Genomic DNA, 453464 nt, shown 5'->3' on the forward strand with positions numbered 1-453464 from the left:
TCACGGGCAGCCCGCAGGCGCGGGCGGCGCCCGTCGCGCCGGCGGGCCGCTCCGGCCGCACCACCGCGTGGGCCCGCGCTCCGCTCGCCGCCGCCCGTTCGGCCGGAACCGTTCGGGGACGTCGCCGAAGGCGGTGGAACTTACCCGCGGCGCGGGCCGCCCCGACCGACACCGGCGTCCCTTCTGCCCCTCCTGCGCACATTCGGGCCCGATGGAGCCCCACGGTCCTCCGGCCCTTCGTCTGCCCCTCTCCCGTAGTTAAGCTCCGGCGGCCAGTGTCACGGTCGCCGGGCGCTCCGATCCGGCCTCCCGCAGGGGAGTTCGACGGCAATCCAGCGGAAGAGCAACGGAGGTGTCAGGAGCAGTGCCACTCTCTCGCCCCTCGTCCAAGTCGGTACGCACCGGGATGGCGATGCTCGGCGCGATGGCGATCGCGGGTTCCACCCTGACCGCTTTGGCCGTGCAGACCGCGACCGCCGCGCCCGCGGCCGTCGCGCAGACGGACGGGAACGACAGACACGACCGCGACGACTGGGACACCGGCGCCTACCGGGGCGAGGTCGAGGTCGTGCCCGCCGACGAGGACGCCGCCGGCGGGCGGGTGCTCACCGGCCGGGTGTTCCTCGACGGCGACCGCGACAGCCGCAGCGACCGGCGCGAGCGCGGCCTGGCCGGCGTGGTGGTCTCCAACGGCCGCGACGTGGTGACCACCGACCGCCACGGCCGTTACCGGCTGCCCGCCTACGACAACATGACGGTCTTCATCACCCAGCCGTCCGGCTACCAGGTGCCCGTCGACGAGCACAACGTCGCCCAGTTCCACTACAACCACCTGCCCGCCGGCTCGCCCGAACTGCGGTACGGCGGCATCGAGCCCACCGGCCCGCTGCCCGAGGCCGTCAACTTCCCGCTGGTGAGGAGCCAGGCCACCAAGGACCGCGAGCAGCACTGCGTCATCGCCGGCGACCTGCAGACCTACGACAAGGAGGAGGTCGGCTACGCCCGCGCCGGAGCCGTCTCCGACCTGTCCCGGCGCGACGACTACACCGGCTGCGGCGCCCTGTTCATCGGCGACGTGGTGGGCGACGACCTCTCCCTGTACCCGGACGTCAGGGAACTGACCGCCGAGCTCAACGGCCCGGTGCGCTTCCTGCCCGGCAACCACGACCTCGACTACGACGCGAAGACCGCCGAGCACTCCTTCGACACCTTCCGGGCGCGGATGGCTCCGGCGTACTACTCCTACGACGTCGGCCGGACGCACGTCGTCGCCCTCAACACCGTGCGCTACCCGTGCACCCCCGACGTCGACAACACCGACGGCCGCCACACCAACTGCGACGACCCCGAGAAAAGCCCCTCCTACAACGGCCGCCTCGACGAGAGGCAGTTGGAGTGGCTGGAGCGGGACCTGGCGAAGGTCCCCTCGGACAAGCTGGTCGTCGTGGCCGGGCACATCCCGCTGCTGACCTTCGCCGACGAGGACAGCGCGCGGCACCAGGTCGACCAGGTCCGCGAGGTCTACGACCTGCTGGAGGGCCGCAAGGCCGTCTCGGTGGCCGGTCACACCCACTCGATCGAGAACATGAAGACCGGTGACCTGTTCAAGGGGTGGCGCGACCTCTTCGGCGTCGAGGGACTGCCCTTCCCCCACATCACCGCCGGCGCCATCTCCGGTGACTGGTACTCCGGGGAGCCGACGGGGAAGGGGTACCCGGTCGCCGTCGGCCGTGACGGTGCCCGTCCGGGCGTCCTGACCCTGGACATCAAGGGCAACTCCTTCAAGGAGCGCTTCACCGTCACCGGTGAGAAGGACGACGTCCAGATGCAGCTCGGCGTCAACTCGCCCGCCTACCGGCAGTGGTACGTCGAACGCCAGGCCTGGAACAAGAACAAGCAGGGCCAGGCCCCCGAGCTGGGCGATCCCCACGTGATCAGCCGGGACGACCTGGCCGGCACCACCTGGCTGACCACCAATTTCTGGATGGGGTCCACCGGTTCGAAGGTGAAGGTCAGCATCGACGGCGGCCGTGCGCGCGAGGCCGTGCGCACCCAGCAGGCCCGCGGTGAGGACCAGCTGGTCGGTCCGGAGTGGTCCGACCCGCACGCGGTCGCCCAGCAGTTGGTCAACGGCGGCAGCGTGGCCGACCGCACCATGCACCTGTGGCGGCTGGAACTGCCCTCCGACCTCGAGGCGGGAACCCACCGCGCCAAGGTGACCGCGACCGACTCCTACGGCCGCTCCTTCACCGGGACGCTGCGGTTCACGGTGGTCCAGGAGGGCTGACCGGCCGCACCGCGGTCCACCGTGATCCACCGCCTTCCGCGGGGCCGCCGTCCGCCGGCGGCCCCGCGGCCCGCGGGCGCGGGAACGCTCCCGCGCCCCGTCACGGTGGTCCTGGGGGCCGGCGCCCGGGCCGTTCCGTGCGGGGCGGCCGGGGCGCCGGCCCTCAGGCCGCCAGCTCCTTGCGGATGCGTTCCAGCATGAACGCCGACGACTCCCGCGCCCGCTCCTCCCAGGCGAACACGCAGGCCGTCGCGACACCGTCGAAGCGCAGCTCGCGCAGGGTGGTGAAGAAGGCGTCCCAGTCGACCTCGCCCTGGCCGATGTCCAGGTGCTGGTGGATGCGGGCCGTCGTGCCGGGCGGGTTGAGGATGTAGCGCAGGCCGGACGAACCCTTGTGATCGAAGGTGTCGGCTATGTGCACGTGCTGGAGCTTGTCACCGGCGTACCGCATCATCGCCGCGATGTCCGTCTTCGGGTCGGCGCCGGAGAGGTGGAAGGAGTGCGGTGCACAGTACAGGTAGTTCACCCACGGCTTGTTCACGGCGCGGACGAGGTCGACGGCGGGGGCGTTCTCCTCACAGAAGTCGTCCGGGTGCGCCTCCAGGTTGAGGGCGATGCCCTCGCGCTCGAAGACGGGGAGCAGTTCCTCCATCGAGCGCCAGAACGCGGCCTCGCTCTCGGCGGCGCGGTCGGGACGGCCGTTGAACTCCGAATTCATCAGCGGGCACTCGAGCTCGACCGTGATCTCGATCATCCGCTTCCAGTAGCGGACGGCGGCCTGCCGCTCGCTCTCGTCGGGCGAGGACCACTTGTACAGCGGCAGCACGGAGGAGAGCCGGACGCCGTGGGCGCGCAGCGACCGCTTCAGCTCCGCCACGCGCCCGTCGTCGGCGCGCGGGTGCAGGAAGAACGGCATGAAGTCGTCGCGAGGCGACAACTCGATGTATTCGTAACCGAGTTCGGCGACCGTGCGGACCATCTCGTCCAAGGGCAGCGCACGGAACATGTACGGGTCGAGGGCGATCTTCACGCGGTGCCTCCGTAGAAGACGGGTCGGGGCTTGATGGCGGTGGCGACGACGCGGCCCGAGTTCAGCGCTTCGACGGTCGCACCGGTGATGGCGGTGGCGGCGTATCCGTCCCACGCGGAGGGGCCGGTGGGCTCGACGCCCGCCGCGATGCCCGAGATCCACTCGCGGAACTCGGTGTCGAAGGCGTCCTCGAAGCGCCCCGTCCAGTCGGAGAGGATCTGGGTGCTGTGCGCCCCCGCCGTGCGCACGCCGGCCGCCGCCGGGTCGGGCAGCCGCACGAGTCCCTCCTCCCCCACGACCTCGCACTGGATGTCGTAGCCGTACTGGCAGTTGACGAAGACCTCCAGGTCGATCCGGATGCCCTTCGCGGTCTCGAAGAGCATGACCTGCGGGTCCTTCAGATGCGCGAACCGCTTGCTCGTGGAACGCGGGGTGACGACCTGGGCGGAGACGATCTCGTCGTCCAGCAGCCAGCGCAGGACGTCGATCTCGTGAACGGCCGTGTCGAGCGCGGCCATGTCGGACGTGTAGGACTCCGGGACGGTCGGGTTGCGGTGGGCGCAGTGCACGACGAGCGGCGTTCCGATGCGGCCGGTGTCGACGACCTGCTTGAGCTGCCGGTAGCCGCGGTCGTAGCGGCGCATGAAACCCACCTGGACGAGGCGGCGGCCGTGCGCGGTCTCGGCCTCGGTGATCCTCAGGCAGTCCTCGGCCGTGGTCGCGAGCGGCTTCTCGCAGAAGACCGGCTTGCCCGCGGCGATGGCGTTCAGTACGTGCTCGGCGTGGGTGGGGCCCCAGGAGGTGACCAGGACGGCGTCCACGTCGTCCGCCGCGACGAGCGCGGCCCCGTCGGCGTGCACCCGGGCGCCGACCCGGTCCGCCGCCTCGGCGGCCCGCCCGGCGTCGATGTCGGTGACCGCGGTGACCCGGGCGCCGGTGACGACGTCGGTGAGGCGGCGTATGTGTTCCCGGCCGATCCAGCCGGTCCCGATGACCCCTACGCGCACAGTCATGGGTGTTCTGCCTTTCTACGGTCCCCGGGCCGTCGTCGGCCCGGGGCGTGGGGATGCGAAAGCGTCGTGTCCGGGGCCCGGCGTTCAGGAGAAGCGGGCCCTCAGTTCCTTCTCGAGGGTCTCCAGGCTGCGGCCCCGGGTTTCGGGCACGTACCTCTTCACGAAAGCGATGGCGGCCACACCGAGCACCACGAAGAGGAAGAACGTGGCGGAGATCCCGATGCCGGCGACCAGCGACGGGAAGACCAGTCCGATCGCGAAGTTGGTCAGCCACAGCACCACCGCGGCCACGCCCATGCCGAAGGCACGCATCCGCATCGGGAAGATCTCCGACAGGGTCAGCCAGGTCACCGGGGAGATGGCGCCCTGCTGGAAGGCGAGGAAGGTGACCGTCATGGCGAGCACGGCCAGGGCCCGGCCCGTGCCTTCCGGCAGGGTCAGCGAGAAGACGCCGATGAGCAGCAGCGCGCCGGTGGTGCCGGCCTGGCCGGTCAGCAGCATGGGGCGGCGGTCGACCCGGCCGAGCAGCCAGATGCCGACGAAGGTGGCGGCCACGGAGATGACGCCGTTGGCGATGTTCGCCGTCAGCGCGCTGTCCGAAGCGAAGCCCGCGTCGGTGAGGATCTGCGTGCCGTAGTACATGATCGTGTTGACGCCGGTGATCTGCTGCACGATCGCGATGCCGAAGCCGACCAGCATCAGTCTGCGCACCCAGGGGGTCGTCCTCATGTCCTGCCAGCCGCCGAGCTTTTCCTGCTCGTCCTTGGCGGACAGGGCGGAGACCTCGCTCAGCTCGGCCTCGGCGCGCTGCTGGGAGCGGATCTGCCGGAGCACCTCGAAGGCGTCGTGGAAACGCCCCCGGGAGGCCAGCCAGCGCGGGCTCTCCGGCATCACCAGCATGCCGAACCAGAGCACCACGGCGGGGAGGGTGGCGAGGACCAGCATCCAGCGCCACACCCCGCCGGACTCGCCGCCCACCCGGGCGATGACCGCGTTGCAGGTGAAGGCGAGCAGCTGCCCGCTGACGATCATGAGTTCGTTGCGGGTGACCAGGGCGCCGCGCCGTTCGGCGGGCGAGACCTCGGCCAGGTAGACGGGCACGGTGACCGAGGCACCGCCGACCGCGAGGCCGAGCACGAAGCGTGCCACGACCATGATCGCGGTGGTCGGCGCGAGGGTGCAGCCGAGCGCGCCGACGAAGAACAGCACGGCGAGCAGCAGGATCCCCCGCCGCCGGCCCCGGGTGTCCGAGAGGTGGCCGCCGGCGACCGCCCCGAGGGCGGCACCGAGCAGCAGGGAACTGGTCACCATGCCCTCGGTGACCGGCGTGAGACCGAGGTCCTCGGTCATGTACGGCAGGGCGCCGTTGATGACGCCGGTGTCGTAGCCGAAGAGCAGGCCGCCGAAGGTGGCGATGAGCGTGATGAGGCGGAGCCGGCGCCGCACGGCGGGCGGTGCGTCGTCGGCCGGTGCGGTGCGTGCCGTGGCCGTGTCGTCCTTGACGTCCATGGCCGCCCTCTACCGTGTGTGGTTCGGACGCCGGGTTCCGGTGAGGCCGCAGCCGGCCAGGTGCTCACGGGTGCGTACCGCGATGGGCAGCGGAACGTCGGGAGCGCACGGGTACAGGTCCTGCTCGACGATGACGAACAGCTCCGCGTCGAGCCGGGCGAGTTCACCGATCACGGCCGCCGGTTCGGGGATCCCGGCGGGCGGCGACACGCACACGCCGCGCTTGACCGCCTCGCCGAAGGAGAGGCCCTCGGCGGCGACCTCGGCGAGGACGGCCGGATCCATCTGCTTGATGTGGACGTATCCGACGCGCTCGCCGAAGCGGCGGATGAGGTCCAGGTTGTCCCCGCCGCCGTAGGCGACGTGGCCGGTGTCCAGGCAGAGGTTGGTGTAGCGGCTGTCCGACTCGTTCAGCAGCCGCTCGATCTCCGGCTGGGTCTGGATGTGGCTGTCGGCGTGCGGGTGCAGGACCAGGCGTACGTCGTACTCCTCCAGCAACAGCTTCCCCAGCCGGTCGGCGGCGCGGCCGAAACCGGCCCACTGCTCGGCGGTCAGCTCGGGCGGCTCGGTGAAGGCGCCGGTCCTCTCGTCCCGGTACATGGGCGGGATCAGGACGAGGTGGTGGGCTCCGGCCGCGGCCGTGAGCTCGGCGACCTGCCGGACGTGGGCGAGCATCCCGTCCCAGGCCTCGGGACGGTGCAGGGCGCCGAAGGCGGTGCCGCCGGAGACCTTCAGGCCCCGTGCCGCCAGCTCCTCGGCGAGGACGGCCGGGTCGGTGGGCAGATAGCCGTACGGGCCCAGTTCCAGCCACTCGTAGCCGGCCTGCGCCAGCTCGTCGAGGAAACGGGTGTAGGGGACCTGGTGCTCGTCCTCGGGGAACCAGACGCCCCAGGAGTCGGGGGCGGAACCGAGACACAGGTTGCCCGCGACGGTACGGAGCGGGGATGGCACCGTTGCCATGGTGAGTCCTTAAGGGGGAGGCGGGGTACGGGGAGGGGATCAGTGGGAGGTGGGGAAGGCGAAGCCGGCGGCGACGTGCTGCTCGGTGCGCGGCCAGCGGGTGGTGACGACCTTGGGCCGGGTGTAGAAGCGGACGCCCTCGGGACCGTGGATCGGGGAGTCGCCGATGAGGGAGTCCTTCCAGCCGCCGAAGGAGTAGTACGACATCGGCACCGGGACCGGGACGTTCACGCCGATCATGCCGACCTTGACACCCCGCTGGAAGCGGCGCGCCGCTTCGCCGGAGCCGGTGAAGACGGCGGTGCCGTTGCCGTACGGGTTGGCGTTGATCAGCTCGATGGCGTCGTCGAGGGTGCCGACGCGGACGACGGCGAGGACCGGGCCGAACAGCTCCTGCCGGTAGACGTCCATCTCGGTGGTGACGTGGTCCAGCAGGGAGGGGCCGGTGAAGAAGCCGTCGGCGCACTCGGGGTGTCCGTCGACCTTCAGGCCGCGGCCGTCGACGACGACGGTGGCGCCCTGTTCCGGGGCCTGGGCGACGGCGTTCTCGACCCGGTCCCGGGCGGCCGCGGTGACCAGCGGGCCCATCTCGGTCTCCGGCGCGTCACCGGGTCCGACCTTCACCTCGCGCGCCTTGCGCTCGAGGATTTCGACCAGGGCGTCGGCCGCGGTGCCGACGGCGACGGCGACCGAGAGGGCCATGCAGCGCTCGCCCGCGGAGCCGTAGGCGCCGGCGGTGATGTGGTTCGCGGCGAACTCCAGGTCGGCGTCGGGCAGGACGACGGCGTGGTTCTTGGCACCGCCGAGTGCCTGCACCCGCTTGCCGGCGGCGGTGGCCCGTTCGTGCACGTACCGGGCGATGGGCGTGGACCCGACGAAGGACACGGCCTCGATGCCGGGGTGGGCGAGGATCGCGTCGACGGCCCTCTTGTCACCGTGCACGACGTTGAACACGCCGTCGGGCAGACCGGCCCTGCGGTACAGCTCGGCGACGAAGTTGGCGGCCGACGGGTCGCGCTCGCTGGGCTTGAGGACGAAGGTGTTGCCGGTGGCGATCGCGATGGGGTGCATCCACAGCGGCACCATGGCGGGGAAGTTGAACGGGGTGATGCCGGCGACGACGCCCAGCGGCTGGCGGAAGCTGTGCACGTCGACGTCGCGGGAGACCTGGTCGGAGAAGTCGCCCTTGAGGACGTCGCCGAGGCCGCAGGCGAACTCCACGACCTCTCGGCCGCGGGCGATCTCGCCGCGCGCGTCGCCGACGGTCTTGCCGTGCTCGGACGAGATGATCCGGGCCAGTTCCTCCTCGTGTTCCACGAGGAGCTGGCGGAAGGCGAACAGGATCTGGGTGCGCTGCGAGAGCGACGACTGGGACCAGGTGGTGAAGGCGGCGCGCGCCGCGGTGACGGCGGCGTCCACGTCGGCGGCGCCGCCGAGCACCACCCGCGCCTGCTCGCGGCCCGTGGCGGGGTCGTAGACGGGGGCGGTGTCCTCGCCCGAGCCCTCGGCGGGGCTGCCGTCGATCCAGTGGGGAACGGTCTTCACGTGCGGGTTCCTCTTTCGGGTTCGGGGTGTCTCGGGTGACTCGGTCGGTCAGAGGTAGTGGCGCTGGGCGCGCTTGCGTTCGGCGTACGTCTCGTACGCCTCGCGCGTGGAGTCGAGCGCGGAGGTCTGGCTGACGGGCACGTCCCACCAGCCGTGCGCGGGAGGGTTCGGGCCGTACAGGTCGGTCTCGACGTGCACGACGGTGGTGCGGTCGGCGGCCTTCGCCTTCTCCATGGCCGTGCGGAACTCCCCGACGGTGGCGGCGCGCAGGACGTCGGCGCCGAGCGAGGCGGCGTTCGCGGCGAGGTCGACCGGCAGGACGTCTCCGTCGAGCTGTCCCGAGGCTTCGTCGCGGTAGCGGTACCTGGTGCCGAAACGCTGGGAGCCGAGCGACTCGGAGAGCGCGCCGATGGAGGCGAAGCCGTGGTTCTGGACGAGGACGATGATGACCTTCAGCCCCTCGGAGACCATGGTGACGATCTCCTGGGCCATCATCAGGTACGAGCCGTCGCCGACCAGGACGACCACCTCCCGCGAGGGGTCGGCCATCTTCGCGCCGACCCCGGCGGCGACCTCGTAGCCCATGCAGGAGTACGCGTACTCCACGTGGTACGCCTTCGGGTCCCGGGCCCGCCACAGCTGCTGGAGGTCACCGGGCATCGACCCGGCGGCGTTGATGACCACGGCGCGGTCGTCCAGGACGTCGTTGAGCGCGCCGAGGACCTGGGTCTGCGCCGGCAGGTCGCCGGTGGCCCGGTCCGGGGCGAAGCACTCCTCCTCGATCCGCCGGGTACGGGCGATGAGCTGCCGGGTGCGGTCCCGGTGCGCGGCGGGCACCTCCCAGTCGCCGAGGGCCTGCGCCAGGGCCTCGATGCCGAGCCGGGCGTCGGCGACCAGCGGTTCGGCCGCGTGCTTGACGGCGTCCAGGCGGGCGACGTTGAGGTTGACGAACGCGACGTCCGGATCCGCGAAGACGGTGTGGCTGGCCGTGGTGAAGTCGGAGTACCGGGTGCCGATGCCGAGGACGACGTCGGCCTCCCGCGCCAGTTCGTTGGCGGCGTACGCGCCGGTCGAGCCGATCCCGCCGACCGCGCAGGGGTGGTCCCAGGGGACGGCGCCCTTGCCGGCGTGGGTGTCGGCGACCGGGATGCCGGTGGCCTCGGCGAAGGCGCGCAACCGTGCCTCCGCTCCGGAGTACACCACTCCCCCGCCCGCGACGACCAGCGGCCTGCGGGCGCCCCGCAGGAGGTCCGCGGCCCGCCGCACCGCCGCCGGCTCCGGTACCGGGCGGCCCACGTGCCACACCCGGCGCCGGAAGAAGGACACCGGCCAGTCGTACGCCTCGGCCTGCACGTCCTGCGGCAGGGCGAGGGTGACGGCGCCGGTCTCCACCGGGTCGGTCAGCACCCGCATCGCGGCGAGCGCAGCCGGGATCAGCTGCTCGGGCCGGGTGATCCGGTCGAAGTACTTCGACACCGGCCGGAAGGCGTCGTTGACGGTGACGTCCCCGCCGCGCGTGTCCTCCAGTTGCTGGAGCACCGGGTCGGCGGCGCGGGTGGCGAACATGTCGGACGGCAGCAGCAGCACCGGCAGCCGGTTGGTCGTCGCCAACGCGGCGCCCGTGACCATGTTCGTCGAGCCGGGGCCGGTCGACGCCGTGCAGGCGAAGGTGGCCAGCCGGTCGCGCATCTTGGCGTAGGCGACGGCCGCGTGGACCATGCCCTGTTCGTTGCGCGCCAGGTAGTAGGGGAGGTCGGCCTCCCCGGTCACGGCGGCCTGCAGGAGCGCCTGGCCGACACCGGCCACGTTGCCGTGCCCGAAGATGCCCCACACCCCGGGGATGAGTCGCTGTTCCTGTCCGTCGCGCTCGCTGTACTGGTTCGCCAGGAAGCGCACCAGCGCCTGCGCGGTGGTCAGTCGTACGGTCCGCCGGTTCACGCGTGTGCCTCCCACGTGCCGCGCACCCAGGTGTGCGCGGGGTCGTCGCAGATCAGCCAGGCCCGCTCGGTGCCGGGACCGGCCATGACATTGAGGTAGTAGAGGTCGTGGCCGGGAGCGGCGATCGAGGGGCCGTGCCAGCCGTGCGGGATCAGGACGACGTCTTTGGAGCGGACCTCCGCGAGGACGTCGATGGGGCGTTCCTCGGTGCCGTACACCCGCTGGTAGCCGAAGCCCTGCGGGCCGCCGGCGATCTCGAAGTAGTAGATCTCCTCCAGCTCGGACTCCTCGCCCGGCCGGTCCTCGTCGTGCTTGTGCGGCGGGTAGGAGGACCAGTTGCCGCCGGGGGTGAGCACCTCGCAGACCAGCAGCCGGTCGGCGTCGAAGGTGCCCGGCAGGCAGTAGTTCACGACGCGGCGGGCGCAGGTGCCGGCGCCGCGCGCCTCGACGGGCACCGCCTCGGCGGGCCCGTACCGGGCGGGCAGGACCCTCTCGGTACGGGCCGAGGGCAGCGCGAACGTCCCGCCGGACACGCTGGTGAGGACGGCCTGCGCTCCGCGCGGCAGGTACGCGAAGTCGGTGACCGAGTCGAACACGCCGGTGCGGCCGGCCAGTTCGAAGACCTCGCCGTCGACGCCGACCGCGCACGACCCGTTGAGCGGCAGCACCAGGAACTCCGCGTCACCGGTGGCGAGCGTGTGCGTCCCGCCCGGGGGGAGGGTGAGGACGCGCAGTCCGGAGAAGCCCCAGCCCGCCGAGTCGGGTGTGACCACCAGGTCGTAGGGGCCGTCGGCCGTGCTGCCGGCGGGCAGGTGGTAGGTGGCGGTGTCGGTGTGGCTCACAGCAGGCTCACCGCCCGGTCCACGGCACCGGCGACGTCGCCGTCCGAGGGGTAGAGCAGGGAGCGGCCGACGGTCAGCCCCTGCGCGGTGGGCTGCTTCAGGGCCCTGCCCCAGGCGGCGAACGCGGCCTCGGGGTCCTTCACCTCGCCGCCGAGCAGCACCGCGGGCAGGGTCGAGGAGGCGAGCACCCGCTCCATGTCGGCGACGACCGGCAGCTTCAGCCAGGTGTAGGCGCTGCGCCGCCCGAGGCCGGAGGCGATGGTGACCGACTTGATGACGGCGTCCGTGGAGAGGTCGTTGCGGATCCTGCCGTCCTGCCAGGAGGACAGGAACGGCTCGACCATCGCGATGAGCCGGCGGTCGTTCAGTTCGTCGACGGCGCGGGCGGTGTTCTCCAGGGCGGCCGGCGTCGCCGGGTCGTCGAGGGCGATGCGGGTGAGCATCTTGCCGCCGTCGAAGCCCATCGCGGCGATCGTCTCGGCGTCGTAGCCGGTGAAGCGGTCGTCGATCTCGAAGACCGAACCGGCGAGCCCCGCACGGTTCATGGAGCCGAAGACGCTCTTGCCGTCCAGGACGCCGAGCAGCAGCAGGTCCTCCAGGATGTCGGCGGTGGCCAGCACCCCCGTCACGCCCGGCCGCTCCAGGGCGACGCACATCCGCTCCAGCAGCTCGAACCGGTCGGCCATGGCGCTCGGGTCGCCGCCGACGGCGTTGGCGCCGCGCGCCGGATGGTCGGCGGCGATGATCATCACCTTGCCGTGCTCGCCGAACGGCGACGTCGCCCTCACGCGCCTGGCGGCCGCGGCCGCGATCGCCTCCGGGTCCTTGACCCGGGTGTCCACGATCCGGCTCACCCTCTCAGACAGCACTGTTCACCTCACGCAGCTTCTCGTCGACCTCGGACGCGGTGGGCATGGCATCGGAGCAGGCGAGCCGGCCCGCGACCAGCGCTCCCGCGGCGTTGGCGAAGGACACCGTGCGCCGCACCTCCCACCCGGACAGCAGCCCGTGGCAGAGCGCGCCGCCGAACGCGTCACCGGCGCCGAGCCCGTTCACCACGTCGACCGGGACGGGAGGGATCTCGGCGACCGTTCCGCCGCGCTCCATCGCGAGGACGCCCTCGGGTCCCTGTTTGACCACGGCCAGTTCCACGCCGGCGGCGATGAGCGCCTTCGCGGCGGCGTACGGCTCCCGCTCCCCCGTGGCCACCTCGCACTCGTCGCGGTTGCCGACGGCGACGGTGGTGTGGGCGAGCGCCTGGCGGTAGTACGTGCGGGCCCGGGCCGGGTCGGTCCAGAACATCGGGCGCCAGTCGAGGTCGAAGACCGTGATGCCCGCCCGTGCCCGGTGGGCGAGCGCCGCCAGGGTGGCGGAGCGGGAGGGCTCCTCGCTCAGTCCGGTGCCGGTCACCCACAGGATGCGGGCGTCGCGGACGGCCGCCAGGTCCAGTTCGTCCGGCCGGATGTCCAGGTCGGGAGCCTTGGGCTGCCGGTAGAAGTACAGCGGGAAGTCGTCCGGCGGGAAGATCTCGCAGAACGTGACCGGGGTCGGTGCGATGTCCGACGTGCCCACGAAGCGGGTGTCCACGCCGAAGCCGTCGAGCGCCGTGCGCACGAAGTCACCGAACGGGTCCCGGCCCGTCTTGGTGATCACCGCCGCCCGGCGTCCGTACCGTGCGGCCGCCACGGCCACGTTGGTGGGGCTGCCGCCCAGATACTTGCCGAACGAGGTGACCTCCGGTAGCCCTACGCCCGTCTGGAGCGGATACACGTCCACTCCCACACGGCCCATGGTCAGCACTTCGAACGGCATCGCTGGTGGTCCCTTCGGTCCGGAGGATCCCGGTGTCGGCAGATGGCGGATATCGGGTGTCGGGGTGATCGAGCGGATGGGCTGGGCGGCCGGCGGAGGACGGACGGCAGGACACGCTCGTACTGCCGCGCTCTACTAGCGCGCTCTAGTGCGAGTACGATGGCCTCTGTTCAAATGTCCTGTCAATAGGTTGTTGCCACAGGATTTCGAGACCGTTGCGACGAGGGGCGTGTGCTCACCGGTGGATGCGGCGGACGGACGCCGCCCCGCGACGGCCGGCTTCGCCGAGGGGAAGGGCGTGCCGGGGGGACCGGTGGGGCCGAGCAGGACCAAGGCCTCGCTGCGGAGGGCCGGCAGGGTCTCCACCGCGGTCCGCTCGTCCCGGGTGCGGGTGAGGGTGCTCAGCACCAGGTCGTAGCCGGTTTTCTCCGCCGAGGCGTACAGGTGCTCGACGAGCTCCGCGTGGAAAGGGCCGCGGACGTCGGCCATCACGCCGAGCAGCCGGCTGCGCCGGCTCGCCAAGGCGCCGGCGGTTTGCCTGGCCCGAGAAAGCGGTCTGGAAGCTCGTCGCCGGCCGCGGCGACGACGTCACCTTCTGGACCCGTTCCCGCGCGCCCTCGCCGGAATCGACCCCGACATGCCCGTGGACATCGAGCACGAGGACGGCGCCTGCTCCCGGGCCGGGGGACTCGCCCTGGCCGCCGGGAACCTCCGCAGCGCCGCGGCGCGCCTGTGACCGCCGGTTCGTACGCCGGCCTTCGGCGCGCCCGGCCCGGTGGTGCCGTGCACCGCGCCACCGGGCCGGACGCCGACGGCGAGCCGCAGCGCGTGCGCGCGACGGGCCGCCGGTTCCCGGCCGGCCGGAGGACCGCGACGGGCCGCCGGAGAGCCGTCGCCCCCGGCGGACGGCCGGCGCGGTGCGCCACTTGGCCGCGGACGGGCACCGCCTGGCGGGCGGTGCCCGCGGCTCTTCCCGCGGTGGCGGGTGGTACCCGTGCGGCGCGGTTCAGGTCAGTGGCGGCGTTTCGTCGGTCACGGTCCAGCGTTGGTTCGCGCCCGACGTGGGGGTCCAGGTCGTCACTCCGGAGCGGTCCGCCGTGGCGTGCCCGGCGACGTCGAGCAGCTGGCCGGTGGCGGCGTTGACGAACGTCCAGGTGCCGTCACCCGTCGTCGACATGATCCACCGGGCCTCCCGGCCGGCCGGCCCGGAGCCGGGGTCCTCCAGGACCGCCGCACCCTCGCGCACGGCGAGCCGCTTGCCCGTCGCGGAGTTGACGAGCGAGTAGTGCTCGCGGTTGCCGTTGCCGCGGGTCAGTTTCCGTACGGACCACAGCTGGGTGTCGGCGGTGGTGTCGGAGGTGCGGATGACGAGCCCGGTGTGGTCGTCGTCCGGTGCCAGTGACTTGCCGCTCTGCACGCCCTGCAGCCGGTAGAGGTGACCGGGCTGGATGAGCGCGGCGTCCCGGGCGGTGCCGCCGACGCCCGCGACGCGGAAGGTCGTGACCGACTTGGCGGGGACGGTGAGTGTGGCGGAACGGCCCCTCACCCGCACCGGCTCGCCCTCGACGAGTGCGCCGTCGCCGCTGGTCACCACTGGTGTGACGGAAGCCCGCGGGGTGACGCGCCCGAAGCGGGAGAGGTCCAGGGTCACCGTGCGTGCCGTGGCCGCGTCGTTGACGTGCACCACTGTCGCACCCGTGCCGGACTTGTTCACGGCGGCGACACTGGAGGGGTCGTCGGTTTTGACGAAGCGGTCCCCGGGGCGGATGTAGTGGGTGAAGTTCCGGATGGTGTGGAACTTGCTGTTGGCCCTGATCGGGCAGGTTTCGAGGGTGTCGGCGGCGGTGCAGTCGAACGGGATGTGGATGCTGCCCCAGTTCTTGCCGGCGGCCGCCTGGGGGGTGGCGTCCTCGATGGGCTGCCAGAACACCCAGGCGGACGGCTCGAGTTCGCGGATGTCGCCGATCATGCGGGTGGCGATGCCCAGCCCCGGTTCCATGCCGGTGAAGTCGGTGCCTGTACCCCAGGTGCCCTCGACCTCGCTCATCCACAGTTTCTTGCCCGCGCCCTTGGCGCCGTCACGGGCGCTGGTGCGCATGGCCGTGCCGTAGGTGTGGACGTTGAGCTGGTCGACGGCGGCGCGCGCCGTCGCGTCGTAGGCGTTCCAGTTGTCGGTGAAGATCTTCGGGTTGGTCTCGTCCATCGCGGACACCTCGGCGCGCGTCCCGGCTCCGGCGAGGGCGCGTCGCAGGGCCAGGATCACCTTCTGCTGGAGGGCGGGGCCGGCGTGCGCGCCTTCCTGGCGTCCACCGGTGGGTTGGCCGTCGGGTCCCAGCTGGGTCCCCCAGTAGGGGGTGTTGGGTTCGTTGAGCGGGGCGATGGTGTCGAACTTGATCCGGTGCCTCTTCTCCAGTTGCTCGGTCACCTTCACCAGGTAGGCGGCGAAGTCGTCGACGCGGTCGGCGCGGATCTGGTCCGTGCTCGCGTCGAAGCCTCCGGAGACGTATCCGCTGACCGTCTGGAACCAGGGCGGCGAGTTGCTGAACGCCTCCCAGCGGGTCACCTTGTCCTTGATCTGGTCGATCCACCAGCGCTGGTTCGCGTCGGCGGCCCAGTTCCAGTGGTCCGGGTCGTGGGGGTCCCACCAGTCCGTGTCCTCGCGGGTGGTCCCCTCGGGGGCCTTCCAGAAGCCCTCCATGGTGGCGCCGGCCTTCATGTAGTCCTCGCGCACGTCGGGGGCGTTGCCACCGCCGATGTTGTAGCGAGCGATGTTCAGACGCAGGCCGTCGCGGCCGAACAGCATGTCGACGAGCCGCTTGCGGATGGGGTCCGGGTAGCCGCCGGTGGCGTTGGCGAACCAGACCAGGCTCGTGCCCCATCCCTCGAACTCCTGCTGCTGATACGAGGGATCGACGCGTACGGTGACCGCGTCCGGCGCCGGCGGGTCGGCCGCGGTGGCGGCGGGTACGGCGACGAGCCCCGCGCCGAGCGTCAGGGGAACGGTGAGCGCCAGGGCTCGGACTGTGCGGCGTCTGCTGGGCATGACCATCCGTTCGTGACGTGGGATGACGCGGAGGGCCTCTGCTCTGGACCGGGCCCGCCACCGAGACCAAACAAAAGCGTGCAGAAACGATCGGACTGAAGGGATGCTGAATCACGGTTTTCAACACGTCAAGACATCGCGCACAGTTCGTCCCCCGTCGAGTCCCTGGGTTCACGACGAGGGCACCGCACCTGGTGATCTCCAGGAGGGGAGGAACCGCGGTGGTGCTCGTTCGCCGCCCCGGTCGACGAACGGCGGCTGCGGGAGGCGCGGGCGGCGCCGGCGGAGTGCCGGGCGGAGGGGGTTCTCGTCGGCGGCCGCGTGCCGAGCGGTTACTTCCCGAGCCGGCCGAGAACGTCCCGACCGGGGCCGTGCGGCTCGGCGAAGGGGGCGAAGTGGGCGGGCGGGTGGTCGATGGGCAGGTCGGGACGCCAGGCGGTGAGGATCTGGGCGCTGCACTCGAACAGACCCGACGGCAGCGCGTCCAGTGGCCACCACCCCCACTCGCCGACCCGCTCGCCCGGCTGGTCGGCGGGCTCGCCGCGCCACCGCGTGACGAGCGCGCCGACCGTGATCCTGACGACGCCGCCCACCTGGTCCAGGAGCATGCCCAGCAGGCGCACGTCGGCCGGGTCCGCCTGCAGGCCGGTCTCCTCCGCCAGTTCGCGCACGACCGTCCCCTCCAGCGACTCGCCCGGCTCCACCGTGCCGCCGGGCAACTCGTAGGTTCCCCGATGGTGGCGGCCGAGCAGCAGACCGCGCGGCCCCGCCAGCACCGCGCCGACCCCGGCCGCCGCGTGCGCGACGGGCGGCCGGGCCGTACGGGGACGAGAGGTGATCCGGACCGGCCTGCGGACCTGGAAGAGCCGGTAGGAGGCCTGGTTGCCCTCCTCGGGCGCGTCCAGCACGGTGACCTCCTCGGTGTGCAGCCCGTGCTGCGCGAGCAGGTCCGTCCACAGCCTCGTGGTGAGCACCCACATGTGCATGGTCAGTTCGCCGCCGCCGGCCAGGCGCAGGATCTCCGGACGGGGCTTCACCTCCGGGGAAGGGCCGTCACCGGACGAGTTGGTGTGCAGCACGGTGAAGTAGAGCCGTCCGCCGGGTCTGAGGGCCGCTGCCAGGGCGGGCAGCAGTCGGCGCGGGTCGATGAAGTGGACGGCGGACAGGGAGTAGATGACGTCGTACGGCATCGAAGCGCGCAGGTGCCCGACGGCGTCGGCCCGGATCAACCGCAGGCCCGGCAGGTCGCCGTAGCGCGCCCGCGCGCGCTCGATCTGAGTCGGTGAGAGGTCGACGGCGTCCACGGCGGCGTGATGGGCACGGGCGAGGTGGGCGGCGTGCCGGGCCGGGCCGCAGCCCAGGTCGAGCACGCGCAGGCCCCTCAGGTCGCCGAGGACGGCGTCCCCGGGCCCCGTTCCCCCCGGACCCCAGGCGATCTCGTCCACCTCGGGCAGGGGCGTGGCCCGGTCGAGGTGGTGCGCCCCGTAGATGTGCCACATCGCGGCGTTGACCCGCTCGGCGTCGGCCGTACCGGGTGCGTCGGGTGCCGTCATCGTGTCCCCTTCTCGGGCTCGTCGCCGAGCCGCCTCGTCACGTCGTCCCGCTCGTCACCGGGTGCCGTCCGGTTCTCCGGCTCGCTGCCGAGCGCCGATCCGCCCCCTCCCGGTCCCCGTCGTGCCCGAGGACCTGGCGGTCATCGACGAGCCGGGCCGACTCCCCTGGCTACCACACGCCTGGTCGCCGCGTTCTTCGAAGGCGATCGAGCGGCCGAAAACGCCGTCCCGACCGTCCCGATGTGACGCCTCCAGCCTCTCCGCGCCCGGCGCCGAGCCCGCCCGCGGGGCGCGGTTCCCCGTTCGAGGACCGGTCGATCCTCCGCTCGGTGCCGGGGAGACGGCCCGCCATCCGAACACACGGGGGAACTGTCACGCCGGCCGGCCGGTGGGACGACCTCCTGGTCGATCGGCCCGGGGAAGGCCGTCCACGAAGTTCCCACCGGACAGGGCACGCCCCGCACCGGGGTCCTTCCCGGTGACACGTCGACGGTGCGGCCGCCGGGTGCGGGAGAGCTGGTCCCGACAGGGAGCCGGCGCGGTCGCGGGGCGGTCAGCCGTAGACCACCGACCACGGGCGCGGGGAGTCGTCCGGGAGGCGTGGGGGGCCGGCGCGGTGGGGGGTCGCCGTGTGGTCGCGGGCCAGGACGTCGGCCGCCAGTTCCGCGAAGCGGCGGGCGGCCGGGTGGGCCGCGCGACCGGCGGGCCAGGCGCCGCCGATGCGCAGGGTGAGGGGGCGCCCGGCCAAGGGGCGCCAGGCGACACGGGGTTCCTTGCGGGCCGCCGGACCCTGGTCGAAGGCGACTCCGTGGCCCGCCGTGACGAAGGCGAGCAGGAACTCGGGGTTGGAGGCGTGCCGGAGGCGGCCGGGCACGAACCCCGCGGCGCGGCACACGTCGAGGATCCGGTCGTACCAGCCCGGGGCGTGTGCCCTCGGGAAGAGCACCAGGTCGTGGCCCGAGAGTTCGCCGAGCGTCACTTCCGGCAGCCGTGCCAGCGGCGAGGTGCGGGGCAGGACGACTCCCAGGTCGAGGCGGACGCCGGGGCCGAGTCGCAGGTCGGTGGCGTCGACGGGGTGGTGCACGATTCCGACGTCCAGGCCGCCGGAGGAGAGCAGCCGCAGCTGTTCCTCGGTGGTGACCTCCTGCAGGTCGACGGAGAGGCCCGGGGTGTGCTCCGCGCAGGCCGCCAGCAGTGCGGACAGCACGGCGGCCGTGGTGTCGGGCGGCACCCCGGCGCGGAGGGTACCGAGGCCGCCGGCGGCGGCGCGGCGGGCCAGCCCGCGCAGCCTCTCCTCCCGGGCGAGGAGTTCGTGGGCCTCCTCCAGCAGTACCGTCCCGGCCGCGCTCAGCCGGACGCCGCGCTGCGAGCGGACGAACAGCTCCGCGCCGAGCTCCTTCTCCAGTCTGCGTATCGCCTGGCTGAGCGGTGGCTGCGCCATGCCCAGCCGCTCGGCGGCCCGGCTGAAGTGCAGCTCGTCGGCCACGGTGACGAAGAGACGCAGGTGGCGCAAGAGATCCACAGCGGGATCCTACGTGAGGCGCCGGTGAGCGAGGGGGCCGTGCGGGCGGGGTGGGGCGGACGCGCGCGATCATGTGGTCGGGACGCGTCGGCGACGGAGGGGTGAACGGTGATCGAGGAGCGGATCCGGCAGGTCTTCGCCGGTGCGGGTGCCGAGGGCCGGCTGCACGCCGTTCCCGTTCGCGTGGGCGCCGGTGCCGCGGGGGAGGCGACGGCCGGAGCGGGTGCGGAGGCAGGGGCCGAGACGGGTGGCCGGGAGGTCGCCGTGGGCGCCGACGACCCCGTCGTGATCGCCTCGATCTTCAAGGTGCTGCTGGTGCTGGAGTTCGCCCGGCAGGCGGTCACCGGGCAGCTCGACCCGCGGGAGCGGGTGCGGGTGACCGCGGCCGACCGGCTCGGCGGGTGGGGCACCGCCGGCTGTCTGGACGACGTCGAGCTGTCGCTGCGCGACCTGGCCCACTTCGCGATGTCGGTCAGCGACAACACGGCGGCCGACCTGCTGCTGGCCCGCGTCGGCCTGGACACCGTGCAGCTGCTCGCGAGGGAACTCGGACTGGAGCGGACCCGGATCGTGGGCGGCCCGCGCGACCTGCTGGAGTCGATGCTCGCGGAGGTCGGGGTGCGGGACGAGCGGGAGTTCGCCGTCCGCTACCCCGCCCTGCCGGACGACCGCAGGAGGCGGCTGGCCGTGCTGGACCCCCGCCGCACCACGGCGAGCACACCGCGCGAGATCACCCGGCTGCTGCGGCTCGTCTGGACCGACGGCGCCGGCCCGCCGGAGGCGTGCGCGTGGGTACGGGAACTGATGAGCCGTCAGGTGTTCCGGCACCGGCTCGCCTCGGGCTTCCCGGACGACGTCGCGATCGCGGCCAAGACCGGGACCCTGCCGGGGCTGCACATGGAGGCGGGCGTCGCCCGCTACCCCGACGGCCGGCACTACGCGATCGCCGTCTTCGCCCGCACCCGGGACCTGGCCGCCTCCCGTCCCACGGTGGACGCCGCGATCGGGCGGGCCGCCGGGATCGCGGTCGGATTCCTCCGCGCGAGCGGCGACGGCCGGTGACCGGCTCACATATGCGTTCACGTATGAACGGAGTCCCATGACGGTCTTGGACAGGGCAGTCGGCGTTCTGTTCTGCTGGCGCCATGACGCAGGACAGACGTGACCCACACGGTTCCGCAGCCCCCTCCCACCACCGGTTCGACCGCCGTACGGTGCTGCGCGGCGCCGCGCTCGGCGCGGCCGCCCCGCTGATCCCGGCCACCGCCGCCGCCACCGGCGGCCCCGAGGTGACGGCCGTCACCGCTTCGGCCGGCGACCGCGGCCGGGCACGCGGCACGGACGCCGGCGCGGTGTCGTTCCGCTGGCTCGGCACCGCCGGCTGGCGCATCGACGCCGGCGGGCGGACCGTGCTGTTCGACCCGTACCTCACCCGCTTCCCCACGGGGCTGTTCGACGGCGCCTTCGATCCGCGAACGCCCCTGCAAAGCCGGCCGGAGGCCGTGGACGCGCACATCGGGCACCCCGAACTGGTGCTGGTCAGCCACTCCCACTGGGACCACCTCGCCGACGTGCCGCACATCGCCAGGACCACCGGCGCACGCGTCGTCGGCACCGAGACCACCTACCACCTGCTGGTCGCGCTCGGAGTCGACGCGGGGCAGATCTCCGTGGTGAAGGGTGGCGAGGTGCTGGACTTCGGGGGGATCGTCGTCGAGGTCGTACCCAGTCTGCACAGCCGCAACAAGAAGTGCGCCTACTTCGCCCCGGGCACGCTGAACGCCCCGCCCGCGACCGTCCCGGGCACCATCGCGGACCTGCCCGAGGGCGACACCCTCGCCTTCCAGGTGACCGCCGGGGCGGACGGGCCGGCGGCGTTCCTCATGGGGGCCAGCGACTTCTCCGAGCGGGCGGTGCGGGGCCTGCGGCCCGACCTCGCGATGATCGCCGTGCCCTCCAGCACCGCCACCCACCGCTACGTGCCCCGGCTGCTGCGCGCGCTGGACCACCCCGCCGTGGCCGTCCCCGTCCACTGGGACAACTTCGAAGTGCCCCTGGGCGGTTCCCCGGAACGGGATCCGGCGATGGACCTGGACGCGTTCGTCGCCCAGGTGGCGAAGGCGTCCCCGGCCACGCGCGTCGTCGTCCCGGACTACCGCACGGTGTACGACGCCGGCATGCGCCCGGCGGGGAGTGCGAGCGGCGGGGGTACCGGGGCGTCCGGATGAGTCCGGGGTGCCGTCGCGGCGCGGCGGTGCCCGGTTCCGCGGGGCGGTGAGGGGTGAGGGACCGGTTCGGGACCGCCCCGGCCGAAGGCGGTGATCTGACGCTGCGCCCGGCCGGAGTCCCACCACCGGCCGGCAGGGGTACGAGGGCGTCTTCCGAAATGGCCCCGTCACCCCGCGGACCCGGGCGCCACGCGTGCCCGGACTCGTTCCGTGCTCCGGACCGGCCGGGACAACACCGTTCACGCACGGCACAACCATGAGCCGGTCCCGGCCGTCAAAGAGCGGAAACGATCACTCCGCGGGGTGGGCGGTGCGCCCGGCCCCCCGCCGGGACCCCGTACGACCTGGGAGTCATCATGGGAATCTCCACCGGCCGCAGCAGACGGACCGGCGCCTGCGCGCTCGTCGCGGCGGCGGTGCTGAGCGCCACCGCGCTGGGCACCGCGCCGGCCTCCGCCGCGAGCGACGCACTGTGGGTCCAGTCACCGGGGAGCACGACACTGTCCGCCACCCCGGGCTCGTACAAGGAGCTGTCGTTCGGGCTGTACCACGACAACGGCGACTACCACGTCGCCAACGGCGTGCTCAGCCTCGACCTGTCGGAACTGGCCGGCGTGGCCGAGGTGACGGTGCCGGACCACTGCTCCCTGTCCGCCTCCGGCGCCGCCGCCACCTGCGACATCTGGGAGGTCGGCGACATCGGCGGCAGCTACACCGGTCCGCAGGTCACCATCGGCCTGCGCACCCTGGAGGGCGCCCCGGCCGGTGCGGAGCTGACCATCGGCCACCACGGTCAGGCGGAGACCGACGGACCGGACGGCGTCCTGTACACGCACTGGGACAGCACGCCCGTGAGGGTCGAATCGGTGCCGACGCCGGACCTGGCGCTGGCCGAGCCGCAGCCGGTGGGCCCGCTCGACCCCGGCGACTCGCTGACCGCGCCCGTCGCGGTCACCAACAACGGCGACGCGGCCGCCCACGGCTTCCGCCTCAAGGTGTGGACCACGTACGGCCTGGAGGTCTCCGCCACCCCCGCGGGCTGCGTGCGCACCCCGGCCGCCGTGGACGGCGAGGACATGCCGGTCGGACTGCTGGACTGCACGGTCGACACCGTCGTGGAGCCCGGCGCCACCGTCACCCCGCCGGAGCCGCTGGAACTCACCCTGGCGTCCCACGCCCTGTTCGAGCGGTTCGACGTGAGCGTGGAACCGCTCGACGGCACGTCGGAGCAGAACCCGGACGACAACGGGACCAGTACGCCGGTGACCGCGCGGAACACGGCCGACTTCGCCGTCCACGGCGACCAGGTCACCGGTGCGGCCGGAGAGACGGTCACCGCGACGATCGGGTTCCGCAACCGGGGCCCCGCCTGGTTCGGCAACATCGGCAGCGGCGACGCGGTCGGCACGGTCACCCTGGCGGTTCCCGAGGGCGCCGCGGTCGTCTCGGCGCCGGAGAACTGCCGGGCGGAGAGCTCCGCGGCCTACCGGTGCGAGCTCCCCTACTGGGCCACTCCCGAGGACCACCTCCGGTTCCCCTTCGAACTGCGCGTCGACCGGGTCGTGCCGGACGCCACCGGCGCCGTCACCCTCCACACCTCGGAACGGCAGGCCGCCCACGACCCCGAGCCGGACAACTCCCACGCCGTCCTGGTGCTCAACCCCTCCGCGTGACCGCTGCCCGGTGCCGCTGACCCACCGGACCGCCCGCCCCGTCGGCTGAGAACACCGCGTCACCGGCGGGGCGCGAGCCCCGGCGCGCGGCCCGGGTGCCGCCGGCGGCACCTTGTCGTCAGCGGCGCCGTACCCGCCCGCCTGTCCGCCTGACCGCCACTCCCCTCCCCGGCCTCGCCGCGCACGCGTGCGCGGCGAGGCGAACCGACGGCACCCGTGTGCCGGACGGGGTTCCCCCGGCCGGGTGGGGGGTGCAAGCTGGAGGGGAGGCCGCCCCGTCGCCGGGCGCGGGCTCGGGACGCGCGGTCTCGCCACTCCGAGTGAGCTCCGAAGGGCTCGATGAGGAGGGAAGCGAGATGACCAAGCGGGCCACCACCGATACACGCTGGCACCTGGCCGGCGACTGGTTCGACGTGTGCAAGTGCGCCATACCGTGTCCCTGTACGTTCGCCCAGCCCCCGACCTACGGCGACTGCGAGGGCGTGCTGGTCTGGCACATCAGGGAGGGCGGTTTCGGGGACGTGCGGCTCGACGGCCTCAACGTCCTGATGCTCGGTTCGTTCACCGGCAGTCCGTGGGCCGGCACGCACACCGACTCCTACGCCGCGGTCTTCTTCGACGAGCGCGCCGACGAGCGGCAGCGCGGGGCGCTCGCGGCGATCTTCAGCGGTGGGGCGGGCGGCTGGCCGGCGCGGTTCGGGGAGATGTTCCGCCCCGAGATGCGCGGCATGGAATTCGCCCCGGTCCACGTCGAGATCGACGGGGACCTCGCCTCGTGGCGGGCCGAGGTTCCCGGCCGCGTCACCGCCACGGCGGAGGCGCTCACCGGGCCCACGACGCCAAACGGCGCGCGCGTCCAGGTCCACAACGCCCCCGGCTCCGAGGTCGGGCCCGGCCAGGTCGCCACCTGGGGGCGGGCCACCGCCGACCGCGCCGACGCGTTCGGCTTCACCTGGCAGCGCTCGGGCAGGTCGAGCAAGCACTTCCCGTTCGACTGGAGCGGCCCCGACTAGGGACCGGCCGGTCACCGCGCGCGGGGCGTCACATGCCGTCCATCGGCGGCATCCCGCCCCGCAGCCCCGGCAGCAGCCAGTCCTGGAACGGCGCGAGTCCGGCCAGGACGAGGAAGGCGACGCCCACGGCCCGCACCAGCAGCGGACCGCGGGACCACAGCTTCTCCACGAAGATCACCAGGGCCAGTGCGGCCATCGCCGCCACGTTCATCGTCCCGAGGGGGATCAGGACGACCATCAGGCCCGCGCAGCAGCCGACGCAGTGGACACCGTGGTGGACGCCCACGCGCAGGTCACGGACCGGCGGCCGGAACCCGGCGTAACGCACCAGGTGGCTCATGGGGTCCCGGCAGCGCCGCAGGCAGACGTTCTTGAGCGGGCCGAGCTGGTACAGGCCCGCCAGCAGGAAGGCCACCGCGCCGATCCAGCGGCCGGCGCCGGGGCGCTCGTCCACCAGGCCGCCGGTGAGGGCCAGTACCGCGTGGGCGAGCAGTCCGAAGGCCGTCCACACCAGCAGGTACCCGCACACGAACCCGGCGGTGCGCGCGGCCCGCCTCCGGCCCGACGACCCCCGGCCGATCCCGCGCGCCCAGGTGAGCGCCACCGGAGCCATGGACGGCAGCATCATGGCGGCCGTCATCGTCACCCACAGCAGCAGGAACAGCGGCAGCGCCATCCCCATCGTGCCGGGTGCGGTCCCCATGTCCCGGGCCTGTCCGATCGTCAGTACCCAGGCGGGCACCGCGATCAGGACGACCACGGCCCAGGCGGCCGCGAGTTCCCGCGCGGGCACCAGCCCGCCCCTCCTCCCGGCCGGCGCGGGCGGCCGGGAGGCTGCGGGGGCGGGGGCAAAGGCCCGGCTGCGACGCATCGCGTGTACTCCTGCGGCCGCTTCCAGCACACCACGGATCCCTGCCCGGCGCGACCGTGGCGACGGCTGCGAGCACGGCGGTGAAGGAGGCCGGGGCCAGGACGGGAACGCCCGCCCGGCCCCCGGGTGCCCGCCGTGCCCCTCCTGCCGCCCCTGGCCGGCACCGTCGCCGAACCGGCACTCCGAAACACCCGGGGGACGGGCACGGCGATCAGCCGGAGGGCGGGGCGGCCGGGTCGCCGTCCGCCTCCGGCCGCCGGTATCCGCTCGGCTGCGCGGCCAGGACGTGCCGGCCGACGGGCCGCGGCCGGACGTAGAGCAGGTGCTGGACATCGGCCAGACCGGCCTCGAAGGACAGGAGGCCGACGGCGAAGAAGAGCCTCCAGACGGCCACCGTCTCGTACCCGACCAGCGCGGTGGCCCGCTCGCGGTCACGCTCCAGATTGTCCAGCCAGCCCCGGATCGTGGGGACGAAGTGGTCCCGCAGGTTCTCCGCGTCGAGCAGTTCCAGGCCGGAGCGTTCGGCGAGCAGCACGCTGCGGCCCACCGTTCCGAGACGGAGGTCCGGATGCGGGTAGCGGAGCATGAACGGGCTGCGCATCAGTTTCCGCCCGTTGCGCAGTACGCACATCTCGTGGCTGAGCACCCGGCCGCCCGGGGCCACCAGCCGGGCCAGGGCGGACGCGTGCGCGCGCTGCCCGGACCGGGACAGATGGTGGGTCATCTCGATGCTGGCCACCGCGTCGAAGGGACCGTCCCGGACCGCCCGGTAGTCCTGCAGCCGCACCTCGAGCCTGTCCCCCAGCCCCGCCTCCGCGATCCGCCGCGCGGCCAGCCGCGCCTGGTTCCGGGCGAGGGTGACGCCCACCCCTTCCACACCGTAGTGCCGCGCCGCGTGCAGGAGCAGGCCGCCCCAGCCGCAGCCGAGGTCCAGCAGCCGCATCCCCGGCCGCAGGCCGAGCTTGCGGCAGACCACGTCGAGCTTGGCCCGCTGGGCTTCGGCCAGCCCGTGGCCGGGCCGTCCGCCGGCGGGCCAGTACGCGCAGGAGTAGATCATGGACGGTCCGAGCACCAGGCGGTAGAAGTCGTCGCCGACGTCGTAGTGGTGCCGGATCGCGCGGGCCCCGCGGTAGCGGCGGACCTCGTTCGGGGGCCGGGCGACGGGAGGTCCGAGAAAGCGGCGGTCCAGCCCCGTCCGCAGGCTCTCCAGCGCGGCGCCCGCCAGACGCGGCCACGCCGCTCCCAGCAGGGAGCCGAGCTGCCGCATGACGGCGACGAGATCGCCCTCGACGTCGCAGTCACCGGCCACGAAGGCGCGGGCGGCACCGAGCTGCCCCGGCCGCCAGAGCATCCGGCGCACCGCCCGGGGTCCGCGCAGCACCAGCGTCGAACCCGACCGGGCTCCGGCCGTGCTGCCGTCCCACGCGCGGATGCCGAACTCCAGCGGGGCGCCCACCGCGTGCTCCAGGAAAGCGGCGGCCTGCCGGGCGACGCCCGGGACTGCGCTTCCCCTCACGTTCCCCTCACGGTTCCTCCGAACATCGCCGACGGGCGGAGGCCGGCGCGGTGTTCGGCGCGCATCCCCCTCGCGGAGAGCCGATTGTCACCGGGCAGGAGACGGCAGCGGGAATTCTTGGCTGGTCATCACACGAACGGGTTACAGCGGCCGATCCGACGGGCGGGTGCCGGGGCCGTCGGCTCCTGTCGCCGCGAGGACGGGACCCCGGTGCGGGCGGGCGGGCGGCGAGCGCCGGCGCCGGGAACCCACGTCACTCCGGACGGTCCGGCCGCCAGGGGGCGCGAACCGCCTCCTGGTGGGCGGACCGCGCGCACAACACGGCGAAATCATAAAGTAATCGGTTAATTCCAAAAGGTGACCGGTCTCCTTCCGGGAACTGGTCCATGCTGCTCCGCGTGACCACACTGCTCACCGGCGCCACCGGATTCCTGGGCTCCAGGCTCCTGCTCGGTCTGCTCACCCACCGCGGACGGCACGTCACCGTGCTGGGCAGGGGAACCGCCTCCGAGCTGCGTTCCCGCCTCCTCGCCCTCCTGGAGAACCTCGCGGGAGGCCCGATCGGCGCACCGGCCCGCTCGCGGCTGCGCTGCGTCGGCGGGGACGTCACCCGGCCGTGGCTCGGCCTGGCACCGGCCGTGTACGGGCGTCTGGCCCGGGAGGCCGAAGCGGTCTGGCACTGCGCCGGGGACATCGCACTGGCGGGGGAGCGCGAGAGGCTGTTCCGCACCAATGTGCACGGCACCGAGCGGGTCCTGGAGTTCGCCGCTTCCACCGCGCCGGACTGCCGCCTGGTCCACCTGAGCACCGTGGCCGTGGCGGGCGGCCGCCGCGAGGGCGTGGTCGCCGAGGAGGACCTCACCGACGCGTTCGGTTTCGAGACCCACTACGACGAGTCCAAGTACCGGGCGGAGACCCTGGTGCGGGACTGGGCGCGGCAACGGGGCCGGCCGGCCGTCGTCCTGCGGCCCGGCGTCGTCGCCTCCGACGCGGCGCACCGGGAAGGGCTGCCGGGGCACCCGCTGCGGGTCCTGGGCGACATGATCGGCACCGTGGCCCGCAACGGGGCGCCGGGAATCCCTCCGGCGGCGTCGCTGCGCCGGAAGGGGGCGGGACTGCGGCTGAGGCTGCGTGTGCCCGCGGACGCGGAGTTCAACATCGTTCCGGACGGTTACGCCACGGAGGCGATGCTGCGTATCGGCCACGACACCGCCGAGGACGGCCACGGCGTGCGGACGTACCACATCGTGCACCCGGACGAGACGCCGATGCGGCTGATCGTCGACGCCGTCGAAACCCACCACCCCGGCCTCGTCCTCGACTGCGTCGGCGAGCTGCCGGACCCCACACCGGCCGAGCGCTTCGTCGCGGACCACCTGCCCGGATTCCTGAGCTACTGCCACCACCGGCGCGTCTACGGCCGCGAGCGCGCCGTCGAGCGGACGGGCGGACTCGCCGACCCCCCTCCGGTCGACCGGGACTACCTGGCCCGGGCCATGGGCTTCGCGGACGCGGTGCCGCACGCCGCGGACCGGACGACCGCGGACACCTGAACACCCGCCACGCGCCCGCGCACCGCCCCCCTCCTCCCCCGACCCGCCGGAGCTGCCCGTGTCCCGTTCCGCGCCACCGCTGCCCGCGCACGCCATCGCCGTCGTCGGCGCCTCCTGCCGCCTTCCCGGCGGCATCCGGGGACTGGACGACCTCTGGGGGGCGCTGACCGTCGGCCGTGACCTGGTGACCACCGTCCCCGAGGACCGTTTCCCCACCGCGGACTTCACCGACGCCAGGCGCCGCCGCCCCGGCGTGAGCTACACGGCGGCGGGCGGCTTCCTCGACGACGTCACGGGCTTCGACACCTCCTTCTTCACCGGCGTCTCCCCGCGCGAGGCGTCACGGATGGACCCCCAGCAGCGGCTGGTGCTGGAGCTGGCGGTCGAGGCGCTCGACGACGCCGGCATCGACCACCGGAGCACGGCGGGCTCCGACACCGCCGTGTTCGTGGGCTGCTCCAGCCGCGACTACGGCGAGTTGCAGTCCTGCTCCCCGCACACCGGCAACGCGTACACCATCACCGGCATGGCGGTCTCCAACACGGCCAACCGCGTCTCGTACTTCTTCGACTGGCACGGACAGAGCGTCGTCGTGGACACGGCGTGCTCCTCGGCGCTGACGGCCCTGCACCAGGCGTGCGGCCACCTGCGCTCCGGACGCTCGCGGACCGCGCTGGCCGGCGGGGTCAACATCCTCCTCAACCCGCAGGGGTTCGCGGGATTCTCCGGCGCGTCGATGCTCTCCCCCAGCGGGCGGTGCCGTGCCTTCTCCGCCGGCGCGGACGGCTTCGTCCGGTCCGAGGGAGGCGGCCTCGTCCTGCTGAAACGGCTGGACGACGCACTCGCCGACGGCGACCGGATCCACGGCGTGATCGTCGCCGGGGGCACCAACAACGACGGCCGCACGTCCGGGCTGGCCCTGCCCAGCACCAAGGCCCAGGAGGCGCTGCTGCGCGAGGTGTACGCCGAAGCCGGGCTCGCGCCGGACGACTTGGCGTACCTGGAGGCACACGGCACCGGCACACCGGTGGGCGATCCCGTCGAGTGCGCCGCCATCGGCCGCGCGCTGGGGACCGGCCGTTCCACCGGCGCCCTGCCGATCGGCTCGGTGAAGAGCAACATCGGCCACCTCGAGGCCGCCTCGGGCATGCCCGGGGTGTTCAAGGCACTGCTGGTCCTGCGGCACGGCGAGATCCCGGCCACGCTGCACGCCGAACCGCTCAACCCGCACATCGACTTCGCGGGCCACCGCATCAGGCCCGTGGTCGGCCGCGAGGAACTGCGGAGCGAGGGACGGCCCCACGTGGGCGTCAACTCCTTCGGCTTCGGCGGTGCCAACGCCCACGTCGTCCTCACCACGCCCCCCGAACCGGCCGCCGGGCCGGCGCCCGCGCCCGCCGGCCGGCTCCCGGTCGTGGTCTCCGCCCGCACCCCCGAAGCGCTGCGGGCCGCCGCGGAGCAGATGGCGCAGCACCTGGAGCTGACCGACGAGGGCGACTTCCACGACGTCTGCTACACCTCGGCCGTGCGCCGGGCACGCCACGAGCACCGCGCCGCCGTGCTGGCGCGCGACCCCCTCGAGGCCGCGGAGGCGCTGCACGCGGTGGCGAGCGGCGCGGTGCCCGCCGTCCCCGCCGCGTCGGGCAAGGTCGCGTTCGTCTTCTCCGGCAACAACTCGCAGTGGCACGGCATGGGAGTGGAACTGCTGCGGGGCGAACCGGCCTTCCGGCAGGCCGTGGAGGCCGTCGACGCGGAACTGGCCCCCCGGCTCGGCTGGTCGGTCCTCGGGGAACTCACCGCGCGGCAGTCCCGGCTCCACCTGACCGAGGTGGCCCAGCCGCTGCTGTTCGCCGTGCAGATCGGTCTGGTACGGCTGCTGGAGACGAACGGCGTCCGGCCGGACGCCGTCGTGGGCCACAGCATCGGGGAGGTCGCCGCCGCCCACGTCTGCGGAGCCCTCGATCTGGCCGCCGCCTGCCTGGTCGTCGCCGAACGCAGCCGCGCCCAGGCGCCGACCGCGGGAGGCGGCCGGATGGCGGCCGTCGGCCTGTCGTGGGAGGCCGCCCGGAGGGAGATCGCCGCCCACGCGGACCGCCTGGAGGTGGCCGGGGTCAACACCCCCGCCGACGTCACCCTCGCCGGGGACCCGGCCGCATTGGCGGAGCTGGGCCGGGACATGGACGCCCGAGGCGTCTTCTTCCGCGAACTGGACCTCGACTACGCCTTCCACAGCAGGGCCATGGACGGCATCGAGGAACCGTTGAAGGCGGCCCTCGCCCGACTGCGGCCCGGCCCCGCCCGCATTCCGCTCGCCTCCACCGTCACGGGCGGACTCCTGCGGGGCGAGGCGCTGGACGCGGACCACTGGTGGCGCAACGTGCGCCGGCCGGTCCTGTTCGCCGACGCCGTACGGGCCCTGGCCGAGGACGGCTGTGCCCTGTTCGTCGAGATCGGCCCGCACCCCGTGCTCGCCCCCTACCTGAAGCGGCTGACCGCCGCCACCGCGGTGGCACCGACCTGCCGCCGCGATCAGGCCGGCCCCGGGGCGGTCCGCCGGACGGTCGCGCACCTGCTCGCCGCGGGGGTCCTGGACGGCGGCGACCGCTTCCCGCGCCCCGGCCGGGTCGTCACCCTCCCCGCCTACCCCTGGCAGCGCGAACGCCACTGGAACGGCTCACCCGACGGGTGGGTCCGGGTTCCGCAGGACCCGGGTCTCGTCCATCCGCTGCTGGGCCGTCGCGTGGCCGTCGCCGAGCCCGCCTGGCACCAGACCCTCAGCAGCCTGCGCCTGCCCTGGCTGGAGGACCACCGGGTCGGCGGGGCCGTGGTCATGCCGGGTACGGCGTACCTGGAGGCCGCCCTCGCCGCCGGACGCGCAGCCTTCGCGGGCGCCGCGGAGGTCACCGACCTCGACGTCGTGAACGCCATGGTCGCGCCCCGCGACGACGAGACCGACGAGGTGGTGATCCAGACCTCGCTGTCGGAGGAGGACGGCGTGGTCCGTGTCGCCTCGCGCCCCGGCACCGCGGCCCCCTGGCGGACGCACGCCCGCGGCCGGGTCCGCCGTCTGGTCTCCCGCCCGCCGGACCCCGTCGACCTCGCCGCCGTGCGCGAAAGGCTGGGACGCTCGGGCACCCGGGTGGACGCGGCGCGCCACTACGCGGAAGCCGCCCGGGCCGGGCTGGAGTACGGCCCGTCCTTCCGGGTGCTGACCGGACTGTGGGCGGGCGCGGAGGAGGTGCTGGCCGAGTACGCCTGGGAGCCTTCGGCGCGCGACGGCGGCTACGAGGCGCACCCCGCCGTGCTCGACGGCGCGCTCCAGGCGGTCTCCCCCCTGCTCACGACCCTGCCCCGGGGCCGGATGTACGTGCCGACCGCCGTCGCGGCCGCGCGCGTGTGGGACCGGCTGCCGCACCGCGGTCTGATCCACGTCCGGGCGGTGTCGCCCGGGCGGCGGGACCCCGTCTTCGACCTCGCCGTGACGGACGGGACCGGCCGGGTCGTGGCGGAACTGACAGGGTGCCGGCTCAGGGGGGTGGCGGCCGGCCGGAACGAGGAACTCCAGCAGCTGACCCAGGTGCTGCGGGCCGCGCCTCGCGCCGGTGACCACCGGGGCGGGCCCGTCCCGTTGCCCGCACCGGCGGACCTGGTCCGCGCGGCCGCCCGGCACGCGGCGACGGAGGCGGAGCGGGACGCCCGCGGCTGCGCGGCCCCCGCCTTCGCCCCGCGGATCAAGACCACGATCGGCCACTGGGCCGCGGACACCTTCGCCCGGCTGCTTCCCGGGGCGCGGGAATTCTCCCCGGAGGACCTGCGTGCCGCGGGGGTGCTCCCGCAGTACGACCGGTACGTCCGCCTGCTGACCGGCATGGCGCAGCGGGCCGGCCTGCTCCGGCGGGCGGGCGGGGACCCGCCGGACCGCGAGCGCCTGCGCTTCACGGGCGAGCCCCGGCCGCTGGAGCACCTGCGGGCCTGCGCGCGGGACTTCCCCCAGTGGATCTCGGCCATCGCCGTCTACACCCGCTGCGGCACCCGCCTGCCGCAGATCCTCACGGGGGAGACCGATCCCCGGGAGGTGCTGTTCGCGGAGGCCGACCGGCACCTCGTCGAGGCGCTCTACAACGACACGCCGGACATGCGGGCCCTCGGCCGATGCGCCCGGTCCCTGCTGGCCGGGGCGCTGGAGACGTGGCCCGCCGACCGCCCGCTGCGCGTGCTGGAGGTCGGCGCGGGCACCGGCGGCACGACCGCCGTGCTGCTCCCGGCGCTCCCGCCCCACCTGACCCGGTACGTCTACACGGACGTCTCCGAGGGCTTCTTCCCCCGGGCGCGGGCCCGCTTCGGCGCCGGCGGCCTCGTCGAGTACCGGACCCTGGACCTGGACCGCGACCCGGTGCGGCAGGGCTTCGCGGAAGGGGAGTTCGACCTCGTCGTGGCGGCGAACGTGCTGCACGCGACCGCCGACCTGAGCGCCACGGCGCGCCGTCTGGCGGCCCTGCTCGCGGACGGCGGCCACCTGCTCGCCCTGGAGAGCCACGACGAGGAACTGCTCGGTCCGTGCTTCGGCCTCCTCGACGGTTACTGGGCCTTCACCGACCACGGCCTGCGCAGCACACCGCTGATGCCCCACACCGGATGGATCCCGCTCCTGGAGCGGTGCGGCTTCGACGAAGCGGTCCGGACGGGGGAGGCGGTCGGCGGGGACGCCTACTCCGTGCTGTGCGCCCGCCGCGGCCGCCGCCCCGCCGCGGCGGTGCCGGTGCCGAGGGTGTCGTCCCCCTCGGCACCGGGCCGCTGGGTCGTGGTGACCGAACGCCGGGACGGCGCCCTCGGTCCGGCTCTCGTCTCGCTCCTGTCCTCCTCGGGCGCCGAAGCCGGCCTCGTGGACGCATCGGGCGTCTCCGACACCTGGCAGACCCGGCTCCCCCCGGGAGAGGGCCGGCCGGACGGCGTGGTCGTCCTCCTCGACGCCCCGGCCGGGGAGGAGGGCCCGGCCGTCACGGTGCGCAGGGCCGGGCTGGTGCGGGCCGCGGCCGACGCCTGCGGCGCCTCGGGGCCGGACGGCGGTGGCGCGCTGTGGCTGGTGACCGGGGGGACCGGGCTGTTCCCGGAGCCGGCCGGGCCCGGGCATCCCGCGAACGCCGCGGTGTGGGGGGTCGGGCGCGTGCTGGCCAACGAGCGGCCGGGACTGGCGGTCCGCCGGCTGTCGCTGGAGCACCGCGCCGACCCGGCCGCGGACGCCGGACGGATCGCGCGGGAACTGCTCGACCCCACCGGTGAGGACGAGGTGGTCCTCACCCGCCGGGGCCGGTTCGTGCCGAGGCCGGCCGACTGCGCTCCCGCCGCGTGGGAGGAGGACGGCACCGGCCGCCCCCACGCCCTCCGGCTGCGCGACCCGGGGCGCGGGTACCGGCTGGCGTGGGTGGCCACCGGGCCCCCGGCGGCGGACCGGGGCGAGGTGGTGGTCCGGGTGCGCGCCGCGGCGCTGAACTACCGCGACGTGATGCTGGCCGCGGGCATGCTCCCGCCCGGCGCCGAACCACCGGTGCCCGGCGGGCCGGCGCTCGGCCTCGAATGCGCCGGGGACGTCGTCGCCGTCGGCGCGGGGGTGACGGAACTCGCCCTAGGGGACCGGGTGTTCGCGTTCGGTCACGGCACGCTCGCCTCCCATGTACGGGTGCGGACCGAACAGACCGGGCGCATCCCCGACGGCATGGGCTACGGTGCGGCCGCGACCTTGCCGGCGGTGTACCTGACCGTGCAGCACAGCCTGGAGGAACTGGCCCGGCTGGCGCCCGGGGAGACGCTGCTGGTGCACGGCGGGGCCGGCGGGGTCGGCCTCGCGGCGCTGCGGTACGCCCGCGGCCTGGGCGCCTCGGTGATCGCCACGGCGGGCACCGAGGCCAAACGGGACCTCCTGCGCGCGCTCGGCGCCGAGCACGTCCTGGACTCCCGCAGTTCCTCCTTCGCCGACCGGGTGCGGGACGTCACGGGGGGCCGGGGCGTCGACGTGGTCCTCAACTCCCTGGCGGGCGAGGCGATCGCGCGCGGGCTGGAGTGCCTGCGGCCCGGCGGCCGTTTCGTCGAGCTCGGCAAGCGCGACATCCACGGCAACCAGCCGATGCTGCTGCGTCCGTTCCGGGACAACCTCTCCTACTTCGCCGTCGACATCACCCGGCTGGCCGCCGACGCGCCGCGGACGATGGCCGCGGCGTTCGCGGAGGTGACGCGGAGGGTGGCCGCGGGCCGGTACCGGCCACTGCCGCACCAGGTCCATCCGGCCCGCGACGTCGGGGAGGCGCTGCGCTCCCTGCGGCACTCCCGGCACCTGGGCAAGGTCGTCATCGCCTTCGACGCGGACGAGCCGGTGCGGGTGGAGCGTCCCGACGAGCCGCCGCGCCTGGACCCGGACGCCACCTACCTCGTCACCGGCGGCCTCAGCGGCCTCGGGGCGGCCACCGCGCGCTACCTCGCCCGCCGCGGCGCCGGCGCGCTGGCGCTCGTCGGCCGCCGCGGCGAGGCGTCGCCCGGGGCACCCGCCCTGCTCGACGAGCTCACCGCCCTGGGGACGCGGGTCCGAGCGCACGCCGCCGACGTGACCGACGCCGGGGCGATCGAGGCGATCCTCGCCGAGGCCGAGGCCGCGGGCCGGCCGGTGCGCGGCGTCGTCCACGCCGCCATGCACCTGGACGACGCGCCGCTGCGGCAGATGACGGCCGAGCGGTTCACCGCCGTCCTCGCGGCGAAGGCCCGGGGCGGCGAGGTGCTGCACGCCCTCACCCGGGACCGGCCGCTCGACTTCTTCGTCGTGTACTCCTCCCTCGCCGCGCTCGTCGGCAACCTCCACCAGGCTCCCTACGCGGCCGCCAACCTCCACCTGGAGTCGCTGGTCCGCGCGCGCCGGGCGGCCGGGCTGCCCGGCCTGGCACTGGCCTGGGGCGGCGTCGGGGAGACCGGCTACGTCGCGCGCAGCGGGCTCACGGAGAACATCGCCCGCTCCGGACTCGGTCTCCTTTCGCCCGACACGGCCTGCGCGGCGCTCGGCCGTTTCCTGGGCGGACGGGCGGTCTGCGCGGCGGTCGGGTACGTCGACTGGGACCGCCTGGGCAGGATCCTGCCGGCGTTGAAGGCGCCGCGGTTCGCCGGCCGGCCGCAGGGAACGGGGGCCGAGTCCGTCCGGACGGCGACGGAGGACTTCAGGGAGCGGTTCTCCCGGGCGGGGGGCGAGGAGGAGCGCACCGCCCTCATCGGCGGCACGCTCACCGCTCTGGTCGCCGCCGTCCTCCAGACGGTCCCCGAACGCGTGGACCCCCACGCCCCTCTCGCCGACCTCGGCCTGGACTCCCTGATGGGCGTCGAGCTCAAGGCCGAACTGCACCGGGTGTTCGGCTGCGACCTTCCCGTCATGGAGCTGATGGCCGCCGGCAGCGTCACCGGTCTGACCGACCGCCTGCACCGGGCACTGAAGGGATGAACCACATGCCGATGCCTCCGTCCGGTCCGCCCGCGTCACGCGCCGCGGACGCGCTGCCCGCCGAGGTGGGCCGTCCGGGCAGCCTCGCCGTCGCCCACTCCGGCGGCGTCGACTCCACGGTGGTGCTCGCCGCCTCGCTGCAGGCCCTGGGCCGGTCCGGCACGCTCGCGGCGATCGCGGACTCCCCCGCCCTGGCCCGGGGCGAACTCCTGCTCGCCCGGCGGACGGCGCCGGCCGGACGGTGGGGCTCGACGAGGGCGCCCTCGCGCCCTACCGCCCGGGTTCCGTCGGCGGGGCCGCGGCACCGGGGGGCCCGCGCCGTCGCGGAGCACCGGTCCCGCGGGTCCGCCGGACCGCGGGACGTGCCGCGCCGGGTACTTCGCCCGTCCGGCGCCCCGCGACGGCGCCGCACCGGCGTGCCGGGTGCCTGACGGGCCGAGCGACCACATCCCCCCGCCACCTTCGAGGAAGCCGCACCCCATGCCCCGTACCTACCGCGTCCAAGACCTCGCGGGCACGCACGTCCTGCTGACCGGATCCGCCGAGCGCACCGAACTGGCGGTGCTGCACCGCCTCGTGACAGCCCATCCGCGGACGGACGTCAGTGTCGTGTCGCCGCCGGACGAGCCCGCCGCGCGGGAGGACGGACTCGCCCAGCTGCTGAGCCGGAAGGTGTTCGGGCCATGGCGGGAAGAGGTCGGGGCCGGACCGGCGATGGCCGAGGCACGTCGCCGGGTGAGCGTGCTCGCGGAGCCGTCGGAAGAGGTCCCGCCGCCCGACGGGGTCGACATCGTCGTGCACTGCGCCCCCACCGGGGGGCCGGACCGGCCGCTCGACGCCGTGTACGACGAGCAGATCGCACCGCTCGTCGCCCTGTGCGGGCGGTGGGCCCACCGGCACCGCCGGCCCCACCTGGTGTACGTGTCCCAGGCCGGTTTCTCCGGCACCGAGCGCGGAGTCGTCCACGAGGCCCGGCTGGGGCACGACCTGGACTGGCGCCGGGAACTCGCCCTGGCACGCGCCCTCAGGAGCGACACCGAGCGTCTGTCGAGGACCCCGGACAGACTGCGCCGGATCCGGCGTGCCGCCGCGCGCGCCCACCGGGGCGCGGGTCCCCTGATCGTGGCCCGGGAGGCGGAGGCCGCGCGCGGGGCGTGGGTGGAGCGGCGGCTGGTGGAGCGGGGCCGGGCCCGGGCGCGTGCCCTCGGCCGTCCCGGCCCCCAGGAGCTCGCCGCCGTGCTGGCCGAGCGCGTCGTCGAGGAGCTGGGGCGGCCGTACCCGCTGACCGTGCTGCGCGCGGCACCGGTGGGCCACGCCCTGCACCGGCCCTACCCGGGCTGGTGCGAGGGCAGGACGAGGGCCGTCCCGCCGGCCGTGGCCCTCACCCTGCTCGGCCCTGCGGCCGGCTCGGCCACGACGGTGTTCGACACCGTGCCCGCCGATCTGGTCGCCGACGCCGTCCTGGCCGCGGCCGCCGCGCGCCCCGACCCGGGCTCACCCCACTACTTCCACCTCGGTACGGGAACGGCCCGTCCGCTGACCCTGGGGGAACTGCGGTCCGTGCTGCGCACCCCCCTGCCCGCGCCCCGCCGGCGCCCGCCGCGGCACCGGGGCGCACCTCCGGGCGTGTACGACCCGGCCGAGGTCCGCTACGACGACACCGAGCTGGTGGCACTGGGGAACGCGCTGCCCCGCCCGCGGACGTACCACTTCGATCCGGGCGCGATCGACTGGCGGCGCCACCTGGCGGCCCGGGAGGCCGCGGACGCGGCCGAGCGGCTGCGCACGCCGGTCACCCGGGCTGCCGCGCTCACCGCGGCGCCCCGCCCGCCGGCGGCGGACGAGCAGGCCGTGGCCGTCTTCGACCTGGACGGCACCATCGTCGCCTCCGACCTGGTCGAGTCCTACGTGTGGACGCGGCTCGCCGGTCTGCCGCGCCGTGCCTGGCCGGCCGAGTTCGTGGACCTGATGCTCGACGCACCGCGCCATCTGCTCGCCGAGCGGGCCGACCGGGACCGTTTCGTCCGCGCCTTCCTGCGCCGTTACGCGGGCACGGACGAGGCCGCACTGCGGCACCTGGTGCGCGGGGCCGTCGGCGACGCCCTGCTGCACCGGGTCAAGCACGAGGCGGTCCGGCGCATCCGCGCGCACCGGGCGGCGGGGCACCGCACCGTGCTCGTCACCGGCGGCCTCGAACTGCTCGTCGAGCCGCTGCGCCCCCTGTTCGACGACGTCGAGGCGTGCCGTATGCGGACCCGCGACGGCGTCCTGACCGGCAGGGTGGCCACCCGGCCGCCCGTCGGCGAGGCGCGAGCCGCATGGCTGCGGCGCTACACGGCCGAGCACGGTCTGGACCCGGCCCGGGCCTACGCCTACGCGGACAGCTACTCGGACCGGCCGCTCCTGGACGCGGTCGGCCACCCGCACGCCGTCGACCCCGACGCGCGCCTGCTCCGGCACGCCGTGCGAAGGCGGTGGCCCGTACTGCGCTGGGGCGCCCACACCGCCACCCGGTGGGAGGCGCTGGCCGCGGCGGCCGGCGGAGCGGGCGGGCGAGGGGTGCGGGCGGCACGCCACCGGTTCCCGGGCACGCAGGAGGAGACGGCATGAGCGCACCAGGGTTCGTACTCGACGTCGACGAACGCACTCCGCCGCTGGTGCTGTTCGAGGGGGAGGGGATCCGCGCCGAGCGCCTGCCCGTGGGCAGCAGGGTGATCTACCCGCCGGCCTCGCTGCCCGGCATCCGCGACCTCGACACGGCCATCCGCAAGGCGCTGCTGCACCCACACGGCATCGAGCCGCTGCCCGAACTCCTGAGGCCGGGCATGCGGTTGACCGTGGTCTTCGACGACGTGTCCCTGCCCCTGCCGTCGATGCGCCGCCCCGACGTGCGCGGACGGATCATCGAGCACGTCCTGGAGATCGCGGCCCGGCGAGGGGTGGAGGACGTCGAACTCATCGCGGCCAACGCCCTGCACCGCCGGATGACCGCCGCGGAACTGCGGCACGTCGTGGGCGCCCGCGTCTTCCGCGCCCACTTCCCCCACCGCCTGCGCAACCATGACGCGGAGGACCGGGACAACCTGCTCCACCTGGGCATGACCGGCGCCGGCGAGGACGTCGAGATCAACCGCAGGGCGGCCGAGAGCGACCTCCTCGTCTACGTCAACGTCAACCTGATCGCCCTGAACGGCGGTCCCAAGTCCGTCTCCGTCGGCCTGGCGAGCTACCGCAGCCTGCGCCACCACCACAACACGCACACCCTGCGGCACTCGCGCTCCTTCAACGACCCGCCCAACTCCGCCCTGCACCACTCCTTCCACCGCATGCTGGACGTGATCGGCGGCCGGCTGAAGATCTTCACGGTCGAGACCACGGTCAACGGCGACTCCTTCCCGCCCTCCATGGGCTTCCTCACCACTCACGAATGGGAGTGGGGCCTCGCCGACCGGATCGGCTTCCTCGGCGTCCGGCACGGCAACCGCGCCCTGCCGCCGAGGCTGCGCCGCCGCCTGCTGAACTCCGTCAAGGCGCCCTACGGCGTCACGGGGGTCACGGCGGGCACCCCGAGCGCGGTCCATCCGATCACGCTGGCGAACGTGCACCGCCAGCAGGTCACCACCGTCCAGGGGCAGGCCGACATCGGGGTGTTCGGGGTGCCCTACGTCGGCCCCTACAACGTGAACTCGATCATGAATCCGGTCCTGGCGATGTGCATGGCCCTGGGCTACCTCTTCAACTTCTACCTCAACAAGCCGATCGTGCGGCGGGGCGGCGTCGGCATCTTCATCCACCCGCTGACGCCCGACTTCCACCCGGTGCACCACCCCAGTTACATCGACTTCTACGAGGAGGTGCTCACGCAGACCACCGACCCCGCGCGGATGGAAGCGGTGTTCGAGAAGAGGTTCGCCGAAGACCCCTGGTACATCCACCTCTACCGGACCGGCCACGCCTTCCACGGCGTCCATCCGTTCTACATGTGGTACTGGGGGGCCCACGCGATGCAGCACCTCGGTGACGTCGTCTTCGTCGGTGCCGACCCCAAGGTCGCGGCCAGGATGGGATTCCGGGCGGCGGCGACTCTCTCCGACGCCCTGGAGATGGCCTCGCACACCGTCGGCACCAGCCCGAGCATCACCTGCCTGCACACCCCGCCCATCACCATGGCGGACGTCCGGTGACCGCGCCCGACGACGAGCGGGTCCTTCCGCTGCCCTCCGCCTGGGCCCGCTCGGCACCGGCGCGAGCGGTGCGGACCACCGTGCACCGGGCCCTTCTCGGACCGTATGTGTGCGCCCGCGCCCGGCCGGCCGTCGAGGGCGCGGAGCACCTCGCCGGGCTGACCGCCCCGGTGGTGTTCGTGGCCAACCACGCCAGCCACCTCGACACGCCGCTGATCTTCGCGGTGCTGCCGCCGCGCATCGCGTCCCGGCTGGCGGTGGGAGCCGCCGCCGACTACTTCTTCCGCTCCCCGCTCACCGGCGCGGCCACGGCCCTCCTCTTCAACGCCTTCCCCGTGCGGCGGGGCACTTCGGGCCGTACCGGACGGGAGGGCCGGGACCGCGTGGTGCGGGGTACGGCCCGGCGCCTCCTCGAGGAGGGCTGGCACGTGCTGCTGTTCCCGGAGGGCACCCGTTCCCGGGACGGCCGGCTCGGCGCGTTCGGTACCGGCGTGGCCCGGCTGTGCCTGCGGACCGGTGCGCCGGCGGTGCCCGTCGCGCTGACGGGCACCCACACCGTGATGCCGTGCGGCACGCGTCTGCCGGTCCGCGGCGCGCCGCCCGTCTCGGTGCGGTTCGGCCGGCCGATCGGGGCGGCGCCCGGGGAGAGCGCCTCGGATCTCCGTGACCGGATGCGGGAACACGTCCGCGCGCTGCGGTGCTCCGCGTGAGCCGGGGCCCCGCCGAGGTCCGCACCCGCGGCGAACGCCCCGCGGCCACCCTCACATGCCGGTGGCTCCTGCGAAGACTGCGCCGCAGCACCACGCCGGTAACCGCCCCGTCCGAGCCGTCGTTCTCGAACTCGCCGCCCGCCCCAGCCGGGAAGGCGCAACCGTGCCAGGGGCGCGCCTCCACCCCCCTGCGGAACAGGCGGCGGTCACCGCCCGGTTTGTCGGCTTCCCCGCATCGTCCGGAACCCCCGTCAGGCGGATACTTGCCGGCCCGGCCGACATTTCATGTTCCGCGCGGTGTCGGCCGCGCCATCTCCCTCCTGTTCCCGTCCCGCGTGGGACACGGCCCGAGAGCTCGTGCCGCGATTTCGCCGAGGTCTGCCGGTCGTGTCCGGCGGATGCGCCGATCCGGCTGTGCTGCAGGATGAACACCCGACCGCGGATCCTCATCGGTCGAGGGGGCGGGATCACCGGTTGAGCAGCGACTGCGTGATCGCGACGGAGGACGGCGCGAGAGCGGTCTCGCCGTCGTCGATGTCCCACAGGGCGTTCTGCAGCAGCCGCCCGAGGGTCCAGCCGGTCGCGCGTGCGCGGTCCAGGCCGAGGACCTCGGTGAGCAGGTCGAAGCGGCGCCGCACCACGCGCGATGTGTCGCCCTTCGCGACGACGTCGTCCCACCTGCTGTCCAGGGCGGGCCAGAGGTCGAAGCCGGGGTCCCCGGCGAGCGGCTCGGGATCGATGGCGAGCCAAGGCTCACGCTGCGCGGCGAGAACGTTGCCGTAGTGCAGATCCCAGTGCAGGATCCGGTCCCCGGGCTCGCCGACCAGCTCGGCCACCGCCGACGCCCAGCAGCGCAGGAGTCGCCGGTCCGCCGGGTCCGCCAGAGCCGCGACCGCCTCGGGGACCTTCTCCAGCATCTCGGCGGCGATGTCGCCGAGGCTGCGCAGGCCCCGCGGCGCAGGGACACGGACCAGCCGGGCCTGGATCCCGGCGAGGATGCCCATCGCGATGTCGTCGTCCTCGATCGAGGCCAGCGTGCGGGCGGCGTCCAGTCGCTCCAAGAGCATGGTGCTGCTGTCGGGGTCGTGGTCGAGCAGCCGCACCGTCCCCTCGCCGTTCCAGGTGCGCAGCCCGATGAGTGCGGCGGTGGTCTCCTTCCTGGGCATCTGCAGTTTGAGGACCGCGCGCGTGCCGTCCTTGCGCAGCACCGGCAGCACCAGCGAGGCTTCCCCCGCCCGGACCGCGCCGTCCCGTCCCAGCTCCCAGCGGTCCAGGAATTCCGCGGCGAGAGCCGGCAGTCCGGCGATCCAGGCTCTCCCCTCCTCGCCGAACCCCCTGGCGTACGACACCGCCAGGGACCGCGGGACCTCGACCGCTTCCCATGTGCTCATGTCTTGTTCCCTCGAAGGAAATCGCGTACCCCGCTGCAACCTACCGGTCCGCGGCCGACAACCGGGCACTCGACGTGACGCGGGAGCGAGGAGGGCTGCTCGGCGACGTAGCGGGGCTTGCCCGAATCCTTGACGTCCGGGTGCCCCTTCGGGAGGTCACCGGCAGCGCGCGGCGCTGCGCGTTCTCACCCGGACCGGGCTCCGGGCGCGGCGGGACGGCTCGGCGACCGTCCCGCCGCGCGGCATGCGCGAGGTGTCGGCGTACCGGGGCGTCCTCCCCCTCGGCGGCTCGGGCACTCCTCCCCCCGCCGCCGTCCCCTGGCCGGCGTCGTACGAGGCCACGCCTGCGGGCGTGGCCGAGCCGGCCGGCTCACCGTACGCCCCGGCCGGGACGTGCCGCGGGCCGACCGCTGCCTGCTGGTCGTCCGCGGGGGCGGTCGAGGCCCTGTTCTCGTATGGCTACGGCGAACGGACACGTAGCGCTGGGTAACACTCGGGGCTGTGTTCGCCGTGAAGGCCGACGGTGCAGCGGTTGGCAGCGACGGTTCCGTTTCGGGGTCGGCTCATCGGACTTTCGTGGCCTGGTGTCTCGTCAGGGCGCTGCCGCAGTAAATGCCGGATCCACTGCGGCAGGGCCCCTACGGTGATCATCGCGACCTGCGGCGGGGGCTTCCAGCCGAAGGGACGAGGCATACGCATTTACTGCGGCAGAGCCGGAGGGGCGGGACAGGCATGGCGATCGAACGAGTGACCGAAATCGGGAGTGGGGGCGCGCTGCGTGTGCCGCACGCCCGGGTCGTGCCCCTGTCCGCCCTGCCCGCGTCGTACACCGCGGCGGTCGAGCGGTACCTCACCGGCGCGGGCATCGCGAAGTCCGCCGCACGGATCTACCGGATCCCGCTCACGACATGGGGTGGATGCTCGCCGGCGAACCCGCGCCGACCGGACCCGCCCGCCGCGGCGCGAAGCCGCTCGTCTTCCCCGTCGCCGCGATCGACGACCCGGCGCTGCCGGAGGTCCTGGCCGAGCTGGCGGCGGCGCGAACGGACGAGATGGACGCCGACACCGTCAACCGGGAACTGTCCCTCGCGCGCAAGGCAATCGGCTGGCGGCAGCGCCAGGGCTGGATCGAAGGCGATCCGACGATCGGCATCGAGCGGCGGCCGGCACCGCCGGACCGCACCAAGGCCCTCTCCGATGCACCGGCTCCGCCACAGTGCGCTCACCCACGACACCGAGGGCGGCACTCCCACCCCGGTGCCACTGGCCCGCTCCCGCCACGCCTCCGTCCGCTCCCCGGAGCGGTACGCCCGCCCCGGCACGGACGCGGTCGCCCGGCACGTCGCGGAGCGCGACCCGGCCGCCCGCCGCCGTAGGTGAGCCCTCGAAGTTGACCTCGCGGCTGTTTGCTGCCCATCTCCCCGATCACACGCCCCCTTCCCGACGGACGGAGAAGGCACCCGCGGCAGCCGCCAGGACTGCCGCCTCCGCGGCCCGTTCCGGGAGTCGGGGGTCCGGATCGGCGCGCAGGAGCACCAGCTGGTGGTAGAGGGGCGCGGTGGCGGCGATCAACAGGCTCCGCGCGTCCGTGTGCCGTGAAGGGAGTTCACCGCGCTCCGCGGCGCGCTCGACGAGGATCTCGCACTGGGCATACCGGTCCGCCCACAACTTCGTCTGGGCCCGCGCGGCCTGTTCGGAGTGGAACGAGGCGGCCATCAAGGCGATGGCGAGCGACGGCTGTACGACCAGGGATTCCTGGATCTCTTCGTTGAGGGCCGTCAGATCGCCGCGCAGGGAGCCGGTGTCCGGCGGCTGCCAGTCGATCTCACCGGCGGCGTCGATGACGTCGACGAGCAGACCGCCGACATCACGCCAACGCCGGTAGACCGTGGCGCGGTGCACTCCGGCCCGCTTCGCCACACCCTCCACCGTGAGTCCTTCGTGACCGACCTCAGCGAGTTCGGCGCGCACCGCATCGAGAACCTGGGCGCGGATGCGGGCGGTGCGACCGCCCGGACGGCGGTCCGACGTCGTGTCCAGTGGGTCTGTCATCGGCAATCAGTATCCGGTTGAGCAAGGCGGCAGGGCTGTGCCAGCATCTTAACGCGACAGTCGTCGCACTAGGTCCGCCAGAGAGGAACCGCCTCCGCGATGCCGTCCGTTCCCGCCGACCCCACCGTTCTGCACCCGATGCCCGAGCACCCACGCGTGGTGCTGCTCAAGCCGCTGGTGAAGTCGCCGTTGATCGAGGTCGGCGACTTCTCCTACTACGACGATCCGGACGAACCGACCGCGTTCGAGACGCGCAACGTCCTTTACCACTACGGTCCCGAGCGGCTTGTCATCGGCAAGTACTGCGCGTTGGGGACGGGCACCCGGTTCATCATGAACGGCGCCAACCATCGCATGGACGGCCCTTCCACCTTCCCGTTCCCCACCATGGGGGGCTCCTGGGCGGAGCACTTCGACCTGATCACCGACCTGCCCGGCCGGGGCGACACGGTCGTCGGCAACGACGTCTGGTTCGGGCACGGTGCCACGGTCATGCCCGGTGTGCGCATCGGCCACGGCGCGATCATCGCCGCCGGCGCCGTGGTCACCGGAGACGTCCCCGACTACGGCATCGTCGGCGGCAACCCCGCCCGGCTCATCCGCACCCGCTACGACGCCGCGGACATCGCCCGGCTCCTCGCCGTGGCGTGGTGGGACTGGCCCGTGCGGCACATCACCAGGCATGTACGGACGATCATGTCGGGGACCGTCGCCGACCTGGAGGAGGCCGCCGCGCAGATCGACCAGGCCTGACACCGCGTCCCCACCACACCACCCGCACCCGTCCCGCGCCGGAAACGAGTGATCGCCCATGTCCCGTCGCCGCGCCCATATCGCGATGGTCGGTGTCCCCATCGTCAGCCATGTCCTGCCCAGCCTGGCGCTCATCCGTGAGCTGGTGGCCCGCGGGCACCGGGTCACCTACGCCAACGACCCGTTCGTGGCCGACCGGATCGAGTCCGCCGGCGCGGAGCTGGTGTCCTGCGCCTCCACATTGCCCGTCGCGGACGACGACTGGCCCGCCGATCCCATCGCCGCGGCGAGCCTCTTCCTCGACGACGCCGTCCAGGCGCTCCCGCAACTGCGCGCCGCCTACGACGACGATCCGGCCGACCTGTACCTCTACGACATCGGCGCCTACGCCGCGCGCGCCCTCGCCGAAGCGCAGGGCCGTCCCCTCGTGCAACTGTCCCCGACGTTCGTCGGCTGGGACGGCTACCAGGAGGAAGTCGCGGCCCATCTGTGGAAGCTGCCGGGCGCCGACGCGTACCGGGACAGGTTCGCACGGTGGCTCGCCGACTGCGGTGCGACCACCACGGACATGGACACGTTCTCCGGCCCACCCGCCCGGGCCCTCGCCCTGATCCCGAGGGCGATGCAGCCGCACGCCGATCGAGTCGACACCGAAACAGTGACCTTCGTCGGCCCCTGCTTCGACACCCGAGCGGACACGGACGGCTGGACCCGCCCGGCGACCGCGGACAACGTGCTGCTGATCTCGCTCGGCTCGGCGTACACGCGCCAGCCCGCGTTCTACCGCCAGTGCATCGCGGCCTTCGGCGACCTGCCCGGCTGGCACGTCGTACTCCAGATCGGAAGGCACACCGACCCCGAGGAACTCGGCACCGTCCCGCCCAACGTCGAAGTGCACTCCTGGATCCCGCAGCGGGCAGTCCTGGAACAGGCCGATGCCTTCGTCACCCACGCCGGCATGGGCGGCTGCGGCGAAGGACTCCTCGCCGGCGTTCCCATGATCGCCGTGCCGCAGGGGGCCGAGCAGTTCATGAACGCCGACCGGCTCGTGGAACTCGGCGTCGCCCGCCGTGTGGACACCGCCGACGCCACCGCCGAGACCCTTCGCGCGGCGCTGAATGACCTGGTCACGGATCCGGAACGCATCGACCGGTCCAAGCAGTTGCAGGCCGCCGCCCGGGCCGAGGGCGGCACCCGGCGCGCTGCCGACCTCATCGAGAACATGCTGGCGGCCGCCGAGGGCCCCGTGCTCTGAGTACGGCCGCTTCCCTTCCCCGGCTGGCGCCGTCCTCATCCGAGGACCTGCTACCTGCAGGACGAGCGCGGGAAGGTCACCGCCAAGGGCGGGGCGGCGGAGTGGATCCAGACGATGTACGCACAGTGGCGCACCCGCCCGGCCCCTCCACCGTGCGCCCGGCTCCGGTCAGGTGGATGCCAGTCCTGAAGCTTGCGGGCTGCCGGACCGTTGCGCAAGGCGTCGTCGCCGACGCGGCGCGAGGAGCCGTCCGGGTTCCTGCGCTCGGAGGGGAACAGCGGGGCACCGGGACGGGTGTGGTCGTCGTCGAACTGGCCCCAGACGTCCTCGACGAACCACCGCAGCGTGCGGTCGGCGCCGTTGATCAGCGGCACCATCCGCTCGCGCGGGCCCGAGCCGCGGGCGCCCTTGCCGTGGCGCACGTGGGGTTCGCCGAAGCGGCCCAGCTCCCACTCGATGTCGGCCAGGTCGAGCTTGCATGTCCCGCTGGCCCTGAGTCCGACCTGCGACATCAGTTTCGATGCGGTGTAGTTCCGTGCGGTCGGGGCGAACTTGCGGCAGGTGGCCAGCTCGCCGTCCCAGCCGGTGAACAGGGTCTTGATCTCCGGCTCGGGCGGCGGGATCCGCAAGGCAGCGTCCTTGGACCCCTGCGGCCGGTTCATCTCGTCGATCGGGCACTCGACGACCCGCCCGGTCATCCGATGAATCCCGACCCTGTGCCGCAGCTCCAGGAACAGGAAGTACGTGGTCGGCGCCTGCGCGCGGGTCAACCGGGTACCGCTCGGCGAACCCCGGAGCACCTTCCCGAAGTATCCGTCGGCGTCGGCCGGCTCCATATCCCACAGCGGCCGGCCGAACCGGGCCCGCATCTGATCCAGGTGCCCGACCTCCCCGCGGATCGTGCCGTCCGCCAGGCCAGCCGAGGCCCGCGCGAGCACGTCGCTCTCGAACTGCTCCAGTTCCTCCGCCGGGACCGGATCGCGGAACTCACGCAGGTCGCGTACGGCTGCCGGCGCCAACCCGGGTCTCCTCACCTCCACCCCGATCACGGATCGATCGGACGAAGTGGGAACGTTTCCAGAATCCTGAAATTACGCCACCACCTCGAAGAGCACCCCAAGGAGACAGAACACCCTGGCCACGGGGACAAGGACTCAACGGAGCTCAGCGGAACTCACGGGATGCCGCACACGAGTGGTGTCGGACACGCGCGCGAACCGTTTATGATCTTGGTCATGTCTGTGCATGGCTCTGACAAAACACTTTCCCGCAAACAGAGGCTCCAGGAGAAGCAGCGCCGCCAGTTGGCGGCAGCCGACACCGTGGACAAGGCCGAGGCGAAAGCCCGCAAGGCAGAGGTGGAACTGGCGGTGGCCGTCGCCGAGGCCGTGCAGGTGTTCGGCGACGAGCAGGCCGCATCCGAGGGGCTCGACATGCCGGTGGAAGCGATCCGGCGCTTTCTCGGCATGGCGCGGGACGAAGCAGCCGGTGCCGACGAGGCCGCCGCGTCCTGAGTCCGGCCCGCCTCAGGGGCCGCGGTCCCGCGGCGGGGCCGAACGCACGCATCACGGCTGTCGCTCCACCATTTCCCTGGGTAGCGGGGCCTGCCGACGCGGTGGGGTCATCCCCTGGTGTGCGGCGGGAGCGCGGTGGCAGCCGTCCGACGCGGTCCCCGCGTGCGGAGCGGACCGGCGGGCGCACCCGCAAGCGAGGGATCGGTGCCGACCGGCTCGGACACGGGCACGGAGCCGGGCTCGGGGATCCGCGGGGAACGGACGGCCGTGCGGCCGGCCGACTCGTCGACGGCCACGATGATGCGGGCCTGCTCCAGCCGGACCTTCGTCACCCGGGCCAACGACTGCGGGGACACTGCGAGCGGGCCGGCGCCGGCGTCGTGGTCGACCGCGGGGCCGCGCGGGCGGGTCGCCTCGTGCACCGGCGATGTGCGGGCCTGGTGCGGCACGGGGCCGTCAGCGCCCCCCGCCCCGCAGGTACTCGGTGAGGGCGGCGCCCGGCCGGAAGACGGCCGTGCCGCCGTCGAGGTGGAAGCTGCCGAAACTGCCCAGGGACACCGTCTCGCCGTCGCGCAGCGCCTGGGCGATCGCACCGGAATGCTCCATGGTGCCGAAGACGGCGTCGAGCACCCGCCCGACCTCCTCCGGTGCGAGCGGTCGTTCGCCGCCGTGTCCGCCGGTGCCCTCGGTGGCCGCTGCGGCCAGACGCGCTTTGTCCATGAGCCGTATCCGTTCCCGTGCTGGTGGAAGCCAACGGTGGAAAAACAGTGGGAAGCACTTCCACCAGCATCCCGGCGGTCCGCCTTCGACGCACCTCGGACCGCGCCCGGGACCGGCAAACCGCCGACGCCGACCGCCACGTACCGGCCGCCCGGCACCGCACGGCGCGCGGACGGCTGACGGGCGGCACCGTCGGCCGGGCCGGAGGGGTGTCAGTGCCGGCGGCCCCGGGCGGCCCAGCCGCCGCCGACGCCCGCCACGTGCAGGGCCAGCAGGGCGAGCCCGACGAGCATGAAGTTGGTCGAGGTGAGGACGTCGTTGGTGGAGATGTCCGCGGCGTTGATCAGGAAGGCGATGAGGAACAGGACGGCGGCGACGATGGCGAGCACGGGACCTCCTGGGGTGTCACGGCGCCGTCCGGCGCCGTGACACCCGTATGCCCCCGACCGGGACCGGAACACGGGGCCGGGCGGACCGGCGCGGCGCCGTACAGTGGAGGGACGGGCCCCCGCCCGTACCCCACGCACCACCTGCCCCGGAGCCCCGATGCACCACCCGGCCCCCCTCCCGGACGACGGCTCCGGCACCCTCTTCGAACTCGACGCGCTCTCGCCCGGACCGGCCGGCGACGCGGCGGGCCCCTCCTTCCGCGACTCCGCCACGGCCCGGCGCCTGCTGCCCGTGCGGGAGATCCACGCCGAGCCCGCGGCGGCCGCCTCCCCGCGCGGTCGGCAGGTCATCGCCCGGTTCCCCGGGGCTCGGCTGGTCACCGTGGACTCCCACTGGCGCATCCCCGGCCTGCACGGCAACGAGGGCAACGTGGAGCGCTGGGTCCGCGTCAAGGGCGAGACGCTGGTCCTGGGTGAGCGCAAGACGCTCACCACGCGTCCCAACGGCCGGTCGGCGGACTGGATCGCGCCGGGCGCCTCGAACGGCTGCGCCATGGCCTGCGCCTACTGCTACGTGCCGCGGCGCAAGGGCTACGCCAACCCGATCACCGTCTTCACCAACATCGACCGGATCATCGCCCACCTCGGGCGGCACATCGCCCGCCAGGGCCCCAAGACCGAGCCCAACCAGTGCGACGCCGAGGCGTGGGTGTACGACGTCGGCGAGAACGGCGACTGCTCGGTGGACGCCCTGATCTGCGACAACACGGCGGACCTGGTGCACGCCTTCCGGCAGTGGCCGACGGCCAAGGCGTCGTTCGCGACCAAGTTCGTCAACCCCGACCTGCTCGCCCTGGACCCGCGCGGCCGGACCAGGATCCGCTTCTCGGTGATGCCGCCGGACGACTCCCGGCTGCTGGACGTGCGCACCTCGCCCGTGGCCGAGCGGATCGCCGCCGCCGCGGACTTCCTCGACGCCGGGTACGAGGTGCACTTCAACCTCTCCCCCGTGGTGCTGCGTCCCGGCTGGCGGGCCGCGTGGGCGGAGCTGCTGCGCCACCTCGACGACGTGCTGCCCGAGCGGGTGAAGCGGCAGGCCGCCGCCGAAGTGATCATGCTGACGCACAACCGGGAACTGCACGAGGTCAACCTCGGCTGGCACCCGCGGACCGAGGAGGTCCTGTGGACCCCGGAGCTGCAGCAGGCCAAGCGCTCGGAGAACGGGGCGCTCAACGTCCGCTACCGCAACCAGGTCAAGGCGGAGGCACTGGCGACGCTGCGGACCCTGGTGGACACGCACGCGCCCTGGCTGCGCGTCCGGTACGCCTTCTGACGGTCACCGGGCGATGGTGAGGCCGCGGCCGGCCCGACCGGTGCCTGTACGCAGGTGCAGGGGCCCGCGGAGCGGCGGCCGGAGGCGGACCGGGCGCCGTCACCCCGCAATCGGCTGAACCGCCCGCCCGCAGGAGGCGTCCTCGCCGCCCGGCGCGGTCACGGGCAGACCGGCTCGCTCTCGGGCAGGCGGGCGCGCAGGGTGGCGGCGAAGTCCTCGGCGCGGGCCAGTTGCACGCGCAACTTGTCCACCTGCTGGGTCGCGATCCGCTCGTACCCGCGCACGCGCTCCAGCAGCGCCTCGCGCTCGTCGTCGTCGAGGGCGCCGTCGCCGTCGAGACGGTCGGTGGCGTCGAGCAGGTCGCGCATCTGGTCCAGGGTGAAGCCCAGCGGTTTCATCCGGCGGATCACCATCAGGCGGGCGACATCGGTCTCGGTGTAGAGGCGGAAGCCGCCCTGGGAACGGGCGGAGGGGATGACCAGGCCGGTCTCCTCGTAGTGGCGGATGGTGCGCAGGGACAGCTCCGTCCGTGCGGCGACTTCGCCGATCTGCATGTGCCTGTCGTCCACGCCTGTGTCCTGGCCCTTCCGGTCGTGGCGGACCGCGTCCTGCGCGGCCCCACCGACCTCTACTCTAACGTTAGGGTAGAGTAGGAAGTGGTGAAGGCGGCTCGGCCGCCTCGCCGCTGCCGTTCCGGGGCCGATGCTGCCCCCGGCACAGTCCCGATTTCCGCAGGAGAGAGCGTGCGCGAGCCCATGACGCCGATCGCCGCCGCCTGCCCGCCGTGATGCTTCGCCCCCGGATGTGAGCCGTCCGGCCGCCCGTGCGCGCCGCCCACCTCACGTCCTCCCCCTTCGACTTCCGGGCCCGCCCCTCGGGTTCGTCCCGCGGGGTGCCGACCCGGCCCCCGCACGTTCTTCCCGCACACCCCGCCCTGCCGACGAGGGGTGTGCCCGAGCACGACAGGTACACATCTCCTTGTCCTCCGCTGCTGTGACCCCCGCCGCGCGGCTGCGCGGTCTCAAGCCCGACTGGCTGAACGATCCGAAGGTCTGGCGCACCGAGGTCCTCGCGGGCCTGGTCGTGGCCCTGGCCCTGATCCCCGAGGCGATCTCCTTCTCGATCATCGCCGGCGTCGACCCGGCGATCGGCCTGTTCGCCTCGTTCACCATGGCCGTCACCATCTCCATCGTCGGTGGCCGCCGGGCGATGATCTCCGCCGCCACCGGTGCCGTCGCCCTCGTCATCGCCCCCGTGAACCGTGAACACGGCCTGGGCCACTTGATCGCCACCGTCATCCTGGCCGGCGTCTTCCAGGTGATCCTCGGCGCGGTCGGCGTGGCCAGGCTCATGCGGTTCGTACCACGCTCGGTGATGACCGGCTTCGTCAACGCCCTCGCCATCATGATCTTCATGGCGCAGGTCCCGGAGATGCGCGACGTGCCCTGGGCGGTCTACCCGCTGATCATCGGCGGGCTGGCGCTGATGGTGTTCTTCCCCAAGGTCACCAAGGTGGTCCCGGCCCCGCTGGTCTCCATCGTCATCCTCACCGTCATCACGGTGGCCGCCGGCATCGCCGTGCCCACCGTCGGCGACAAGGGCGCCCTGCCCTCCTCCCTGCCGGTGCCCGGCCTGCCCGACGTGCCGTTCACCCTGGACACCCTGACCACCATCGCCCCCTACGCCCTCGCCATGGCGCTGGTCGGCCTGATGGAGTCGCTGATGACGGCCAAGCTGGTCGACGACATCACCGACACCCACTCCTCCAAGACCCGCGAGTCCATCGGCCAGGGCATCGCCAACATCGTCACCGGCTTCTTCGGCGGCATGGGCGGCTGCGCCATGATCGGCCAGACGATGATCAACGTGAAGGTGTCCGGCGCCCGCACCCGCGTCTCCACCTTCCTGGCCGGCGTGTTCCTGATGGTGCTGTGCATCGTCTTCGGCCCGGTCGTCTCCGACATCCCCATGGCCGCCCTGGTCGCCGTCATGGTCATGGTCGCCTTCGGCACCTTCGACTGGCACTCCGTCGCCCCGAAGACCCTCAAGCGGATGCCCGCCGGTGAGATCGCCGTCATGGCCATCACCGTGGTCGTCGTGGTCGCCACCGACAACCTGGCCATCGGCGTCGTCGTCGGCTCCGTCACCGCCATGGTCATCTTCGCCAGGCGCGTCGCCCGTCTCGCCCGCGTCGACGCCGTCATCGACCCCGACGGCAGCACGGTCGTCTACCGGGTCACCGGCGAGCTGTTCTTCGCCTCCTCCAACGACCTCGTCGGCCGGTTCGACTACGCCGGCGACCCCGACAGGATCGTCATCGACCTGTCCGAGGCCCACATCTGGGACGCCTCCTCCGTCGCGGCCCTGGACGCGATCGAGACGAAGTACGCCCAGCGCGGCAAGAGCATCGAGATCACCGGCCTGAACAACCACAGCGCCGACCTGCACGGCAAGCTCACCGGCGAACTCGCCGGCAGCCACTGACACGCCGAGAGCCCCGTCGGGCCGGTGTCCGCCCCGGGCGGGCACCGGCCCGACGGTCGTTGCGGAGCGGCGGCCGGCGGGCCGCGTTCGCCCCGTCGCGGGGCCCGGCACGTCCTCCCGCCGCGCCGGCCGAAAGCCCGGGTACATCCCGGTAAGGGGGCTTTCGGCCGGCACACCGGGGGAACGCACCGCACACCGCTCCCCCGCGGGCGGCTGCCGCCCGCGGCGGCCCTAGGGTCTTTCGTTTGGATCAGGTCGGATCAGGGAGCGGGACCCGGTGCCGTGCATCGCAAGGCGGAGGAGGGCGCCATGGCGGAGCCATGGCAACCGACGACAACGCGGCGAGGCACGGCACCAGGCCCCACGAGCCCGGCATGATCCGAACGAGAGGCCCTAGCCGCGCAGCAGGTGTGCGATCGCGCGGGCCGCGTCACCGGCCCGGCGGCCGACACCGACGAGGGTTGCCGAAGCAGGTCCGGTCCAGTCGCCGTAGTCGAGCAGGTGCATCCGCGGCTCGCCGAGGGCGCGTGTGCCGTCGGTGGGGATGTGTCCGCGCGCACCGCGCAGGTTCAGCGGGGCCAGATGGGCCAGAGCGGGCCGGAAACCGGTGCACCAGACGATCGCGTCGGCGCCGCTCCGGCTGCCGTCGGCCCATCGGACGCCGTCGGCGGTGAGCCGGGAGAACATCGGCCTGGCGACCAGGAGTCCGGCGTCACGGGCGGCGCGGACCGGGGGTACGGCGACGATGTCGCCGAGCGAGGCGACCCCGCCGGTGTCGCCGCGGCCTTCTTCGAGGGCACGGCGGCGGGCGGTGGCGACGTCGAACAGGGCACGGCCGTCGACGTCGTCGGCCAGGAACCGGGGCGGGCGCCGGGTCACCCAGACCACCTCGACGTGGCCGTCCAGGGCGAGGTCGGCTGCGATCTGCGCGCCGGAGTTCCCGCCGCCGACCACCAGGACGCGCCGGCCGGCGAAGTCGGCCGGGCGGCGGTAGTCCACGGTGTGCAGCTGCCGTCCGGTGAAGACGCCGCGGCCGGGCACGGCGGGGAGGAAGGGCCGCGACCATGTGCCGGTCGCGCTGACGGCCGCCCGGGCCCGCCAGGTGCCGTTCTCCGTCTCGACCAGGAGCCGGCCTGCGTCGCGGCGTACGGCGTCCACGCGGGTGCCGTGCCGAACGGGCAGGTCGTAGCGCTTCTCGTAGTCGGTGAGGTAGCCCACCACGTGCCCGGCGTCCGGGTAGGTCTCGCCCGCCTGGGCGGGCATGGGCCGTCCGGGCAGCGAGGAGTGCTCCGCCGGGGAGAACAGGCGCAGCGAGTCCCACATGTGCCGCCAGGACCCGCCCGGCGCCGGATCGGCGTCCAGGATCACGAAGTCCAGGCCCTGGCGGCGCAGGTGGTAGCCGGCGGCGAGCCCGGCCTGGCCGCCGCCGATCACCACCACGTCCGTGTGCTGCGTCACGGGGCCGTCGTCACCGCGTCGGGGGCGAACTTCCGGCGCCAGGCGAGCGCGACGTGGACCAGGCCGATCAGCACCGGGACTTCGATGAGCGGGCCGACGACGCCGGACAGGGCCTGGCCGGAGGTGACGCCGAAGGTGGCGATGGCGACCGCGATGGCCAGCTCGAAGTTGTTGCCCGCAGCGGTGAAGGCCAGCGTCGTGGTGCGGTCGTAGGCCAGGCCGAGGCCCTTGCCGAGGAGGAAGGCGCCGAAGAACATGACCGCGAAGTAGGCCAGCAGCGGCAGCGCGATCCGGGCGACGTCCAGCGGCTGCGAGGTGATGGTCCCGCCCTGCAGGGCGAAGAGGACGACGATCGTGAACAGCAGCCCGTACAGGGCCCACGGGCCGATCCTCGGCAGGAACTTCCGCTCGTAGTCCTCGCGGCCCAGCTTCCGCTCGCCGACGCGGCGGGTGAGGAAGCCGGCCAGCAGCGGGACGCCGAGGAAGATGACGACGTTCAGCGCGATGTGCCACGCGGACACGTCCAGGCCCTGGCCGTCGCCGAGGTTCATCCAGCGCGGCAGCAGGTCGAGGTAGAACCAGCCCAGCAGACCGAACGCGAGGACCTGGAACACCGAGTTCAGCGCGACCAGGACGGCGGCGGCCTCACGGTCGCCGCAGGCGAGGTCGTTCCAGATGATGACCATCGCGATGCAGCGGGCCAGGCCGACGATGATCAGGCCGGTGCGGTACTCGGGCAGGTCCGGCAGGAGGATCCACGCCAGGGCGAACATCACCGCGGGGCCGACGGCCCAGTTGATGACCAGCGAGGAGATCAGCAGCTTGCGGTCGCCGGTCACGCGGTCGAGCCGGTCGTAGCGCACCTTGGCCAGGACCGGGTACATCATGACCAGCAGGCCGAGCGCGATCGGCAGGGAGATCCCGCCGATCTCGATCTTCGCGAGCGCGTCGTTCATGCCCGGAACCAAGCGGCCCAGGCCGAGACCGACGGCCATGGCCAGCAGGATCCACACCGCGAGGTAGCGGTCGAGGGTGGAGAGCCTCCTGACGATCGAGTCGTCGTCGCCGCCGGCCGGGCCGGGGGCGGTGAGGGTGGGCTCGGTGGAGGTCACGGGCAGGCCCTCCTGTTCCCGGCGGCGGTACGGGCCGAGGCGGCGAGCCCGGCGAACTGCTCGGACAGGTCGGCCAGGACCTCGGGCTTGAGCCTGTAGTAGGTGAAGCGGCCGCACGGCTCGGTCTCCACGATCCCGGCCTCGCGCAGCACCTTCAGGTGGTTGGACAGGTTGGTCTGCTTGGCTCCGGTCTCCTCGACCAGGTGCGTGGTGCAGAGCGTCTCGCGCGCCAGCAGGGTCACGATCCGCAGGCGGAGCGGATCGCCCAGCACCCGGATCACGTCAGGATCGACTGAAGTCAGCATGCACTGATATTGTCACATCACCACCTGCTGATACCAGCAGGGGCTGAAGTCATTGGCGGCTGGTTCCCGCCATGCGGCGAAAGAGAACGACCACCATGGCCGACAAGCCGTCCGTCCTGTTCGTCTGCGTCCACAACGCCGGCCGCTCCCAGATGGCCGCCGCGTGGCTGACCCACCTGGCCGGAGACCGTGTCGAAGTCCGCTCGGCCGGCTCCCATCCGGGCACCGCCGTCAACCCGGCCGCCGTCGAGGCCATGGCCGAGGTCGGCATCGACATCTCCGAGGAGACGCCGAAGCTCCTCACCGTCGACGCGGTGAAGGAGTCGGACGTCTGCATCACCATGGGCTGCGGTGACACCTGCCCCGTCTTCCCCGGCAAGCGCTACCTCGACTGGAAGGTCGAGGACCCCGCCGGCCAGGGCGTCGAGGCCGTCCGCCCGATCCGCGACGAGATCAGGACCCGGGTCGAGGACCTGATCGCCGAGATCGCGCCGGAGAAGCCGTAGGCATCCGCCACGCGGGCCCGGGCCGGAACGCTCGGCGCCGCCGTTTCCGCCGACCCCGTCGGCGAATCCAAGCTGCCCACCGACACCGCAGGCACCGTGCGCCGCGCGAAAACGGTGGTCACAGCGACCGGCTCCGGCTACCGCAGCCCCGGCCCGCCCGGCGAGGGCCGCGTCCGGCCGCGGGACGCCCCGGTCGGCCCGTCGGCGCCGTCGTCCCGGCCGCGGACGGGTGCACAGGGCCCGGGGCCCGGTCACGGCGGTCTCCGGCAGGCAGGCCCATCACCTTCTTCGCGGCCCCGCAACGGGGCACCCGGCCTCTGGGACCGGCATGACCGGTCCCCCGCCGGACGCGCGGCCCAGGAGTGGTGTCACCGGCTCCGGGGGCATCGACGCAGCCGGGCGGTCGGCGTACTCCCCCGCGGTCCCTTCCCGCGGGCCGGGCGGGCGGCATCCGGCCGGGCCCCCCTCACAAGGGCAGCTCCGCCCGGAACGCCGTCGCTGCCGTACCGGTGATCGATACGAGGATCTCGCCGTCGGCACCCGTCTCGGCGCGGACTTGGACGTCTCCGGGCCGTCCCATGGCCGCTCCCTGCCGCCCGGTGAACGACAGCCGGCCCGCGGGAGCGCGGACCAGGCCGTGCCGCAGCAGATAAGCCCCGAGGGGACCGTGCCCGTTGCCCGTGACCGGGTCCTCGGGGATCCCGATCGCCGGCGCGAACATCCGGGACCAGGTCAGCAGGTGCTCCTCGCCGGTGGCCCGGGTGAAGACGAAGAACCCGTCGGTGTCGAGGTCGCGGCTCAGAGCCGTCAAGGCTGCCGGGTCCGGCCGCAGTCCGTCCACGGTGGCGCGGTCGCGCAGTTCGACCAGCACCTTGGCGTGTCCCGTGGAGACGATCTGCACCGGGCCGCTGTCCGCCAGGTCCCGGGGCGCGGCACCCAAGGCGTGCAGCAACCGACCGGTTCGAGGACCGTCCAGTTCGGGTCCGAAGAGGGCTGCCCCCTGGTGCATGCCGATCCGCAGCCGGTCGCCGTCGCGGTGGATCCGCACGCGCTGCCGCAGTCCGGTGCCGGTCTTCTGCACCAGCGAGCCGGAGGGCAGCCCGTACTCGACGGCTCTGGCGAAGTGGGCTGCCACCGTGGCGTGTCCGCAGGTCGGGACCTCCGTCGTCGGCGTGAAGAACCGGATGCGCACATCGTGGTCGGGGCCGTCGGCGGCCAGGACGAAGGCGGTCTCGGAGTTGCCGAGCTCCCGCGCCACGGCCAGCATCTGACGGTCCGACAGTCCGTCGGCCGCCAGCACCACTCCGGCCGGGTTGCCGCCGAACGGGGTGCGGGTGAACGCGTCGACTTGATAGAGGACTCTCACCGGTCCTCCGTCCGGCCGCCCGTGTCAGCGGTGGGTGCCGGGAAGCGGCGCACAGGTCCTTCGCCGGCTGACGCGTTCCGGGCGAGCCGCACCAGGGTGCGCACCGCGCATCCGGTACCGCCACCGGGTGTGTAGCCGTACGGTTCGCCTTCGTTGAAGGCCGGTCCGGCGATGTCCAGGTGGGCCCAGGGAACACCGGCCGGCACGAACTCCCGCAGGAACAGGCCGGCCACCAGACCGCCGCCCATCCGCTCGCCGTAGTTGGCGATGTCCGCCACCCGTGAGTCCAGGCTGCGGCGTAGTTCCGGCGGCAGCGGCATGGGCCATGCCTGCTCGCCGGCCTCCCGGGCGGCGGCCAGCACTTGGTCACGGAAGGCGTCGTCGTCGGCCATCACGGCGAAGACGTGGTCCCCCAGACCGAACCGGGTCGCGGCGGTCAGGGTGGCCACGTCCACGATCGCGTCCGGCCGTTCCTCGGCCGCCCGCACGAGGGCGTCGGCCAGCACCAGGCGTCCCTCGGCGTCGGTGTTGAGCACCTCGACGGTCCGGCCGCCGTACATCCGCAGCACGTCACCGGGGCGCAGTGCGGAGCCGGACGGCATGTTCTCGGCCAGCGCGAGCCAGCCGGTGACATTGACGGGGAGGGCCAGCCGGGCGGCGGCCAGTACCGCGGCGAACACGGCCGCCGCACCAGCCATGTCGCGCTTCATGATCTCGTTGGCGCCGACGGGTTTCAGTGAGATGCCGCCCGAGTCGTAGGTGATGCCCTTGCCGACGAAGGCAAGAGTCGTCGTGGCCCCGGGATGGGTGTGCGCGATGCGCACCAGCCGCGGTGGCCGGACCGACCCCTGTCCGACACCGAGGATGCCGCCGTAGCCGCCTGCGGCGAGTGCGTCCTCGTCGAGCACGTCGACCGCCAGGCCGTGTTCCCGGCCGACCGTGGCCACGGTGGCGGCGAAGCTCTCCGGATACAGGTCGTTGGCCGGCGTGTTGACCAGGTCGCGGGCTCGGTTCAGTTCCCGTCCGAGCACTTGGGCGTGCCGTACGGCGGCCTGCGCGGGCGTGAGACAACCGGGGTCCACGACCATGGTCACGGTGCGAACCGGCGCCTTCCGGGTGGTGGTCCGGTAGGCGGTGAAGGAGTAGCCGCCGAGCAGGACACCCAGCGCCACCGCTTCGACGGCCTCGGCGGTGCCGGCCGGCAGGGCCAGGGCGACCGTGTCCGCGCCCAACAGGGTCCGGGTGGCCACTCCGGCGGCCCGCCGCAGCGCCTCTGGGCCGTAGCCACCGCGGCCCGCGACGGCACCGAGGCCGACCGCGAGGACCAGATCGGGCCCGATACCGGTGGGTGCGGGAAACGCGACCGTCTCCCCTTGAGCGCCGGTCGCCCCGAGACCGGCGAGGAGCCGGGGGATCTCGTCGCCGAAGGCGTCGATCGTTCCCGGTCCGGGCACCGGCACGGGCCCCTCGGGGCCCTGGGCGACGCCGATCACGACCCACTCGGTGGGCAGCGATGCGACGGACGTCGTGGTCACTGTCAGCGCTGTCACTGTCGTACGTCCCGTTCGTGTCGTGGAAGGCCGTGTCGTGGAAGGCCGTTGCGCCCGGTGCGGCCGCCGGTGGTTTTCGCTCGTGCCTGCGCCGGGGACCGGCTCTGTCGGCGGGTCAGGCCGACGCCGGCGAGCACGACCGCCATGCCGACGGCGCTGCGCAGGCCGAAGTCCTCGTCCAGCACGATGACCCCCAGTGCCACCGAGACCACCGGCAGCAGGTAGCCGACGGTGGCCGTGTCGGTGGCGCCTTCGGCTGCGATGTTCCGGTAGGTGAGGTGGAACGTGGCGCCGGTGGCGACGACGCCCAGGATCACGACCGCGATCAGCGTTCCCGGACCGATGTCGATCGGCCTGAGGCCGCCGGTCGGCAGGGTGGGCACGGTGAGGGCGGTCGCCGCCACGAGCTGTGCCGCGGACAGCGAGATGGTGGGGATCCCCTTTCCGACCAGGAAGTGGCTCATGAACGTGAAGCCGACCGCGTAGCTGCCCGCGGCGACGACAACGGCGAGGGCCCCCCAGCCGCCCGGTTCCGCCGCCCGCCACGGTGCGAAGATCAGCACCACTCCGGCGAACCCGAGCAGGAGCCCGCCGAGCCGGGACGGCCGCAGGCCGCGCTCGGCCCCCGTGACCACGCCGATCAGCAGTGACCACAGCGGAGTCGTCGCGTTCAGTACGCCGGCGACCCCCGAGTCGATGCTCTGCTGGCCGACGCTGAACATGGCGAACGGCAGGGCGTTGCAGAAGAAGGCGGCCACGACGATGCGGCCCCAGACCGCCCGGCTGCGCGGCAGCCTCCGGCCCGACCCCAGGCAGGCGGCGAGCAGCGTGAGCGCCCCGAGCACGCACCGGCTGCAGGTCACCTGCACCGGAGTCAGCGCGTCCAGCGCCAACTCGATCCAGAGGAAGGTCGATCCCCACAGAAGGGCGAGCACGCCGAACCGTGCCCACGCCCGGCTTCTGTCGATGAAACCGTTCACCGGCACCTCCTTGATGAGCCCTGATGAACGGTGCCGCAGTCTTTTCTGAAGGACAAGAAAAAAATCATGCACTTCCGTTAAGTTGCGCTACATGCTTGATGTCAGACGCATGCAGGTGCTGCGTGCCGTGATCACCAGTGGCTCCGTCACGGCGGCGGCGGCGCACCTGGGATACACCCCCTCCGCCATCAGCCAGCAGGTGTCGGCACTGGAGAAGGAGGCAGGAATCGCGCTGCTGGAACGGGCCGGCCGGGGCGTGAGGCCCACGGCGGCCGGCCTGCTGCTGACCCGATACGCGGCCGTCATCAGCGAGCGTCTCGCCGAGGCCGAGACCGCGCTGGCCGACTTGCGCGCGGGGCGCGCGGGCAGGCTGGCCCTGCGTTACTTCGCCTCGGTCGGCCCGACCCTGCTGGCGCCGGCCCTCGCCAGGGTCCGCCGCGAGCACCCGGGGGTGGCGATCGACCCCAAGCTCGCCGACCCGGACGACGCGCTCACGGAGCTGCACCGGGGCGACGCCGACCTGGCCGTCGTCGTCGGAGGACCGGCCGGCGCACACCACCCCGGCATCCGCACGGTGCGCCTTCTCGACGACGCGTACCACGCGGTGCTGCCCGCCGGACACCCGCTCGCCTCCCGGCAGGTGGTCGAGCTGGCCGAGCTCGCCGGCGAACCCTGGGTCGGCAGCGAACCCCCCGGCCCCTGCCTCGCCCCCGTCATCGACGCCTGCGCCGCGGCGGGCTTCAGCCCGGACTTCGCGGCCACGTCGCAGGACTACGCCACAGCTCAGGGATTCGTCGCCGCCGGTCTCGGCGTCAGCCTCATCCCCCGTCTGGGACTGAGCGCCCGCCATCCCGGCGTCGTCATCCGCCGGGTCCGGCACCCCGAACCGGTCAGGACCATTCATGCCGCAGTCCGGGAGAGCGCTCTGGAACAGCCCGCACTGCGCACATTGCTGGACGCGCTCAAGGATCCGGCGGGAGCGTGAGGCGGCGACGTCGCGCACGCTCCGGGAACCGGAAACGGAGCAGGAAGCTGTCGACGGATGGTCGTCCGTCGGCACTTGGGCGGCGGCCCGGGAACGGGAGCACCCGGCGACGCGGCCCGCCTCGGAGGGAGACCTGGTGCAGCCCCCTCAACGGCCGTACGGGTCTTCTCCTCTCGGACGTCGGCCGACGAGCCGCCGGTGGCCCGTGACGACGTCCTCGAGCGGTTCGGCCGCATCACGCCAGGGGCGTTCGAGGTGACCGCGGTGGGGATCCCCCGCCTCCCGCCGTCCGTGAACGCGTGGATCGCGGCCCCGCCGTGCCCTGCCGGGCGTCGCCGCGTACGGCTGCGCCCGGCAGGGCGGGACAGGCTGGACACCCCGGACTTCGCAGACGGGCCGCAGCCACGCGAACCGGGGGACCGTCACCGTCAGGTGCCCGGCTTGCGGCCGTACACGTAGACGTCGTCGCCCTTCCTCAGCAGCGACCAGTACTTCTTGGCGTCGGTCTTCGTCATGTTGACGCAGCCGTGCGAGCCCGGCGGGTTCCACATGCTGACGCCGGCCGAGTGGAAGGCCTGGCCGCCGTCGAAGAACTGGCTGTAGGGCATCGGCACGTCGTAGATGGTCGAGTGGTGATCGATGTTGCGCCAGTAGATCTTCTTCAGGCCGGTGCGGGTCTCGTGGCCGTTGCGGCCGGTGCGGACCGGCACGGGCCCGTAGACCAGCTTCTTGCCGTCCTGGACCCAGCTCAGCTGGAGGGTGAGGTCCACGCAGGCTATACGGCCCTTGTTGACCGGGCACTTGCCCGACTTGTTCGGGTTCTTCCCGACGGCCTTCTGCTTCTGCATCAGATCCATCACGCCCCAGGTGACGGGGCCCGCGTAGCCGATGTCGGGCTTGATGCCGTGCTTGGTCTGGAAGGCGCGGATCGCCTTGCAGTCGGCGGTGGACTGCTTGCCGTCGACCGGGCGGCCGAGGAACTTCTCCACCTTCTTCTGGTACGGGCCCGTCTGCGTGGTGCAGCTCGCGGCCTGGGCCGGTGCGGCCCCGAGCGCGAGCGTGAGCGGTGCCACCAGTGCGGTGACCCCGAGTGCGACGGCTCCCCGTCTGCGCGTGTCCCCCATGGCCTGCCAGCCTTTCCCTCGGAAGCGGTCGAAGCGAGCGGAAGATCGCCCGTGGTGGGCTCCCCATGTGCTAGACCGCCGCCCGGCGGCTTCGGTTGCTCACCGCGTCCGCTTCGCGACGCAACGGTGACAAACGCCGTCGGGCACCCCGGCCCGCTGCCGTCGCCGGTCATCGTCCCCCCGCCGGTCCGGTGTTGGGACACCCGGAGCAGGGGGTCGTCGCACGGCTGGGGGGACGGCGGCTGTCCGGGCTGCGCCTTCCACCGCGAAGACATGGGTGAGGTACGCCAACGGCAGCCGTGCCCACCACCTGGCCGCCCGGGCACGACAGAGCTGACCCCCGCCCCGATCGGCCGCAGCGAACCGCCTCTACGCGGTACGGGGCCGGGTCCGGGCATCGCGCACGGCGGTGCGGCTCACCCGGCGACCGCCTTCTCCGGACCGCGGCCGGGATCGGCCTCGCCGGGCCCCTCCGCGTCGGTGATCCGGTCCGTCGTGACCGCACGCGGTCGACGTCCCGTACGGGTCGGCGTGGTGAGCACGGCCAGGCAGCCGACGACCAAGGCGATGCCGGCCCACCCCGGAAGGGGCAGGCGTTCACCGACGACGAGTACGGCCAGGACGGCCGCGACGGCGGGTTCCAGCAGGGAGAGGGTGGTGGCGGTACTCGCCGGGACGTGCGCGAGGCCCCAGCCGAACAGGACGTAGCCGGTGAACATGGGCACCACGGCCATGTAGGCGCCGACAGCCGCATTGGACCAGGAGGCGAGGAGCGGGGCGCCGGTGGCCAGCAGCACCGGCATCAGCAGCAGTCCACCGATGCCGAAGACGGTTCCCATGGCCGCGCCGGAGGTGACGCCGCGGTCGATCAGGCGGTGGGCCGCCCAGGAGTACAAGGCGTAGGTGAGCCCGGCGACCAGGCCGAGTCCCACTCCGAGCACGGTCTCCCCCGCGGAGCGGGCACCGGGACCGGAGCGGGCGCCGCCGGCTTCGGCCGCGCACAGCAGCACCGTCCCGGACAGGCCCAGGGCGGCTCCCGCCATCCAGCGGCGCGTCAGGCGGCGGCCGTCGACGACGCGCTCGATCAGGGTCGAGGCGAGCGGGGCCGAGCCGATCGACACCACCGTGCCGGCGGCGACCCCGGCCAGGTGCATGGAGGAGTAGAACGCCAGCGGATAGGCCCCCACCGACAGGGCGCCGAGCAGTACGACCCCCCTCTGCGCACGCAGCCGAGGAGCCTCCCGGCGGATGCGGGAGGCGGCGACCAGCGCCTGGAGCAGTCCGCCCACGCCCATGGCGACGGCCCCGATCGCGAGCGGCCCCACCTCGGGGGCGAACGTCGCGGCGGTGCCGGTGGTGCCCCACAGCACCGATGCCAGCAGCACGCACACCGCTCCCGCACCCGTCGAGCCGGCCGCGCGTCCGGCGGGCCGCGTCACAGCCGGTCCAGGAGGTCGGCCGCCATCGCCCGGGCGTGCTCCAGACGCGTACCCGTACCTTCCAGGCCGGCGCGTGCCATCGCGCCTTCCAGCAGGAACGACAGCTGCTCCGCCATCACGCGCGCCTCCTCGGGCCGCCCGGGCAGCAGCTCCTGAAGGTGCCCGGCGAGCAGGGACTCGACCTCCTCCTTGTGCCGGCGCACCACGGCTCGGCCCTCGTCTCCGGCGGGCAGCTCGGCGGCCGCATTCAGCAGGCCGCAGCCCCGGAAACCGTACTCGTGGGCGGCGGCGGCGTGGTCGGCGTACGCGTCGAAGACGGCCAGCACACCTCCGCGGCCGTCCCGCACCCCTCGCAGTCGCCGCCGGTACAGGCCCAGCCACTCCTCGTGCCGCGCGTCGAGGTAAGCCCTCACCAGGTCGGCCTTGGAGGAGAAGTTGTTGTAGAGGCTCATCTTCGCCACGCCCGCGTCGGCGGTGATCGTGTCGATCCCGGTGGCCGCCACGCCGTCCGCGTAGAAGCGGCGCGCCGCGGCGGCCAGCAACCGCTCCCGCGCGGCTCCCCGCCTCCTGGGGCGCTCCGCCGGCGTTTCGGTCTCGCTCATCGCGTTCTCCCCCTCTTATTAGGTAGGTCAGTCTACCCAGTATGGGGGAACGGCGTCCGCCCCGCCCCGGACGAAGGCGGCTTGCTCGCCGTCCCTCCCGCGGGCGGCCGTCCGAGGCGGGGATCGCGCGCCCCTCGATACACCCCTCCTCACCGGTGGCACGGCGGCGCGGGGGCGGTGGAGTACCGCGTACGGGTGTGCGTCCTGGATTACCTGCCGGTCGGCGGCGTCGACCGCGAGGATGTCCCTTCCGGGACGGGTGGAAACTCCGTGGCCGAGCGAGAGCGGGTCTGCTTGGATCGCGGCATGACCGACGAAGGCGTGCGAAGGATCGGAATCCTGCTGTTCCCGGGAGTCGAGGAGCTCGATGCCATCGGCCCGTGGGAGGTCCTGTCGTACTGGACGCGCAACTTCGCCCAGGACGGTTGGCAGGTGTTCTGCTTCTCCGCCGACGGCAAGCCCGTGACCTGCGCGAAGGGGCTCACCATCGAAGCGCACCATTCGGTGGCCGACATGCCCGGGCTGGATGTGCTGCTGCATCCCGGTGGCCGGGGGACCCGTCCCCAGCTCGACGACGACGAGCACTTGGAGTGGGTCCGGTCCCAGCGGCGATCGGTTCCCCTGATGACGAGTGTGTGCACCGGCTCGCTGGTCTTCGCAGCGGCCGGGTTGCTGGCGGGACGGCCGGCGACCACGCACTGGGCGTCGTTGGACCGGCTCACGGAGTTGGACCCGACGATCGACGTGCGGCCCGACGAGCGGTTCGTCGACGACGGTGACGTGGTCACCTCCGCGGGGGTCTCGGCCGGTATCGACATGGCTCTTCACCTGGTTGCCCGGCTGGCGTCGGCGGAGCGCGCGCGGGCGGTGCGGCACGGCATCCAGTACCACCCGCAGCCACCGGTGTGAGCCGACCGCGCCGGGCTCCACGCTTGCGGCGCTTCGCCCCCGACGGGACGCCTGATGCGGAAGGCGCCCGCGCTCTCGGAGCGGCGGGCGCCTTCCGCATCGGGCGCCGGGCCGGGCCTCCACCCGTACAACGGCCGGAGCACGGTCGACGCGACCTGTGCAGCCCGTTCCCACGGCCGCGTTCCCGGCCCCGCGGATCACATGGCGAGGGGTGCTCAGCGGGACTCGTCGTAGGGGTCGCGGCTGCCGGACTTGGCCAGGCCCCGGCTGATCATGTAGCCGACGGTGAGGATCACGATGTACAGCCACGCCTTGTCGGCCCGGAAGTAGTCGGCGTGGCCCTCGTCGCCTCCCACGACCATGGAGGCGATCAGCACCGCGACGACCGCGGCGAGGTAGGCGAAGAACTCGGTGGTCCTGGAAGCGGCCTTCGTCTCGGTCGACAGCCGGCGCGGCCGGTGAGCGGCCGTATCGGTGCCCGTGTGGTGGCCTGCGTTGCCGACCGGATTCACAGCGCTCATGAAGAGGCACCTTTCTGATCATGGAAACCCCTGGGGCACCCCGGGGGACAAGGATTGCGTCAAGATCGACGCCGTATCCACCGTGTGCCCGCCTGCAGCGGGTCAAACAGCGCTTCCGACCATGGCCGCGCCCATCCGCGAGACGGCCCGTCAGGCCGCCGGACGGCCTGACGCCGGACCGCGGTTCGGCAGGAGTGCGGGCCGGAACAGCGGGTACGTTTCCCGGGTTTCGACGGTGGTGCCGCAGACGGGCAGGACGGCGCCTGTGCCGGTCGCCGCCGTCGTCCGGGCCTCCCTTCCGTACGGGCGGACCGGCTGGAGCGAGCCGGTGACCGTCCCCTTGGGCCCGGCGGAGGCACGGTGCGCCGCGGCGTTCCGCCGTGTGCCCTCCGCTGGGACCGCCGCGCTCCGGGCGATGTGCGCAGCGGTGGCGGCAGGTCCGGTGCGGGACGGGAGCTCGGTGGCGTGCCCGGGCTGCCGGCTACGCCACGGCGCTTCCGGCGGCAGCGGCTGGGCATCCCCGCACCAGGCGCCGGAACGCGGCCAGTTCGCCGCTTCCTGCGCGGTGGGGCGCTCGTCGGGCCGCTTGGCCGGCATGCCCAGCAGGTGGTCCTCCACAGGAGGTGGAACGCCGATTCCGAGCTGCCGGGGCGGCACCGGGACGGCATCGAGGTGCTGATGGAGCAGCGCGAGTGCGGTGTCGGCCCGAAGGGCGGGCGTTGGGTCAGGAGTTGGTAGAGCACGCAGCCCAGGGCGTACACGTCGGAGGCTGCCTGCGCCGGCCGGCCCAGCGCGCGTTCGGGGGCGGGGTGGCGGCTGGTGCCGACGGTCCGGCCGGTCGTGGTGAGGGCGGCTGCCGGATCGTCGAGGAAGCGGGTGATGCCGAAGTCCCCTGTTTTCACGGTGCCGTCGGCGTCCGGCAGGAGGTTGGCGGGCTTGATGTCCCGGTGCGCGATGCCCTGCCGGTGAGCGGCGGCAGGCCCGGAGGCTGCCTGAGCGGCGATGCCGGCCACGCGCGGGGCCGGCAGCGGACCGGAAGTGGCGAGGGGTTGGGCCAGGCTGCCGCCCTCGACCGGTTCCATCACCAGGAACAATCGGCCTTCGTGCTCGTCGAGGTCCAGGACGCCGACCACGTGCGGATGGCCGAGGCGGCCGGCGGTCCGCGCCTCCAGGCGGAAACGGGCGGTGGCAGTGGCGTCGCGCTGTCGGGTGAGAAGCACCTTCAGGGCCACCGGCCGGCCGGGCTTCTCGTCATGGGCCCGCCGGACCTCCCCCATGGCGCCACGCCCGATCACCTCGTGCGTCCGGCAGCGGCCCGCTGTCAGCACCTGTCCTCCGTCCTCACGTCGGAGAACGCCCCACCGCCGCAGGCCGTGACAGGCTCCACCGGCACAAAGCGAGCGGGTGCTGCAGCGGCGGTCAGCGTACCGGCGCCTTCCCGCCCGCGACCGGCCCCCCGTTCCGGTCGCGGCCCCGCCGCCATGGGTCGTCGAGGCCGGTCACGGGCCGCAGCAGCCACCCGCCGGCGCCTCGGCGGCCGGTGAGGCGGTGGCCGGGGCGCCGAGCCGGGGCGCCGGGGCGCGGCAGCCGCCGCCGTCGGCCTGGTCCGCCTCGGGGACGTCGAAGAGGCCGGTGCCGCCGCATACGCCCGTCTCGGGCAGGGTGAGTTCGACCTCGTCGGCGGCCTCCAGGTCGCCCGCGATGGCGGCGGCGACGGAGCGGACCTGCTCGTAGCCGGTCATCGCCAGGAAGGTGGGGGCGCGGCCGTAGGACTTCATGCCGACCAGGTAGACGCCCCGCTCGGGGTGGGCCAGCTCGCGGTGGCCGTGGGGATGGACGGTGCCGCAGGAGTGCTGGTTGGGGTCGATCAGCGGTGCGAGGGCGGCCGGGGCCTGGAGGCGTTCGTCCAGACCGAGGCGGATCTCGGAGAGGAAGGACAGATCGGGGCGGAAGCCGGTCAGCACGATGGCCTCGTCCACCGGTTCCGGGCGGCGGCCGTCCTCGCCGACCAGGACCAGGCGGCCGTCGCCGTCCCGCTCGATCGCCTCGATGCGGAAGCCGGTGACCGCGTCCGCGTGGCCGTCGTCGACGGCGGCCTTCGCCGCCAGCCCCAGGGCGCCGCGGGCGGGGAGCTGGTCGGCGGTGCCGCCGCCGAAGGTGGAGCCGGAGATGCCGCGGCGCAGGATCCACACCGCCCGCGTACCCTCCCCGTCGTCGGCCTTGGCGAGGTCGGCGAGGTGGGCGAGCGCGGTGAAGGCGGAGGCACCGGAACCGATGACGGCGGTGCGCCTGCCCGCGTACCGGGCCCGGACGGCCGGGTCCTTCAGGTCCGGAACGCGGTAGGTGATCCTCTCGGCGGCCGCGCGCTCGCCGAGGGCGGGCAGACCGCTGCCGCCGGCCGGGCCGGGGACGGTCCAGGTGCCGGAGGCGTCGATCACGGCGCGGGCGAACAGGCGCTCCTCCCGGCCGTCCGCGCGGGTGACGTGGACGACGAAGGGCTGTGCTTCGCGGTCGGCGTCGACGATCCGGTCCCGTCCCGCGCGGGAGACACCGCTGACGCGGGCGCCGGTGCGCACCCGTTCGCCCAGGACGTCGGCGAGCGGCTGGAGGTACCGCTCGGCCCAGTCGCCGCCGGTGGGGTGGGTCGCCGGGTCGGGCCGCGTCCAGCCGGTGGGGGCGAGGAGCTTTTCGGCGGCCGGGTCGACCACCTCGCCCCAGGTGGAGAACAGCTTGACGTGCGCCCACTCGCGCACCGCCGCACCGGCGGTCGGTCCGGCTTCCAGGACCAGGGGTTCGATGCCGCGGCCGGCCAGGTGGGCGGCGGCGGCCAGGCCGGTGGGTCCGGCTCCGATGACGACGACGGGCAGCTCGGCGGCGGGCGTGTTCACGGCGACTCCCAGCATATTTCGACGCTTGTCGATGGCTTGTGCGGTCCAGCGTGGCACCTGCATTGACAATCGTCAACATAGACATTCATCGAATCTATGGGGTCTTTGATGGAGCACGTCGATGTCGTGGCGATCGGCGGCGACCGGTCCGGACCCGCCACCGCCCACGCCTTGCCCGGCCGGGGGCTGCGCTTCCGGATGAAGCGCACCGGCCCGGACGCCGCACCGGCCGGCCGCCTGGCGCGGGAGATCCCGCCACGGCCCGCCGTCGACGACGGCCGCCACCGCACCGCCCCGGCCCGGGGCGCGCCGGACCGGCGGCCGGCGTTCACCGGCCCCGAGGGGACGGAGGCGCTCCGGGCGGACGGGAACCGGGAGGAGGCCGACGCGATCATCCTGGCCACCGGTCACCGCCCCGGGCCGCCCCGGGCCGCCCCACCCCGCCGGCCTCGGCGGTCCCCTCGACGCCGCGCACCGGTACCGACGCCGCGACGGTGCCGGGCCCGGCCTTCACGGGACCGGAGCGGCGGCGTTCCCCGCCCTCCGGCTCACCGCGAGGTGCCGGCCGGGACGCCGCCCGCACCGCACGCCTCCCGGCCGCGCGCCTCGGACGCCGCCGATGCCCGCCCGGCTGGTTCGATGTGTGCCAACATAGACGTATGTCGAATGCGAAGGTGCTGCCGCTCCTCGAGGCCGAGAGTGTGGCGCCGTGCTGTCCGCCGCTGACCGAGCGCCCGATCAGCGCCGAAGAGGCCGAGCGGGCCGCGAAGATGTTCAAGGCGCTCGGCGACCCGGTGCGCCTGCGGTTGTTCTCCGCCGTGGCCTCGCACGAGGGCGGCGAGGCGTGCGTGTGCGACATCTCCGACGTCGGCGTCTCCCAGCCGACCGTCTCCCACCACCTGAAGAAGCTCAAGGAGGCCGGGCTGCTCACCTCCGAGCGGCGCGGCACCTGGGTCTACTACCGCGTCGAACCGTCCGTGCTGGCCGCGATGGGCAAGCTGCTCACCGCCACGCCGGCCGTGGCCTGACAGCCACCGGGCGGCGGACGGAGCGGTGTCCGGCCGCATCGGCCCGTCCGGTGTGCTCGTCGGTCCGCCGGCCGCCGGGGCGGGGCACCCGGGCGGAAAGGGCCGGTGTCAGCGGAACAGCCCGGCCGGCACCGCGCGTGCCAGGGCCGCGTAACCGGCCGGATTGAGGTGGAGGTGGTCGCCCTCGTCGTACAGCGGGCGCAGACGGGTCGGGGCGTCCGGGTCGCGGACGGCGCGGTCGAAGTCGACCACCGCGTCGAAGACCCCGCTGGTGCGGATCCAGTCGTTGACCCGCTGCCGGGCCGCCTCGCGTACGCCGCCCGGGTCGTCGTACATCCGGTTCCCGCCGATCGGGGTGAGGGTGGCGCCGTGGACGCGGATGCCCTGGGCGTGGGCGCGGGTGACGATCTGCCGGTAGGCGACGATCAGGTCGTCGGCGGTCCGGCGCTGGGCGGTCCCGGTGGCCTCGGCGGTTCCCAGGTCGTTGATGCCTTCGAAGACCAGCAGCCACCGGGCCCCGCTGCGGGCGAGGACGTCCCGGTCGAGGCGGGCGAGCGCGTTGGGGCCGAGTCCGTCCTCGAGGACGCGGTTGCCGCCGGCCGCCTGGTTCACGACGGCGACGTGCGAGGTCGCCGCGGTGGCCGCCAGGCGGTCCTGGAGCAGGTCGGGCCAGCGGTTGTTGGCGTTGGTGGTGGAGCCGCGCCCGTCGGTGAGGGAGTCGCCGAGCATCACCGCGGCCGCGGCGCGCGGGTGCGGCGCCCAGGTCTCGGCACCGCTGAGGAAGTACCAGTGGTCGGTGCCGGTGGCGCCCGGAAGGTCGGTGGCGTTGGTCCGATCGCCCTTGACCAGGTACGAGGTGGTGCGTGATCCCGGGTGCGAGGTGATGGCCGACGACGCCTGCCCGTCGGCGAGGTACACCGTCACCGTCAGGTTGGTCCGGGCCGGCACCTTCATGTCCACCGGGTCGGAGACCATCTGCGCGCCCGTCGGCACGACGGCCGAGGGGCGTCCGCCGAAAGTGACCGGCCGGGACGTTCCCGGCTCGATCCGGGCGACTCCGGCGGCCCCTTCCTCGGGCAGCGCCACCGAGACACGGGTGATCGGCAGTGCCGCCCCGCCGAACGCGTTGGAGAACCGCAGGCGCAGCTTCTCGCCCCCGATGGTCGTACGGATCGTCTGCCGAAGGGTGCTGTCGTGGAGGACCAGCTCGTCCTCGGTGAACGGGGCGGGCGGCATGTTGTGGGGCTCGGTCAATTGCGGCATGGACGTCCAGGTGTCCACCCAGTGGGCGCCGCCGGGCCCCGTTCCCGGCTCGAATCCGCTCCCGGAGTCCCGGCCGGGGGCGCCGACCGCCGAGACGGTGGTGGTGACGGCGACGGCCACACCGGCGACCGCGGCCGTGCGCACCGCCGACGCGGTCCTGCTCACCAGCCGGGTCAGCACCCTGCGGGATCTTTGGAGTACGGAGGTCATGTGATTCCCCATGTCGCGGCTCCGCGTCCCTGCGCCGGGGCCGGAGAGCGACGCGGAGGACGCCCGTCGAAACTTGCCGACTGCGGCCCGAATGTTTCCGCGTCGGAACCTACGGAGCAACGAGGCCGGAGTCAACAAGGTGAACACGGACGGGAGTTGAGGTACGGCGACGCGCATGGTCACCGGAGGGAGCCGAAGCCTCCGGCGCGGGTCTTCCGGTCGGCCGCCGGTTCGCACACCGCCGTGCGCGGGTCCGGCCTCCCCGGCGGGCCGGCCGGCACCCGCTTGCGGACGAGCCCGGCCACACCGCTCCCCGCCTCTGTCGCCGCACCCGACCCGAGGCGTCGTCGAACCCCGTCGTCGGCCTCCTCGGATCCGGCGGGATCGGCGCCCTCCAGCACCCGGAGGAGTCCGGGTTCACCGGACGGCCGTCGCACCTGCCGCCATTCGATCGTCTGCCGGCAGCCGGGGACGACCCGGTCCGGCCGTTCCGACCCGCCCCAGGGCTACGCGGGACCAGGGGGCAGGTGGACGGTCATGACGAGGTGGCAGGTTCCGGTGCCCGAGCCGCGGTAGGCGTGAGGGGCGTCGGCGTCGAAGGTGGCGGTCTGCCCCGCCTCGACGGGGTGCTCCGTGCCGTCGACGACGAGCACCATCCGTCCGGCGGTGACGTTGACGGTCTCCACCACACCGCTCTGGTGGGGGTGGCTGGGGTATTCCTCGCCCGGTTCCAGCGTCCAGCGCCAGACCTCGGTGGCTGCCGGGCCGCCGGTGGTCAGCATGAGCCGGGCCTCGCTGCCGCGCTCGCCCTTCCACAGGGGCACGACGGCGGCGGCGCTCACCACGCGGACGCGTTCCTCGGGTCGCCCCTCCATCAAGGCGGAGACGGAGACGCCGAGAGTGTCGGCGAGGCGGACCAGGGTGGCGAAGTTGGGGTTGCCCTGGGCCTTCTCCAGGGCGACCAGGGCCCCCTTGCTGACCTTGGCGCGGCGGCCGAGTTCGTCCAGGGACAGTCCGGCCCGGGTGCGGGCCGTGCGGACGTTGTGGGCGAGTGTCCGCAGCGCCGTCTCGGTCTCGGCCATCGCTGTCACCCTCCAGGTGGATCACTGCATTGCACCGTGCGGTCGTTAGATTGACGACTTCCGGTCGGTGCGTTGTACGGTGTGGTCGTTCTACTAAGGGTAAGGGACATATCCGTGATCGCTCTGCTACTGGCCCTGGGCAGTTCCCTGGCCTACGGCTGTGCCGACTTCCTCGGCGGCCTCGGCGCCCGCAAGGCCCACGTCCTGCGCACCGTGGTGATCGCGGCTCCGGCCTCGCTCACCGTCGAGCTGCTGCTGTGGCCCTTCCTCGGCGCCTCCTTCGCCCCCGCGACCCTCGCGTGGGGCGCCGCCTCCGGTGTCGCGTCGGCCGCCGTGCTCGCCCTGCTCTACCGCACGCTCGCGATCGGCCCGATGAACATCCTCTCCCCGGTGACCGCGCTGGTCTCGGCGATGCTGCCGGTCGGCGTCGGCCTGTTGCAGGGCGAGCACCTGGGACCGGCCGGACTGGTCGGCCTGCCACTGGCGCTGGCGGCCGTGGTGCTGGTCAGCGCCGGACACGGCGCCGGCGGCGTGCGCCCCTCGCGCACCGCGCTGCTGTCGGCCTTCGGCGCCGGAGCCGCCATCGCCCTGCAGTTGGTCTTCCTGCACCAGGCACCCGCGGACAGCGGCGTCGGCCCACTGCTCGTCGGCCGTGCCGTCTCCTCCGCCGTCACCCTGGCCGCGGCCGGGCTGATGTCCCGACGGCTGGGCCCGGAGAAGCCCGCCTACGCGATGTCGGCGGCGGCCGGCGTGCTGGACTCGGTGGCCAACCTGCTGTTCCTGCTCGCCGCCCGCAGCGGCGACCTGGCCGTCGTCGCCGTGATCACCGCCCTGTACCCGGCCGGCACCGTCCTGCTCGCCCGCGGTGTCCTGGCCGAGCGCATCCACCGCGGCCAGCTGATCGGCCTGGGCACCGCCGCCGTCGCCGTCAGCCTCCTCGCCCTCGCCTGACCCAACGCCCCTTCCGGAGGACCCGCGTATGTTCATCCAGCCCTGGGACGCCGCCCTGGACGACGCCGAGTGGCAGACCTGGATCGCCGACGGACACGACTTCGGCATCCTCAGCGCCAACGGCCTGCCCGGACGCGCGCCCATCGCCGTGCCCACCCACTTCACCGTGGACGGCGACACCCTGCTGGTCCACCTCGCCCGCCCCAACCCCGTCTGGGGGGCGATCGAGGCCGACCCGAACGTCACCTTCACCGTCACCGGCGATTACGCGTTCATCCCCGGCCCCTGGCGTGCCAAACCCGGCACCCCTCCCACCGACGGCGTCCCGACCAGCTACTACGCGGCTGTCCAGTTCACCTGCCGGGCCACCATCGTCGACGATCCCGAGGACAAGGCCGAGCTGCTGCGCCGGCAGATGGCGCACTTCCAGCCCGACGGCGACCACGCCCCCATCGAGGTCGGCCAGTCCCCCTACGGGCGGATGCTGCCCGGCATCCGCGGTCTGCGCCTGGACGTCACCGAGGTCCGCGCGAAGTTCAAGTACGACGACCACAAACCCGTCGAGCAGCGCGCCGGCACCGCCCGGCGGCTCACCGAACGCGGCCGGGGTCTGGACGCGCCCACCGCCCGCCAGCAGGTGCGCCGCCTGGACCGGGTCGGCACCTGGAAGTCCTGACCACCCACCCCCTCACACCCGCGTCATCACCTCGAACGGACCCCCTGTGACCACCTTCCGCATCAGCCCCGCCGTCGCGGACGCCTTCCCCGACACCCTCATCGCCGTCGTCACCGCCACCGGCCTGCGCGGCCACGAGCCCTGGCCGGCCACCACCACCGCCCTGGAGGACCTGGAGCGGCAGCTCGCCGACGGCACCTGGGCCCCCGCCGACGAGAGCGATCCGCGCATCGAGGCGTGGCACACCGCCTACCGCTCCTTCGGCACCAACCCCCGCCGCACCCGCCCCAGCGTCGACGCCCTCGGCCGCCGCCTGGCGAAGAAGGGGAGCCTGCCGCGGATCAACTCGGCCGTCGACTCCTACAACGCCGTCTCCGTGCGCCACGGCCTGCCCGCCGGCGCCTTCGACCTGGCCCACGTCACCGGCGACGTCGAGATCCGCCACGCCGACGGCAGCGAGACCTTCACCCCGCTCGGCGAACCCGGCACGGTGGAGAACCCCGGGCCCGGCGAGATCGTCTACGCGGACGCCACCGACGTCCTGACCCGCCACTGGAACCACCGCGACGCCCACCGCACCCGTGTCACCGAGGACTCCACCCACGTCGTCTTCCTCCTGGAAACCCTCCACGCCACCCGCGACGGACACCTCCTCAAGACCGCCGCCGGCGAACTGCTGGACCTGCTCACCGAGCACTCGGCCCGAAGTGCCCTCCACTACCTCAGCGCCGCACACCCGCAGGTCGGCATCTGAACCACGCCCCCGCGTACCGGCCTGGACAGGGTCGGGGCACCCGAACCGATCAGCGCCCCGACCGGGTTACCGGCGCCCGCTCCCGGCCGCCGCCGTCATCCTCGCCCGGCCCGGTCGCGTCCGGGGCGCGCGGCAGGTGCCCGGTCACGACCCGCGGCGCGTCGGGCGGGCCGCCCGGGAGGAACCGGCCGACGCGGCGGACGGCGCGCATCCGAGGGGCGGACCCGAGCCGGCCGTGGTCCCCGCGGCGCTTCGCGGCCGGCGGACATCCCGGCCGCTCGGCGCGGGGAGGCGACAGGGCGCCGACGGCTCGCCACGGCGCCGGGGTTTCGGCCGGCTCCCGCTACTCGTCGGAGAGCGTGAGGTCGGGCACCCGCCAGGCCGCGACCAGGAAGGCGGTCAGGGCGACCGCGGCACCGGTGAGGAAGACGGCGCGCATCGAGGCGACGTATCCCTCCAGGAACGGCAGCGCCGCGCCCGGGTCGAGGGCGCGCAGGAAGGCGGAGTCCTCCAGGTCGACGCCGCCGCCGGGACGCAGGACGCCCGCCAGGGCGTGCGCGTTGTCGGGCTGGGCCAGCAGACGGCGGTAGGCCGGAGCGCGGCGGGCCTCGGCCAGCCGGTCGGCGATACCGGAGGCCGCCGTGGTGAACAGGATCGACAGGAACGCCGCGGTGCCGACCGTGCCGCCGTTGGAGCGGAAGAAGTTGACCGCCGCCGTCGCCGCGCCCATGTCCGTGCGGGGCACCTCGCACTGGGCGAGCGTGGTGAGCGTCTGCATCGACGCGCCGAGTCCCGCGCCCATCAGGACCATGCCGAGTGCCGGGTGCCACAGCGGGCTGTCCACGCGCAGCGTGGCGAAGACGAGCATGGCGGCGGTGAACGAGCCGACGCCGGTGACGAGATGGACCTTGAACCGGCCGGTCCGGGCGATCAGCCGACCCGTCAGCAGCGTCACCGCGAGGTTCGCGGCGACCATGGGCAGGGTGGCCAGGCCCGCCGCCATGGGACTCATACCGCGTACGAGCTGGAGGTAGAGCGGCAGCACCGTCATCGCGCCGAACATGCCGATCCCGACGACGAAGTGCAGCCCGACGCCCAGCCGGAAGGCGCGGATGCGGAACAGGCGCGGCGGCAGCAGCGCGGCGTCGCCCATCCGCCGTTCCACTGCGACGAACACCGCGAGTCCCACCCCGCCGATCAGGTACATCGCCAGCGCCCGGGGGGAGGCCCACCCCCAGGCGCGGCCCTGCTCGGCGACGGTCAGCAGCGGCACGAGCCCCACGGCCAGGGCGAAGGCCCCGAAGAGGTCGAGCCGGTGCCGCACCCGCCGGTGCGGGAAGCGCAGCACGCGGACGATCGTCACGGCGGCCGCGGCGGCGAGCGGCAGGTTGATCAGGAAGATCCAGCGCCAGCCGGCGATGCCGAGCAGGGTGGCCCGGTCCGCGAACGCGCCGCCCACCAGCGGGCCGACGATGCTGGCACCTCCGAACACGGCCATGAAGTAGCCCTGGTAGCGGCCCCTTTCACGGGGAGTGGTGATGTCCGCGATGATCGTCATCGCCAGGGACATCAGGCCTCCGCCGCCGAGTCCCTGCACGGCGCGGAACGCCGCGAGTTCGTGGACCGACCCGGCACACCCGCACAGCAGTGAGCCGAGGGTGAACAGGGTGATCGCGGCGAGGTAGACGGGCCGGCGGCCGTGGATGTCGGAGAGCTTGCCGTACAGCGGCGTGGCGATGGTGGCGGTGACGAGGTAGGCGGTGGTCACCCAGGCCTGGGCCGTCAGCCCGTGCAGGTCGTCGGCGATGGTCCGCAGCGCGGACGAGACCACCGTCTGGTCCAGCGCTCCGAGGAACATGCCGAGTACCAGCCCGGACATGACGGTGGTGATCTGCCGGTGGCCGAGCCGCGCGGGCATGTCCCCGGCCGCGCCCTGTTCTCGGGTGTCGGAGGAGGTCACGTGTCGTCCTTGGGGGTGTGGGCGTGTCCGGGGGCGGGCCGTGCGTTCCGGGTGGGGCGCGGCGCCCGGTCCCGCCCGCCCGTACGACCTGTGGGCGGAGGGGGCCGGGGCCTTGGAGCGGTCCCGCCCGGTGGCCGGCCGGCTAACCGGCGATCTCCTCCAGGTCACCGACGGCGTGTTCGACCTCCGGCAGTGTCAGCATCGCCAGCTGGGCCGCCCGGGCCCGCGCCCGGGGCGCGGGGTCGGCGAGGAGCTTGCGGCACACGTCGGCGATGCCGGCCGCGCTGCGGTCGGTGATGTGGCGGCCCAGGCCCAGTTCCTCCACACGGCCGGCGTTGGCGTGCTGGTCCCCGAAGTGCGGCAGGACCGCCAGTGGCGTGCCGGTGCGCATCGCCTCGCGGATGCTGTTGAAGCCGCCGTGGGTGACGAACAGGTCGACCGTCTCCAGCAGCAGCGGCTGCGGTACGCGCGTGGTGACGTGGACGTGCCCGGGCAGCCCCTCGATGTCCAGCGGTATTCCGGACGTCGACACGACCACCGTGCAGTCGTCCAGCGCCCTCGCCGCCTCCGCGATCGCGCGCAGGCTCTCGGCGGCGTCCGGCAGTTCCACGGGCAGCGGCACGGCCCGGTCCGCCATGCGCGCGCGCACCATCGGCAGGGCGGTGCCTATCGCGGCGTACACCAGCGGCCGGTCCGTGGGCAGTTCGGCGGCCCACTCGGGCAGCGCCTTGCCGCGCTCGACGTCCACCGTCTGCCGGTAGGCCCATGTCCGGGGCAGGTGGCGGGCGAAGGAGAAGGCGGGCGGCACGTAGTCGACGCGGCCGTGCGGTACGACGGACAGCGGGTCGTCCCGCACGGGCAGCCCCAGCTCCTCACGCCGCTCGTTCAGATGCGGCAGCACCTCGGCGGGGTCCAGGATGTTGCTGAACCCGGAGGGTGTCGGCAGCTGCGGTACGCCCAGCAGTTCGGCGGTGAGCACCGCGCTCATGTCCATGCCGTCCCGCAGGATCAGGTCGGGACGGAACTCCCGGGCCAGGGTGAGCAGGGTGTCCAGGTGGGGCTTGACGGCGGGCCCGGCCACGATCCGCAGCATCAGCCGGGTCAGTGCTCCCATCGGATCCGCCGAGTCGGCGGTGTCCTTGAGTTCGGCGAGGTGCCGGCCCATCTCGGCGATCGGGGGGAATTCCGGCAGGGCGGCGGTCACCTGCACGTCGTCGTCACGGAAGAGGGGGGCGAGGTCGTCGGTGGTGACCACCCGCACCTGGTGCCCGGCCTCGGCGAGGGCGCGCAGCAGCGGCAGTTGGGCACGCCCGTGGGAGGGACTGCCGAGCGTGGTGCACAGGACCCGCATGGGATGAGCCTTTCTCTCGGAAACTCTCGGCGGTGAGGAGGGGAACGGGGCCGTCAGGACCACCGAGGCGCAACGGGAGCCGGTCCGCGCGTCCGGCGACCGCATCCCGTCCCGGACGGGGTGCGCCCCCGGGCGCCGGAGGCGGGACTCCGGCCGTCCGCGCGTGTCACGCCGCCCGTGCCGGCGCCGTCACGCGTCCGATGCCCTGCCAGCTCAGTCCGGCCCGGGCGAGCCGGTCCGCGTCCAGCAGGTTGCGGAAGTCGTGGACCTGGTGGCCGTCCATGCGCGCGGCGATCGCCGGCCAGTCGAGGTCTCGCAGCTCCGGCCACTCGGTGAGGACCAGGCAGGCCGCGGCCCCCTCCGCCGCCCGTACCGGGTCGTCGCAGAGGTCGACCAGGTCGCTCAGGTCGAAACGCTCCTCGCGCAGCGCCGGGTCGTAGGCGGTGAGTTCGGCGCCCCGCTCGCGCAGCAGCCGGGCGACGGCGAGCGCGGGCGAGTCGCGCAGGTCGGAGGTACCGGCCTTGAAGGTCAGACCGTACAGGGCGAGCCGTACACCGTGCAGCGAGCCGGCCTCGCCGCGTCCGCACGCGGCGACGACGCGCTCGACGAGCCGGCGCTGGTGGGTGACGTTGGTCTCGATGGTGGCGCGCAGCAGCGGGAAGTCGGCCCCGGACCGGTCGCACATGGTCAGCAGGGCGTGGGTGTCCTTGGGCAGGCAGGAGCCGCCCCAGCCGGGCCCGGGCCGCAGGAACGCGGAGCCGATGCGCGGATCGCGCCCGATGCCCTCGGTGACGTCGGCGATGTCGGCGCCGAAGCGCTCGCAGAGGGTGGCGAGGTTGTTGGCGAAGGACAGCTTCATCGCGAGGAAGAAGTTGGCCGCGTACTTGGTCAGTTCGGCGCTGCCGGGGTCGGTGAGCACCAGCGGCGCGTCCAGTGCGCTGTACAGGCCGGCCACGCGCCGGGCGGCGTCCCGGTCGGCGGCACCGATCACGATCCGGTCGGGGTGGAGGAAGTCGTGGACGGCGTGGCCCTCGCGCAGGAACTCCGGGTTGCTCACCACGGCCACGTCCGCCCGGCCGAGCAGCGCGGCGACACGTTCGCAGGTGCCGACCGGCACGGTCGACTTGTTGACGACGACGCAGCCGGGCGGCAGCACGTCGCGGATCTGCCCGGCGACGGCCTCCACGGCGGCGAGATCGGCGGCGCCGCCCGCGCCCATGGGCGTGGGCAGGCACAGGAAGACCACTTCGGCCCCGGCGACGGCGGCCGCGGTGTCGCCGGTGAAGTCCAGCCGGGCCGCGTCCAGGGCGTCCCGGACGGTCTCGGGCAGACCGGGCTCCAGGATGTCCACCCGGGCCTCACGCAGCCGCTCGACCTTGTGCGGATCGGTGTCCGCGCACACCACGGAGTGGCCGAGGGAGGCCAGGCAGGCACCGGTGGTCAGACCGACGTAACCGGTTCCGATCACGGCAACGCGTCGAGCGGACAAAGAGGATCACCTTTTCCGGTCGGTGGAGGTGCCCGCGTGCGGCGGTTCCGGGTGCGCGGTGGGGCGCCGCACGGGCGGGCCTGGGAGGGCCGGCTTCGTCGTGCGGCCCCGGGGCGACGAGGACTCGGGTCATCAACTGTCGATCTTCTCCAGATATGGCATGCGGTGCGAACGGAAGTCAACGAGCAATGACATGGGTCGGTGACTTTGAGACAGCCGCCGCAGCCTGGAGTATGGGCCGATGACGGAAGGGCCGTGGACGACGGAGGTGCGGTGACGTGACGGGAGTGCAGGACGGCGGGGCCTCGAAGGCGGCGGCCCGGCGGCCCGTCCACCGGCGCTCGGCCTCGGCGACGCGCACCGCGCTCAGGGCCGCCGCGGCCTTTCGCTTCGGCAAGTACGGCTACGAGGGCACCAGCGTGCGCGACATCGCGGGCGACGTGGGCGTGGACGCCGCTCTCGTCTACCGCTACTTTGGCTCGAAGGAAGCGCTGTTCAACGACGTGGCGGACGCCGGCAAGATATTCGAACCGCTGCTGGAGGAACCGGTCGAGGCGATCCCGGACTGGTTCTGCGCGCTGCTGCTGGGAACGCCGCGAGAGGGCGACTTCCCGCATCCGGTGCTGTCCGTCCTGCGGTCCTCCGGCCGGGACGAGGCGGTGGAGCGGCTGCGGGCGGATTTCACGGAGGTGTTCTCCAAGCGCCTGGCCACCCGCCTCGGCGGCCCCGACGCCGATCTGCGGGCGGAGCTCCTGATGGCCTGGATGCTCGGCACCAGCCTGATGCGCACGGAGATCCGTCCCCCCGCCCTGTCCGCGGCGCCGGACGCCACGCTGGAGCGGTATCTGCGGGCGGGGATCGAGGTTCTGCTGGGACCGGCGCCGCACCACGACGACCGGGCGGCCGGAACCGGGGACGGAGGACGCGCCGGCGAGGACCGGCCCGAAGCGGCAGCGGACGGTCCCGACGGGCCCGCGGGGACGAGGCCCCCCGCGGTGCGATAGGTGCCACTAGGACCGTCCTCGGGTGTGGGAGCGAGTCGAGCCGGGCGCACGATTCCTGCCCGCGGTTCCCCGCGGACGTGCCCGCCGGGGCCTCGGGTGGTCCCCCATCCGCCGGCCCGGCGGTCCGGGGGAGCCTTCCGGCGGGCGCGGGCGGGGCGACGCCGAGCGGTCGGGCCGGGAAGCGCGAGGCGTCGCGGAGGCCCTCGAAACATGCCATGACCGTCGGCGGTGGCCGCTTCACGGCCGGCACGCCGGAACCGTCTCCCCTCGGCCCCGGGCACCGGGAGATCACCAGCCGCCTCCCCGACCCGCTGTGCCTGGATCCGCACGGGGCCGGGGTCTCCTCGCTCCGGATCGGAGGTGCGCAGGACGCTCGTCAAGCAGGTGAGTCCATTACCACGGACGCTTTTCGTACGTTGAACAAACGCCCAAAGTGCGGGATCCGTACGCTCCTTGGGATAGAGTGGAGACGGAGGTCCTCTATGTCCGAGCTGTTCGATGCAGTGGACGCGCTGGTCGCGTCCCGGTCCCCGCTGCCGCCGCCGGAAGAGCGCAAGCGCCTGCGCCAGGCCCACGCCCTCACCCTGGACGAGGTGGCCGCCGCCCTGGACGTGCGGCGGGCCACCGTCAGCGGCTGGGAGTCGGGCAGGACCGAGCCACGCCCGCCGGAACGGGAGGCGTACGCGCGTCTGCTCAAGCAGCTCGCGCAGCTCTACCCCGCCACCGACACCCCGCAGGACGACGTCTCCGCCCCGCAGCAGTCCACCGGCCCGGCACCCGCGGCACGGCCGGCGACCGCGGGCGAGACGTCGGGGGCCTCGGCCGCGACGACGCCCCGCACCGCCCCGCCCCCTCGCCCCGAGGCCGTTCACTCACCGGCCGGCGCGTCACGTCCGGCGCGTGCCGTCCGGCCGTCGCCCCCCGCGCGCCGTCCGGGCGCGAGGAAGGCCGCCCCGGCCCGCACGCCCGCACCCGCGCCGGGAGAGGCGTACGCGCACGGCCCGCTGCTCGTCCTCGACGCCGACGCCGACAGGAACGTGACCGGTTACGGCGTCGGCGGCCTGGTCCTGGACGTCCCCGCCAAGTCGCTGCCCGCCCTGGTGGAATGGACCCTCGCGGAGGCGCGGCTCGGAGCGGAGAGGCTGCACGGCTGCGGGAAGGACGCCGATCCGCTGCTGGTGCTCACCGAGGCGGCGTGCGAGCGCTACGGCCTGCCCGTGGAGTTGTCCGCGTCCGAGCGGCTCGCCGGGCGGCTCCCGGAGGGGCACAAGGTCCTCAAGCAGCTCCAGCGCGCGAACTGGCAGCTCACCCGGCGGGGGCTGGGGCCGTGGGCGCGGATCTACCGTCCCGCCCAGGGCGGCCGCCGGCAGTGCGTGCAGTTGTGCATCCCCTCCTGGCACGCCCTCGACGACCGCGCCTGGGGCCATGCCGCGCAGCTGGAACCGGCCGAACTCGCCCGGGTGCTGGGCGTGTACGCGATGCGGGTGATGACACCGGTCGGCTCAACGGCCGTCACCGGCCTGGAGCTGATGACCGCGCTCAACCCGCCGACCCGCGCGAGCGAGCCGGACGCCACCGGCCGGCGGCATGCCGAACACCGGCCCGGCTCGCTGGGAACGGAGCCGATGGACCCGGCGCCGTGCGAGGCCACCGACGGGCACCCCGTCCTGGCGGACCTGCCCCGGTTCCATGTGCGCGGCCCCGCCGAGAAACTGTTCGAGGAGGCGTACGACTGGGCGCGGGACCTGACCGATGCCGAGTGCATGCGGCGCTACCTGGTCGGCCTGGATGTGAACCTGGCGTTCGGCGCGGCTGCCAACGGCGCGGTCGTCGGCCTGTCCTCGCCGCCCGTGCACGTCACCAGCCCCCCGTTCGATCCGGCGCTGCCCGGCTCCTGGCTGGTCGACCTCTCCCACGTCGACCTGTCCCGGGTGAGGGTCGGCAAGCAGTGGCGCGAGCTGGACGGCGCGTTGCTGCCCAGCCCGTTCACGCCGACCGGTGAGCGCCCCGCGGGCCCGGCCTGGTACGCCACTCCGACCGTCGCCTACGCCGTCGAGCTCGGCTACGACGTCGCCCCGCTCCAGGCCTGGGTGCGTCCCGAGGCCGGCCGGTTCCTGGACGGCTGGTACAAGCGGCTGCGCGACGCCTATGTCGCCACGATGGCGGATCTGGGCGTGGCGGAGAAGCTGGCCCCGCGGGAGTTCCTGAAGGCGATGGAGGGCTACAGGCAGCGTGACCCCGAGATGGCGATCGTCCTGGACGCCGTGAAGATGACCGTCAAGGGCGGCATCGGCAAGCTGCAGGAGAAGGCGCGCGGCGGCGGCTGGAAGCCGGGGCAGTCCTGGCCCGCCCTCGCCCGGCCGACCTGGCGTCCGGACATCCGTGCCACCGTCATCTCCCGCGCCCGGATCAACATGCACCGCAAGATGCTCCACCTGGCGGCGGCCACCGGCCGCTATCCGGTCGCGGTCCTGTCCGACTGCGCCGTGTACGCCGCCGACGGCCCCAGCCCCTTGGACGTCCTCCCCCACGACGCCGACGGCAGGACCGTGCCGGGCAGCTTCCGCCTGGGGGTGTCACCCGGGATGGTCAAGCACGAGGGCACCCAGAGCGTGCTGTGGGGCGCGGACGTGCTCGAACAGCTCGGCCAGGACGGGAAGGTCGCCAACCTCGCCCGCTACATCAAGACCGGTGAGGTCACCGCCAAGGACGGCGGAGAGTAGGAGGATCACGACGATGGTCACGGTCGGGGAAGGGCTCGAAAAGGCGGTGCAGGACACGTTCACCCGTCCCGCTCCCAAATCCGCCGGCGCGCAGATGCGTTACCTGGTCAGACAGCTCAAGAGCACGAGGGCCGCCGCCGAACTGCTCGGGGTGTCCCAGCGCCAGGTGGAACGCTATGTGGCCGGACGGGCCAAGAGGCCCCGTCCTGAGCTGGCGGCCCGGCTGGAGGCCGAGGTGAGGAAGCGATGGCAGCCGAAGGTCCGGGCCAGGGCGAAGCGGGCCGCGGCCACCACCGGCGGCATCATGATCGACACCCGTGCCCGGTTCGGTTTCACCGCCGCCCCCGGAACGACCGATGACGCCCGGCCGCGCCATCTCACCCTGGCCCTGCCTCCCCACCACGCCGCCCGCCTCTTCCAGGCCCAGGAGCAGGGAGCCGGCGAGGACCTGCTCCGCCGGATCGCCGCCGAAGCCCTCGGGGAGGTCTACTTCCGCGACAACGGCCGCCGCGCCCACGGCCTGGAGGTGGAGTTCACCGACCTCGAACACCTCGAGTTCGAGCTGTAGAAGTCCGGTGCGGGTCTCCCGGGTCCGGGCGGCCCTGCCGTGAGGTGAGCGGACCGACCGCCGCACGCCCACGCCCACGGCAGCCGCGGCCGGCGGTCCCCGCGCCCGCCGGCCGCACCGCGCACGGGCAGTCCGCCCGCGAACAGGACCGGACCCGTGCGGGTTCCGGCGGGGAGACCGCGTCGGTCCACCCGCCTCCCGGCGGTGCCGACAGGTCCGCGGGCATCGCCACCGAGTGCCGAGCGGGGCCGGGACCCACATGCGGCGTCTCACATGATGGTATGCACTTTCCGGGAAATAAGATGCTTGAGATCGTTGCGGTGCCCGTACAATCCGCACGGTCCTTCGGCGAGGGGGACGTGTGCGGAGGTCCGGGCCCTCGGTGACCGATCCCCACCTCGCGCGAAAGACCGAGCAATGCCCGCACCAGCCACCGGCTCAACCCAGACACCCGCCAATCCGCGGTCCCGGGTCCTCATCGCCAGCCTCATGGGCACGACGATCGAGTTCTACGACTTCTACATCTACGCGACCGCCGCCGTTCTGGTCTTCCCCTCCCTCTTCTTCCCGAGCAGCGACCCGACCACGGCGCTGCTGTCGTCGTTCGCGGTCTTCGGCGCCGCGATGGTCGCCCGCCCGGTCGGAGCCGTCTTCTTCGGACACCTCGGCGACCGGCTCGGCCGCAAGCGGACGCTGGTGGTCTCGCTGCTGACCATGGGGATCGCCACGTTCCTCATCGGTGTCCTGCCCACCTACGCGCAGGCCGGCTGGATCGCCACCGCACTGCTCGTCCTGATGCGGCTCGCGCAGGGCTTCGCGCTCGGCGGCGAGTGGAGCGGTGCCGCGCTGGTCGCCACCGAGAACGCCCCCAGCGGCAAGCGCGCCCTGTACGGCACCTTCCCGCAGCTGGGCGCCCCGCTCGGCTTCATCATCGGCAACGGCCTGTTCCTGATCATCGGAGCGCTGCTGCCGTCCGCGGCGGGAGCCGATCCCACGCAGCCCTCGGACGCCTTCGTCAGCTGGGGCTGGCGCATCCCGTTCCTGTTCTCCGCCGTGATGGTCGCGATCGGCCTGTGGGTGCGGTCGCGGCTCGTGGAGTCGGCGGTCTTCTCCAAGACCCGCGAGGCCGGGAAGGTGCAGAAACTGCCGCTGGCCACCGTGGTCCAGGGCCACTGGAAGCAGCTGATCCTGGGCACTTTCATCATGCTGGCCACGTACGTGCTCTTCTACCTGATGACCACGTTCTCGCTGAGCTACGGACGCGCCGCGAAGGACGCCGCCGTGCCCGGTCTGGGCTACGGCTACACCACGTTCGTCCTGATGATGATCTTCGGGGTGCTGTTCTTCGCCGTGTTCACCCTCGTCTCCGGCCCGCTCGCCGACAAGTACGGGCGGCGCACCACCCTGATCTGGATCACCGTCGCGATCGTGGTCTTCGGGCTGGTCTGGGTGCCCCTGATCGGTCTGGGCACGCTCGGCGTGGTGCTGTGGCTCGTGCTCGGCTTCACGCTGATGGGCATGACGTTCGGCCCGATGGGCGCGCTCCTGCCCGAGCTCTTCCCCACGAGCGTGCGCTACACCGGATCGGGCATCTCGTACAACGTCAGCTCGATCCTCGGGGCGGCCGTCGCCCCGTTCATCGCGGTGGCGCTGTGGGAGGCCGGTGACGGCTCGCCGTGGCTGGTCGGCGTCTACCTCTCCGCGATGGCGGTGCTGACGCTGGCCGCGCTCCTCCTCGGCAAGGAGACCAAGGACATCTCCCTGGACGACGGCGAGGCCGCCGCCTCCGCCGGCGACGGCGCCCGCGCCGCGGTCGCCTCCCCCGCCTCCTGATCCGGCCGGCGCTCGCCACCGCCGGGTACCGCGTTCCTGGTGGTGGCGGTCGGGGAAGGGCGGCCCCGGCCGGGCCGGGTTCGGCGGGGCCCGGCCCGACCGCCGACGCACGCCACGCCCTCGGGCCTGGCCGACCGGGAGACGTGCTCGACGACCCCGCAGGGGATGCCGGGCACGCCCCGGCACGGGACCGCCGCGGCCCTCCCGGCACCGTCGTCCACCCGCTCCCCGGCGACCCGGCGGGCGTGAATCCCGACCCACGGCGGGCACACCCCCACAGGCGGGAACGGTCGGCGACACGGGGCCGGCGCGACGACGGCCGCGGCACGCGTCGCTTTCACGTCCTGGCTCCCGGTCCCTCCGGTACGCCGCGTTCCAGCCACCGAGGTGGCCCTGCCCGTGCCGGTCACAAAGCCGCGGCATCACGCCCGAGGGGTGTTCCCGCAGGCGAGTGGTCTGATAAGCATGCCGATGCCGCCGTCCCGGACCGAAAGGGGCTTCCGTGTCCCCGCCCCCCGCCCGCGTCATCGCCCTCGAGACGTACGACATCCGCTTTCCGACCTCGCGCGAGCTGGACGGCTCGGACGCGATGAACCCGGACCCCGACTACTCGGCCGCCTACGTCGTGCTGCGCACCGACGCCGCCGACGCGCCCGAGGGCCACGGGTTCGCCTTCACCATCGGGCGGGGCAACGACGTGCAGGTCGCGGCGATCGAGGCACTGCGCGGACACGTGGTGGGCCGCTCGGTCGACGTGCTGTGCGCCGACCCCGCGTCCTTGTACCGGGACCTGACCGGTGACAGCCAACTGCGCTGGCTGGGCCCGGAGAAGGGGGTGGCGCACATGGCGGTCGGCGCGGTCGTCAACGCCGTCTGGGACCTCGCCGCCCGGCGCGCCCGCAAGCCGCTGTGGCGCCTGCTGGCCGACGCCGAACCGGAGTGGCTGGTCGGGCAGGCCGACTTCCGGTACCTCACCGACGTCCTCACGCCCGAGGACGCGCTGGACCTGCTGCGGCGCGGCCGGGAGGGCGCCGACGAGCGCCGGGCCCGCCTGCTGGAGCGCGGCTACCCGGCCTATACCACCTCCCCCGGCTGGCTCGGCTACGACGACGCCAAGCTGACCCGGCTCGCCCGCCGGGCCGTCGCCGACGGCTTCACCCAGATCAAGCTGAAGGTCGGTGCCGACCTCGACGACGACATCCGCCGCTGCCGCACCGCCCGCGCGGCCGTCGGCCCGAACGTCCGCCTGGCCGTGGACGCCAACCAGCGCTGGGACGTGCCGGAGGCGATCCGCTGGACCACCGCGCTCGCCGCGTTCGACCCGTACTGGATCGAGGAGCCCACCAGTCCGGACGACATCCTCGGCCACGCGGCGATCCGCCGGGCCGTCGCCCCGGTGAAGGTCGCCACCGGCGAGCACGCCCAGAACCGCGTCGTGGTCAAGCAACTCCTCCAGGCCGGTGCCGTCGACGTCCTCCAGCTCGACGCGGCCCGCGTCGGCGGGGTCAACGAGAACCTGGCGATCCTGCTGCTGGCCGCCCGTTTCGGCGTGCCGGTCTGCCCGCACGCGGGCGGCGTCGGCCTGTGCGAGCTCGTCCAGCACCTGGCGATGTTCGACTACCTGGCGGTCTGCGGCACCACCGAGGACCGGGTGATCGAGTACGTCGACCACCTCCACGACCACTTCCTCGACCCGGTGGTCGTCCAAGACGGGCACTACACCGCCCCCTCCGCGCCCGGCTTCTCCGCCGCCCTGCGCCCGGAGTCGATCGCGCGGTACACGTACCCCGGCGGCACCTTCTGGGCCGCCGACCTCGCCGAGCGCACACGGAAGGAGCGGACGGCATGAACGACTTCGAGGGCCTGCGGGCCCTGGTGACGGGCGGCGCCTCCGGCATCGGCCAGGCCACCGCCGAACTGCTGGCCGAGCGCGGTGCCAGGGTCGCCGTCGTCGACCTGGACCCCGCCACGGTCGGCGAGCCGCTGCTCGCCTACCGCGCCGACGTCGGCGACGACCCCTCCGTACGCCGGGCCGTGGCGGCCGCCGCCGGCGACCTCGGCGGGCTGGACGTCCTGGTCAACAACGCGGGCGTCGGCGCCCGGGGCACCGTCGAGGACAACGACGACGCCGAGTGGCACCGCGTCCTCGACGTCAACGTCCTCGGCATGGTCCGCACCACCCGCGCCGCCCTGCCGCACCTGCGCCGCTCCGCCCACGCCGCGATCGTCAACACCTGCTCCGTCGCGGCCACCGCCGGCCTGCCGCAGCGCGCCCTCTACAGCGCGACCAAGGGCGCCGTGTACTCCCTGACCCTGGCCATGGCCGCCGACCACGTCCGCGAGGGCATCCGCGTCAACTGCGTCAACCCCGGGACCGTCGACACCCCCTGGGTCGGGCGTCTCCTCGAAGCCGCCGACGACCCGGCCGCCGAGCGTGCCGCCCTGGAGGCCCGCCAGCCCACCGGGCGCCTGGTCGGCGCGGCGGAGGTCGCGGGCGCCATCGCCTACTTGGCCAGTCCCCTGTCCGGCGCCACCACCGGCACCGCGCTCGCCGTCGACGGCGGCATGCAGGGCCTGCGGCTGCGCCCGGCGGCCCGGTGACCGCCCTCGCCTTCGGCGCCTCCGGCATCGGCAACCTCTACACCGAGGTGACCGACGAGCAGGCGCACGCCGCCGTCACCGCCGCCTGGCGCCAGGGCATCCGCGCCTTCGACACCGCGCCGCACTACGGCCTCGGCCTGTCCGAGCGCCGCCTCGGCGCCGCCCTGCGCGAACACCCGCGTGACGCGTACACCGTCTCCACCAAGGTGGGCCGCCGCCTGGAACCCGCCGACGGCTCCGGCGACGACCTCGCGCACGGCTTCGCGGTCCGGGCCACCCACCGCCGCGTATGGGACTTCTCCGCCGACGGCATCCGCCGGACCCTCGACGCCAGCCTCCGCCGGCTGGGCCTGGACCGGGTCGACACCGTCTACCTCCACGACCCCGACGACCACGCCGAGCAGGCCTTCCGGGAGGGCTATCCGGCGCTGGAGCGGCTGCGCGCGGAAGGCGTGGTCGGGCGGATCGGCGCGGGCATGAACCAGACCGCCCTGCTCACCCGGTTCGTCCGCGACACCGACGTGGACGTGGTGCTGTGCGCCGGCCGCTACACCCTGCTCGACCAGAGCGCCCTCGCCGACCTCCTGCCCGCCGCCGAGGAACGCGGCACGGAAGTCGTCCTCGGTGGCGCCTTCAACTCCGGCCTGCTCGCCGACCCGGGACCGGCGGCCACCTACGACTACCGGCGAGCTCCCCGGGAGCTGGTCGGCCGCGCCCTGCGCCTGAAGGAGGCCGCCGAACGCCACGGCACCACCCTGCGCGCCGCCGCCCTCGCCTTCTGCGCCGCGCACCCGGCCGTCACCGAAGTCCTCGTCGGCGCCCGCTCGGCGGCCGAGGTCGACGATTGCGCCGCGCAGTTCCGCACCCCCGTACCGGAGGCGTTCTGGCGGGAGCTGCGGGCGGCCGGCCTGCTGCCCGCCGACGCCCCCCTGCCCGGCGGGGACCGGCCGTGATCGTCGACGCCCACCACCACGTCTGGGACCTGTCCGTACGCGACCAGGACTGGATCAGCGGCCCCGCGCTCGCGCCGTTGCGCCGGAACTTCACCCTCGACGATCTGTGCCCCCGGGCGCGCGCCGCCGGAGTCGGCCGCACGGTGCTCGTCCAGACGGTCATCGTGCCCGAGGAGACCCCCGAGTTCCTGGCCCTCGCCGACCGTCACGAGCTGGTCGGGGCAGTCGTCGGCTGGACCGACCTCACCCGGCCCGGCGTCGCCGGCGAACTCGCCCGGCTGCTCGCCCTCCCCGGCGGCCGGCACCTCAAGGGCATCCGCCACCAGGTGCAGGCCGAATCCGATCCGGAATGGCTGCTGCGTCCGCAGGTACGGCGCGGCCTGGCCGCCGTCGCGGACGCCGGGCTCGTCTACGACCTCGTGGTACGGCCCCACCAGCTGCCCGCCTGCCTCCGGGCCGCCGCCGAGCACCCGGGGCTCACCTTCGTCCTCGACCACCTCGGCAAACCCCCCGTCGCCTCCGGCGCGACCGAGCCGTGGGCGGGTGCCGTCCGCGCGCTGGCCGCGCTGCCCAACACTGTCTGCAAGCTGTCGGGGCTGGTCACCGAGGCCGACCCCGCCTCCTGGACGGTCCGCGACCTGCGGCCGTACGCCGACGTGGTCCTCGACGCGTTCGGGCCGCACCGGCTGATGTTCGGCTCCGACTGGCCGGTGTGCACCCTCGCGGCACCCTACGGCGAGGTGGTGGCCGTGGCCGCCGAGCTGACCGCCGGCCTGAGCGAGCCCGAGCGCGCCGAGGTCTTCCGCGCGACCGCCACCCGCGTCTACGGCCTGTGAACCGTCCCGGCCGGGTGGCGAAGGCGCGCCTCCCGTGGGTCTGCTGCGCCCCGGGGTCGACGGCGCCGGGTGGTGCCTGCGCGTACACGTACCCGGCGGCGCCGCGCGGACTCAGCGGCTCCGGGACGAAGCCGAAGGGGTGGGTTTCTTCTCGTCCGGGACAGGCCGCGGCGGCCACCACGCACGGGAGGAGCCGATCCGGCAGTCGGCCGGAGCGAACCCCGCCGACTGCCACGGCTGTCCGCCCGAGAAGACCGCTGTCCGGATGCGCCCCCGAACCGCTGCCGCAGCCGCTCGGGGACACGGGCCGTGCTCATCGATCGGTGAACACGACCCGATGAACTGCCGCTCCCGATCCGTGAGTCGTGCTCGCGTCGCGCAGGAGGACCCACCTCTCCGGCCTTGCCACGAGGTCCAAGCCCGAACTGTCACCGTCCGCCTTCGGGCCGAACCAAGCTCAGCCGAGACCGCGATGGGCGGCCCACAACACCCCGGCGCGGCTGGCGGCGTCAGCGATCAGGGCCGCCAGTTCGGGTTTGTCGGGGACGGGGAACGAGACGTACGCGCCGCGACCGCCACCGACCGGCCGGCCGTAGGCCTTGGCGGCGAGGTGGCCGTCCGGGAGGAGCCGGACGTTGAGTGTGGTCAGTGTGAACACTTCACCGCGCCGGGTATCCGTCCAGCGAAGCGTCTGCGGGATCGTGACGTTGATCGCCAGGGCACTCACTTCCAGGTCGCTGCTCATGGACGGATGATCCCACGCACGTCCCCGCGGGCGGCCACCGTCGTGAAAACGGTGGAACGCCCTTTCGCGGCGGGCGTCCCGGGACCGCGCGCACGCGGCTACGACCGCGTCGCCGCCGGTACGAGGCGGGACAGCCTGACCTTCTCGTGAGGGCGGACGGCCGCCTGCGCGTCGAGTGTCCAGCCGTGCGGCCCCGCGATCTCCAACAGGCCGCGCACCCCGAGGCACCGGTACAGGTGCGCGGCGACGTCCGTCGTGCGCCGATCGCTCCTCTGCTTCCGGAGCAGCTTCTCCACCCGTCCCCGGTGGAAGGCGGGGTCCTCCTCGTGCCGCAGCTCGCCCCACGTCATCCACCAGCGCGGCCGCGCGGGGAAGGGATCGAGGGCCCGGACCGCCGCTTTCTCCACCGGGCGTTCGAGGAAGGGAAGGATCCCGCAGACGAGTTCCATCACCAGCGCGCAGGCCACGAGGAGCGCCACGACGACCGCCCACAGCACCACGTGGAACGGGAAGTGCAGCACCGTCAGGACGAAGCGGATCCGCCGTCCCGCCCTCGAACGCGGTGGACGGGGCTCCCACGCGCCGGACAGCCCCGCCGGCGGTGCGGCGGGCTGGTGGAGGGGCGAGTGTCCTGGATCAGGGGGCGAGGACTGGGAGTAGGGCTGTCGCTGCCAGGCGGACGGAGGCGCCTGGTGCGGGTACGAGGGGTGCGCTGGGCCCGGGTGCCCGGCCTGACGGTGCGGGCCGGACTGCCCGTACGGCCCGCTCTGCTCGTACCAGGGCTGCGGAGATGACGATGACACCATGCCACCCAACCATCAGTACGGGAGCGTGGCAAAGTCCCGTCCCCCGGCAACCCCGAGCCGTACGGCCCCTGTTCGCGGCGTTCGCCTGCGCGCGGGCGGGAAACGAGGCCGTGCGAGACCCGCTCGATCCGCCGGAGGGCTTTCGGGGACATGGCAATGTGGTGCTCCGGGACGATCGTCCGCGCCGGTTCGGTGTGCGTGACGCCGCGCACGCGTGTGATCGCACCGTCCTCGCCGATCCGGCGGCACGCCCACCCGATGCCGTGATCGTTCATGGCCGGGGGGCGTGCCCGGGGCCGCTGACGACCGGTGGGCCGCCCGTGACCGCTCGGGCTCCTCCAGCCCTGTGCGCGTCCTGCTCAGTAGAGGACCGAGGGCAGGTACGCCCCGGCGGGCTCGGAGTAGAGGCCGATGCTCATCAGGCTCATCAGCTGCACCACCTGGAGACCGTTGGCCAGACACCACTGCAGCAGCAGAGTGTTCCTGGCGGGAACGAGGATGCCGGGACCGCCGAAAGCCGGTGCCGAGGCGATCAGAGCCTGGAGGTCCGCGGTGGTCTCGGCCACGGCGTGCGCGAAGAACGCCAGGTCCGTGGCGTAACCGGTGAGCCGCCCCGCACGTTCGACGACGCGGGCCGTGCCCTGTTCGAGCGCGTCGGCGACTTCGCCGCCGCGGTCCGCGCCGTGGACCCGCCGGCACAGTTCGTTGCAAGCGGCGAGGTCCGCACCGGTGGCCTCCCGTACGGGAAACCCGGTCGTCGCGCGCAGGACCGCCGGCCCCTGCATACAGGCGACCGTCTCCCGGAAGACGAACCCCAGGCTCGTGTACAACGAGAACGACCTGTTGTGATACCCGCTCTGCAGCAGCCGGATCCCCGGCGCCCCGCGCTCGACGGCCCGGTCCATCACGTCCCGCATCAGCCGGCGGCCCACACCCCGGTTCTGCACGGCGGGATCGATGGTGATCGGCCCGACCCCGACGACCGGTGAGCGCTCGTCGAGGAAGTTGCTCCCCACGACCCGTCCGTCGAGCTCGGCGACGACGCTGTAGAACGCCGGGTGGGCCAGTCCCGCCCCGATCAACGCCACACCGACCTCGGAGCTGGGCACATCGGGCGGGAAAGCGTGCTCGCGGGCGATCCCGGCGAAGGCTTCGAAGCAGATCCTCCCGCACTCCGCGGCATCGTCCGCGGTACCCGGACGCAGTACGAGACCCACGGTCGGTCACCTCCTCGGCCCCGCTCGGACAGGGGATCACTCCCTCTCCCCATGCTTCACCCTCCAGGCGAAAGGCGCATACGCGCTCCGGTGCTCCGGCATAGACCCTCCCCCGGCCCGGGATGCCCGGGGAAGGGCAGGACGGACCAGCCCCCGGGAAATTGCGGCGTCCCGGCGGACGGCGCGCCGACAGGACCGCCGATGGCCCGCGGGGCCACTCGCGGCACACGGTCTCGCCGAGGACTCCCACGACCGCCCGTGCGTCGTCCTCACCCACCGGGGTGAGGACGCGACGGGCGGCGGTTCCGGCGGGCCCCCGGGCGGTTCGCCACCGCGGCCGACCCGTGCCTCACACGTCGAGGTCCGCGTACAGCGCGCCGTGGTCGGAGGCCTGGGTCGTCCTCGACGTCACCGTCGGGAACGAGTCGAAGGTGTGGGGCGCCCAGATTCCCCGCCGCTCCACCTCCACCGCCCGGACCGCCTCGAACAGGCCCGGCGAGGACATCGGACGACCGCACGCGGGACCGAGGCCGTCGGTGTCGATCCCGCCCGGGCGTCCAAGGCGTCCGGGCGGCGGCCGCCCCCGGGGCCGGGCCAGGGGCCGCGGCCCGGTGCCGCGCGGCACCGGATCGCCGGGCCGGTGCCTCGTGCGTCACGGGCACCGGCGCTTCCGCCCTCGGACCGCCGGGTGCCTGCCCGCCCTCCGACGGGAACACCGTGGCGCAGACCACGCTTCCCGCCGGATTACGCGGGGGAAGGACCAGGGAAGCCATAGGGCGCCCATGATCGATTCGAAGGGAGCCCTCGTGACGCTCGTAGCGCCTCCCCCCATACCCAGGGCGGCGGGATCGCTTCCGCTGCTGGGTCACGCGATACAGCTCATGCGCGACAACCTCGGCTTCATCGCCTCGCTGAGGCGCGACTACGGCCCGCTGGTCGAGATCACCCTCCAGCCGGGCACCCGCACCGTCATCGTCCAGGACCCCGACCTCATCCGCACCATGCTCGTCGACCTCGGTCCCGGTCTGGACAAGGGCCGTTTCTTCGAGAAGATGGGCCAGTTGCTCGGCGACTCCGTCGTCACCGCCGCCGGGCAGGATCACGTCCGCAAACGCCGTCAGCTCCAACCCGCCTTCGCCCGCGCGGAGATCGCCCGCTACGTCGACGTCATGCGCGACGAGGTCACCGCGGCCGTCGACGGCTGGAGACCCGGCCAGACCCTCGACGTGCGGGAGGCGATGGTCAAACTCTCCCTCGACATGCTCGCCAAGACCGTGTTCGCCGGCAGCCTCGACGACGCCACCTTCCGCCGTCTGCGGCGCGACCTGTCGGTCGTGATGAACGGCGTCGGCGCCCGCATCATGCTGCCCGACTGGGCGGAGAGGCTGCCCCTGCCCTTCAACCGCCGCTTCGACCGGGCCCGGAACGCGGTACGCTCCACCGTCCAGCGGGCCGTCGACGAACTCCAGGCCTCCGGGCACGACACCGGCGACATGCTCTCCCTGCTGCTGCGCGCCACGGACGAGAGGACGGGCCGGCCGCTGACCGGGCACCAGATCTGCTCCGAGATCCTCACCCTGGCCGTGGCCGGCACCGAGACCACCGCCTCCGTACTGTCGTGGCTCCTGTACGAACTCGCCCGCCACCCCCGGATCGAGGCACGCGTCCTGGCCGAACTCGACGAGGTCCTGGGCGACAGGCCGGTCACCTTCGAGGACGTCACCCGGCTCCCGTACCTGCGGCGCGTCATCGACGAGACGCTGCGGCTGCACCACACCGGCTGGCTCGTCACCCGGCGGACCGTCACCGATACGCGCCTGGGCCCCTGGACGCTGCCCGCCGGCACCGAACTCGCGTACTGCCAGCACGCCCTCCACCGCGACCCCGCCCTGTTTCCCCGCCCGGAGGTCTTCGACCCCGACCGCTGGCTGGACAGCGAGCAGCCGCCTCCCTCCGGGGCGTTCCTCCCCTTCGGCGCGGGCAAGCACAAGTGCATCGGCGACCGGTTCGCGCTGACCGAACTGGTCACCGCCATCGCGACGATCGTCCGCCGGGTACGGCTCGACCTGCGGGGGCAGTCCGTGCGCCCGGTGGCCCGGGCCACGGTACGCCCCCGGACCCTGCTGATGACCGTACGGCCCCGGAAGGAGACGGCCGACCGCGCCGTCACGCCCGCGGCGAACTGATCCGCGGGACGGCTTCCCCGGCCGTGCCCCGGACCGCGCGGTCCGCACGGCCGGCCGGGAGCGCCCCGGTGCCGGACCGGCCGGCGCCTTCGCGCCGGCCCTCACCCGCGGTGCGACCACACCGGCCAGAGGTGCCACACCGGCTGGCGACAAGTTGACTTGACCCCGTCTTTACTGTTGTCTGCGCATGCACAGTCCGCGTGACCTGGGGGGTCGTCCCGTATGAACCGCATCAGCCGCTCCGTCGCCTCCGCGCTCGTCGCGAGCGGCCTCGTCCTCGGCCTCGGCGCCTGCTCCGGCATCGCCGACGAGGCCACCAAGCAGGTCGAGGAAGAGGTGAACAAGGAAGTCGACAAGCAGATCAACGAGGAGTACCAGGTCACGTACGAGGTGACCGGCGACGAGGTCGACTCGATCGAGTACAACGCGGGCGGCGGCGACGCGGCCGCTCCCAAACTGGAGTCGGTGCAGAACCCCACGCTGCCGTGGAAGAAGACGGTGACGCTGCGCGGCATCGAGGCGCCGACCGTCATGCCGGTGGCCGTGAACCTCACCGACGACTCCGGAAAGCTCTCCTGCAAGATCGTGTACGAGGGCAAGGCCATCGCCGAGAAGTCCGGCGCGGGCGCGGTCCAGGTCGCCGGCTGCGTCGCCGTCTCGCCGATCGTCGGCTGATCCGGACGTGCGGGCGGCGGTCCGACCGGCCCGCCGCCCGCACCCCGCCGTTCGCACCGTCCCCTTCGCCGTGGCCGGTGCGGCGTGCGGCGACGGCCGGGAGCGCGCCTGCGTCGGCCACCCGGGCGACGACCGGTACCGGAGCGTCAGCCCAGCCCCGGGACCAACAGCACCTTGCGGGCATCCCCGGTGAGTAGATCGATCGCCTCGTCGACCTGGCCGAGTCGCAGTCGGTGCGTGATCAGCCAGTCCAGGTCCAGGCGACCGGAGTTCAGCAGGAGCAGCGTCTGCTCCCAGGTTTCCCACAGGCGGCGGCCGAAGATGCCGCGCGGCGTGATGCCTCGCTTGTTGATCTGGGCAGCGACGTCGATCGCCACCGGCCGGCCCGGGTGTCCCACGGTCACGACCGTGCCCTCTCGCCGCACGGCGTCGAAGAGAGGGGGGAAGTACGGAGGGTGCTCCGGAGCATTCGAAGGCCACGTCGGCACCTCCGCGGTGGCCGCTCAGTTCACGGCTGCGTTCGGCGACCCCGTCCCCGGGTTCCATCGTGATCACTCCGAACCGCTCGGCCTCGGCGCGACGGCAGGGATTCGGCTCGATCACGATCACGTAGGCGGCGCCCATGAGCGATGCCGGTCGCGCGACGACCATGCCCACCGGCCCGGCGCCGCTGACCGGAACGCCGCGGCCGGCCACCGAGCAGCCGGCTCGCTGAACGGCGTGTACCGCCACCCCGGCCGACTCCAGCAGTGCGCCGGTCTCCAGGGGCACACCGTCGGGAAGGGGGACGCAGATGCGGTGCGGCACGGCGACGCGTTCGGCGAAGACCCCGCCGAAGCGCATGCCGAGGATCTGCGTGTGATCGCAGGTGTGGGCGTCCCCGGTCCGGCATGCGAAGCACCGGCCGCACGGCAGGTGGCTTTCCAGCGCCACGCGGTCACCGCCGCGCAGGTTGTCCACCGCGGCGCCCACCTCGACGATGGTGCCCGCGGCCTCGTGGCCGAGGACCACGGGGAGGCCCGGGCCGGCCAGGAGCCTGCCAGGTCGCGATCGGCCGGACCGGAGCGGCTGCAGTCGCCCGGCCTTTGCCCGAAGAGCGGTGACTGCCCCCGGCCGGGCGGGCCGGGCGGGTGCCGCTCGGCACCTCCCCGCGTCCCCGGCGGTGCGCCGCCCGGCCCGGGAAGACGCGCCCGGGCGGCGCGGACGGCGGTCGCGGTGCGTGCGCCGTGAACGGTCGCTCAGACGCCGAACTCCGCCGGCGACAGGCCGAGGGCGGCGCAGGCGTCGCGGACCGCGGCCTGCTCCGAGGGCCCGAAGTACCCGTCGGCACCGGCGACGACGATGCCGGTCTGGACGACCGCGCGGGCCTCCACCGGCTTCTTGGCCGCCTTGGCGATCTCCCGCAGCGCCTCGGCCCTGCCCGTGGGGAAGTCGGCGAGGAGCCGGTCGATGTGCTGGTTGAACCTCTGCCGGAGCTGATCGGCCGGGAAGTTCCGCAAGACCTCGTTGGAGACGATGAGTTCCTCCACGCGCTGCCGCTCCGCCGGCTCCACCGATCCGTCCGCCGCGGCGACCAGGGCGCACATCGCCATGCCGGCGTCCCGGTAGGCACCGCTCTTGAGCTCGGTCCGCGCCGAGGCCAGCTGGGACTTCAGCAGGCCGATCAGCTGGGCCTTGGAACCCGTGGAGGCACCCGGTCCCCGGCCGTGCCCGCCGCCGGGTCCCGGTCCGGCGGCGCCGTGCCCCCCTGCCGCCCGGGCGCTCTGGGCCTGCTGGAGATTCTTGGCCTGGTCCTTGAGCCGGTCCCACATCGCCACTGGTGCACCTCTGTCTCTGCCGCTGCCCGTCAGGCCCCGGTCCTCGTCCCGCTGTTCGCGGTCCCTCGGGTGAACGGCCGTCGCGGCGGCATGGTTCCCGTACGCGGAAAGGGGTGGGCGCCCGGCTGCGCGCCCACCCCCTCCCCTGCCGCCGCCGTCCGCTCCGCGGCACCGCACGGTCAGGCGGTCTCCCGGCCGTCCCCCCTCGGCAGCGGCGGCTCCGCGTCCACCCGCTGCCGCTCCTCATCGGTGAGCAACCGCGACCGGAGCAGGAAACGCACGCCGTCGGGGGCTTCGAGGGAGAAGCCGCCGCCCCGGCCCGGAACCACGTCGACGGTGAGATGGGTGTGCCGCCAGCGGGCGTACTGATCGGCGCTCATCCAGAACGGCGTGTCACCGGCGACGTGGCCGAGCAGGACGTCCGAGCCGCCGGCCCGGAACTCGCCGCGCGGGTAGCACATGGGGGCGCTGCCGTCGCAGCAGCCGCCCGACTGGTGGAACATCACCGGCCCGTGCCGTCGCGTCAGGCTGCGTACCAGTTCCTCGGCGGCCCCGGTCAGCTCCACCCGCGTCACCCGCGCGGCCATCAGAAGAACCCGAGCTTCTGCGGCGCGTAGCTCACCAGCAGGTTCTTCGTCTGCTGGTAGTGGTCCAGCATCATCTTGTGGGTCTCGCGGCCGATGCCGGACTTCTTGTAGCCGCCGAAGGCCGCGTGCGCGGGGTAGGCGTGGTAGCAGTTGGTCCACACCCGTCCGGCCTTGATCGCGCGGCCGAGCCGGTAGGCGGTGTTCCCGTCCCGGGTCCACACACCGGCGCCGAGGCCGTACAGCGTGTCGTTGGCGATCTCGACGGCCTCGTCCACCGAGTCGTACATCGTCACCGACACGACCGGGCCGAAGATCTCCTCCTGGAAGATCCGCATGTCGTTGGTGCCCCGGAAGATGGTCGGCTCGATGTAGTAACCGCCGTCGAGGCCGCTGACCGTGCGCGGGTTGCCGCCGGTGAGGAGGTCGGCGCCCTCCTTCCTGCCGATGTCGATGTAGGAGAGGATCTTCTCGTACTGGTCGTTGCTCGCCTGCGCCCCGATCATGGTGGCCGGGTCGAGCGGGTTCCCGCCGGTGATGGCCTCGGTGCGGGCGACGCAGCGCGCCATGAAGTCGTCGTAGATCGAGGAGTGGACCAGGGCGCGGGAGGGGCAGGTGCACACCTCGCCCTGGTTCAGCGCGAACATCACGAAGCCCTCGACCGCCTTGTCCAGGAAGTCGTCGTCGGCGGCGGCCACGTCCGGCAGGAAGATGTTCGGGCTCTTGCCGCCCAGTTCCAGTGTGACGGGGATGATGTTCTCGCTCGCGTACTGCATGATCAGGCGGCCGGTCGTGGTCTCGCCGGTGAAGGCCACCTTGGCGACGCGCGGGCTGGAGGCGAGGGGCTTGCCGGCCTCCACCCCGAAGCCGTTGACGACGTTGACCACGCCCGGCGGGAGCAGGTCGGCGATCAGGTCGATCACCAGCAGCAGGCTGGCCGGGGTCTGCTCGGCCGGTTTGATGACCACGCAGTTGCCCGCGGCGAGGGCGGGGGCGAGCTTCCACGCGGCCATCAGGACGGGGAAGTTCCACGGGATGATCTGGCCGACCACGCCCAGCGGCTCGTGGAAGTGGTAGGCGACCGTGTCCGCGTCGATCTCGGCGATGCTGCCCTCCTGCCCGCGCACCACGCCCGCGAAGTAGCGGAAGTGGTCCACGGCGAGCGGGATGTCGGCGGCCAGGGTCTCGCGTACGGGTTTGCCGTTCTCCCAGGTCTCGGCCACGGCGATCTTCTCGAGGTTCTCCTCCATCCGGTCCGCGATGCGGTTCAGCACCCGGGCGCGCTCGGCGGCGGACGTGCGGCCCCACCGGGGGGCGGCGGCGTGGGCGGCGTCCAGCGCGCGTTCGACGTCGGCGGCGGAGGAACGGGCGACCTCGCAGAAGACCTCGCCGGTCACCGGCGAGGGGTTGTCGAAGTAGCGGCCCTCGGCGGGGGCGACCCAGTCCCCGCCGATGAAGTTGTCGTAGCGGCGGGCGAAGTCGACGATGCTGCCGTCGGTCCCGGGCTGCGCGTACACCATGGCGGCTCTCCTCGGAGGATGACGAGTGCGGTGGCACGGCGGCCGGTCCGGGCCGCCGCGACGCGGTTCACTGTGCCGACGCGAGGTTGGCGTGAGGTTGGCGTGAGGTCGGCGCGGCGCCGGCCGGCGGACGTCGGGCCGGATCTCAGTCGTTCAGGGCGGTGCGCAGCCGGCCGACCACGATCGGGCGGCGCGGGTCGCCGGGAGGGAGCAGGCGCAGCGCGTGTTCGTGCACTTCGGCGTCGTACGGGGCGCAGGCGCCGTAGCGCAGGGCGTGTTCGGGCCGGGGTCCGGCCAGCACCGCCTCCCGTACGGCGACTTCCAGCCGGGCCCGCCACTCGACGAGGCCCGGTGCCTCGGAGCGGGGCAGCAGCGGTCCCCGGTAGTGGCGCAGGGCGGTGGTGAGGTCGCCCTGTTCCAGGGCGCGCAGGACGTCGGCGGCGTCGCAGGAGACCGGGAGGGTCAGCGCGTAGCGGCGGGGGGCGATGCCGCCGCCGAGGGCGCGCCGCAGGTGGGAGATCTCGGCCTTGAAGGTGGACGCGGTCACGGGCCGGTCGCCGTAGAGGGCCTCGCGCAGGCGTTCGGGCGTGTAGCCGCGCGGCTCCAGGGCGAGCAGCGTGAGGATCTCCAGCTGACGCGGGCGCAGGGGCAGCGCGGCGCCGTCGCGTTCGGCCCGCCCGGTGCCCAGGCAGGTGAGCCGTACCGGGCCGGGCGCGGCCGCGCCGGGCCGGGTGGGGGACTCGGTTCGCAGCCTGCCCTCGATGGCGGTGACCAGCGAACGCACGGTGGACATGGCCAGCGGGTGCGAGCGGTCCCAGGTGGTGGACAGGTCCAGCACGCCCAGGACGCGGCCGTCGGGGCCGCGCACCGGCGCGCAGTAGCAGACCCAGCCGTGCAGCGCCGTCACGAGGTGCTCGGCGGAGAAGACGGTGCTGGGGCGGCCGGTGCGCAGGGCGAGGGACAGGGCGTTGGTCCCCATGGCGGACTCGTCCCAGCGGCCTCCCGGCGCGAAGTTGACCCGCTCGGCACGGTGTCGCATGGTCCGCCCGCCGCAGGTCCACAGGATGGTGCCGGACTCGTCGGTGACGGCGGTGACGAACCCGGCGTCGTGGGCGATGCTGTGCAGTTCGCCCGCCAGGTCGTGGACCGGCCGGCGCAGCGGGGAGGCGGCCCACCGCTCGGACACCGTCCGGCCGCCGCAGGCCGGCGCGCTGTCCCGTGCGGGGTCCACGCTGCCGAGGGACCGTGCCCACGAGGCGGTGACCTCCGGCCGCAGCGCTCCGCCGCACGGCGAGACGGTGGCCGTCCTCAGCCGCGGCACCCAGCGGGACCACTCGTCCTCCAGGGCGGCCCTGCGCCGTCGGAGGTCACTGCGCTGTGACATCTCTTCCCCTGCCGTCGTCCGGGGACCGCCGCCGGTGGTTCCCCGCGGGGGCCGTCCGGCCGGCCGGACGGGCGATGCCGCCGCGGGCGGTGAGGAGCACACCGGGGCCGGCCCGCCCGCCTGTTTCGGGCCGACGACAGAGTTATCTGTCACGCGGTGGTCAAAAGCAAGCGTGCGGTGAGGGTCCGTCGGTGGCCGGCCGGGGCGTCCCGTTCCGGCAAGGGGGGCGTCCCGTTCCGGCAGGGGCCGTCCCCACCGGTCCACCGCCCAGGGCCCGGCCCCCGGGCGCGCCGGGGACCAGCCCGGTGAGCCGGGGAGCCGGGGCTCCACCGGCCCCGCGGCCGTCAGCCCGTTTCCCGGGCGTGCCGCAGGAGGGACCGCAGGATGGGGCGGGCCCGCGTCCACAGGACGGCGCCGCCGGTGGCGGGGACGACGTGGCGCACGGCACCCGGTATGCGGGACGTCAGGGTGCGCCCCCGGTCCGGTGAGTGGGTGCGGTCCTGCGCGCCGTACCAGACGTCCACGGGCACGGTGACGGCCGAGAGGTCGATGTCCCACCGCCCCATGGCGAGGACGGTGTCGCGGGCGTATCCCCCGGCGCCCTGCGCGAAGGCTTCCTCGAGCGCGGTGCGGTAGGCGGCGGCGAAGCGTTCCTCCCGGTACACGGCCAGGTCCACGGCCGGGCTGCCGGCCATGACCATGTCCCACATGGCCTGCGGGGTGAAGCCCGTGAACACCTCCTCGGCGGCGCCCGGGTCGGTCCGGATCAGCTCCACCAGGCACCGCAGGTCCGGGGGCAGCGCCGGGGCGAAGTGCGGGGCGGCGACCTCGTCGGCACCCGCGACCACCGCCAGGGCGCCGGCCACCCCGGCCGCGGCGCAGGCCAGGGCGAACGGGGCGCCCTGGGAGTTGCCGACGACCGCGGGCCTGCCCAGGCCCCGGTGCCCGGCGAACAGGCGGACGTCCTCGGCGAAGTCCGCGAGCGTACGTCGCGGTGCCGGGGTGGAGACGCCGAGGCCCGGCCGGTCCAGGGAGATCAGCCGTACCCCGAGTTCGGTCACGGCCTGTCCGCCGAAGCCGAGGTGACGGCTGGTGGCGGCTCCCGGGCAGAGCAGGACGGGGACGCCGTCCGGCGGGCCCCACTCCGCCCAGCCCAGGCGCCTGCCGTCGGGCAGGTGGTGCTCGCCGGTGCGTGCGGGAGGGAGGACGAAGGTTTCCATGCCGGTCATGATGCCGCCGCCGGCCGTGCCGCTCGGCGGCTTTTTGCCGATGCCGGCCGATGGGGCCGCGGACGAGGTGCCGCTGTCCGATCAGGAGGACGACGGTCACGGGCAGAGCGGCGATCGTCGGACCCGCGAAGCGAGGGCCGGGGCGGCGTGGAGGGTGTGGTTCGGCCGTCACCGCGCGCCGCCTGATCGCCGCGGGCCACCGCCGGATCGGTCCCGTCGGCCTGGTGGGGACCGGGGAGGAGGACCCGGGGGCCCGCCACCGCGGGGGCGTGCCGCACGCCAGCCCCTCACCACCCGCCGCCCGCACCTCACGGTCCGCCCCCGCACGCCCGCGGCACGACCGCCGTCCCGGTCCGCTCCCGGGTGCGGACCGGGACGGCGGTGACCGCGGCCCGCCGAGCGCGGTGAGGCTTCCGTAACGGCTCGTTCACGGCAGGCGGGACTTCCGGGTAACGAGCACTTCCTACGGTGTCCCGCCATGGGCGCACAACCGTATACACCGCCGTTCGCACGCTTGTCCGCACGCGCGGCACCGGGGTGCCGCGCGCGACGGAAGGGGTGCGCGCGGCAGCCGCGCACCGGTCCGCCGGCGCGGCGGCCGTGCGGCGCCGGCGGGCGCCCGGCGGAGGCGTCCGTCCCGCGCTGACGCCCGTATCCCCGCGCGGCGCACCCGCCGCTCCCCCGTCCCGCCGACGACGCCGAGGGGGCCGTCCGGCACCCCGGCACCCACTCCAGGAGATGTGACATGAGCACGACTGACACACGGTCGGCGGCCAGGCCGGAGACGACCCGGGCCGCGGCCGACCAGGCGGCCGAGGAGACGCTGGAGGACTACACCCTGCGTTTCGCCCCGCGCAGCTACCGCCGCTGGAGTCCGATGGTCGTGGCGACGACCGCGCTGGGCGGCATCGCCTACATGGCCGACTTCTCCATCGGGGCGGGCATCGGACTGGCCCACGGCACCGGCAACGCGCTGATCGCGATAGCCGTGGCCGCCGCCGTCGTCTTCGCCACCGGCTTCCCGCTCTCCTACTACGGCGCCCGGTACAACATCGACCTCGACCTGATCACCCGCGGCTGCGGTTTCGGCTACTACGGATCGGTCCTCACCAGCGTCATCTTCGCCAGCTTCACGTTCATCTTCTTCGCCCTCGAAGGCGCGATCATGGCACAGGGCCTCGAACTCGGCCTGGGCCTGCCGCTGTGGCTGGGCTACGCCGTCTCCACCCTCATGGTGATCCCGCTGGTGATCTACGGCATGAAGGCCCTCAGCAAGCTCCAGGTGTGGACCACGCCCCTGTGGCTGCTGCTGATGGTCGCCCCGCTGGTCCATCTGGTCGCCACCGACCCCGGCACCGTCGACCGCTTCCTCTCCTACGCGGGCACCGACGGCGAGGGCGGCGTGAACACCGCCTCCGTCCTGCTCGGCGCGGGCGTGTGCCTGTCGCTCATCGCGCAGATCGGCGAGCAGATCGACTACCTGCGCTTCATGCCGCCCAAGACCGCGGCGAACAGGCGGAGCTGGTGGACCGCGGTGATCATGGCCGGTCCCGGCTGGGTGGTGCTAGGCGCCCTGAAGCAGGCCATCGGCGTCTTCCTGGCCGTCTACATCCTGGCCGAGGCCGGGCCGGCCGCGGCACCCGAGCCGATCCGGCAGTTCCAGGGGGCCTTCGACGCGATGATGCCGTCCTGGATGGTGGTGCCGCTGGCCGTGGCGCTCGTCGTGATCAGCCAAATCAAGATCAACGTGACCAACGCGTACTCCGGCTCCCTCGCCTGGACCAACTCCTGCACGCGCGTCACCCGGCGCTACCCCGGCCGCATGGTGTTCGTCCTGGTCAACCTGGCCATCGCGCTCACATTGATGGAGGCCGACATGTTCAGCGTCCTCAACGGCGTCCTCGGCTTCTACTCGAACTGCGCGATCGCCTGGGTGGTCACCGTCGCGACCGACATCCTGGTCAACAAGTACGTGCTGGGGCTGTCCCCGCACGCGCCCGAGTTCCGCCGCGGCATGCTGTACGCCGTCAACCCGGTCGGTGTGGTGTCCTTCGTCGCCGCCTCGGGTCTGTCCATCGCGATGTACTTCCACCTCCTGGGCGACGCCCTCCAGCCGTACTCCCCCGTGGCCGCGGCCCTGATCGCGTTCGTCCTGACCCCGCTGACGGCCGTCGCCACCGGGGGCCGGTACTACCTGCGCCGCGGCGACGACGGCATCGCCGAGCCGCTGCTGGACGCGGACGGCAACCCCAGCGCCGTCACCTACGACTGCCACGTCTGCCGCCGGTCCTACGAGCGCCCGGACCTCACCGCCTGCGTCGCCCACGACGCGGTGGTGTGCTCCCTGTGCCTGAGCACGGACAGGACCGGCGACCACGTGCTGCCGGCGTCCGCCTAGTGCCGCGGCGGGCAACGGCGTCCGGTGCGTGTTCCCGGTGTGCCGGCCCGGACCCCCTCGTACCGGACGCACCCGGGCTTTCGGCCGGTGCGGCGAGGAGGGCCGGGGCGCCGCGGGGCCGTCGTGCGGATCACGCCGCGGACGCGCGGTCCGGCACGCGCGTCCGCCGCGCCGTCGTCGCGCGCCGGCGGGAGCCGTCGATTCCCCGCGGTCCGGCCCGCACGGCCGCCCCGGGGCACGCGGCCGGGTGAACCAGCCGGCGGCGCCGGGCGACCGGCCGGCCCACCCGGGAGGCCCGTCCCCCGGCCACACGCGGAACCGACGTGCCGCCGGAGGGCCGGACCAGCACACTGGTGCCATGGGCGACCCCGATCCGCCGAGGGCAGTGACGCGTCGGTTTCCCCTCGCCCCGCAGAGCGCCGCGTCGGCACGGCGGTTTGTGCGGGCCGCGCTGCCCGCCGTCCCCCCGGAACTGGCCGACACGGCCGAACTCCTGGCCGGCGAGTTGGTCACCAACGCCGTACTGCACGCGCGCACCGAGATCGACGTGACGGTCCGCGTCCTCGACGGCACGGTCCGGGTGGCTGTCGGCGACCGGCGGCCGGACCTCGCCCCGGTGCCCCAGCGCTGTCCCCCGTACGCGGGCACCGGGCAGGGGCTGGCCCTGGTCGCGCACCTGGCGTCCCGCCACGGCGTCGACACCGGCGCGCGGCGCAAGACGGTGTGGTGCGAACTCTCGTCCGGCGGGCCACCGCCACCACCGCCCCCGCCGTCCGGCCGGCGGCCCGGCGAGGCGTCCGGCCCCTCGGACCGGACCGTGATCCTGGCCGATGTGCCGAGCGCCCTGTACACGGCGTCCCGGCAGCACCGCCACGCCCTGATGCGCGAACTCGTACTCGCCGCGGCCGCCGGGAAAGGCGTCGGCGTGCGCCCGGAGGACCTCGCCGCGGCCCACGACGCCAACAACGCGATCAGCACCTGGGTGGCCGCCGCCCTGGACCGACAGCCGGCCGACGCGGGGACCCGCTCGCTGGTGCTGCGGGTCCCGGCCGACGCGGTGCCGGCGGTGCGCACCCTGCGCGACGTGCTCGGCCTGGGCGAGGAGGCCGCCCGGGAGGAGCGCCTGCTCACCCTGCCCGCCCTGCCGCGCTGTCTCCTGTTCCAGGAGTGGCTGTTCGACCAGATCGGCGGCCAGCTCGCCGGCGCCCAGCCGACCGCCTGGACGGTGGTACCCCGGGAACCGGGCCTGAGCCCTCCGGAACTGGTGCCGTGGGACACCGGCCACGTGGGGGCCGGCCGGGTGCCGACCGTCGCCGCCGACGAGGACAACCGGATCATCGCGGCGAACGGACCGGTGACGGACCTGCTCGGCTGGGACCCGGCGGATCTCGTCGGGCACAGGGTCACCGTCCTCGTCCCCGAGCACCTGCGGCAGCGGCACGCGGCGGCCTTCTCCTCGCTGCTGCTCACCGGCCGGCCCCGCATCGTGGGCCGGTCCGTGCCGCTGCCGGCACTGCACCGGGACGGCCACGTCGTCCCCGTTCGCCTGGTCCTCCAGACCCAGGAAACGGCCGAGGGCCGCACAGTCTTCGTCGCACAGCTCATTCCCCGGGCCGCCGCCTCCGCCGGACCGTCGGCCGCACCGGGCGGCGCCGGCCGGACGGCACCGCGGCAGTCCGAGGAGACGTACGCGCCGGTGCCGCCGGAGCACCCCGCGGGGACGGATGGCGCGGAGCCGGAGATGTCGCCCGTGGAACGGCTCTCCCTGCTGGCGAACGCGGGAGCCGCACTGAGCAGCACCCTGGATCTCGACACGGGCCTGCGGCACGCCGCACGGCTGCTCACCCGGCGGCTGGCGGACTGGTGCGCGGTGGACCTGTTCACGAGCCCCTCCCGGGCCGAGCGGATCTGTTTCGTCTCACGCGATCCCGGCGGGGCGCGCCCGGCGGCGCGCGAAGGCCCGCTGCCGCCGGTCTCGGGGACCGCCCGCGGACCACTGGCCCGTGCGCTGCGCGGCGCGGGGCCGCTGCTGCTCACCGGGGCCCCGCCGGCGCACCGCAGCGGGAACGCGCTGGACGCCCACTACCTGGCGCTGTTGCGGCAGCTCGACGCGGGCAGCGCCGTGGTCACTCCCCTGCGGGCCCGCCACGAGATCCTCGGAGCGCTGACCCTGGCCCGCGCCCGGCGGAGGCGGCCGTTCACAGAAGAGGACCTGCCCCTGATCGAGGACGTCGTCCGCGGCATCGCCCTGGGCATCGACAACACGCGCCTGTACCAGGCGACCCGCAACATCGCCGAACGCCTCCAGCGCTCGCTGCTGCCCGCGCTGCCCGATGTCGACGGCCTGCGGCTCGCCGCCCGGTACGCCTCCTCCTCCACCACCGCGCAGGTGGGCGGTGACTGGTACGACTGCTTCGTCGTCCCCGGCGGGGACACCGCGGTGGTCATCGGTGACGTCACCGGCCACAACCTCGACGCGGCCATCGCCATGAGCCAGCTGCGCAGCATGCTGCGCGGCATCGCGGTCGACCGCCGGGAACCACCCGACATGGTGCTGCGCCGTCTGGACCTGGCCAACCACAGCCTGTACCGGGAGGCGACCGCCACCTGCATCTACGGGCTCGCCCACCGCTGTGCCGACGGCTCGTGGGAGCTGGCGCACTCGTCCGCCGGCCATCTGCCCCCGCTGCTGACCACCCGCGAGGGGGAGACCCGGTACCTGGAGGAAGGCGCGGGTCTGCTCCTCGGCATGGATCCCGAGATGCCCCGGCGCACCGCCCGGGACCGCCTGCCCGCCGGATCGACGCTGCTCCTGTACACCGACGGCCTCGTCGAGCGCCGCGACGAGTCCCTCGACGACGCCTTCGCCCGGCTCCGCAGGCACACCGCCGCCCTGGCCCGCGCACCCCTGGACACCTTCTGCGACGAGCTCCTCATCGGGCTCGGCGCCGACAGCGCCGACGACATCGCGGTCCTCGCGCTCCGTCCCGCTCCCCCGAAGTGAACGGCCCGGCCGGCCGGGGTGCGGCGTCCCCGCCGGGAGCCGTCCGGCGGCTGCCGGCGCGGCCCGTCAGAACCGCTCGGGGGGTGGCTCGGCCGCGGTCATGTGCTCCAGTGCTTCGACCAGCTCCTGGCAGGCCCGCTCCACCGAGCGTCTGGTGTTGCGCTGCTCGGTGATCACGGCCGACAGCAGGAGGGCGGTGAGGGCCATCGTCCCGTTGAAGCCCTGCAGCTTCACCATGACCTCGACGTCGGTCAGCCGCGCGAACGAGCCGACCCGGTCCGTGGCGGCGACGGTGGCCATGACGGAGGCGGCCAGGGCGCACAGCATGCTGCCCGCCAGCCGGAAGCTCAGTGCCGCCCAGACCAGCAGCGGGTACACCAGGAACAACAGGCTGACGGAGCTGTGCGTGGCCAGGGGCACCAGGACGCAGGCGAGGAGGGCGAGTGCCGCGGCCTGCGCCCATCGCGTGCCGCGGGAGGGCAGGCGTGCCCGGCGCAGCAGGAGCAGCAGCGGGGTGAGGACGAGGACTCCCGTGGCGTCGCCGACCCACCAGGCCAGCCAGACGGGCCAGAACCCGTGCGCGGCCAGCTTGTCCGTCAGGACCAGGGAGCCGACCCCGATGGTCGCGCTGATCAGCATGCCGGTCAGCGCGCCCAGGAAGACCAGGGCGAAGCCGTCGCGCAGTCGGCCGAGGTCGGTGCGGAAGCCCGCTCTGCGCAGCATGAGGAAGGCGCACACGGGCGCGAGGGTGTTCCCGAAGAGGGTGGCGACCACGGCGGGCCGCACGGGGGCGATGGACATGATCACCAGGAGGGCGCCGAGCGTGATGCCGGGCACGCACCGCATCCCGAAGAGCAGCAGGCAGGCCACCGCGACGCCGGTGGGCGGCCAGATCGGGGTGACGACCGCCTCCTCCACGTCGAGCTGCCACACCAGCCCGATCCGCCCCGCCACGTAGTAGCAGCCCGCGACGGCCAGGGTCTGCACGGCGCGGACGACCGGCCGGGGCCACGCTCGGATACCCGCCACAGCAGCCATCAGACACCGGCGCCGGCGGGTCGGCGAGACGGGGAGGGACGTGTCCCGCCCTATGGCTGAACGTTTCGCCCGTCGTGTCCCACCACCAGCACGGCGGCGTCGTCCTCGTGCCCGACGCGTTCGGCGTTCCTGATCACGGCCGCGGCCAGCGACTTCGCCTCCATCCCCGCGACCGCCGCGATGCCCGCCAGCCGCACGACCCGGTCGAGCCCCTCGTCGACGTTCATCGACGGACCCTCCACCACTCCGTCGGTGAGCAGGACGAAGACGCCGCCCGTGGTGAGCCGGTACCGGGTCACCGGGTACTCCGCTCCCTCCAGGACGCCGAGGGGCGGCCCTCCCTCGTCCTCGGCGACGCCGGACCTGCCGTCGGCGGTCGCCCACACGCAGGGGATGTGCCCGGCCCGCGCGCTCTCCAGCGCTCCGGTGGACGGATCGAGCCGCATGAACGTGCAGGTGGCGAAGAGGTCGGCGCCCAGCGACAGCAGCAGGTCGTTGGTGCGGGCCAGCAGGTCGCCCGGCTCGCTCGTGACGGAGGCCAGCGCCCGCAGCCCGACGCGGACCTGCCCCATGAACGCCGCCGCGTCTATGGTGTGGCCCTGGACGTCCCCGACGGAGAGCCCGATGCGGCCGTCGGGCAGGGTGAAGGCGTCGTACCAGTCGCCGCCCACGTTCAGCCCCGAGTAGGCGGGCGAGTACCGCACGGCCAGGTGGATCCCGGGAACGGCGGGCATGTCCGCGGGGAGCATGCCGCGCTGGAGGGCGATGGCCAGTTCGACCCGGGACCGCTGGTGCTCCGCCACCCGGCGCGCCTGGGCGGTCAGCGACCCGAGTCTGGCCAGCAGCTCGTCACCGTCGTCCGTCGGACGCTTGCGGAACATCGATCGCTCCGGAGGCCGGAAGTCCCTTCTGAGACATGTCCCTACATGATGCTTTTGTCTGATCGTAATGGCACGAGGGCCCGGGCCGAGGAGGGACGAAGGCGAAGGCGGGACCCGCGGGACGCCGGCGCCCCGCGTGCCGGGAGCACGCCCCGAACGGCCCTCTTGCCATCCGGCCACGTCCGCGCTATGGTTACTGAAGTTGCAGTTTTGGTACCCATGAACTTTGTGCGCCTGACGGTATGTGACCATCAGGCGCATTTTTGTTTTCCGGAGCCCTCCGGATGGGGACATTGTTGCGGCCGGGTTTCGCGAGGTGCGGAACTTCGATCACTTCCCCGCAGAGGAGAGAACATGGCCACCGGAATCGTCAAGTGGTTCAACTCGGAAAAGGGCTTCGGCTTCATCCAGCAGGACGGCGGCGGCGCCGACGTCTTCGCCCACTACTCCAACATCGCCACCTCCGGCTTCCGTGAGCTGCAGGAGGGCCAGCGGGTCTCCTTCGACGTCACGCAGGGCCAGAAGGGCCCGCAGGCGGAGAACATCGTCCCGGCCTGATCCGGCGATTCACCGAGGGCGGACCGCATGAGGTCCGCCCAGCGGCAGGGCCCGCGCCTTTCCCGGCGCGGGCCCTGCCGCGTTTCGCGTCCCGGAGACCGGGTGCCGGGCCGAGCCGGGGTATCGCCGAGATACGGGTCAAAGGGGCAATGAGTTGATTTCGAAGCCCTGATGGCTGTTCAGCTCTCCGCTTCATCCTCGGCGAGGATGCGGTAGACGGTGGCGACCGAGGGGCGCTTGCCCTGGTTCTTGCCCGAGGTGATGACGAGCTTGCGGGCGATCCCGGGGACGGGGACACCGTTGGCCCGCAGGCTGCGGGCGTATGCGGCCATGTCGTCGTCGACGACCTTGGGGCGTCCGCCGTGACGGCCGCGCTCGCGGGCGGACGCCCGGCCTTCGAGGGACTTCTCCCGGATGTACTCGCGCTCGGACTCCGCCATGCCCGCGAAGAACGCGAACAGGGCGGCGCCGTGCCCGGACGGGTCATAGACCCCTTGGAGGGGGCCGGTGAGGAGTTCGAGCTGGATGTCGTGGTGGCGCAGGTCCTCGGCGATGGCCAGGAGTTCGGCGGCGCCGCGACCCAGGCGTTTCATCTCGTGCACGGTGAAGATGACCCGTTGGTGGGGGACGGCCTTCTTGATGGTGCGGGCGAAGTCCATCGCCTTGGTGAACTCGGGCCGGACCTTGATCCGGGTGCTGATCTTCTCGGAGAAGACCGGGTCGCATCCGGCTTCCGCCAGGGCGTCGAGCTGGCTCTGAAGTTCTTGCTGGGCGGTGCTGCACCGGGCGTACCCCACCCTCGTGGGCTTCGTGGTGGCCTCGGGCGCTGCGGCGTCGATCGCCGGGCCCCTCTCCCACACGCGGCCGGGGCCGCGGTCGGCGGGGGTCTTCACCTCCAGCTCGGCGCGGAGCTGGGGGACGAGCATGAAGCGCGGGGTGTGGTACTTCGGGGCGACTTTGCCGCCGCGGGTGCGGCAGGTGCTTCCGGCGGGCACGTCACAGGTGGGGCAGTCGAACTGTTCGACGGCGGCGGCCGGTTCGGCGAGGGCTGGCATGTCGCAGAACCTGTCGCGAGGGGCTTTGTGCGAAAGCTTTTTTGCGAGAGGTTGTGAGAACGAAGATCAGGGGCAAACCGGACACGGTCCGGCGGGGGTCTCCGGTCTCTCAGGACTACTCATTTCTGCGAACACGAAGCGTGCATCCATGGGCCCAAGGTGCGGGCCGGCGGCCGGATGAGGGCTCACGTATCGTCTCCCGATATCGGAGTGCGTAACGTCTGCGGCTGTGCCGCCGAGGGAGTGGGCCATGAGCAAGCCATCGATCGCCGCCGGGATGCCGGATGAGCTGAGCCGCCGGCTCGGGGTTCCGGATGCCGTGGTGATCGGTCTGGGGTCGATGATCGGCGCGGGGATCTTCGCCGCGCTCGCCCCGGCCGCACGGTCGGCCGGCTCCGGGCTGCTGATCGGCCTGGCACTCGCCGCGGTGGTCGCCTACTGCAACGCCACGTCCTCCGCCCGGCTCGCGGCCCGCTACCCCGCGTCGGGCGGCACCTACGTCTACGGCCGTGAACGCCTCGGCGAGTTCTGGGGCTACCTGGCGGGCTGGGCGTTCGTGGTCGGCAAGACCGCCTCCTGCGCGGCGATGGCGCTCACCGTCGGCTCGTACGTGTGGCCGGGTCAGGCCCATGCGGTCGCGGTCGCGGCGGTGGTGGCGCTGACCGCGATCAACTGCACCGGTGTGCAGAAGTCCGCCCTGCTGACCCGGGTCATCGTGGCCGTGGCCCTGGCGGTGCTCGCCGCCGTGGTGGTCGCCGCGCTCACCTCCTCGGCCACGGACACGGCCCGGCTCGACGTCGGGGACGACACGACCTTCGGCGGGGTGCTCCAGGCGGCGGGCTTGCTGTTCTTCGCCTTCGCCGGGTACGCGCGCATCGCGACCCTGGGTGAGGAGGTCCGCGACCCCGCCCGCACCATCCCCCGGGCCATCCCGATCGCGCTGGGCATCACCCTGGTCGTCTACACCCTCGTCGCCGTCGCCGTCCTGACCGTCCTCGGCCCCAAAGGGCTGGCGGAGGCGGCCGCGCCGCTGTCGGACGCGGCCAGGGCCGCGGGCGCCGACTGGCTGGTGCCGGTCGTGCGCGTCGGTGCCGCCGTGGCCGCGCTCGGTTCGCTGCTGGCCCTGATCCTCGGCGTCTCCCGCACCACGCTGGCCATGGCCCGCGACCGGCACCTGCCGCACGCCCTGGCCGCCGTCCACCCGAAGTTCAAGGTGCCGCACCGCGCCGAGCTCGTCGTCGGCGTGGTGGTGGCCGTGGTCGCGGCGACGGCCGATGTGCGCGGGGCGATCGGGTTCTCCTCCTTCGGCGTGCTGGCGTACTACGCCGTCGCCAACGCCTCCGCTTGGACCCTCTCCCCGGACGAGGGCCGCCCGGCGCGGGTCATCCCGGCCGTCGGGCTGGCCGGCTGCCTCGCCCTGGCTTTCGCTCTCCCGGCGTCCTCGGTGATCTGGGGCGCTGCGGTCCTGGCCCTCGGCGCCGCCGCCTACGGGGTGCGCCGCATGATGCCCACGCGCAGTTCCTAGGACGACTCACCCTCGTCGACTGGCCGGAATACCGCTGGTGCCCCTCTGCCTCGCGGGACGACATCGAGACCCGATACGCCTTGCGATGGGAGAGGGGCACCCTCATGACGCAGCTCAGCACCTGGCAGGCGAAGCTGACCGCCACCAGCGTGCCCGCGGCCACGGTCCTCATCCGCCTCTACGTCGGCGCCGTCTTCCTCTCCGAGGGCATCCTGAAGTTCCTCCGCCCCGACGCGCAGGGCACCGGCCGGTTCGACAAGGCCGGCATCCCCGCCCCCGGCTTCTTCGCACCCCTCGACGGCTTCTTCGAGATCGCCTGCGGCCTGCTGATCCTGGCCGGGCTGCTCACCCGGCTCGCCGCGCTGCCCATGATCGTGAACATGCTCGGCGCCCTGCTGATCACCAAGCTGCCGATCCTGTGGGGCTACGCCCCGCTGTTCGCGGGCAAGTCCGGCTGGTGGGACTTCGCCCACGAATCCCGTACCGACCTCGCCCAGCTGTGCGGCAGCCTCTTCCTGCTGCTCGTCGGCGCAGGCGCCCTCTCGCTCGCCGCCCGCCCGGCCCACACCGCCCACGCCCCGGCCGCGGCGGCCGGCACGGCGGCCCGCTGACCCGCCGGACTTACGGGGCTTCGTCGCCCAGGACCTCGCGGGCGAGCTCCTTCAGCGCCTGCCGGTCCTCGGCCAGGGCCTTCTTTCCGGCCTCGGTCGCCCTGTAGATGCGCCGGGTACGGCCGTCGACCACCCGCTGCTCCGAGGTCAGCAGGCCGTCCGCCTCCAGCCGGTGCAGCGTCGGGTACAGGGTGCCGGGGCTGATCTGGTAGCCGTGGGAGGCCAGTTCCTCGGTCATCCACGCGCCGTGGATCTCCTCCTCAGCTGCGTGATGCAGGATGTGCAGCCGCACCGCGCCCCGCTGGAACTCCCGCACCCTGGCCACCTCCGGCAGTGACGAAACCGATATCGGCATCCGATCCTACGCCGCCACCGGACTTCGCCTCATGCCCCCGCTACGGCCTCGGGCCCGGATATCGTGAGTCGAAATCGGATGCCGATATCCAAGAGCGAGCCCGTCATGGACAGCGAGCACTCCCTCGACCGCGTCATCGAGCACCTCACCGCCCGCTTCCCCCCACCACGACGAACAGACCGTCGCCGAGACCGTGTACGCCACCCGCGCCCGGTTGCGGGGGGGCGCCACGGTCAGCACGCACCTGGCGGCGCTCACCCAGCGGCAGGCCGGGGACGCGTTCGCCCGCACGCTGCCCAAGCGCCCCGTCCAGCAGGCGTAACCCCAGACCGAGGGGTCAGGCGGCCGCGGTGAAGCCGGCGGCGGCCAGGTCCTGGTCGTGCAGCGGGGTGAAGTCGACGTCCAGCTCGAGGTCGTACGCCTCGGGTTGGATGCCGAGTTCGTGGGTGGAGTACTCGCCGAACCGGTTGATGTGCTCGGTCAGGTACGGCGAGATGCGGGCCAGGTCCTCCGGCTCGATCGTCCAGCCCTCTTCCAGTAGCTGCCGCACGATCTCGGCGATGTCCAGGGCGTTGTGAAAGATCACCGCGTTCGTGAGCAGCGCGTTGAACTTCATCGCCTTCTCCTGCTCGACGAGGTCGTTGTCCGCGATGACGCCGCGGTTGCCAAAGCCGATCCACTGCGAGAAGCCGTTGAACGCTTCGGTCTTGTTCGTCGCCGCGGTGACCCGCCGGCGAAGCGCCGGATCACAGAGGTAGCGCAGCAGCTGGACGGTGCGGATCACGCGGCCGACTTCGCGGAAGGCGGCGTGGGTGGCGTTCTTCTTGGAGCCCGAGCGCAGCCGCTTGAGCAGTGTGGACGAGGAGATCGCCCCCTCCCGTACGGAGACCGCGACCTTCATCAGGTGCTTGAACTGGGACTCGATCAGGTCCCAGTCGATGACGTTCTTGCCGCTCTCGCCGAACAGCGCGTCGATATGCACGTACTCGGTGGTCTTGCTGGGCCGGTAGAAGGTCAGGCCCTTCCAGTTCCTGACTCTGGGCATGAGGTCGAAGCCCAGCAGGTGCGCGAGCGCGAACACCGGCTGGGACTGGCCCTGGGTGTCCGCGTGCACGGTGGTCGGCTTGACCTCGGAGGAGTTCTTCAGCAGGCCCTCGATGATGTAGACGGCCTCCCACACCCCGCACGGGATGAAATGCGTGAACAGCGCGACGTAGGTGTCGGAGATGTGGTGATAGGCGATCCCGCCCGGCTTGCCGTACCGGACGGAGGTCTCGGCGAGCAGGTTGTCGAGGTAGGTGCCCAGCTTCTCCTTGACGACCTCCCAGTCCAGCAGTTGCTTGGACCAGTCCGCGTACTCCTCCGAGCCGACCACCGCGACGTCGCCGGTGCGCACTTCCTCGGCGGGCGCGGTGAAGACCATCGCCTCGAAGTGCTTGCGCACGAACTGCCCCGTACGGGTCTTGTCGAGAACGGCCTTGCGCCAGTTCTGCGTGGCGAAGGAGATGTCCACCTCCTTGCCCTCCTCGTCGAAGGCGGTGATGTACTCGCCACGGGCACCCTGGTGCCGCATCGCGTGCGCGAGCGCGTCCAGGACCCGCCGGTCCTCGGACGTCTCGGTAAACTCCAGCTTCTCGACCAGGTCGAACATCACCGCGCGGTCCCGGCCGATCTGCCCGTACAGCAGCACCTCCCAGAAGTTGCCGCGATGGGCGGAGACCTTCCCGATCTGCTCGTACTGCTGGTCGAACCCGCCGAGATCCTCGACCGCCTTGGTGACGGCGCCGAGCCCGCCGGCCTGCACCAGCAGGGCCTTGGCCATCGCCAGGACCGCCGGGGAGACCTTGCCGCCCAGCCGCTGGGCGACCTCGTCCACCGGCGCCTCGTCGTCCAGGCCTTCCAGGGCTTCACGGACCTCGGCGGTCATGGCCGCGGCCTTCCGAACCGCCTGATGGGCGGGGCCACCGTCGTCGATGTTCTTGAGCACCGTGCGGTAGTTCCCGATCAGGGCCTCAACGATCTCCCGCTCGGCAAGCCGGATCGCCTCCAGCTCCTCCTTGGCCCTCTTGATCTTCGTGGCCACGCGCTTGGTGGACATCGTCGCCAGGTCGTCGCGGACCCGCATCCTCGCCTTGTGCGCCAGGCACGCGATCAGCGCGATCTGCTTGATGGGGGCGTAGTCCCGCAGTTCCGAGGCGTCCGCCGCGTCCGCCTCCCCGGCAAAGTCGGTGATCTTCCCCGTGGCCACCGACTCCATCCACACCGAGGTGTCGCCGAGCTCGTCCAGCCAGTCCAAGCGCTTGGCCAGGTTCTTGAAGTGCGACCAGGTCGGCCCCTTGGCGGGCTTCTTCAACCGGTTGAACAGCGTCGTGCCGTCCGAGTCGCGTTCCTCCAACAGCTCCAGCACGGCCCGCTGAACGGGGCTCATGCGGTCGTGGATGCCCTCGCGGATCGAGGCGTTCACCTCGGTGCGGATCTTCGAGGCCATCTTGTCGAAGGTGGAGAACCCGGGCAGTTCCAGCCCGGCCTCCACGACCTTCTTCAGCGCGATGTTGATGAAATCCGCGGGCCGGTTCTTCGCCGTGGCCTCCTTGCGGATCGACCGCTCGACAATCCGCCGGGCCTCGCCCTGGTCGTACTTCACGCCGACCCTCTTGCGGACCAGACCCCGGTGGTGCTTGGCCGTGCGCTCCGCCCGGTACAGCGGCAGCGTGCCCTCCGGCAGCTCCACCTGGCGCCGTACGAACTCCACCACCTGCTCCGGGACGTCCTCCAGAGCGGGGAAGCAGCCCATGCGCTGGTACGACTTCAGCATCAGCAGCAGGGCCAGCAGATGCTCGTCACCATCCGTGGCATCGGCCGCCCACTGAAGCTCATCGCGAGTCGGCGAGAAGAACAGATGCAGCTCGTGCGCGGTGATCAACCGCTTGAACCGCGGGTACGCGGTCCGCTCGATCGAGGTCACAATCCCGCCCCGGCCCCAGACGACAACAACATCACGACCAACGACACCGAGCCGAACGGGTGACGGGATCGGGGCGCGCTCAGGACTTCAAGATCAACTCATTGCCCCTTTGACCCGTATCTCGGCGATACCCCGAGCCCGGCCGCCGCATCGTGCCGCCGGGGATCCCGCGTCCGCGCCGCCCCCGGGCCGCGTCACCCCGGCACCCGCGATACGACAGTTGGCCGGAAAACGTACTCTCATGTGTGGCGGACACGCCCCTGGGGGATACTCGGCAGCCGACCGGTGATCCGCCGCATGGTCCGGTCGGCGGGATATCCACACATCACCGGTGCCGACCACTTGCCATCTCCCTTAACACATGCGCCAGTTGCAGCGACACGTTCGCGACGAAATCGGGTACCGCGCAGACTGCGCGCCCTGTTCGATCACGTCGCCCCTCGGGATGGCTAGCATGTGCCAGTACCCGGCCCGGAAGATCACCATCCCCTTGGTGGCCCTCCTCCGGCCTCCGGCCGTCCTCCGTCGGCCGGCCGCTTCTCCTGTTCCCAAGGACCGAGGGACCGCGAATGTCAGTGCCCCCACCGCCCAGTCAGCACCGGTCGGCGAAGACGCGTCCTGCCTCGTCGGCCCTGCCTGTGATCGTGGTGGCGGTGAGCGCCGCGGCAGCCGGGGCCGCGGTCGCGGCGGCACCCGCCGCAGCCCGCGCCTGGACCCTGGCCTGCGCCCTGGCCGCCTGGCTCTGCATCGCCGTCGGCGCCCTGCTGATACGGCGGGCCGGGCGCTCCGTCGCCGCCCGGGAGTCCGAACTGGCCCGGCTCAAGGCGCAGATGGCGCAGCAGTCGGCGGAAGCCGCGCACCTGGTGAACGTCACCCTGCCCGCCGCGGCGAAGCGGCTGCGGGACGGCGCGAGCGCCGGTGACACCCTCGCGGGCGTGGCGCCGCCCTCCGATCCCCCGCTGCGCCAGGTCCTGGACACCTTCACCCGCCTGATGGAGGAGGCCGTCCAGCACGCCGCGGCACTGGACGCCGAACGGCAGCGGGCGCGGGACGAGATCGAACGGGCCGTGGGCCAGTTGGAACGGCTCACCCACGAGACCCTGCCCACCGCCGTGTCGCGACTGCGGGAGGGCAGTTCCGCCGACACCGTGCTCACCGAGCTGGAGTGGCCGGACATCCCCCTGCTGCGCGTTCCTGCTGAATCGTTCGTGCGGGAACTGGCCCGCAGTGAACGGCGCGCCGCCGCCGCGCAGGCCGCCTCGGCCAAGGCCCTCAGCCGCGTGCAGGCCAAGGCGGTCAGCATGCTCGCCGACCTGCGGGAGATGCAGGAGCGGCACGGCGAGGAGGTCTTCGGCGACCTGCTGAAGCTGGACCACAGCACCTCGCAGCTGGGCCTGATGACGGACCGGCTGGCACTGCTCATGGGCGGCCGGTCCAGCCGCGCGTGGAACAAGCCGATCGTGATGGAGAGCATCCTGCGGGGCGCCGTCGGCCGGATCGCCGCCTACCAGCGGGTGCGGCTGCACTGCGCCACGAACGCCGCCGTCTCCGGCTTCGCCGCCGAGGGCGTCATGCACCTGCTCGCCGAACTGATGGACAACGCCGCCAACTTCTCGCCGCCCATCGACGAGGTCCACGTCTACGTCGAGGAACGCAGCGCCGGCATCGTCGTCACCATCGAGGACAGCGGCCTGAAGATGGCCGACGCCGCGATGCGCCACGCCGAGGAGGCGGTGGCCGGGCGCATGACGGACCTGGCCTCCCTCCAGGGCACGCGCCTGGGCCTGGCCGTGGTCGGGCGGCTGGCCGTCAAGTACGGCATCGGCGTCAGCTACCGGCCGTCGTCGCGCGGCGGCACCGGCGTGGTCGTCCTGCTGCCCCCGCAGCTGCTGGCCCAGCAGCGCGGTCCCGTGTCGCAGGAGACTCCGCGCCGGCCCGCCGTCTCCGCCGCGCCCGTCCCCGGTCCCGCGGTGGCCGAGCTGCCCGGCCCTCCCGCCGCGGCCGGGACCGCGGCGGCGCCGGTGGCGCGGACGGCGCGGGCGGAGACGCCCGAGCAGACCGCGCACGAGCGTGCGCGAAGTGCCACGTCGAACGGCCTGCCCGTGCGGACGCCCGGCCGGACCATGGCGGAGGCGGAACGCGAGCGCGAGCAGCGCCGGTCCGCGCCCGACGCCTCCGCGCCGGACGGCACGCGGACGGCCGAGCGCGCCCCGGCGCGCGACGCGGGATCGCGCTTCGGCGCCTTCCACCGCGGCCGCCGGTCCGGCAGCCGTACGGCCGGACCGGGCGCCCTGCCCGACGCCGAGCCGCCGTCCGCCCCGTAGGCGGACCACCGTCCTTCCGTACGGCGCAGGGCCCTGGAGCCCGCGTCCCCCCTTGAGTTCGTGAGATTGGAGGAACGGGCCGGTGACCGGGCAACCGGGCACCACCGTCCCATCACCCACCATGCAGACCACCGACAACAGCCTCACCTGGCTCCTGCAGAACCTGCTGGAGCGCACGCCCGGCACCCGGCACGCCCTGGTCCTGTCCCGGGACGGCCTGAAACTGTGCTGGACCGAGCATCTGACGCTCGACCAGGCCGACCAGCTCGCGGCGATCTGCTCGGGCATCCAGGCCCTCGCCCAGGGCGCGTCCGTGGAGTTCGGCGACGGCACCGGCGGCGTCCGCCACTCCATGACCGAGTTCCACGGCGGCCTGCTGTTCATCGTGGAGGCCGGTGAGGGCGCGCACCTGGCCGTCGTCGCCGAGGAGGATGCCGACCCGGGCGTGGTGGGCCATCAGATGACCGAGCTGGTCGAGCAGATCGGCGAGCACCTGCGGGCCGAGCCCCGCAAGCCCGTCCGCGGGAGTGCCTCGTCGTGATGCGCAAGCCCGTGGACACCGGTGACCCCGACCGGCTCTACACGGTCACGGGCGGACGCAGCCGTGCCGACGACTCCTTCGACCTGGTCACCCTGGTGGTCAGTGAGTGCGAGCCCGCCGCCGGGATGCAGTCCGAACACGTGCGGATTCTGGAGATGTGCCGGCACCCGACGGCCGTGGTCGAGATCGCCGCGGAGCTGAAGCTGCCGATCACGGTGGTGCGGATCCTGCTCGGTGACCTCCTCGCCATGGGCCGCATCACCGCCCGTCACCCGCGCGCGGCGCAGTCCGTCGCCTCGCTCCCCGACTCCGACCTTCTCAAGGAGGTGCTCCATGGGCTCCGCAACCTCTGAGCTGCCCGTCCGCCGCACGCCCCTGGCCGATGCCGCGGAGACCGGCCTGAAGATAGTCATCGTGGGCGGGTTCGGAGTCGGCAAGACGACCCTGGTCCGCTCGGTCAGCGAGATACGGCCGCTCAACACCGAGGAGGTGATGACGCAGGCCGGTGTCGGCGTCGACGAGACGCACGGGGTGGCGGCGAAGACCACCACGACCGTGGCGTTCGACTTCGGGCGGATCAGCCTCAACGAGCGCATGGTGCTCTATTTGTTCGGCGCCCCGGGGCAGGAACGTTTCTGGTTCCTGTGGGACCGGCTGTTCTCCGGCACGCTGGGCGCGGTCGTCCTGGTGGACACCCGCCGGATGGACGACTCCTGGTACGCGATAGACCGGCTGGAACACCACAGGACGCCGTTCGTCGTGGCCGTCAACCGGTTCGACGACGACACCCACCGCCACTCCCTGGACGAGATCCGCCAGGCGCTCGCCCTGCCCGCGCACGTGCCCATGATCGACTGCGACGCGCGGGTGCGGCAGTCCGGGAAGGACGTGCTGATCACTCTCGTGAACCACCTCTACGAACGGGCCGTGGCCCAGGAGGCGACCCTGTGACCGACACCGGACCCTCCGCCGCCCCGGTCGGCTGCCCGGCGCACGCGGGCGCGGTGCGCCTGGGCGGACTGGAGTACCAGCAGACCCCCTCTCAGCTCTACCGCGCCCTGCGCCGGAAGCACGGTGCGGTCGCGCCCGTGCTGCTGGACGGGGACATCCCGGCGTGGCTGGTCCTCGGCTACTCGGAGCTGACCTATGTGACCAGCCACGACGAGCTGTTCGCCCGTGACTCGCGGCGCTGGAACCAGTGGGAGAACATCCCCGCGGACTGGCCGCTGCTGCCGTTCGTCGGCTACCAGCCCTCGGTGCTGTTCACCGAGGGCGAGGAGCACCGGCGGCGGGCCGGGGTGATCACGCAGGCGCTGGAGGGCGTCGACCAGTTCGAACTGGCCCGCGACTGCGAGCAGATCGCCGACCAGCTCATCGCCTCGTTCGCCGGGAGCGGCGAGGCGGAGCTGATGAGCGCCTACGCGCACGCCCTGCCGATGCGCGCGGTGGTCCGGATGTGCGGGGTGCCGGCCACCGGCGCGGACACCGAGCGGCTCGTGGACGACCTGCGGATCTCCCTGGACGCGGCGGAGGGGGACGACCCGGTGGCCGCGTACGCGCGGGTCGGGGAACGGATCCACCAGTTGGTGAGGGAGAAGCGGGAGCGGCCCGGCTCCGACATCACCTCGCGGATGCTGCTGCATCCGGCGGGGCTGTCCGACGAGGAGATCGTGCAGGACCTGATCTCCGTGATCGCCGCGGCCCAGCAGCCCACCGCCAACTGGATCTGCAACACGCTGCGGCTGCTGCTCACCGACGAGCGGTTCGCCCTGAACGTCTCGGGTGGCCGGCTCAGCGTCGGGGAGGCTCTGAACGAGGTGCTGTGGCTGGACACGCCGACACAGAACTTCATCGGCCGCTGGGCCGTGCGCGACACCCAGCTCGGCGGGCGGTTGATCCGGGCGGGCGACTGCCTGGTGCTGGGGCTGGCCGCGGCCAACACCGACCCGCAGATCTGGCCGGAGTCGCACGTCGGCGCGGAGAACGCCGCGCACCTGTCGTTCAGCAACGGGGAGCACCGCTGCCCCTATCCGGCGCCGCTGCTGGCCGACGTCATGGCCCGTACGGCGGTGGAGACGCTGCTGGAGCGGCTGCCCGACCTGGTACTGGCGGTGGAGCCGGAGGAGCTGTCCTGGCGCCCGTCGATCTGGATGCGCGGGCTGGCCTCGCTGCCGGTGCGGTTCACGCCCGTGGTGCAGTGACGGACGGGCCGCGCGGCGGGTGTGCCGCACGGCCCGGCATGCCCCGTCTCAGGAGGCGGCGGGGGTGAACCGTACGGGCAGGGCCTGCGGGCCGCGGGTGAAAACGCCCTGCTCGGCGGGTTCGAAGCCGTCGGCGAGCCGGATGTCGGGCATGGCGTCCAGCAGCTGGTCGACGCCGATCTCGACTTCGGCCTTGGCCAGCAGGGCCCCCACGCAGAAGTGCCGGCCGAGCGCGAAGGCGAGGTGGTCGGCGGCGGCGGAGAAGGCGGTCGTGGTGGTCAGGTCGTCGCGGAAGATGTCGAACCGGTCGGGGTCGCGGTAGCGGTTCTCGTCCCGGTTGGCGGCGCCGATCAGGCAGGTGACGGTGGCCCCGGCGGGGATCGTGCCGCCGCTGAGGGTGACCTCGGTGGCGGACTGCCGCATGATCATGTGGACCGGGGGCGTGTAGCGGAGGGTCTCGGCGAAGGCGCGGGGGATCAGGGTGCGGTCCTCCCGTACGGCGGCGAGCTGCTCGGGATGGCGCAGCAGGTTGGCGAAGATGCCGGCGATGGCCTTGTCGGTGGTCTCGCCGCCCGCGGCGAGCAGCAGGCTGCAGAAGGACTTGATGTCCTCGTCGCTCATCCGCACGCCGTCGACCTCGGCGGCGCACAGCGCGGACAGCAGGTCGTCGCCCGGCTTCTCGCGGCGTTCCCGGATGATGGGGAACATGTAGGCGGCGAACTCCTCGCGGGTCCGCTCGCCGGCGGCCGTCACCTCGGGGTCGCCCGACAGGTTCCCGAGGAAGGCGATGACCGATGTGTACCAGCGGTGGAACTTGCCGTGGTCGGCCTTGTCCAGGCCCAGCATGTCCGCGATGACGTTGACGGGGAAGCGGGTCGCGTAATCGGTCACCAGGTCGGCGGAGCCGGTGTGCCGGAAGGCGTCGATCAGCTCGCGGGAGTTGCGCTCGATCACCGGCAGGAACTTCTCCTGCAGGTCGCTGCCGCGGAACGCGGGGGCGACCAGCGCGCGCCGCACGGCGTGTTCCCGGCCGCTGAGCTGGAGGATCGTCTTGCCGTGGACGGGTTCGATCTGCCAGTCGTAGTTGTCGGTGGTGAACTCGCCGTTCTTGTCCTTGAAGACGCGCTCCACGTCCTCGTAGCGCGAGATGATGTAGCTCTGGGTGGCCTCGTGCCAGACGAGGGGTGCGCTGTCGCGCATCACGCGATAGGCAGGGTAGGGATCCGCGGCGAACTCGGCAGAGAGGATGTCGGGGACCTGCTGCGCGGTGGGCATGGAGCTCCCTGTGATCTGTGACCGGATGTACCGCACAAGGTTATGGATCACCCGATGACCGGAACAGATGCCTCCTGGCCTACTGCCGGGCGCGGGGCCGCCGTTGGCCGAAAACCGACCATGCGTTCCAACCGCACGCCGATCCGAACCGGCGCCCCACCCGCACCGTCGCCTCAACCTTCTTGAGTCGACCGTTATCAATACTCCTCCGGTCGATTTGTCAATTTCCTTGGGTTCTGCTACATCACGAAGGTGCGGTCACGGACCGTGTCAGGACTCGTCCTCACGGAAGGAGCGACTTGTGTTGATATCCGCCGTGGTGATCCCGCTGGTGCTGCTCGCCGCCGCCTTCGCGCCCGACGTCTACGAGGACTGGAAGCTCCACGCCCGGCAGAACCGCCTGCCGCTCCCCCCTCCCCGGCCCGCCCTCCGTCCCAGGTTCCCGCGCCCCGTGGGCGCCCGGGAGGACCGGGGCGCCCGAGCGCACGGCGTCCGGACCTGAGCCGTACGGGCGAAGCCGCCCCCTCCCCCGCCGGACGGCCCGTCTCCGGCGGGCCGCGGCGCGGCGTCACCCCTTGCCCCGACCCGGCCCATGGGCTCGCTCCGGCGCCCTCGGCGGCGTTGTCAGGGCGCCGACGGCGACCCGTGACGGGGCCCGGTTCCGACAGGTCCGGTCCATCGGGGAAGAAGGCCACCCGGCGGCTCGGGTCCGGCGCGCCGGCGGCCCGTACGCGGTCGGGCAGGGTACCGGGGCCGGTGCCGTCGGCCCCGACGAACGCGATGCGGCCCTCGAGGACGTCGCGCACGAGGCGTTCGGCGCGCTTGGGGACCGGTGGATCGTCGCGGTGCGGTCCGCCCTGATCACGGCCTCCGGCACTGCGGCCGACACCGACATGCCGCGCCCGGAGGAGCCGTGGCCGTCCCGGTGGGACGGCCACGGCCGGACACGGGTGTCAGCGGGCCTTGCCGCCCGCCTGGCCTCTGCGCGCGTTGTTGTACAGGCGCAGCAGGTGTTTGGCCACGGCGCAGCGCGCCGCGTCGGCATGGCACTGACGGCAGGTCCGCATGTGGTGCTCGTAGGCCGTGCGGGCCTCTTCCAGGGCGTCGTTCTCAGAAGGCATGGAATCTCCGGATGAGACGTGGGTCGACAGAGCCGCCAAGTGGTTGTATGACACACCCAAGAGATAAGATGATCATGTTACTGGCGGTACTGGAAAGTCGGCTCCCGTCCCCTCCCGCCACCTGCACCGACGGCCTCCCACGGCGTGCGGGAAGGCGACGTTCGAACACTCCGGAAGCACCCGCCAGGCATGTCGTCCCTTCCGGCACATGGAGCTGCCCACCGGCATGAGAGGCCCTGAACGGGCGCCCTTTCCGCCCGCGGCCGCGCGGGCCCCGCTCCCTTCCGGAGCCGCCCGTGGCGGGCGAGGCGGGAGCGGGGGTCCCCCGGTCCGGCGCCCCGCGGCCCACGCGGTCCCCACCACGGACGCCGGACGCAACAGGAGCGGGGTCGTCAGGCCTCGGGCCTTCGACCGGTTCGCCGAGGGGCGCCGCCTCGACGCGGGCGATCCGCACGCCGGGGACGCCGTGGGGGGAGCCGGGCCCGCAGGGCGCGCTGCGCCGGACGGCGCGCGGCGGGCGGGGTCCTCAGCCGCCCAGGGCGCCCAGGACCACCTGCCGGGCCTCCTCCTGCACCCGGCGCAGGTGATCGGGGCCGCGGAAGGACTCCGCGTAGACCTTGTAGACGTCCTCGGTGCCCGAGGGGCGAGCCGCGAACCAGGCGTTCTCGGTGGTGACCTTGATGCCGCCGATGGGGGCGCCGTTGCCCGGGGCCTCGGTGAGCACCGCGGTGACCGGTTCCCCGGCGAGGGTGTCGGCGGTCACCTGGGCCGGGGACAGCTTGGCCAGGCGTGCCTTCTCCTCGCGGGTCGCCGGCGCGTCGATGCGGGCGTACGCCGGGGCGCCGAAACGCTCGGTGAGCGCGGCGTAGTGCTCGGACGGCGTCTTCCCGGTGACGGCGGTGATCTCGGAGGCGAGCAGGGCGAGGATGATGCCGTCCTTGTCGGTGGTCCACACCGAGCCGTCCCGGCGCAGGAAGGACGCCCCGGCGGACTCCTCGCCGCCGAAGCCGATCGACCCGTCGACCAGTCCGTCCACGAACCACTTGAACCCGACCGGCACCTCGACCAGCCGGCGGCCCAGGTCGGCGGCGACGCGGTCGATCATCCCGGAGGACACCAGCGTCTTGCCGACGCCCGTGCCTGCGGGCCACTCGGTGCGGTGGGCGTACAGGTAGGAGATCGCGGCGGCGAGGTAGTGGTTGGGGTTCATCAGGCCGGCGTCGGGGGTGACGATGCCGTGCCGGTCGGCGTCGGCGTCGTTGCCCGTCGCGATCCGGAAACGGTCCCGCTGCTCGATCAGGGAGGCCATCGCGTGCGGCGACGAGCAGTCCATGCGGATCTTCCCGTCCCAGTCCAGCGTCATGAACCGCCAGGTCGGGTCGGTGAGCGGATTGACCACGGTCAGGTCCAGGCGGTGCTGCTCGGCGATGCGGCCCCAGTACGCGACGGAGGCGCCGCCCAGCGGGTCGGCGCCGATGCGCACGTCCGCCGCCCGGATCGCGTCGAGGTCGAGCACGCTGGGCAGGTCGGAGACGTAGGCGCCCAGGAAGTCGTAGCGGCCGGTGCCGGGGGCGGCGAGCGCCCGGGGGTAGGGGATGCGCCGTACGTCCTTCAGGCCGCCCGCGATGATCTCGTTGGCCCGGTCCTGGATCCAGGAGGTCGCCTCGCTGCCGGCCGGGCCGCCGCTGGGCGGGTTGTACTTGAAGCCGCCGTCGGCGGGCGGATTGTGCGAGGGGGTGACGACCACGCCGTCGGCCAGGCCCGAGGCGCGGCCGCGGTTGTGGGTCAGGATGGCGTGCGAGACCGCGGGGGTCGGGGTGTAGCCGTCCGCCGAGTCGATCAGCACGGTCACGTCGTTGGCGGCGAACACCTCCAGCGCGGTGGCCCTGGCGGGCTCGGACAGGGCGTGGGTGTCCGCGCCGAGGAACAGCGGGCCGTCGGTGCCCTGGGCTGCGCGGTACTCGCAGATGGCCTGGCTGGTGGCGGCGATGTGGTCCTCGTTGAACGCCGCCGCGAGCGACGATCCCCGGTGTCCCGATGTACCGAACGCCACCCGCTGCCCCGGATCGGCCGGGTCGGGGTGCAGCGTGTAGTACGCCGTCACCAGCCGCGCCACGTCCACCAGGTCCTCGGCCCCGGCCGGCTTGCCCGCTCGCTCGTGCTGCATGGGTTCACTCCTCCACATCGATCGTGCGTGCGCTCGCGGTCCCATCTTCCCCCGGGCGGCGGGACCAGCCGCACCGCCGTCGACCGGCGTCCGTTGTACCCGTCCGGTCCGTTTCGTCACTCCTCATCCGGCGGGACCGCCCCGCGGCCGAGCGCATAGGGTGAGGGCATGGCCGACGTGGAGGTGCTGCAACTGCTGGTGTCGCCGTCGCACCGGCTGGCCGGGCGGCCCGCCGACGGGCTGCCGTCCGGTCCGCCCGACGAGTGCGTGCCGCAGGTGGAGGTGCGCGGCCGGCTCGGGCTGGTCGGCGACCGCTACTACGCCAGGCCCGCGCACCGCGACGCGGCGGTGACCCTCATGGCCGCGGAGAACCTGCCCCGGCACATCCTGCCGTCCGCCGATCTGCGGCACACCCGCCGGAACGTCCTTCTGCGGGGTGTGGACATCGACGCCTTCCTCGGGATGACGGTCTGCCTCGACACCGGCGACGGTCCGGTCGTGTTCGCCGTCAACCGGCCCGCGCGGCCCTGCGCCTGGATGGACGTCACCATCGGCCCGGGCGCCCAGCGCGCGCTGCGCGGCAGGGGCGGTGTGCGGTGCACGCCCCTGAACGACGGCGTGCTCGGGCTCGGACCGGCGGTGTTCCGCGTCGTCGACGGCCCGGACGCCACCGCGCGCCCCGGGGCCGCGGGGGCGAACTGACCGGGGGACGGGACGTGGCCCGGCCGGCCCGTGTCCCGTTGCCGGCCGGCGGCCCGCAGGTCGCGGGTCCCGGCGGGCAAGCGCCGTGCCGGCGTCCGGGGCGCCGGGGAGTGCGCCGTCGCGGCCCGGGCGCGTACGGTGCGCCACTGGCCGGCCTGCCCCGGACCCGGCTGTGCACGGCGCCGGCCGGAGTCTCCGGTCCGCTGCTGCGGGTCCGGCCGCGCTCCCCCGCCGAACCCCGGAATCCGCGGCGGTTCCCCCAAGTGGCCGTGACGGAGAGGCCGAGACCCGGCACACGGCCGAGCGGATGGGCGCCTGCCGGTCGGCCGGGACGGACGGCCGGTCACTTGCCCCTCGCCGACCGGCCGTACGGCGGGGCGCCCGCGCGACAGGCGCGGCGGGAACCGTCCCGGCCGTCAGGCGGCCGCCGCGAAAGCGGCGGCGGTGACGGCGGTGTCGGCACGCGCGTGGATGACCAGACGGGTGCCGCTGGTGTCGGCGTTCGCCTCCAGCAGGCGCCGGGTGGGAGCGCTGTGGGTGGCCACGGACATCAGGACGCCTAGGGCGCTGCACAGCCGGTGGGCCCGCAGGACCACGCTGACCGCCGCGCCGGTCGCCGCCGGCTCGTCCAGGACGATGACGACGGGTGCCGGCCGGTGGGCGCGGACGAGCCCGCCGATCCTCTCGAGGAGCGGCGCCCGCCCGTCGACGCCCGGGTCGCTGGGCACCGTGATGACGAGCACGCCGCGCTCGAGTGCATGAGACAGCATCACGCCCGGTCCTTCCTGCCGCTTTTTCGTCCATAGCGGAACTACCCTGGCCGGAACATGCCATACACCCCAGGAGGTACCGTCTCGGTCACAACCGGAGGATCCCCCTCGCGTCCGGGGGGTTCCGGCCGTCCCGGTCCCCCGCGGTGCGCTCAGCGCGGGGCGCAGGTGTCCTGACGCGCGGCCCGGCGCCGGGCCGCGGCCACCCCGGCGAGCACCGCGCCGACCGCGAGCACCGCGAGTCCGCGCAGCCACACCTCCGCCTCGATCCGTGTGGCGAGCAGTACGCAGGAGGCGGCGCCCAGGACCGGCAGCACGGTGGGCGCCCGGAAGTGGCCGGCCTCGCCCGGCTCGCGCCGCAGGACGAGGACGGCGACGTTGACGACGAGGAACACCACCAGCAGCAGCAGGACGAGGGTGGAGGCCAGGGTCGCGACGCTGCCGGTGAGCGCCAGGAGGGCGGCGGGCACCGTGGTCGCCGCGATCGCGGCCCAGGGGGTGCGGCGGCCGGGCAGCACCCGGGTGAGCCCGCGGGGCAGCAGTCCGTCCCGGGCCATGCCGTAGGCGAGCCGGGAGGACATGATGCCGGTCAGGAGCGCCCCGTTGGCGACGGCGACCAGGGCGATCGCGCTGAACAGCCGGGGCGGCACGCCGCCCGCCTCCCTGACGACCTCCAGCAGCGGCCCGCTGGACTCCACGAGCCGCGCGGTCGGTACGGCGGCGGAGGCGGCCACGCCGACCAGGACGTACACGGCGCCCGCGGTGACGAGGGCACCGAAGAGGGCCCGGGGGTAGGAGCGCCGCGGGTCGCGGGTCTCCTCGGCGACGTTCACGGAGGTCTCGAACCCGACGAAGGAGTAGTACGCCAGCACGGAACCGCTCAGGACGGCGGCGACCGCGCCCTTGTCGGGCGTGCCGAGCTGGGTGAGGCGCCCCGCGTCGCCGTCGCCGCGCAGCAGCAGCCAGGCGCCGAGGACGATGATGACGGCCAGACCGCCGACCTCGACGACGGTGGCGACGACGTTGGCGCGCGTCGACTCCTTGATGCCCCTGGCGTTGACCAGCGCCAGTCCGGCCAGGAAGACGACGGCGACGAGCCCCACGGGCAGCGTGAGGAACTCCGACAGGTAGTCGCCGCCGAAGCCGCGGGCGAGCGCCGCGACCGAGACGACGCCGGCCGCGAGCATGCAGAAACCCGCGACGAAGCCGGCGAACGGCCCGAAGGCCCGGGTGGCGTAGTGGGAGGCCCCGCCGGCCCTCGGGTACTTGGTGGCGAGCTCGGCGTACGAGGCGGCGGTGAGCAGCGCCAGGAGGAGGGCCACGAGGAGGGGGAGCCAGACCGCCCCGCCGGAGTCGGCGGCGACCTGGCCGACGAGGACGTACACCCCGGCGCCGAGGACGTCCCCGAGGATGAAGAAGTAGAGCAGAGGGGTGGTCAGGGCGCGCTTGAGCGCCGGGCCGCCCGAGGCGCGCGCCGGCGACTGGTCCGTGGTGGTCGGCATATCGCCTCGTGTCCCCTGCGCCACGCGGATCACGCCCCGCCGCGGCGGGGTTTCACGCCCGGTGGGCACGTCCGGACAGCGCGTGACCTGCCGTGCGTCCGCGCGGCGCCGTCGCCCGGGGCGCGGACGGGCGGCGCACCGCTGCGGGGCGCGGGCGGCGCGGACGCCGTCCTCACGGCACTGTCCGACGTGATCGACCACGATTTCGCCTCCCTGGCGCAGTGGGACCCGCTGCGCCGCCGTCACGTCACCCTGGCCGGCACCTACCCGGCCGCCGCGACCGCGTACATCGAGCACCGGCTCCACGACGATCCGGCCTTCACCGCCGTCCGCCGCTCACCGGACGGCCTGCGCTGGTGGCAGGAGGTGCCGGAGACCGAGCGGCGGGACTCCCCCGGCATCCGTGACGTCCTCGGCTCCCTGGGGGTGCGGGGCGGCCTGGCCCAGTGCCTGTTCGCGGCGGACGGCCGGTACGTCGGCGTCCTCAGTGTGAGCACCACGCGCGAGGACCGCGCCCCGGACGCCCTGCGCGCCGTGATGGCCCTGCTGGGCGAGTCCCTGGGCGCCGTGGCCGATCCCCTGGCGCTCCCCCGGCCGCCCGGCGCGCCGGGGAGCGGGGTCTGCGCCGTGCTGCTGCCGCCGGGGCGGGACGCGGCTCCCGTGCCGGTGAGCGGGGAGCCCCTGCCCGGGCTCGCCTCGGCGGACGCCCCGCTGACCCGGCTCGTACGGCAGGTCGCCGCCGCTCGGTCCCTGCCCGCCACCGTCCTGGTGCCGTACCAGCGGCGTCTGCTCGAGCTCCGGCTGGCCCGTCAGGGCACGGCCCTGCGTGCCGTGTGCCGTCCCGTCGCGCGGCCCGCGGCGCTGTCCGCCCGCGAGACCGAAGTACTGGCGGAACCGACCCGCGGCCGGACCAACCGGGAGATCGCCGCCCGTCTGGGTGTCGGGGTCCGCACCGTCGCCACGCACATCGAGCACATCCTCGCCAAGCTCGGCGTCCCCAACCGGGCCGCCGCCGCGGGACGGGCCGCCTGCTGGGGCCTCGAACCGGCGCCCTGAGCGCCGCCGGGCGGGTTCCCGGGGTCGCCCGCTTTTGGACAGACGCGGTGAACCGCTTTACCGGGGCTTGACGGGAACGAGACGCGCTCGGCCTACTGGAGGGGCAGCCGGGCGTACGGGGGGACTCGTCCGGCGCCGACCCCGTATGTCGACCCGTATGCCGACCCCCGCCAAGACGCAGGCCGGGGGTCCGATGGTGCGGCGTGGAGGGGCGGCGGCCGTGGTGCTGCTGGTTTCCGTGCTGCTGCACCTCTTCGTCCCGGCGCCCTCGCCGGACGCGGGCGGCGCGACGTGGACCGCCGTGGCGGTGGGCACGGAGACGGCCGGGCGGACGCCGGGCCCGGAGGCGGAGGGCGTCGCCGGGGAACCGGAGCCGGTGCGGGGTGAGGACGGCGTGCCCGTACGCCGGTCCGCCGTGCGCTGCGCGCGGACGGTGCCCGCGGCCGGGTCCGGCCCCGCGGCGGCCCGTCTCCCGGTGCGGTGGCGCGCGGACGGCGGGTCCGGGACGGGCGGGCCGTCCGCGGTGACGGCACCCGGGCGGCGGACGGGCGGCCGCGCCCCCGGTGACGCCGTGTTGCAGACGTTTCGCTGCTGAGCGACGGCAGTACCCATCGAGGCCCGCGCGTGCGGCCCGGACGCCGTCCGCTGGCGGTACGCGGTGACGAGCGGGCCCTCACGCGTGTCCGGCACGGCGACGACACAGGAGGCGGAATTGCCCGGAAAGCGCATTCTCGTCCTGGGACCGCACGAACTGAGCCCGGACGACCACAAGGTGTGGAGAGGGATACGGGAGGAATCCGGGGCGCCCGCGAACCCGTTCCTGGACCCGGAGTTCACCGCGGCCGTCGGCCGGGTCAGACCGGGGGCGCGCGTGGCGGTGCTGACGCAGGACGGGGTCGCGGCCGGGTTCTTCCCGTTCGAGAGGGGACCCCTGGGACAGGGCCGGGCCATCGGGCTGGGGGTGTCGGACAGTCAGGGGGCCGTCCTGCGACCCGGGGTCGGGCTCGATCCCCGCGTGCTGCTGCGGGCCTGCGGGCTGTCCTCGTGGGAGTTCGACAACCTGGAGGCCGGCCAGCGGGTGTTCGTCCCGCACGCCGACGAGGAACTGGCCTCTCCGGTGGTCGACCTCGGCGACGGGTTCGAACGGTACCGGGAGCGGTTGCGCGAGAGATCGCCGGGCTTCCTCCGGCAGGTCCTGGCCAAGGAGCGGAAGCTCGCCCGGCAGGCCGGCGAGGTGCGGTTCGTGCACGACGCCCGGGATCCGCAGGCGCTGCGGGCGCTGATGCGGTGGAAGTCCGCGCAGTACCGGCGGACGGGCCGCCGGGACCGGTTCGCACAGGAGTGGATCACGGAGCTGGTGGAGTTGCTCGCCCGGGGCGAGGTGCCCGAGTGCCGCGGGGTGCTGTCCGTGCTGTACGCCGGCGGCCGGCCCGTGGCCGCGCACTTCGGGCTGTGCTCGCGCACCGTGCTGTCGTGGTGGTTCCCGGCGTACGACCGGGCGTACGGCAGGTATTCGCCCGGGCTCGTGCTGCACCTGCGCATGCTGGAGGCCGCGGCGGCCCGCGGGATCGAGAGGGTCGACCTGGGCAGTGGGCCGGCCCGTTACAAGGACTCCTTCAAGACCCGGGACGACGTGGTCTACGAGGGCGCGGTGGTCCGTCCCGGACCGGGCGGGGCGGCCTACCTCCTGGGGCGGGAACCGGCGCGCGCCGCGCGCCGGTTCGTACGCGGCCGGCCCCGGCTGGCCGGTGCCGCCGCGGGGACGCTGACGCGCCTGGGGCGGTTGCGTGACCGCTGACCGCCACCCGGCCGCGCGGGCCCGCCGGGCGGGAGGTGCCGGTCCGTACGGCGCCGTGCGGTGGGGTTCCGGGTGGTGTGGCCGGCCGTCGCGTCCTGCCGGTCACGCCGTCGGGCGCGGCGTGTGGCCGGGGCACGGCGGCAGCTGGGCCCGGCTCACGCGGGTGCCCAGCACCTCGCCCATGAACTGGACCAGCCACCGCTGCGAGGGGCTGCGCGAGGACTCGTGCCGGGCGTAGAGGGCCACCTCGACCGGCTCGGTCTCGAACGGCAGCCGTACCAGGCGCAGCCGCCGGGAGGCGGTGAAGACCTCCCCGACGTACTCGGGGAGGATGGCGACCAGGTCGGTGTGTTCCAGCAGGTACGGCAGCATCGAGAAGCGGGTGGCGTCGACGACCACGCGGTCCAGCAGGCCGTGCGTCGCCAGTACGGCCCGCGGCACCACGTGCCCGCTGGGGCCGGAGACCGTCGCGTGGTGCTCGGCCGCGAGCTGCTCCAGGGTGACCGCGTCGCCCCGGATCCGGGGGTGGTCGGCGGCGACCATGGCGACGTAGCGCTCGTGGAAGAGCGGGAGACGCACGGTCAGGTGCGAGGTGAACACCGGGGTGGCGACGAACGCGTCGAGCTCACCGCGGCGCAGCTGCCGCTCGGCGTCGTCCACGTCCAGCGGCCGGACGGTGAACGACACCCGGGGCGCGCGTTCGCGGGCCGCCGCCAGGAGGCGGGGCAGGAGGGTCGCCTCGCCGAGGTCGGACAGGGCGATGGTGAAGCGGCCCGCCATGGTCTCGGGGTCGAAGGCGTCGGCCTGCCGGATCGTCCCGTCGATCTCCGCCAGGGCGCGCTGCAGCGGTTCGTACAGCCGGCGGGCTCCGGCGGTGGGCGTCAGCCCGCGCCCGGTGCGCCGGAACAGGTCGTCGCCGAAGTGCCGGCGCAGCTTGGCCAGGCTGTAGCTGACCGTGGGCTGGGTGACGTGGAGCGTCTCGGCGGTGGCCGTGACGCTGCCGGTCTCGTACAGCAGCACGAAGACCCGGGCGAGGTTGAGGTCGAAGATCCCCATATAGAAGGACTCTATATCGGAGCGCCGAAACATTTATTGGTGCCCATGTCACGGCGTTCCTTAGCGTGTCCCGCACCACTTTCGGAAAGGAACGTCAGTGCCCTCCGTGCGTCGCCTCTCCCACGAGTTCCTCGAGCGTCAGGGGCTCACCACCCTCTTCGGCAACCCGGGCTCCAACGAGCTGCCGTTCCTGGCCGATCTGCCCGACGGCTTCCGCTATGTGCTCGGGCTGCACGAGGGTGCCGTCCTGGGGATGGCGGACGGCTACGCGCAGGCGACCGGCCGGCCGGCGCTGGTCAACCTGCACGCCGCCTCCGGGTCGGGGAACGCGATGGGCGCGCTGACGAACGCCGTGGCCTCCCGCACCCCGCTGGTGATCGTCGCCGGGCAGCAGGTGCGCTCCGCCGTCGGCCCGGAGGCCAATCTCGCCAACGTCGACGCGCCGGCGCTGATGAAGCCCCTCGTCGGCTGGGCCGCCGAGCCGGCGTGCGCGCAGGACGTGCCGCGGGCGCTGGCGCAGGCCGTGTTCGAGGCGCGGTTGCAGCGGCGGCCGACGTATCTCTCCGTGCCGTACGACGACTGGGACGCCGAGGCCGGCGACAACGGCCTGCCGGTGCTCGACCGGCGGGTGCAGCGCGCCTCGGCGCCCGGCGGCGAGCAGGCCCGCCGGCTGGTCGAACAGGTCACCGCCGCCCGGCGGCCCGCGCTGGTGCTCGGCGGTGACATCGACGCGGCCGGCCTCTTCGACGACGCCGTACGGCTGGCCGAGCGCCTGGGCGGGCCGGTGTGGGCGGCGCCCTCCCTCTTCCGGCTCCCCTTCCCCAACCGCCACCCGCTGTTCCGCGGCGTGCTGCCCGCCGGGATCGCGCCGGTCTCCCGGGCGCTGGAGGGCCACGACCTGGTCCTGGTGCTCGGGGCCCCGGTCTTCCGCTACCACGAGTACCTTCCCGGCCGGTACCTGCCCGAGGGCACCCGGCTGATCCAGGTCACCGACGACGCCTCCGCCGCCGCGCGGGCCCCGATGGGCGAGGCACTGGTCGCCGACCCCGGCGCGGTCGTCGAGCTGCTGACGGACGCGCTCGACGCCCCGCCCGCCGCGGCGGACGCGTTCCGGCCCGTGCCCGAGCCGCTCACCGCCGAGGGGCCGCGGCTGCACCCCGAGGAGGTCTTCGCCGCGCTGCGCGACGAGATGCCCGAGGACACCGCGTACGTGGTGGAGTCGACGTCGACGAACGCCGCGTGGTGGCGGCAGATGGACCTGCGCCGGCCCGGCTCCTACTACTTCCCGGCCGCCGGGGGCCTCGGGTTCGGGCTGCCCGGCGCGGTCGGGGTCGCGATGGCCCGGCCGGACCGGCCGGTCGTCGGCGTGATCGGGGACGGTTCGGCCAACTACGGCATCACCGCGCTGTGGACGGCGGCCCGGCACCGGATCCCGGTCACCTTCGTCCTGCTGCGCAACGGCACGTACGGGGCGCTGCGCTGGTTCAGCGGCCTCCTCGGCGTACCGGACGCCCCCGGACTGGACATCCCCGGGCTGGACTTCACCCGCATCGCGGAGGGCTACGGCGTCCCGTCCCGGCACGTCCGCGGTGCCGAGGAACTGCGCGCCGTCCTCGCCGAGCGGCCGGACCACCCCCGGCTCGTCCAGGTGGACACGGCGCTCACCACCCCTTCCTGACCCGCGGACTCCCCCTCGCGGTGTCCGCGCCGACTCCCCGCACCACCCTGAAAGGCAAGCCGATGACACTCCTGGACAGCGACGTCTGGAGCAAGAAGTTCTTCAGCGACGGCTGGCGGGACTCCGCCGTCGAGCACCCCGTGGTCGAGCCGGCCACCGGGAACCGGCTCGGCACGGTGGGCCTGGCCACGGCCGAGGACGCGGGCCGCGCGGCGGCCCGGGCCGCCGAGGCGCAGCGCGCGTGGGCGTCGACCCCTCCGCAGCAGCGGGCCGCCGTCCTGCGGCGGGCGGGCGAGCTGTTCGCCGAGCACGCCGCGGAGATCGAGGACTGGCTCGTGCGGGAGGCCGGTTCGGTGCGGGCCAAGGCGGGCTTCGAGACGCGGCTCGCGGTGGGCGAGTGCTTCGAGTGCGCGTCACTGCCCACGCACCCGCAGGGCGAGGTGCTGACCTCCGAGGAGGCCCGCTGGTCGCTGGCGCGCCGCCGCCCGGCCGGTGTGGTGAGTGTGATCGCCCCCTTCAACTTCCCGCTCATCCTCGGCCTGCGGTCGGTGGCGCCCGCGCTCGCCCTCGGCAACGCCGTGCTGCTCAAGCCGGATCCGCGCACCGCGGTCGGCGGGGGCGTCGTCATCGCGCGCGTCTTCGAGGAGGCCGGGCTGCCGGACGGCGTCCTGCACCTGCTGCCGGGGGACGGCTCGGTGGGCCAGGCGGTCGTGGAGGCCCCCGAGGTGCGGGTCGTCTCCTTCACGGGGTCCACGCCGGTCGGGCGGGCGATCGGCGAGCGGGCCGGGCGGCTCCTGAAGCGGGCCCATCTCGAACTGGGCGGGAACAACGCGCTGGTGGTGCTGCCCGGGGCCGATGTGCGCAAGGCGGCCTCCGCGGGAGCCTTCGGCTCCTATCTGCACCAGGGCCAGATCTGCATGACGACCGGCCGTCACCTCGTGCACGAGTCGCTGCTCGACGACTACACGGCCGCGCTCACCGCGAAGGCGAAGGCGCTGACCGTCGGTGACCCGGCCCGTGAGGACGTGGCGCTCGGCCCGATCATCGACCGCCGCCAGCTGGAGCGGGTGCACCGCATCGTCACCGACAGCGTCGCCGCGGGCGCCACCGTCGCCGCGGGCGGCGAGATCGTGGGCGCCGGCTACCGGGCGACCGTGCTGACCGGCCTGACGACCGACATGCCGGCGTGGCGGGAGGAGATCTTCGGTCCCGTCGCGCCCGTCATCGGCTTCTCGACGCCGGAGGAGGCCGCGCGGATCGTGAACGACTGCGAGTACGGCCTGTCGGTCGGCATCCTCGGGGACGTCGGCACGGCGATGAAGCTGGCCGACCGGATCGACTCCGGCAAGATCCACATAAACGAGCAGACGGTCGGCGACGAGCCCAACGCGCCCTTCGGCGGCGTCAAGGACTCCGGCACCGGGTCCCGTTTCGGCGGCGCCGCCGCCAACGTGGAGGCGTTCACGGAGACCCAGTGGCTCACGGTCCGGCCGGACATCGCCGACTACCCGTTCTGACCGCCGCGCCCGTCCCCGCCCCGCTGCCTCCCTCGCCTCCTCCGGCCCTCCTTCTTTCCGTCCCCGCTCTCCCGTAGCCGCCTTTGGGGGGAATGTCCTCATGACTTCCGTCGTCTCGTCCGGCCCGTCGGCACCGTCCGGCGTCCGCGGACGCACCGCCTGGACCGTCGTCCTGTGCTGGATCACCGTCCTGCTCGAGGGGTACGACCTCGTCGTCCTCGGCGCCATCATCCCGACGCTGCTCAAGACGCGTCACCTCGGCATGACCGCGGGTGACGCGACCACCATCGCCACCCTCTCCCTCGTGGGCGTGGCCATCGGCGCGGTCTGCGTGGGCCCGCTGGCCGACCGGCTGGGGCGGCGCCTGCTGCTCATCGGTTCCGTGGTGGTGTTCTCCCTGTTCACCCTCCTGGTGCCGCTGGCCGGTTCCGTCACGATGTTCGCCGTGCTCCGCCTCCTGGCCGGCCTGGGCCTGGGCGCCTGCATGCCGGTGTCCTTGACGATGATGGCCGAGCACATGCCGGCCGGCCGTCGCGCCCGGGCCAGCACCCTGACGATGACCGGCTACCACACCGGTGCCGTCATCACCTCCCTGCTGGCCCTGCAGGTGACGGACGACTGGGAGATCCTCTTCTACGTCCTCGGCGTCGCGGGCTTCGCCGTCGCCGTCATCCAGTGGTTCCGGCTGCCGGAGTCGGAGGCGTTCGTCCGGGCCAGGCGGGCCACGGGTGCCAAGCGGGTCCCGTTCACCGAGCTGCTCAAGCCGGCCTACCTGCGGGCGGGCATCGGCGTGTGGGTGGCCTCCTTCATGGGGCTGTTGCTGGTCTACGGCCTCAACACCTGGCTGCCGAAGCTGATGAACGACGCCGGTTACCCCGTCCCCACGGCCGTCACCCAGCTCCTGGTGCTCAACATCGGCGGTGTCGTCGGCCTGGTCCTCGGCGGCTTCGTCGCCGACCGGCGCGGCATCAAGGGCACGGCGCTCGGCTGGTTCGGGATCTCGGTGGTGATGCTGGCCTGTCTGAGCGTCAGGATGGAGAGCGACCTGCTGCTCAACACGGTCGTCTTCCTCACCGGCGTGTTCGTCTTCTCGGCCCAGGTACTGGTCTACGCCTACGTGACGCACTTCTACCCGGCCGCCGTCCGCGGCACCGCCCTCGGCTCGGCCTCGGGCATCGGCCGGATCGGCTCGATCGTCGGCCCGTCCATCACCGGCGCCCTGCTCACCGCCGGGATCGGCCACCCCTGGGGCTTCTACTTCTTCGCCGCCATCGCGGTCCTCGGCTTCCTGGCCGTCCTGACCCTGCCGCGCCGGGCCCACGAAGCTGCGGAGGGGGACGCCGGGGCCGCCGCCTGACGCCCGGCGGGGCGATCACCGGCACACCGCGGCGCGAACGGTGTGCGCGTCGGCCGCCGGGCGGGAAGTCCGGCGCCCCTCAGGGCGAAGGCTTCCTGCGGGCCCGGCTCACGTCCCGCACCAGCGCGTGGACGGCGCACAGGACGATCAACGCCCCGGCTCCGGCCCAGAGCACCGACGCCCCCGCCCGGTACTCGAGGAGGGCGCCGGTGAGGAGCGCCAGGCTGGCGACGACCCCGAAGACCGAGATCCAGATGCTGATGCGGTTGGCCACGGGGCATTCTTACAGGTCCCCCGGCCGGTTCGGAGCCCGTCCGAACGGCCCGGCCTCCCTCCCCCGCGGGCCGCTTCGCCTGTGAAAGGGTGTCAGATGCGTCCGCCGGTCAGCCGGGTCAGCGGGCCGAGGGCGCGGCGGCCCGAGCGGCGGCCCACCGCGTACGATGCCGCGCTCAGCGCCGTCATCCCGGCCGCCGCCGCGGCGGCGGCCAGTTTCCGGTGGGCGACGACCGTCCAGGCGGTCCGGGCCGTGGTGGCGACCCGGCCCGGAACGGTGGCGAGCACCCTGCGGCCCGCCTCGACCCCCTTGGCCGCGGCCTGCGCGGCCCCGGACGCCACCTCGGCCGGCCGGCGGGTCCCCGTCCTCGCCGCCGACGCCGCCTCGTCGGCGGCCGAGGCGGCGCCCTTCGCGGCCCGTGAGGCCCCGGTGGCCGCCTTGTCGGCGGCGCGCCGGGGCGCCTGCGTCGCCGTGCGCTTCCCTTGTGTGTCGCTGTTCGGTTCCGTCATGCACACCGCTTTGCCCCTCGCTCCCGCGGCAAACGCCGCCCGGCCCGCCACAAACGGAACTTTGCATGCCGTGCATGTTTGCATAGCATGCAACTTGTGTCGGGGAAGAGTGCCGCCGGGGGCGGTCTGCGGGAGCGGAAGAAGCGGGCGACGCGTGCGGCGCTGGCGGAGGCCGCCGTGCGCCTCGCCGCCGAGCACGGCGTGGAGAAGGTCACCGTCGAGGCCATCAGCGCCGCAGCGGGAGTCTCGGTGAGGACGTTCTTCAACTACTTCGACACCCGCGACGACGCCTTCGTCGCGATCGACACCGACGTCCGCGTCCGCATCCGCCGGTCCGTGCTCGACGCCCCCGCCGCCCTCTCCCCGCTGGACGCCCTGCGCGAGGCCATCGGGGCGGAGCTCGCCGAGGCCGAGCAGCGGCACGAGCTGTGGCGGCTGCACGCCCGGGTGCTGCGCACCTCCCCTCACCTCCTGGTCCGCTCGCTCAGCGCGCACATGGCGGACGAGACCGAACTGGCCGAGGCCGTCGCCGAGCGCATCCGGGCCGGTTCCGGTCCCTCGCGCGGCGTCCCGGCGGCCACGGCCGCGTCCGCCATCGCCTCCGATCCGGCCGCGCCCGCCGCGTCCGACGAGGAACGGCGCGCGGCACTGGACCTCTATCCCCGGCTGCTGGCCGCGGTGGCGACCACCGCGGTGCGGGTCAGCCTCGAACACTGGTGCGCCCGCCAGGAGGAACGCTCCTTCGCCGACGTGTTCCGGGAGACGTTCTCCCTGCTGGCCGCCGGGCTCCCCGCGCCTCCCGTGCGGTGACCCCGCCCGCCGCCCGGTTCGCCGGCCGCGGCCACCGCCCCTTGCCCGTCGCGCGTGTTCCCGGGCGCGGTCGTCACGCCCGCGCCACGGTCCGCGCGCGCCACCGACCACCACCGTCGAAAGAGATGCCGTGACCGCACCTCCGGCGCCCGACCGGGCGCCCGCCACCTCCATGACCAACCGTCAGATACTCCAGGCCATGTCCGGCCTGATGGCCGGCATGTTCGTCGCGATCCTGGCCAGCACCGTCGTCTCCAACGCGCTGCCCCGGATCATCGCCGACCTGGGGGCCGGCCAGTCGTCCTACACCTGGGTCGTCACCGCGGAACTGCTCGCGATGACCGCGACGGTGCCCCTGTGGGGCAAGCTGTCCGACCTCTACAACAAGAAGCTGCTCCTGCAGCTCTCCCTGGCCATGTTCGTCGCCGGCTCGCTGCTGGCCGGCTTCTCCCACGGCGTGGGACTGCTGATCTTCAGTCGCGTGGTCCAGGGCATCGGCGCGGGCGGCCTGACCGCCCTCGCCCAGGTCGTGATGGCCGCCATCATCCCGCCGCGCCGGCTCGGCAAGTACGCCGGCGTCTTCGGGGCCGTCTTCGCCGTCGGCACCGTGGCCGGTCCGCTGATCGGCGGTGTGCTGGTCGACACCTCGTGGCTGGGCTGGCGCTGGTGCTTCTTCATCGGCGTGCCCTTCGCCCTGCTGGCCATCGTGCTGCTCCAGGCCACGCTGAAGCTCCCCACCGTCCGGCGCGAGGTGAAGATCGACTTTCTGGGCGCCTTCCTCATCGTGGCGGGTGTGTGCGCCCTGCTGATCTGGGTCTCGCTCGCCGGCAACCAGTTCGACTGGGCCTCCTGGCAGACCGCCGCACTGACGATCGGCGGCGTGCTGCTGCTGGTCGTCGCGGTGTTCGTCGAGGCGCGCACCCCGGAGCCGGTCATCCCGCTCGACATCTTCCGCAACCGCACGGTGACCCTGACCACCGTCGCCAGCCTCCTGGTCGGCGTGGCCATGTTCGGCGGAACGGTCTTCCTCTCCCAGTACTTCCAGGTCTCCCTGGGCAAGTCCCCGACGATGGCCGGGCTGATGAGCCTGCCGATGATCCTCGGACTGCTGGTGTCCTCCACCGTCGCCGGCCAGATCATCAGCAAGACCGGCAAGTGGAAGAAGTACCTGGTGGCCGGCGCGGTCGTGATGACCGTGGGCCTCGGGCTGCTGTCCACCATCGACGCGGACACGCACTTCGCCCTGCTCAGCCTGTTCATGGCGGTGCTCGGCGTCGGTGTCGGCATGCTGATGCAGAACCTGGTGCTGGCCGCGCAGAACGACGTGCCCGCCGCCGAACTGGGCGCCGCGACCTCCGTGCTGTCCTTCTTCCGCAGCATGGGCGGCACCATCGGCACCAGCGTCCTGGGCGCGATCCTCGCCAACCGGGTCGCCGACGAGATGGCCAAGGGGCTGGAGGAAGCCGGCATCGCCGGTGCGGCCGGCGGGGGTTCGGGCGGCGAGGGCAGCGTGCCGGACATGACGACGCTGCCCGCCCCGCTGCGGCCGATCGTCGAGCACGCCTACGGTGTGTCCACCGCCGACCTGTTCCTCGTCGCCACCCCGTTCGCCCTGCTGGCGCTGATCGCCGTGGTGTTCATCAAGGAGAAGCCGCTGAAGACCACCAGTGGCATGGAGCGTCTCGCCGAGGAGTCCGCCGACGCCTCCGGTGACGACGCGGCGGCGGACGTGCCCGGCCGGTCGCGGTCCGAGAAGGCCGCGTCGCCGGCGGACGGCGGTCCGGCGGCGCCGGTCGGCTGACGCGGGCGCTCGGCCCCTCCCGCAGGCTCCCCTTCCGGCGGGCCCGCCCGCCCCGAAGGGCGGGCGGCCCCGTCGTCGCGGCTACGGCCGCCGCGACCGGTCCGCGGCGCCTGTACCGGATGCCGCGGGGAACGCGGTTCGGGCCGGTGGCCGCAAGGGCCGTCCGGCACGCCGGCGGAAGGGGGGCCGGCGCGGACGCCGGGGGCGCGGCGGCCCCGTGAGCGCCGGGCCCCCGCGCCGTCACGCGCCCCGGTGCACCACATGCCCGCCGGTCACGGTGAGCCGTACCGGTGCCTGGGCGACCTCGTCGGCGGGCGCGCCGACGGGATCGACGCCCAGGGCGGTCAGGTCGGCCCGGCAGCCCACGGCGATGCGGCCGGCGACGTCCGCCTCCCCGGCGGCGACGGCCGCGTGGGTGGTGCAGCCCTCCAGTGCCTGCAGGCCCGTCAGGCCTTCCCGCGCCGAGGCCGCTCCCCGGGGCGCCCGCGCGGTGGCCAGCACGGCGCGGGCGTCGTAGTGGGCGATGGGCCAGTCCGAGCCGAGCGCGACGACCGCGCCGGCCTCCCGCAGGTCCCGCAGGCGCCAGGCACGCCCGGCGCGGCCCTCCCCCAGCCGCCGGGACCATTCGTCGCGGTGGTCGGCCCGGGTGTAACCGGTGTGCGGGGGCTGCATGGAGGCGACGACGCCGAGGCGGGCGAAGCGGGCGAGGGTGTCGTCGGGCACCGACTCGATATGTTCCACCCGGTGCGCGAAGCGGGCTCCGGCGCCCAGTGTCCCCACCGTGTCGAGGACGTGGCGCACGGCCGCGTCGCCGATGGCGTGGGTCGCCGTGCGCACCCCGGCCCGGTGCAGGCGGCGCACGGCGTCGCTGTAGGCGGACGGGTCGGGCCAGAACGCCTCGGTGCCCTGCCCGTGGCAGTCGGGGTGCTCCAGCCAGGCGGTGCCGCCCTCGACGGTGCCGTCCATGAAGAACTTCACCCCGCCGACCCGCCAGTGCCGCCCGGCGCGGCGCTGCAGCGCGACGAGTTCGTCCAGGGCCGCCTCGTCGTCGCCCGGCATGCACCAGGGCGCGAAGCGCAGCCGCAGCGGCAGGACGGTCTCCTCGGCCACCGAGCCGACGAGGCCGAGGTCGCCGCCGTCCATCACATGGGCGCCGGTGAGCCCGGTGGCGGCCATCGCGGACAGCAGCGCGATCAGCCGGGTGCGGCGTTCGGCGTACGACGGCCGGGGCATGACCTGCGCGACCAGGTCCATCGCGGCGTGCTCGACCAGGTGCCCGGTCAGCCTGCCGTCGGCGTCGACCGCGAGGTGGGAGCGCTGTGCGAACGTCCGGGGCCCGGTGACGCCCGCCGCCTCCAGCGCGGCGCCGGTGGCGAGGGCCGAGTGCCCGTCGTACAGGCGCAGGAAGGCCGGGGTCCCGCCGAGTACGTCCTCGATCAGCGCGCGGTCGACGGGACGGCCGCCGAACACGTTATGATCCAGGCCGAATCCCACGACCCATCCGCCGGTCCGCTCGGCCCCGGCGAGCCGGGCGCGCAGCCCGTCCAGGTCGCGGACGCCGGACAGATCGAGCCCGGTGGTCATCTCCAGGCCCCACACGGGGTGGCTGTGTCCGTCGACCAGGCCGGGCACCAGCCAGGCGCCGGTCAGGTCCACGACCTCGGTGCCGGGTCCGCGCCAGTCGCGCATGTCGGCCTCCTCACCGACGTACGCGATCCGGCCGTCGCGCACGGCGACCGCGCCGGCGTGCGGGCGGCCCGGGTCGAGGGTGCGGACGCGGGCACCGGTGAGGACCAGGTCGGCGGTGGGCATGGGGAAATCTCCTTGGAACGGGTGGATCGGGACGGCGGCGCGGGTCCGGGACGGCGGGCCGGAACGGTGAGGCGGTCAGCCCCCGGGCACGGCCGACGGTTCGTGCCCGCCTTCGGGCTCGAACTCGGGCTCGGGCTCGGACCCGGTCGCGGTCCCGACCGCGAACCCGTCGTGGACCGCGGGCCGGTGCCGGCGCAGCCATCCGGCGAGGGCGAGCCCGGCGGCGAAGACCGCGGGGACGAGGGAGGCGAGCGCGGTGTTCACGGCCGCCGAGGCACCGGTGAACAGGTCGAGGTGGGTGACCACCAGGGCGATGGCGGCGGTGAGCAGCACCGCCGCGGCGACGGGCGCCACCACCGTGCGCAGGGCGCCCTCGCGGTGGGGCACGCGCCGGAAGTACCGGAACACGGCGATCGCGGTCAGCAGTTGCAGCGCCATCAGACCGAGCATGCCGGGGGTGTTGACCCACAGCAGCAACTGCCCGTACGGGTCGGCGCCGGCCGCCGCGAAGCCGAGGACGACGACGGTGCCGAGGACGGTCTGGGCGATGCCCGCGACGTAGGGCGATCCGTGACGCGGGTGGACCCGGGCCAGCGCCTTGGGCAGGACACCCTCCTCGGCGAGGGCGAGGCCGTAGCGGTTGATGGCGTTGTGGAAGGCGAGCAGGGACGCCAGGACGCTGGTGACGATCAGGACGTGCATGAGGTCGGCCGCCCAGCCGCCGACGTAGGTGGTGATGGCGGTGAAGAACAGCCCGGCCGGGTCGTCGCCGGCGGCTTTCGTGACCTCGGTGTCGCCGAAGGCCTGGATCGCGGTCCAGACGATGAACGCGTAGAACAGGCCGAGGAAGGTGACGGCCGCGTAGGTGGCGCGCGGCACCGTGCGGGCCGGATCGCGGGCCTCGCGCCGGTAGATGACGGTGGACTCGAAGCCGGTGAACGCGGCGAAGGCGAAGGCCAGGACCGCCGCGGTGCCGGGTACGAGCACGTTGCCGGGGGCGAAGGAGGCCGGTGACAGTCCGTGGGCGCCGCCCTTCAGGAGCACGCCGGCGGCGAGCAGGACGAGGATGCCGGTCTCGGCGGCCAGGAGGACTCCGAGGACCTTCGCGCCGAAGTCGATGGAGCGGTAGCCGCCGTACCCGATGAGCAGCAGGCCGGCGAGCGAGACGGGCAGCCAGGGCAGGTCGGCGCCGAACAGGGCGTGGGCGGTGTCGTGGGTGGCGCTGCCGAGCAGGCCGTAGACGCCGATCTCCATGCCGTTGTAGCCGATGAGGGCGAGCAGTGCGGCCCCCATGCCGACGGCCGGGCCCAGGCCGCGGGTGATGTACGCGTAGAAGGCGCCGCCGCCGCGGACGTGGCGGCTCATGGTGGTGAAGCCGACGGCGAAGACGGCGAGGGTGACGCCGGCGAGGAGGTAGCCCACCGGGGCGCCTACGCCGCCGAGGAGGATCGCGAGGGGGGCGACTCCTGCCATGACGGTGAGCGGGGCGGCGGCGGAGACGACGAAGAAGGCGATGTCGGCGGTCCCGAGCGCCCCGGTGCGCAGGGCGGCGGGCGCGGGGGACCCCTCGGCGGGGCTCGGGCTGGTTCTGATGTCGGGCACGGGGGAGCCCTTCTGGCTGCGTGAGGGACGGAGGGCAGGCGTGGGGGGTGTCCGGCACCGGTAAACCTAAAGGCTTTCGGTTTCCGCAATGTAACCTCCTCTTCAGACAGCTGGGAAGCCCCCTTCAGGAAGAGCACACGACATGGGACGGCCGCGCACACCTCTGCTGGACCGGGAGCGCATTGCCCTCACGGCGCTGGAACTCGTCGACGAGAAAGGCGAGTTCAGCGTCCCGCAGATCGCTCGGCGGCTCGGGGTGCAGACGGGCTCGCTGTACCACCATGTGGAGGGCCGGGACGGCATCGTGGAGCTGCTGCGCGAACGGGTGTCGGCGGCCATCGACGTCGCCGCGCTGGACCTCCGGCCGTGGGACGCGGCCCTGGAGGCATGGGCGCGCTCCTACCGGGCCGCCTTCGCCGCGCACCCGCGGGCCATCCCCCTGCTGATGACGAACCCCGTCCGCGCCCCGCGCGTCCTCGACCAGTACGAGCGGGCCGTCTCACTGCTCCTGGAGGCGGGCTTCGCCCCGCCGGACGTCATGCCGGTCGTCACGGCGCTGGAGAACGTCGTCCTCGGGTCGGCCCTCGACCTGGCCGCCCCCGAGGCCATGTGGGACGTCGCCGACGGCGCGGCCGCGCCGCGCCTCGCGGAGGCGCTCGACGCGGTGGGCGGGGGACGGGCGGACCGGGCCTTCGAACTGGCCCTGGAGGGCTTCCTGTCCCATGCGCGCCGCAGGCTGGAGGAGTACCGGACCGCCGGCTGACGCTCCCCGTCCCCCGGGCCGCGCCCGGCCGGCGGTCAGCCCGCCCAGGAGCAGGCCCAGGCCGACATGCCCTGGAGATCGGCCAGCCGCTCGGCCACGGCGATCTGCTCCCTGCGGGTCGCCAGGTCGGCCCGCGGGGCGTACTTCAGTCCGCCGGCCGCGATCCAGCTGGAGCGCGAGAACTGCAGTCCGCCGTAGTGCCCGTTGCCGGTGTTCGCCTTCCAGTTGCCCCCGGACTCGCACCGGGCGATGGCCTCCCAGTCCGGTGCGAGGCGCACGGTCGGCGCGGCCGTCGCCGCGCCGGCCGTGGCGCCCAGTGCCGTCGTGGCCGTCAGGATCACCAGTACGGCCCGGCCGCCGCGCAGGCGGGGGCGTCGGTGACCGTCCGTCGTATCAGCATGTCGCCAGATCATGACCAGACTGTTACACGACATGACGGACCGTGCCGGTCACCGGCGGCCCTCCCTACTCCGGACGGAGCAGACGCGGACCCGGTCGGCGTCACCGGGGCCTCCCGCCGTCACCGGTCGGCCGGCGGCCCGCGGACGGTCCGGGCATCGCCCCGCAGGCGTCGGCGCGCACGCCCGGGGGCGGACCCGGATCGGCGGCGCGGGACGCGCACGACCGCGCCGGTGGATCGGAATCCGACACTCCGTCACTTCCTTTGCGGTTTCCGTGTGTTGGAGCGCGCCGGGGGCATCCGGGAGGCGGGCGGCGGAGGGGCCGTCGCCGGACCGTCACGACAGGAGCGTGGTGCATGCGTAGCGGAAGCAGGAAGGCCGGCGTCCTCGCCTCGGCCGGTGCCCTGGCGGGCCTCGTCCTGACCGGATGCGGCGACGGCGGCGGCACGGGACGGGCCGCGGACGACGCCTCGCCCGGCGGCGGCGTCGGCGCGCGCGAGGAGGGCACGCGGACCGGCGGCGGTGCCGGTGCGCGCGAGGAGGGCACGCGGAAGGTGCGCTCCGCCTACGACCGGACGGCCGAGGCGGAGACGGCGCGGATGGCGGTGCGGGTGAGGATGTCAGCCGAGGGCGAGACGGTCACGGCCGACGGCCGGGGCGTGATCGACCTGACGGAGGGCGACAGCGTCCTGACCGTCACCGCGGGGGGCGAGCGCATGGAGCAGCGGGTCGTCGACCAGGTGCTGTACCAGAAGCTGCCCGATCAGCAGGCCGGGCAGGGCAAGCCCTGGATGAAGGTGGACCTGCGCAAGGCCGCGGGGCAGCAGGGCACGACGGGGCAGCCGATCGGCGATCCCGCGCAGTCCGCCGCCTTCGCCAAGGCGATCACCGACCAGGACGTCACCAGGACCGGCACGGCCACGGTCGACGGCGTCGACACCACCCGCTACCGGGTCACCGTCGATGTCGCCGAACTGCCCGGGGGCGCCGCGTTGCGCCGCCAGGTCGGCGACACCCTGCCGATGCAGATCTGGCTGGACGAGCAGGGCCGGATCCGCCGGCAGCAGATCGACCTGACGATCAAGGCCCCCGCCTCGGCCCCGGCCGGCCGGTCCGAAGGCAGCGCCTCGCCCCGGCAGATGAAGATGAGCACGCTGATGGAGTTCTCCGACTTCGGCACCGAGGTCGACGTCGAGGCACCGCCCGCCGGCCAGGTCACCGACGCGACCGGCCGGGCCGCACAGAGCGGTTGACCCCCGGCGGCGGTCCGGGACCGCGCCGGGGCCGGCGCACCGGCAGGGAGCGCGCCGCGCCCGGCGGACGGCCCTGCGGCGGCCCCGCCCGGCACGCCCGGCACGCGGAAGGACGGGCCCCGCCCCCGTGTCCGCGGGGGCGGGGCCCGTCCTTCCCGGAGCGTTGGGCAGGCCTTGCACCTGCATCTCCCCGCAGGAAGCGGAGCGTCTTGCCTTGGACCACCAACGCACGGTCCGCCCGCTTTCGCCGTGGGCGGCTCGCTCATGACCGACCCTAGCCGGGCCGTCCCGGGCCGCGCGCGCCGACGCGGCCGATCGGGTGGCCGGACGGCGCCAGCACCGACGTGCGCTCCCGCGCCGGGTCCCGCAACGGCCGCGGTCGCGTCACCTCCCGCGGCCGGCGCCTGTCGCTCCGGACGCGCGCACCACGGCCACGGGGCAGTGGGCGTGGTGCAGCAGGGCCTGGCTGACCGAGCCGAGCAGCAGGCCCCGGAAGCCGCCCCGGCCCCGCGCGCCGGCCACGACCAGCTGGGCCCCGCCGCTCGCGTCGATCAGGGACGCGCGCACCCGCCCCCGGACCAGCCGGGAGCGCACGGTGACCTCCGGGTGGCGCTCACGGTGGCCGGAGAGCGCCTCGGCGAGCACCCGCTCCTCCTCGGCGTGCAGGTGGTCCTCGTCGTACGTCACGAACGGCGGATCGGCGGGGCCGTCGTAGGCGCGTTCGGTGCGGGTGCTCCACACGTGCAGCGCCAGCAGGTCCGCGCCGCGCAGGGACGCCTCGGCGAAGGCGAACGCGACGGCCTCCTCCCCGGCGGGCGAGCCGTCGGCCGCCAGCAGCACGGGCCCCGCCGGGTCCGGGCCGCCGCGCACCACCAGTACCGGGCAGCGGCCGTGGGCGGCCAGGTGCACGCCCGTCGAGCCGAGGAGCAGGCTGCCGAAGGCGCTCAGCCCCCGGCTGCCGATCACCACCAGCGAGGCGGTGCGCGACTCGATCTCCAGGACCGTCACCGGCTCGCCCACGGTGACGTCCCGGGCGACCTCCACGCGGGGTGCGGCCCCGTGGGCCCGCCGCTCCGCCTCCGCCAGGGTCCCGTCGACCATCTCGCGCAGCCCCGCCGTGGCCGGGCTCCACGGCCGCACACGGGGCGGCACCCGCACCGAAGGGCCGCCGAAGGCGTGCACCAGCCGCAGCTGAGCGCCGCGCAGGGCGGCCTCGCGCGCCGCGACCTCCACCGCGGCCAGGCTGGAGGGCGAGCCGTCCACTCCGACCACCACCGGGTTCACCATGACAGCGCCTCCTTGCCGCGAGGCCGGTCTCCGCTCCCCCACCTGCCGGGGTTCCCCCGCCCCCGGTGATCAGTCCGGCAGCGCGAGCGCGCCGCCGGTCACCGGGGCTTCGTACCGGTGGCCGCCTCCGCCTCGCCGTTGCACACGCCAAGCCCCGTTCACCGGCGTCGGCATGGCCGGCCGCTCCGAGGCCGGTCCGGTCCGGCCCGGTCCGGGCGGCCGGCGCCTCGGTTTCACCGGTCCCCTCACCTCCGTGCCGCCGGGTGCGGGGACCGGCCGTCGAGCCGGGCTCCGCGGTCCGGGTGACACACGGGACACACCGACCGGTGTGTGGCCTGCGCGAAGCCGGGCAGCAGCCCTGACGTGCGCCGCATGATCACCGAGGCGCTGAATTCGCGCAGGCGAAGAGTGTGCAGCAAGAGAAAGGCGGGAGCGTGAGCGACGCCATGGTCGACGGACGGCCCGGCCCGCGGGGCCGGGCGACGACGCCGAAGACGATCACCGACATGCCGCGACAGGTCCGCGAGGAGCTGACCCGTCGGCTCCGGCGGAAGAAGGGGGCCTTCCGCGAGGAGGACGTCCAAGTCGTCGAACGGCCGCTGCTCAAACGCGCGGTCGGCGCCTCGGCGCTCGGAAACTGCATGGAGTGGTTCGACTTCGGCGTCTACAGCTACCTCGCCGCCACCATCGGCAAGGTGTTCTTCCCCGGCGTCTCCCCGGGCGCCCAGCTGATCTCCTCGTTCGCGACCTTCGCCGCGGCGTTCGTGGTGCGTCCGCTCGGCGGCCTGGTGTTCGGCCCGCTCGGCGACCGCATCGGCCGGCAGAAGGTGCTCGCGACCACCATGATCATGATGGCGATCGGCACCTTCGCCATCGGCCTGATCCCCGGTTACGCCACCCTCGGCATCGCGGCCCCCGTCCTTTTGCTGCTCGCCCGCATGGTCCAGGGCTTCTCCACCGGCGGCGAGTACGGCGGTGCCACCACCTTCGTCGCCGAGTACTCGCCGGACCGCCGGCGCGGCTTCCTCTCCAGCTGGCTCGACTTCGGCACCTTCGTCGGCTACGCGCTCGGCTCGGCGCTGGTGACCTTGCTGAACCTGGCGCTCACGGACGCTCAGATGCTCTCGTGGGGCTGGCGTGTGCCGTTCCTGATCGCCGGTCCGCTCGGCATCATCGGCCTGTACATGCGGCTGAAGCTGGAGGAGTCCCCGGCCTTCCAGAAGCAGCTCGACGAACACGAGAAGAGCCTCGCCCAGGCGTCGGCGGGCAGCGAGTTCAAGACCATCGTCCGCGGGCACTGGCGTGCGCTGCTGGTCTGCACGGGCCTGGTGCTGCTCTACAACGTCACCAACTACATGGTCACCGGCTTCCTGCCGACCTACCAGACGGAGACCCTGGGCCGCTCCACCGGCTTCTCCGACCTGCTGGTGCTGATCGGCATGGTGTGGGTCGTGCTGCTGATCACCTTCCTCGGCCGGTTCAGCGACCGTGTCGGCCGCCGCCCGGTGTACGCGGTCGCCGCCGTCGCGATGATCGTCCTGGCCGTGCCGGCCTTCCTGCTGCTGAAGTCGGGCGGTACCTGGCGGCCGGTCGCCGGTGTGCTGGTGCTGTCCACCCTGCTGGCCTGTTTCGCCGCGCCGAGCGCCGCCACCCTGCCGGCGCTGTTCCCCACCGCCGTCCGGTACGCGGCCATGGGCATCGGCTTCAACTTCGCCGTCGCCGCCTTCGGCGGCACCACGCCGCTGGTCACCGAGGCGCTGGTGGAAGCCACCGGCAACGACCTGATACCGGCCTTCTACCTGATGGCGGCCGGGCTGATCGGCCTGATCACGGTGAGGTTCCTGCCCGAGAGCGCCCAGGTGCCCCTCGACGGCTCGCAGCCGATGGTCGGTTCGCGCCGGGAGATGCGGGAGCTGATCACGACCTCGAAGGACCTCTACCGCTTCTCCGAGGAGCACTCCGGCCCGCGGTGAGGCACCCGGGCGGCCCCGGACGGCGGCCGTTCGGCCGGGGTGCCGAGCGGCGCCCCGAAGGGGACGGCGGGGGCGGTCCGCGCCGGGAGGGCCCGGGGGTCGCACCGGGGCGGCGAAGGCCCGGCGGGCACCACGCCCGCCGGCGATCACTCCGCCGGCGCCGGCGGGCCCGTACCGGACGCCCCGGCTGCGGGGCGCTCGCCGGTTCGGTCCCGCCCGGCTGCGGGCGGCGGGGGCATCGCCCAGCGGATGGTCCGGATCAGCGCCTGCCCGGCCGGCCGCACGGCGAGGTCCTCGGCCAGCGGGAGACGCGGCAGCCCGAGCAGCGCACGCGCCCACGGCGGCAGGGTGGCGACCGCGGCGGCGGCGAGCACTCCGTAGAAGGGGCGGGCCGGCAGCGGCAGCGGCGGCTGGAACAGCAGGAACCGGGCGGCGGCGCGGGCTTCCGGCGTGGCCCGCAACTCGGGCCGGCAGGCGTCCAGCTGATCGGCCAGTTCCCGGCGGGTGAGCGGCGGGCCGACCACGCCCAGGGCCGTCGCGACGCGCGCCGTGTCGGCGACGTAGGCGTCGTAGCCGGCGGCGTCCAGCGGGCTGGCGCCGTAGCGTTCGTGAGCGCACAGGAAGCTGTCCGTCTCGGCCAGGTGGACCCACTTCAGCAGGTGCGGGTCGGCCGCGTGGTACGGCACGCCCTCGGCCGTCGTGCCGCGTATCCGCTCGTGGATGCCGCGGACGTGGTCGACCGCCCGCCGGGCGTCGTCGGCGGTGCCGTACGTCGTCACGGCGAGGAAGGTGCTGGTGCGCTGCAGCCGCCCCCAGGGGTCGCCGCGGTAGCCGGAGTGCGCGGCCACGGCGGCCATGGCCAGCGGATGCAGCGACTGGAGCAGCAGGGCCCGTACGCCGCCGACGAACATCGAGGCGTCGCCGTGCACGACGCGGATGGGGCGTTCCGGGCCGAACCACCGGGGTCCGGGGGTGTCGTGGATGCGGGCGCGGTTGACCGGTCCCTCCGGGCCCGCGACCCGGCGGAACAGGGCGCTGCCCAGGCGCTCGCGCGCCGCCGCCAGCACGGCCGGTTCCCCGTCCATGTCCCAAGTGTCCGCCATATCCGGTGCTTCCGCGCCGTGGCCGACCGCGGACCGGGCGAATGCGGCCCGCGGGGTGGGCGGGGGCGGGCCCGGCGCCGGCCGGTGCGTTCCCGGTGTCTCAGGTGTCCTCGCGCTCGCGGTCCGAGGCCGGCCACACGTAGGGCAGGTCGTCGGGCACGTCCGGGAAGAGGGCGGCGTAGGTGGCCGGGTCCTTGCGGACCAGCGCCGAGCGGTGGCTGCGGTGGAAGGCGTCGTCGCCGAGCCAGGGCGGCAGTTCCCCGGCCGCCTCCAGCTCCCGCTGGTCGCGCACCGGCGCACCGGGGTGCCGGGCGGCCAGGCCCGCGACGAGTGAGGCGGCGCAGCTGTCCTGGTGGCCGTGTTCCCGCCAGACCCGGCAGATTTCCAGGCCGTACCGGACCAGCGCCTCCTCGTAGCCGGTCCACATGCGCACCGCGGGGTGCCGGCGCCAGCCGTAGCCCGGCACGGTCAGCCCGCGCAGGACCTGGAGGGCCTCGACCCGCTGCTTGCCGAGCCGGCGGCGGTCCAGGACCAGCGCCGAGTCCCGGAAGCCGGGGTGGGGCAGGAACGTCTGCATGGCCGTCGCCCCCGCGCGTCCCGCGTCACTTCCCCCGCCGGACGGACGGCTCATGGACCGCCCGCCCGGCGGATCCGGGCCGCCGGGCGGTCCTCCACCCGGCTGTGTACCCGGTGCCCCCGGTGGCCTCGGTGTCCTCGGTCATCTTCCGGATCCCCTCGTGCGGCGTGCGGGCGGTGCGCGGGCGGCGCCGTCCTGGTGGCGAGTCTGGCGGGGGTCCCGCGGCGCGGCAACCGGTGCGCCGGCCCGGGCCCGGCCGGTCAGCCGGGGTTCCGGCCGAGGGCGCGCAGGTGGCGGCGGCGTTCGGCGTAGGCGAGGTCGTCGCGCCAGAGCCGGGCGGCGGCGGCGCGCATCAGGGGGCGCAGGGCCGGCGCCAGGCGGCGTGCGAGGGCGAAGCCGGGCCGGCCGGAGGTGGCGAGGACCGCTTCGACGACCGCGGTGCGGGGCCTGCCGTGGCCGTCCGCCTCCAGCGGTGTGGCATGGGTCTCGACGACGGAGCCCGTTCCCTCGCCGTCGGTGATGCGCATGACCACGGTGCGGGGTCCGGGCGCGGTGAACTCCGCGCGGACGGGGACGACGAGGCGGCGGGTCAGCCGGAAGGACACGTCGACGACGAAACGGTCGTCCTCGTCGGCGTCGCCGGGTTTCCCGACCACGGTGAGGTCGGCGAAGGAGTGTGGGTGGAACCAGGCGCCGTGCCACGGGTCGAGGCGGTTGGCGATCACGTCCTCGGGCGCGCAGGCACCCACGCCCTGCCAGACGGAGGTGAGGGCCGTCGACAGCGGCGGCCGGACGGCCGGTACGGGGACGGGCGTGGGCCGTTCCCCGCCGGCGGCGTCCAGCCGGACCCAGACGAGCACCCCGTCGTCGTGGACGGGCAGCGGCTCCCAGCCGGCGAGGGCCGTGCCGTCCAGGGCGAGTCCGTGCCAGTGGCAGACGAGGGTGCCGCAGCGCACCGGACTGGCGGCCAGCGGGGCCCCGAGGTGGGGGCAGGCGCCGGGTCCGCCCACCAGGCGTCCGCGCGCGTCCCGCCAGATCACGACCTCCAGCCCGGCGACGGTCCGGGCCAGCGGACGGTCGGGGCGTACGCCGGCGGCGGCGCCGACGACGTACCAGTTGCCCGAGGGACGGGCCAGCGCCCGTTTCAGGGCACCGGTGATGACGGTGGGCCGCGCCTGGCGCCAGGTGGGGACCTGGCGGTCCCAGGGGACGGGGCGCCGGCGCAGCCGCAGCGGGTAACGGCCGGGGCGGGGGTTCTTCCCGTGCTTCATCCGGTCTCCCTGCTCCCCTGGGTCCTGCGGATCTCGTACGTCCCGCTCATCTCGTACGTCTCGTGCGTCGCGTGTTCCGTCTCCTGCGGCCCTCGCCGGCGGGGCGCCGCCGCACCGGCCGGAGCCGGAGCGGCGGGCGGGATGGGCCCCGCCCGCAGGCGGGCGGCCAGCACGCGCGCGAGCCCGCCGGCCGCCACGGCCGCCCGCCGCCGGGACGGGACCACCGCGCGCCGGTGCAGCACCGCGTACCCGCTCCCGGCGATGGCGTCGAGGATGTCCCGGTAGAGGACGTACGCGGTGCGGATGCACGGCCGCGCCACCGGGTCCAGCATCGCCAGGCCGGGTGCGGCCTCGCGGTAGACCTGCCGGATCAGGTGCTCGGCGGCCCGCAGCGCGGCGGTGATGCGCGGGTCGTGGGCGCCGGTGCTCCGGCTCCACCGCAGCAGGTCCCGGTCCACGCCGTGCGCGGCCAGCAGGTCCGCCGGGAGGTAGACGCGGCCCCGGTCCAGGTCCTCGCCGACGTCCCGCAGGAAGTTGGTCAGCTGGAACGCCACCCCCAGGGCCGCGGCGTGCGGGGCCGCCTCGGCGCGGGGCGTGACGGTGCCGAGCACGGGCAGCATCTGCAGGCCGATGACGGCGGCGGAGCCGTGCATGTAGGCGCGCAGGTCGTCGTAGGTCGCGTACGCGGTGACCGTCAGGTCGCTGCGCATCGACGCCATGAAGTCGGTGAAGTGCGCCGGGTCGATGGCGTAGCGGGCGGCGGTGTCCGCCACGGCCCGCACCACGGGATCGGCCACCGGCCCGCCGCCCGTCAGGGCCTGCCGCAGCCGCGCGTCGAGCCGGGCCAGGGCGGCGGCGCGCTCGGCGTGATCGGCTCGTGTGCCGAGGTCGTCGACGATGTCGTCCGCGAAGCGGGCGAAGCCGTACAGGGCGTGCACGGCCGGCCGGCGGCCGGGGGGCAGGAGGCGGGTGGCGAGGAAGTAGGTGCGTCCGTGGCGGGCGTTGAGCCGGCGGCACCGGGCGTAGGCGGCGCGCAGTGCGGGGTCGGTGATGCCGGCGGCGTCGAGTTCGCGGCGGGTCATCGGTGCTCGGCCTCCGCCCGGCGGCGGGAAGGACGGGAGGGGGGTCCGGTGACGCGGGCGGCGGCGAGCTTGCCGGAGATCAGGACGGTGGGCACGCCGACGCCCGGTGTGGTGCCGCAGCCGGCGAGGACCGCGTTGCGCAGGCCGCGCACCAGGTTGCGGGGGCGGAACGGGCCGGTCTGGGCGAAGGTGTGGGCCACCGAGAACGGCGTTCCGGCGGCGTGTCCGTGCGCGGCCCAGTCGGCGGGTGTCACCAGGCATTCCTCCTCGATGGCGGCGGCGATCCCGGACAGGCCCCGGCGGTCGAGGGTGGCGAGGAGGCGGTCGCGGTAGCGGGGGGCGAGCGCGTGCCAGGTCTGCGGGGACGGTCCGATGTCGGTGTTGGGACAGGGGGCCAGGACGTAGTGCAGGTGGCGGCCCTCGGGGGCGAGGCCGGGGTCGCCGGCCGTGGGGCGGGTGATCAGCAGGGACGGGTCGGTCATCAGGGTGCCGGTCCGGGTCAGCTCGTCGAACGTGCGCCGCCAGGCGGCGCCGAAGGAGAGCGTGTGGTGGGCGAGGTGGGGCCAGGTGCGGGTGGTGCCGGCGTGCAGGACGACCGCCGAGGGCGCGTGCCGCAGCGGGAGCGGGCGGCGCGGGCGGCGGCCCAGCAGCCGGTGGGCGAGGGGAAGGTCGGGGGTGAGGACGACGGCGTCGCAGGGGATGCGGCCGTGGGCGGTGACGACGGCCGTGATCCGGTCGCCGGACCGTTCCAGGTGGCTGACCTCGTGGCCGAAGCGCAGGTCGGCCCCGGCGTCGGCGGCGGCGGCGGCCATGGCGCGCGGCAGGGCGTGCATGCCGCCGCGCGGGAAGTACACGCCCGCCACGGTGTCCATGTAGGCGATGACGGCGTAGGCGGCCAGTGCCCGGGCCGGGGCCACACCGGCGTACAGGGCCTGGAAGGAGAAGACCCGCTTGAGGCGTTCGTCGGTCAGGAACCGCCCGATGCGCGCGTCGAGCCGGCCGAAGCCGCCGAGCGCGGCGAGCCGGGCCAGGTCGCGCGCCGCGCCGGGGGCGAGCAGGTCCAGCGGCGAGTCGAAGTCGGCGTCGACGAAGCGGCGCATCTGCACGGCGTACAGCCGCGTCAGCCAGGTGCGCAGCCGCCGGTACCCGGCCGCCTCGCGAGGGCCGGCGAAGCGTTCCACCTCCGCCTCCATGACGTCCGCGTCGGTGTGCACGTCGAGGGTGCTGCCGTCGGCGAAACAGGCCCGGTAGGCGGGGTGCAGCGGCAGCAGCTCGACGCGGTCGCGCAGCCGCTCGCCGACGGCCGCGAACGCCTCGTCGGCCAGGTGCGGCATGGTCAGCACGGTCGGGCCCGTGTCGAGGAGGTACCCGCCCAGATCGCGGCGTCCGGCCCGGCCGCCGGGCAGCCCGTCCCGCTCCACGACGGTGACCCGGCGCCCGGCGCCCAGCAGGTGCAGGGCGGCCGACAGCCCGGCGAGTCCCGCCCCGACCACCACGACGTGGTCGGTGGGGCCGGGCATGGTCCGGGTCATCGGCGGTCCTCTCGGGCGGGCGTCGGTGAGGCGTCGGGGGCGGTGGGGGGCGGGTGAGGAGGTGGATGAGGGGTGGGGCCCGGAAGGGGGCTCCGGACGGGGCACCGGGGCGGGGACGGGGCGTCCGGGTGCGGCCGGGTCCGGGCGGCGGTGTCCGGGACGGCTCGCGGCGCGGGGGGCCGCCGCCCGTCGCGAAAGGCGCCGTCGGTGCCGCTGGGCCGCATCCCGGATCCTCCCGTCGTCGGTTCGGGCAGTGCGCCGGTGCCTGGGCGTTCGGCCGGCCGGGACGCCCCGGACGCGCCGCCGGGCGGACGGGTGCCGGACGGCACCGTGCGCCTGCCGCGCTCCGGGCACCACGCCGTGGACGGACGACCCCGGTGCCGTCGCCGTGCGGTACGGCGTCATGCCTTCCCCGTCCGCGTCCGGCCCGAAGCCGCCGTCGCCCGATCATGTGCGTCGACCACCCGTCCGGCGGGCAGCCGGCGCGGTCGGCTCCCGCGCGCCGCGCGTTCGCGAGCATCCCGGCGGGGGACACTCCGCCCGACACCCCGCGGCCGGCCGGCTCACGGCGCGGGTCCGCGGCGGCTCCTCGACCGGAGGGGGTGCGAAGCGGAGGAACGCGGGACCCGGGGAGACCGGGGCCGAAGGGGCACCGGACACCCGGCCGGAAGGGCGCCGGACGAGACGAAGGGAGAACGGCCGTGCCGGAGACGGGCGCGGGGCAGGGGACGGACACCCGGCGGGGGTCCGGCACCGTGCCGGCGGCGGACATCGTCATCGTGGGGGCCGGAGCGGCGGGCCTGTCGCTGGCGCACCGGCTGCCGGCGGCCGCCGCGGGATGCCGCCCGGCGCCCCGCGTCACCCTCGTCGACCCGCCGGAGGGCCCGCTGCGGGCGCCGCGCCGCACCTGGTGCTTCTGGGAGGCGGGCGCGGGCCGTTTCGACGCGGCCGTGACGGCGTCGTGGGAGTGGCTGCGGGTGCGGGACCGCGGCGGGGCGGCCGTCCGGCGGCACATCGCGCCGGTGCGCTACAAGATGATCCGCTCGGAGGACTTCGAGGCCCTGGTCGACCGCGAACTGCGCGATCCGACGGGGGTGTCGCGGGTGCGCCGGGTGGAGGCCGCCGTCGACACGGTGGCCGTCCTGCCGGACGGGACGGCGGAGGTGCGGGCCACGGACGCCGCGGGCGTCCCGGTCCGGCTGCGGGCCCGCTGGGTCTTCGACTCCCGCCCGCCGCCCCGCCCGCCCGCGGCCCGCACCCGTCTCCTCCAGCACTTCCGGGGCTGGTTCGTGCGCACGCGCCGGCCCGCGTTCGACCCGGAGGTGGTCGACCTGATGGACTTCCGCACCCCGCAGCCCGCCCGCGGCCTGTCCTTCGGGTACGTCCTGCCCACCAGCCGCCGCACCGCCCTGGTCGAGTACACCGAGTTCGGTCCCGCCCCGCTCACGGCCGACGCGTACGACGCCGCCCTGGAGCACTACACGCGGCACGTCCTCGGCGTCGGCGACGCGCAGGTGCTGTCGACCGAGCAGGGGGTGATCCCGATGACCGACGCCGCCCTCCCCCGGCGGACCGCCGGCCCGGTCTTCCGGATCGGCGCCGCGGGCGGGGCGACGCGCGCCGCCACCGGGTACACGTTCGCCGCCGTGCAGCGGCAGTCGGCCGCCGTCGCCCGCGCCGTCCGCGCGGGCCGGACCCCCGTGCCGCCGTGCCCGCACCCGGCACGCGCCCGGCTGATGGACGCCGTGCTCCTGCGCGCGCTGGACACGGGCCGCGTCGACGGCCCCGGCTTCTTCTTCCGGCTCTTCGAACGCGTACCCGCGCCGCTCCTGCTGCGGTTCCTCGACGGGGACACCCGGCCGTACGAGGACCTCGCGGTCGGCGTGCGCACCCCCGTCCTGCCCATGCTGCGCACCGCGGCCGAACTGCCCTGGCTGCCGCGCCGCTCCTTCCCCGCCCCATGACCCCGTGAAGCGCCTTCCCCGCCCCGCACCCGTTCGGGAGTCACCGATGACCTTGCCGCGCGACGCCGCACCGGCCGGCGCGTTCGACACCGCACCCGCCCCCGCCGCCCGGCCGGGACGCGCCGGGTTCGCCCGCGCCTTCCCCGCCCACCGCCCGCCCGAGCGTCCGGACAGTGCCCGGTGAGCGGGCGCGGCGGTGTGCGTCCCCCGGGGCGGGACCGGCGCGCGCGGGCCGTCCTTCCCCCGCCGGGACGGGAGCGGATCGGAGGTGCCGGCGGGGAGCCGCCGTCGGTGGCGGTGGCCGGCGGCGGCATCGCCGGGCTGGCGGCGGCCACCGTGCTGGCCGAGCGGGGCGTACGCGTGGTGCTGTACGAACGCGAGCCGGTGCTCGGCGGCCGGGTCTCCGGCCGGCCGGTCACGCTGGCCGACGGCTCGCGGGCGACGATGAGCCGCGGCTTCCACGCCTTCTTCCGCCAGTACTACAACCTGCGGAGCCTGCTGCGCCGGGTGGATCCCGCGCTGGGCATGCTGACGGGACTGCCCGACTACCCGCTCCGGCACAGCAGCGGCCTGTGCGACGGCTTCCGCCGCGTTCCGCGCACTCCTCCGTGGAACGCCCTCGGCTTCGTCGCCCTCAGCTCCGCCTTCGGGCCGCGGGACCTGCTGTCCCTGCGTCCGGCGGCGGCGCTGCCCCTGCTCGACGTGCGCACCCGCCGCGTCCACGACCGGCTCGACCACGTCAGCGCGCACGACTTCCTCGACGCCCTGCGTTTCCCCGCCGCCGCGCGGCACCTGGCGTTCGAGGTGTTCTCCCGCAGTTTCTTCGCCGATCCCCGGGAGCTGTCGGCCGCGGAGATGGCGCTGATGTTCCACATCTACTTCCTGGGTTCCAGCGAGGGGCTGCTGTTCGACGTTCCGCGTGAACCGTTCCCGCAGGCGCTGTGGGATCCGCTCGCGCGCCACCTGATCCGCCACGGGACCGTGGTGCGCACCGCCACCCCCGTGGAGGCGGTGCACCCCCGTCCCGGCGGCGGCCACGACGTGGTCGAGGCGGCCGGCGGCGCGCACCGCTACGACGCCGTCGTCCTCGCCCTGGACGTCGAGGGGCTGAAGGCACTGGTGGGCAGGTCGCCGCGGCTGGGCGACGCCGCCTGGCGGGAGCGGACGGCGCGGTTGCGGACCGCGCCCCCGTTCCTGGTGTCCCGGCTGTGGCTGGACCGGCCGGTCGCACCCGGCCGGCCCGGCTTCCTCGGCACCAGCGGCTACGGACCGCTGGACAACGTCAGCGTCCTCTCCCACTGGGAGGGCGAGGCGGCGCGCTGGGCCGCGCGCACGGGCGGGTCGGTCGTCGAACTGCACGGCTACGCGCTGCCCGCGACGGCCGTACCGGACGGGGCGGCCGAGGATCTCGCCCGGCAACTGCACCGCGTGTACCCGGAGACGCGCGGCGCCCGCGTCGTCGACGCCCGCCACGAGTGGCGGGCGGACTGCCCGCTGTTCCCGGTGGGCGGGTACCGCGACCGCCTCACGGTCCGAACGCCGGATCCGACCGTCGTCGTCGCCGGCGACCTGGTGCGCACGGACCTGCCGGTGGCGCTGATGGAGCGGGCCGCCACCTCCGGCTTCCTGGCCGCCAACGCCCTGCTGGAACGGTGGGGCGTGCGGGGCGAGGTGCTGTGGACGGTCCCCGACCGCGGGCGTTCGGCGCTGCTGCGCGCCGTGGCCCGCCGCGGGGCGTCGGGGACCCGGAGCACGGCACGGGGGGAGGCGGGGCCGCAGGCGTGACCGCGGCCGGGGTCACCCGTCCGGATCCGTCCCGTCCCCCGTCTCCGTCGCCGCGCGGTCGGCCCGTCCCCCGGCCCCGAGCGGCCCGGTGTCGCTCAGGGCCCGTTCGGCCTCCAGGCGGGGCAGGTCGCGGCGGGCCCGGCGCAGCACCACGGGCGGCAGGGCCGCGCGCGCCACTTGTGCCAGGCGCAGCCAGGCGGGCACGTAGACGGTGGTGCGGCGGCGTTCGACCGCGCGGGCCAGCCGGGCGGCGACCTCGTCCGCGGAGGACACGCGGCGGGCGGGGGCCGGCATGCGGGCGCGCAGCGTGCGCATGCCCGCATTCCGGTCGGCGTCGCGGATCATCTCGGTGTCCGTCCAGTTGACGTAGGCGACGCCCACGCCGATCCCGAGGTGGGCCACCTCGGCCCGCAGGGCGTGGGCGAACGCCTCGGCTCCGGCTTTGGCCGCGCAGTAGGCGGTCATCAGCGGGGCGGCGCCGAGCGAGGCGGCGGAGGCGACCTGGAGGTAGTAGCCCGCGGTGTCGGTCAGGTCCGGCAGGAAGGCCCGCGCAGTCTGGGCGCTGCCCGTCAGGTCGACGTCGACGACGCGGCGCCACAGGGCGGGGTCGGAGGTCGCGAAGGGGCCGCTCGTCGCGATGCCCGCGTTGGCCACCACGGCGGACGGCCGGCCCAGCCGCCCGCGCACCTCGTCGGCGACGTCGGCCAGCGCGGCCATGTCGGTGACGTCGACCTCCCAGGTCAGGGCGGTGCCCGGCAGGTCGGCCGCCACCGTGTCGAGCAGGGGCTTCTCGTGCCCGAGCAGGGCGAGCCGGGCGCCGCGCCGGGCGAGTTCGCCCGCCAGGGCGGCGCCGATGCCGCGCGCGGCTCCGGTGACGACGACGGTCCGGTCCCGCAGGGGACTGTCCGCCGCCGGTCGCGTTCCCGCCGTCCCACCGTCCGGCTGTCTCATCGTTTCGTTCCCGTGCGGTCGCGGCTCGCGAGGATCTGCTGGAGCCTGGTGAGGCCCGAAGGGCTGTGCCGGCGCAGCGCGGCCCGTGCGGCGTTGGCGCCGGGGGCGCCGTGCACCCCGCCTCCCGGGTGGGCGCTGGCGGAGGCGAGGAAGAGGCCCGCCAGCGGTGTCTCCGGCCGCCCGGTGCCGGGCAGGGGGCGGAAGAAGAGCTGCTGGTGCAGGGCGGTGGTGCCGCCGTTGATGGCGCCGCCGTGCAGGTTGGCGTCGAGCGACTGGAGGGTCGGCGGGGCCAGGATGCGGCGGGCGCGGACGAGGGACCGGAAGCCCGGGGCGAAACGCTCGACCTGGCGTTCGATCCGGTCGGCCATGATCTCCTGCTCCCCGGCGTCCCAGCCGCCGGTGAGGCCTTCGTCGCCGGCGTCGGCCCGGACGCCGTGGGGGACGTGGGTGTAGGCCCACGCCGACTCGGTGCCCCGGGGCGAGCGGGAGGGGTCGGCGGTGGTCATCTGGCCGAACAGCACGAAGGGGCGGTCGGGCACCTGCCCCATCGCGATCTGGGCGGCGAACCGGGTGAGCTCGTCCACGCCGTCGGCCAGGTGCACGGTGCCGGCCCGGGCCGCCTCCTCGGTCCGCCACGGCACCGGGCCGTCCAGCGCCCAGTCCACCTTGAAGGTGGCGAAGTCCCACTGGAAGCGCTCCAGGTCGTCCTGGATCTGGACGGGCAGGTGCTCCGGTCCGACGAGGCCGCCGTACAGGTCGGGCACGGACACGTCGGCGAGCACGGCGCGGCGTGCGGGGACGGTCTCGCCGTCGGCCGTGCGCACCCCCACGGCGCGCCGGTCGCGGACGACGATCCGGCTGACGCGCCGGCCGCAGCGCAAGGTGCCGCCCCGGGCGCGCAGACGGTGCACGAGGGCGGTGGTGAGGGCGCCGGAACCGCCGACCGGGACCGGGAAGCCGTACGTCTGTCCGAGCATCGACATCAGCCAGCCGTAGCCGCCGCTGCCCGCGGCCTCCGGGGCGAGGTCGGCGTGCAGGGCGTTTCCGGCCAGCAGCAGCCTGCCGCCCGCCCCCCGGAACTCCTCCTCGCCCAGGCGCCGTACGGGCAGCACCAGGGAGCGCGCCAGCCGCAGCCCGCCCGCGCCGCGCAACCGGGCGGCGAGCCGGAGGGTGGACCGCACCGGCGGGAAGGGCGTGAACAGGGCGTTCAGGATGTCGGGGCGCAGGCGTTCCCACACCTCGTGCAGGCGACGCCAGGCCGTTCCGTCGCCGGGGGCGAAGGCGTCGAGGGAGGCGGCGGTGGTGTCGACGCGGCGGTCGAGGACCGCGCACGTGCCGTCGCTCAGGGGGTGGGCGAGGACGTGCGGGGCGTGGCTCCACCTCAGGCCGTGCTCCTCCAGGCCGAGGCCGGCCAGGATCGGGGACGCGGCGGCGAGCGGGTAGAAGGAGCTGAACACGTCGCTGACGAATTCCGGGTCGACGCCGCTGTCGTGCCGTACGGCCCCGCCGGGCTCGGGCTGTTCCTCCAGTACCTCCACGCTCCAGCCGGCGTCGGCCAGCAGGTTGGCGGCCACCAGTCCGTTGGGTCCGGCGCCGATCACTACGGCGTCAGGCACGACCGGCCTCCGGACCCACCGCGAGCACTCCTTCGCCTGCCGGGTCCTTCCCGGCTTCGGCCTCGCACAGCCGGGCGAGGCGGGCCAGCATGGCCCGGTGCCGCAGCTGGATCAGCGGCTCCAGGGCCGCGTTGTGCAACGTGCCGCCCGCGCCGCGCAGCGGATGCTCGTCCACGATCACCAGGCAGTGCTCGCCCCAGGACCGCAGCTCGATCGCGATGCGCGCGGTGCCGAGCGGCCCCGCCTTGGCCTCCAGCTCCAGGACGGAGCCCTCCACGCAGCGCCGGACGACCGTTTCGTTGCTCAGCCGGACGGGGCCGAGGCTCACCTCGTACGTGATGGCGGCGCCGAGACGGGGCCACTGTCCCCGCCTCGGGCGGGACTCCGACGTCCCCACCACCCACTGTGCGTACCGGTTGCCGTCCGCGATGACGGACCAGACCGTCTCCGGACTCGCCTTGATCAGACGGTGACGAACTGCCACGCACGCCTCCCGGGTCTAGAAGATGCCCCTGCGGCACCCGCGCACTGAGTGCCCGTTCCGGGCCGGGCCAACCGGGTTCCGTCCCCCACGGACCCGGCCCGCGCGGGCGCGGCACGACGCGTGCGGGCACGGCGCTGGGGGACGGGGCGGCCTCGGGGGGAGGCCGGCGACCGGCCGGTGCGGAGGGGCCCCGGTCGCCCGCCGGATCGGTGGCGCGCCGGCACGGGCACGGCCCCGGTGGGACGGCGTCCGCGCGGCCGCGGTTACCGGAACCCCCGTGTACGGCAGACATGACATGACCGCCCACCCCTGCGGTGCGACGCTCCGGGGTCCTCGGCACCCGGGCGCATGGAGGAGGTTGCCGATGACCATGCAGCAGGACTCCGGCCTGGCGCGGGCGGTGGCCGCGGTCGCCTCCCTGCCCCCGGGACCGGACGCCGTCTGCGAGCACGCCGCGTCCGGCCTGTGGCGTCTGCCCCGGGCCGCCGAGGCCGTGGAGCACGCCTTGCGGACGGACGACGCCGCCCTGCGGGAGCAGGGCTGGGTGATGGTGCGGGCCCGGGTGGCCGAGGAGATCTCCTCGGGGCGGGACTGGACCCGGGAGGCCGCCCTGTGGCTGGCGCGGGGCGGGGCGGACTGGGCGGAATCGGCTCGCGTGACCGGCGACATGGCGTGGCGCGCGCGGACGGCGGGCCGCAGCGCGCTGGTCTTCCTCACCGGGGCCCACGTGGCGCGGGTCGATCCGGTCACCCCGTACGGGCGCGGACTGTGGCACAGCTTCCTGACCGCCCTGCGGTACGACTTCCGGTGCGGCGCCATCGAGGAGTTCTTCTCCCGTGCCGCCGCCGGCCGGACGGACCTGGACCCCTACACCGACGCGCTGCGTGTCTTCGCCCTGCTGGGACGCTCCCGGCTCCGGGGACTGGACCTGCTGGAGTCGGTCATGGCGCGCGCCGGCGACGACGGCAAGACCGTCCACGCCCTGCTGCACGGCCTGTGGCTGGGGGAACACCTGCCCGACCAGCCGCAGCGCATGCTGGACCTCCTGCGCGCCCCGGCGTTCGCCCGGGGCCTGGGAGCCGAGGCCCTGTTCCGCAAGGCGGGTGCGCTGCGCCGGCTGGGGCGGTACGACGAGGCGCTGGCCGCGCTGCAGGACGCCATCGACCGCCTCGACCCCAGTGAGGTGGTCGTCCACGCCGACTGCGTACGCGAGCGGTCGCTGGTGCTCGTGGAACGGGAGGTGTACGCAAGACGGGTCCCGGGGCGGCCCCGCACCGGGTGACGCGCCGCCCTGGCAGCCGTCGGGCACCGCGACGCGTCCGCGGGCCCCGGCCTCCCGACCGCTCCCGCCGGGACGGGGCAGGAGACCGGGCGGCGACCGCGGGGACTGCGGCACGAGGGGCCGGTACCCGGTCGTGCCCGTCTCCCCCGCCGGGCCGGAGCCGCCCGCCGCGTCGGGGGCACGGCCCGCTGGTCCTTCCGCTCCGGCGCGGGCGTGTCCCCCGCCCGCGCCCTGCTCACCTGCGCGGGCGTGTCCCGGCGCGGGCCGGCCGGTACCGGCGGGTGGTCCGCGCGCCGGCGCGACGGAGCGGGCTCCCCGTCAGCCTCCGCCCGGCTCCGGCGCCCCGGGGTCGGGGGCGGTCGCCAGGCGGCGGTAGGCGGCGCGGGCGTGGACCACGCGGGCCAGTGCGGTTCCGGTGAAGGCCGCGGCGAGCAGGCAGCCGAGCCAGAGGGCGTCCCGCCGTCCGCTCCAGGTGAGCGTCCCCGCCGGGGGGATGGCGAAGCCGTTGAGGGACAGCCAGCACAGGATCGCCGTGCCGGGGGCGGCCGTGAACCGGGCGCACAGTCCCAGCAGGGCGGCCAGCAGGGACAGCACGGTCAGGGCGAGGCCGGGACGTCCGGGACCCGCGACGCTGTTGACGACGGCCACCAGCACCAGCGCCCCGCCGAAGGCCGCCGCCCACACCAGGGGGGCCGCGGCCGGCTCCGGGACGGGCCGCGCACCACTGCCCAGGGGTGCCCACTCGATCACGCTGATGGCTCCTTCCGCTCCCCGGGCGGCGCCGACCACGGCATCGTTGCCCGCCCCTGCGGGCAGATTGTCCCACCGGGACGCCGGACGCGGAGCGGCCGGGGTCGGCCACCGGGGCGTGTCGGCGGCGCGCCCTTCGCGGCGTGATCCCGTGCCCGTCGGCGGCACGGGCCGAAGAGCTCCGGGCGGGCGCTCTTCGGCCCTGGCGGCCGGGACCGGCGCGAACTTCCCCGGGTACGAAGCCCGCTGCGACGGTGGGGCGATCCCGGCGGCGGGTTCGGGCCCGCAGTGGTACGGCCGCGCCGCGCCAGGCCCGGTGACGCCGTTCATGACGACGGCCGGGGCCGCCGACGGGCCGTCGCCCGGCCGAGGGGTCCGTCACCGGAGCGGTCCCTGGTGTGCCGGCGCCGAGCGGGCCCGACGCAAGAGGACGACGGCCGGGCCCGCTCGGGAAAGCGGGTTCCGGCCGTCGTCGTGGACAGGACGTCAACGCGCCGTGGTGGTCATCAGCTCCGCGAACGAGGCCATGCAGTCCGAGCAGTGGCGTGCCCGCTCGGCCGTGGACGCCTCGATGCGATCGGCGAGCCGCTGCCCGCACAAAGTGGCCGCGGCCTGTTTGGCCATCACGTGCCACACCAATGCTCCGCCCGGCTTTTCCGGGCCCACGCACATCTCGTACATGTTCCGGCCTCCCAAGGTGGACGCCGCCGTCACCGTCCAGGAGACCCCACATTCACCGGGACCAGAAACGTGCAGGGGCCATTCGGGTGACGGGGCGCCAAGTGCGGCGTCGCGCGGCGCCGTCGCGGGCGTCACCCCGGCCACACCCGGACACACCCGGACGGATCGAAATCCCTCAGCCATTCGGCCTAAACGGGGCTCTTGGTGACGTTCCATCGGGAAAGGAAGGCTAACTTCGGTTGCTCTGGGCACGCGCTGCGCGACACACGCAGCCGGAGCCGAATGCGCCCCCGTGTCCCGTTCGGTCACCGCGTCCGCATGCGCACCGACGGGCATCGACCGAGGAAACTGATGGCGACACATACGACTGAATCGATCTCCCCCGTCCCGGCGGCACAGGGACGCCGCGGCAGGGGCCGCATGGTCGTCTCCTGGCTGACCACGACCGATCACAAGAAGATCGGACATCTGTACCTGATGACGTCGTTCGGGTTCTTCGTGATCGCCGGCGCGCTGGCCATGGTGATCCGGGCGGAGCTGGCCCGGCCGGGCCTGCAGCTCGTCTCCACCGAGCAGTACAACCAGGCGTTCACCATGCACGGCACGCTCATGCTGCTGCTGTTCGCCACCCCCACGTTCGCCGGGTTCGCCAACGCGATCATGCCGTTGCAGATCGGCTCACCCGATGTCGCCTTCCCGCGGCTGAACATGCTCTCGTACTGGCTGTTCCTCTTCGGCGGCCTGATGGTCGTGAGCAGCCTGTTCACCTCGCAGGGCGCCGCGGACTTCGGCTGGACCGCCTACACCCCGCTCAGCGGCGGGGAGCGCACCCCCTACCTCGGCGGCGACCTGTGGGTCCTGGGCCTGGCGCTGTCCGGATTCGGCACCATCCTGGGCGCGGTCAACTTCATCACCACCATCGTCTGCATGCGGGCCCCGGGCATGACCATGTTCCGCATGCCGCTGTTCACCTGGAACGTGCTGCTCACCTCGGTGCTGGTGCTGCTGGCCTTCCCCGTCCTGGCCGCCGCGCTGTTCGTGCTGGCGGCGGACCGCCAGTTCGGCGCCCACGTCTTCGACCCCGAGAACGGCGGGGCGATCCTGTGGCAGCACCTGTTCTGGTTCTTCGGCCACCCCGAGGTCTACATCCTGGCCCTGCCGTTCTTCGGTGTGATCACCGAGATCATCCCGGTCTTCTCCCGCAAGCCGATCTTCGGTTACATGGGCCTGGTCGGGGCCACCATCGCCATCACCGGTCTGTCCCTGACCGTCTGGGCCCACCACATGTTCGCCACCCAGGCGGCTCTGCTCCCGTTCTTCTCCTTCATGACCTACCTGATCGCCGTTCCGACCGGGGTGAAGTTCTTCAACTGGATCGGCACGATGTGGAAGGGGTCGCTGTCCTTCGAGCCCCCCATGCTGTGGGCGGTCGGCTTCCTGGTCACCTTCCTCTTCGGCGGACTGACCGGGGTCATCCTCGGCTCTCCCCCGCTGGACTGGCACGTCACCGACACCTACTTCGTCGTCGCCCACTTCCACTACGTGCTCTTCGGCACCATCGTCTTCGCGATGTTCGGCGGCTTCAGCTTCTGGTGGCCCAAGATGACCGGCACGATGCTGAACAGCCGCCTGGAGAAGATCCACTTCTGGAGCCTGTTCACCGGCTTCCACGCCACCTTCCTGGTGCAGCACTGGCTGGGCACCGAAGGCATGCCCCGGCGGTACGCCGACTACCTCGCCGCCGACGGGTTCACCGCCCTCAACACCGTCTCCACCATCGGCGCCTTCCTGCTGGGCGTGTCCACCCTGCCGTTCCTGTACAACGTCTGGAAGACCGCCCAGCGCGGCGAGAGGGTCGAGGTCGACGACCCCTGGGGCTACGGCCGCTCCCTGGAGTGGGCCACCTCCTGTCCGCCGCCCCGCCACAACTTCGTCACCCTGCCCCGCATCCGCTCCGAGTCCCCCGCGTTCGACCTCCACCACCCCGACGTGGCCCAACTGGACGAGAAGGAGAACACCGGCAAGCGCGACGTGCTCGACGCGGCGGGACACGAAAGCGACCGGCCGTGAGCACGGGCCGGGGCGGTGACCCGCGGGCCTGCGACGCCTCCGCCCTCGCGGCGGAGGCCGAGGGCTACCTCATGGCACGGGCCCACCTCGACGACGCCCACCGTGAGGCGCGCGCGCTGTGTGCCGCGCTGCCCTGGCTGACCACGGCGCAGGCCGAGGACCTCAGCCGCCACTACGTCGAGCAGCGCATCGCCCTCGCCCGCCGGCTGCTCCAGGACACGATCCGGCGAGCGGGCGAGCTGCGGCAGGAGTACGAGGCCCGCTACCGCACCCTGCGCCGCGCCCTGCTCCGGCGGCACGCCGCCTGCGCGTCGGTGATGATGGCCTGCGCCGCCGGCATCGGGACCGCGTTCTCCGCGCTGGGACGCTGACCGGCCCCACCCGGCCCGGCCCCGCCGCCGACCGGGGCCGGGCCGGGTGGCGTGTCCGCGATCGGGGTACTCACGGCGGCATGATGAAGCGCGCGCTGTGGGAAGGGCTCCTCGCCGGTACGGCGGGGGTGCTCGTGATGACGCTCGGAGAGAAGGCGGAGCAGCGGCTGACCGGCCGTCCCGACTCGTACGTCCCCGCCCGGACGCTGGAGCGCCTCATCGGGGCGCCGGAGCGGCCCGGCCGGCAGCCGAGGCCGGTGAACCTCGCCATGCACGTCGGCCAGGGAGCGCTGCTGGGCGTCCTGCGGTCGGTGATGGCGCAGGCGGGGCTGCGCGGGCCGTGGTCGTCGGCGAAGTTCGCCGTGGTGCGGCTGACCAGCGATCAGATCCTGGAGAACGCCACCGGGGTCGGCGCCCCGCCGCAGACCTGGCCGCGGTCCGAGCTGGTCGTGGACCTGCTGCACAAGACCGTCTACGCCTTCGCCACCGGCGCCGTCGCCGACGCCCTGGCCGCCCGCACGGGTCCCGGGCCCGGACAGCGGCACGCCGCGCGGCGCCCGGGCCGCCACCCGGACGTCGGGCCGCCGCCCCGCGGGCACTCCCGCGGGCGGTAGGGAAGCCCCGTACCACATCCGCGTCCGACGGTCTGCGACCACGAAGGGGACACATGATGGCTGAGCGTTCACGTCCGGGTGTACCCGGCCCCGCCTCGGGCCCGTACGCGGGTCCGGCCCTGCTGGGCATCTACCTCAACGACCACCTCGCGGGCGAGACTGCCGCCGCGGAGCGCGCCCGGTACCTGGTGCGCTCGTGCGGCGGTTCCGCCCTCGGCACGGCGGTGGCGCCCGTCGCCGCGGAGATCGCCGAGGACCGGGCGACCCTGATCCGCATCATGAAGCGGCTCGGCGTCCCGGTCCGGCAGTACAAGGTGTACGCCGGGCGGGTGGCCGAACGGGTGGGGCGGCTGAAGGCCAACGGCCGGCTGCTGCACCGCTCACCGCTGAGCACGGTGCTGGAGCTGGAGGCGCTGCGGCTGGGGGCGCAGGGCAAGGAGGCCGGGTGGCTGACGCTGCGCCGGCTCGCCGACACCGACGACCGCCTCGACGCCCGGCTGCTGGACGGCCTGCTGGAACGGGCCAGGCACCAGCGGGACACGCTGGAGGAGTTGCGTCTCCAGCAGGTGGGAACCGTCTTCCGGGGCGCCTGAGCCGGTTCCGAGCAGGTCGGAATCGCCTCGCGCACCGGAGGGGGCGGGAAGCCCGGATGCCGGCGGGCGCGGCGCGGCGTCCGTGCCTCGGGCGCCGATGGCGGCGACGCCGCCGCGCGGGCGGGGGCTCGGTGCGGCGGGACGGCCGGATGCCGCTTCGGGACCGTGTGGTCCGGGCGGGCCGGACGCGCCGCCAGGGCTTCGAGCGGGCCGGTGGCGATGCGCTCGCCGGGGCGCCGGAGGCCAAGGGCGCGGGGCCGGCCCGCCGCACCGGCTGCTCAGCCGGGCGCGTTCTCGGTGCGCAGGCGCACCTGCTCCTCCAGGCGGCTCAGGCTGGTGTCGAGGGCGCCGAGCACCTCCCGCTCGCCCGGGTCGTGGCTGTCGTCGAAGAACGACAGGTGCACCGTGACCTCGCTGGTTCCGCCGCCGACGCCGGCGACCTGGAGCCAGCCGGTGTAGCTGCCCTGCTCACGGGTGCCCCACTCGATCCGCATCTGCTCGGGCCGGGCGCGCAGCAGGGCGGAGGTGTCCTGGTCGGTGCGGTCCTCGTGCACGGTGACGGCGGGCGAGTCCTCGACGCGCACGTGCAGGGCGTCCGGGAGCCAGGTATCCATCCGGCCGACGTCGGCGGCCTGGTCGAAGACGTGCTCGGGCTGGGCGGGCATGGTGCGGGAACGCTCGTACTCGGTCATGCGGCACCACTCCTCGGTTGTTTCCGTCTCGGTGACCCGCAGGTCGTGAACGGCTCGGTCGTCGGCGGCTCACGGGCGTCCGCCCGTGCCACCCGACGGAACGCGTGCCCGTAATGCCGGAGTCGAAGCACGGACGCGCCGCCGGGCGGCCACCGGGCATCCGGCGGCACCGCGGGGCGCGCGGGCGCGCGTTCCGGGGCTCGCGGTGCCAGACTGCTGGGGCGGCGCACTCCATCACGCCGGGTTCTCGACGAGGGGAGACGAGGTGGTGACGCCCGAGGCCGGCGACGGACCGCTGCTGGACTTCCTCGCCGATCCGGCGCATCTGACGCTGGACCTGTCCACCGCCGTGGCGCGCTGCGCCAAGGCCCTGGGGCTGCGGCACGCCGTCGTCTACCTGGTCGACCTGCAGCAGCGCCACCTGGTGCCGGAGACGGACGCGGGCTCCCCGCTCCCCGTCGACGGCTCGCTGGCGGGCTGGGCGTACCGTACGCAGGCGCTGCGCGTGGAGGAGTCCGGGGCGGGTGGGCTCATCGCCTGGCTTCCGCTGCTGGACGGGGCGGAACGGCTCGGTGTGCTCGCGGTGCACGAGGAGGCGCTCACCTCCGCCTCCCTGTGCCGCGGCAGGGCGCTCGCCTCGCTCCTGGCCATGATGATCACGTCGAAGCGGGCGTCCGAGGACTCCTTCGTCCAGCACACCCGCACGGCGCGGATGCGGCTGCCCTCCGAGATGCTGCGCGCCTTCCTGCCGCCCCGCACCGTCGGCAACGACCGCGTGGTGTCGACGGCCGTCCTCGAACCCGCCTACGAACTCGGCGGCGACGCCTTCGACCACTCGCTGGGCCGGACCGCCCTGCACGTGTCCGTCGTCGACGCCATGGGGCACGACCTCGCCTCGGGGCTGACCAGCGCCGTGGCACTGGCCGCCTGCCGCAACGCCCGGCGCAACGGGGCGAGCCTGCCCGAACTCGTCGACGCCGCGGACGACGCCCTGGCGCAGTGGCTCCCGGAGCAGTACTGCACCGCGGTCCTCGCCCAGCTGGAGCTGGCCGACGGCGTGCTGCGCTGGTACAACTGCGGGCACCCGGCGCCCCTGCTCCTGCGGGACGGCCAAGTGGTCACCGACGCCCTGGAGCACGACGCCGACCCGCCCCTCGGGATGCCGTCGCGGCTCGCCTCCGCGCCCCGCCGGATGCACGAGTTCCCCCTGCGGCCCGGGGACCGCGTGCTGGTGTACACCGACGGCGTCACCGAGGCCCGGACGCGGGAGGCGCAGCTGTTCGGACTGGAGCGGTTCGCCGACTACGTCATCCGGGCGACGGCCGGCGGTGAACTGGCGCCGGAGACGCTGCGCCGCCTCATCCACTCGCTCCTCGACGCGCAGACCGGGCGGCTGCGGGACGACGCGACGATCCTGATGTTCGAGTGGCGGCCCCCCGCCCCCTGAGGGGGCGTCCCGGACCGAGCGCCTCAGACCGCGTGTCCCCGGGCCCGCAGCCAGCGGTGCACGGTCTCCTTGTCCGCCGGGGTGATCCGGAGGGGACCGCCGACGTGCGGGCCCTCGTCCTCGTTGAACGCCGTGTCGGTGACCCGGGCGGTGACCCAGGTGGCCAGGTCCTGCGCGGCCCGGTCCGGCAGGGAGCCGCGCTCCCAGCCGGTGCGGGCCTCACGGGCGGCGGCCCGGTCGTGCCGCTCGGTCTCCGCCAGCCACGCCGCCACCAGCCGCTCCACGGTCCGGCGCTCCGGGTCCCCGGTCCGCCGCCCGCCGCCGTCCGCGCTGTCCATGCCGCCCGTGCTGTCCATGCCGTCCGTCCCGCGCGCATCGCCCGTGTCTTCCCTGTGGCCCATGGCGCACGGGTTCCCCCGGACCGCCTCCCGTACCACCTCGTGCGCCGGCCGAGCGGGGAAGCCGTGTCGAGGCAGGTGCGCCGGGTACCCGAAGGGCGCCGTCGTGGCCTCCGGCGGCGGTTCTCCGGGGGCCGGGGAGGACGGCCCGGTCCGGAAAGGGGAGAAGCAATGACGCAGCACGCCGACGACAACGCTCTCTACCAGCGCGCCGGCGTTCCCGAGCTCCGCCTGGCCGCGGGGGATCCCGAGCTCGTCCCCCAGAACGACGTGCTCGGGGACGAGCTCCCTCTCGACCGCAACCAGGCGATCCTGCAGGCCGCCAAACAGGTCGGCGCGATCCTGAAGAAGAAGGAGCACCCGTTCGCGCTGGCGGGCAGCGTCGCCGTGTACGCCCACGGCTGCACCCAGAACCTCCAGCACGACGTCGACTTCTGCATCCGCCCGGAGGACGTCGAGGCCGTCGCCGCCACCCTGCGCGAGGCGGGACTGACGGTCTACACACCGCCCGAGGACTGGCTGCTGAAGGCGGTCTGTTTCGGCCAGCAGGTCGATCTCATCTTCGAGCTGGCGCACGAGCCGGTCACCCGGGAGATGCTCGGCCGGGCCGAGGAGCTGCCCGTCGACTCGGTGCGGATGCCGGTGCTGTCCCCGACGGATCTGGTGCGGAGCCTGCTGGCCGCGTTCTCGGAGCACCACTGCGACTTCGGGGCGGTGCTGCCGATCGCCCGCACCCTGCGCGAGAAGATCGACTGGGCCGAGGTGCGCCGCGCCTGCGGAGACGCCCCCATGCCCGCCGCGTTCTTCTTCATCCTGGAGCGGCTGGGGATCATCCCGCCGCACGATCAGCCGAAGGAGACCCAGCGATGAGCGACCCCATCGCCCGCCAAGGGCCCGCAGCGAGCGGGGCGGTCCCCGCCGGCGGCAACGTCGAGTACCGCATCGCCCATCTGCGGGACCGGCTCGCCGCCGAGGAGCTCGGCGAACTCGGCGTACGGGCCGAGGTCCGCGCCGGAGCGGTCGCCGTCACCGGGACGGTGCCCTCCGCGCAGTGCCGCGAGACGCTGCTGCGGATCGTGCACGAGGAACTGGCCGACCTGACCGTGCACAGCGACATCGTGGTGGCGCAGACCACCCGACCCGACCATGCGGAGGAGCTGTGATGATCCGCGTCGCCGCCGTCGGAGACATCCACATGGGGCCGGACAGCCAGGGGCTGCTGCGGCCCGCCTTCGAGACCCTGCCCGACTGCGCCGACCTGCTGCTGCTCGCGGGCGACCTGACCCGGCACGGCACGCCGGAGGAGGCCCGGGTGGTGGCCCAGGAGGTGCGCGACCTGCCGGTGCCGGTGGTGGCGGTGCTCGGCAACCACGACCACCACGACGAACAGCCCGAGAAGGTCACCGCCATCCTCCAGGACGCCGGTGTCACGGTCCTGGAGGGCGAGGGCACGGTCGTGGAGTGCGGCGGGCGGCGCCTGGGCGTCGCCGGCACCAAGGGGTTCTGCGGCGGGTTCGTCGGGCGCAGCGCCGGCGAGTTCGGCGAGCCCGTGATGAAGGAGTTCGTCCGCACCACGCGCCGCTCGGCGGACAGTCTGCGCACCGCCCTGGAGGAGCTGGGACGGCAGGGCTGCGCCGCACGGGTCGCCCTGACCCACTTCTCCCCCGTGGTCGACACGCTCGCCGGTGAGCCGCCCGAGATCCACCCGTTCCTCGGCAGCTACCTGCTGGCCGAGGCGATCGACACCGCCGGCGCCGACCTCGCCGTCCACGGGCACGCCCACGTGGGCACCGAACACGGCATGACGGCGGGCGGCGTGCGGGTGCGCAACGTGGCCCAGCCGGTGATCCGCCGGGCCTTCAGCGTCTACCGGCTGCCGGTGGAGTGACGGCGGGCCGGCCGTACCGGGCGCGGTCGGCCCGCCGTCAGGCGCGGTCGGGTTCGCCGGTGGGGCGTCCGAGGTAGACGACCGGCCCGGGGTCGGGTACGTCGATCTCGTGGAAGCCGAGGCGGTCGTAGAAGGCCCGGGCCGGGGTGTTGGCCGTCGCCATGCAGAGGTGGACGGCGGGTACGCCCCGGTCCCGCAGGGCGCGCAGGAAGGTCCGCATCAGGGCGCGGCCGTACCCCTTGCCCTGCCAGTCGGGCAGCAGGTCGATGTGCAGGTGGGCGGGGTGGGCTGCCAGTTGCGGCAGGACCATCCGCTCGGGGTCGTGCAGCAGCGCGGCCATCGCCTCGTCCGGGGTGCCCGGCGGGCCGTCCGGCGCCGGGTACCGGTCCGCGACGAGGGGCAGCCACTCGGTGCGGAAGGCCGCGGCGAAGGCCGGGGTGTCCGCGGTGCCGAGGATGTAGCCGACCGCCCGGCCCGTGCCGTCGTCCAGCACGAAGGCGAGCTCCGGCTCCAGACGGACGTACGGGGTGGCGAAGATCTGCGGGAGCAGGCGGGGGTCGGCGTAGAGGGGGCGGCTGTCCCGGCCGTTGTGGGCGGTGCGGATGCAGATGTCCTCCAGGGCCTGGAGGTCCCCGGGGCGGTAGGGGCGTATCGCGGGAGAGGAGGTCATCGCGCCATCCTCCCGGGCCGGCCACACCCCTTCAAGGTTCTGGCCAAAGCCTGGCACCGCATGTCCGGCCGTCCGCGGACCGGGGTCGGCCGACGGGGGGACGCCGAATGGCGGCGGCACGGCGGGGCACCCGATGATCGCTGCAGGAACGACACCTTGCCCGCCGTAGGGCGCAACGCCTCGGGCACGACATCTCTGGAGAGCGCCATGAGTCTTCTGCGTGTGGCCGGCCGTCCGATGCTGGCGTCGATGTTCGTCGCGGGCGGCATGAATTCCTTCCGCAACCCCGAAACCGTGGCCCCGGCCGCCGAGCCCGTCCTGCGTCCGCTGGTCGAACGGGTGGAACTGTTGCCGGACCGCACCGAGCAACTGGTCCGGCTCAGCGGCGCGGTCCAGGTGGCGGGCGGGGTCCTGCTGGGACTCGGCCGCCTCCCCCGCCTGTCCGCACTGGCCCTCGCCGCGACGCTGGTGCCCACGACGCTGGCCGCCCACCGCTTCTGGGAGGCGGACGACCCCGGCGAACGCGCCCAGCAGCGCATCGAGTTCCTGAAGAACCTGTCCATGCTGGGCGGACTGCTCATCGCGGCCGACGACACGGGCGCCGCCCCGTCCCTGCTGTGGCGCGGCCGGCACGCCGCCAAGGGCGTGCGGCGCGACGCCCACCTGGTACGCCGCTCGGTCGGGGCCGCGGCCCGCCCGGCCGCGGCCGTGGGCGGCCTCAAAGCGAAGATCGGCCGCTGAGCGGGCCCACGGGCACGCGGTCGGCGACGGTCACGGCAGGGGTTCCCCGGGGTCGGCGCACAGCAGGTCGAGCGCGAGGGCGGCGGTCCAGGAGAAGTCCCGGGCGCCCCGCGCGGCGCCGGTGGTGGGGTCGACGTACTCGGCGAACCCGGACCGGCCGGCCTCGGCGAGGAAGCCGTGCCCGAGGCGTGCGGCGTCCTGGTGGAAGCCGTGGGCGCGCAGGCCGCGGTGGATCAGCCAGGCGGTGTTGAACCAGGCGGGGCCGCGCCAGTAGCGCTGGGCGTCGAAGACGTGGCCGGTCAGGTCGTAGCTGGGGACGAGCCGGGTGGCGCCGGCCCGGAAGCACGGGCCGGCGAGTGTGGCGCGCAGGCGGCCGGCGACGGCGCGGGGCAGGTGCGGGACGAGGAGCGGGACGAGCCCGCCGACGCCCCGTTCGCCGACCAGGGCGTCGTCGTGCAGGTCGCGGGCGCGGAAGACGCCCGCGTCGGCGTCCCACAGCCGCGCCACCAGACACCGGGTCAGGTGCTCGGCGCGGGCGGTGTGCGCGGTGCCGTCCGCGCCGAGGTCGCGGGTGATGGCGGCGAGGGCCAGCTCGCCGACGATCAGCAGGGCGTTGAAGCAGGGGTCCTCCACGGCGAAGGCGTGCCGGGCCGCGCGGTCGTCGTAGCCGGCGTCGCGGTAGTCGGCCGCGAGGCGTACGTAGCGGCCGTAGTCGAGGTCGGTGGGCCGGTCGGCGGCGTGGCCGTGGTCCAGGTCGGCGCGGCGGAAGGCGCCGGGCGGGGCGGGCTCGACGCGTCGCAGGGCCCCGTCCCAGCAGGGGCTGTTGTCCATGCCGGGTTCCCAGGGGTGGACGGTCGCCGCCAGTCCCCCGCCGCCGAGGTCGCGGCGGGTGAGGAGGTAGTCGTGCCAGGCGGCGAGCCGGGGGCGGACACGGTCCAGGAAGCCGCGGCGCCGGGACTGTGCGGGGTCCGCCCGGTGCACCAGCCAGGCCGCCAGGGCGTGCACGGGCGGCTGGACGATGCCGGAGGTCTCCGCGGCGGCGGGGGCGCCCGCCGCCCGCCCGGCGCGGGAGGACTGCCAGAAGTCGGGGCTCGGGAAGTAGGCGCCGTGCGGTACGGCCGGGTTGAAGACGATGTGCGGGACGCGTCCGTCGGCCCACTGGGCGGCCAGCAGCGATTCGAGCTCCCGCTGGGCGCGGCGGGCGCAGAGGTGGCGCAGTCCTATGGCGACGAACGCGGAGTCCCAGCTCCACTGGTGGGGGTAGAGGGTGCGGGAGGGCACGGTCGAGGTGCCGGTCCAGTTGCCGGTGAGGACCCGCATCGCGCCGCGCCGCAGTGCCGGGCGGTCCGCGGGCGCGGCGGGCGCGGGCCGGGCCGGCCGGTCGGCGAGGGACGTCACGCGCCTGCCCTCTTCGGGGAGGCGGGGGCGGCCCCGGCGGGGTCACCGGCCGGGTGGCGTTCGAGGATCGCGTGCCCGTCGCGGCCGGCGGCCGGCGGGGCGCCGGGGCGGGACGCCGCCGGTCCGGGGGTCCGGTGCCGCCGCCCCGGTGGAAGCGGGAGGCGGCCGCCCGGTCCTCGCCGGCCGGGCGCAGGGCCTCGCGCGGGAGGGGGTGGCGGTGCGGCGTGACGTGGGCCGGTGGGTCGGGCGGCGCGTTCCACGGAGGCTCCGGAAGGGCGCTGACATGGGGTCAGGTCGACCATATCCGCGCCTTTTCTCCTGTCAACAGGCGGAACTGACACCGTGACACACACCCGGTCGGCGTAAACCGGGGTGGGGACGGGCGCAGGTACGGCGTCGCGCCGGAAGGAGTAACCGGAAAGGCGGCACGGGGCCGGATGTGGTCGGGTGGCCCGTGAGGAGCCGGTGCCCGCACGGGCGGCACGGGCCCGGGCGGCCCGTGCGGGCGGCCCGGGCCGGACCGGCGTCAGCCCGCCCAGGACGCGGGGATCCGACGCTCGCGGCGGTCCGGAACCGGGGCCCGCCGCGATCTGGCTGGAGGTGAGGACACATGGGACACGGTGGAAACGTCATCGACGAGCTGACGACCGATCACCGGGAGGTCGAGGAGCTCTTCGGGAAGATCGAGGCGCTGCCGTCCGGGCACAAGGACCGCAAGCGGTACGTGGACCAGGCCACGATGGAACTGGTGCGGCACTCGGTGGCCGAGGAGGCCTACCTCTACCCGGCCGTCCGGCAGCACGTGGCGGACGGCGACGCCCTCGCGGACAAGGAGTTGGAGGACCACGCCAGGGCCGAGCAGATCATGAAGGACCTGGAGGGCTGCGCGGCGGACGACGCCGACTTCGACCGGCTGGTCGACATGCTGATGAGCGAGATCCGCGAGCACATCGCCGACGAGGAGGGCAACCTCTTCCCCCGTCTGCGCGCGGCCTGCCCCATGGAGGCGCTCGACGAGCTGGGCGACAAGGTCCGCCAGGCGAAGAAGACGGCCCCGACCCGGCCGCACCCGGCCGCACCCGACAAGCCCCCGATGAACAAGCTGCTGGCGCCCGGCGCCGGGATGGTCGACCGGGTGCGGGACGCGCTGACGGGCCGGGGCGAGCCCGGCTGACGGAACCGGCGGCTCCGTCAGCCGGACGGCCCGTGAGGTGTGTAAGGGGGGCGGCCCGGCGTCGGGCCGTCCCCCTTCACACGCCTCACGGGCGGGGCGCGGTCAGGTGTTCCTCGCGAGCAGGTCCCGTACGGCCCGGGCCACGTCCTCGGGCGTCACCCCGTCCCACGGGCGGCCGGACCCGGCCGGCGGGCACGGGCGGGTCCGGGCGCCGAGGAGGACCGCGGACGCCCGGTACGGGGTCCGGCTCCCCGCCGGGGCCGCGGGGGCGGCCGGGACGGCCACCGGGGTGCCGACGGCGGCTGCGAGGTGGGCCGGTCCGGCGGCTCCGGTGACGACGGCGTCCGCGTTGCGCAGCACGCCCGCCAGCGCCCGCGGCGTCGTGCGGCCGCCGAGGTCGACGGCCGTGGCGCCGCTGACGTGACGGGTCAGGGAGGTCTCGCCGGGGCCGCCGGTGACGACCACGCGGTGCCCGGCGTCGGCGAGCAGGGCGACCGCCTCCGCGCAGCGCCCGGCGTCCCAGGCGCGGGACGGGTCCTTGGCTCCGGGATGGACGACGACGTAGGGGCCGTTCCCGGTGAGGGCGGCGGTGTCGGGGGCGGGCAGCACGCGGAGCCGGCCGTCGTCGCCGGCGCGCAGGCCGAACCCCATGGCGGCGGCCGCGTCGAGCGCCGCCTCCGCCTCGTGCCGGCCGGGGCGGCGGGGGCAGCGGACGTCGAGGAGGCCGTCGGCGCGGCCGGTGCCGTCGGCGCGAGGGTCCCCGGTTCCCGCGGCCGCGGCGCCGATGCGGCGCACCCGGGCCGCGCGCAGCAGCCGCGCGGTGGGCAGCTGGCTCTGCGGCCGCGGGACCAGGACGAGGGCCACGTCGTACGCCTCCTCCCGCAGCCGGCGGACGACACGGGCCGTGCCGTCCGCGTCGTCCGCGTTCTCCAGGCCGCCCGGATCGCCCGGTTCCGCGGGAGCGGCGGAAGGCGGCCCCGTGCCCTGCCGCGGCGTGCACGTGGACGCGTCCCACACCACGACGTCGTCGACGTGCGGCAGCAGCCGGGCGGCGGGCGCTCCGTCGGGGTGGCACAGCATCGTCACGTGGGTGGCCCGGGTGGCCACGGCCCTCACGGCCGGTCCGGCCAGCAGGACGCCGCCGAAGCCGCCGGGGCGGACGACGAGCGCCTTCACGTCCGCCGCTTTCCCTCGCCGCCCGCCACCGCCGCCGGCACGGGCCCGGTCCGCTCCCGGAAGGAGGCGACGGTGCGGGCGAGCCCCTCCCGCCAGGTCGTCCTCGGCATCCAGCCGAAGATCTCGCGGGCGAAGCCGGTGACCGGGCGAGGCGGTCCGGGCGGGTCCGCGGGGACGCCGGCGCGGATCACCGGTGAGCCGGAGCCGGTCAGACCGGCCACGTGGCGGGCGATCTCCAGCTCCGTCGGCGTCTCGTCGCCGCCGATGTCCACCGGCCGGACGGACCGGCCGGCCGCCACCAGCAGCACCCCGTCCACCATGTCGTCGACGTGGCACAGCGAGTGGGTGCGGCTGCCGTCGCCGGCGACGACGACCGGCTTCCCGGCCAGGGCGGCGGCGATGAAGCGGCCCGGCACGCAGCCGTCGTCGGTGCGCATGCCCGGCCCGTACGCGGTGAACAGCCGGACGATCCCGGCGTCGGTGCCGTGATCGGCCGCGTGGGCGGCGACCAGTGCCTCGGCGAACCGGGTGGCCTCGGCCTCCACGCGGTGCGGACCGACCGGGTCGGCCGGGTCGCCGTCAAGCTCCCCGGGACCGTGGTGCCCCGCGTGCGGGCAGGGGCTCGCGGCGTGGTGCGCCGGGGGCGCGGAGGCGAGCAGGAAGCGGGCGCCGTACCGGTCGGCGACGGCCAGCGCGGTGCGCGTACCGAGGCTGCCCGCGTCCAGCAGTGCCAGGGGCCGCTCGGGCCAGGCGTCCGGGCAGGAGGGCCCGGCCAGGTGCAGGACCAGGTCGTAGGGGCCGGGGAGGGCGCCGGCGGAGCCGGGGCCGACGAGGTCGAGGAGGTCCTGTTCGAGGAAGCGGAAGCCCCGGCGGGCCGTGAGGTGGGCCACTCTCCCGGCCCGGCCGGCCGAGGGGCCGTCCAGGCAGTCGACTTCGACTCCCGAGTCGACGAGACGGGTGCACAGGCGCGAGCCGAGGAAGCCCGCGCCCCCGGTGACCAGGGCCCGGTTCCAGGGCGCCCGGACGTCGGGCCCCGTGGAGAACGCCGCCGTCGGCATCATGAGGACGACCTTCCTTCCCCGCGCGGCACTGACGACGGCACCACGAGTGCCCCATCCGGTCGTCCTCATACGCCGACGCCGACCGCGCCCCTCCGCCGGGCACCGGCGCGGGGTGCCGCCCGGAGCCGGCCGGCGCAGGGCCGCCCGCTGTGTCCGCCGTCACCCGCCCGGCACCGGGGCGGAGTGTCCGGCCGAGCCTGTGACAAACCGCACTCGCGGGGCCGATTGCCTTTCCGTACAAGCTGGTTGGGCGATCGCCGGGAGTGTGGCGGTGGTGCGCCGGCGCCGACCCGGCGGTCCGTTCTGCCACCATGGTCGGCGCCGTCTCCCGGCTGTTCGGAGCGGCCGCGCAGCGCAGCCGGCCTCCCTCGCTCCGTTCCCCTTCCGCCCGGGTCCTCCGGCTCGTCTCCGAGTGGCGCACTGTGTCTTCCTCCCCTCCCCCCGCCCTGTCCGCTCCCGCTCCCGGCTCCGCCGCCGCGCCGTCCGAGGCCCCCTCGTACTCGCCCTGGCGGTCCCTGAGGTACCGCAGCATGCGCTGGTGGTCCTTCGCGAACCTCGTGTCGAACGCCGGCACGTGGATGCAGCTCACGGTGCAGAACCTGCTGGTCCTGCAGATCACCGGGTCCGCCGCCGCGACGGGGCTGTCCATGTCCGTGCAGGCCGCGCCCGCGCTGCTCGTCAGCGTCCTCGGCGGCGCGGCCGTCGACCGCTGGCCGCGCAGGCTGACCGCCGCCGTCAGCCAGGCGCTGCTCGGAGCCGTCGCCTTCGTGACGGCCGTCCTCGTCGCGGTGGACCGGCTCGACATGACCTCGCTGATGGTGCTGGCGGCGGTGACCGGTGTCGTCGCCACCGTCGACGGCCCGGCGTGCGCCCTGCTGGGCAACGACCTCGTCCCGAAGGAGGACCTCCCGTCCGCCATCGGCGTGGGCGCGCTCGTGCACCAGGCGGGGCGCCTCGCGGGCACCGCGCTGGCCGGCGTGGCCGTCGGTCTGCTCGGCACGGCCGCCGCCTACGCCGCGAACGGGCTGTCGTTCCTGTTCGTGGCCTCGGTCATCCCCTTCCTCCGTCCCGTGCCAGGAGCTGACCGGGAGACCGCGAGCAGCGGCGCACGGGCCGCGGACCGTCCCGCCGCGGGCGACCTGAGCGTGCGGCAGGGCCTGGCGTTCTTCGTCCGCCGGCCCCGGCTGCTGGCGCTCGCCGGCATCACCGGCGTCAGCGCGGTCTTCGGGCGCAACTACGCGCTCACCCTGGCCGTGCTCGTCACCGGGCCGCTCGCCGGCGGCGCCGGTGCCTTCGGCACCGTCTCCGCCGTCCTCGCCGTCGGCGGCGTCGTCGGCGCGGTGCTGGCCGCCCGGCTGCGCCGGCCGTCCGTGCGGCTCGTGGGCGCGCTGGCCGCCGCGGGAGGACTGCTGCAGGCGGTGGCGGGGCTGTCGCCCTCGCTGGCGGTGCTGCTGGCGCTGGTGCTGCCGATGGCCGTGACGGAGTCCGTCTCCGACACCGCCGGCCGGGCGGTCCTCCAGACCGATCCACCCGCCCACCTGCGCGGACGGGTACTCGGCGTGTGGGGCAGCGTCGGCACGGTGTGGAGCCTGGGCGGACCGCCGGCGCTGGGCCTGCTGATGGAACTGGCCGGCGCGCGCGGCGCCCTGATCACCGGCGGCCTGTTCGTCGCGTGCGCCATCGGCGCGGGCCACCTCCTGCACAAGCGCCGGAGCACGGCACCCGTGGTCGTACGGACGGAGGAGGGCGTACTGACGGCGGAGAAGGCGGCGCTGGGGACGGCGGCCTGAGGGCCGTGCGGGGCCCGTACGGGGGTCGCGGCGGCGTGCGGCCCCCGTCCCCGCCGCGTACGGCGTCCGTGCGGGGCCGGGCCGTCCGGCGCCGCACCCCCGGTACGGCGGCCCGCTCGGGCAGGCGGCGCCCGGCCACCGCACGAGGGCGTCACGGCCCGGGCAGGACTCGTCACGGCGCGGAGGCGCTCCGCCAGGGCACAAGGAACCGGCTCGTCACAGCACGGAAGTCATCCACCACGGCGCCCCGGGTCGCTGCGGCCCGGGGAGCGGGCCGGCCGAGGGCCCCGGACGTCAGGCGGCGAGGGGTCGTCCCGGGTCCAGCCGGTCGAGGAGCTGGGCCCGGTGCAGGTCGGCCACGGGGGCGAGGAGGTCGGGGTGGCGCAGCAGCGCCGCGGCACGGTGGTCGCGCTCGTCGGGCGCGACCAGGCGCCGGAACTCGCCCGGCACCGCCTCCGAGGGGCCGCCCCGCGCGAGCGCGGCCACGGCCAGGGCGGCCAGTTCCGGGTCGGTGAGCAGGCAGGCCGCCCAGCTCGCCACGACCTCGTCGACCCAGGTGCGCCAGGCCTCGGCGTCCGGGGCGCCGGCTCCGGTGCCGTCGGCGCCCGTGATCCAGTCGAGCCGGCCGGAGCCTCCCGGCCCCGCCATGCCCAGCAGGGCGGCGTCCATCGGCGTCGGGTAGCGCAGCCAGGCCGCGACCATCACCGCCTGCCGCGCCTGGACCTCGCACAGAGCGGAGGCCAGGGCACCGCCGGGCGCCGGGTAGGCGCGGGTCAGCCACTGGGCGGTGGCCGCGATGACCGGGGAGAGATCTGCTTGCACTGCCGGGCCGTCCGAACTGCTCGTCGAGGGACACGGGACTGCACAGCACGGTAGCCCGCGCCCGCGGACCGTCGGCGTGGCCCGGGTCTCCTTCCCGGCGTGGCCTCGGCCACACGCGGCTCGCCGGCCCCGTGACCCGTCGGCCGTGCATGACGGCACGGCGGCCCGTACGGCCTTCGCCCGGATCAGGTCACCACAGCGTGGTGGTGAAGGTCGGCTGACGGGTGGTGTCGGCGGCGTCCCGCAGGCGCAGGGCGACACTGATGAGGGCGCGCAGCGCCGAGGGGCGCATGCTCTGGGCGCTCTCCGCGGCCAGCACCAGCAGGCTGACGGCCGCCTGTTCGACGACGGGGACGGGAAACGCGTAGTCGCTGCTCTCGGCCTGGCGGAAGGCGCGCCAGGGTGCCGCGGCACCGTCGACGGCCCGTTGCACCGCCTGCTCCAGGTGCTGTGCGGCCTGTTCGCAGAGGGAGGCGGGCAGGGTGATGGTGTGGTGGAACGAAGCGCTCGTCATGGTCCCACTGCTCCCCGGTCCACCGGTGTCCGACCGGCGCCCGGAGGGTTTTTCACCGGGTCGCCGGACGCGGGTGCCGTCCGCCGGCCAGCCCGCCGCGCCGGAACCGTGACCGGCGGACGGGAGCGGGCCCTACGCTGGTCGCCGTGCAGGGCATGACATCCACGGTGGCGGGGCCGGACGGCGAGGGGCCGGGGGCGGTCGCGGCCCGGTTCACGGGGCGGGCGGTCTCCGGTGAGCGGCGGCTGTCCGCCGCACTCGCCGAGGTGACGCTCGACGGCGGGCAGGTGGTGATGGTCAAGCGCGGCGACGGGACCGTGGGGGCCGAGGCGGCCGGGCTGCGCTGGCTGGCCGACGCCGGGGCGGTCCCCGTGCCGGCGGTGTACGGGGAGGACGGCCGCTGGCTGGTGACCGGGCGGGTGCCGCAGGGTCCGCCCGGCGCCCGCGCGGCGGTCCGGTTCGGCCGGGAACTGGCCGCGCTGCACGCCGCCGGGGCGCCGGCGTTCGGCGCGCCGCCGCCCGGCGGGCCCGCGGACGCGCGCATCGGGCTCGCCCCGATGCGGAACGTGCCCGGCACGGACTGGCCGCGCTGGTACGCCGAGCACCGGGTGCTGCCGTATCTGCGGCGCGCGGTCGACGACGGGACCGTCCGCCCCGCCGAGGCGACCGTCGTCGAGCGGGTGTGCGAGCGGTTGCCCGAGCTGGCGGGGCCCCCGGAGCCGCCCGCGCGGCTGCACGGCGATCTGTGGAACGGCAATGTGCTGTGGGGCGCCGACGGGCGGGTCTGGCTGATCGACCCGGCCGCGCACGGCGGGCACCGGGAGACCGACCTGGCGATGCTCCGCCTGTTCGGCTGCCCGTACCTGGAGGAGATCCTGGACGGCTACCGGCAGGCGGCGCCGCTTACCGAGGGCTGGGCCGAGCGCGTCGGCGTGCACCAGCTCTTCCCGCTGCTGGTGCACGCCGTGCTGTTCGGCCGGGGCTACGCCGAGCAGGCCCTTTCCGTGGCCCGCGCGGCGCTCGCCCGGTGATGCGGCCCGCTCCGCTCAGCGGGTCACCACGTGCCGCTCGTCGGGGACGCAGTGGGTCATGGTCAGGCCCTCCACGTCGCGCGGCGGGTTCTTGCCGAGGTTGGCCAGCCGCTTGCGGTCCTCGTCGGTGAGGTCCTGGCTGGCCAGCGGTTCGAGGTGCGCCACGTCCTCGGGGGTGATGCCGAGGCCCTCGCCGACCCGCAGGCCCAGGTCGTTCTCGACCAGGAGGAAGTGCCAGACCATGCGTTCCTGGATGGGCCGGTCGCACTGGGAGAGCATGGTGACGAAGTTCTTCACCAGGTCGTCGCGCTCCCAGTCCTCCATCAGCAGGTAGCGCTGGCCGGCCTGCATGTAGTCGTTGGTGCGGGGGATGCGCTTGCGGGTGACCCGGCCCCGGATCTCGGGGCCCTGCTCGTCGTGGGTCGGGTACTCGGCCTCCCGCAGCCCGCCGAGGATGGACGGCTCGTAGTTGACGGTCGGGTTCTCCCCGCCGCCGTCCACGTAATACGTCATCTGGCCGCCGCGCTGGTTGGTGCGCACCGGCGCGTTCTTGGCCTGGTTGACGGGGAGCTGGAGGTAATTGGGGCCGACCCGGTAGCGCTGGGTGTCGCTGTAGGAGAAGGTCCGGCCGACGAGCATCTTGTCGTCGGAGAAGTCCAGGCCGTCGACGAGGACGCCGGTGCCGAAGGAGATCTGCTCGTTCTCCGCGAAGAAGTCCTCCGGCATCCGGTTCAGCACCATCCGGCCGACCGGCTTGGGCGGGAACTCCTGCTCGGGCCAGGTCTTGGTGTCGTCGAGCGGGTCGAAGTCCAGCTCCGGGTGGTCGTGGTCGTCCATCATCTGGACGAGCAGCTCCCACTCCGGGTAGTCGCCGCGGGCGACGGCCTCGTAGAGGTCCTTGGTCGCGTGGCCGAGGGAGTCGGCCTGGACGTTGGCCGCGTCCTCCTCGGTCATGCTGCGCACGCCCTGCTTGGGCATCCAGTGGTATTTGACGAGCTTGGTCTCGCCCTCGGCGTTGACCCACTTGTAGGTGTTGACGCCGAAGCCCTGCATGTGGCGGTAGTCCGCCGGGATGCCGCGCGGACTGAAGAGGTTGACCAGCATGTGCATCGATTCCGGCGTCTGCGACATGAAGTCGAAGATGCGCCGGGGCTGCTGCTCGAAGGTCACCGGGTCCGGCTTGAGGGCGTGGATGACGTCCGGGAACTTGATCGCGTCCCGGATGAAGAAGACGCCCAGGTTGTTGCCGACCAGGTCCCAGTTGCCGTCCTCGGTGTAGAACTTCACCGCGAAGCCGCGGGGGTCGCGGGCGGCCTCGGAGGAGTCGCGTCCGCCGATGACGGTGGAGAAGCGGACGGCCAGGTCGGTGCGCTTGCCGCGCTCCTGGAACAGCTTGGCGCGGGTGTAGCGGCTGATCGGCTCGTCGCCCCAGCTGCCGTACGCCTCGAAGAAGCCGTAGGCGGTCACGCCGCGGGCGTGCACGACGCGCTCCGGGATGCGCTCGCGGTCGAAGTGGCTGATCTTCTCCAGGAACTGGTAGTTCTCCAGCGTGGCGGGGCCTCGGGCACCCACCGTGCGCTGGTTCTGGTTGTCGTAGACCGGATGTCCCTGCCGGTTCGTGAGCACCTTGCGGTCGTCGCCGGGTACGGGCCCCTGGCTCGATACGTCCGTCATGGTTCGTGGGCTCCTTCGACTCGTGAGCTTCCGTCGGGCGAGGTCCTGGCTGCGGGCAGCCCTCATCCGCCGGTGGTGGGGACCCGAGTACCCGGCTCGGAGGTGTCACTCACCCGCCGGCGGAACGGCGTCATCCGGATCCAGCCTCCGGCCGGACGGCGGACCGCGCCAGCCGGGGAAGGCGAGCGGGGCACCACCGTGCGGCCGGACGGCCGCAGCCGTGCGGCGGCACGGTGCCGGCCCCCGGGGACGGGACGCCACGGCCGAGCCGTCCCCGCGGCGGCGTCCGCGGCGCGCTCCCTGGACGGGCGAAGGCCCGGACACGGGGGACGCCCCCGGTGCCCGGGCCTTGCGGTGAACCCTGGTCAGCCGCCGTTCAGCCGCGCGCGCAGAAGCTGCTTGCCCAGTTCGGCACCCTTGCGGCTGTCCGCCTGGGCCTTGCGGAACAGCTCCGCGACCTCGGTGTCCTTGGCGCGCTCCGCGTCCTGGATGTAGCTCTCCAGGCGCAGCGCGTTGCTCAGGCACGACTCGACGTACCAGATCAGGTTGTAGTCCTTGTCCTGCGTTCCGGTCACGCCGCCGGTCTCCGCGCCACTGGTCATGCGGGCCTCCTCTTCACCGTTCTCGCTTCTTTCGCCGCACGGGCTTTCGCCGTGCCGGTCGCCGGGTCCGTCCGGCTCCCCGGCCCACCGGGCCGGCCGGGACGGTCACCTCCGACGCGGCACCAGTACCCCCTCTGCGCCGGAGCACACGGCGCCGTCGGCGGAACGATCGGGCCGCCGTGTCCGGGTGCCGCGCACGACGCGCCGGGTGACGTGTCCCGGTGGGCCTCATGTCCCGGAGGGACATCTCCGGGTGCGTGCCCGAAGGCCCGGCGGCAGCGGAGCCGACGGCCGCTCCGCGGGGCCGGGGCGCCCGCGAGACGGTCCTGCCGGACGCCGGGGGGCGGACGCGGTGCGGGAGATTGGCGGCGGTCCCGGCGCCGAGGCGGTGTCCGGCTTCGGCGGCGCGGAGCCCACCGTGGGGACCGCGGGCGCCGTCGCCGCCGTCGAGGCGGACGCGAGGCCGGTCGGCACCGGTGGTGCGGCCCTCCCGGCCGGCTTCGGCCCGCCGCCGTTCGAGGTGGCGGTGAGGGCGCCGTACCGGGCAGCCGCGCGGAGCCCGTCGAGGTGCCGGCGCCGGCCCGGCCCGGTGCGCTGCCGGTGCGCGCCGGGACCCGTCCCCCCGACGACGCCCCGCCCGCCTGCGAGCGCCTCCGCACCGGCGCGGCCGGCGGCCGCGCGGTGGTCCCGCCCCGCGGCCGGTCCGCGGCCCCTCTTCTCCTACGCCGTCCCGGTCCGGCGGCGGTGCGCCGGCCCCGGGCGGAGGATCCGCGGCCGGCCATGGGGGCCCGACCGGTCCCCCGTGCCGGTCGTGCCCCCGCGGCCCGTCGAACTTACGTGGGGCGGTGCGCCGTTGTGAAGCGCGCCGGTGCCCGCTGCGGAGGCGATCGGACTCACCCGTGCACAGGTGAGTCCGGAGAGCCCCGGTTCGTCCCGCCGAGGGCGGGCGGGTCCAGCTCCCCGGCCGCCAGATGGGCGAGCACGACCTCGTACAGGTCGCTGCCCCCGGCCTGCAGGCGGCGCTCCAGGACGGGCTCGGCGGCGCGGAGGTGTTCACGCACGGTCTGGGCGTGGACGCCCAGCGTCCGCGCGGCCCGTTCGGCGTGGGCTCCGGCCGCGATCCAGGCGCGCAGCGTGCGGCGCAGGTCCCGGGCGTCCTGCTCCAGCCTTCCCAGCAGGTCGTCCGCCCAGGCGCGCAGCGCGGGCCCGGCCAGCAGGTCGGTGAGCTCGGTCCCGGACGGTCCGGGGCCGTCGTCCGCGGGGTGTTCCTCGTGTCCGGCCCGGGAGTTGAGGGCCAAGTGGACGGCGGCGCGGACGGTGAGGTCGGTGAAGTCCGCGCGCAGCAGGCCCTGGACGCGGTCCATGCGGGCGCGGACGGTGTTGCGGCTGACGCCGAGCACCTTCGCCGCGCTGACGGCGGTGAACTCCAGCCCGAGGCGGGTGGTGGCGAGGAGCTCGGCGCGGATGTGGTGCGGCAGCGGATCGAGGGGGCGCAGCAGGCCGGCCGTCCAGCCGCGCAGCGCCGCCGGGTCCATCAGGCGCTCGGGATGGGTGCGTTCGGCGTGCACCGCCGCCCGGCCGGGGCGTAAGCGGGCGACGGCGAGGGCGCTCACGGCCTGCCCGTAGGCGGTGGCGGTCCGGGCCAGGCTGTGCCGGGCGCTGCCCCCGAGGTGGGTGCCCGGGTGCCGGCCGACCAGGGAGCGCAGCGCGGCTCCCGCGGTCTGCCGGGGCGCCAGGACGATGACGTGGGCTTCCTCGGCCGGGCAGCGCACGACCAGGGCCTGTTCCCGGGTCGCCTCCTGGCACTCCTCGGCGAGCCGGTCGCGCTGCCCGGGGGCGCTCTCGATCACGTAGACGTGGGCGGTGTCGGTGTCCAGCAGGCCCGGCCAGAGGCCCGCGGCCACCCGGCGGGCCGAGACGGTGTCCTCCACCATCAACAGTTGCAGGATCGCCAGCCGCAGGTCGGCGGCCGCCCGCCGCAGGCGCCGCCCGGCCGCGGCCGACGCGTCGGCCGCCAGCAGGAGTTCGAGCACCTGGGCGGTGTGCGTGACGATGTCGGCGGCCGTCCGGCCGAAGGGAGCGGCGCTTCGCACGGCGAGGACGGCGGGCGGGTCCGGGTGGGGCCGGTCCACCCGGACCAGCCTCAGGTGACGGCCCCGGTCCTCACAGGCCGCGGAGGCGATGCGGCCGGCCGTGATCCGTGCGACGAGCGTCTCGTCCAGCGGTGTCCGCACACCGGCCAGCAGGCCGCCGTCACCGCCCTGGAGGGACACCGACGCCCGCAGGGTGCCGGCGAGCCAGGCGACGACCCTGCCGATGTCGCGCCCGGCCGGCCCCAGGTGGTCCAGCAGCTCCGCCGCCCATTCCCGGTGCCCGCCCGTCGGCCGCTCCCCCGTGCGCGCCCCGTCCGCTCGGCCCGCCACGTCGGTCTTCCCCCTGCTCGTCCTCTGCCCGGTGTCTTCCGCCCGGTGGCTCCCGTCCGCTGTCATCCGCCCGGCCACCGGGCGGCGACGTTACCTCACGAAGGCGCGGGGCGGGCCCCCGGAGGGACGGCCGGGGCCGGGGCCGCAAGCGGGACGCCACCCGTGCCGGCCTGCGCCCTGCCCGGCGGTGGTCGGCATAAGCTCGACGGATGGCGAAGTACTACGACGTGCACCCCGACAACCCCCAGCCGCGCAGCATCGCCCAGGTCGCCGACGGCGTCCGTTCGGGCGCGCTCATCGCGTACCCGACGGACTCCTGCTACGCGCTCGGCTGCCGGCTGGGCAGCCGTGACGGCGTCGACCGCATCCGGGCCATCCGCCACCTGGACGACCGGCACCACTTCACGCTGGTGTGCCAGGACTTCGCCCAGCTCGGCCAGTTCGTACGGATCGACAACGACGTGTTCCGGGCGATCAAGGCGTCGACGCCCGGCAGCTACACCTTCATCCTGCCGGCGACGCGGGAGGTCCCGCGCATGCTGCAGCACCCGAAGAAGAAGACCGTCGGCGTGCGCATCCCCGACCACGTCGTCGCCCAGGCGCTGCTCGCCGAACTCGGGGAGCCGCTGCTGTCCAGCACGCTGCTGCTGCCCGGGGAGGAGGAGCCGATGACCCAGGGCTGGGAGATCAAGGACCGGCTCGACCACGTGCTGGACGCGGTGGTCGACTCCGGGGAATGCGGCACCGAGCCGACGACGGTGGTCGACTTCTCCGGCGGGCAGGCCGAGGTCGTACGGTGGGGCGCGGGCGATCCGTCGCGGTTCGAGTAAGTGGGATTTCACAGGTAAAGGACTGTCCGGCGGCAGGTCAGCGGTACTGCAACCGGCGGGGGCCGGGGGCGGGGGCCGTGCCGCAGGTGCCACGATGTCCCCGGATCCGCCGCGTGCGACCGCCGCGGGTCCCCCGCCCCCCGCGCAGAAAGGCCGCTTCTCCATGACCCCCGTACAGGGCACCGCTGTCGACATCCCCACCGAGGACGGCACCGCCGACGCCTACCTGGCGCATCCCGGTGACGGGCGGGCGCACCCCGCGGTGCTGTTCTACATGGACGCCTTCGGACCGCGTCCGCATCTGCGGTCCATGGCCGACCGGCTGGCCGGCGCCGGGTACACCGTCCTGGTCCCCAACGTGTTCTACCGGCACGGACGGGCGCCGGTCGTGGAGCTGCCCGAGTTCATCGACGCGGCGTCGCGCCCGGGCCTCTTCGCGCGCCTGAACCCGATGATCCGGGGCCTGACGCCCGAGCTGTCGATGCGGGACGCCGGAGCCTGGCTGCGCTGGCTGGCGACGTGCCCGGCGGCGGCCGACGGCCCCGTGGCGGTGACCGGTTACTGCATGGGCGCCCGGCTCTCGCTGCTCACCGCCGGCACCTACCCGGCCCGGGTGGCCGCGGCGGCCGGTTTCCACGGCGGACGGCTGGCGACCGAGGAGCCGGACAGCCCCCACCTGGTGGCCGGGAACGTCACCGCGGAGCTGTACTTCGGCCACGCCGACAAGGACCCCTCGCTGCCGCCGGAGCAGATCGCGCGCCTGGAGGAGGCCCTCACCGAGGCGGGCGTCCGGCACCGCTGCGAGGTCTACGCCGGTGCCCGTCACGGCTACACGCAGGCCGACACCGAGGAGTACGACCGGCAGGCCGCCGAGCGGCACTGGGCGGCTCTGCTCGACCTGCTGAAGCGGACGTTCTGACCCGGCCGGGCCGGGGCAGCCGAAGGGCCCCATGCGGCCGGGAACGGCCGCCTCCTGCCCCCTGCCCGCGGTCCCTCGCCTTCGGTAGCGGTCGCTGTCCCGGGGAGAGCCGGCGCGGGGAAGGCACGACGGGCGGTTCCCGCACCGAGCAGTGGCCCCGGCGGCCACCCGCCCGGGAGCGCCCGGCCCGCGCCGCGCCGTGCGGCGCGGGGCACGCGGTCGTGCGAGGACCCGCGCGACCGGGAACGGCGAGGGCGCCGGGGCGGCGCGGCCGGGTCACCAGCGGCCGGGTTCGCTGCCGCAGAGCGGCTCCGACGGGCGGCCGTCGACACCGGCGGGGACGTCACCGGCGAGCATCACCCGGTGCATGATCCGGGGGTGGCCCAGGTGCGCGGTGTCGCCCGGGGCGAGGTGGATGGCGGCCCGGTTGTCCCAGAAGGCCACGCTGCCCGGCTCCCAGCGGAAGCGGACCGTGTACTCGGGCCGGGTCGCCTGTTCCAGCAGCATGTCCAGGACCGCCCGGCTCTCGGCGCGGGAGAGACCGTCGATCTGCTCGACGTAGTAGCCGTTGACGAACAGGATCCGCTCCTCCGTCTCGGGGTGGACGCGCACGAGCGGGTGCAGGGTCGCGACCTGGTGGTCGAGCAGGTGCCGGACGTAGGCATCGTCGCCCGGCCGCGGCTGGTAGCCGACCCCCAGCCGGTGCTCGGCGCGCAGGCCGTCGGCGAACGCGCGCACCGGGGCGGACAGTCCGGCGTAGGCCGCCGCCAGGTTGGACCAGGTGGTGTCGCCGCCGTACGGCGGGACGGTCTCGGCGCGCAGGATCGTCGCGGCGGGCGGGTCGACGCGGGCGCCGTGGTCGCAGTGCCAGCCGCGCAGCAGGGTGTGGCGGCGGCGCCGCAGCCACTCGTCGTGCTCCATGCCGAACCGCCCGCCCAGCTCCAGCCGGTCGGCGGTGGTCTCGATCTCGGGGACGCCGGGCGGGGACGCCCTGCCGCGCCGCCGCGGCACCACCGGCTCGCCGAACCGGCGGGCGAACGCCACGTGTCCGGCGTGGTCCAGGCGCTGCCCCCGGAAGAACACCACCTTCCAGCGCAGCACCGCCGCCCTGATCGCGGCGACCTGCGCGTCGTCGAGGGCGCCGGCCAGGTCGACGCCGGTGATCTCGGCGCCGATGTGCCCGGCGACCGGTGTGACCCCGACCCCCGCCGCCCGCTCCGCCGTCCGCGGCGTGTGCTCCGCCGCCCTGTCCGTCGTCATACGCACTCCGATCCGATGGCCGTCCGGTCGCCGGTGCCGGCTCCCCCGGGAAGCGTGACAGTCCTCGCCGCGCGTGGCGACAGGGCCTCGCGGGTCACGGACGGCGTGCGGCCCGCCGCCCGCCGTGTCCGGTTGTCCGCCGCTCCCCTCGTCCGTGACGCTGGGTGGACGGCACACAGTCAAGGGAAGGTCCCATGGTGATCAGCACCCCGACGCACACCCTCAACGACGGCACGACGCTGCCCGCCCTCGGACTGGGCACCTGGCCGATGGACGACGCCGAGGCCGAGCGGGCCGTCCTGAGTGCCCTGGAGCTCGGCTACCGCCTGGTCGACACGGCGGCCAACTACCGCAACGAGACCGGGGTCGGCCGCGCCGTCGCCCGCAGCGGCGTGCCCCGCGGGGACATCGTGGTGACGACCAAGCTGCCGGGCCGGCACCACGGCTACGAGGAGACCCTCGCCTCGTTCGAGGAGTCCCGCGCCCGTCTCGGCCTGGACTACGTCGACCTGTACCTGATCCACTGGCCGCTCCCCCGCGTCGGCCGCTACGTCGACTCCTGGCGGGCCATGATCAAGCTCCGCGAGGAGGGGCTCGTGCGGTCCATCGGCGTCTCCAACTTCACGCCCGGACACATCGAGCGGCTGGAGAAGGAGACCGGTGTCCTGCCCTCCGTCAACCAGATCGAGCTGCATCCGCTCCTGCCGCAGGAGGAACTGCGCGCCTTCCACGCCGCCAGGGGCGTGGTGACCGAGAGCTGGAGTCCGCTGGGCCGGGACTCGGACCTGCTGGCGGACCCGGCCCTCGCCCGGATCGCCGAGGCGCACGGGGTGACGCCCGGACAGGTCGTCCTGCGGTGGCACACGCAGCTGGGCGCGGTGCCCGTGCCGAAGTCGGCGGACCCCGGGCGGCAGCGGGAGAACCTCGGCGTCTTCGGTTTCGAGCTCGGCGCGGACGAGATGCGCGCGGTGGCCGACCGCGCCCGCCGGCGCCTGGGCGGGGACCCCGAGGTGCACGAGGAGTTCTGACGAAACGCCCCGCGCGGCGCGGGGAGCCGGGTCGGCGCCGCCGCGTTCAGGTCCGCGGCAGCGCCTGCTCGGCCCAGATGGTCTTGCCGCCGCCGGTCTGGCGGCTGCCCCAGCGCTGGGTGAGCTGGGCGACCAGCAGCAGTCCCCGGCCGCCCTCGTCGTAGGCGTGGGCGCGGCGCAGGTGCGGTGAGGTGGAACTGGCGTCGGAGACCTCGCAGATGAGGGTGCGGTCGCGGATGAGGCGCAGCCGGATGGGCGGTTCGCCGTAGCGGATGGCGTTGGTGACCAGTTCGCTGACGACGAGTTCGGTGACGAACGCGATCTCGTCCAGGCCCCAGGCCGCCAGCCGCTCCATGGCGGCCTGGCGGGTGACGGCCACGTGCCCGGGGTCCGGTGGGACGTCCCAGGTGGCGACCTGGTCCTCGCCCAGGGCACGGGTGCGGGCCAACAGCAGGGCCACGTCGTCGCCGGGGTCCTCCGGCATCACGGCTTTCAGCACGGTGTCGCACAGCGCGTCGAGGGAGGCCGCGGGCGCGGTCAGCGCGCGGCACAGCTCGTCGGTGGCCTGGTCGACGTCCCGGTCCCGGTGGCCGACGAGGCCGTCGGTGTAGAGGGCGACGACGGCCCCCTCAGGCAGTTCCAGCGCCGTCGCCTCGAAGGGCAGGCCGCCGACACCGAGCGGCGGCCCGGCGCTCAGGGGGATCAGCCGCGCGGTGCCGTCGGGGAGGACGAGCGCGGGCGCGGGGTGGCCGGCCCCGGCCAGGTCGAGCCGGCGGGTGACGGGGTCGTACACGGCGTACAGGCAGGTGGCGCCGAGTTCGGCGATCTCCTCCCCGTCCTCGCCGGCCGCCGCGAGGTGGGTGACCAGGTCGTCGAGATGGGTGAGGAGTTCGTCCGGGGGCAGGTCGACGTCGGCGAGCGTGCGCACGGCGGTGCACAGCCGTCCCATGGTCGCCGACGACGGGATGCCGTGGCCGACGACGTCGCCGACGACGAGGGCGACCCGGCAGCCGGACAGCGGGATCACGTCGAACCAGTCGCCGCCGATGCCGGCCGCCGACCGCGAGGGCAGGTAGCGGTGGGCGACCTCGACCGCGGCCGGCCCGGGCAGGCCGCGGGGCAGCAGGCTGTGCTGGAGGGCGAGCGCGGTGCTGCGTTCGCGGGCGAAGCGGCGGGCGTTGTCGACGCAGACGGCGGCCCGGCTGGCGAGCTCCTCGGCCAGGACGACGTCCTGGGTGCCGTACGGCTCCAGGGGCGCGGCGCGGAGCATCACCGCGACGCCCATGGTGGTGCCGCGGGCCCGCAGCGGAACGGCCAGGGTGGAGCGGACGCTCTCGCGGTAGCGGCGGTTGCGCGGGGCCTGCGCGTTGCGCACCCGCATCCACCGGTCGAAGTCGGGGTCACCGGGGCCGGTCAGCACGGCCCGGCCCTCCCGGAGCGCGCGGGCGGGCGCCGAGTACGGGGGGTAGACGTCGAAGGCGCCCAGGTGCACGGACGGCTTCGGGAACCCTTCGACGGCGGTGCCGTGGGCCACCCGGCGCAGCTCGACGTCCTCGGCCGGCACCGCAAGCGGTTCGTCGGCGCCCAGCACCCAGTCGAGCAGGTCGACGCTGGCGAAGTCGGCGAACCGCGGGATGAGGAGCTCGACCAGTTCCTCGGCGGTGCGGACGACGTCCAGGGTGGTGCCGATGGCGGAGGCGGCCTCGTCGAGCACGGCCAGCCGCTGCCGGGCCCAGTGCTGGGCGGAACTGTCGAACGCGGCCAGGGCGGTGCCGGCCGGCTCGCCCGAGGGGCCGCGCACCGGCCACATCTCGATGTTCCAGGCGTGGTCGCGGTCCTCGGCGGGTCCGCGGGTGTAGGTCTCGAAGTGGAGGGGCTCGCCGGTCTCGGCGACCCGGCGCAGGTTCTGCAGGAAGCCGCGGCTGTACTCGCTGTCGTCGGCGGTGTCCGGGAAGTACCGGCCGAGCAGGGCTTCCTCGGGCAGGCCCATCACCTGGCAGGCCTTCCGGTTGGCGCGCAGGTAGCGCTGGCGGGTGTCGAAGACCGACATCGACAGGGACGCCTGCTGGAAGGCCCGTTCCGCCCAGCCCGGCTCGGTTCCCGTCCCGCCGGGCGGGGCGGAGACGGTGATCACGTATCCGCCCGGGGTGCCGTCCGCGCCCAGCAGCGGGCAGGCCGTGAGGGGGAGGGCGACGGCCGAGCCGTCCCGGTGCCGCAGTACGGCGGTGCCCGCGAGGCGGGGCACGGCGCCGGACGGCGGGTCCGCGGCGAGCAGCTCCCGGGCGGCCCGGCCCACGACCTCCTCGGCCGGATATCCGGTCAGGCGCCGGGCGCCGTCGCTCCATCCCGTCACGACACCGCGGGCGTCGACGACCGCCGCGGCGGAGGCTTGCTCCATGTCGTCCAGGATCATCCCTCCGGGGACCGGGCACAACCGCGGCCGGGGACGTCCGGCCCCGCGGCGTACGGCGGGCGCGCGCCCGTGCGCCGGCCGGGGCGGAGGCTGCCGGGAGGGGCCCGTGCCGCGGTGTGTCCGAAGGGGCGGCGGAAGACGCCGGTGAACGCGCCGGCGGAGGACCGGCCGCGGCGGTGAGCGGCGGCGGGGACGACCCGGCCGGTGGCGTTCGGGTCCGGTGCCGCCGGGGTCGCGGGCACAGGGCGCCGGCGGCGTTGACGCGGCGCCGGCTCCGGGCCTCGGCCCGGTGGGGCGGGCGCGCCGGCTACCGCGTTCCCTCCCGCGCCGGCTGTGCCGGCTCCCGGCGCGGCGCGGCCGTCACGAGCCCCTGGATGTCCCGGGGCGGCACGCCGCCCCGTTCACCAGCCGGTCGAACACCGGACCGTCCACGCAGGTCGGCAGAGCGGTGGCGCGTCCTTCGGATCGGTGACGCCTTGTGCGGCCGGGAAGGCGCGTACGGCTTGCCCCGCCGCGTTGTCGCGCGGGAGGAGGATCTCGCGCGGTCCGGGGTGGCGCACGCTCTCGATCGCGCACGCGTAGCGCGCCGGGGACCGCTGCCCGTCACCGGTGAGCCGCCGCTCGGCGAAGGCGCCGAGGGCGGCGACGAGCTCCCGCGCGTCGCGCGGTCGAGGGGCGTGTTCCCCGGCCTCCTGGAGTTCGGCCCGGTCGAGGGCGACGAGAGGCCGGACCAGCGCGGTCAGCAGGGCCTGGCGGGTGCGGTAGCAGGCGGAGGTGGTGCCGGCCGGCGCCGCCGGCCGCCCGGTCCACCGCCCGATGGGGCAGTCCTCGCACCCCGTGGCGGGCGGGGACGTCGACGGCCGCGCCGGACCGCGTCCCGGGGCACGCCGGCCGACGCGGCCTCCTCGGGGTGAAGCGTCACGAGTGCGGGCCGGCCGCCGGCAGGTCCGCACGACGGCACGAGGTGACGTGACGTCAATTGTTGGATCGCGCTTCACCCCGGGGACGCTTGCGGCCCCTTGGCCCGGTGGCGAAGAAACGGAAAGCTGAACTCCTCATTCTCGCGCGGCAATTGACCCGCGCTCGGACCAGGAGGAGGACGCCGTGCCGTCGAACAGACCCCGAACCGGCCGCAGGAGATGGTTCACCGGCCTGGCCGGTGCCGCCGCCCTCGTCATCGCCTTCCCCGCCACCGCATTCGCCGCCCCTCCCCCGCCGCTGCCCGCCAACGCGGACGCGGCGGAACGGGCGTACCAGCCCGCCTACGACTACGACACCGACGGCTGCTACCCCAGCGCCGCCATCGGCCCCGACGGCACGGTCAACGGAGGTCTGAAGCCGAGCGGCGCCCTCGACGGCGACTGCCGCGACGCCGCCGACCTGGACCGCGCCAACGGCTACTCCCGTTCCCTGTGCAACAACGGCTGGTGCGCCTACCTGTACGGCCTGTACTTCGAGAAGGACCAGGCGGTGCCCGGCAGCGGCATCGGCGGCCACCGGCACGACTGGGAGCACGTCGTGGTGTGGGTGCGGGACGGAGCCGTCCAGTACGTCGCGACCTCGAACCACGGTTCGTTCACCGTGCACGCGCGGTCCGCCGTCCGCTTCGACGGCACCCACCCGAAGATCGTCTACCACAAGGACGGCATCGGCACGCACTGCTTCCGCCCGGCCGGCGCGGGCGACGAGCCGCCGGAGAACCACGAGGGCACCTGGCAGTACCCGGCCCTGGTCGGCTGGAACGGCTACCCCGCCGGCGTACGCGACAAGCTGGTCGCCCACGACTTCGGCAGCGCCCACTTCGGCCTGAAGGACGGCAGCTTCGCCTCCCACCTGGCGGCGGCCCGGCCCGCGGGGATCCCGTTCGACCCCTACGCGTGACCACGTGCGCCCAGGTCTCCCGGCTCCCGCCGGGACGGACCCCACCGCCGCGCCGGGCGGCACCGGCCCGTCGCGGGGCTCCGCCCGGCGGGACGGACCACGCTCCCCTCGGCCGACCGCCCGCCAGCCGCGCCGGCAACGCCGCGGGCCGGGCCGCCCAGGCGATTCCGTCCGGACCGGCCGGCCGGCCGCCGGCCGGCGCGGACCGAGCGCCGCCCCTCCCGGACCGGCCGCCCGAGCGAGACGGCCACGGCGAGCCGATCATGCCGGTGCACGCGGCGACCGCCCCCAACGCCGTGCTGCGCACCCTGGATTCCCTCCCCCGCGCCCTGTGGGTGCCGAGCTTGCGCGCGGCGTGGACGGCGTCCGCCGCGGTGACCGCGATGTACGCCCCCGCCGAGCCGGCCGCCTGCGCGCCGCGCGCCCGGGCGACGGCCGAGGAAGTGCTCGAGCGGGCGCGCGCCCATGGCGACGAACACGTCGTCAAGCTCACCGACACCGCCTCGGACGTCGGCGACGAGCGGGCGCCGGCCGCGGCGCTGCGCGCGATCGAGCCACTCGTCCGAGACGGCGGAGCGCACCACCGGTGACGAGCGGCCGGGCGGCCCGCCGAAGACCGGGGGCGAGGGCGCGTTCGCCGAGGAGGCCGGCGCCGCGTCGGGGCGCCCGCGCGCCCGCCCGCGGCGCTGCGCGCCGACGGCCGTCAGGCGGTGTCCGGTTTGGCCTGCTCGCGCAGGAAGTCGCTGACCTGGTGCACGAGGTCCTCGCGCCCCGCGGCGCAGGGCGCGCCCGCTGCGGCCTCCCCCGGGGCCGGGCCGATCCCGCCCGACCACAGCCGTCGGTCGGTCCACTCCTCGTCGACCCGCAACTGCACCTGTACGTCCACCTGGGCCAGGGCCGCCTCGGGAGCGGCCGCGTACAGCACGGCGGTGACCCGGCGCAGCGGGTAGACGTCGAAGCCCTCGACGAACCGGGAGTTGCGCCAGTCGACGAACGCCCCCTCGCCGTCGGGACCGACCCGCACGTCGATCTGGCCGTCCTCCAGGTGGATGCCGAAGGGCCGGCCGCTGCGGTTCTCGACGGTCACGCGGACACGGAAGTACGTCAGCCCCTCGGCCGCCTCGTCCCGCCCGCGCGGCGGTTCGGCCGCCTCCAGCCGGTGGACGCGGACGCGCAGACCGGCATGTTCCTCGTACTCCTGCCAGTCCCCGACCACGTTCGGCTCGTACACGCTGCACCTCTCGACCTCTGGAAGCTGCTTCCTATCGAGGGCCCGAGCGCACTGTCAAATGCGCGGAATGCCCCGTGGCCAGGGGCTTCGCCGTCGGTGATCGCTGATCAAGCCGTGCCCAGCGGGAACCGTCCGGCGGGTCCTTCGAGCACCGCCGCCGACGTGCCGTACATCACGTCCCCCTGTCCGGGATCACCCGAATGTCTTTTATCACTACATAGAGTGGTTTGTTTGGAAATATGAAGTATCGGGAATGGCCTCTGTGTGCTTCGGACCGGAGGCACGTCCGTGGGAGTCGGCCCGCCGCGCGCCCGGCGGGCGCCCGACCCGGCGCGCTCCGCGAGGGTCCGATGCGGTCCCGCCTCCCATGGTGTCCGTCCACCGGCACCCCTGCTGAGGGAGGTACGCACCATGCGTGTCGCCGGCAGAACCACGCCGCACCCCCACGACGACGCCCCCGACACGGCCGCGGCCTTCGAACGACTGGCCCGGCTGTCCGAGGGCCCGGAACGCAAGGCACTGCGGGACGAGCTGATCCAGGCCTGGTTGCCCATGGCCGAGCGGATCGCCGTCCGCTTCCGCGGGCGCGGCGAGAGTCTGGAGGACCTGTACCAGGTGGCGGCCCTCGGCCTCGTCAAGGCCGTCGACCACTACGACCCGGCCCGCGGTTACGCCTTCGAGGCGTACGCCGTGCCGACCGTCACCGGCGAGATCAAGCGGCACTTCCGCGACCACATGTGGACGCTGCACGTGCCGCGCCGGGTCCAGGACCTGCGCAACCGGGTGCGGCGCGCGGCGAAGGAGCTGGCGCAGACGACTCCGGGGCGCCCCCCGACGGTCGACGAGATCGCCGCGCACGCGCATCTGACGGTCGCGGAGGTGCGTACCGGCATGGAGGCCCTGGAGTGCTTCTCCGCGCTGTCGCTGGAGGCCGACATGCCCGGCACCGACGGGTACGCCCTGGGTGACGCGCTCGGCGGCCCGGACCCGGCCTTCGACACCGTGGTCGACCGCGTGGCCGTCCGGCCCTGCCTGCAGGCGCTGCCGGAGCGGGAGCGCACCATTCTCTATCTGCGGTTCTTCGGGGGCATGACGCAGAGCCGCATCGCGCAGCAGCTCGGCATCTCCCAGATGCACGTCTCCCGCCTGCTCAGCGGCTGCTTCGCCCAGCTGAGGGAGGAGATCCTCGCCGAGACCGGCTGACCCGGCGGGGTCGGCCGGGTCAGCCGGTGCCGGCCGAAGGGGCCCGGGCGCGCCGCCCGGAGGGGCTCGGAGCTCACCACTCCCGCGGCGCGCCGGGGATCTGCGTCGGTCCGTGCCGGTCGAGGGCGTCCTCCAGCTCGGCCCTGATCTGCGCGGGCATCGCTCCGGTGCGCCCCCAGATCAGGATCATCTCCGCCACGCTGCGCAGCTTGATGTTGGTGTGCTGGGAGACGTCCTTCAGCACGGCCCATCCCTGGTCCGGCGCGACCCGGCCGAGCGCGACGATCATTCCGATCGCCTGGTCGACGACGGCGTGCGAGACCACCGCCTCCTTCAATTGCCGGACCTGTTCCTGCAGCTCGGAAATCTGCTCCGAGCCCCCGTCCGTGGGCATGGTCACCTCCGGGTCCGGTGCGTCGCCGCCGCCTGTGCCGCACGGGGCCGCCTGTCGTGGTAGTGCTTCTCCTGGTACTGCGGCTTGCGGTACTTCTCCGACGCCTCCATCGTCGTCACTCGTCCCACCCCGTGCCACCGGGCCGACCGGGGCACGCCCTCCGTTTCGGGGGTGCCGCCGGGGTACTCGGCAGGCGCCCGCGGCCGTTTCGGCCGGACACTGGTGTGGAACCGGTGGCCACCGGTGGACGAGACCAGGACGTACTTCCATGAACCACGACATGACCTCCCCCGCCGGCGCCGAGAACGTCGTCTCCACGCACTCCGTGTTCGGAGCACCCTGCTGGGTGAGCCTGACCAGCCGGGACCTGAAGGCCACCGAGGAGTTCTACTCGGCCGTGCTGGGCTGGCAGTGGCGGTCGGCCCGGCTCGGCGACCGCTTCCGGATCGCGCTGGCCGACGGCGTGCCGGTCGCCGGGATCGCCGCGGTCGCCGCCATGTGGCAGATGGCGGTGGCCTGGACGCCGTACTTCGCCGTACCGAACGCGAACGAGGCCGCCTCCCGGGTGCAGGAGCGGGGCGGCACGGTCGCGGTGGGGCCGATCTCCCTGCCGCCGGGACGGGCGGCGCTGCTGGCCGACCGGGAGGGCGCGACCTTCGGGGTCTGGGAGGGCGAGCTGTTCAGCGACTGGGAGACCTGGCGCAACGCGCGGCCCGCCTTCATCCGGCTGCACACCCGTGACGCCTTCGACTCCGCCATCTTCTACGGCGAGGTCTTCGACTGGGCGTCGAACCGGCCGGGCTGCTGCGAGGTCGAGTACGAAGGTGACGAGGTGGTCCTGCGCAGCCAGGGGGACGTGGTGGCGCGCATCGAGTCGGGGGCGCTGGAGGCGGCTCCCGACCCGACGATCCGGCCGCACTGGCAGATCCACTTCGCGGTCGACGACGTCCCGGCCTGCGCCCGGGCCGCGCAGTTGCACGGCGGCAGCGTCCTGGCCCAGGGCGAGCGGGAGGCGGTGCTGCAGGACGCCGAAGGCGCGCGGTTCACGGTGACCGCGCGCGGCCGCACGCGGTGATCCCACGGGCTCACCGGTTCACCGGCCGCTGCGGGAGGGCCGGGACAGCAGGATCAGGCTGCGCGCCCCCACGGTCAGCGACGTGCCCGCCTTGTGCTCCGCCTCGTCGGGGACCGCGTCGGGGTCGGCGGTGTCGATCAGCGTCGTCCAGCGTTCCCCGTAGGTGGCGTCGGGGAGGCGGAAGGCGGCCGGCTCCCAGTGGCTGTTGAACAGCAGCAGGAAGGAGTCGTCGACCACCCGGCGGCCGCACGGGTCGGGCTCGGCGATGGCGTCGCCGTTGAGGAAGACGCCGACGGCGTGGGCGTCGGGGCGCAGCCAGTCGTCGTCGTTCATCTCGCGGGCGTCGGGACGCAGCCACACCAGGTCGGGCAGCGGCTGGTCCTGGTTGGTGACCGTCTCGCCGCGGAAGTAGCGGCGCCGGCGCAGCACGGGATGGGCGGCGCGCAGGGAGATCAGGTACCGGGTGAAGTCCATCAGGGCGCGCTGGGCGCCGGTCAGCCGCCAGTCGATCCAGGAGATCTCGTTGTCCTGGCAGTAGGCGTTGTTGTTGCCCCGCTGGGTGCGGCCCAGTTCGTCGCCGTGGCAGAGCATCGGGATGCCCTGGGACAGCATGAGGGTGGCCAGGAAGTTGCGCTGCTGGCGGACGCGCAGTTCGAGCACGGCCGGGTCGTCGGTGTCGCCCTCGGCGCCGCAGTTCCAGGACCGGTTGTGGCTCTCGCCGTCCCGGTTGCCCTCGCCGTTGGCCTCGTTGTGCTTGTCGTTGTAGGACACCAGGTCGCGCAGGGTGAACCCGTCGTGCGCGGTGACGAAGTTGACACTGGCACGGGGGCGGCGCCGGCTGTGCTGGTAGAGGTCGGAGGAGCCGGTCAGGCGGGAGGCGAACTCGCCGAGGGTGTGGTCCTCGCCGCGCCAGAAGTCCCGTACGACGTCCCGGTACTTGCCGTTCCACTCCGACCACAGCGGCGGGAAGTTGCCGACCTGGTAGCCGCCCTCGCCGACGTCCCACGGCTCGGCGATCAGCTTGACGCGGCTGATCACCGGGTCCTGCTGGATGAGGTCGAAGAACGCCGACAGCCGGTCCACCTCGTGGAACTGGCGGGCCAGGGTGGCCGCGAGGTCGAAGCGGAACCCGTCGACGTGCATCTCGGTGATCCAGTACCGCAGCGAGTCCATGATCAGCTGGAGGACGTAGGGGTGCCGCATCAGCAGGCTGTTGCCGGTGCCGGTGGTGTCGTAGTAGTGCTCCCAGTCACCGTCGACCAGGCGGTAGTAGGAGGCGTTGTCGATGCCGCGGAAGGACAGGGTCGGACCCAGGTGGTTGCCCTCGGCGGTGTGGTTGTAGACCACGTCGAGGATGACTTCGAGCCCGGCCCCGTGCAGCGCCTTGACCATCGCCTTGAACTCGGCGACCTGCTGGCCTCGGGTGCCGTGGGCGGCGTAACCGTTGTGGGGGGCGAAGTAGCCGATGGTGTTGTAGCCCCAGTAGTTGGACAGGCCGCGGTCCCGGAGCACGCCGTCGTGGACGAACTGGTGCACCGGCATCAGCTCCACCGCGGTGACGCCGAGGGAGGTCAGGTGGTCCACGACGGCCGGGTGGGCGAGGCCCGCGTAGGTGCCGCGCAGCTCGGGGGGCACGTCGGGGTGGGTGTGGGTCATCCCCTTGACGTGGGCCTCGTAGATGACGGTGTCGGCGTACGGGCGGCGGGGCGGACGGTCGTCGCCCCAGTCGAAGAACGGGTCGGTGACCACGCCGAGCATGGTGTGACCGGCGCTGTCGGCCGGGTCGGGCCGGCCGGGGGTGCGCTCGAAGAGGGAGGGGTGGTTGTCCACCTGCCCGTCCACCGCGCGGGTGTAGGGGTCGAGGAGCAGCTTGGCCGGGTTGCAGCGGTGGCCCACGGACGGGGCCCACGGTCCGTGGACCCGGTAGCCGTAGCGCTGGCCCGGGCCGACCCCGGGCAGGTAGCAGTGCCACACGAAGCCGTCGACCTCGGCCACCCGGACGCTGTGGTGGGAGCCGTCGTCGGCGACGAGGACCAGGTCGACGCGTTCGGCGACCTCGCTGAACAGCGCGAAGTTGGTGCCCTGCCCGTCGTACGTGGCCCCCAGCGGATAGGGGTGCCCGCTCCAGACGGGCACCCCCTTCCGGTTCGTCCGGGCGGCGGTCACCGGGCTTCCTCCAGGACGCCGCCCGACGTGCCCGGTTCGCTCGGCATGCTCGCCGGGTGGGCGAGCCGGGCCGTGACCGGTGTCTCGCGGGGCAGTTCCAGGCCCTCCCGGGCGTCCGGCGTCGGCGCTGTCGGCACCAGCGGGACGCGTTCGCCGGCGCGGGCCCGCTGGGAGAACCAGATGACCTTGGCCCCGGTGTCGGTGGCGCAGCAGCCCCATCCGTCGCTCGTCGCGGCGAGGTGCTCCAGGCAGCCGCGCAGGTCCTGGTCCGGGCGGAGCCCGTGGTCGTTTCCCCCCACGGCCGTGATGAGGTGCTGGCCGTTCCACCACATCTCGATCGACGTGTTCTTGTCGCTCGCGTGCTCGTCGATGGCCCGGAGCAGCATCTCCGCGCCGCGGCAGACGGGCTCGACGAGGTTCTCCAGGTTCCAGAACCTGAGGTGAGCGGCCAGGATGCGCCTGACCTGTCCGACCCGTTCCGGGCTGACTTCCACGTCGAGGTGGTAGTAGCAGGGCACTGCGGTCTTCATCGTCGTTGGCTCCTCACCGCGAGGCTCTCGCTCCTCCTCGCCCCTGCGGGACGAGCTCCCCGTACACGAAGCGTGAGCGCTCGGCGCTTCTGAGTCACTCCAGAGTGGGAGCTGTAGTCCGTTCGTGCAACACGAGCGGACCATGCGGCCGCCCCATGTAGTTGAAGATCCAACAAGACGCTGGGTCATCACCCGTGCACCATGTGTGAGGAACTCGATCGCCCGTGACGGAGCCGCCCCCGCGCGGCCACCGCCCGATCGCCGGGAACGTGTCCACCGGGTTCCGGAAGGTGAACGGCACCATGCTGCTACCCGCGAAGGCCGAGGTCGCCCGACAGCTGCGGCGTTACCGGGCGTGGGAGCGCATGATGCTGGCCTCCCCCGCCGACCGCGCGGTGCGGGCCGCCTTCGAGGACTCGGGGTACGCCTTGTGCGCGCTCCTGGGGGAGCGGTGCGCGCGGGAGGCCGCGAACGCCGCCGAACGGTATCTGCGGACGGACCCGGTCACCCATGCGGAGGAGCGGAGGAGGCGGCCCCGTACGACGGCTGCCGCCAGACGGGGGCCGCCGACGGCGGACCGGCATTCCCCGGCGGGGAGCAGGAACCCCTCCGGCGCAGCTTGACCCCCTGGCCGGGCGCGAAGGAGCCCGGCCGCGAGCACGGCGGAGGTGAGAACCGATGGGACCGACGAGTACGACGCGGGAGACGGGCCGTATCCCGGTGCGGGACGTCCGGCCGGTCGTGGAGTACGGCAGGCGCCCGGCGAAGGCGGTGGCGGGAGAGACGTTCGAGGTCACCGCCACCGTGTTCCGTGAGGGGCACGACGCGGTCGCCGCCAACGTCGTACTGGAGGACCCCGAGGGCCGCCCCGGGCCGTGGACGCCGATGCGGGAGCTGGCGCCGGGCACCGACCGCTGGGGCGCGGAGGTCACCCCGACGACCGAGGGCCACTGGACCTTCCGGGTGGAGGCGTGGAGCGACCCGGTCACCACCTGGCGCCACCACGCGCGCATCAAGGTGCCGGCCGGGATCGACGCCGGTCTCGTCCTGGAGGAGGGCGCCGAACTGTACGAGCGGGCCGCCGCGGGCGTGCCGGACCCCGAGGGGCGTGCCGTGGTGCAGGCCGCGGCGGCGGCGCTGCGCGACGACACCCTGCCGGTCGAGGCCCGTCTGGCGGCGGCGTTGACGCCGGGGGTGGACGCGGTGCTGGCCCGGCACCCTTTGCGGGAGCTGGTCACCTCCTGCGAGCCGCTGCCGCTGCTGGTGGAGCGCGAGCGTGCCCTGTACGGCGCCTGGTACGAGTTCTTCCCGCGCTCCGAGGGCACCCCCGAACAACCCCACGGCACCTTCCGCACCGCCGCCCGCCGCCTGCCCGCGATCGCCGCGATGGGCTTCGACGTGGTCTACCTCCCGCCCGTCCACCCCATCGGCACCACCCACCGCAAGGGCCGCAACAACACCCTGACGGCCGGCCCCGACGACGTCGGCGTCCCCTGGGCCATCGGCTCCCCCGAGGGCGGCCACGACGCCGTCCACCCCGCCCTGGGCACCATCGAGGACTTCGACCGCTTCGTGGCCCGCGCCCGCGAACTGGACCTGGAGATCGCCCTCGACTTCGCCCTGCAGTGCTCCCCCGACCACCCCTGGGTCGACAAGCACCCCCAGTGGTTCCACCACCGCCCCGACGGCACCATCGCCCACGCCGAGAACCCGCCCAAGAAGTACCAGGACATCTACCCCATCGCCTTCGACGCCGACATGGACGGCCTGGTCGCCGAGACCTGCCGCATCCTGCGGTTCTGGATGGGCCACGGCGTGCGGATCTTCCGCGTGGACAACCCCCACACCAAGCCGGTCGTCTTCTGGGAACGCGTCATCGGCGCCGTCAACCGCACCGACCCCGACGTGATCTTCCTGGCCGAGGCCTTCACCCGCCCGGCCATGATGCACACCCTGGCCCAGATCGGCTTCCAGCAGTCCTACACCTACTTCACCTGGCGCACCACCAAGCGGGAACTGACCGACTACCTCACCGAACTCACCGGCGAGGCCGCCGCGTACATGCGGCCCAACTTCTTCGCCAACACCCCCGACATCCTCCACGCCTACCTCCAGCACGGCGGCCGCCCCGCCTTCGAGGTCCGCGCCGTCCTGGCCGCCACCCTCTCCCCCTCCTGGGGCATCTACAGCGGCTACGAACTGTGCGAGAACACCCCCCTGCGCGAGGGCGGCGAGGAATACCTCGACTCGGAGAAGTACCAGCTCAAACCCCGCGACTGGGACACCGCCGAACGCGAGGGCCGCACCATCACCCCCCTCATCACCCGCCTCAACACCATCCGGCGCACCCACCCCGCCCTGCACCGGCTACGGAATCTTCGCTTCCATCACACCGACAACGACGCGCTCCTCGCCTACAGCAAGCGCACGGGCTCCGATGCCGTGCTGGTGGTCGTCAACCTCGACCCCCACCACACCCAGGAGGCCACGGTCTCGTTGGACATGCCGCAACTCGGCCTGGAATGGCACGAGTCGGTGCCGGTGCGCGACGAGCTCACCGGCGAGACCTACCACTGGGGCAAGGCCAACTACGTGCGCCTCGAACCCGGGCGGGCCCCGGCGCACGTCTTCCACGTCCGGCGGCCGTCCGGCGCCGCCGGCCACCAGGAAGGTGCGGGACTGTCATGACCGTGAACGAACCCGTCCCGGACACCTTCGAGGACACCCCGGCCAAGGACCGCGACCCGCAGTGGTTCAAGCGCGCCGTGTTCTACGAGGTCCTCGTCCGCTCCTTCCAGGACAGCAACGGCGACGGCGTCGGCGACCTCAAGGGCCTGACCGCCAAGCTCGACTACCTCCAATGGCTCGGCGTCGACTGCCTGTGGCTGCCGCCCTTCTTCAAGTCCCCCCTGCGCGACGGCGGGTACGACGTCTCCGACTACACCGCCGTCCTGCCCGAGTTCGGCGACCTCGCCGACTTCGTGGAGTTCGTGGACGCCGCCCACCAGCGCGGCATGCGCGTGATCATCGACTTCGTCATGAACCACACCAGCGACCAGCACCCGTGGTTCCAGGAGTCCCGCAAGGACCCCGACGGCCCCTACGGCGACTACTACGTCTGGGCCGACGACGACAAGCAGTACCAGGACGCCCGGATCATCTTCGTCGACACCGAGGCGTCGAACTGGACGTACGACCCGGTCCGCAAGCAGTACTACTGGCACCGGTTCTTCTCCCACCAGCCGGACCTGAACTACGAGAACCCGGCCGTGCAGGAGGAGATCCTCGCCGCGCTCCGCTTCTGGCTGGACCTGGGCATCGACGGCTACCGGCTGGACGCCGTGCCCTACCTGTACGCGGCCGAGGGCACCAACTGCGAGAACCTTCCCGCCACGCACGCCTTCCTCAAGCGGGTCCGCCGCGAGATCGACGCGCTGTACCCGGACACCGTGCTGCTGGCCGAGGCCAACCAGTGGCCGGAGGACGTCGTCGACTACTTCGGCGACTTCACCTCGGGCGGCGACGAGTGCCACATGGCGTTCCACTTCCCGGTCATGCCGCGCATCTTCATGGCGGTGCGCCGCGAGTCCCGCTACCCGGTCTCGGAGATCCTCGCCAAGACCCCGGCCATCCCCTCGGGCTGCCAGTGGGGCATCTTCCTGCGCAACCACGACGAGCTGACCCTGGAGATGGTCACCGACGAGGAGCGCGACTACATGTGGGCCGAGTACGCCAAGGACCCCCGCATGCGCGCCAACATCGGCATCCGCCGCCGCCTCGCGCCCCTGCTCGACAACGACCGCCACACGATCGAGCTGTTCTCCGCCCTGCTGCTGTCCCTGCCGGGCTCGCCGATCATCTACTACGGCGACGAGATCGGCATGGGCGACAACATCTGGCTCGGCGACCGCGACGCGGTGCGCACCCCGATGCAGTGGACCCCGGACCGCAACGCCGGCTTCTCCACCTGCGACCCCGGCCGCCTCACCCTGCCGACGATCATGGACCCGGTCTACGGCTACCAGGTGACCAACGTCGAGGCGTCCATGGCCTCGCCGTCCTCGCTCCTGCACTGGACCCGCCGCATGATCGAGATCCGCAAGCAGAACCCGGCCTTCGGTCTCGGCACCTACAGGGAACTTCCGTCCTCCAACCCCGCGGTGCTCGCCTTCCTGCGGGAGTACGAGGACGACCTGGTCCTGTGCGTGAACAACTTCGCGCGGTTCGCCCAGCCCACCGAACTCGACCTGCGCGAGTTCGCCGGCCGTCACCCGGTCGAGCTGTTCGGCGGGGTCCGCTTCCCCGCCATCGGCGAACTGCCGTACCTGCTCACCCTCGGGGGCCACGGCTTCTACTGGTTCCGGCTCACCCGAGTCGCATCCCGCATCGGCCGCCGGCTGTGAACGGCACAGGCCGAGGAAAGGACGCGTCACCATGCCGAAGACCGCATCCCTGCGTCCGCGTAATACCCGTCCCGCCGAGCCGATGGTGTCGCTCTGCGAGCTGTTGCGCGAGTGGCTGCCCCGACAACGCTGGTTCGCGGGCAAGGACCGGCCCGTCACCGACCTCGGCCTGCTGTCGACGACCGAGCTCTTCCCCGGCTGCCTGCACCTGCTGGTCCACGCGGGTCACGGCACCGTGCCCCCGCCCGGCGGCGCTCTCCCGGCCGGCGACTGCTACCAGTTGCTGCTCGGAGTGCGCGAGCATCCCGCGCCGCGCCTGGGCAGGGCGGTCATCGGCCAGGTGCTGGAGGGTTCGCTGGCCGGGCGCACGGTCTACGACGCGCTGCACGACCCGCGGGCGGCCCAACTGCTGCTGGAGCGGCTGCGGCACCCCGGCAAGGCGGGCCCGCTGCGCTTCGAGTGCGACCCGTCCCGGCCCGTGCCGGGCGGACTGGTACCGCGGCTGCTGGACGCCGAGCAGTCCAACTCCTCGCTGGTGTACGGCGACGAGTTCATCCTGAAGCTCTTCCGGCGCATCCAGCCCGGCGTCAACCCGGACCTGGAGGTACCGGGCGCGCTGGCCCGGCAGGGCTGCGACCGGGTCCCGGCACCCGTGGCGTGGCTGCGCACCACCCATCCGCACGAGGCGACGCTCGGGGTGCTCCAGCCGTTCCTGCCGAGCGCCTCCGACGGCTGGACGCTGGCATTGAACGCACTGGCCTCGGGTGACGATTTCACCGCGCAGGCCTACGAACTGGGGCAGGCGACGGCGGAGGTGCACCTGGCGCTGGCCTCCGCCTTCCCGGCCGGCGCCCCCGGGGAGAACGGGCGGACGGCGGCGGCGATGACCGAGCGGCTGACCGCCGCCGCGCACTGCGTGCCCGCGCTCCAGCCGTTCGTGCCCCGGCTGCGGGCGGCCTTCGCCGCGCTCGCCACCTGCGACGTCGGACCCCCTGCCCAGCGCATCCACGGCGACCTGCACCTGGGGCAGGTGCTGTGGGCCGGCCGGAAGTGGTTCGTCATCGACTTCGAGGGCGAGCCGTCCCGCCCGCTGTCCGAGCGGCGCAGCGCCCACTCCCCCGTGCGGGACATCGCCGGCATGCTGCGCTCCTTCGACTACGCCGCCCGCCAGCGCCGCCCCTGGCGTCCGGAATGGGCGCGCCGCTGCCGTGAGGCCTACTGCGCGGGCTACGCCGCCCACGCCGGGTGGGACCCCCGCAAGAAGCACGGTCTGCTCCGGGCCTACGAGACGGACCGGGCCGTGTACGAGGTGCTGTACGAGGCGCGGCACCGCCCCGACTGGCTTCCCGTTCCCATGGCGGCGATCGAACGACTCGCCGTGAGAGGAGACTGACACCGTGGCCCTGCGCGACACCTCGCTCCCCGAGCCGTCCGGCCCCGCCCCCACCGCCTCCGGGCCGGTGGGGACCGCTCCTCCCCTGGACCCGTCCGACCGGGGGCGCCTGCTGGCGGGCGCCCACCACGACCCGCACGCCCTGCTGGGCGCCCACCCGGTGCCCGGCGGCATCGCCTTCCGGGCGCTGCGCCCCTTCGCCCGGGCGGTGAGCGTGGTCCTCGGCGGCGAGCGGCACCCCCTCGTGCCGGAGGAGGACGGGCTGTTCTCCGGCGTCCTGCCCCTGGCGGAGATCCCCGAGTACACCCTGGCGGTGGCGTACGGGGACGCCGAGTACGAGGTGCACGACCCGTACCGGTTCCTGCCCGCCCTCGGCGACTTCGACCTGCACCTGATCGGCGAGGGGCGGCACGAGGAACTGTGGCGGGCGCTCGGCGCCGAACCGATGACCCACCAGGGCGTGACCGGCACCCGGTTCACGGTGTGGGCGCCGAACGCGCGCGGGGTGCGGGTCGCGGGGGACTTCGCCCACTGGGACGGAACCGCCTTCCCCATGCGGTCCCTCGGCGCGTCGGGCGTGTGGGAACTATTCCTGCCCGGCATCGGCGAGGGCACCCGGTACAAGTTCGAGATCACCTCCCGGTACGGGCACCGGTTCCTCAAGGCCGACCCGATGGCGCGCCGGGCGGAGGAGCCGCCGAACACGGCGTCGGTGGTGACGGCGTCGCACTACGAGTGGGGCGACCGGGACTGGATGCGGCACCGGGGCGACACGCCCCTGCACCAGGCGCCGTTCTCGGTCTACGAGGTCCACCTGCCCTCCTGGCGGCCCGGACTGACCTACCGCGAGCTCGCCGAGGAGCTCCCCGCGTACGTCAAGGACCTCGGCTTCACCCACGTCGAGCTGATGCCGGTGGCCGAACACCCCTACGGCCCGTCCTGGGGCTACCAGGTGACGTCGTACTACGCGCCCACCGCCCGCCTCGGCTCGCCGGACGACTTCAGGTACCTGGTCGACTCCCTCCACCGGGCCGGCATCGGCGTGATCATGGACTGGGTGCCGGCGCACTTCCCGAAGGACGACTGGGCGCTGGCCCGGTTCGACGGGGACCCGCTGTACGAGCCCGGGGACTCCCGGCGGGCCGAGCACCCGGACTGGGGGACGTACACCTTCGACTTCGCCCGCACCGAGGTGCGCAACTTCCTGGTGGCGAACGCCGTGTACTGGTGCGAGGAGTTCCACATCGACGGCCTGCGCGTGGACGCCGTCGCCTCGATGCTCTACCTGGACTACTCGCGCGAGCCCGGCCGGTGGGAGCCGAACGTGTACGGCGGCCGGGAGGACCTGGCGGCGATGGCGTTCCTGCAGGAGATGAACGCCACCGTCTACCGGCGGTGCCCCGGCGTGGTGACGATCGCGGAGGAGTCCACCGCGTGGGGCGGGGTGACCCGGCCCACCGACGCCGGCGGCCTCGGGTTCGGCTTCAAGTGGAACATGGGCTGGATGCACGACTCGCTGGAGTACATCGCCCGCGAGCCGGTGCACCGCAAGTACCACCACCACGAGATGACCTTCTCGATGGTGTACGCCTACAGCGAGAACTACGTCCTGCCGATCTCCCACGACGAGGTCGTGCACGGCAAGCGGGCCCTGGTGTCCAAGATGCCGGGCGACTGGTGGCAGCGCCGCGCCACCCAGCGCGCCTACCTCGGCTTCATGTGGGCCCACCCCGGCAAGCAACTGCTGTTCATGGGGCAGGAGTTCGCCCAGGGCGCCGAGTGGTCGGAGAAGCAGGGCCCGGAGTGGTGGCTGCTGGAGGACGGGTACCACTCGGCGGGCGACCACCGCGGGGTGCGGGACCTGGTGCGCGACCTGAACACCGTCTACCGCGCCACCCCCGCGCTGTGGCAGCGCGACACCGACCCCGGCGGCTTCCGCTGGGTGGCGGTGGACGCCGCCGAGGACAACGTCTTCGCGTTCCTGCGCTTCGACGCGCAAGGGGCCCCGCTGCTGGCGGTGTCCAACTTCTCCCCCGTCGTCCGCCACGACTACCGGCTCGACGTCGGCGACGACGCCATCGCCTGGCAGGAGGTCCTCAACACCGACGCCGCGCACTACGGCGGCAGCGGCGTCACCCACCCCCACCCGGCCGAGCCGGAGGAAGGGAGGCTGCGGCTCACGCTGCCGCCGCTGGCCACGGTGTGGCTGGTGCCGTCCGTGCTGTGACCCCGAGCGGCGCGACCAGGTGTCCGACCGGTCCCGACGGGGCAGGCGGGGTCGTACGACCGGCGAAAACCTCGTCGTCGCCGCGAGCAGGGCATCACAGAAAGGCGGCCTCACGTTGCGCACCGTCGGAGTGGAGGAGGAACTCCTCCTGGTCGATCCCGAGACCGGAGAACCCCGGGCGATGTCCGCCGCCGTGCTCGCCCGGGCCGCGCAAGGCCCCGGTGAGCAGGACGTGTTCGAGGAGGAGCTCCACGATCAGATGCTGGAGTTCGCCACGCACCCTCAGGCGGACATGGAGCGTCTGCACACCGAGATCGTCCGCTGCCGCCGGGAGGCCGCGCGGCACGCCGGGGAGATCGGGTGCGCGGTCGCCGCGCTCGCCACCTCGCCGCTGCCCGTCACCCCGGCCGTCGGCATGGGCCGCCGCTACCGGTGGATGGAGGAGCAGTACGGCGTCGTGGTCCAGGAGCAACTGGTCATGGGCTGCCACGTGCACGTGTCGGTGGAGTCCGACGAGGAGGGCGTCGCCGTCATCGACCGGGTGCGGCCCTGGCTGCCGGTGCTGGCCGCGCTGAGCGCGAACTCCCCCTTCTGGCAGGGCAAGGACAGCCGGTACAGCAGCTACCGCAGCCGGGTCTGGCAACGGTGGCCCTCGGCCGGCCCCACCGAGCTGTTCGGGTCGGCGGAGCGCTACCACCGGCGGATCGCGGCCATGGTCGCCACCGGCACCATCCTCGACGAGGCGATGGTCTACTTCGACGTCCGGCTCTCCCAGCGCTACCCGACCGTGGAGTTCCGGGTCGCCGACGTCTGCCTGGACGCGGACACCGCCGCCCTCGTCGCGGCCCTGGCGCGCGCCCTGGTGGACACGGCGGCGCGGGAGTGGCGGGAGGGACGGGAACCCGCCGACCCCGGCGTGAGCCTGCTGCGGCTCGCCGCCTGGCGGGCCGCCCGGTCCGGCCTGACGGAGGAACTGCTCCACCCGGCGACCATGCGGCGCATGCCCGCGGAGGCGGTCGTACGCGCCCTGCTGGAGCACGTCGGGGAGGCACTGGAGGCCTCCGGCGACCTCGACCGGGTCCGGGAGGCCGCCGCCGGGCTGCTGCGGCACGGCAACGGTGCCCGCGTCCAGCGGGAGCTGCTGGAGCGCACGGGGAGCCTGCGGGACGTCGTGACCGAGTGCGTGCGCCGCACCCGGGGCTGACGTCCCGCCGTCCGGCCCGGTCCGGGGGGAGCCCGGGAGGGCTCAGAAGATGAGGACCAGGGCGTACGCCAGGAAGAAGGCGGCGACCAGGACCGTCAGGCCGAGGATCAGGGCCAGCGGCGCCTTGGCCCAGCCCTTGGGGGGATTGTGCACCTCGCGCGGGCCCGCCTCGGACATGCTGCTCTCCCCGGGCGGGGTCTCGCCGGGCGGCACGCCGCCTCCCGGCTCCAGGCCGGTGGTGCGCTCGGGTTCGGGATCGGGATTCGTGTAACTCATGCCGTCCGGGTCCCCCGATCCGGACGGGATCACCGGCAGGCGGGCACTTCCGCCGCTCCGGGCCGTCCGGGCCTGATCCGGTGCCGCCGGCGCCGTCACAGTCCGTATCCGTCGGGTGCGGTGCGCACGCGGCGCGGCCCGGCCGGCGGGAGCCGGCCGGGCCGAAGGGGTCCGGCACGGTGGGACGAGCCGGACGACGTGTTCCGCGGGGACCGGTGAGGGACCGGCCGGGGGCGGTCAGCCGCCCACGTACCAGGTGAAGCCGCCGGATGCCGCCACCGCCATCAGGACGAGGAAGAGGACCAGGTCGACGACGCCCAGGACGATCCCGGCCTTGGCCATGCCCGCACCGCCCCTGGCCGGTGCCTGCCGCATGCCGACGACGCCCAGGACGATGGCGATCGGCCCGAGGACCACGTTGAAGAGGAACAGCCCGATGATCCCGCACACCAGACTCGCGATGGCCAGTCCGTTGGTGCGCGACCCGGTGGACGCGGCAGGGGAACTGCCGTAACCCGTCATCAGAATCTCCCTGTGTCGGGGAAGGGAAGCGGCGGCGCGCCCCCTCGGCGGGGCGCGCCCGATGTGTTCGCCACTTCTCGGGTGCCCGTGCGCACCGCGCGTATTCCCGGCGTATTCCCGGCGTATTCACGGGAATTCGCGTGCCGGGCCCGGTGCGCGGGGAACCTGTGGGAAAGGCGGGACGGCGGTGACCTGCGGGGACCGGCAGCCGTGAGTGGCGCGGCCGTCACGGGGAGTCGACAGGCGCGTAGGCTCCGCCGACACGGGAACTAGCAGACGAGGGGGACGCAAGGGAAAGAACGACTGCCCTGCTGATGCCGGGCCTGGAAGGCGAGATGGCAGCCGAGCCGCGTTGGGACAAGACACTGACTTCCGAGGAGATCACGAGCCGCACCGCCGGCTTCGCCGGGGAGCTGCACAACGTGACGGGCGCGCGTCTGGTCGCGGAGGAGTTCCTCTACGACCTGTCACGCGTGTCGCCGCCGTCGGCCCCCGAGCACTGGGACGACATCCTCCTGGTCGTCACGGAGCTGGCCGCGAACGCGATCCAGTACGCACCGGGCCCCTTCGAGCTGACCCTGCGCCGGACCTTCGACGGTGTCCACGTGGTGATGCACGACACGAGCCCGACCCCGCCGGCGCCTCGCTCCTTCCACCCGAACAGCGGGGGCGGCGGCATCGGCTGGCATCTGATCCACACGCTGTGCGACCAGGTCAGCGTCGTCACCCACGAGCAGGGCAAGGACATCCACGTGTTCCTCCCCTGGTGAGACCGCCGGCGGGAGCGGGGACCGGCACGGGCCGGCGGCCGGGTCAGGCGGACCCGGCGGGCCTGATCGGCACGAGCACACTGATCGTCTTGCCGCCCCCGGGCCGCCGGTCGACGGAGATCTCCCGCGCCAGGCGGACGATGAGCGGCCAGCCGTATCCGCTGACGCGGTGCCCGGTGGGCAGCGGGGCGGCGCCGAGCGCGGCCTCGGGGACGACCGCGCTGTGGTCGCGCACGGCGATCCGCACGCCGTCGGAGGTGGCCCACGCCTCGAAGCCGGCCAGTCCGCCGCCGTGCCGGATCGCGTTGGTGACCAGTTCCGAGACGACGAGCAGCAGGTCGATGACGTCCTGCTCGCACGCCGGACGGCCCGCCGCGTCCCATTCCGCGTCGACCACGGACCGGGCGTACGCCCGCGCGCTCGCCGCACTGTCCACCGTGCCCCGTACCGGGGTCCTCACCGGCGCGTCGCCGGATGCCGCCGCGGCGGTCCCGTCGGTTGGTTCCATGTCTGCCGTGTCCCCGTTTCCGCTCCCCGTGCACCGGTGAGTTCTCCGGACGTCCAGGTCGCGGCCGCCGCGGTGCGCGCCGGCCGTCGTGTCACCCTTGCCGCTCACGTCTCCCGGCGACGTCCGGCGTCCCGGGGTGTCGTACCGCGCCCGGTCCCATCAGGTCGCGGAGGTCCGCCGAGGCGGCAATCCGTGATAGTAGTCGCCCACCGCCGTGAGGTACGCACGGTCCATGGTCTCGCTGTCGGTCCGGAAGCGGGGAGCGGCCTTGACCTCCGCCCTGGTGCAGGACAGCGTGATCCTCCGGTCCTCGGTGTCGATGCCCGTGACGGCCCCGACCGGCACGAGAACGCTCCGGCCGAAGACCCAGACGCCGGTGTCGACGACGAGGTGCCGCATGCCGTAGGGATCGGCTTCCCGGTCCACATGGCCGATGGTGCCGTCGTCGGCGACGACCGTGCAGCCCGTCAGGTCCTGTCCCTCGACGTGGCCGCTGTGCGGCCGGTACGACCAGATGCTGTCCATGGGCAACTGCTGCTTCCCTCCCGTTGTGCCGACAGCGGCCGGGCGGCGGGTCCCGCCCGGCGGCTCCACAGCTCCCTGATACCCGGCTCTCGCATCCGCATTCGGATCGCGCGCCGACACGGCGGCGGAGCGCTTCGGCGCTCCGGGACGCCCCGGCGTGCGCCGGTGTCCGCGGCCCGCCCGGCCCCGTGGACGCGGCGGCCGGAACCCCGTCGGGTGCCCTTTCTCCCGCGGGTCATGCGCGAACGGACCCGTTTTTCCTCCCGGAGTGCTCCAAGGAGACCGCGCTTTGTCCGTACCCGCCGCGTGGGTTAGCCTCTGGCGTATTTCTTCGTCGCGCACATCTGTGAACTGCGGAAACGTGCGCACGATCTGCCGGTTCCGGATCGGTCCGGCACAGTTCCGAGCTCCCGGTCCCCCGGGGGCTCCTGGGGAGCGGAACGAGGGCGCGCATGACCAGCGACACCGCCGGCACGGTGCCGGGCGACCAGGAGCTGCGCAGACTCCTGGCGGGCCTGACGGCCGTACGGGACGGGGACTTCGGCACCCGGCTGCCGGACGAGGCCGACGGGCTGATGGGCGACATCGCCAAGGTCTTCAACGGCATGGTGGACCAGTTGTCCGTGTTCACCTCCGAGGTGACCCGGGTGGCCCGCGAGGTCGGCACCGAGGGGACGCTCGGCGGCCAGGCCGAGGTGCCCGGGGTCTCGGGCACCTGGGCGGACCTGACGGACTCGGTCAACGCCATGGCCGGGAACCTGACCACCCAGGTCCGGGACATCGCGCAGGTGGCCACGGCGGTGGCCAAGGGCGACCTCTCCCAGAAGATCGACGTGCCCGCCCGCGGCGAGATCCTGGAGCTGAAGGAGACCGTCAACACGATGGTCGACCAGCTCTCCGCCTTCGCCGACGAGGTCACCCGCGTCGCCCGCGAGGTCGGCAGCGAGGGGCGCCTCGGCGGCCAGGCCAAGGTACCGGGGGTCGCCGGCGTGTGGCGGGACCTGACGGACTCCGTGAACCACATGGCGGGCAACCTCACCAGCCAGGTCCGCTCCATCGCCCAGGTCACCACGGCGGTGGCCAAGGGCGACCTCTCCCAGAAGATCACCGTGGACGCCCGCGGCGAGATCCTCGAACTGAAGAACACCATCAACACGATGGTCGACCAGCTCTCCGCCTTCGCCGACGAGGTCACCCGCGTCGCCCGCGAGGTCGGCACCGAGGGACGGCTCGGCGGGCAGGCGGACGTCAAGGGCGTCAAGGGCACCTGGCGGGACCTGACGGACTCCGTGAACTTCATGGCGGGCAACCTCACCGCGCAGGTCCGCAACGTCGCCCAGGTCGCCACGGCGGTGGCCAAGGGCGACCTCTCCCAGAAGATCACCGTGGACGCCCGCGGCGAGATCCTCGAACTGAAGAACACCATCAACACGATGGTCGACCAGCTCTCCGCCTTCGCCGACGAGGTCACCCGCGTCGCCCGCGAGGTCGGCACCGAGGGCAACCTGGGCGGGCAGGCGACGGTCCGCGGGGTGTCGGGCACCTGGAAGGACCTCACCGACAACGTCAACGTGATGGCGTCCAACCTGACCGGCCAGGTGCGCTCCATCGCCCAGGTCGCCACCGCCGTGGCCCGCGGCGACCTGTCGCAGCGGATCACGGTGGAGGCCAAGGGCGAGGTCGCGGCGCTGGCCGGGGTCATCAACACGATGGTCGACACCCTGTCGGCCTTCGCGGACGAGGTGACCCGGGTGGCCCGCGAGGTCGGCACCGAGGGACGCCTCGGCGGCCAGGCGCACGTGCCGAACGTGGCCGGGACGTGGAAGGATCTCACCGACAACGTCAACTCGATGGCCAACAACCTCACCGGCCAGGTGCGCAACATCGCGCTGGTGACGACCGCCGTGGCCAAGGGCGACCTGTCGAAGAAGATCGACGTGGACGCCCGCGGCGAGATCCTCGAACTGAAGACGACCATCAACACGATGGTCGACCAGCTCTCCGCCTTCGCCGACGAGGTCACCCGCGTCGCCCGCGAGGTCGGCACCGAGGGACGGCTCGGCGGCCAGGCCGAGGTGGAGGGCGTCTCCGGCACCTGGAAGCGCCTGACGGAGAACGTCAACGAGCTGGCGGGCAACCTGACCCGGCAGGTCCGCGCGATCGCCGAGGTCGCCAGCGCCGTCGCCGAGGGCGACCTGACCCGCTCGATCACCGTGGAGGCGTCCGGCGAGGTCGCCGAGCTCAAGGACAACATCAACTCCATGGTGGAGTCCCTGCGCGAGACCACCCGGGCCAACCAGGAGCAGGACTGGCTCAAGACCAATCTCGCCCGGATCTCCAGCCTGATGCAGGGCCACCGGGACCTGCCCGTGGTCGCCGAGCTGATCATGGACGAGCTGGTGCCGCTGGTGTCGGCGCAGTACGGCGCCTTCTACCTCGCCGAGGACGGCGACGACGGCCCGGAGCTGCGGCTCGTCGGCTCCTACGGGCGGCCCGAGGACGATACGCGGCCCACCCGCATCGCCTTCGGCCGCACCCTGGTCGGCCAGGCGGCGCGCAGCCGCCGCACCATCACGGTGGACGAGCTGCCGCCCGGCTACGTCACCATCTCCTCCGGCCTCGGCGAGGTGGTGCCGACCGCGCTGGTGGTGCTGCCCATCGTGGTCGAGGGCCAGGTGCTCGGCGTGATCGAGCTGGCCTCGGTCACCCCGTTCACGGAGATCCACCAGGACTTCCTGGCCCAGCTGATGGAGACCGTCGGCGTCAACCTCAACACGATCGTCGCCAACGCCCGCACCGACGAGCTGCTGGCCGAGTCGCAGCGCCTTACCTCCGAACTCCAGGCACGGTCCACGGAGCTGCAGGTGCAGCAGGAGGAACTCCAGCGCTCCAACGCCGAACTGGAGGAGAAGGCCTCGCTGCTGGTGGCGCAGAACCGGGACATCGAGGCGAAGAACCTCCAGATCGAGCAGGCGCGGCAGGAGCTGGAGGCCCGCGCCCAGCAGTTGTCGCTGGCGTCGAAGTACAAGTCGGAGTTCCTGGCCAACATGAGCCACGAACTGCGCACCCCGCTCAACAGCCTGCTCATCCTCGCCCAGCTGCTGGCCCAGAACCCGTCGCGCAACCTCACCCCCAAGCAGGTGGAGTACGCGCAGATCATCCACTCCGCCGGCTCGGACCTGCTCCAGCTGATCAACGACATCCTGGACCTGTCGAAGGTCGAGGCGGGCAAGATGGACGTGGCGCCCGAGCGGGTGACGCTGCGCCAGCTCATCGAGTACGTCGAGGCCACCTTCCGGCCCATGACGACGCAGAAGGGACTGGACTTCACGGTCGCCACCGCGCCCGGGGCGCCCGCGGACCTGCTCACCGACGACTCCCGGCTGCGGCAGGTGCTGCGCAACCTGCTGTCCAACGCGGTGAAGTTCACCGAGCGGGGCGGCGTGGAGCTGCGCATCGAGCCGGCAGCGGACGACGAGGTGCCGGACGGCGTGCTCCGGGGCGGCGCCGTGGTGGCGTTCCGGGTGAAGGACACCGGCATCGGCATCCCGGAACAGCACCTGGAGACGATCTTCGGCGCGTTCCAGCAGGCGGACGGCACCACGAGCCGCAAGTACGGCGGCACCGGCCTCGGCCTGTCCATCACCCGGGAGATCGCCCAGTTGCTCGGCGGCGCCGTCACGGTGGACAGCACGCCCGGCCAGGGCAGCACCTTCACCCTGTTCCTGCCCGTGGCGCGGCCCGATTTCGAGGAACTGCTCGGCCGCAGCCACGTACTGGAGCAGGAACCGGCGGACGCGCCCGCCGACGTGCTCGTCGGCCAAGTGGTCGCGCCCCAGGTCACGGCCGGGCCGCGGCAGCGCCCCCGGCGGCTGCTGGTCGTGGAGGAACGGCCGCGCGGTCTGCTCACCCTCGTCGCGGAGAGCGTCGTGGCGGACCTGACACACGGCCGGGACGACACGGTCGCCCGGCCCCCGGTCGACATCATCACCGCCGTGGGCGCGCAGGAGGCGGCGGGCGCCCTGGCCGCCGATCCCTGCCACTGCGTGGTCCTGGAGCTGGGCATGCCGGACGAGGAGGCGTCGCGCTTCCTCCAGGCGCTGGAGGGCGACTCGGCGCTGGCGAGCGTGCCGGTCCTCGTGCACAGCGGTCACCGGGCGGACGCCGCCCTGGAGGAGAGCCTGCGGTCGCGGGCGGCGGGCGGGGCGCTGGAGTTCCTCTCCAGCCTCGACGAGCTGCGCGAGCGCATCGCGCTGCACCTGTCCGCCGAGGAGCCCGGGGACGTCCTGTCGCTGGTGCGCCCCGAGGAGCCGCAGCGCCTGGTGCCGCAGCCCGTCGACGCCTCGCCGTCCGGCCGTACCGTCCTCGTCGTCGACGACGACGCGCGCAACCTGTTCGCGCTCAGCGGCATCCTCGAACTGCACGGCTTCCGGGTGCTGCACGCGGAGAACGGGCGCAAGGGCATCGACACCCTGGTGAACAACCCGGACGTCGCGCTGGTCCTGATGGACGTGATGATGCCCGAGATGGACGGCTACACGGCGACCGCGGAGATCCGCAGAATGCCGCAGTACGCGGAGCTGCCCATCATCGCGGTCACGGCGAAGGCGATGCCCGGCGACCGGGAGAAGTCCCTGGCCTCGGGTGCGAGCGACTACGTCACCAAGCCCGTGGACACCCGTGACCTCATCGCCTGCGTCCGGCGCTGGCTGCCCGCATGAGCCCGGCCCCCGTCCCCTACACCGGAGGGCCGGGCGGCCCGCGGCGCCCCGCGCCGCGAGCCGTGACGCCCCGCAGCCGAGGAGCGGTCAGAGCGTGAGTATTTCCGAGCATCCGAGCGAACCGGTCGGCGGCGAGCCGAGGTTCGAGGCCACCGTGTCCAGGGCGTCCGAAACCTCCGGGACGTCCTTCCCGCCGGAGGTGTCCGCCGTTCCCGGCGACCCGTCCGCCGTTCCCGGCGACCCGTCCGCCGTTCCCGGCGACCCGTCCGCCGTTCCCGGCGACCCGTCCGCCGATTTCGGCATCCCCCCGCTCTCCCCCGTGGGCCGGCTGGCGGCCACGGTGGAGCGGCTCAGCCGCGAGGTGCGGGCCGCACAGGCGGAGGCCGAGGGGCGCGCCCTGATCGAACTGGCCAAGGGCATCCTGGTCGAGCGGCTCGGGTGCGGTCCGGCCCAGGCCGCCCGGCAGCTGGCCGAGCTGGCCGAGCAGGCCCAGGTGACGCCGCTGGAGCTGGCGGTCGACGTCATCAACCAGGCCGCCCGGGACCGGGTGGCGGAGGTGACGGACGCCTTCCTCGCGGCCACCGCCGCCGCGGAGGCCGCGGAGGCCGAGGCCGAGTCGGCCGCCGTACGGCTGCGGGCGGCGGAGAGCGGCGCGCTGGCGGCGGACGACACGCAGGCCGTCGCCGACGCCCTGCTGGAGCAGGCGCTGCGCCCCCTGGGCGCGGTGGCCGTGGCGATCTGGGCGGCGGGCGCCGACGGGTCGCTCACCCTGGCCGGCAGCGCCGGCTTCTCCCCCGCCGAGGCCGCCCGCTGGCGGTACGTGCCGCCGGACGTGGCGACGGTGGCCCGGCGCGGCCTGACCGAGCGCCAGGGGCAGTGGATCACCTCGCTCGACCGGACCGGGCTGCCCAGCGTGGGCCGGCACCGGTACCCGGACGGCGGGCGGGTCGCCCTGCCCGCCGGGACCGGCGGCCGCATCCACGGCGTCCTGGAGATCGCCTGGCCCGAGCCGCTGGAACCGCAACCGCCCCAGGTCGTGCGGCAGGTGGAGGCCCTGGCGGAGCTGTGCGCCCACACCCTGGAGACGTACAGCCCACCGCTCGGCGCCGCACAGGAGCCGCGGGTGCTGCCGGACGCGGCGGAGCTGATGGACCTGGCCGACGGTCTGCACGACCCCGCGCTGGTCCTGGTGCCGCACCTGGATGCCGCCGGCAACCTGGCGGACTTCCGCATCCACCACGTCAACGACCGTTTCCTGGACCCGGCCGGACGGTCGCGCGCGGTGGTGAACGGGGCGCTGCTGCTGGAGGCCTACCCGATGGCCGCCGGGGAGAGCGAGCTGTTCCAGCGGGTGGAGCGGGTGTACGCCACCGGCGAGCCGTTCCGGGCCCGCCGCATGAACCTGACCGCGCTGGTGGACCAGGTACCGCTGTCGGCTGTCGCGGACATCAGCATCAGCCGGCACGGCAACGCCGTCCTGCTGATCTGGCGCATCGAGGACGAGACGGCACGGCTGGCCAGCCTGCTCCAGCACGCCCAGCGCCTGGGCCGTATCGGCGGTTTCGAGGAGAACCTGCTCACCGGGGAGATCACCTGGAACGGGCAGCTGTTCGACCTGTACGGGCGCCCGGAGACCAGTACGCCGGTTCCGCTGGAGGAGCTGCCCTCGTACGCCCACCCCGACGACGCCGTCACCATCGGCCGGTTCCTGCGGACCCTGCTGCACCACCGGCGGCCGGCGTCGGCGGCGTTCCGGCTGCAGCGGCCGGACGGGGTGACCCGGCACATCCGGGTGGTCGCCGAGCCGGTACTGGACACCGACGGCCGGTTGCTCCTCGTCCGTGGGGCGTACCAGGACATCTCCGCCCAGCACTGGACCGAGGTGGCGCTCGCCGCGACGCGTGACCAGCTGGCGCACACCGAGCAGCAGGCCAGTGAACGCAGCCGGCTGACACTGCAGTTGCAACGCGCCATCATGCCGCCGACCCAGACGCCGCTGCAGCTGCCCGAGCTGCAGGTGGCGGTCCGCTACCGGCCCGCCGAGACCGAGCAGCTGGTGGGCGGCGACTGGTACGACGCCGTGCACCTGCCGTCCGGGCTGGTGCTGCTGAGCGTGGGCGACGTGGCGGGGCACGGCATCGAGGCCGCCACCAGCATGGTCGTCCTGCGCAACGCGCTGCGCGGCCTGGCGGTGACCGGCGCCGGGCCGGGGCAGCTGCTGTCGTGGCTGAACATGGTGGCGCACCACCTGACGGGCGCCGTCACGGCCACGGCGGTGTGCGGACTGTACGACCCGGCCACCCGGGCGCTGCGGTGGGCCAGGGCGGGCCATCTGCCGCCCGTGCTGGTCCGGGGGGCGCAGGCGACTCCGCTGCCGCTGGTGAAGGGGATGCTCCTCGGAGCGGTACCGGAGGCCTCGTACGAGGAGGCGGAGCTGCAACTGGCCGCCAAGGACACCTTGTTGATGTACACGGACGGCCTGATCGAGCGCCGCGACCGCTCCGTGGAGGAGTCCCTGACGCAGTTGCTGACGACCGCCCGTACGGCGCCGAGCACCCTGGACCAGCAGCTGGACCGGCTGCTGACCTACAGCAGGTCGGACACGGACGACGACACGTGCATCGTGGGCATCCGGGTCGGGTGACCGGGGCCCGCCGGCCGGGTGGCGGGCGTCACGGCGCCCGCCACCCGGTCGGCGGGCATGAGACGGGGATCAGGGGGTATCCGCCCGGGCGCGGTGAGGAACGCCTGCGGAACACCGCAGGGGTCACCGGCCCTGGCCGTCCGCTCTGTTGGAGGTACTCGTGCCCATTGCCCAGAATCCGCTGTCCGTCGAGGTGACGCTGCCCCGGGAGGACGTGGCGCTGCTCACGGTGCGGGGTTACCTGGACGTCGATACGGCGACGGAGTTCCAGCACCACCTGGCCAACCAGCTCCACCACGGCCGGCGGCACTTCCTGCTGGACCTGTCGGAGGTTCCGTTCATGGACTCCTCCGGCATGAACATCATCCTGCGCGTGTACCAGGAGGTCCGGGAGATCCCCGGGAGCGTGCACATCATCAGCCCCACGCCGGCCGTGCAGCGCATCCTGGACCTGACCGGGGTGAGCATCACGGTGCCCGTCTCCAAGACCGTGGACGACGCGCTCGCCCTCGTCGACCAGGGGCCCGTGCCGGAGCCGGAGGGGGGCCCGGTGTCCGGGCCGGACGCCTGAACCGGGCCGGCCGCCGCCCGCCCGGACCGCTGTTCCTTCCCGGACGCGCGTCGCGACGTCGGCCACCCCTCGTGCCGCCCGGCCGGACCGTCTCCGAGGGACGAGGTGTCGTCCGAGGTGGAGGGGTGATTACAGTGGTCGGCCGGCAGAGTCACACAGCCGTCCCGTTGCCTGAAACGGTTCGGTGCGACGCAACGTGGATGAGGAGTGAAGCAGGTGCCGGAGCACACGGCGGAGGACACGTTCGAAACGCCGACTCACGCGGTCAGGGAATTCCTGCGCCGTCACCGTGAGCAGATCGCCCAGCGGTGGGCGGACGAGCCGCTGTTCCGCTCCGTGTTCACCGTCTCGCGGGACGAGGCGGTGGAGGCGGGCAAGGCCGTCGTGGACGCGCTGGCCGAGGTCGCGGACACCGGACGGGTGGACGACCCCGACGCCGCCGGGTTCAGCGGGGTGCGCGAGCAGCTGGCGCGGATGGGCGCCGCCCGGGGACGCGCCGGCCTGACCGCCGCCCAGGTGTCCAGCGAACTGGCCACCTTGCGCCCGCCCGTGGAGAACCTCCTGCTCAGCGAACTCGGCGAGGCCCCGGCCGAGCACATCCGGGCGTGCGCCACCACGCTGACCGTGCTGATGGGCACGCTGCGGGTGGTCGTCATGCAGACGGCGCTGAGCGAGGGGGAGGCCCTGATCGACCGGCAGCGGCTGCAGCTGCTGGAGGTGGCCACGCCCGTCATCAAGCTGTGGGACGGCATCGTGGCGGTCCCGCTAATCGGGACGCTGGACAGCGCCCGCAGCCAGGTGGTGATGGAGACCTTGCTGCAGGCCATCGTCGAGCAGCAGGCGCGGTTCGCGATCCTCGACATCACCGGGGTGCCCACGGTCGACACGCTGGTCGCCCAGCACCTGATGAAGACGGTCGCGGCGGCCCGGCTGATGGGCGCGGAGTGCATCGTCTCCGGAATCCGTCCCGCGATCGCCCAGACCATCGTCCACCTGGGCCTGGACCTGGGGACGGTGATCACCCGGGCCGGCCTGGCCGACGCGCTGAAGTACGCGCTGCACCAGCTCGGGGCCGAGATCGTGGGCTCCACGGCGAACGGTGCGGGTCAGCGGTGAGCGAGGCGTTCCCCGGCCCGGGCGCGGGACATGTGCCGGTCCTGCGGCTCGGTGACGTCCTCATGGTCACGCTCCAGGGGGACCTGTACGACAGCACGGCGCAGCAGCTGCAGCAGGACCTCGCCGAGACCATCACGCGCAGCGGGGCCACCGGCGTGATCATCGACATCTCCGGTGTGGAGATCGTCGACTCGTTCCTCGGCCGGGTGCTGGCGGAGATCGCGGCGCAGGCCTCGCTGCTGGCCGCGCGCACGGTGGTGGTCGGCATGCGGCCCGCGGTCGCCATCACCCTGGTGGAGCTGGGCCTGACGCTGCCCGGGCTGCACACGGCGCTCAGCACCGAGGTGGCCATGGACCTGCTCACACAGGGCTCGCCCCGCGTGGGCGTGCGCCGGGAGAGTCCGTGATGTCGACGGACGCGGGCGTTCAGGCCCGCCTGTCGATCCGGTCGGACATGGATCTGGTGTGGGTGCGTCAGCATGTGCGGCAGGCGGCAGCCCAGCTCGGCTTCGGTCTGGTGGACCAGACCAAGCTGGTCACCGCGGCCAGCGAGCTGGCCCGCAACACCCTGGTGCACGGGGGCGGCGGCCACATGGAGTCGGAGGCGCTGCTCAGCCGTGGCGTACGCGGGCTGCGGCTGACCTTCCGCGACGAGGGCCCGGGCATCACGGACGTGGAGCGGGCGCTGAGCGACGGGTACACCTCCGGTGGCGGCCTGGGCATGGGGCTGGGCGGCGCCCGGCGCCTGGTGCACGAGTTCGCGATCGAGACCGCCCCGGGGGCCGGGACGACCGTGCGGGTGACCTCCTGGACGGTCCAGCCGCCGCGGCCGCGTGAGGAGCACTGATGCCGCGTGTATGGGACGTCCCGGTGCACGACTCGACGCGCGTGCGCGACGCCCGCGTCGCCGCCGAGCAGGCGGCGGCGGCCGCCGCGCTGGACGAGTCGCGCACCTCGGCGGCGGCGCTGGTGGCGACGGAACTCGCCACCAACCTGCTCAAGCACGCGGACGGCGGCCAGCTCCTCGTCGACCTCGTGGACCCGCCCGTCCCGGCCGACGGCCGGGAGGGTGCGCGAGTGGTGCAGATAACGGCGATCGACCACGGTCCGGGGATCGCCGACGTGTCCGCCGCCCTGCGGGACGGGTTCTCCACGGCCCGCTCGCTCGGTGCCGGGCTCGGCACGTGCCGCCGCGTCGCCGACGACTTCGGCCTGCACAGCGTCCCGGGCCGGGGCACGGTGGCGCTGGCCCGGATCGGCGCCGCCACCGCCCCACGCGGCGCGGGGCTGCCGGCCGGGGTCCGGGCCGGCGGGATCAACGTCCCCTTCGGCGGGGCGGAGTACTCCGGTGACGCCTGGGCGTGGGTGCGGTCCGGGGACCGGGTGACGCTGATGCTGGCCGACGGACTGGGCCACGGTCCGGAGGCGGCCCGCGCCTCGGCCGCCGCGGTGGAGGCGCTGCGCGGCTCGGCCCACCGCACGCCCGCCGAGGTGCTGCGGCACCTGGACGCGGTGCTCGGCGGCACCCGCGGCGCGGCCGTGGCCCTCGCGCAGGTCGACGTCCGCGCGGGCCGGCTGCGGTTCGCGGGGATCGGCAACGTGGGGGCGCGGTTGTGCGAGGGCGGCGGCTGGCGGACGCTGGTGTCCCGGCCCGGGATCGTCGGCGTGCACCGGCCGGCGACCGTGCGCGAGGAGGAGGTGGTCTGGGCGGAGGACCGGCTGCTGATCCTGCACAGCGACGGCCTGCCCAGCCGATGGGTCCCGCCGGCCGAGTTCTGCCCGGGGCCCGCGGCCGACCCGGCGGTGGCGGCCGCCGTGACGATACGCGACGCCAGCAGTCCCGCCCGCCCGGTGCGGGACGACACCGCCGTGGCCGTGCTGACCCCGACCCCGCCGGACCGCCCATGATGCGTACTTGGCAGATCTCCACCGTCACCGACGCGGCACGGGCCCGCATCGCCACCGCGCGGCTGGCCGCCGCCCACGGGGTGCCGCCCCTGGAGCGCACCCGGCTCACGGCCTCGCTCAGCGCCCAGCTGCGGCAGTGCCTCACCAAGGGCGGTACGTGGCGGCTCACGCTGGAGGAGGACACGTCCACCGGGACGGAGCGCCTGCTGCACGCGGTGGTGACGCCCTCGCCGGAGGCGTGCGCCGCCGGGGCGCCCGCGTGGCGGACCACGGTGACCTGCCCGGAGGCGGCGCAGGACACCGGGGCCGGTTCCGCGGCGGACGACGACCCGGCGGCGCTGGCGGAGGCGCTGCTGGGCGCCGACGAGGACACGGCCCTGGTGCTGGACAAGCTCACCGAACAGGAGGAACTGGTCGCCTTCCACCGGGAGGAGCTGCACCAGACCAACCAGGGTGTCGTGGCGCTGCACGCCGAGTTGGACGCCGCGGGCCGGGCCCAGCGGGAGGCGTTCGCCGCGGAGCGCAAGGCGCGCAACGAGGCCGAGAGCGCCCGCCGCAGGCTGACGTTCCTCGCGGACGCGAGCGCGGTGGTGACGGCGTCGCTGAACCACCACGAGATCGTGCGCCGCCTCGCCGAGGTGCTGGTGCCCGAGTACGCCGGCAGTGCCGACGTCTGGCTGTTCGACAACACCGACCACGTCGACGCGGGAGCGGACGGGCACCGGTCGGCCCCGTATCCGGCCGCGGCGGTGGTCGCCGCCCGCACCGGACGTCCGCAGTACGCCGCCGGCCATCCGGGCGGCCTGCCCGGCGTCGACGACCAGCCGCCCTCGGCGCTCGCCCCCGAGCGGCCCCTGCTGTGCATCCCGCTGACGGCCCGGCGGACGTCGCTGGGCGTGCTGACGCTCACTCCCCCCGGGGAGCGCTGGGACCCGGACGACGCGGTCATGCTGATCGAGCTGGCCCGGCGGGCCGCCACCGCGATCGACAACGCCCGGCGCTTCGAACACAACCGGGACATCGCCGAGACGCTGCAGCGCGCCCTGCTCACGGACCTGCCCGCCACGCCGGGCCTGGACCTGGCCGCCCGCTACCTGCCGGCGACGTACGGGCTGAACATCGGCGGCGACTGGTACGACGCCTTCCGCCAGCCCGACGGCAGCGTGATCGCGGTCGTCGGCGACGTGACCGGGCACGGGCTGCACGCGGCGGTGATGATGAGCCAGCTGCGCACCGCGCTGCGCGCCTACGCCGTGGACGGCGGCAGTCCCGGCCGGCTGCTGACCCGGCTGCACAACTTCCTGCACCATCTCCAGCCGGACCTGTACGCCACCGCGGTCATCGCGCGGTTCAAGCCCGGCGACCCGACCCTGACGTGGGCCGCCGCCGGTCATCCGCCGCCGGTGCTGCGCACCGCCGACGGCCGGGTGCACACCCTGGACGCCAAGCCCGGCGCGATGCTCGGCATCCCGCTGAAGCAGGAGATCGCCGACCACACCGTGCGGCTGAGCCCCGGGGCGACGCTGGCGCTGTACACCGACGGCCTGGTCGAGCGGCGGGCCCACGGCATAGACCCGGGTATCGAGCGCCTGGCGGCGGCGCTCGGCGGATTCGGCTCGGCGGAGCTGGCGGCGGATCTGGACGGCGTGGCCGACGGCATCCTGCAGCCCCTGCTGAGCGACTCCGAGCGCGACGACGACGTGTGCCTGCTGCTGTGCCACCTGAGCGGGGCGGGCTGAGGCGGGCCGGGCCGGCCGTCCCGTCGCGGGCTCTCCCTCCGCCGGTGCGCGTCCCGGCCGCGGCGGGCATGGTGGTGCCGAAGGCGTTCGCCTGCCTGCCGCGTCCGGCTCGCGCGACGGCCGCGGGCGCGGTGTGATCGCAACAGGTGCGAAACGGCGATCCAGGGGCAGGCGAATGGCGTTCGAGGCAGACCGCCCGGAGCCGCAGGAAGGGATGAACACCGTGACACGACCCAGGATCCTGGTGGTTGGCGCAGGTTTCGCCGGTGTGGAGTGCGTCCGCCGCCTGGAGAGGAAGCTCGCTCCCCACGAGGCCGACGTCACGCTGGTGACGCCGTCCGCCTACCAGCTCTATCTGCCGCTGCTGCCCCAGGTCGCTTCCGGGGTGCTGACGCCCCAGTCGATCGCCCTGTCCCTGCGCCGCAGCCAGAAGTACCGCACCCGGATCATCCCGGGCGGCGCCATCGGTGTGGACCTGAAGGCGAAGGTGTGCGTCATCCGCACCATCACCGACCAGATCGTCGACGCGCCGTACGACTACATCGTGCTGGCCCCGGGCAGCGTCACCCGGACCTTCGACATCCCCGGTCTGACCGACCACGCCTTCGGCATGAAGACCCTCGCGGAGGCCGCGTACATCCGCGACCACGTCATCTCCCAGCTCGACCTGGCCGATGCCAGCCAGGACCCGGCCGAGCGGGCGTCCCGGCTGCAGTTCGTGGTGGTCGGCGGCGGTTACGCGGGGACGGAGACCGCGGCGTGCCTGCAGCGTCTGACGCACGCCGCCGTCAAGCGGTACCCGCGGCTGGACCCGGGCCTGATCAAGTGGCATCTGATCGACATCGCGCCCAAGCTCATGCCGGAGCTGGGCGAGAAACTCGGGCGCAGTGCGCAGGAGATCCTGCGCCGGCGCGGCATCGAGGTCTCGCTGGGCGTCTCCATCGAGAAGGCGGGTCCGACGGAGGTCACCTTCACCGACGGCCGGGTGGTGCCCACGCGCACGCTGATCTGGACCGCCGGGGTGGTCGCGAGCCCCCTGATCGCCACGCTGGGCGCGGAGACGGTCAAGGGGCGCCTGGCGGTCACCGCGGACATGTGCCTGCCGAACCACGACGGGGTGTTCGCGCTGGGCGACGCCGCCGCCGTGCCCGACCTCGCCAAGGGCCAGGAGGGCGCCGTGTGCCCGCCGACCGCGCAGCACGCGATGCGGCAGGGCCGGCACGTCGCCGAGAACATCATCGCGACCCTGCGCAACCAGCCGATGCGGCCGTACGTGCACAAGGACCTCGGTCTCGTCGTCGACCTGGGTGGCAAGGACGCCGTGTCCAAGCCGCTCGGCATCGAGCTGCGGGGCGTGCCCGCCCAGGCCGTCGCCCGCGGGTACCACTGGTCGGCGCTGCGCACCAACGTCGCCAAGGCCCGGGTGATGACGAACTGGCTGCTCAACGCGGTCGCGGGCGACGACTTCGTGCGGACCGGGTTCCAGGCCCGCAAGCCCGCCAAGCTGAAGGACTTCGAGTTCACCGACGCGTATCTGACGCCGGAACAGGTGCGGGCGCACGTGGGGGGTGCCGGCCGGGTCGAGTCGTGACCCGGCTCCGGGGCGCCGGCGGCGGCGTGCGATCCTGAAAAGGAAGATCGCGTGGCCACAAGCGCACGCGACGCGTGCGAAACGGGAGAGAGTACAGCGGGGTGAGGGCAGCGGGACGCTCGGGCCGGACACGTCTGCGGGACCGTATCGCCGCGTCCGACCCGGGACTGCTGCGCCTGACGGCCGGACTGCGGACGGTGGGCGCCATCGCCCTCGCGCTGGCGGTGCTCGCCCTGCTGCGGGCGCCCGTCACCCATCTGGTGGCCGGGGCCATGGCGGCGATGGTCGCCACCTTCGCCATCCGGGAGAAGCAGCGCGGGGCGCAGGCCGTCACGCTCGCGCTCGGCCTGCCGGTGGCACTGGCCTCGGTGTCGCTGGGAGCCGTGCTCAACCAGCGGGTCGTCATCGGCGACGCCTTCTTCGTCGTCCTGATCTTCTGCGCGGTCTACGCCCGCAGATTCGGCGACCGCGGCACCGCGCTCGGCCTGATCGGCTTCCAGGTCTACTTCCTGTCCCTGTTCGTCGGTGCGAAGGTGTCGGCGCTGCCGAGCGTGTGCGGTGCCATTGCCGTCGCGTTCGCGTGCAGTGCCGTGGTGCGGTTCGCCGTCGTGCCGGCGACGCCCGCGGGCGTCCTCCAGCGGCTGCGGCAGGCGTTCCGCGCCCGGCTGGCCCAGCTGCTCACGGCTCAGCTGGAGCTGGTGGACGCCGGGCCGGACGACATCGACAAGGTGCTTCGGGACGTACGCGCCGGGACCGCGCGACTGCACGAGACGGCCCTGATGATCCAGGCCCGGCTGGAGGAGGGGACGCCCGACGAGGCGGTGGCGCGTCTGGTGCAGCGCCGCGTCGCGGACGCCGAGATCGCCGCCGAGCGGCTCGGCCTGCTGCTGCTGACCGCGCGCAGCGCCGAGCGGGCGGACACCCTGACCATGCACCTTCCGGGCGCTCCGGCCCCGTCGATGCGCCGGTCCGCCCCGCCGGAGGAGGCCACGGCGACGCTGCGGCGCGACCTGGAGGCGCTGCGCGCGCTGGTCCTGCGGCCGCCCGCCGAGCACACGGGTACGGCGCTGGCGCACGTGCGCAACCGGCTGCTCGGCTACCGCGACGAGGAGAACCTGCCGCCGGCCACCCCCGTCGTCCAGGACGTCTTCCGCGCCGTCGGCGAGACCGCCCGCGCGGTCCTGGGCCTGCGGATCGCCTTCGGCGGGGAGCCGGACGACTCGGACGACAGTCCGGCGACGGCCCGCTCCCGCGAGGAGCTGGACGCCGAGGACGCCGCCATCGACGCCGGGGAGGAAACCGCGGCCGAGGAGCCCACCGGGCTGCGGCGGCCCACCACACGGGCGGCGGTTCAGGTCGCCGTCGGCTCGTCGCTGGCGATCGCGGGCGGTGAGCTGCTGTCCGCGCAGCGCTGGTACTGGGCGGTGCTCACCTGCTGGATCGTCTTCCTCAATACCGCCTCCACCGGCGAGATCCTCGTCAAGGGCTACCGCCGGCTGTTGGGGACCGTGCTCGGGGTGGTGGCGGGCATCGCCCTGGCCGGGCTGGTGGGGCAGCACACGTGGACGGCGTTCGCGCTGGTGCTGGTCTTCATCTTCGCGATGTTCTACACGGCGCCGCTGTCGTACACCCTGATGTCGTTCTTCGTCACGGCGATGGTGGGGCTGCTGTACACGCTGCTGCACACCTACAGCGCCTCGGTGCTGCTGCTGCGCGTGGAGGAGACGGCGCTCGGGGTGGCCTGCGGGGTGATCGCGGCGGTGCTGGTGCTGCCGATCAACACCGACCGCCGGACGAACGAGCTGCTGGGCACGGTGCTGGAGCGGCTCACCGACGTCACCGAGGGCGCCGTCGACCAGCTCAGCGGCGGTCCCGCGGCCGATCTCCTGGACCGGGCCCGGGACCTGGACCAGGCGCTGGGCGACCTGCGGGCGGCCACGCAGCCGCTCACCCATCCGATCACGCCGCTGCGCTCCCGGCGCGACACCGCGCGCTATGTGGTGGCCCTCCTGGAGACCTGCGCCTACCACGCCCGGTCCCTGGCCGCGACGGCGGAGCTGCTGCCGACCCACCCGTCGATCGCGGCCGATCCGCGGCTGCGCGGGGCCGTGCGGCGCACCGTGCGCAACATCGGCGCGATCGCCGCGCGCCTGGCCGACGAGCACGCCGAGGCGGCGGTGGAGACCGGGCCGAGCATCGCCTCGCTGCTGGAGCCGGACGCCGACGGGACGCCCCGCTACGGCCGTATCACCGGCCGCGTGCTGCGGCACCTGGAGCGCCTGGACGAGGCGGTGGTGGGCCTGGCCCGGCCCCTGGACGTGCCCGTGGCACCGCCGAAGCGGTGACACGGTGCGGCCGGGGCCGCGGGTGAAGGGCCGGTGGGATCAGAAGTCGGTGGGCAGGCCGCTGGCCTCGGCGATGCCGCGCAGTTCCTCGTTCTGGCGGTGGCGGTCCCTGAGGAAGTCGGCGATCTCGCCGAGCCGGTCGGGGTCGGAGGCGGTGGCGGCGTCGGTGACGACCCGGACCGGGCCGGTCTCCTCGGTGGTGATCTCGACCACCTCGTTGTCCAGGCGGCCGGTGACGGCGGTGGCGATGACCAGGGCGGCCTCCTCGCGGATCTCCTGGGGCAGCTCGTCGGTCCCCGCCCCGTCCAGGGAGAAGTCGATGGTGGGCAGCTGCTGTTCGTCGATGGCCCGCAGGACCGGCTCCACGACGCTGAGCAGCATCCGGTAGTCCTCGGTGTCCATCCGGATGCGCAGAAGGTCGAGGTAGACGTCCACGGGACGGCCGTCCGGCGGGATCTCGTGTTCGTTCATCCCCTCCGGGTTCCCCGCGGCGCGCACCTCAGACGCGACGCCAGCGGGCGAGCGCGAAGGAGAAGACGCCGAACAGGACCAGGCCCGCCGCGACGCAGGCCAGCAGCCAGGGGCCGAGGGGCGTGCCGGCGAAGGAGCGCAGGGTGTCGTCCAAGCCCTTGGCCTCGTCCGGCCGGTAGTCGACCGCAGCGCGCACGGCGAAGGCGCCCGCCGCGGCGAACACCAGCCCGCGCGCCACTCCCCCGCCGATGCCCGTGACGTCCACCAGGCGCCGGGCCCGGGGGGACAGTTCGCCGAGCTTCAGCTTCTTGTGGTAGCTGCGGCGCAGCGCCTGGACGCCGATCACCATCCCGGCGACGACGATCGCCGCGCCGGCCGCTCCCACGGCCCACTGCCCGCCGGGCGCCTCCAGCGCCCTGGCTGTGACATCGCGGGACTGCCGGTCGCTGGATCCGCCCGCGCCGCCGCCCGACGTGCCGCCGGGGCTCGCGGCGAACGCCAGAACCGAGTAGGCGACGAAGGCGTAGAAGACGCAGCGGGCCGCGGACGCCAGCCGCTTCCTCGCCTTGCGCCCGTCGGGGCCGACGGCGCCGAAGAGCACCTCGGACAGCCGCCACAGCGCCATGCCGACCAGGCCGATGCCCAGCGCCCACAGCAGGACGGCTCCGAAGGGCCGGTCCGCCAGCTCGGCGAGGGCGCCACCGCGGTCGGCCTGCCGCCGCCCGTCGCCGAAGGCGATCCGCAGGGCCAGGACACCGACCAGCAGGTAGATCACTCCCCGGGCGGCGAGTCCCGCCCGCGCGGCTGCCTGCGCGACCGAGCCGTTCGCCGCGCGCCGGGCTCGGCTGCGGCCGGTGCGCGCCGCGGACCGCGTCCTCATGCCGTTCATGTCGCTCCTCCCCTCCCGGACCCGAAGGTCCGGATGCCCCGGCTCGCGCGGCGCACACGCGGGCCCGGCACGCGGTGCCGCGCGGGGGATCCCGGTGCGGGCGGGGCGGCGCGGCGGCGGGCCGCGCAGGGGCCGGGTGCCGCGGGAGGGGCCCGGGGACCCGGGGACCAGACCCGTACCTGTCACGGCACGGGCCGCCCCGTCGCGGGCCGACCCGTGGGAGGAGGCGGGCGGCGGGTCCGCGCCAGGGCGCGGACGTGCGGTCAGGCCGTCGGCCGCCCGTCCGCGGGCCTGCGGCCGGGCCGCTGCCCCATCGCCTCGTCCCGCACCCGGGCGCAGCTGCGGCTGATGAGGCGGGAGACGTGCATCTGGGAGATCCCGAGCCGGTCCGCTATCCGGCTCTGCGTCATGTCCTCGAAGAAACGCATGTAGAGGATGGCCCGCTCCCTCTCGGGCAGGCGGCGCAGGCCCTCCTTGGCGGATTCACGGTCGATCACGACGTCGTACGAGGAGTCCGCCGCGCCGAGGGTGTCGGCGAGGCTGTAGCCGTCGTCTCCGGCCGACAGCTCGGCGTCCAGCGACAGCGTGCTGAAGCTTTCCAGCGCCTCCATCCCGGCGCTGACCTCTTCCTCCGTCAGCCCCGTGTGGGCGGCGATGTCCGCCACCGAGGGTTCGGGGCTGCCCGGGCTCTGGGTGAGTTCACGGCGCGCCACGCGCACCTTGTTGCGCAGTTCCTGCACGCGGCGGGGCACCCGAAGGGCCCACATCCGGTCCCGGAAGTGCCGCTTGACCTCGCCGGTGATGGTGGGGACGGCGTAGCTCTCGAAGGCTCCCCGCTCCGGGTCGAAGCGGTCGATGGCCTTCACGAGCCCCAGCGCCGCCACCTGCCGCAGGTCCTCGACGGACTCCCCGCGGTCACGGAAGCGTCCGGCGATCCGGTGGGCCATGGGCAGCCAGGCCGTGACGAGTTCGTCGCGGACGGCGTCGCGCTCGGGCCCGTCCTCCAAGGAGGCCAGCTTGGCGAAGAGGGCGGCGGTGTCGGGGGCGTCGTCGTGCCGCCGGCGGGCGGGGGTGGTCGCGGACTCGGGCTCGGGCGTACCGGGACGGCTGGTCGGCGTATCGATGAGCATGCGGATTCGCTCCTGAACGGTGGTCTCAGGGACTTGCCGCGGGAGGCGGTGGAAGAAGGGCTGTCCGCGATGGCTGGAGGGCCCGGGGCAGCCACACCGCTCCCGCTGCTGCGCCTCCGGTCCGAAGCACGAAACTGCGTCTGCCCTGACCCCGGTGGAACAAACTCCGCTTTTCGCAAAAGACCCCAGGAAGTGCTCGGGCACAGCCCTCGTGCCCCCTCAGGCCAGCGGAACCACCACGGTGATGCACTTGCCGCCCGAAGGCAGGTCGGACACCCGTACGTCACGTGCCAGCCGGCAGACGATCGGCCAGCCGCGGCCGCCGAGCCGTCGGCGGCCCTGGGGGTCGGTCGGCTCCCTCACGACCGGCAGTTCGTCGCTGCGGTCGCTCACCGACAACCGGACGCTCGGCCCGTCGACGTCGACCCGGAAGTCCGTGAGGCCGCCGCCGTGCAGGATCGCGTTGGTGGTCAGTTCAGAGGCGACGAGCACGGCGTCCGACAGCGCGTCCGCGTCGCACGGGGTCCGGGTGGCGCGGCAGCGTTCGGCGACGGCGCGTTCCACGGCCCGGCGCGCCTCGGCGGGTTTGCCCGGCCGTGGCTGCCGGGCCCGGTCCGTGCCGTACTGGTCGATGGCGGGTTCGGTCATGTGCCTCTCACGCATCCGTCAGCTCCCTGGTCTACGGGAAGAGATGTCGGATCCGGCCGCACCCGCGGCGGCCGTACGGGCGTGCCCGCCGGTACGGGTTCGTCCGCCCGGGCCGTCGGTTCGCCGTTCGCCGCCCGGGCGCGGCGGGGTCCTGTTCTCCGGCTGACCTCTGTGCGCACCCCCAAACCTGCGGGCGTCCGCGTGGAGCTGCGGTCATTCCGGGGCCGTGCCGGGGTAGGCGCAAGGACATGACCGATGTGGTGGACTCCGACGAACTGCTGCGGCGGATGCAACGCGCGAGGGCCTGCGCGGCCAGGGAGGAGCGGACGTGGCGGGCGCGACACGACGAACTCAGGTCGGCCGACCCGGAGGCGGCCCGTGAGGCGGCCGTCCGGACGGTGGCCTACGAGGCGGTGGTCCGGGTGCTGGACGAGGTCCTGACACCGGGGCGGCGCACGGCTGACGGCTGACGGCCGACGGCTGACGGCTGACGGCTGACGGCTGACGGCTGACGGCTGACGGCTGACGGCTGACGGCTGACGGCTGACGGCTGACGGCTGACGGCCGAGAGTGCGGCCCCAGGCCGGCCCGGGCGCGGCCGCGGCCGCGTGAAACACGTCACGCGCGGGGCTCCCGATTTCGCGGCGCGGCCACAAATGGTTTAGCGTTCATCAATACGTGGCGGCGGAGTCGACCGCAGAGCCCTCCGGCGTCACCTCTCACGGCCCTGGCTGGTTCCCCCCGTCCAGCCAGGGCCTTTTCACGCCCGGCTCCGGAGCTCGCCGCGAACCGCCGTCCGCCGAGGTGCCCGGGGCGTCCGCAGCCGTTGAAATGGGCGTAGGGAAAGCACCGGGCAGCAGCCCCTGCCGGCGAGGAGCCCCGCGCCATGACCAAAGCGATCAAACTGCTCACCGCCCTTCCACCGCCGCAGCGCGCACGCCTGACGGAGCTCGCCCGGGAGGTGTCCTTCCCCGAGGACGCCCGAATCTTCGAGCCGGGCGGCACGGCCGATCGCTTCTGGGTGATCCGTTCCGGCGCGGTCTCCCTCACCCAGCGGGTCTCGTCCCTGCAACGGATGACGGTGGCGAGTCTGGGCGCCGGCGACCTCCTCGGCTGGTCCTGGCTGTTCCCGCCGTACCTGTGGGATTTCGGCGCCGAGGCCTTCAGCCCCGTACGGGCCTACGAGTTCGACGCGGCCGCGGTGCGCGCGCTGTGCGACGAGGACCCCAGGCTCGGGCTGATGCTGGTGCGGTCCGTCGCCGAGATCCTCGCCCACCGGCTGGAGACGACCCGGGGCCAGCTCATGGAGCAGTACGCGCTGCACCGGCGCGGCTCCCTGTGAGGCGCCGGAGGCGTCAGACGCGGTAGCGGCGCAGCGCCGGGACGGCGAAGGCCAGGGCCAGCATCACGGCGACGACGAGCAGCCCGCCGCCCGCGACCGCGGTGCGGGCGCCGAGGGCCGAACCGGCGGTGCCGTGCAGGACGTCGGCCAGGCGCGGACCGCCCGCGACGACGACGGTGAAGACGCCCTGCATCCGGCCGCGCATCTCGTCGGTCGCCGCGGACAGCAGGATCGCGCCGCGGAACACCATGGAGACCATGTCGGCGACGCCCGCGACGGCGAGGAAGGCCACCGTGAGCCACAGGCTGCCGCCGAGCCCGGAGCCGGCGATGGCCGCGCCCCAGACGACGACCGCGCCGATGACCATCCAGCCGTGTCGGCGGGCCCGGGAGAACGCGCCGGAGAACAGCCCGCCGAGTACGGCGCCGACGGGGATGGCGGCGTACAGCAGGCCGAGGGCGAGCCCTTCGCCGTAGGAGGCGTACGTCTGGGAGGCGAGCTGCGGGAAGAGGGCGCGGGGCATGCCGAGGACCATGGCGACGATGTCGGCGAGGAAGGACAGCAGCAGCACGGTGTGCCCGGCGATGTAGCGGAAGCCGGCCAGCACCTCCCGCAGGCCGGCGCGGCGCGTCCCCTCGCCGGACAGGGGCGGCAGCGCCGGCAGCCGGTGCACCGCCCACACCGTGACGCACAGGGCCAGGGCGTCGAGGAGGTACAGCTCGGGCAGGCCGACGGCGGGGATGAGGACACCGGCCAGCAGGGGGCCGATCACCTGGCCGGTCTGCATGACGGTGGAGCCGAGGGCGTTGGCCGCGGGCAGTTCCTCCTGAGGCACCAGACGGGCGACGGAGGCGCTGCGGGCCGGCGCGTTCAGGCCCCAGAACGCCTGCTGGAGCGCCAGCAGCAGCATCAGGGCGGCCACGGACTCCAGCCCGGTGACCGCTTGCAGCCAGAACAGCAGCGAGGTGGCGGCTATGCCGGTGTTGGTGATCAGCAGCAGTCTGCGGCGGTCCATGGCGTCGGCGACCGCCCCGCCCCACAGGGCGAAGACCACCAGGGGCACCAGGCCGGCGAGGCTCGCGGAGCCCACCCAGGCCGAGGAGCCGGTGATGTCGTAGACCTGTTTGGGCACGGCGACGGCGGTGAGCTGGCTGCCGACCGCCGTGACGGCGGTGGAGACCCACAGCCGGCGATAGGCCGGGCGGCGCAGGGGGCGGGTGTCCATCGCCCACCGCCGCCGGGCCGGGGCCTCGGTGGCGGCCTCGGCGGGGGCCGGCGACCCGGATGCGGTACTGCTGTCGCTCGTGTCCACGCGATTCCTACATGCTCGTTACATCTTTCCGTCCGGTTCACTATCGCAGGAAACCGGAGGCACCTGGTCCCCGGTTCCGGCCCCGGGCTCCGGTCCCGTCTCAGGCGCCGGCGACGAGCGTGACGCCCAGGGTGATCATGACGGCGGCGACCAGGGCGTCCAGGACGCGCCAGGCAGCGGGCCGGGCCAGGAACCGTCCGAGGAAGCGGGCGCCGAACCCGAGCGCGGCGAACCAGCACAGGCTGGCGCACGCCGCGCCGAACCCGAAGGTCCAGCGCAGCGGGCCCCGGTCGGCGGCGACGGACCCGAGCAGGAAGACGGTGTCGAGGTAGACGTGCGGGTTGAGCCACGTCAGCGTCAGACAGGTCAGCACGGCCCGGCGGCGCGAGCCCGCCGCCTCGCCGTCGGCGGTGAGCGCGCCGGGCCGCAGCACCCGCCGGGCGGCCAGGACCCCGTAGCAGATCAGGAACGCGCCGCCGATCCAGCCCACCGCGGTGAGCACGCCCGGCCAGGCCACCACGACCGCGCCCACCCCGCCCACGCCGAGGGCGATGAGCGCGGCGTCGGACAGGGCGCAGATGCCGACCACCGTGAGGACCGCGTGGCGGCGCACCCCCTGGCGCAGGACGAAGGCGTTCTGTGCGCCGATGGCGACGATGAGCGACAGGCCGGTGCCGAATCCGGCCACCGCGGCGACGAGGGAGTTGGTCATGCCGTCGACGCTAGGCGGACGGATGGTGGGGAGTACAGCTAAAGATTCTTACCTATCATTAGCCGCCATGAAGACGGAGGGATTGGCCGAGCTGCCGCTGGAGCAGGTGCGGACCCTGCTGGCGGTGGTGGACGAGGGGACGTTCGACGCGGCCGCCGCGGCGCTGCACGTGACGCCGTCCGCGGTCAGCCAGCGGGTGAAGGCGCTGGAGCAGCGCACGGGCCGGGTGCTGCTGCTGCGCACCAAGCCGGTGCGGCCGACGGAGTCCGGGGCGGTGCTGGTGCGGCTGGCCCGCCAGCTGGCCCGGCTGGAGCGGGACGCCTACGCCGAGCTGGGACTGAGTGGCGCCGGGGAACCGGTGCGCGTCTCGGTGGCGGTGAACGCCGACTCGCTGGCGACCTGGTTCCTGGGAGCGCTGACCGCCGTCCCCCGCGAGCCGGAGCTCTGTTTCGAACTGCACCGCGAGGACGAGGACCACACGGCGGCGCTGCTGCGGGAGGGAACGGTGATGGCCGCGGTGACCTCGTCGCCGGAGCCCGTGCCGGGCTGCTCGGTGCGGGAGCTGGGCCGGATGCGGTACCTGCCCGTGGCCGCGCCCGGGTTCGCCGCGCGGCATCTGGACGGACCGCTGCGGGACGTGCTCGCCGAGGCGCCCGTGGTGGCCTTCGACGGGCGGGACGACTTCCAGGACGACTTCGTCCGCCGGTTGCGGCGCGGCCGGGGCGGCGCGAGTGAGGTACGGCATTTCGTCCCCACGCCGGAGGGGTTCGTCGAGGCGATCGCCGCCGGCCTGGGCTGGGGGATGGTGCCCGAGGCCCAGGCGGACCCGCTGCTGCGGACCGGCCGGCTCGTCGGTCTCGCCCCGGACCGGGCGGTCGACGTCCCCCTGTACTGGCAGCAGTGGCGGCTCGACTCACCGGCCCTGGCGTTGGTGGCGGAGGCGGTGGCGACGACCGCGTCCCGGGCCCTGCGGCAGTGACGGCCGACGGGCCGGTTCCGTGTCCGCCGGGGTGCGCCCTCGGCCCGCTTGAGGAGCGTTCGCGGGACTTCTTGCGGATTGGGGCTGTTTCATCCGCACGATGACAGGTGACTCGTGAGCAAGCGACCCACGCAACTCATGTACGAGGCACGTACGACTTCGATCGCAGGTGACTTTGATGGACAACTGGCGAAAGCGCGCCGAGTGCCGCCACGAGGACCCCGAACTCTTCTTCCCGGTCGGTACCTCGGGCCCGGCCCTGCTGCAGACCGAGCAGGCGAAGGCGGTCTGCCGGCGCTGCCCGGTCCGGGAGCAGTGCCTGCAATGGGCCCTCGACACCGGGCAGTCCATCGGTGTCTGGGGCGGGACGAGCGAGACCGAACGACGTGCGCTCAAGCGGCGCGTCGCGGCACGCAGGAACTCGGGCTGACCGCGGACGGCCTCTCCCTCCGTCGCCCCTGGGGGCCGCTCAGCGTCAGGTGCGGCGCAGCGGCCCCCAGGGGCGTTCCTGGCGGGCCACCTCGGCCCGGGCCTCCTCGATGACCTCGGAGCCGATCCAGCACAGCGGCCGGACGTCGGTCACCAGCGGCTCGTTGTCGGGCCCGCGGCCGGTCTCCCGGCCGGTCAGCACCCAGGGCCGGACGCCCGGTCCCTTGTCGTGCGGCAGATGGGCGTAGTCGTGCAGCCGGCGGGCCACCCACACCCGGACGGACCGGTCCTCCCACCACTCCTCCACGTCGAGGGGGTTGGCGGACAGGCCCGGCATGGGCGTGCCGGTGAGCTCGTCCTTGCTGGACACATGGGTGAGATCGGTCTCCGGTCCCCGCGACCAGCGCACGTACAGGCCCTGGTGCCGCTCGACCAGGTCGGCGAGTTCGTCGAGTGTGCGCACCACCGGCAGGTCGCCCGATCCGCTCATGTTCTGGCCTCCCTCGTTCTGTCACGTCAGGCCGACGGAGTACCCGCACGCCCCGGAGGGAATCGACCGCCCCGGGAGAAACGGACGAGTGTCTTCCGCCACTTCCCGGCCGCCCACGCCGCTCCCCCGGCCGTCCCCACCGCCGCCCGGCCGCGCGGACCCTCGGTACGGGCGGGCGCCGGCCGGCGAGGGCCGGTGGCCCTGCTGACCGCCTCCGGGGACACGGCGTCCGGTCACGCGGCCGTGCCGGCCCGCTTCCTCGGCGGGGAGGGGGGAGACGGGTTCACCGGGAGCGGGCACGCCGGACGCGGACACGCAGGATGGACGTGGGCACGCCGGACGCGGGCACGCCGGACGCGGGCACGCCGGCCACCGGGATCAGGCGGTCTGCCGGGCCGCGGCCCGCCCGGCCGCCCGCCCGGAGAACAGGCAGCCGCCGAGGAAGGTGCCCTCCAGGGCGTTGTAGCCGTGCACACCACCGCCGCCGAAGCCGGCGACCTCTCCGGCCGCGTACAGGCCCTCCACGGGTGCGCCGTCGGTCCCGAGGGCCCGGGAGTCGAGGTCGGTCTGGATGCCCCCGAGGGTCTTGCGGGTGAGGATGTGCAGCTTGACGCCGATCAGGGGCCCCGCCGCCGGGTCGAGGATGCGGTGCGGCGTGGCCACGCGGCCGAGGCGGTCGCCCGGGTAGCGGCGGGCGTTGCGGATGCCCTGGATCTGGGCGTCCTTGCCGTAGGGGTTGGCCAGCTGCAGGTCGCGGGCCTCGATCTGGCGGCGGATCCGCGCGGCGTCGAGGAGCGGCTCGTCGGTCAGCCCGTTCATCCGGTCGACGAGCCGTTCGAGCGTGGCCGCGGTCACGAAGTCGGCGCCGTGGCGCACGAACGCGGCCACCGGTCCCGGCGCCCCCTTGCCGAGGACGCGTTCGCGCAGGAACGCGCCGCGGTCCTTGGCGGTGATGTCGGGGTTCTGCTCGGAGCCCGACAGGGCGAACTCCTTCTCGATGATCTTCCGGGTGAGGATGAACCAGGAGTGGTCGTACCCGGCGATGTCCTCGGTGGTGCGCAGGTGCCTGAGGGTGCCGAGGGTGTCGTAGCCGGGCAGGCACGGGTCGGGCAGGCGGCGGCCGAGGGCGTCGAACCACATCGGGGACGGTCCGGGCAGGATGCGGATGCCGTGGCCGGGCCAGATCGGGTCCCAGTTGCGCAGGCCCTCGGTGTAGTGCCACATGCGGTCGCGGTTGACCAGGCGGACGCCCGCCCGGGCGCTGATGTCGAGCATCCGCCCGTCGACGTAGGCGGGGACGCCCGTGACCATCTCCTTCGGGGGTGTGCCGAGCCGTGCGGGCCAGTGGCGGCGGACGAGGTCGTGGTCGGCGCCGATGCCGCCGGTGGTGAGGACGACGGCCTGCGCGGTGAGCTCGAACTCGCCGACCGGGTCGCGGTTGGAGGCCGCGCCCCGGGGCGCGGCGTCCTCGGCCAGGACCGTGCCGCGCACCCCGCGTACGGAGCCGCCCTCGACGACGAGCTCGTCGACCCGGTGGCGGTGGCGGAAGGTGAGCAGTCCGTCCCGCGCGGCCTGCCGGGCGTAGCGGACGAACGGTTCCACGACCCCGGTGCCGGTCCCCCAGGCGATGTGGAAGCGGGGCACGGAGTTGCCGTGCCCGTGGGCGGTGAGGTCGCCGCGCTCGGCCCAGCCGACGGTGGGCAGGAAGGTGATGCCGTGCCCGTCCAGCCAGGACCGCTTCTCCCCCGCCGCGAACTCGACGTACGCGCGTGCCCAGCGCACCGCCCAGGAGTCCTCGTCCGCGAGGCGGTCGAACCCGGCGCTGCCCTGCCAGTCGTTCCAGGCCAGGTCGAAGGAGTCCGCGACGCCCAGGCGCCGCTGCTCGGGGCTGCCGACGAGGAACAGCCCGCCGAACGACCAGTGGGCCTGCCCGCCGAGGTTGGCGGCGTTCTCCTGGTCGACGAGCGCGACCCGGCGGCCCCGGCGGGTCAGTTCGTGGGCCGCGACCAGGCCCGCCAGTCCCGCCCCGACGACGATGACGTCGGCGTCCATGGCGACCGTCCCTTTCCTCGTCCCTCGTCTCCGCGTCCGCCGCGGTGTACGGCGGCCGGTCCGTGCCGTGGTGCTGTGGTGCGTCGTCCGCCGCCGGGCGCGGCAAGTGCGGTGCCGCCACCGGTGAGCAGTGTGGTGAGCGGCTGCTTCGGCCGGGCGCGGGCGTGCTCGGCGCCCCGGTCCGGCGGCAGCCGGGGGCGACCCCGCCGTAGCCGGCGACCGCGACGTGGTCGCCGCCCGCGACGGGCCGCGGGGCCCGGTGGTGCGCGCGGGCCGGCCGGTCCGCGCTCGCCCGGCGCGGGCGCGCCCGCTGCTCCGGCGGGGACCGGGCCACGTCCGGGTCGCGGGCGGCGTGCGCCGGGAAGTCCGTCCTCGCCGGCGGCCGGTACCGGTTCGGGAGCAGGGCCTCGGCGACGCGTCGGACGGCGGCGGAAACGTCCGGGTCCGGTCCGCCGGCTGCGAGAAATGTATCCGATACGGCGGTGTACCGGAACGGCTCGGCGGCGGGGCGCAAGCAGGCGGCACCCGAGCCGTCCCGGCCCATGAAGCGGTGCGCGAGGGACGGTCCCGGGAGCGCGCCCCGCGCCCCGCCACCGCCCCCGTACGGCGTGCGCGGCGGACGCGGCGGCCCGCTTCTGCTTGGCTGTCCGGTCGACAGCGGTTCTCGGGACAGGGGAAGAGCGATGCGGGCGGACGTGCGGCAAGTCGCCGACGGCACCTACCTGGTGCACGGCAGCAACACCAACTGGGTGATCCTCACGGAGGGGGACGCGGTGACGCTGATCGACACCGGTTACCCCGGGGACCGGCAGCGGTTGCTCGGCTCGCTCGCGGCGGTGGGCGCCTCCCCCGAGGCGGTGACGGCCGTGCTGATCACGCACGCCCACAACGACCACCTGGGCTCCGCCGAGTACCTGCGCGCCGCTCACGGCACGCCCGTCCTCCTGCACGAGGCCGAAGTCCCCCACGCGCGCCGGGAGTTCCTGCACCAGGTGTCCCCCGGGCGGGTCCTGCGCAACGGCTGGCGGCCGGGCGTGCTGCCCTGGGCGGTGCACGCGGTGCGTTCCGGCGGCACGGCCCGCAACCCCGTGGCCGACCCGCGTCCCTTCCCCCGGACCGGCGCACTGGACCTGCCCGGCCGCCCCGTGCCGGTGCACACCCCCGGGCACACCCGCGGCCACTGCGCCTACCACCTGCCGCACGCCGGGGTGGTGGTCTCCGGTGACGCCCTGGTGAGCGGTCACCCCACGTCCCGGTTGCGGGGACCGCAACTGCTGCCCGCCATGTTCGACCACGAACGCGCCGGGGCAGTGGCCTCCCTGGACGTCCTCGCCGGCCTCGGCGGCGACGTCCTGCTGCCCGGCCACGGTCCCGCCCACCACGGCCCGGTGGGGGCGGCGGCACGACTGGCCCGCGAACGGGCGCTCTAGAGTCGGGGCATGGCCTTGCAGATCAGCGCCACCAATCCGGAGCACCCCGCGGTCCTGCTCGAACTTCCCTGGCGGCTTCCCCTGGAGGAGTGGCCGGAGGAGTACCTGGTGCCGCTGCCGCGCGGCATCTCCCGCCACGTCGTCCGCTACGCCCGCGCGGGCACCGAGGTGATCGCCGTCAAGGAGCTCGCCCGGCGGCCCGCGCTGCGCGAGTACGAACTCCTGCGCGACCTGGACCGGTTGGGCATCCCCGCCGTGGACCCGCTGGCCGTGGTCACCGGACGCACCGGCACCACCGGCGAACCGCTCGAACCGGTCCTGGTCACCCGGCACCTGGGCGGCTCGATGCCCTACCGGGCGATGTTCGAGACCACCCTGCGCCCGGCCACCATGCACCGCCTGATGGACGCCCTCGCCGTGCTGCTGGTGCGGCTGCACCTGGCCGGGTTCGCCTGGGGCGACTGCTCCCTGTCCAACACGCTCTTCCGGCGCGACGCGGGCGCCTACGCCGCCTACCTCGTCGACGCCGAGACCGGCGAGCTGCACCCGCGGCTGAGCCCCGGGCAGCGCGCGTACGACCTCGATCTGGCCCGGGTGAACATCAGCGGTGAGCTGCTCGACCTGGAGGCGTCCGGCGCGCTGCACCCCTCGGTGGACCCGGTCGAGTTCGGCACCGAGATCTGCGCCCGCTACCGCGGCCTGTGGGAGGAGCTGACCCGCACCTCGGTCTACCCGGCGGGCGAGTACCACTACATGGAACGCCGCATCCGACGGCTCAACGACCTCGGTTTCGACGTCGCGGAGATGCAGATCGAGCACGCCTCGGACGGCGACACGGTCACCTTCGTCCCCAAGGTCGTCGACGCGGGCCACCACCAGCGGCAACTGCTGCGCCTGACCGGTCTGGACGCCGAGGAGAACCAGGCCCGGCGGCTGCTGAACGACCTGGAGTCCTGGATGGCCACCCAGGACGACCACTCCCCCGGCGGTCCTCCCCCGGGCTCCCGGCCTCGCGCGGGCCGGGGGGACCTGCACGGCGCCCGCCCCGAGGTCCTCGCCCACCGCTGGATGCGTGAGGTGTTCCGGCCCACCGTGCGGGCGGTGCCGCGGGAACTGCGCGGCGCGATGGACCCGGCCGAGATCTACCACGAACTGCTGGAGCACCGCTGGTTCCTGTCGGAGCGGGCCCAGCGCGACGTCGGCCTGGACGCCGCCGTCGAGGACTACGTCCGCAACGTCCTGCCCAGGGCGCGGGGGACGCTGCGGCCGACGGAGGAATGAGCCCGCGGCGCGCGGACACCGCATCCCGCCCCGGGTCGCCGCCCGGCCCGTCAGCCGGCTCCGACGGGCCGGGCGGCGCCCGGCGCCCGTTCCCGTACCAGGGGGCGGAGCGCCGCCGCGGCGGCCGTCGCGCCGGCCGTGGCCGGGACGCCGGGGTCCAGCCGCCGGCGCCGGCCGGCCCGGTCACCGTCCGGCCGGCGCACCCACCACCCGGCCGCGGGCGGGAAGCCCCGCGGACGGGCGCGGCGGCCGGAGGGGAGCGGACGGCTGCCGCACGAGGGGCGATCTTGGCGGAAGGGGGCCGTCCGCGACAGGATGCCCCCATGAAGGGCGATCTCTTTTCCAGTGAGCACATGGTGCAGCCGGCCGCCGCGCCGGGCATGACGGTCCAGAACGCCAAGTGCATCCGGTACACCGTGGACGGCGAGATGTTCGCCCGGCAGGGCGCGATGGTCGCCTACCGCGGCGACCTGCGGTTCGAGCGCAAGGGCCAGGGCGTGGGCGGCATGCTCAAGCGCGCCGTGACCGGGGAGGGGCTGCCGCTGATGGCGGTGCGCGGCCGGGGCGAGGCCTGGTTCGCGCACGAGGCGCAGAACTGCTTCGTCGTCGACGTCGACCCGGGGGACGAGTTCACCGTCAACGGCCGCAACGTCCTGTGCTTCGACGCGTCGCTGTCGTACCGCATCGCGACCGTCAAGGGCGCCGGCATCGCCGGTGGCGGCCTGTTCAACAGCGTCTTCACCGGACACGGCCGGCTGGGCCTGGTGTGCGACGGCAATCCGCTGGTGATCCCCGTCGCGCCGCAGGACCCGGTGTACGTCGACACGGACGCGGTCGTCGGCTGGACGGCGGGCCTGGAGACCTCCCTGCACCGCTCGCAGTCCCTCGGCTCGATGCTGCGCGGCGGCTCGGGCGAGGCAGTGCAGCTGATGCTCCGGGGGCAGGGGCACGTCGTCGTCCGGCCCAGCGAGGCGGCACCGCCGAAGGCGCAGCAGCACTGAGCACCCGGCCCGCGGCCGGCGAGGTCCGCCGGGCCGGTCCCGGAAGGGAGTTGACCTTCGGCCGGTGCCGGGGGAGGGTGCCAGGCGGTGCGGATCTCCGCCCGCACCGGAGGGGATGACCGCCTTGATCGGGATCAGCGAGATCGAAGCCGCCGCCGAGCGGATCGCCGGGCACGTGGTGCGCACCCCGGCCGTGCCGAGCCCCGGACTGTCCGCGCTGCTCGGCGCACCGGTGACGGCGAAACTGGAACTGCTCCAGCGCACCGGCTCGTTCAAGGTGCGCGGCGCGGCGGCGAAGCTGCTGTCGCTGGATGGGGCCGAGCGGGCCGCCGGAGTCGTGGCGGTCAGCGGCGGCAACCACGGGATCGCCCTGGCGGTCATGGCGGCGGCCCTGGACGTGAAGGCCACGGTGGTCATGCCGCGCTCGGCGCCCGCCCGTGCCGTGGAGGTCGCCGAGGGCGCCGGCGCGGCGGTGCGGCTGACCGACGGCATGGCCGAGGCCTTCGCGCTGGCGGAGCGGCTGCGGGAGGAAGGGCTGACCCCGGTGCACCCCTTCGACGACCCGGCGGTGATCGCCGGGCAGGGCACCGTGGGACTGGAGTTCGCCGATGACGCCGGTGACCTGACCGACGTACTCGTCAGCGTCGGGGGCGGCGGGCTGATCGCCGGGGTCGCGGCGGCGCTGCGGGCACGCCGGCCCGGCGTACGGGTCTGGGGGGTGGAGACCGGGGGCGCCGAGGCGATGTCGCGGGCGCTGGCGGCGGGCGGCCCGGTGCCGGTGGCACTGTCGTCGATCGTCTCCACGCTCAGCGCGCCCGCCGTGTCCCAGCTCACCTACGACCACGTCCGCGCCCTGGTCACCGAGGTGCTCGTGGTGCCGGACCGGGAGGCCGTGCGCGGCGTCCTCGACCTCGCCGAGCACGCGAAGGTGTGGACCGAGCCGGCCGCCGGGTGCCTCCTGCCCGCCGCCCGGCGGGTGGTGGAGCGGGTCGGGGACGGTGCCCGGATCGGGCTGGTGGTGTGCGGGGGCAACGCGACGACCGCCGACGTGAGGGCGTGGTCGGACCGCTTCGGGCTGCGCTGATTCCCCGCCTCCGCGTCCGGGCCCGGCGCCCGCGCCGCCGTGCCGTCCGCCCGGTTTCACCCGTACGCCCCGGGAACCCGGCCATCATGGTACGAATCGGATACACGATGATGACCGAGCAGGCCGGCCCCCGTGAGCTCGTCGACCATGTGGTGCGGGCCGAAGAGGCGGGTTTCGACTTCTCGGTCACCTCGGACCACTACTTCCCGTGGCTGCGCTCCCAGGGCCACTCGCCCTACGCGTGGAGCGTGCTGGGCGCGGCGGCGCAGGCGACCTCGCGCATCCCGCTGATGACGTACGTGACGTGCCCGACGTTCCGGTACCACCCGGCGGTCGTGGCGCAGAAGGCGGCGACGCTGCAGCTGCTGTCCGAGGGGCGGTTCCGGCTGGGGCTGGGTTCCGGCGAGAACCTCAACGAGCACGTCGTGGGCGGCGGCTGGCCCTCGGTCGACGTGCGGCACGAGATGCTGGAGGAGGCCGTCGAGATCATCCGGGCACTGTTCGGGGGCGGCCACGTCACCCGTCGCGGCACGCACTTCGACGTGGAGTCGGCCCGGCTGTGGGACGTCCCGGACAGCCCGCCGCCCATCGGCATCGCCGTCTCCGGGAAGCGTTCCTGCGCCCTCGCGGGGCGGCTGGGCGACCTGGTGATCGCGACCGAGCCCGAGGCAGGGCTGCTGGAGGCCTTCGACCGGCACGGCGGCGCGGGCAAGCCGCGCGTGGGGCAGCTCCCGGTGAGCTACGACCCCGACCGGGACGCGGCGATCGAGCGGGCGCACGCCCAGTTCCGCTGGTTCGGCAACGGCTGGAAGGTCAACTCCGAGCTGCCGCACCCGGATTCCTTCGAGCAGGCGACCCGGTTCGTCACGCCCGACGACGTGGCCGGGTCGATCCCCTGCGGTGCCGACCCGGACGCCTTCGTGGAGGCGGTGCGCCCGTACGCGCAGGCCGGGTTCACCCAGATCGCGCTGGTGCAGATCGGCGGGGAGACGCAGCCGGCGTTCCTGGACTGGGCGGAGAAGACCCTGCTGCCGGCACTGCGCGACGCCCTGGGCTGACCCGTCCGGCCCCGTCCGCCGGCACGGGCCGGGAAGGGCGGTCACCCGTGCGGCCGGGCATGACGGGCGAGGACGGGGTACTAGAGGGCCCTACGTCCGTTCCCCTCGGACTCCTCGGAGGCCCTTTCGTGAAGTCCTTCACGCACACGACCCTGGTGGTGCAGCTCCAGGCGGGTGACACGGAGCGCTGCCCCGTGCTCGCCCACCTCGGCTACGACGCCGCCGACCCGTTCGCCGTCACCTTCCTGTTCAGCCACGACGGCCGTGTCCTGGCGCGGTGGACGCTGGACCGGGACATGCTCGCCGAAGGGTTGTCGCGTGCGGTCGGCGTGGGCGACGTGCGGCTGGGGCCGGCCTCGACCGGCAGTTGGGAGGAACTGCGCATGGAGTTCCTCGGCGACCCTCGGCCCGACGGGGGCCGCCACCACGCCGTGGTCCATGTGTGGGCGCCGGCGATCGCGGCCTTCCTGCGGGAGACCCACCGGATCGTCCCGCCCGGGCGGGAGGAGGTGCGGGTGGACGACTTCCTGGCCGAGGTCATGGCCGAGGGCTGAGCCGCCCCGCTCCGGGGCCGGTCGTCGCCCCGCAGCGCACACGCGGCGGTCGGCGGCCGGTGCTACGGTCCCGGCCTGCCGTCCCGGCTCCCGTCCGGGCGGGGCGGACGGGAGGTGTACCGGTGCCGGGTCCACAGCGGGAGGGCGAACCAGCACAGCAGGTACCAGGCGACCACGCCCGCGACCAGCCACGGCACGAAGCCGTCGTCGGTCGCCACACGCAGGATCAGCAGCAGCGAGGCGGTCGTGGTCGCCAGCAGCAGTACGAGGCCCAGCAGAGTCAGCCGGGAGGCCCACCGTACGGCCTGGGGTTTGACGCGCCGCCCGGAGACCAGGCGGTGCAGGGAGACCGGCCCGATCAGGGCGCCGGTCGCGGCGGCGCCGAGGAGGACCGTCACGATGTAGATGCGGCGGTCCGTGTCCGCCAGATCGTCGTACCCCGGCGTGAAGACGACGGTGAGCAGGAAGCCGAAGAGGATCTGCACGCCCATCTGCGCGACCCGGACCTCCTGGATGAGCTCCTGCCACATCCGGTCGGCGCGTTCCTCCTCGGTCTCGTTGCGGCCCCTGCGCCTGCCGTCGCCCGCTGCCGTGTCCGACACGGTGTCCTCCCGGTTGCCGTGGCCTGACGGCCTGGATGCCCGTCGGCCCGGACCTCCGTCCGCCCTCCCGGGTTCCCCGTGCCCGGACGCCCTGTCGGGCCGGCGGGCCCGGGTGCCGTTTGAGCGATCACCCGGTGGTTACACGGACCGCGCAAGACGCCCCGAGGCCGAGGAGGTCGTACCAGGATGTCCGATACGCAGCTCACCGTGACGCTCAGCGGCGGCGGCATCGACGACGCGCGGGCGGTGGTGCGCGCGCTGGAGGGGGTGTTCGGCGCGCCGGACGACCTTCCGGCCGACGAACGGGCGACGGTCCGTACGGCCACCTTCCGCGCCTCCGCCGCGCCGGAGGCGGCCCCGGCACCGTCGGTGGCCGCCGGGCGGCTGTCCGCGCCGGTGACGGTCACCGTGCAGGGCAGCCCCCAGGCCGTCGCGGCGGCGAGCGAGACGTTGACCCGCGCCTTCTCCACCCGTGAGGAGGGCGCCTCCTCCGGCGACCAGGAGCAGGAGAGGCAACTGCTCCTGGTGCCGTAGGGCGGGGTTGCCGGGCTCGCCCCGAGGGGGCTCTACCAGCGGTTCTCCACCTGGTCCTTGATCCGCCGCTCGTACAGGTCGCGGATCGCGGTGAACGTCTCCCGCGGCAGCTCGGGCAGGGTGGCGGCGGCCGCGTTGGCGCGGGCCTGCTCCGGTGAGCGGGCGCCGGGGATCACGGTGGTCACGCCCGGCTGCTCGATGATCCAGCGCAGGGCGAGCTGGGCCGGGGTGTATCCCTGCGGGGCGAGCGCGGCGAACTCGGCGGCGGCCTCGACCCCGGTGGCGAAGTCGACGCCGGAGAAGGTCTCGCCCTGGTCGAAGGCCTCCCCGTGCCGGTTGAAGGTGCGGTGGTCGTCGGGGGCGAAGACCGTGTCCTTGGTGTACTTGCCGGACAGCAGGCCGGAGGCGAGGGGCACGCGCGCGATGATGCCGACGCCCGCCTCCCGGGCCGCGGGGAGGACCTCGCGCAGCGGCTTCATCCGGAACGGGTTGACGATGATCTGGACGCTCGCCACGTTCGGCCGGGCGATCGCGGTGAGCGCCTCCGCGCAGGTCTCCACGCTGACGCCGTACGCGGCGACGCGCCCCTCCTCGACCAGGGTGTCGAGGGCGTCGAACACCTCGTCCGTGGAGTAGACGGGCGTCGGCGGGCAGTGCAGCTGGACGAGGTCGATGCGGTCGACGCCGAGGTTGCGGCGGGAGCGGTCGTTCCAGGCGCGGAAGTTGTCCAGGACGTAGTTCTGCGGGATCTGCTCGACCCGGCGGCCCATCTTCGTGGCGACCAGCACGCGCAGGTCGGGCCTGCCGCGCAGGAACGCGGCGATGGTCTCCTCGCTGCGTCCGTCGCCGTAGACGTCGGCCGTGTCGAAGAAGGTCACCCCCGACTCGACCGCCGCCTCCAGTACCGCCAGGGCCTCCTTGTCGTCGACGTCGCCCCAGTCGGCTCCCAGCTGCCAGGTGCCGAGGCCGACCACGGACGCGTGCTGACCGGATCGTGTGAATGTGCGCTCTTCCATGGCGGAAGTCTGACATCCGGCCCGGTCGCGCGGCGCGCCGGCACCGGTGTCCCGGCCGGCCCCGTACCCGCCGCTACCTGCGGACGGCCAGCGCCCTCGCGTGCACGGTCCTGGCGACCCTCGGCCCCAGCCAGCGCTTGAACCGGCGCAGTGTCACCAGTTGCCCGGCCGCCCGGTCGATGCGGTAGTACAGCTGTGGCGGGACGTACGGCAGCAGGGGCGAGTGGCGCTGGCCGAGCAGGGCGAACATCTGCTCCGGGGGCAGGTCGATGTAGCGCGGCAGGTTCTCGTACCACCGGGCGCTGTAGCGGGCCGCGCTCTGCACCGGCAGCAGGGCCCGGACGCGTTCGCGTTCGTACCGGGCGAGGGCCTGCGGGAGGGCGGCGTGCTCGCGCAGGGCGCGGGCCAGGGCGATGGCGTCCTCCAGGGCGAGGGTGGTGCCGGCGCCGACGGAGTAGTGGGTGGTGTGGGCGGCGTCGCCGAGCAGCACCAGGTTGTCGCGGAACCAGGTGCGGTTGGTGAGGGTGCGGAAGGTCAGCCACGGGGCGCTGCCGCCGGTGGCGGAGCGGCCGGTCAGGGGGTGGCCGTCGAGCACGTCGGCGAAGAGGTCCGCCAGCAGGGCCTGGCCGTCCGCCTCCCCCGCCCGGTCCAGGCCGAGACCGGTCCAGGTCTCGGGGGCGCATTCCACGACGCAGGTGCTGCGCTCGGGGCTGTAGCCGTAGCCGTAGAACCAGATCCAGCCGTGGCGGGTCTCCCGGAAGGCGAAGGTGAAGGAGTCGAAGACCTTGGTGGTGCCGAGCCAGATGTAGGGGTTGCGGCCGGCCCGGACCTCGGTGCCGAAGTGGCCGGCCCAGCGGGTGCGCAGCGCGCTGCGCACCCCGTCGGCCGCCACGACGAGGTCGGCGGCGGGCAGGTCCGTGCCGGTGATCTCGTGCTCGAACTCCAGCCGCACGCCGAGCGACCGGGCCCGTGCGGCGAGGATCTCCAGCAGCCGGTGCCGGCCGATGCCGAAGCCCTCGTCCCCGTGGTGGCGGGTCGTCAGGCCGCGTACGTGGGCGACCCCCTCGCTCCACCGCACGGAGTGTTCCTCGACGGCGCGCGCCGTCCGCGGGTCGTGTTCGTGCAGCCGGTCGAGCAGTCCGCGCCAGTAGGTCACGCCCCAGCCGTAGGTGGAGCCCTCCGGGTTGCGCTCGTAGACGGTGACGTCGTGGGACGGGTCCTGCCGCTTCAGCAGGATCGACAGATACAGGCCGGCGGGCCCGCCGCCGACGCAGGCAACCTTCACATACACCCCTGAAAGTACGCAAAGCGATCAATTCACCCCGCAGAGTAACAGCGCACCGGGTGCCGTCCACGGTCTGGCTGACGGTGTGTCAACTCGTGTCCGGAAGATCGGCCGGGTCGTCCGGTTCCGGGCCCCGGTACCGGACGATGACCGGACCGATGGTTTCCTTCGCAGGTCACGGGTACTCGCGCGAACGAACCGAAGAAAAGAGACGAAGGAGGCGACCGCCATGTCGCAGGTCGAGGAATCCATCGAGGTCGGCGTCCCCGTGCACACCGCGTACAACCAGTGGACGCAGTTCGAGACGTTTCCCGAGTTCATGAGCGGTGTGGAGCGCATCGAGCAGCGCACCGACACGCTCACGCACTGGGTGACGAACGTGGACGGCGTCCACAAGGAGTTCGACGCGGAGATCACCGAACAGATCCCGGACGAGCGAGTCGCCTGGACCACGGTGTCGGGCGAGACCAAGCAGGCGGGTGTGGTCACCTTCCACCGCCTCGACGCCGACCACACCAAGGTGATGCTCCAGATGGACTTCCATCCGGACAGCCTCACCGAGAAGGTCGGCGACAAGCTCGGGTTCGTGAAGCGGCAGGCCAAGGGCGACCTGGAGCGCTTCAAGCACTTCATCGAGGAGCGCGGCCAGGAGACCGGCGGCTGGCGCGGCACGGTCGTCTGACCGCGGGGGCGGCGGCGCGACTCCCGCCCGGCTCCGGCTGCCCGGGCCCCGCACCCTCCGGGGTGCCAGGGGCCCGGGCACGGCCGTGTCGGCCGTCGGCCGGGGTACGGCGCGGACCTGGGGCCCGCCGTCGCGGGGTGAGCGGGAGGGGGACGGCAGGCTTTATCCGGCCGCTTCCGCCCGGCACTGCGGATGGCCCCAGCCCTGCGCGTTCTTGGTGATCGGCTCTCCGGCCGCGTACGACCGCCCGCACACGCAACGGCCGGGGAACTTCGCCTTGATCGTGCGCGGGGAGCTCCCGCCGGCCGCGCCGCCGGCCCGCTGCCGGGAGCCGCCGGGCCGGCGGCGCGGCGCCTTGACGGGGACGTCGGGCGCGGGCGGCGGCTCGGGCGAGCCCAGCTCGCTGCCCGCGGGTTCCTGGGCGGTGGCGGCCTGGCTGGCGGCACGGTCGGCGAAGTCGTTGAGCGGGTCGCCGTCGACCTGGTGGGCGGGCACGTAGCGGAACTCGACCGAGCGGCCCTCCAGCAGCTCGTCGATGCGCACGACCAGCTCCCGGTTGGCGACCGGCTTGCCGGCGGCCGTCTTCCAGCCGTTGCGCTTCCAGCCCGGCAGCCAGGTGGTGACCGCCTTCATGGCGTACTGCGAGTCCATGCGGACCTCCAGCGGTACGCCGGGGTCGGTCGCCGCCAGCAGGCGCTCCAGGGCCGTCAGCTCGGCCACGTTGTTGGTGGCCCTGCCCAGCGGCCCCGCCTCCCAGCGGGCCGGGGTCCGGGAGTCGTCGGCGACGACCCAGGCCCACGCCGCCGGGCCGGGGTTCCCCTTCGAAGCGCCGTCGCACGCGGCCACCACACGTTCACGCATGCGCCCGATCATGCCATGGCCGGTCAGGACGGCGGATCCCGGCCCGGTCCCCTCACCCGCCGCCGACGCGGGGCCACCCGCCCCCGTACGCCTGTTCCGGGGCCGCGATGTCCGGCTCGCCCCATCGCCCTCGTGGCCCGGGCGGCGCGGGCCGCCCTCTCCCGGTCCGGGCCGCCGACCGTCTCGATCGGCCGCTCCGGCACGACCTGCCAAAAGACGCCGTACTTGTCCTCGAGCCGACCGCAGGGGCCGGGCCCGTCCGTCGGCCGGCGGTGACGTGCGGGCGTTCCTCCGGCGGACGCGGGACAAAGGCGTGAGCCGGCCCGCCCCGGCCGCTCCGCCCGTGGCGAATCTGCCCCGGGCAGAGAAACCTCCGCCCGGGGCGGTCCGGGACCGACAGTGGGGACCGCGGCGCACACCGGCCGCGTACACCCGCTCGACGACTCGACAAGGAGCGCCGATGTCTCCACTGACCGCCGGCCCCGAACCGGCCCTGCCGCCTCGGGCGGAGGAGGGCGACACCCCTCCGACGCGGTTCGACGACCACCTGGCCGCGCAACTCCTCGGCCGGCGCATCATCCTGCTGGGCACCCAGGTCGACGAGGTCTCCGCGAACCGCGTCTGCGCCCAGCTGCTGATCCTGTCCGCGGAGGACCCGCGCACCGACATCAGCCTGTACATCAACAGCCCCGGCGGCTCCGTCCACGCGGGCCTGGCCATCTACGACACGATGCGGCTGATCCCCAACGACGTCTCGACGCTCGCCATGGGGTTCGCCGCCAGCATGGGTCAGTTCCTGCTCAGCGTGGGCACGCCCGGCAAGCGCTACGCCCTGCCGAACGCGCGGATCATGATGCACCAGCCCTCGGCGGGCATCGGCGGCACCACCGCCGACATCGAGATCCAGGCGCAGAGCCTGGAGTTCATCAAGCGGACCATCGAACGGCTCATCGCCGAGCACACCGGGCAGAGCCCGCAGACCATCTCCCGGGACAGCGACCGGGACCGCTGGTTCACGGCCGAGGAGGCCAAGGAGTACGGAATGGTGGACCGGGTCGTGGAGTCCCTCGCGGACGTCCGCCCGGCCGCGGCACGGCGACGGATGGGACTGCAGTGATGGGCACGTACACGATTCCGAACGTCGTCGAGCGCACCCCGCGGGGCGAGCGGTCCTACGACGTGTTCAGCCGGCTGCTGTCGGAGCGGATCGTCTTCCTCGGCACCGAGATCGACGACGGCGTCGCCAACGCCGTCATCGCCCAGTTGCTCCACCTGGAGTCGGCGGCGCCGGAGAGCGAGATCGCGATCTACATCAACTCGCCCGGGGGCTCGTTCACCTCGCTCATGGCGGTCTACGACACGATGACGTTCGTACGGGCGCCCATCTCGACGTTCTGCGTCGGGCAGGCGGCCTCCACGGCGGCCGTGCTGCTGGCCGGCGGGGACCCGGGGCGGCGGTTCGTGCTGGAGCACGCGCGGGTGCTGCTCGGGCAGCCCGCCACCGCCGGGCAGCGGGGCACGATCTCCGACCTGGCCGTCCACGCCGGGGAGATGGTGCGGATCCGCTCCCAGGTGGAGGAGGTGCTCTCCCGGCACACGCACCACGACGTGGCGACGCTGCGCGCGGACATGGACCGCGACAAGGTGTTCACCGCGCACGAGGCCGTGGCGTACGGACTGGCCGACGAGGTGCTCGGGCGACGCCTCGTGACGACGTGACATGCCGGGCCGGTGCCCCGGTCGCGCTGCCCGGGCACCGGTTCACGGGCTTGTCCGGGCGTCGGCCGGGGCGCCGGTTCACGGGCTTGTCCGGGCCGGTCCGCGGCCGTCGTCAGGCCGCCAGGCAGAGCCCGTCGTGGCGGGCGCCGGGCGTGCCGCGGCCGGTACCCGCGTGCCGGGAGGCGGCGCGGCCGAGCCGGCCGTGGGCCCGCGCCAGCAGGTCGCCCAGGCCCAGCCCGAGGGCCCGGGCGGCGGCCGCCAGGACCTCCGACGACGCCTCCTTGCGTCCGCGCTCCACCTCCGACAGGTACGGCACGGAGATCCGGGCCGCCTCCGCCACGTCCTTCAAGGTGCGCTCCTGAGCGAGGCGTTCGCGCCGCAGGACGTCGCCGACCAGGTCGCGCCACAGCGGTTCCCGCGCGGGGGCCGGACGGGCCGGGGGCGCGGCGGGGCGGCCCTGCGGGCGCGCGGACGGAGGGCGCAGAGGAATGACACGGGCTTCGTTCGGCGCTTGGCTGCTCATTCCCTCAGCCTAGGAATCACCGGCCGGAGGGGAAGAGCGCGGCGTTCCGCCCTGAGGGGAACCGGGCCGGGGGCACCCCGACGTGTGCGGCGTCGGTCACACCGATACGCTGAGGGCGTGTCGCATACCCCCGTCAATCCGGTCCTACCGCGCGAATGGTCCCCCATTTTCCGCCGGCCGGCAACACGAGGGGCATGCCCTGTTTCGACCTGGGTACCCGCAGCGAGGAAGGACTCAGGGAGACCGAACCGTGACTTTCGTGGGAGAGGTAATGGACACCGTCGACATCGCCGTGACCCGGTCGGACGCACCGGCCGTCGAGAAGACCACCGGGAACGGGACGACGGGTGACGGTCCGCTGGCGGAGGTCGTGGACCCGCGGTCCGTGGCCCCGCGCGACGCGCGGGAGCTGTCCCGCCATTTCTTCCAGCGCCTGACGGAACTCGAAGAGGGCACGCACGAGTACCAGTACGCGCGCAACACGCTCATCGAGATGAACATGTCGCTCGTGCGGTTCGCCGCCGGCCGGTTCCGCGGCCGCGGGGACGACATGGAGGACATCGTCCAGACCGGCATGATCGGCCTGATCAAGGCGATCGACCGGTTCGAGCTGTCGCGTGAGGTCGAGTTCACCTCGTTCGCCCTGCCGTACATCGTCGGTGAGATCAAGCGGTTCTTCCGCGACACGACGTGGGCCGTGCACGTGCCGCGGCGGCTGCAGGAGCTGCGCGTGGAACTGGCCAAGGCGCGCGAGGAACTCTCCAGCCGCCTGGACCGCGAGCCCACCGTCGCCGAGCTCGCCACGCTGATGAACATCAGCGAGGACGAGGTGATCGAGGGCCAGATCGCGGCCAACGGGTACAACTCCTCCTCGCTGGACGCCGCGCTCACCGGGGACGGCCCCGAGGGCGGCGAGGCCGTGCTCGCCGACTTCATCGGCGTGGAGGAGGAGGGGATGCGGCTCGTGGAGGACTTCCACTCGCTCGCTCCGCTCATGGCCGAACTCAGCGAGCGCGACCGCCAGATCATCCACATGAGGTTCGTCGAGGAGGCCACCCAGGCGGAGATCGGCGCACAGCTCGGCTGCTCCCAGATGCACGTGTCCCGGCTGATCAAGCGGATCATCACCCGGCTGCGCGAAGGCATGCTGGGCGAGCTCGGCTGCGCCTGAAGGCTCCGCAGGGACACGGCGCACCGGGACGCGGGTACCGCCCCATCACCGAAGTGGGGCGGTACCCGCGTCCCGGTGGTCGGGGCGGACGGTCGCCGGAACCGGGACTCAGGCGTCGTTCAGCGGGACCACGGCGCGCACCCGCTTGCCGACCGGCACCCGCTCGACGGTGACGGACTCCGTCAGCGCGTGGACGATCTCCAGGCCGTGCCGGCCGACGCGTTCGGGATCGCGTGGGAAGCGCCGGGGCAGGGCCTCGCTGCTGTCGTAGACGCCCACGGTCACCGAGGCGTCCGTGCCCTCCAGCTCCAGGATGTACGGCCCCCGGCTGTGCCGGTCGGCGTTGGTGACCAGTTCGCTCACCACCAGGAGGACCGCGCCCTCGGCCCGCGGGCCGATCGGGGCATACCACTCGGTCCTGAGCTGGTCGAGGAAGAGTGACGCGAAGGAACGCGCTTCGGCGATGCATCCCGGCTCGCCGGTGAAGTGCGCCGCCCGCCGTAGCGGTTCCACGGGCACGTCGAAACCAGTCGGTATCACTGCCCCGTCCAGGTGCTCGATCATGCGTTTCTCTCTCGGAAGCCGGACTGGCCGGACGCTGCTGCACCGATCCGCATACCCCGAGCGGGGCTTTGCAGTCCCCGTCATCCGCGCTGCGGGCATCGTCACGGCCGTACGGGCATGCGCAGGCTACCCGACCGGCCGGGGCCGGTGGGAACGACTCGGGGGCGGGAGCCCGCCGCGGACCCGCCGGCGAGGGTCACAGGACCGGTGGAGCGGCGGGCGGGACAGGTGCGCCGGTCACGGACGCCGACCGGGACGGGACGGAGGCGGGCGGGGACCCGGTGGCCGGCGACCCGGGCTGCGGCTCACCGGGACCCGGGGCCGTCGTTCCCGGAGCGGTCGTCCCCGGCTCGGGCGTTGCGGGCTCGGGCGTCCCCGGAGCGGTCGTCCCGGAGCCGGACGGCGGCGACTGCGGCTCCGTGGGTGGGGAGGGCCGGTCCGGGGCGGTCGTCGGCGGTGACGCGGGCGTGGAGACGCCGGGGGACGGGGAGGGCCGCTCGGCGGGCGGGGCGGTCGGGCGGTCCTTGTCCCCCGTGTCGCCGCGCGGGCGCGAGATCCACTCGTCGCGTTCGGGGTCGTAGAGCACGAAGGCGTCGACGTCGCGCGGCGCGGGCTGGACCACGACCACGTTCGACGGGTTGTACGACGGCCAGGCGTCGCCCGTCGTCCTGGGCGGGCTCGGCTGGGGAACCGGTTCGGTCAGCGGGTTGCCGCAGGCGCAGCGCACCCGGGGGACGCCGCGGTCGTCGACGAGCACGGCCGTGCCCGCCTGGAGGACGGCCTGGTAGGGAACGGCCTTGCCGTCGCGGTAGCCGTGGTTGGTGACGCGGGTGTCCAGGCGCAGCTGGACGGGGGTGAGGCCGCGCAGGTGGGCCGGGACCTCGGAGGGTTCGACGCGGGCGACCGAGGCGAACGCCCGGTTCTTCGCCGGGTCGGCGCCGAGCGCGTCGATCTGCCGCTCGACGTCGCAACTGGAGGCGTTGCGGGTGCCGCCGTACAAACCGGGGGCGCCGCCGTCGACGCTGCGGACCACGTGGGCGGGTGCGGAGGCGGTGGCCGGGGACGCCGCCGGGGCGGACGCCGGCGGGACGGAGCTGTCCTTCGCCGTCGACCTGGTGAAGGGGTCGGGGCCGGTGCTGCCCGCCGCCTGCAGGAACACCTCCCCGCTCCTGTTCCCGGTGCCACCGCCCCCGTCGCCGGGGCCGTCGCCGCCGGGCCGTGAGAAGACGACCGCGAGGACCACGGCGGCCACCACCACCGCGGCGAGCACCGCGAGGCGGGGCGCGGACCTCCACCACGGCCGGCGCGGTTGCGGCGCGCCGCCGTCCCCGCCGCCGGGCGGGGACGGCGGCGGTGGGGACGGTGGTCCGGACGGCGGCGGGGAGGGGCCCGACAGCGGGCCCGAGGGCGGTCCGGTGGGGCGGCCGGAGGACGGCGGTTCAACGCTCACGGGGCTCTTCCTCCGCGAAGACCTCGGCGGCGCGGCACCCGGGCGGATCCCTCCGTCCGGTGCCGGTACGTCCGCCTGTTCCTTTCATTGTGTGTCCCGCTCCGGTGACGGGCGCAAGCCGGCCGGGCCGACGCGGACGGGCCTTCCGGCAGGCGCGCCGCGCGGGCGCTGCTTAGCGTGGCAGCGTGAGTGCGCACAGCCCCTCCGGTCCGCCCGTGGCCCGCCACGGCTGGGCGCAGGCCCTCGCCACCGTGCTGGCCGGGTTGGCCGCCACGGGAGCGGTCGCCGCGCTCGGGCTGTGGGCGGCCGGTGCCGCGGACCTGCCCGGGGGTGCCTTCCCCCGGATCGTCGCGGCGACCGTGGTCACCGCCGTCGGGGGGGCGGTGGAGTTCTCCGGGGACGCCGGAGGACTCGTCGGCACCGAGTCCGGCCTGACCGTGATGCCGCTGTCCGTCACGCTGGTGGGGGCCCTGACCGTCGGCTGGGGTTTCCTGCGGCCGCTGCGTCACCGGGCGGTCGCGGGGGCGGCGGAACTGGCGGGCTGGGCGGGACGGATCGCCGTCCTGTGGCTGCTCGCCCTGCTCGCCCTGGCGTCCACCGCCCGGCACTCCTTCGAGCTGTCCCCGGGCGAGGGGGCTGTGGACGAGCTCGGCGAGCTCCTCGGCGTCCTTCCGCGGGTCGGTTTCACCACCGACGTGCCGCTGACGCTGCTCTTCGGGCTGCTGTGGCTGGCGGGGGTGGTGGTCCTGGCCCTGCTGGTGTCGCGGGGTGCTCCGCTGCCCGGCCGGCTCCTGCGCTTCCAGGCGTCGGTGCGGCCGGCGGCGCATGCGATGGTCGTCCTGCTGCTCGCCTGCGTCGCCGTGGGGGCGGTGGCCGGCCTGGTGGTCGCGGCGACGCGCGGGCAGCCGGCCGGGACCTTCGCCGTGCTCCTGCTCGGCCTGCCGAACGTGGCGTGGCTCGCGTTCACCCTCGGGCTCGGTGCCACCTGGGACGGCCGGGCGGAGGGGCCTTTCGGGCTGCCGATGCCGCAGGTGCTGGACGAGGTGCTGCGCACGCCGGACGTCTCGGCCCTCAACCTGCGCACGCTCGCCGAGCACGGCGGCCGGGTGTGGTGGCTCGTGGCCGTCGACGCGGTGCTGCTCCTGACCGCCGCCGTCGTGGCGGCGGGCCGCTCACCTGCCCGGCTACCGGTCCGGCGGCACGCCGTGCACCTGGCGGTCGCGCTCGCGCTCACGGTGCTGACGGTCTGCCTCGTCGGCCGGATCTCCGTGCATGTCGGGCTTTCCGTGCCCGGTATCGGTGACCTGGGCGGTGCCCTGTCCGGGGAGCTGTTCCTCAGACCGCGGCTGTGGACCGCGCTCGGCCTGGCGCTGCTGTGGGGCCTGGCCGCCGGGTTCCTCGGCGTGCCGCTCGCGCGGTGGGCGGGCCGGCGGAGCGGGCGGGGAAGGGGCGGGGGTGGCGTCCCGGGGGACGCGGGTGCGCGTCGAGCCGGGAGGGGAAGGCGGGGCACCCGCGGTCCGGGCCGGGGGTGAGGGCGTCTCAGGACCGGGGCCGGAACACCGGCCGGGCCCAGCGCGGTGGCGGCTGCGGGCTCCGCTCCGCCCCGGCCTCGCCCCGCAGCTCCACCACACGGGTCGGCGGATGCCCCTGCACCGCGCCACCGTCCGGTGCGGCACGGACCGCGGCGCGCAGGGCGGTGACGAAGGCGAGGCAGGAGTCGTGGCGGTCGTCGGGGTGTTTGGCCAGGGCGCGGGCGAAGACGGTGTCGGTCTGCGGGGCGAGGTCGGGGCGAGCCGCGGTGAGGGGCGGCGGGTCGTCGTACTGGTGGGCCCACAGCAGGGCCATGTCGTCGTCCCGGCGGTAGGGCGGGCGGCCGGCGAGGGTCTCGTAGACGACGCAGGCCAGGGCGTAGACGTCGCAGCGGCCGTCGACGGGGCGGCCGGAGATCTGCTCGGGGGCCACGTAGTCGAGGGTGCCGACGAACTGGCCGACGGTGGTGAAGCCGGTGAGGGACAGCGACTTCTTGGTGAGGCCGAAGTCCGTCAGGTACACGTGCTCGGGGTGGTCGGGGTCGGTGCCGCGGGCCACCAGGACGTTGCCGGGTTTGACGTCCCGGTGGACCAGCCCGTGCTCGTGGGCCGCGTCCAGCGCGGAGGCGACCTGCGCGGCGATGCGCAGGGCGGTGGCGCAGGGCAGCGGGCCCGCGCGGTCCAGGAGGTGGCGCAGGTCGCTGCCGGGGACGTACCGCATGGCGATGTACAGCACGCCGTCCGTCTCGCCGGCCTCGAAGACCGGCACGATGTGCGGGTGGTCGATGGCCGCGGCGGCCCGGGACTCGTGGGTGAAGCGGCGGCGGAAGGTGTCGTTGCGGGCGAGTTCCGGGGCGAGCAGTTTGAGGGCGACGGTGCGCTCCAGGCGCAGGTCCCGGGCCCGGTAGACGACGGCCATGCCGCCGCGGCCGATCTCCTGCTCGATGCGGTAGCCGGCGACCTGCCGCCCGGTCAGGTCGCCCGGCCGGCCCGCGAACAGGCTGGTGTCGCGGGGCATCACGGGCCGCCGTCGGGCGTCACGACCCGGGTGGGGGCGTGGTCCGGTTCCCCGGCGGGGGCGTCGGCGGCGGCGTAGGGGCTCAGCCGCGTGCCGTCCGCGTACACCCACCGCTCCCGCTCGGTGTCGTACAGCCACACGGACTCACCCTCGACGACGACGCCGACGCGCAGGCCGCGGGTGAGGTGGCCGAAGGCCTCGCCGTCGAGGGTGCCGCCCGCGAGGTCCTCGACGGCGGCGCGGTAACGGGCCAGGGCCTGTTCGGCGCGGTCGAGCAAGGGGCGCGGGTCGTCGACGCCGGCCTGCGGGCCGCCGGTGGCGGGCGGGTCCCGCGGCACGGCGACCAGGAGGCGGCCGTCCACCCAGGCCGACCAGCCGTTGGAGCACACCACGTGCGCCCAGTCGCCGCGCCGCTCGGCCAGCCGTACGGGCAGCAGCGCGTCGAGGGCCACGGTGGGCCGGCCGGGGTCGGGGGTCTCCCAGGCGGGCATGCCGTGCGGGGGGACGACGTGGGTGGGCAGGAAGCCGGGGGGCGTGGTCGTCATGGGGCGGTGTCTTCCTTCCGCGTCCACTGCCGTGGCTACTTCCGCATCACGGCGGGTTCGTGCCGGCGCAGCAGCCGGGAGACCACGAGGCCGAAGAGGGCCGACAGCACGAGCAGCATGCCGACGTCGAGCAGCCACACGCCCGCCGCGTGCTCGAACAGCGGATCGGCGGTCAGCTCCCCGGGCACGGTCCGGGACAGCCCGACCGTGCCGGCCATCGCGCCCAGTGCCCACCGGGCGGGCACCAGCCAGGACAGCTGTTCCAGACCGGGCACGCCGTGCAGCGGGAGCAGGGCGCCGCAGAAGACGACCTGGACGATGGCGAGCAGCACCAGCAGCGGCATCGTCACCTCCTCCTTGCGCACCAGGGCGGAGACCAGCAGGCCGAGCATCATCGCGGTGAAGGCGAGCAGGGCGACCGCGATCGTGAGCTCCACGAGCGGGGGCAGCAGCACGCCCCGGCCGCGCGGCGCGTTCAGGTCGACGCCCAGGAGGGCGACCAGGGTCAGCACCACGGCCTGGAGCACGGTGATCGCGCCGAGCACCGCCACCTTGGACATCAGGTACGCGGATCTGGACAGGCCCACGGCCCGTTCCCGCTGGTAGATCACGCGTTCCTTGACCAGTTCCCGTACGGCGTTGGCGGAGCCGGTGAGCACCCCGCCGACGCAGAGGATCAGCAGCGCGTTCATCGCCGTCTCCTGCGTCAGCCGGCCGCCGGCCAGGGCGCGGGCCATGGCGCCCATCACGAACGGCAGGGCGATCATGATGGCGAGAAACGTGCGGTCGGCGGCGAGGACGGCCGTGTAGCGGCGCACCAGCGTGCCGAACTGGGCGGCGCGGCCGCGCGGCCGGGGCGGCGGAGTGATGACGACCGGGCCGGTGCGGGGCCGCCTGGGCTGCGCGGTGGCGTCGGCGACGTACCGGCGGTGCGGGGGCGAGGCCCGGAACTCCCCCGCCCAGTCCCGGTCGCGGTCGCCTTCGAACGCCTCGAACGCCTCCGGCCACTGGGTGAAGCCGAAGAATGACAGCGCGTCCCCGGGCGGCCCGTAGTACGCCACGGTGCCGCCGGGGGCGAGGACGAGGAGCCGGTCGCACACGTCGAGGCTGAGGACGCTGTGCGTGACGACGATGACGGTCCGGCCGTCGTCGGCGAGGCCGCGCAGCATGTGCATCACGGAGCGGTCCATGCCGGGGTCGAGGCCGGAGGTCGGTTCGTCGAGGAAGAGCAGCGACGGCTTGGTCAGCAGTTCCAGGGCCACGCTGACCCGCTTGCGCTGCCCGCCGGAGAGGCTGTGCACGTGCTGCCCGGCCCGCTGCTCCAGGCCGAGTTCGCGGATGACCTCCTCCACCCGGGCCCGGCGTTCGGCTCCGGCGGTGTCCTGCGGGAAGCGCAGCTCGGCGGCGTAGTCCAGGGCGGCGCGCACGGTGAGCTGGGCGTGCAGGATGTCGTCCTGCGGGACCAGGCCGATGCGCTGGCGCAGCTCGGCGTAGTCGCGGTAGAGGTCCCGGCCGTCGTAGAGGACGGTGCCGTGGTCGGCGGGCCGCTGCCCGGTGAGGGCGCCCAGGAGCGTGGACTTCCCGGCGCCGCTCGGGCCGACCACCGCGAGCAGGCACTTCTCCCCCACCGGGAAGGACACGTGGTCGAGCAGCGTCCTGCGGCCCCGGTCGACGGTGACGGTGAGGTCCTGGACGTCGAGGGAGACCTCGCCGGTGTCGACGTATTCCTGGAGCTCGTCGCCGACCAGGCAGAACGCCGAGTGGCCGATGCCGACGACGTCCCCTTGGCCGACCGGGGCGCGGGTGACGCGCCGGCCGTTGAGGTAGGTGCCGTTGTGGCTGCCGAGGTCGGCGATCTCGTACGTCCCGTCGGGCAGGGCGTGCAGTTCGGCGTGGCGGCGGGAGACGACCAGGTCGTCGACGACGAGGTCGTTGTCGGCGGCGCGGCCGATGCGGACCGTGCGGGCGGGCAGCGGCCGGACGCTGGTGGGTTGCCGGAAGGTGCCGGTCAGGGCGGGCATCGAGACGGCCGAGGGACGCTCCGCGGCGGCGGGGGCGGGGCGGCCCACGAGGACGGCGCGGGGGCCGTCGGAGGGGCTGCCGAAGCGGATGACGCTGCCGGGGCCGACGTCCCGGGCGTGGACGCGGCGGCCGTCGGCGTAGGTGCCGTTGGTGCTGTGCTCGTCCTGGAGCGTCCAGTGGCCGTCCTCGGGCCGCAGCACCGCGTGGTGCCACGAGACCCGCGCATCGTCGATGACGATGTCGCTCAACGGGTCGCGCCCGACGTGGTAGTCGTGGCTCGGACTCATCAGGGTGGAGCCGGTGTCGGTCTCCAGGACGAGTACGGGCGCGGTCGGCGCAACCGGCCGCTCGGACATGCCAGGATTCTACCGATTCGCGCACGTGTGCGCCTGCGGGCGGGCGGCGAGCGGCGTCAGGCCACGGGAACGACCAGCGGCGCGACGGTCCGCTGCATGCGCAGGGCGTCCACGGACTCGGCGAGCAGCTCGTACTCGGTCGTGTCGTCGCTGACGGCGACGCGCACCAGCCGTCCGGCGGCCAGCTCGTCGGCCACCCGTTCCTGCCGGGCCACGTCACCGCACCAGGCCCGCAGCACGGCGGGCACGTCGGGCACGGTGTCGGCGACCGGGACGAGAGCGCCGGACGGGAGGGGCGCGGTGCCGGGCCGCGGGTCGAGCCGCTCGGCGATCCACGAGGCCCGGTCGCGCAGCCACCACAGGGCGAGGGCGAGCGTGGGCGCCCGGTAGGTCCCCAGGGGTACGCCGATGCGCCGGCCACCGCAGACCCCGTACGCGGTGACATGGCACAGGAACTCGTCGTGCACGTCTCCCCTCCCCCGTCGCAGAGCTCATCGCTCGCTCGTCGGTCGGCCGGGCTTTGCTTCCGTGCGGCTCGTGTGCTGTGCGTGAGGGCGCCGTCGCGTGACGTGAGACGCCCCAGGGCCTCTCGTTCGGATCATGCCGGGCTCGCGGGGCCTGGTGCCGTGCCCCGCCGCGTCGTCGTCGGTTGCCATGGCGCCGCCATGGCTCCGCCATGGCGCCCTCCTCCGCCTTGCGACGCACGGCACCAGGTCCCGCTCCCTGATCCGACCTGATCCAAACGAAAGACCCTAGGAGTCGAGTATGTTCACTGCTGAATCACTGTCACCACATCTTTCCGGCCAGTCTCCCGGCATATGCGTTCCAGCCGTTGGCCGAAACACCGCGCGGCGCCCCGGTCGAGGCCGGGCCGAACGGTGGCGGCCGGCGCCAAGACCGTACGCCCTCCCGCGCCGGGGGCCCCACGGCGGCCCGGCCCCGGCGACAGCGGCCCTACGAAGCGATCACACGGTCGATCCGGGCGAGCTCCTCCGCGTCGAAGTCCAGGTTGCGGACCGCCGCGACGTTGTCCTCCAGTTGCCGCGGGCTGCTCGCGCCGACCAGGGCGGAGGTGACCCGGCCCCCGCGCAGCACCCACGCCAGCGCCATCTGCGCCAGGGACTGCCCGCGGGACCTGGCGATCTCGTCCAGGGCGCGCAGCTTGCCCACCAGCTCCTCGGTGAGGGCGTCGGTGTTCAGGAACGGGCTGTCGCTCGCGGCCCGCGAGTCCTCCGGGATGCCGTCCAGGTAGCGGTCGGTGAGCAGGCCCTGCTCCAGCGGGGAGTAGGCGATGGAGCCGGTCCGGAGCTCGTCCAGGGCGTCCAGCAGGCCCTCGGTCTCCGGGCGGCGGTCGAGCATCGAGTAGCGGGGCTGGTGGATCAGCAGCGGGGTGCCGAGCCCGGCGAGGATGCGCGCGGCCTCGCGGGTCTGCTCCGCCGAGTAGTTGGAGACGCCGACGTACAGCGCCTTGCCCTGCTGGACCGCCGAGTGCAGGGCACCCATCGTCTCTTCCAGCGGAGTCTCGGGGTCCGGGCGGTGGGAGTAGAAGATGTCGACGTAATCCAGGCCCATCCGCCGCAGGCTCCGGTCGAGCGAGGACAGCAGGTACTTGCGCGAGCCCCACTCGCCGTACGGACCGGGCCACATCAGGTAGCCGGCCTTGGTGGAGATCACCAGTTCGTCGCGGTACGGCGCGAAGTCGGCCTTCAGCGCCTCGCCGAGGGCGGACTCGGCGGCGCCGGGCGGCGGGCCGTAGTTGTTGGCCAGGTCGAAGTGGGTGACGCCGAGGTCGAAGGCGCGGCGCAGGATGGCCCGCTGGGTCTCCACCGGGCGGTCCGGGCCGAAGTTGTGCCACAGGCCGAGCGAGAGCGCGGGGAGTTTCAGGCCGCTGCGTCCGGTGCGCCGGTAGGGCATGTCCGCGTAGCGGTTGGGATGTGCGGTGTACAACGCGACTCCAGGGGGTTGGTTCACGGGTGACCGGACGGCCGGGGCTCCCTCACCGGCCGTCCGGGGTGGCGAGGGGCGGCGACGACGGCCGGGATCCACTCTGTCGTGACCTGCGGGCAGTGGTCCAACAGAAGAATCCGATGAAATTCAGCGGATACGCTGCTCAATCATGGAACTGCGCCATCTCCAGCACTTCGTGGCGGTCGCCGAGGACCGGCACTTCACCCGGGCGGCGGAACGCCTCATGGTGTCCCAGTCGGGCCTGTCGGCGTCCGTCCGGGCGCTGGAGCGGGAGCTGCAGGCCCCGCTGTTCGTGCGGACCACCCGCAGGGTGACGCTGACGGAGGCCGGGCGGGCACTGCTGGGCGAGGCACGGCGCATCCTGGCGCAGGTGCGGGCGGCGCACGAGGCGGTCGCCGCGGTGCAGGGCGTGCTGCGCGGGACGCTGTCGCTGGGCACCGAGCAGTGCGTGGCCGGGGTGCACGTGGCCCGGCTGCTGGCGGCGTTCCGGCGGCGTCACCCGGACGTGGAGATCCGGCTGCGGCAGGCGGGCTCGGGGGCGCTGGCGGAGGGGGTCGCCGCGGGGCGGCTGGACCTGGCGTTCGCCTACCGGGCGGAGGCCGACACCGAACACCTGCGCTCCGTCTTCCTGAACCGGGAGCCGATGGCCGTGCTGTGCCACCCGGACCACCCTCTCGCGGCGGCCGGAGCGGCCCTGACGCCGCGGGACCTCGCCGACGAGGTCTTCGTCGACTTCCACCCCGGCCGGGGTCCGCGCCGCACCACCGACACCGCCTTCGCCGCGGCGGGCGTACGGCGGACCGTCGCCCTGGAGGTGAACGACGTGCACGGCCTGCTCGACCTGGTGGACGAGAACCTCGGCATCGCGGTCGTGCCGCGGCACTTCCGGCACAAGCGGGCCTCCCTCACCGCGCTGCCGCTGAAGGGCACCGGCGGGGCGGCGTACGAGACCGTGGCGCTGCTGCCGGCCCCGCAGGCCACCAGCCCGGCGGCCCGGGCGCTGATGGCCGTGCTGGAGACCGCGCCGGGAACCGGACCGCACGCCGGCCCGGAAACGGGGAGCGCGTGAGCGGCGCGTGCGCCATGGTGGACGTATGCACGCGAAGGACATCCTCATCGACGGCTACGGCCGCATCCGGGAAGAGGTCCACGCCGCCGTCGAGGGCCTCGGCCCCGACGACCTCAACGCCCTCCCCTCCCCCGGCACCAACTCCATCGCCTGGCTGGTCTGGCACCTCACCCGGGTCCAGGACGACCACGTGGCGGACGCGTTCGGACTGGACCAGGTGTGGCCGGCGCGGGAGTGGGAGAAGCGGTTCGGGCTGGACCTGCCGCGACAGGACACCGGGTACGGGCACAGCCCCGCCCAGGTCGCCAAGGTGCGGGTCGACTCCGCGGAGCTGCTGACCGGCTACTACGACGACGTGCACGAGCAGACGCTCGGCGCCCTGCGCTCACTGGCCGCCGGGGACCTGGAGCGCGTGGTGGACGAGAACTGGGATCCGCCGGTCACCCTCGGCGTGCGGCTGGTCAGCGTCCTGTCCGACGACCTCCAGCACGCCGGACAGGCCGCCTACGTGCGCGGGCTGCTTCAGAGCACGTCCGCGTAGCCGGGCAGGACGACGTCCTCGATGAGGGCCTTGCGCTCGTCGAACGGCAGGAACGCGCTCTTGACGGCGTTCACCGTGACCGTGCGCAGGTCCTCGGCCGTCCAGCCGGCCTCCTCCACCAGCAGGGACATCTCGCGGGTCATCGTCGTGCCGGAGACGAGACGGTTGTCGGTGTTGAGGGTGACGCGGAAGCCGAGGTCCTTCAGCGCGGTGATCGGATGCTCGGCGATGGAGGTCGCGGCGCCGGTCTGGAGGTTGGAGGTGGGGCACATCTCCAGGGCGATGCGGCGGTCGCGGACCCAGGACGCGAGGCGGCCGAGCTTGCCGGCCGCGAGGTCGGGGATGTCGTCGGTGATGCGCACGCCGTGCCCGATGCGCTGGGCGCCGCACACCTGGAGGGCCTGGTGGATGCTGGGCAGACCGTGCGCCTCCCCGGCGTGGATGGTGAAGGGCACGCTCTCGCGGCGCAGGTGCTCGAAGGCGGCGAGGTGGTCGGCGGGCGGGAAGCCGTCCTCGGCGCCGGCGATGTCGAAGCCGACGACGCCCGCGTCCCGGTAGGCGACCACGAGGTCCGCGATCTCCCGCGTCCGGTCGAACATCCGCATCCCGCACAGCAGGGTGCCGACCCGGACCGGGGTGCCCGCTGCCGCCGCCTTGGCCATGCCCGCCGCCAGACCCTCCTGGACGGTCTCCACGACCTCGTTCAGGGTCAGGCCGCCGTCGGTCATCAGCTCGGGGGCGTAGCGGACCTCGGCGTAGACGACGCCGTCGGCGGCGAGGTCGAGGACGTACTCCTCGGAGGTGCGCAGCAGGCCCTCGCGGGTCTGCATCACGGCGAGGGTGTGCTCGAAGGTGGCTATGTAGCGCACCAGGTCGCCGGAGCCGGCGGCGTCGTGGTACCAGGCGGCCAGGGCGTCCGGGTCGGTGGCGGGCAGGGTGTGGCCGACCGCTTCCGCGAGCTCCACGACGGTGGCGGGACGCAGGCCGCCGTCGAGGTGGTCGTGCAGCACGGCCTTGGGCAGCCGGCGGAGGGTGTCGGTGTCGATGCGGGACGCGGTCATGTGCGGTGTTCCTCAGCAGGTCGTTCTGGACGTGGGGGTGGTGACGCCAGCCGGCCGGAGGGCGATTGACGGGAGAGGTTATACGTAAAACTTCAGGGATGCCAAACCGTTCGGCGCACCGGGTGCGGACGCGGGCCGATGGCCCTGCCTCCGCGGGCGGAGGCGCCGCGGCCGGGCGTCCGCCGGAGCGGCGTGCGGCTGGTTCCGGGTGCGTCCGCGGGCGGTCCGAGCCCGGCGCGGGGAGCACGGACCGAGGGGTCGGCACCTCATGCGGGAGGGAGCGTGGATCGCGCAGGCGCCCGGCCGGGTGCCCGCGCGGCTCGCCCGGGAGGTTCCCGCCCCGGGTGCGGCGCGGCCGTGCCCCCGGCGGGGCACGGCCGCGGGACGCGCGGGCCGGGGCGCCGGCCGGCATCGGCCCGCGTCGCCCCGGCGACCCGGCCCCGCAGGCCCGGCGTCAGCCCAGCGGCTTGTCCAGCACCGCCTTGCGGTGGCTGAAGGTCTCGATCGAGTAGCGGCCGTGGTAGCTGCCCATACCGCTCTCGCCCACGCCGCCGAACGGCAGGTCGGAGACGGTGAGATGGGCGAGCGGCAGCCCGTACCCGAGGCCCCCGGAGGACGTCTCGGCGGCGAACCGCGCCCGCGTCTCGCCGGACTCGCTGAAGACGTACAGGGCGAGGGGCTTGTCCCGGTCGGCGACGAAGGCGATCGCCTCGTCGATCCCGGCGACCGTGACGATCGGCAGGAGCGGGCCGAAGATCTCCTCCCGCATCACCGGCGCCCCGGGGTCGACGTCGGCGAGCACGGTGGGCGCGATGTACCTCCTCGCGCGGTCGCTGCCGCCGCCCACGACCACCCGGCCGGAGTCCAGCAGACCGACGAGCCGGTCGAAGTGGCGCTCGTTGATGATGCGTCCGTAGGCGGGCGAGGCCGCGGGGTCGGGGCCGTACACCGCCTCGACGGCACGGGCGAGCGCGGGTTCGAGGGCGGCGGCGGTCTCCGGGTCGGCCAGGACGTAGTCGGGGGCGACGCAGGTCTGCCCGGCGTTGAGGAACTTGCCGCGTACCAGCCGGTCGGCGACCACGTCGGGGTCGGTGCCGCGGTCGACGAACGCCGGGGACTTGCCGCCGAGTTCGAGGGTGACCGGGGTGAGGTGCTCGGCGGCGGCGCGCATGACGATGCGGCCGACGGTGCCGTTGCCGGTGTAGAAGATGTGGTCGAAGCGCTCGGCGAGCAGGGCCGTGGTCTGCGGGACGCCGCCTTCGACGACGGCGACGGCGTCGGTGTCCAGGTGGGCGGGGAGCAGCCGGGCCAGGACGGCGGAGGTGGCGGGGGCCAGCTCGCTCGGTTTGGCGACCACCGCGTTGCCCGAGGCCAGCGCGCCGACCATGGGGGCGAGCAGGAGCTGGGCCGGATAGTTCCAGGGCGCGATGACGAGGACGACGCCGAGCGGGTCGTACTGCGTCCAGGCCCGTGTGTCGTCGCCCAGGTGCGCCGGGACGGGAGCGGGCTCGGGGCGCAGCCAGTCGGCGAGGTGGTCGAGCGTGTGGTCGATCTCGCGGACGACGAAGTCGATCTCCGTGCGGTGGGCTTCGGCGGCGCTCTTGCCCAGGTCCGCGTGGAGGGCGGCGGCCAGCTCCGGTCCGTTTCCGGTGAGCAGCTCGCGCAGGCGGCGCAACTGGGCCGTGCGCCACTCGACGGGCCGGGTACGGCCGGAGCGGAAGGCGGCGCGCAGGCGGGCCACGACGGCGGCGGGCTGCTCGGGGGCGGGGTGGTTCACGGTGCCTCGCTGGTGATGCGCGCGGGCGCTGCGGCCCGCGAGTCCTGCAGGAACAATCAGATGTATTGGCCAACATTTCAGATGCCCAAATAAATTCCGGCGAGTCCCGCATCCTCGGCGCACGGGGCCACCGGCCGCACGCCGGGCGGTCGGCGGCCGGTCACCTCCCACACCGCCGACCGCCCGGTCACCGCCCGCACCGCCGACCGCCCGGCCATCCCCGCCCCGGCCGCCGAGCCGCCCGGTACCCGTCCACCCGGCCGTCCGCGGCCTGCGGCCCGGCAGGCGGCCCCTTCGTCGTCGGCCTCCCTCGGCACCCGCTCCCCAAAGGCACCTCCTGCGGTGCCGCTCCCCCGCCCGGGGCCGTCCCCGGTCCCGGGCGGGGGAGGAACGGTTCGGCCGCCGTCACCGGCGGCCCGCGTCAGTCGTCGTCGCGGCCGGGGATCACCACGAGGAACGCGTCCGACTCCAGATCCATGACGACGGTGGCGGGCTCGCCCTCCGCGCGCCGCGCCGCCGCGTACTCCTCCGCCGGCCACGAACCGCGTGGAGCTCCCGCGGGAAACCGTTCCAACACCTTCGCACCCATAGCGGCAGACACCTCCACGATCGGCCATCGGCTCCAACGACGTCTTGCGCACAAAACGCCTGCCCGGTATCGAGGCGGACATGTCAGTCCCGCCGCGGGCTCCGGCGGCAGGATCCGGCCGCCCGTCCGCCGGGGCCACGCCGTCCGCTCCGCCGCCTGCGCGGGAACCGCACGCGTCCGCGCCCCGGAACGGGGCGGTGACGTAGCGCTCCGCCGCCGGTGCGGGAACCGCACGCCCGAGCCACCGCCGCCGCCCCGCTCCGGGAGCCGCCGGAGACGTTCGGAGTGTGCGCGCCGACAGGGGGCAGACGCACCACTGCGAAGTTCCGACGAGAGGGGCGGAGATGGAAATCGACGGCGTCATCAGTGCCATCGTGATCGGCATCGTCATCGGCATCCTGGGCCGGCTCGTGGTTCCGGGCCGTCAGCGCATCGGCATTCTGTGGACCATCGCCGTCGGCATCGTGGCCGCGCTGATCGGTTCCGCGATCGCCGCCGCGTTCGGTGTCGCCGACACCGGCGGGGTGGACTGGGTCGAGTGGCTCATCCAGATCGGTCTCGCCGCGCTCGGTGTGGCCGCGCTGGACCGGGCACGAGCACGCCGCTGAGCACGCGGCCGGGCCCGGTCGCAACGGGCACCGGTGCGGTCCTGGGCGATCGCCGGCGGTTTCATCCGCGGGGGCACCGCACCTCCGTGCTTCACGACCGCCGTCGCACCGGACGCAGGGCTCGTACGGCGTCGCCTTCCGACGGCCCTCCCCTGGTCATCCCCCGGACGTAGGGTGCTCTCGGAGATCACCGCGCGAGGAAGGGCCGTACCCCATGGTCGTGAAGGACACCGAGCTGCCGTACCTGCGCCGTTGCGTCGAACTGGCGACCGAGGCGTTGGAGGCCGGGGACGAGCCGTTCGGTTCGGTCCTGGTCGGCGCGGACGGCGCGGTGCTCGCCGAGGACCGCAACCGGGTGGCGTCGGGCGACCGCACCCGCCACCCCGAGTTCGAGCTGGCCCGCTGGTCCACGGGCCGTATGACGCCCGAGGAGCGGGCAGCCGCGACCGTGTACACCTCGGGCGAGCACTGCCCGATGTGCGCGGCCGCACACGCCTGGGCGGGGCTCGGACGCATCGTGTACGTCGCCTCCTCCGAGCAGCTGTCCGCCTGGCTCGCGGAGTGGGGGGCGCCCGCCCCGCCGGTGCGGACGCTGCCGGTCCAGGAGGTCGCGCCGGGTGTCGCCGTGGAGGGCCCCGTGCCCGAACTGGCGGAGCGGGTCCGGGCGCTGCACCGCCGCTTTCACACCGGGCGCGGCTGAGTCCGTCCGGCAGCTCCCCGGACCGTCGGTGTCCGGACGCCGGCGCCCGGACACCGACGGTCCGGGCCGTGCCGGGTGGGCGGCGCACCGGCTCCACCCGGCCGGTACGGCGCCCCCACCCTCGGGGAAGCCGCCCGCCCGTACCGGCGGCCGCCCCCGGGGAAATCCCCACCGCTCATCGCCTGTGGGAAAGTCCCCAGCCGCTCGTGGGGGTCGGCCCCCCGCCCGTCACTGCGCCGCGTCGTCCGTCCGCCCCGGGCGGAACCGCCGGAACGGCGTCGCTCCGCCCAGGACGAGGGCGGTGGCGCCGGCGAGGGCGGGCACGGTGTGGTCCGTGCCGGTCTCGGCGAGGGAGGTCACGGGCCGCGGCGGAGCGGCGTGCGGGCGCGGCGCGTTCGGACGCGTGCGCTCCTCGTCCGCGGCCGGCGCGGACGGTTCCGCCTCCGGCGCAGGCCGCTCCGGGCGGTGGGGCCGCCCGGGACGGTGACCGGAGATGTTCGCCGGCTCGTTGCCGACGGCCGCGTTGCCCACGCCCGCCACGTCGACGGTGTTGCCGCCGACGTTCACGGGGAGGCGGACCGGCAGCTGCACGCCGTTGCCGGAGAGCACCCCGGCGAATCCTTTCCGCTGCCGCTCGCGGCGGCTCCCCCGGACACGCCGCCCCCCCCTCACTCGCCTTGCCGTCCTTGTCACCCTTGGCGTCCTTGGCGTCCCTGGTGCCTTTGCCGGTGTCGGCGCAGCTGTTGCCCGCACCCGCTTGCCGAACAAACCCGCTTGTCGAACGGACGGCGAAGACGCTCAAGCCCGGCGAGCGGGCGGGGCACGCCGCCCCGGCCCGCCCCGCTCGCCCGGAGGCGTGCCTTCCGGGCGCCGTCTATGGTGATCGAGGGCGCCGATCTCCGGTCCGCGACGGGGCGCCCTGGGAGGCATCGATGCTGGCCAAGCTGTCGACTCGGTCCTCGGTCCGGCGCTGCGCGGTCACCGGCGCGTTCGGGCTGGCCCTGCTGGGCACGGGCCTGCCCGCCGCGGCCGCGGAGGATGTCGCTCCCGGCCTGTCCCGGTTCTACGACCAGAAGGTCCGGTGGTCGGCGTGCGAGAGCCCGGACGCGCCGAAGGATCTGCAGTGCGGCAAGGTCACCGTCCCCCTCGACTACGCGCGGCCCGACGCGGGGACGCTCGACCTGGCCCTGGCCCGCTACCGCGCGACCGGCGACGACTCCAGGGGATCGGTACTGCTGAACTTCGGCGGCCCGGGCGGTTCCGGCGTCAGCGAGCTCGCGGCCGGCGGCAAGGACTTCCTGCACCTGACCAACGGCTACGACGTGGTGGCCTTCGACCCGCGGGGCGTCGGCAGGTCCTCGCCGGTCACCTGCGGCGAGGGTTCCGTCGAGATCCTGGAGGCGACGGACGGGGACGAGGAGGACGGCGACACGCGGGAGGTGCTCCGGCGGCTGCGGGACGCCGCCGCCGAGTGCGTGCGGCACTCGGGCCCCGTCCTGTCCCACATAGGCACGGTCGACGCCTCCCGCGACATGGACGTGATGCGCCAGGCCCTCGGTGACGACAAGCTCAACTACCTGGGCTTCTCCTACGGGACCCGGCTGGGCGCGGTCTACGCGGCCCAGTTCCCCGGCAAGGTGGGGCGGATGGTGCTGGACGGCGTGGACACGCTGACGGAACCGCTGGCCGAACAGGGCCTGGCCGGCGCGCGGGGGCAGCAGACGGCGCTGGAGAACTTCATCGACTGGTGCACCGAGGACGTCGCCTGCCCGTTCGGGCAGGACGCGCGGGAGGCGCGGGAGCGGGTCGCGGAGCTGGTCGGCTCGCTCGACGACGATCCGGTGCCGACGGCGTTCGGCGACGCCTTCACCGGGCAGGACCTGGTGGGCGCGATCGGACAGGCCCTGTACAGCCGGGAGTTGTGGCCCCTGCTGCAGCGGGCGCTCGCGCAGTTGGTCGAGGACGGCGACACCGGCGCCCTGGAGAGCTTCATCGCCGGCGGTGTCGCCTTCCCGGTCCGCGGGGAGGAGCGGGAACGCGACACCGCCGGCGGCCTGGCCGACGAGGAGGACGTCCCCCCCGACAACCTGTCCGCCGCGCTGATGGCGATCAACTGCGCGGACGATCCGGACCGGCCGACCGCCGCGCAGGTCACGCGGTCGCTCGACCGGCTGCGGGCCGCGTACGAGAAGGCTTCGCCGATCTTCGGGCGGTACCGGCTCGCCCAGGTGCTGATGTGCTACGGCCGTCCCAAGGGCACCGCCTTCATCCGCGAGAAGGTCAAGGACCTCGACACGCCGAAGATGCTGCTCGTCGGCACGCGCGGCGATCCGGCGACGCCGTACCGGTGGACGGTGGAGACGGCCGAACGGCTCGGCGAGGCGGCCGTGGTGCTCGACAACCGGGGCGAGGGGCACACCGGGTACTCGTCCTCCAAGTGCGTGCACCGGAAGGTCGACGCCTTCCTGCTGTACGGTTCCCTGCCCCCCAGCGGCAGTTCCTGCGGCTCCGAGGACGACGACGGCACCGGCGGCTGAGGCGGGCGTGCGGCGCCGCCGGGGCCGTGCGCCCCTCAGTCGAGCGTCAGCTCCGGTTCGTAGAGGTCGATCCACTGCGCCAGGTCGAGGGCCCGCTCCAGGCCGCGCCGGGCCGCCTGGGTGCTCAGGGGCGTGTCGCGGTGGGCTGCCTGCCGGAGGCGTTCGGGGTCGACGAGGTCGAAGACCGGGTGGCCGGGCCGGGAGAGCAGGTCCCGGGCCTGGTCCTGCAGGGCGGCGGCGTACTTCGGGTCCTGCGTGGACGGGTAGGGGCTCTTGACCCTGTCGTACACGGACTTGGGCAGCAGGTCCGCGGTCGCCTCCCTGAGCAGGCTCTTCTCACGGCCGTCGAAGGACTTCAGCGCCCAGGGCGTGTTGTAGACGTACTCGACGAGCCGGTGGTCGCAGAACGGCACCCGGACCTCCAGGCCGACGGCCATGCTCGCGCGGTCCTTGCGGTCGAGCAGGATCCGCACGAAGCGGGTCAGGTGGAGGTGGCAGATCCGCCGCATCCGGTACTCGAAGTCGCTCTCGCCGTCCAGGCGCCGGATGCCCGCCACGGCGGCGCGGTAGCCGTCGGCCACGTACGAGGTGAGGTCCAGGGCCTTCGTCAGGTCGGGGCGCAGGATGTCGGCGTCGTCGCCGAAGTGGCGGCCGAGGCGCACCAGCCAGGGGAAGGTGTCGGCGCCGCGGGCCTCCTCGTCGAAGAACTGCAGGTAGCCGCCGAAGACCTCGTCGGCGGACTCGCCGGACAGGGCGACGGTGGAGTGCTCGCGGATGGCCCGGAAGAGCAGGTACAACGAGGCGTCCATGTCCCCGAGGCCGGCGGGCAGGTCGCGGGCCCGGATCACCTTCGCCCGCACCTCGGGGTCGGCGAGGGCCCGCGCGTCCAGGACGATGTCCTGGTGGTCGGTGCCGGCGGTGCGGGCCACGTCGTGGACGAAGGGCGTGTCGGGGGTGCCGCGCAGTTCGTCGGCGACGAAGTTCTCGGCCTGTCCGGCGAAGTCCACGGCGAAGCTGCGGACCTTCTCGCCGTGCTCGGCGAGCCGGCGGGCCGCGAGCGCGGTCATGGCGGAGGAGTCCAGGCCGCCGGAGAGCAGGGTGCAGCGCGGTACGTCGGCGACGAGCTGGCGGCGCACGATGTCGTCGAGGAGCGAGCGGACGCGGGCGATGGTGGTGTCGCGGTCGTCGGTGTGGGGCCGGGTCTCCAGTTCCCAGTAGACGCGGTGGCGCACGCCGGAGCGGTCGACGGTGACGACCGTGCCCGGTTCGACCTCGCGCATGCCGTCCCAGACGGCGTGGCCGGGCGTCTTGATCATGGTGAACAGCTCGCGCAGCCCGTCCAGCCGTACCCGGCGCCGGGCGAGCGGGTTGGCGAGGATGGCCTTGGGCTCGGAACCGAACAGGACGCCGTCGGCGGTCGGGTGGTAGTAGAAGGGCTTGATGCCCATGCGGTCGCGGATCATCACGAGCTTGTCCGCGCGGCCGTCCCAGACGGCGAACGCGTACATGCCGTTCAGGCGTTCGGCGACGGCGTCGCCCCACTCCAGGTAGCCGCGCAGGACGACCTCGGTGTCGGAGTCGGTGGTGAAGCGGTGGCCGCGGCCGGAAAGTTCACGGCGCAGCTCGGTGAAGTTGTAGGCCTCCCCGGAGTAGACGATCGCCACGGTGCCCGCCGGGGTGGCGGCCGTCATCGGCTGGCGGCCGCCGGGCAGGTCGATGATCGCGAGCCTGCGGTGCCCGAGGGCCGCCGGGCCCTCGGTCCAGGTGCCGCGGTCGTCCGGACCCCGGCAGGCCATCGTCTCGGTCATCGCATCCAACGTGGCGCCCTCCGAGCGAAGGTCGCGGTCGAAGGAGACCCAGCCGGTGATGCCACACATGCGCTACCTCCTGCCTCCGGTCCGGCCGATCCCGCCGCCCACCCGTGTTTTCGCAGGCGCGACCGGCGACCGGCCAAACCAGTTGTATCTAACACCTATCTCGGTGAGCCTGCGAGATGCGGGGGCTCGCCGTCAACAGGGAGGTAACACGGCCGTCACCAGCACCCCGTGTCTTTTGGCCGCACTTTGCATTAGCGATACCCGGGATCCGCGTGGCGCCGGGCGCTCACCGTCACGGATCGGCCATCGGCAAAAACTCCCTCAACATCCCGTGCAGCCGTCTTCACACGGGTACCGTCCTCCGCCGACGGGTGTACCGGGCAGCCCCCTTGACGACCGTGAAACCCTGGTCGCCGCGGACCCGGCCGGTCCGTCACGCGGCACGCCGGAAGGAGCCGACGAGGCATGACCGAACCGCTGGGTGTGGCCGTTCCGGGCGCGGGACACATGGGAGCCGATCACATACGGCGACCGGACCGGGTGGTGAGTGGGGCCAGGGTCGCCGCGGTCGCCGATCCCGACGCCGCACGGGCCGAGGACGCCGTGGCCGGCATCGACGGGGTCTTCGTGCACACGGACGCCGGGGCCGCCCTCGACGCGCCGGGGGCCGAGGCCGTCCTGATCGCCTCGCCCGGCCCCGCCCACGAAGAGGCGTTGCTCGCCGCCTTCGCGCGGGGGCTGCCGGTGCTGTGCGAGAAGCCGATGGTGCCCGACCCCGCGGGCGCGCTGCGCGTGGTGGAGGCGGAGGCACGGCTGGGCCGGGTCACCGGCCCCGGCACCTGGGACGGGTACGCGGCCGCCGTGGCGGCCGAGGCCGGTGTCCGCTCCCTGGGCAGCGGTGCCCGCGTCACCGCCGGCCTCGCTCCGCGCCCGGCCCTGCGCGCCGGGACCTGATCGACCCCGTAGAGCCGCACGGGGGCACGCAGGACACAGGTCCGTCGAACACCCGGACGGCTCCGCTCACGCGTCGTGGCCCCCGGCCGAGTTCCGTCCTGCTCATACGGCTTGGGGAGCCACCGGTGTACGCGATACGTCCGCGACGATCGGTCCGCGGAGACGATGCATATGCCGGGAGCGCCGCCTTGTCGTATGGTGCCGGATCCCTTGACCGGAGGAAGGAGCCGGGGAAGGGCGGGAAAGTCCCTGGCGGACGGCCGGGTACCGCGGCACCGCCCCGCTACGCCGGTGCGCTGCCGCTGCGCCCCCTCCCTTTCGGCAGCGCCAGTCTGATCTCCTCCCGCAGCTCCTGGATCTTCGGATAGCCGGCGTACTCGGCGGTGAGCCGGTACATCTGGCGCAGCCGGTCCCAGGTGCGGCGGGAGGAGTTCGACCCCATCGACATCAGGGCCAGGCGCGCGTAACGGTCCGCCTGTTCGGGATCGTCCGCGATGAAGCAGGCGGAGGCCATGGACAGATGGTCGAAGATCTTCGACCGTTCCCGTCCGTCGACCCGCAGGGCCAGGGCCTTCTCCGCGTAGTACTGGGCGTGCACGGCCGCACCCGGCTCGAACTCCGCCAGCGTGCGGTAGGCGAGTGCCTGCATGCCGTACAGGTCCTCGTCCTTGAAGGTCTGCATCCAGTCCGGCGTCGGTGCGTCGTCCTTGTCGGAGACGAAGAGGTCCTCCGCCTTCCCCAGGGTGCGCCGCATCGCCTGCCCCTTGCCCATCGACGCCTGCGCCCAGGCCTCGATGGTGTGGAACATCGCCCGGGTGCGGGGCAGCACCCGGTCGCCGGAGCCGGACTGCGCGAGCTTCATCAGGTCCAGGGCGTCGTCGGGCCGGCCCAGGTGCACCATCTGGCGGGCCGCGCGGGACAGCGCCTCGCCGGCGCGGGGCCGGTCGCCGCCCTCCCGCGCGGCGTGCGCGGCGATGACGAAGTACTTCTGCGCCGTGGGCTCCAGACCGACGTCGTGCGACATCCATCCGGCGAGGACGGCCAGGTTGGCGGCGACACCCCACAGGCGCCGCTGGAGGTGGGGCGGGTGATGGTAAGTGAGCATGCCGCCCACCTCGTTGAGCTGGCCCACCACCGCCTTGCGCTGGAGCCCGCCGCCGCGTGCGGCGTCCCAGGCGCGGAACACCTCCACCGAGCGCTCCAGTTCGTCGACCTCCTGGGACCCGACGGGGGCGGCCTCGTAGCGGTCGTACCCGGCGGGGTCGACGGCGTGCAGGGGACGGTGGAGATCGGGGGCGTCGGCAACCAGGGCCGGGTCGGTGCGCAGCCAGTCGTGCATGGCGCTGCTGAGTGCGGATCCCGCGGTGAGCGCGGCACCCGCGCCCACCAAGCCGCGTCGGTTGAGCATGAGGTCCATTCCCGTGAATTCGGTGAGGACCGCGGCGGTCCGCTCGGGCGCCCACGGCACTCCGTCGGGATGCTCGCTCCCGCCGCCCCGCCGTCTCCCCGCACGCCCGTGCCGGACCAGACCGAGGTCCTCGATGGTCACGACACGGCCGAGACGCTCGGTGAACAGAGCCGCCAGCACGCGGGGCACCGGATCGCGGGGGATCTCCCCCATGTCGATCCACCGCCGCACCCGCGAGGTGTCGGTCGCCAGCTGGGGGTGGCCCATGGCCGCCGCCTGCCGGTTGACCAGCCTCGCGAGCTCGCCCTTGGACCAGCCGGCCAGGCCGAACAGGTCCGCGAGCCGGGTGTTGGGTTCTCCGCTCACATCAAGCCCCCAGGTTCTCGGCTGAGATGGACAGTAGCCCGGCCCCAAGTGCCGGGCGACTATTCGCCAGGGTTCGCCAGGGTTCGCCAGATGGTGTGCCACGGCCTTTCGGGTGTCAGGTAGGAACGCGCCACCCCGACCCGGCCGCCGCAGGGGCATTCCCCAGGGTGCGCCGGCGGCGGCCGGGCCGGGTGCGCGATGTTCAGGCAGGCACAGCAGGCACACGAAGGGATCTGTATCGCCCATGTACGCAGCATCGTCCTCCGTGTCCGCCCCCTCCCGGCCGCTGTACCGCCCGGCGGGCGGCGGCCCCCACCTCGCCCCCGCGCGTCCGGCGGCCCCGGCCCTCGGGCCGGGCAGGCCGCCACGCGGCGCGGGGCCCGGCACCCAACCGCTCAGCGGGAGAATCGACTTGTCCGGCTCCCAGGGCGCCCAGCTGCGCACGGCGATCGCCGCGGTGCACCGGATCTGCCCGGAGTTCTCGCCGGTGCAGGTGCTGCGCCGCAGCGGGCGGGCCGTGCTGCTGGTCGGCACGGCCGGACGCGGTACGGCCGTCGCCAAGTGTTTACTGGACCACTCCCCCACGTGGGCCGAGCGGATCCGGCACGAAATAGCGGCATACCGCTCGTTCGTCCGGCACCGCCCGCCGGTGCGGGTGCCGAGGCTGATCGCGGCGGATCCGGACAACGGCACCCTCGTCGTCGAGCGGATGGCGGGGCGGGCGGCGGCGCTCCGGCGGCACCCGGTGGAGGCGCCGCCGCCGGGGGACGTCAGAGCGGTCCTCGGCGCGATCTGCCGGCTGAACGGCTGGCGCCCCCCGGCGGGCACGTTCGGGGCCCCGCTGGACTACGCGGCGCGGATCTCCCGGTACCACGAGCTGGGGCTGCTCACCGACCGGGACCTGGGTGACCTGCGGAAGCTGCTGCACGGCATCGCTCACGCGGCCGGGCGCCAGGGCATGGGCCAGTTCTGCCACGGCGACGCCCTGCTGTCCAACATCCTCCTGTCGCCGGCCGGTCCAGTGCTGGTGGACTGGGAGCACGCGGGCTGGTACCTGCCGGGCTACGACCTGGCGACGCTGTGGTCGGTGCTGGGGGACGCGCCGTCGGCCCGGCGGCACATCAGCCAGATCGCGCAGTCGGCGGGCCCCGCCTCGCGGGACTCCTTCCTGGTGAACCTGATGCTCGTGCTGACCCGCGAGATCCGTATCCACGAGACCGCCGTACAGCGTTCGATGCACGACACGGCCCCGGCGGCACCGGGCACGGCCCACCCGGGTGCTGCGCCGTCCGGTGAGGAACAACGGCTGCTGCTGCGGCGGCTGCACGACGACTGCCAGCTGGCCCGCAAGGCCGTGCGCGCGGCGGTCGGCACTCGCTGAGGGGACGCGAAGGTCCGCGGTGCGCCCGACCGGAGGGGGCGCACCGCGGACCTTCGCGTGCCGGAGCCCGGCGCGCGAAGTCCCAGTGGCGTACACCACTGACGCCCCGCAGGCCCGGGGCGCACCCGCCGCGAAACCCGCCCCTCCCCCCGGTCGACGCGGGATTTCTCCTGCCCGCGGGCTTGATTGACGGATCGCCGGCCCCCCGGTACCACTGACCCGGCCCGGCCCCGCACACCCCGCCGTGCCCGACCGCCTCAGGAGGCCGCTTTGCGAGGTTCCGTCACCGATGCCGGCTCCACCCCCGATCCCGGACGTCCGCGCCGCGCGGTCCGCGCCCTGGCCGTGGCGGCACTGCTGCCGCCACTGCTCGGCGCGGTCCCGTCCGGCGCCCGGACCGCGCCCGGCGACCGTCTCCAGCAGGCGTTCGCCGCGGCGGCGGCCGAGTACGACGTGCCGCAGAGCGTGCTGCTGGGCGTGGCCTACCTCCAGTCCCGCTGGAACGCGCACGGCGGCGCGCCGAGCGTGACCGGCGGTTACGGCCCGATGCACCTCACCGACGCCCGCACCGCCCTCGCGGAAACGTCACATCACGACGAGGGCACCGAGGACCCCCGCGGCGACGACGCCCGCCCCCCGCTGCGTCCGCGGCCCACGCCCCCGGACGCCGGCGCCCTGCCGGACCGGCTGAAGACGCTGCCGAGGGCGGCCGAGCTGACCGGGCTGAGTCCCCAGGCCCTGCGGACCGATCCGGCGGCCAACGTGGCGGGCGGCGCCGCGCTGCTGGCCGCCGCCCAGCGGGAGCTGGGCGAGCCGCCGAGCCGGGACCCCGCGGACTGGTACGGGGCGGTGGCCCGGTTCTCCGGCGCCGACGACACGGCGACGGCGGCGGCGTACGCCGACGACGTGTACGAGGTGATCCGCACGGGTGGGCGGCGCACGACGGACGCCGGTCAGCGGGTCGCCCTGCCGGCGCGGCCGGACGTCGAGCCCGACACCGCGCAGCTCGCGGACGCGGGTCTGCGCGCCCCCTCCGCCACCGGCACGGAGTGCCCGAGGACGGTGTCCTGCGAGTGGGTCCCGGCGCCGTACGAGGAGTTCGGGGACGGCGACTACGGCAACCACGACCTGGCGGACCGGCCCGCCTCCCCGGCCATCCGGTACATCGTCGTCCACGACACGGAGGGCGCCTGGGACGGGGTGCTGAACATGGTGCGGGACCCGGCCTACGTCTCCTGGCACTACACGCTCCGCTCCACCGACGGGCACATCGCCCAGCACGTGAAGGCGAAGGACGTGGCGTGGCACGCGGGCAACTGGTACGTCAACGCGGGGTCGATCGGCCTGGAGCACGAGGGGTTCCTGGCGGAGCCGGACGCCTGGTACACGGAGGCCATGTACCGCTCCTCGGCGCGGCTGGTGAAGTACCTGGCCGGGAAGTACGGCATTCCGCTGGACCGGCAGCACGTGCTCGGCCACGACAACGTGCCGGGCCCGACCGCCGGGTCGATCCGGGGCATGCACACCGACCCGGGCCCGTACTGGGACTGGCGGCACTACTTCCGGCTGCTGGGCCGGCCCTTCGAGCCCGGCGGCGGCAGACATGCGGACCTGGTGACGATCCGCCCCGACTACGCCCGCAACCGGCCCGAGTACACCGGCTGCGCGGTGCGGGACGAGCCGTGCGCGGCGCACGGCTCCAGCGCGGTGCGGCTGTACGCCGACCACGACGAGAAGGCTCCTCCGATCAGGGACATCGGCCTGGGCACCGCCCCGACGACCGGGGTGAACGACCTGTCCTCGCGGGTGTCCACCGGCCAGCAGTACGCGGTCGCCGACCGGTGGGGCGACTGGACGGCGATCTGGTACCTGGGCCAGAAGGCCTGGTTCCGCAACCCGGCGAAGAACCCGGCGGCGGTGCCCGCGGCGGGCCGGACGGTGACCCCGAGGGAGGGTCTGGAGAGCGTCCCGGTCTACGGGCGCGCCTATCCGGAGAGGACCGCCTACCCGGCGGACGTGCCCGTCCAGGCGGTGTCGCCGCTGCCGTACACGCTGCCGAGGGGCCAGCGGTACGTGGTCGGGGACGAGGTGCCGGGCACGTACCTCTACGCGGTCACCTTCGACCCCGGCGCGCACCGGACGGTGATCGGCGAGGACCTGTACCACCAGATCCAGTTCGGCCACCGGATCGCGTTCGTGCGGGCCGCCGACGTGCGGGTGGTGTCCCCGAAGGCGTAGTCCCCGAGCCGGTCAGCCCTGCTGGAAGAGCTCCGCCGGGAGCGGCTTCAGCAGGGCGTACAGGTCGTCGGTGATGGGGCGGTCCCAGGCGGCGATGGTCACCAGCACGTTGTCGCTGCGGTCGAACTGCACGCAGGAGATCCGGCTCTCGGAGAGCTTGAGGCGGCGCACGATCAGCAGGTTGTCGCCCTGCATCACCGGCATGTCCTCGACACCGACGACGGTCACCTCCTCGTCGTTCTCCAGGGCCAGCAGCAACTGGCCCACCTCGAAGGGGACCTGGCCCTCGGGGAGGTCCCGGGCCGGGGAGCCCTCGGGCAGATTGCCGATGATCATGGCGGGGCCGCGGCCGCCGAACAGGTCGTATCGCAGGAAGACGCCCTGGCAGCTGCCGTCGGGCGCGGGCAGCAGCCCGGCGCCCAGGTTGCCGGGCCAGTCGCCCGGGTCCATGGCCAGTACGTCGAAGTCGGGCCCGGCGGGGGTGGCACTGCGGCGGCGGAGGAACGACATGCCGCCATGGTACGTGCCCGGACCCGCCCGGTGGCGTGCGGGCGGCGCCCCGTTCCGGTGTCCGCCGGGCCCCGCCGGCGCAGGCCCTTCCCCGGCTCAGTCCTGCGGGGACGCCGGCGGCACCACCGCGACCGGGCTCGCCGCGTGCAGCAGTACGGCCTGGGTGACGGAGCCCATCATGCGGACGGGGGCCGGCAGGCGCCGCCGGTGGCGGCCGACGACGACCAGGTCGGCGTCCCTGGAGGCGGCGACGAGGTGGCCGGCGGCGTCCCCCGGCACCACGTGGGCCTCGGCCCGGACGCGGGGGTGGCGTTCGCGGTGCGGGGCGAGGAGGCCCTCGGCGAGGCCGCGGATCTCGCTCTCCGCGGCGACCTGGTCGATCACCGGCGGTACGAGCACCTCGGGGGCGGCGGCCCAGATCTGCGCGGGCCACTGGTAGGCGGCGATCACCTGGAGACGGGCGTCGCGCAGGGCGGCCTCGGTGAAGGCGAACCCGAGGGCGGCCTCGTCGGGGCCGTCCGCGTGCAGGCCGACGACCACCCGCGGGCCGCGCTCCTCGGGTGCCTCGCCGTGGACCTGGCGTCCGGGGCGGGGCACCACGACGACGGGGCACCCGGCGTCGCGGGCGGCGGCGAGGCCGTTGGAGCCGAGCAGCAGACTGGCGAAGCCGCCGCGGCCCCGGGAGCCGAGCACCAGCAGCTGGGCCCCGGCGCCGAGGCCGGGCAGCACGGCGCCGGGGACGCCCTCCACCCCGACGTACTCCGTGCCGTCCCCCTCGCCCCGTTCCCGCAGGCGGGCACGGGCCCGCTCGAGCGCCGGGTCCTCGTCGGGGTCCGGGGGGCCGGCGACCGGGACGTCGGGCTGGGCCCAGGCGGCGTACTGCCGCACGTGCACCACCCGCAGCGGCGCCCGGCGCCTGCGGGCGGCGTCGAGGGCCCAGTCGAGGGCGCGCAGGCTGTCGTCCGACCCGTCGACCGCCGCGATGACCGGCAGGGTGCTCATGGGGTTCCTCACCTCCGGGGATACGGCCTTCCCCCTCCCGGACCAGCCTCGCTCAGGCCCCGGCCCGCCGGGGGGCTCACCGTCGCGTGTCCGGAAAATCGGGGGGAACACCCCCGGATCGGCCGGTCGGCCGCCGGCCCGCCCCGGGGAGGTCAGGTGAGGTCGAACTCCCCCTCCCGCGCTCCGGAGACGAACGCGCCCCACTCGGCGGGGGTGAAGATCAAGGAGGGGCTTTCCGGGCGGGTGCCGTTGCGCATGGCGATGAACCCCTCGACGAAGGCGATCTGGACATCCCCCAGGCCCCGGCTGCCGGACTGCCACTGTGCGTTGCTGAGGTCCAGCTCCGGTTTGTCCCAGCCCATGAGCGGGCGCTGGTGGGTGGTGCTCTCGGCCACGTCCGTGCTCCTCCCGAGTCGTCGTCCGCGGCCAGCCTAGCGATCGCTTCCGGGCGCCGACAGGCCGCGTGAGCGGCGCTTCCCGGTCCGGCCGACGGGAGGTCCGAGGGGCCCGGGGCCGCCGGGCGGTGATCCGGCCGGTCGGCGGGCCGGCGTGCGCAGCCGTTCCCCCGGCGCGGGCGGGGCGGTGGTCCCGGCGGAGGTCCCCGCAGCGGACCGCCCTCGTGGCGACGCCGGGAAAACACCCTCCGGCCCTCTTGCCCCGGGCGCGCCGGCCTGGATTACTGATCTCCGAAACCTCGACCGAATGATCGGTCGCCCGTGGGGAAACGGTCGGTGAGGAGGCGCCCGATGGCGGATGCGACGGCAGGACCGCTGGACGCCGGGGAACGGCTCGGCGCCGAGGCGCTGCGGGCGCTGCAGCTGGAGCGGCTGCGGTCGTCGCTGCGGCACGCCTACGAGAACGTGCCGTTCTACCGGAAGTCCTTCGACCGGGCGGGGGTGCGTGCGGAGGACTGCCGCTCGCTCCCCGATCTGGCGCGGTTCCCGTTCACGGTCAAGGCGGACCTGCGGGAGCACTACCCGTACGGGATGTTCGCGGTGCCGCGCGAGCGCGTCCGCCGGATCCACGCCTCCAGCGGCACCACCGGGCAGCCCACGGTCGTCGGGTACACCGACGGCGACCTGTCGATGTGGGCGGACATGGTGGCCCGCTCGATCCGGGCGGCCGGCGGGAGGCCCGGGGACGTGGTGCACATAGCGTACGGCTACGGGCTCTTCACCGGCGGCCTGGGCGCGCACTACGGCGCGGAACGGCTGGGCTGTACGGTCGTCCCGGCGTCCGGCGGGACGACGTCCCGTCAGGTGCGGCTGATCCAGGACCTGAAGCCCCGGATCATCATGGTCACCCCCTCCTACATGCTCACGCTCCTGGACGAGTTCGAACGGCAGGGCGTCGACCCGCGCGGCACCTCGCTGCGGGTGGGTGTCTTCGGGGCGGAGCCCTGGACCGAGGAAATGCGGCGGGAGATCGAGGAGCGGTGCGCGATCGACGCGGTCGACATCTACGGGCTGTCGGAGGTGATCGGCCCGGGTGTCGCGCAGGAATGCGTGGAGACCAAGGACGGGCTGCACGTCTGGGAGGACCACTTCTACCCGGAGATCGTGGACCCGGTCACGGGCGAGGTGCTTCCGGAGGGCGAGGAGGGCGAGCTGGTGCTCACCTCCCTGACCAAGGAGGCGATGCCGGTGGTCCGGTACCGGACGCGGGACCTGACGCGTCTGCTGCCGGGCACGGCGCGGGTGTTCCGGCGGATGGAGAGGGTCACCGGCCGCAGCGACGACATGGTGATCCTGCGCGGGGTGAACCTCTTCCCCACCCAGATCGAGGAGATCGTGCTGCGCACGCCGGGGGTCGCGCCCCACTTCCAGCTGCGGCTCACGCGGGAGGGCCGTCTGGACGCCCTCACGGTGCGGGCCGAGGCGCGTCCCGGCGCCGGTCCGCGGGTGCGGGAGGCGGCGGCACGGTCCATCGCGGCGGCCGTGAAGGACGGCGTCGGCGTGTCGGTGGGTGTGGAGATCGTCGATCCGGAGTCGCTGGAGCGGTCGCTGGGCAAGATCCGGCGGATCGTGGACCTGCGGCGGCCGCGCTGATGCCGTGACCGCGCCGGTTCGCCGGACCGGTGGTCGCGGCGACTGGACGTGCGGTGGCGCTCGATCCGGCCGCCGCGGGCGCGGCGGCTTGGGCCGGTGCGGATCCGGTCCCCTCCGGCTTGCCGGCGGCGGATCGGCGGCCGGCGCGGCCCTGCGCGCACGAGGCGGGCACGCGGGTGGCGTCCGCCCCGGTCGCCCTCGCGCCGCGCACGGCACGGTCGTCGCGCCGGAGGCCGGCCCCCGGCGCGCGAGCGATCCTCCCCGCGGCGCGCCGGGCGTGACCCGGGCGGGTGCGTCACCCGGTGGACGGCGCCGGGGAGCGCCGGTCCGCGAACCGTTCCCGCAGCTCCCGTTTGAGGACCTTGCCGCCGGCGTTGCGCGGCAGCTCGTCCACGAACAGGACGCGTTTGGGGGCCTTGAACGCGGCGAGCCTGGCGCGGGCGTGGGCGAGGAGCTCGGCCTCGGTGACCTTTCCGCGCGGGACGACGACCGCCGTGACGGCCTCGATCCACCGCTCGTCGGGCAGGCCGATCACGGCGGCCTCGGCGACCGCCTCGTGCGTGTACAGGGCGTCCTCGACCTGCCGTGAGGCGACCAGGACGCCGCCGGAGTTGATGACGTCCTTCACGCGGTCGACGATCGTGAAGTAGCCGTCGGCGTCCCGCACGGCCAGGTCGCCGGAGTGGAACCAGCCGTCGCGGAAGGCCCGCGCGGTCTCCTCGGGCTTGTCCCAGTAGCCCTCGCACAGCTGCGGGGAGCGGTAGACGATCTCGCCGGGCGTGCCCGGGGGGACGTCCTCGCCGTCCTCGCCGACCACCCGGGCCTCCACGAAGAGCACCGGGCGGCCGCAGGAGTCCATCCGGCCCTCGTGCTCGTCGGGGCCGAGGACGGTGGCGAGGGGGCCGATCTCGCTCTGGCCGAAGCAGTTGTAGAAGGCGAGGTGGGGCAGGCGGGCGCGCAGCCGTTCCAGGACGGGCACCGGCATGACCGACGCCCCGTAGTACGCCTTGCGCAGCCCGTCCAGGTCCCGGGTGGCGAAGTCGGGGCGGCCCGCCAGGCCGGTCCAGACGGTGGGCGGGGCGAACAGGCTGTCGACGCGGCCGGCTTCGATCAGGTCGAGGAGCCGGTCGCCGTCGGGTGCGTCGAGGATGACGTTGGTCGCGCCGATCGCGAGGCAGGGCAGCAGGAAGACGTGCATCTGGGCCGAGTGGTGCAGCGGCAGCGCGTGCACGGGCCGGTCGTCCGCGCGCAGGTCGAGGGCGGTGAGGGCGCTGAGGTAGGCGTGGACCAGGGCCCGGTGGGTCATCATCGCGCCCTTGGGCAGGGCGGTGGTGCCCGAGGTGTACAGCAGCTGCGCCAGGTCCTCGGCGTCCGGTTCCGGGCCGTCGTACGGGGGCGCGGTGGCCAGTGCCGTGAGCAGCGCGTCGCCGGTGTCCCGCAGCGGCAGGGCGCGTACGCCGCCGGGGAGGCGGCCGGCGAGGTCGGGGTCGGCGAGGACCAGGCTGCTGCCGGACTGGCCGACGAGGTAGGCGAGGTCGTCCCCGGTCAGGTGGTGGTCGACCGGCACGTGGACCAGGCCCGCGCGGGCGCAGGCGAGGAAGGCGATCAGGTAGGCGTCGGAGTTGCGGCCCAGGGCGGCGACCCGGTCGCCCGGGGAGAGGCCCTGGCCGAGCAGGACGCTCGCCGCGCGGGAGACGGCCGTGTCCAGTTCCTCGTACGTCCAGCGGCGTTCGCCGTACTCCACCGCGAGGCGCGCGGGGGTGCGCCGGGCGCTGCGCCGCAGCATCCCGTCGACCGTGCTGCCGTGTCCGGGCGTCATGACAGCCGATCCTCGGCCGGTCGCGGGGGCGGGTCAAGACGCCCGTCCGGTCCGGGCGGGCGGACCAGGACCGGACGGCGGTCCCGGACCACCCGGCCGGCCGCTCCCGCGCGTCCGTCCGGAAGGCCGGCGGCCGCAGCCGGGTGACCACCGGATCCGGCTCCGCCCGGCCCGTGCGCTCCCGACACATCCCGGTCCGCGAACCTCGCCCGCCCCATTGACACACTCCCCTGCCGACAGGAAAGTTTCACCCCGCACGGCGTTCCACGGCATTCCCGGAAAAATACTTTCAGCCTGGGTGGCGGGAGGCTTCCGATGGCGGACGAGGCGGCGAGCGGAATCACCCGGCGGCACCTGGGCGCCCGCGCCCTGGCCCTGGGCGGGGCACTGGCGGTCGCGCCCCTCGCGGCCGGACCCGCGGCGGCCGTCCCCGGCCGGGCGCGGCGGCACCCCGTCCTGCGCCGCGGCAGCGCCGAACGCGCCGGACTGCTCCCGGACCACCTGCGGCAACTCGTCGCCGACGCCGAGGCGTTCCTCGGCCCCTCCCCCGAGCACCCCTGGTACGCGGGCGCCGTGCTGCTCGCCGGGCGCGGCGGCACCGTGGCGCTGCACGAGCCGATCGGCATGGCGGTGCGCTACCGGGCGTACGACGAGAGGACCGACACCGGTGTCGAGTTCCCGGCCGGGCAGCAGATCCCCATGACCCGGGAGACCGTGTTCGACCTGGCATCGGTGTCGAAGCTGTTCACCTCGCTCCTCGCCGTGCAGCAGACGGAGCGGGGGACGCTGGAGCTGGAGGCGCCGGTCGCCTCGTACCTGCCGGGGTTCGGCCGGGCCGGGAAGCAGGACATGACGATCCGCCACCTGCTCACCCACACCTCCGGTTTCCGCGCCTGGCTACCGCTGTACAGCGCGCCGGCGTACGAGGAGAAGGTCCGGCTGCTCTACGACGAGGCGCCGGTCGCCCCGCCCGGGACCGCCTACCTCTACTCCGACCTGAACCTGATCTCGCTCCAGCTGGTGCTGGAACGGATCACCGGCCGCACCCTGGACACCCTGCTGCGCGAGGAGGTCACCGGCCCGCTGGGACTGCGCCGCACCCGCTACAACCCGCCCGCCTCCTGGAGATCACGGATCGCCGCCACGGAGGACGCCCGCAAGCCCTGGTCGGGCCTGGAACGGGGGCTGGTGTGGGGCGAGGTGCACGACGAGAACGCCCACAGCCTCGGCGGTGTCGCGGGGCACGCGGGGGTGTTCTCGTGCGCGTGGGACCTCGCGGTGCTCGCCCGGACGCTGCTCAACGGCGGCTCCTACGGCCGGGCGCGCATCCTGCGCCCGGAGTCGGTGGAGCTGATGTTCACCGACTTCAACACGGCCTTCCCCGGCGACGAGCACGGGCTCGGCTTCGAGCTGTACCAGCACTGGTACATGGGGGCGATGGCCACGCCGCGCACCGCCGGGCACACCGGTTTCACCGGGACCTCGCTGGTCCTGGACCCGACCACCGACTCGTTCCTCGTGGTGCTCGGCAACTCGGTGCACCCGGTGCGCGGTTGGCGGTCCGGTTCCGCGCCGCGGGTCGCCGCCGCGAACAACCTGGCGCGGGCCGTGCCGGTGCGCCCGGCACGGGGCCGGACCGCCTGGTTCTCCGGGATGCGCGGCGCCGCCACGGCCACCCTCGCGCTGCCCGCGCTGGACACCTCGCCGGGTGGGGCGCGGCTGGCCTGCGCCCTGTGGTGGGACACCGAGCCGGGGGCCGACGTCCTCTCCCTGGAGGCGGCGGACGACGGGGCCGCCTGGCGGCCCGTCCCGTTCACGACCACCCGCCCGGGCGAGGAGCCGCGGCGGCATCCGTCGGGTTCGGTCGGCGGCTGGTCCGGGCGCGTCTGGCACCGGGTCGCCGCCGACCTCCCGGCCGCCCGCCGGCTCACGCTGCGCTGGCGGTACACGACCGACCGGTTGTACGTGGGCCGCGGGGCGTACGTCGACGGGCTGCGGGTCCGGGGGGCCGGCGGCGTCCTCTTCGACGGGGCCCGTCCGGCGGACGCGGCACGGGTCGAGGCGGTGGGCTGGACGCCGTCGGCGGACTAGGGTCTTTCGTTTGGATCAGGCCGCGGAGGCGGGATTCGACATGCGCGTCCGACGCGGCCGGCGGCGTCGCCCGTCGCGACGCGGTGGCGTCGCCGGCCGCGGGTCCGGGCGCCCGGGCATTGGTCCGCTACTCGTTGAAGACGGCCTTCTGCACCTCGTTCGGTCCGTCGAAGCGGTCCTGTTCCAGGCCGTCGAGGCGGCTGACCACCTTCTCGTCCGCCTTGTTCTTCCGGGCACGTTCCACCAGGTGCTTCTTGTCCGTCGGGTAGTCCACGCCGTTGAGGGCCTTCTGCAGGTCGATGGGGCTGAGGTCCGCCATGGCAGCCTCCCTGTGACGCTGAGGCAAAATTTCCGTTATGTCGCGGTACCCCTCCTCCGGCGGCGCATGCGTCCGCCGGCCGGTCCGGCACCGCCGTGGCCGCGCTGCGCCCGGGCGCCCCGCTCACCCCGGCGGCCGGTGCCCTCCTCGGCGCGGGGCCGGGGCCGGCCATGGCGGAGGATGCCGCCACCGGGCAGCCGCAGCTCCCGCTGCGGGCCGGGCGGGGACTTCGCCTCGGTGGGTGCCGTTCCCCGGCGGACGGACGCCGCCGGGCCACCGGCGCCGGCGGCCCGGCCGGTTCAGGGGGCGTCCTGCCGCTGCCGCACCACCGCCGTCCTGCGGTACAGCTCGACGGCCTCGGCGCCGCGGCCGAGCTGCTGCAGGCAGTGGGCCTCGTCGTCGCGGCCGGCGAGGGTGTCGGGGTGGTCGGGGCCGAGGATCCGCTCGCGGACCGCGGCCACCGTGCGGTACTCGGCCAGTGCCTCGGCCCAGCGGCCCAGCCAGCCCAGGCCCACGGCGACCTCGCGGCGGCTGACGAGCGTGTCCGGGTGGTCGGGGCCGAGCACCCGGGCGCGGATCGCGCACACCTCGCGGGACTCGGCGACCGCCTCCTCCCAGCGGCCGAGCCGCCCGAGGTTGACGCCGAGGCCGTGCCGGGCGCGCAGCGTCTCGGGGTGATCGGGACCCTGGACCCGGGCGCGGTCCCGCGCCAGTTCCCGGTAGAGCGCCAGCGCCTCGGCGCTGCGGCCGAGGCGGCCGAGGCTGATGCCGACCTCGTGGCGGGCCGCGAAGGTGTCGGGGTGGTCGGGGCCGAGCACCCGGGCGCGGGAGTCGGCGACGTCCTGGTAGGTCCGCAGGGCCTCCTGCCAGCGGTCCAGCTGACCGAGTGCGTAGGCCACCTCGAAACGGGTGACCAGCGTGTCGGGGTGGTCGGGGCCGAGCACCCGGGCGCGGGCGGCGGCCACCTCGCGGGCCATGCGGTGGGCGTCCTCCGGGCGGCCGAGCCGGCCCAGGTTGAAGGCGAGGTTGTGGCGGCAGCGCAGGGTGTCGGGGTGGTCGGCGCCCATGGTGCGTTCCCGGGCGGCGAGGACCGACGCGTAGACCTGGTGGGCGTCGGTGTGGCGGCCCAGCCGGCCCAGGACGTACGCCATCTCCTGCCGGGCGGCGAGCGTGTCCGGGTGGTCGGGGCCGAGCACCCGGATCCGGGCCTCGGCCACCCGCTTGTAGGCGCGCAGCGCGTCGGCGGCGCGGCCGGTGCGGCTGAGTGCGAATGCGGCCTCGTAACGGCTGGCGAGGGTGTCGGGGTGGTCGGGGCCGAGCAGGCGTTCCCGTTCGGCGGCCACCGCGCGGTGCACCTCCCCCGCCTCCGGCCAGCGGCCGAGCCGCCCCAGGCTCAGGCCGGCGTCGTGGCGGCGCGCGAGCGCGGCGACGGCCTCGGGCGGCGGGGCGGGCCGTTCGTCCGGGACGGGTGCTCCCGCCCCGCCGGCCGGCCGCGGGACCCACTCGCCCGCGAGCCCGGCCGCCGGGTCCGGGAGTGCGGCCCGCGGGCCGGGGCCGGCCGCCTTGACGCCCGTGGTCATGCCGTGGCTCCAGGAGGGCAGCCGCGCCCCGCGGCCCGCCGGCTCCGGGGCCGGTGTCCGGCCGACGACGACGGCGACCGGCGCGTACGCCGGTCCCGTGCGGGCCGCGGCGATCCGGCGGCCCAGCTCCCGGGCGTCGCGCGGGCGCTGCCCGGGATGCTTGGCCAGCAGCTCCAGGATGATCTCGTCCAGGTACCCGGGCAGTTCGGGGCGGTGCTCGCGCGGCGGGCGGGGCGGGGTGTCGCGGTGGTCGACGAGGACGGCCCAGGCGTCGTCCCGGTCGAAGGGCGGCACTCCGGTGGCGATCTCGTACAGGACGCAGCCCAGCGAGTACAGGTCGCTGCGCCGGTCCACCCCGGTGCCGGCGATCTGCTCCGGGGACATGTAGTGCGGGGTGCCCAGGGCGATGCCGGTGCCGGTCAGCCGGGCGGTGAAGCCGGCGTCGTGGCCGAGGCGGGCGATGCCGAAGTCGCAGATCTTCACGGTGCCGTCGGTCAGCCGCACGATGTTGGCGGGTTTCAGGTCGCGGTGCACGACGCCCTGCTCGTGGGTGTAGGCGAGGGCCGCGGCGACCTGCTCGGCGATGTCGACGACGTCGGCGACCGGCAGCGGGTGGCCCTTGTTGTCCTCCAGGAGCCGGCTGAGGTTGCGGCCCCGGAGCAGCTCCATGACCAGGAAGAGGACGCCGTCGTGCTCGCCGAAGTCGTGGACGACGGTCACCCCGCGGTGCTGGAGGACGGCGGCCACCCGCGCCTCGCGCCGGAACCGCTCCCGCAGCACGCGGGTGAAGGACTGTTCGTGGGCCGTGCCCAGCGGTTTGAGGCACTTGACGGCGACATGGCGGCCGAGCGACTCGTCCCGTGCCCGCCACACCTCGCCCATGCCGCCGCGCCCGATCAGGTCGAGCAGCCGGTACCGGCCCTGGATCAGCCTGCTGTCCCCCATCTCCCGCGTCCGCCCCCGTCGCCGTTGTCCCGCCCTCCCTGGTTCGTCCAGTATGGCGAGCTGTCGCCCGAGTTTGTACGGGGTCCGGCACGGGCCGACTCCCTGCCGGGCGCGGGCGCGGAGGGGGTTTGGGCGGGTCCCGCCGGTGCGGACGTGCGGGAGCGGGCCGCGTCGGGGGGTCCGTGACGGGCGGGCGCCGGGTGGCGGGGCGGGGCCTGGGGCCGGTCCGCCGTACGGCCCGTGCACGCGGGAGGCAGGGCCGGGTACGTCAGGTGTGCCATGCGGTGCCGCGGCGGCTGGCACGGCAGGACGAGGAGGGTCTGCGCCGGCGGACGGAGCGGGACGTCGTGCGCTTGGGGTACCTCGTCCCCAGGGCCGTCCGGACCTGCGTCCCGGCGGGACGTCCCGGTCCGCCGGCGGGCGGGCCGCGCGGGCCCCTCCCCGCGGCTCGGGGTCCGTGCGGACGGGCCGGGGCGGGCGCGGTCAGCCGAGGGTGGCGAGGAAGTCCGTGCACGCCTTGGCGCAGGCGCGGCACGCCGCCGCGGTGTCCTCGGCGCCGGGGTGGCCGTCGAAGACCTGTGCGCTCTCCAGGCACACCTGCCGGCACCATTCCACCTGGACGCGGAGCGCCTCCTCGTCCACCTGGTTCTGCTCGGACAGCACGCGGCAGGTCGCGTCGCACACCTCCGCGCACATGATGCCCTTGCGCCGTACGAGCTCCTGGTTCTCGGTCCCGTCCGGGTCCACGAGACTCGCGCGCACCGCGCACGACCGGGCGCACTCCGTGCACGCCTGCGCACAGGCGAAACGGTCCTCCAGAAACCGGAACAGTTCCTGCTGGGATGTCGTCGATGTCACAAGGCGCGGGTAGCCCCGGCCAGGGGCGTCAAACCCGCTCCCGTCCGGTGTTCCCAGGGGTTTCCGGCCGTTTTCCGCACCGCCGCGCCGGGTGCCCGCGCCCCTTCGGCGCCCCGGTGAGCGGAGGTGGATCCCGTGCCGGGAGGTGAGGAACCGCCGTCGGCCCCGGAGCGGTCGCCGGGGAGGGCCGGCGCACCCGGTTCGAGGCGCGCGGCTCGGCCGTGGCGGAGTACGGCGAGAGCGAGGCGGGCGCACCGGGTGGCGTACGGCGCGCTGAAGCACACGTACGGGAGGGCCGGCGACGACGGGGAGCGCAAGGGGGGCGGTCCCAGGGCTCCTCGGACCCGCGTTCGGCCGGTCGCGGCGGCAGGGGGCGGCGCAGCGGTGACGGCGTCGTCGAGCGGGCGTCCGAGGAGCACCTGTACGGCATCGCCCGGCGGCTGGGGATCGGGGGCCGGCCGGTGGGTGGGCAGGGGGCCGCTCGACGCGCTCCGCAGGGCGAACCGTTCGCCGACGCGGGCGGCCCGGCCGAGGCGAGCGGGTTGGCCGGGACCTTGCGGGGTACCCGCGTGCCATGACTACCGCATGGATGGATCTGGCCGCGGGCCGTGGCGCCCTCGGTATCGGGCTGGTCGTGGCCGCCGTCGTGGTGGTGGCCCTGCTGATCGGCGCTTTCGTGATCGGTATGCGCAGCAAGCGCCGGGAGCCGCCCCGGCCGCGCCCGGAGGAGCAGCCCCGGCTTCCGGACGGAGGTCCGGTCCGTGAGGTGAGGGAGAACCGGGAACCCGACGAGATGCCGCAGACCGACGAGCGCCTGTCGCCGCACGAGCTGAAGGGTCACGGCACCATGGGCGACCGTTCCGCCGCGACGGGGGAACGGCCCCGCTGGAACGAGGGCAGCAGCGGTTCGTTCGGCAGCGGCGGACCGGGCGCGCGCTGATCGGGCGCCGTTTCGACCGCCGTGCCCCGGCCGCGCTGCGCAGGCCGCCGTACAGAGGAAGTGAGAATCATGGCCGACCCCGCCCGCAACACCCTCCCACTGCCCGACTACGACCATCTGCCGATCGGTGGGCTGGAGAGCCGGATCCGGTCGCTGAGCGTCGAGGAAGTGGAGGAGCTGCTGGCGTACGAGCGGTCGCACGCCGACCGTATGCCGGTGACGCAGGTGCTGGCGTCCCGCCTGGAGCAGTTGAAGTCCGGTGCCGAGCCGTCGTCGGGCGACCCCGGCGCCCTGCGGCCCGAGCAGACCACGGGCCACGCGGGCTCCCGGGTGTCGCCGGCAACCTCCGCGCAGCCCACGAGCCCGCCGCCGCACGGCACCCCCGACCAGCCGGCCCAGCCGAAGGGGAACCGCACGTAAGGCGTGCGGCCCGCGCGAACGCCCACCCGGCGTCCAACGACGACCGGGTGGGCGTTCGCACGTCAGGCGGCCGGTTCCCGCCGGGCTCGGGGGCGGGAGGCGGGAGCCCCGTCCACGGCGCGCACCGCGGTCAGGACCACCAGCAGCGAGACGAGTCCGGCACCGGCCGCGCCCCAGATCCCGGCCCTGACGCCCAGGGGGAGCAGGGTGGCCGCGGCGAGGGCGGCGCCCAGCTCCCGGCCGCCGGCCGTGACGCCGGAGGCCACGCCCTCCTTGCCCGCCACGGCCCGGGCCAGGCCGGCCGCCGACGTGGTGGGCACCAGCAGGCCCCAGCCCATGCCGAGCAGGACCAGCAGGACGAGCAGGAGCCCGTACCGCTCGAGGACCAGCGGCATGGGGATGAGGACGGCGACGACGAGGACGGAGCCGAGGACCATCGCCCCGCGCACGCCGAGCCGGCCGATCACCCGCCCGGCCGCCAGCGCGGCCACGATGTTGCCGCCGGCCAGGGGCAGCAGGGCCACTCCCGCCTCGAAGGCGGACATGCCCAGTTCGTCCTGGAGTCCCATGCTGACGATGTACAGCGTGCCGAAGAAGGCGGCCGTACCGACCACGGTCACCACCGCGTTGGCGCTGAACGGGACGTCCCGCAGCTGGCCGAGCGGCAGCATCGGCGCGGCGGCGCGCCGTTCCACCCGGCCGAAGAGCCACACCCCCGCGGCGGTCGCCGCCACGCCCGCGCCGAGGGCCCACGCGGGCAGCGCGCGCCAGTCGTGGGCCAGGAACGCCACCAGCCCCAGCAGTACGACCATCACGGTCAGGCCCGGCAGGTCGAGCCGGGCTCCGCCGCCCCGCAGCAGCGGCAGGACGGGGCGCGCGACGAGGGCGAAGACGACCGCGAGCACGGCGACGGCCAGGAACATGGCCCGCCAGGAGGACACCGACACCAGCGCGCCGCACAGCACCGGGCCCAGTGCCGCCCCCAGGGCGTTCGCCCCGGCCCACATGCCGATCGCCCAGGAGAGCCGGCCGGGAACGTCCTGGTAGACGAATTGGATGAGGGTGAGCGCCGAGGGCAGCACCAGCGCGGCGCCGACGCCCTGGCCGAACGTACCGACGACCACCAGGGCCACCGCGGGGGCGGCCGCCGCGACCAGGCTGAACGCGGTGAAGACGCCCAGCCCGGCCAGGAAGACGCGGCGGGCCCCGAACCGGTCGGTCAGCGCCCCGCCCGTCAGCGACAGCATCGCGAAGGCGAGGGTGTAGCCGGACAGCACCCAGCCGATCGCGCTCCCGCCCGCGTGGAAGGCGGAGCGGATGGCCGGGGAGGCGATGTTCAGGCCGGAGGTCAGCAGGATGACCAGCAGGGTGCCCAGGCTCGCGCTCGCCAGGACCAGGCCGGGTGAGCGCCGTCGAGGCGCCACCGAGGCTCGTGCCGCGGGGTCCGTGAGCGGCGGGGAGACGTGCTCGCTATGCATGCCGCCCACGATATATATCGTTCGCGAACGAATCAATTGAGCCGACCGTCCCCGTGCCGGCCGGACCTGGGCGGCGGTTAGCCTGGTGGCACCTTCCCCCGCTTGGAGAAAGAGCGAACCAGATGTCCTCCTCGGACGCCGTCGACACCGCCACACGGCAGTGGGCCGCCTCCTGCCCCCGGCTCGACGTCTCGCCGGGCGAGGTGCTCGCCCGCATCCAGCGGCTGGGGCAGCTGATCGAGGAGGCGCAGAACCGGCGCCTGCGCCGGCGCCCCGGGATGCTGGTGGGCAACCTCGGCGACTTCGACGTGCTGCGCGCCCTGCGTCGCGTCGGCCCGCCCTACGCGCTCACCCCGGGCCAGCTCCGCCAGGCCATGCTCGTCTCCGGCGCCGGCCTGAGCGGCCGGCTGAAGCGGCTCGAGCAGGAGGGGTGGATCACCAGGACCACCTCCCCCGAGGACGGCCGCTCCACCATCGTCCGGCTCACCCCCGAAGCGGTGGCCGACCTCGACCGCGACCTGGAGAACCACTTCGCCTTCGAGTCCGACCTCCTCAGGTCGCTCGGCGCGGACGAGCGCCACCGCGTCGCCGCCGATCTGCGCACCCTCCTGCTCGATCTGGAGTCCCGGATCGGCTGACGGCGGCCGGGGGACGTCCCTCCCTCCCGCTCAGTCGCGGGCCGCGGCCCGTCGGCCCCCCGCGTCGGCGGACGGCCGGCCGGCGAGGGGCGCGGGACGCTCCAGGACGCGTTTGACGCCGTACGTCGCGGCGGCGGCCACCGCCATGGCGACGACCAGCACCCACAGGCCGGCCGCGGTGGAACCGGTGCGGTCGACGACGACGCCGATGCCCATGGGGCCGAAGCCGCCGCCGAGGTTGCCCACCGCGTTGATCAGGGCGATGCCGGAGGCCGCCTGGACGCCGGTGAGGAAGCGGGACGGCAGCGACCACAGCACCGGCTGCCCGGCGTAGATGCCCAGCGCGGCGACGCTGAGGAGGGCCATGCGCAGGACCGGGTCCGTGACGACGGCGCTGGCGGCGAGCCCGAGGGCGCCGGTCGCCGCCGTACCGGCGATCCACGGATAGCGGCTGCCGCCGCGGTCGGCGAGCCGCGGTACGACGTACAGGCCGAGGGCGACGAAGACGTACGGGATCGCGGTGACGAGTCCGGTCTGCGTGCCGGTGAGCCCGCCGAAGTCGTCCACGATGGTCGGCAGCCAGAAGCTCAGCCCGTAGGAGCCGAGCGGGAAGCACAGGTAGAACAGCGCCAGGAGGATCACCCGCCGGTCGCGCAGGGCGCGCAGCGGACCGCCGTGTCCCGTGCCGTCCCGCTCCGCCCGCCGCGCCTCCGCCGCCAGTTCGGCCTCGATCCAGCCGCGCTGTGCCGTGTCCAGCCACCGCACCTCGCCGGGGCCGTCGGGCAGGACGCGCAGCGTGACGAAGGCCAGCAGCACGGCGGGGGCGCCGGTGGCGACGAAGATCCACTGCCAGCCCGCCAGGCCGAGCGTGCCGTCCAGGTCGTCGAGCGCGCCCATGACGGGGTTGCCGACGAGGAAGGCGAGGGGCTGGGACAGCATGAACCAGCCGACGACCCGGGCGCGGTAGCGGTACGGGTACCACTTGGTCAGGTAGTACAGCACTCCCGGGTAGAAGCCGGCTTCGGCCGCGCCCAGGAGGAACCGGGCCAGGTAGAACTGCCAGGGCGTGGTGACCAGTGCGGTGAGCACGGTGACCAGTCCCCAGCCGAGCATGATGCGGGTGAACCAGCGGCGGGCGCCGAAGCGCTCCAGCCAGATGTTGCTCGGGACCTCGCAGCAGGCGTACGCGACGAAGAACGCGACCTGTCCCAGGGTGAACGCCGTATGGGACAGGCCCAGTTCCTCCTGGAGCGTCAGCTTGGCGAAGCCGGCGTTCGAGCGGTCGACGTAGGCGACGAGGTACAGCAGGACGAGGAACGGCATCAGCCGCCACGTCACCGCCCGCATCGTCGTGGCCTCCATGCTGTTCTCCTTCGTACGGCACGGCGTGCAGTCCGATGTACGGCACGGCGGGGGGGTGGATCCGGTCGAGCGCAGACCGTAACGTGATTTGATATGACCATTGAAGAGGGCGGCAGGACACGAGTTGGTCAAGTCGGTCGCGGCGGCCCTCGGATCACCGCTCCCGGCATCGGCCCCGACTCCGGCCCCGGCCCCGAAGGGAAGACCATGACCGGCACCACACCCCCGCCGCTGCGCAGCAGGAGCTGGTTCGGCGACGGCGGCAAGAACGGTTTCATCGCCCGGCACCATCTGCGCGCGATGGGCCGGGGCGGACACAACTTCGACGGCCGCCCCGTCATCGGCATCTGCAACAGCTTCTCCGAACTCACCCCCTGCAACGGGCATCTGCGACTGATCGCCGAAGCCGTCAAGCGGGGCGTGCTGCAAGCCGGCGGCTTCCCGCTGGAGTTCCCCGCGATGTCGCTGGGCGAGCCGTTCCTGCGGCCGACCTCGATGCTCTACCGCAACCTCGCCGCCATGGAGATCGAGGAGCAGATCCGCGCCAACCCGCTGGACGCCGTGGTCCTGCTCACCGGCTGCGACAAGACCACGCCCGCCGCGCTGATGGGCGCGGCCAGCGCCGGGGTCCCGGCGATCGTGTTCACCGGCGGGCCGATGCTCAACGGCCGGTTCCGGGGGCGTGCCGTCGGCTCGGGGACGGACATCTGGCGGATGACCGAGGAGCTGCGCGCGGGCACGGTGACGCAGGAGGAGTTCACCGAGTTCGAGAGTTCGCTGAACCGGTCGGCCGGCCACTGCATGACGATGGGCACCGCCTCGACCATGGCCTGCCTGGCGGAAGCCCTCGGCATGATGCTGCCCGGCGCCTCCGGGCTGCCCGCCGTCGACGCCCGGCGCGGCACCCTCGCCGAGGAGACCGGCATGCGGGCGGTGGAGCTGGCCGGTTCCGATCTGACGCCGGCCCGGATCATGACCCGGGCCGCCTTCGAGAACGCCGTGCGCGTCAACGCGGCGATCGGCGGTTCCACCAACGCCGTGGTGCACCTGCTGGCGATCGCGGGCCGGCTCGGCGTACCGCTCACGCTGGACGACTTCGACCGGCTCGGCGCCGAACTGCCGCTGCTGGTGGACCTGATGCCGTCGGGGCGCTTCCTGATGGAGGAGTTCGCCTACGCCGGCGGCCTGCCCGCGCTCGTCGACACCGTACGGGACCACCTGGACCCGGCCCCCGTGACCGTCACCGGCCGCACGCTGCTCGACAACTGCGCCGGGGCCCGGGTGCACGACCCGGCCGTCATCCGGCCGCTCACCGACCCGGTCCTGCCGGCCGGGACCGGCACCGCCGTCGTCCGCGGCAACCTCGCGCCCGACGGCGCGGTGATCAAGCAGTCCGCGGCCGAGCCCCGGCTGCTGTCCCACACCGGCCCGGCGCTGGTCTTCGACGCGCTGGAGGACTACCTGGCCGTCGCCGAGGACCCCGGCCTCGACGTCACCGCGGACACCGTGCTGATCGTGCGCAACACCGGGCCCAAGGGGTACCCCGGCATGCCGGAGGTCGGCAACCTGCCGCTGCCGAAGAAGCTGCTGGACGCCGGTGTACGGGACATGGTGCGGGTCTCGGACGCCCGGATGTCCGGCACCGCGTTCGGCGCGTGCGTGCTGCACGTGGCGCCGGAGGCGGCCGTGGGCGGGCCGCTGGCGCTGGTGCGCACCGGGGACCCGGTCCGGCTGGACGTGCCGGCGCGCCGGCTCGACGTGCTGCTGGACGACGCGGAACTGGAACGCCGCCGCGCGGCCTGGCGGCCGCCCGCCCCGGTCGCCGTACGCGGCTGGACCCGGCTGTACACCGAGCACGTGACGCAGGCGGACACCGGCGCCGATCTCGACTTCCTGGTGGGTGCGACCGACTCGGCGCCGCCGCGCCGGGCCTTCTGATCCGCGTGGGAGGGAGTTCCCCGATGAACGTCACGACAGGGTGTGGCGAGGGCCCGGTCGGCGGCCCGGCGCCCGAGGTGGTGACGTGCGGCGAGGCCATGCTGCTGATGGTGGCCGAACCGGGCGTCCCCCTCGACCGCGCCGTCGCCTTCCGCCGCTCCGTCGCGGGCGCCGAGAGCAACGTCGCGGCGGGACTGGCCCGCCTCGGCCACCGCGCCCGCTGGATCGGCCGGGTGGGCGACGACCCGGCGGGCCGGGCGGTGCTGTCCCAGCTCCGCGCCGACGGCATCGACGTCGCGTACGCGGACGTGGACGCGCAGGCGCCCACCGGGCTGCTGCTGCGGGACAGCCACCCCGCCCGCGCGATCGACGTGCAGTACTACCGTGCCGGTTCGGCCGCCTCGCGCCTGACCCCCGGGGCGCTGCGGCCCGAGATGGTGCAGGGCGCGCGCCTGGTCCACCTCACCGGCATCACCCCGATGCTGTCGCAGGACGCGCACCTGGCCACCGTACGGCTGATGGAGCTGGCCCGGGAGGCGGGCGCCGCCGTCTCGTTCGACCCGAACGTCCGGCTGCGCCTGGCGCCGCCCGACCGGTGGCGGGCCGTGGTCGCGCCCCTGCTGCACCGGGCCGACCTGGTGCTGGCCGGAGCCGACGAGCTGGACCTGCTGGACGGCGACGGCGGTCCCGGCGGGGCCGTGGAGCGGCTCCTCGCCTCGGGCGTCACGGGCGTCGTGGTCAAGCACCGCGACAAGTCGGCCTCGTACACCACCGCGGCGCGGACGTGGGGGCCGCAGCCCGCCCACCCCGTCCCCCTGGTCGACCCGGTGGGCGCCGGCGACGCGTTCGCCGCCGGTTTCCTGTCCGGATGGCTGCGAGACGTCCCGTACGACCGGGCGCTGGCGGAGGCCGCCGCCGTGGCGGCCCTGGCGGTCCAGTGCGTGAGCGACGTGGACGGGCTGCCCGACCGGGCGGGACTGGCACGGGCGCTGGCCGGTTTCGGCGGCGCCGGGGAGACGGTGCACCGCTGACGCCGGCCACCGGCGGTCCACCCACCTGTGCCCCCCCTTCGGGAGTCACCCCTCGTGAGTTCCCCTTCGAGGGTTTCCCCTTCGAGAACGGAGTGTCATGTACCGATGGGAGATCGTCCGAGCCGTCACCGCCCAGAGGGTGTTCGGCATCGTCCGCAGCGGCGGCGCGAAGGAGGCCGTCGCGGCGGCCGAGGCCGTGCTGGACGCCGGACTGCACGCGGTGGAGGTCGCCCTCACCACCCCTGGCGCGCTCACCGCCATCGCCCGCGTGTGCGAGACCCGTACCGGCGCGCTGGTCGGCGCGGGGACGGTGCTGGACGCGGCGGCGGCGCGGGCGGCGGTCGAGGCGGGGGCACGGTTCCTGGTGTCGCCGAGCCTGCATCCCGAGGTGATCCGCACCGGTCACCGCTACGGCGTCCCGGTGTTTCCCGGCGTGGCCACCCCGACCGAGATGGTGCGGGCGCTGGAGGAGGGCGCCGACGCGCTGAAGCTGTTCCCGGCCTCCGCGCTGCGGCCGTCCTGGCTCGCCGACGTACGGTCCGCGCTCCCCCAGGCACCGGTGATCCCGACCGGGGGTGTGACAATCGAGGACGCACCGGAGTGGATCGCGGCCGGGGCCGTGGCCTGCGGCATGGGTGCGGCGTTGACCTCGCGGGGAGCCGCGGCGGCCGGTGAACGGGTCGCCGCGCTGCTGGAGCGGCTGGCGGACGCCGGCTGACCGCCCGGGCCGGGCGCACACGGCCGGGGACGGCCGAGGACGGGAGAGTGGTGGAACTTCAGGGGCTGCACGGGCAGGTCGTCGACCGTATCGGCGAGGCCCTGGCCGACGACGAACGGCGGGCCGGCCGGGTGCTGCGCCTGGAGGACGTCCAGGCGCGGTACGGGGTGTCCCGGACCGTCGCGCGGGAGGCCGTGCGCGTGCTGGAGTCCAAGCGGGTGGTGCACAGCCGCCCCCGGGTGGGCATCACCGTCCGTCCGCTGCCGGAGTGGAACCTGTACGACCCCCAGGTCATCCGGTGGCGCCTGGCCACCTCGCAGCGGCGCGAGCAGCTGCGGGAGCTGGCGGAGCTGCGGGCGGCCGTCGAGCCGTCCGCCGCGGCCCTGGCGGCCCGGCGCGGCGACCCCGCGCTGCGCGAGACGCTGCTCGCGCACGCGAGGGCCATGTCCGGCGCCGGGCGGGACGGCGACATGAAGGGGTTCATCGCCGCGGACGCCGCCTTCCACCGCACGCTGCTGGCGGCGTCGGCCAACACCATGTTCGCCCAGCTCGCCGACGTGACGGAGGAGTTGCTCGTGGCGCGCGGAGAGCTGTCCTTGATGCCGGAGCGGGTGGAGGAGGCGGCGGTGCTCCGGCACGTGGAGGCGGCGCGGGCCGTCGCCGCGGGCGATGCGGCGGGGGCCGCCCAGTGCCTGCGGGTGATCCTCGACCACTCCCGGGGGGAGGTGGAACGGCTCCTGGACGGCGGGGCCGGGGACGACGGGCGGTCCGGGTCCTGCGCGTTCGGCCCGTGACCCGCGCGGGGCGGCGCGCTCACGAGGCTCGTCAGGCGGAGCGAGGGACGTGCCACGGCTCGGTTCGCCCGGGGAGCGGAGCTCCACCGGGCCACAGGTCAAGGGCCGTCCCGCAGAGCCGGGTGGGCGGTCAGGCCGGCCCTTCGCGCGGCGGTCCGGACGGCCGCGCCGATCTGGGCGAACAGCACGTCGACGCCGGCAAGGGGCAGGGTCTGCCGGATGCCCAGCAGGGCGTAGAGGCCGGCGGAGTCGCAGAAAGTGACACCCGACAGGTCCAGCACCAGCACACCGCCGGCGGAGCGAGCGGCGAGTGCGGTCAGTTCCTCGCGCAGTCCGGGGGCGGTGTCGGTGTCGAGTTCTCCGGCGAGGTACAACTCGAGCCTCGGCGGGAGGCGCCCCCCGCCTTTCTGACGCACCGACAGCCTCGTCGCCGGGGGCGTCTTTCGGGGCTCCTGCGGACGGGACGGCTCATCGCCGCCCGTCGGCACGGCGTCGGCTGTCTCGTCTCGTGGTGTGTGCTGGGGTGGCGGCATCGGCTTTCCGGGGACGGCTCGGCTGTAGGTGCCGACCAGGCTTCCCGGCGCTCCAGGAGGGCCGACGGCGTCCTCCACACCCTTAGCATTGCACAGAGCAAAGGTTGAGAACAAGCAAGCTTTGGGGGGCCTCGGTTCACCGGCGTACCCGCGTACTCCCGGTCAAGCCGCCGGATCCGGTCCCGGCGGCCCCGGGGCCGGACGGCGCAAAAGCGCCCGTGGGTTCGGCGGACCGCGCCGCAGGACGCGCATGGCCGCCGGCCGCCGGCGACGGAGGGGGTGGACGGCGAGGCGCGCGGCGTGGATGACGGCACGGAGGCGAACCGCTCCATGCCTGCGACGGCGGCACTCCCCGGTCGCCGGGGACGGGCAGGCCTCCGCGGGCAGAGGAGCAGGCCCGCGACGCCAGGGTGAGGTCGTGCACACGTTCACGTGGCGGACGGCCCTCGTGCCGGCGGCGGGGCGAGGGCCGGACACGGTGGGCGCGGCCGCGCTCCGGAGCCCGCGACAAGCACCTGTGAGGGCGAAGATCCCCGCCGTGCGTATGAGTGGCGCATGCCGGTGGTATCCGCTGGTGACACGTGTGTCGACGGAGGAGGACCAGGTGGTTCGACGGGTTCGCGAGGTCATGACCGAGCTGCCCCTCGGGGTGGGCCCGGGCACTGCGGTGCAGCAGGTCGCCACCGTGATGCGGGACGAGAACATCGGCGCCGTACTGGTGCTCGAGGGCGGCCGGCTGCGCGGGCTGGTCACCGACCGCGACCTGACCGTGCGCATCCTCGCCGACGGCGGCGACGTGACCGGCCGGACCGTGGGTGAGGCGTGCAGCGGCGATCTGGTCGCGGTCGCCCCCGACGACGACGTCGACCGGGCGGTGCATCTGATGCGCTCCAAGGAGCTGCGCCGGCTGCCGGTCGTCGACGACGGCCGGCCGGTCGGCATCGTCGCCCTGAGCGACCTGGTCGTCGAACGGGACCCCGATTCCGTCCTGGAGGACGTCGGTGCCGCCACCCCCGACCCGTGACAGGGCTGCCCCGGTCGCGGAGTGCGCCACGGGCCGCCCCGGTCGCGGAGTGCGCCACAAGCCGCCCCGCTCGGCCGCGTGGCCCTGCCCCGCACGGCACTCTCCGCACCCGGCCTGTGCGCCCTGTCCGTGAGGAGGCGATCGCGGCACGTGCCCGCTTCCGGTCGGGCCGGCGCACGGCGGACGCGTCGTACGTCCGCTGACGGGTCACCCGGGACAGCCGGGCGAGGTCCCGCCGGGCGGGCCCCTGGATCGGTCCATGCCGAGTTCAGCGGTGCCGCGGACGTGCCGGGGGTGAAGCACCGGCCGTCGGCGGGGACGGGGCGGGGGCTTCGCCGGGGGCGGCGGGGTCCCAGGGAGCGCCACTCCTGGGCCACGGTCGTGTCCGGCTCGTCGGCGTGCGGAGGTGGGTGGATGCCGTGCCGGTGCGTTCAGGCGGGGGAGGCCGGTGGTGGAAGTTCCCGTGACGGCCGCTCGGGCAGGGGCCGGGGGTGGACGGCCTGCTTCATCACGATGGCCGAGTCGAGGCTGCGCACTCCGGGCAGATGGATGAGCACCGATTCGTAGAGGCGCCGGCAGGACGGCAGGTCGGCGCTGGCCACGCGGATCAGGCAGTCCGGCTCGCCGAAGAGCCACTGGGCCTCGATGATCTCGGGAACGCCGGCGGGGGCCGCGTCGAACTCGGTGACCGCGTCGGGGCGGTTGAGCGTGGCGAAGACCAGGACCTCGAACCCGTGGCCCATGGCGGCGGCGTCGACCACGGCGCGATAGCGGCGGATGACCCCGGCCGCCTCCGGTTCCCGGACGCGGCGCTGGCGCCTGGACACGCTGAGCCGCACCCTGTCGGCCAGATCCGTAAGGGTGATCCGCCCCTCGGATCACAGGAGGGCAATGATTTTGCGGTCCACGGCATCCATGCGCGGAATCTGAGCCATTCGGAGCGCATTGAGGGCAAAACTCGCGAACGCTTTGCCGGTTGTCATGGTCAGTGCCGCACCAGGCAACGTTCGCCCCGTTGTGAGGTCCTGCCTGTCGACGGATTCGGCCGCTGGCGATAATCGACCGATGGCCATCATCGAACGCCCTATGCCGCCCCTGAACGCCGACGAGCGCACCACGCTCGAGAGCTGGCTCGACTTTCATCGCACCACCCTCGCCATGAAGTGCGAGGGCCTGGACGACGAGAAGGCCGCCGTCGCATCCGTGCCGCCGTCCGCCTTCACACTGACCGGCCTCGTCCAGCACATGGCGGAGGTGGAGCGGAACTGGTTCCGCCGAGTGCTCGCCGGAGAACAGGCCCCGCCCATCTACGACCCGCAGGCTGACCCCGATGGCCCCGACGGCGGCTTCGAGCTGGCCGAGGGCGCCACCCTCCGCGACGCTCTGGCCACCTGGCACGCGGAGATCGCCCGCGCCCGCGAGCACTGCGCCGACCGCGCTCTGACCGACACCGGCCGCTTCATGGGGCAGGACGTCAGCCTCCGCTGGATCTACGTCCACATGATCGAGGAGTACGCCCGCCACAACGGCCACGCCGACCTGCTCCGGGAACGCATCGACGGCACCACCGGCGTATAGCGCTTCCGGGTCGGGCAGTGTCGGCCCGGTCGACGACGGCGCGTGGGTGCCGGACATCGGCGTGGCGGTTTCGCCGGATGACGTAGCGGCGGATCATGCTGCCCTGTTCCTTGTGGCCGGCGTGGTCCGTGCCGTCGAGCGTGAAGCAGCGCAGGGCCGTGAACCGGGCCTCGATCCGGTTCGACCAGGAGGAGTTCGTCGGGGTGTAGGCGACTTCGACGTTGTTCGCCGCCGCCCAGGCGCCGACCCGCTGGCACTTCTTTGCGGTCAGGTGCGGGGAGAAATCGTCACAGACGATGGCGATCCGCACCTCCGTCGGGCAGAGCGTGCGAAGGTAGCGGCAGAACTCCAGGAATCGAGTGCGCTTCCTGACCGGCTCGATGTGGCCGTAGAGCTCGTCCTTGGCCGGGTCCGTCAGTGAGCCTGTGAACAAACCCCGTCCGCGAGCAGCGGCGTCCGGTGCGCCCGCCCTTCGGGCGGGCGACGGTTTGTTCGCAGGCCCACTGATGGACCGCTGACGGGGTGGTTCCGGAATACGCCGGAGACCTGCCTTCCGCCGGCAGCGGAACACCGGCCCGACAGGGCTTGACCATCACTACAGTCCAGGCTCATGGCGACGGTTACCACGCGCACGATCGAATACGCGGCCGACGGCCTGCCGATGATCGGGCACCTCGCGCTCCCGGCCGGTGTCGACCGTCGGCCCGCGGTCCTGGTCGGGCCCGAGGGGGTGGGGCTCAGCGACGTCGAGCGCCGCCGGGCCGATGCGCTCGCCGAGCTGGGATACGTGGCCCTGGCCTTCGACCTCCACGGCGGGCGCTATCTGGGCGACCCTGAGGAGATGCTGGCCCGTTGCATGCCGCTGCTCGCCGACCCCGACCGGATGCGAGGCATCGGCCACGCGGCGCTCGACGTGCTCCGCGCCGAGCCGCGGACCGACCCGGACCGGATCGCCGCCGTCGGCTATGGCACCGGGGGCGCAATCGCGCTGGAACTCGGGCGCGACGGCGTGGACCTGCGCGCGATCGCGACAATCAACGGACTGGCCACGGGCCGACCGGGCGAGACGGCACGCATTCACTGCCCGGTGTGGGCCGGGGTCGGATCGGAAGACCCGATCATGCCGCCCGCGCAACGGGACGCGTTCACCGCCGAGATGCAGGCTGCGGGCGTCGACTGGCGCCTCGTGGTCTACGGCGGCGCCTTGCACGCCTTCCATCACCCACCGGTCGACCACATCGTGCTTCCCGGGGTCGGTCATCACCCTCAGCACGCCCAGCGAGCTTGGCGGGACGTTGTCGACCTGCTCGCCGAGTGCCTGCCCATAACGGAGTGATCCGGCCGGCAACCACGATCCCGGACCGCAAACCAAGCCGGCCGGCCGGCGCATCACCACGACCGGCGGCAAGTGAATCCGGCCCGCTCCCCGTCACGCACGAAGGGAAGAGACATGCCGTTCCGGCGCACGGGCCGTCCGGTGGCGCGCGCTCATGGCCATCGTCCTGGCAGCGGCCCGGGCCTTCCTCGAGGAGACCGCGGACAAGATCTACCCGACCGGAGGCTGACCGTTCCCCTCCCCACACCGCCTGCGCGCGTCACCTGCGGCACCTTCACCGCACCAGCCACCTTGGAGTCACGCATGCCCACAGGTTCCGCCCCCTTCCCTCATCCCGGCCCCCGGCAGGAACGCGGGAACAGCCCGCTCCGCTACGCCGTGTACGGCACCGGACACCGCGCCTCGATGTACATCGAGGCGATACTCCACGACTTCCCCGACGTGGCCCGGCCCGTCGCCTGGTGCGACCCCAACGACACTCGTATGAGCCACTACACCGCCCTGGCCCGGGCGGCCGGGCACACACCGGCCCACTACCACCCCGACCGGCTCGAGGCGATGCTCCGGCGGGAGCGGGTCGACGTCCTCATCGTCTGCTCCCCCGACCACACGCACGCCGCCGCCGTCGGCACGGCCCTGCGCGCCGGTGTCGACGTCGTCTGCGAGAAACCGCTCACCACCGACGAGGCCGGCCTGCGCGCCATCCGGGAAGCGGGGAACGCCTCCGGAGCCCGGCTCACCGTCACGTTCAACTACCGTTACTCGCCCAGGAACTCGGCCCTGAAGAAGGTCATCGCCGGCGGTGCGGTCGGGAAGGTCCTCTCCGTCCACTTCGAGTGGCTCCTGGACACGGTGCACGGGGCGGACTACTTCCGGCGCTGGCACCGGCGGAAGGCCTTCTCCGGAGGGCTCGCCGTGCACAAGGCCACCCACCACTTCGACCTGGTCAACTGGTGGCTCGACGACATCCCCGAAACGGTCCACGCCCTGGGCGGCCTGCGGTTCTACGGCGACCGGGGCGCGGGGCGACCGGCAGGACCGCGCCCGTCCCTGGGCCGGGACGCCGCCGCGGACGACCCCTACGGCTTCGACATGTCCGGTGACGCCCACCTGCGCGGCCTCTACCTCGACGCCGAGGCGGAGGACGGATACCTGCGCGACCGCGACGTCTTCGACCGGGACATCGACATCGAGGACACCCTCAGCGTTCTCGTCGGCTACCGCGGCGGCTGCTCCATGACCTATTCCCTGACCGCTCACAGCCCCTGGGAGGGCTACCGCGTCAGCGTCAACGGATCCCGCGGCCGGGCCGAACTGGAGGTGGTCGAGCGCGCCCACGTGGCGTCGGGAGCGGCGTCGGACCTGCTCGCCTGGCGCACCGACCGACCGGACGGAACACCTCCCACCCGCGCGTCGCGCCCCGCCGTCGACCCGGGCGTCGCCCCCGGCTCCGGTGGGACCACCGGCGCCCGCACCGAAGGCAGCCGCCTGGTCGTCCAGCGGCACTGGGACATCGCGCGTGAGATCCCCATCGAGGAGAGGGGCGGAGGACACGGGGGCGGCGACGACCTGCTGCTCGTCGATGTCTTCCGCGGCCCCGGGGAGGACCCGCTCCGCAGGCGAGCGGGTTACGAGGACGGGCTGCGCAGCGTCGCCGTCGGTGTCGCCGTCAACGAGAGCCTGCGCACGGGACGGCCGGTGCGCGTCCACGGCACGCAAGCCGATCAGGGCTGACGGGACCGGCCCCGCACAGGGACACCGGCCAGGGCCGGGGGCGAGGTCCGGCCCCTCCTCGCGTTCCGCGACCACCGTGGTCACGGCGGCGGAGAAGACGGGCCTCCCCCGGCCGGCCCCCTTCGAGGCGTCGGCAACACGCGCGCGCAAGCCCGGTCCCGAGCAGCGGGGGACGGCCCGCGGCACGCTCCTGCGGGCCGTCCCTGCCGGCAAGGAGATCGCGGAGGAGCGCGTCCGCCGCGGCACGCGGGACCGGACCATCGTGCACCCGGTCCGATCGGCTCACGATCCGGCACCGAGGACCGGGCACCTGCCGAGCCGGGGGCCGGCTGCCGGGGGCGGCCCGGCGATCGGCCGCTCGGACGCCGCCGCGTTCGCGCACCGGTCACCGCGCGGCGCCGCCCTGCCCCCGCGGTCACCGGCTGAATCCCCGCCGGCCGGGCGGCGTCTTCGCTCAGCGCGGCCGGGGGAGGTCGGCGATCCTGGTGATTTCCAGACCGTTGAGGTGGGCCGTCTGTCCGGAGACCACGAGACTGAGCCGCCCGTCGTCCACCACGACATCGCCGAAGGTGCGTGTGACCACGGAACGGCTGCCGGCCAGTTCCCCGCGGTCGATGCCCTCGACGGACAGGTTCGTCCGCGCCGAACCGAGCGGATCGCCGACGTGGGCGGTCACCGCGTACACGCCGTCGGGAACGTCCGCCGAGAACTCGTACCGCCCGCCGAACAGCGCCACGAAGTCACGCCGCAGGGCGTCCAGGGCACCGCCGCGGTCGCGGCTGATCATTCCGGTGGTGTCGGTGAAACCGTAACCGCGCCCGTCGGTGTGGAGCGTCTGCGGGGTGACCTCGGTGAAGCCCTCGTGCACCGGGCTGCCGGGCGGACCGAAGTCGTACCTCTCCACGGGCACGCGTGTGGTGACCCGCAGGGTGCGCGAGGGCGCCGACGCGCCCGCCCCGTTGACGGCGATCACGCGTAGTTCGTACGTGGTTCCCTCCCGCAGGCCGGACAGGTCGGCCACGGGGAGGGTGGAGGTCGCCGCCAGGGTGAACTCGGCTCCCTCGACGTGTCTCTCCCTCCTCTGGATCCGGTAGATGTCGGCGCCCCGGACCGCCTTCCAGGTCAGCCTCGCCCCCTCGTTGGTCACGGTCCGGGCCGCCAGGGCGGTCGGCCTCTTCGGAGCCCCGGTGGGCGGCAGGGCGTCGACGACGTGCCGGGCCAGCGGCGTGTCCAGCCGGGAGACGTCCCGGGCGACCAGCCGGGCCATCTGGATCGCGCCGTACTCCTGGAAGTGCGTGTCGTCCGTCGTGCCGTTCGGGCGGTTCGGGTACACCCCGGCCGGGACGTGCAGGAAGACGGACTTCGCCTCCTCCGGGCCGATCGTGTCGAGATAGGCGCGGCTGGAGGCCGAGAGGTCGACCAGCGGTACGTGCTCCTCGGCGGCCACCTCCCTCGCCGCCTCGACGTACTCGGGGAAGGAGACGTTGAACTCGCCCGTCGTGCTGTTGTAGGAGCGTCGCGAGACGGGGGTGACGACGACGGGGACGGCGCCGCGTTCCCGTGCGCCGCCGATGTAGTCGTCGCGGAGGAGCTCCTTGTAGTCCTCGGGCGAGGTGTAGCGCTCGGGGATGCCGACGGAGGCGTCGTTGTGACCGAACTGGACGAAGAGGTAGTCGCCCGGCTCCGTCTTGTCCAGGATCGCGTCGAGCCGCCCCTGTTCGACGAAGGTGCGTGAGCTCCGGCCGCCGATGGCGTGGTTCTCCACCACCACGTCGTCGGACAGGTGGCGGTCGAGCATCTGGCCCCAGCCCGCCTGGGGAGCGTAGTACGGGTCGTAGCTCTGCACCGTGGAATCACCGGCGAGGTAGACCGTGATCCCGTCGTCCGTCACGGCCGAGGCGGGGGACGCCGGCAGGGCGGCCGCCGCGCACAACGCCGTGGCCGCCACGGCGAGGGACGCCATGCGTCTGCGCCGTCCGCGTGATACGGCCGGTGCGGGAGCGGTGCGCTTCATCGGTGACTCCTTCGTGCTGGCGGTGGGTTGCCCTTGCGCCGGGCCGGGCGGCGCGCGCCGGTCATCGGGTGTAGCGGATCGCGGGCCGGACCGGCCGTTTCATGTCCTCGCCGATGAAGTAGCCGGGCCACGGCGGCTGGTTGTAGGCCACGTTCTGCCAGGCCACTCCGAGGCGGTACTGCGGATCGTGCATCAGGGTGCGCAGGCGCAGCTCCGTCCCGGCGGTCGTGGTGTGGATCCGCAGCGCCGAGTCGTCCTGGGCCCGGTAGATCACTTCCTCGCGCCAGTCGCCGTACAGGTCGGCCTGGAGGACGGGGTTTCCCTTGGTGCCGTTGTCGGTGTACACCCCTTCGGGCCGGAAGACGGTGTGCTGGGTGCCGGTCCTCCAGTCCCACTCGGCGACGTACGGCCGGCCCGCCGGGTCGTTCGCCTCGTCGAAGTCGTGGTCGAGGATCTCCCGCAGCGGGTCGCCGTCCCACCAGATCATGTGGTTGGCCGACGGGATGGACGTGCCCAGCAGTGTGCCGTCGGCCGCCCTCAGCTCGCCCTCGCGCGAGTTCCAGGCACCGGTCGCGGTGACCGCCCAGCCTTCCGCGCCCGGGTGGGTGGGGTCGATGTCGCCGGCTGCCGCGCGCCCGATGTCCCTGGTCGCGGGCATGCCGTAGAGGATCTCGCCGGTGGCCGCGGCCCGGAACGTCGCCCCGCGGTTGCCCGAGGCCGACATCGACTCGTGGGCGGCGAAGACCTCCAGGCCGGGGCGGCCCGGGTCCAGGTCGGAGACGTGCAGGGCGTCGCCGTGGCCCAGTTTCGTGTTGTGGAGCGGTGTTCCGTCGTCGTCCACGGTGAGCGAGCCGTAGACGATCTCGTCCCTGGAGTCGCCGTCCACGTCCGCGACCGCCAGGTTGTGGTTGCCCTGCCCCTCGTACTCCTTGCCCAGCGCGTCGGAGTCGAACGCCCAGCGCCGGTGCAGCCGTTCGCCGTCGAAGTCGAAGGCGGTCAGGGTGGTGCGGGTGTAGTAGCCGCGGGCGAAGACGACCGAGGGGTGCGCGCCGTCCAGGTAGGCGACGCCGGCCAGGAAGCGGTCGGCGCGGTTGCCGTAGCAGTCGCCCCAGGCGCAGGTGTCGCCCCGCCCCGGTACGTAGTCCACGGTGTCGATCGCCGCCCCGGTCCGGCCGTCGAAGACCGTCAGGTACTCCGGGCCGGACAGTACGTAACCGCTGCTGTTGCGGTGGTCGGCCGCCGCGTCGCCTATCACGGTGCCGGTGCCGTCCACCGTGCCGTCGGCCGTCTTCACCGTCACCTCGGAACGGCCGTCGCCGTCGAGGTCGTAGACCATCAGCTGGGTGTAGTGCGCCCCGGCGCGGATGTTGCGGCCCAGGTCGATCCGCCACAACTGCTCACCGTCGAGGGTGTACGCGTCGATGTAGACGTTCCCGGTGTAACCGCTGCGGGAGTTGTCCTGGGAGTTGCTCGGGTCCCACTTCTGGACGATCTCGTACCGGCCGTCGCCGTCGAGGTCGCCGACGCTCGCGTCGTTGAGGCGGTAGGTGTACGGCTTCCCGGCCGGCGTGACGCCACCCGCCGGCCGGTTGACCGGTATCTCCCTGTACGGCCGGGACCAGACGCCGAACCGGTCGGTGCGCTCGGCGACCCGGCCGCCGCGCAGGACCTCGACCCGGTAGACCGAGTCGGCGGTGCCGTGCGGGTCGGTGAGGCTGGTCGCGCCGCGCACCGGCGTGCGGGTGATGCGGTGGCCGTCGCGGTAGACGTGGAAGGCGACGCCGTCCGGGTCCAGGCCGAGCATCCGCCAGCCGACGAAGACCCCGTCCTCGGTCCGTACGGCGACCGGTGCCCGGTCGAGGTGCTCCATCTGGCGCAGCGTGCGGCCGGGCCGGTCGTCGCCGGAAGCCGAGGCGGGACCGGCGAGCACGCCGGCGGCGAGGGTCAGGACGGCGAGGCAGACGGCGACCGGTCCGCGGCGGGGCCGGCCGGTCGTGCTGGTTCTCCTGCCCATGCGGGACTCCTTGTCTCTCGGTGCGCACGGAGCGCGGAATCGGAACGTCGGGGCCACCGCGCGCACAGACTCCCCGCCGGACGGGGAACGGCCGGTGCGGGCGTCCCCGTCGACCGGGACCGGGCAGCGGAGGTGGCTTCGGTGCATCGGCGGGCTCGCCCGGCCCGCCCGGGCACGGTCAGGTCCCCATGGCCCCGGCTCCTGTGGCGGGGGCCTCCTCCGGTGGCACTCCCGGTTCCGGGTCCTCGACGAGGACGGGCTGCCCGGACGGCATCGACCGGTTCGCCGCGACGCCGACGGCCACGGCACGCACACCGTCGGGGTGACCCGCCGGGCGGCCGGGGGGATCCGCTCGCAAGCGCAGGTCGCGCCGGAAGACGTCCATGAGGAGAGGGGCGTCCCCTCCCCCGTGGCCGCCGATCCCGTCGGGGACGACCACTTCCTCCGCGCGGCTCCGGTGCTTCTGCGCGGCGAGGCGCTCCTCGACCGGGCGGACCGGGTCGACAGCGGGTGTCCCGCGCGTGGCGGAGGGGTCGAGGACGACGCCGCCCTCACCGTCGAGCCGGGCCGGCGGCGGCACCGGCACGCGGCGCCGGCGAGGGTGTCGTCGGGTTCTGGTCCACGAGCTGCGCTCGGGCACGGCACCTCTGGCTTTCGTCGGTTCCGGAGGGAGCGGGGCGCGAAGGCAGCGACCCGTGCGCTCGACGGGCTGCCGCCGATCGGGGACGGCCGTGCGCCGGGCGTCGGTCCGGACATGCCGCGTCCCCCTGGGTCACCCAATGCGGAGAAATCGCTTTCCGTGAAAGCTAAGCCTCGTTTGAGTCCCCTGTCGAGAGGGGTGACACCAGAAATGACACGACCTTCCACGTGAAGGTTCTGCTGATAAATGCACCTATATGCGCTTCAATGCAAGGCATGTTCCACCTCAGGCCTTATGAAGCAAGGAAAAATCACGCCGATACCCCAGGATATTCAACGCCGCATCACTGCGAACCTATGGCGCTCATCGATTGAAGTCGGCACCCGTAGCGGACTCCGAAGAAAGCGATTGCCGAGCGTGCGGCACATGAAGGCACCGCGTACGGACGGGTGACGGCCGACGCCTGTCGTGACGCGACCCGGCCCCTGGATCGGCTCGGTGGAGGAACGAAGCACGTGAACCGGATGCCGCGTGCCTTGCTCGCCGGCGACTCGGTGGTCGCCGTCCGCCCGGCGCGAGACGCCCGTGTCCGGCCGGGCCCTACCCGGAGCGGCCCTGATGTCGATCCCCGGCGATGACCGCCGGGACGGCATCGCGCCACTCGCGGACCGGTGGTCCGGCGCTGCCCCGGGTGCCGTAGGAGCCGGTGACGTCCCGCGGCCGGCCCTCACCACGGGCCTCGAAGGCTCCTGGCACCCAGCCCGTCCCCCACCGGTCGGCAAAAACCGCCCCGGACAGCCCTCGGGCGTCGAGAACGCGGGCGGCCCCCGGCGGGCACAGACGCACACGCTCGACCTCCGGGCCGGGACAGCCTGATCGCATCGGCATCGCGGTCTTCCCGCTGTCGTTCCCCCGGCGGGGGCGCTCGTCCCCGGACCGAACGTCACGTTCGGGGACTCGTCCCGCTCGCCCGCATCCCGCGCGACGGCACCGAAGGCCCTGAAGTCCTCGGCTCACAGCCGCGCCGGGCACATGGCGGTCCCCCGAAGGCGGGGCTGCGCCGCCCCGGGCGCAACCGGGAGGAACCGCCTCGAGCGCCCCACTTGTGCGCGGCTTCCACGCGGATCACGGAACGATCGTCATGACGCGCGGGGTGGAACCGGGCCGGCCCGCCGTTGATCGCCCCTCCGTCGCCGCCCGGGGCACCGGCAGCGTGACCATCGCCGCCGCAGGGACGATACTGCCGTCAACAGAAGCTGCAGCCGTCCACAACCGATCGCACGCAAGACCTGACGGGCCGTCTCCGGTGTCGGCATCGGATCGGCGTCAGTACCGTCGGGGCCCGCACAACGCGGACGCAGGGCCCGCCTGCCCATCTCTTCAGGAGGTACCCGTGAGGATGCTCATCAACGTGCCGGAGACCGTCGTCGCCGACGCCCTGCGGGGTATGGCCGCCGCCCATCCCGAGCTGGCCGTGGACGTGGAGAACCGGGTGATCGTGCGGCGGGACGCGCCGGTGGCGGGGAAGGTGGCCCTGGTGTCCGGCGGCGGCTCGGGGCACGAACCGCTGCACGGGGGGTTCGTGGGGCCCGGGATGCTCTCGGCGGCCTGCCCCGGTGAGGTGTTCACCTCACCGGTGCCGGACCAGATGGTGCGGGCCGCGGCGGCCGTGGACAGCGGCGCCGGCGTGCTGTTCGTCGTGAAGAACTACACCGGTGACGTCCTGAACTTCGACATGGCCGCGGAGCTGGCCGAGGACGAGGGCATCCAGGTCGCCAAGGTGCTCGTCGACGACGACGTGGCGGTGCGGGACAGCCTGTACACGGCCGGGCGGCGCGGCACGGGCGCGACGCTGTTCGTGGAGAAGATCGCGGGCGCGGCGGCGGAGGAGGGGCAGTCGCTGGAGCGGGTGGAGGCGATCGGCCGGCAGGTCAACGACAGCTCGCGCAGCTTCGGTGTCGCGCTCGGCGCCTGCACCACTCCGGCGAAGGGCAGCCCCACCTTCGACCTGCCGCCCGGCGAACTGGAACTGGGCATCGGCATCCACGGCGAGCCCGGCCGCGAGCGGCGGCCGATGATGACCGCGGGTGAGATCGCCGACGCCGCCGTCGATGCGATCCTGCAGGACTTCACCCCGCGCAATCCCGTCCTGCTCCTGGTCAACGGCATGGGCGCGACTCCCCTGCTGGAGCTGTACGGCTTCCACGCCGAGGTGCAGCGGGTGCTCGGGGAACGGGGCGTCGCCGTCGCCCGCGTCCTCGTCGGCAACTACGTCACCTCCCTGGACATGGCGGGGGCCTCGGTGACCCTCTGCCAGATCGACGAGGAACTGCTGCGGCTGTGGGACGCGCCGGTGAGGACTCCGGGCCTGCGGTGGGGCATGTGAGGGCGGAACGGGGAAGGGATCACACAACACCTACCAGGCAAGGGGATCCAGTGCTCGACACCGACTTCTTCCGCCGTTGGATGACGGCGGCCGCCGCCTCGGTCGACCGCGAGGCGGAACACCTCACCGCCCTCGACTCACCCATCGGCGACGCCGACCACGGCAGCAACCTCCAGCGCGGGTTCCGGGCCGTGACGGCCGTGCTGGAGAAGGAGGCGCCCGGCACGCCCGGCGCGGTCCTGATGCTGGCCGGACGGCAGCTGGTGTCGACGGTCGGCGGCGCCTCGGGGCCCTTGTACGGGACGCTTCTGCGGCGCGCGGGCAAGGCGCTCGGGGACGCCGGCGAGGTGAGCGGGGAGCAGCTGGCCGAGGCGCTGCGGACGGGGGTGGAGGCGGTGATGACGCTGGGTGGTGCGGCACCGGGCGACAAGACCATGATCGACGCGCTGGTGCCCGCCGTGGACGCGCTGCGCGACTCCTTCGCCGCCGCCCGCACGGCCGCCGAGGAGGGCGCCCTGGCGACGACGCCGCTGCGGGCCCGCAAGGGCAGGGCGAGTTATCTCGGGGAACGCAGCATCGGGCACCAGGACCCGGGGGCCACCTCGGCGGCACTGCTCGTGGGCGCGCTCGCGGAGGTTGCCGGTGAGTGACGGGGAGCACGAGAAGGTGGTCGGGGTCGTGCTGGTGTCGCACAGCGCGCAGGTCGCCGAGTCGGTGGCCGAACTGGCGAAGGCGCTGTCGGGGGCGGGCACCGCGGTGCCGGTCGCCCCGGCCGGCGGGACCGAGAGCGGCGGGTTCGGCACCAGCGCCGAACTGATCGCGGCCGCCGCGGCGTCGGTCGACCGGGGCGCCGGGGTCGCCGTCCTCACCGATCTCGGCAGCGCGGTGCTCACCGTCAAGGCGCTGCTCGCCGAGGGCGACGAACTCCCGCCGGACACACACCTGGTGGACGCCCCCTTCGTCGAGGGGGCGGTGGCCGCGGTCGTCACGGCGGCCACCGGCGCGGACCTCGCGGCGGTGGAGGCGGCGGCTTCGGAGGCGTACGCGTACCGGAAGGCGTGAGGGGGCGCGGCCCGGCGGTGTGCGGCCACCCCGCGTCCGCCCCCCCCTCGTACGTCCGTCAGGCGAGCCCCTCCGTCGCGACGGAGGGGCTCGAGCGCGGGGTGGCCACCGGTTCGGTCCGGGCCGCCGCGGGGCCGGCGGCAGGCGGTCGCGCCGGTGGGAGGGCGGGCCGGGCCCCTCAGTCCCCACGGGCGAACAGCCTGGCCAGCCTCTCCCCGGTCCGCGTCGCGGCGGCCCGGTCCTCGATGGGCTCGACGCGGCTGTCCCTGAAGACGATGTAGGTCACGTCGGAGGACGTGCCGCCGGTGCGCGGGTCGGGGTCGATGCCGAGGGCCTCGGCGGCGGCGTAGGAGGCCTCGCCGATGATGTCGCGCGGTCCGGTGTCGCCGACGACCGCGTACCGGACCCGGTCGCCGTGGACGACGGCCGCGACCGATCCGCCGTGGACGCCGTGGGCGCGGTGGTTCCAGATGCGGCCGGCGGCGGGCACCACGACGTAGGGGAGGCGTTCGGCGTCGAGCGGGCGGCCGTCGGAGCGGGTGTAGGCCGTGGCGGCAACGTAGGAGGGGTCGGTGCGGCGGTTGCAGCGGGGGCCGGGCCGGCCGTCGCAGTCGATGTCCATGTCGGCCTTCCAGAAGACGGCGTCGCGGGTGCCGCAGACCGGGATGTCCGCCGGTGTCCCGGCGTCGCTGCGGTAGCGTCCGCGCGAGACGGGCGCGCACTCGCGCACCTTGTCCAGCAGTTCGGCGGCGCGGACGGCTCCCTCGCGCTTCTCGTCCGGCTCCACTCGGTCCGCTCCCGCCCGGTCCGGCTCCGCTCGGGCGGGTTTCGCGCGATCCGGCCTCGCGCGATCCGGCCTCGCCCGCATCGGTTCCGCACGGTCGGGCCCCGTGCCCATCGGCCCCGTACGCGCCGGCTCCGCGCGGACCTGGGGGCGGGGGTGCTGCTGCGGCCACGGCGGGGTCGTGGCCGTCGTCGTAGGGGCGAGCAGGGCGGCCCCGGCCGCCACCAGGGTCAACGACTGGACACGCACGATGAGGGCATCTCCCAAGGGGGCAATTCGGGCATTTCGCCCAAATCTGGCTCCGGAACGATCACGTGTCCAGCATCCGGGGCCAGACGGCGTACACCCCCGTGCCGCTCGACGCGTGGCCGGGCGACCCATGCCCGTACCGGCTCCGGCCGCCCGGCCACCCGCGCAGGCGCGGCGTCGACGACGACAGCGGTCCGCGCCACCGGCCCGAACTCCCCGGCCCTCTCGGGGTCTTCGGCCGTACGGGACTTCAGCATACGCAACTCCCGCGCGAGGCCACCAACGACGACCCCCTTGATGTGACCGCGCCAATACCGCCATATTGGTCCGGACCATTACCGCCGCGCCGTTCCGGGAGGGCTGCCGTGCGAGGCGTTCTCGCTGCCGACGTTCCCGATGTACCCGACGTGCCCGCCGCCCCCGGCACTCCCGGCGGACCCTCCGCCTCCCCGGCTCCGTCCGCCCCCGCCACCCGGTTCCGCCGGGCGCTGCTCTGCTCGGCGCTCACGCTGGTCGCCTCCTGCGGCTGGGGCGCGGGCGCCGACGGGCCGGAGGGCCGGCTGCCGGGGGCACCGGCGGGAGTCACCGCCGAGGCGGGCAGCGCGACCAGCGTGCACGTGATGTGGAACGCGACCGCGGGGGCCGAGCGGTACGAGGTGTACCGCGGCGCCACGAAGGTGGAAGAGGTACCCGGCTCCACACGCATGGTGGACGTGACCCGGCTCCGGCCGTCGACGACGTACGTCTTCACGGTGCGGGCGCGTGACGCCGACGGGCGGCTCGGGCCGCGCAGCCGCGAGGCCCGGGCCACGACGCCCGCGGTGGTCGCGGCCGACCGTTCGGCGCCGACGCGCCCGGGGCGGGTCCGGGGCCGGGCGGACGGCGGCCGGGCGGTCCGGCTGTCCTGGTCGGCGGCGCGGGACGACCGGGGCGTGGTGTCGTACGAGATCCACCAGGACGGCACCAAGGTCCACGGCGTGGGCGGCGGGCGGACGGCGACCGTCGTGACGGGGCTGCGGCCCGGCACCCGGTACTCCTTCACCGTCCGGGCCCGGGACGCGGCCGGCAACCTCTCCCCCGCCGGTACCGCCGTCCGCCTCACCACGCCCGGAACCGGCGACGGACGGGCCACCGCCCCGACGGGGCTGCGCGCGAGCAGCCACCGGGCCGACGGCGCGTACCACATCGATCTCACCTGGACCCCGCCACGCACGGACGGGGTGGTCACCGAGTACCAGATCCACCTCGACGGGCGGCCGGCCACGTCGCTGGTGTTCGGCGCGGCCGCCCCGCGCGACCGGGCCGCGTACAGCTTCTACGCCGGGCGGGAGGCCGGCGTCACCCACCGGGTGCGGCTGCGGGCCAGACTGCCCGACGGCACGTGGGGCGGGTTCTCGGCGGAACGGACGGTGACCACGGGAGGCACCCGGTGAGGCCTCCGTCCGCCGGCGGGCGCGACGCGTCACCTGCCCGGTCGCGCCCGGCATGCGGAACGGGCCGCGGCCCGGTTGGCTGCCTGTGAGGCAGCACGGGCGTTTCCCGATCCGGCGGCGCAAGGGACGTACCGCCGACCGTGCCGCCGGAGGGCAGGCACTCCGCATGCGCATCTCCACGCCACTTCTCCGCACGGGCCCGGCCGTGGCCGCCGCGCTGTCCTTCGCCCTGGCCACGGGGCCGGCCGCCGCGGCTTCCGGGATCTCCGTGAGCACGAGCGGTTCGACGGTCTCGGTCACGACGAGCGCCTGTGGCCGGATCAACGGCAGCTGGGGCACCGCGTCCCTGCTCGACAGCCGCCAGACGAGCTTCGCCCAAGGGCGCCAGGTGGCGCTGTCGGGGACCGGCGCCGCTCAGACCGCCGCGTGGTCGAACCTCGGCGCGGGCACGTACACGGTCATCGTGCTGTGCTCGAACAACACCACCGCCGGCACCCAGGCGGTGATCGTCACCCCGGCGCCCTCGCCGTCCCCCACCGCCTCCCCCACCCGGTCGGCGTCCCCGCCGGTCTCCGCCTCCCCGTCGCGCGGGACCCTGGGCGGGGTCGGCGGGGCCGTGCGGGATTACGGCACCGCCACGCTGATGGCGGGCAGCGCCCTGGTCGGGTCCGGGGTCATCGCCGCGGCCTGGTTCCTGCGCCGCCGTTCGAAGCCGTACCGCTTCTGAGGGGCCGCCGCGGCCGGGGCGGGGGCTCAGGCCGGTTCGCGGCCGGGCAGCTCGGCGAACTCGGCCAGGGCGTGGCGCAGCCACCGCGTCCAGAACGTCTCCAGGTCGATGCCCGCCCGCAGCACCAGGTGCCGCAGCCGGTCCTCGGGGCCGTCCTTCTCGGGCGGGAAGTCGCGCCGCTCGATCTCCTCGTACTCGGCCAGCTGCCGCTCGTGCAGCTCCAGGTGGCGCCGCAGGTCGGCCTCCAGGCCCGCGGTGCCGACCACGGCCGCGGCCCGCAGCCGCAGCGGCAGCGGGTCCCGCATGGGCCTGGGGTCCTGGGCGGCGGCGGTCCAGCGGGCCAGTTCGGCGCGGCCCGCGGGCAGGACCTCGTAGCTCTTCCTCTGCCCGCGGGCCGGCTGCTCGGCCGGCAGGGCGCGGATGAGGCCGCCGGCCTCCAGCCGCCCCAGCTCGCGATAGATCTGCTGGTGCGTCGCCGACCAGAAGTAGCCGATCGACTTGTCGAACCGGCGGGTCAGCTCCAGCCCCGACGACGGTCTTTCGAGCAGGGCGGTGAGGATCGCGTGCGGGAGTGACATGGAGTCATCCTAGGGACGGGCCCAGGGCGTCACAGGGCCGCCGCCAGCTCGGTGCCCTGCTTGACGGCGCGCTTGGCGTCCAGTTCGGCGGCGACGTCGGCGCCGCCGATCAGGTGCGCGGCGCGCCCGGCGGCGAGCAGTTCCTCGTACAGTCCGCGGCGCGGCTCCTGGCCGGTGCACAGGACGATCGTGTCGACCTCCAGCACCGTGCTCCGCCCGTCGACGGTGAAGTGCAGTCCGGCGTCGTCGATGCGGTCGTAGCGGACGCCGGGGACCATGGTGACGCCGCGGCGCCTGAGTTCGGTGCGGTGGATCCAGCCGGTGGTCCTGCCCAGGCCCGCGCCGACCTTGGTGGTCCTGCGCTGGAGCAGGTGGACGGTGCGCGGCGGGACGGGCCGCTCGGGGGCGGTGAGGCCGCCGGGCCCGGTGTAGCGCGGGTCCACGCCCCAGCGGCGGAAGTACGTCCCGGGGTCCTCGTGCGCCCTGTCGCCGCCGTCGGTGAGGTACTCGGCGACGTCGAAGCCGATGCCGCCCGCGCCGAGGATCGCGACGCGGTCGCCGACGGGGGCGCCGTCGCGCAGGACGTCGAGGTAGCCGAGGACGCTCGGGTGGTCGACGCCGGGGATGTCGGGGACGCGGGGGGTGACGCCGGTGGCGACGACGACCTCGTCGTAGCCGTCCAGGTCGGCGGCGGTCACGGGCGTGTCCAGCCGTACGTCGACGCCCTCCTCCCGCAGCCGCGTGCGGAAGTAGCGCAGCGTCTCGTCGAACTCCTGCTTGCCGGGAACCCTGCGGGCGACGTCGAGCTGGCCGCCGATCTCGCTCGCGGCGTCGAACAGGGTGACCGTGTGGCCGCGTTCGGCGGCGGTGACGGCGCAGGCCAGTCCGGCCGGGCCGGCGCCGACGACCGCGACGCGCTTGCGCCGCCGGGCCGGGGAGGGCACCAGCTCGGTCTCGTGGCAGGCGCGCGGGTTGACCAGGCAGGAGGTGATCTGCCCGCTGAAGGTGTGGTCGAGGCAGGCCTGGTTGCAGCCGATGCAGGTGTTGATCGCCTCGGGGCGCCCGGCGGCGGCCTTGGCGACGAAGTCGGGGTCGGCGAGCATCGGGCGGGCCACGGACACCATGTCGGCGTACCCCTCGGCGAGCAACCGCTCGGCGAGTTCGGGGGTGTTGATGCGGTTGGTGGTGACGAGCGGGACCGACACCTCGCCCATGAGCCGCTTGGTCACCCAGGTGTAGGCGCCGCGCGGTACGGAGGTGGCGATGGTGGGGATGCGGGCCTCGTGCCAGCCGATGCCGGTGTTGATGATCGTGGCTCCGGCGGCCTCGACGGCCCGGGCGAGCCCGATCACCTCGTCGAGGGTCGAGCCGTCCGGCACGAGGTCCAGCATGGACAGCCGGTAGACGACGATGAAGTCCTCGCCGACGGCCTCGCGGACCCGGCGGACGATCTCGACGGGGAAGCGCACGCGGTTCTCGTGGGAGCCGCCCCAGCGGTCGGTGCGGTGGTTGGTCCGCGCGGCGGTGAACTCGTTGATCAGGTAACCCTCGGAGCCCATGATCTCCACGCCGTCGTAACCGGCCGCGCGGGCGAGGCGGGCGGTGCGGGCGTAGTCGTCGATCGTCCGCTCGACCTCGGCGCCGGTCAGCTCGCGGGGCACGTGGGGGCTGATCGGGGCCTGAAGAGGGCTCGGGGCGACCAGGTCGCGGTGGTAGGCGTACCGGCCGAAGTGGAGGATCTGCAGGGCGATGCGCCCGCCCTCGCGGTGCACGGCCCCGGTGACGGTCCGGTGCCGCTCGGCCTCCGCCTCGGTGGTGAGCTTGGCGCCGCCCTCGTACGGCCGGCCCTCCTCGTTGGGCGCGATGCCGCCGGTGACGATCAGGCCCACTCCCCCGCGCGCGCGGGCGGCGTAGAAGGCGGCCATGCGCTCGAAGCCGCGCTCGGCCTCCTCCAGGCCGGTGTGCATGGAGCCCATGAGGACCCGGTTGGGCAGGGTGGTGAAGCCCAGGTGGAGCGGGCTCAGCAGGTGGGGGTAGCGGCTCATCGGGCCCTCCGTGCACGGTGTGGTGCCTCTGTTGTAGAGGACCCCCGCCGCTTTTTGCAACTAGTTGCACAAACGGCGTGCGCACGGCGCGCGGCCGGGACGGTGTCCGCCCCGGCCGCGCGGGGATGCCGTCACCTGCTCTCCAGCCGGACGTGCAGCTCCCGCTCCTGGTCACCGGAGGACCCGCACAGGTCGCGCACGGTGAACAGGGAATCCAAAGTGGTGCGGAACCGCTCGATCGCCCAGTAGCCGCCCTGCGCGTCGGCCTCCACCGAGGCCCGCAACCGGGCCGGACCGCACTCCTCCCGGCGGGCGTCGGCCACGTCGAAGGTGCCGAGCCACACGGTCGGACGCACCTCGTGGCACTCCCGGGGCACGTCGTCCGCGCACCGGTCGGACGAGAAGCACGCGCACAGGGCGTCGAACACGGTCCGGGCATCCTCCTTGCTGCATCCGCTCAGCTCCACCGAGACGGACTCCGGGTGGGATCGCTCGCCGTCCATCGTGATCGCTCCTCTCGTGGCCGCGGCACGGCCCCGCAGGGGCCGCCCCCGCGGGCACCATGGGGCATTTAGCCCATGCCACCAGAAAAGCACCACCTCCGGTGGAGCACTACCGGCGCGGGCACCGGATGCCGGGCCCGGGGCACCGCCCTTCGCTCCCCGGCGTCCCGCCGCCGGTCTCGCGGGCGCCCGGAGGGCGGGTGGGGGAAGGTGGAAGGAGACCGCCGGCGCTGCGGGGAGCGGCCCCGTACGCGGCGGTACGCGGTAGAACGGGGGAGTCGGCACCGGGAAGACGTGCCGCGTGGAACGGCGAAGGCGGGCGTGGGATGAGTACAGCCGGGTCCCCCGTGGTCCGGGGCGACGAACCGCCGCGCGGGCCGGTGCGGCCGAGCGGGCTGCTCGACGTGCTGGGCGTGGCCTCGGTGGTGCTGGACGCCCGGGGGCGGATCGTGCTGTGGAGCCCGCAGGCCGAGGAGCTGTTCGGCTATCCCGCCCGGGAGGCCCTGGGGCAGTACGCCGCCCGGATCATGGTCCACGAGCAACACCTCGACCTGGTGGTGAAGCTGTTCGCCGACGTGATGGAGACCGGGCGGAGCTGGGCCGGGGCGTTCCCCATCCGCCGCAAGGACGGCACCACGCGGCTCGTGGAGTTCCGCAACATGCGGCTGCTGGACGACCGGGGGGACGTCTACGCGCTGGGGCTCGCCGCCGACCAGTCCACCGTGCGGCAGCTGGAGCGGGACGTGGCGCTGTCGTCGCGGGTGATCGAGCAGTCCCCGATCGGCCTGGCCGTCCTCGACGCCGGCCTGCGCTACGTCTCCGTCAACCCGGCGCTGGAGCGGATCGACGGCCGGCTGGCCGCGGAGCACGTCGGCCGCCGGATCCGCGAGGTGCTGCCGCACCTGGACGCCGACGCCCTGGAGGCCGCGGCGCGCGAGGTACGGGACACCGGGCGGCCCGTCGTGGACCGGCCCGCCCTCGGCCGGACCCCCGCCGACCCGGACCACGACCACGCCTGGTCGGTGTCGCTGTACCGGCTGGAGGACGCCCACGGCACCGTGCTGGGCGTGGCCCTGTCGGTGGTGGACGTCACCGAGCAGTACCGGGCCGGCGTCGAGGCGGAGACGGCGCGGCGGCGCCTGGCCGTGGTCGCCGACGCCTCCGCGCGCATCGGCACCACCCTGGAGCTGGACCGCACCGCGCGCGAACTGGCCGGTGTGGCGGTGCCCGAGCTGGCCGACGTGGCGGCCGTGGACCTGCTGGAGGCGGTGGTGAAGGGCCGGCGCAGCGCCCTGGCCCCGGCCGAGCCGGCGGTGATCCGCGCGCTGGCGGTGCAGGCGGACGACGCGCCGGAGGCCCTGCGGGCGGCCGACCCGCCCGGACAGGTGGCCCGGTACGCGCCCGACCGCCTCGTCACCGAGTGCGTGCGCACCGGCGACCCGGTGATGGTGGCGCACGTGCGCGACGAGGACCTGCCGCGCATCGCCCGCTCCCCCGAGGCCGCCGAGCTGCTGCGCCGGGCGGGCGTCCACTCGTACCTGGCCGTGCCCCTGATCGCGCGCGGCGAGGTGCTGGGCGCGCTGGACCTGAAGCGGACCCGCAACCCCCTGCCGTTCGGCGAGGACGATCTGCTGCTGGCCCGGGAGCTGGCGGCCCGGGCGGCGGTGCAGATCGACAACGCCCGCTGGTACCAGAGCGCCCGCGACACCGCCCTGACCCTCCAGCGCAGCCTGCTGCCGAGCGTCCCGTCGGTGACGGGCGGGCTGGAGGTGGCCTCCCGCTACCAGCCGGCGGAGACCACCAGCGAGGTCGGCGGCGACTGGTTCGACGTGATCCCGCTGGAGGGCTGCAAGACCGCGCTGGTCGTGGGTGACGTGATGGGCAGCGGCATCACGGCGGCGGCCTCCATGGGCCGGCTGCGCACCGCGACGAACACCCTGGCCTCCCTCGACCTGGACCCGGCGCTGCTGCTGGAGCACCTCGACCGGACCGCCACCGGCCTGGACCAGTCCATCGCCACCTGCGTCTACGCCGTCCACGACCCGTATCTGCGGCAGTGCCGGATCGCCAACGCCGGGCACCTGCCGCCGGTCCGGGTCCGCGCCGGGCGGCCCCCTCGGCTGCTGGACGTGCCCACCGGGGTGCCGCTGGGGGTCGGGGGCGTCCCCTTCTCCGCCACCACGGTCGACCTCGAACCCGGCGATCTGCTGGTGTTCTACACCGACGGGCTCGTGGAGACGCGCCGGCACTCGCTCGACGAGCGGCTGGACGCGCTGCTGTCCGTGCTGGAGGGCCCGGACCGCCCCCTGGAGGAGGTGTGCGACCTGCTCCTGCGCACCCTGCACGAACCGGAGAACGCCGACGACGTGGCCCTGCTCATCGCCCGGGCCACGCCCCCGGCCTGACTCATCGCTCCCGGACGCCGATCACGACGTGGGCGTACCCCTCCTCGGACCGGGCGAGCCGCGCCGCGAGGCCGCCGCGGGCGAAGACGCCCAGCGCCTCGGAGGCCTGGCGGTCGCTCGTCTCGACGAGCAGCACGCCGCCGGGGGCGAGCCACCGGGGCGCCCCGGCGACGACCCGGCGCAGGACGTCGAGCCCGTCCGGGCCGCCGTCGAGGGCGACCGGCGGCTCGTGGTCGCGGGCCTCGGCGGGCAGCAGGGGCACCTCGCCGGTGGGGACGTAGGGCACGTTGGCCGCCAGGACGTCGATCCGGCCGCGCAGGTGGCCGGGCAGCGCCTCGAACAGGTCACCGGTGTGGACGTGTCCGCCGCGGTCGGCCAGGTTGCGGCGGGCGCAGCGCACGGCGGCCGGGTCGATGTCGGCGGCGTGCACCTCCACGTCGCCGAGCGCGTCGGCCAGGGCCGCGCCGAGGGCGCCCGAGCCGCAGCACAGGTCCACGACCACGGCCGCCTCCGGCGCGTGGGCGAGGGCCTGCTCGACGAGGAACTCGGTGCGGCGGCGGGGCACGAAGACGCCGGGTTCGACGGCGATGCGCAGGCCGCGGAACTCCGCCCAGCCGAGGACGAGTTCGAGGGGCTCCCCGGCGACGCGGCGGTCCACCAGGGCGGTGAGTTCGGCGGGGGTGCCGGCGGCCGCCAGGAGCAGCTCCGCCTCCTCCTCGGCGAAGACGCAGCCGGCGGCGCGCAGCGCGGCCACGACGGAGCCGGGCGAGGGGGCGGGGAAGGAAGCGGAGGAGGAACGGGGGGAGCGGGAGGAGAAGGGCACGGAGACCAGGAGCCTTTCGAGAACCGAAGGGCACTCTCGCGGTCACCTATCGACGGTGGCCCGCCCTGTCCTGAGGTGAGAGCACCCGGGCCGACACAGCGGTGATGGGTCCCACCTCCTCGCGTCCGTCGGCCGGGGCGGTCCCGACCGACGATCACCCTACCCCAGACGACCGGACGCCGGCCGACTTCCCGGTCCCTTCCCCGCTCCCCTCCTTCCCGCGTGCCGTTCACGCCGTTTCGAGGGGCGTGGCCGGGGCCGGGGCGGTGGTCCGCTCGCGGACGACGGCGGCCGGCGGGGGGCGGGGTCCGGGGGATGACGGACGCCCCGTGCGGGCGAGGCCCGTCCCGGGGCACGCCCGCGGCGGGCGACCGGGCGCGCCGGCCCGTGGCGCAGGGCGTGCGGCCCCGCCCCTCGCGTCCTCCGGCGGCCGGGACACGCGGCCCCTCCCTTTGAGTTGTACTGTGCAACCAAGACGCGAAGGAGGTCCCGTGCCAGCAGCCGATGCGACTCGTGGGACGGCCGTCGGGACCGACAGGGCCGCGGCGGACACGGCCGTGGAGACGATCCAGCGCGAGATGACGGCCTTCGCCCGCCGTGCCCGCGCCTCGGCGGCCCGCATGCACCCCGAGCTGTCACTGGTCTCGTACACCCTGCTCGGGCACCTGGAGGAGCGCGGCCGCGGCCGGGCCACCGACCTGGCCGCCCACTACGCCCTGGACAAGTCCACCGTCAGCCGGCAGGTGACCGCCCTGGAGCGGGCCGGACTCGTCGAGCGGCGCCCGGACCCGGACGACCGCCGGGTCCAGGTCCTGCACCTGACGGACACGGGCCGCCGCGTCCTGGCCCAGGTCACCGAGAGCCGCCGCACGGCCTTCCGGGAGCGGCTCGCCGGCTGGCCGGAGGAGGACCTGGTCCGGTTCGCCGCGTATCTGGAGCGGTACAACGCGTGGCCGCGACGGGAATCCGGCGAGGGGGCGGAGGGCGGGGACGGGGACCGGGGCGATCGCCCCACGCCGTACGGTTGAATATGTAACCACCGATGGACCGCGTAGGCACCGATCACGCCCGACCCGCAGGCCGCCGCATCGCGGCGGCCGGAGACAGCACCGCATGAACACCACCCGAGGCTTCACCGGGCGCCCGCGCGCCGCCCGTCCCGGGCTGCCGCCCGGCCAGTACGACGCGGGCGACGACTGGCCCGTCCTGTCCGCCGAGGTCACGCCCGACCTGGCGCCCGCCGACTGGACCTTCCGCGTCGGCGGCCTGGTCGCCGAGCCCCGCACCTGGACCTGGGAGGAGGCGCACGCGCTGCCGGCGTCGGCGTACTCGGGCGACATCCACTGCGTGACGGGCTGGTCGAAGTTCGGCGTGCGGTTCGGGGGCGTGTCCCTGGACGCCTTCCTGGAGGCGGCGCGTCCGCTGCCGGCCGCCACCCACGCCGTCGCCTACGCGCACACCGGCTACACCACGAACCTGCCGCTGGCCGACCTGACCGGCGGGCGCGCCTGGATCGTGTGGGAGTACGACGGCCGGCCGCTCGCCCCCGAGCACGGCGGCCCGGCACGGCTGCTGGTGCCGCACCTGTACTTCTGGAAGAGCGCCAAGTGGATCGCGGGCCTGGAGCTCCTCGACCACGACGAGCCGGGTTTCTGGGAGCAGAACGGCTACCACGCCCGCGGCAACCCCTGGCAGGAGCAGCGGTACTCCGGTGACTGAGACGACGGCCCGGGTGACGCCCGGGACAGCGACGCACACCCGAGGGGGCTTCACTCCCCCGGCCCGGTTCGCCGTGCCCGGACGCATCGCGGTGAGCGAACAGGTGGCCACGCGGTGGCAGACCGCCACGCTCACCGAGATCCGCCGCGAGACGCCGCGCGCCGCCACCTTCCGCCTCGCCGTGCCCGACTGGGCGGGCCATCTGCCCGGCCAGCACCTCCAGCTGCGGCTGACCGCCGCCGACGGGTACGTGGCCCAGCGCCACTACTCGATCGCGTCCGCCCCCGACGACTCGGGGCACATCGAGCTGACCCTCGACCACGTCGAGGGCGGCGAGGTCTCCGGCTGGTTCCACACGGTGGCCCGGGTGGGCGACCGGGTGGAGGTGCGCGGCCCGCTGAGCGGCTTCTTCGCCTGGCCGGGCGACCGGCCCGCGCTGCTGATCGGCGCCGGCTCCGGGGTCGTACCGCTGATGGCGATGGTGCGGCACCACCGGGCGCGGAACCTGCCCGTCGCGCTGCGGCTGCTGGTGTCCGCGCGCAGCCCCGAGGAGCTGATCTACGCGCGGGAGTACGGCCCGGAGACGACCCGCGTGTTCACGCGGAGCGCGCCGGCGGGCGTGCCGGTGGGGCGGCTGGCGGCCGCGCACCTGGCACCGCTGATGGCGCAGCGGCCGCCCGGCGGGTGGGAGGCCTACGTGTGCGGCTCCAACTCCTTCGCCGAGCACGCCTCCCGGCTGCTGGTGACGGCCGGCCAGCCCGTGGACCGGATCCGCATCGAGCGCTTCGGCTGACCCCGCGCGGCGGACCTGCCCGTGCCGCTCCGGCGCCCGGCCGTCCGGCGCTCCGGCCCGGGTTTCCCCGCGGCCCCGCGGGGCACCTGTCCGGCGGCGCGGACCGGTCGTCCGGCGCCGCCCGGCGGGCGGCCCCGGTGACGAGGGCCGCCGGACGGGGTGCCGCAGCGGTGCGGGCGGGCGCCCGGGCGGCGGTGCTCCGGCCCGTACGTCCGCCCGCCCTGCCCTCGGCTGCGGCGACGGCGAGGAGGTCGACATGGGAACCCGGGTGCGCGGCTGGCGCTGGCGGCGCAATCCGCTGCGGCGGCGGTCGGACGTCGTGGAGGCGTGGACGGTGCTGGTCGTCGCCGTCCTGCTGTTCGTGGGCGCTCCCCTGCTGGGAGTGGTCACGGCCCGGTGGGCCCACGACGAGGCGCGCACGGCCGCGGACCGGCAGCAGGCCGAGCGGCAGCGGGTGCGCGCCGAGGTGATCGGCCGGACCCCCGACCGGCTGCCGTCGGTCCAGGACGGCGGCCGGCACTCGTACCGGGCGACCGTGCGCTGGACGGAGCCGGACGGGGCCGTGCGGACGGTCCCGGCCCGTGTCCCGGCGGGCACCCGGCACGGGGAGGCGGTCGACGTGTGGCTGGACTCCCGGGGCCGGAGCGTGCCCCCGCCGGCCACCGACTCCGCGATCTGGCAGTACTCCCTCACGATGGGCGTCTGCGCCGCGGTCGGCACGGGGGTCACCGTTCTCCTCGTGCACGGCGGGGTGCGCCGGGTGGCCCTGCGGCACCGGATGGCCGAGTGGGAGCGCGACTGGGCCCGCACCGAGCCGCGGTGGACGCACCGCAGGGCCTGAACACGGCGGCCTCCACCACCCCGGCGAAAGGCCTGGCGAGCGCTCCACCCGCCCGCATACGGTGTGATCACCTGCCCTGTCCCTGTCGCGAAGGCGGTTCCGCATGGCCCTGTTCGACCTTCCGCTCGACGAACTGCGTTCGTACCGCAGCACGTCCACGGAGCCCGAGGACTTCGACGCGTTCTGGTCCAAGACCCTCCAGGAGGCCCGCGCGCACGACCTGGACGCCCGCTTCGAGCCGGTGGAGACCGGGCTGTCGACGGTGCGGGTGTACGACGTGACGTTCGCCGGGTTCGGCGGCCACCCCGTCAAGGGGTGGCTGGTCCTGCCCGCCGGAGCGCGGGAACCCCTGCCGCTGGTCGTGGAGTTCGTCGGCTACGGCGGCGGACGCGGTCTGCCCCACGAGCACCTGCTGTGGGCCTCCACGGGCCGGGCGCACTTCGTGATGGACACCCGCGGCCAGGGCAGCGCCTGGGGCGGCGGGGGCGGCACCGCGGACCCGGTCGGCGGAGCTCCCGCGTACCCGGGCTTCATGACCCGCGGCATCGACGCGCCGGAGAACTACTACTACCGCCGCGTCTACACGGACGCCGTGCGGGCCGTCGAGGCGGCGCGCTCCCACCCGCTGACCGACGCGGCGCGCACGGTGGTCCTCGGCGCCAGCCAGGGCGGCGGCATCGCGATCGCGGTCGGCGGACTGGTGCCGGACCTGGCGGCCGTCGCGCCCGACGTGCCGTTCCTGTGCGACTTCCCGCGCGCCACGACGCTGACCGACCGTCACCCGTACCGGGAGATCGGCCTGTACCTCAAGACGCACCGCGGCCGCGGCCGGGACGCGCTGCGCACCCTGGCGTACTTCGACGGCGTGCACTTCGCGGCGCGCGGCCGGGCACCCGCGCTGTTCTCGGCGGCGCTGGAGGACCAGACCTGCCCGCCCTCGACGGTCTTCGCGGCCTTCAACGCCTGGGCGCACGAGGACAAGGCGATGGAGGTGTACGACTTCAACGACCACGAGGGCGGCGGGCCGTTCCAGGAGGCCGCGCGGCTGCGCTGGCTGCGCTCGTACGCCTGAGGCCGCGCGGGTTCCCCGGACCGGCCGCGCCGGAGGGCTTCCGTCCGGTCCGACCGGTCGGTACGTTCGGAGCCACCCGGGCGGCGCCGTCACGGCCCGGGACCACGGCCGACGGCGGAGGGGGCCCATGTCCGGGCACGAGGCACAGGTTCACGGCCACTGCGATCCGCGTTTCACGGCGGTGCGCACGGCGTTCGAGGAGAACTTCCGGGACCGGGGCGAACTGGGCGCCGCCGTGGCCGTCACCGTGAACGGGACGACGGTGGTGGACCTGTGGGGCGGCTGGGCCGACGCGGCACGCACCCGGCCCTGGGAGAGCGGCACGCTCGTCAACGTGTGGTCGACGACGAAGGGCCCGGTCGCCCTGTGCGCCCATATCCTCGCCGACCGCGGGCTGCTGGACCTCGACGCGCCGGTCGCCGCGTACTGGCCCGAGTTCGCCGCGGCGGGCAAGGAGGAGGTCCTCGTACGGCATCTGCTGTCGCACCGGGCGGGCCTGTGCGGGCTGCGGCAGCCGCACTCCGTCGCCGAGCTGTACGACTGGGAGCTGACCACCGGGCGCCTCGCGGCCATGGCGCCCTGGTGGGAGCCGGGGACCCGGTCGGGCTACCACGCGCTGACCTACGGCCACCTGGTCGGAGAGGTCGTGCGGCGGGTGTCGGGGCTGCGGCCGGGGGCCTTCCTGGAGCGGGAGGTGACCGGCCCCCTGGGCATCGACTTCACCCTCGGCCTGCCCGAGCGGGAATCCCACCGGGCGGCGGAGCTGGTGCAGTCCCCCTCCGGCGAACGGCGCGCCACCGCCGGGCAGTTACCGCCCGCGGTCCACGCCGCGCTGGCCAACCCCGCGGTGGGGGCGGCCGAGGCGTGCACGCCCGAGTGGCGAGCCGCGGAGATCCCGGCCGCCAACGGGCACGGCACCGCGCGGGCCGTCGCCGCGCTGTACGGCGTCTTCGCGGGCCGCGGGGCGTACGGCGGTCACCGCGTCCTGTCCCCCGAGGCCGCCGAGCGGGTCCGCGAGGGGCAGGGCGCCTGCCGCGACCTGGTCATCGGCGCCGGGTTCGAGGGCGAGACGGAGGCCGGGCTCGGCCTGTGGCTCAGCGGCCCGCACGGTTCGTACGGGCCCAACCCGCGCGCCTTCGGCCACGACGGGTTCGGCGGGTCCTGCGGGCTGGCGGACCCGGAGGCCGGCGTGTCCGTCGGCTACGTGATGAACCGCATGGGGCAGCGCATCGCCGACGACCCGAGGAAGACGGCGCTGGTCGACGCCGTCTACCGCGCCCTGTGACCGGGGGCGGTGCGGCGGCGGGGCGTGTACGGGACCGCGGCCGGAGCGTGCCGGAGGCGGCGGGGTGCCGGCCGTTACCGCGGCCGGCGGGCCACGACCAGACGGACGCGCGGGCTGCCGTCGCGCCGCCGCCCGAACTCGGGCAGCGCCCGCAGCTCCACCCGGAAACCGGCACGCGTCAGCTCGCGGCACACGCGACTCGGCCGGAAGGTCCGGTAGTACATGACGAACGGCGGCCGCCACACGGCGTTGCGCACCCGCATCACCGCGTCGAACCCCAGCAGCGTCCAGTACGCCGGTGAGCCGGGCGGGGACGGGGCGGCGAGGGGGAAGGCGAAGCACCCGCCGGGCCGCAGCACGGAGCGGACCTGGGCGAACAGGCCGGGCAGCTCGTGGGGCAGGAAGTGCCCGAACGCCCCGAAACTCACCACGAGGTCGAACGCGGAGGTGAAGGGCAGGGCACGGGCGTCCGCGCGGACCCAGTGGACGCGCGGGCCGGGGGGCAGGACCCGTCGCCGGGCGACGGCGAGCATGCCCGCGCTGAAGTCGACGCCGGTGACGCCGTCCCGGCACACCCGTGCCGGGACGGCGGTCCCCGCGCCGGTGCCGCAGCACAGGTCGAGCCCGGTGCCGAAGGGCCCCATCCGGGCCAGCGCCGCCGCGACGGCGTCCAGCACCGGCTCCGGCGTCCGGAACGGGGTGCGGTCGAACTTCGGGGCGAGCAGGTCGTAGCCGCGCTCGACCGACGACAGCGCCTGGACGGCGAGTTCACGCAGACCGGGACCTTCGGGGCTGAACATCCGGCCAGCTTAGGCGAGCCGCGCCGGCGCCGCCGCACAATCGGTCCGGCCCGCGGGCCCCGCCCGCGGGGCCGTTCGGCCACCGCGTCGCCGTCCCCGGTGCCACAGCGACCGCAGCGTCCCCCTCCGCCCCTTCGCGGGCGCCTTCCGGGCGCGGACGCGGCTCAGGCGCCGGCGCGGTCCGGCGAGGGGCGCGGCGTGGCCGGGTCCAGGGCGTGGACCGGGCGGACGCTGCCGACGGGCCGGCCGCCGCCGAGCACCTCCTCCCCGGCGAACTCGCCGAGCAGGGCGGGGTCGACCCCGGCGCGGGCGAGCGCGGCGGCGGCGACCGGGACACGCGCCCGGTCGGCGCCGTCCGCGATCTTCACGGCGACGGCCCGGCCGTCGGGCAGCGCGGCGACCTGGACGCCCTCGAAGCCGTCCTTGGCGAGCAGTCCCGGCACCGCCCGCATCAGGGCGGCGACGTCCCGGCCGGTGCCGGAGGCCATCTCGGCGTGCCCGCGCATCGCGTCCGCCACGCGTGCCTCGGGGGTGCCGGGCGCGGCGGTGGTGATGCGTGCGGCGGCGCGGGCCAGGCCGTGGAGGGAGACGGCGAACAGGGGGGCGCCGCAGCCGTCGACGGTCACCCGGGCGACGCGCTGCCCGGTGAGGTCCTCGACGGTCTCGGCGACGGCCTGCTGGAGCGGATGGGCGGGATCGAGGTAGTCCTCCAGGGACCAGCCGTTGAGCCGGGCCGTGTACAGCATGGCGGCGTGCTTGCCGGAGCAGTTCTGGGCGAGGCGGGAGGGCGGGCGGCCGTCGCGGACCCAGGCGTCCCGTACGACCGGGCCGAACGGCAGGTCGGGCACGTTGCGCAGGTGGTCCTCGGTGAGCCCGGCGAGCTCGAGGATGCGCCGGGTGCCGGCCAGGTGGCGTTCCTCGCCGGAGTGGCTGGCGGCGGCGAGGGAGAGCAGCTCGCCGTCGAGCGGGAGGCCGGCCCGCACCATGGCCACGGCCTGGACGGGCTTGAGCGCGGAGCGCGGGTAGAAGGCGGCCTCGATGTCGCCGAGCCGGAACGGGACCTGGCCGTCCTGGTCGAGGACGACGACGGAGCCGTGGTGGACGCCCTCGACGATCCCGGCGCGTATGAGGTGGGCGACGGGGACGTGGCGGGGCTCGCGGACGCGGGGCGCCGCGGGGGAACTGGTGTTCATCACTGCCTGCGGGTCGTGGGCCGGTGCGCGGGTCGCGCGCCGGCTCCGGGGGTGTCGGTGCGCGTGCTGCGCACGATGTCGGTCAGGGTGGTCTCGACGCGGTCGAGGTGGTGGGTCATGGCCCGCTCCGCGTCCCGGGCGGAACCGTCGGTCAGCGCCCGGAGGATGGCCCGGTGCTCGCGGTCGGACTGTTCGCGCCGGCCGCCCCGTTCGTTGAGGAAGGCGGACTGGCGGGCCAGCGCGTCGCGGATCTCCTCGATGACCCGGCGGAAGACCGGGTTCTGCGCGGCTTCGGCGACGGCCAGGTGGAAGAGGGTGTCCATCGCGGCCCACGCGGTGGTGTCCGTCTCCCGCTCCATGCGGTCCAGCAGGCGCGCCAGGTGGTCGAGGTCCTGGGGGGTGCGGCGCCGCGCCGCGTACCCGGCGACCGGGATCTCGACGTGGCGGCGGACCTCCAGCAGGTCGCCGGCGGCGTAGTCGCCGAAGGTCGGGTCCTCCACCGCGGTGGCGACGACGAAGGTGCCCCTGCCGGTCCGGGAGACGGTCAGCCCCATGGTCTGCAGGGCCCGCAGCGCCTCACGGAGCACGGGCCGGGAGACCTCCAGGGTGCGGCACAGCTCGGCCTCGGAGGGCAGCTTGTCGCCGATCGCGTACTCGCCGCGTTCGATGGCGCCGCGCAGGTGGCCGAGGACCGCTTCCATCGCGCTCACGCGCCGCGGAACCGGACCACCGGCTGTCTGGCTGTCTGACAGGTTCACGGGGGGAGTCTGCGGGCGCCGCCGGTCCGCTGTCAAACGGGCCGGCGGGTCCCTGGGGCGGACCGGTCCGGAACGGTGCCGGGGGACCGGCGGGCGGCGGCTTCCCATGGTGGTGCTACCTCCACCCCTTCCGGGGGGAAAACGTCATTCTGCGGCCGGGAAGCCGTTCCCATACTGGGTACATGGCCAATTCCGTGGTGCTCACCGAGACATCGCCCACCGGGAACTCCTCGCCGCGCGGGACGGAAAAGGAAGGGGGAAGGGAAAGGGAGAGGGGAAGTGATTTCTCCGAGCTTTCCCGCCGTGTCACCGATGCGGGACTCCTCCGGCGTCGCCCCTTGTACTACACCCTCCGCTTCGGCGCGGTGGCTCTCGCGCTCGCGGGAGGGATCGCGGCCTTCCTCGCCCTGGGGGACAGCTGGTACCAGCTGTTCGTCGCCGCCGCCCTGGCCGTGGTGTTCGGGCAACTCGGCCTGGCCGCGCACGACCTGGCGCACCGGCAGGTCTTCACCCGCCGGCGCCCCAGCGAGGCGGGCGGCCTGCTGGTGGCCAATCTGCTGCTGGGCATGAGCTACGGCTGGTGGATGAACAAGCACACCCGCCACCACGCCCACCCCAACCACGAGGGAAAGGACCCGGACGTCGCCCCGGACATCCTGGTGTGGTCACGGCGTCAGGCCCGCGGGGCGAAGGGACTCCCCCGTTTCGTCGGAAAGCACCAGGCGGCGTTGTTCTTTCCGCTGCTGACCTTGGAGGGGCTCAATCTGAGTTTCAACAGTTTCAAGGCGCTGCGCAGTCCGTCGATGAAACGTCCGCTCCTGGAGGGGGCGCTGCTGGTCGTCCATTTCGTGCTGTACGTCGGCGGCCTGTTCACGGTTCTCCCGCCCGGCAAGGCGCTCGTCTTCGCCGCCGTGCACCAGGGTCTGTTCGGGATCTACCTCGGCTCCGTCTTCGCCCCCAACCACAAGGGGATGCCGATGATCGAGGAGGGCACGCGGCTGGACTTCCTGCGCCGCCAGGTGCTCACCTCCCGCAACGTGCGGGGCGGCGTGCTCGTCGACGCCTTCATGGGCGGGCTGAACTACCAGATCGAGCACCACCTCTTCCCCAGCATGCCGACGCCCGCCCTGGGCAGGGCCCAGGTCATCACCGAGCGGTACTGCGCCGAACTCGGCATCCCCTATCACCAGACGGGGCTGCTCGCCTCGCACCGGGAGGCGCTGCGCCATCTGAGGAGCGTCGGGGAACCGCTGCGCCGGGCCAGCTGAACGGACGCGGGCGGAGCGCGGACCGTGTCACGCGGACCCGGGGCGCGGGCCGCGCGGCACGGGGCCTCACCCCCAGACCGCTTCGGCCAGTGCCACGCCCGCGCACGCCGCGCCCAGCCCGGCCGCCACGCTCGCCACGGCGTTGACGGCGGCATGGCGGCGGGCCCCCGTCTCCGCCAGCCGCAGCGTCTCGTAGGAGAAGGTCGAGTACGTCGTCAGTGCCCCGCACAGACCGGTGCCCAGCAGCAACTGCAGGTGGGGGCCGGCGGCTCCGGCCAGCGCCGCGCCGGTCAGCAGGCCGAGGACGAGGCAGCCGACGACGTTGACGGTGAGGGTGCCCCAGGGGAACACCGAGTCGTGCCGGGACTGCACGGCACGGTCGGTGAGGTAGCGCAGCGGGGCGCCGACCATGGCGCCCGCGACGACCAGCAGCCAGTTCACAGCGGTCCCCCGCCCTCCCTCCGCACGGCACCGGGGGCACCGCCGGAGGCGTCCTCCCGGCCCGCGTACCCGACCGCCTCGCGGTCGTCGGGGACGACCGGGTCCTCGGTGACCGGTTCGTCCAGCCGCGGCGGGAAGGCCCGTACGCGGTCCTCGGCGTCGATGATCACGACGGCCGCCGGGAGGTCCTCGCCCAGGGGCAGCGGCCGCGTGGTGTGGACCAGGCGGGAGGCGCCGAAGCCCTCGACGCCGCGGAGGACACCGGCGTCCGCGGGGCCGGCCGCGCGCGCCCGGTGGACGGTCTCCGGGGGGAGGGGCCGGTGGTGCCGGGTGCCGTTCCCGCCGGCGGGGACGATCAGGCGCGGGGCGCTGCCGGTCGGTCCCGTCACGGCTGCCTCCGTTCCAGGACGCGGCGGGTCGCCCAGGACGCGAGCCACACCGCCGCGAGCGCCGCGGGCGGGGTCGCGGCGAGGTAGGCCAGGGCCGTGCGGACGTGACCGGTGCCGGCCAGTTGCCTGATGTCGACGGCGTACGTCGAGAAGGTGGTGAAGCCGCCGAGCACACCCGTGCCGAAGAAGGGCCGCACGAGCCGGTGGACGGCCCGCAGGTCGGTGAGGACGGCCATGAGGACGCCCATCACGGCACAGCCGGCGACGTTGACCCAGAAGGTCGTCCAGGGGAATCCCCCGGTGTGCGCCGGCCACCACAGGGACGCGGCGTAGCGGGCCGCGGCGCCCGTGCCCCCGCCGAGGGCGACGGCCGCGACCACCGGGGCCCGGGTGTGCCGGGCGGGCCGTCGCGGGACGGCCGGCCGGACACCGGGGCCCTGCGTTTCGGGGGCTGTCATGCCGGTACGTCTCCTCCTGCGGTCCGGGCGCCCGACCGCACGCCGTCGCGAGCGGGGAGGGCGGCGGCACCCGTGCCGCGGTCGGGGTGCGGCGGGCCCCTCGCCCCGCCGCGAGGCGGTCGCGGCCGGACCGCGTCGGGAACAGGCTAACTCCGCAGGTGGGCGGGGGGCGCTTCGGGGCGGGCACCTCGCGGACACCGGTCGCCGTCCGGTGGCCGCAGCGGCGGCGGGGAGGTGATGGGCGACGTTCTCCTCGTCGTCGGCGGCCGGGGCGGCGGCCGTGCGGCGGCCCGGCAGGGCGCGCGGACCGCCGCACGGGCGGCGCCGCCGCGGACGGCGGGCGCGTCACGGGGCGGCAGGCGGTTCCGGGGCCGGGGCGGGGCGGCCGTCCGCCGCACTCCCCGGACCCGGCACTCCCCGGACCCGGCCGGGACGGATCTCCGTGCCGCGGGGAGCCGTTCCGGTGCAGGCCCGTCCCCGGGCGGGGACGGGCCCGGGCACAGGCTCCCGCGGGCTCAGCGGTGGCCGAACCAGGCCGTCGCCGGCAGCGCCCGGTCGTCGTAGCCGAACAGGGCCTGGTTCTCCCAGCCGTTTCCGGAGGACGGGTCCGCCGGGTCCCAGCCGTTGCCGGGGACCGCCGTCCAGGTCGCCTCCCAGTAGAAGACGCCGAGCCCGCGGCCGCCCGGGACGGCCTCGACGATGCTCGCGACGTCGTTCATCCACCGGGTCTGCCCGGCCGGTGTGGCCGGGTAGCCGGGCACCAGCTCGTCGGCGAGGTCGATGATGTTCTCGTGCGCGTCCTCGCTGTCGAGCCGGAAGGGGTAGGCCGTCTCGGCGACGAAGACCGGCTTGCCGTAGCGGGCGGCGGCGCCGTCCAGGGTGGTCTGGAAGTCGTGCAGGGTGCCGTGCCAGTAGCCGTAGTAGGACAGGCCGATGGCGTCGAACCGCACGCCGTTGGCGACCGCGTTGTCGAACCACCAGCGGGTGCCGGCCAGGTCGCCGCCCTTGGCCAGGTGCAGCGCCACGGTCGTGCCCGGGGCGACCGCCTTGACGGCGTCGTACCCGCTGTTGATCAGTCCGGCGAGCTGCGGCCAGTTCTCCGTGGAGCCCTCGTCCCACAGCATGCCGCCGTTGATCTCGTTGCCGACCTGGACCATGTCGGGGGTGGTGCCCTGTGCCTTGAGCGCGCTGAGCACGTCGTGCGTGTGGCGGTACACGTCCGTCTTGAGCCGGCTGTAGGGGTGGCCGGCCCAGGCGGCGGGCTTGGACTGGGCGCCCGGGTCGGCCCAGGTGTCCGAGTAGTGGAAGTCCACCAGCAGCTTCATGCCCTGCGCCTTGACGCGCCGGGCCGTGGCGAGCACGTGCGCCTTGTCGTTGTAGCCGTCGGCCGGGTTCACCCAGACCTTCAGGCGGGCGTAGTTCATGCCGGACGACCCGAGGACGGCGAGGGCGTCGCCCTTGGCGCCGGAACCCGTCCGGTACGTGCCGCCCAGGGCCTCGCTCTTGGCGAGGGAGGAGACGTCGGCGCCCTTGATCGCCGTGCCCGACGTGCCCGGTGTGAAGGTCAGGTCGTCGACGTTGATCCAGTTTCCGGCGTTCGCGTCGCTGGTGACGCTGACCGTGCACTGCCGGCCGGTCACCTTGACCGGCACGACGATCCGGATCCACCCACTGGCGGACACCGGCAGGTCGGTGCGCTGTTCGGAGCCGCCGCAGTTCTTCAGGGCGAGGTAGGCGGCGTTCTGGCCGCCTCCCGAGCGGACCCAGGCGGTCAGCTTGTAGTCGCCGCCGGCCAGGCCCGACAGGTGCTGGTACGTCTCCACCTTGTAGGCGGTGGAGGCCCAGTGGCTCAGCCGGTGGCCGCCGTCGCGTCCGCCGGACTCGACGTAGGAGGCGGCCGTCGCGCCGTACTCGGACCAGCCGCCGGGCGTGGCCGCGCCCGTGCCGTCGGCCTCGAAGCCGCCGTTGGTGAGCGTGCTCGCCGCGTGGGCGCTCTGCGCCGGCAGGGCGGTGAGGGCGAGCGCGGCCGCGAGCGGCGGCAACAGGGCCCGCAGGGTGCGTCTGGGATGGAACATCGTCGTCCGTCGTCCCTTCGACGTGGGGATGGAAAGCCCGGCACGCGGTCGTGCGGGCCCCCTCCGCCCGCGGCTCGACCGGCTCGCACGGGCGGAGGGGAGCAACGGGGGCCGCGGCTCAGCCGTCGAGCCGGACGACCCGGACGGCTCCCGCCGGGACCGTGAGCCGGCCCGCGACGCGCTCGCCGGCCGGCAGCCCGGTGCCGGGGGCGTCCAGCGGCACCTCGGCGTCCGACGCGGAGTGGTTGATCGCGAACAGGTAGGTGCCGGACTCGCCGGTGCGGCGCACCACCTCGACGTCGTGCGGCAGTTCGGCGCGGGGGGCGACGCGGGCGTCCCGGGCCGCCCGGTCCAGCACCGCGTCCAGGCCCTCGGCGCCGAGGCGGGTGGAGACGTACCAGGCGGTGCCCTCGCCGAGGCGGTGGCGGGTGACGGCCGGGCATCCGGCGGCCGGGCCGTCGGCGTACCTCCACACGGTCTCGGCGCCGCGCGGCACGACGAACTCCGTCCACACGTCCCCGTCCAGCTCGGCGCCGTCCGGGCCGGCCAGCCGCACCCGCTCCCCCGCCGGCAGCGGCGAGAACTCCTCCACCGTCAGCCCGAGGACGTCGCGCAGCGCGCCCGGGTGGGGACCCTCGTGGACGGCGTCGTGCTCGTCGACGATGCCGGAGAAGTACGACACGACGAGGGTGCCGCCCCCTTCGACGTACCGGCGGAGGTTGGCCCCGGCCGCCTTCGTCATCAGGTACAGGGCGGGGACGACGACCAGGGGGTACGCCGACAGGTCGGCTTCGGGGTGGGCGAAGTCGACCGTGAGGTGGCGGTCGTAGAGGGCCTCGTAGAAGGCGTCGGCGCGTTCGCGGGCGTCGTGGTCCACGCTGGGGCGCCACGGGAGCGACTGCGCCCACCAGGAGTGCCAGTCCCACAGCATCGCCGCGTCCGCCTCGGTGCGGGTGCCGCGGATCTCGGCCAGCGCGCCGAGCGTGGCGCCGAGTTCGGCGACCTCGCGCCACACGCGGGTGTCGGTGCCGCCGTGCGGGACCATCGCCGAGTGGAACTTCTCGGCGCCGCGCCGGGACTGCCGCCACTGGAAGAACATGGCTCCCTCGGAGCCGCGGGCGACGTGGGCGAGGGAGTTGCGGGCCATCTGGCCGGGGGCCTTGGCCGGGTTGCGGGGCTGCCAGTTGACGCCCGAGGTGGAGTGCTCCAGCAGCAGCCAGGGGGCGCCGCCGGCGACGGAGCGGGTGAGGTCGGCGGCCATCGCGAGGTTGACGTGGGTGCGGCGGCCGTCGGTGATCAGGTAGTGGTCGTTGGTGACGAGGTCGACCTCGCGGCCCCAGGCCCAGTAGTCGACGGAGTCGCACTGGCTCAGGGCCGTCATGAAGTTGGTGGTGACCGGGACGCCGGGTGAGAGGCGGTGCAGGATGTCCCGCTCGGCGACGAAGTTCTCGCGCAGGGTGGCGTCGGCGAACCGGCGGTAGTCCAGGGCCTGGGCCGGGTTGCCGACCGTGGGGGTCAGGCGCGGCGGGTCGATCTCCTCGAAGTCCGCGTAGCGCTGGCCCCAGAAGGCGGTCCCCCACGCCTCGTTGACGGCGCCGACCGTGCCGTACGTCGTCGCCAGCCAGCGGCGGAAGTGGGCGGCGCAGGTGTCGCAGTAGCAGGCCGAGACGGGTACGCCGTACTCGTTGTGGACGTGCCACATCGCCAGCGCCGGGTGGGCGCCGTAGCGTTCGGCGAGCCGGGTGGTGATCCGCGCGGCGGCGGCGCGGTAGGCGGGGCTGCTGTGGCAGATGGCGCCGCGGGAGCCGAACGCGTACCGCACGCCCTCGGCGGTGACCGGCAGCGCCTCGGGGTGGGCGCGGTAGAACCAGGCGGGCGGCACCACGGTCGGCGTGCCGAGGTCGACCCGGACGCCGGCCTCGTGCAGCAGGTCCAGGACCCGGTCGAGCCAGCCGAAGTCGTACTCCCCGGGCGCGGGCTCCAGCAGCGCCCAGGAGAAGATCCCGACGCTCACCATCGTGACGCCGGCCTCCCGCATCAGCCGGACGTCCTCCCGCCAGACCTCTTCAGGCCACTGCTCGGGGTTGTAGTCCCCGCCGAAGGCGAGCCCGGTCAGTCCTGCGGGGGTGGTCTCCGGCATGGGTGGTCTCCTGGTGGATCGATCGGCTGGGACATGCGGTGGGGACATGGATTGGGAACGTACACACACGTAGGCGATGACGTGAACCCAACATAACCGCACGGAAACAATCATTGACAAGTGTCTGGGATGTTTCTCTACTGTGAACGCTCACAGAAGCATGGGAGGCCCCCGCGGCAGGCGGGGGCCCAGGTCAGGGGAGAAAACCATGCCGTACACGAAGCGCCGCCGCCTCGTGACATCCGCCGTCGCCGTCGCGCTCGGCGCCACCACCCTCGCCGCCTGCGGCTCCTCCGGCGAGGCCCGCTCGGGCCCGGTCTCGCTCACGTACTGGACCTGGGCGCCCGGCATGGACAAGGTCGTCGACCTGTGGAACAAGGGGCCGGGCAAGAAGGAGCAGATCACCGTCACGGTGAAGAAGCAGGCGTCCGGCGACACGCTGGTCACCAAGATCCTCACGGCGCACAAGGCGGGCAAGGCGCCCGACCTGGTCCAGGCCGAGTACCAGGCGCTGCCGACGCTGGTCAGCAACGACGCCCTCGCCGACATATCCGGCGAGGTCGGTGACGTGAAGGGCAAGTTCGCCGACGGCGTCTGGCAGCAGGCCACGCTGGGCACGGACGCGGTGTACGCGGTGCCGCAGGACATCGGCCCGATGATGTTCTACTACCGCCAGGACCTGTTCGAGAAGTACGACCTGGACGTCCCCGAGACGTGGGACGAGTTCGCCGAGACGGCGCGCAAGCTGAAGAAGGCGGCGCCCGACAAGGACCTCACCACCTTCTCCGCCAACGACTCCGGTCTCTTCGCGGGGCTGGCCCAGCAGGCCGGCGGGAAGTGGTGGACGACCTCGGGCCAGAAGTGGAAGGTCGGCATCGACGACGAGGCCACGAGGAAGGTCGCGAAGTTCTGGGGCGGCCTCGTCGCGGAGGGCGCCGTCGACAACCAGCCGATGTACACCCCGGCCTGGAACAAGGCGCTCAACACCGGCGAGCAGATCGCCTGGATCAGCGCCGTGTGGGCGCCGGGCACGCTGAGCACGGCCGCGCCCGACACCAAGGGCAAGTGGGCCATGGCCCCGCTCCCCCAGTGGTCCGCGGACGAGAACCGCACCGGCAGCTGGGGCGGCTCCTCCACCGCCGTCACCACGGACTCCGAGCACAAGGACGCCGCCGCGAAGTTCGCCACCTGGCTGAACACCGACGCCGACGCGCTGAACGCGCTCGCCAAGGAGAGCGGCATCTACCCGGCGTCCACCTCCGCCCAGCTCAGCGGCGCCTTCGCCAATCCGCCGGAGTACTTCTCCAACCAGCCGGACTTCTACCGGAAGGCCGCCGAGATCGCGGAGACGACGGTGCCGGCCTCCTGGGGCCCGAACGTCAACGTCGCCTACACGTCCTTCAAGGACGCCTTCGGCGCCGCCGCCAAGAACAAGTCGGACTTCACCGCCGCCCTGAGGACCATGCAGGACGCCACGGTCGCCGACTTGAAGAAGCAGGGATTCGAGGTCGCGCCGTGACCGGCACCGCGGCACACCGGGGGCCGCACGGGGCCGGGGCCGCCCCGCACGGCCGCCCGTCCCCCGCCACCGCCCCCAAGGGGACGCTGCGCGCGCCCTACTTCTTCGTCCTCCCCGCCGCCCTGCTGTTCCTGCTGTTCTTCGCCCTGCCCATCGGCTACGCGGTCTGGCTCAGCTTCCGCAAGGTGAAGGTGTCCGGCCTCGGGCTGGGCTCCGGGGCCCGTACGGAGGTGTGGGCCGGCCTGGAGAACTACGCCGGCGCCCTCTCCGACAGCGAGCTGCTGGACGGCGCGCTACGCGTCCTCGGGTACGGCTGCCTCGTCGTGCCCGTGATGCTGGGCCTGGCCCTGCTGTTCGCGCTGATGCTCGACTCCGAGAAGGTCCGGTTCGCCCCGGCCACCCGCCTCGCGATCTTCCTGCCCTACGCCGTTCCCGGCGTCGTCGCGGCGCTGCTGTGGGGCTTCCTGTACCTGCCGGACGTCAGCCCCTTCCACTTCGTGCTGGACAGGCTGGGCCTGCCGCAGCCGGACCTGCTGGACGGCGGTCCGCTCTACCTCGCCCTGGCGAACATCGCGGTGTGGGGCGGCACCGGCTTCAACATGATCGTCATCTACACCGCGCTGCGGGCGATCCCGGCCGAGGTGTACGAGGCGGCGAAGCTGGACGGCGCCACCCCGCTGCAGATCGCGCTGCGGATCAAGATTCCGATGGTGGCGCCCTCCCTGGTGCTCACCTTCTTCTTCTCGATCATCGCGACGCTCCAGGTGTTCAACGAGCCGACCACCCTCAAGCCCCTCACCAACTCCGTGTCCACCACCTGGAGTCCGCTGATGAAGGTGTACCAGGACGCCTTCGGCAAGGGCGACATCCACGCGGCCGCCGCCCAGGCGACCCTCATCGCCCTGGCCACGCTGGTGCTGTCCTTCGGCTTCCTGCGGGCCGCGAACCGCCGCAACAAGCAGGAGGCAGCCCGATGAGCACCCTCGCCGTCCGCAAGGCCGCGCCGGCGGCGGGCACCACGCCCGGCACCGCCCAGGGACCGCCCCTGCGCCGCCGCATCGCGTTCGTCCCGACCCTCACGCTGCTGCTCGGCGCGGCCTACTGCCTGCTGCCGGTGGCCTGGGTGGTCATCGCCGCCACCAAGTCCGGCCGTGAACTGTTCTCCACCTTCACCTTCCTGCCGGGCACGGGCTTCACCGGCAACCTCGCCGACCTGAACGCCTACCGCGACGGCGTCTACTGGCGGTGGATGGGCAACTCCGCCCTCTACGCCGGGCTCGGCGCCCTGCTGTCCACGGCCGTGTCGGCGCTCGGCGGCTACGCGCTCGCCCTGTACCGCTTCCGCGGCCGGGAGACGCTGTTCAACGTGCTGCTGGCGGGCGTGCTGATGCCGCCGGTGATCCTCGCCGTCCCGCAGTACCTGCTGCTCGCGCAGGCGGACCTGACGGACTCCCGCCTGTCGGTGCTGCTTCCGCAGGTCCTCTCCCCCTACGGCGTGTACCTCGCGCGGATCTACGCCGCCGCGACCGTGCCCGCCGACGTGGTGGAGGCCGGGCGGATGGACGGCGCCGGCGAGTGGCGGATCTTCACCCGGATCGCCCTGCCGATGATGCTGCCGGGACTGGTGACGGTGTTCCTGTTCCAGTTCGTGGCCGTGTGGAACAACTTCCTGCTGCCGTACATCATGCTCAGCGACGACGAGAAGTTCCCGATCACGCTGGGTCTGCACACCCTGCTGGAACAGGGCGCCAACACGCCCGCCCTGTACACCCTGGTGATCACCGGCGCGTTCCTCGCGGTGTTCCCGCTGGTCGCGCTGTTCCTGGTCGTCCAGCGGTTCTGGAGCCTGGACCTGCTCTCCGGGGCCGTAAAGTCATGACCATGAGCAACACGGGGGCCCGGCGCAGACCGCCGACGATCCACGACGTGGCCCGCGAGGCGGGTGTCTCGCGGGGCACCGTCTCGCGCGTGCTCAACGGCGGGCACTACGTCAGCCCGGCCGCGCAGGAGGCCGTCAACGCCGCCATCCGCAAGACGGGGTACGTCGTCAACCGGCACGCCCGTTCGCTGATCACGGGCCGTTCGGACTCGGTGGGCTTCCTGCTGACCGAGCCGCAGGAGCGGTTCTTCGAGGACCCCAACTTCAACGTCCTGCTGCGCGGCTGCACCCAGGCGCTGGCCGCGCACGACATCCCGCTGCTGCTGATGCTGGCCGGGACGGACGACGAACGGCGGCGCATCATCCGGTACATCACCGCCGGGCACGTCGACGGGGTGCTGCTGGTCTCCAGCCACTCCGGCGACCCGGTCGCCGAGGAACTGCTGGCGGCGGGCGTGCCGCTGGTGGCGTGCGGCAAGCCGATCGGGCTGGGCTCCAAGGTGAGTTACGTGGCGGCGGACGACCGGGACGGCGCCCGCGACATGGTGCGGCACCTGCTGTCGCTGGGGCGGCGGCGGGTGGGCATGGTCACCGGCCCGCTCGACACCCCGGGCGGTGTGGAGCGCCTCGCCGGTTACAGGGAGGTGCTCCGCGAGGCGGGCGTCCCCCTCGACGACGACCTCGTCGTGTCCGGCGACTACAGCCGGGCCAGCGGCGAGGCGGGCGCCGAGCGGCTGCTGGCGCAGGCCCCGGACGTGGACGCCGTGTTCGTGGCGTCCGACCTGATGGCGCAGGGCGTGCTGACGGCGTTGCGGCGGGCGGGGCGCCGGGTGCCGCAGGACGTGGCGGTCGGCGGCTTCGACGACTCCCCCGCCGCCGTCGCCGCCAGCCCGGAACTGACCACCATCCGGCAGCCCTGGGACCGCATCAGCGCCGAGATGGTCCGGGTGCTGCTCGCCCGGATCGGCGGAGAGGAGCCGGCGGCGGTGATCCTGCCGACGGAGCTGGTCAGGCGGGGGTCCACGTAGCGGAAGCGGTGCCTGTGGCCAGGGGCGGGGGGTCCCGGGCGGGGGCCACGAGGTCCCGGGCGGGGAACCCGGGATCCCGGGTGGCGGACGCGGAACTCCGGGCGGGGGGCGCGGTCCCCGCCGCCGCGGACAGCGGTACGGCCACCGGGAGCCGGTCGGCCGCGCCCCGGTCCCTTGCGCGCGCACTGGTTGTCCGCACAAGGGGTGGCCGCAGCGGTGTTACCGTGCACGTATGGCAGTCAAGACGGCCGGTACGGAGCTCGCGGAACGGTGGCGGGAGATCCTGTCGGTGCACGCGCGCACGATGTGTGAGATCGACCGCGCGCTGCACCCGCACGGTCTGGGCGCGAGCGACTTCGAGGTGCTCGACATCCTCGCGTCCGCCACGCCCCGGGAGGGCGATCAGTGCCGGGTGCAGAACCTGGTCGGACAGGTCCACCTCAGCCAGAGCGCGCTGTCCCGGCTGATCGCCCGCCTGGAGAGGGAGGGCCTGGTGGAGCGGTCCGTCTGCGCGGAGGACCGGCGCGGCGTGTGGGTCGCCCTGACCCGCAAGGGCCGCGAACTGCACGCCGAGGTGCTGCCGCTGCAGCGGGCCGTGCTGGGGCGCGTGCTGGGCGGCCGGGACGCGTCCGGGGAAGCCTGACCGGCCCGGCGCGACGACGGCCTGATCCGGTCCCCGCACGGGCCCGGACAGGCACTGGCGGCCTCGGAGGCGCCGCGGGGCGTACCCGCCGACACCGCCACCGCGGCGGGCCGGACCGCCGCGGGTCACGGCGGGGACCCGGCGGTCCCCCGGCGGCGAACCGCTCACCGTGCCGGCCACCGAGCCGACGGGCCCGCCGGCGCCGCCCACCGTCCCGCCCGCGGCGACACGGGGCCGCGGGCCGCCGGGGCCGCGCTCCCCTACGGGCGGGCCAGCAGGGTGCGTACCCCCTCGGAGGTGAGGGTGAGCCGGTGGTCCGAACTGGCGTCGATGGCCAGGGAGAGGTCGTCGGCGGGCCAGTGGGCGGCCAGGGCGCCCAGCGGCACCAGCCGGTAGCGGGAGACGGAGGGCAGCAGCTCGGACATCTCCAGTTCGGAGGTGAACACGGGCACGACCTGCCCGCCGCCCGGCTGCTCCAGGACCGGGAGCGACACGACCGCCGGGTTGGCGGCGTCCTCGTCGCCGGCGTCGTCGGGGACGGGCACGAGCACGTCGCTGCTCGCGAGCGTCTCCAGCGCCGCCGTGTCCTCGGTGTTCCGGGCGAGCGCGTCCAGTGCGCGCTGGGCGGGCGTGGCGGTGTTGTCGTTCGCGGGTGTGTTCATGATGAGTCCCTGATAGCGGCGGTCGTGCGACCCGCCCGCGCGGTGACGGCCGGGGCACGGTCGTACGGCCCGTCCGGAGGACGATCGGTCCGGACATGGTCCTGCCTCGCGTACCCGGGTCGGTCCCGGCGCAATCCTGTGCGGCGGACTCCGTGCCCCGGGCGCACCCGCCCCGTCACGGCGGCGTCCTCGCCGGCCCGCGGCCCGGAGCGGGGCATCGGGGACGCCCCGGCCGGTCGCCACCGGCTCCCTCGCGGCGCACGCCTACCCCGCGGCCCGGTCGAAGGCGTCGGTGCGGGCGGTGCCGTCCCAGCCGCCGGAGGGGGCGCGCAACCCGTACAGGGCGGCGATCGTCGGGGCCACGTCGACCGTGCGGGCCGGGGCGTCGCTCACCCGGCCTCGGCGGACGAGGGGCGCGCCGCCGGAGACGAAGAAGGGGATGGGCAGGGTCGCCGGGTGCCCGTGGTTGCCGGGGATGGGGTTGGAGTACGGGCGCGGGTCGCTGAAGCGGTAACCGGGGCGGGCGTACGCGACGAGGTCCCCGGCCCGGTCGCCCAGGCGCAGTTCCTCGGGGGCGTGCACCGACAGCACGCCCTCCTGCGCCGCGACCAGCTCCCGCATCCGGGCGACGGCCCGGTTCCTGGAGTCCTCCGGTCCCGTCCAGTAGAGCAGGTCGGCCCCGCCGTTCTGGGCGATGGCGTACCGGTCCCTCAGCAGCGGGTCGGCGTCGAGGACGGGGGCGAGGGTGACCATCGCGGTGGGGAGCGACCAGTCCATGGAGTGGTCGGCGAGCACGAGGACCACGCTCGTCGACCACCTGCCCGTCTCCACGAGGTGGTCGACCAGGCGTCCGACCTGGTGGTCGGTGGCGGCGAGCGCGCTCTTGCGGGCGGCCTCCACCGTCGTGCCGCTGACGTCGCTGTGGCCGACCCGGTCCACGTCGCCGAAGTTCACGAACACCAGGTCCGGGTCGGAGCCGTCGATCACGGCGATGGCCGCGTCCGCGGTGAAGGAGTCCGGGGCGTGCCCGGTGACCGGCACGAGCGGCTCCGGCTTCCACCGGACGTCGGCGCGGGTGCCGAAGATGCCGTGCAGGTAGCGCTTGGAGAGCACGGTGCCGCTGGTGAGGCCCTTGGCGCGCAGCAGTTCGAAGACGGTCGTCGCCCGCAGGTCCGTCGGTCGGTCCAGGTCGCGCACGGCCCGCTCGGCGGGGTCGTACACGGAGTTGGCGGGCACCTGGGAGCGGTCGGGGCGCACGCCCGTCATCATCATCACGTGGTTGGGGATGGTCTCCATCACCGGCAGCGACTGCGCGGCCGGGTACGTGGTGCCCTCGTCGCGCAGCTTCGACAGCCGCGGCATGAGGACGGGGCGTATCTCGTCCGGGCGGCACCCGTCGACGACCAGGACGTAGGTGCGCAGCCGGGGGCCGGGCGGGCCGGCGGTGGCCGTCCGCACGCCGACGCCGCCGAGGACGACGCCGCCCGCCCCGCCGGCCACGGTGGCCAGGACCTTGCGTCGGGAGGGACCGGGGTGTGCGTGGTGGCGGGGCATGGGGCGTCTCCAGGAGCGTGCGGAGGGGGCGGCCCGTCCGGCTGGGGCCGGACGGGCCGCGGACGGGAGCGGGTCAGTCGGCGAGCGGGATGGCGGCGGGGGTGACGCGGTTGCTGCCGGCCTCCACCTGCCAGCCGGCGGCGCGGCGCGGGCGGGCGTCCGGGTCGACGGGGTCACTGATGTAGACCCAGTCCATCTGGACGCGCTCGGGGGTGACTTCGAGCAGGGAGTAGCCGTGCGAGTCGAACTCCACCATCTTGACGTGCCGGTTGGCGGCCTTGATCGACTCCTCGACGGCGATCGAGGTGGTGCGCGGTTCGGACCCGGTGATCTCGTCCAGGTTGTCCGAGGTGACGGACGTGCACACCAGCTCGGTGGCGACCGAGGGTGCCGTCGGGTACGCGCCGGCGTCCAGCGGGAGGTCGGCGGCCCAGGACGAGTGGATGTCGCCGGTGAGGAAGACGGTGTCGTCGATGCCGTTGTCGTGCAGGTGGGACAGGAGCTCGCGGCGGTCGGCGGTGTAACCGTCCCACTGGTCGACGTTGTACGGCACTCCCTCGGGCGGCAGCAAGCCCGTCATGTCGGCGAGCGGCCTGGCGATCCCCTCCGGCAGCGGCGGGAAGAGGACGGGGGCGATCATCACCGGGTTGCCGACGAGCTTCCAGCGCGCCCGCGTGGTGGCGAGGCCGTCCTTGAGCCAGCGCATCTGCTCGTCACCGGTGATGGTGCGCGCGGGGTCGCCGACGGCGTCGAGGTCCCGGTCGTCGACCTGCTTGCTGCGGTAGCTGCGCAGGTCGAGCATGGACAGGTCGGCCAGGGAGCCGAAGGAGAGGCGGCGGTAGAGGCGGCGCGGGTCGGGTTCGCGCACCGGCATCCACTCGCCCCAGGCCCGGCGGGCGGCGGCCCGGCGGGCCTGCCAGTCGCCCTCGGTGCCGGGCGTGTGGTTCTCCGCCCCGCCGGACCACGCGTCGTTGGCGGACTCGTGGTCGTCCCAGGTGACGACGAAGGGGGCGGCGGCGTGCAGGGCCCGCAGGTCGGGGTCGGCCTTGTACTGGGCGTGGCGGCGACGGTAGTCGGAGAGGGTCACCATCTCCTTGTCCGGGTCGTGCGCGCGTCCGATCTCCGAGCCCGGACCGTACTCGCCGTCCGCGTACTCGTAGAGGTAGTCGCCCAGGTGCAGCACCGCGTCCAGGTCCGAACGCGCGGCCAGGTGGCGGTAGGCCGAGAAGAAGCCGGCCATGTAGTTGGCGCAGGAGACGACGCCGAAGCGGAGCGAGGACACCGCCGCGCCGGGGGCCGGCGCGGTCCGGGTACGGCCGACGGGGGAGGTCCGGCCCTCGCAGACGAAGCGGTACCAGTACGTGGTGGCCGCGTCGAGGCCGTCGACGTCGACCTTGACCGTGTGGTCGCCCTGCGGGCCGGCGGTGGCCGAGCCGCGTCGGACGACGCGGCGGAACTCGCGGTCGGCGGCGACCTCCCAGCGCACGGGGACGGTGGGGCCCGTTCCCGAGCCGGGCTGCGCCTCGGGGGTGGGGGTGACCCGGGTCCACAGGACGACGGCGTCGGGCAGCGGGTCGCCCGACGCCACGCCGTGGCCGAATACCTCGCCGGGCTCGGGGACCGCGGTGGCGCGCAGGGCGGTCAGGGGGGAGGTGACCGCGACGACCGTGAAGCCGGTGGCGGACAGGAAGCGGCGGCGGTTGGGGAATGACACGTTCCGCTTTTTAACGGGGGAAGGTGATTCCCGGGAGAACGGAAGGTGAGACCGGGGTCAACAGCCGATTCCGCCGGGGCGCGCCCTGCTCCGCCGTGCGGCGCCGCGCGCCCAGAGGGCCGGCGCCCTGCCCGTCACCGCCTCCGTGGCGGACGGGTCGCGGCGGCCCCTGCCCCGTCGTCCGCCGCGGCGGCGGACCACCGCCCGGGCGTTCCCGCCCGCCCGGCGGCGGGGCGCGGCACCGGCTCCGGGGGGACCGGCCCCCGCGGCACGGGTCAGCCGAGTCCCAGAACCGCCAGCGTCTGCTGCGCCATCCGGCTCTCGCCCAGAGCGTTGGGGTGGACGGGAACCACGTTGGTCCCGAAGAGCAGGGGCTCCACCCAGCGGGTGGAGCCGGACCGGCAGGCGTCGTGCCCCTCGGAGGTCCGGGAGAAGTCCACGTACGTGGCGCCGGTCTCGCGGGCGGCACGTGCGATGGCCTCGTTGAGGCGCGCCTGGATGCCGCGCAGGTAGGGCACGTCACCGGAGGCGATCGGCATCCTGGCGTAGCAGGACGGCTCGGCGACGGGCGGCAGGATCCACGGGTAACCGAGGACGGCGACCCGCGCGTCGGGGGCCTTGGCCCGGATCTTTCGGAGGGCGGCCTTCACGGCCGGGTAGGTGCTGTCGTCGATCCGGTCGGCGAACGTGCTGCCGTACAGGGTCTTGCAGGGGCTGCCGTGACCGCCGGTGGCGATGCCGGCCGTGCCGCAGGCCAGCAGGGCGCCGATGAAGGTGTTGTCGTCGTTGCCGCCGATCGTCAGGGTCACCAGCCGGGTGCCGCCGCGCACGGCGTCGAGTTGCGGGGGGACACCCGGGTACTGGGCCGTGGAGAAGTGCGCGGTCCGGGCGCCGCCGCAGGTGACGTCCGTGAGGGCGGCGCCGGTGCGGGCGGCTATGACGCGGGGGTAGTTGAGCGTGGACCGCATGCAGGGCAACGGTGCTCGCAGGTCGACGGGGAGGATGCCGGAGCCCGCGCTGTAGCTGTCGCCGAGGGCGACGTACGGCAGGGGGTCGGCGGCCTGTGCGGGGGGACCGGCCAGGCCGATGGCCACCGCGCAGGCGGCGGTGACGGCCGCGGTCAGGGCACGGCGGAGGGCGCGTCTGGGCATCCGTTCTCTCCTCGGAGTCGGACCTGCCGGATCCGGGCACGGCGGTGCCCGGCGGCGTGCGGACGGGGCCCGGCGGGCAGTCGGCGGCGGTCGCGCGCCCGCGGGCGGCCCGCACACCGGCGACGACACGGGGAACGCCGGGTTACTGAACGGTTCTACCGTTAGGTAGCGTGCAGCCCGCCCGACGCTCCGTCAACGAAACCGACAAGACTTCCCGAAACCGCCGCACCGCCCGGCCGCCCCGGATCGACGCGCTGTCAGGCCGACGTACTGTCAGGCCGACGCGCCGTCAGGCCGAGGAGCCGGGACGGGAACCGGCCGGGCCGCCGCCCGCGGCCATCGGCGCCATGGCGTTCCGGCTGCCCCCGGAGGAGGCGCCGGCGATGAACGCGGCGGCCCGGGCACGGATGGCGGGCAGCTCGGCGTACAGCCGGGCGCCGGGGCACTCGGTGTTGTAACCGTCGCGGTGGCCGTGGATCGCCGGGAGGCTCAGCTTCGCCCCCTTGGCCCACGTCGCGCCGGCGTGGTTGCGGCCGGCGGCGCCGGCGGTGAGCGTGGCGGTGCCCGCCGGATCGACGCCGTACTGGCCGAGCTTCCACGCCGCCAGCTTCGCCACCGAGTCCAGGACCGCCGCGCCGGGGACGGCGTCCGTGTAGCTGCCGAGCACCGCGACGCCGCTGGTCTGCGTGTTGAAACCGTAGGCGTGGGCTCCCAGGACAGGGCGGTCGACACCGCCCCTGCGCCCCTCGTAGAGCGTGCCGCACTTGTCGACGAGGAAGTTGTAGCCGATGTCCTTCCAGCCCAGTTGCCGCACGTGGTAGGTGTGGATCCCGCGCAGCACGGCCGGGGCCTCGGCGCAGGTGTAGGCGTTGGACCCGGCGGTGTGGTGGACCACCATCGCCTCGACCTTTCCGCCCGGCAGGTAGCCGGGGGCCTGCGGGCTGATCGACTCGTCCGCTCCCCACCCGGCCCGGGACACGATCGCCGGGCGCGGTACCGGCGCGCTCTGCGGGGCGGATCCGGGGCCGACGACCGGCGACGGCACGGGTGCGGTCCCGCCGGGGACGCCGGGCCCCGGATCGATCAGGTCCAGGCGCAGCCCTTCGGGCAGGGCGAGGGAGCCGTCCGCGTCCGGGACGACCCGGATCTCCACGCCGTCGGACGGACCCACCCACGCCGGGGCGGTACCGCCCCGCAGTGCCGGCTCCTCCCCCCGGGCGTCGTCACCGTCCAGCCGCAGCCACCCGGACCAGCGGTCCGTCCCCCTGGCCCGGGTGCGCACCTCGACGGTCGCGGTCAGCCGGGCGTCGGGGTCGTCCCAGGTGGCTCCCAGCAGGCTGAAGGGGCCGGTGTCCGTCCCGGTGAGCACGGTGCCGTCCCGGCCGTCCGGGACCGGCACCGTACGGGTCCGGCCGGGCCCCCGCGGCGGGGCGCCGGAACCCGTGCCGTCGTCTCCCTGTGCTCCGGCAGCACAGACGATCTCGAGGATCAGCGTTCCCGCCGCGGCTGCCGCGGCCCAGCGCCTTCTGCTCCACACGTGTCGACTCCCTCGCCGGCCGGCGTTCCCTGATCGAATCGCACGTGAGTGTGGCAGCCGTCCGGCGTTCGTCGGATCATCGACACGGGAGTACGGCCGGTGTCCCGGGCGCGCCTCCCCGCAGGGGTGAGGAACCGCGGGCCGAATGGCGGACCGGCGGCTACGGCACACGCCCCTCGTACGGCCTCCGCCACACGCCGAACGACGGCGCCGGTTACGGCGCCCCCCGAGGTCCGCGATCCGGGGGAGGCCGCCCTCCACCAGGGGTGCCGGCGGGGCCGGACGGCCGCCGGGGCGGTCCTGGCGGCCTTTCCGCGGGGACGGCCCGTACCGAGTCGGCCTCCAGCGCCTGGGCCGCCCGGCCGGGGGCGACGGCGCCGACGGCTGCGGCCCGGATCCCGCCCATGGCTCCGGAGGCCTTCCGGGAAGTGGCGGGGCCGCCCGCGAAGGGGCCGGGGCGACGCCCCGCGCCCCACGCCCCGTCCCGAAATCCCCCACCGCTTAATTCAGGGCGTGAGTTAAACCCCATGTGAAGGGCGCGTCAAGGGCTCGGCCACATGTAGGTTGCGGTGAGGACTTCACGACGAGGGGCAGGGTGAGTATGCGCGGCGGCCGTACGGTGCGTGACCTGCGACGGGAGAACCGCACCGCCGTACTGCAACGGTTGTATTTCGACGGGCCGCTCAGCCGGTTCTCGCTCGGGCCCGCCACCGGGCTGAGCTCCGGCTCGGTGAGCAACGTGGTGTCCGAGCTGGTCGCGGAGGGGCTGGTGGAGGAGGCCGGCAGCGTCGACTCGGCCGGTGGCCGCCCCCGTACGCTCCTGCGGGTCAGCGCGCACAGCGGCTACATGATCGGCATCGACGTGGGTGAGACCCGGGTGCGGATCGAGCTGTTCGACCTCGCCCTCACCGAGCTGGCCCGGGTCGAGAGACCGCTGGAGACCCGGGGCCCGCGCCGCGTCGACCGCTACGACGTCGATGTCGTGGTGGCGCACTTGCGCGAGGGCGTCCCCCAGGTGCTGGAGCGGGCCGGCATCGCGGTGGACCGGCTGCTCGGCGTCGGGATCGGCGTGCCGGGCATCGTGGCCGGCACCGCCGAGGACGGCGCCGTCGTGCACGGCCAGACCATCGGCTGGGACGCCGTCCCCCTGGAGCGGATGCTGCGCGAGTCCCGGCTCCTGCCCGAGTCCGTGCCGTACTACATCGACAACGGGGCCAAGACGCTCGGCCAGGCGGAGATGTGGTTCGGCGCCGGGCGGGGCGCGCGGAGCGCGGTGGTGGTGCTCTTCGGCTCCGGCGTCGGCGCCTGCGTCGTCACCGACGACGTGCGGCCGGGCCGGGCCGTGGAGTGGGGGCACCTGACGGTGCGGGTGCGCGGACGGCGGTGCCGCTGCGGCGCGCGGGGCTGCCTGGAGGCGTACGCGGGGGCCGAGGCCCTGCTCCAGCGCTGGGCGGAGGCGGGCGGCCGGCCCCCCGCGGGCGTGGACGAGGAGACCGCGCTCACCGCGATGCTCGCCGCGGCCTACCCGGCGCCGGACGGGACGGGGGCCTGTCCGGAACCCGACGCGACGGCCCTGGCCGTGCTGGAGGAGACCGCCGAGTACCTCGGCGCGGGGTTCTCCGACCTGATCAACCTCTTCCAGCCGGAGCGCATCCTGGTCGGCGGCTGGGCCGGGCTCCAGCTCGGCCGGCGCTTCCTGGACTCCGTGACGGCCCACGCCAGGTCGTACTCCCTGGCCTACCCGGCCGCCCGCGTCCGCATCGAGCTCGGCATGCTGGGACCGGACGCCGTCACGGTCGGCGCCGCCATCCTGCCGCTCGCCGACTTCTTCGCGCGCGGCGGCCGGCGGGAGGAGGCCGGAGCGGAGGAACCGGACCCGGCGTGGCGGACGGCCCTGCGGGAGCGCTCGGCGCGGTGAGTGGCGGCGACGGCGGAAGCGCTCGGCGCGCTGCCGCCGAGGACCGGCGGGGCGGGGCCGGCGGACCCGGTCCCGCCCTCACCTTCCTGCGCCGCAAGTGCTCAGCCCGGGAACGGGTGCCGGCGGCCCGGTGCCGCAGGCTCACGGCACCGGCCGCCCTGTGCCGCCCGGTCAGTGGTCCGTCGGGCGGGTGCCGGTGTCCCGCTGCGGGCGGTCCGCGGGGGACGGCAGTTCCCGGTCGGTGGCCGTCGCCGCCTCCACGAGGAGGTGGTCGGGGACGGCTTCGGGGTCGGCGAACCGGTTCAGGCGGCTGGGGACGTCGCAGCCGATCAGCACGATCACCACGAGGGTCAGGGCGAAGGTGAGGACGGCGAGCGACCGGCCCAGGGACATCGCCGAGGCCAGGTGCGCGCCGAGGACCGGGGCCACGGCGCCGCCCAGCGCACCGACGTTGTAGGTGAAGCCCAGGGACGCGGCGCGGATCTCGGTCGGGAAGTGCCCGGCGATGAACTTGGGCAGCAGCCCCGAGACGCCCTGCATGCAGGCGAGCATCAGGAACAGCAGGACGCCCAGCCCGAACAGGCTGTCCTGGACGGCGAAGACCGGGAAGACGAAGGCGAGGCCGGCCAGCAGGGTGCCGGCGTACGCCCTGCGCGTGCCGAACCGGTCACCGAGGAAGCCGGTGGCGACGCAGCCGGCCATGGTGCCGAAACCGGCCCAGTAGAGCGCGTCGCTGACCTGCGCCGGGGTGTAGCCGAGCTCGGTCTTCAGGTAGGTCGGCAGCAGGGCCTGGACCGGCCAGCTGTAGAGGAACGCGCAGAAGACGGTGACGCACAGCGCGACGAGGAGCGGCCAGCGCCTGCGTCCGCCCAGCTGCACGGCGAACGCGGTCAGGCAGGCCGCCGCCACGACGGACAGCAGGGGTACCGCCCCGGCGCCGAGCGGGGTGAACGCCGCGAGGAGCGAGCCGGTGGCGACGGCTGCGAGGACGGTGTTGGCCCAGGCGCGGGCGCGGCCGGCGAACAGCGGCCGGAACGGGTTCGGCCGCCTTCCGGCGGCTCCCACCCGCGCCTCCCAGTCGTCGGCCTCGGGCAGCGCCCGGCGCACCCACAGGGCGACGGCCACGGGCAGCAGCCCGAGGTAGAACAGCCAGCGCCAGCCGTGGGCCGGCACCACGTGCTCGTAGACCTCGGCCGCCAGGACGCCGCCCAGGGAGAACCCGGAGATGAGGAACCCGGAGGCGCGGTTGCGCAGCCGGGCGGGCCAGGTCTCCAGGACGTAGGTGGCGCTGGCGCTGTACTCCCCGGCCATGCCCATCCCGACCAGCAGGCGGGCGGCGAACAGGCTGGTGTAGTCCCAGGCGAATCCGCAGGCGAACGTGCCGAAGGAGTACAGCAGGATGCCGGCGACCATGGCGCTCCTGCGGCCGAAGCGGTCACCGAGGGCGCCGAGCAGGGCGCCGCCGAGCCATCGGGTGACGAAGGCGCCGGAGACCAGGCTCGCGGACTCGACGGCGGACAGGCCGAAGTCGTCGGCGATCTCGGTCAGCACGAGGGTGATCAGGACGAAGTCGAAGCCGTCCAGGACGTATCCGAGCCAGGCGGCGAAGAACGACTTCCCCTTCTCCCGGCCGATCTCGCGGTACCAGGGCGGGGGTTTCGGGGCGGTGCGTGCGGAGGGCTTCACGGACGCTCCGGGGCAGAGGGGGGGCGAAGGGTCGAGGGGGAGGCGGGAAGGCGCGGGCGTCAGAGGAGACCGGCCTCGGCGAGGTGGCTGCGGACGCGGTCCACGGCGGCCGGGCCGAGCGGTACCTGTGGTGCGGCGGTGGCGGCGCAGTCGATGAGGCCGAGCAGGTGGGCTGCCGCCTTGAAGGCGCCGATCGCGGAGGAGTTCGGCCCCATGGCGACCGGGTCGCCGGCCTCGGTGAGCGCGAACAGGGAGGCGAGCCGGTCCTGTTCGACCCTGGCGGTCGTCCAGTCCCCGGCCCGCGCGGCCTCGTGAAGCCGTACGTAACCGCGGGCGTCGACGTTGCCGAGACCGGGCACGACGCCGTCGGCTCCGGCCAGCAGCGCGCTGTCGACGGTGAGTTCGGATCCGGTGAGGACGGTGAAACCGCGGGTGCGGCGGCGCGGGTCGACCAGGAGGCGGCGCAGTGACCCCTCGTCGCCGCTGGAGTCCTTGAGCCCGGCGAGCGTCCCCTCGGCGGCGAGGTCGAGCACCACGTCGCGGGGCAGCTTGGTGTGGACGGCCGACGGGATGTCGTAGGCGAACAGCGGCAGGCCGGCGATGGAGCGGATGCGCCGGTAGTGGTCGGCGATCTCGACGGGGTGGGTGCGGGTGTAGAACGGGGCGGTGGCGACGAGCGCGTCGGCGCCCGCGCGGACGGCGTCGGCCGCGCGTTCCCCCACCCGGGCCGTGGTCATGTCGATGATCCCGGCCAGGACGGGGACGCGGCCCGCGGCGGTGTCCACGGCGGCCTCCAGCGCCGTCAGCCGCTGGGCGTCGGTGAGGTGGGCCGCCTCTCCGCTCGACCCGAGCAGGAACAGGCCGTGCACGCCGGCCCCGATCAGGTGCTCGGTGAGCCGGCGCACCGAGGGGACGTCCACCCGTCCGGCCGGGGTGAGGGGGGTGAGGACCGGTGGGACGACGCCGCACAGGGGGAGGGGGAAGGGCATGGGGGGCTCCAGGTATCGCGTTGATCGTCCGGGTTCCGGGCGCTCCGCGGGGGCCGACCGGTCCGCGCCGCGCCCGCGCGTCCAAAGGGGCCGGTCCCGTTTCGGTCCGGGCGGTGGTGGACGGCCTTCCGGGCGCCGTTGCCGTGGGGCTCGCGCTCGGGGGTCCCGGTCCGCGTCCGGCGCTCCGTGCCGGGGGCGGGCCGGGGACGCCGACGGGGATGCCGCGAGGAGGGGACGGCCATGCGGCCATCGTAGGGGGCACGACACGGCGGAAGTCCGTGATCAGGTGATCCGGATCCGGGAGTCCGACGGTCCGTGGGGGCACCGGCCGTGCCCACGGGGGGCGTCCTTCGGCCAGGTGCTGCCGGCTTCCGCGGCCGGAGCTCCGGCGTGGACTCGCGCCGGCCCTGCCGCCCGCCTTCGCTCCCCACGACCTGCGCCGCTCGCGGTCGGCCCGCGCCGCGGGGAAGGCGCGTCCACGCCGGTGCCGATGAGGCCGTCCGGGCGTACGTCGATCCGCAGCCCCGCCGAGCAGGCGGGGTGTCCGGTGAGGGTCTCCTGAATTCCCGGTCCGACACCGGTTCCGCCGCGCGTCGCCGGGGGCGGGTGAATTGTCTGCGGCCGAGCGGAACATGACGAGTATTGAACCGTCCATTCCGTTGTGCGAAACGACATTTCATGGCCTGTCCCGGAGGTCAGTACGGTCGGATTCATGGAATGGAATTTTCCGACGGCCGAACGACTCGCGGCCGCCTTGCGCGCCGGTGAAGTGACCTCGGCGGAACTGACCGACGAGGCGATCGCCCGCATCGAACGGGACGACGACGCGATCAACGCGATCTGCGTGCCGGACTTCGACCGTGCACGGGCCGCCGCGCGCGGTGCCGACCGGGCCCGCGCCCGCGGTGAGGACCGGCCGCTGCTGGGCATTCCGGTGACGGTCAAGGAGTCCTACGACATCGCCGGGCTGCCCACGACCTGGGGGATTCCGGCGCACCGGGACTACATGCCGGCCGAGGACGCGGTGCAGGTGTCGCGGCTCAAGGCCGCGGGCGCGGTGGTGCTCGGGAAGACCAATGTGCCCTTGGGGCTGCAAGACATACAGAGCTTCAACGAGCTCTACGGCACCACCAACAACCCTTGGGATCACGGTCGCACGTCGGGTGGGTCCTCCGGCGGATCGGCGGCGGCCCTGGCGTCCGGATTCGGCGCGTTGTCCATCGGCTCCGACCTGGCCGGTTCGTTGCGCACCCCCGCGCATTTCTGCGGTGTCTACGCGCACAAGCCGACACTCGGGCTGGCGGCGAGCCGCGGCATGGTCCCGCCGCCCGGACCGGCCCTGCCGGTCGAGCACGACCTCGCCGTCGTCGGTCCGATGGCGCGCACCGCCCGCGACCTGACGCTCCTGCTCGACGTCATGGCCGGGCCGGATCCGCTGACGCTCGGGGTGGCGCACGATGTGACGCTGCCGGCCGCGCGGCACGAGCGGCTCCGCGACTTCCGGGTCCTGGTTCTCGACGAGCATCCGCTCCTTCCCACCGGATCCGCCGTGCGGGCGGGCGTGGGCCGGGTGGCCGACGCGCTCGTCGACGGCGGTGCCCGCGTCGAACGGTACAGTCCGCTGCTGCCCGACCTGGCGGAAGCCGCGGTGCTCTACACGCAGCTCCTGTTCTCGGGCTCCGTCGCACGTTTTCCCGTCGAAGCGTACGAGCAACTGCGGATCCGCGCCGCCCGACTGGGCGCGGACGACCGGAGTCTCGACGCGGCGCGGCTGCGCGGCATGGTGTTCAGCCACCGCGACTGGATCGAGGCGAACAGCTTCCGCGAGCTGCACCGCCATGGCTGGCGGCAGTTCTTCGCCGAGTTCGACGCCGTGGTGTGTCCCATCACGCCCACTCCCGCGTTCCCGCACGACCACGATCCCGACCCGATGCGACGCCGGATCGACATCGACGGCGTCGAGCGTCCGTACTTCGACCAGCTCGTCTGGGCCGGCCTGGCCACCATGCCCGGTCTGCCCGCCACCGCTGTACCCGCGGGCCGGTCGCCCGAGGGTCTGCCGGTGGGAGTGCAACTCATCGGTCCGATGTTCGAGGACCGCACCCCGCTGCGGCTGGCCGAACTGCTCGAGCGGGAGATCGGCGGCTTCCAGGCACCGGAGTAGGGCCTGCCGCCGGGGTCCGGTACCGGTGGGAGCCTGCGATCGATCGGCCTGACGGCCCGCGGGGTCACCGGCCGTGCTCGCCGCGGGCGTGCTTCCTCCGGATGCTGCCGGCCCCGGTGGCCGGGGCGTGTCCGACCGGACCTGGGCCGAGGTGCGCAAGCACTGCGCCGGCGACCGGACCGGCGCGCCGGTCCGCCTGGTCTCCCCGATCGACGCGGCCACCCGGATGAACGCGGTCGTCCACGGCCCCGGGGCTCGTACGAGCCCCGGCATGGTCGCCGGTACGTCGAGCCGACCGGAAGGCGGCCCGTCCCGGGACCGTCCGGTCCGGGCCCGCGCGTGCCGCGGACGCCGAGGAGGCGCACCGTCCTTTCCCGCGAAGGGGGCGCCGGACGACGGCGCGGTTGCAGCCGGGCCGTGGGCCGGGCGGAGATCACGGGCGGTGGGGGTCCCTGCCGAACAGCATGCGGGCGTCCTCGTACAGGACGCTCAGCAGCGGGCGGCGCCCCGGCCGGCCGTTCGGGCCGGCCTCCCCGAATTCCCAGGAGGCGCGGGCCGGCCGGATCCGGCCCCGGCACCTGACCGGGCTGACGTGGAGCCGTCCCCCGCGGGTCTGGGCCACGTGGAAGGCCACGGGGACGCGGAGGGAGACCCTCGTGAGGGCACGGAACCGAGCCGCGCACAGGGGCCCGTGCTCTCCGCGCGCCCGCGCGGAGAACGTGCCGTGACCGGTGACCCTGAAGGCGGCGAGCTCCTTCGGGACGCCCCACAGGGCGCGGCCCCCGGCACGCGAGGCTTCGCTGTCCACCCGGATGTCGGTGACCGTCGCCATCAGCCGGAGGCGCCGCCGGACGAGGACCGCCCGCAGGACCTCCCTGTAGCGCAGGACGCCGTCGCCCTCGTACACGGCCCAGGCGGTGACCACCGGCGCGCGGCCGAACAGGGTGACGGGCCGGACTTCCGGCGGCAGCGAGGCGGCCACGTCGCTTCGCGGCGCCGTCCACACGGACGCGTACAGCCGCCCCTCGAGGTACCACGGCTCCGGAGGGTACGTCACGTTGTCCTCTCCGCCCGGGTCGGCCGGCCTTCGGGCCCCGCCCGCCGCACGTGGCGATCCGTCCGGTTGCGGGGTCACGGCGTCCCGGGCGGTTCCCGCAGGACGTCCCGCGTGATGTCGGCCAGCGACCCGCCGGTGCGGAAGGCCTCAGCGCGCATGAGGGCCAGCGCGTCCTCGGGGCTCAGCCCCCGTGCGGCGGTCAGAGCGCCGACGGCACGGGCGGTGTCGAACCAGTGGGCGCGGACGGTCTCCTCCGGCTCCCAGGCCGGGGCCCGGGCCCCGGTGACGATCATGTCGCGGGTGGGCAGGAGGGCCGCCGCCACCGCGTCGGCCACGAGGGACGCCTGGTCCAGCGCCTCCTCCCCCAAGGCGTGCGGGCGCAGGGCGAGCAGGTCGATGGAGCCGAGGACGTAGTCGCCGAAGAAGACGGGCAGCGCGTAGACCGACTCCACCTGCGGCAGCTTCTCCCGCATGCTCGCCCCGAACAGGGGCCAGGGCGACACTCCGGTCCGCAGGTCGTCCACCGCCACGGGCTCACCCTCGCGAGCGGCGGTGATGCAGGGGCCCTCCAACACCGTGAACTGGATCTCCTCCAGCAGCAGCGCGGCGTCGCCGGAGGCGGCGAGCAACTGGCGGGACGGCGTGTCGGTCAGGAGCGACACGGTGGCGCCGTCCATTCCGAGCCCCTCGCCCACCGCCGCGCACACCCGCCGGGGGACCTCCTCGACGGGTACGTCCGCCACGGCCTCCGCGACCATCCGCGCCGCTTTCGTCACGTCGGGTGTCATCGCATCGTCCTCCACGGCTGCGGGAAAGGCGGAACACACGGCGGGAGACCGGCTTCCCGCCCGCCGGGCGCGGCGCGCGGGGGACGCCGCCGCCGGGGTCGCGGCGTCACCGGACGGAGAGGACGGGCCATGTCCACGCAAGTACCCGGCCCGGCCGCGGTCACGCCGGAGGCCGGCGGATCACAGGGCCCCGCCTCCGCCCCTCTCCGCGTGTCGGCGCCGGGCGGCGCCGCGTCCGGGACCGCCCCGGGCCGACCCGGGCCGTCTCAGACCGCCAGGTGGCGTTCGATCCAGTCCGCCGCCGCGCGGCGGAAGAGGCGGCGGTTGTCCGCCCTGCGGAAGTCGTGGCCCTCGTGATGCAGGACGAGGAGCTCCGCCTCCACCCCGCGCTCCCTGGCCGCGCGGACGAACTGCTCCGACTCCCCCGGCGGCACATTGGTGTCGTGCTCGCCGTGGACGGCCAGCACCGGGGCCCGCAACGCGTCGATCCGGCTCATCGGCGACAGGGAGCGCAGCAGGTCGCGGTCGCGCTCCGGGTGGCCGTACTTGTGGGCCGCGGACTGCGCGATCCACGGCTCGGTGCCGGCGAAGAAGGTCGCGAAGTCCGACATCCCGCAGACCGCCACACCGGTGCGGAACAGATCCGGATGCCACACCAGCGAGGCCATCGTCAGATAGCCGCCGTAGGAGCGGCCCATCACGGCCAGGCGCCGCGGGTCGGCCAGTCCGGCCAGGATCACGTGGGCCGCGCAGTCGGCGACGTCGTCGATGGCGGCGAACCGTCCCCTGCCGAGGTCCGCGTCGACGTAGGAGCGCCCGTAGCCGGACGAGCCCCGCACATCGGGTGCGAAGACGTCCAGTCCCCGGCCGAGCAGCTCGTGGTAGACGGGGTTGAACTCGGGGCGTTCCTGCTCCTCCGGTCCCCCGTGCAGGTGGATGACGCAGGGCGCGGGCTCACCGGGCGAGCGGCCCGGCGCGCGGTAGTACCAGCCGCCGAGGGTGAGGCCGTCCCTGGCGACGGGGCGCACCGCCACGGGCCGCACGGGCGTACGGCTGCCCGGGGCCACGTCCTCGTCGCGGGAGGACCACGGGGTGCGCAGGGCCGTGCCCTGCGGCAGCCACCACACGCCGGGGCGGCGCTGCGACCCGGACAGGGCCACGATCGGGCTGTCCGGGTCGTGGGCGGGCGCGATGCGGGTGACCACTTCGTGCGGGAGCGGTACGGCACGGGGGGAACCGGGCGCGTCCGGAAGCGGCGCGTCCCGCGCCTCGGGGGCGGGGGCCTGCCCGTCGGTGCCGGAGGAGGCGGTGGTGTCGGGGGTGAGGGCGAGGATCTCCAGGTCGCTCACCCCGCGCACGTTCCAGGAGAGCGTGGCGCCGCGTCCGTCGTGGCCCAGGGCGAGCAGTTCCAGGTCGCAGTCCGCGCGTTCCGCGACGACGGTGAGGTCCCTCCGCGTGCCGCGCGGGTCGAGCCGGACCGCGTACAGGGCGGCGAACTCCCGGCCGTGGTCGCTGCGCAGCCACAGCGTCCGGCCGTCCGGCGAGAATCCGCCGATCCAGGGGTCACCGTCGGCGACCGGCACCGCGCAGGTGATCCGCAGGTCGTCGGTGCGTACGACGAGGGCTTCCCGGCGTCCCCGCGGTCCCCGGCGCAGCAGTGCCAGCCGGCCGTCGCGGCTGACGTCGCACACCCGCAGGGTGGCCGCGCCGCGTTCGCTCGCCAGGAACACGGGCGCGGAGGCGCTCTCCGGGTCGACGAGGTAGGTGGACAGTGTCAGAGGCGCCGGCCGGTCGGCGCCCGTGGCGGGTCCTGCGGCCCGGACGGCTTCCGCTCGCGCGGACGTCCCGGGCGGCGGTCCGCCCAGGAGCACGGCCCGGCCGTCCCTCGCGGCCCAGCCCGGCGGATGGGAGGAAAGGGCCGTGCCGGCGTCGGCGCGGGAGGGCACGGCGTCCGCGTCGGCCTCGTCGGCGCCCGGGGAAGGCTCGGCGACGGTCACCGCGACGGCCGAGCCGTCGTGCCGCCAGCAGCCCAGGTGAGCGGAGCTGCCCGGCTCGGCGCCGGCCAGGATGCGGCGTCCGGTGCCGTCGGGGCGCACACACAGCACCCGGGTGTGCTCTCCGCCCTCGGGGGCGGTGGTGTACGCGATCCAGCGGCCGTCGGGGGACCAGGACACCTCGATCACCGGGTCCGGGTCGGAGTCCAGCAACTGCGCGTCGGCGCCGTCGACCGGCCCCGTCCACAGTTGCGGTACGCCGGTCCGGTCGCAGATGAAGGCGACGTGCCGCCCGCCGGGGTCCGTGGAGGGGTACCAGCAGCCGTGGGCCGTCAGCAGGTGGGGGATGTCGTGGGCCGCGGCGGCGTCCGGCAGTGGCAGGGGTACGGGGGCGGGCAGCGGCGCCCGGGACGGCGGGCCGCCCAGGGCCTTGGACGGCGCGTCCTGCGGGGTCGGTGACGGCCGGTCGTCCAGGGCCGGGGACGGCCGGTCGCTCGGGGCCGGGGACGGCGAACCGCCCGGGAGGCCCACGGCCCCGGCGTCCCCGGTCCCGGGACGGCCGGCCGCCTCCGGGAGGTCCCCGGCCCGGACGACGGCCGGGCCGACGGCCGAGGGCCCGGCCGGCGCGGCGCCCGCCGGCCGGGGCGGGCGGGCGCCGTCCAGGCGGGTCCGCGGCGGTCCGGCCCCGTCCCGGGGGGCGCGCCCGCCGGTCAGCGGATTCCGTGCGTCTGCAGCCATAGCTCCAGCAATGCCACCTGCCACAGCGTGTTCGCTCCCCGGCGGGTGCGGTGCGCGTTGGGCTCGGCGAGCAACTCGGCGACGTATTCCTGCCGCAGGACCCCGCGCGACTTCGCCTCGGGGGCGGTGAGGGCGTCGCGGACCCGCTCCAGCACCGGGCCGGCCATGTGCTTGATCGCCGGCACCGGGAAGTAGCCCTTGGGCCGGTCGACGACCTCCCGCGGCAGCACCTTGCGTCCGGCGGCCTTCAGGACGCCCTTGCCGCCGTCCGCCAGCTTCAGCTCGGGCGGGCAGGCGGCGGCCAGCTCGACCAGTTCGTGGTCGAGGAACGGCACGCGGGCCTCCAGCCCCCAGTCCATGGTCATGTTGTCCACCCGCTTGACCGGGTCGTCGACCATCATCACGTGCGTGTCCAGCCTCAGGTCCGCGTCGAGCGCCGTCTCGGCGCCCAGGGCCGCCATGTGCTCGCGGACGAAGTCGCCGGAGACGTCGTGAGGAGGAAGCAGACCGGGCTCCAGGATGCGGGCGAGGTCGGCGTGCGACCGGTCGAAGTAGGCGTCGATGTACGCCTCGGCGGCGCGGGGGCGCGGCACGCCCGCCATGGCCGGGTACCAGTGGTAGCCCGCGAACACCTCGTCGGCGCCCTGGCCGCTCTGGACGACCTTGACCTCCTTGGCGACCTGCTCGGACAGCAGGTGGAAGGCGACGACGTCGTGGCTCATCATGGGCTCGCTCATGGCCGCGACCGCCCCGTCCAGTGCCCGGGAGACCCGGTCCGAGGGGACCAGCAGCTGGTGGTGGTCGGTGCCGAAGTGCCGTGCCACCAGGTCGGAGTAGCGGAACTCGTCCCCCTCCTCGTCCCCTTCCGCGTCGAATCCGACGCTGAAGGTGGCCAGGTCGCTCTGTCCCTGCTCGGCCAGTAGGGCCACGATGAGGCTGGAGTCCAGTCCTCCCGACAGCAGCACGCCGACCGGGACGTCGGAGACCATGCGGCGGCGCACGGCGGTGCGCAGCGCCTCCAGCACGGCGTCCGTCCAGTCCTCGGCGCTCATTCCGGCGTGCTCGGGCCGCCGGGTGTACTCGGGCTGCCAGTAGCAGTGGTCGCGGTGGGAGCCGTCCGGCTCGATCACCCGGACCGTGGCCGGCGGGAGTTTGCGCACCCCGTTCAGCACGGTCCGGGGCGCGGCGACGGTCGCGTGCCAGCTGAAGTACTGGTGCAGGGCGGCCGGGTCCAGCGAGGTGTCCACGCCGCCGCCGGCCAGGAGCGCCGGCAGGGAGGAGGCGAACCGGAGCCGTTCCGGCGTCCGCGCCAGGTACAGCGGCTTGATGCCGAGCCGGTCCCGGGCCAGGATCACCCGCCCGCTGTCCTGTTCGACCAGGACGAAGGCGAACATGCCGTAGAAGCGGTCGACGCAGGCCGTGCCCCACTCCTCGTACGCCTTGAGGACGACCTCGGTGTCGGAGTCCGAGAAGAAGCGGTGGCCGAGCGCGCGCAGCTCCTCCCGCAGCTCCTTGTAGTTGTAGACGCAGCCGTTGAAGACGCCGACCACCCGTCCGCCGGGGTCGGCCATGGGCTGGGCGCCGCTCTCCGACAGGCCGATGATCTTCAGGCGGCGGTGGCCGAGGGCGACCGGTCCCTGGGCCCACAGCCCGCGGCCGTCGGGGCCCCGGGGTGCGAGCCGGTCGGTCATCCGCTCGACTGCCGCGATGTCCGGCCGGCCGTCGTCGAACCGGATCTCACCGCTGAGGCCGCACATCAGGCGGACCTCCCTTCGAGGAGGTGCCCTGCCGTCGGCGGCCGTCCGGCGGCCACCGCGCGGGGTGGGAACGGAGACGACGGCGAAGGCAGGGGCGTGCTGGACATGAAGGTGTGGCTCTCCTTGATCACGAAAGTGGGCGTCGGCGCATCCGGCCGGATCGGCGGCCGCTCGGCCGGCGCGGGACGAGACGTACGGGAAGTGGGGTCGGACGGCATCCGGATCAGCCGACCATGTCTCCGGCCGCCGTACCGTGCAGGGACGGGAGGCCGCCGAGGGCCGCGGCCGGGGCGGCCGGCCGCCGGGGCGCGGCGGCGAGACGGCGTGCGGCGTACCTGCCGCGGGTCTCGTCCACCAGCAGACCGACACTGGCGAGCAGGTCCCCCTCCGCGGCCGCGCGCCGCAGCCGGTGCGCAGGACTTCCGTCGCTCAGGGCCTGCTCCAGGAGGGTGTGCACCGTCTCCCAGTCGCCGGACGCCTCCAGCGCCGGGCGCAGCCGGTCCCGCATCCGGCGCAGCACCTCGGCGGCGGGCGCGGCCCGCCGGGTCCGCGGGTCCACCAAGGTCCCCTCCAGGCCGGAGCGGGCCGCCCGCCAGGTCGCGGCGCGCAGCCAGTCGTGGTGGCCGTCGCAGCCGGGGCCGCCGCCGTCCGCCAGCCGCTCGCAGGCGTCGCGTACCAGTGCGCGGAACAGGCCGGCGACCAGCACGACCGTCTCCACCCGCGGGCAGGCGTCGCAGATGCGCAGCTCGAGGGTGCGCTGGTGTGCCGACGGCCGTACGTCGTGGTAGACCATCCCGGCGTCGCTGATGACGCCGGAGGCGATCAGTCCCTCGACGGCGGCGTCGTACTCCTCGGCGCTCGCGTGGCAGCCGACCGGTCCGGCGGTGGGCCAGCGCTGCCACAGCATGGTGCGCCAGCTGGCGTACCCCGTGTCCGCTCCCAGCCAGAACGGCGAACTGGCCGACAACGCCAGCAGGGGCGGCAGCCAGGGGGAGACCAGGCACATGGCGCGGACGGCGGTGTCCCGGTCCGGCACGTCGACGTGCACCTGGGCGCTGCAGATGAGCTGCTCGTCGGCGACCTTGCGGTATTCGTCGGCCATGCGCCGGTAGCGGGGATCGGCGGTCACCTCGCGCGGGCTGATCCGGGCCAGCGGCACCGTACCGGCCGCCGCCACGGCCAGGCCGAGCGAGGAGGCCGCCGCGTCCAGTCGGCGGCGGGCGACGGACAGATCGACGTAGAGGCCGTCGAGGGTGTCGTGCACGCCGCTGTTGCTCTCCACGACCGACTGCTGGAGCTCGGTCGTGAAACCGGGTCTGCGCACCCGGTCGAGCACGGCACGGGCCCGTGGCACCAGCCGCCCACTGCCCGTGTCCAGCACGTGGAACTCTTCCTCTGCCCCGATGCGCATCATGCCGCGTCTCCCCTTGCCGAGTCTTCCGGCCGGCGGCCGCTCCCCGTGCCTCGTGGCGGTCGTGGATGCCGGTCCGTGGTGTGTCGAGTGCCCCGCCTCACCGCTCGGAAGCCTCCTCACCACCACGATGCGCGTCACATGCCTCACATGAGCGGGTCCGCACCGCGGGTCTCCCTGGTGATCGCGGCGATTTCCCGCGCCGGCGGTCACGCGCCGGGAAGCCGCCCGGCCGGGGCGCCACCGCGGTCCCGGTCACCACCCGCACGCCGTGCGCGTGCCCGAGCCCGGCGGCCCGACGCGCCGGTGGGCCGCGGGCGGCCGGTACGACGGCGCCTGCCGCGAGGGGACGGCGCGTGGCCGACCGCGTCGGTACGGGTGACGGCCGTCCGGTGGGGAGGCATCGCCCCGCCCCTCGCCGACCGGCCCTGGTCAGACCTCCGCGAAAACCCCGCGTCCCGTAGCTCCCCCGGGAACCGCCCTGCCGGTGCCGCACGGGTGGGAAGGTAGGCACACCCGCCTCTACTCGCGCCTCTACTCGCAGGGAGAGAATCCTCGCCATGGCCGTCATCCACCACACCGTCATCAAGCCGACCAAGCTCGAACTGCTCGCCTCCTGGCTCCCCGCCCGGCCCTGGTACCGCGGCGGCGCGGACGAACCGCGGCTGGCCAAGGCGGGCGGCTTCCGGCTCGACGATCCGCAGGGCGAAGTCGGGATCGAGTTCATCGTGGTCACCGACGCCTCCGGCGCCCACCCGGTCACCTACCTGGTGCCGCTGACCTATCGCGGGGCTCCGCTGGAGGGGGCGGAGCACGCTCTCGTCGGCACCATGGAGCACGGGGTGCTGGGACAGCGCTGGGCCTACGACGGCTGCCACGACCCGGTACTGGTCGCCCAGTTGCTCGCCCTCGTCGAGGGGCGGGCCCAGGCCCAGGCCCAGAGCGTCAGCGACACCCCCGACCGGGAGGTCACCCGCTCCTACACCGGTGACGGCCCCCTCCACGCGGACTTCACCGCCCTCACCGCCACCGACGACCGGGAGGGCACCGAGCTGCCGGTCGCGCACGGCGCGACCCTGCGCCTCCACCGGGTCCTGCGGCCCGCCCCGGGTGGCCCTCCCGCCCTTCCCCAGGGAGCGTCGGGCCATGTCGCCGGCGCCTGGGACACGCCGGACGGCACCCGTATCCAGGGCCTGTTCGCCGTCCTGCACACCGGCCCCCGGGCCTGAGCCGCGCCCCCTCGGGCGAACAGCCCGCCGGCGCAGGTCACGCCCGGCAGGGGGTCTGACGGATGACGAGCAGGCGGTGCCGGTGCCGCCCGCTTCTCCGAGAAGGGCGCCTTCCCCCGTACACCGGGAGCCGGCCGGACAGGAGCCGAAGCCGCCGACCCCGGTCCGGCCGCCGGGGGCCCGCGGGGAGTCCCCGGACGAGTCCGCCGATCGGGCCCGTCCCTCGCGGGGCGTTCGCCGCGCCGTGTGCCGCGCCGCTCCACGCGCTCCCCGGCTCGCTTCGTCGTGGCCGGTCGGTGTCTTGTCCTCGCCGGGCGCCCCGACGAAGCATGGGCGCTGTCCGTACGTCTGCCGGATCAGCGGAGCGACCGTGGACTGCTCGCCGGGAAGCACGATCGTGCGGCCGGCCCGCCCGCCGTCCTCGCCCGCGGCACGGTCCGCTCCCGCCGGCCCCGGCCTCCCGCGCCACGCCCCGGGAGCCCTTCCGGCCCCCACCCCGCCGCACCCCGAGGAGCCCTCCCCGCATGTCCGAGCAACCGGTACTCGTCCTCGACCCCACCGGATCCGACCACCACGCCGAGCACCGGGCCCTGCGCGCCCAGGGCCCGGCGGCCCGGGTCGACATCCTCGGTGTCCGGGCGTGGGCCGTCACCGACCCCGTCCTCCTCAAGCACCTGCTGACCAGCCCCGACGTGTCCAAGGACGGCCGCGCCCACTGGCCCGCCTTCGCCGAGACGGTCGCCCGCTGGCCGCTCGCGTTGTGGATCGCGGTGGAGAACATGTTCACCGCCTACGGTGACGACCACCGCCGCCTGCGCCGCATGATCGCTCCCGCCTTTAGCGCCCGGCGCGTCGCCGCCATGAAAGGCGTCGTCGACCGCATGGTGACCGACCTCCTCGACCGGCTGGCCGCGCTGCCCGCCGGGGAACCGGTGGACCTGCGCGAGCACCTGGCCTATCCGCTGCCCATCGCGGTGATCGGCCACCTGATGGGCGTGCCCGAGGACCGGCGCGGCGCCTTCCGGGAAGTCGTCGACGGCGTCTTCGACACCACGCTCTCCCCCGCCGAGGCCCAGGCCAACACCGCCGCCCTGTACGAGCAGCTGGACCAGCTCATCGCCGCCAAACGCCGCGCCCCCGGCGACGACATGACCTCGCTCCTGATCGCCGCGCGGGACGACGAGACCGACGGCACCGGCCTGACCGGCCCGGAGCTGCGCGACACGCTGCTGCTCATGATCAGCGCCGGGTACGAGACCACCGTCAACGTCATCGACCAGAGCATCCACACCCTGCTCACCCGGCCCGACCAGCTGCACCTGGTCCGCACCGGGGCCGTCGGCTGGGCGGACATCGTGGAGGAGACCCTGCGCCACGAACCGGCCGCCAAGCACCTCCCCCTGCGCTTCGCCGTCAAGGACATCCCCCTGCCCGACGGGCGGACCATCGCCCGCGGCGACGCCATCCTCGCCTCCTACGCCGCCGCCAACCGCCACCCCGACTGGCACGACGACGCCGACACCTTCGACGCCACCCGCTCCGTCAAGGACCACCTGGCTTTCGGCCACGGCGTCCACTACTGCATCGGCGCGCCCCTGGCCCGTCTCGAAGTGGCCACCGTCCTGGAACGCCTCTTCGACCGCTTCCCCGGCATCCGGCTCGCCGTCCCCGCCACGGAACTGCGGCCGGTGCCCTCCCTCATCAGCAACGGCCACCGGTCCCTTCCCGTCCACCTCCACGCCCTCTAGGCGTGTCGCCCTGTGTCGCCGGGGGCCTGCCTGGCGGGTGGCCCACCGTCGGGCGCGGTGTGTCCGCGGTGGTGACGGCGGGAACGACCGCGTGCAGGCGGACAGCACTCGCCCACCCGGCCGATCACCGGATTCCGCCCGCCGGGCGCGACGCGGGAGCGTATCCTTCCTCGGTCGTCTCTCTTCCGCTCGACCATCTGAGAGGTCCCCGGTGACGGAACTCGCCTGCTCGATCGAATCGATGGAGCAGCTCGCCGCGGTCTGGCGCGCCATGGTGCTCGACCGGACCCCGGACGCCGATGTGCGCGACCTTCCGGGCATCGCCGTCCGCTGGGCCGACTGCAGGTTCCCCTTCTGGAACTGCGTCACGCTGACGGACGTCGGCGCGGACGCCCGGGTGGTCGGAGAACGCCTGCGTGAGGCGGCGGACATCATGCGCGCGAAGACGCATCCGGGCTTCCTGTGGGTCTTCGAGGACCTCCTCGATGACGGCGCACGCGCGACGCTCGACTCGGCGGCCGAAGAGGCGGGACTCTCGTACGCCTTTCCCGGGACCGGTATGGCCGGGGACCTGCTCCCCCTCCCCGAACCGGCCCATCCCGACCTGACGTTCGTGCGCGTGACCACCGACGAGCACCTGCGCGCCTACGCGGACATCAACTCGCGCGCCTACGGGTTCCCCCTGGAGCACGGGCGGGACGGGCTCGTCGGCTCCGCCCTGTGGAAGAACCAGGTGTACGCCTATCTGGGCGTGCGGGACGGTACGCCGGTGGCCTGCGCCGCGACGGTCGAGGCGGAGGGCTGCCTTTTCGTCGTGCTCGTGGCCACGGACCCCGCGCACGAACGCAGGGGTTACGGCGAGGCGGTGACGCGGAAGGCACTGTACGAGGGCGGCCGGGCCACCGGACTGACCCGCGCCGCCTTGCACGCGACCGCCGCCGGGGCGCCGGTGTACCCGCGTATCGGCTTCGAGCCGAACTCACCGATGCGCTTCTACGGCTTGAAGGACTGATCCCACCGCCGGTCGCCCCTTCGTCCCCCTCCGCGTCACGGCGTCCGGCGAGCGGACCGCTCCGGCCCGGTGCGCCGCTGTCGGACCCGGGACGGCCGGCCGGGTGGTGCGCCAGGCCGGCACGTGTGCACCGCGGCACCGGGGCCTCCTGATGCTGCCCGGTGATCCGAGACAACGACGAGTCGTTCAGGAGGCCCCGCCCGCATGTGCCGAGCGCGCCGCGGTCATCCGGACGGGACCTCCGTTCGGCGCGCGTCCTTCGGAATCAGGAGGACGACAGCTGCTCGGACCGGTTCGCCGCCGGGCGCCATTGAGGCCTTCTGCGGTAGCCGCCCGCACGGCGGACGACGCGGGCGTCACCGTTTGCCGCCTTGCCTCGTGGGCCCGCCCGGGCTGAGGGGTGGCGTGGGGGCGGTGCCGTAGCGGCGCTCGCGCCGGGCGTAGTCGGTGATGGCGTTCCACCCGACAATCTCACAAATGTCACTCACGTCGACCAACAACGACCCGCGACACAAAAGGACACGAGAAGGAGTTGGTGAATCAATGAAAAAGATTCGAAAGCATCCTCCTGATTCGATTTTTCAATCGATTGATATCCGGGACCCGGCATTGCTGAGGTTGAACTCGTGGTGTTTTAGGGGCTGACGGGCGGCGGACCCCCCGTGGTGTCACCGGGGCATGCGGTAGCCACGAAGGGCGGGCTGACCGCCGAACGCCGGCGGTTCGGCGAGGGGTTACGGCTCCAGGCGCCGAGCGGTTCGCCCGGGGCGGGACGAGTTCGGTGATCGCCAAGGACCTGCGCGTCGGTGTCCGGTCGGTACGGCGGTGGCGGCGGGCGCGGGAAGAGGACGGACCGCGCGCCGCGTTCGCCGGCCCGCGCGCGTCCGACGCGAGGCGCCGGGTCGTCCGGACGGGCCGACGGGAGGACGACCGGGGCCCGGTACCCCGGCACGGGCCGCCGCCACCCGCTTCCGCGACTCCGTCCGCCCTCCGCGGTGAGGTGGGCGCCTCCCGCACACCCCTCCACCGGCCCCGGAGGCTCCTCGAGGACGGGTCCGGGCAGGCCCGCGCGTTGCCGGTTCCGTCGCGGCGGCGCCTCCTGGCGACCTGCCGGACGGCCCCGGCCCGCCTCGCGTGCACGCGGCGCCGCGGGCTCCACGCGTCCGCCCGGCCGGGCCGTCGTCCGTTCAGGTGCCCGACGGGGCCGATCCGGCCGGGCGGCGGCCGAAGAGCGCGCCCCGGTAGCGTCGCACCACGTCGGCGTAGACCTTCGCGCTCGGCTTCGGGCGGCGCTCGAACGTGTCGCGGTCGACCTCGTGGAGGCCCAGTTGAGCGCCGTATCCGAAGATCCACTCGAAGTTGTCCATGAGCGTCCAGTGGCAGTAGCCGAGGACGGGAGTGCCCGCGCCGGCCTCGGCCACGAGCCCTTCGACGGCGGCGGGGATGAAGGCGGCGCGCTGGGCGTCGTCCGGCGTCTGGATGCCGTGCTCGGTCACGAGGACCGGCACCCCCGCCACCTCGTGGGCATACCGTACGGCGCCGGCGAGGGAACCGGGCGCGATGGCGGTGCCCATGCCGTTGAGCTCGCCGTCGGCCGTCACTTCGCCGTCGGGGCCGTGCAGGATGCGCTCGTAGTTCTGCACGCCGACGAAGTCGTCGTGGCGTGCCTCGCGCAGCCAGTGGTCGTACACGGCGGCGCGCTTGGCGTCCCGGCGCTCCTCGCCGCCGGGAAGCGCGACTTCGTCGGCGATGGCGATGGAGACGCCGACGGGCAGGTCCCCGCGGCGGGCCTTGATCGCCGCGCGGGCCGCGCGGTGGGCGCGGGTGAACGCTTCCTGGAACTCGCCCTGCCGGTCGGCGGGGATGACGTTCGCGGCGGCGTAGGTGTCGCTCCCGGCGGCGCGGGCCGCTGCCGCGAGCATCCGCACCTTGAGGGCCTCCGCCTCGGCCGGCAGTTTCGCGCCCGCCTGCAGTAGTTGCTCCAGGTTGGGTTCGTTGAGGGTGACGCCGTACGCGATCCGGTCGCCGAAGCGCGCCATGACGCGGTCGCACTGCTCGGCGAACCGCTCCGGGGCGTCGGCGGCGGTCCACGAACCGGCTGCCGCGAACCAGTGCGGTGCGGTGAAGTGGTTGAACGTCACGATGGGGGCCAGGCCCCGCTCCAGGCAGCCGTCGACCACGCGCTCGTAGTGGTCGAGGGCTTCGGTGGAGACGACGCCGCGCTCCGGTTCGACACGTGCCCACTCGACCGAGAAGCGGAAGGCGTCGAGGCCCATTCCCGCGACGAGGTCGAGGTCCGTCCGCCACCGGTGGTAGCTCCGGCACGCCGGTCCGCTCGGCTCGCGGAAGAGCGAGGGGGTCGTGTGCTCGAGGAACCACGTGTCGGCGGCGGTGTTGTCGCCCTCGTTCTGGTGCCCTGCGGTGGCGACGCCCCACAGGAAGCCGTCGGGCAGGCCGGTGTGTGTCATGTGCGCTCCTTGCGTTGACGCGGTGGGCCGGTCGGGGTGGGGTGCGGGGCCCGCGGGTGTCACCGTGCGGTCTGGGGCCAGGGGATGTGGAAGCGGTGCCGGCCGGGGCCGATCTCCGCGGGCTCCGTGTCCGGCAGGTCGACCAGCGCGGTGGCGCGGGGCGGCACGAGGACGTCGACGAACAGCGCGGTTCCGGTGATGCGCCACCCCGCCTCGGCCCGGCCGTACGGCGTGTCGTGTTCGGCCCGGGCCCAGGTGAGGCCGCCGCCGGGGCGGGGCCGGACCAGGATCCGGCGGTAGCCCGGCTCGGCGGGGGCCAGACCGGCGACGGTGCGGTGGAGGAAGTCGGCGACCGCTCCGAGGGCGTAGTGGTTGAAGGAGGTCATCTCGCCGGGGTTGACGCTGCCGTCGGGGAGCATGCTGTCCCAGCGTTCCCAGATGGTGGTGGCGCCCATGTCGACCTGGTAGAGCCAGGAGGGGCAGGACCGCTGGGTCAGCAGCCGGTACGCGGTGTCCGCGTGCCCGGTGTCGGTCAGCGCGTCGCACACCAGGGGGGTGCCGAGGAAGCCGGTGCCGATGCGGTGGCCGCGGTCGGCCACCAGGCCGGCCAGGCGGCGTCCGGCCTCGGCGCGTTCGGCGGCGTCCTCCAGCAGCCGGAAGCACAGCGCGAGGGCGTAGGCGGTCTGCGTCTCCTCCGTCAGGCGTCCGCCCCCGGCGTGGAAACGGTCGCGGAAGGCGGCGCGGACCGCGTCGGCCAGGGCGTGGTAGTGCCCGGCGGCGTCCGTGTCGTCCAGTACCTCGGCGGTCCGGGCCAGCAGCCGCGCGGAGCGGGCGAAGTACGCGGTGGCGACCAGGGCGGAGGAGGTCATCGCCCGGCCGGGGTCGTCCGCCGGGGCGGTCGGGTCCAGCCAGTCGCCGAACTGGAAGCCCTCGCCCCAGACGCGGCCGGGCCCGGCGATGCGGTCGACGGCGTCGACCCACGCCCGCATGGAGGGGTACTGGGCGCGCAGCACCCCGGTGTCGCCGTAGCGCTCGTACAGCACCCAGGGCACGATGACCGCCGCGTCGCACCAGCCGGCCATCGGCGGGTTGCCGGGCGGCAGGGGCACCGGGGTGATCACCGGGATGTCGGGGCTGAACACCGGGGGGATGCGCCGTTCGTCGGCGTCCTGGTCGGCGGCCAGGTCGCGCAGCCAGGAGCGCAGGAAGTCGCGCACGTCGTAGAGGAAGGCGGCGGTGGGGGCGAAGACCTGGACGTCGCCGGTCCAGCCGAGGCGCTCGTCACGCTGCGGGCAGTCGGTGGGTACGTCGACGAAGTTGCCGCGCATCCCCCACACCACGTTCTCGTGCAGGCGGTTCAGGGACGGGTCCGAGCAGGAGAACCAGCCGGTGCGGCGCAGGTCGCTGTGGAGGACCACGGCGGTGACGTCGGCGGGATCCGGGTCGCCGGGCCAGCCCTCGACGTCCGCGTACCGGAACCCGTGGAAGGTGAAGCGGGGTTCCCATTCCTCGCCCGCCGGGTCGCCGCGCAGGGTGTAGCGGTCGGTGGCACCGGCGTGCCGCAGGGGGCGCGTGCACAGTTCGCCGCCGTCCAGGACCTCGGCGTGGCGGAGGGTGATGGTACGGCCGGCCTCGCCCCGGACGCGGATGCGCAGCCGCCCGACGAGGTTCTGGCCGAAGTCGAGGACGGTGCGGCCGGACGGTGAGGTGGTGAGGGCGACCGGTGCGACGTACTCGGTGCGGCGCACCGGCGGGCTGTCGGCCGGGAAGAGCACGGACGTGTCGAACTCCACGACGTCCACCGGCTCCCACGCCGAGTCGTCGAAGCCGGGTTCGCTGAATCCCGTCCGCTCGCGGCGGGCGTCGTACTCCTCGCCCTCGTACAGGCCGGCGGCGAGGACGGGGCCGGGGCTCCAGCGCCAGTCGTCCCCGGTGGCGACGGTGTCGGCGGAGCCGTCGGCGTACTCGATGCGCAGTTCGGCGAGGAGGCCGGTGCGCGGGCCGTAGATGTCCCGGGTGCCGCCGTTGAAGCCGAGCAGTCCCCGGTACCAGCCGTCGGCGAGGTGGGCGCCCCAGGCGTTGCGGCCCTCGCGGACCAGTCCGGTGACGTCGAAGCTCTGGTAGCGGTGGCGGTGGCGGTAGCTCGTCCAGCCGGGGGCGAGGACGTGGTCGCCCACCACCGTGCCGTTGAGTTCCAGTTCGTACACGCCGAGGGCCGTGACCCGGAGCCGGGCCGACCGCACGGCCGGGCGCGCGGTGAACTCGCCCCGCAGCAGCGCGGCCGGGCGGGGCCCGTCGGCGGCCGTGGAGCCGGAGGGGCGGGGGCTGATGACCCGGGCGGTCCATTGATGGTGCATGACGGCCTTCCTCAGCGCCGGGGATGAGCAGGGTCGATCATGCGACCAACACTTAGTGATTACTAGGCGTTCGGGCACGTGACGTATGACACACGGGTGTCCACCTGTCGGTTTTCACGGTTTGAGTGTCAAGGGCATGACAACATCATGGCCTTCGCGGCACCGGGCGGCCCACGGCCCGTCGGTCCCCTACAGCCCCTGCCCGTCGGCGGAGACGGACCGCATGAGGCGGTCGAGGTGGCCGCGCATGACGGAGATCAGGTCGAAGGAGCGCCCCGCGGCCAGCCACTGCTGGCGCAGGCCCGCGTCCATGGCCGCGCACTCGCGGGCGATGGCCTCGTGGTCCAGGCCGGCCCTCAGCTCGCCGTTGCGGCTGCCGGAGCGCAGCCGGTCGGCGAGTTCGCGCACACCCTTCTCCTGCCACGCGGTGAAGTGGTCGTGGGCCGGGTGGTCGGGCGCGGTCGCCTCGGCGGAGAGGACGACGGCCAGCTCGATCATCCCGGGCATGGTCAGCCACTCGGCGGTGTCCTCCAGGTGGCACCGGAAGGCGTCCCGCACGGAGTCGGAGACCCGCCGCCACTGCGTGTCCATGCGCTCGTGCCAGTACTCGACCACGGCCAGCAGGAGCTGCTGCTTGTCACGGAAGTGGTGCAGCAGTCCCGCGTCCGTGATCTCGGCGTCCCGGGCGATGCGGGCCAGGGAGGTCTTGCGGTACCCGTCCTGACCGAAACGCAGGAGCGCCGCCTCGAGAATCTGCGTGCGCCGGGCCCGGCCCGCCGTGTAACCACCACGTGGTCCCCTGGGTGTCGCCATGGGAGAACCGTACCGGGCGGCCCGCGGGGGAAGACCGGCACCGGCCGGCCGAGCGCCGGCACGACGACCGAGTGGCGTGCATCACACTTTAGAAACCTAGCGTCCACTAGGTGTTCAGGTCATCATCGCAGTCACGCGTCGGCGGGTCGCCGCGCCGCCACCTCTCCACGAGCGGTGTGCAACGGCCGGCCGCCCCCTCCCCCACGCCCCCGCGCTCCCCTCTCTCAGGCACCTCCGTGAAAGGAGGGCTGGCATGACACCGACGTCGCCACGCCCCTCGCTCGACCGCGCGCCGTCCGCCGACCAGGACGGGCGGTGGACCCCCCGCCGGGTCGCGCTGCTGATCGCCCTCGCCTGGCCCACCCAACTGCTGGCCGCCGGCGGCATCCTCGGTGCCAACGCCACCGCGAGCGTGGCGCAGAGCTTCCACACCACCCAGGTGGCGTGGTTCGGGCTCACGCTGACCCTGGTGTCCACCCTGCTCACACCGTTCGCCATCAAATTGGGCGACCTGTACGGCAAGAAGCGCGTCATGCTCGCCATGACGGTCCTGGGTGCCGTCGGCGAGGCCCTGGCGGCGCTGGCCGGCAGCTTCTGGCTGGTGCTCGTCGGCCGCGCGATCGCCGGTTTCTACGGCCCGTTCGGCGCCCTGTCCTTCGCCGCCGTGCGGGACGTCTTCCCACGCCGGCTGGTGAAGCCGGCCAGCGCCATCATGGGCAGCAGCGTCGGGCTGGTGGGCCTGGGCACACCGTTCCTCGCGGGCTGGCTCGTCGACACCTGGGGCTACCGGGGCGCCCTGTGGTTCCTCGCCGCCGCCACCGCCGTCGCCTGCGCGCTGGTGGCGCTGCTGGTGCCCGAGACTCCGCGCCACGCGTTCGACACGGGGTTCGACTGGCTCGGCGGCCTGGTCCTCGGCGGTGGCCTGACCTCCGTGATCTACGCCGTCGGCCAAGGGCAGAGCTGGGGCTGGTCCGACGGCCGGACCCTCGGCTGGCTCGGCGCCGGGGCCGCCGCGCTGGTCGCTTTCCTGTTCGTCGAGCGCTCCAGCGCCCACCCCATCCTGGACCTGGGCGTGCTGCGCCGCCGTCCGGTGGCCCTGGCGCTCACCGCGGGCGGCCTCGCCCAGACGGTCGCGTTCACCATGCCCGGCCTCGCCATCCTGCTCGCCCTCTTCCCGCACATCCCCGGCGTCTCCGCGGGTCTCGGCTGGACGGCGCAGCACAACGCCGTCGTCAGCGTCAGCTGGAACCTGGTGATGTTCGGCACCGGTCTCCTCGTCAGCCGCTACCTGCGCCACCTCGACCCCCGCAAGGTGTGGTGCGCCGGCCTGGCCGCCATGGCGACCGGCTACACCCTGGCCGGCTTCTTCCACGGCAACGAACTGGAGCTCATCCTCACGTCCTGCCTGGCCAACGTGGGCTCCGGCATCGTCGTCGCCGGGGCGCCGGTCCTGGTCGTCGGGGTCGTCTCACCGCACGAGCAGGGGCTGGGCAGCGGCATGCTCAACCTGCTGGTGAGCCTGTTCGGGGCCGTCGTCACCGCCGGCGCCTACGCCCTCCTCAACGCGCACAGCACGGTGTTCGAGGGCACCGCCTTCTACCAGGACGCCGGTTACGCCTGGATGTTCTGGCTGGGCGCCCTGGTCACCCTGGTGGCGCTGGCGCTGTCCCTGTTCATCCCGCCCCTGCGCGACCCGGACGAGGAGACGCGCCCGGCCTGAACCACCGCCGGACGGCCCGCACGATCGTTGCCGCGGCGCTCCGGGCGGCCGTACGCTGAGGGATCTCCACCAGCGGCGCACAGCGGCGATGCGGGGAGGCCGTACGCATGCCAGGACCGGTCGAGGAGAACCTGCACGAAGCGTTGCGGTTCCGGGAGCAGGGCCGCGACCGTGAGGACGCCGGGCAGTTGGTGCGGGCGAATCATTTCCACGTTCGCGGGCTCGGCAGCTTCCTGAGCTACGTGAAGCCCGCCCCCGGTACCCGACCGGCCGACGCCTACTACGCGTTCGGCGTCCTCGGCAGGGAAACCGCCCGTCCGTCCGCCCGGTTGAACCAGGACGAGGCCCTGCGAACGCGCGGATGGCGCTGGCCGCCCCCCACCGCCACCACCTGGCCGACCCGACGCCGGGATCCCGCGCCCGCCGCGCACCCGCAGGCCGTCGCGCGGGTCGCCGGCCCGGCGGTGGGGATCAGCGGGCCGAGGGGTGTTCCCGGTGCCGGACGGGCACCCCTTGCCGAAGCCGTCCGTCAGTCCCTGCCGATGACGACCACTTCGTCCTCGGCCGTCCAGCGGCGCCGCTCGTCCTTGGGCGGATTGATCCGCACTCCGTAGCCGGGGCCCGTCGCCGAGTCGTCGTGGCTTCGGTAGCCGATGGCGCAGTCGCCGCGGTGACGTGCCGCGGCCACCACTGTGGCGAAGGACGTCTCGCTCCCGGGCAGTACGTAGTCGGTGGCCGGCCGCAGGCGGACCCCGGTGCCGTCCGCGGAGAACAGCTCCTCGAACACCGCCGCCAGGTGCCGGTTCTGGGATATCTGCGCCATGAGCAGGCCGATGAGCTTGCCACTGATGATCACGTCGGCCCCGGGGCCGATGGGGGCCAGCGCCCGGTTCCGGTCGTCGATCAGCTCGGTGACGACCGGCAGTTCGCGCCCGGTCGCCTCCTCCAGTTGGCGCAGCAGCAGGAGGGTGACGAGCGTGCGGTTGTCGGGGTCGTCCGGCGGCTGTCCGGGGAGGGGGTCCCGCCCGAGCACGATCACGCTGTCGTAGGAGTAGACGTCCAGGCGCCGCAGGGTCTCGGGACGGGTGACGTCCCCGTGGTGCAGTGTCAGGCTCAGATCGGCACCGCTGTTCGCGTCGGCCTCGCTCACCTGCCGGGCCGTCGCTTCGCCCCGGTCCGCCACCACGTCGACGACTGATCCGGGCCGGGCGCGGCGTCGCAGCTGGTCGACTATGAGCGGTGCCCGGCGGTTCCAGCCCAGCAGGAGAACCCGCTCCGCTCGCACGGGCGCCGGAGGGCCGGCTGCCATCGCCTCCTCCTCGACCAGCTCCACACAGTCGCCCAGCCAGGCCGTGTCGTCGTCACGGGAGATGACGACGAGCAGGTCGTCCGGGGTGACGGGCGTCTGCGGCGGCGGGTTGAGCAGGGCGGTGCCCCCTCGCATCAACCCGACCACGCTCGACGTCGGATAGGACAACAGCGCCTCCCCGAACGGCCGGCCGGCCAGGGCCGGCTCGGCGATCAGGTAGAACTCGTCGCCGGCGAAGTCGAGGAGCTCCTGGTGGACGAGGGAGAGCCCGGGGCGGCGGGCGGCCTGGACGATCAGCCGGGCGGTGACGGTGTCACTCTCCAGGACGATGCCGTCCGGTCCGGCGGCGAGACACGCGGCCAGGCGGTACCGGTCGTCCCGGACGGCGGCGACGACGGGCGGGCGTTTCCCCTCCCCGGCCAGTGCCGCCCTGAGCGCCAGCAGTGTCTTGACCACCTCGGCGTCGGCGTCGGCGTCGGGCCCGTCGTGCGGCAGGATCAGCACGACGCCGGCCGTGGCCGGGCTCGTCAGGGGGAGCACGGCCGGGTCGGTGGTGGGGCCGCTGCGGCAGATCAGCCGCGTACGGCCGGTGGCGCCCACCTTCGTGCTCAGGGCCTCCTCCATGAGGGTCTTGTCCCGGTCTGCCAGCACCGCCACCGCGCCGCGCCGCTGGTTGGCGTTGGCGGCCACCAGTTCGCTCACCACCGTGAAGACCTGCTCCGACCAGCCCAGCACCACCGCGTGCCCGTGTTCGAGCACGGTGGAACGGCCCCTCCGCAGCGCGGTGAGCCGCTCCGTGAGCGCCGTCGTGATCAGGCCGACGAGCGTCGAGACGTACAGCAGAGTGACCAGTGCGAGCAGCACCGACATCGTCACCCTCAGCGGCGTACCCGTCACACCGCCCAGCCGCAGTGTCTCCCCGGTGAGGTGCCACACCCGCGCCAGCCGGTCCGTCAGGGACGCCGGCGCGTCGGGGTCGGTCCACACCAGCACCGCACTGGCCGGGACGACGACGGCCAGGCACAGCAGCGCCATCCAGCCGACGAGGGCGGCGGCACCGCGGGCCAGCGTGCTGTCGAACCAGTAGCGGACCCTGTGACCGAACGGAGTGCGCCGCTGCGCCATCCTTTCCCCCTCCCTCGCCTCGCACCCTCGCAGGGCCGTGCCGGCGCCGCGTACGCGATGCGCCGCGCGGGCCCGCCGCAGAGCACGGAGTGGATGCGCATGTCGCAGTGTGGAGGACCGGCCGCCGCGTCAGGCGGAGTTCGCACGGCGTTCATCCCTTCGGGTTTTCCGTCCGGTTCACGCCGGCGGATCCACGGTGACGTCAGGACCCGCCGCAATTAACTCATTCGGGTCAACGCCGGAGGGAAGGACGGACGTCCTGTCACGGCCGCCGGTACAAAGGCCGCCATGACTGAAGATCACGCGGTGGCGCGTTCAGAAGGCGGTCTCTCCCGCAGGAGCTTCACCGCGGTGGCCGGCACGGCCACCGCGGTCACAGCCCTGGCCGGCGGCGTCTCCGCGGCCCTGCCCGCGCCGGCCGCCCCGAGCGACAAGCGCGGCGCCGACTTCGACCGGTGCCTGGCCGTCGCCCGCGCACTCCTCGTACTGGACGCCGACAACCGCCCCCTCGTCCCGCGTTACCAGGGCGTCCTCCAGAAGGGGTTGCCGGCCCAGCGACGGACACGGCCCAAGAACGTCCTGGTCATCGGCGCCGGCCCGGCCGGTCTCGTGGCCGCCTGGCTGCTGAAGAGGGCGGGCCACCGGGTGACGGTGCTGGAGGCCAACGGCAACCGGGCGGGCGGACGCGTCAAGACCTTCCGCACCGGTGGCCACGAGCGCGCCGAGCAGCCCTTCGCCGATCCCCGCCAGTACGCCGAGGCGGGTGCGATGCGCATCCCGGGCAGCCATCCCCTGGTGATGGAGCTGATCGACCAGTTCGGCCTGAAGAAGCGGCGCTTCCACTACGTCGACGTCGACGGCGAGGGGCGCCCCGCCGGCCGCACCTGGATCCACGTCAACGGCATCCGCGTGCGGCGCGCCGACTACGCCCGCGCGCCCCGGCGCGTGAACCGGTCGTTCGGCGTCCCCCGGGCCCACTGGGACACCCCCGCCGCCACCATCCTGCGTTCCGCGCTGGATCCGGTGCGCGACGAGTTCAGCGTCGTCGGCCGTGACGGCAAGCGCGTCGACAAGCCGCTCCCCGAGCGGTTGCAGGGCTGGGCCCGCGTGGTGCAGCGGTTCGGTGACTGGTCGATGTTCCGCTTCCTGACCGAGCACGCCGGCCTCGACGAGCGGACCGTCGACCTGATCGGCACCCTGGAGAACCTCACCTCCCGCCTCCCCCTGTCCTTCATCCACAGCTTCATCGGCTCCTCCCTCATCAGCCCCGACACGCCCTTCTACGAGCTGGAGGGCGGCACGGCCGTGCTGCCGGACGCCCTGCTGGAACGCGTGCGCAAGGACGTGCGGTTCGACCGCCGTGTCACGCGCATCGAGTACCACCACCCGGACCGTCCGTCGCCGGACTCCGGGCACGTCCGGGGCAAGGGTCCGCACGTGTGGGTGGACACCGTGTCGGAGGGCCGCGGCGGTCCCGTCGTACGCGAGCAGTTCACCGCGGACGTCGCCGTGGTCACGGTGCCGTTCTCCGGGCTGCGCCACGTGCAGATCGCCCCGCCCTTGTCCTACGGCAAGCGCCGGGCGGTCAGCGAACTGCACTACGACAGCGCGACCAAGGTGCTGCTGGAGTTCAGCCGCCGCTGGTGGGAGTTCGACGAGGCCGACTGGAAACGCGAGCTGCGCGCCATCGACCCGGGCCTGTACGACGCCTACCGCACCGGCCGGGCCGCCACGGACGGCAGCCTGCTCGGCGCCCACCCCTCCGTGCCCGCCGGGCACATCACGGCGGGCCAGCGCACCCACTACGCCGCCAACCGCGCGGTCGCGCGGGACCAGCCGGAGGCGGTCGACGTGGTGGGCGGCGGCTCGGTGTCGGACAACGCCAACCGGTTCATGTTCCACCCGTCCCACCCGGTTCCGGGCAGCGCGGGGGGTGTGGTGCTGGCCTCCTACACCTGGGCGGACGACGCCTCGCGCTGGGACTCCCTGGACGACGACGCGCGGTACCCGTACGCCCTGTGCGGTCTCCAGCAGGTCTACGGCCAGCGCATCGAGGTCTTCTACACGGGTGCGGGCCGCACACAGAGCTGGCTGCGCGACCCCTACGCCTACGGGGAGGCGTCCGTGCTGCTGCCCGGGCAGCACACGGAGCTGCTGCCCGCCATCCCCGCGCGTGAAGGGCCGCTGCACTTCGCCGGGGACCACACGTCCGTCAAGCCGGCGTGGATCGAGGGAGCCGTGGAGTCCGCCGTGCGTACCGCCTTGGAGATCCACACCGCGTGAGTCGCGGGTCCGCCCGGCCACGGCCTGTGCGTGGAGCACGACGGCCGCTGCCGGCACAGGGCGGGGACCGCCGCGAGAAGCCCGGCCGGCGAGCCGTCACCGCCGTCGCTCGCGTCGTGCCGGAGCGGATCGCCGGCCGGGGTGATGGGTGACCGCTCGCCGAATGCGACGCGGCAAGAGGGAGCCGCCAGGACCGCGGAGCGTCGGGGAACGCCGGTGGCGGAGCCGCGGGCGGGTCCATCCCCCGGACAGGGGGCGGGCGCGGTGTTCGGCCCTGCCGTCGGTCCGGCCCGGGCGCGAGTCGACCCACGACTCGCGCCCGGGCCGACCGGGGCGTGCCACCAGGCGGAACCCCTGTCGCCGGGACGGGAGTCGACGGTTCGGGACGCGGTGGGCGCCGGCGCGGCGAGAAGGCGGCGGCCCTGCGGGCGGTGCGACGACGGACGCGTGGGCACAGTGTCGCCCGACGGACCTCCCGGGCCCGCCCCGCTCCCCCGTTACGACAGCGCCCGGGTCACCGCGAGGGTCGCCCCGGCCGGACATGGGGACGGGGTCGCCGGAACCCGCTCACCGGTTGTTCCGCGCCGTCCACACCGTGCCGCGGGCCTCGTACTCGAGCATCTCCTCCAGACCGACCGCGGCGTCCGCGCCGAGTTCCCGGCGCACCAGCCACAGGGCCAGGTCCAGTCCGGAGGTCACCCCGCCGGCGGTGACCAGGTCGCCGTCGTCGACCACGCGGGCGTTCTTCAACACGCCGCCCTGCCGTTCCAGGTCGGCCCGCGCCCGGTGGTGGGTGGTGCAGGGGCGTCCCGCGGTCAGCCCGGCGGCGGAGAGCAGCATCACGCCCGTGCACAGCGCGCTGACGGTCAGGCCCGGGCGGGTCGCGGCGGCCAGGGCCCGGGGCAGGGAGCCCCGCCGGATCTCGGCCCACACGCCGGGATCCTCCTTGCGCGCGTACCCGCCGCCGGGGACGACGAGGAGGTCGGCCTTCTCGGGAGCCCATCCGTGGTCGACGCGCACTTCGGTGCCGTAGGCGGCCTTGACGGTGCGGGGGCCGTCGAGCGCGACGTAGCGGACCTCCACCTCCCGGCCGGCGAAGTATTCCGAGGCGGAGAGCACCTCGTACGGGGCGGTGAAGTCGAGTTCCTCCACCCCGTCGAACATGACGACGTGCACGCGCAGGGGACGGTCGCGTCCGGGAGCCGCGGGTGCCGCCGCGGCGGCCCGGGTGGCGGCGCCGGCCGTCAGTGTCGCGGCTCCGAGCGCGGTGGTGGCGTGCAGGAGGGTACGGCGGTTCATCTCGGTCGGTACTCCACTTCTCGGTCGGTCACGAATGGGGAAGCGTCTCGTCCGCCGGGTACGGCGGTGCCGGCGAGCCGGCCGGTGACCCGCGTGTCGTACGGCACCGTCTCCCGGGCGCCGTGAGCGCCCGGTACGGGGACGGCGTCCGGGGGCGGACGGGCGCGGAGCGCTCGGCGGGGGCACGGCGTCGTCCGTGCCGTCCCGCGGTCCGAAGGAGGCGGTGAGCACCTCCCGCGGCCCGGTGAGGTCGAGTTCCCGCGCCGTGTCGAACGGCGGGATCCCGTGCGTGGTCCTGCTCAGTTGCCCCAGCGCGCGGTGTCGGCCATGGCCTCCATCCGGGTCCTGTGCGGCGGCACGGACCTCTCCCGCAGCAGTTCGGAGGCGAGGGAGAAGGGCGGGGCCTTCTCCGGGCGGTGCCGCGCCTGGGCGACGATCTCGTCGGTGAGGGTGGTGGCCATGGACAGCCGCGGATAGGCGGCGTGGATCGCGGCCCCGGTGGCGTCGTCGACGCACTCCGTGTCCCAGCCGAAGTCCATGCCCGTCCCCTGGTGCACCAGGGCGCACAGGGTGCCGCGGCGCTCGGCGATGCCCGGGGTCGTGTGCAGGGCGACGGCCTCCCACACCGCGTCGACGTCGGCGGCGGGCAGGCCCTGTGCGGTGAGGAACTCCGCGGCCGTGTCGGCGCCGTCCACCTCGAACCGCTGGTGGCGGTCGCCCGCCCGCGTCAGACCGATGTCGTGCAGGACGCAGGCCAGGAACAGCAGCTCCGGATCGTAGTCGCGCCCCGGCTCCGCGCCCTGGTGGTCGGCGCGCAGGCGGGCGAACAGCGCGCTGCGGACGCTGTGGTTGGCGGTCGCGGTGGACTCCGCCTCGCGCACCAGGGCCAGCGCGCGACGGGTGACGGGAGTGTCGGGCAGCGTCGGGACGCCGGTGGTCGTCTCGTCGTTCATGGCATCGATGATCGGCGGCGGCAACCGCCCGTGACAGTGGCAGACTTGCCTCCATGCGAGAGGAAACTGCCACCTCCACCGCGCCCCACCGCGTGGCGGTACTGGTGATGGACGGCGTGCTGCCCCTGGACCTGGGCATCCCGGCCCAGGTGTTCATCACCGTGCCCGGTGACCCCTACGAGCTGGTGCTGTGCGGACGGACCGCGGGGCCGGTCCCGACCGCGGCGGGGTTCACCGTGACGGTGACGGCCGGGCTGGAAGCGGTGCGCGGCGCGGACACCGTGGTGGTTCCGGGGTACGCACCGCACCTGCGGGAACTCCCGGCGGACGTGCTGGCCGCGCTGGCCGAGGCCCATGCCGGGGGCCGGCGGATGGTGTCCATCTGCACCGGCGCGTTCGCACTGGCGGCGGCCGGGATCCTGGACGGCCGCAAGGCCACCACCCACTGGCGGTACACCGACGAACTGGCGGCGCGGTATCCGAGGGTGTCGGTGGACCCGCGCGTGCTGTACGTGGACGAGGGGCAGGTGCTGACCTCGGCGGGCGTCGCCGCCGGCATCGACCTGTGCCTGCACCTGGTCCGGAGTGACCTGGGGTCGCAGACGGCGAACCAGGTGGCGCGCGCCCTGGTCTCCGCTCCCCACCGCGACGGCGGGCAGGCGCAGTACATCAAGCGGCCACTGGCCCCCGACGCGTGCGGCGTCACCCTCGCGCCCACCCGGGCGTGGGCCCTGGCCCGCCTGCACGAACCGCTGACGGTCCCCCTGCTGGCCGCGCACGCTCACATGGCGCCCCGGACCTTCGCCCGGCGGTTCGTCGCCGAGACCGGCACGACGCCCCTGCGGTGGCTGCTCGCCGCCCGGCTCGACCGCGCCCGGGAACTGCTGGAGAGCACCGGACTCACCGTCGACCACATAGCCGACCGATGCGGTCTGGGCAGCCCCTCGAACCTCCGGCTGCACTTCCGGCGCGCCCTGGGGACGACGCCCACCGCCTATCGCGCGGCGTTCGCCCCGGCGGCACGGCCGTACCCCGCCCGGGCGCACACCCCGACGGCGGCTGCCGGCCCGGCGGCCGCCTCGCCGTCGGGGGCGGAAACGGCGGCGGGGATCCCGACCGCGGTCCACGGCGGTTGATTTCCCAGCCGTTGCCGCGGGAGGGCGCTCGATCCGGACGGCCGGTGGTCCGGGATGCTTCCGCGTCCGCCGGTGCCGGCGGTCGTCCGGGCGGGATGCCGGTGCTGGGGGCTGTCGTTCGGATCGGGCCGCGGAAAGGTGCCGGTGCCGGTCGGTGCCGGTGACCGCGCCCCGGCGCGTCACCGCTGCGGACACCTTGAGCATTTCCCGACGACTGCGGAAAGGAACTCCTGCGTCAGCACTACCTGACGTCGCCTCACCACCAGTGACGTAGCACCCGGACGTCTGCGTCGCGGCCGGGGCCGCACCCACCACGGGTGCGGTCCCCGCCGTGCGTGCCTCCCGCCCGTCGGGGCCGCCCTCACCGGCGGTCTACGCTCCCGGTTCGGCATCGCGCGCCTCGTCGTAGCGGGTGTAGACCGCGCTCATCCGCCCCGAGGGGTCCAGAGTGGCCAGGAGGGCGTCCCCGATGGCCGCGAGCTGATCGATCTGCTCGTCGGTCAGCGCGTCGACGACGTGACGGCGGACGGTGCCGACGTGGCCGGGTGCCGCCTGCCGCACCTTCGTCCACCCGGCCCCGGTGAGCCGGGCGTTGGTCGCCCGGCGGTCCTCCGAGCAGGGGAAGCGTTCGACCAGGCCCCGCCTCTCCAGGCGCGACACCACGTGGGAGAGCCGGGGCAGGGTGGCGTTGGTCTGCTGGGCCAGCGCGGTCATGCGCAGCGTGCGCCCGGGCGCCTCGGAGAGCATGGCCAGGGTGTAGTACTCGAACTCCGTCAGGTCGGCGTCGTTGCGCAGCTGTGCGTCCAGCACGCCGGGCAGCAGTTCCAGGACCGCGCGGAGGCGTATCCAGGTGCGCAGCTCCCGCCGGTCGAGCCAGGGCGTGTCCACGGTCACATCCCCATCCGGAATAGTTGTAGTGACAAGTTTGCTGGGATCCACAGATGTCAATTGTCGCGACAACCATTATCCGGCAGGAGCACCGTCATGGCGCATGCGGGCATCATCGGCGCCGGCACCACGGGACGGCCGTCGCCGACCCCGTCGAGAAGGGCGGCAGCGCCGTCGAGCCGGCCGGCGGCGCCGCGCCGGCACCAGGGCCCGCCGCGCCCGTCGCCGGACCGCCGCCCCCGGCCGGGAGGATCGGCGCGTTCGCGCACGCCGGCCGCGGCCTCCCCATCGGCGAGGGCGGCTACGAATTCGTGCTCGGCGCGGTCGCGCCGCTCCCGGCCGTCGCCGGTGCCGGGCGCTCCCGCGTCGGCCACCTGCCCACCGGTCGCCGCCGGACCGCCCGGCCGGTGAGCGACTGATCCACGTCCCGCCCGCAGTCCCGACCGAGGAGCCCGCATGACCAGCTCAGCTTCCGCCACCACGGCCGCCGCCGACGCCCGCATACCGTCCTCGCACCCCTTCGTCGCGCATCTGCGGCACGCCGCCGCGCTCGAGGCCGCCGAACCACACCGCCCCTGGTCGCCGCAGGACGGCCCCCTGCCCAGCCTCTACCTCTCGCACGGCGGCGGCCCCCTGCCCTTCGAACGCCCCGAGTGGCTGACCCCCCTGCACGCGTGGGCCCGCAGCCTGCCCAAACCGAAGGCCATTCTGATCGTCTCCGCACACTGGGAGTCCGCGCCGCTGTCGCTGAGCGCCGCCCGGCCGGACGAGCTCGTCTACGACTTCGGCGGCTTCGACGCGCTGTACCACACCTTCCGCTACGACACCCCGGACGCCGGCGAGCTGGCCCGTCAGGTGGCGGGGCTCATGCCGGGCACCGAGCGGGTGCATCAGCACACCCACCGCGGACTGGACCACGGCGCCTGGGTGCCCCTGAAGATCATGTACCCGGCCGCGGACGTCCCGGTACTGCAGCTGAGCCTGCCCACCGAGGACCCCGACCGGCTGCTGGCCATCGGCGAGCGGCTGCGACCGCTGCGGGAGCAGGGGGTGCTGATGATCGGTTCGGGCCACATGACCCACGGCCTGCCGTTCCTCACCCGGGAGATGGTCCGGGAGAACAAGGTGCCCGGCTGGTCCGCCGACTTCGACGCCTGGGCCGCCGAGGCACTGGAGCGCGGTGACGTCCACGAACTCGCCCGCTTCCGCAGCGCCGCCCCGGGAATGCCCTACGCCCACCCGACCGTGGAGCACTTCACGCCGCTGTTCGTCACGCTCGGCGCGGCCACCGCCCCCACCGGCCCGGTGCTGACGACCCTCGACGGCTACGGCCTCGGCCTGTCCCGGCGTTCCTTCCAGGTGGCCTGAGGACGGCGGGCCGGTTCCCGTCCCACGGCAACGGCCCGGACCGGGCGTGCCGGGCGGACACGCCCGCTCGGCCACCCGCCGGGTCGCCCCGGGGCCGGCCGGACGCCCCGGTCCGCGCACCACGGGGCAGCGGGATGGCACCCGTCCCGGCCACCGCCTCAGCGCCCGGCGGCGGCCTCACCGGCGCCGCCGCCACACCGCGCACCGGTCTGAAGGGCCGGACAGGGCGCCGCCCTCTCCCGCGCACCCCAGGCAGCCGTGGAGGAGGAACGGCACCCCCGCCCGCGCCGACCCCGGCAGCGCGGCACGGAGGGACAGGGCGTCCAGCGCGGCCGGGGCGGCCCTCGCCGCCGGACCCGCGGCGGCCGACGGGCCGAGCACCCCGGGTCCCGGTCGCCTCCCTCCTGCCACTCCGCGCCCGGTCGAGTCGGCACGCGCGGATATACGTGTCCGCTGAACGGATCTAGGACTCCGGATAACGGTCTGGTCTCGTTCGCTGGCGATTTCGAATGTCACCGACGGTTATGTGACGCACATCACCAAGGAAGCCGTGAAGGCCGTGGTAGAACTGCGCAACTCCGCAGTCGGCACCACCCTTCGCCAGCTGGTGGAGTCTCGGCACACCCGCGACAGAACGACCCAGGTGATCACGCTCCGAGTCCACGGAGCGCGCATCCGGAGTCGCCGATCGGACAACGGCGTTCGCTCACAGACCACACACCCTTCCGGCGTGCTCTCCCCCGCACCGGTACTGCGCCATCGAGGTAGCCACAGTGTCACTCGACTCCGTCACCACATCCGTCGACGAAGCCGTCAGCGGATTCTTCGAGCCCATAGCGACCTGGCTCGGAGAGGTCGTCTTCTATGCCGTCCCGGTCGGGGGCGCGGACCTTCCGCTGATCGTCGCCTGGCTGGTGGTCGCCGGTCTGGTGTTCACGGGCTGGTTCGGGTTCGTCCAGCTCCGCAAGTTCAAGCTGGCCGTCGACGTGGTGCGCGGAAAGTACGACGAGAAGGGATCGGCCGGCGAGGTCAACCACTTCCAGGCGCTGACCGCCGCCGTCTCCGGCACCGTCGGCCTCGGCAACATCGCCGGCGTGGCCGTCGCCGTCTCCATCGGCGGCCCCGGTGCCACCTTCTGGATGATCTTGTGCGGCCTGCTCGGCATGGCCACCAAGTTCGTCGAGGTGACCCTCGGCGTGAAGTACCGGGAGGTGCACGCCGACGGCACCGTCTCCGGCGGCCCCATGCACTACCTACCCAAGGGCCTGGCGGACCGCTTCGGCAGGAACGGCAAGCGGCTCGGCAAGATCCTCGCGGTCCTGGCCTCCTTCATGGTGCTCTTCTTCGGCCTGTTCGGCGGCAACCTCTTCCAGGTCAACCAGTCCTACGCCCAGCTGGTGTCCGTCACCGGCGGCGAGGACGGACCGATGGGCTCCTCCGCGGGCGCGTTGTTCTTCGGCATCCTGGTCGCGGCGCTCGTCGGCATCGTGCTGCTCGGCGGCATCCGCTCCATCGCCAACGTCACCAGCAGGCTCGTCCCCGCCATGGCGGGCATCTACATCCTGGCGTGTCTGACGGTCGTCCTGGTGCACGTCACGGCCGTTCCCGCCGCCGTCGCCACGATCGTCGAGGGCGCCTTCAACCCCCAAGGCGTCGCAGGCGGTGTGCTCGGCGCCCTGATCATCGGCTTCAAGCGGGCCGCCTTCTCCAACGAAGCCGGCCTCGGCTCCGCCCCGATCGCCCACTCCGCGGTCAAGACCGGGCACCCGGCCAGCGAGGGCCTGGTCGCGCTGCTCGAGCCGTTCATCGACACCGTCGTCATCTGCACGATGACCGCGCTGACCATCGTCATCGCCAACCCCTCCAGCTGGGCCGAGGCCCGCGCGGGCGAGTCCATCGGCGGCGTCACGATCACGTCCGACGCCTTCGCCACGGTGCTGCCCTGGTTCCCGTACGTCCTCGCCGTAGCCGTGCTGCTGTTCGCGATCTCGACGGTGCTGACGTGGGGCTACTACGGCCTCAAGGCCTGGACGCACCTCTTCGGCCGCAGCAGGACCAGCGAAGTGACGTACAAGGTCGTCTACACCCTGTTCGCGATCGCCGGATCGCTGCTGACGCTGCAGACCCTCATCGACATGGCCGACGCGGTGCTCTTCATGCTCGCCGTCATCAACATCATCGGCCTCTACCTCCTCGCCCCGGTCGTCAAGCGCGAACTGAACTCCTTCCTGGAGTACGTCCGCGCCCGCGACGCCGGTGGGATCACGGAGGACGACGAAGACCGGGAGTCGGTGAGGACCACCGTCTGACCGCCCCCGCGGCACCGGCTCCCGAGCGGGCCCGTGCACACCTCGCGCCTCGGTGTGCACGGGCCCGCTCGTCCTCCCCTTCCACGCCCTCGGCCTTCGTCCCGACGGCGTCCCGCCGCCGGGACGGTCGACGGACGCCGCGGACAACGGACACGACCCGGCCGGCCCGTGTCACCCGAACGGGGCAGGCGGCCTCCCGCTCACCGTCGCCACGCCCTCAGCAGCCGCAGACTCGTCACGCCAGGAGGACGAGCACCCCCGCGGCCAGCACGGGCGGACCAGGACCCGGGAGGACGTACATCGCGGCCCCCACCGCCGTCGGAGCCGCGCCCAGCACGGTCAGCCGCCTCATGCCCCCGCCCCCGGCCCGCGCACACCGTGCTCTGCCCGGTCGGCACGACCGGCCTCCTTGTCCCCGTCCGGCGAGGACCCCGCGTCCTGCGGCTCGGGAATGCCGGCGAGGTGCTCGACGTCGAAGATCCTCGCGATGGGCACGTCGGTGCTGCCGTGGGCGATGATCGAGAAGGCGATGCACACGGCGATGAGCGTGTACGCCTGATCCCCCTGCGGGATGCCGGCCTGGAGCACGAGCAGGCCGTACACCACGGAGGCGAAGCCCTTCGGGCCGAACCACGCGGCCACCAGCCCCTCCCGGCGGTCGAACCGTGCCCCGATCAGCGAGATGAGCATCGACGCCGGGCGGATCAGCACGATCGCCAGGAACACCGCCACGTATCCGCCGAACGACAGGTCACCGAAGAGCTGCGGTGTCAGCAGGGCGCCGAAGACCAGCAGCGCGGCGAACTTCGCCAGTTCGGCCAGAGCCTCGCCCAGCGGCTCGAAGGCCGTCTTGCCCTCCGGTGACACGGCGGTGAGGACGGCACCCGCGGAGAAGCCGCCAAGGAGGGGTTGGCGTGCGTGAGGTGGCACGCGGCGTACAGGATGACCCCCGTGGCGAGCGGCAGCAGCGGCTGCAGCTCGGGCTCCGCGCCCGGCAGGCGGAACCGCACGAGACCGCTGACCAGCAGCGGCAGCGCGACACCGAAAAGGAGCCCGAGCCCCAGTTCCAGCGCGATCTTCCCCAAGGACGCTTCCGCGTGGCCACCGGCCGGACCGGCGGCGACGATCAGGATCAGCACCAACGGGAGCGCGAGCCCGTCGTTGACGCCGCTCTCCACGTTCAGCAACTGCCGCAGCTTCGAAGGCACCTCCTTGCGCCCCACGATGGCCGAGGCGAACACCGGGTCGGTCGGCGCCAGGACGGCGCCGACGAGGAAGGACGTCGTCCAGTCCAGCCCGACCAGGCAATGGGTGATCAGCGCCATGCCGGCGAAGGCGAGCGGCATGCCGAGCCCCAGGGCGCGCGCCGGGTACCTCCAGTTCTCCCTGAGCTTGGGGAACGACACGTGCATGCCGTCGGTGAACAGCACCGCGAACAATGCCAGATCGGCGGTGACCGCGACGATGCCACTGTCCGGCGCGATGTGGACGAGACCCGGGAATCCGTCGCTGACGAGCGCTCCGCCGACGAGGAAGAGGAACGAGGTGGACAGTACGGTCCGGGCGGCGACGCCGGAGAGCAGGACCGCCACGAGCAGAGCGGTACCGAAGACCGCGACGAGCACCACGGAGACCAACCCCGATCGACCCCAGGCGGTCGTGGTGGGGTTCGCCGCGGCGATCGCCGTCGGCACCGCTCTGCTGATGCTGCCCCTCGCGACGCCGGGCCCGGACCACGCCGGTCTGCCGGAGGCGTCGTTCACCGCGACGTCGGCGGTGTGCGTGACCGGACTGGTCGTGGTGGACACGCCCACGCACTGGAGCGGCTTCGGGCAGGTCGTGATCCTGGTGCTGATCCAGCTGGGCGGCCTGGGCATCATGGCCTTCGCCTCCGTGCTGGGTGTGCTGGTCTCGCGCCGGATGGGGTTGCGTGCCCGCCTCACCGCGGCGGCGGAGACCAAGACGCTCGGACTGGGCGACGTACGAGCCGTGGTCACCAAAGTGGTCAAGGGCAGTCCGGTGTCGGAGGCGATCATCGCCCTGCTCCTGACGCTGCGGCTCGGTCTCGGCTAGGGCGTGTATCGAAAATGCCGGTCAGGACCATTTGGTCTTTGGCAATCGGGACTAGGACCAGCGCCCGATGGCGCACAGCCACTCGATCTTTAAGCTCGCTGCTATCCAAGCCCACGGACACAGTCACTGGGCCTGTCCCCGTCACGAGGTGGAACGATGCCGGCCGACGCCTCAGCTCATATCCGCATAGCCCGACCCTCACACGACCTCCGAGCGGCGGAACGCTTCTGGGTTTCAGGTCTTGGCCTCGACGTCCTGTACCAGCACGCGGCGGACGGCACCCCAGGCCGGAGCTCGCTCCTGATGGTCGGCTGGCCCGAGGCCAGCTGGCATCTGGAACTCGTTCACGATCCTGCCGCCCCTTTGGAACCGCAGCCAACCGATGAAGACCTGCTGGTCATCTACCTCGGCGAACCAGTACCCGACTCCCTCATGGAGCGGCTTGAGCGGCATGGTGGTAAGCGAGTGCCCGCCCATAATCCGTACTGGGACACCTGGGGCGTGACTTTTCAGGACCCCGACGGCTATCTGCTGGTGCTGTCCACTCGCACCTGGTCCAACTCCTAAGGGCTGTCCCGTAATGATCAAGGAAGAGTGCGGCTCCGCCCTCTGGCTGGTTGACACCTGGGGCTCCGGGAGCGGTTGAATGCCGTGGTGACGGACTGGACGCAGGTGGTGGACGCCCACGGGGAGACTGAGCGAGTGCCGGTGCTCCTCGATTTGGTCGAGCGTGAGGAAGCTCCCGAGGCATGGGAGGAGCTTTGGGATCGTCTATGCCTGCACGGTGAGACTGTCTCGCCGGCGAGCTTTACCGCTCTGCCCCGGTTGGCGGACTTGGCCCCCGCAACTGCGCAGGCTCTTGAACTGGCGGGCGCCATCGCGCGCGGCACTTTGCAGCATCCTGACGGGGAAGTTCTGCTCGCGGGCCGTCCGGAGGTGCTCAGCCGACTGCGCGACCTGGCGGACCAGCGACTGCGGAGCCGCCCTGCCGAGTACGACCGGGTCTTCGGTGATCTGCTCGCGCTCGCGGGGCAGTACCACTGGAGTGCCGCCCTGGAGAACTTCGCCGACGACTTCTACACGGTGTCCTGTCCGCACTGCGTGGCGGAGGTGACCATCGCAATCGGGGACTACGGCTTCTACTCGGCTATCCGCGACTGGGATCGCGGCGACGTCGAGCGGCGGGAACTGCTGCCGGCCCAAGTCGAGGAGCTTCCCGACCCCGGCCGCTGGATGCACGCCACGGCGGTCCGCGATGGGCAACAGCGCATCGCGGAGGGCATCAGGCACCCCTTCGGCCGTGCTGAGTGCCCGACTTGCGCCAGTGTGTTCAGCGTCGCGGACGCCTACACGAGCGCGAACCTTCCCCCAGCGCTGGAGACTGCCTGAGCTGGGAGAAAGGCGTAATCTTCACCTGCCATGATCTTGGTATGGCTGGTGTGATCATGGCTTCGGAGCCTTCGTGGATAGTCCCGTTCACCGGGCTGAGCCCGCAGCTCTTCCGCAAGCTGATCACCGTCCTTCGCCGTGAGGGCGCGGACGAGGTCCGCCGGGGGCGCCCGTGGTCACTGCCGCTTGAGGATCGGGTCCTGCTCGTGGCCGTCTACTGGCGAACCAACCTGACGCTGCGGCAGATCGCGCCGCTGTTCGGCATCTCGAAGTCCGCGGCCGACCGGATAGTCACCAGCACGGCGCCGTTGCTCGCGCTCAAGCAACGGCAGCGGTTCCGCAAGGGCACAGTGCTCATCGCGGACGGCACTCTCGTGCCCACTCGCGACCAAGTAGTCGAACACGAGTGGCCTTTCGTACGCAGGAAATAAATCACCACAGCGGTGCGCGGGCCAGTGGCCTCCACGGCGGCAGAAGGCGTCGGCGCTCTGCTCCATCGCAGCGCGGAGGAAGGGAAACGCCTGCCGGCGCCCTAGGCCTGTTGTGAAAGTGCTGGTCGGCGGGTTGTTAGGGTCTGGTCGTGCGTCTGAAGATTGAGATATCCGTCCCGGAGAGTCATGTAGATGTAGTGATCGAGGCTCTCCATGCGGCCGGGGCGGGCCGGATTGGCGAGTACGCGCGGTGTTCCAGCGTGTGGAGGGTGACCGGCAACTGGCAGTCGTTGCCTGGCTCGCAGCCGTATGACGGTGAGGTGGGCGTCGTGCAGCACAGTGAGGAATGCAGGATCGAATCGGTCTGTGATGCGGAGCAAGCTCGCGCCGTCCAGCAAGCGGTCCGCGACGCCCACCCGTACGAGGAAGCGGTCATCCACTTCCTCCCCCTGTATGAGCCATAAGTCGGCCGACCGACCGCATGCATCAGAGCCACTCGTTGATGGCCGCGACGAGGACGGTTGCCTCGTAGCGGACGGCGAGTTTGTCGTATCGCGTGGCCACGGCCCGGTGCCGCTTAAGGCGATTTATGCCGCACTCAACCGCGTGGCGCTCGCGGTAGTCGACCGAGTCGAAGCGCGGCGGCCGACCGCCGCGGGAGCCGAGCTTCTGGCGGTTGCGCGCCTGGTCAACCTTGTTCGGAATGGTGCAGCGGATCCCGCGGCGGCGCAGATAGGCGCGGTTCCTACGGGAGGCGTACGCCTTGTCGGCCCGCACGCGGTCGGGACGGACTCGTGGCCGGCCCGCCCCGATGCGGGGCACGCGCACCTTTGCCAGCACGGGCTCGAACTGCGGTGAGTCCCCGCGCTGCCCTGCTGTCACCACGATCGACATGGGCTTCTGCCCCTGCTCGACAGCCAGGTGCAGCTTGGTGGTGAACCCGCCGCGCGACCTTCCCAGTCCATGATCCTGTGGCTCGGTGAAGATGCCGCCCGGCGGTTCTTTCTGCAGATCACCCTCCTTGCGGGCTCCGGCCGCATGCTGATGAGCGCGGCAGACCGTGGAGTCGACGCTCAGGTCCCAGACGATCGCACCCTTCACGTCAGCCAGGGACTGGAGCTTCGTGAGGATCCGCTGCCAGGTGCCGCTCCGCTGCCACCGGCGGAACAGGTCATAGACCCGGTTCCACGGTCCGTACTCGACGGGGACGTCCCGCCACGGAACGCCGGTCCGGACCCGGAACCGTATGCCGTCGATCAGCTGCCGCCGAGGCCAGATGGGCGGCCTCCCTGTCCTGGCCCCCTTCGGCAACAACGGCTCCAGCACCGCCCACTGCTCATCCGTGAGATCTCCCCGCCCCATGGACCGTGATCATTCATCGCTCAAGATCGACTTTCGATACACGGCCTACGACACCTCCTGGCCCCGGGCGGTCTGGCTCGGGGTCTTCCACTCGGTCTCAGCGTTCAACAACGCCGGGTTCGCCCTGTACTCCGACAGCCTGATGTCCTTCGCCACCGATCCGTGGATCTGCCTGCCCATCGCGTTCGCGGGCATCGCCGGCGAACTGGGTTTCCCAGTGCTGTTCGAACTGCGCCGCCGGTGGCGAAGGCCACCGACATGGTCGCTGCACACGAAGATCCTGGTGTGGGCGAGCGGGGTCTTCCTCGTGGGCGGCAGCGTCCTCATCACCACGGTCGAATGGACCAACCCCGCCACGCTGGGCCCCCTGGACACGCCCGGCAAGCTGCTGGCCGGCTCCCTCCAAGGTGTCATGCCGCGCACCGCGGGCTTCCACAGCGTCGACACCGGCCGGATGCACCCGACCAGTTGGCCGGGCATGGACGTGCTGATGTTCGTCGGCGGCGCCAGCGCCGGTACGGCGGGCGGCAGCCGACCACCTTCGTCGTCCTGCTGTCTGTGGTCTACGCCGAAGTCAGGGGGCGCGGGATCGGTCAACATCTTCCAGCACCGTCTGCACGGCGACATCCGGCGCCAGGCCCTGACGGTCGTCCTGCTGCCGGTGGCCGCCGTCGTCGGTACGACCATGGCTTTCATGATCTTCACCGAATACGACCTGGACCGCTCCCTGTTCGAGGTCGTCTCCGCCTTCGCCACCGCGGGGCTGTCCACCGGCATCACCGCCGACCTGCCCACGACGGAACAGATCCTGCTGATGTCCATCGGCCGGCTCGGCCCCATCACCGTGGCCTCCGCGCTCGCGCCGCGCAGCCGCGTCCGCATGTACGACCTGCCCGAGGAGCGACCCGTCATTGGCCAGTGCTCTGACCGGGAAGGTTCGCCGGGTTGGCGATTGGAACGGTTGGATGGGCGGTGACGTCCGTTCCGACCGCTGGAGGTGTGGTGGCCGAGCCTGTGCGGGTGCGCAGACTGACCGACCAGGAAGGGCAGAAGCTGCAGCGGATCGTGCGCCGGGGAAGTACAAGCTCGGTGCGTTACCAGCGCGCGATGATGCTGCTGGCCTCGGCGGGCGGGAACCGTGTTCCGGTGATCGCCCGGCTGGTCCAGGCCGACGAGGACACCGTTCGGGAGGTGATCCACCGGTTCAACGAGATCGGCCCGGACTGCTTGGACCCTCGGTGGGCGGGAGGCCGTCCCCGCCTGCTCACCCCTGACGACGAGGACTTCGTCATCCAGACGGCCACCACCCGCCTCAACAAGCTCGGCTAGAGATCGTCTTCAAAGGTCAGATCCAGAGCAGGATTGAGGCGATGGTGACGGCGGCCTGGTAGGACTCGCGGGTCTTGTCGTGGCGAGTTGCCAGGCCGCGCCACTGCTTGAGGCGGTTGAAGCAGCGTTCGACGACGTTGCGGCGGCGGTAGACGGACCGGTTGAAGCCGGGTGGCCGGCCGCCGCGTGTGCCGCGGTTCAGTCGGCCGAGGGCCTGGTCGACGCGTTCGGGGATCGTGTGCGCGATGCCGCGCCGGCGCAGGTAGGCGCGGATCTTCCGGGAGCTGTAGCCCTTGTCGGCGACCACGTGGTCGGGGCGGGTGCGTGGGCGTTTGGGCCCGATCCTGGGCACGCTGATCGAGCCCATGACCTGTTCGAAGCGGGTGCGGTCGTTGGCGTTGCCGCCTGAGAGGACGAAGCCGAGAGGGCGGCCGATTCCGTCGCAGGCGAGGTGGACTTTGGTGCTCAGTCCGCCTCGGGATCGGCCGAGGGCGTGATCACCCGCTTCGTCCCGGTCGACCGCCCCCTTTTGCCGCCGGCGGCGTGCTGGTGGGCCCGCACGATGGTGGAGTCGACCGACACCAGCCACTGGATGTCCCCGGCCGCGTCCTTCTCGGCCTGGATGGCCCGCAGCATGCGCGAGAAGGTGCCGTCCAGGGCCCACCTGCGGAAACGCGTGTACAGGGTCTGCCAGGAGCCGTACCGCTCCGGCACATCACGCCAGGCCGATCCGGTCCGCAGTTTCCACACGATCCCGTTCAGCACCACCCGGTCGTCCGAACGAGGCCGTCCCGCGGTCCCTGAACTCGGCAGCAACCGCGACAACACCGCCCACTCGGCATCCGAAAGTTCATGACGACGCACCACGACAAGCATGATCCCTCATCACATGGACACCTTTGAAAACGATCTCTAGGCCGTTTCGTTCGGATCATCGGATCGTTGGTCCCGGCGTGCCGTTGACTGATGCGCAGTGGGCGCGGATCGAGCCGCTACTTCCCGACCGGACGCCGAAGCGGGGTGGCCGCTGGCGGGATCACCGTGAGGTGATCAACGCGATCGCCTTCAAGTTCCAGACCGGAACGCAGTGGGTGCACCTGCCGGAGAAGTACGGCAACTGGCGAGGCGTCTACAACCGGCTGCGGATGTGGGCCGTCGACGGCACCTGGGAGCGGGTGTTCCCGCGCTGATCGCCCAGGCCGACGCGGAGGAGGACCTCAATTGGGCCGTGTCGGTGGACTCTACGATCGTGCGCGCTCACCAGCATGCGGCCGGGGCCCGCAAAAAGGGGCCCCGGTCGGCGAGCCCGACGACCACGCCATCGGCTGGTCCCGCGGCGGATTGACCACGAAGATCCACCTCGCCGCCGACGGCAGCTGCCGGCCCCTGGCCTTTCATCTCACCGCCGGGCAGGTCGGCGACGCACCCGCATTCGCGCAGGTGATGGCACGTCTGCGTGTTCCGCGCCGACGCGGACGGCCCCGCACCAGGCCAGATGTGGTTCTGGCGGACAAGGCGTACTCCTCACGCGCGATCCGCGCCCACCTTCACAAGCGCGGGATCCGCGCAGTGATCCCTGTCCCGGCGGGCCAGCAGGCCCACCGGCAGCGGCGCGGCAGCCAAGGCGGCAGGCCACCGGCCTTCGACCGCGACGCCTACAAGCAGCGCAACGCCGTCGAGCGGTGCATCAACCGCCTCAAGCGGTGGCGCGGTATCGCCACCCGCTACGAGAAGACAGCGACCATCTACCTGGCCGGACTCCATATCGCGGGCATCTTCTTCTGGTCCGCCCGCTGAACCGAAACTGCCTAGCGGCGGGTGAGGCGGGTGAGGGTGACCCCGCTGGGGAAGGCGGTGCGTTCGGCGACGTTGAAGACGGTGGGGTCGAAGGCACCGTCGACTACCGAGATTCCGGTACCGGCAACGACCGGATAGGTCTTGATCAGCAGCTCGTCAATCTCGGGCAACAGGGTGCCCGCGAGCCTTCCGCCCCCGCAGAGCCAGATGTCTGGGCCAGCGGCCATCTCGCCTTTGAGCTCGCGGATGAGGGCGCGCGGGTCGCTCGGCACGACGGTGACGGCTGGGTCGGTGTCCGGCTTGAGGGTGCTGGAAACGACGTACTGGCGCAGGTGCGCGTACGGGCTGGTGATCCCGTTGTCGACGGAGAGGCGGTAGGTGCCGAGGCCCATGACGACGGTGTCGAAACGCCGGTTGGGTGCGTCGGCGACGCCGACAGCCGCGCGGTAAGCGGTCGGGATGGTCTCCGGGTACAGCGCGTTCATCCAGGTCGAGTAGGCAGCGGCCTGCTGCTCGTCGCCCTGCGGGAAGAAGTCGAATTCGCCGCCGGGGCCGGCGATGCGGCCGTCGAGCGAAACACCGATGTAGTACACGAGCTTTCGCATAGTGATCCCCCACACGTAGTACTATGACTGAAGCGGTTTGAACGTAGTACTACACCTGGAGTGGTGTCAATGGTGAGACGGAACGACCAGCGGCGCGCGGCCCTCGTTGACGCGGCGATCGAGGTGCTGGCCCGAGAAGGCGCACGCGGCCTGACTTTCCGGGCTGTGGATGCCGAGGCAGCCGTTCCCGCCGGCACGGCGTCCAACTACTTCGCCAGCCGCGACGACCTGTTCACTGAGGCCGGCGCCCGGGTTTACGAGCGACTCCAGCCCGACGAGGCCACGATCGCCCGCCAGCGGGCGGCCGACCGCCACCGGGGGACCTACGCCGAACTGATGCGCGAGCTCGTCGGCCGCATCGCCTCCTTCCGCACCGGTTACCTCGCGCTGCTGGAACTCCGCCTTGAGGCCACCCGCCGCCCCGAACTGCGCAAGGTCCTCACTGAGCGAGTCCGGGCCGATGTCGACGCCAATGTCGCCTATCACGAGGCTTCCGGCCTCCCTGGCGACGCCACAGCGGTCAAGCTGCTCATGCTGACGCTGAACTGGCTGATCGTTGAGCAGCTCACCCTGCCGGACGTCTTCACAGAGGAAGAGCGTGAACAATTGGTGAGGGCCGCAGTGGAGCGCATCGTGGCCGCGGAGTAGAGGGCTTGGCCCCACCAATGACGCCGCCCGGCGCAGCGGAGGCAGACCGGACCGGCCTCGGCATGTGCCCGCCCTTGCTTCCCTACGCTGATCCGAAAGAAACGGCCTAGGAACCGCAGCGCCAGGACCCGGCGCATCGCCCACAACGACTCCGTCGTCGTCATCGGCCTGGGTCGCTTCGGCCGCGCCCTGGCCCTGGAACCGGTCGGCGAGGAGACCGAGGTCCTCAGCATCGACGAGGACCCGGACATCATGCAGATGGTGTCCGGTCACCTCACCCACGTGGTACGCGCCGACGCCACCAGGGAAGAGCTCCTGCGCCAGCTCGCCGTCCCCGAGTTCGACCGTGCCGTCGTCGCCATCGGGAGCGACCTGGAAGCCAGCATCCTGACCGCCTCCCTGCTGGTCTCCTTCGGCGTCCGTGACGTATCGTCGCCGGCCGCACCCGGGCGACCGAGCGGTTCAGCGAACTCCAGTAGGCCACGACCGCATCGGCACAGGGCCGGCCGGAAGGTGCCCAGCGGTGACGGGAGCGCACAGGGTTCGTCGTGGGGGACGTCCAGAACCGTCACGACGCGCCCCGGCACGAGGGCGGCCGGTCACGCGGCGGGTGGTCTCCGAAGAGCCGGGGTCAACCGGTGCCGGTCACCCGGATCGCCGCCGCGGGGCACACGGCCGCCGCCTCGCGCGCGGCGGCGTGGTGCTCGGGGGCGGGTTCGGGGGTCAGGAGGGTGACGATGCCGTCCTCGTCCCGCTGGTCGAAGACCTCCGGCGCGGTCAGGACACAGGCACCGGCTCCGCAGCACTTGTCCTGGTCGACGGTGAGTCTCACGGTTCGTCTCCTTCCCGGGTCACCAGCGGACGGGGACTTCGCGCAGACCGCCGACGAGGAGCCCCTCCGTCTTGCGCAGTTCGGCGACGGGGACGGCGAGGCGCAGGGTGGGCACGCGGGCGAGCAGGGTCTCCAGGACGACCTGGAGTTCGGTGCGGGCCAGGGCCTGGCCGAGACAGGAGTGCGGTCCCGCGCCGAAGGTCAGGTGGGGGTTGGGAGTGCGGGCGAGGTCCATGGTGTCGGCGTCGCCGAAGGCCCGCTCGTCGCGGTTGGCGGCCGGCATGCTGCACACGACCGTGCTGCCCGCGGGGACGAGGTGCCCGCCGATCCCGGCGTCCTCGCCGAGGTAACGCAGCACACCGAAGCCGAGATTGGTGTCGAAACGCAGGGACTCCTCGACGGCGGTGCGCACCAGCGAGGGGTCGGCCAGCAGCCGTTCCCAGCGGCTGCGGTCGGCGAGCAGCAGGGAGACCATCTTGCCGATCATGTTGGCGGTGGTCTCGTGGCCGGCGACGAGCAGGCCCATGCCGGTGGCCACGAGTTCGTCGTCGCTCAGGCCGCCGTCGTCGTCCCCCTCGCCTTTCGCGTCCTCGTTCCGCGCGATGAGGGCGCTGAGGAGGTCGTCGGCCGGTTCGGCGCGCTTGGCGGCGATGTGGCCGGACATGTAGGCGACGAACTCCTGCTGGGCGGTGTGGATCTCGTCGGCGGTGTAGCGGGTGACGCTCAGGAAACTGTCGGACCAGTACGCGAAGCGGTTCCGGTCCCGCGCGGGAACGCCGAGGAGGTCGCAGATGACGTGGACGGGGAAGGGGAAGCCGAGGCTCGCCCGCAGGTCGGCGGGGGCGCCGTCGGCGAGCATGGCGTCGACGAGGTCCTCGGCGAGGCGGGTCATGCCGGGGCGCAGGGCGGTCATCCGCTTGGCGGTGAAGTACCCGCCGACCAGGCGCCGCCAGCGCCGGTGCGGCTCGCCCCGGTCGGGGATCGCGACGGCGGTGCTGCCGGTGACGGCGGCTCCGCCGGTGCCCTCCGGTGCCAGCCGCGCGGCGCCGTCCCGCTCGGTGGGCCGGACGAACCGGGGGTCGGAAAGCAGGGTGCGGACATCGTCGTAGCGGGTCAGGTACACCGCCGTGTCACCGCTGGGCAGCGTGGCGTGGGCGACGGGGCACCGCGCGCGCAGCTCCTCCCACTCGGCGGGCGGGTCCAGCGGGGTGTCACCGGACAGGGGCAGGCGGACGGACAGCGGTGCGTGGGGACGTTCGGCCTGGTCGGTCATCGGGCGTCTCCTCGTGGAGTGGAGGCGGTGGGGGTGCGCACTGCGACGGAAGGACCGATGAAATGCACCGTACAGCGAAAGTGCCTGGCGCACTGAAAGCGCGTCATGCAATTGACCGGCATCGGGCACGACGGCCGGAAATCGACGGCCGGGTGGCGCTTGGAGTGGGGCGGCGCGGCTTTGACGTTCCCGGGAGGACGCCGCGGTCGACGCCTCGCACGTCCGGGCCCTCAAAAGGGGGGCTCACACCGGACCTTCGCCGGTCGACCGCGGCCGCCCCGGCAGCAAGCACCCCCTGATCACCGACCGGCACGGCACGGCCCTTGCGGTGTCGCTGACCGGCGGAAACCGTCACGACGTCACCCAGCTCATACCCCTGCTGGACGCGATCCCCCGCATCCGCGGCCTGGTGGACCGGCCCCGGCACCGGCCCAGGCGTCTGTTCGCCGACCGCGGCCACGACCACGACAAGCACCGTCGCCTCCTCCGCGCTCGCGGCATCACGCCGAAGATTGCCCGCAAGGGCACCGCCCACGGATCCGGCCCGGGCAGGACCAGGTGGGCCGTCGAGCGCACCTTCGCCCGGCTCCACCAGTTCAAACGCCTGCGGACCCGCTACGAGACACGCGCCGGCCTCCCCCTGGGACTGCTCCAACTCGCTTGCAGCGTCATCTGCTTGCGACGACTCCGCACCTCGTTCCGAAATGATCAGTGAGTAATCCTCAGGTGAAAACCGGGGGCGTTGCGGGCCACCACGAGCGCCCGCAACGCCCCCTCCCCATGTGCTCCCCACGCGTTCCCCCCATGCCTGCCCACCCGCCGCGGACGCCCGGGTCCTCCCGGTCCCCCCGCAACCGCCGGAGGCACCCCGGTCCGCGGGCGCTCCGCCCGCCCGCCGGGGGAATCCTCCGGCGCCCCTTCCGCCCGGTTCCCCCCATTGGCCCGTAGCGCTCGCAAAGTCCGCCGCGCCGTCCCACGCTGAAGGCCCGGAGCCGAGCGTCGTTCGCACGCCGGACGCGGGCGACCGCCGCTTGTTCCCGCCAAGGAAGGGCCTGCCCGATGACCAGTGCCAAGTCAATATCACAATCCGCGTTCGACGGCTCCAGGCTGCGAGTCCTCCTGCACGTCGACCTCCAGGAAGGCGCCCAGCAACGGTTCCTCGACGCGTACGAGCAGATGCGCCACCATGTCGCGTCGCTCCCCGGCCACCTCGGTGACCAGTTGTGCCAGTCCGCGGAGAACCCGTCCCAATGGCTCATCACGAGCGAGTGGGAGAGCGCTCCGCCCTATCTCGCATGGGTGAACAGTGAAGATCACATCGAGACGGTCGGACCCATGCAGAGCTGTGTCCGCGACCTGCGGTCGGTGCGCTACCACATCGTCCGTGAGACCGGCGGCACCGCTGCGTCCCCCGCCCGGGCCGCCCGCGGAGTCCACAAGACCGCCAAGGCGGCGAAGACCACCGGCGCAGCCGACGACGGCTACGCGCCCCCACGCGAGGGGGACGGCTTGATCCGCCACGCGCTGACCTTCACCGTCAAGCCCGGTTCCGAGTCGAAGGTCGCCGAGATCCTCGCCGGTTACGCACCGCCGGAGTCCCGCGTCGACGACACCACGCGACTGCGTCGCACCACCCTGTTCATGCACGGCAACCGGGTCGTGCGCACCGTCGAGGTCCAGGGCGACCTGATCGCCGCGCTGCGCCACGTCTCCCGGCAGCCGGAGGTGCGGGCCGTCGAGGAGGCCCTCAACCCGCACCTGGAACGGAGCAGGGATCTGGACGACCCCGAGTCCGCCCGGGCCTTCTTCATCCTGGCGGCCATGCCGGCCGTGCACCACGTGACCCGGGGCGGCCCGGAGCCGTCCGGCCTGCGGCGCCACGCGCTGTACTACCCGGCCCGCGCGGGCTGCGGGCTGATGCTGGCCCGGCTCCTGGCCCAGCAGGACGGGAGGGCCGCGGACGATCCCGCCGGCCCGGTGTACCGCAGCACCGTCTTCCACCGTGACGACCTCGTCGTCCGGCTGGTCGACGTGCCGGGCGACCCCGAGGCCGATCCGGTCGGGGTCCTCGGCATCCGCGGCGAGAACAAGGCCGCCGTGCTGGGCCGCCTGCTCGACGGCGCGGCACTCGGCGTCGAGGGCCCCGTCACGGGCGAGCGGGACGCGACCCGCCTCCTGGCGCACGCCGGCATGACGCTGATCACCGACCGAACGGCTCCCGGATCCTGACCGCGTACGGAGCGGTGCGGCGCAAGACCGCCCCGCGCGAACCTCCGCAAGCCACCCCTGGCCGCCACGTCCACCCCGCACCGGCCGGTACGGACGAGCCGGGCCTTCCCCCCATTGCCCCACCTGGAGACGGATCATGCACAAGACGAGCCCGCGCATCGTGGACATCGGCGAGATCGAGCCCAACCGCAAGCGCGGCGGCGATCTGCGCACCCTGCTCACCCCCCTCACCGTGGGGTCCACGAGCGGCTTCATGGGCCTGGCCATCATGCAGCCCGGCGAACGCATCAGTGAGCACTACCACCCGTATTCCGAGGAGTTCGTGTTCCTCGTCAAGGGCCGGCTGGAGGTCGACCTGGACGGCGAGACGTTCCCCCTCCGCTCCGACCAGGGCCTCATGATCCCCATCGACATGCGGCACCGCTTCCGCAACGTCGGCGACGAGGAGGCCCGGATGGTCTTCCACCTGAGTCCGCTGGCGCCGGAGCCGCGCCTCGGCCACGTCGACACCGAGGCCACGGCCGAGGGCGAGGACCTCAAGCCGTACCCGCTCGTCCACGGGGAGGGCGTCCGGCCCGAACGGCCCGGGGTGCCCTCGTGACCCGGCGGGTGGCGGTCACCGGCATCGGCGTCGTCGCACCCGGCGGGATCGGGGCGCCGGCCTTCTGGGACCTGCTGTCCAACGGCCGGACGGCGACCCGCGGCATCACCCTGTTCGACCCCGAGGGGCTGCGGTCCCGCATCGCGGCGGAGTGCGACTTCGACCCGGTCGCGCGGGGACTGGACCCCGAGCGGACGGGGAGCCTGGACCGCTACGTCCAGTTCGCCCTGGTCGCCGCGGCGGAGGCGGTGGCCGACTGCGGCATCGACTTCGGCCGGGAGGACCCGTGGCGCGTGGCCGTCTCCCTGGGCAGCGCGGTGGGCGGCACGACCCGCCTGGAGCACGACTACGTCCTGGTCAGCGAACGGGGACGGCGCTGGGACGTCGACCACCGCGCCGCCGAGCCGCAGCTGCATCTGGCGTTCTCGCCCAGCACGCTGGCCTCGGTCGTCGCGGAGCGGTTCGGCGTCCTCGGCCCGGTGCAGACCGTCTCCACCGGCTGCACCTCCGGGCTGGACGCGGTGGGCTACGCCTTCCACGCCATCGAGGAGGGCCGCGCGGACGTCTGCATCACCGGGGCGTCGGACTCCCCGATCTCCCCGATCACCATGGCCTGCTTCGACGCCATCAAGGCGACGTCGCCGAACAACGACGACCCGGCGCACGCCTCGCGGCCCTTCGACGCCCACCGGGACGGGTTCGTCATGGGCGAGGGCGCCGCGGCGCTCGTCCTGGAGGAACTCGAGCACGCCCGGGCCCGGGGCGCGCCCGTCTACTGCGAGATCGGCGGCTACGCCACGTTCGGCAACGCGTACCACATGACCGGCCTGACCAGTGAGGGCCTGGAGATGGCCCGGGCCATCGACAGCACGCTCGAGCACGCCCGCGTGGACCCCTCGGACGTCGACTACGTCAACGCGCACGGCTCGGGCACCCGCCAGAACGACCGCCACGAGACCGCCGCGGTCAAGCGGTCCCTGGGCGCCCACGCCTACGACACGCCCATGAGCTCGATCAAGTCCATGGTGGGCCACTCGCTGGGCGCGATCGGCGCGATCGAACTCGTCGCCTGCGTCCTGGCCATGGCCCACCAGGTGGTGCCGCCGACGGCGAACTACGAGACCCCGGACCCCGAGTGCGACCTGGACTACGTACCCCGCACCGCGCGTCCCCGCAGGCTCGGCAACGTGCTCTCGGTGGGCAGCGGCTTCGGCGGGTTCCAGTCCGCGGTGCTCCTGAGGGGGCCGGGAGGGAGGAAAGCATGAGCGGTCAGCGGACCCGGCAGACCGCGATCACGGGGGTCGGCGTGGTCGCGCCCAACGGGCTGAGCACGGAGGTGTACTGGAAGTCCGTCAAGGAGGGCGTGAGCGTACTGGACCGGATCACCCGGGAGGGGTGCGGGCACCTGCCGCTCCGCGTCGCCGGCGAGGTCCGGGGCTTCGACCCCTCGGCGTTCGTCGAGGAGACGTTCCTCGTCCAGACCGACCGGTTCACCCACTTCGCGATGGCCGCGGCCGGCGCCGCTCTGGAGGACGCGGGGCTGGACGGCGCTCCGTCGGACTCGCCGTACTCCATCGGCGTGGTCACCGCCGCCGGTTCCGGCGGCGGTGAGTTCGGCCAGCGGGAACTGCAGAAGCTGTGGGGGCAGGGATCCCGGTTCGTCGGCCCCTACCAGTCCATCGCCTGGTTCTACGCGGCCAGCACGGGCCAGATCTCCATCCGCGGCGGCTTCAAGGGCCCCTGCGGGGTGGTGGCCAGTGACGAGGCGGGCGGCCTGGACGCCGTCGCGCACGCGGCCCGGATCGTGCGGCGGGGAACCGACGTGGTCGTGGTAGGGGCGGCCGAGGCGCCGCTCGCCCCGTACTCGATGGTCTGCCAGCTCGGCTACCCCGAACTCAGCACCGTCGAGGACCCCGCGGCCGCCTACCTCCCCTTCACCTCGGCGGCCTGCGGCTTCGTGCCCGCCGAGGGCGGGGCCGTGCTGATCGCCGAGGACGCGGAGCGGGCGCGGCGCCGTGGCGCGGCCGTCCGCGCCACGGTGGCGGGGCACGCCGCCACGTTCACCGGTGCCTCGCGCTGGGACCGCTCCCGGGAGGGACTCGCCCGTGCCGTGCGCGGCGCCCTGGACGAGGCCGGCTGCGCACCGGAGGAGATCGACGTGGTCTTCGCCGACGCACTGGGCATCCCGGAGGCGGACCGCGCCGAGGCGCTCGCCCTGGTCGACGCGCTCGGCCCGTACGGAACCCGGGTGCCCGTCACGGCCCCCAAGGCCGGCATCGGGCGGTCGTACTGCGGGGCGCCCGTGCTGGACGTCGCGGCCGCGGTGCTCGCCCTGGAACACGGTCAGGTACCGCCGACACCGGGCGTGCGCGACGTCTGCCACGACATCGACCTGGTGACCGCCGCGGCACGCCCGGCCGAACTGCGCACGGCCCTGGTCCTCAGCCGGGGACTCATGGGCTCCAACGCGGCGCTGGTCCTGCGCCGCGGCGGGGAGTCCACCGCGTAACGGCCCTCCATTCCCCCAACCCTGTCCCCTCCCCCCGCCCCCCGAAGCGTCCCACGCCCCCGTGGGACCGTCAGCGCCCCGAGCGCCCCCTGGAAACCGCCGCCCCACGCCCTCGCGGACCGGCGGCACCCCCTCGGCACCCGGTACGACAAGGAGAAAGCACATGGCCGCCGAAGCGACCCCACTGACCGTGGAAGAACTGGCCGCACTGATGAAGAAGGCCGCCGGCGTCACCGTCGACCCGCAGGACCTCGCGAGCCGGCTGGACAGTCCGTTCGCCGAGTTCGGGCTGGACTCCCTCGGCCTCCTCGGCATCGTGGGCGAGCTGGAGAACCGGCACGGCTGGGCCCTGCCCACCGACGCGGAACGGTGCAGGAGCCCTCGCGCCTTCCTCGAGCTCGTCAACGGCACCCTCACCACCGGAGCTTGACATGGCAGGACACACGGAGAACGAGATCACCATCGCCGCACCCGTCGACCTGGTCTGGGACATGACCAACGACCTGGAGCGGTGGCCGCGGCTGTTCAGCGAGTACGCGTCCGTCGAGATCCTCTCCCGCGAGGGCGACACGGTGACCTTCCGGCTGACGATGCACCCCGACGAGAACGGCAAGGTGTGGAGCTGGGTGTCGGAACGGACGACCGACCGCGACAAGCTCACCGTCCGCGCGCGCCGCGTCGAGCCCGGGCCGTTCGAGTACATGGAGATCCGCTGGGAGTACGAGGAGACCGCCGACGGCACCCGGATGCGCTGGACGCAGGACTTCGCCATGCGGCCCGACGCCCCGGTCGACGACGCCGGGATGACGGACATCATCAACCGCAACTCGGCCGTGCAGCTCGCCCTCATCCGCGACCGCGTCGAGCAGGCGGCCGCCGATCGGCGGACCGCACCCGGCACCCCCGCCTGAGCGACGCGGTCGCGGAAGGAGACCCCATGCACCACGCCCTGATCGTCGCCCGGATGGACCCGCGGTCGGCCCCGCACATCGCCGAGGTCTTCGCGGACTCCGACCGCGGTGAACTCCCGCACCTCGTCGGGGTGACCCAGCGTTCCCTCTTCCAGTTCGGCGATGTGTACATGCACTTCATCGAGGCCGACCGGGACCCGGGGCCCGCCGTCGCGCGGGTGGCCGAGCACCCGGAGTTCCGCGCCATCAGCAAGCGGCTCGAAGCGTACGTCAGCCCGTACGACCCGCAGACCTGGCGCGGTCCGAAGGACGCGATGGCGCAGTGCTTCTACCACTGGGAGCGGGACCGGCCCGCCCGCTGAACGGCACCGGAAGGCCGCCGCCCGAGGGGCGGCGGCCTTCCGGTGCGTCCGGTGTGCCGCGGTGCGGACGGTACGCCGGGCCGGGACCCGGCGCCGCCTCAGCCGGCGAGCGCGGGCAGCAGCCGCAGGGCGTTCTCCCGGTTGATGCCGCGCAGCTGGCCCTCCGTCAGGGCCGGGTCGTTGTCCAGCGCCGGCACGGTGACGCCGGCGACGACGTGCGCCGGCGTGGGCGGCCAGTCCGTGCCGAAGAGGATGCGGCCGGGGTCGACGGTGGTCAGCAGGGTGGGCGTGGCCGAGGGGGACATGGGGCCGGCCGTGTCGTAGCAGAAGCGGTGCAGGTGGTCGCGGACGCGGCCGGGCTCGATCGCGGGGGTGAGGTGGCCGCCGAGCAGTTCGAGCCGGTCGGCCATGTAGGGCAGGAAGCCTCCCCCGTGCGGGAGGACGAAGGTGAGGTCCGGGTAGCGGTCCAGGACGCCGCCCTTGATGAGGTTGACGGCGGCGCGCGTGGTGTCGACGAGGAAGTCGCACACGAAGGGCGGCATGCCCGGCAGCCCCGCGCCGCCGCTGCCGCCCTTGCCGGCCGGCACGTCCATGGGGTGGGTGCTGACGACCGCGGACCGTTCGTTCAGTTCGGCCAGCAGGCGGTCGTGCGCGGCGTCGCCGAGGTAGACGCCGTCCATGCTCGTCCTGGTGCTCACCCCGACGGCGCCGAGCTCGTCGAGGCCGTACTCGATGCTCCACCGGGAGAGTTCGAGGTCGTCGAGGAAGACGGGGGTGAAGAACGCGAAGCGCGCGGGGTGCTCCGCGACGACCTCGGCCGCGGCCCGCAGGGCGACGCGCGCGCTCTCCCGGCGCTCGGCGCGGTCGCGGAACCGGCCGAGCATCGCCACGGTCATCACGGACGTGCCGATGCCCGCCTTGTCCATCAGCTCCAGGGCCGCGTCCAGGTCCCAGCGCGTCCACCAGGGCAGCTTCTCCCGGCTGACGATGCCCCGTTCCTCCGCCCAGTCCAGCCAGGCCGGCGCGGTGAAGTGGTGGTGGACGTCCACCCGGCCCGCGGCGGGGCCGTCGTGATCTGCTGTCGTCATCGCCCTGTCCTCTCCTCGGTTCCCCGGTCGCGGCACACGACCGTCTGCAGCACGTTCGCCAGTACGCGGTCCGGGTACGGCAGGTCGGCGTGCGCCCGCCACGCGACGAACCCGTCCGGGCGCACCAGCACGGCGCCCTCCTCGGTGGCGCCGTGCAGCTTCGCCCAGTCGGTCTCCGGCTCGGGGACCAGGTCGCAGTCCGGGCCCTCGCCCACGAGGTGGGCCCGGACGGGGACGCCCGTCCGCTGTGCGGCCTGCTTCGCCGCGTCCCGCCACGCCCGTCCCCCGGGCCCGCACAGGAGGGTGAAGGAGCCCTCGTACAGGTCCAGCGTGGAGATCCTGGCCCCCTCCCGGGTGACCCACATGTGGGGTGCGCGGCTGCCCGGGTCGCCGCCGAGCCGGAAGGCGTCCGGGAGCACGGGCTGCTCCGGGAGGGCGCCCATGACGGCGCGCGACGCGTAGCGGTAGCAGAGCGCGACGGTCATGAGGTCGGCCGGGTCGTCGTTGCGCCCCTTGGCGAGGTCGAACCCCGGGTGCCGCTCCTCGACCGCCTGCTGGGAGGCGCGCGTGCTGGTGGCGAGGGCGACGGGCCGCCGTTCCCGCTCGTAGGTGTCCAGCAGGGGCTCGCCCGCCCAGCCGCGGAGCACCGCGGCCAGTTTCCAGGCGAGGTTGTGGGCGTCCTGGATACCGGTGTTGGAGCCGAACGCCCCGGTGGGCGGCATCTCGTGCGCCGAGTCGCCGGCCAGGAAGACCCGGCCCCGCCCGTAGCTGTCCGCGACCCGCTTGGAAGCGTGCCAGGGCGCCTTTCCCGTGATCTCCACGTCGATGCCGGGAACGCCGGCGGCGGCCCGGATGTGCGCCGCGCAGCGGTCGTCGGTGAAGTCCTCCAGGGTCTCCCCGCGCTCCGGGGACCAGGGGAGGTGGATCACCCACCGCTCCTCGTTGTCCACCGGCAGCAGCGCCCCCTCGCCCCGCGGGTCGGTGACGTAGCAGACGACGAACCGCTTCTCCCCGACGTGGTCCTTGAGCCGCTTGCTGCGGAAGGTGACGCTGACGTTGTGGAAGAGGTCGCCGGGCCCCGACATGCCGATGCCCAGGCGCGTGCGGACCGGGCTCCTGGGCCCGTCGGCCGCCACCAGGAAGCCGGCGTCCACGGTGTAGGTCTGCCCGGTGTCCCGGCGCACGAGCCGGGCCCGGACACCCCCCGGGTCCTGGGTGAAGGAGACCATCTCGGTGCCGAAGCGGACGTCCCCGCCGCGGCGGGCGTGCTCCAGCAGCACCGGCTCCAGGTCGTTCTGGCTGCACAGGCACCAGTCCGAGGAGCTGACCTCGCGGACGTCGACGCCCGCGGAGATGCCCCGGATGATCCAGTGGCGCTTGCCGCCGGTGAGGGTGTCCACCTGGAGCACGCCGTCGTTGCGGGCGAGCGTGCGGGCGGCCCTGCGGATGTCCGCCTCCAGTCCGGCGGTCCGGAAGATCTCCATGGTGCGCACGTTGTTCCCGCGTCCGCGCGGATGCGTGGACGTGCCGGTGTGCCGCTCCACGAGGATGTGCTCGATCCCGAGTCGCCCCAGGAAGACGGAGGTGGAAAGACCCACCAGGGATCCGCCTACGACCAGAACGGGTACGGATTCCACTGCGTGTCCACTCACTGATTCACTACCCCCATCCGGCGGTGCCCGCTGCGGGGCGTCGTGGACCGGCCTGTCGGTCAGTCTTTACCAAGCGGGAGGCGCCGACCCGCACCCCTCGCGGTGATCCGCCCCGGATGGCGCAGCACCGTTTGCCACCCGGTGCCGCGCGGGGAACCGTGGCCACTGACCACGCCGCATCGCTGCCGCCGGCAGCTCGCTCCCCCGGGACCAGACATGTCGCAAGCGTTCGCATCCGAGGAACTGTCGTCCGACGAGGCCGCGGCCGCGGCCTCGTCCTGCAGCCGGGAGTTCCGCGCCGACCCGCACCCCGTGTACGCCGTGCTCCGGGAGAAGGCACCCGTGTGCCCGCTGTCGCCTCCCCACGGGGTGCAGACGTACCTCATCACCCGGTACGACGACGCCCGTGCCGCCTTGGCCGATCCCCGGCTGAGCAAGGACATGTACGGCGCCCTCGACGCCTACCACCGCATCTTCGGCGACTCGTCGATCGCCCTGGACGACAACATGCTCTTCTCCGATCCCCCCAAGCACACCAGGCTCAGGAGGATCGTCGGCAACGTCTTCACCCCGAAGCGGGTGGAATCGCTGCGCCCGCGCGTCCAGAAGATCGTCGACGACCTGCTGGACCGCTGCCCGGCCGCCGAACCCTTCGACCTGCTGCCGGAGTTCTGCTTCCCGCTGCCGCTCCAGGTGATCTGCGATCTGCTGGGCGTCCCGGAGAACGAGCGCAGGCAGGCCCAGGAGTGGTCCAGCACCGTCGCGCAGACCGGGTTCGGCCCCGAGGCGAGGAAAGCGCTGGAGGTGGCCGAGGGCAACCTGCGCGACTACCTGGTCGACCTGATCGCGCGCAAGCGGCGGGAGCCGGACGACGGCCTGCTCAGCGCGCTCGTCACCGCCCAGGACCAGGAAGGCGCGCTCACCGACCACGAGCTGGTCTCGACGGCGTGGGTGCTGCTGTTCGCGGGCCACAAGACGACCGCGTACCAGACCGGCAACGCCGTCTACCACCTGCTCACCCAGCCGGAGCAGAAGCGGCTGGCGCTCCGGGACGCGGGCGCGACGGCCGCGGCCATCGAGGAGATCTTCCGGTTCGAGCCGTCCGTGGAGAACTCGACGTTCCGCTACGCCAAGGAGGACGTCGTCGTCCGGGACACGCTCATCCCCAAGGGGGCGCTCGTGCAGATCTCGATCGCCGGGGCCAACCGCGACCCGGACGCCTTCGCCGATCCCGACCGGATGGACGTCACGCGCCCGAACGTCCAGGCGTCGCACCTCACCTTCGGCTTCGGCCCGCACTACTGCATCGGCGCCCCGCTGGCCCGGCTGGAGATGCAGACCGCCCTCACCACGCTCTTCGGGCGGTACCCGCGCATGGACCTGGCCGTGGCGCCGAAGGACGCCCGCTGGCTGACCGTGCCGTTCCCCGCCTTCCGCGGGCTGGCGGAGCTCCCCGTCCTCCTCGACCCGTCGTGACCGGCCTGCCGGTGGACGGGGACGCGGCGCCGGCGCGGGTGCGCGTCGTCCGGTTGCTGCGGGTGCGCGAGGGCAGGGAGGACGCCTTCGTGAAGGCGTACCGCGGCGTGCGCGAACGGGCCGTGCGCTTCCCGGGCCACCTGGGCGAGCAGCTGTGCCGCTCGGTCGACGAGCCCGGCCGGTGGCTGCTCACCAGCGAGTGGCGGAGTCCGGAGGTCCTCAGGCGGTGGCGCGCCGATCCCGGGCACACCGCGCTGGTCGAGCCGATGAACGCCTGCCTGCACGATGACCGGTGGACAGCGGTCTTCCACGTCGTCGACGCCTCGGACCCCTCGGACGCCCGTGACGCTCATGGCGTCCGCGACGCTCGTGGCGGGCACGGCGGGCGTGAGGTGGCGAACGGCTGACCGGGGCGGCCCGTGGCGCGGGCCCGCCGCAGGAACGTCGCGTCCCCGGTCCCCTCGCTCGGGCCCGGGCGGGGGTCCGGGGACGCCCGTCGCAGCCGGCGGGCCGGACCCGGACCCCGTTCTCGAAAGGAAACCGGACGAAAACCCGGACAGGACGTCGGCGGGGCAACACGGGGACGGGCGGGCCGACGGGCGCCCCGGCTCGGCTCACGCCGCCCGCGGCCCGGCCGGACTGCAGGTCTACGCCGTTCCCGACCTCCTGTGTCCGAGCGCGTCGCGCACCCGGTCGTAGAGGCTCAGCGGCACGCCCAGCAGGGCGTTGCCGGGCGGGCGGCGGGGGACGACGGGGTGGGGGTGGGTGGGGGCGGTGCGGCGCACCGTCTCCCAGGCCGTGCCCAGGCGGCGCAGTTGCGCGCCGTCCACGGCCTGCTGCAACCGGGGCAGGAGCAGGTCTTCCTCGTCCCTGATGTCCTGCTGGACGAGGGTGAAGGCCCGCCGCACCTTCTCCTCGCGCTCCGGGTCGCCGGGGGCGAGGCGTTCGATGTCGGAGACGAGGTCGTTGATCTGCTGGTGCTCCTCCTCCACCCGGGAGGTCAGCTCCTCGCCGTCCGGGACGGAGCGCCGCACGGCCGGCCACAGCACGGTCTCCTCCGCGAAGGCGTGGCTGAACACCAGCTGGACGACCTCCTTCAGCGCCCGCTCGCGGTCCTCGCCGTCCGGCAGGGTCCGGTACCGCTCCATCAGCCGGTCCATCTCCACGTGGTCGCGGCGCTGTCGCGCCAGGACGCTGTCCGGGCCGCCCAGCTCCTCGACGGTCTGGTCCGCGATGCTCCTGGTCATGGTCCGCTCCTTTCCGCGCACCGGCGACGGGGCCGGCCCGGGCCCCCGGCGACCGCCGGAGGCCGGGGGGTGGGTACCCCGGCGCGGTGCGGCGTACCGTACGAATAGCGCGTCCCGCGGTACGCGTGCGCGCACTGCGTTCCGGTTCGTCGTGGGACGACCGACTCGCTCGGGCCCTGCCGGACGCGCTCACGGAGGCAGAGCGTGAACAACTGGTGACGGCCGCGGTGGAGCATCGCGGCGGCGGAGTGGATGTCTCGTCCCCGGAAACGACGCCTTCCTGCCGCAGTGGAAGTGGACCGGACCGGACCCGGCGCGTTCCGCCCTTGGCCCGTTCGCCGATCGGGGAACGACCGGTCGTGTCCGCAAAGTCAGGGCAGCCGGAGCCGCAGGCAGGCAGGGACGGCCATCGCCTGGTAGTGGCGGGTGAGTCTGCCGTAGCGGGCGGCCAGGGCCTTGGTGCGCTCGAGCCGGTTGAAGCAGCGCTCGATGACGTTGCGGCGCTGCGGACGTCCCGAACCCCCGGGGGCGATCACCGACGGTGGGCGGGGAGCTGGCAGCCGTGCGAGGCGTGCGGTTCCGTACCCTCCAGGGCTGATCACCGACGTACGACAACGTCCGGCGCGAACCCGAACCCGCGCCCAGACCCTTTCAGGGCTGGTCACCGGCTCGCGATCCTCACCGGCCTCAAATGTCCGAGTTCAACGGAGTGCGGTCGGCACCGGAGTCGGCACCGCACCGTCAAATCACCCTGAACCGCGCGTCTCGGACAGTGCTCACCTCGGCCTCCTTCGCCCCTCTGAACCGCCCTTTCGTGAGCCGGCATGGTGGCTGCGCGCATAGCCGCCCCCCGAACTATGGCGCCCCACCACATACGCCTCTGATCTGCACGTTCCTACCGTGTGGCGACACGCAACCGTCCCGTCGAACGCCAGGAAGTGGTGCCGATGTCGTCGCCCGCGACCGCTCCCCCGGCCCCGTCCAACCTCAAGCGCATCGTCGCCGTCGGCCTCATCGGGACCACCATCGAGTGGTACGACAACTCATCCGATCGGGGCTAGGACCTGCGGTTTTCTATCATTCCGCCCTTTGAGGTCAGCACGGGACCAGCACCGGGTTTGCGGCGCGCCGACTCGACGCCGGCCGGCCCGCGTCGCAGCGCGCTCCACCGCCCCCGACGGCCTCCGAACATGGTTGCTCGGTGTCACCGACAGCCTGAGCCGACGGGGACAAGCCAACCGCCCGATGAGGGGCAACGCCATGCGAATGGCCGAAGCAGGCAAGGTGCGCCTCACGACACGGTGACTTCGTCCTCCTGACCCGCCGGGCGGACCGATGAGTCCGCCCGGCCGAGGCAACGCGAGCGCCCGTGCCTGTGACGGACACCCGGCTGAGAGCACCACGCGTACGCAGATTCGCATCAGGCCGCCTGGACCACCGCCTCGGGCTCGAGGCAGGTTGAGCTCGATCTGCATCGTGGAGACGGCGTCCATCGGACACCTCGGGCGTTCGGGACCGTCGGGCGTCGCATGCGCGTAGGTCTGGCGGGTGAACCTTGGATCCCGACGTCCCGACCACTCAGCCATGTCCGTCACCGGTACGTCAGGCGGCGGGGCCGACGAGTTCGGACAGGACGTCTTCCATGGTGACGAAGCCGATCACGGTGCCTTTGTCACCGGTGACGGCGGCGAGGTGGGTGCCGCCTGCCCGCATCGCGGTGAGGGTGTCGTCGAGGGGGGTGTCGATCTGCACGCGGATGACGGGGTGCAGGGCGGTGCGGGGAAAGGGCTTGTGCCGCTCGGCGACGCCGATGGCGTCCTTGACGTGCAGGTAGCCCATGATCGTGCCCCCGGGGCCCAGCACGGGCATCCGGGAGTAGCCGGCGTCGGTGGCCGCCTTCTCCAGCTGCGCGGGGGTGACGCGGTGATCGACCGTGCTCATCCGGGCCGGCGGTACCAGGACCTCGCCGACCGGGCGGGTGCCGAGTTCCAGGGCGTCGCGCAGCCGTTCGCCGTCGGCCGGGTCGAGGAGGCCGGCCTGGCTGGAGTCGGTGACGAGACGGGCGAGTTCGTCGTCGGTGAAGACGGCGGCGACCTCGTCCTTGGGCTCGACCTTCAGCAGGCGCAGCAGGGTGTTGGCGAAGGCGTTGATGCCGAAGATGACCGGCTTGAGCGCGCGGGTGAGCGCGACCAGCGGCGGTCCGAGCAGCAATGCGGTAGGTACTGGGGCGGCCAGGGCGATGTTCTTGGGCACCATCTCGCCGAAGAGCATGTGCAGGTACGTCGCGAGCGTCAGGGCGATGACGAAGGCGATCGGGTGGATGAGCCCCTCGGGCACGCCGATGCCGTGGAAGGGCGGTTCCAGCAGGTGGGCGATGGCCGGCTCGGCCACGGCGCCGAGCACCAGGGAGGAGACGGTGATGCCGAGCTGTGCGGTGGCCATCATCGCCGACAGGTGCTCCACGCCCCACAGTGTGGCCCTCGCGCGCTTGTTCCCGGCCTGGGCCTTGGGTTCGATCTGGCTGCGGCGTACCGCGATCAGGGCGAACTCGGCACCGACGAAGAAGGCGTTGGTCAGCAGGGTCAGAGCGCCGATGAGCAACTGGACGGTGGTCATCGGGTGATCTCCTGCTCGGCGCGGTCCGCGGCTGCGGGGGCGGTGAGGGTGAGGCGGTCGGCGCGGTGGTGGTCGACGTCGAGGACGGTGATGTCCCATCCGTCGACGTGCACGGTGTCTCCGGGCTTCGGGATGCGTTCCAGGAGGGTGGCGGTCAGGCCGGCGAGGGTTTCGTACGGGCCGTCCCCGGCGTCCAGGCCGATCTCGGCGAGTTCATCGGTGCGGACGCCGCCGTCTGCTTCCCAGACCCGGCGCCCGTCCCCGGTGTCGGGCCGGGGCAGCAGGTCGGGCGCCTCGTGGGGGTCGTGTTCGTCGCGGACCTCGCCGACGACCTCTTCGATGATGTCCTCGACGGTGGCGACGCCGGCGGTGCCGCCGTACTCGTCGATGACCACGGCCATGGTGCGCTCGGTGCGCAGCCGCGCGAGGAGGGTGTCGACGGGCAGGCTGTCCGGCACCAGCAGCGGCGGCGTGGTCAGGTCGGTGACCTGCGTGACCGGCCGCTTGTCCTCGTCCAGGGCGAGGACGTCGCGGATGTGGACGGTGCCGATGATCTCGTCCAGGCTGTCGCGGTAGACGGGGAAGCAGGACAGGCCGGTGGCGTGGGTGAGGTTGACCACGTCCGCCGCGCTGGCGTGGTCTTCGAGAGCCTGGACGTCCACCCGCGGGGTCATGACGTTCTCGGCCGTCAGCTCTCCCAGATGCAGGGTGCGCACGAACAGCTCGGCGGAGTCCTCCTCCAGCGCGCCCTGGGCGGCGGAGTGCCGGGCCAGGGCCACCAGCTCCTCCGGGCTGCGGGCGTGAGCGAGTTCCTCGGCCGGCTCCAGGCCGAAGCGGCGCACGAACCGGTTGGCGGTGCTGTTCAGATGGCTGATGAAGGGGCCGAAGGCGGCGGTGAAGCCGCGCTGCGGGGTGGCGACGACCTTGGCCACGGCCAGCGGCCGGGAGATCGCCCAGTTCTTCGGCACCAGCTCACCGACGACCATCAGCACCACCGTGGACACGGCGACGCCCAGAACGGTGGCGATCGTGGAGGAGGCGCCGCCCAGGCCGATCGCGGCCAGCGGGCCGCGCAGCAGTGCGGCCAGGGACGGCTCGGCGAGCATGCCGATCACCAGTGACGTCACGGTGATGCCGAGCTGGGCGCCGGAGAGCTGGAACGTCAGCCGCCTGACGGCCTTCAGCGCGCTGTCGGCGCCGCGCTCACCGGCCTCGGCGGCACGCTCGAGGTCAGCGCGCTCGACCGTGGTCAGGGAAAACTCGGCCGCGACGAACACCGCGCACGTGAGCGTCAGCGCCAGGGCGAGCAGGAGCAGCAGCAGTTCGGTCACCGTGCCACCCCCCGTTCGCAGCTCGTCGGGCGGGGTATGGCACGGCTCGTACTGGGAGGTTCACCCATTGCGGGTCTGTTGCTCCTTCATCACTCACCCGCCCCCGGGCACAGGGGCGGGAGGTCTTCACCGGGGAGGGAGTCTCCTTCACTCCATGGTAAAGGACCGGTAAAACCACCTTGCGGGGGCGGCTGGTCACGGTGCGTTTTCGGACTTTCAACGCCCCGGCGGCCGGACAGTGTGTCGCGACCCGCCGGTCCGACCCTATGCTTCTACAGTCGTGTAGAAAAAGCGAGGGGGCAGCTGGGTTATTCCCGGTCTCCCCCGGGTGCACACCTGCAGCCGGGAGGCGGTGAGTGATGCCCGGCCGCCAGTTCCCCACGGGGGTGGGCAGGGCGCCGTCCGTCTCTGGCCGCGTGCCCGAGGGCCGGACTCGCTCAGCGGCTCCTCGCCGGCACGACACCGGTGTCGTCACATCGGGACGGCGCCTGCGCGACCCTGCGGCCGCGCACCACTGGTTTCGCTCGCTATCGGCCTGGGAGGGCATACGTGGCTTCGATCGATCTGGACAAGGTGCTGGACAAGGCATGGGCGGACAAGCCGCTGACCGAGATCCTCGCCGCCCCGGTCTCGGCGCTGAAGGGGGTGTCCGACCGTGACGGCGAGCTGCTGAAGGAAGCGTTCGGCGTCACCACCGTCGCCGACCTCGCCGAGCTGAAGTACGTCCGCTGGGCCCAGGCCCTGGCCGCGCTGGATGCGGCGAAGTAGTCACCTCTCTGCGGTGCCGCCGACTCTCCCGGTCCGGGGGACCCGGCGGCACCGCGCCCCCCGTTTTTCGCACGTGAAGGAGTGAACGCCGCGATGGTGTTCAAGAAGTTGCTCGGCGCGCTCGGCGTGGGCGGCCCCACCGTGGACACGGTCCTGGACCCGGGCCCGGTCCGGCCCGGCGGCAGCCTGACCGGCCAGGTGCACCTGAAGGGCGGCAGCGCCGACTTCGACATCGAGCAGATCACCCTGGAGCTGGTGGCCCGGGTGGAGGCCGAGCACAACGGCGGCGAGACCGAGGGTGTGACGGTCTTCGGCCGGTTCACCGTCGCCGGCGGCTTCCGTCTGATGGAGGGTGAGCAGCGCAGTGTGCCGTTCGCGGTGGCGCTGCCGTGGGAGACGCCGATCACGGAGCTGTACGGGCAGGCGCTGGGCATCGTGCTCGGGGTGCGCACCGAGCTGGCGGTGGCCGGTGCGAAGGACAAGGGCGACCTCGATCCGCTCGCCGTTGCCCCGCTGCCGGTGCAGGAGGCGGTCCTCGAAGCCCTCGGCCGGCTCGGCTTCGGCCTCAGGACGGCCGACCTTGAATACGGGCACATCCGCGGCACCGGGCAGCAGCTGCCGTTCTACCAGGAGATCGAACTCGCCCCCGCCCCGCAGTACGCGCACGTCATGCGGGAGCTGGAGGTGACCTTCCTGGCCAACCCCGGCGGCATGGAAGTCGTCCTGGAGGCCGACAAGCCCGGCGGGTTCTTCTCCTCCGGCCACGACGTCGTCAACCGGCACGTCGTCAGCCACGAAGGCGCCGACCAGCGCGACTGGACCACCGTCGTCGACGCCTGGATCCGCCAGATGCTGGCCAGCCACGGCCACCACAGCGCCCCCGCCCCCTACGGGCACGCGGACGTTCACAGTGCCCACCACTCCCACGGCCATCACGACGGCCACGGTGGTCACCGTTCCGGGCCCGGCATGGGAACGGCCGTCGCCGCGGGCGCGGCCGGCCTGGCGGTCGGCGTGGCCGGCGGTCTCGTCGCAGCCGAGGTCGTCGACGAGGTCGGCGACTTCTTCGAAGGCGACGACGAAGCCTGAACCATCCCATCGACACAGGTGTGCGGGCCGGGCCGGCCCGGCCCGCACACCGCCCGACGAAGGAGTCGTCCCGTGACCCTGCGGGACCGCATCCGGGAACCGGCATCAACGGTGCAGACCCAGCTGACGGCGAGGAAGACGGTGCGTGAGGACGGGCGGGCGGGCATCCGCAGAAGCGCACGACTTCGAGGAAGGGACGGCATGGAGAGCACGCTCCCGATGCGGCTGCGGGCCCCGTCCGTCTCGTCCGCCATGCCGGTGGTCGCCTCGCCGAACCGTGTACGGCGACGTAGTCGACCGCCGCCCGGGACCTTCCTCGACAGCCACGAGGAGGTCCCCGCCGTCAGCAAGCACGGCCTGTCGGCGTGTCCGTCTGGCGGGTAGACCTCCCCGACCACACGGTGCCGCCGTCCCGGCGGGCGGCGTCCGAACGTGGCGCCATCCGCCGGGGCGACGCCGCGACCTCACAGGCCGCTGTGCCGACGCCTACTCGCCGACGCGCGTCAGAACACGCAGGCCCGACTCCGCCCCTCCCACCGGCCGGACCACCAAGCCCTCCGCGGCGACCTCCTCGGCCAGCGCGTCGTCCCCGATCACCCACCACCGGTAGTCGACCGACACTCCGGACACCTCCCGAGCTCCCCGCGTGACGCGGTAGTCCATACGCCAGACCACCTGATCGTCACCGGCCGGCTCGGCCTGTGCCCAGCCCTCGTAGGTCAGATCCCCCAGAGTCAGGTGCGCCATCCGTGTACGCGGCACGGGTTGCGGAGCGAGGGGAGGCGTCACGTTGAGCAGCAGGGCCCCACCAGGGGCGAGACGACGAACGGCGTTCCCCCACAGGGCGCGGCGCTGATCCGGCGGCAGATGCCCGAGGACGTTCAGGGCGAGCATCGCCCGCATCCCGTCGGGCAACTCGGCGCTCGACGCATCGGCAGGCACCACCGTGACACCGGTACGCAGTGACGGCTCGTCGTGCACCCGCGCCAGCAGTACGGCCCTCATGGCAGGAGAGGGCTCGACAGCCAGCACCGGGACGTCCGGGAGTGCCTCCCGAACGGCCCGCACCCCCCTGCCCGATCCCGCTCCCAGGTCGACCACCACCCCCTCCGCGGCGCGCAGTCCTCTGAGGACCGAGATCACCTGGGGCGCCAGTCCCTCCCAGGGCTCCGCGATCATGATGTCGATGTACTCGGCCGAGAGAGCGTACGGATCTCCTCCGGCCGACCCCTGTTCCATATGATTGTCGTTTTCATTCATGCTTTTCAGTGTCGCAGGATCAGAGCCCTGTGCCGATCCCCTGCGGGATGGCGGCCATGCCGTCGTGCGTGATCGTCCGGCGTTCACCGTGCGGCGAGTTCACGGCGGCGGGCGCCGCGCCTGCGCGCTGTCCAGCAGGGCATCCGCTCCTCCCGGTATGGCAGCCCGCGCGGCACCGCCATGTGATCCGGTCCGCTGCCCGATGAAAGCGGCCGGAGCGGCCACGGACGGATGGGCGAACAGGTCGACCACGGTCAGCCTCTCGTCCAGCTCGGCCCGTAGCCGTAGATGCGCCTTGCCCAGGATCAGCGATGTCGCGCCCAGTTCGAAGAAGAGCCGGTCGACGGGGACGCCGCCGGGGTCGGTGCCGGGGAGTTCGGCGGCGTCGAGGTCGGTCAGGTCGACGACGCGCGGTTCGACGGCACCCGCCGGGCCCCGGGCCCGCCCGGCGAGATCCTCCAGTCCAGCGGCGTCCCGGTCGACCGCCCTGACCTCGGCCCCGGCGGCCGCCAGCCGCAGCGCGCAGGCGCGGCCGATGCCGCCGGCGGCGCCGGTGACGAGTGCGGTGCGGCCACCGAGGCCGAGCGTGGGGGCATGGAGTCCCGGGAGGGCGCTGGGCGAGGTCATGGCACGACCTCAGGAAGCCCTCGCACTCTGCCCTATGTGGTCACGCCCTACAGTTCAGTCCGATTCGGTGGTGTCGAACCACGTAGGCCCGTCCGACATGGCCTGTTTGATCCGGAACAGGGAGAATTCGTGGAGGTCGGGCAGCGCGTCCACCGCGAACCAGCCCACGTCGAGCGACTCGTCGTCGTTGACCCGGGCCTCGCCGCCGACGGCGCGGCAGCGGAACGTGATGTCCATGTACTGGCAGACGTCGCCGTTGTCGTACGTCACCGGGGTCAGTGCCTGGACGAGCACGACCCGCTCGGCGACGCACCGCACCGCGGTCTCCTCGTACACCTCGCGCACGGCGCAGGCGGCGGGCTGCTCACCCGGCTCCGGGATGCCGCCGACGACCGACCAGCGGCGGGTGTCGGACCTGCGGTTCAGCAGCACTCTGCCCCGGTCGTCGAAGACGAGGGCGGTGACTCCGGGGAGCCACAGCAGCTGGTGCCCGGCCGAGGCGCGGAGCTCGCGGATGAAATCGGGAGTAGCCATGGGCCCGACCCTAAGGGGCCGCGCCGGCCGCCTCGCGCATCCACGAGGGTCGTGCGGCGGGCGTACGGCTACACGCCACCGGCGCGCCGCCTGCGCACGCCCGCCCCGATCGCCCGGCCGAGCCCGCCCGCGGCGACCAGGACGAGGACGGTCTCCGGGAGGACGCCCAGCCGGGTGGCGGGCGTCGTGGAGGAGCGCAGCGGCACCTCCTGCACCAGGGAGCCGGCGACGAACATGCCGGTCCTCTGCGTGATCCGCCCGTCGGGCATGATGATCGCGCTGACACCGCTGGTCACCGGCACGGTGACGGTCCGGCTGTGCTCGACCGCGCGGATACGGGACATGGCCAGCTGCTGGTAGGTCATCTCACTGCGGTCGAAGGTCGCGTTGTTGCTGGGCACGGAGATCATCTGGGCCCCCTCGGTGACCTCGGAGCGCACGGCCCAGTCGAAGGCGGCCTCGTAGCAGGTGACGAGACCGACCCGGGCACCGTCCATGGTGAACACGCCGGGGTCGCTGCCCCGGCTGAAGTCCTGGCGGACCATCGACGTCCAGTCGCTGTTGATCGCGCCGATGAGCGAGCGCAGCGGAAGGTACTCGCCGAACGGCTGGATCTGCCGCTTGTCGTAGATGTCGACGGGCCCCTTGACCGGGTCCCACAGGATCTGCTCGTTGTAGAGCCGGCCGTCCCGCTCCACGACGCCGCCGACCGAGGTGGGCGCGCCGATCGCCCGGACCGCCGCGTCGATGACGGCGCGCGCGTCGGGGTTGGCGAACGGGTCGATGTCGGAGGAGTTCTCCGGCCACAGCACGAAGTCGGGCTGCGCGATCCGGCCCGCCCGGACCTCGGCGGCCAGCCGCCGCGTCTCACGCGCGTGGTGGTCGAGCACGGCCCGCCGCTGGGCGTTGAAGTCGAGGCCCGCGCGGGGGACGTTGCCCTGGATCACGGCGACGGTCACGGTGCCGTCCTCGGCCTCGTCGCCGACCAGCGGGCGGGCGGCCAGCGCCCCCGCCGGCGGGACGGCCACGCTCAGCAGGGCCACGGCCGCCGCGCCCCGCCGCAGGACGCGGGTGCGCCGCACCCGCAGGGCCAGGCGTACGACGTCGTACAGGCCGAAGCCGCACAGGACGACCGCGAAGCCGAGCAGCGGCGTGCCGCCCACCGCCGCCAGCGGCAGGAACACCCCGTCCGCCTGGCCGAAGGCGATCTTGCCCCAGGGGAAGCCCTCGAAGGGCACGCGCGCGCGGGCGGCCTCTCCCGCGGTCCACAGCGCCGCCGCCCACACCGGCCAGGCGGGCAGCTTCGACACCGCCGCGATGCCCGCGCCGGCCAGCGCGACGAAGACCGCCTCGACCGCCACCAGGGCGAGCCAGGGGCCGGGGCCGACCTCCACGCCGGTCCACACCAGCAGCGGCAGCAGGAAACCGAGCCCGAACAGGTAGCCGAGGCCGAACCCCGCCTTCCAGCCGCGTCCGCGCAGCACCCATCCGAGGACGGCGAAGGCGGGCACGGCCAGCCACCACAGGGTGCGGGGCGGGAAGCTGGCGTAGAGCAGCACGCCGCAGAGCGCGGCTGCGACGGCCGGGACGTAACGCGCGAGCCGCGGGGCGGGCGCGGTCCGCGACTGCAGCCGGTCCGGCTCGCCGACGGGGGTTGCGGTGACGGTCACTCCGGGAGTGTACGGCGGGCGGCTGTGCGGCGGACGGGCGCGGTCCGGAGCCGCCGAGGACGGGGCGGCGCGCTGATCTGCGCTGTCGTGAGCAGACGGCTCGGGAGGCGGCGCACCGGCGCGGTCCCACGCGCGAGGGGCGCGCCGCGGTCCGGGCTCAGCGGGCCGGGCCGGGCGCCTTCGGGCTCAGCCGGTCCTTGATGACGCGGACGGCCGCCTCCGCGTCGTCCACGGTGACCGTGAAGGTGTGTCCGTCCCACAGGCGCAGGACGATGCCCTCGCCGCGCCGGACGACGACGGCGGTGCCCTTCTCGGGACGCCAGCGATAGCCCCACCCGCCCCAGTGGCGCGGGGTGACGTGCGGCGCGACCTCCGCGCCCGCCACGTGGGAGAGGGGGATGCGGCGCCGGGGCACGCCGATGTGCCCGCAGCGCACTTCCAGGCAGTCCTCGTCGACCCTGAGGGCGACGTGGACGAAGGCCAGCGTGCCGAAGAGGACCAGCAGGCCGGCCGCGATGCAGCCGACGACGGCCATGACGAGCGGGGCGATGCCGGAGTCCCACGCCGGGTCGACGGCCAGCGCGATCCCGAGGGCCAGGCAGGCCGCGCCGATGAGCGCCAGCAGCCACTGGACCCGGTTCGTGGCCCGTCCGGTCCAGACGTCGGGGGGCGGGGCGTGCTCGCCGTGGCGGTGGTCCCTCATGCATACGAGGTTACTCAGGTTTCGCCGTGCGGGTACCCGGCCGCGGGAGCGGCCGGGCACGGGCCGCCGCGGGGAGCGTCCGGTCCGTGCGGCTGCTACCGGGCGGGGGTGGCGGCCTCCAGCAGCCGGCCTTCCTCGTAGGCCAGGGCGGCGGCGGGCAGCGGGCCCCGCCGTCCGCTGAGCAGCACGGTCAGGGTGCCGTCGGCCGGGGCGCCGGGCTCGGGCCGGGCCCCGATCCGGCGCAGCGCCTGGGCGGCGACGGCTCCGGCGGAGCCGTGCAGGACGAGGGGCGGGGCGCCGGGGCGCCGCACGGCGGCCCGGATGCGCTCGGCGACCAGTTCGTAGTGGGTGCAGCCCAGGACGACGGTCGTCACCTCCTGCGGGGTCAGGGCGGCGGCCGCCGCGACGGCGGCGTCGATCGCCGCCTCGTCCGCGCGTTCGACGGCGTCGGCAAGCCCGGGGCAGGGCACCTCGGTGACCGGGACGCCGGCGGCGAAGTCGCGGATGAGGCGGCGCTGGTAGGGGCTGCCGGTGGTGGCGGGCGTCGCCCAGATCGCCACGGGGCCGCCGCCGGCCGCGGCGGGCTTGATCGCCGGGACGGTGCCGATGACCGGGATCTGCGGCTCCAGCCGGGCGCGCAGGGTCGGCAGCGCGTGCACGGTGGCGGTGTTGCAGCCGATGATCAGGGCGTCCGGGCGGTGGGCCGCGGCGGCCTCGGCGACGGCCAGAGCGCGCCCGGTCAGGTCCTCGGGGGTCCGCGGGCCCCAGGGCATCCCGTCGGGGTCCAGGGAGAGCACGAGATCGGCGTCGGGGCGCAGGCGCCGCACCGCGGCGGTGGCCGCCAGCAGCCCGATTCCGGAGTCCATGAGCGCGATCTTCACCCGGCCACGATAGACGATGCCCGTCGCCGGGCCGGTCCCGTGGGGCAGACTGCGCACGTGAGCGCCGTTGTGTGGATCGCCGCCGTGTCACTCGTCGCCTGGCTGTGGCTGCTGCTCGGCCGGGGCTTCTTCTGGCGCACGGACGTCGGGCTGCCGCCGCGCGGGGAACCGGACGTGTGGCCGTCGGTGTGCGTGATCGTGCCGGCCCGCGACGAGGCCGCGGTCCTGCCGGCGAGTCTGCCGTCGCTGCTCGCGCAGGACTATCCGGGGCGGGCGGAGGTCTTCCTGATCGACGACGGCAGCTCCGACGGCACCGGGGAGCTGGCCCGCGCGCTGGCGCGGCGCCACGGCGGACTGCCGCTCACCGTGGACTCGCCCGGCTGCGAGCCGCCCGCGGGCTGGACCGGCAAGCTCTGGGCGGTCCGGCACGGCATCGGACTGGCACGCGCGCGCGGGCCCGAGTACCTGCTGCTGACGGACGCCGACATCGCCCACGCCCCGGACAGCCTGCGGCACCTGGTGGCGTCGGCCCGCACCGGTGGTTTCGACGTCGTCTCCCAGATGGCCCGGCTGCGGACGCGCAGCCCGTGGGAGCGGCTCGTCGTGCCGGCCTTCGTCTACTTCTTCGCCCAGCTGTATCCGTTCCGCCGGATCGGCCGGAGGAACGCGCGGACGGCCGCCGCGGCGGGCGGCTGCGTGCTGCTGCGCGCCGAGGCCGCCGAACGGGCGCGGATCCCGCAGGCCATCCGGCACGCCGTCATCGACGACGTGGCGCTCGCGCGGGCGGTGAAGGACGGCGGGGGGCACATCTGGCTGGGGCTGGCCGACCGGGTGGACAGCGTGCGCCCGTATCCGCGGCTGCGCGACCTGTGGCGCATGGTGTCGCGCAGCGCGTACACACAGCTGCGGCACAACCCGCTCGTGCTGGCCGGGACGGTCGCGGGGCTGGCGCTGGTGTACCTGGTGCCGCCGGTGGCCGTGGCGGCGGGCGCGGTCGGCGGCAGCGCGGCGGCGGCGGTGCTCGGCGGCCTGGCGTGGCTGGTGATGGCGGGAACGTACCTGCCGATGCTGCGCCACTACGGGCAGCCGCCCTGGCTCGCTCCCCTGCTGCCGTTCACCGCGTCGCTGTACCTGCTGATGACGGTCGACTCCGCCGTGCGGCACCACCGGGGGCGCGGCGCGGCCTGGAAGGGCCGTACGTACGCGCGTCCGGACGCCGTGCCCGACGAGGGCTGAGCGCGGCCGCCCGAGGCCGGCCCCGCTTCCGGCCGGGGTCCGGCCGGGGCGCGGACCAGGTTTCGGCCGTGGGCGCGGCCGGCGGCCCGCCGAGGGCTCACGCCGTGCTCGGGCACCGGGTGACGGGCCCCGCGCCTGACGGCCGGGGGGCGTCGGCGCGGGTGATCGGGGCGGGGGCGCGCACGGCCGGCGGGACGGTGCACCCGTCGAGGGGAAAGCCGGTCGGAGCGCCGCGCCCCGGGCGCGGGAGGACCCCGGCGGGCGGTCGTCGGCAACCTTCCCGAAAACCGGCCATTACCGAAAGATCACTCGACGCGACGCCCCTTTTCGCGGAATTCGCTCACATTGGTGACCCCGGTCACCGCGAACACGGAAAACAACCCTCTTATCGGTCTCCCCAACCAGCACATCGTGGGCTTAACTTATGTGCCATGACCTCCCCCCGCTCCACTTATGGTGGCGGCTACTACTCCGCCTCCTTCCGGGACACCCCCATCTACGACTCGCTCGTGGCCGAGCGGGGCACCCCGCAGATCGCCCCGATCCGGGTCCCGGCCGCGTACGACGCGCCGGGCAGCCAGCTGCCCGCGCTCCCCTCGGCGGCGCCCGCCCTCCCGGCGGCCCCGTCCCAGCCCGTCCACGGCTATCCGGCGCAGGCTCCGCAGCACGCCCCGCTGCAGCAGGCGCCCGCTCCCTACATCCCGCAGCAGGCGACCGCGCCGCGCGGCTACCCGGCCCCTCAGCCGCAGCCGCCGCGTCCGGTGGCGCCCGGCCCCGTGGGGTACGAGGCGATGCGCCCCGCGGCCCCGCGCCCCGCACCCGCGCCGTACCAGGACCCGTACGACAACCAGCAGTACCGCGGCTACTGATCCGCTCCCGGGGCCACCGCGCCTCCTGGGAGGATGGCCCCATGGGGAACGCGCGACTGCAGTCGATTCACGTCCATCCGGTCAAAGCGTTGCGGGGCCTGGCGCCCCGGGAGGCCGCCGTGGAGCCCTGGGGGCTGGCCGGAGACCGCCGCTGGGTGCTGATCGACGACGGGGGAAAGGTCGTCACGCAACGCCGGCATCCGCGTCTCGCCCTGGCCGCCGCCGAGCTCCTGCCCGGCGGCGTCCGGCTGTCGGCGCCCGGCATGGAGCCGCTGACGGTGCCGGTGCCCGTGCCGCACCCGGGGGACACGGTCGTGGTGGAGATCTTCCGCGACAAGGTCGAGGGCGTCCCGGCAAGGGACCCCGCCGCGCACGCCTGGTGCAGCGCCTACCTCGGCATGGAGGTACGGCTCGTGCACATGGACGACCCCGCCACGCGTCGGCCCGTCGACCCGCGGTACGCGCGGCCCGGTGAGACCGTCTCCTTCGCCGACGGCTACCCGCTGCTGCTCACGACGACGGCCTCCCTCGACGCCCTCAACCAGCTGGTGGCCCAGGGCGATCACGCGGCCGAGGGACCGTTGCCCATGAACCGCTTCCGGCCGAACCTGGTCGTGTCGGGCACCAGTGCCTGGGCCGAGGACGGCTGGAGGCGCGTCACCGTCGGGGAGGTCGCCTTCCGCGTCGCCAAACCGTGCGGGCGGTGCGCGGTGACCACCACCGACCAGGGCACCGCCGGACGCGGCCGGGAGCCCCTGCACACGCTCGGGCGGCACCGGCGCCTCGGCGACAAGCTGGTGTTCGGGCAGAACCTGGTGCCGCTCGGCCCCGGCACGGTCCGGGTCGGCGACCCCGTCGAGGTCGTCGGTTGAGGTCGCCGGGTGACACGGCCTTCCCGGACCGGTCGGCGGGGAACCCCGTCCGGAGCCCGCGCGTTGGCCTTGCGCGAGGTTTCCGGCAAGAAGTTCGCGACGGATCCCGTTCCGGGACGGCGCCGGCCCGGCAGGTGACGTCGCTCCCTCGTGGCGGGTGCCGCTCGCGAACGGCCCCGCCGAGGGGTACCACGCAGCGGGAAGGGGGTGCGGACGGTGCGGGCGATCAGCGGGCTGTGGCGCTGGCGGCGCAATCCGCTGTGCCGCACGACCGACCTCGTCGAGGCCTGGGTGGCGCTCGCCGCCCTGCTGCTGATGCTCCTGTCCGCCCCCGTGACCGGCCTGCTCGTCGGCGGCGCCGCCCAACGCGCCCTGCAGGAGGCCGTCCGGGAGCAGCACGCCTCCCGGCAGCCGGTGACCGCCACGGTCGTCCGCGAACTGGACCGCACGAGCCTCGACATCGATCCGGAGACCGGCGCGGCGGCCGGCCTGCGCAGCCGCGTCCTGGCCGACTGGACCGCGCCGGACGGCACCGAGCGCCGCGGCGTGGTCATGACGGCCCTGGGGGACCCGCGGCCCGGTGACCGGTTCCGCGTGTGGACGGACCGGCAGGGCCGGGCGGCGGCCCGCCCCCTGGACCCCGCCGCCGCCACCACCCACGCCGTCCTCGCCGGGTTCGGTGCCGCGCTGGTGGCGGCCGGGGGCGTCGAGACCGCCCGGCGGCTGATCGTCTGGCGCATGGTCCGCCGCCGGTACGCCCGCCTGGACCAGGCCTGGAACCGGGTCGGCCCGGACTGGGGCCGGACCGGAACCGGCAGTTGACGGCCTTCCGCCTCCGGTCGGACCACCGTCCCCGCGCACGCTACGGTGGACCGGCCGAACCGCTTTCGGCAACGACCCGCGCGTGAGAGAGCCACAGGGGCCGCGGTGCCCCGACGGTGAACGAGCCATCAGTACGACGAGGTGGGGGCACAGCAACGCCATGGCACAGGGCACGGTCCAGGTGACGCACACCGGCACATCGCGGTGGCGGCGCCGCACGGGTGAGTACGCATCGCTCGCCGCCGCCCTGGAGGCCGCGGCCGACGGTGACGTCCTCACCGTCGCTCCCGGGACCTACCGGGAGAACCTCGTCGTCCAGCGGGCCGTCACCCTGCGCGCCCCCGAGGGGGTCCACGGGTCGGTGCGGATCGCGCCGGCGGACGGGGTGCCGCTGACCGTGCGCGCCTCGGCGGTGGTGCTGGACCTGCACGTGGAGGGGCAGGACGCGGCGGTACCGGCCGTGCTGGTGGAGGAGGGCACACCGGAACTGGTCGGTGTGCGGGTCGTCACACGGTCCGCGGCCGGGATCGAGGTGCGCGGCGGCGCCCGTCCGACGGTGCGGCGCTGCACGGTCGACAACCCGGCCGGCGTCGGCATCGCCGTCCTCGACGGCGGGGGCGGGGTGTTCGAGGAGTGCGAGGTCGTCGCCGCCGGCCAGGCGGGCGTCGCGGTGCGCACCGGCGCGCGCCCCCGGCTGGAGCGGTGCCGCGTCCACCACGCCGCGGGCTCGGGCCTGACGGTGACGGGCGAGGCCTCCGCGCTGGAGGCCGTGGGCTGCGAGATCTACGAGGTGCGGGGCAGCGGCGTACAGGTCACCGGCCGGGCCACCGCGCACCTGGCCGAATGCGACGTGCACCGCACCACCGCCGACGGCATCACACTCGACACCGACGCCGTCCTCACGCTCGCCGACTGCCGCATCCACGACATCCCCGAGAACGCGGTGGACCTGCGCTCCCGCTCGGTGCTGACGCTGACCCGCACCAGCGTGCGGCAGTTCGGGCGCAACGGCCTGTCGGTGTGGGACCCGGGCACGCGCGTGGACGCCAACCAGTGCGAGATCTTCGACAGCACCGGCGACTATCCGGCGGTGTGGGTCAGCGACGGCGCCACGGCGGTGCTGGACTCCTGCCGGGTGCACGACGTGCCGGACGCACTGTTCGTCCTGGACCGCGGCTCGCGCGTGGACGTCGTCGACAGCGACCTGTCCCAGGTCCGCAACACGGCCGTGTCGGTGAGCGACGGCGCCACCGCGCAGCTCGACGACTGCCGGATCCGGGACGCGGCGACGGGGGCCTGGTTCCGCGACCACGGCAGCGGCGGCACACTCGGCAACTGCACCCTGGACGGCACCCAGACCGGCGTGATCGTCACCAAGGGCGCCGACCCCACCGTCGAGCGCTGCTCGGTCGACTCCCCCTCCGAAGCCGGGTTCTACGTGTCGGCGGGCGGGCGCGGCAGCTTCCTGAACTGCCGGGTGACCGGCAGCGGCGGCTACGGCTTCCACGTGATCGACGGGTGCCGTACGACGCTGCGGCGGTGCCGCACGGAGCGGTGCGCGCGCGGCGGGTACGAGTTCGCGGACGGCGGCCCCGACGCCGGCTCGGACGCCGGTCCCCTCGTCGAGGACTGCACCAGTGACGAGAGCGGTGGCCTCGGGCGGCACGCGGTCCACGAGACGGCCGCGCAGACGACGGACCGGCCCTCCGCCGCATCGCCCGGTCTGCTGGGGCCGGTCCCAGGGCAGCGCACGGCCGGGCAGGATCCGCCGATCGCCCCGGCACCGCCCGGGAAGCCGGCGCGGACGTCGAAGGACGTGCTCGGTGAACTGGACGCGCTGGTGGGTCTGGAGAGCGTCAAGCGCGAGGTGCGGGCCCTGACCGACATGATCGAGGTGGGCCGGCGCCGGCAGCGGGCGGGCCTGAAGGCGGCATCGGTCAAGCGCCACCTGGTCTTCACGGGCTCCCCCGGCACCGGCAAGACGACGGTCGCCCGGCTGTACGGCGAGATCCTCGCCTCGCTCGGCGTCCTGGAGAAGGGGCACCTCGTCGAGGTGTCCCGGGTCGACCTGGTGGGCGAGCACATCGGTTCCACGGCGATCCGCACCCAGGAGGCGTTCGAACGGGCGCGGGGCGGGGTGCTGTTCATCGACGAGGCCTATGCGCTCTCGCCCGAGGACGCGGGCCGGGACTTCGGCAAGGAGGCCATCGACACGCTGGTGAAGCTGATGGAGGACCACCGCGACGCGGTCGTGGTGATCGTCGCGGGCTACACGGCGGAGATGGAACGGTTCCTGTCGGTCAACCCGGGGGTGGCCTCCCGCTTCTCACGGACCATCACCTTCGGCGACTACGGCCCCGAGGAGCTGCTGCGGATCGTGCAGCAGCAGGCCGAGGAGCACGAGTACCGGCTGGCGCCCGGCGCGGACGAGGCGCTGCTGCGGTACTTCGCGGCGATCCCCAAGGGGCCCGCGTTCGGTAACGGCCGCACCGCCCGGCAGACCTTCGAGGCGATGGTGGAACGGCACGCGAGCCGGGTCGCCCAGCTGGACGACCCCAGCACGGACGACCTGACCCTCCTCTATGCCGAGGACCTGCCCGAGCAGCCCTGAGGACCGCCGTCCGCGCCCGGCGCGGACCCCTGCCCGGCGCGGCGCGGGGCCGGCACGTCCGGGTGCAGCCGGGCCAGCAGCCGCTGCCGTTCCTCGGCGAACGCAGGGTCCGCCCGGTAGTCGGAGTGGCCGAGGATGGGCGCGGGCAGCGGGTGGCGTTCGGTGCGGCCGTACGCCAGGGGGTCCTTCAGGGGTTCCCGGTCGACCGCGGGGCCGCGGTCGCCGGGCAGCCCGACCGGGCCGCCGATGGGGTCGGTGAGCCGGTACAGGTTGCGCCAGCAGTCGACGTCCTGGTGCAGGGAGCCGAGCGCGTCCGGGCCGAAGTGAGCGGGGAACCAGCGGCCGTACAGGCGCTCCAGCGGGGAGCCGTACGTCAGCAGGGCGACCCGCTTGCGCTCGGCGGTCGCCAGCTGCCAGGCGGCGGCCGCCGCCAGCACGCTGCCCTGCGAGTGCCCGGAGATGACCAGCCGCCCGCCGGTCGCCCGCGTCCAGGTCGCCATGCGCCAGGTCAGGTCGGGCACCGCGCGCTCGGCGTAGCAGGGCGGCGCGAAGGGGTGGGCGGCGCGCGGCCAGAAGGTGCCGACGTCCCACAGGATGCCGATGGTGCGCCGGGTGGAGGCGTCCTTGTAGGCACGCCGGCCGCAGGTGACCAGCAGGACGAAGCCGAGCCCTATCAGCCAGGAGCCCAGGGCCTGGGCGGTCTCGGCGGCACCGTGGACGAACGCGGGTGTGCCGTCGGCGGCACCGGCGGGGGTCCGGCCGGTGATCAGGGCACCCGCCAGCGCGCCGGTGCCCAGCAGCAGCGTCGCGGCGGAGACGACGGCGACGACGCGGGGGCCCCGGTCGGTGAGGGCGGCCAGGGCGCGGGCGCGGGCGATGCGGCGGGTGCGCTCGGTGTCGCCGGGTTCGCCGGGGTAGTCGCGTGCCACGGCGGCGCGTTCGGCGCGGGCCAGCCGCCAGGCGCGGTGGGCGAGCCAGGCGGACAGCACCAGCACCACCGCGAGCAGGGGCGGGATCACGGACGCCTGCCAGGTGAGCAGGACCGGCGGCCCGTCGAGGAAGGCGCCGGTGCCGTCGAGCCAGTCCGACACCCGCTGGGCGACGCCCCCGGACATCACCCCGCCCAGCGCGCAGGCCAGCATGGCCACGGCGGGGCCGCCGAGGCCGTACATGGCGGCGCGGCGGTCGGGGCGGGTGCGGTGCAGGAGGTGGGCGGCGGCTCCGAGGGCGACGACGAGCAGGCCCTGCACCAGGGTGATGCCGCCGAAGGCCGCGTCCCCGGGCAGCCGGCCGGCCGACGTCCAGCCCGGACGGTCCCACCCGGCGTACAGCAGGGCGAGGACCAGCAGGGCGAGCGCGGTGAGCGGCAGCCACCGCACGAGACGCACGTCGAGGCCGTGGTCCGGGCGCCGCTCGCTGCGGCCCCGGCGGCAGACCGCCCCCACCACGGCGACGGCGCAGGCGGCGAGGGCCGCTGCCAGGAGCCGTCCCAGGGTGTCGAGCGGCGCGGGCCCGCCGGGCGCGTGGTCGAAACGCGCGGCCGGTACCGTGACGCCGGCGGCGACCGTCACGAGGGCCGCGGCGGTGTGCGCGGCGCGCAGCCGGGCGACCAACCGGCGGCCGTACCAGAAGCCGGGCCGGCCGAGCGCGGTGGGGGCGGCGTCCGGGCCGGACTCACCGCTGTCGGCCGGTGGCCGCTGGGACTCGTACGCGCTCCAGGTGCGCAGTGACAGGAACCACAGCAGGCCGGTGAGGGCGGCGGGCACCACGGCCGCGAGGGCGAGGCGGCGGCCGGGCGGGCTCCACCAGCCGCCGGAGACCGCGGGCGACAGGAAGCCGAGCCAGGAGTGCCGTTCGGCGCACCCGCGGGTGCCCGCGCACTGCCAGGCCACCAGGTCCAGGGCGACCTCGCAGGCCGCCGCGACCAGCAGCACCGTCAAGGTCAGGCCGGTGAGCCGTACCAGCAGGCCGTACAGGCGGACCGTGCGGATCCGGCCGGACGCGGCGGGCCGCATCCAGTGGGCGAGGTTGACCACCATGAACGGCAGGAGCAGCAGCCACAGCGCGCGGGTGCCGTTGCCGGAGGTGAGGTTGCACCAGACGTAGGCCTCGGGCACCGGCCGGCCCCTGTGGTCCTCCGGCCGCGACTCGGCGTCGGCGTCCTCGGCCCGCCGGAAGACGGCGGCGACGTCGTCACCGGTGATCCGCACGGTCCGCGGATCGTCCAGCATCTCCCCGGGGGTCGTGCCGCCGACTCCGTGGACCAGGAGCTCCAGTGCCGCTCCGGTCGTTCCGGGCCGCGGGACGGGGCCGTGCCGCCCGTCCGCCGGGGCCTGTTCCCGTGCTCGTTCCACTGATCGCGCTTCCCCCGTGACGTGCCGTCGGCCGTGTCCGTGCGGGCACAGGATCTCCGCCGCGCGGGCGGTGTACACCCCCCGTCACGGAATTTCCCCGATCCGTGGCACGAGCGACGCACGACCGAGACCTGAATGACATGTACGCGCCGAACAAGTGGTGCCGCGGGGTGCGATGGGGCGTGCGAGGATGGGACGCCACACGCCGGGACGGGAGAATGTCCTCGTGGGGGCGGGTTCGCCGGGCGTGTCGGGTGGGTTTGAGCGACTTGAGGTGAAAGGACCGGAAGCGTACGTGAGCGAGAATCAGAACCTCCTCGCGGAGCAGCGGCGCGCCCTGATCCTCGAGGAGGTCCGCCGCCGGGGCGGCGTCCGGGTCAACGAACTGACCCGGCGGCTCGGCGTGTCGGACATGACGGTCCGCCGCGATCTCGACGCGCTGGCCCGGCAGGGCGTGCTGGAGAAGGTGCACGGCGGCGCGGTGCCGGTGGCCGAGGCGAGCACGCACGAACCGGGGTTCGAGGCCAAGTCGGGTCTGGAGCAGACCGCCAAGGAGGACATCGCGCGGGCCGCGGCCGAGCTGGTCGCGCCGGGTGCGGCGATCGCGCTGTCGGGCGGGACGACGACGTACGCGCTGGCGCACCGGTTGCTCGACGTGCCGGACCTGACGGTGGTCACCAACTCGGTGCGGGTGGCCGACGTCTTCCACGCGGCGCAGCGCAGCTCCGGCACGCGGCAGGGCGCGGCCACGGTGGTGCTGACCGGCGGGGTGCGCACACCGTCCGACTCGCTGGTGGGGCCGGTGGCCGACCAGGCGATCGCGGCGCTCCACTTCGACGTGCTGTTCCTCGGGGTGCACGGGATATCGGTGGAGGCGGGCCTGTCGACGCCGAACCTGGCGGAGGCCGAGACCAACCGCCGCCTGGTGCGGTCGGCGCGGCGGGTCGTGGTGGTCGCCGACCATACCAAGTGGGGTGTGGTGGGCCTGAGTTCCTTCGCGAAGCTGGAGCAGGTCGACACCCTGGTGACCGACGCCGGGCTGCCGGCCGGGGCGCGCGCGGAGATCTCGGAGCATCTGCGGCTGGTGGTCGCCGGTGAGCCGGGCGAGATCCACGAGAGCGCCGGGGACGCCGGGGACGAGGGGCGGGAGCGCGGCTGAGGACCGGCGCGCCCCGCGCTCCCCGGAGCGCGGGCTACGGCTCGCCCGGCCCTCGCGGAGGGGCGACGGCGGGCGCCGGGGGCGTTCAGCGGGGCCAGGCGCCGGTCTCCAGCAGTGACTCGATCGCCGCCGCGTACGGCCGGATGTCCAGGCCCTGTTCTGCCAGCCAGGCGTCCGAGTAGTACTTGTCGAGGTACCGGTCCCCCGGGTCGCACAGCAGTGTCACCACACTGCCCCGGCGGCCCTCGGCCGCCATCTCGGCGGCGATCTTCAGGGCGCTCCACAGACCGGTGCCGGTCGAACCGCCCGCCTTGCGGCCGATGGCCCGTTCCAGGGCCCGTACGGCGGCGACGCTCGCCGCGTCGGGCACCTTCATCATCCGGTCGATCGCGCCGGGCACGAAGCTCGGCTCCATGCGCGGCCGGCCGATGCCCTCGATGCGGGAGCCGCAGTCGCAGGTGACGTCGGGATCGCCGGTGGTCCAGCCGTCGAAGAAGCAGGAGTTCTCCGGGTCGGCGACGCAGACGCGGGTGTCGTACTGCATGTAGTGGACGTAGCGCGCCAGGGTCGCGGAGGTGCCGCCGGTGCCGGCCGTGGCGACGATCCACGCCGGTTCGGGGAACCGCTCCAGCCTCAGCTGGCGGAAGATCGACTCGGCGATGTTGTTGTTGCCGCGCCAGTCGGTTGCCCGTTCGGCATAGGTGAACTGGTCCATGTAGTGACCGCCGGTGTCGGCCGCGAGCCGGGCGGACTCCTCGTACATCTTCCGCGGGTCGTCGACGAAGTGGCACCGTCCGCCGTGGAATTCGATGAGGCGGATCTTCTCGGCGCTCGTCGTGTGCGGCATGACGGCGATGAAGGGCACGCCGATCAGCTTCGCGAAGTACGCCTCGGAGACGGCGGTCGAGCCGCTGGACGCCTCGATCACCGGGCGGTCCGGCCGGATCCAGCCGTTGCACAGGCCGTAGAGGAAGAGCGAACGGGCGAGGCGGTGTTTGAGGCTGCCGGTCGGGTGGGTCGACTCGTCCTTCAGGTACAGGTCGATGCCCCAGCGTTCGGGCAGCGGGAAGCGGAGCAGGTGGGTGTCGGCCGAACGGTTGGCGTCGGCCTGGACCTTGCGGACGGCTTCCTTCAGCCACGCGCGGTAGGCGGCGTCGCTGCGGTCGACGTCCGGGGTCTCGGCGGCACGGGACTGATCGGTGGTGCTCACGGCGGGGCTCCTCACGCTGCGCTCCGACGGCGCGTCGCGCGGTCGGCACACCACAGCATAGGCGCCTTCAACACCCTTCTCACCTGCATAAACACACCTTTGAGCCGCCCAAAGACACCCCTGGACCGACCCGCGGGGGCTCATGGGGGCGCATGCGGGCGCGTGTGTGCTCCCACATCCCGGCGAAGAGGTGCCGCATGCACTGGTGTTCCCCACCCGGCGCGGGCAGACTGCACCGGGCGGGGCCGGGCCGGGGCCCCGGACGGGGGCACACTGGGTAACGACACGAGCCGGGACCGGCCCGCGAAAGCCCGGTCCGGCACACCGACGCGTGCGAGGGGGGCGGCGGCATGGCGCAGCCGGAGTTCACGGCCACGGGGGTGCGGATAGACCAGCGGCTGCGGTCGCTCACCCGGGCCGGGCAGGTCCGGATCAGCGACGGCAGGCTGGAGTTGCTCACCAGTTACGGCGGCGTGATCGACAGTGCTCCGGTGCAGGCGGTGCGCGCCTTCAGGCCCTGGTTCGCCGGCGGGGGCCGGGCGCTCGCGGAGCTGGACGGCAAGCGGTACGTGCTGACCCTCGGCGAGAGCGACCCCGCGCCGGGCGAGCCGGGGCCGCCCGCGGCACGCCGCTTCATCGAGGCCGTGCGCAAGGCGGCGGGGCACGGCGATTGAGATGTCCGTGAGTTGCGGTGCCGTACCCCTTGCGTCACGCTGGTCCCACGTCACTCTGGGTTTACCGGCGATAACGCTGCGAACCAGCCCGCCGGATCATGGCAGCGGGCGGGCTGTGCCGCAGCCGCCCCGCTGCATCCGTACTCCGTGTTCTTCCGGACCTCACGTCGGGGAGTCGCAGCCGTGATCAGTCATCCAAGCAGGCACTGCACGGTGGAGCTCCAAGCCCTGCCGTCGCGGATCGGCCAGGTCCGCAGAATCGTATCCGCGCAGTTGCGCTACTGGCATCTGGATTCCCTGATCGACCGGGCGGCGCTCGGCGTGACGGAGCTGTTGACCAACGTCCACCTGCATGCCCGCCCCGACAAGACGTGCACCGTGGAGCTGGAGCTGCTGCTGGACCGGCTCACGGTCTCGGTGCGCGACCACGACCCGCGTCTGCCCGTGGTGGACGACGCCGACCCGCTGGCGACCTGCGGGCGCGGGCTGGCGATGGTGGCCGCGATGAGCGAGAGCTGGGGGGCCCGGCCGGAGGGGGACTCCGGCAAGGTCGTCTGGTTCACCCTCCCCACGGCCGTGGCCGTGTCCGCGCCGCTCACCGCCGCGCGCCCGCCGCGGCGCGCGGTCGAGGAGACGCCCGCCCACCCGTTCCCCGAGGTCGAGCAGGTCGGCCTCGGCCGGTCCCAACCCGCTCCCGCCCGGTCGGTCGTCGCCGGCTGACCGGGCGGTGATCCGCCCCTCCGCCGGACCGGCCGGCCGGTGACGCCGGGCCCGCCGCACGTGCGGGCAGACCGTGCGGTGGACGGGGCCGCCACCGCCGTACGGCTTCACGGCGCCGCCGTCCGGGTGGCGCGGCGCCCACCGGGTGGTGTTCTCACGCCGCACCCGGTTTGCCCGTACGGCCGAACCGCTCGTCCAGGACGGACAGCCGGCGCCCGTACTCGTCCTCGTCGATCCCGCCGGAGGCGAAGCGGCGGCCGAGTAGGTCGAGGGGCGAATCCCCGGTGGGCCGGGAGCCGTCCCCCGTGCGCCACGGGGCGCGCGGGCCGGGCCGGCCGGTGCGGCGCAGCGAGGTCACGCCGGCGATCACGTCGGCCGCCCGGACGAGCGGGGCGAGCGGGGCGAGCGGGGCGAGCAGGATCCACGGTCCCGGGCCGCCGTCGAAGGACGCGAGAGTCTGCATGCCGGTTCCTCCCCCGGATGCCGGATTCGTGAGATGCCGATGAGCCGGGAGTGGGGTGTGACCGAGATACGCGCCAAAGGGGCAACGGGATGATCTTGAAGCCCTGAGTGCCGTCGGCCGTCACCCATTCGGCTCAGTGTCGTTGGTGGTGATGTTGAGCGTCGTCTGGGGCCTGGGGTGGGTTGTGACATCGATTGAACGGACCGCGTATCCGCGGTTCAAGCGGCTGATCACCGCGCATGAGCTGCATCTGTTCTTCTCCCCGAGCCGCGATGAGCTGGAGTGGGCGGCCGATGCCACGGACTGTGATGAGCATCTGCTGGCTCTGCTGCTGATGCTGAAGTCGTACCGGCGTATGGGATGTTTCCCGGCGCTGGAGGACGTCCCGGAGATGGTGGTGGACTTCGTCCGGCGAGCGGTGGAGCTGCCGGAGGGCACGCTGCCGGTGTACCGGGCGGAGCGGACCGCCAAGCACCACCGGGGCCTGGTCCGCAAGCAGGCCGGTGTGACGTACGACCAGGCCAAGGCCCGGCAGATCGTCGAGCAGTCGATCCGCAAGGAGGCCGCGGCGAAGAATCGGCCGGCGGACCTCATCAACATCGCGCTGGAGAAGGTCGTGGAGGCCGGACTGGAGCTGCCGGGGTTCTCCACCTTCGACAAGATGGCCTCGAAAATCCGCACGGAGGTGAACGCCTCGATCCGTACGGGCATCCACGATCGCATGAGCGCCGCTCAGCGGGCGGGGCTCATGCGGCTGCTGGAGGAGCGCGACAGCGACGGGACAACACTGTTCAACCGGCTGAAGAAGCCCGCCAAGGGCCCGACCTGGTCGCACTTCAAGAACTTGACCAAGCGTCTGGAATGGCTGGACGACCTCGGTGACACCGACGTGTGGATGGACGGAGTCGCCGCGGGGAAGGTCACCGACTTCGCCGGAGAGGCGGACGCGGCGGATGCCTCGGAGCTGCGGGACTTCGTCCCCGTCAAACGCATCGCGCTGGTCGCCGCTCTGACGCACAAGGCTCGGATGCGGGTGCGGGACGACCTCGCGACGATGTTCTGCAAGCGCGTGGCGACGAAGATCAAGAAGGCCAAGGCGGAGCTGGAGGAGATCCGGCTCGCCGAGCGGGAGATCGTCGAGTCCCTGATCGGGAACTACCGCACCGTGCTCAAGCACATCGACGAGGGCGGTCCGGCCCAGGAGGCGCTAACGAAGGCCGCGGCCATGACCGCCGAGGTCCGCCAGGCCCTGGATGGTCTGGACGAGGAGGCGTCGGTTGACGAGGTCGCGACGCGGCTGGAGGGCAGGGTTTCGCCGGCAGTCCTCGCTCTGGTGAAGGCTCAGGTGGTGCAGGCCGGCGGGTTCGGCGCGGTCACCCGCGCGGTGGACGGCTTCGGTGGATTCGCGAAGCAGTACGAGCAGATCGAGAAGGTCTCTGCCCATCACGGCAACTTCTGGGAAGTGCTGCTGTACGGGCAGATCGGCCGGGACCGGGCGGTGATGTTCGACCTGGCCGACAACGACAAGCTGAAGTTCACCGCGACCAGCGAGGACAGCCGGGTACTGGACGCCCTCGCGCACGCCCAGCGGCACCAGGCGGCCCGCAGCGAGTACATCACCGCCTTCAACGAGGAGGGCAAGGAGGTCGACATCTCCTTCGCCACCCAGAACTGGCGCAAGGCCGTCCTCGACAAGAACCGGACCGGGCAGTTCGTCCGCAAGCACTTCGAGGCGATGGTCTTCACCGCACTGGCCGAGGAACTGCGCACCGGCGACGTCGCGGTGGTCGGCTCGGAGGAGTACGCCGACTGGTCCGAGCAGCTGCTGGCCTGGGAGGTCGTCCAGGAGACGCTGGGGTCCTACCTGGTGGAGGTCGGCCTCGCCGAGGCGGGCGAGAGTGCCGAGTTCGACGCAAAGTTCTTCCGTCGGCAGCTGGAGGACAAGCTGCGAGGTGCCGCCGCGGCGGCGGACGCCGGGTACCCGGAGAACGAGGGCCTGGTGATCGATCCGGAGACGGGCGTCCCGTCGCTGAAGGCGTTCCGGGCTGACGGCAAGCGGCCCTCGGCGAAGCGGCTGGAGCAGGAGATCAAGTCGAGGATACCGGAGCGTTCCCTGATGGGGATCGTGGCCCGGACCGCGTACTGGGTGGAGTGGTGGCGCCGTTTCGGCCCGCCGTCCGGCAACGAGCCCAAGCTCACCGACCCCTTGGGCCGCTACGTGAGCGTCACGTTCGTCAAGGGCACCAACATGGGTCCGTACGAGGCCGCCCGGCACATCCCCGGCGTGAGCGGGCACGAGCTGTCGTACGTCGCCAACAAGCACTTCTCGATCGTGCTGCTGAACGAGGCGATCGCCGACCTGGTGAACGCGCACGCCCGCCTGGACATCTCGCAGGCGTGGGGCGACGGGACCGCCGTCGCGGCGGACGGCACCCACATGGACACCTATCTCGACAACCTGCTCTCCGAGACGAGTGTGAGGTACGGCAAGCCGGGCGGCATCGCCTACCACCACGTCTCGGACACCTACATCGCGCTGTTCACGCACTTCATCCCGTGCGGGGTGTGGGAGGCCGTCTACATCATCGAGGGCCTGCTGAAGAACACCAGCGAGGTGCAGCCGACCACCGTGCACGCGGATACCCAAGGCCAGAGCTTCCCTGTCTTTGCGCTCGCCCACCTGCTGGGCTTCGACTTGATGCCCAGGATCAAGAACTGGAAGGAACTGACCTTCTACCGGCCCTCCAAGCAGACGGGGTACGTGCACATCGACGCCCTGTTCGGCGAGCCGGGCAAGAACGTCATCGACTTCGACCTGATCGAGTCCCAGTTCCGCCACCTGATGCGCGTGGCCGTCTCCGTACGCGAGGGCACCATCTCCTCCTCCACACTGCTCAAACGCCTGCGCTCCGGGTCGAGGAAGAACGCCACCTACGCCGCCTTCCGCGAGGTCGGCCGCGTGATCCGCACCGTCCAGCTCCTGCGCTACCTCTCCGACGCGCCGCTGCGCCGGCGGGTGACCGCGGCGACCAACAAGGTGGAGTCGTTCAACCGGTTCTCCCAATGGATCTGCTTCGGCAACCGTGGCGTCATCGCCGACAACGACCCCATCGAGCAGGAGAAGACAATGAAGTTCAACGCGCTGCTCACGAACGCGGTGATCTTCCACAACACCCTGGACATCGCGGAGATCGTGCGGCAACTGCTGGAGGAGGGATGGGAGATCGACCCTGAAGACCTGGCGCACATCTCGCCGTACCTGACCGAACACATCAACCGGTTCGGCGAGTACTCCACCCACGAACTCGGCATCCAGCCCGACGACTACGACCCGAAGCTCGATGTCGACTTCGCTCCGCTGCGCGAGCAGGACCTGACCGCTACCGGCCTTGGTCAGGCCGCTTGATGCCGAGCGGGGCCGCGCCGTCGCCGGCCTGGTCCCGTTCGTGAGTGGTGAAAGCTGACCGAGCCACGGGGAAAGCACATCCCCGCCTGGCCGCCAGGCAGTGGCGGGAATCGTCATATCCGTGTCCTTGCCGCCAATTGGGGGTTGTGGCCACGATGGATGGGTGAGCATCCGACGCATCGTCTTCGCCGTCTTTCCGGATTTTCAGATCCTCGACCTGACCGGACCTCATGAGGTGTTCACACAGGCGGGACGTCTCACCGGAGGCGTCGTCCTCGAAACTGTGGCTGCTGCGCCCGGTCCGGTGCTCTCCAGCGGCGGTCTCGCGGTCTCTCCGACCTTGACGATCGATGAAGCTGCTGGGCCGGTGGACACGCTCATCGCCGTGGGTGGCGGGGGTGTCCACCGGGCTTGCGAGGACGGACGCTTTGTCGACTGGTTCGCCCGGACCGCCCACCGTGCGCGCCGTACTGCCTCAGTGTGCAGCGGCGCCTTCCTGCTGGGCGCCGCTGGGCTCCTTGACGGGCGGCGCGCGGTCACTCACTGGTCTCGCTGCGACCAGCTGGCCGAGCGGTATCCGCAGGTCACGGTTGACTCCGCCCCGATCTTCGTCCGCGACGGTGAGGTATGGACCTCGGCCGGTATCACTGCGGGCATGGATCTCGCGCTCGCCATGACCGAAGACGACTACGGACCCGAGATTTCCCGCGCCATCGCCCGCCAGATGGTGATGTTCGTCCAACGTCCCGGGGGGCAGGCGCAATTCAGCGCCCAGCTCGCCGCCCAGCGCCCAGGTCGGGCGCCGTTGCGCGACGTCCTCGCCTGGATCGCCGACCATCCCGACTGCGACCTTGGCGTACCCGCCCTTGCGGCACGTGCCGCGATGAGTGAACGGAACTTCACCCGTGTCTTCCGTGCGGAGACGGGCAGCACCCCTGCCGCGTACGTCGAGAGTGCCCGCATCGAGGCCGCCAGACGGCTCCTTGAGACCACCTCCGCCACCCTGGATTCGGTGGCGCACGCCTGCGGCTTCGGAACCGTCGAGACCCTGCACCGCAGTTTCAAGCGGACGCTTCAGGTCACCCCCGGCGAGTACCGCAAGCATTTCTCCGCGCACACCGACACTGTCTGACGACGGCGGTCACCTCCGAAAGGCACGCTTATGCGTATCGTCATCCCGCTCTTCGACGGATTCACCGCGCTCGACGTTGTCGGCCCGTACGAGATCCTTCGCATGCTGCCGGAATCCGACGTAGTCTTCGCCGCCAACGCTCCAGGCCCTTGCACGGACGGCGAGGGCCATCTCCTCCTCCACGCCACGGCCTCCTTCCAGAACGTCGTGGAAGCCGACGTCCTGGTGGTGCCCGGCGGTCCGGGCGCACGCCGCAGCCTCGCCGATGAGTCGCTGCTCGACTGGATCCGTCGTATCCACGCCGCCACCACGTGGACCACGTCGGTGTGCACCGGTTCCTTGCTGCTCGGCGCGGCCGGCCTGCTCGACGGGCTGGAGGCCACCACTCACTGGGGGGCCATCGACACTCTGGAGTCGTACGGCGCCACCTACACGGAGCGTCGCGTTGTGGAGCAGCCCGGCGGCATTGTCACCGCCGCCGGGGTTTCCTCGGGCATCGACATGGCGCTGCGCCTTGCTGAACTCATCGCGGGACGGGTAGCCGCCGAGGCGTTCCAGCTCGCTATCGAGTACGACCCTCAGCCGCCCTTCGACTCCGGCTCGTATGCCAAGGCGTCTCAAGAAGCGAAGAACTACCTGGCGGCACGCCCGCGCCGCACGGCCCGGCCCGCGTCCGTATAGCTACGGCAAGTGGCGCGTGTGCACTGCGTAATGCTCAGGCACGCGGTCGACGCGAGGGCCGAAGGTGCAGCAGATAGGGGTAGCAGTCGCTCCGTTTCGAGGTCGGCTCTCCGGATTTCCGCGCGTCGGCGGTCCGTCAGGATGCTGCCGCAGTAAATGCCGAATTTACTGCGGCGGAGCCCCTACCGTGATCATCGCGACCTGCGGCGGGGCATTCCGGCCGCCGGGGTGAGGTGTACGCATTTACTGCGGCAGTGTCGGAAGGGCAGGGCGGGCGTGGCGATCGAACCGGTGACCGAACCCGGGAGCGGGGGCGCGCTCCGCCTGCCGCGCGCCCGGGTCGTGCCGTTGTCCGCCCCGCCCTCGTCGTACACCGCGGCGGTCGAGCGGTATCTCACTGGCGCGGGCATCGCGAAGTCCTCCGCGCGGATCTACCGGATCTCGCTGACGACGTGGGGGTGGATGCTCGCCGGGGAACCGGCGCCGACCGGTCCGGCCCGCCGGGGCGCGAAGCCGCCCGTCTTCCCCGTCGCCGCGATCGACGACCCGGCGCTGCCGGAGGTCCTGGCGGAGCTGGCGGCGGCGCGGGCGGACGAGATAGACGCCGATACCGTCAACCGGGAGCTGTCCATCGCCCGCAAGGCGATCGGCTGGTGGCAGCGCCAGGGCTGGATCGCCGGGGACCCGACGATCGGCATCGAGCGGCGGCCGGCACCGCCGGACCGCACCAAGGCCCTGGCCGAGAACCAGATCGCCGCCCTGTGGCGCCTGGACGTCGCCCTGCGGGAGAAGACGTTCTGGAAGATGCTCTACGAGTCCGCCGCCCGCGCCGACGAGGTGCTGTGCCTGAACGTGGAAGACCTCTACCCGCAGGACAAGCGCGGGAAGATCACCGCCAAGGGCGGGGCGACGGAGTGGATTCACTGGCAGTCCGGCACCGCCCAGCTGCTGCCCCGGCTTATCGCCCGGCGTACCCGCGGCCCGCTGTTCCTCACCGACCGCAAGGCCCCGGCCGGAACACCGACGCTCGACGTGTGCCCGGAGACCGGCCGAACCTGGCTCTCCTACCGCCGCGCTGAGGAGATCTTCGAGGAGAACACCCGGCTCCTGGCCAACCCCCTCGCCTCACCCGACGACATCGAGGACCTGGACGGCTGGACGCTTCACCGGCTCCGCCACAGCGCCCTGACACACGACGCGGAGAACGGCACCTCTACCCCGATGCTGCTGGCCCGCTCCCGCCACGCATCCGTCCGCTCCCTGGAGCGGTACGCCCGTCCCGGCGTCGACTCGGTCGCCCGGCACGTCGCCGAACGCGACCCCGCTGCACGCCGCCGCACGTAAATCCGAGCAGATCAAGGATCCAAGATCATCTCGTTGCCCCTTTAGCGCGTATCTCGGTCACACCCCGGAGTGGCCCGCCGAGGGGTCCGGGTCGTCGTGCCTCCGGCGGCAGTGGGCGCACCCCGGCGGGAGCAGGGGGCCGCCCGCCTCCTGCTCTCGGGAGCGGACGTGCCCCGGCTTGCGCGGCGGAGCCGGCCGGGCCGATCCCGGTCCACGGAGCGGCAGCCGCAGCCCGCGGGGCTCCGCCCCCGACGGCGGGCGATGCGGTGACGGCCGGTGGCCTCCCGGCGAGCCGGGTCCGCCCGGGAGGCGAGTGTCCGGTGCCGATGTCACGGCGGGGGACGGCCTCGAAGGCCGGCTCCGGAGCGTCGTGGTGATCGGGGGCGTGCGCAAGCCCGGGCCGGCCGGCCCCCTCACCGCGTGGCCGGAGCAGCTCACCGCGGCCGGACGGCCCGACGGCCCGGTCCCGGACCCTGACGTCCCGCCACGGGCCCGCCGGGCCGCCGACCGGACGAGTGCCTTCCCGGGCTCGCCGCCGCACCGGAGCACGATGGCACCGACCGTCCGGCAGGCGGCGGGACGATCGGTCCGTCCTGCCCCGTCGCCCGATGTCCGGGCCGCAGGAGCCCACCGGTTGCCTCGGTCGGCCGACGGCGTGCGGACCGGGTGCTCGTTGACGTCGGTGACTCGTGTGACACGGGGTACTCACCCGCAGTTCGGCGTCCGCACCCATTGATCCGTGCGGTGAGCGGGAGAAAGGCAGGTCTACAGGTGACAAGCGCGGATGCGGTGTTCGCGTGGCTGGGGGCCGGGGCGTTGCTCGCGGCCGTGCTGCCCCGGATCCTGGCCGGGCGGCCGCTGTCGCTGCCGCTGGTCTTCCTGCTGTGCGGCATCGGCGTGTACCTGCTGCCGCTGCCGCTGCCCGCGATCGATCCGGTCGACGACCGGCTGCTGACCGAGCATGTCACCGAAGTCGTCGTGATCATTTCCCTGATGGGTGCGGGACTGGCGCTCAACCGCCCGGTCGGGCCGCGGCGGTGGGGCACGACCTGGCGGTTGCTGGGTGTCACCATGCCGCTGACGTGTCTGGTGACCGCCCTCGTGGCCTGGTGGTTGCTGGACTGGCCGCCGGCTGCCGCGCTGCTGCTGGGGGCCGTCCTGGCGCCGACCGATCCGGTGCTCGCCGCGGAAGTCCGGGTGGGCGAGCCCACGGACGACGAGCACGACGAGGACGAGGTGCGGTTCGCCCTCACCAGTGAGGCGGGCCTCAACGACGGACTCGCTTTCCCGTTGACGTACGCGGCCGTCGGGCTGGCCGCCGCCGCGGGCAGCGGCTGGTCGGCCGGGTGGATCGGTTCATGGGTCGCACACGAGGTCGCGTACAAATGCGCTGTCGGCGTGCTGACAGGGCTGCTGCTGGGCCGGCTGCTCGGCTGGCTGTTCTTCCGGGTCCGGTCGAAGACGCTGCGGCTGTCGCAGCACCGGGAGGGTTTCGTCGCGTTGGGCGCCACCTTCCTGTCCTACGGGGTGACCGAGCTCGCCGGGGGCTACGGCTTCCTGGCCGTGTTCGTCACCGCGTGCTCCGTCCGGGCCGCCGAACGCGCCCACGGCTACCACAACGTCCTGCACGACTTCATGGAACAGGTCGAACGCCTGCTGACCGCAGCCGTGCTGTTCTTGCTGGGCGCTTTCGTCGCGCTGGGCGGTCTGTCCGCCCTGACCTGGCAGGGCGCTGTCGCCGCGTGCGTGATCCTGCTGGTGATCCGGCCGCTGTCGGGGTGGGCCGGATTGTGGCGCGGCCCCCTGGGCACGAGGGAGCGCTGGGTCGTCGCGACGTACGGTATCCGGGGGATCGGCTCGTTGTACTACCTCGCCTACGCTGTGGGCCGGCAGGACTTCGCCGTTCCGGAGCGGGAGCTGTGGGCGGTGGTGACCTTCACGGTGCTGGCCTCGGTCGTGCTCCACGGCGTCACGGCGGGCCCGGTCATCACCCGCCTCGACCGGCTCCGGAGGACGCGGCGCGCGTAGCGCCCGCGGTCCCGCGGCAGCGCCCCGATCCCCCTGGCCGTCCCGCGGATCCGCCACCCGCCCGCCGCCGTTCCCACCCCACCGGCCGCGGCCGCGGCCGGGCAGCTGCACCGGTCCCTCCGGCGCAGGCGCCACCGGGCAACGGCCCGCCGCGGCCACCACCGACGACGGCCCCTCGACGAACCCGCCGGACAAGCCGCGAAACCGGACCGGAGCACTAGGGTCTTTCGTTTGGATCAGGTCGGATCAGGGAGCGGGACAAGAGGCCCTAGCCGAGTACGGCCAGCGGATCGTCCAGTACCGGTTGCCAGGCCAGTTCGGCCGCGCCGACCAGGCTGTTGTGGTCGAGGGTGCAGGGCAGGAGGGGCACGCCCCCGCTCTGCCCCCACAGGCTGCGGTCGGCGACGACCGCGCGCAGCCGGTCCGGGTCGGCGTCGAGGAGCGTGCGGTGCAGTCCGCCGAGGATGATCCGGTCGGGGTTGAGGATGTTCACCAGGCCGGCCAGGCCGAGGCCGAGCCGGTCGATGAGGGTCTCGGTGGCGGCGCGTACGGCCGGATCGGTGTAGCGGCCGCGGATCAGGTCGTCCGCCTGCTGGAGCAGGGACTTCTCGGGGCCCGGCTCGCGTCCGGCGGCGGTGAGGAAGGCCAGCGGGTCGGCCTCCACGTCCAGGCAGCCCCGGCTGCCGCAGTGGCAGGGGCGGCCCTCGGGGTTGACGGTGAGGTGACCGACCTCCAGGGCGAGGCCCGAACTGCCCGTGTGCAGGCGGCCGTCGAGAACGAGGGCGCCGCCGACGCCCCGGTGGCCGGTGGCCACGCACAGCAGGTCGCGGGCGCCGCGGCCGGCGCCGTGCCGGTGCTCGGCCAGGGCGGCGAGGTTGACGTCGTTCGCCGTGAAGACGGGGCCGTCGATGCCCGCGGCGCGCACCCGCTCGGCGAAGATCTCCCGTACGGGCGCGCCCGCGGGCCAGGCCAGGTGCAGCGGGTTCAGCGCCAGCCCGGCCGGTTCGGCCACCGCGGACGGCACGGCGAGCCCGGCGCCCACGCAGCGCCGCCCGGTGGCGCGCAGCAGCCCGGCGCCCGCCTCGACGACGGAGCCGAGGACCTTCGCCGGGTCGGCGTCGACCACCTCGCAGCCGGGCGCGGTGGCGACGATCCGCCCGCCGAGCCCGACGAGCGCGGCCCGGAAGCCGTCGGCGTGGATCTGGGCGGCGAGGGCGACGGGCCCGTCCTCGGCGACGGCGAGCCGGTGCGAGGGGCGGCCCTGCGAGCCGGCCGCCGCGCCCGGCCGGGCGTCCACCCGGATCAGGCCGAGCGCCTCCAGTTCGGCGGCGACGGCGCCGGCCGTGGCCCGGGTCACCCCCAGTGCGGCGGTGAGGACGGCACGGGTGGGCGCGCGTCCGGTGTGCACGAGTTCCAGCGCGGGCCCGAGCGCTCCCCGCCCCCGGTCCAGCCGCGTCCTCGCCGCGCTCGCCGCGGTGCTCCCTTCCCCCGTGCTCCGGGGGTCCGCCTTGCCGCTCATGAGGGCGAGTCTCCCATGGTCCGCGGAGCCGGCCGCCTACGCGCCGGCCGGGAACCCGCCGACCCGGAGCGTGATGTTCAGCCGCCCGGTCAGCCCGAGGGCGGGCGGCGCCGTGCCCGGCTGCACGCGCGGCACCCCGTGGTAGGCGAGCCGGGACGGCCCCCCGAACACGAACAGGTCGCCGCTGCGCAGCTCGACGTCGGTGTAGGGCCGGGAGCGGGTCACGGTGTTGCCGAAGCGGAACACGCAGGTGTCGCCGAGGCTGAGGGAGACCACCGGGGCGCCGGACGTCTCGTCGCCGTCGCGGTGCATGCCCATGCGGGCCCCGCCGTCGTAGAAGTTGACCAGTGCGATGTCGTACGCCGCTTCGGCCGCGGCGTCCGGGCCGAGCGCGTCGGTCACCGCGCGGCGGCCCAGGGCGCCCAGCCAGGCGGGGAAGGGCTTCACGGGCGCGCCGTCGCCGTCGACGGCGGTGCGGGCGTAGCCGTACGGGTACCAGTGCCGTCCCAGGCACACCTGCCGGGCGGTCATCGTGCCGCCGCCGGGGGTGCGGACCGTGCGCAGCCCGGCCGGCGGGCGCGCCCACCGGCGGCAGGCGTCGAGGAGCTCCCTCTGGCCTCCGGCGTCCAGCCAGTCCGGGACGTGCACCGCACCGGGCGCGACCTCGGTACGGGTCCGGGGGAACAGCTCGGCGTCCATGCCTCCCATCCTGCCCGGGCCGCCCCGGGCCGCGGCCGGGCGGGCTCGGCTAGCCTGGTCGCACGATGAACGACCGTACCGCCCCCCTCACCCGCACCGACCGCACCGACCGCATGCCGACGCCGTGGGGCGAGCGGGTGCTGACCCGTTTCCCCGAGGACCCCCGCGAGAGGCTGCGCGCCTGGGACGCCTCCGACGAGTACCTCCTGCGGCACCTCGCCGAGCGGCACCCGTCCCTGTCCGGCACGGTGGTGGTCGTCGGCGACCGCTGGGGCGCGCTGGTCACGGCGCTGGCACGGTACCGGCCGGTGCAGATCACCGATTCCTGGCTGGGGCAGGAGGCGACCCGGGCCAACCTGGCGCGCAACGGCGCCGAGCCGGACGCGGTCCTGCTGCTCACCACGCAGGACGCGCCACCGGACCGGATCGACGTACTGCTGGTGCGGGTGCCCAAGAGCCTGGCGCTGCTGGAGGACCAGCTGCTGCGGCTGGCCCCCGCGGTGCACGCGGACACGGTCGTGGTCGGCACGGGGATGGTGAAGGAGATCCACACCTCGACGCTGAGCCTGTTCGAGCGGATCCTCGGTCCGACCCGGACCTCCCTGGCGGAGAAGAAGGCCCGGCTGATCTTCTGCACGCCGGATCCCGCGCTGGAGCGGCCCGCCAATCCGTGGCCGCTGCGCTACACGCTGCCCGACGGGATCGGGCCGGTCTCCGGGCGGCCCGTCGTGAACCACGCGGGCGTCTTCTGCGCCGACCGGCTCGACATCGGCACCCGCTTCTTCCTCCGGCACCTCCCCGAGGCCCGGGGGGCCCGCAAGGTGGTGGACCTCGGGTGCGGCAACGGCGTCGTCGGTACGGCGGTGGCGCTGGCCGGCCCCGGGGCCGAGGTGCTGTTCACCGACGAGTCGTTCCAGGCCGTGGCCTCGGCTCGGGCGACGTTCGAGGCCAATGGGGCGCCGGGGCGGGCGGAGTTCCGGGTCGGCGACGGGCTGTCCGGGGTGCCGGACGGCAGCGTCGACCTGGTGCTCAACAACCCGCCCTTCCACACCCACCAGGCGACGACCGACGCCACGGCGTGGCGGATGTTCAGCGGGGCGCGGCGCGCGCTGCGTCCCGGCGGCGAGCTGTGGGTGGTCGGCAACCGGCACCTGGGGTACCACGTCAAGCTGCGGCGCCTGTTCGGCGACAGCCGGGTGGTGGCCGGTGATCCGAAGTTCGTGGTGCTGAAGGCCGTCAAGCGGTAGGGGGACCGTCGTACGGCAGCACGGTGGGGTGGTCAGGCGGCGGGGCGGTCGAGCACCCGGAGGATCCCCGCGACCGTGTGGACCATGGCCTCCCGCCCCGCCGCGAGGTAGCCGCGCGGGTCGACGGCCCCGGGGCGGGCGGCGAGGAACTCCCGGACGGCGCCGGTCATGGCGATGTTCAGGGCGGTGCCGACGTTGACCTTGGTGATGCCGTTGGCGACGGCCGCGGCCAGTTCGCCGTCCGGCACCCCGGAGGAGCCGTGCAGGACGAGCGGCACCTCCAGGGCGCCGGCCAGGCGTTTGACGAGGTCATGGTCGAGGGCGGCGGTGCGGGTGGTCATCGCGTGGACGCTGCCCACGGCGACCGCGAGGGCGTCCACGCCGGAGTCGGTGACGAAGGCGCGGGCCTCGGCGGGGTCGGTGCGGGCGCCGGGCGCGTGGGCGTCCAGCGGGGGCTGCCCGTTCTTGCCGCCCACCTGGCCCAGCTCGGCCTCGATCCACAGTCCGCGGGCGTGCGCCCAGTCGGCCGCCGCCCTGGTCGCGGCGAGGTTCTCGGCGTACGGCAGCCGGGAGGCGTCGTACATCACCGAGCTGAACCCGGCGTCCGCGGCCTGGCGCAGCAGGGCGTCGCTCCGGACGTGGTCGAGGTGCAGGGCGA

At 73.9% G+C, this 453464-nt stretch carries 386 protein-coding genes and 10 pseudogenes (1 of these 396 running past the window's edge); 202 read left to right on the forward strand and 194 right to left on the reverse strand.

The window, feature by feature from the left end; genetic code table 11:
• Positions 1-364: 364 nt before the first annotated feature.
• Positions 365-2287: a calcineurin-like phosphoesterase C-terminal domain-containing protein gene (locus ACSU6Z_RS00590; RefSeq protein WP_437041765.1), complete on the forward strand. Its 1923-nt coding sequence runs from the start codon at positions 365-367 to the stop codon at positions 2285-2287.
• Positions 2288-2450: 163 nt separating this feature from the next.
• Here the strand turns inward: ACSU6Z_RS00590 and ACSU6Z_RS00595 are convergent, their stop codons facing one another.
• The 12 genes from ACSU6Z_RS00595 to ACSU6Z_RS00650 form a co-directional block, all read right to left on the reverse strand.
• Positions 2451-3317 carry a sugar phosphate isomerase/epimerase family protein gene (locus ACSU6Z_RS00595; RefSeq protein WP_437041766.1) on the reverse strand — a complete coding sequence of 289 codons (867 nt, stop codon included), beginning with the start codon at positions 3315-3317 and terminating at the stop codon, positions 2451-2453.
• Positions 3314-4330 carry a Gfo/Idh/MocA family protein gene (locus tag ACSU6Z_RS00600; protein WP_437041768.1) on the reverse strand — a complete coding sequence of 339 codons (1017 nt, stop codon included), beginning with the start codon at positions 4328-4330 and terminating at the stop codon, positions 3314-3316. The genes ACSU6Z_RS00595 and ACSU6Z_RS00600 overlap by 4 nt, the downstream gene beginning before the upstream one ends.
• A gap of 84 nt (positions 4331-4414) precedes the next feature.
• Entirely contained in the window at positions 4415-5839 is a 1425-nt protein-coding gene (locus tag ACSU6Z_RS00605; RefSeq protein ID WP_437041770.1) for a sugar porter family MFS transporter, read from the reverse strand.
• A gap of 9 nt (positions 5840-5848) precedes the next feature.
• Complete coding sequence (locus ACSU6Z_RS00610; protein ID WP_437041771.1) at positions 5849-6799, reverse strand: TIM barrel protein; 951 nt, start codon at positions 6797-6799, stop codon at positions 5849-5851.
• 39 nt (positions 6800-6838) lie between these two features.
• Entirely contained in the window at positions 6839-8344 is a 1506-nt protein-coding gene (locus tag ACSU6Z_RS00615) for a CoA-acylating methylmalonate-semialdehyde dehydrogenase (RefSeq protein WP_437041773.1), read from the reverse strand.
• Positions 8345-8392: 48 nt separating this feature from the next.
• Positions 8393-10282, reverse strand: coding sequence for a 3D-(3,5/4)-trihydroxycyclohexane-1,2-dione acylhydrolase (decyclizing) (iolD, locus tag ACSU6Z_RS00620; protein WP_437041775.1), 1890 nt, complete (start codon positions 10280-10282; stop codon positions 8393-8395).
• Positions 10279-11124 carry a 5-deoxy-glucuronate isomerase gene (iolB, locus tag ACSU6Z_RS00625; RefSeq protein ID WP_437041777.1) on the reverse strand — a complete coding sequence of 282 codons (846 nt, stop codon included), beginning with the start codon at positions 11122-11124 and terminating at the stop codon, positions 10279-10281. Before iolB ends, iolD begins: the two co-directional genes overlap by 4 nt.
• A complete protein-coding gene (locus ACSU6Z_RS00630) occupies positions 11121-11993 on the reverse strand; it encodes a Cgl0159 family (beta/alpha)8-fold protein (RefSeq protein ID WP_437041780.1) in 873 nt (290 codons plus the stop codon). The genes iolB and ACSU6Z_RS00630 overlap by 4 nt, the downstream gene beginning before the upstream one ends.
• Positions 11983-12936: a 5-dehydro-2-deoxygluconokinase gene (gene iolC / locus ACSU6Z_RS00635; RefSeq protein ID WP_437041781.1), complete on the reverse strand. Its 954-nt coding sequence runs from the start codon at positions 12934-12936 to the stop codon at positions 11983-11985. Before iolC ends, ACSU6Z_RS00630 begins: the two co-directional genes overlap by 11 nt.
• Before the next feature lie 1006 nt (positions 12937-13942).
• The gene (locus ACSU6Z_RS00640; protein WP_437041784.1) at positions 13943-15979 is read right to left on the reverse strand and encodes an RICIN domain-containing protein; all 2037 of its coding nucleotides are present in this window, start codon (positions 15977-15979) and stop codon (positions 13943-13945) included.
• 332 nt (positions 15980-16311) lie between these two features.
• Positions 16312-17532 carry a bifunctional class I SAM-dependent methyltransferase/NUDIX hydrolase gene (locus ACSU6Z_RS00645; RefSeq protein WP_437041786.1) on the reverse strand — a complete coding sequence of 407 codons (1221 nt, stop codon included), beginning with the start codon at positions 17530-17532 and terminating at the stop codon, positions 16312-16314.
• Between the two features lie 553 nt (positions 17533-18085).
• On the reverse strand, positions 18086-19054 hold the full coding sequence (locus ACSU6Z_RS00650) for a LysR family transcriptional regulator (RefSeq protein ID WP_437041788.1): 969 nt from the start codon (positions 19052-19054) through the stop codon (positions 18086-18088).
• 108 nt (positions 19055-19162) lie between these two features.
• Here ACSU6Z_RS00650 and ACSU6Z_RS00655 point away from each other — a divergent pair, with 108 nt between their 5' ends.
• The 4 genes from ACSU6Z_RS00655 (at position 19163) to ACSU6Z_RS00670 (ending at position 23968) form a co-directional block, all read left to right on the forward strand.
• Positions 19163-20116, forward strand: a complete 954-nt coding sequence (locus ACSU6Z_RS00655) for a serine hydrolase (RefSeq protein ID WP_437041790.1) — start codon at positions 19163-19165, stop codon at positions 20114-20116.
• A gap of 83 nt (positions 20117-20199) precedes the next feature.
• Positions 20200-21282, forward strand: a complete 1083-nt coding sequence (locus tag ACSU6Z_RS00660) for an MBL fold metallo-hydrolase (RefSeq protein WP_437041792.1) — start codon at positions 20200-20202, stop codon at positions 21280-21282.
• Positions 21283-21638: 356 nt separating this feature from the next.
• Positions 21639-22955 carry a hypothetical protein gene (locus ACSU6Z_RS00665; protein ID WP_437041794.1) on the forward strand — a complete coding sequence of 439 codons (1317 nt, stop codon included), beginning with the start codon at positions 21639-21641 and terminating at the stop codon, positions 22953-22955.
• A gap of 356 nt (positions 22956-23311) precedes the next feature.
• The gene (locus ACSU6Z_RS00670; RefSeq protein ID WP_437041796.1) at positions 23312-23968 is read left to right on the forward strand and encodes a DUF1326 domain-containing protein; all 657 of its coding nucleotides are present in this window, start codon (positions 23312-23314) and stop codon (positions 23966-23968) included.
• A gap of 28 nt (positions 23969-23996) precedes the next feature.
• Here the strand turns inward: ACSU6Z_RS00670 and ACSU6Z_RS00675 are convergent, their stop codons facing one another.
• Positions 23997-24839 carry a DUF2182 domain-containing protein gene (locus ACSU6Z_RS00675; protein ID WP_437041798.1) on the reverse strand — a complete coding sequence of 281 codons (843 nt, stop codon included), beginning with the start codon at positions 24837-24839 and terminating at the stop codon, positions 23997-23999.
• A gap of 211 nt (positions 24840-25050) precedes the next feature.
• On the reverse strand, positions 25051-26355 hold the full coding sequence (locus ACSU6Z_RS00680) for a class I SAM-dependent methyltransferase (RefSeq protein WP_437041799.1): 1305 nt from the start codon (positions 26353-26355) through the stop codon (positions 25051-25053).
• 398 nt (positions 26356-26753) lie between these two features.
• Between ACSU6Z_RS00680 and ACSU6Z_RS00685 the strand changes: the two genes are divergently transcribed.
• The 6 genes from ACSU6Z_RS00685 to ACSU6Z_RS00710 are packed head-to-tail and all read left to right on the forward strand — an operon-like array spanning position 26754 to position 40276.
• A complete protein-coding gene (locus ACSU6Z_RS00685; protein WP_437041800.1) occupies positions 26754-27908 on the forward strand; it encodes an SDR family oxidoreductase in 1155 nt (384 codons plus the stop codon).
• Positions 27909-27966: 58 nt separating this feature from the next.
• A complete protein-coding gene (locus ACSU6Z_RS00690; RefSeq protein WP_437041802.1) occupies positions 27967-35382 on the forward strand; it encodes an SDR family NAD(P)-dependent oxidoreductase in 7416 nt (2471 codons plus the stop codon).
• 5 nt (positions 35383-35387) lie between these two features.
• Positions 35388-35813 (forward strand): hypothetical protein, encoded by a 426-nt coding sequence (locus ACSU6Z_RS00695; protein ID WP_437041804.1) that lies wholly within the window; start codon positions 35388-35390, stop codon positions 35811-35813.
• 49 nt (positions 35814-35862) lie between these two features.
• Complete coding sequence (locus tag ACSU6Z_RS00700; protein ID WP_437041805.1) at positions 35863-37992, forward strand: HAD family hydrolase; 2130 nt, start codon at positions 35863-35865, stop codon at positions 37990-37992.
• A complete protein-coding gene (locus ACSU6Z_RS00705) occupies positions 37989-39566 on the forward strand; it encodes a lactate racemase domain-containing protein (protein ID WP_437041807.1) in 1578 nt (525 codons plus the stop codon). The genes ACSU6Z_RS00700 and ACSU6Z_RS00705 overlap by 4 nt, the downstream gene beginning before the upstream one ends.
• Positions 39563-40276, forward strand: coding sequence for a lysophospholipid acyltransferase family protein (locus ACSU6Z_RS00710; protein ID WP_437041809.1), 714 nt, complete (start codon positions 39563-39565; stop codon positions 40274-40276). Before ACSU6Z_RS00705 ends, ACSU6Z_RS00710 begins: the two co-directional genes overlap by 4 nt.
• Positions 40277-40743: 467 nt before the next feature.
• Here the strand turns inward: ACSU6Z_RS00710 and ACSU6Z_RS00715 are convergent, their stop codons facing one another.
• Positions 40744-41667: an aminoglycoside phosphotransferase family protein gene (locus ACSU6Z_RS00715; protein ID WP_437041811.1), complete on the reverse strand. Its 924-nt coding sequence runs from the start codon at positions 41665-41667 to the stop codon at positions 40744-40746.
• Positions 41668-42864: 1197 nt separating this feature from the next.
• Here ACSU6Z_RS00715 and ACSU6Z_RS00720 point away from each other — a divergent pair.
• Entirely contained in the window at positions 42865-43047 is a 183-nt protein-coding gene (locus ACSU6Z_RS00720) for a PmrA (RefSeq protein WP_437041813.1), read from the forward strand.
• Between the two features lie 45 nt (positions 43048-43092).
• Here the strand turns inward: ACSU6Z_RS00720 and ACSU6Z_RS00725 are convergent, their stop codons facing one another.
• Positions 43093-43719, reverse strand: a complete 627-nt coding sequence (locus tag ACSU6Z_RS00725) for a TetR/AcrR family transcriptional regulator (protein WP_437041815.1) — start codon at positions 43717-43719, stop codon at positions 43093-43095.
• A 99-nt stretch (positions 43720-43818) separates the two neighbouring features.
• Between ACSU6Z_RS00725 and ACSU6Z_RS00730 the strand changes: the two genes are divergently transcribed.
• Both ACSU6Z_RS00730 and ACSU6Z_RS00735 read left to right on the forward strand, forming a co-directional pair.
• On the forward strand, positions 43819-44472 hold the full coding sequence (locus ACSU6Z_RS00730; RefSeq protein WP_437041817.1) for a CatB-related O-acetyltransferase: 654 nt from the start codon (positions 43819-43821) through the stop codon (positions 44470-44472).
• Positions 44473-44530: 58 nt separating this feature from the next.
• Positions 44531-45727: a macrolide family glycosyltransferase gene (locus ACSU6Z_RS00735; protein ID WP_437041819.1), complete on the forward strand. Its 1197-nt coding sequence runs from the start codon at positions 44531-44533 to the stop codon at positions 45725-45727.
• Positions 45728-45777: 50 nt separating this feature from the next.
• Here the strand turns inward: ACSU6Z_RS00735 and ACSU6Z_RS00740 are convergent, their stop codons facing one another.
• Positions 45778-46746 (reverse strand): site-specific integrase, encoded by a 969-nt coding sequence (locus tag ACSU6Z_RS00740; protein WP_437041821.1) that lies wholly within the window; start codon positions 46744-46746, stop codon positions 45778-45780.
• A gap of 216 nt (positions 46747-46962) precedes the next feature.
• Here ACSU6Z_RS00740 and ACSU6Z_RS00745 point away from each other — a divergent pair, with 216 nt between their 5' ends.
• Positions 46963-47241 carry a hypothetical protein gene (locus ACSU6Z_RS00745; RefSeq protein ID WP_437041823.1) on the forward strand — a complete coding sequence of 93 codons (279 nt, stop codon included), beginning with the start codon at positions 46963-46965 and terminating at the stop codon, positions 47239-47241.
• Positions 47242-47697: 456 nt separating this feature from the next.
• Here the strand turns inward: ACSU6Z_RS00745 and ACSU6Z_RS00750 are convergent, their stop codons facing one another.
• Positions 47698-47961, reverse strand: coding sequence for an HU family DNA-binding protein (locus ACSU6Z_RS00750; protein WP_437041824.1), 264 nt, complete (start codon positions 47959-47961; stop codon positions 47698-47700).
• Positions 47962-48173: 212 nt separating this feature from the next.
• Positions 48174-48350 carry a hypothetical protein gene (locus ACSU6Z_RS00755; protein ID WP_437041826.1) on the reverse strand — a complete coding sequence of 59 codons (177 nt, stop codon included), beginning with the start codon at positions 48348-48350 and terminating at the stop codon, positions 48174-48176.
• 157 nt (positions 48351-48507) lie between these two features.
• On the opposite strand from ACSU6Z_RS00755, the gene ACSU6Z_RS00760 reads away from it, so the two are divergent.
• Positions 48508-49683 carry a spore photoproduct lyase family protein gene (locus ACSU6Z_RS00760; protein WP_437041828.1) on the forward strand — a complete coding sequence of 392 codons (1176 nt, stop codon included), beginning with the start codon at positions 48508-48510 and terminating at the stop codon, positions 49681-49683.
• A gap of 158 nt (positions 49684-49841) precedes the next feature.
• Here the strand turns inward: ACSU6Z_RS00760 and ACSU6Z_RS00765 are convergent, their stop codons facing one another.
• The gene (locus ACSU6Z_RS00765; RefSeq protein WP_437041829.1) at positions 49842-50252 is read right to left on the reverse strand and encodes a MerR family transcriptional regulator; all 411 of its coding nucleotides are present in this window, start codon (positions 50250-50252) and stop codon (positions 49842-49844) included.
• 424 nt (positions 50253-50676) lie between these two features.
• On the opposite strand from ACSU6Z_RS00765, the gene ACSU6Z_RS00770 reads away from it, so the two are divergent.
• Positions 50677-52167 carry a SulP family inorganic anion transporter gene (locus ACSU6Z_RS00770; protein WP_437041831.1) on the forward strand — a complete coding sequence of 497 codons (1491 nt, stop codon included), beginning with the start codon at positions 50677-50679 and terminating at the stop codon, positions 52165-52167.
• A gap of 393 nt (positions 52168-52560) precedes the next feature.
• On the opposite strand, the gene ACSU6Z_RS00775 is transcribed toward ACSU6Z_RS00770, so the two are convergent.
• Genes ACSU6Z_RS00775 through ACSU6Z_RS00785 form a run of 3 tightly spaced genes read right to left on the reverse strand, consistent with a single transcriptional unit; the run spans position 52561 to position 55042 of the window.
• On the reverse strand, positions 52561-53625 hold the full coding sequence (locus ACSU6Z_RS00775) for an ArsO family NAD(P)H-dependent flavin-containing monooxygenase (protein WP_437041833.1): 1065 nt from the start codon (positions 53623-53625) through the stop codon (positions 52561-52563).
• Positions 53622-54737, reverse strand: a complete 1116-nt coding sequence (gene arsB / locus ACSU6Z_RS00780; protein WP_437041835.1) for an ACR3 family arsenite efflux transporter — start codon at positions 54735-54737, stop codon at positions 53622-53624. The genes ACSU6Z_RS00775 and arsB overlap by 4 nt, the downstream gene beginning before the upstream one ends.
• A complete protein-coding gene (locus ACSU6Z_RS00785; protein ID WP_437041837.1) occupies positions 54734-55042 on the reverse strand; it encodes an ArsR/SmtB family transcription factor in 309 nt (102 codons plus the stop codon). The genes arsB and ACSU6Z_RS00785 overlap by 4 nt, the downstream gene beginning before the upstream one ends.
• A 95-nt stretch (positions 55043-55137) precedes the next feature.
• Between ACSU6Z_RS00785 and ACSU6Z_RS00790 the strand changes: the two genes are divergently transcribed.
• A complete protein-coding gene (locus tag ACSU6Z_RS00790; protein WP_437041838.1) occupies positions 55138-55548 on the forward strand; it encodes an arsenate reductase ArsC in 411 nt (136 codons plus the stop codon).
• 466 nt (positions 55549-56014) lie between these two features.
• On the opposite strand, the gene ACSU6Z_RS00795 is transcribed toward ACSU6Z_RS00790, so the two are convergent.
• The 3 genes from ACSU6Z_RS00795 to ACSU6Z_RS00805 are packed head-to-tail and all read right to left on the reverse strand — an operon-like array spanning position 56015 to position 59444.
• Positions 56015-56914 carry a PhzF family phenazine biosynthesis isomerase gene (locus ACSU6Z_RS00795; protein WP_437041840.1) on the reverse strand — a complete coding sequence of 300 codons (900 nt, stop codon included), beginning with the start codon at positions 56912-56914 and terminating at the stop codon, positions 56015-56017.
• Complete coding sequence (locus ACSU6Z_RS00800) at positions 56911-58464, reverse strand: leucyl aminopeptidase (protein WP_437041841.1); 1554 nt, start codon at positions 58462-58464, stop codon at positions 56911-56913. The genes ACSU6Z_RS00795 and ACSU6Z_RS00800 overlap by 4 nt, the downstream gene beginning before the upstream one ends.
• The gene (locus ACSU6Z_RS00805; protein WP_437041843.1) at positions 58461-59444 is read right to left on the reverse strand and encodes a DMT family transporter; all 984 of its coding nucleotides are present in this window, start codon (positions 59442-59444) and stop codon (positions 58461-58463) included. Before ACSU6Z_RS00805 ends, ACSU6Z_RS00800 begins: the two co-directional genes overlap by 4 nt.
• Positions 59445-59535: 91 nt before the next feature.
• Here ACSU6Z_RS00805 and ACSU6Z_RS00810 point away from each other — a divergent pair, with 91 nt between their 5' ends.
• A complete protein-coding gene (locus ACSU6Z_RS00810; RefSeq protein WP_437041845.1) occupies positions 59536-60429 on the forward strand; it encodes a LysR family transcriptional regulator in 894 nt (297 codons plus the stop codon).
• A 428-nt stretch (positions 60430-60857) separates the two neighbouring features.
• Here ACSU6Z_RS00810 and ACSU6Z_RS00815 read toward each other — a convergent pair whose 3' ends face one another.
• From ACSU6Z_RS00815 to ACSU6Z_RS00825, 3 genes are all read right to left on the reverse strand, one after another.
• Positions 60858-61553, reverse strand: coding sequence for a L,D-transpeptidase family protein (locus ACSU6Z_RS00815; RefSeq protein ID WP_437041847.1), 696 nt, complete (start codon positions 61551-61553; stop codon positions 60858-60860).
• A 416-nt stretch (positions 61554-61969) separates the two neighbouring features.
• Positions 61970-62938 carry a DMT family transporter gene (locus ACSU6Z_RS00820; RefSeq protein WP_437041848.1) on the reverse strand — a complete coding sequence of 323 codons (969 nt, stop codon included), beginning with the start codon at positions 62936-62938 and terminating at the stop codon, positions 61970-61972.
• 50 nt (positions 62939-62988) lie between these two features.
• Positions 62989-63594 carry a TetR/AcrR family transcriptional regulator gene (locus ACSU6Z_RS00825; RefSeq protein WP_437041851.1) on the reverse strand — a complete coding sequence of 202 codons (606 nt, stop codon included), beginning with the start codon at positions 63592-63594 and terminating at the stop codon, positions 62989-62991.
• A gap of 306 nt (positions 63595-63900) precedes the next feature.
• On the opposite strand from ACSU6Z_RS00825, the gene ACSU6Z_RS00830 reads away from it, so the two are divergent.
• Entirely contained in the window at positions 63901-64503 is a 603-nt protein-coding gene (locus tag ACSU6Z_RS00830; protein ID WP_437041853.1) for a DJ-1/PfpI family protein, read from the forward strand.
• 215 nt (positions 64504-64718) lie between these two features.
• Here the strand turns inward: ACSU6Z_RS00830 and ACSU6Z_RS00835 are convergent, their stop codons facing one another.
• From ACSU6Z_RS00835 to ACSU6Z_RS00845, 3 genes are all read right to left on the reverse strand, one after another.
• Positions 64719-65024: a hypothetical protein gene (locus ACSU6Z_RS00835; RefSeq protein WP_437041855.1), complete on the reverse strand. Its 306-nt coding sequence runs from the start codon at positions 65022-65024 to the stop codon at positions 64719-64721.
• Between the two features lie 59 nt (positions 65025-65083).
• Positions 65084-66301: a protein kinase domain-containing protein gene (locus tag ACSU6Z_RS00840; RefSeq protein ID WP_437050125.1), complete on the reverse strand. Its 1218-nt coding sequence runs from the start codon at positions 66299-66301 to the stop codon at positions 65084-65086.
• A gap of 222 nt (positions 66302-66523) precedes the next feature.
• Entirely contained in the window at positions 66524-67912 is a 1389-nt protein-coding gene (locus tag ACSU6Z_RS00845; protein ID WP_437050127.1) for an NAD(P)-binding domain-containing protein, read from the reverse strand.
• A 659-nt stretch (positions 67913-68571) separates the two neighbouring features.
• Here ACSU6Z_RS00845 and ACSU6Z_RS00850 point away from each other — a divergent pair.
• Positions 68572-68940, forward strand: a complete 369-nt coding sequence (locus ACSU6Z_RS00850) for an ArsR/SmtB family transcription factor (protein ID WP_437041856.1) — start codon at positions 68572-68574, stop codon at positions 68938-68940.
• A 108-nt stretch (positions 68941-69048) separates the two neighbouring features.
• On the opposite strand, the gene ACSU6Z_RS00855 is transcribed toward ACSU6Z_RS00850, so the two are convergent.
• Both ACSU6Z_RS00855 and ACSU6Z_RS00860 read right to left on the reverse strand, forming a co-directional pair.
• Complete coding sequence (locus ACSU6Z_RS00855; protein ID WP_437041858.1) at positions 69049-70413, reverse strand: SGNH/GDSL hydrolase family protein; 1365 nt, start codon at positions 70411-70413, stop codon at positions 69049-69051.
• Positions 70414-70919: 506 nt separating this feature from the next.
• Complete coding sequence (locus ACSU6Z_RS00860; protein ID WP_437041860.1) at positions 70920-71495, reverse strand: helix-turn-helix domain-containing protein; 576 nt, start codon at positions 71493-71495, stop codon at positions 70920-70922.
• 114 nt (positions 71496-71609) lie between these two features.
• Here ACSU6Z_RS00860 and ACSU6Z_RS00865 point away from each other — a divergent pair, with 114 nt between their 5' ends.
• From ACSU6Z_RS00865 to ACSU6Z_RS00875, 3 genes are read left to right on the forward strand one after another with little or no spacing between them, the layout of a single operon-like run.
• The gene (locus ACSU6Z_RS00865; protein WP_437041862.1) at positions 71610-72446 is read left to right on the forward strand and encodes an EamA family transporter; all 837 of its coding nucleotides are present in this window, start codon (positions 71610-71612) and stop codon (positions 72444-72446) included.
• A 28-nt stretch (positions 72447-72474) separates the two neighbouring features.
• A complete protein-coding gene (locus ACSU6Z_RS00870; protein ID WP_437041863.1) occupies positions 72475-73122 on the forward strand; it encodes an FMN-binding negative transcriptional regulator in 648 nt (215 codons plus the stop codon).
• Positions 73123-73168: 46 nt separating this feature from the next.
• A complete protein-coding gene (locus ACSU6Z_RS00875) occupies positions 73169-73876 on the forward strand; it encodes a B3/B4 domain-containing protein (RefSeq protein ID WP_437041864.1) in 708 nt (235 codons plus the stop codon).
• A gap of 343 nt (positions 73877-74219) precedes the next feature.
• Here the strand turns inward: ACSU6Z_RS00875 and ACSU6Z_RS00880 are convergent, their stop codons facing one another.
• The 3 genes from ACSU6Z_RS00880 to ACSU6Z_RS00890 form a co-directional block, all read right to left on the reverse strand.
• A complete protein-coding gene (locus tag ACSU6Z_RS00880) occupies positions 74220-75836 on the reverse strand; it encodes an MDR family MFS transporter (RefSeq protein ID WP_437041865.1) in 1617 nt (538 codons plus the stop codon).
• Between the two features lie 142 nt (positions 75837-75978).
• Entirely contained in the window at positions 75979-77187 is a 1209-nt protein-coding gene (locus ACSU6Z_RS00885) for a glycosyltransferase (protein ID WP_437041866.1), read from the reverse strand.
• A 166-nt stretch (positions 77188-77353) separates the two neighbouring features.
• Positions 77354-78676 carry a UDP-glucose dehydrogenase family protein gene (locus ACSU6Z_RS00890; protein ID WP_437041868.1) on the reverse strand — a complete coding sequence of 441 codons (1323 nt, stop codon included), beginning with the start codon at positions 78674-78676 and terminating at the stop codon, positions 77354-77356.
• 278 nt (positions 78677-78954) lie between these two features.
• Here ACSU6Z_RS00890 and ACSU6Z_RS00895 point away from each other — a divergent pair, with 278 nt between their 5' ends.
• The 8 genes from ACSU6Z_RS00895 (at position 78955) to ACSU6Z_RS00930 (ending at position 89194) form a co-directional block, all read left to right on the forward strand.
• Positions 78955-79680 carry a TetR family transcriptional regulator gene (locus ACSU6Z_RS00895; protein ID WP_437041870.1) on the forward strand — a complete coding sequence of 242 codons (726 nt, stop codon included), beginning with the start codon at positions 78955-78957 and terminating at the stop codon, positions 79678-79680.
• Positions 79681-80162: 482 nt separating this feature from the next.
• On the forward strand, positions 80163-82403 hold the full coding sequence (gene tap / locus ACSU6Z_RS00900; RefSeq protein ID WP_437041872.1) for a telomere-associated protein Tap: 2241 nt from the start codon (positions 80163-80165) through the stop codon (positions 82401-82403).
• A gap of 13 nt (positions 82404-82416) precedes the next feature.
• Positions 82417-82971: a telomere-protecting terminal protein Tpg gene (gene tpg / locus ACSU6Z_RS00905; RefSeq protein WP_437041874.1), complete on the forward strand. Its 555-nt coding sequence runs from the start codon at positions 82417-82419 to the stop codon at positions 82969-82971.
• A gap of 417 nt (positions 82972-83388) precedes the next feature.
• Entirely contained in the window at positions 83389-84804 is a 1416-nt protein-coding gene (locus tag ACSU6Z_RS00910) for an MFS transporter (protein ID WP_437041876.1), read from the forward strand.
• Positions 84805-85306: 502 nt separating this feature from the next.
• A complete protein-coding gene (locus ACSU6Z_RS00915) occupies positions 85307-86653 on the forward strand; it encodes an enolase C-terminal domain-like protein (RefSeq protein ID WP_437041878.1) in 1347 nt (448 codons plus the stop codon).
• The gene (locus tag ACSU6Z_RS00920; RefSeq protein ID WP_437041880.1) at positions 86650-87405 is read left to right on the forward strand and encodes an SDR family NAD(P)-dependent oxidoreductase; all 756 of its coding nucleotides are present in this window, start codon (positions 86650-86652) and stop codon (positions 87403-87405) included. The genes ACSU6Z_RS00915 and ACSU6Z_RS00920 overlap by 4 nt, the downstream gene beginning before the upstream one ends.
• The gene (locus ACSU6Z_RS00925) at positions 87402-88358 is read left to right on the forward strand and encodes an aldo/keto reductase (protein ID WP_437041881.1); all 957 of its coding nucleotides are present in this window, start codon (positions 87402-87404) and stop codon (positions 88356-88358) included. Before ACSU6Z_RS00920 ends, ACSU6Z_RS00925 begins: the two co-directional genes overlap by 4 nt.
• Positions 88355-89194, forward strand: coding sequence for an amidohydrolase family protein (locus ACSU6Z_RS00930; RefSeq protein WP_437041883.1), 840 nt, complete (start codon positions 88355-88357; stop codon positions 89192-89194). The genes ACSU6Z_RS00925 and ACSU6Z_RS00930 overlap by 4 nt, the downstream gene beginning before the upstream one ends.
• A 457-nt stretch (positions 89195-89651) precedes the next feature.
• On the opposite strand, the gene ACSU6Z_RS00935 is transcribed toward ACSU6Z_RS00930, so the two are convergent.
• From ACSU6Z_RS00935 to ACSU6Z_RS00950, 4 genes are all read right to left on the reverse strand, one after another.
• The gene (locus ACSU6Z_RS00935; RefSeq protein ID WP_437041885.1) at positions 89652-89939 is read right to left on the reverse strand and encodes a hypothetical protein; all 288 of its coding nucleotides are present in this window, start codon (positions 89937-89939) and stop codon (positions 89652-89654) included.
• A gap of 98 nt (positions 89940-90037) precedes the next feature.
• Positions 90038-90460 (reverse strand): hypothetical protein, encoded by a 423-nt coding sequence (locus ACSU6Z_RS00940; protein WP_437041887.1) that lies wholly within the window; start codon positions 90458-90460, stop codon positions 90038-90040.
• 644 nt (positions 90461-91104) lie between these two features.
• Positions 91105-91962: a GNAT family N-acetyltransferase gene (locus ACSU6Z_RS00945; protein ID WP_437041889.1), complete on the reverse strand. Its 858-nt coding sequence runs from the start codon at positions 91960-91962 to the stop codon at positions 91105-91107.
• A 349-nt stretch (positions 91963-92311) separates the two neighbouring features.
• Positions 92312-92467: a hypothetical protein gene (locus tag ACSU6Z_RS00950; RefSeq protein WP_437041891.1), complete on the reverse strand. Its 156-nt coding sequence runs from the start codon at positions 92465-92467 to the stop codon at positions 92312-92314.
• Positions 92468-92744: 277 nt separating this feature from the next.
• Here ACSU6Z_RS00950 and ACSU6Z_RS00955 point away from each other — a divergent pair, with 277 nt between their 5' ends.
• Both ACSU6Z_RS00955 and ACSU6Z_RS00960 read left to right on the forward strand, forming a co-directional pair.
• A complete protein-coding gene (locus ACSU6Z_RS00955; RefSeq protein ID WP_437041893.1) occupies positions 92745-94148 on the forward strand; it encodes a cytochrome P450 in 1404 nt (467 codons plus the stop codon).
• 222 nt (positions 94149-94370) lie between these two features.
• Positions 94371-94823: an MmpS family transport accessory protein gene (locus ACSU6Z_RS00960; protein WP_437041895.1), complete on the forward strand. Its 453-nt coding sequence runs from the start codon at positions 94371-94373 to the stop codon at positions 94821-94823.
• 146 nt (positions 94824-94969) lie between these two features.
• Here the strand turns inward: ACSU6Z_RS00960 and ACSU6Z_RS00965 are convergent, their stop codons facing one another.
• The 7 genes and pseudogenes from ACSU6Z_RS00965 to ACSU6Z_RS00995 form a co-directional block, all read right to left on the reverse strand.
• The gene (locus ACSU6Z_RS00965) at positions 94970-95227 is read right to left on the reverse strand and encodes a hypothetical protein (RefSeq protein WP_437041897.1); all 258 of its coding nucleotides are present in this window, start codon (positions 95225-95227) and stop codon (positions 94970-94972) included.
• Positions 95228-95246: 19 nt separating this feature from the next.
• Positions 95247-96104 (reverse strand): annotated as a pseudogene (locus ACSU6Z_RS00970) (alcohol dehydrogenase catalytic domain-containing protein); the annotation flags it as partial.
• Positions 96062-96640: a tellurite resistance TerB family protein gene (locus ACSU6Z_RS00975; protein WP_437041900.1), complete on the reverse strand. Its 579-nt coding sequence runs from the start codon at positions 96638-96640 to the stop codon at positions 96062-96064. The gene ACSU6Z_RS00975 and the pseudogene ACSU6Z_RS00970, both read right to left, overlap by 43 nt.
• 179 nt (positions 96641-96819) lie before the next feature.
• Positions 96820-97227 (reverse strand): DUF779 domain-containing protein, encoded by a 408-nt coding sequence (locus ACSU6Z_RS00980; RefSeq protein WP_437041902.1) that lies wholly within the window; start codon positions 97225-97227, stop codon positions 96820-96822.
• Positions 97227-98744 carry an aldehyde dehydrogenase gene (gene adh, locus ACSU6Z_RS00985; protein ID WP_437041905.1) on the reverse strand — a complete coding sequence of 506 codons (1518 nt, stop codon included), beginning with the start codon at positions 98742-98744 and terminating at the stop codon, positions 97227-97229. The genes ACSU6Z_RS00980 and adh overlap by 1 nt, the downstream gene beginning before the upstream one ends.
• Positions 98745-98889: 145 nt before the next feature.
• Complete coding sequence (locus tag ACSU6Z_RS00990; RefSeq protein ID WP_437041907.1) at positions 98890-100128, reverse strand: transcriptional regulator; 1239 nt, start codon at positions 100126-100128, stop codon at positions 98890-98892.
• Between the two features lie 344 nt (positions 100129-100472).
• A complete protein-coding gene (locus tag ACSU6Z_RS00995; protein ID WP_437041909.1) occupies positions 100473-101348 on the reverse strand; it encodes an alpha/beta fold hydrolase in 876 nt (291 codons plus the stop codon).
• A 754-nt stretch (positions 101349-102102) separates the two neighbouring features.
• Here ACSU6Z_RS00995 and ACSU6Z_RS01000 point away from each other — a divergent pair.
• Together ACSU6Z_RS01000 and ACSU6Z_RS01005 are read left to right on the forward strand one after the other, a co-directional pair.
• Positions 102103-103755 (forward strand): purine-cytosine permease family protein, encoded by a 1653-nt coding sequence (locus ACSU6Z_RS01000; protein WP_437041912.1) that lies wholly within the window; start codon positions 102103-102105, stop codon positions 103753-103755.
• A 358-nt stretch (positions 103756-104113) separates the two neighbouring features.
• Complete coding sequence (locus ACSU6Z_RS01005) at positions 104114-106759, forward strand: SpoIIE family protein phosphatase (RefSeq protein ID WP_437041914.1); 2646 nt, start codon at positions 104114-104116, stop codon at positions 106757-106759.
• Positions 106760-106825: 66 nt separating this feature from the next.
• Here ACSU6Z_RS01005 and ACSU6Z_RS01010 read toward each other — a convergent pair whose 3' ends face one another.
• Together ACSU6Z_RS01010 and ACSU6Z_RS01015 are read right to left on the reverse strand one after the other, a co-directional pair.
• On the reverse strand, positions 106826-107797 hold the full coding sequence (locus ACSU6Z_RS01010) for an MASE1 domain-containing protein (protein ID WP_437041916.1): 972 nt from the start codon (positions 107795-107797) through the stop codon (positions 106826-106828).
• A 50-nt stretch (positions 107798-107847) separates the two neighbouring features.
• Positions 107848-108678, reverse strand: a complete 831-nt coding sequence (locus ACSU6Z_RS01015; RefSeq protein ID WP_437041918.1) for a PP2C family protein-serine/threonine phosphatase — start codon at positions 108676-108678, stop codon at positions 107848-107850.
• Positions 108679-109032: 354 nt separating this feature from the next.
• On the opposite strand from ACSU6Z_RS01015, the gene ACSU6Z_RS01020 reads away from it, so the two are divergent.
• On the forward strand, positions 109033-109236 hold the full coding sequence (locus tag ACSU6Z_RS01020; protein WP_437022291.1) for a cold-shock protein: 204 nt from the start codon (positions 109033-109035) through the stop codon (positions 109234-109236).
• A gap of 179 nt (positions 109237-109415) precedes the next feature.
• On the opposite strand, the gene ACSU6Z_RS01025 is transcribed toward ACSU6Z_RS01020, so the two are convergent.
• The gene (locus ACSU6Z_RS01025; protein WP_437041920.1) at positions 109416-110291 is read right to left on the reverse strand and encodes a recombinase family protein; all 876 of its coding nucleotides are present in this window, start codon (positions 110289-110291) and stop codon (positions 109416-109418) included.
• A gap of 250 nt (positions 110292-110541) precedes the next feature.
• Here ACSU6Z_RS01025 and ACSU6Z_RS01030 point away from each other — a divergent pair, with 250 nt between their 5' ends.
• Positions 110542-111816: an APC family permease gene (locus ACSU6Z_RS01030; protein ID WP_437041922.1), complete on the forward strand. Its 1275-nt coding sequence runs from the start codon at positions 110542-110544 to the stop codon at positions 111814-111816.
• Between the two features lie 104 nt (positions 111817-111920).
• Positions 111921-112427 (forward strand): DoxX family protein, encoded by a 507-nt coding sequence (locus ACSU6Z_RS01035; protein ID WP_437041924.1) that lies wholly within the window; start codon positions 111921-111923, stop codon positions 112425-112427.
• Between the two features lie 10 nt (positions 112428-112437).
• Here ACSU6Z_RS01035 and ACSU6Z_RS01040 read toward each other — a convergent pair whose 3' ends face one another.
• On the reverse strand, positions 112438-112782 hold the full coding sequence (locus tag ACSU6Z_RS01040) for a PadR family transcriptional regulator (RefSeq protein WP_437041926.1): 345 nt from the start codon (positions 112780-112782) through the stop codon (positions 112438-112440).
• Positions 112783-112975: 193 nt separating this feature from the next.
• On the opposite strand from ACSU6Z_RS01040, the gene ACSU6Z_RS01045 reads away from it, so the two are divergent.
• The gene (locus ACSU6Z_RS01045; RefSeq protein ID WP_437041928.1) at positions 112976-113104 is read left to right on the forward strand and encodes a hypothetical protein; all 129 of its coding nucleotides are present in this window, start codon (positions 112976-112978) and stop codon (positions 113102-113104) included.
• 15 nt (positions 113105-113119) lie between these two features.
• Here the strand turns inward: ACSU6Z_RS01045 and ACSU6Z_RS01050 are convergent, their stop codons facing one another.
• Positions 113120-115747, reverse strand: a complete 2628-nt coding sequence (locus ACSU6Z_RS01050) for a Tn3 family transposase (protein WP_437041930.1) — start codon at positions 115745-115747, stop codon at positions 113120-113122.
• A 569-nt stretch (positions 115748-116316) separates the two neighbouring features.
• On the opposite strand from ACSU6Z_RS01050, the gene ACSU6Z_RS01055 reads away from it, so the two are divergent.
• From ACSU6Z_RS01055 to ACSU6Z_RS01075, 5 genes are all read left to right on the forward strand, one after another.
• Positions 116317-118071, forward strand: a complete 1755-nt coding sequence (locus tag ACSU6Z_RS01055) for an ATP-binding protein (protein ID WP_437041932.1) — start codon at positions 116317-116319, stop codon at positions 118069-118071.
• Positions 118072-118192: 121 nt separating this feature from the next.
• Positions 118193-118612: a roadblock/LC7 domain-containing protein gene (locus ACSU6Z_RS01060; protein WP_437041934.1), complete on the forward strand. Its 420-nt coding sequence runs from the start codon at positions 118193-118195 to the stop codon at positions 118610-118612.
• Positions 118609-118965: a DUF742 domain-containing protein gene (locus tag ACSU6Z_RS01065; protein WP_437041936.1), complete on the forward strand. Its 357-nt coding sequence runs from the start codon at positions 118609-118611 to the stop codon at positions 118963-118965. The genes ACSU6Z_RS01060 and ACSU6Z_RS01065 overlap by 4 nt, the downstream gene beginning before the upstream one ends.
• Positions 118946-119563 carry a GTP-binding protein gene (locus ACSU6Z_RS01070; protein ID WP_437041937.1) on the forward strand — a complete coding sequence of 206 codons (618 nt, stop codon included), beginning with the start codon at positions 118946-118948 and terminating at the stop codon, positions 119561-119563. Before ACSU6Z_RS01065 ends, ACSU6Z_RS01070 begins: the two co-directional genes overlap by 20 nt.
• Entirely contained in the window at positions 119560-120813 is a 1254-nt protein-coding gene (locus tag ACSU6Z_RS01075) for a cytochrome P450 (RefSeq protein ID WP_437041939.1), read from the forward strand. The genes ACSU6Z_RS01070 and ACSU6Z_RS01075 overlap by 4 nt, the downstream gene beginning before the upstream one ends.
• Before the next feature lie 48 nt (positions 120814-120861).
• On the opposite strand, the gene ACSU6Z_RS01080 is transcribed toward ACSU6Z_RS01075, so the two are convergent.
• A complete protein-coding gene (locus ACSU6Z_RS01080; RefSeq protein WP_437041941.1) occupies positions 120862-122088 on the reverse strand; it encodes a cytochrome P450 in 1227 nt (408 codons plus the stop codon).
• A gap of 301 nt (positions 122089-122389) precedes the next feature.
• Here ACSU6Z_RS01080 and ACSU6Z_RS01085 point away from each other — a divergent pair, with 301 nt between their 5' ends.
• Entirely contained in the window at positions 122390-122590 is a 201-nt protein-coding gene (locus ACSU6Z_RS01085) for a hypothetical protein (RefSeq protein ID WP_437041942.1), read from the forward strand.
• Between the two features lie 451 nt (positions 122591-123041).
• On the opposite strand, the gene ACSU6Z_RS01090 is transcribed toward ACSU6Z_RS01085, so the two are convergent.
• A complete protein-coding gene (locus ACSU6Z_RS01090; RefSeq protein ID WP_437041944.1) occupies positions 123042-123209 on the reverse strand; it encodes a hypothetical protein in 168 nt (55 codons plus the stop codon).
• A 526-nt stretch (positions 123210-123735) separates the two neighbouring features.
• The gene (pgm, locus tag ACSU6Z_RS01095) at positions 123736-125376 is read right to left on the reverse strand and encodes a phosphoglucomutase (alpha-D-glucose-1,6-bisphosphate-dependent) (protein ID WP_437041946.1); all 1641 of its coding nucleotides are present in this window, start codon (positions 125374-125376) and stop codon (positions 123736-123738) included.
• A gap of 168 nt (positions 125377-125544) precedes the next feature.
• Between pgm and ACSU6Z_RS01100 the strand changes: the two genes are divergently transcribed.
• On the forward strand, positions 125545-126078 hold the full coding sequence (locus tag ACSU6Z_RS01100) for a molybdenum cofactor biosysynthesis protein (RefSeq protein ID WP_437041948.1): 534 nt from the start codon (positions 125545-125547) through the stop codon (positions 126076-126078).
• Between the two features lie 416 nt (positions 126079-126494).
• Here ACSU6Z_RS01100 and ACSU6Z_RS01105 read toward each other — a convergent pair whose 3' ends face one another.
• Both ACSU6Z_RS01105 and ACSU6Z_RS01110 read right to left on the reverse strand, forming a co-directional pair.
• Complete coding sequence (locus ACSU6Z_RS01105) at positions 126495-126848, reverse strand: hypothetical protein (protein WP_437041949.1); 354 nt, start codon at positions 126846-126848, stop codon at positions 126495-126497.
• A 152-nt stretch (positions 126849-127000) separates the two neighbouring features.
• Positions 127001-128350, reverse strand: a complete 1350-nt coding sequence (locus ACSU6Z_RS01110) for an APC family permease (RefSeq protein WP_437041951.1) — start codon at positions 128348-128350, stop codon at positions 127001-127003.
• Positions 128351-128539: 189 nt separating this feature from the next.
• On the opposite strand from ACSU6Z_RS01110, the gene ACSU6Z_RS01115 reads away from it, so the two are divergent.
• The 3 genes from ACSU6Z_RS01115 (at position 128540) to ACSU6Z_RS01125 (ending at position 131204) form a co-directional block, all read left to right on the forward strand.
• The gene (locus tag ACSU6Z_RS01115; RefSeq protein ID WP_437041953.1) at positions 128540-129406 is read left to right on the forward strand and encodes a LuxR C-terminal-related transcriptional regulator; all 867 of its coding nucleotides are present in this window, start codon (positions 128540-128542) and stop codon (positions 129404-129406) included.
• 157 nt (positions 129407-129563) lie between these two features.
• Entirely contained in the window at positions 129564-130001 is a 438-nt protein-coding gene (locus ACSU6Z_RS01120; protein WP_437041955.1) for a hypothetical protein, read from the forward strand.
• A 117-nt stretch (positions 130002-130118) separates the two neighbouring features.
• Positions 130119-131204 (forward strand): GNAT family N-acetyltransferase, encoded by a 1086-nt coding sequence (locus ACSU6Z_RS01125; protein WP_437041957.1) that lies wholly within the window; start codon positions 130119-130121, stop codon positions 131202-131204.
• A gap of 102 nt (positions 131205-131306) precedes the next feature.
• Here the strand turns inward: ACSU6Z_RS01125 and ACSU6Z_RS01130 are convergent, their stop codons facing one another.
• Positions 131307-132260: a LysR family transcriptional regulator gene (locus ACSU6Z_RS01130; protein WP_437041959.1), complete on the reverse strand. Its 954-nt coding sequence runs from the start codon at positions 132258-132260 to the stop codon at positions 131307-131309.
• Between the two features lie 97 nt (positions 132261-132357).
• On the opposite strand from ACSU6Z_RS01130, the gene mdlC reads away from it, so the two are divergent.
• The 3 genes from mdlC (at position 132358) to ACSU6Z_RS01145 (ending at position 136812) form a co-directional block, all read left to right on the forward strand.
• On the forward strand, positions 132358-133938 hold the full coding sequence (gene mdlC / locus ACSU6Z_RS01135; RefSeq protein ID WP_437041961.1) for a benzoylformate decarboxylase: 1581 nt from the start codon (positions 132358-132360) through the stop codon (positions 133936-133938).
• Positions 133939-134000: 62 nt separating this feature from the next.
• The gene (locus tag ACSU6Z_RS01140) at positions 134001-135455 is read left to right on the forward strand and encodes a benzaldehyde dehydrogenase (RefSeq protein WP_437041963.1); all 1455 of its coding nucleotides are present in this window, start codon (positions 134001-134003) and stop codon (positions 135453-135455) included.
• 100 nt (positions 135456-135555) lie between these two features.
• Positions 135556-136812: an MFS transporter gene (locus ACSU6Z_RS01145; RefSeq protein WP_437041965.1), complete on the forward strand. Its 1257-nt coding sequence runs from the start codon at positions 135556-135558 to the stop codon at positions 136810-136812.
• 79 nt (positions 136813-136891) lie between these two features.
• Here the strand turns inward: ACSU6Z_RS01145 and ACSU6Z_RS01150 are convergent, their stop codons facing one another.
• Together ACSU6Z_RS01150 and ACSU6Z_RS01155 are read right to left on the reverse strand one after the other, a co-directional pair.
• The gene (locus ACSU6Z_RS01150; protein ID WP_437041967.1) at positions 136892-137086 is read right to left on the reverse strand and encodes a hypothetical protein; all 195 of its coding nucleotides are present in this window, start codon (positions 137084-137086) and stop codon (positions 136892-136894) included.
• 92 nt (positions 137087-137178) lie between these two features.
• Positions 137179-137595, reverse strand: a complete 417-nt coding sequence (locus ACSU6Z_RS01155; RefSeq protein ID WP_437041968.1) for a hypothetical protein — start codon at positions 137593-137595, stop codon at positions 137179-137181.
• A gap of 87 nt (positions 137596-137682) precedes the next feature.
• Between ACSU6Z_RS01155 and ACSU6Z_RS01160 the strand changes: the two genes are divergently transcribed.
• Together ACSU6Z_RS01160 and ACSU6Z_RS01165 are read left to right on the forward strand one after the other, a co-directional pair.
• On the forward strand, positions 137683-138405 hold the full coding sequence (locus ACSU6Z_RS01160; protein WP_437041970.1) for a TetR/AcrR family transcriptional regulator: 723 nt from the start codon (positions 137683-137685) through the stop codon (positions 138403-138405).
• A gap of 172 nt (positions 138406-138577) precedes the next feature.
• Positions 138578-140206 carry an MDR family MFS transporter gene (locus ACSU6Z_RS01165; RefSeq protein WP_437050128.1) on the forward strand — a complete coding sequence of 543 codons (1629 nt, stop codon included), beginning with the start codon at positions 138578-138580 and terminating at the stop codon, positions 140204-140206.
• A 240-nt stretch (positions 140207-140446) separates the two neighbouring features.
• On the opposite strand, the gene ACSU6Z_RS01170 is transcribed toward ACSU6Z_RS01165, so the two are convergent.
• Both ACSU6Z_RS01170 and ACSU6Z_RS01175 read right to left on the reverse strand, forming a co-directional pair.
• Complete coding sequence (locus tag ACSU6Z_RS01170; protein WP_437041972.1) at positions 140447-142018, reverse strand: amidohydrolase; 1572 nt, start codon at positions 142016-142018, stop codon at positions 140447-140449.
• Between the two features lie 75 nt (positions 142019-142093).
• Positions 142094-143620 (reverse strand): APC family permease, encoded by a 1527-nt coding sequence (locus ACSU6Z_RS01175; protein ID WP_437041974.1) that lies wholly within the window; start codon positions 143618-143620, stop codon positions 142094-142096.
• A gap of 142 nt (positions 143621-143762) precedes the next feature.
• On the opposite strand from ACSU6Z_RS01175, the gene ACSU6Z_RS01180 reads away from it, so the two are divergent.
• Positions 143763-144383, forward strand: coding sequence for a TetR/AcrR family transcriptional regulator (locus ACSU6Z_RS01180; RefSeq protein ID WP_437041976.1), 621 nt, complete (start codon positions 143763-143765; stop codon positions 144381-144383).
• Between the two features lie 35 nt (positions 144384-144418).
• Here ACSU6Z_RS01180 and ACSU6Z_RS01185 read toward each other — a convergent pair whose 3' ends face one another.
• Positions 144419-144796 carry a transglycosylase family protein gene (locus tag ACSU6Z_RS01185; protein ID WP_437041978.1) on the reverse strand — a complete coding sequence of 126 codons (378 nt, stop codon included), beginning with the start codon at positions 144794-144796 and terminating at the stop codon, positions 144419-144421.
• A gap of 344 nt (positions 144797-145140) precedes the next feature.
• Between ACSU6Z_RS01185 and ACSU6Z_RS01190 the strand changes: the two genes are divergently transcribed.
• A complete protein-coding gene (locus ACSU6Z_RS01190; RefSeq protein WP_437041979.1) occupies positions 145141-146037 on the forward strand; it encodes a hypothetical protein in 897 nt (298 codons plus the stop codon).
• A 384-nt stretch (positions 146038-146421) separates the two neighbouring features.
• Here the strand turns inward: ACSU6Z_RS01190 and ACSU6Z_RS01195 are convergent, their stop codons facing one another.
• Entirely contained in the window at positions 146422-147324 is a 903-nt protein-coding gene (locus ACSU6Z_RS01195; protein ID WP_437041981.1) for a universal stress protein, read from the reverse strand.
• Between the two features lie 446 nt (positions 147325-147770).
• Here ACSU6Z_RS01195 and ACSU6Z_RS01200 point away from each other — a divergent pair, with 446 nt between their 5' ends.
• Positions 147771-149297 (forward strand): MFS transporter, encoded by a 1527-nt coding sequence (locus ACSU6Z_RS01200; protein WP_437050130.1) that lies wholly within the window; start codon positions 147771-147773, stop codon positions 149295-149297.
• A gap of 146 nt (positions 149298-149443) precedes the next feature.
• Here ACSU6Z_RS01200 and ACSU6Z_RS01205 read toward each other — a convergent pair whose 3' ends face one another.
• The 5 genes from ACSU6Z_RS01205 to crtI form a co-directional block, all read right to left on the reverse strand.
• Positions 149444-150382 (reverse strand): oxygenase MpaB family protein, encoded by a 939-nt coding sequence (locus tag ACSU6Z_RS01205; RefSeq protein WP_437041983.1) that lies wholly within the window; start codon positions 150380-150382, stop codon positions 149444-149446.
• 118 nt (positions 150383-150500) lie between these two features.
• Complete coding sequence (locus ACSU6Z_RS01210) at positions 150501-150977, reverse strand: MSMEG_6728 family protein (protein WP_437041985.1); 477 nt, start codon at positions 150975-150977, stop codon at positions 150501-150503.
• 260 nt (positions 150978-151237) lie between these two features.
• Positions 151238-152248: a DUF5914 domain-containing protein gene (locus tag ACSU6Z_RS01215; RefSeq protein WP_437041986.1), complete on the reverse strand. Its 1011-nt coding sequence runs from the start codon at positions 152246-152248 to the stop codon at positions 151238-151240.
• Complete coding sequence (locus ACSU6Z_RS01220; RefSeq protein WP_437041988.1) at positions 152245-153330, reverse strand: phytoene/squalene synthase family protein; 1086 nt, start codon at positions 153328-153330, stop codon at positions 152245-152247. The genes ACSU6Z_RS01215 and ACSU6Z_RS01220 overlap by 4 nt, the downstream gene beginning before the upstream one ends.
• On the reverse strand, positions 153327-154862 hold the full coding sequence (gene crtI, locus ACSU6Z_RS01225; protein WP_437041990.1) for a phytoene desaturase family protein: 1536 nt from the start codon (positions 154860-154862) through the stop codon (positions 153327-153329). Before crtI ends, ACSU6Z_RS01220 begins: the two co-directional genes overlap by 4 nt.
• 755 nt (positions 154863-155617) lie before the next feature.
• Here crtI and ACSU6Z_RS01230 point away from each other — a divergent pair.
• The 3 genes from ACSU6Z_RS01230 to ACSU6Z_RS01240 are packed head-to-tail and all read left to right on the forward strand — an operon-like array spanning position 155618 to position 158611.
• On the forward strand, positions 155618-156826 hold the full coding sequence (locus tag ACSU6Z_RS01230) for a lycopene cyclase family protein (protein ID WP_437050132.1): 1209 nt from the start codon (positions 155618-155620) through the stop codon (positions 156824-156826).
• A 46-nt stretch (positions 156827-156872) separates the two neighbouring features.
• Positions 156873-157010, forward strand: a complete 138-nt coding sequence (locus tag ACSU6Z_RS01235) for a hypothetical protein (protein ID WP_437041992.1) — start codon at positions 156873-156875, stop codon at positions 157008-157010.
• The gene (locus ACSU6Z_RS01240; RefSeq protein ID WP_437041993.1) at positions 157007-158611 is read left to right on the forward strand and encodes an FAD-dependent oxidoreductase; all 1605 of its coding nucleotides are present in this window, start codon (positions 157007-157009) and stop codon (positions 158609-158611) included. The genes ACSU6Z_RS01235 and ACSU6Z_RS01240 overlap by 4 nt, the downstream gene beginning before the upstream one ends.
• A 12-nt stretch (positions 158612-158623) precedes the next feature.
• On the opposite strand, the gene ACSU6Z_RS01245 is transcribed toward ACSU6Z_RS01240, so the two are convergent.
• From ACSU6Z_RS01245 to ACSU6Z_RS01255, 3 genes are read right to left on the reverse strand one after another with little or no spacing between them, the layout of a single operon-like run.
• Positions 158624-159562 (reverse strand): SDR family oxidoreductase, encoded by a 939-nt coding sequence (locus ACSU6Z_RS01245; RefSeq protein WP_437041994.1) that lies wholly within the window; start codon positions 159560-159562, stop codon positions 158624-158626.
• Entirely contained in the window at positions 159559-161178 is a 1620-nt protein-coding gene (locus tag ACSU6Z_RS01250; protein ID WP_437041996.1) for a phytoene desaturase family protein, read from the reverse strand. The genes ACSU6Z_RS01245 and ACSU6Z_RS01250 overlap by 4 nt, the downstream gene beginning before the upstream one ends.
• Complete coding sequence (locus tag ACSU6Z_RS01255; protein ID WP_437041998.1) at positions 161171-161662, reverse strand: SRPBCC family protein; 492 nt, start codon at positions 161660-161662, stop codon at positions 161171-161173. The genes ACSU6Z_RS01250 and ACSU6Z_RS01255 overlap by 8 nt, the downstream gene beginning before the upstream one ends.
• Before the next feature lie 364 nt (positions 161663-162026).
• Here ACSU6Z_RS01255 and ACSU6Z_RS01260 point away from each other — a divergent pair, with 364 nt between their 5' ends.
• A complete protein-coding gene (locus ACSU6Z_RS01260; protein WP_437042000.1) occupies positions 162027-162944 on the forward strand; it encodes a tetratricopeptide repeat protein in 918 nt (305 codons plus the stop codon).
• Between the two features lie 318 nt (positions 162945-163262).
• Here the strand turns inward: ACSU6Z_RS01260 and ACSU6Z_RS01265 are convergent, their stop codons facing one another.
• Together ACSU6Z_RS01265 and ACSU6Z_RS01270 are read right to left on the reverse strand one after the other, a co-directional pair.
• Complete coding sequence (locus ACSU6Z_RS01265) at positions 163263-163694, reverse strand: hypothetical protein (protein WP_437042001.1); 432 nt, start codon at positions 163692-163694, stop codon at positions 163263-163265.
• A gap of 486 nt (positions 163695-164180) precedes the next feature.
• Positions 164181-164375, reverse strand: a complete 195-nt coding sequence (locus ACSU6Z_RS01270; RefSeq protein ID WP_437042003.1) for a hypothetical protein — start codon at positions 164373-164375, stop codon at positions 164181-164183.
• Positions 164376-164726: 351 nt separating this feature from the next.
• Between ACSU6Z_RS01270 and ctaD the strand changes: the two genes are divergently transcribed.
• The 4 genes from ctaD to ACSU6Z_RS01290 all read left to right on the forward strand — a co-directional run bounded on the left by ctaD (position 164727) and on the right by ACSU6Z_RS01290 (position 168023).
• On the forward strand, positions 164727-166445 hold the full coding sequence (ctaD, locus tag ACSU6Z_RS01275) for an aa3-type cytochrome oxidase subunit I (RefSeq protein WP_437042005.1): 1719 nt from the start codon (positions 164727-164729) through the stop codon (positions 166443-166445).
• Entirely contained in the window at positions 166442-166816 is a 375-nt protein-coding gene (locus tag ACSU6Z_RS01280; protein ID WP_437042007.1) for a hypothetical protein, read from the forward strand. The genes ctaD and ACSU6Z_RS01280 overlap by 4 nt, the downstream gene beginning before the upstream one ends.
• A gap of 80 nt (positions 166817-166896) precedes the next feature.
• Positions 166897-167430, forward strand: coding sequence for a hypothetical protein (locus ACSU6Z_RS01285; protein WP_437042009.1), 534 nt, complete (start codon positions 166897-166899; stop codon positions 167428-167430).
• Positions 167431-167486: 56 nt separating this feature from the next.
• Positions 167487-168023, forward strand: a complete 537-nt coding sequence (locus tag ACSU6Z_RS01290; protein WP_437042011.1) for a hypothetical protein — start codon at positions 167487-167489, stop codon at positions 168021-168023.
• 278 nt (positions 168024-168301) lie between these two features.
• Here the strand turns inward: ACSU6Z_RS01290 and ACSU6Z_RS01295 are convergent, their stop codons facing one another.
• Positions 168302-168715 (reverse strand): SRPBCC family protein, encoded by a 414-nt coding sequence (locus ACSU6Z_RS01295; RefSeq protein WP_437042012.1) that lies wholly within the window; start codon positions 168713-168715, stop codon positions 168302-168304.
• A gap of 265 nt (positions 168716-168980) precedes the next feature.
• Here ACSU6Z_RS01295 and ACSU6Z_RS01300 point away from each other — a divergent pair, with 265 nt between their 5' ends.
• Complete coding sequence (locus tag ACSU6Z_RS01300) at positions 168981-170162, forward strand: PP2C family protein-serine/threonine phosphatase (protein WP_437042014.1); 1182 nt, start codon at positions 168981-168983, stop codon at positions 170160-170162.
• A gap of 23 nt (positions 170163-170185) precedes the next feature.
• Here the strand turns inward: ACSU6Z_RS01300 and ACSU6Z_RS01305 are convergent, their stop codons facing one another.
• Positions 170186-170500, reverse strand: coding sequence for a hypothetical protein (locus tag ACSU6Z_RS01305; RefSeq protein WP_437050134.1), 315 nt, complete (start codon positions 170498-170500; stop codon positions 170186-170188).
• A gap of 231 nt (positions 170501-170731) precedes the next feature.
• Here ACSU6Z_RS01305 and ACSU6Z_RS01310 point away from each other — a divergent pair, with 231 nt between their 5' ends.
• The 3 genes from ACSU6Z_RS01310 to ACSU6Z_RS01320 are packed head-to-tail and all read left to right on the forward strand — an operon-like array spanning position 170732 to position 172448.
• The gene (locus ACSU6Z_RS01310; RefSeq protein ID WP_437042016.1) at positions 170732-171430 is read left to right on the forward strand and encodes a nucleotidyltransferase family protein; all 699 of its coding nucleotides are present in this window, start codon (positions 170732-170734) and stop codon (positions 171428-171430) included.
• Entirely contained in the window at positions 171427-171723 is a 297-nt protein-coding gene (locus ACSU6Z_RS01315) for a BON domain-containing protein (RefSeq protein ID WP_437042018.1), read from the forward strand. The genes ACSU6Z_RS01310 and ACSU6Z_RS01315 overlap by 4 nt, the downstream gene beginning before the upstream one ends.
• The gene (locus ACSU6Z_RS01320) at positions 171723-172448 is read left to right on the forward strand and encodes a metallophosphoesterase family protein (RefSeq protein ID WP_437042020.1); all 726 of its coding nucleotides are present in this window, start codon (positions 171723-171725) and stop codon (positions 172446-172448) included. The genes ACSU6Z_RS01315 and ACSU6Z_RS01320 overlap by 1 nt, the downstream gene beginning before the upstream one ends.
• Before the next feature lie 37 nt (positions 172449-172485).
• On the opposite strand, the gene ACSU6Z_RS01325 is transcribed toward ACSU6Z_RS01320, so the two are convergent.
• Positions 172486-173118: a GNAT family N-acetyltransferase gene (locus ACSU6Z_RS01325; RefSeq protein ID WP_437042022.1), complete on the reverse strand. Its 633-nt coding sequence runs from the start codon at positions 173116-173118 to the stop codon at positions 172486-172488.
• 207 nt (positions 173119-173325) lie between these two features.
• Between ACSU6Z_RS01325 and ACSU6Z_RS01330 the strand changes: the two genes are divergently transcribed.
• Positions 173326-173859, forward strand: a complete 534-nt coding sequence (locus ACSU6Z_RS01330; RefSeq protein ID WP_437042024.1) for a DoxX family membrane protein — start codon at positions 173326-173328, stop codon at positions 173857-173859.
• Between the two features lie 30 nt (positions 173860-173889).
• Here the strand turns inward: ACSU6Z_RS01330 and ACSU6Z_RS01335 are convergent, their stop codons facing one another.
• Positions 173890-175179, reverse strand: coding sequence for an MGH1-like glycoside hydrolase domain-containing protein (locus ACSU6Z_RS01335; RefSeq protein ID WP_437050135.1), 1290 nt, complete (start codon positions 175177-175179; stop codon positions 173890-173892).
• A 688-nt stretch (positions 175180-175867) separates the two neighbouring features.
• On the opposite strand from ACSU6Z_RS01335, the gene ACSU6Z_RS01340 reads away from it, so the two are divergent.
• The gene (locus tag ACSU6Z_RS01340; protein WP_437042026.1) at positions 175868-176431 is read left to right on the forward strand and encodes a hemerythrin domain-containing protein; all 564 of its coding nucleotides are present in this window, start codon (positions 175868-175870) and stop codon (positions 176429-176431) included.
• Between the two features lie 102 nt (positions 176432-176533).
• On the opposite strand, the gene ACSU6Z_RS01345 is transcribed toward ACSU6Z_RS01340, so the two are convergent.
• Complete coding sequence (locus ACSU6Z_RS01345) at positions 176534-177607, reverse strand: glycosyltransferase family 9 protein (RefSeq protein WP_437042028.1); 1074 nt, start codon at positions 177605-177607, stop codon at positions 176534-176536.
• Positions 177604-178668, reverse strand: coding sequence for an NAD-dependent epimerase/dehydratase family protein (locus tag ACSU6Z_RS01350; RefSeq protein WP_437042030.1), 1065 nt, complete (start codon positions 178666-178668; stop codon positions 177604-177606). Before ACSU6Z_RS01350 ends, ACSU6Z_RS01345 begins: the two co-directional genes overlap by 4 nt.
• Positions 178669-179198: 530 nt before the next feature.
• Here ACSU6Z_RS01350 and ACSU6Z_RS01355 point away from each other — a divergent pair.
• Entirely contained in the window at positions 179199-180458 is a 1260-nt protein-coding gene (locus ACSU6Z_RS01355) for an MFS transporter (protein WP_437042032.1), read from the forward strand.
• 294 nt (positions 180459-180752) lie between these two features.
• Here ACSU6Z_RS01355 and ACSU6Z_RS01360 read toward each other — a convergent pair whose 3' ends face one another.
• Positions 180753-181280, reverse strand: coding sequence for a hypothetical protein (locus ACSU6Z_RS01360; RefSeq protein ID WP_437042034.1), 528 nt, complete (start codon positions 181278-181280; stop codon positions 180753-180755).
• A gap of 190 nt (positions 181281-181470) precedes the next feature.
• Positions 181471-181794 (reverse strand): hypothetical protein, encoded by a 324-nt coding sequence (locus tag ACSU6Z_RS01365; protein ID WP_437042036.1) that lies wholly within the window; start codon positions 181792-181794, stop codon positions 181471-181473.
• A 155-nt stretch (positions 181795-181949) separates the two neighbouring features.
• On the opposite strand from ACSU6Z_RS01365, the gene ACSU6Z_RS01370 reads away from it, so the two are divergent.
• A complete protein-coding gene (locus ACSU6Z_RS01370; protein ID WP_437050136.1) occupies positions 181950-182825 on the forward strand; it encodes a fructosamine kinase family protein in 876 nt (291 codons plus the stop codon).
• Positions 182826-182840: 15 nt separating this feature from the next.
• On the opposite strand, the gene ACSU6Z_RS01375 is transcribed toward ACSU6Z_RS01370, so the two are convergent.
• The 3 genes from ACSU6Z_RS01375 to ACSU6Z_RS01385 form a co-directional block, all read right to left on the reverse strand.
• The gene (locus tag ACSU6Z_RS01375) at positions 182841-184499 is read right to left on the reverse strand and encodes a catalase (RefSeq protein ID WP_437042037.1); all 1659 of its coding nucleotides are present in this window, start codon (positions 184497-184499) and stop codon (positions 182841-182843) included.
• A 365-nt stretch (positions 184500-184864) separates the two neighbouring features.
• Positions 184865-185101 carry a hypothetical protein gene (locus ACSU6Z_RS01380; protein ID WP_437042039.1) on the reverse strand — a complete coding sequence of 79 codons (237 nt, stop codon included), beginning with the start codon at positions 185099-185101 and terminating at the stop codon, positions 184865-184867.
• Between the two features lie 893 nt (positions 185102-185994).
• A complete protein-coding gene (locus ACSU6Z_RS01385; RefSeq protein ID WP_437042041.1) occupies positions 185995-187524 on the reverse strand; it encodes a helix-turn-helix domain-containing protein in 1530 nt (509 codons plus the stop codon).
• A gap of 209 nt (positions 187525-187733) precedes the next feature.
• Between ACSU6Z_RS01385 and ACSU6Z_RS01390 the strand changes: the two genes are divergently transcribed.
• Both ACSU6Z_RS01390 and ACSU6Z_RS01395 read left to right on the forward strand, forming a co-directional pair.
• On the forward strand, positions 187734-188354 hold the full coding sequence (locus ACSU6Z_RS01390; protein ID WP_437042043.1) for an L-threonylcarbamoyladenylate synthase: 621 nt from the start codon (positions 187734-187736) through the stop codon (positions 188352-188354).
• A 163-nt stretch (positions 188355-188517) separates the two neighbouring features.
• Positions 188518-189273 carry a dienelactone hydrolase family protein gene (locus tag ACSU6Z_RS01395; protein WP_437042045.1) on the forward strand — a complete coding sequence of 252 codons (756 nt, stop codon included), beginning with the start codon at positions 188518-188520 and terminating at the stop codon, positions 189271-189273.
• A 276-nt stretch (positions 189274-189549) separates the two neighbouring features.
• On the opposite strand, the gene ACSU6Z_RS01400 is transcribed toward ACSU6Z_RS01395, so the two are convergent.
• A complete protein-coding gene (locus ACSU6Z_RS01400; RefSeq protein WP_437042047.1) occupies positions 189550-190533 on the reverse strand; it encodes a TauD/TfdA dioxygenase family protein in 984 nt (327 codons plus the stop codon).
• 197 nt (positions 190534-190730) lie between these two features.
• Between ACSU6Z_RS01400 and ACSU6Z_RS01405 the strand changes: the two genes are divergently transcribed.
• A complete protein-coding gene (locus ACSU6Z_RS01405; protein ID WP_437050137.1) occupies positions 190731-191561 on the forward strand; it encodes an aldo/keto reductase in 831 nt (276 codons plus the stop codon).
• Between the two features lie 46 nt (positions 191562-191607).
• Here the strand turns inward: ACSU6Z_RS01405 and ACSU6Z_RS01410 are convergent, their stop codons facing one another.
• Positions 191608-193959, reverse strand: a complete 2352-nt coding sequence (locus ACSU6Z_RS01410; RefSeq protein WP_437042048.1) for a SpoIIE family protein phosphatase — start codon at positions 193957-193959, stop codon at positions 191608-191610.
• Between the two features lie 416 nt (positions 193960-194375).
• The gene (locus ACSU6Z_RS01415) at positions 194376-194927 is read right to left on the reverse strand and encodes a hypothetical protein (RefSeq protein WP_437042050.1); all 552 of its coding nucleotides are present in this window, start codon (positions 194925-194927) and stop codon (positions 194376-194378) included.
• 151 nt (positions 194928-195078) lie between these two features.
• Here ACSU6Z_RS01415 and ACSU6Z_RS01420 point away from each other — a divergent pair, with 151 nt between their 5' ends.
• Entirely contained in the window at positions 195079-195855 is a 777-nt protein-coding gene (locus ACSU6Z_RS01420) for an NPP1 family protein (RefSeq protein ID WP_437042052.1), read from the forward strand.
• 245 nt (positions 195856-196100) lie between these two features.
• Positions 196101-196445 (forward strand): annotated as a pseudogene (locus ACSU6Z_RS01425) (questin oxidase family protein); the annotation flags it as partial.
• A 113-nt stretch (positions 196446-196558) separates the two neighbouring features.
• Here the strand turns inward: ACSU6Z_RS01425 and ACSU6Z_RS01430 are convergent.
• Positions 196559-197086: a hypothetical protein gene (locus ACSU6Z_RS01430; protein WP_437042053.1), complete on the reverse strand. Its 528-nt coding sequence runs from the start codon at positions 197084-197086 to the stop codon at positions 196559-196561.
• A 411-nt stretch (positions 197087-197497) separates the two neighbouring features.
• On the opposite strand from ACSU6Z_RS01430, the gene ACSU6Z_RS01435 reads away from it, so the two are divergent.
• The gene (locus tag ACSU6Z_RS01435) at positions 197498-198289 is read left to right on the forward strand and encodes an RNA polymerase sigma factor SigF (protein WP_437042056.1); all 792 of its coding nucleotides are present in this window, start codon (positions 197498-197500) and stop codon (positions 198287-198289) included.
• A gap of 73 nt (positions 198290-198362) precedes the next feature.
• On the opposite strand, the gene ACSU6Z_RS01440 is transcribed toward ACSU6Z_RS01435, so the two are convergent.
• Complete coding sequence (locus tag ACSU6Z_RS01440) at positions 198363-198683, reverse strand: ANTAR domain-containing protein (protein ID WP_437042058.1); 321 nt, start codon at positions 198681-198683, stop codon at positions 198363-198365.
• 268 nt (positions 198684-198951) lie between these two features.
• Here ACSU6Z_RS01440 and ACSU6Z_RS01445 point away from each other — a divergent pair, with 268 nt between their 5' ends.
• A complete protein-coding gene (locus ACSU6Z_RS01445; RefSeq protein ID WP_437042060.1) occupies positions 198952-199758 on the forward strand; it encodes a VOC family protein in 807 nt (268 codons plus the stop codon).
• Between the two features lie 18 nt (positions 199759-199776).
• Here the strand turns inward: ACSU6Z_RS01445 and glgX are convergent, their stop codons facing one another.
• Both glgX and ACSU6Z_RS01455 read right to left on the reverse strand, forming a co-directional pair.
• Positions 199777-201924, reverse strand: a complete 2148-nt coding sequence (glgX, locus tag ACSU6Z_RS01450) for a glycogen debranching protein GlgX (protein WP_437042062.1) — start codon at positions 201922-201924, stop codon at positions 199777-199779.
• Positions 201921-202454 (reverse strand): pep a2, encoded by a 534-nt coding sequence (locus ACSU6Z_RS01455; RefSeq protein ID WP_437042063.1) that lies wholly within the window; start codon positions 202452-202454, stop codon positions 201921-201923. The genes glgX and ACSU6Z_RS01455 overlap by 4 nt, the downstream gene beginning before the upstream one ends.
• Positions 202455-202756: 302 nt before the next feature.
• Here ACSU6Z_RS01455 and ACSU6Z_RS01460 point away from each other — a divergent pair, with 302 nt between their 5' ends.
• The 6 genes from ACSU6Z_RS01460 (at position 202757) to ACSU6Z_RS01485 (ending at position 211681) form a co-directional block, all read left to right on the forward strand.
• Positions 202757-203077: a DUF5133 domain-containing protein gene (locus ACSU6Z_RS01460; RefSeq protein ID WP_437050139.1), complete on the forward strand. Its 321-nt coding sequence runs from the start codon at positions 202757-202759 to the stop codon at positions 203075-203077.
• Positions 203078-203132: 55 nt separating this feature from the next.
• Positions 203133-205142: an alpha-1,4-glucan--maltose-1-phosphate maltosyltransferase gene (locus ACSU6Z_RS01465; RefSeq protein WP_437042064.1), complete on the forward strand. Its 2010-nt coding sequence runs from the start codon at positions 203133-203135 to the stop codon at positions 205140-205142.
• Complete coding sequence (treS, locus tag ACSU6Z_RS01470; protein ID WP_437042065.1) at positions 205139-206857, forward strand: maltose alpha-D-glucosyltransferase; 1719 nt, start codon at positions 205139-205141, stop codon at positions 206855-206857. The genes ACSU6Z_RS01465 and treS overlap by 4 nt, the downstream gene beginning before the upstream one ends.
• Before the next feature lie 31 nt (positions 206858-206888).
• Positions 206889-208250, forward strand: a complete 1362-nt coding sequence (locus tag ACSU6Z_RS01475; RefSeq protein WP_437042067.1) for a maltokinase N-terminal cap-like domain-containing protein — start codon at positions 206889-206891, stop codon at positions 208248-208250.
• Between the two features lie 4 nt (positions 208251-208254).
• Positions 208255-210477: a 1,4-alpha-glucan branching enzyme gene (gene glgB, locus ACSU6Z_RS01480; protein WP_437042068.1), complete on the forward strand. Its 2223-nt coding sequence runs from the start codon at positions 208255-208257 to the stop codon at positions 210475-210477.
• A gap of 115 nt (positions 210478-210592) precedes the next feature.
• Entirely contained in the window at positions 210593-211681 is a 1089-nt protein-coding gene (locus ACSU6Z_RS01485; protein ID WP_437042070.1) for a glutamate--cysteine ligase 2, read from the forward strand.
• A gap of 42 nt (positions 211682-211723) precedes the next feature.
• On the opposite strand, the gene ACSU6Z_RS01490 is transcribed toward ACSU6Z_RS01485, so the two are convergent.
• Both ACSU6Z_RS01490 and ACSU6Z_RS01495 read right to left on the reverse strand, forming a co-directional pair.
• Positions 211724-211957, reverse strand: coding sequence for a DUF6480 family protein (locus tag ACSU6Z_RS01490; protein WP_437042073.1), 234 nt, complete (start codon positions 211955-211957; stop codon positions 211724-211726).
• 237 nt (positions 211958-212194) lie between these two features.
• Entirely contained in the window at positions 212195-212479 is a 285-nt protein-coding gene (locus ACSU6Z_RS01495; protein ID WP_437042075.1) for a DUF4190 domain-containing protein, read from the reverse strand.
• A gap of 335 nt (positions 212480-212814) precedes the next feature.
• Between ACSU6Z_RS01495 and ACSU6Z_RS01500 the strand changes: the two genes are divergently transcribed.
• Positions 212815-213249 (forward strand): ATP-binding protein, encoded by a 435-nt coding sequence (locus ACSU6Z_RS01500; protein WP_437042077.1) that lies wholly within the window; start codon positions 212815-212817, stop codon positions 213247-213249.
• Positions 213250-213292: 43 nt separating this feature from the next.
• Here the strand turns inward: ACSU6Z_RS01500 and ACSU6Z_RS01505 are convergent, their stop codons facing one another.
• Positions 213293-213757: an ATP-binding protein gene (locus ACSU6Z_RS01505; RefSeq protein ID WP_437042078.1), complete on the reverse strand. Its 465-nt coding sequence runs from the start codon at positions 213755-213757 to the stop codon at positions 213293-213295.
• 159 nt (positions 213758-213916) lie between these two features.
• Positions 213917-214282, reverse strand: coding sequence for a PRC-barrel domain-containing protein (locus tag ACSU6Z_RS01510; protein WP_437050140.1), 366 nt, complete (start codon positions 214280-214282; stop codon positions 213917-213919).
• A gap of 452 nt (positions 214283-214734) precedes the next feature.
• Here ACSU6Z_RS01510 and ACSU6Z_RS01515 point away from each other — a divergent pair, with 452 nt between their 5' ends.
• The 10 genes from ACSU6Z_RS01515 to ACSU6Z_RS01560 all read left to right on the forward strand — a co-directional run bounded on the left by ACSU6Z_RS01515 (position 214735) and on the right by ACSU6Z_RS01560 (position 230917).
• Entirely contained in the window at positions 214735-219003 is a 4269-nt protein-coding gene (locus tag ACSU6Z_RS01515) for a HAMP domain-containing protein (protein WP_437042080.1), read from the forward strand.
• 94 nt (positions 219004-219097) lie between these two features.
• The gene (locus tag ACSU6Z_RS01520; protein ID WP_437042082.1) at positions 219098-221647 is read left to right on the forward strand and encodes a SpoIIE family protein phosphatase; all 2550 of its coding nucleotides are present in this window, start codon (positions 219098-219100) and stop codon (positions 221645-221647) included.
• A 160-nt stretch (positions 221648-221807) separates the two neighbouring features.
• On the forward strand, positions 221808-222218 hold the full coding sequence (locus ACSU6Z_RS01525; protein ID WP_437042084.1) for an STAS domain-containing protein: 411 nt from the start codon (positions 221808-221810) through the stop codon (positions 222216-222218).
• A 216-nt stretch (positions 222219-222434) separates the two neighbouring features.
• On the forward strand, positions 222435-223334 hold the full coding sequence (locus tag ACSU6Z_RS01530; protein WP_437042085.1) for an STAS domain-containing protein: 900 nt from the start codon (positions 222435-222437) through the stop codon (positions 223332-223334).
• Positions 223331-223741, forward strand: coding sequence for an STAS domain-containing protein (locus ACSU6Z_RS01535; protein WP_437042087.1), 411 nt, complete (start codon positions 223331-223333; stop codon positions 223739-223741). The genes ACSU6Z_RS01530 and ACSU6Z_RS01535 overlap by 4 nt, the downstream gene beginning before the upstream one ends.
• Positions 223741-224181 carry an anti-sigma regulatory factor gene (locus ACSU6Z_RS01540; RefSeq protein WP_437042089.1) on the forward strand — a complete coding sequence of 147 codons (441 nt, stop codon included), beginning with the start codon at positions 223741-223743 and terminating at the stop codon, positions 224179-224181. The genes ACSU6Z_RS01535 and ACSU6Z_RS01540 overlap by 1 nt, the downstream gene beginning before the upstream one ends.
• A complete protein-coding gene (locus tag ACSU6Z_RS01545; RefSeq protein WP_437042091.1) occupies positions 224181-225242 on the forward strand; it encodes a SpoIIE family protein phosphatase in 1062 nt (353 codons plus the stop codon). The genes ACSU6Z_RS01540 and ACSU6Z_RS01545 overlap by 1 nt, the downstream gene beginning before the upstream one ends.
• Positions 225239-226981, forward strand: a complete 1743-nt coding sequence (locus tag ACSU6Z_RS01550) for a PP2C family protein-serine/threonine phosphatase (RefSeq protein WP_437042093.1) — start codon at positions 225239-225241, stop codon at positions 226979-226981. The genes ACSU6Z_RS01545 and ACSU6Z_RS01550 overlap by 4 nt, the downstream gene beginning before the upstream one ends.
• 214 nt (positions 226982-227195) lie before the next feature.
• Positions 227196-228572 (forward strand): NAD(P)/FAD-dependent oxidoreductase, encoded by a 1377-nt coding sequence (locus tag ACSU6Z_RS01555; protein WP_437042095.1) that lies wholly within the window; start codon positions 227196-227198, stop codon positions 228570-228572.
• Between the two features lie 101 nt (positions 228573-228673).
• Positions 228674-230917 (forward strand): FUSC family protein, encoded by a 2244-nt coding sequence (locus ACSU6Z_RS01560; protein WP_437042097.1) that lies wholly within the window; start codon positions 228674-228676, stop codon positions 230915-230917.
• A gap of 39 nt (positions 230918-230956) precedes the next feature.
• On the opposite strand, the gene ACSU6Z_RS01565 is transcribed toward ACSU6Z_RS01560, so the two are convergent.
• The 4 genes from ACSU6Z_RS01565 to ACSU6Z_RS01580 all read right to left on the reverse strand — a co-directional run bounded on the left by ACSU6Z_RS01565 (position 230957) and on the right by ACSU6Z_RS01580 (position 234070).
• Positions 230957-231388 (reverse strand): hypothetical protein, encoded by a 432-nt coding sequence (locus ACSU6Z_RS01565; RefSeq protein WP_437042098.1) that lies wholly within the window; start codon positions 231386-231388, stop codon positions 230957-230959.
• A 28-nt stretch (positions 231389-231416) separates the two neighbouring features.
• Positions 231417-232268 carry a DUF1206 domain-containing protein gene (locus ACSU6Z_RS01570; protein ID WP_437050142.1) on the reverse strand — a complete coding sequence of 284 codons (852 nt, stop codon included), beginning with the start codon at positions 232266-232268 and terminating at the stop codon, positions 231417-231419.
• Positions 232269-232540: 272 nt separating this feature from the next.
• Positions 232541-233407, reverse strand: a complete 867-nt coding sequence (locus tag ACSU6Z_RS01575) for a SigB/SigF/SigG family RNA polymerase sigma factor (protein WP_437042100.1) — start codon at positions 233405-233407, stop codon at positions 232541-232543.
• Positions 233408-233626: 219 nt separating this feature from the next.
• Positions 233627-234070 carry an ATP-binding protein gene (locus ACSU6Z_RS01580; RefSeq protein WP_437042102.1) on the reverse strand — a complete coding sequence of 148 codons (444 nt, stop codon included), beginning with the start codon at positions 234068-234070 and terminating at the stop codon, positions 233627-233629.
• Between the two features lie 233 nt (positions 234071-234303).
• On the opposite strand from ACSU6Z_RS01580, the gene ACSU6Z_RS01585 reads away from it, so the two are divergent.
• Together ACSU6Z_RS01585 and ACSU6Z_RS01590 are read left to right on the forward strand one after the other, a co-directional pair.
• Positions 234304-234525 (forward strand): hypothetical protein, encoded by a 222-nt coding sequence (locus ACSU6Z_RS01585; RefSeq protein ID WP_437022112.1) that lies wholly within the window; start codon positions 234304-234306, stop codon positions 234523-234525.
• A gap of 416 nt (positions 234526-234941) precedes the next feature.
• The gene (locus tag ACSU6Z_RS01590) at positions 234942-235397 is read left to right on the forward strand and encodes a cyclic nucleotide-binding domain-containing protein (protein WP_437042104.1); all 456 of its coding nucleotides are present in this window, start codon (positions 234942-234944) and stop codon (positions 235395-235397) included.
• A gap of 13 nt (positions 235398-235410) precedes the next feature.
• On the opposite strand, the gene ACSU6Z_RS01595 is transcribed toward ACSU6Z_RS01590, so the two are convergent.
• Complete coding sequence (locus tag ACSU6Z_RS01595; RefSeq protein ID WP_437042105.1) at positions 235411-236709, reverse strand: MFS transporter; 1299 nt, start codon at positions 236707-236709, stop codon at positions 235411-235413.
• Between the two features lie 100 nt (positions 236710-236809).
• Positions 236810-237421 carry a LysE/ArgO family amino acid transporter gene (locus tag ACSU6Z_RS01600; RefSeq protein WP_437042107.1) on the reverse strand — a complete coding sequence of 204 codons (612 nt, stop codon included), beginning with the start codon at positions 237419-237421 and terminating at the stop codon, positions 236810-236812.
• A 67-nt stretch (positions 237422-237488) separates the two neighbouring features.
• Between ACSU6Z_RS01600 and ACSU6Z_RS01605 the strand changes: the two genes are divergently transcribed.
• Both ACSU6Z_RS01605 and ACSU6Z_RS01610 read left to right on the forward strand, forming a co-directional pair.
• Entirely contained in the window at positions 237489-238400 is a 912-nt protein-coding gene (locus ACSU6Z_RS01605) for a LysR family transcriptional regulator ArgP (protein ID WP_437042108.1), read from the forward strand.
• Between the two features lie 178 nt (positions 238401-238578).
• Complete coding sequence (locus ACSU6Z_RS01610) at positions 238579-238830, forward strand: WhiB family transcriptional regulator (RefSeq protein WP_437022106.1); 252 nt, start codon at positions 238579-238581, stop codon at positions 238828-238830.
• 45 nt (positions 238831-238875) lie between these two features.
• On the opposite strand, the gene ACSU6Z_RS01615 is transcribed toward ACSU6Z_RS01610, so the two are convergent.
• Positions 238876-239319 (reverse strand): DUF6098 family protein, encoded by a 444-nt coding sequence (locus ACSU6Z_RS01615; RefSeq protein ID WP_437042110.1) that lies wholly within the window; start codon positions 239317-239319, stop codon positions 238876-238878.
• Positions 239320-239697: 378 nt separating this feature from the next.
• Positions 239698-241371 carry an FAD-binding dehydrogenase gene (locus tag ACSU6Z_RS01620; RefSeq protein WP_437042112.1) on the reverse strand — a complete coding sequence of 558 codons (1674 nt, stop codon included), beginning with the start codon at positions 241369-241371 and terminating at the stop codon, positions 239698-239700.
• Between the two features lie 683 nt (positions 241372-242054).
• Between ACSU6Z_RS01620 and ACSU6Z_RS01625 the strand changes: the two genes are divergently transcribed.
• From ACSU6Z_RS01625 to ACSU6Z_RS01650, 6 genes are all read left to right on the forward strand, one after another.
• Entirely contained in the window at positions 242055-242801 is a 747-nt protein-coding gene (locus tag ACSU6Z_RS01625) for an MBL fold metallo-hydrolase (protein ID WP_437042114.1), read from the forward strand.
• Positions 242802-242810: 9 nt separating this feature from the next.
• Positions 242811-244082, forward strand: coding sequence for a DUF4032 domain-containing protein (locus ACSU6Z_RS01630; RefSeq protein WP_437042116.1), 1272 nt, complete (start codon positions 242811-242813; stop codon positions 244080-244082).
• Positions 244083-244405: 323 nt separating this feature from the next.
• Positions 244406-245083, forward strand: a complete 678-nt coding sequence (locus ACSU6Z_RS01635; protein WP_437042118.1) for an AIM24 family protein — start codon at positions 244406-244408, stop codon at positions 245081-245083.
• Positions 245084-245207: 124 nt separating this feature from the next.
• Complete coding sequence (locus ACSU6Z_RS01640; RefSeq protein ID WP_437050143.1) at positions 245208-246167, forward strand: threonine/serine dehydratase; 960 nt, start codon at positions 245208-245210, stop codon at positions 246165-246167.
• 86 nt (positions 246168-246253) lie between these two features.
• On the forward strand, positions 246254-247225 hold the full coding sequence (locus ACSU6Z_RS01645; RefSeq protein ID WP_437042119.1) for an LLM class F420-dependent oxidoreductase: 972 nt from the start codon (positions 246254-246256) through the stop codon (positions 247223-247225).
• Between the two features lie 128 nt (positions 247226-247353).
• Positions 247354-247779: an SsgA family sporulation/cell division regulator gene (locus tag ACSU6Z_RS01650; RefSeq protein WP_437042121.1), complete on the forward strand. Its 426-nt coding sequence runs from the start codon at positions 247354-247356 to the stop codon at positions 247777-247779.
• A 62-nt stretch (positions 247780-247841) separates the two neighbouring features.
• On the opposite strand, the gene ACSU6Z_RS01655 is transcribed toward ACSU6Z_RS01650, so the two are convergent.
• Positions 247842-248381, reverse strand: coding sequence for a DUF6328 family protein (locus ACSU6Z_RS01655; protein WP_437042123.1), 540 nt, complete (start codon positions 248379-248381; stop codon positions 247842-247844).
• Between the two features lie 186 nt (positions 248382-248567).
• On the opposite strand from ACSU6Z_RS01655, the gene ACSU6Z_RS01660 reads away from it, so the two are divergent.
• Positions 248568-248915, forward strand: a complete 348-nt coding sequence (locus ACSU6Z_RS01660; protein WP_437042125.1) for a hypothetical protein — start codon at positions 248568-248570, stop codon at positions 248913-248915.
• A 32-nt stretch (positions 248916-248947) separates the two neighbouring features.
• On the opposite strand, the gene ACSU6Z_RS01665 is transcribed toward ACSU6Z_RS01660, so the two are convergent.
• Together ACSU6Z_RS01665 and ACSU6Z_RS01670 are read right to left on the reverse strand one after the other, a co-directional pair.
• On the reverse strand, positions 248948-249931 hold the full coding sequence (locus ACSU6Z_RS01665; protein ID WP_437042127.1) for an aldo/keto reductase: 984 nt from the start codon (positions 249929-249931) through the stop codon (positions 248948-248950).
• A gap of 73 nt (positions 249932-250004) precedes the next feature.
• The gene (locus ACSU6Z_RS01670) at positions 250005-251222 is read right to left on the reverse strand and encodes an FAD-dependent monooxygenase (protein ID WP_437042129.1); all 1218 of its coding nucleotides are present in this window, start codon (positions 251220-251222) and stop codon (positions 250005-250007) included.
• 223 nt (positions 251223-251445) lie between these two features.
• On the opposite strand from ACSU6Z_RS01670, the gene ACSU6Z_RS01675 reads away from it, so the two are divergent.
• Entirely contained in the window at positions 251446-251898 is a 453-nt protein-coding gene (locus ACSU6Z_RS01675; protein ID WP_437042130.1) for an SRPBCC family protein, read from the forward strand.
• Positions 251899-252060: 162 nt separating this feature from the next.
• Here ACSU6Z_RS01675 and ACSU6Z_RS01680 read toward each other — a convergent pair whose 3' ends face one another.
• A complete protein-coding gene (locus tag ACSU6Z_RS01680; RefSeq protein WP_437042132.1) occupies positions 252061-252771 on the reverse strand; it encodes a ribonuclease H family protein in 711 nt (236 codons plus the stop codon).
• A gap of 448 nt (positions 252772-253219) precedes the next feature.
• Between ACSU6Z_RS01680 and ACSU6Z_RS01685 the strand changes: the two genes are divergently transcribed.
• Positions 253220-253876 (forward strand): ATP-dependent Clp protease proteolytic subunit, encoded by a 657-nt coding sequence (locus ACSU6Z_RS01685; protein WP_437042134.1) that lies wholly within the window; start codon positions 253220-253222, stop codon positions 253874-253876.
• Positions 253876-254478, forward strand: a complete 603-nt coding sequence (locus ACSU6Z_RS01690) for a ClpP family protease (protein ID WP_437042135.1) — start codon at positions 253876-253878, stop codon at positions 254476-254478. Before ACSU6Z_RS01685 ends, ACSU6Z_RS01690 begins: the two co-directional genes overlap by 1 nt.
• Positions 254479-254590: 112 nt before the next feature.
• On the opposite strand, the gene ACSU6Z_RS01695 is transcribed toward ACSU6Z_RS01690, so the two are convergent.
• Entirely contained in the window at positions 254591-255001 is a 411-nt protein-coding gene (locus ACSU6Z_RS01695; protein WP_437042136.1) for a helix-turn-helix domain-containing protein, read from the reverse strand.
• A gap of 271 nt (positions 255002-255272) precedes the next feature.
• Here ACSU6Z_RS01695 and ACSU6Z_RS01700 point away from each other — a divergent pair, with 271 nt between their 5' ends.
• A complete protein-coding gene (locus tag ACSU6Z_RS01700; RefSeq protein WP_437050145.1) occupies positions 255273-256172 on the forward strand; it encodes an RNA polymerase sigma factor SigF in 900 nt (299 codons plus the stop codon).
• Between the two features lie 108 nt (positions 256173-256280).
• Here ACSU6Z_RS01700 and ACSU6Z_RS01705 read toward each other — a convergent pair whose 3' ends face one another.
• Complete coding sequence (locus tag ACSU6Z_RS01705; protein ID WP_437042138.1) at positions 256281-256736, reverse strand: ATP-binding protein; 456 nt, start codon at positions 256734-256736, stop codon at positions 256281-256283.
• Positions 256737-256932: 196 nt separating this feature from the next.
• Positions 256933-258186 carry a DUF6777 domain-containing protein gene (locus tag ACSU6Z_RS01710; protein ID WP_437042140.1) on the reverse strand — a complete coding sequence of 418 codons (1254 nt, stop codon included), beginning with the start codon at positions 258184-258186 and terminating at the stop codon, positions 256933-256935.
• A gap of 185 nt (positions 258187-258371) precedes the next feature.
• Here ACSU6Z_RS01710 and ACSU6Z_RS01715 point away from each other — a divergent pair, with 185 nt between their 5' ends.
• Positions 258372-259718, forward strand: a complete 1347-nt coding sequence (locus tag ACSU6Z_RS01715; RefSeq protein WP_437042142.1) for a streptophobe family protein — start codon at positions 258372-258374, stop codon at positions 259716-259718.
• Between the two features lie 7 nt (positions 259719-259725).
• Here ACSU6Z_RS01715 and ACSU6Z_RS01720 read toward each other — a convergent pair whose 3' ends face one another.
• The 5 genes from ACSU6Z_RS01720 to mgrA form a co-directional block, all read right to left on the reverse strand.
• Positions 259726-260733, reverse strand: a complete 1008-nt coding sequence (locus ACSU6Z_RS01720) for a serine/threonine-protein kinase (protein ID WP_437042144.1) — start codon at positions 260731-260733, stop codon at positions 259726-259728.
• The gene (locus tag ACSU6Z_RS01725) at positions 260733-261278 is read right to left on the reverse strand and encodes a hypothetical protein (RefSeq protein ID WP_437042146.1); all 546 of its coding nucleotides are present in this window, start codon (positions 261276-261278) and stop codon (positions 260733-260735) included. The genes ACSU6Z_RS01720 and ACSU6Z_RS01725 overlap by 1 nt, the downstream gene beginning before the upstream one ends.
• Positions 261279-261313: 35 nt before the next feature.
• A complete protein-coding gene (locus tag ACSU6Z_RS01730) occupies positions 261314-263656 on the reverse strand; it encodes an FHA domain-containing protein (RefSeq protein ID WP_437042148.1) in 2343 nt (780 codons plus the stop codon).
• Positions 263657-263712: 56 nt separating this feature from the next.
• Positions 263713-264123: a hypothetical protein gene (locus tag ACSU6Z_RS01735; protein WP_437042149.1), complete on the reverse strand. Its 411-nt coding sequence runs from the start codon at positions 264121-264123 to the stop codon at positions 263713-263715.
• 487 nt (positions 264124-264610) lie between these two features.
• Positions 264611-265603: an L-glyceraldehyde 3-phosphate reductase gene (gene mgrA, locus ACSU6Z_RS01740; protein ID WP_437042151.1), complete on the reverse strand. Its 993-nt coding sequence runs from the start codon at positions 265601-265603 to the stop codon at positions 264611-264613.
• Between the two features lie 169 nt (positions 265604-265772).
• Between mgrA and ACSU6Z_RS01745 the strand changes: the two genes are divergently transcribed.
• Together ACSU6Z_RS01745 and ACSU6Z_RS01750 are read left to right on the forward strand one after the other, a co-directional pair.
• The gene (locus ACSU6Z_RS01745) at positions 265773-266693 is read left to right on the forward strand and encodes a LysR family transcriptional regulator (protein WP_437042153.1); all 921 of its coding nucleotides are present in this window, start codon (positions 265773-265775) and stop codon (positions 266691-266693) included.
• Between the two features lie 25 nt (positions 266694-266718).
• Entirely contained in the window at positions 266719-267234 is a 516-nt protein-coding gene (locus ACSU6Z_RS01750; protein ID WP_437042155.1) for a mycothiol transferase, read from the forward strand.
• On the opposite strand, the gene ACSU6Z_RS01755 is transcribed toward ACSU6Z_RS01750, so the two are convergent.
• From ACSU6Z_RS01755 to ACSU6Z_RS01765, 3 genes are all read right to left on the reverse strand, one after another.
• Complete coding sequence (locus ACSU6Z_RS01755; protein ID WP_437042157.1) at positions 267216-268295, reverse strand: adenosine deaminase; 1080 nt, start codon at positions 268293-268295, stop codon at positions 267216-267218. The two genes, ACSU6Z_RS01750 and ACSU6Z_RS01755, sit on opposite strands and share 19 nt — an antisense overlap.
• Before the next feature lie 454 nt (positions 268296-268749).
• Entirely contained in the window at positions 268750-270072 is a 1323-nt protein-coding gene (locus tag ACSU6Z_RS01760; RefSeq protein WP_437042159.1) for an aldehyde dehydrogenase family protein, read from the reverse strand.
• Between the two features lie 421 nt (positions 270073-270493).
• Positions 270494-270661, reverse strand: a complete 168-nt coding sequence (locus ACSU6Z_RS01765; protein WP_437042160.1) for a hypothetical protein — start codon at positions 270659-270661, stop codon at positions 270494-270496.
• A gap of 344 nt (positions 270662-271005) precedes the next feature.
• Here ACSU6Z_RS01765 and ACSU6Z_RS01770 point away from each other — a divergent pair, with 344 nt between their 5' ends.
• A complete protein-coding gene (locus tag ACSU6Z_RS01770; protein WP_437042163.1) occupies positions 271006-271269 on the forward strand; it encodes a GlsB/YeaQ/YmgE family stress response membrane protein in 264 nt (87 codons plus the stop codon).
• Positions 271270-271483: 214 nt separating this feature from the next.
• A complete protein-coding gene (locus ACSU6Z_RS01775) occupies positions 271484-271969 on the forward strand; it encodes a nucleoside deaminase (protein ID WP_437042165.1) in 486 nt (161 codons plus the stop codon).
• Between the two features lie 228 nt (positions 271970-272197).
• Here ACSU6Z_RS01775 and ACSU6Z_RS01780 read toward each other — a convergent pair whose 3' ends face one another.
• Positions 272198-272578, reverse strand: coding sequence for a chaplin (locus ACSU6Z_RS01780; RefSeq protein ID WP_437042167.1), 381 nt, complete (start codon positions 272576-272578; stop codon positions 272198-272200).
• 323 nt (positions 272579-272901) lie between these two features.
• Here ACSU6Z_RS01780 and ACSU6Z_RS01785 point away from each other — a divergent pair, with 323 nt between their 5' ends.
• Entirely contained in the window at positions 272902-274506 is a 1605-nt protein-coding gene (locus ACSU6Z_RS01785) for an alpha/beta hydrolase (RefSeq protein ID WP_437042169.1), read from the forward strand.
• 35 nt (positions 274507-274541) lie between these two features.
• Here ACSU6Z_RS01785 and asnB read toward each other — a convergent pair whose 3' ends face one another.
• Positions 274542-276383, reverse strand: a complete 1842-nt coding sequence (gene asnB / locus ACSU6Z_RS01790) for an asparagine synthase (glutamine-hydrolyzing) (protein WP_437042171.1) — start codon at positions 276381-276383, stop codon at positions 274542-274544.
• Between the two features lie 405 nt (positions 276384-276788).
• Between asnB and ACSU6Z_RS01795 the strand changes: the two are divergent.
• Positions 276789-277145, forward strand: a pseudogene (locus tag ACSU6Z_RS01795) (Gfo/Idh/MocA family oxidoreductase); the annotation flags it as partial.
• 415 nt (positions 277146-277560) lie between these two features.
• Here the strand turns inward: ACSU6Z_RS01795 and ACSU6Z_RS01800 are convergent.
• Entirely contained in the window at positions 277561-279051 is a 1491-nt protein-coding gene (locus ACSU6Z_RS01800) for a DNA-binding protein NsdB (protein WP_437042173.1), read from the reverse strand.
• Positions 279052-279295: 244 nt separating this feature from the next.
• On the opposite strand from ACSU6Z_RS01800, the gene ACSU6Z_RS01805 reads away from it, so the two are divergent.
• Complete coding sequence (locus tag ACSU6Z_RS01805) at positions 279296-280432, forward strand: aminoglycoside phosphotransferase family protein (RefSeq protein WP_437042175.1); 1137 nt, start codon at positions 279296-279298, stop codon at positions 280430-280432.
• Between the two features lie 270 nt (positions 280433-280702).
• Positions 280703-282670: an N-acetylmuramoyl-L-alanine amidase gene (locus ACSU6Z_RS01810; protein ID WP_437042177.1), complete on the forward strand. Its 1968-nt coding sequence runs from the start codon at positions 280703-280705 to the stop codon at positions 282668-282670.
• A gap of 12 nt (positions 282671-282682) precedes the next feature.
• Here the strand turns inward: ACSU6Z_RS01810 and ACSU6Z_RS01815 are convergent, their stop codons facing one another.
• From ACSU6Z_RS01815 to ACSU6Z_RS01825, 3 genes are all read right to left on the reverse strand, one after another.
• Positions 282683-283180: a hypothetical protein gene (locus ACSU6Z_RS01815; RefSeq protein WP_437042178.1), complete on the reverse strand. Its 498-nt coding sequence runs from the start codon at positions 283178-283180 to the stop codon at positions 282683-282685.
• A 96-nt stretch (positions 283181-283276) separates the two neighbouring features.
• The gene (locus ACSU6Z_RS01820; RefSeq protein ID WP_437042181.1) at positions 283277-284182 is read right to left on the reverse strand and encodes a universal stress protein; all 906 of its coding nucleotides are present in this window, start codon (positions 284180-284182) and stop codon (positions 283277-283279) included.
• A 152-nt stretch (positions 284183-284334) separates the two neighbouring features.
• Complete coding sequence (locus tag ACSU6Z_RS01825; RefSeq protein ID WP_437042183.1) at positions 284335-284577, reverse strand: DUF397 domain-containing protein; 243 nt, start codon at positions 284575-284577, stop codon at positions 284335-284337.
• A gap of 351 nt (positions 284578-284928) precedes the next feature.
• Between ACSU6Z_RS01825 and paaK the strand changes: the two genes are divergently transcribed.
• Positions 284929-286230, forward strand: a complete 1302-nt coding sequence (gene paaK, locus ACSU6Z_RS01830; RefSeq protein ID WP_437042185.1) for a phenylacetate--CoA ligase PaaK — start codon at positions 284929-284931, stop codon at positions 286228-286230.
• A 295-nt stretch (positions 286231-286525) separates the two neighbouring features.
• On the opposite strand, the gene ACSU6Z_RS01835 is transcribed toward paaK, so the two are convergent.
• On the reverse strand, positions 286526-288049 hold the full coding sequence (locus ACSU6Z_RS01835) for a fatty acyl-CoA synthetase (RefSeq protein ID WP_437042187.1): 1524 nt from the start codon (positions 288047-288049) through the stop codon (positions 286526-286528).
• A gap of 315 nt (positions 288050-288364) precedes the next feature.
• Here ACSU6Z_RS01835 and ACSU6Z_RS01840 point away from each other — a divergent pair, with 315 nt between their 5' ends.
• On the forward strand, positions 288365-290140 hold the full coding sequence (locus ACSU6Z_RS01840) for a serine hydrolase (RefSeq protein ID WP_437042189.1): 1776 nt from the start codon (positions 288365-288367) through the stop codon (positions 290138-290140).
• A 127-nt stretch (positions 290141-290267) separates the two neighbouring features.
• On the opposite strand, the gene ACSU6Z_RS01845 is transcribed toward ACSU6Z_RS01840, so the two are convergent.
• The 3 genes from ACSU6Z_RS01845 to ACSU6Z_RS01855 all read right to left on the reverse strand — a co-directional run bounded on the left by ACSU6Z_RS01845 (position 290268) and on the right by ACSU6Z_RS01855 (position 293842).
• A complete protein-coding gene (locus ACSU6Z_RS01845; protein WP_437042191.1) occupies positions 290268-290459 on the reverse strand; it encodes a DUF2795 domain-containing protein in 192 nt (63 codons plus the stop codon).
• A gap of 299 nt (positions 290460-290758) precedes the next feature.
• Positions 290759-292984, reverse strand: coding sequence for a tetratricopeptide repeat protein (locus tag ACSU6Z_RS01850; protein WP_437042193.1), 2226 nt, complete (start codon positions 292982-292984; stop codon positions 290759-290761).
• Between the two features lie 483 nt (positions 292985-293467).
• Entirely contained in the window at positions 293468-293842 is a 375-nt protein-coding gene (locus ACSU6Z_RS01855; protein WP_437042195.1) for a ferredoxin, read from the reverse strand.
• Positions 293843-294416: 574 nt separating this feature from the next.
• Between ACSU6Z_RS01855 and ACSU6Z_RS01860 the strand changes: the two genes are divergently transcribed.
• Both ACSU6Z_RS01860 and ACSU6Z_RS01865 read left to right on the forward strand, forming a co-directional pair.
• Entirely contained in the window at positions 294417-294782 is a 366-nt protein-coding gene (locus ACSU6Z_RS01860; protein WP_437042197.1) for a DUF6479 family protein, read from the forward strand.
• Between the two features lie 69 nt (positions 294783-294851).
• Complete coding sequence (locus ACSU6Z_RS01865) at positions 294852-295202, forward strand: hypothetical protein (RefSeq protein WP_437042200.1); 351 nt, start codon at positions 294852-294854, stop codon at positions 295200-295202.
• Between the two features lie 62 nt (positions 295203-295264).
• On the opposite strand, the gene ACSU6Z_RS01870 is transcribed toward ACSU6Z_RS01865, so the two are convergent.
• Positions 295265-296680, reverse strand: coding sequence for an MFS transporter (locus ACSU6Z_RS01870; protein WP_437042202.1), 1416 nt, complete (start codon positions 296678-296680; stop codon positions 295265-295267).
• Between the two features lie 122 nt (positions 296681-296802).
• Between ACSU6Z_RS01870 and ACSU6Z_RS01875 the strand changes: the two genes are divergently transcribed.
• Complete coding sequence (locus ACSU6Z_RS01875) at positions 296803-297318, forward strand: MarR family winged helix-turn-helix transcriptional regulator (RefSeq protein ID WP_437042204.1); 516 nt, start codon at positions 296803-296805, stop codon at positions 297316-297318.
• 30 nt (positions 297319-297348) lie between these two features.
• On the opposite strand, the gene ACSU6Z_RS01880 is transcribed toward ACSU6Z_RS01875, so the two are convergent.
• Complete coding sequence (locus ACSU6Z_RS01880) at positions 297349-298680, reverse strand: MFS transporter (RefSeq protein WP_437042206.1); 1332 nt, start codon at positions 298678-298680, stop codon at positions 297349-297351.
• 207 nt (positions 298681-298887) lie between these two features.
• Here ACSU6Z_RS01880 and ACSU6Z_RS01885 point away from each other — a divergent pair, with 207 nt between their 5' ends.
• The 4 genes from ACSU6Z_RS01885 (at position 298888) to ACSU6Z_RS01900 (ending at position 303161) form a co-directional block, all read left to right on the forward strand.
• The gene (locus ACSU6Z_RS01885) at positions 298888-300618 is read left to right on the forward strand and encodes an IlvD/Edd family dehydratase (RefSeq protein ID WP_437042208.1); all 1731 of its coding nucleotides are present in this window, start codon (positions 298888-298890) and stop codon (positions 300616-300618) included.
• A 23-nt stretch (positions 300619-300641) separates the two neighbouring features.
• Entirely contained in the window at positions 300642-301649 is a 1008-nt protein-coding gene (locus ACSU6Z_RS01890) for a sugar kinase (RefSeq protein ID WP_437042210.1), read from the forward strand.
• Between the two features lie 97 nt (positions 301650-301746).
• The gene (locus tag ACSU6Z_RS01895) at positions 301747-302367 is read left to right on the forward strand and encodes a bifunctional 4-hydroxy-2-oxoglutarate aldolase/2-dehydro-3-deoxy-phosphogluconate aldolase (protein ID WP_437042212.1); all 621 of its coding nucleotides are present in this window, start codon (positions 301747-301749) and stop codon (positions 302365-302367) included.
• Between the two features lie 47 nt (positions 302368-302414).
• A complete protein-coding gene (locus tag ACSU6Z_RS01900) occupies positions 302415-303161 on the forward strand; it encodes a FadR/GntR family transcriptional regulator (RefSeq protein ID WP_437042214.1) in 747 nt (248 codons plus the stop codon).
• A 98-nt stretch (positions 303162-303259) separates the two neighbouring features.
• On the opposite strand, the gene ACSU6Z_RS01905 is transcribed toward ACSU6Z_RS01900, so the two are convergent.
• The gene (locus ACSU6Z_RS01905) at positions 303260-303535 is read right to left on the reverse strand and encodes an STAS domain-containing protein (protein ID WP_437042215.1); all 276 of its coding nucleotides are present in this window, start codon (positions 303533-303535) and stop codon (positions 303260-303262) included.
• A 763-nt stretch (positions 303536-304298) separates the two neighbouring features.
• Here ACSU6Z_RS01905 and ACSU6Z_RS01910 point away from each other — a divergent pair.
• Positions 304299-304718 (forward strand): CBS domain-containing protein, encoded by a 420-nt coding sequence (locus ACSU6Z_RS01910; RefSeq protein WP_437042217.1) that lies wholly within the window; start codon positions 304299-304301, stop codon positions 304716-304718.
• A 431-nt stretch (positions 304719-305149) separates the two neighbouring features.
• On the opposite strand, the gene ACSU6Z_RS01915 is transcribed toward ACSU6Z_RS01910, so the two are convergent.
• The gene (locus tag ACSU6Z_RS01915) at positions 305150-305545 is read right to left on the reverse strand and encodes an Lrp/AsnC family transcriptional regulator (protein WP_437042219.1); all 396 of its coding nucleotides are present in this window, start codon (positions 305543-305545) and stop codon (positions 305150-305152) included.
• Between the two features lie 238 nt (positions 305546-305783).
• Here ACSU6Z_RS01915 and ACSU6Z_RS01920 point away from each other — a divergent pair, with 238 nt between their 5' ends.
• The 3 genes from ACSU6Z_RS01920 (at position 305784) to ACSU6Z_RS01930 (ending at position 309366) form a co-directional block, all read left to right on the forward strand.
• Complete coding sequence (locus ACSU6Z_RS01920) at positions 305784-306296, forward strand: DinB family protein (protein ID WP_437042221.1); 513 nt, start codon at positions 305784-305786, stop codon at positions 306294-306296.
• 610 nt (positions 306297-306906) lie between these two features.
• Entirely contained in the window at positions 306907-307632 is a 726-nt protein-coding gene (locus ACSU6Z_RS01925; protein WP_437042223.1) for a dienelactone hydrolase family protein, read from the forward strand.
• Between the two features lie 303 nt (positions 307633-307935).
• Positions 307936-309366, forward strand: a complete 1431-nt coding sequence (locus tag ACSU6Z_RS01930; protein WP_437042224.1) for a Gfo/Idh/MocA family protein — start codon at positions 307936-307938, stop codon at positions 309364-309366.
• Between the two features lie 454 nt (positions 309367-309820).
• Here the strand turns inward: ACSU6Z_RS01930 and ACSU6Z_RS01935 are convergent, their stop codons facing one another.
• The 3 genes from ACSU6Z_RS01935 to ACSU6Z_RS01945 all read right to left on the reverse strand — a co-directional run bounded on the left by ACSU6Z_RS01935 (position 309821) and on the right by ACSU6Z_RS01945 (position 313980).
• On the reverse strand, positions 309821-311380 hold the full coding sequence (locus tag ACSU6Z_RS01935; protein ID WP_437042226.1) for a GDSL-type esterase/lipase family protein: 1560 nt from the start codon (positions 311378-311380) through the stop codon (positions 309821-309823).
• 61 nt (positions 311381-311441) lie between these two features.
• Positions 311442-313394 carry a rhamnogalacturonan lyase gene (locus tag ACSU6Z_RS01940; RefSeq protein WP_437042228.1) on the reverse strand — a complete coding sequence of 651 codons (1953 nt, stop codon included), beginning with the start codon at positions 313392-313394 and terminating at the stop codon, positions 311442-311444.
• 178 nt (positions 313395-313572) lie between these two features.
• Complete coding sequence (locus ACSU6Z_RS01945) at positions 313573-313980, reverse strand: hypothetical protein (protein ID WP_437042231.1); 408 nt, start codon at positions 313978-313980, stop codon at positions 313573-313575.
• A 1447-nt stretch (positions 313981-315427) separates the two neighbouring features.
• On the opposite strand from ACSU6Z_RS01945, the gene dhaK reads away from it, so the two are divergent.
• Genes dhaK through ACSU6Z_RS01960 form a run of 3 tightly spaced genes read left to right on the forward strand, consistent with a single transcriptional unit; the run spans position 315428 to position 317482 of the window.
• Positions 315428-316420 carry a dihydroxyacetone kinase subunit DhaK gene (dhaK, locus tag ACSU6Z_RS01950; RefSeq protein ID WP_437042233.1) on the forward strand — a complete coding sequence of 331 codons (993 nt, stop codon included), beginning with the start codon at positions 315428-315430 and terminating at the stop codon, positions 316418-316420.
• 50 nt (positions 316421-316470) lie between these two features.
• Positions 316471-317070, forward strand: a complete 600-nt coding sequence (dhaL, locus tag ACSU6Z_RS01955; RefSeq protein WP_437042235.1) for a dihydroxyacetone kinase subunit DhaL — start codon at positions 316471-316473, stop codon at positions 317068-317070.
• The gene (locus ACSU6Z_RS01960) at positions 317063-317482 is read left to right on the forward strand and encodes a PTS-dependent dihydroxyacetone kinase phosphotransferase subunit DhaM (RefSeq protein WP_437042236.1); all 420 of its coding nucleotides are present in this window, start codon (positions 317063-317065) and stop codon (positions 317480-317482) included. The genes dhaL and ACSU6Z_RS01960 overlap by 8 nt, the downstream gene beginning before the upstream one ends.
• A 178-nt stretch (positions 317483-317660) precedes the next feature.
• Here the strand turns inward: ACSU6Z_RS01960 and ACSU6Z_RS01965 are convergent, their stop codons facing one another.
• Positions 317661-318515 (reverse strand): glycoside hydrolase family 75 protein, encoded by an 855-nt coding sequence (locus ACSU6Z_RS01965; RefSeq protein WP_437042238.1) that lies wholly within the window; start codon positions 318513-318515, stop codon positions 317661-317663.
• A gap of 488 nt (positions 318516-319003) precedes the next feature.
• Here ACSU6Z_RS01965 and ACSU6Z_RS01970 point away from each other — a divergent pair, with 488 nt between their 5' ends.
• Both ACSU6Z_RS01970 and ACSU6Z_RS01975 read left to right on the forward strand, forming a co-directional pair.
• Entirely contained in the window at positions 319004-319948 is a 945-nt protein-coding gene (locus tag ACSU6Z_RS01970) for a fibronectin type III domain-containing protein (protein WP_437050146.1), read from the forward strand.
• 166 nt (positions 319949-320114) lie between these two features.
• On the forward strand, positions 320115-320675 hold the full coding sequence (locus ACSU6Z_RS01975) for a hypothetical protein (protein WP_437042240.1): 561 nt from the start codon (positions 320115-320117) through the stop codon (positions 320673-320675).
• Between the two features lie 26 nt (positions 320676-320701).
• Here the strand turns inward: ACSU6Z_RS01975 and ACSU6Z_RS01980 are convergent, their stop codons facing one another.
• The 3 genes from ACSU6Z_RS01980 to ACSU6Z_RS01990 form a co-directional block, all read right to left on the reverse strand.
• Entirely contained in the window at positions 320702-321253 is a 552-nt protein-coding gene (locus tag ACSU6Z_RS01980; protein WP_437042242.1) for a PadR family transcriptional regulator, read from the reverse strand.
• Between the two features lie 29 nt (positions 321254-321282).
• On the reverse strand, positions 321283-323298 hold the full coding sequence (locus ACSU6Z_RS01985; protein WP_437042244.1) for an FAD-dependent oxidoreductase: 2016 nt from the start codon (positions 323296-323298) through the stop codon (positions 321283-321285).
• Between the two features lie 131 nt (positions 323299-323429).
• Positions 323430-323801, reverse strand: a complete 372-nt coding sequence (locus tag ACSU6Z_RS01990) for a hypothetical protein (RefSeq protein WP_437042245.1) — start codon at positions 323799-323801, stop codon at positions 323430-323432.
• Between the two features lie 326 nt (positions 323802-324127).
• On the opposite strand from ACSU6Z_RS01990, the gene ACSU6Z_RS01995 reads away from it, so the two are divergent.
• The gene (locus ACSU6Z_RS01995) at positions 324128-326206 is read left to right on the forward strand and encodes a SpoIIE family protein phosphatase (RefSeq protein WP_437042246.1); all 2079 of its coding nucleotides are present in this window, start codon (positions 324128-324130) and stop codon (positions 326204-326206) included.
• A 1-nt stretch (position 326207) separates the two neighbouring features.
• Here the strand turns inward: ACSU6Z_RS01995 and ACSU6Z_RS02000 are convergent, their stop codons facing one another.
• The gene (locus ACSU6Z_RS02000) at positions 326208-327029 is read right to left on the reverse strand and encodes a putative protein N(5)-glutamine methyltransferase (protein WP_437042248.1); all 822 of its coding nucleotides are present in this window, start codon (positions 327027-327029) and stop codon (positions 326208-326210) included.
• 578 nt (positions 327030-327607) lie between these two features.
• On the opposite strand from ACSU6Z_RS02000, the gene ACSU6Z_RS02005 reads away from it, so the two are divergent.
• The 6 genes from ACSU6Z_RS02005 (at position 327608) to ACSU6Z_RS02030 (ending at position 332739) form a co-directional block, all read left to right on the forward strand.
• Positions 327608-328057: a MarR family winged helix-turn-helix transcriptional regulator gene (locus ACSU6Z_RS02005; RefSeq protein WP_437050148.1), complete on the forward strand. Its 450-nt coding sequence runs from the start codon at positions 327608-327610 to the stop codon at positions 328055-328057.
• An 85-nt stretch (positions 328058-328142) separates the two neighbouring features.
• Positions 328143-328748: a sulfite oxidase-like oxidoreductase gene (locus tag ACSU6Z_RS02010; RefSeq protein ID WP_437042250.1), complete on the forward strand. Its 606-nt coding sequence runs from the start codon at positions 328143-328145 to the stop codon at positions 328746-328748.
• 13 nt (positions 328749-328761) lie between these two features.
• Entirely contained in the window at positions 328762-329541 is a 780-nt protein-coding gene (locus ACSU6Z_RS02015) for a ferredoxin reductase (protein WP_437050149.1), read from the forward strand.
• Positions 329542-329797: 256 nt separating this feature from the next.
• Positions 329798-330382, forward strand: coding sequence for an Rv1733c family protein (locus ACSU6Z_RS02020; protein ID WP_437042252.1), 585 nt, complete (start codon positions 329798-329800; stop codon positions 330380-330382).
• 103 nt (positions 330383-330485) lie between these two features.
• Positions 330486-331454, forward strand: coding sequence for an acetylxylan esterase (locus ACSU6Z_RS02025; protein ID WP_437042254.1), 969 nt, complete (start codon positions 330486-330488; stop codon positions 331452-331454).
• Positions 331455-331581: 127 nt separating this feature from the next.
• Positions 331582-332739: a serine hydrolase domain-containing protein gene (locus tag ACSU6Z_RS02030; RefSeq protein WP_437042256.1), complete on the forward strand. Its 1158-nt coding sequence runs from the start codon at positions 331582-331584 to the stop codon at positions 332737-332739.
• 74 nt (positions 332740-332813) lie between these two features.
• Here ACSU6Z_RS02030 and ACSU6Z_RS02035 read toward each other — a convergent pair whose 3' ends face one another.
• The 3 genes from ACSU6Z_RS02035 to ACSU6Z_RS02045 all read right to left on the reverse strand — a co-directional run bounded on the left by ACSU6Z_RS02035 (position 332814) and on the right by ACSU6Z_RS02045 (position 335433).
• On the reverse strand, positions 332814-333539 hold the full coding sequence (locus ACSU6Z_RS02035) for a class I SAM-dependent methyltransferase (protein ID WP_437042257.1): 726 nt from the start codon (positions 333537-333539) through the stop codon (positions 332814-332816).
• Positions 333540-333703: 164 nt separating this feature from the next.
• Positions 333704-334732, reverse strand: coding sequence for an asparaginase (locus ACSU6Z_RS02040; RefSeq protein ID WP_437042259.1), 1029 nt, complete (start codon positions 334730-334732; stop codon positions 333704-333706).
• Complete coding sequence (locus tag ACSU6Z_RS02045; RefSeq protein ID WP_437050151.1) at positions 334732-335433, reverse strand: FadR/GntR family transcriptional regulator; 702 nt, start codon at positions 335431-335433, stop codon at positions 334732-334734. The genes ACSU6Z_RS02040 and ACSU6Z_RS02045 overlap by 1 nt, the downstream gene beginning before the upstream one ends.
• Positions 335434-335672: 239 nt before the next feature.
• Between ACSU6Z_RS02045 and ACSU6Z_RS02050 the strand changes: the two genes are divergently transcribed.
• Positions 335673-336758 carry a fatty acid desaturase family protein gene (locus ACSU6Z_RS02050; protein WP_437042261.1) on the forward strand — a complete coding sequence of 362 codons (1086 nt, stop codon included), beginning with the start codon at positions 335673-335675 and terminating at the stop codon, positions 336756-336758.
• A 66-nt stretch (positions 336759-336824) separates the two neighbouring features.
• Here the strand turns inward: ACSU6Z_RS02050 and crcB (ACSU6Z_RS02055) are convergent, their stop codons facing one another.
• The 5 genes from crcB (ACSU6Z_RS02055) to ACSU6Z_RS02075 all read right to left on the reverse strand — a co-directional run bounded on the left by crcB (ACSU6Z_RS02055) (position 336825) and on the right by ACSU6Z_RS02075 (position 342261).
• Complete coding sequence (crcB, locus tag ACSU6Z_RS02055; protein ID WP_437042262.1) at positions 336825-337199, reverse strand: fluoride efflux transporter CrcB; 375 nt, start codon at positions 337197-337199, stop codon at positions 336825-336827.
• Positions 337196-337588: a DUF190 domain-containing protein gene (locus ACSU6Z_RS02060; protein ID WP_437042264.1), complete on the reverse strand. Its 393-nt coding sequence runs from the start codon at positions 337586-337588 to the stop codon at positions 337196-337198. Before ACSU6Z_RS02060 ends, crcB (ACSU6Z_RS02055) begins: the two co-directional genes overlap by 4 nt.
• A complete protein-coding gene (crcB, locus tag ACSU6Z_RS02065; protein WP_437042266.1) occupies positions 337585-338046 on the reverse strand; it encodes a fluoride efflux transporter CrcB in 462 nt (153 codons plus the stop codon). Before crcB (ACSU6Z_RS02065) ends, ACSU6Z_RS02060 begins: the two co-directional genes overlap by 4 nt.
• 515 nt (positions 338047-338561) lie before the next feature.
• Entirely contained in the window at positions 338562-340121 is a 1560-nt protein-coding gene (locus ACSU6Z_RS02070) for a glycoside hydrolase family 53 protein (protein WP_437042268.1), read from the reverse strand.
• Between the two features lie 118 nt (positions 340122-340239).
• A complete protein-coding gene (locus tag ACSU6Z_RS02075; protein ID WP_437042270.1) occupies positions 340240-342261 on the reverse strand; it encodes a beta-galactosidase in 2022 nt (673 codons plus the stop codon).
• Positions 342262-342469: 208 nt separating this feature from the next.
• Here ACSU6Z_RS02075 and ACSU6Z_RS02080 point away from each other — a divergent pair, with 208 nt between their 5' ends.
• The 5 genes from ACSU6Z_RS02080 (at position 342470) to ACSU6Z_RS02100 (ending at position 347330) form a co-directional block, all read left to right on the forward strand.
• Positions 342470-343780, forward strand: coding sequence for an ABC transporter substrate-binding protein (locus ACSU6Z_RS02080; protein WP_437042272.1), 1311 nt, complete (start codon positions 342470-342472; stop codon positions 343778-343780).
• An 86-nt stretch (positions 343781-343866) separates the two neighbouring features.
• Positions 343867-344757 (forward strand): carbohydrate ABC transporter permease, encoded by an 891-nt coding sequence (locus ACSU6Z_RS02085; protein WP_437050153.1) that lies wholly within the window; start codon positions 343867-343869, stop codon positions 344755-344757.
• The gene (locus tag ACSU6Z_RS02090) at positions 344754-345659 is read left to right on the forward strand and encodes a carbohydrate ABC transporter permease (protein ID WP_437042274.1); all 906 of its coding nucleotides are present in this window, start codon (positions 344754-344756) and stop codon (positions 345657-345659) included. The genes ACSU6Z_RS02085 and ACSU6Z_RS02090 overlap by 4 nt, the downstream gene beginning before the upstream one ends.
• Positions 345656-346687, forward strand: a complete 1032-nt coding sequence (locus ACSU6Z_RS02095; RefSeq protein WP_437042275.1) for a LacI family DNA-binding transcriptional regulator — start codon at positions 345656-345658, stop codon at positions 346685-346687. Before ACSU6Z_RS02090 ends, ACSU6Z_RS02095 begins: the two co-directional genes overlap by 4 nt.
• A 232-nt stretch (positions 346688-346919) precedes the next feature.
• Positions 346920-347330 carry a MarR family winged helix-turn-helix transcriptional regulator gene (locus ACSU6Z_RS02100; RefSeq protein WP_437042277.1) on the forward strand — a complete coding sequence of 137 codons (411 nt, stop codon included), beginning with the start codon at positions 346920-346922 and terminating at the stop codon, positions 347328-347330.
• A 260-nt stretch (positions 347331-347590) separates the two neighbouring features.
• Here the strand turns inward: ACSU6Z_RS02100 and ACSU6Z_RS02105 are convergent, their stop codons facing one another.
• The 5 genes from ACSU6Z_RS02105 to ACSU6Z_RS02125 form a co-directional block, all read right to left on the reverse strand.
• Positions 347591-347992 (reverse strand): SseB family protein, encoded by a 402-nt coding sequence (locus ACSU6Z_RS02105; RefSeq protein ID WP_437042279.1) that lies wholly within the window; start codon positions 347990-347992, stop codon positions 347591-347593.
• 264 nt (positions 347993-348256) lie between these two features.
• Positions 348257-349546, reverse strand: a complete 1290-nt coding sequence (locus ACSU6Z_RS02110) for an alkaline phosphatase family protein (RefSeq protein ID WP_437042281.1) — start codon at positions 349544-349546, stop codon at positions 348257-348259.
• Positions 349547-349619: 73 nt separating this feature from the next.
• Positions 349620-351260: an alkaline phosphatase D family protein gene (locus ACSU6Z_RS02115; RefSeq protein ID WP_437042282.1), complete on the reverse strand. Its 1641-nt coding sequence runs from the start codon at positions 351258-351260 to the stop codon at positions 349620-349622.
• 275 nt (positions 351261-351535) lie between these two features.
• Complete coding sequence (locus ACSU6Z_RS02120) at positions 351536-352411, reverse strand: SGNH/GDSL hydrolase family protein (protein WP_437042284.1); 876 nt, start codon at positions 352409-352411, stop codon at positions 351536-351538.
• A 289-nt stretch (positions 352412-352700) separates the two neighbouring features.
• The gene (locus tag ACSU6Z_RS02125; RefSeq protein ID WP_437042286.1) at positions 352701-353948 is read right to left on the reverse strand and encodes a peptidoglycan recognition protein family protein; all 1248 of its coding nucleotides are present in this window, start codon (positions 353946-353948) and stop codon (positions 352701-352703) included.
• A gap of 595 nt (positions 353949-354543) precedes the next feature.
• On the opposite strand from ACSU6Z_RS02125, the gene ACSU6Z_RS02130 reads away from it, so the two are divergent.
• On the forward strand, positions 354544-355866 hold the full coding sequence (locus ACSU6Z_RS02130) for an ROK family protein (RefSeq protein WP_437042288.1): 1323 nt from the start codon (positions 354544-354546) through the stop codon (positions 355864-355866).
• A 171-nt stretch (positions 355867-356037) separates the two neighbouring features.
• Here the strand turns inward: ACSU6Z_RS02130 and ACSU6Z_RS02135 are convergent, their stop codons facing one another.
• Positions 356038-357552, reverse strand: a complete 1515-nt coding sequence (locus tag ACSU6Z_RS02135) for a sialate:H+ symport family MFS transporter (protein WP_437042290.1) — start codon at positions 357550-357552, stop codon at positions 356038-356040.
• A gap of 59 nt (positions 357553-357611) precedes the next feature.
• The gene (locus ACSU6Z_RS02140) at positions 357612-358541 is read right to left on the reverse strand and encodes a dihydrodipicolinate synthase family protein (protein ID WP_437042292.1); all 930 of its coding nucleotides are present in this window, start codon (positions 358539-358541) and stop codon (positions 357612-357614) included.
• A gap of 712 nt (positions 358542-359253) precedes the next feature.
• Here ACSU6Z_RS02140 and ACSU6Z_RS02145 point away from each other — a divergent pair.
• Positions 359254-360705 carry an amidase gene (locus ACSU6Z_RS02145; RefSeq protein WP_437042294.1) on the forward strand — a complete coding sequence of 484 codons (1452 nt, stop codon included), beginning with the start codon at positions 359254-359256 and terminating at the stop codon, positions 360703-360705.
• Positions 360706-361138: 433 nt separating this feature from the next.
• Here the strand turns inward: ACSU6Z_RS02145 and ACSU6Z_RS02150 are convergent, their stop codons facing one another.
• From ACSU6Z_RS02150 to ACSU6Z_RS02170, 5 genes are all read right to left on the reverse strand, one after another.
• The gene (locus ACSU6Z_RS02150; protein ID WP_437042296.1) at positions 361139-361762 is read right to left on the reverse strand and encodes an acetoacetate decarboxylase family protein; all 624 of its coding nucleotides are present in this window, start codon (positions 361760-361762) and stop codon (positions 361139-361141) included.
• Between the two features lie 74 nt (positions 361763-361836).
• Entirely contained in the window at positions 361837-362550 is a 714-nt protein-coding gene (locus ACSU6Z_RS02155; protein WP_437042298.1) for a GAF and ANTAR domain-containing protein, read from the reverse strand.
• 266 nt (positions 362551-362816) lie between these two features.
• Entirely contained in the window at positions 362817-365282 is a 2466-nt protein-coding gene (locus tag ACSU6Z_RS02160) for a S9 family peptidase (RefSeq protein WP_437042300.1), read from the reverse strand.
• Entirely contained in the window at positions 365255-367039 is a 1785-nt protein-coding gene (locus ACSU6Z_RS02165; protein ID WP_437042302.1) for an N-acetylglutaminylglutamine amidotransferase, read from the reverse strand. The genes ACSU6Z_RS02160 and ACSU6Z_RS02165 overlap by 28 nt, the downstream gene beginning before the upstream one ends.
• Before the next feature lie 223 nt (positions 367040-367262).
• On the reverse strand, positions 367263-368450 hold the full coding sequence (locus ACSU6Z_RS02170; RefSeq protein ID WP_437050154.1) for a carboxylate-amine ligase: 1188 nt from the start codon (positions 368448-368450) through the stop codon (positions 367263-367265).
• Positions 368451-369010: 560 nt separating this feature from the next.
• Here ACSU6Z_RS02170 and ACSU6Z_RS02175 point away from each other — a divergent pair.
• The 4 genes and pseudogenes from ACSU6Z_RS02175 to ACSU6Z_RS02190 form a co-directional block, all read left to right on the forward strand.
• Complete coding sequence (locus ACSU6Z_RS02175) at positions 369011-369679, forward strand: maltokinase N-terminal cap-like domain-containing protein (RefSeq protein WP_437042304.1); 669 nt, start codon at positions 369011-369013, stop codon at positions 369677-369679.
• Positions 369680-370203: 524 nt separating this feature from the next.
• Positions 370204-371427, forward strand: coding sequence for a cytochrome P450 family protein (locus tag ACSU6Z_RS02180; RefSeq protein ID WP_437042306.1), 1224 nt, complete (start codon positions 370204-370206; stop codon positions 371425-371427).
• Positions 371428-371638: 211 nt separating this feature from the next.
• Positions 371639-372439, forward strand: coding sequence for a GNAT family N-acetyltransferase (locus tag ACSU6Z_RS02185; RefSeq protein ID WP_437042308.1), 801 nt, complete (start codon positions 371639-371641; stop codon positions 372437-372439).
• Between the two features lie 665 nt (positions 372440-373104).
• Positions 373105-373301 (forward strand): annotated as a pseudogene (locus ACSU6Z_RS02190) (helix-turn-helix domain-containing protein); the annotation flags it as partial.
• A 325-nt stretch (positions 373302-373626) separates the two neighbouring features.
• On the opposite strand, the gene ACSU6Z_RS02195 reads toward ACSU6Z_RS02190, so the two are convergent.
• The 3 genes from ACSU6Z_RS02195 to ACSU6Z_RS02205 all read right to left on the reverse strand — a co-directional run bounded on the left by ACSU6Z_RS02195 (position 373627) and on the right by ACSU6Z_RS02205 (position 378077).
• Positions 373627-374907, reverse strand: coding sequence for a family 1 glycosylhydrolase (locus ACSU6Z_RS02195; RefSeq protein ID WP_437042310.1), 1281 nt, complete (start codon positions 374905-374907; stop codon positions 373627-373629).
• 59 nt (positions 374908-374966) lie between these two features.
• A complete protein-coding gene (locus ACSU6Z_RS02200; protein WP_437042312.1) occupies positions 374967-377264 on the reverse strand; it encodes a family 78 glycoside hydrolase catalytic domain in 2298 nt (765 codons plus the stop codon).
• Positions 377265-377453: 189 nt separating this feature from the next.
• Positions 377454-378077, reverse strand: coding sequence for a TetR/AcrR family transcriptional regulator (locus tag ACSU6Z_RS02205; RefSeq protein ID WP_437042314.1), 624 nt, complete (start codon positions 378075-378077; stop codon positions 377454-377456).
• 253 nt (positions 378078-378330) lie between these two features.
• Here ACSU6Z_RS02205 and ACSU6Z_RS02210 point away from each other — a divergent pair, with 253 nt between their 5' ends.
• Positions 378331-379797 carry an MFS transporter gene (locus tag ACSU6Z_RS02210; RefSeq protein WP_437042316.1) on the forward strand — a complete coding sequence of 489 codons (1467 nt, stop codon included), beginning with the start codon at positions 378331-378333 and terminating at the stop codon, positions 379795-379797.
• Between the two features lie 529 nt (positions 379798-380326).
• Here the strand turns inward: ACSU6Z_RS02210 and ACSU6Z_RS02215 are convergent.
• Positions 380327-382231 (reverse strand): CASTOR/POLLUX-related putative ion channel, encoded by a 1905-nt coding sequence (locus tag ACSU6Z_RS02215; RefSeq protein WP_437042318.1) that lies wholly within the window; start codon positions 382229-382231, stop codon positions 380327-380329.
• A 288-nt stretch (positions 382232-382519) separates the two neighbouring features.
• Between ACSU6Z_RS02215 and ACSU6Z_RS02220 the strand changes: the two genes are divergently transcribed.
• Positions 382520-384514 (forward strand): flavin monoamine oxidase family protein, encoded by a 1995-nt coding sequence (locus tag ACSU6Z_RS02220; protein WP_437042320.1) that lies wholly within the window; start codon positions 382520-382522, stop codon positions 384512-384514.
• Between the two features lie 567 nt (positions 384515-385081).
• On the opposite strand, the gene ACSU6Z_RS02225 is transcribed toward ACSU6Z_RS02220, so the two are convergent.
• Together ACSU6Z_RS02225 and ACSU6Z_RS02230 are read right to left on the reverse strand one after the other, a co-directional pair.
• Entirely contained in the window at positions 385082-385813 is a 732-nt protein-coding gene (locus ACSU6Z_RS02225) for a DJ-1/PfpI family protein (protein WP_437042322.1), read from the reverse strand.
• A 299-nt stretch (positions 385814-386112) separates the two neighbouring features.
• Positions 386113-386766, reverse strand: a complete 654-nt coding sequence (locus ACSU6Z_RS02230; protein WP_437042324.1) for an HD domain-containing protein — start codon at positions 386764-386766, stop codon at positions 386113-386115.
• A gap of 53 nt (positions 386767-386819) precedes the next feature.
• Between ACSU6Z_RS02230 and ACSU6Z_RS02235 the strand changes: the two genes are divergently transcribed.
• Positions 386820-387902 carry a GlxA family transcriptional regulator gene (locus ACSU6Z_RS02235; protein ID WP_437042327.1) on the forward strand — a complete coding sequence of 361 codons (1083 nt, stop codon included), beginning with the start codon at positions 386820-386822 and terminating at the stop codon, positions 387900-387902.
• Between the two features lie 372 nt (positions 387903-388274).
• Here the strand turns inward: ACSU6Z_RS02235 and ACSU6Z_RS02240 are convergent, their stop codons facing one another.
• Both ACSU6Z_RS02240 and ACSU6Z_RS02245 read right to left on the reverse strand, forming a co-directional pair.
• Positions 388275-388790, reverse strand: a complete 516-nt coding sequence (locus ACSU6Z_RS02240) for a MarR family winged helix-turn-helix transcriptional regulator (RefSeq protein ID WP_437042329.1) — start codon at positions 388788-388790, stop codon at positions 388275-388277.
• Positions 388791-388846: 56 nt separating this feature from the next.
• Positions 388847-389164 (reverse strand): hypothetical protein, encoded by a 318-nt coding sequence (locus tag ACSU6Z_RS02245; protein ID WP_437042331.1) that lies wholly within the window; start codon positions 389162-389164, stop codon positions 388847-388849.
• 82 nt (positions 389165-389246) lie between these two features.
• Here ACSU6Z_RS02245 and ACSU6Z_RS02250 point away from each other — a divergent pair, with 82 nt between their 5' ends.
• Positions 389247-390158, forward strand: a complete 912-nt coding sequence (locus ACSU6Z_RS02250; RefSeq protein WP_437042333.1) for a dioxygenase family protein — start codon at positions 389247-389249, stop codon at positions 390156-390158.
• A 773-nt stretch (positions 390159-390931) separates the two neighbouring features.
• Complete coding sequence (locus ACSU6Z_RS02255; protein ID WP_437042335.1) at positions 390932-392467, forward strand: alanine/glycine:cation symporter family protein; 1536 nt, start codon at positions 390932-390934, stop codon at positions 392465-392467.
• A 348-nt stretch (positions 392468-392815) separates the two neighbouring features.
• On the opposite strand, the pseudogene ACSU6Z_RS02260 reads toward ACSU6Z_RS02255, so the two are convergent.
• A pseudogene (locus ACSU6Z_RS02260) lies at positions 392816-394095 on the reverse strand (cation:proton antiporter).
• A gap of 31 nt (positions 394096-394126) precedes the next feature.
• On the opposite strand from ACSU6Z_RS02260, the gene ACSU6Z_RS02265 reads away from it, so the two are divergent.
• The 5 genes and pseudogenes from ACSU6Z_RS02265 (at position 394127) to ACSU6Z_RS02285 (ending at position 396824) form a co-directional block, all read left to right on the forward strand.
• On the forward strand, positions 394127-394540 hold the full coding sequence (locus ACSU6Z_RS02265) for a hypothetical protein (RefSeq protein ID WP_437042337.1): 414 nt from the start codon (positions 394127-394129) through the stop codon (positions 394538-394540).
• A gap of 156 nt (positions 394541-394696) precedes the next feature.
• A complete protein-coding gene (locus tag ACSU6Z_RS02270; protein WP_437042339.1) occupies positions 394697-395107 on the forward strand; it encodes a VOC family protein in 411 nt (136 codons plus the stop codon).
• An 87-nt stretch (positions 395108-395194) separates the two neighbouring features.
• Entirely contained in the window at positions 395195-395929 is a 735-nt protein-coding gene (locus ACSU6Z_RS02275) for a hypothetical protein (protein ID WP_437042340.1), read from the forward strand.
• 41 nt (positions 395930-395970) lie between these two features.
• A pseudogene (locus ACSU6Z_RS02280) lies at positions 395971-396327 on the forward strand (helix-turn-helix domain-containing protein); the annotation flags it as partial.
• Between the two features lie 182 nt (positions 396328-396509).
• Positions 396510-396824 (forward strand): hypothetical protein, encoded by a 315-nt coding sequence (locus ACSU6Z_RS02285; protein WP_401738210.1) that lies wholly within the window; start codon positions 396510-396512, stop codon positions 396822-396824.
• Between the two features lie 22 nt (positions 396825-396846).
• Here ACSU6Z_RS02285 and ACSU6Z_RS02290 read toward each other — a convergent pair whose 3' ends face one another.
• Positions 396847-397722 (reverse strand): IS5 family transposase, encoded by an 876-nt coding sequence (locus ACSU6Z_RS02290; protein WP_437042342.1) that lies wholly within the window; start codon positions 397720-397722, stop codon positions 396847-396849.
• On the opposite strand from ACSU6Z_RS02290, the gene ACSU6Z_RS02295 reads away from it, so the two are divergent.
• Together ACSU6Z_RS02295 and ACSU6Z_RS02300 are read left to right on the forward strand one after the other, a co-directional pair.
• Positions 397721-398698: a potassium transporter TrkG gene (locus ACSU6Z_RS02295; RefSeq protein WP_437042345.1), complete on the forward strand. Its 978-nt coding sequence runs from the start codon at positions 397721-397723 to the stop codon at positions 398696-398698. The two genes, ACSU6Z_RS02290 and ACSU6Z_RS02295, sit on opposite strands and share 2 nt — an antisense overlap.
• Before the next feature lie 26 nt (positions 398699-398724).
• Positions 398725-399048, forward strand: a pseudogene (locus ACSU6Z_RS02300) (helix-turn-helix domain-containing protein); the annotation flags it as partial.
• A gap of 19 nt (positions 399049-399067) precedes the next feature.
• Here ACSU6Z_RS02300 and ACSU6Z_RS02305 read toward each other — a convergent pair.
• Positions 399068-399927 (reverse strand): IS5 family transposase gene (locus tag ACSU6Z_RS02305; protein WP_437042347.1). Its coding sequence is split into 2 segments (ribosomal slippage): positions 399068-399564 and positions 399564-399927, totalling 861 coding nucleotides; the frame shifts between segments, so codons are not numbered across the junction.
• Positions 399928-399989: 62 nt separating this feature from the next.
• Between ACSU6Z_RS02305 and ACSU6Z_RS02310 the strand changes: the two are divergent.
• Positions 399990-400848: pseudogene (locus ACSU6Z_RS02310) on the forward strand (IS5 family transposase).
• Positions 400849-400859: 11 nt separating this feature from the next.
• Here ACSU6Z_RS02310 and ACSU6Z_RS02315 read toward each other — a convergent pair.
• Entirely contained in the window at positions 400860-401453 is a 594-nt protein-coding gene (locus tag ACSU6Z_RS02315; protein WP_437042350.1) for a dihydrofolate reductase family protein, read from the reverse strand.
• 69 nt (positions 401454-401522) lie between these two features.
• Between ACSU6Z_RS02315 and ACSU6Z_RS02320 the strand changes: the two genes are divergently transcribed.
• Complete coding sequence (locus ACSU6Z_RS02320; RefSeq protein ID WP_437042352.1) at positions 401523-402101, forward strand: TetR/AcrR family transcriptional regulator; 579 nt, start codon at positions 401523-401525, stop codon at positions 402099-402101.
• 162 nt (positions 402102-402263) lie between these two features.
• Positions 402264-402497: pseudogene (locus ACSU6Z_RS02325) on the forward strand (NAD-binding protein); the annotation flags it as partial.
• Between the two features lie 235 nt (positions 402498-402732).
• Here the strand turns inward: ACSU6Z_RS02325 and ACSU6Z_RS02330 are convergent.
• The gene (locus tag ACSU6Z_RS02330; RefSeq protein WP_437042354.1) at positions 402733-402933 is read right to left on the reverse strand and encodes a ferredoxin; all 201 of its coding nucleotides are present in this window, start codon (positions 402931-402933) and stop codon (positions 402733-402735) included.
• 19 nt (positions 402934-402952) lie between these two features.
• Complete coding sequence (locus tag ACSU6Z_RS02335) at positions 402953-404206, reverse strand: cytochrome P450 (RefSeq protein ID WP_437042355.1); 1254 nt, start codon at positions 404204-404206, stop codon at positions 402953-402955.
• A 202-nt stretch (positions 404207-404408) separates the two neighbouring features.
• On the opposite strand from ACSU6Z_RS02335, the pseudogene ACSU6Z_RS02340 reads away from it, so the two are divergent.
• From ACSU6Z_RS02340 to ACSU6Z_RS02375, 8 genes and pseudogenes are all read left to right on the forward strand, one after another.
• Positions 404409-404921 (forward strand): annotated as a pseudogene (locus tag ACSU6Z_RS02340) (IS5 family transposase); the annotation flags it as partial.
• Between the two features lie 344 nt (positions 404922-405265).
• Entirely contained in the window at positions 405266-406435 is a 1170-nt protein-coding gene (locus ACSU6Z_RS02345) for a SchA/CurD-like domain-containing protein (protein ID WP_437042357.1), read from the forward strand.
• A 136-nt stretch (positions 406436-406571) separates the two neighbouring features.
• Complete coding sequence (locus tag ACSU6Z_RS02350; RefSeq protein ID WP_437042359.1) at positions 406572-407036, forward strand: cupin domain-containing protein; 465 nt, start codon at positions 406572-406574, stop codon at positions 407034-407036.
• Positions 407033-408301, forward strand: a complete 1269-nt coding sequence (locus ACSU6Z_RS02355) for a beta-ketoacyl-[acyl-carrier-protein] synthase family protein (protein ID WP_437042362.1) — start codon at positions 407033-407035, stop codon at positions 408299-408301. The genes ACSU6Z_RS02350 and ACSU6Z_RS02355 overlap by 4 nt, the downstream gene beginning before the upstream one ends.
• Positions 408298-409545 carry a ketosynthase chain-length factor gene (locus tag ACSU6Z_RS02360; protein WP_437042364.1) on the forward strand — a complete coding sequence of 416 codons (1248 nt, stop codon included), beginning with the start codon at positions 408298-408300 and terminating at the stop codon, positions 409543-409545. Before ACSU6Z_RS02355 ends, ACSU6Z_RS02360 begins: the two co-directional genes overlap by 4 nt.
• 163 nt (positions 409546-409708) lie before the next feature.
• Entirely contained in the window at positions 409709-409975 is a 267-nt protein-coding gene (locus ACSU6Z_RS02365; protein ID WP_437042366.1) for an acyl carrier protein, read from the forward strand.
• 1 nt (position 409976) lies between these two features.
• Positions 409977-410456 carry an SRPBCC family protein gene (locus ACSU6Z_RS02370; protein ID WP_437042368.1) on the forward strand — a complete coding sequence of 160 codons (480 nt, stop codon included), beginning with the start codon at positions 409977-409979 and terminating at the stop codon, positions 410454-410456.
• 26 nt (positions 410457-410482) lie between these two features.
• The gene (locus ACSU6Z_RS02375) at positions 410483-410818 is read left to right on the forward strand and encodes a TcmI family type II polyketide cyclase (protein ID WP_437042370.1); all 336 of its coding nucleotides are present in this window, start codon (positions 410483-410485) and stop codon (positions 410816-410818) included.
• 98 nt (positions 410819-410916) lie between these two features.
• On the opposite strand, the gene ACSU6Z_RS02380 is transcribed toward ACSU6Z_RS02375, so the two are convergent.
• Positions 410917-411906, reverse strand: coding sequence for an amidohydrolase family protein (locus ACSU6Z_RS02380; protein ID WP_437042372.1), 990 nt, complete (start codon positions 411904-411906; stop codon positions 410917-410919).
• A complete protein-coding gene (locus ACSU6Z_RS02385) occupies positions 411903-413558 on the reverse strand; it encodes an FAD-dependent oxidoreductase (RefSeq protein ID WP_437042374.1) in 1656 nt (551 codons plus the stop codon). The genes ACSU6Z_RS02380 and ACSU6Z_RS02385 overlap by 4 nt, the downstream gene beginning before the upstream one ends.
• 216 nt (positions 413559-413774) lie before the next feature.
• On the opposite strand from ACSU6Z_RS02385, the gene ACSU6Z_RS02390 reads away from it, so the two are divergent.
• Both ACSU6Z_RS02390 and ACSU6Z_RS02395 read left to right on the forward strand, forming a co-directional pair.
• Positions 413775-415034 carry a cytochrome P450 family protein gene (locus tag ACSU6Z_RS02390; protein WP_437042375.1) on the forward strand — a complete coding sequence of 420 codons (1260 nt, stop codon included), beginning with the start codon at positions 413775-413777 and terminating at the stop codon, positions 415032-415034.
• On the forward strand, positions 415031-415441 hold the full coding sequence (locus tag ACSU6Z_RS02395; protein ID WP_437042377.1) for an antibiotic biosynthesis monooxygenase family protein: 411 nt from the start codon (positions 415031-415033) through the stop codon (positions 415439-415441). The genes ACSU6Z_RS02390 and ACSU6Z_RS02395 overlap by 4 nt, the downstream gene beginning before the upstream one ends.
• Positions 415442-415681: 240 nt before the next feature.
• Here ACSU6Z_RS02395 and ACSU6Z_RS02400 read toward each other — a convergent pair whose 3' ends face one another.
• Both ACSU6Z_RS02400 and ACSU6Z_RS02405 read right to left on the reverse strand, forming a co-directional pair.
• Positions 415682-416281 carry a hemerythrin domain-containing protein gene (locus tag ACSU6Z_RS02400; protein ID WP_437042379.1) on the reverse strand — a complete coding sequence of 200 codons (600 nt, stop codon included), beginning with the start codon at positions 416279-416281 and terminating at the stop codon, positions 415682-415684.
• A gap of 371 nt (positions 416282-416652) precedes the next feature.
• Entirely contained in the window at positions 416653-416817 is a 165-nt protein-coding gene (locus ACSU6Z_RS02405) for a hypothetical protein (RefSeq protein ID WP_437042381.1), read from the reverse strand.
• Between the two features lie 366 nt (positions 416818-417183).
• On the opposite strand from ACSU6Z_RS02405, the gene ACSU6Z_RS02410 reads away from it, so the two are divergent.
• Positions 417184-417342 carry a hypothetical protein gene (locus ACSU6Z_RS02410; RefSeq protein WP_437050530.1) on the forward strand — a complete coding sequence of 53 codons (159 nt, stop codon included), beginning with the start codon at positions 417184-417186 and terminating at the stop codon, positions 417340-417342.
• 541 nt (positions 417343-417883) lie between these two features.
• Here the strand turns inward: ACSU6Z_RS02410 and ACSU6Z_RS02415 are convergent.
• Together ACSU6Z_RS02415 and ACSU6Z_RS02420 are read right to left on the reverse strand one after the other, a co-directional pair.
• A complete protein-coding gene (locus ACSU6Z_RS02415) occupies positions 417884-418897 on the reverse strand; it encodes a hemolysin family protein (protein WP_437042382.1) in 1014 nt (337 codons plus the stop codon).
• On the reverse strand, positions 418894-420228 hold the full coding sequence (locus ACSU6Z_RS02420) for a hemolysin family protein (protein WP_437042384.1): 1335 nt from the start codon (positions 420226-420228) through the stop codon (positions 418894-418896). The genes ACSU6Z_RS02415 and ACSU6Z_RS02420 overlap by 4 nt, the downstream gene beginning before the upstream one ends.
• A gap of 549 nt (positions 420229-420777) precedes the next feature.
• Here ACSU6Z_RS02420 and ACSU6Z_RS02425 point away from each other — a divergent pair.
• The 3 genes from ACSU6Z_RS02425 (at position 420778) to ACSU6Z_RS02435 (ending at position 422469) form a co-directional block, all read left to right on the forward strand.
• Complete coding sequence (locus tag ACSU6Z_RS02425) at positions 420778-420996, forward strand: hypothetical protein (protein ID WP_437042385.1); 219 nt, start codon at positions 420778-420780, stop codon at positions 420994-420996.
• 93 nt (positions 420997-421089) lie between these two features.
• Positions 421090-422085 carry a sporulation protein gene (locus ACSU6Z_RS02430; protein WP_437042387.1) on the forward strand — a complete coding sequence of 332 codons (996 nt, stop codon included), beginning with the start codon at positions 421090-421092 and terminating at the stop codon, positions 422083-422085.
• A gap of 201 nt (positions 422086-422286) precedes the next feature.
• Complete coding sequence (locus ACSU6Z_RS02435; protein WP_437042389.1) at positions 422287-422469, forward strand: hypothetical protein; 183 nt, start codon at positions 422287-422289, stop codon at positions 422467-422469.
• 102 nt (positions 422470-422571) lie between these two features.
• Here the strand turns inward: ACSU6Z_RS02435 and ACSU6Z_RS02440 are convergent, their stop codons facing one another.
• The 6 genes from ACSU6Z_RS02440 to ACSU6Z_RS02465 all read right to left on the reverse strand — a co-directional run bounded on the left by ACSU6Z_RS02440 (position 422572) and on the right by ACSU6Z_RS02465 (position 427760).
• Positions 422572-423345 (reverse strand): class I SAM-dependent methyltransferase, encoded by a 774-nt coding sequence (locus ACSU6Z_RS02440; protein WP_437042390.1) that lies wholly within the window; start codon positions 423343-423345, stop codon positions 422572-422574.
• 99 nt (positions 423346-423444) lie between these two features.
• Complete coding sequence (locus tag ACSU6Z_RS02445; protein ID WP_437042393.1) at positions 423445-423972, reverse strand: SDR family NAD(P)-dependent oxidoreductase; 528 nt, start codon at positions 423970-423972, stop codon at positions 423445-423447.
• 54 nt (positions 423973-424026) lie between these two features.
• The gene (locus ACSU6Z_RS02450; protein ID WP_437042395.1) at positions 424027-424506 is read right to left on the reverse strand and encodes an NUDIX hydrolase; all 480 of its coding nucleotides are present in this window, start codon (positions 424504-424506) and stop codon (positions 424027-424029) included.
• Between the two features lie 68 nt (positions 424507-424574).
• Entirely contained in the window at positions 424575-426176 is a 1602-nt protein-coding gene (gene lnt / locus ACSU6Z_RS02455; protein ID WP_437042398.1) for an apolipoprotein N-acyltransferase, read from the reverse strand.
• 157 nt (positions 426177-426333) lie between these two features.
• Positions 426334-426879, reverse strand: a complete 546-nt coding sequence (locus ACSU6Z_RS02460) for a hypothetical protein (RefSeq protein WP_437042400.1) — start codon at positions 426877-426879, stop codon at positions 426334-426336.
• Between the two features lie 95 nt (positions 426880-426974).
• Positions 426975-427760, reverse strand: a complete 786-nt coding sequence (locus ACSU6Z_RS02465) for a glutamate racemase (protein ID WP_437042402.1) — start codon at positions 427758-427760, stop codon at positions 426975-426977.
• Between the two features lie 39 nt (positions 427761-427799).
• Between ACSU6Z_RS02465 and ACSU6Z_RS02470 the strand changes: the two genes are divergently transcribed.
• The 5 genes from ACSU6Z_RS02470 (at position 427800) to ACSU6Z_RS02490 (ending at position 434170) form a co-directional block, all read left to right on the forward strand.
• Positions 427800-428996, forward strand: coding sequence for a glycosyltransferase (locus ACSU6Z_RS02470; RefSeq protein ID WP_437042404.1), 1197 nt, complete (start codon positions 427800-427802; stop codon positions 428994-428996).
• A gap of 431 nt (positions 428997-429427) precedes the next feature.
• Positions 429428-429865 (forward strand): DUF6643 family protein, encoded by a 438-nt coding sequence (locus ACSU6Z_RS02475; protein WP_437042407.1) that lies wholly within the window; start codon positions 429428-429430, stop codon positions 429863-429865.
• A gap of 41 nt (positions 429866-429906) precedes the next feature.
• Positions 429907-430737 carry an MOSC domain-containing protein gene (locus ACSU6Z_RS02480; RefSeq protein ID WP_437042408.1) on the forward strand — a complete coding sequence of 277 codons (831 nt, stop codon included), beginning with the start codon at positions 429907-429909 and terminating at the stop codon, positions 430735-430737.
• A 216-nt stretch (positions 430738-430953) separates the two neighbouring features.
• Positions 430954-431559 carry an Rv1733c family protein gene (locus tag ACSU6Z_RS02485; RefSeq protein WP_437042410.1) on the forward strand — a complete coding sequence of 202 codons (606 nt, stop codon included), beginning with the start codon at positions 430954-430956 and terminating at the stop codon, positions 431557-431559.
• Positions 431560-431719: 160 nt separating this feature from the next.
• The gene (locus ACSU6Z_RS02490; protein ID WP_437042412.1) at positions 431720-434170 is read left to right on the forward strand and encodes a right-handed parallel beta-helix repeat-containing protein; all 2451 of its coding nucleotides are present in this window, start codon (positions 431720-431722) and stop codon (positions 434168-434170) included.
• Here ACSU6Z_RS02490 and ACSU6Z_RS02495 read toward each other — a convergent pair.
• On the reverse strand, positions 434140-436524 hold the full coding sequence (locus tag ACSU6Z_RS02495; protein ID WP_437042414.1) for a hypothetical protein: 2385 nt from the start codon (positions 436522-436524) through the stop codon (positions 434140-434142). The two genes, ACSU6Z_RS02490 and ACSU6Z_RS02495, sit on opposite strands and share 31 nt — an antisense overlap.
• A gap of 295 nt (positions 436525-436819) precedes the next feature.
• On the opposite strand from ACSU6Z_RS02495, the gene ACSU6Z_RS02500 reads away from it, so the two are divergent.
• Entirely contained in the window at positions 436820-437683 is an 864-nt protein-coding gene (locus ACSU6Z_RS02500) for a DeoR/GlpR family DNA-binding transcription regulator (protein ID WP_437042416.1), read from the forward strand.
• A gap of 85 nt (positions 437684-437768) precedes the next feature.
• Here ACSU6Z_RS02500 and ACSU6Z_RS02505 read toward each other — a convergent pair whose 3' ends face one another.
• Positions 437769-438893, reverse strand: a complete 1125-nt coding sequence (locus tag ACSU6Z_RS02505; protein WP_437042418.1) for a PLP-dependent cysteine synthase family protein — start codon at positions 438891-438893, stop codon at positions 437769-437771.
• Between the two features lie 350 nt (positions 438894-439243).
• Here ACSU6Z_RS02505 and ACSU6Z_RS02510 point away from each other — a divergent pair, with 350 nt between their 5' ends.
• Together ACSU6Z_RS02510 and ACSU6Z_RS02515 are read left to right on the forward strand one after the other, a co-directional pair.
• A complete protein-coding gene (locus ACSU6Z_RS02510; protein WP_437042420.1) occupies positions 439244-439567 on the forward strand; it encodes a hypothetical protein in 324 nt (107 codons plus the stop codon).
• 183 nt (positions 439568-439750) lie between these two features.
• Positions 439751-440287 (forward strand): ATP-binding protein, encoded by a 537-nt coding sequence (locus tag ACSU6Z_RS02515; RefSeq protein WP_437042422.1) that lies wholly within the window; start codon positions 439751-439753, stop codon positions 440285-440287.
• A gap of 154 nt (positions 440288-440441) precedes the next feature.
• Here the strand turns inward: ACSU6Z_RS02515 and ACSU6Z_RS02520 are convergent, their stop codons facing one another.
• The gene (locus ACSU6Z_RS02520; protein ID WP_437042424.1) at positions 440442-440750 is read right to left on the reverse strand and encodes an SHOCT domain-containing protein; all 309 of its coding nucleotides are present in this window, start codon (positions 440748-440750) and stop codon (positions 440442-440444) included.
• A gap of 184 nt (positions 440751-440934) precedes the next feature.
• Here ACSU6Z_RS02520 and ACSU6Z_RS02525 point away from each other — a divergent pair, with 184 nt between their 5' ends.
• The 5 genes from ACSU6Z_RS02525 (at position 440935) to ACSU6Z_RS02545 (ending at position 449341) form a co-directional block, all read left to right on the forward strand.
• Positions 440935-444156, forward strand: coding sequence for a Tn3 family transposase (locus tag ACSU6Z_RS02525; RefSeq protein WP_437042426.1), 3222 nt, complete (start codon positions 440935-440937; stop codon positions 444154-444156).
• Positions 444157-444319: 163 nt separating this feature from the next.
• On the forward strand, positions 444320-445288 hold the full coding sequence (locus ACSU6Z_RS02530; RefSeq protein ID WP_437042427.1) for a GlxA family transcriptional regulator: 969 nt from the start codon (positions 444320-444322) through the stop codon (positions 445286-445288).
• 30 nt (positions 445289-445318) lie between these two features.
• On the forward strand, positions 445319-445969 hold the full coding sequence (locus ACSU6Z_RS02535; RefSeq protein ID WP_437042429.1) for a DJ-1/PfpI family protein: 651 nt from the start codon (positions 445319-445321) through the stop codon (positions 445967-445969).
• Positions 445970-446245: 276 nt separating this feature from the next.
• A complete protein-coding gene (locus tag ACSU6Z_RS02540) occupies positions 446246-447313 on the forward strand; it encodes a tyrosine-type recombinase/integrase (protein WP_437042430.1) in 1068 nt (355 codons plus the stop codon).
• A 771-nt stretch (positions 447314-448084) separates the two neighbouring features.
• Complete coding sequence (locus ACSU6Z_RS02545; RefSeq protein WP_437042432.1) at positions 448085-449341, forward strand: cation:proton antiporter; 1257 nt, start codon at positions 448085-448087, stop codon at positions 449339-449341.
• 268 nt (positions 449342-449609) lie between these two features.
• Here the strand turns inward: ACSU6Z_RS02545 and ACSU6Z_RS02550 are convergent, their stop codons facing one another.
• Together ACSU6Z_RS02550 and ACSU6Z_RS02555 are read right to left on the reverse strand one after the other, a co-directional pair.
• Complete coding sequence (locus ACSU6Z_RS02550) at positions 449610-450860, reverse strand: ROK family protein (protein ID WP_437042434.1); 1251 nt, start codon at positions 450858-450860, stop codon at positions 449610-449612.
• 36 nt (positions 450861-450896) lie between these two features.
• A complete protein-coding gene (locus tag ACSU6Z_RS02555; RefSeq protein WP_437042436.1) occupies positions 450897-451559 on the reverse strand; it encodes an alpha-ketoglutarate-dependent dioxygenase AlkB family protein in 663 nt (220 codons plus the stop codon).
• A 113-nt stretch (positions 451560-451672) separates the two neighbouring features.
• Here ACSU6Z_RS02555 and ACSU6Z_RS02560 point away from each other — a divergent pair, with 113 nt between their 5' ends.
• Positions 451673-452806: a methyltransferase gene (locus ACSU6Z_RS02560; RefSeq protein ID WP_437050156.1), complete on the forward strand. Its 1134-nt coding sequence runs from the start codon at positions 451673-451675 to the stop codon at positions 452804-452806.
• Between the two features lie 32 nt (positions 452807-452838).
• On the opposite strand, the gene ACSU6Z_RS02565 is transcribed toward ACSU6Z_RS02560, so the two are convergent.
• A protein-coding gene (locus tag ACSU6Z_RS02565) for a class II fructose-bisphosphate aldolase (RefSeq protein WP_437042438.1) crosses the window boundary here: on the reverse strand, positions 452839-453464 show its 3' portion. It continues 235 nt past the right edge of the window; the window shows 626 of its 861 coding nt (coding positions 236-861); the start codon falls outside the window, past its right edge; the stop codon is at positions 452839-452841.

Source organism: Streptomyces sp. enrichment culture, from assembly GCF_964273145.1.
Taxonomy (GTDB): Bacteria; Actinomycetota; Actinomycetes; order Streptomycetales; family Streptomycetaceae; genus Streptomyces.

Excerpts from the sequence above, each read along its gene's own strand:
- ACSU6Z_RS01730 (WP_437042148.1), bottom strand. The coding sequence starts at position 263,656 with ATGTCCGAGCGGCCGGTTGCGCCGACCGCGCCCGTACTCGTCCTGGAG.
- ACSU6Z_RS01445 (WP_437042060.1), top strand. The coding sequence starts at position 198,952 with ATGAACCACGACATGACCTCCCCCGCCGGCGCCGAGAACGTCGTCTCC.
- ACSU6Z_RS02380 (WP_437042372.1), bottom strand. The coding sequence starts at position 411,906 with ATGACGACAGCAGATCACGACGGCCCCGCCGCGGGCCGGGTGGACGTC.
- ACSU6Z_RS01165 (WP_437050128.1), top strand. The coding sequence starts at position 138,578 with ATGACCAACCGTCAGATACTCCAGGCCATGTCCGGCCTGATGGCCGGC.
- ACSU6Z_RS02010 (WP_437042250.1), top strand. The coding sequence starts at position 328,143 with ATGAACACCACCCGAGGCTTCACCGGGCGCCCGCGCGCCGCCCGTCCC.
- ACSU6Z_RS01620 (WP_437042112.1), bottom strand. The coding sequence starts at position 241,371 with ATGGACGCCGACGTCATCGTCGTCGGGGCGGGACTGGCGGGCCTGGTC.
- ACSU6Z_RS01295 (WP_437042012.1), bottom strand. The coding sequence starts at position 168,715 with ATGACCGAGTACGAGCGTTCCCGCACCATGCCCGCCCAGCCCGAGCAC.
- ACSU6Z_RS00980 (WP_437041902.1), bottom strand. The coding sequence starts at position 97,227 with ATGGCCGCGCGGGTGACGCGGGTGGAGCTGACCGGGGCCGCCGAGGAA.
- ACSU6Z_RS01005 (WP_437041914.1), top strand. The coding sequence starts at position 104,114 with ATGGGCGACCCCGATCCGCCGAGGGCAGTGACGCGTCGGTTTCCCCTC.
- ACSU6Z_RS02230 (WP_437042324.1), bottom strand. The coding sequence starts at position 386,766 with ATGAACGACGAGACGACCACCGGCGTCCCGACGCTGCCCGACACTCCC.
- ACSU6Z_RS00700 (WP_437041805.1), top strand. The coding sequence starts at position 35,863 with ATGCCCCGTACCTACCGCGTCCAAGACCTCGCGGGCACGCACGTCCTG.
- ACSU6Z_RS01660 (WP_437042125.1), top strand. The coding sequence starts at position 248,568 with ATGTCCGATACGCAGCTCACCGTGACGCTCAGCGGCGGCGGCATCGAC.
- ACSU6Z_RS01665 (WP_437042127.1), bottom strand. The coding sequence starts at position 249,931 with ATGGAAGAGCGCACATTCACACGATCCGGTCAGCACGCGTCCGTGGTC.
- ACSU6Z_RS01245 (WP_437041994.1), bottom strand. The coding sequence starts at position 159,562 with ATGAGACAGCCGGACGGTGGGACGGCGGGAACGCGACCGGCGGCGGAC.
- ACSU6Z_RS01690 (WP_437042135.1), top strand. The coding sequence starts at position 253,876 with ATGGGCACGTACACGATTCCGAACGTCGTCGAGCGCACCCCGCGGGGC.
- ACSU6Z_RS00785 (WP_437041837.1), bottom strand. The coding sequence starts at position 55,042 with ATGCTGACTTCAGTCGATCCTGACGTGATCCGGGTGCTGGGCGATCCG.
- ACSU6Z_RS02030 (WP_437042256.1), top strand. The coding sequence starts at position 331,582 with ATGTCCGGGCACGAGGCACAGGTTCACGGCCACTGCGATCCGCGTTTC.
- ACSU6Z_RS01975 (WP_437042240.1), top strand. The coding sequence starts at position 320,115 with ATGCGCATCTCCACGCCACTTCTCCGCACGGGCCCGGCCGTGGCCGCC.
- ACSU6Z_RS01155 (WP_437041968.1), bottom strand. The coding sequence starts at position 137,595 with ATGACGGAACCGAACAGCGACACACAAGGGAAGCGCACGGCGACGCAG.
- ACSU6Z_RS02105 (WP_437042279.1), bottom strand. The coding sequence starts at position 347,992 with ATGAACACACCCGCGAACGACAACACCGCCACGCCCGCCCAGCGCGCA.
- ACSU6Z_RS00935 (WP_437041885.1), bottom strand. The coding sequence starts at position 89,939 with ATGAGCAGCGACCTGGAAGTGAGTGCCCTGGCGATCAACGTCACGATC.
- ACSU6Z_RS00670 (WP_437041796.1), top strand. The coding sequence starts at position 23,312 with ATGACCAAGCGGGCCACCACCGATACACGCTGGCACCTGGCCGGCGAC.
- ACSU6Z_RS02460 (WP_437042400.1), bottom strand. The coding sequence starts at position 426,879 with ATGAGGGACCACCGCCACGGCGAGCACGCCCCGCCCCCCGACGTCTGG.
- ACSU6Z_RS01750 (WP_437042155.1), top strand. The coding sequence starts at position 266,719 with ATGCACGCGAAGGACATCCTCATCGACGGCTACGGCCGCATCCGGGAA.
- ACSU6Z_RS00825 (WP_437041851.1), bottom strand. The coding sequence starts at position 63,594 with ATGAGCGAGACCGAAACGCCGGCGGAGCGCCCCAGGAGGCGGGGAGCC.
- ctaD (WP_437042005.1), top strand. The coding sequence starts at position 164,727 with ATGGCGACACATACGACTGAATCGATCTCCCCCGTCCCGGCGGCACAG.
- treS (WP_437042065.1), top strand. The coding sequence starts at position 205,139 with ATGACCGTGAACGAACCCGTCCCGGACACCTTCGAGGACACCCCGGCC.
- ACSU6Z_RS01570 (WP_437050142.1), bottom strand. The coding sequence starts at position 232,268 with ATGAGGACGCGGTCCGCGGCGCGCACCGGCCGCAGCCGAGCCCGGCGC.
- ACSU6Z_RS01555 (WP_437042095.1), top strand. The coding sequence starts at position 227,196 with ATGAACACCGTGACACGACCCAGGATCCTGGTGGTTGGCGCAGGTTTC.
- ACSU6Z_RS01990 (WP_437042245.1), bottom strand. The coding sequence starts at position 323,801 with ATGGACGGCGAGCGATCCCACCCGGAGTCCGTCTCGGTGGAGCTGAGC.
- ACSU6Z_RS00990 (WP_437041907.1), bottom strand. The coding sequence starts at position 100,128 with ATGTCACAGCGCAGTGACCTCCGACGGCGCAGGGCCGCCCTGGAGGAC.
- ACSU6Z_RS02345 (WP_437042357.1), top strand. The coding sequence starts at position 405,266 with ATGACCAGTGCCAAGTCAATATCACAATCCGCGTTCGACGGCTCCAGG.
- ACSU6Z_RS01680 (WP_437042132.1), bottom strand. The coding sequence starts at position 252,771 with ATGATCGGGCGCATGCGTGAACGTGTGGTGGCCGCGTGCGACGGCGCT.
- ACSU6Z_RS01755 (WP_437042157.1), bottom strand. The coding sequence starts at position 268,295 with ATGACCGCGTCCCGCATCGACACCGACACCCTCCGCCGGCTGCCCAAG.
- ACSU6Z_RS00960 (WP_437041895.1), top strand. The coding sequence starts at position 94,371 with ATGAACCGCATCAGCCGCTCCGTCGCCTCCGCGCTCGTCGCGAGCGGC.
- ACSU6Z_RS00815 (WP_437041847.1), bottom strand. The coding sequence starts at position 61,553 with ATGGGGGACACGCGCAGACGGGGAGCCGTCGCACTCGGGGTCACCGCA.
- ACSU6Z_RS02155 (WP_437042298.1), bottom strand. The coding sequence starts at position 362,550 with ATGACACCCGACGTGACGAAAGCGGCGCGGATGGTCGCGGAGGCCGTG.
- crtI (WP_437041990.1), bottom strand. The coding sequence starts at position 154,862 with ATGACCCGGACCATGCCCGGCCCCACCGACCACGTCGTGGTGGTCGGG.
- ACSU6Z_RS02370 (WP_437042368.1), top strand. The coding sequence starts at position 409,977 with ATGGCAGGACACACGGAGAACGAGATCACCATCGCCGCACCCGTCGAC.
- ACSU6Z_RS01120 (WP_437041955.1), top strand. The coding sequence starts at position 129,564 with ATGCCGACCCCCGCCAAGACGCAGGCCGGGGGTCCGATGGTGCGGCGT.
- ACSU6Z_RS02005 (WP_437050148.1), top strand. The coding sequence starts at position 327,608 with ATGACGGCCTTCGCCCGCCGTGCCCGCGCCTCGGCGGCCCGCATGCAC.
- paaK (WP_437042185.1), top strand. The coding sequence starts at position 284,929 with ATGGCGGATGCGACGGCAGGACCGCTGGACGCCGGGGAACGGCTCGGC.
- ACSU6Z_RS01035 (WP_437041924.1), top strand. The coding sequence starts at position 111,921 with ATGACGCAGCTCAGCACCTGGCAGGCGAAGCTGACCGCCACCAGCGTG.
- ACSU6Z_RS02225 (WP_437042322.1), bottom strand. The coding sequence starts at position 385,813 with ATGAACCGCCGTACCCTCCTGCACGCCACCACCGCGCTCGGAGCCGCG.
- ACSU6Z_RS01540 (WP_437042089.1), top strand. The coding sequence starts at position 223,741 with ATGTCGACGGACGCGGGCGTTCAGGCCCGCCTGTCGATCCGGTCGGAC.
- ACSU6Z_RS02020 (WP_437042252.1), top strand. The coding sequence starts at position 329,798 with ATGGGAACCCGGGTGCGCGGCTGGCGCTGGCGGCGCAATCCGCTGCGG.
- ACSU6Z_RS01675 (WP_437042130.1), top strand. The coding sequence starts at position 251,446 with ATGTCGCAGGTCGAGGAATCCATCGAGGTCGGCGTCCCCGTGCACACC.
- ACSU6Z_RS01940 (WP_437042228.1), bottom strand. The coding sequence starts at position 313,394 with ATGGGCAGGAGAACCAGCACGACCGGCCGGCCCCGCCGCGGACCGGTC.
- ACSU6Z_RS01845 (WP_437042191.1), bottom strand. The coding sequence starts at position 290,459 with ATGGCGGACCTCAGCCCCATCGACCTGCAGAAGGCCCTCAACGGCGTG.
- ACSU6Z_RS01500 (WP_437042077.1), top strand. The coding sequence starts at position 212,815 with ATGGCAGCCGAGCCGCGTTGGGACAAGACACTGACTTCCGAGGAGATC.
- ACSU6Z_RS01435 (WP_437042056.1), top strand. The coding sequence starts at position 197,498 with ATGCGTGTCGCCGGCAGAACCACGCCGCACCCCCACGACGACGCCCCC.
- ACSU6Z_RS01745 (WP_437042153.1), top strand. The coding sequence starts at position 265,773 with ATGGAACTGCGCCATCTCCAGCACTTCGTGGCGGTCGCCGAGGACCGG.
- ACSU6Z_RS01350 (WP_437042030.1), bottom strand. The coding sequence starts at position 178,668 with ATGATGCCGACGGCGGCGTTCTCCACGGGGCCCGACGTCCGGGCGCCC.
- ACSU6Z_RS01720 (WP_437042144.1), bottom strand. The coding sequence starts at position 260,733 with ATGCCCCGCGACACCAGCCTGTTCGCGGGCCGGCCGGGCGACCTGACC.
- ACSU6Z_RS00920 (WP_437041880.1), top strand. The coding sequence starts at position 86,650 with ATGAACGACTTCGAGGGCCTGCGGGCCCTGGTGACGGGCGGCGCCTCC.
- ACSU6Z_RS02510 (WP_437042420.1), top strand. The coding sequence starts at position 439,244 with ATGGCGCAGCCGGAGTTCACGGCCACGGGGGTGCGGATAGACCAGCGG.
- ACSU6Z_RS00830 (WP_437041853.1), top strand. The coding sequence starts at position 63,901 with ATGACCGACGAAGGCGTGCGAAGGATCGGAATCCTGCTGTTCCCGGGA.
- ACSU6Z_RS01590 (WP_437042104.1), top strand. The coding sequence starts at position 234,942 with ATGACCAAAGCGATCAAACTGCTCACCGCCCTTCCACCGCCGCAGCGC.
- ACSU6Z_RS02560 (WP_437050156.1), top strand. The coding sequence starts at position 451,673 with ATGCCGACGCCGTGGGGCGAGCGGGTGCTGACCCGTTTCCCCGAGGAC.
- ACSU6Z_RS01625 (WP_437042114.1), top strand. The coding sequence starts at position 242,055 with ATGCGGGCGGACGTGCGGCAAGTCGCCGACGGCACCTACCTGGTGCAC.
- ACSU6Z_RS01020 (WP_437022291.1), top strand. The coding sequence starts at position 109,033 with ATGGCCACCGGAATCGTCAAGTGGTTCAACTCGGAAAAGGGCTTCGGC.
- ACSU6Z_RS01355 (WP_437042032.1), top strand. The coding sequence starts at position 179,199 with ATGCGCTGGTGGTCCTTCGCGAACCTCGTGTCGAACGCCGGCACGTGG.
- adh (WP_437041905.1), bottom strand. The coding sequence starts at position 98,744 with ATGGTGTACGCGCAGCCCGGGACCGACGGCAGCATCGTCGACTTCGCC.
- ACSU6Z_RS02110 (WP_437042281.1), bottom strand. The coding sequence starts at position 349,546 with ATGCCCCGCCACCACGCACACCCCGGTCCCTCCCGACGCAAGGTCCTG.
- ACSU6Z_RS01820 (WP_437042181.1), bottom strand. The coding sequence starts at position 284,182 with ATGAGCACCCTGCCGGTCATCGCGGCGGTCGACGGGTCGGACGACAGC.
- ACSU6Z_RS02445 (WP_437042393.1), bottom strand. The coding sequence starts at position 423,972 with ATGACCTCGCCCAGCGCCCTCCCGGGACTCCATGCCCCCACGCTCGGC.
- ACSU6Z_RS02435 (WP_437042389.1), top strand. The coding sequence starts at position 422,287 with ATGGAGAGCACGCTCCCGATGCGGCTGCGGGCCCCGTCCGTCTCGTCC.
- ACSU6Z_RS01180 (WP_437041976.1), top strand. The coding sequence starts at position 143,763 with ATGGGACGGCCGCGCACACCTCTGCTGGACCGGGAGCGCATTGCCCTC.
- tap (WP_437041872.1), top strand. The coding sequence starts at position 80,163 with ATGTCCGAGCTGTTCGATGCAGTGGACGCGCTGGTCGCGTCCCGGTCC.
- ACSU6Z_RS02025 (WP_437042254.1), top strand. The coding sequence starts at position 330,486 with ATGGCCCTGTTCGACCTTCCGCTCGACGAACTGCGTTCGTACCGCAGC.
- ACSU6Z_RS01585 (WP_437022112.1), top strand. The coding sequence starts at position 234,304 with ATGACCGATGTGGTGGACTCCGACGAACTGCTGCGGCGGATGCAACGC.
- ACSU6Z_RS02235 (WP_437042327.1), top strand. The coding sequence starts at position 386,820 with ATGCGAGAGGAAACTGCCACCTCCACCGCGCCCCACCGCGTGGCGGTA.
- iolC (WP_437041781.1), bottom strand. The coding sequence starts at position 12,936 with ATGCCGTTCGAAGTGCTGACCATGGGCCGTGTGGGAGTGGACGTGTAT.
- ACSU6Z_RS00665 (WP_437041794.1), top strand. The coding sequence starts at position 21,639 with ATGGGAATCTCCACCGGCCGCAGCAGACGGACCGGCGCCTGCGCGCTC.
- ACSU6Z_RS02520 (WP_437042424.1), bottom strand. The coding sequence starts at position 440,750 with ATGCAGACTCTCGCGTCCTTCGACGGCGGCCCGGGACCGTGGATCCTG.
- ACSU6Z_RS01995 (WP_437042246.1), top strand. The coding sequence starts at position 324,128 with ATGAGTACAGCCGGGTCCCCCGTGGTCCGGGGCGACGAACCGCCGCGC.
- ACSU6Z_RS00675 (WP_437041798.1), bottom strand. The coding sequence starts at position 24,839 with ATGCGTCGCAGCCGGGCCTTTGCCCCCGCCCCCGCAGCCTCCCGGCCG.
- ACSU6Z_RS00720 (WP_437041813.1), top strand. The coding sequence starts at position 42,865 with ATGCACCGGCTCCGCCACAGTGCGCTCACCCACGACACCGAGGGCGGC.
- ACSU6Z_RS02220 (WP_437042320.1), top strand. The coding sequence starts at position 382,520 with ATGACTGAAGATCACGCGGTGGCGCGTTCAGAAGGCGGTCTCTCCCGC.
- ACSU6Z_RS01575 (WP_437042100.1), bottom strand. The coding sequence starts at position 233,407 with ATGCTCATCGATACGCCGACCAGCCGTCCCGGTACGCCCGAGCCCGAG.
- ACSU6Z_RS02165 (WP_437042302.1), bottom strand. The coding sequence starts at position 367,039 with ATGTGCGGCCTCAGCGGTGAGATCCGGTTCGACGACGGCCGGCCGGAC.
- ACSU6Z_RS00810 (WP_437041845.1), top strand. The coding sequence starts at position 59,536 with ATGCTTGATGTCAGACGCATGCAGGTGCTGCGTGCCGTGATCACCAGT.
- ACSU6Z_RS01565 (WP_437042098.1), bottom strand. The coding sequence starts at position 231,388 with ATGAACGAACACGAGATCCCGCCGGACGGCCGTCCCGTGGACGTCTAC.
- ACSU6Z_RS01985 (WP_437042244.1), bottom strand. The coding sequence starts at position 323,298 with ATGAGCCGCTACCCCCACCTGCTGAGCCCGCTCCACCTGGGCTTCACC.
- ACSU6Z_RS00995 (WP_437041909.1), bottom strand. The coding sequence starts at position 101,348 with ATGGAAACCTTCGTCCTCCCTCCCGCACGCACCGGCGAGCACCACCTG.
- ACSU6Z_RS00605 (WP_437041770.1), bottom strand. The coding sequence starts at position 5,839 with ATGGACGTCAAGGACGACACGGCCACGGCACGCACCGCACCGGCCGAC.
- ACSU6Z_RS01195 (WP_437041981.1), bottom strand. The coding sequence starts at position 147,324 with ATGGTGAACCCGGTGGTGGTCGGAGTGGACGGCTCGCCCTCCAGCCTG.
- ACSU6Z_RS02350 (WP_437042359.1), top strand. The coding sequence starts at position 406,572 with ATGCACAAGACGAGCCCGCGCATCGTGGACATCGGCGAGATCGAGCCC.
- ACSU6Z_RS01010 (WP_437041916.1), bottom strand. The coding sequence starts at position 107,797 with ATGGCTGCTGTGGCGGGTATCCGAGCGTGGCCCCGGCCGGTCGTCCGC.
- ACSU6Z_RS00660 (WP_437041792.1), top strand. The coding sequence starts at position 20,200 with ATGACGCAGGACAGACGTGACCCACACGGTTCCGCAGCCCCCTCCCAC.
- ACSU6Z_RS01015 (WP_437041918.1), bottom strand. The coding sequence starts at position 108,678 with ATGTTCCGCAAGCGTCCGACGGACGACGGTGACGAGCTGCTGGCCAGA.
- ACSU6Z_RS01060 (WP_437041934.1), top strand. The coding sequence starts at position 118,193 with ATGCAGACCACCGACAACAGCCTCACCTGGCTCCTGCAGAACCTGCTG.
- ACSU6Z_RS01605 (WP_437042108.1), top strand. The coding sequence starts at position 237,489 with ATGAAGACGGAGGGATTGGCCGAGCTGCCGCTGGAGCAGGTGCGGACC.
- ACSU6Z_RS01805 (WP_437042175.1), top strand. The coding sequence starts at position 279,296 with ATGTACGCAGCATCGTCCTCCGTGTCCGCCCCCTCCCGGCCGCTGTAC.
- ACSU6Z_RS01070 (WP_437041937.1), top strand. The coding sequence starts at position 118,946 with ATGGGCTCCGCAACCTCTGAGCTGCCCGTCCGCCGCACGCCCCTGGCC.
- ACSU6Z_RS01610 (WP_437022106.1), top strand. The coding sequence starts at position 238,579 with ATGGACAACTGGCGAAAGCGCGCCGAGTGCCGCCACGAGGACCCCGAA.
- ACSU6Z_RS02050 (WP_437042261.1), top strand. The coding sequence starts at position 335,673 with ATGGCCAATTCCGTGGTGCTCACCGAGACATCGCCCACCGGGAACTCC.
- ACSU6Z_RS01130 (WP_437041959.1), bottom strand. The coding sequence starts at position 132,260 with ATGGGGATCTTCGACCTCAACCTCGCCCGGGTCTTCGTGCTGCTGTAC.
- ACSU6Z_RS01190 (WP_437041979.1), top strand. The coding sequence starts at position 145,141 with ATGCGTAGCGGAAGCAGGAAGGCCGGCGTCCTCGCCTCGGCCGGTGCC.
- ACSU6Z_RS01920 (WP_437042221.1), top strand. The coding sequence starts at position 305,784 with ATGGCCATCATCGAACGCCCTATGCCGCCCCTGAACGCCGACGAGCGC.
- ACSU6Z_RS02335 (WP_437042355.1), bottom strand. The coding sequence starts at position 404,206 with ATGACCGACCAGGCCGAACGTCCCCACGCACCGCTGTCCGTCCGCCTG.
- ACSU6Z_RS01925 (WP_437042223.1), top strand. The coding sequence starts at position 306,907 with ATGGCGACGGTTACCACGCGCACGATCGAATACGCGGCCGACGGCCTG.
- ACSU6Z_RS01980 (WP_437042242.1), bottom strand. The coding sequence starts at position 321,253 with ATGTCACTCCCGCACGCGATCCTCACCGCCCTGCTCGAAAGACCGTCG.
- ACSU6Z_RS01000 (WP_437041912.1), top strand. The coding sequence starts at position 102,103 with ATGAGCACGACTGACACACGGTCGGCGGCCAGGCCGGAGACGACCCGG.
- ACSU6Z_RS01170 (WP_437041972.1), bottom strand. The coding sequence starts at position 142,018 with ATGCCCACCGCCGACCTGGTCCTCACCGGTGCCCGCGTCCGCACCCTC.
- ACSU6Z_RS00835 (WP_437041855.1), bottom strand. The coding sequence starts at position 65,024 with ATGAGCGCTGTGAATCCGGTCGGCAACGCAGGCCACCACACGGGCACC.
- ACSU6Z_RS01220 (WP_437041988.1), bottom strand. The coding sequence starts at position 153,330 with ATGACCCGCCGCGAACTCGACGCCGCCGGCATCACCGACCCCGCACTG.
- ACSU6Z_RS01635 (WP_437042118.1), top strand. The coding sequence starts at position 244,406 with ATGAAGGGCGATCTCTTTTCCAGTGAGCACATGGTGCAGCCGGCCGCC.
- ACSU6Z_RS01630 (WP_437042116.1), top strand. The coding sequence starts at position 242,811 with ATGGCCTTGCAGATCAGCGCCACCAATCCGGAGCACCCCGCGGTCCTG.
- ACSU6Z_RS02180 (WP_437042306.1), top strand. The coding sequence starts at position 370,204 with ATGTCCGAGCAACCGGTACTCGTCCTCGACCCCACCGGATCCGACCAC.
- ACSU6Z_RS01315 (WP_437042018.1), top strand. The coding sequence starts at position 171,427 with ATGAGCGACCCCATCGCCCGCCAAGGGCCCGCAGCGAGCGGGGCGGTC.
- ACSU6Z_RS01270 (WP_437042003.1), bottom strand. The coding sequence starts at position 164,375 with ATGTACGAGATGTGCGTGGGCCCGGAAAAGCCGGGCGGAGCATTGGTG.
- ACSU6Z_RS01375 (WP_437042037.1), bottom strand. The coding sequence starts at position 184,499 with ATGACGGACGTATCGAGCCAGGGGCCCGTACCCGGCGACGACCGCAAG.
- ACSU6Z_RS02440 (WP_437042390.1), bottom strand. The coding sequence starts at position 423,345 with ATGAATGAAAACGACAATCATATGGAACAGGGGTCGGCCGGAGGAGAT.
- ACSU6Z_RS01205 (WP_437041983.1), bottom strand. The coding sequence starts at position 150,382 with ATGGACGGGGAACCGGCCGTGCTGGCGGCGGCGCGCGAGCGCCTGGGC.
- ACSU6Z_RS01770 (WP_437042163.1), top strand. The coding sequence starts at position 271,006 with ATGGAAATCGACGGCGTCATCAGTGCCATCGTGATCGGCATCGTCATC.
- ACSU6Z_RS00760 (WP_437041828.1), top strand. The coding sequence starts at position 48,508 with ATGCACCACCCGGCCCCCCTCCCGGACGACGGCTCCGGCACCCTCTTC.
- ACSU6Z_RS02270 (WP_437042339.1), top strand. The coding sequence starts at position 394,697 with ATGCCGGCCGACGCCTCAGCTCATATCCGCATAGCCCGACCCTCACAC.
- ACSU6Z_RS01325 (WP_437042022.1), bottom strand. The coding sequence starts at position 173,118 with ATGACCTCCTCTCCCGCGATACGCCCCTACCGCCCCGGGGACCTCCAG.
- crcB (WP_437042266.1), bottom strand. The coding sequence starts at position 338,046 with ATGACAGCCCCCGAAACGCAGGGCCCCGGTGTCCGGCCGGCCGTCCCG.
- ACSU6Z_RS01390 (WP_437042043.1), top strand. The coding sequence starts at position 187,734 with ATGGCGAAGTACTACGACGTGCACCCCGACAACCCCCAGCCGCGCAGC.
- ACSU6Z_RS01725 (WP_437042146.1), bottom strand. The coding sequence starts at position 261,278 with ATGACGACCACGCCCCCCGGCTTCCTGCCCACCCACGTCGTCCCCCCG.
- ACSU6Z_RS02035 (WP_437042257.1), bottom strand. The coding sequence starts at position 333,539 with ATGTTCAGCCCCGAAGGTCCCGGTCTGCGTGAACTCGCCGTCCAGGCG.
- ACSU6Z_RS01645 (WP_437042119.1), top strand. The coding sequence starts at position 246,254 with ATGGTACGAATCGGATACACGATGATGACCGAGCAGGCCGGCCCCCGT.
- ACSU6Z_RS01815 (WP_437042178.1), bottom strand. The coding sequence starts at position 283,180 with ATGTCGTTCCTCCGCCGCCGCAGTGCCACCCCCGCCGGGCCCGACTTC.
- ACSU6Z_RS01685 (WP_437042134.1), top strand. The coding sequence starts at position 253,220 with ATGTCTCCACTGACCGCCGGCCCCGAACCGGCCCTGCCGCCTCGGGCG.
- ACSU6Z_RS01090 (WP_437041944.1), bottom strand. The coding sequence starts at position 123,209 with ATGCCTTCTGAGAACGACGCCCTGGAAGAGGCCCGCACGGCCTACGAG.
- ACSU6Z_RS01495 (WP_437042075.1), bottom strand. The coding sequence starts at position 212,479 with ATGACGGGTTACGGCAGTTCCCCTGCCGCGTCCACCGGGTCGCGCACC.
- ACSU6Z_RS02210 (WP_437042316.1), top strand. The coding sequence starts at position 378,331 with ATGACACCGACGTCGCCACGCCCCTCGCTCGACCGCGCGCCGTCCGCC.
- ACSU6Z_RS01835 (WP_437042187.1), bottom strand. The coding sequence starts at position 288,049 with ATGACGCCCGGACACGGCAGCACGGTCGACGGGATGCTGCGGCGCAGC.
- ACSU6Z_RS02490 (WP_437042412.1), top strand. The coding sequence starts at position 431,720 with ATGGCACAGGGCACGGTCCAGGTGACGCACACCGGCACATCGCGGTGG.
- ACSU6Z_RS01885 (WP_437042208.1), top strand. The coding sequence starts at position 298,888 with ATGACCGGCACCACACCCCCGCCGCTGCGCAGCAGGAGCTGGTTCGGC.
- ACSU6Z_RS02195 (WP_437042310.1), bottom strand. The coding sequence starts at position 374,907 with ATGACACACACCGGCCTGCCCGACGGCTTCCTGTGGGGCGTCGCCACC.
- ACSU6Z_RS01105 (WP_437041949.1), bottom strand. The coding sequence starts at position 126,848 with ATGCTGTCTCATGCACTCGAGCGCGGCGTGCTCGTCATCACGGTGCCC.
- ACSU6Z_RS01545 (WP_437042091.1), top strand. The coding sequence starts at position 224,181 with ATGCCGCGTGTATGGGACGTCCCGGTGCACGACTCGACGCGCGTGCGC.
- ACSU6Z_RS02205 (WP_437042314.1), bottom strand. The coding sequence starts at position 378,077 with ATGGCGACACCCAGGGGACCACGTGGTGGTTACACGGCGGGCCGGGCC.
- ACSU6Z_RS01215 (WP_437041986.1), bottom strand. The coding sequence starts at position 152,248 with ATGAAGCACGGGAAGAACCCCCGCCCCGGCCGTTACCCGCTGCGGCTG.
- ACSU6Z_RS02400 (WP_437042379.1), bottom strand. The coding sequence starts at position 416,281 with ATGACCAGGAGCATCGCGGACCAGACCGTCGAGGAGCTGGGCGGCCCG.
- ACSU6Z_RS02120 (WP_437042284.1), bottom strand. The coding sequence starts at position 352,411 with ATGCCCAGACGCGCCCTCCGCCGTGCCCTGACCGCGGCCGTCACCGCC.
- ACSU6Z_RS01185 (WP_437041978.1), bottom strand. The coding sequence starts at position 144,796 with ATGATCTGGCGACATGCTGATACGACGGACGGTCACCGACGCCCCCGC.
- ACSU6Z_RS01025 (WP_437041920.1), bottom strand. The coding sequence starts at position 110,291 with ATGCCAGCCCTCGCCGAACCGGCCGCCGCCGTCGAACAGTTCGACTGC.
- ACSU6Z_RS00790 (WP_437041838.1), top strand. The coding sequence starts at position 55,138 with ATGGCCGACAAGCCGTCCGTCCTGTTCGTCTGCGTCCACAACGCCGGC.
- ACSU6Z_RS01875 (WP_437042204.1), top strand. The coding sequence starts at position 296,803 with ATGTCCTCCTCGGACGCCGTCGACACCGCCACACGGCAGTGGGCCGCC.
- ACSU6Z_RS01395 (WP_437042045.1), top strand. The coding sequence starts at position 188,518 with ATGACCCCCGTACAGGGCACCGCTGTCGACATCCCCACCGAGGACGGC.
- ACSU6Z_RS02535 (WP_437042429.1), top strand. The coding sequence starts at position 445,319 with ATGCGTATCGTCATCCCGCTCTTCGACGGATTCACCGCGCTCGACGTT.
- ACSU6Z_RS02360 (WP_437042364.1), top strand. The coding sequence starts at position 408,298 with ATGAGCGGTCAGCGGACCCGGCAGACCGCGATCACGGGGGTCGGCGTG.
- ACSU6Z_RS02315 (WP_437042350.1), bottom strand. The coding sequence starts at position 401,453 with ATGCGAAAGCTCGTGTACTACATCGGTGTTTCGCTCGACGGCCGCATC.
- ACSU6Z_RS01110 (WP_437041951.1), bottom strand. The coding sequence starts at position 128,350 with ATGCCGACCACCACGGACCAGTCGCCGGCGCGCGCCTCGGGCGGCCCG.
- ACSU6Z_RS00735 (WP_437041819.1), top strand. The coding sequence starts at position 44,531 with ATGTCCCGTCGCCGCGCCCATATCGCGATGGTCGGTGTCCCCATCGTC.
- tpg (WP_437041874.1), top strand. The coding sequence starts at position 82,417 with ATGGTCACGGTCGGGGAAGGGCTCGAAAAGGCGGTGCAGGACACGTTC.
- ACSU6Z_RS01695 (WP_437042136.1), bottom strand. The coding sequence starts at position 255,001 with ATGAGCAGCCAAGCGCCGAACGAAGCCCGTGTCATTCCTCTGCGCCCT.
- ACSU6Z_RS01865 (WP_437042200.1), top strand. The coding sequence starts at position 294,852 with ATGGCCGACCCCGCCCGCAACACCCTCCCACTGCCCGACTACGACCAT.
- ACSU6Z_RS00745 (WP_437041823.1), top strand. The coding sequence starts at position 46,963 with ATGTCTGTGCATGGCTCTGACAAAACACTTTCCCGCAAACAGAGGCTC.
- ACSU6Z_RS01330 (WP_437042024.1), top strand. The coding sequence starts at position 173,326 with ATGAGTCTTCTGCGTGTGGCCGGCCGTCCGATGCTGGCGTCGATGTTC.
- ACSU6Z_RS01930 (WP_437042224.1), top strand. The coding sequence starts at position 307,936 with ATGCCCACAGGTTCCGCCCCCTTCCCTCATCCCGGCCCCCGGCAGGAA.
- ACSU6Z_RS01200 (WP_437050130.1), top strand. The coding sequence starts at position 147,771 with ATGGTCGACGGACGGCCCGGCCCGCGGGGCCGGGCGACGACGCCGAAG.
- ACSU6Z_RS01285 (WP_437042009.1), top strand. The coding sequence starts at position 166,897 with ATGATGAAGCGCGCGCTGTGGGAAGGGCTCCTCGCCGGTACGGCGGGG.
- ACSU6Z_RS00725 (WP_437041815.1), bottom strand. The coding sequence starts at position 43,719 with ATGACAGACCCACTGGACACGACGTCGGACCGCCGTCCGGGCGGTCGC.
- ACSU6Z_RS02140 (WP_437042292.1), bottom strand. The coding sequence starts at position 358,541 with ATGCCCTTCCCCCTCCCCCTGTGCGGCGTCGTCCCACCGGTCCTCACC.
- ACSU6Z_RS00645 (WP_437041786.1), bottom strand. The coding sequence starts at position 17,532 with ATGACGGCACCCGACGCACCCGGTACGGCCGACGCCGAGCGGGTCAAC.
- ACSU6Z_RS02090 (WP_437042274.1), top strand. The coding sequence starts at position 344,754 with ATGAGCACCCTCGCCGTCCGCAAGGCCGCGCCGGCGGCGGGCACCACG.
- ACSU6Z_RS02160 (WP_437042300.1), bottom strand. The coding sequence starts at position 365,282 with ATGGCTGCAGACGCACGGAATCCGCTGACCGGCGGGCGCGCCCCCCGG.
- ACSU6Z_RS01475 (WP_437042067.1), top strand. The coding sequence starts at position 206,889 with ATGCCGAAGACCGCATCCCTGCGTCCGCGTAATACCCGTCCCGCCGAG.
- ACSU6Z_RS01310 (WP_437042016.1), top strand. The coding sequence starts at position 170,732 with ATGACGCAGCACGCCGACGACAACGCTCTCTACCAGCGCGCCGGCGTT.
- ACSU6Z_RS00600 (WP_437041768.1), bottom strand. The coding sequence starts at position 4,330 with ATGACTGTGCGCGTAGGGGTCATCGGGACCGGCTGGATCGGCCGGGAA.
- ACSU6Z_RS01600 (WP_437042107.1), bottom strand. The coding sequence starts at position 237,421 with ATGACCAACTCCCTCGTCGCCGCGGTGGCCGGATTCGGCACCGGCCTG.
- ACSU6Z_RS02415 (WP_437042382.1), bottom strand. The coding sequence starts at position 418,897 with ATGACCACCGTCCAGTTGCTCATCGGCGCTCTGACCCTGCTGACCAAC.
- ACSU6Z_RS02480 (WP_437042408.1), top strand. The coding sequence starts at position 429,907 with ATGGGGAACGCGCGACTGCAGTCGATTCACGTCCATCCGGTCAAAGCG.
- ACSU6Z_RS01365 (WP_437042036.1), bottom strand. The coding sequence starts at position 181,794 with ATGACGAGCGCTTCGTTCCACCACACCATCACCCTGCCCGCCTCCCTC.
- ACSU6Z_RS01210 (WP_437041985.1), bottom strand. The coding sequence starts at position 150,977 with ATGCAGACGTTCCTGCCCCACCCCGGCTTCCGGGACTCGGCGCTGGTC.
- ACSU6Z_RS00855 (WP_437041858.1), bottom strand. The coding sequence starts at position 70,413 with ATGACCTCCGTACTCCAAAGATCCCGCAGGGTGCTGACCCGGCTGGTG.
- ACSU6Z_RS00860 (WP_437041860.1), bottom strand. The coding sequence starts at position 71,495 with ATGGCCGAGACCGAGACGGCGCTGCGGACACTCGCCCACAACGTCCGC.
- ACSU6Z_RS01550 (WP_437042093.1), top strand. The coding sequence starts at position 225,239 with ATGATGCGTACTTGGCAGATCTCCACCGTCACCGACGCGGCACGGGCC.
- ACSU6Z_RS02040 (WP_437042259.1), bottom strand. The coding sequence starts at position 334,732 with ATGAACACCAGTTCCCCCGCGGCGCCCCGCGTCCGCGAGCCCCGCCAC.
- ACSU6Z_RS02295 (WP_437042345.1), top strand. The coding sequence starts at position 397,721 with ATGGACCGTGATCATTCATCGCTCAAGATCGACTTTCGATACACGGCC.
- ACSU6Z_RS00910 (WP_437041876.1), top strand. The coding sequence starts at position 83,389 with ATGCCCGCACCAGCCACCGGCTCAACCCAGACACCCGCCAATCCGCGG.
- ACSU6Z_RS01765 (WP_437042160.1), bottom strand. The coding sequence starts at position 270,661 with ATGGGTGCGAAGGTGTTGGAACGGTTTCCCGCGGGAGCTCCACGCGGT.
- ACSU6Z_RS01785 (WP_437042169.1), top strand. The coding sequence starts at position 272,902 with ATGCTGGCCAAGCTGTCGACTCGGTCCTCGGTCCGGCGCTGCGCGGTC.
- ACSU6Z_RS02320 (WP_437042352.1), top strand. The coding sequence starts at position 401,523 with ATGGTGAGACGGAACGACCAGCGGCGCGCGGCCCTCGTTGACGCGGCG.
- ACSU6Z_RS01335 (WP_437050135.1), bottom strand. The coding sequence starts at position 175,179 with ATGCGGGTCCTCACCGGCAACTGGACCGGCACCTCGACCGTGCCCTCC.
- ACSU6Z_RS01840 (WP_437042189.1), top strand. The coding sequence starts at position 288,365 with ATGGCGGACGAGGCGGCGAGCGGAATCACCCGGCGGCACCTGGGCGCC.
- ACSU6Z_RS00610 (WP_437041771.1), bottom strand. The coding sequence starts at position 6,799 with ATGGCAACGGTGCCATCCCCGCTCCGTACCGTCGCGGGCAACCTGTGT.
- ACSU6Z_RS01895 (WP_437042212.1), top strand. The coding sequence starts at position 301,747 with ATGTACCGATGGGAGATCGTCCGAGCCGTCACCGCCCAGAGGGTGTTC.
- ACSU6Z_RS00715 (WP_437041811.1), bottom strand. The coding sequence starts at position 41,667 with ATGAGCACATGGGAAGCGGTCGAGGTCCCGCGGTCCCTGGCGGTGTCG.
- ACSU6Z_RS02290 (WP_437042342.1), bottom strand. The coding sequence starts at position 397,722 with ATGGGGCGGGGAGATCTCACGGATGAGCAGTGGGCGGTGCTGGAGCCG.
- ACSU6Z_RS00850 (WP_437041856.1), top strand. The coding sequence starts at position 68,572 with ATGTCGAATGCGAAGGTGCTGCCGCTCCTCGAGGCCGAGAGTGTGGCG.
- ACSU6Z_RS02175 (WP_437042304.1), top strand. The coding sequence starts at position 369,011 with ATGGCCGTCATCCACCACACCGTCATCAAGCCGACCAAGCTCGAACTG.
- pgm (WP_437041946.1), bottom strand. The coding sequence starts at position 125,376 with ATGCAGCACGAGCGAGCGGGCAAGCCGGCCGGGGCCGAGGACCTGGTG.
- ACSU6Z_RS02215 (WP_437042318.1), bottom strand. The coding sequence starts at position 382,231 with ATGGCGCAGCGGCGCACTCCGTTCGGTCACAGGGTCCGCTACTGGTTC.
- ACSU6Z_RS01370 (WP_437050136.1), top strand. The coding sequence starts at position 181,950 with ATGACATCCACGGTGGCGGGGCCGGACGGCGAGGGGCCGGGGGCGGTC.
- ACSU6Z_RS01320 (WP_437042020.1), top strand. The coding sequence starts at position 171,723 with ATGATCCGCGTCGCCGCCGTCGGAGACATCCACATGGGGCCGGACAGC.
- ACSU6Z_RS01290 (WP_437042011.1), top strand. The coding sequence starts at position 167,487 with ATGGCTGAGCGTTCACGTCCGGGTGTACCCGGCCCCGCCTCGGGCCCG.
- ACSU6Z_RS02075 (WP_437042270.1), bottom strand. The coding sequence starts at position 342,261 with ATGCCGGAGACCACCCCCGCAGGACTGACCGGGCTCGCCTTCGGCGGG.
- ACSU6Z_RS02080 (WP_437042272.1), top strand. The coding sequence starts at position 342,470 with ATGCCGTACACGAAGCGCCGCCGCCTCGTGACATCCGCCGTCGCCGTC.
- ACSU6Z_RS01340 (WP_437042026.1), top strand. The coding sequence starts at position 175,868 with ATGGGACACGGTGGAAACGTCATCGACGAGCTGACGACCGATCACCGG.
- ACSU6Z_RS01870 (WP_437042202.1), bottom strand. The coding sequence starts at position 296,680 with ATGCATAGCGAGCACGTCTCCCCGCCGCTCACGGACCCCGCGGCACGA.
- ACSU6Z_RS01505 (WP_437042078.1), bottom strand. The coding sequence starts at position 213,757 with ATGGAACCAACCGACGGGACCGCCGCGGCGGCATCCGGCGACGCGCCG.
- ACSU6Z_RS01880 (WP_437042206.1), bottom strand. The coding sequence starts at position 298,680 with ATGGAGGCCACGACGATGCGGGCGGTGACGTGGCGGCTGATGCCGTTC.
- ACSU6Z_RS01860 (WP_437042197.1), top strand. The coding sequence starts at position 294,417 with ATGACTACCGCATGGATGGATCTGGCCGCGGGCCGTGGCGCCCTCGGT.
- ACSU6Z_RS02170 (WP_437050154.1), bottom strand. The coding sequence starts at position 368,450 with ATGCGCATCGGGGCAGAGGAAGAGTTCCACGTGCTGGACACGGGCAGT.
- ACSU6Z_RS02200 (WP_437042312.1), bottom strand. The coding sequence starts at position 377,264 with ATGCACCATCAATGGACCGCCCGGGTCATCAGCCCCCGCCCCTCCGGC.
- ACSU6Z_RS00870 (WP_437041863.1), top strand. The coding sequence starts at position 72,475 with ATGTTCATCCAGCCCTGGGACGCCGCCCTGGACGACGCCGAGTGGCAG.
- ACSU6Z_RS01260 (WP_437042000.1), top strand. The coding sequence starts at position 162,027 with ATGACCATGCAGCAGGACTCCGGCCTGGCGCGGGCGGTGGCCGCGGTC.
- ACSU6Z_RS01145 (WP_437041965.1), top strand. The coding sequence starts at position 135,556 with ATGACTTCCGTCGTCTCGTCCGGCCCGTCGGCACCGTCCGGCGTCCGC.
- ACSU6Z_RS02070 (WP_437042268.1), bottom strand. The coding sequence starts at position 340,121 with ATGTTCCATCCCAGACGCACCCTGCGGGCCCTGTTGCCGCCGCTCGCG.
- ACSU6Z_RS02390 (WP_437042375.1), top strand. The coding sequence starts at position 413,775 with ATGTCGCAAGCGTTCGCATCCGAGGAACTGTCGTCCGACGAGGCCGCG.
- ACSU6Z_RS01935 (WP_437042226.1), bottom strand. The coding sequence starts at position 311,380 with ATGAAGCGCACCGCTCCCGCACCGGCCGTATCACGCGGACGGCGCAGA.
- ACSU6Z_RS01380 (WP_437042039.1), bottom strand. The coding sequence starts at position 185,101 with ATGACCAGTGGCGCGGAGACCGGCGGCGTGACCGGAACGCAGGACAAG.
- ACSU6Z_RS02555 (WP_437042436.1), bottom strand. The coding sequence starts at position 451,559 with ATGGACGCCGAGCTGTTCCCCCGGACCCGTACCGAGGTCGCGCCCGGT.
- ACSU6Z_RS01890 (WP_437042210.1), top strand. The coding sequence starts at position 300,642 with ATGAACGTCACGACAGGGTGTGGCGAGGGCCCGGTCGGCGGCCCGGCG.
- ACSU6Z_RS01705 (WP_437042138.1), bottom strand. The coding sequence starts at position 256,736 with ATGATCGAGCACCTGGACGGGGCAGTGATACCGACTGGTTTCGACGTG.
- ACSU6Z_RS01510 (WP_437050140.1), bottom strand. The coding sequence starts at position 214,282 with ATGGACAGCATCTGGTCGTACCGGCCGCACAGCGGCCACGTCGAGGGA.
- ACSU6Z_RS00955 (WP_437041893.1), top strand. The coding sequence starts at position 92,745 with ATGATCGATTCGAAGGGAGCCCTCGTGACGCTCGTAGCGCCTCCCCCC.
- ACSU6Z_RS02100 (WP_437042277.1), top strand. The coding sequence starts at position 346,920 with ATGGCAGTCAAGACGGCCGGTACGGAGCTCGCGGAACGGTGGCGGGAG.
- ACSU6Z_RS01580 (WP_437042102.1), bottom strand. The coding sequence starts at position 234,070 with ATGCGTGAGAGGCACATGACCGAACCCGCCATCGACCAGTACGGCACG.
- ACSU6Z_RS01615 (WP_437042110.1), bottom strand. The coding sequence starts at position 239,319 with ATGAGCGGATCGGGCGACCTGCCGGTGGTGCGCACACTCGACGAACTC.
- ACSU6Z_RS00695 (WP_437041804.1), top strand. The coding sequence starts at position 35,388 with ATGCCGATGCCTCCGTCCGGTCCGCCCGCGTCACGCGCCGCGGACGCG.
- ACSU6Z_RS00885 (WP_437041866.1), bottom strand. The coding sequence starts at position 77,187 with ATGCGGGTCCTGTGCACCACGCTCGGCAGTCCCTCCCACGGGCGTGCC.
- ACSU6Z_RS01080 (WP_437041941.1), bottom strand. The coding sequence starts at position 122,088 with ATGCCCACCGCGCAGCAGGTCCCCGACATCCTCTCTGCCGAGTTCGCC.
- ACSU6Z_RS02450 (WP_437042395.1), bottom strand. The coding sequence starts at position 424,506 with ATGGCTACTCCCGATTTCATCCGCGAGCTCCGCGCCTCGGCCGGGCAC.
- ACSU6Z_RS01410 (WP_437042048.1), bottom strand. The coding sequence starts at position 193,959 with ATGGAGCAAGCCTCCGCCGCGGCGGTCGTCGACGCCCGCGGTGTCGTG.
- ACSU6Z_RS01775 (WP_437042165.1), top strand. The coding sequence starts at position 271,484 with ATGGTCGTGAAGGACACCGAGCTGCCGTACCTGCGCCGTTGCGTCGAA.
- ACSU6Z_RS02430 (WP_437042387.1), top strand. The coding sequence starts at position 421,090 with ATGGTGTTCAAGAAGTTGCTCGGCGCGCTCGGCGTGGGCGGCCCCACC.
- asnB (WP_437042171.1), bottom strand. The coding sequence starts at position 276,383 with ATGTGTGGCATCACCGGCTGGGTCTCCTTCGACCGCGACCTTCGCTCG.
- ACSU6Z_RS01490 (WP_437042073.1), bottom strand. The coding sequence starts at position 211,957 with ATGAGTTACACGAATCCCGATCCCGAACCCGAGCGCACCACCGGCCTG.
- ACSU6Z_RS02550 (WP_437042434.1), bottom strand. The coding sequence starts at position 450,860 with ATGAGCGGCAAGGCGGACCCCCGGAGCACGGGGGAAGGGAGCACCGCG.
- ACSU6Z_RS01460 (WP_437050139.1), top strand. The coding sequence starts at position 202,757 with ATGCTGCTACCCGCGAAGGCCGAGGTCGCCCGACAGCTGCGGCGTTAC.
- ACSU6Z_RS00705 (WP_437041807.1), top strand. The coding sequence starts at position 37,989 with ATGAGCGCACCAGGGTTCGTACTCGACGTCGACGAACGCACTCCGCCG.
- ACSU6Z_RS01040 (WP_437041926.1), bottom strand. The coding sequence starts at position 112,782 with ATGCCGATATCGGTTTCGTCACTGCCGGAGGTGGCCAGGGTGCGGGAG.
- ACSU6Z_RS01235 (WP_437041992.1), top strand. The coding sequence starts at position 156,873 with ATGACCTTGCCGCGCGACGCCGCACCGGCCGGCGCGTTCGACACCGCA.
- ACSU6Z_RS01140 (WP_437041963.1), top strand. The coding sequence starts at position 134,001 with ATGACACTCCTGGACAGCGACGTCTGGAGCAAGAAGTTCTTCAGCGAC.
- ACSU6Z_RS01305 (WP_437050134.1), bottom strand. The coding sequence starts at position 170,500 with ATGGACAGCGCGGACGGCGGCGGGCGGCGGACCGGGGACCCGGAGCGC.
- ACSU6Z_RS01455 (WP_437042063.1), bottom strand. The coding sequence starts at position 202,454 with ATGAAGACCGCAGTGCCCTGCTACTACCACCTCGACGTGGAAGTCAGC.
- ACSU6Z_RS01465 (WP_437042064.1), top strand. The coding sequence starts at position 203,133 with ATGGGACCGACGAGTACGACGCGGGAGACGGGCCGTATCCCGGTGCGG.
- ACSU6Z_RS01850 (WP_437042193.1), bottom strand. The coding sequence starts at position 292,984 with ATGGGGGACAGCAGGCTGATCCAGGGCCGGTACCGGCTGCTCGACCTG.
- ACSU6Z_RS00730 (WP_437041817.1), top strand. The coding sequence starts at position 43,819 with ATGCCGTCCGTTCCCGCCGACCCCACCGTTCTGCACCCGATGCCCGAG.
- ACSU6Z_RS01400 (WP_437042047.1), bottom strand. The coding sequence starts at position 190,533 with ATGACGACGGACAGGGCGGCGGAGCACACGCCGCGGACGGCGGAGCGG.
- ACSU6Z_RS02365 (WP_437042366.1), top strand. The coding sequence starts at position 409,709 with ATGGCCGCCGAAGCGACCCCACTGACCGTGGAAGAACTGGCCGCACTG.
- ACSU6Z_RS02145 (WP_437042294.1), top strand. The coding sequence starts at position 359,254 with ATGGAATGGAATTTTCCGACGGCCGAACGACTCGCGGCCGCCTTGCGC.
- ACSU6Z_RS00640 (WP_437041784.1), bottom strand. The coding sequence starts at position 15,979 with ATGCCCAGCAGACGCCGCACAGTCCGAGCCCTGGCGCTCACCGTTCCC.
- ACSU6Z_RS00840 (WP_437050125.1), bottom strand. The coding sequence starts at position 66,301 with ATGGGGGAGGTCCGGCGGGCCCATGACGAGAAGCCCGGCCGGCCGGTG.
- ACSU6Z_RS02095 (WP_437042275.1), top strand. The coding sequence starts at position 345,656 with ATGACCATGAGCAACACGGGGGCCCGGCGCAGACCGCCGACGATCCAC.
- ACSU6Z_RS01515 (WP_437042080.1), top strand. The coding sequence starts at position 214,735 with ATGACCAGCGACACCGCCGGCACGGTGCCGGGCGACCAGGAGCTGCGC.
- ACSU6Z_RS01160 (WP_437041970.1), top strand. The coding sequence starts at position 137,683 with ATGCAACTTGTGTCGGGGAAGAGTGCCGCCGGGGGCGGTCTGCGGGAG.
- ACSU6Z_RS00950 (WP_437041891.1), bottom strand. The coding sequence starts at position 92,467 with ATGTCCTCGCCGGGCCTGTTCGAGGCGGTCCGGGCGGTGGAGGTGGAG.
- ACSU6Z_RS01100 (WP_437041948.1), top strand. The coding sequence starts at position 125,545 with ATGGCCGACGTGGAGGTGCTGCAACTGCTGGTGTCGCCGTCGCACCGG.
- ACSU6Z_RS02045 (WP_437050151.1), bottom strand. The coding sequence starts at position 335,433 with ATGGAAGCGGTCCTCGGCCACCTGCGCGGCGCCATCGAACGCGGCGAG.
- ACSU6Z_RS02475 (WP_437042407.1), top strand. The coding sequence starts at position 429,428 with ATGACCTCCCCCCGCTCCACTTATGGTGGCGGCTACTACTCCGCCTCC.
- ACSU6Z_RS02375 (WP_437042370.1), top strand. The coding sequence starts at position 410,483 with ATGCACCACGCCCTGATCGTCGCCCGGATGGACCCGCGGTCGGCCCCG.
- ACSU6Z_RS00750 (WP_437041824.1), bottom strand. The coding sequence starts at position 47,961 with ATGGACAAAGCGCGTCTGGCCGCAGCGGCCACCGAGGGCACCGGCGGA.
- ACSU6Z_RS02250 (WP_437042333.1), top strand. The coding sequence starts at position 389,247 with ATGACCAGCTCAGCTTCCGCCACCACGGCCGCCGCCGACGCCCGCATA.
- ACSU6Z_RS01440 (WP_437042058.1), bottom strand. The coding sequence starts at position 198,683 with ATGCCCACGGACGGGGGCTCGGAGCAGATTTCCGAGCTGCAGGAACAG.
- ACSU6Z_RS01055 (WP_437041932.1), top strand. The coding sequence starts at position 116,317 with ATGTCAGTGCCCCCACCGCCCAGTCAGCACCGGTCGGCGAAGACGCGT.
- ACSU6Z_RS01030 (WP_437041922.1), top strand. The coding sequence starts at position 110,542 with ATGAGCAAGCCATCGATCGCCGCCGGGATGCCGGATGAGCTGAGCCGC.
- ACSU6Z_RS01700 (WP_437050145.1), top strand. The coding sequence starts at position 255,273 with ATGGACACCGTCGACATCGCCGTGACCCGGTCGGACGCACCGGCCGTC.